Here is a 448,391-nt window from a genome sequence, read left to right on the forward strand (position 1 = left end):
GCTCCCCGGCTACGGCTTCTCCGGCCCGACCACCGAGCTGGGCTGGGACAACCAGCGCATCGCCCGAGCCTGGGCCGAGCTGATGTCCCGCCTGGGCTACGACCGCTATGGCGCGGTGGGCAACGACGCGGGCTCGATGATCTCCCCCGAACTCGGCCGGCTCGCCCCCAACAGCGTCGTCGGCGTCCATGTGACGCAGCTGTTCTCCTTCCCCTCCGGCGACCCGGCCGAGTTCGCGAACCTGAGTCAGGAGGACCAGGCCGGTCTGGCCGTACTCGACTGGTTCTGGAAGGAGAAGGGCGCCTTCAACGTCCTGCAGTCGCAGCAGCCGCAGACGCTCGCCCACGCCATCACCGACTCACCCGCCGGGCTGCTCGGCTGGCTCGCCCAGCTCTTCGACGAGGACCTGGACGACGACTTCGTGCTGGCCAACGCGGCGATCCACTGGTTCACCGGCACCGCCGGCTCGGCCCTGCGCCTGTACTGGGAGAACGCCCGCGCCGAGACGCCGAAGGAGCCCACGACGGTGCCGACGGCGCTGGCCATGGCGGAGGGCGACTTCAAGTCCATCCGCGCGTTCGCCGAGCGCGACCACACCGGCATCGTCTCCTGGAAGACCCTGGAAGCCCCGGCCCACGGCCACTACACGGCCCACACCGCCACAGAGGCCGTCACCGCCGACATCCGTGCCTTCTTCGAGAGCCTCGGCTGAGGTCAGCCGGTGTTCTGCAGGCCCGCCGCCACCCCGTTGACCGACAGCAGGAGCAGGGTCGACAGGCGTTCGCGTTCGTGGTCCGACAGGGTGCCGGTGCGCATGGCCGTCAGCGCGCGTAGCTGCAGGTGGGACAGCGCGTCCACGTACGGGTCGCGGAGCTGGACGGCGCGGGAGAGGACCTTGCGGTTCTCCAGGAGGCGGGTGTGGCCGGTGACGCGCAGCACCAGGCCGCGGGTCCGGTCATACTCCTCCATGACCTGGCGGGCGAAGTCGTCGCGGCCGCCGAGTGCCAGGTAGCGTTCGGCGATCGATCTGTCGGTCTTGGCCAGCGACATCTCCGCGTTGTCGAGCAGCGCGTTGAACAGCGGCCATTCGGCGTAGGCCGCCTTCAGCTCGTCGAGTGAGGCGACCGCGGCCAGGCCGGTGCCCAGGCCGTACCAGCCGGGCAGGTTGACCCGGGTCTGGGCCCAGGCGAAGACCCAGGGGATGGCGCGCAGGTCGTCGAGCGAGCGGGGGGCGCCGAGGCCGCGGCGGGCGGGGCGGGAGCCGAGGCGCAGGGAGCCGATCTCCTCCAGCGGGCTGACCAGGGCGAACCACTCCGGGAAGCCGGGGGCCTCGGTGAGCGAGCGGTAGGCCTGCTCCGAGGCCGTGGCCACCTGCTCGGCGAGCGAGCGGAAGCGGTCTGCCGCGGCGGCGGTCCGGGAGCCGACCGAGGGTGAGGAGGCCATCAGCACCGCGTTGGTGACCTGCTCCAGGTGGCGGCGGGCGATGGCGATGTGGCCGTAGCGGGCGAAGATGACCTCGCCCTGCTCGGTGACCTTGAAGCGGCCGGCGACCGATCCGGGCGCCTGGGCGAGCACCGCGCGGTTGGCGGGGCCGCCGCCACGGCCGAGCGCGCCGCCGCGGCCGTGGAACATGCGCAGCTTGACGTCGTGCTTCAGCGCCCAGGCGGTCAGCTGCTCCTGTGCCTCGTACAGGCGCAGTGTCGCGGCGGCCGGGCCGAGCTCCTTGGCCGAGTCGGAGTAGCCGAGCATGATCTCCATGCGTCTGCCGTTGGCGGCCAGCCGCTCGCGCATCGGCGGCAGCTCCAGCATGCCGGACAGCACGTCCGGGGAGTTGGCCAGGTCCTGGCCCGACTCGAACAGCGGCACCACGTCGAGCACGGGCGCGCGCGAACCGAGCGCGTGCTCGGCCAGCTCGTAGACGGCGGCGATGTCGTCGGCGGAGCGGGTGAAGGAGACGACGTAGCGGGAGCAGGCCGTGACGCCGAACCGCTCCTGGATCCAGGCGATCACCCGGATCGTGGCCAGCACCTCTTCGGTGCGCTCCGACAGCTCGCCGCCCGCCCTGATCTCCTCCAGCGCGGCCGCGTGCACCTGGGAGTGCTGGCGTACCTCCAGCTCGGCCAGGTGGAAGCCGAACGTCTCGACCTGCCAGATGAGCTGCTGCAGCTCCCCGTACGCCTGACGCGCGGCGTGGCCGGAGAGCGAGTCCTGGGCCAGGCGCAGGTCGGCGAGCAGCTCGGCCGGGGCGCGGTAGGCGAGGTCGAGGTCACGGCGGAGGGTGGCGGCGATGCGGGCGGCCACGAACATCAGCCACTGCCGGTGCGGCTCGCGCGGCGAGCGGGTGGCCATCTCCGAGACCACCTCGGGATGGGCGTCGACGGCCGCGGCCAGCGCCGACCTGAGCTCTGGCGACGGCGGCGCGAACTGCTCGGCCGAGGTGAGCGTGCGGGCGATGCGCGTGCAGGCCGTCTCGAGGGCGGTCAGCACGTGGTCGGACTGAATCTGTACGGTCTCGCGGGTGACCTTGGCGGTCACGTTGGGGTTGCCGTCGCGGTCGCCGCCGATCCAGCTGCCGTAGCGGATGAAGGGCCTGGCCAGCGGCGGGCGGGTGCCGGTGCCCTCGCCGAGCGCCGCGTCGAGCGAGCGGTAGACCTGCGGCACCATGCGGAACAGCGTCTCGTCGAAGGCGGCCATGGCGGTGCGTACCTCGTCGAGCGGGTCGAGCTTGGTGGAGCGCAGCTGGGCCGTACGCCACAGCAGGTCGATCTCCTCCAGCAGCCGCCGGCGGCTCTCGGCGCGCTCGGAGGCGCCGCGCCCGGCGGCGTTGTACTCGCTGAGCTGGCCGCTGACCCGCTGGATCGCGGTGACGACCGCGCGCCGGCGCGCCTCCGTCGGGTGCGCGGTCAGGACCGGGTGCAGCTCGAGCCCTTCGACCAGCTCGGCGACGCGCTCGTGGCCCAGCTCGTGTACGGCCTGAGCCAGCGACTCCCGCTCCACTCGGCCCTCGGTGTCACGTTCGCGCAGGATGCGGATGCGGTAGTGCTCCTCGGCCAGGTTGGCCAGATGGAAGTAACAGGTGAACGCGCGGGCGATCTGCACGGCCCGGTCGATCTCCCACTGCGCGACCATGTCCGTGATCTCGTCACCGGTGACCTCGCCCCTGCGGGCGGCGATCACCGCCTTGCGCAGGCGTTCGACGTCAGCCAGCAGATCCTCGCCGCCCTGCTCGGCGATCACCTGCCCGAGCAGCTTGCCGAGCAATCGCACATCATTGCGCAGCTCATCGGGCATCTCGGTGACCGCGGCGCTGCGACGCTCAATCCCCTGGTCAATCATGCTTCAAAGGTATCCACAAGCGTGGAATGTCCGTAAGGCGGTCTCACGTATTGGACTAGACCAATGGTCAAGTGGGTCGAGATACCGCGGCTAGCAGCTCGGGGAGGCGGGGGAAGCCGATCTTCGCGCCGAGCCGCCGGCCCAGCACCTCGGCCAGCAGCCCGTAGAACGGCGCGAGCACGGACACCCAGAGCAGCCCGAAGAGCAGTGGCACCACGAACGGCACCGCCAGGAGGGAGATGCCCAGCAGCGCGCCCAGGCCGGAGACGAACGCCTGGCCGCCCTGACCGGGCGCGGCCCCGCTGAAGGCGTTCATCCGTTCGGGCATGGTGTACGGGATGACGACGCTGGTCACGGAGCCGACGCCGAACCCGGTCCCGAGCGCGCCCAGGCCGATGAGCACCGCCGGGACGATCCCCTCCGGGTGTCCGGCGAACAGCCCGGCGGCGACGGCGATCAGCGTGAGCAGTGGCGTCGCGACCAGCGCGCCGGCCAGGTGGCGGCCGGCCAGATCGGTGCTGAGGCCGCGCTCGGAGCCGATGGTCATGGCGTTCATCCAGAGTGAGCGGCCGTCGATGCCGAAGGAGTTGGCCGCCTGCAGGGCGATCATCATCCCGGCCGTCGCGGTGAGCAGGATCGGCGTGGCCGCCCCTGCGTCTCCGGTACGGGTGACCGAGAAGCCCAGCACGATGGCCACCAGGACGGCGGAGAACCAGCCGACCCGGTAGCGGGGCTCACGGGTGATGTATTTGAGCTCCTTGGTGACCACGGCGGCCAGCGGCCCACTCGGCACGAACCGGTCGACCAGGCCGCTCCCCCTGCGTACGGAGGCCGCGCGGGTGGAGGAGTCGGGTGTGACCAGGGCCCGGCTCAGCGCCTTGATCCACAGCCAGCCGGCCACCACGACCACGAGGGCCACCACGACGAGCTCGGCCAGGCCGGTCAGGCCGCCGTCGGCCATCGCGTGCGCGGCCATGCCCGAGGGCGTCCACCTGAGCAGGGCCGCGACCTGGCGCAGCATCCCCGCCGGGTCGCCGATGTTGCTGTTGAGCAGCAGGTTCGGCAGTTGCGCGAGCAGCACGACGAAGATCGCGGCCACGGCCAGCACGTCCCGGCCGCGCCTGGTGCGCAGGGCGCTGGACAGCGCCGTGGTGACCAGCCGGGAGGCGACCAGGCAGAGCGCGAACTGCAGGAGCACGGCGACGATCCCGAGCAGCACGCCGCCGACGCCGGTGGCGAGCCCCGCCAGGGCGCCCGCCGTGATGATCAGGGTGGCCAGCGGCCAGACACCGGTGGCGGAGGCGGTGAACATGCCGACCGCGAGCCGGTGGGTGGGCAGCGGGAACAGCGACAGCCGCGCCGGGTCGAGCGTGTCGTCCAGGCCGAACGCCAGCAGCGGCACGACCATCCAGCCGATGAGCATGGCCGAGAACACCACGACGACGATCGACGCCGCGATCTCGTGCGGCGCCAGCCGGAGCAGGCTCATGAGCAGGAAGCCGATGACGCTCACGAACACGGACATGACGAGGGTGAAGATGAAGCCGAGCTTGCGCTGTATGTCACCGCGCAGGTTGCCGGCCAGCAGGCGGAGCTTGAGCTGGGCGAAGAGCGCGACGGTGTTCACGCCGGCTCCTCTCCCCGCCCAAGCTTGCCGCGCCCGAGCCAGGTCAAACCCGAGTCGCCGTTGTCGCGCGGACCGCCGACCAGCTCCAGGAACGCCTGGTTGAGGCTGCGTCCGGCGCGTACCTTCTCCAGCGGGCCCTGCGCCACGATGTGCCCGGCGCTCATCACCGACACCCAGTCGCAGAGCCGCTCGACGAGGTCCATCACGTGGCTGGAGAAGATGACGGTCGAGCCCGAGGCGGTGAAGCGCCGCAGCACCTCGGTGAGCGTGTTGGCGCTGACCGGATCGACACCCTCGAACGGCTCGTCCAGGAAGAGCACGGACGGATTGTGCAGCAGCGCCGCCGCCAGGCCGATCTTCTTGCGCATGCCGGTGGAGTAGTCGACGACGAGCTTGTCGGCGGCGTCGGCCAGGTCCATCACCCGCAGCAGTTCCTCGGCGCGCTGCTCGACGTCGGCCTTGGCGATGCCGCGCAGCCTGCCGTTGTAGAGGAGTAACTCGCGGCCCGACAGGCGTTCGAACAGCCGCAGCCCCTCGGGCAGCACCCCGATGCGGGACTTGACCTCGACGGGATCGCGCCACACGTTGAAGCCGTCGATCTCGGCCTGGCCGCCGTCGGGGCGGAGCAGCCCGGTGATCATGCTCAGGGAAGTCGTCTTGCCGGCGCCGTTGGGGCCGACGAGCCCGGCGAAGCTGCCCGCCGGGACCACGAGGTCGATGCCGGCCACCGCGATCTGCGGGCCGTATCGCTTGAACAGGCCGTGCGTGTGAACCGCCTCCGTCATGGATCCACTGTAGGAGCCGGGTTACTGTTGCGCGCATGACTGCTGCCGAGGCCGTACCGGACCCGCCGGACATACACACCACCGCCGGGAAAATCGCCGACCTCGAGCGCCGGCTCGACGAGGCGGTCCACGCCGGGTCGGCGGCGGCCGTGGCCAAGCAGCGCGACAAGGGCAAGATGACCGCGCGGGAGCGGGTGCTGGCCCTGCTCGATGAGGACTCGTTCGTGGAGTTCGACGAGTTCGCCAGGCACCGGTCCACGATGTTCGGGCTGGAGAGCAGGCGACCGTACGGCGACGGCGTGATCACCGGTCACGGCACGATCGACGGGCGCCAGGTGTGCGTGTTCTCGCAGGACGTGACCGTGTTCGGCGGCTCGCTCGGCGAGGTCTACGGCGAGAAGATCGTCAAGGTGCTCGACCTGGCGCTGAAGACCGGCTGCCCGATCATCGGCATCAACGAGGGCGGCGGCGCCCGCATCCAGGAGGGCGTGGTCGCGCTCGGCCTCTACGCCGAGATCTTCAAGCGCAACGTGCACGCCTCGGGGGTGATCCCGCAGATCTCGCTCATCATGGGCGCCGCGGCAGGCGGGCACGTCTACTCCCCCGCGCTGACCGACTTCGTGGTGATGGTCGACCAGACGTCGCAGATGTTCATCACCGGGCCCGACGTGATCAAGACCGTGACCGGCGAGGAGGTCACGTTCGAGGAGCTCGGCGGCGCGCACACGCACAACACCAAGTCGGGCGTGGCCCACTACCAGGCCACCGACGAGAGCGACGCGCTCGACTACGTCAAGGCGCTGCTGTCCTACCTGCCCTCCAACAACCTGGACGAGGCGCCGGTGTTCGAGGGCGCCGGTGATCTGGAGCCGGATCCCGAGCTCGACCTGCTGATCCCCGACTCGGCGAACCAGCCCTACGACATGCACCGGGTGATCGAGCACGTGCTCGACGACGGTGAGTTCCTGGAGGTCCACGCGCTGTTCGCGCCCAACCTGGTGGTCGGGTACGGCCGGGTCGACGGGCGGGCGGTGGGCGTGGTGGCCAACCAGCCCATGCATTTCGCCGGGTGCCTGGATATCAACGCCTCCGAGAAGGCGGCCCGCTTTATTCGAACATGTGATGCTTTTAATATCCCGATCCTGACTTTTGTAGATGTCCCGGGATTCCTCCCAGGGACCGATCAGGAATGGAACGGAATCATCCGCCGCGGGGCCAAGCTCCTCTACGCCTACGCCGAGGCGACCGTGCCACTGGTGACGGTCATCACCCGCAAGGCGTACGGTGGGGCGTACGACGTCATGGGGTCCAAGCACCTGGGCGCCGACGTCAACCTGGCGTGGCCCACAGCGCAGATCGCGGTCATGGGCGCGCAGGGTGCCGTCAACATCCTCTACCGGCGCGAGCTCAGCGCGGCGGGCGACGATGCCGACGCCGAGCGGGCCAGGCTGGTGACCGAATATGAGGACACGCTGGCCAACCCGTACATCGCGGCCGAGCGCGGCTACGTCGACGCGGTGATCCGACCCGCCGAGACCCGGGCTCAGGTCGTCAGGGCGCTGCGGGCGCTACGGAACAAGCGAGCCTCGCTGCCGCCGAAGAAGCATGGGAACATCCCGCTATGAACGCCTATCTGCGGATCGTTCGCGGTGACGCCACGCCGGAGGAACTCGCCGCCCTCGTGGCCGTCCTCGCGACGCGGCGGGCCGCGCCGGAGCCGGCGGTCGTACCGCGGCGTCAAACATGGCGAAACCCGGCGAGAGCGATGCGTAAGGCAGCCGTACAGGGGAAGTCGAGTTGGCGGATGAGCGCCCTTCCCTAGATAGATCCCGGGAATCGGGTGTCAAGTTCTCGAGGAGTTGGGACTATCTAGAGAAAGTAGGCGTATATAGTCAGCCGATCAACTAACCGCGGCCTGGAGGACACATGGCCATCCCAGACCTCATGCCGCATGCTGTGGCAGCGAAGTACGCCGTCCTGGTGGACGTCGGTTATCTCTATGCTGCCGCAGGCGAAGTGCTGCTGGGCGCCAAGGAGCGCAAAGAATATCGAGTGGCCGCCGATGAACTGATCCAGAGTCTACAGAAACATGCGCTGGAACGTATATCTGGCGAACTGCTGCGGATCTATTGGTATGACGCCGCTCGCGACCGGGTGCCGACCGTCGATCAGCGGGTCATCGCCCAGTTGCCCTGGGTCAAGGTACGTCTTGGCAACCTGAACGCCCGTGGCCAGCAGAAGGGCGTGGACGCGCAGATCAGGAGTGATCTGGAGGCCCTGGCCCGGCATCATGCGGTGACTGACACGATCTTGCTCGCCGGAGACGAGGACATGGTCCCCGCGGTGGAGGCGGCGCAGGCGTACGGGGTGCGCATCCACTTGTGGGGCGTCGAGCCGCCGTACGGCACCAACCAGGCCGAACGGCTGGTTTGGGAGTCGGACACCGTGGAAGTGATCACTGCTGAATTCCTGAGGCCCTTTTTCAGTCGCGCTCCGCAACCCGTTCCGGTCGCACCGCCGGTCACCGCTCCGTCGCCCGCGCAGGTGTTCGCCGGGCGCGCGCCCGTCAAACCGCACGTCAAGCCCGGCCAGGTGGCCAAGCTCGGGCCCAGCCGGCCACGGGTCGAGGACGTGGGCGAGCACGTGGCACAGAAGTGGATCCTCACGCGTGGCCGCGACAACATCCGCGACCTGCTGCCGGGGCCGATCCTGCCGACGGTCATCGACACCGAGCTGCTCATCGAGGCGGAGAAGGAGCTCGGCCACTCGTTGCGGCCGTTCCCCGAGGCGCGGGTGTGGCTGCGCGACGGGTTCTGGGCGCGGGTCTACCGGGAGTTCGACCTGGGTGTGGGCGTCTCGTCCAAGTGACGTCTGATTTCCGCTGGTCGGCCGGTTTGACCTGCTGACCAGCGGTTTAACGATCAGGTCCGATTCCCGCCAGTCGAGCGGCCGGGCGAACGCATACGCTCGGTGTCATGTCACCACTTGAGCTCGACTTCGACTCCTGCTACCGGGCGGTAGCCGCCCGGGACGCCCGATTCGACGGACGCTTCTACACGGCGGTGACCTCGACGCGGATCTACTGCCGTCCGATCTGCCCGGCTCGCACGCCGGCCTCGCGCAACGTGCGGTTCTACCGGCACGCGGCGTCTGCGGAGGCGGCGGGCTTCCGCCCGTGCAAGCGCTGCCGCCCGGAGCTCTCCCCCGGCGATCCGGGGTGGGACCTGCGCGGTGACCTCATCGGGCGGGCGCTGCGGCTGATCGACGACGGGGCCGCCGACGAGCGCGGAGTGGCTGGGCTGGCCACGCGGCTGCACATCACCGAGCGCCACCTGCACCGGCTGTTCGTGGCCGAGCTGGGCGTGGGGCCGCTGGCGGTGGCCAGGACCAAGCGGCTGCTGCTGGCCAAGCAACTGCTGACCGAGACGCGGCTGCCGGTCACCGAGGTGGCGTTCGCGGCCGGGTTCGGGAGCGTGCGGCAGTTCAACGCCACGATGCGGGAGACGTACGGGTTCACGCCCAGCGAGCTGCGCGCGACCGCGGGCGGCCCTTCAGGCCCCTCAAGCCCCACAGGCCCCTCCGTTTCCGCGCCGCCGGCGGTCGAGGTCGTGGCCGGGCCCGCGACACTCCGGTTGCGCCTGCACCGGCGGGAGCCGTACGACATCGCGGGCGTGCTCTCCTTCCTGACCTCGCGCGCGATCCCCGGCTTGGAGGTGGCGAGCCCGACGTCCTACAGCCGGGCCGTCCCCGGCGGGACGATCACGCTCACCCCCGAGCCCGGCCACATCGCGCTCGACGTCGCCGTGGACGACACCCGGCAGCTGGCCCGCATCGTGGCCCGCTGCCGCCGCCTGCTCGACCTCGACGCCGACCCCGACGCCATCGCGGCCGCGCTGGGCGAGACCTCGCTGCGCCCGCTCATCGAGTCCCGGCCCGGGCTGCGGGTGCCGGGCACGTTCGACGGCTTCGAGCTGGCCGTACGCGCGGTCGTGGGCCAGCAGATCTCCGTCGCGGGCGCCCGCACCCTGCTCGGCCGGATCGTCGAGCGAGCCGGGCGGCTCACCGAGCGCCCCGGCTTGACCCACCTGTTCCCCACTGCCGCGGAGCTGCTGGAGGCGGACCTCACGGGACTGGGGCTCACCAACCGCCGCGTCGCGACGCTCAAGGAGCTGGCCATCGCCGTCTCCGAGGGCCGGATCGACCTCGACGGCGGCCAGGATCCGGGCGAGGCCGTGGCCGAGTTGCTCGACGTTCCCGGCATCGGCCCCTGGACCGCCAGCTACGTCGCGCTGCGCGCCCTGCGCGACCCCGACGCCTGGCCCATCGGCGACCTGGTGCTCAAGAAGCGCATGGCCTGCCTGGGCATTCCCGACGACCACATCGAACGGTGGCGGCCCTGGCGGGCCTACGCCGCCCTGCATCTCTGGAGCTCCTCATGATCGACGCCCAAGTCCTGCCGACCCCGATCGGCCCGCTGTCCCTGCTGTGCCGCGACGGCGTACTGGTCGCGGCCGGCTTCACCGCCGACCCCTCGGACATGTTCGCCCGGCTGTCGCCCGCGCTGCAGGCCGAAGGGCTGGACGTGGTCGACGATCTCGGCGCCGCCGCGCAGGCCGTACGCGACTACCTGGACGGCGACCTCCTGGCCCTGGACGCCATCCCGGTCGAGCAGCCGGGCACGGCCACCCGCAAGCGCCTGCACCAGGCGCTCCGCGAGGTCAAGCCGGGCACCACGGTGACGTACGCCGAGCTGGCCGAACGCGCCGGCATGCCCAGGACGGCGGCCCGCGCGGCCGGGTCGGCCTGCTCCCAGAACCTCATCGCCCCCTTCGTCCCCTGCCACCGGGTGCTGCCCGGCTCGGGCGGCTATGGCGGCTACTACTACGGCGTACCGGTCAAGGAGTGGCTGCTCGCCCACGAGTCCGGCCGGCTCTAGCAACTCCCCGTCATGGCGCGGCAGCGCTCTGTACGATTGGGTGGATGGCCGGAGCACACGAATACAGGGGCGAGCCGGAGCGGACGCCGGCTCAGTTGATCCTGGGATTTCTGGACGCACGCGACATCTCGGTGCCCGAGGAGGCTCGGGCCCGCATCCGCACATGCACGGATCAGAGCCTCCTCGACCGCTGGACCGTCAGGGCCGTGACCGCGCTGAGCGTGGACGAGCTGTTCAGCTGAGCCTGGGCCGCTCTCAGCGGCCCAGTGGCGTTGCCGCCAGGCGGCTTGGGGCGTCGTCGGCTGGGACGAGTTGGCGGCGGGCCTGCACGCCCGCGAGTCCCGCCACCGCGAGCCCGGTCAGCCCGAGCAGCGCGGCGGTCCAGGCCGGAGCCGTGTAGCCGAAGCCCGCGTCGATGGTCAGCCCCGCCACGAACGACCCGATCGCGTTACCCAGGTTGAAGGCCCCGATGTTGGCCGCGGAGGCCAGCGTCGGGGCGCCCGCGGCGGCATCCAGGACCCTGGTCTGCAGCGGCGGCACGGTCGCGAAGGCGGCCACCCCGAACAGGGTGATCGTCACGATGAACGCGACCTGGTTCCCCGCCACCAGCGCGAGGACCACGCCCAGCAGGGTCAGCAGGGCCACCGAGCCGTAGATGCTCGGCATGACCGCGCGGTCGGCGAGCCGGCCGCCGATCAGGTTGCCGACGACGAGCCCCACCCCGAACAGGGCCATGACGACCGGCACGGCGCCGGGAGAGAACCCGCCGACACTCGTCATGATCGGCGAGATGAAGGTGATCACCGCGAACACGGGCGCGAACCCGAACACGGTCATGGCCAGCGCCAGCCATACGCCGCCCTTGCGGAAGGTCGCCAGCTCGCGGAGCATCCCACCGCCCTCGGGCCGCGGTTGGGCGGGCACCAGGGCGAGCACGCCGATCAGCCCGGCGACGCCGATGGCCACCACGACCCAGAACGTCGCCCGCCAGCCGAACGCCTGCCCGATCCAGGTGCCGAGCGGCACTCCGAGCACATTCGCCAGGGTCAAACCGGTGAACATGAGCGCGATGGCACTGGCCCGCTTCTGGGGAGCGACCAGGTCGGCGGCCACCACGGATCCGACGCCGAAGTAGGCGCCGTGCGCGAACGCCGACAGGAATCGGCCGACCATGAGCACGCCGTACGAGGGAGCGAGCGCGGAGAGCAGGTTGCCCACGATGAACAGCACCATCAGCGACAACAGCATGGTCTTGCGGGACAACCGGCCGCCGAGCATGGTCAGTGGCGGCCCGCCGATGGCCACGCCCAGGGCGTACCCGGACACGAGCAGGCCGGCGGCGGGGATCGTGACGGCGAAGTCGGCGGCCAGGTCCGGCAGCAGCCCGTTGATGATGAACTCGGTGGTGCCGATGCCGAAGGCGCTGATCGCGAGGGCGAACAGGGCGAGTGGCATAGAATACTCCTCAGACGACGTTAGTCAGCGTAGACATTATTTGCACACGCCGACTAACCGACCATACAACCTTGTCCGGGAAGGTGTCACATGCCGCTAGCCGATGACGCCGTCGAGGCGCGCGCCCAGGGCTGGCGCACGCTCGCCGCGCTGCACGCCAGGATCGAGGACCGGCTGGAGCGGGCCCTGCAGAAGGAACACGAGCTGAGCGTGAGCGAGTACACCGTGCTCGACGTGCTGGGCCGCCAGGACGGCTGGCACATGCGCATGCAGCAGCTCGCCCGCGCGGTCGTGCTGAGCCAGAGCGCCACGACACGGCTGGTGACGCGGCTGGAGAACCGTGGGCTGCTGTCCCGCTACCTGTGCGAGGACGACCGCAGGGGCATCTACACCGAGGTCACCCCGGCCGGCCGCGAGCTTCTCGCCCAGGCGAGCCCCACGCACGACACCGTGCTCAAAGAGGTGCTGGCGGAGGCGGCGGAGCTGCCGGAGCTCGCCCCGCTCGCCGCCGTCATCGCCTGAGGCGCTGTTTACGGTCGGACGTTGCTCTGTACCTCACCCACCGGCACGTCGCGGGTCGCCCCCACCTCGATCGGCGCGAACTGCACCGGCACCGCGTTGCCCGCCACCGCCACCGTCCACACGGTCGTCACGGTCAGCTGGTAGACCTGGCGCGGCTGGTCGATCGACGAGCGCAGATACTGCACGCCGCAGGTGAACGGGGCCCCCTTGGCGTACGGCTTGCCGGTGGCCCCGCACTGCTCTCGCACCTCGGCCCGGTCCTTGCCGGTGCCCGCGTCGATCTTGATGTTCTGGAGCGTGGCGACCACGGTCGCGCTCATGACGCCGGGCAGCGTCGCGGTCGCCGTACGCCGAGGCTGACCGATGCCTTCGAGCCACACGAACGTCGGCAGATTGACGAAGCTCTTGGCGTCCGGGCTCAGCTTGACCGTCGGCTCGGGCACGGTGATCGCCGCCCGCGCGAGCTCGGCCAATTGCTCGAAGGTGATCCCGGAGGGCGGCGTGTCGTTCGGCGGCACGAAGACGAACAGTTCGAGCCCGGCCCAGCAGGTGGCGCCGTTGGGGTCGGAGGCGTCGTAGGCGGGCGTCCACCAGCGCCCCGGCTTCCCCTTCTTGTCCTTGAACTGCTGGACGAACTTATTGAAACTCTCCTCGTCGGCCTTCACCCTGGCGAACTGGGTCTTCGAGTCCGTCTGGAACTTGAGCATCTCGTCGGCGTCGAGCCCCGGCTCGTACCAGCAGGGCCGTTTGATTCGGTAGCCGTCGCGCTTGCCGCCCTTGCCCACGTCGCCGCTGAACACGACACCGGAGTGCTTGAGCTTGACGAACGCCGTTGTGTCGTGCTGGCCCGTCGTGACCTCCGTGGTGGATCGGGGGGCGGGCGTAGGCGTGGCCAGCAGGAGCGACCCTGCCATGAGCGCCGGGATCAGGGGATTCATCACGTACACCCTTCTTTGTCCTGGCGGAATTCCCTGATCCGCCACACACCGTCGTCGCCGCGATGCGCGAGCACGGTCTGGAGGTAAGGAGCGCGCACCCAGTCGGGCTGGGGCGCGACCGCCTTGCCGGTGGGCGTGGAGACGAGGCGTACGCCCCGCTCGTCCACGCAGGTGTCGACCTGGGCGCCCTTGCCCATGACCGACGTGATCCGCAGTCTGGAGAGACGCGCGACGCCGCGCGCCGACTCCTGCCGGTCGGCGAACCCGCGTACCCATTCGCCGGCCTGCGGAATCACGGACGGCTCGACATGACGCAGGTAGCCGGTGCCGCCGGTGACGACCGCCTTCCACCGCTCCACGTAGTAGTCGGCGAAGAGCCGCTGCAGCACGCTGGCCGACGACCCCTTCTCCACCTTGACCTTCAGCTCGTCGCCGACATCTACCGTCTTGCCCTGGGTGGACGTGGGAGCGGGCGCCGCGGTGGTCTCGCCGGTGACGGGGGTCGCCACGTCGCCAGGGGCGTACGGCCGGTCGGGCGGGCCGCAGCCCGCCGAGAGCAGGAGCGCCAGCATTACCGCCATCCGCCTCATGCCGTCGACTCCCTCACGATGTGGATGCGCCACGACGGCAGCAGCTCGTCGATCAGCGCCTCGGTCTCGGGCGCCATCCCGCCGCCATAGGGGTGGGAGGACGAGCGCCTGGTCAGCCCCTCGACGACCGTCCGAAGCCGCAGCACGTCCCCGGTGGCGTGCGTGGCCCGCAGCAGGTCGCGCCAGAGCCCCTCGTCGTCGGTGGCCAGCAGCAGGGCCGCGCGTACGGCCGCGACCGCGGCGTCCGGCTCGCCGTGCGCCAGCCGCAGCTCGCACAGCCGGTGGGCGGCGTCGGCGACCCCGGCCGCGACGTCGTACTCGAGATCGTCGCCCGCCAGCCACGCGTATCTCCCGAGCGGCCGCCCGCTCAGCAGCGGGCCTCTGACCAGGCCGAGCGCCTTCTCCAGGAGTACGGTCCGGGCCATGGGATCGCCGTGCGAGCGGCGGACCAGCTCGCGGAAGAGCGCCCAGTCGGTGCGTACCGCGGGCCCCAGCCGCAGCCTGCCCGCCTCGTCGACGTGCAGGTGCTCGCGGCCCAGCCAGTCGACGACCCTGGCGATCGTGGCGTCCCTGACCATGGGTTGCACGCCACGCGGCCACAGAACGCCGCCCAGCACGACGGGGTGCACACCGCCGGGATGCGTGGCCAGGTAGACCAGCAGCTCGGTGGCCAGCGCCATCCGCCCCTCTTCGAGCGGGTCGCGGCCGACGATCTCGATGGGGCCGAGCATCCTGATCTCCACCGCGGGCGGCGCCAGCTCCTCCAGCGGCTCCGCCTCGGGCACCGCCTCGCCGTCGAGCTGCTCCGCCGTACGGAAGAGGTCGATCAGCGCCTGGTAGTGGCGGCGCGGCAGCAGTTGCGCGGTCACCTCGAAGCCCAGCTCCGCGATCTTCGCCTTGCCGTCCTCGGTGATCTCCAGCGTCCAGGTGGCGTGCGGCACGTCGCCCGTCACCACGTATCCGGCGGTGTCCTTGCGGGCGAGCAGCGCCAGACGGCGCGCCTCCTCATGGGTGGGGGCCACGGCGGACAGCAGGTAGTGGGCGTCGCGCGGACTGCCGGTGACGCGCCCGGTGAGCACCTCCTGGCGCGGGGCGGCGGTGGCCTCCAGCTCGGGCAGCACCTCGGCCAGGCTGCCCACGGCCCTGATCCGGTCGGGCGCGATCGCCGTCAGCTCGTCACCGAAGCCGACGAGCGTGATGCGCATCCGGTCGGACCAGCGGTTGGTCGCCAGCTCCACCGCCAGCGCCGCGAGCGCGGCCGTGGTCTGCGGGCCGCGGATGTTGATCAGGCCCTGCGCCGCCTCCAGGTCGATCAGCACCCGGCCGCTCTCGTCGGCGCCGAGCGAGACCAGGCCGGGGTACGGGGCGCCGCCGGGCTGCTCCTCCAGCAGGCGGCCCTCGTGCGCGGCCAGCCGCCACACCTGGCCGCCGTCCTGGGCGATCCACGGCGCGGGCGCGTCGCCGTCGGGCGGGTGGATCCACAGGTCGAGGTTGCGTGGCGACAGGTGGGCGGCGTAGACGGTCGGCGGCGTGCGGCCCTGCGTGGCCAGCTCGGCGCCGAGCAGCCTGAGCCCGATGTCGAGGATGCGCGTGCCCGGCGCGTCGGCGCCCAGCCTCAGCGCGACCTCGGCCTTGGCCGCGTCGTCGCGCGGCCGGACGATGCGGCGGCCGAACGCGCGCCGCCACAGCTGCTCGCGCCGCCGCCTGGCCAGCACGACCAGCAGACCGGCCGCGGCCAGCGACGCGGCGGCCAGGTAGTCGGTCAGGTCGACGCCGGGGCTCTGCACGACGGGCTGCTCGGCCCCGGTGGTCTCGTGTCGCGCGTGCGCCGGACCCTGCTTGACGCTGGAGGACTTGCGCGCCTCGTCGGCGACCCGCTGGTGTCCCTCCTTGTGCGACCCCGCCGGGTGCTGCTTCAGCGTCTGGGCCCGCGCCTGGTTCACGGGTACGACGTGCGCGTGGCGCGCGTCGTCGGGCATGTCGAGCACCCAGCCCGGCCTGATCAGGTCGGCCATCCGCAGGCGGGTGCCGTCGGGCTGCTCCTTGTGCTGGTTGAGCCGGTAGATCTCCGGATACCGGCGCCCGTCGCCCAGGCACTTCTCGGCGATCTCCCACAGGCTCTCGTGATGCCGGCCGTGGGGCGGCTGGACCACGTACACCTTCTTGGTGGCCTGCGCCTGCACCGGCTGCTGCTCCACGATCGGCGCGGAGTAGGCGACCGTCGTCATGGGCGGCGCGGTGGGCGGCGGCGCCGCCAGCTTGATGATGGGCACGACCATGGCCCCGGCGGTGAACAGCACCAGCACGGCCGAGACGAGCTTGTTGGCCAGCGCCTGGGACCCGCCCGAAAGCGGCACCCTGGCGGGCATGCCCACCCTGCGTACGCCCGCGTAGACCTCGACGATCACGCACGAGAAGAACTGCAGCCAGGCCAGCCACACGAACAGCACCAGGACGGCCATGATCGTGCTCGGCCCCACGCGGCTGTTGAGCAGGTCGAGATCGAGCAGTTCGGGAGAGATCGGCGGCCCGACGAACGTGAGCAGCGCGTACGGCACACCGCCGACGATCGCCACGAGCACCGCGAGCGCGCCGAGGCCGGCCAGCACGTCGCCCACGCTCCGCCTGGCCGGGATGCGCACGGGCGCCTGCCCGGGCCCGTGCGGCCGGCCCGCTGGACGCGCTGGGTCTCGCGTCGGCATCGCCTCTCCCTTCTCCGTGTTCAGGGTCCTGCGTGGTGGTGTTCTGATCCATCGAGTGAGCGGAATCGGTCTGGCTCACCTGGCCTGCGGCCCGGCCGTGGCCTCGCCCTCCATCTCGGTGCCGGGGAAGCCGATGGCCTGCAGGAAGAAGGCCGTCCACCGCACCTTCACGGAGACGGTCACGCCGTCCTGTCCCTGCGCGACGGTGCATGTGCCCCTGGTCACGTCGGCGCTGCCCGCCGCCGCGATCACCTCGTCGGCCCGGTCGCACACCTGGCCGTCGCCGAGCAGCCGGATCTCGCCCGTCTCGTGGAGGTGGTCGGCGTCGATCTGGTCGGCGCCCGCCCGCGCGGCCTGCTCGGCGACGTCGGCGGCCCGCAGCCGCGCGTTGATCGCCCCGCCGCCGTCGACGAGCAGCCCTGCCAGCAGGAACACCGCCACGGAGAACAGCACGGTGAAGACCGACATCGTCCCGCGGTCGCGGCGGCTCATCCGCCGCTTCTGAAGCGTTCCAGAAGCACCACGGCTCATTCGGTCCTCCTGAACCGTTCCAGAGACAGCGCGGCTCATTCGGTCCTCCTGAATTGCTCCAGGGGCACCACCGAGGTGCCGGTCATCCGCTTGGTGCCGGAGAACCCCAGGAAGCCCAGGTCCAGCTCGCAGGTGACCTCGGCCTGCACCTGGCCGCCCTCCTCCCACTTGGAGCCGGCCAGAGACACCGCCGGACCCTGGCACCGCCCGTCGAGCGCGGCCTTGACGCTCCGGTCGGCCGCGTCGCCCGCGTCGCCGAACGACCGCCGCACCGAGGCGGCCCGCGCCGCGTCCCGTGCCGCGCCGTTGACCTCGCCCTGCGCCTCGACCAGCCGGCCCGCCCCCGCCAGGAACATCAGGAACAGCAGGAAGACGGGCGCCAGCATGACCGTCTCCACGGCCATCGAGCCGCGCTCACGCCACCGGTTCTGGCTCGTCCGCTGCCGGTTCTGGTTCGTCCGCAGCCGGTTCTGGTTCATCCGCAGTCGTCACCCCCGTCGTCCGGGCGGAAGCACTCGACGGGACCGCCCGAAGTGGCCGTGATCGTGAACGTGAGCTCCGGCAGGAGCGGGATGACCTGTACGGCGCTGCCGGTCACGGTGACGAAGCGCTCGTCGGGCTCCTTCTCCGCGGTCGTGACGGCGGCGTTCGAGAGCAGCCGGGGCCCGATGGCCCGGACGATGTCGGTGGCCTTGGTCGAGGCCGCGCCCTCCCAGTCGCCCGAGTCGAAGGGGGCCGACCTGGCCACCCTGGCGCCTTCCTTGGCGGCCGCCTCGGCCACCTGACGGCCGTGGAACCAGAGCGCCACCTGCACGATGAGCAGCACGACCGCCAGGATGACCGGCATCAGCAGGGCGAGCTCGATCACGGAGGCGCCGCGGTCGCGTCGTCCCCTCCATCGCGCTGGGCGGCGCCGCCCCGGAGGCCGGCTTGGTCGCCGAGGTTGCCCGCGCGGGCGCCGGGCACCTGTCACGTGCGCCCGCCGGTCTGGCCGAAGCTGGTTTGGAGGTCGTTCTGCTTCCCCTCGACCAGCTGCTTGATCAGCGTGGCCAGGCCGAGGGCGACGCCGGCGATGATCGCGGAGATGATCACCCACTCGACCGCCGAGGCGCCCCGGCTGGGGGCGTTGCGGGCGCGCTGGATACGCACGCTGAGGCATGCCTGCAGGTAGATGACCCAGGGATGATTCATTAGGACCCCAACATCTTCATAGCGGCGGGATAACTGAGAAAGATCACGAAGCCCGCGCAGAGCAGCAACTGGGCGACGAGCATCGACTGGGAGCGCTCACCGGCGCGGCCCTCGATCTCGGCCAGCTCGCGGCGGCGCAGCGTGGCGGCCCTCGCGGTCAGGGAGGCACGGACCTTGGCGCCGTCGTCGGCGACCAGGCCGAGCGCGGCGGACAGGTCGCGCAGCTCGTCGACGTTGATCTCCTCGCCGAGCTGGCCGAGCGCCTGCCAGGGGGTGATGCCGACGATCCTGGCGCCGGCCAGCGCCTCGCGGATGCGCGACATCGCCCAGTTGGGCTGGTCACCGCTGACCGAGACCGCCATCATCAGCGCCTCGGGCACGCCACGGCCGCCCGCGAGGTTCATCGAGACCAGGTCGAGGAAGGCGCCGACGACGTGCCGGAAGTCGCGCCGCTTGGCCGCCGCGTCACGCCGTACCTGAACGTCGGGCAGGAAGAAGAAGACCAGCGACACGAGTACGGCCGACCAGAACGGGATGGTCAGGGATGTGCCCCACTCCATCAGCACCAGCCAGCCGAGCAGCACCGGGAACGCCAGCAGCCCGGCCGACGCGAGCAGCGCCTTCGTGGCCAGGTAGCCCTCGAACGACCGCCCGACCAGCGCCAGGTCGGCCTTGACCGACCGGACCTCCCACCCCCGCGCGTGGTAGAGGCGGGCCAGCCGGACGCCCAGGCCGCGGCGGAAGGCGGAGACCTCCTCGTCGGGCAGGGCGAGCTGGATGCGCGGCGCGTCGGCGTCCTCGCGGACGGCCTCGATCGCCAGCAGCCGCGACACGAGACCGGGGCGGGCCGGGAACAGCGCCCGGAGCAGCAGGAACAGGCCGAGGCCCAGCACACAGCCGGCCAGCACACCCTCAACCATGACCGCCCCCTTTATCCATTGCCGCCCGATCCGTGACCGCCCTATCCATGACCGCCCTATCCATGACCGTCTCCTACGAGCAGGCGGGTGGGCTTGTCGAACCGGGCCAGCCGCCGCATCCAGGCGAATCCGGCGCCGAACAGCCCCGCCACGACCGCCAGCACGGCCTGACCGAGGAGGCCGTGGTATTCGCTGACGTAGGAGGGGTTGAAGACGACGAGCAGCCCGGCGAAGACCAGCGCGGTGATCACCACGATCTGGACGCTGCGCCTGGTGGCCCGGCGTTCGGCCTCGACGCGGCGACGCATGTCGAGCTCCTCGCGGGCGGACACCGCCAGCGCCCCGAGCACGTCGCGCAGGCCGGGGCCGCGCAGCTTGGAGTTGAGTATCAGCGCGGCCACCACCAGGTCGGCCGAGGGGTCGTCGAGCTCGTCGGCGAAGAGCGCGAGCGCCTCCGGCAGCGCCATGCGGGTGTGCAGGCGGTCGACCAGGGCGCGCAGGTGCGGTTTGAGCGTGGGCGCGGCGGCCCTGATCGACGACGGGATGGCCTGTTCGAGCCCGGCCGCGCCGGCGATCGTGTCACGCAGCGACTCCGTCCAGGCGGCCAGCCCTTCGAGGCGGCGCATCGCGGCTCGTTCCTCGGCGGCGCCGCCCGACAGGCCGCGCCAGGCGAACACCAGCAGCACCGTGCCCACCGCCGCGACCACCCAGCCGGTCACGACCAGCACCAGGGTGGCGGCCACCGCGGCGATCGCGGTGCGGGTGGTGAGCGTCTTGAGCAGTTCGCGCTTGGGGCGGGCGGGGCGGGCGCGCATGCCGTACAGGGAGAGGATGAACAGGAACAGTCCGCCGCCGACGAGCGCGCCGGCCAGCAGGGCGAGGGGATCGAGGTCGATCACAGCCAGCCTCCGGGGTTGTATCCGTGGGCGGCGAGCTCCTCCAGGCAGGAGACGGGGGCGTGGGGCATGGCCGTGCCGTCGGGGCCCGGGATGAACACCTCGCTCGACAGGACGCGGCCGTCGCAGCCGTTGACCTCGCGGATGCTGGAGACGTAGCGCCGCAACGTGCCGCCGCGGCTGTAGTCGTTGCGCTTCTCGACGAAGACCACGAAGTCGATCGCGCCCGCGATGAGCATGTGGGTGGCGTCGATCGGCAGCCGCTCGCGGGCCTGAAGGGCGTAGGTGGAGATGCGGTTGAACACCTCCATGCTGGAGTTGGCGTGGATGGTGGACAGGGAGCCGTCGTTGCCCTGGGTCATGGCGTTGAGCATCGTGACGATCTCGTCGCCGAGCACCTCGCCGACGATCACCCGGCTGGGGTTCATCCGGAGCGATCTCCTGACCAGCTCGGCCATGCTGATCTCGCCTTGGCCCTCGGAGTTGGGCAGGCGCTGCTCGAAGGCGACGACGTTGGGATGGAGCTCGGGGAACTGGTCGAGGCCGAGCTCCAGGGCGCGTTCGACGGTGATCAGGCGCTCGTGCGGCTGGATCTCGTTGGCCAGGGCCCTGAGCAGGGTCGTCTTACCGGCGTTCGTGGAGCCGGCGATCATGATGTTCTTGCGGGCGCCGACCACCGCGCTGAGGAACCTGCCCACCTCCGGGCTCAGCGTGCCGTTGCCCACGAGGTCCGACATGAACACCTTGCCCAGACGGGCGCGGCGGATCGAGACGGCCGGCCTGAGCGTGACATCCATGACGGCGCTCAGCCGCGAGCCGTCGGGCAGGCGCAGGTCGAGCTGCGGATTGGCGGTGTCGAACGGCCTGCTCGACAGCCCCGAGTAGGCCGCCAGGATCTGGATCAGCTCGACGAGCTCGTCGTCGGTCTCGGCGACCGGCTCCCGCATGAGCTCCTGGCCGTCGGCGTAGCTGACGAAGACGCGGTCGCAGCCGTTGATGTCGATGTTCTCGACCTCGGTGTCGTCGAGCAGCGGCTGGAGGCGGCCCACCCCGAACAGCGCGGCGTGGATCCCGGCCGCCAGCGCCTCCTCCTCCTCGACCGTGGGAGGAGTGCGGCCCAGGCCGATCTCGCTGCGCGCGTGCTCCTCCAGGACCTGGGAGATCAGCGCCCTGGCGAACTGGCGCTCGTCTTCGCCGGTCATCGAGACCAGGCCGTTGACCTGGTCGAGGCGGCGCTGGTGGGCCAGGCGGTCGCCGACTTCTTGGCGGAAGCGCTTGACCAGGGAGTGATCGATCACGGGCTGCTCACTTTCGCGAGGAGGCGTGTCGTACTCCCGGTTGTACGTAGCGGACCGCTCGCGAGGTTGAATGCCATGCCGAAATTCATAGGTTGCTCACCAGCCGTCCCGCGAGATCGCGCGCCGTACGGATGAGCAGACAGCGGTCGAGGCGCCCGCCCCACTGGCCGCGCAGCAGCTCAGCGCCCTTGGGATCGTGGGCGAGGCCGTGGACGAACTTGACGCTCGGACCGACGATCCTGCGTACGTCGTCGATCGAGGAACGGTAGTTGCGCGGGTCGGCGATCACGGCGACGCCGTGGGCCTTGGTGATGGACAGGCGTTCGCGCAGGTGGGCTACGTGGTCGAGAGTGGCCCTGGTGAGCAGCACGACCTGCTCGGCCTGCGCCATCAGGTCGCCGAGCTGCGGGTGGCCGCCGAGCCGGCCGCAGTCGGCGATCACGTCGGCGTTGGGGATGGCGGCCAGCGCCCTGCCCAGCGGACCCCACAGCCAGGTGAGCCCGGCCGCCTGCTCGCCGTGGGTGAGCCCGGCCAGCACGTCGAGGCCGCCGACGATCTTCTGGGTGTGCTGGTGGATCTGCGCGGGCTCCAGGCCGCGCCGGGCGGTCGCGGCCAGCGTGAGCAGGCCCTTGCCGGGGTTGAGCACGCCGCCGTCGGCCGCGGGCAGCCGGTAGGCGAGATCGCCGCCCGCGGGGTCGCATTCGGCGAGGAGCACGGGACGCGGCCACACCGCCGCGAGGGCCGTCGCGGCAGTGGTCACACCAGGCGCGCCCTTGTCGGCGGCCAGTACGATCAGCGCCACGTCAACTTACTCCGGGCAGGTCGGCCACGGCGATCTCACCGCTGGAGGCGTATTGGACGATGGTCTTCGCCGCCGGTGCGTCGACGATCACGGTGATCAGGATGGATCCGCCGGCTCTGCCGCCGTCGCTGACGCTCTCGACGAGGGCGCTCTGTGCGAGTACGCGGCTTTCCGCCTGGTCGGTGCGGCCGGGAACGTACACGACCTGGACCCGATGGCTTCTTTCCAGGCCCGCCGGGAACTGTCCAGGTTTCAGGGAGAGGCCCACTTTGGCCTTGCCGGGCACCAGCTCGCTGCTGGCTCTGACGCCCATGTTGTGGGTCAGCAGGGTGCCGGGCACGATCGTGACGGCCGCGAAGCTCTTGATCACCTCGAACCTCTGTGACCAGGAGACGTAGTCGAGACCGGTGTTGGCGATCTGCACCTCTTCGAGCGCGGCCGGGGTGAACTGCTGGCCGGCGCCGATCTGCTGGGTGACCCTGATCGCGGAGACGCGGTCGCCGCTGCGCAGCACGAGCAGCGTCGTGGCGAGCGCGCCGCCGAGGATCAGGAGCACGGCGAGAGCGGCCAGGGCGGGTTTGCGTTCGCGGGGTGGCACGGGGAGCTTGCGCGAGGCAGGGCCGGACAACCCCGCCGTGTTGACGGCAGGCTTTTCACTGGTCCTCATGGGTGGGGGGCTCCCATTGTGAATTGTCGAATTCACGCCATTATGTGCACCCGCCGGTGGGGGCGGGGCTGGAATGCGAGGAACCATGCTCGTTTCGCAGGTGGCATGGTGTCAACAAGAAATAATCAATGCCTATTGTTTACAGTGAGTTGACCTGGGTGGTTTTTCGGGATAAGCGCGGCAATGGTGGGACAGAGCGGAGTTATTGGCTCACCTTGAGCTCGCTGACGTGCGCCGATCCCCTGTGTCCCTTTTTTCACACCATCCCCTCCCTTAACAACGCCATGGCGACTGGGCCCCTAAATGGGCGGCCAAATCTGTCACTTTCCACAGGCCGTAATTACCGTCCGCGGTTATCCACAGGTCGGCCCATCCATGCCATTGCCGACAACCACGGGACCTACCCTTTGTTCTGGCGTTACCTTTGCGCCCAGGCCCGATCGAGGAGACGGCACATGCGGATCATGCTCACCGTGCTCGGCGAGCAAGGCGATCGTGACGTTGTGATCGAGGGTGACAACGGCGCCACGGTGGCGAGGGTGAGTGAGGCCCTCAGCGGTCAGGCGCCGCTGGCCGAGGTCGTCCGCCTGCCCAGGGCGCGAGCTCCCTACGGCATGTCGGCGACCGAGCCCGGCGCCCGTCCTTCGGCGCGGCACACCCGGCCCGGCGGATCGCCCGACTCCGGCCGGTTCGACGTTCCCCATCCACCTGACGTCCCGGGCGCCCGCAGCCCTGATGGGCGTGGCGTCGGCGGACACTCTGGCCCGCGTGACATCGGCGGCGTGTCCAATCTTGGTCCGGGTGACGTCGGCGGCTCGTCCATCCCGGATCGGGGCGAGGGGATCGGCCGGTCTCGTGACGGGTTCGGCCGGGCGGGCGAGGGGATCGGCCGGGCGGGTGCCGTGCTCTGGCGCAACGGGCGGCCGCTCGACCCGCGCGCCATGGCCGGGGCGGTGCTGCGCGACGGCGACAAAGTAACCCTCGACGCCCATCTCGCCCGAGCCACGATCATCGAGGAGCCCGGCGGCGTGGCCGAGGTGCGGGTGGTGGGCGGCCCGGCCGCGGGCGCCGTTCACCGCCTGGGCCTGGGCGTGCACGTCATCGGATCCGACCCGATGTGCGCGATGACCGTCGCCGACCCGTCCCTCGCCCCCGAGGCCGCCATCCTGCGCGTGACCCCCGACGCGATCACGGTCGAGCCGGCCCGGAGCCGGGCGCCCCAGCAGGCGCAGCGACTCAAGCTCAAGGGCCGGTGGGCCGACGAGGTCGCCGAGCTCACCGCCCGGGTCGCCGAGCGCGAGGCGGCGGAGGCGGAGCCCGTCCACTACGAGCCGCCCGAGCTGGCCGCCCGGCCACTCACCGAAGCCGTCGACTGGGCCGAGCACACGCTGCTGACCTGCGGCTCCTCGGTGTTCACGCTGACCGCGATCGAGCCGCAGGACGCGCACCTGGCGCCTCTCCCGGAGGGCGGCGTCGCCTACAACCGGCCGCCGCGGCTGCGCAGGCCGGAGCCCGAGCGCACCTTCGAACGCCCCCTGGAGCCCACCCGCGCCGAGGGGATGCGCCTGCAGTTGCTGGCCGCGCTCCTGCCCGCGGTGATGGGTGTCACGCTGGCCTACGTCATGCGCCAGCCCTATTACCTGCTCATCGCCCTGATGACCCCCCTCATCATGATCGGGCAGTGGTGGAGCGACCGCCGCCACGGCAAGAAGCAGCACCGGAAGGCCGCCAAGAAATACAAGGAGCGCCTGGAGGCGTACGAGCTGGCGGTCGAGCAGGCCAGGGCCGAGGACGAGCTGATCCGCCGATCCGACGCGCCCGACCCGGCGCAGGTGCTGCTCACCGCCACCGGCCCGCGCCGACGGCTGTGGGAGCGCCGCATCCACGATCCCGACGCGCTGCGGCTCAGGGTCGGGCTGGCCGACCTGCCGGCCAACCTGGAATTGTCCGAGGAGAAGGGCGGCGCGATCTCCCCGCCGATCTGCCGGTCCGTACCGGTGGCCCTGGCCATGCGCAGGCTCGGCGTGGCCGGCGTCACCGGCCCGCGCGACACCGCGACCGGTCTGGCCGGCTGGCTGATCGGTCAGGCGGCGACCCTGCACAGCCCTCGCGACCTGGCCATCGTGGTCCTGTCCGCGCACGCCGACGGCGAGCACCGCTGGGGCTGGGTCCGCTGGCTGCCGCACTGCGCCCCGCGCGGCGGCGAGGACTGCGTGGCCCTGGTCGGCACCGACCCGGAGTCCGCCGCTCACCGCGTCGCCGAACTGGCCGCCCTCATCGACGAACGCCAGAACACCGCCATCCCCGAGCTCGGCAAGATCCCCACCGGCTGGGACGACCTGGGCGGCCCTGAGACACCGGCTCTGACCTCCTATGACGTACGCCCCTACGACGTCCTGGTCGTGCTCGACGGCGCCCAGGTCCTGCGTGGCCTGCCCGGCATGCCGCAGATCCTGCGCCAGGGCCCCCGCTCGGGCGTCTTCACCCTCGCCATCGACGACGACCAGCGCCTGCTCCCCGAGGAGTGCGCCACCGTCGCCGCATGCGCCGCCGACGGTCAGGTGCGCCTCCTCGGCGGCGGCCTGGAGGTCATCGGCCCGGTTCTGGCCGACCTGGTCTCGCCGTCGTGGTGCGACCGCGTGGCCAGGGCGCTCGGCCCGATCCGCGACGTGAGCAGGGACGATCCGGCCGGCCACCTCCCCGAGGCGGTCCGCCTCCTCGACCTCCTGCGCCTGCCCGCCCCCTCCGGCCACGACCTCGCCACCCGCTGGCACGGTCACGGCTCCACGAAGGCGGTCATCGGCATCGGCCCCGACGGCCCGTTCTCCGTCGACCTGCGGGTGGACGGTCCGCACGGCCTGATCGCCGGCACCACGGGCGCGGGCAAGTCGGAGCTGCTGCAGACGCTCATCTGCTCGCTGGCGGTGGCCAACCGGCCGGACCAGCTGACGTTCGTGCTGGTCGACTACAAGGGCGGGGCCGCGTTCAAGGAGTGTGTACGACTGCCGCACACGGTCGGCATGGTCAGCGACCTCGACGGCCACCTGACACAGCGGGCCCTCGACTCCCTGGCCGCCGAGATCCGGCGCCGCGAACGCCTGCTGCTGGCCGCGGGCGCCAAGGACATCGACGACTACACCGGAGAGCCGCTGCCCCGGCTGGTGCTGATCATCGACGAGTTCGCCGCCCTGGTGGCCGAGCTGCCCGACTTCGTCAACGGCCTGGTCGACATCGCCCGCAGGGGCCGTTCGCTCGGCATCCACCTGATCCTGGCCACCCAGCGGCCGGCGGGCGTGGTCACGGCCGACATCCAGGCCAACACCTCGCTGCGGATCGCGCTACGGGTCACCGAACCCGCCGAATCCTCCGACGTCATCGACCTGCCGGACGCGGCGCACATCTCCAAGTCGACGCCCGGCCGGTGTTACGTGAAGTCAGGGGTGGGGGCGGCGGCGGCCGTACAGACGGCCAGGGTGGGCGGGCGCAGCCCGGTGGCAAGCGCCTCGCTCAGAGCCGACCCGACGGGCGCGGGCGCGACACTCGGTCCGAGTGCGATGCTCGGCCCGGGCACGACGCTCGGCCCAGGTTCGACCGTCGGCCCGGGTTCGACCCTCGGCCCGGGCCGCTTGACGGCCGGAGGCGGCTTGGCGGGCGCGGGCGGCCTGACGGGTGGCGGTCTGACGGGCGGAGGTGGCTTGCCGGGCGCGGGCAGCCTGGCAGGCTCCGGTGCGGGCGGCCTGGCCGGTGCGAGCAGCCTGGCAGGCTACGGTGCGGGCGGCTTGGCCGGCGCGGGCGGCTTGGCCGGCGCGGGCGGTCAGCTGCGGGTGGTCGACGTGGACTGGCGCTCCTTGGGCAGGGCGCTGCCGCCGCTCCCGGAGCCGCCCGAAGGGTCGACGATCACCGACCTGACCGTCCTCGCCGACGCGCTCATCGAGGCCGCGCGCCTGACCGGCGTACCGGAGCAACCAAGCCCTTGGCTGGAGCCGCTGCCCTCGGCCGTGACCCTCGACGAGGTCACCGCTGCCTTGGCGACCGGGCCGCTTGCCGGGTCCCCGGCCTTCTCCAGATCGGCGACCTCCGCCACGTCGCGGACATCCACCGGCCCAGGGCCGTTCACCGAATCGGAGACGTACACCGGAGCTGAGGCGTACATCGGATCGGGGACATTCGCCGAAGTCGGTCCGCTGGCCTTCGGGATGATCGATCGGCCCTGGGCACAGGATCGGCGCCCGCTCGCGCTGGACCTGGCCCAAGGCGGCCATCTGCTCATCGCGGGCGCGGCCCGCAGCGGCAGGTCCACGGCGCTACGGACGATCGCGGGCGCCATCGCCGCACAAGCCTCCCCTGCCGATGTCCACCTGCACGCCATCGACTGCGGATCGGGCGCGCTGCTCCCGCTGATGGCCATGCCGCACTGTGGCGCGGTCGTCACCCGCGACCAACTCGACCGCGTCGAACGCCTGCTGTCCCGCCTCCGCGCCGAGGTGGGCCGCCGCCAGCAACTGCTCGCCGAGGCCGGACACGCCTCACTGGCGGAATACCGCCAGGCGGGCCACCGTCTCCCCTGGCTGGTGCTCATGGTCGACCGCTGGGAGGGCTACGTGGCGGCCTTCGAGGGCTACGACTACGGCCGCCTCACGGAGTCGCTCCTGCAACTCCTCAGAGAGGGTCCGGCGGTGGGGCTGCGGGCGGTGGTGACGGGTGACCGTTCGTGCCTGCTCGGCCAGGTCTCCACGGTCTTCGACGACCGCCTTCTCCTCCGCCTGGCGGACCCGGCCGACTACGGGCTGGCCGGGCTGCCGATGAAGGGCCTGCCCGCGTCGATGCCCGCCGGCCGCGCCCTCTCGATCGGCGAACACGGCATCATCGAGAGCCAGATCGCCCTCCTGACCCACGACCCGTCGGGCCCAGCCCAGGTAGCCGCCCTCCAGTCCCTCGCCCGCGCCGCGGCCCCGCTCCGCAGCGTCCCGACGTACGCGTCCACGGCGGCACCCGGGAGAGCCACCCCCCAGCCCACTGCGACCCCCTCTGCGACATCTGCGACAAACCACCGCGAAGCCCTGGTGGGTGCCCCAGACGACCCATCAGGCGGCACGCCGAGGGAGATGTCGAGCAGCGCGGCCTCTGCACACGGCGACCTACCGGAAGGGGTCCCGGGCATGGGCGAAAGGGGTCGGTCGACTCGGCTGGGACGCGGCGCGTGGCTCTGGGAGGGCGAGCCCCCGCTTCGGGTCGACGCGCTTCCCATGCGCATCACCGCCGGCCAGGCCATGGACCTGGAACCGAACTTCACCCATCCCTCGCCGCTGTGGGCCCTGATCGGCGCAGGCGGCGACGCCCTGGCTCCGATGGGCCTGGACCTCCTCGCCCACGGCCCCGGCGCCGTCGTCGCCGGGCCGGCCCGCTCCGGTCGCTCCTCGGTGCTGGTCACGGCCGCCAGATCGCTCATCTCGTACGACACGCCGGTCATCGCCATCGCTCCCCGGCGTAGCCCGCTACGTACGCTGGAAGGCGCCCTCGCCATCCTCGGCGGCGACGGAGCGGGCCTGCAGGAGCTGCTCGCCGACCGCGATCGTTATGTGGTGATCGTGGACGACGCCGAGCTGATCAACCCGGACTCCCCCCTCGGGACGGTCCTGGAAGAGGTCCTCCGATCAGGCCGAGACGGAGACCATGGCCTCATCATCGCGGGCGCGACAGGCGACCTGGCGACGGCCTACCGCGGTTTCGTCGCCGAAACCCGCAAGTCGCGCACCGGCGTACTCCTGTCGGTGCAGAGCCCGGCCGACGGCGACCTGTTCACGGTCCGCCTGCCGCGCGGCGCCGTCGGAGGCCCACCGGGACGCGGCCTGCTGATCACCATGGGCAACACGACTCCCATCCAAGCTGCCATCTCGGACACCGGCCCGCCGTAGAACCAGCCGGACCGGACACCAGCCCACCGCAGAACCAAACTGACCAGACCTCGGCGATCCGGCAGGGCACCGCCTCCACCGAGGTCCTGCCGCGTCGCTTCACCGGTAAGACCACCTGGCCCGGCCCGCTTGGCGATGTATGAGGTCGGCTACGCCCAGCGCACCAGTTTTTGGCTCAGCGACTGCGGGCTCGAGATCTTCAGCACGGGCCGAATCGGGCTGAACGTGGTGGAGAACTATGACGGCGTCAACGACGTTGCGCGAGGCCTCAGCGCGGGCTGCTGCGCGGTCGGGGAATCACCAGCTTGTCCCCCTCAGTTCGCGGGCGCGGTCGTCAACCCCGAGCGTCCGCCGCGGGCAGAAGCAGGAGCTTGCCGTGGGCGTGACCGGTCACACTGATGTCGAGGGCCGTACGCCACTGGTCGAGAGGGAAGGTCCGCGAGACCGGCACAGTGAACCTGCCTTCGGCAGCCAGCCGTGCGAACTCCGCGAAGGAGCCGAAGCGCTCTTCGTCGGTAAAGGTCGTTGGGTCCTCATGAAAGGTGTCGCGCACACCCAGCCCAGGTGCGGCGGTCAGGTCGGAGCAGGTGAGGACGCGCTGCGGGTCACCCCCGGCGATCCGCACGAGGTCGGGCAGCACACCGTTCGCGGGGGCGGTGTCGAAGACAAGATCAACCGGGCCCTCGCTGACAGCCTTGACCCGCTCCGTAAGGCCGTCGCCGTAAGTGGTCACGGCGGCTCCGAGGTCTCTCAGCCGCCCGGCATATGTCTCTCCGGCGGTGGCGATCACCCGCATGCCGCGGATCAGGGCGATCTGCACAGCCGCGTAGCCGACGGTGGTTCCGGCCCCGTTGATCAGTATGGTGCTGCCCGCGGCCAGGCCAAGCCGTGCGAGGTGCCAGTGGGCGGTGCTCAGTGCCATGGGAAGCGTGGCGGCCTGGGTGAGATCCAGTCCTTCGGGGACGGCGAACCAGTGGTCCATGATGGCCTGGTCTGCCGCGCCGGCGCTGGGCTGGCCAGCGTAGTCGGCGGTACCGAATACCAGATCGCCGACCGTGACGTCCGTGACCTCCTCGCCGACAGCCTCGACCGTACCTGAGACGTCGCATCCGATGCCCCGGGGGAGATGTCCGGGGAACAGCCCCCGGCACAGGGCCCAGTCGGCGGGCGCGAGCCCGCACGCGTGCACGGCGACGCGGATGCGGCCGGGGCCCGGCTCGGGTATAGGCGCGGTCTCCAGACGCAGGACATCGGCGGGTTCGCCGTACTCGTGGAAGCGCACCGTGCGCATGGAGTCGGTCGCTGCGGTGTGGTCAACCATGGTTGTTCTCCAGAAGTGGCTTGGTTCCAGGTGGGAGCGCAGTGGCTGCTTGCGCAGTCGCGGTGAATCGCGTGGTGTTCCTCGGGGCGGAGCGTTCGCCGACCGCCATGTCTAGGGGCAGCCGACGTAGTCGGACACTTCGACTTCGCATAACCGGAACGCGTTCCGCTTCCCTCAGCGCCTATACTAGCCCGATGACCGACAAAGTGGAACGCGCTCCGATTAGCCATGACCTCTGACTCGTCTCCACCTGTCCACCAGCAACTCCGCGCCGACGCGGCGCGCAACCGCGAGAGCGTGCTCGCCGCGGCCACCCGCGTGTTCGCCGCCGCGGACGCTGAGCCGTCCATGCGGGAAATAGCCCGCCGGGCCGGCGTTGGGGTAGCTACGCTCTACCGCCACTTCCCCACTAGGGAGGCGCTTGTCGACGCGGTCTACCAGGACCAGGTGGTACGACTGAGCACCGGCGCGCGCACCCTGCTCGAAGCACACCCGCCCGCCCGGGCACTGCGCTTGTGGATGGACCTGTTCGCCGACTGGTTGGCCACCAAGCACGGGATGACCGACACGCTGCTCGCCATGGTCGACACCGGGGAGATCTCCCTCGCCCATAGCCGCCGCGAGCTCTTGTCCGCCATCACCACCATCCTCGACGCCGGGGCCGCTGCCGACGAGATCCGCACCGACACCAGCGCCGAGGACATCGCCACCGCTCTCCTCGGCATCCTCGCCGCCTGCGACAAACGCGGACACCGCGCCCAGGCGCAGCGGCTCCTCGATCTCCTGATGGACGGGCTCAAGCCCCAACCCGCCTCCTGAACGGAAACCCGCTCGCGCCAATCCTCTTCAGGTCCGGTCCGCGAAGAACGAGCTCTCGGGCGCCGCCGCTCCCGCCGCCCCCAAGCGGAACACCACCCCCGCTCACGTGAAGTCCAGAAGGGTACGCAGAGCTACGTCGCGTCCGGCCGCGACGGCCCGAACGGCGAGCCCACCTTGGCCATCACGGGCGCCCCTCCCCACACAACCCGTTACTCGCACCCATCGCCACCCCCTGCTCGCGCGTACATAGCGACGCCCCCCTTGCCGACAAGCCGGTTCGGGATCGATGAGGTCCCGCAGAGCAGGGTGGTTGCTCACCGGCTCAGCCCTGTTCGCCCACGTAGGAAACACACAACGAGATCGTCGATCCACCACTGGGCGGGACGCCATCTCAGGATCTGCGAGGGGCGATGCGGAGGCCGAAGCGAGGGTTATATTGCACTGATCTGTCCAAAACGTGCTACCTTCGCAGTATGGCGCGACCGAGGGAGTTTGAGGAGGAGCGGGCGATCGAGGCGGCCATGCGAGCGTTCTGGAGCGCGGGCTACGAAGGGACCTCGACCCAGGACCTGTGTGAGGCCACCGGACTGGGGCGGAGCAGCATCTACAACACGTTCAAGAGCAAGCATGATCTGTTCGACAAGGCCCTGCGGCGCTACATGGACAGCAAGACCGCCTGGCTGATGGAGTTGCTCGAAGGCGATCTTCCGGTTCGGGAGAAGGTGCGGACTCTGTTGTGGCAGGCCGTCGATGTTGAGGCCGTCGATCCGGTCGGGTGCCTGGTGGTCAACTCGCTGGTGGAGTTGGCGCCGCGAGATCCGGAGGTGGCCGAGCAGCTTCGGCGAGACGGTGAGCGGCGGCTGGCGGCGCTCCGGGCGGCGTTTGAGCTCGGACAGAGCCGGGGCGAGTTGCCAGCCGGCAAGGATCCGATCGCGTTGGCGCATTTCGTGGTCGCGGCGATCAGTGGCATGCGGGTGATGGCGCGCGGGGGTTCGGATCGGGCGGCACTGGAGTCGGTCGCGAAGACCACGCTCGACGCACTCCTCTGACGCCCGGATCGCTCCACCTGAGCAGCTGGCACCCCGGACACGCCCCACGCGAGCAGCTTGACGCGGCTGCGCGCGAGCAGCCTGGTGTGACCCCACGCGAAAAAGTCCCACGCGAAAAAGTCCCACGCGGGAAGCCCCACGCGGGAAGCTCACGCGGGAAGCCCGGTGCGGCCCACACGGTCAGTCCGGTGCGATCCCGCGCGGGCAGTCCCACGCGGGAAGTCCCACGCGGGCGGCTCTACGCGGGCGGCTCTGCGCGGCGCCCATGCGAGCAGGCCGGCGCGGCTGCGCGCGAGCACGCTGGACAGGGTCCACCGCTCCAGACGAGCACGCGTCGTTTCGCGTCTTTTGATTTTGCACTGTTCTATCCAAAACTAGGAGGAGTTCCCATGCCATTGGCTGTGTACATCCTTGGGTTGTCGATCTTCGCCCAGGGCACTTCCGAGCTCTTGCTCGCCGGGCTGTTGCCCGAAATGGCAGCCGACCTGGGAGTATCCGTCCCCCAGGCGGGGTTGCTGATCTCCGGGTTCGCGCTCGGGATGCTGGTGGGGTCGCCGGTGCTGGCCGTGGTGACCTTGCGGTGGCCGCGTCGTACGGCGTTGCTGACGTTTCTGGCGATCTTTGCCCTTACGCATGTCGTAGGGGCGGTGACGCCGAGCTATGGGGTGCTGTTCGGGACGCGGGTGGTGGGAGCGTTCGTGTACGCGGGCTTCTGGGCGGTGGCGGCGGTGACAGCCGTGGGGCTCGTTCCGGAGGGGGCGCGAGGCAAGGCCATGAGCATCGTGGCGGGCGGACTGACCGTGGCCACCATCGTGGGACTGCCCGCGGGGACGGTCATCGGGCAGCAGTTCGGGTGGCGGGCGGCGTTCTGGGCGGTCACGGTGCTGTCGGGCCTGGCGGCGGTAGGAGTGGTGGCCACCATTCCCGGCGGGCGGCCCGAGTCGGGGAGCGTGCCGCAACTGGGGCAGGAGCTACGGAACATGGTCAACTCGCGACTCTGGCTCTCGTACGGGACGACGGCGCTGGCGACCGGCGCGGTGCTGGTCACGTTCAGCTATCTCGGCGCGATGCTCATCGACACCACCGGACTGGCGGCGGGGTGGGTTCCTGCGGTGCTGGCGTTGTACGGGGTGGGGTCGCTGATCGGCATCGGCCTGGGTGGGCGTCATGCTGACGCGCGGCCTTTTGCGACGCTGTACGTGGGTGTAGCAGGAGTTGTTGTTATCTCGGCAGGTTTGGCAGCGTTCGCCGGGATACCGGGGGTGGCCATCGGGCTGATCTTCCTGCTGGGGGCGTTCGGGTTTTCCACGAATCCGGCCTTGAACACGCGGGTGTTCACGGTGGGCAAGGATGCTCCGACGCTGGCCGCGGCCACCAACTTCTCGGCGTTCAACGTCGGGATCACCGTGGGGCCGTGGGCGGGCGGGCTGGCGATCGGGGCGGGGTTCGGGTATCCGGTGGTGGCCTGGATCGGGGCCGGGCTTGGGGTCGCCGCGCTCGGGACCGTGGGGTTGTCCGCTGTACTGGACAAGAGGCTGATGCGTATGCGTGACCTGGCCGTCCCCGAAGCTGTCAGCAGATGCGGTCGGTGACTACGCCGTCGGTCTCGCCGCCCCAAACGTCGTCGTCCTCGGTCAACCAGGTGCTGCACCCATCCGACTGGTCGGCTCCCGGACTGGGGCTGGACATGGGCATGAACGGCATACCCATCCCGTTCCCACCGGTGCCTGCCTTGGGCATGCCCGTGGTGTTCGACAGGCCCGAGACCATGCTGCCGCCACCCCCGGCACTCGTGAGTGGGCCGGATGAAGGAGAGGAGGAGTTCGGGGAGCTCGGGACGTTGGTGTTGGGGCTGGTGCTTGTGGGGCTGGAGTTGGGAGTGGGGGTGTTGGTCGGATTCCAGTCCGAAGGGCGCTGGAAGTCCTCCAGTTTGGTGGGGGTGGAGGTGGCCACGCCCTTGGTGGGGTCGGTCAGGCCGGACGTGGAGTCCGTCATGCCCTTCGTCGGGTCTGTCATGCCCTTGGCGGGGTCCGTGACGCTGCCCGTCGGGACATTCGCACCCTTTGTCGGATCCGTCGCCCCCGGGTTCGTGGTGCCCTTGGTCGGGTCTGTGGTGCCGTTGGGGTCGGGGGTCTGCGTGTCGGTCGGGTACTTGGGCGTGGTGGGGGTATCGATGCCGTTCCGGTTCGAGCCGTCGATGCCGCCCGTGCCATTGTTGTCACCGGTGCCGGTGTAGCCGCCCGGGCTGTTGTAGCCGTCTCCCAATCCGCGCCTGCCGCCGGGGTTGGAGAAGTCAGTGTTCAGGGGCGTGACAGGAGGGGCTACGCCGGCGGGGTCCTTGATGTCCGGGATCTCTTTGTGGAAGGAGTCCGGCAGTTGCTGGTAGGTCAGCGTAAGGTCGTCGTTCAGCAGGCGCAGGTGCTGGCCGGCGAGTTCGTCCTGGGAGCCCCATTCGACGCCTTTGTTCATGGTGCGATACCAGCCGGGGCTGGAGTCGTCGAAGGTGAAGGTGTTGTCGCTCCAGGCCAAGCCCGACTTGTCCATGAACTCCTGATGCTCGACGAGCCTGTCACCGAGTGACTGCAGCGGGCGGCCCATCCAGTTGAGCTTGTCCGACAGCTCGCGGATCGTCGCGTGCAGCACCCGGAGGGCCTCCTGCGCCTCGACCGACGTCTTGCCCTCCCAGCACTTGGCCATCTCGACGTTGATCTGCTCGATGACCTTCTGGGCGCCGGCCAGGGTCGAGCAGGCGTCGAGGTAGGCGTTGCCCGCCTGCTTGACGGCCGTCGGATCCAGGGACTTGACGAAGTTCTTGACCTCGGCGACGCTCCTGCCGTCGTCGTCTACCTCAAGAGGCGGACACGACGTCTTGATCATGTGCGTCTTCTTCTGGATCTTGAGCTTCTTGTCCTCGGCCATGAAAGCCCCTATATGTCCTTCGTGCCGCCGTGGGCGGCATCCACGCGCTTGTAGATGCCCGCGCCCGCGTTGATCAGTTCGATGGCGATCCGCGTCTTCTCGGCGATCTCGCGGTAAGCCTCGGTGAACTCTTTGTGGCCGTTCTGGACCGTGGCGACGAAGGTCTGCCCGCCTTCCCATCGCTTGATCTGGTCGACGGCCACCTTCATGCTGAGGAGGTTGGCCTTCATGTCCAGGTCGTTGACGGACCCGGGTTTGTCCCCGACGAACTTGGTGAACTCACCCTCGAGCTCCTTGGCGAGCTTCTCGAGCTTGCTGGCGCTGTACGTGACGCCCTCGCGCTCGGGATCGAGCCCGGCCCAATCCGACTCCAGACGCCAGCCCTGGGCCGGCGGCGGACTCAACTTATCGGGATCTGACACAGCACCCTCCCCGCGCACCACTGGCCACTGACTTTACTCGTATATCACGATCTCATGGCCTATTTAGGACATAACCCCCCGCTGCTTCCATACTCCTATGCTGTCCTCAGGCCGGACCGAAACGGAGTGGCATGCAGACCCGCAAGGATCTCTACCAGGCACATCGGCTCATGACCCAGCGCCTGGGTATGGCCCTGTTGCAGGGCGAGCCTGACCTGCCCGAGTCGCCGATGCGGCGGCACAACGTGGCGACGTTCGCCGGGATCATGATCGGCGTTCTCATCATCGCGGGTTTCGGCATCTGGGGCATGCTCAAGCCGGGCGGGGCGACCAACCTGAGGGACGCCGGTCAGCTCATCGTCGAGGAGGAGACCGGCGCCGCCTACGTCTACAGCCAGCAGACCGGCCGGCTGCTGCCCGTGGCCAACTACGTCTCCGCCCGGCTCCTGCTGGACAGCGACGCCATCAAGGTCAAGACGGTGTCCGCGGAGTCGCTGGCCGGGTTCGCGCGCGGCGGGCAGGTGGGCATCGCGGGTGCTCCTGATTCACTGCCCAAGCCCGAGCGGCTCGTCAAGTCGCCCTGGTCCGCCTGCGTGGTGGAGGCGACCGACCCCTCCGGGGGGCGCAAGTCGTACGTGACGCTGGTGGGCGGGACCGACGTCGGCGGCACGCCCGCCGGGAACGACGCGCTGGTCGTCAACGATGGGCGGCAGAACTGGGCGCTGTGGGGCAACCAGCGCATGGCACTGAAGAACGCCAACCGGCTCACCGACCAGACGCCCCGGCGGGTGCCGCTCTCCTGGATCAACGCAATCGCCGAGGGGTCGGACTTCGCCGCGCCGGCGATCCCCCAGCGCGGCCGCAACATCCCCGGCCCCGGTGGCACGACGTTCAAGGTCGGGCAGGTCTTCAAGGTCGCGGCGGTCGCGGGGGCGCCCGCGCGCTGGTACGTCATGCTCGCGGACGGCCTCGCGCCGATCACCCAGACGCAGGCCACGCTGCTGATCCAGGATCCGGCCAGCCAGACGGCGTACGGCAAGCAGCACGTACGGGAGATCCCGATCGACGCGGCGAACGCCAACGCGGCGAAGGCCTCGGCCCAGCGGATCACCGGCGGCGGCATGCCGGCGACGATGCCGCGCTTCCAAGTGCCCGCCGGCTCGGCACCGCTGTGCATGGTCTACGCCAACACCGTGAAGGGATCCGTGAAGGGCACGCTCACGGTCGGGAGCCGGATCGGCATCCCGACGCCGGGATCGAGCGGCAACCCGGAGCGGTTCGACCAGGTGCTGCTGCCCCCGGGCACGGCGGCCCTGGCGGGGCTGCTGCCCGGCGAGAACCAGCTCTCCAACGTGCAGCAGTTCTACCTGGTCACCGACCAGGGGAAGAAGTACCGGCTGGCCACGCCCGACGTGCTGACCAAGCTGGGCTACGACGCCTCGAACGTGGCCCCGCTGCCCGCCCACCTCCTGCGCCTGATCCCCGAGGGGCCGACGCTCGACCCGGCGGCTGCCAGGACGCCGGTCTCGGACACCCCGGCCATCCGCCCGACGGGCTCCTAAACAGCAGGTTTCCTGGACGCAAATACTTGTAAACATTAGTATCAAAGGGGTAGATGGGGCTTTGTGATACGTGGGGGGCACATGGGGGACAAGACCGAGGGATATGAGGTCATACCGCCAGACCTGAAGAAGGCCATGGAGACCTGCGCCCACCAGGCCCCGATCGTCCGCAACGCCATGATCGCCTTCGCTCCCGCGAAGCTGCACAAGAGCGACTTCGGCCTCGCGCCCGGCGCCGACGAGCTGGGTGCCGCGTACGTCGACGGCACCGCGGAGAACGACCACCGAGACCAGCGGTACGAGTCCGTCTACGGCTACCTCGGCGACCTGGCCGACGCCCTGGAGTTCATCACCACGGCCCTTGAGGTATCGGCGTACAACTACAAGGCCGCCCACCAGGCCAGCGACGTCGGAGGGCCCAGATGAGCCAACACGGCAGCATCAACCCGCTCGAATGGGACTGGACGGCCTGGCACTTCGAGATCAACTGGGGCTCGCTGCTCAACCCCGCCCCACTGCTCGACACGATCAAGTCCATGTGGCGCGCGCTCCCCACGCTCATCGGCGGCGACGAGACCGAAGGACGGCTCAAGGCCGCCGCCGCGGCGCACGACAACCTCGCCACCACCCTGAACAAGGTCTTCGAGGTCCTCGACGCGCGCGCCCATGGCCAGCACGACGGCTACGTTGACAAGATCGTGAAGGAGTGGAAGGGCAAGGCCGCCGACGACTTCAGGAAGGTCTGGGGCCTCGTACTGAGGCACGACAACCGCGTCGCGCTCATGAAGAGCTGCACGGAGATCGCCAACATCCTGAGGATGGTCGCCGAGTCGGCCGCCCACACCAGGAAGGCCATCATCGAGCTGCTCGAGACGGCGATCATCTGGTACGTCGCCTTCTATGCCCTTCGGTGGGCGGCTGGCATGTGGGGCGGCTGGCTGGCCGCAGGAGCCGCCTACATGCGGACGACGAAGATCGTGCTGCTGGCGGCCCAGGTCCTCACCAGGTTCGCGTCCGTCCTCAGGATCTGTGCCGGCGCCCTCAAGGTCCTGCCCGTGGTCGGCCGGCTGAAGTGGGTGGCCAAGCTCGGCAGCGCGACGCGCACCGCCACGGCCATGACGAAGACGGAGCTGGCGGTCGCGAAGTTCAAGAAGTACTCGGCCTACGCCGAGAAGTTCGGCGCGGCGAACTTCAAGGCGTACGCCAAGACCTCCGGCAGCGTGTACGGCGGAGTCATCGGCACGCAGATGGTGGCCCAGGGCATCAGCGGCCACAGCATCTTCAACCTCGCCCCCCTGACCTTCACCCAGGCGGCCCGCATCACCACGGGCGCCATGCTAGTGGCCACCTTCACCCCCATGTCCGGCTTCTTCGGCAAGGGGGTCCTTCAGGGCGGCACCGCGGCGAGCTGGGCGGCGACCCTGACAAAAACGGGCGCCGCCGTCGGCGAGTCCGGCATGGCCTTCGGCAGCTTTGTCGGGCTGCGCAACTGGGCATACGAGCAGGTCAAGCTCAAGCTGCCTGGAGCCAGGATCGCCGGGAAGCCGGGCAACATTCACAAGCAGTTCTGGGGTGGCATCCCGACGTCTCTCTTCCGGGTGTGGCGACCCCTGCAGACCAACCACGACTTCGGCGACCTGCCCAAGTCGGACGTGCCCGTCGCCAACGGCCAGGCGACCCCGCCCGCACGGGTCGGCACGGCGAAGGTCGGCTATTGGCCGGTCGACAACGGCTCGCTGTCCGACATCGCCAAGAAGGTGTACGGGGACCCGAACCGGTGGCCGGAGATCTACGACGCCAACCGGGACATCATCGGTGACGACCCGCGCAAGCTGAAGCCCGGCCAGGTGCTGCGGATCCCGCTGGACGAGTGAAGCTTCCTCCTGGGTGAGGGTCAGGCCTCGGCCGTCCTTTCGGGGGTCTCCCTTTCGGGAGTCGTGCTGCCGCCGGGCAGCTTCCCGGCCAGGGAGTCGTCCATCTTCACGGAGAGGCCGCCCATCTTCTCGTCGTACGTCATGCCGGCGTCGGAGAACGGCGGCATGCCACCTGACTTCATGGCGGTCATCTCGGTGGGGATGGAAGCCTCCAGCCCGGGGAAGAGCTTTCCGGTCGTCTCGGTCTGCTGGATCGCCAGGTAGAGGACTAGGGAGAGACCTCCGACGACCTTGCCATGCTTCCAGAGCAGCGACCTGACCGTTTGCAGGGTGATGCGGCCCCTCACAGCCGACACTCCCTCGGCGAGGATCGCGGTCCATGGGGTGGCTTTCGAGAGCAGCTTATACATCCCCAGGGCGTACATACCGCCGCCTACCAGCACGGCCACGCGGGCGCCTTCGTGGTAGGCCTTGGCCGTCGCGTTGACAGCCCGCCCCGTGTCGTTGCGGGTGTCCTTGAGAGACTTGACCCCGTTCTTGAAGGACTTGTGGATGCCCTCGAAGGTGTCGAAGGCGGCACCCTCCCATTTGCCTGAGGACTTCAGCTGCTTCTTGAGGCGATCCAGGCCCTCATCCAGCTCGTCCAGCTCGGTCATCAGGCCGTCGTGGTCGATGCTCTGCCAGGCTTTGGCGCTGTTCGACATCGCCCCGGGGTCCGAGACCATCACGCCGATGGCGGCGGCGACGTAGAAGGCCCAGGGCTGCAGGATCGCGACGGCCCCGGCGGCTGCCATGCTCGCCGCCATCTTGTAGAGCGACACGTCGGACTCGTAACTCACCTGGAATCCCGTCCGATCACTTCAGGCGCGATCTCATCGTCGCCGCCCCAGACGCCCTCGTCCTCGCCGAGCAGCGCGTTCTGGCGCTCGTTCTCCTTGTCGCCACCGGTCCCGGCGCCGCCCATCGGCATCATCGGCATCATTGGCATCCCGGACATGCCGCTCGTACCGTTCAAGCCTCGCAGGCCGGCCGGTACGGCACCCGCACCCGCGCCTCCCCCGATGCCAGTGCCGAAACCGGTACCAGTGCCGCCGCCGGTGCCGACGCCCGTGCCGGGGCCGGTCCTGGTCGTGGCACCGTTCAGGTCCGGAGACAGGCTGCTGAGGTCCGGGTTCTTGACCTGCGGGGTGTTCAGCGAGTTGGGGTCGAACTGGGACAGCTGCGTCCCGTCGGGAAGCTTGCTATCGATGTCGGGCATCTTCTGATCGGGCAGTTTCGGCTGACCGTTGAGCGCCGAGTCGATACTCGGCACCTTCATGTCGGCCTGGTTCCCCACGGAAGCCGACGGCAGGTCCGTCTTGGGCAAGTCCGTCGAAGGGAGGTTGCTCGACGGCAGATCGGTCTTCGGAAGGTCCGTCGAGGGAAGGTCCGGCTTGGGCAGATCGGTGTCGGACCCCGGCGGCTTGCCTATGCCGGACAGATCAGGCACTCCGGCGCCGTTGTTCGGCAGGCCGGGGTTGCCGAGGTTTCCGAGATTGCCGAGGCCGTTGGGCCCGCCGCCGAGGCTGTTCGGGTCGAAGCCGATGTTCTTGACCCCGTCGCCGTTGGCATCCTCGGCCGCCTGGTAGTTCTTGGAGGCCTGCTTGAGTGCGGTCTTCCAGCTCTCCAGCGCCTTGCGCCCCTTGGCCAGCGCGTCCGCCTGCCGTTCGATCGCCTTGTCGTGGACGCTGCTGACGCCCATGCCGATCACGCCGAAGTGCGGCCACTGGACGCGCAGATTCTCCGTCTTGCCCTCTAGCTGGGAGATGACCCCAGCGTGTGCGTCTATCGACTGGCTGTTGGTGTCGAGCGCGCTGGTCTTGAACGAGACGCCGGACGACATCGACGGCAGCTGGCCGCCGTTCTGCAACTGCGCCAGCTGAGCCGCCTGGCTGGAATTCGAGTCGCCCATCCCACTCCCTGTAGCGCGGTCAGCAGATGACCGGGTTGGTCACGTCGTGCGCTGAGTTCCAGTCGTCCTTGTCCGCGGGGAGCCAGGTCATCCGCTCGCAGTCCCCCGGATCCGTGCCCGCGCCGGCGTTGGACATCGGCATGAACGGCATGCCGGACATGCCGTTCGCCGAGCCGCGCATCGCCGCCGTGAGCCCCTGGCCCGGGGCGCCCATGGCGCCGTTCGGCGAGCCGAGCACCGAGGGGACGCTGGGCGTGGCGGTGGGCGACAGGACGCCTACCGGGTTGGGGGCGATGGTGCTCACCGGGTTGCCGGTCGGGGTGATGCTGGTCGGGGTGATGACCGGCGTGGTCGGCGAGTAGGACGACACTTCCGTGCCGTTCGGGTCCAGGCCGCCCTTGGGGTTGTCGCTGCTGGTCTTGTCGTCCTGGCCGAGCACCGGCGGGACCGTCTGGTCCTGCTTGCCGGAGTCGCCGGTCTGCGAGGGGTCCTGGCTGCCGGTGCCGTCGCCCGGCGTGGTGCCGCTCTGGTCGCCGGTGCCGTTGCCGTTCTGGTCGTTGCCGTTCTGACCGTTGCCATTCTGACCGTTGCCGGTGTCCGAGCCAGGCTTGCCGCCCGAGTCGGAGCCGTTCTGGTCGGCGGAGCCCGAGCCGCCCGTGCTACCGCCGCGCGAGCCGTCGGAGCCCGTACCACCGCTGGTGGAGCCCGTGCCTCCGGAAGAACCGCCGTAGCCGTCCGACGATCCGTTCCCGTTCCCGCTCCCGCCGGCGTTGATGCCCTTGCCGGTCGGGTATCCGGGGTCGCGGTACGAGCCCGTACCGCCCGGAATCGAGACGGCGGGCAGCTCGTACGACACGTCGTGCGGGACCTGCACGTTGTAGAGATCAACGATCTTCTTGTTGAGCTCCTGCATCGCCTTCTGGGCTTCGCGGTCCGCAGCGGCCTTCGCGGCCTTCGCGTTGGCGGCCTCGTCCACCATGATCTCGGAGCTGGGGACGTCGTTCTCCGACTTGGTGTTGGTCGAGATGCCCTCGACCTTCGAGATCGTCTCGGGGAGATAGCCCGCGTACTGGCGCAGGGCGGAGCCCATCATCTCCAGCTTGGTGGACAGCTCGCCGCCGGAGGCGTGCAGCATCTGCAGCGCGTGGCGCGCCTTGCTGGCGTCGGGGCCCTTCCACACAGTGAGGATCTTGCCCGCGTGCTCTTCCAGCGCGTTGACGGCCGACTCGATCGCGCTCGACGCCTTGTCGTAGGCGAACCCGGCGTCCTCGATCTGGGTGGGCTCGGTGCTTTTCAGCATCGCCAGGATCTCGTCCCTGGACGCGTTTACCGTCCCGCCCTCTGGCATCTTGTCGAACGACAGGATGACGACGACATGCCTGCCGCCCTTGCCCTCGGCCATCAGCCCTTGCCCTCGTTGGCCTTGTCACCGGCGCTGTGGTTGGCGGCGCTCGCCTCGACGGCGGCGATCACGTCCTTGTAGGCGTCGACGAATTCCTTATAAACCTGTGCGAACTTCTTGCCACCGCTGTTGGCGCCGACGGTCTGGCTGAAGGCACTGGCGTCGTGCCACGTACCGATCTGCGCCTCGGACAGCTGGCAGTGGTCCAGGATGCCGTTCACGGAGCCGTTGGTGTAGCCCTCCGCCGAGCCGGGTCCCGTCATACCGCCGAGGTACGACTTGAGCTCTTCGGCGATCGCCCGCATCTGGGTGGGGGAATGCTCCCGCCCCGCTCCCGAGTCGAACAGATCAGGATCGATGTACAGAGGGTCCTGGCCCTCCATTGCGTCCTTCTGGGTCATCCCCATCCCCCATAGAAAAAGGAACCCGGCCGGCGCGTCATGGCACCGGCCGAGGGAGGCACGATCGCCGCGACGGACTGCTAGTCGGTCCAGATGTTGATGTTGCGCCGCTCAGCGGTCTCGTAGTTACCCTTGGCGATGCTGACGGCCTTGGCGGCTTCGAACAGCTGCTTGCCCATCTCCACCTCAAGGGCGTCCCACTGGGCCTTCTTGCCGTCGAAGAACGTCTTCGCCTCACCCTCCCAGTCGGTGCCGAGGGTGGTCCTGACGTCGTTGTAGAGGTCGTCCGTCGCCTTGTCCAGCTCGGTGACGATCGACTTCAGCTGCTCGTACGCCGCTTCCATGTTGGGGAAGTGGGCGTAGGTGTAGTCCTCTGGGGTGAACGTGTCGGCCATGAGTGTCTCCGTCCTACCTACGTACTGGGGGCTTAGCGCGACGCGTTGATCAGCGAGTCGATACGACCGCCGACGCCGGCGGAGTTGAGCCCGCTGGAGATGTCCATGTTCTGCTGCGCGGCGTTGGAGTACACGCCCGCGTTGATGTTCAGCTTGTCGTAGATGTCCTCGAGAATCTTGATCACCTGGCGGAAGTCGACGTCCCAGGCGTCAAGGGCCTTGCCGAACTGTCCGGCGGCCCCACCCTTCCAGCCCGCGGCCATCAGGTCGCCCTTGATGGTCTGCACCCGCTGGCGCATGCCCTCGATGTACTGGGCGGTGACCTCACACTGGCCGGCGGCTTTGGTGAGCTTCGACGGGGCGGTACCCATAAGTGTTGCCATTGGACCTCCAGGTCAACAAGGTCTGGTTCTGTACGGCGGCGCCGTAGGTCCGGTCAACCCGGGTACCCCCGCAAACAACATCAAATGGCATGCTAGCCCCCATCTGCCCCAGAAATAACAGATACTTAACATAACGGCTAGATCACCGTTAGGCGTCTTTTAGGTAAACGCGCAGGTAGACGGCTCGGCGATTTCTGACTTCGGCTACTGGCCTGCGGTCGCGGCTCGTCGTAAAGCTCACAACCTGTACGGCCCAGCAGCCTCACGGCTACGCTTTTGTCGCTTCTGTGTTGATTGCGGGGAGGGCGACAGGGTGGCCGAATTCGGGAGCATGGGGCGGCCGAGCATCGACAGCCTGCTCAACTGGAGCTCTCCCCCGCCACAGGACGGGCCGGGTGAGGTTCAGATCGGCGGCGCGCCCCCGGGCTCGGTCGACGGCAATACGACCGTCCTTGTCGCAGGCGGCGGCGACTCTCCACGGCCCGATCAGGCGGGTCCCGTCGACGATCCGTCGATCCCGCCCGACCAGGTAGGACCCGCCAACGACCAGATCCCCCCGGATCAGGTGGGGCCCGCCAACGACCAGATCCCGCCTGACCAGGTAGGACCGGCCAACGACCAGATCCCGCCGGATCAGGTGGGGCCCGCCGACGGTCAGGGCGATCCGACGGTGGCCGAGGTCCAGTCCGACCAGCTGAGCTTCGGGCCCGAGACGGTGGACGACGTGACCGACGGCGAGCCCGGCTCGGTCGATCCGCAGGCCGCCGAAGGTGACCCGGCGTGGGAGCCCTCGGACGCCGACGAGAGTGGCGGCCCGGACAACCCCGACGGCTCGGACGACGCGACCGAGGACCCGGACGCCCCGCAGAACCAGGACGACACCGGGAATTCGGACAATCCGAACGACCAGGACGGCACGGACACAGGCGACCAGGGCGACACCTCGGACCCGCAGCAGACCGACCCCGGCACCTCCGACGGCCAGCAGGACCCCTCCGGCTCCGAGACCGACCCCCAAGGCCAGACGGACCCGAACGGCCAGCAAGACCCCGCGGACCCGCAGACCGACCCGAGCCAGACCGATCCCAGCGGCCAGACCGACCCGAACCAGCCCGGTGGCCAGGACGACACGACCGTCCCCGAGACTCCCTCGACGGACCCGCCGACCGACGGCGGCACCGAAGACCCCGGCTCCAGCCTCCCGGAAACGCCGGAAACCCCCACCCCCGAAACGCCGGCTACGGACACCCCGACTCCGGAAACGCCCAGCGCTGAGACCCCCGGCGCGGACACTCCCGGCTCAGGAGGCGCTGACACGCCGTCCGTCCCCTCCCCCGACTCCTCCGGAGGCGGCGGTGGCGGAGGCGGCCAGGGCGACGGCAAGTCAGATGGCAAGGGTGGCAAGGACGGCAAGGACACCGGCGACACCACACCGGACGAAAAGCTCATCGGAAGCGGGCTCGGCGGTGGCTGGCGCAAGGCCCACCCTGAGGTCATGGAGAAGCTCGGCAAGAAGATCGGCCCCAGCGAAGGCGGCGACGGCGACACCCCAGGCGACCACATGGGAGCCGCGGAGAACACCGCCCGGAACATCGACATCGGCTTCCCGGGGTTCGGCCTGGTGGGCGCGATGTCGTTCGGCTCCGCATACAGCTCGGCCCGCTCGTCGGCCGCCGACTACCTCAAGAGTGCCAAGAACCAGCTGGGCGTCTGGGACAAGCAGCTCCGAAATGGAGCCGACGTTGTCCGTGAGGCCAACGACAAGAGCACCGTGAAGAATTGACCTCGGGGACGACATGGACTTTTACGACCAAGGCACGACCCTCTACACCACAGCGATAGCCGAATGCGTCATCGCCGCGGGCCTGCCATCCAACCCCGCGATCCAAACGATCAGCAGGTTCGCCGGGGCGCTCATCGGCACGATCCTCTCCAGCCCCAGTGACATCCGTGGCGCGGCCAGACACACCCGCGACATGACCACGACGGTCAACGACGCGGCCGCGTCCATCGACACCGCCCTCGACACCATCGACTCCGACGACTGGGAGAAGATGGCGCGTCCGGACGTCGACTCCGCGGTGAAGAAGTTCACCAAGGAGGCGAAGAACAGCACGCAGGCCTACGAGGGGCTCGCGCAGGCACTCGACCAACTCGCCGGGCATTCCTTCCAAGGGGCCGTGACCAGTGCCTCGGTGGCTTCGATCCTGGTCGCCCTCTCCGGCCTCAGCGCCGCGGGCAAGCTCTTCCCACCCACGGCGGTGGCGACGGACCTCAGCGCCACCGCTTCGAGCGTCGCGGCGCTCGCCGTGCTGAAGTCGATCGTGGGCAAGAGCAAAGGCGTCTACATGGCGGCCGCGGGCATCGCCTCGGCGGCGGGCATGTACATGGGCCAGAGCGCCGCGGAGAACATGAGCAAGGCCGTCACGCCCACGGACCCCAAGAACGCGCCGGCGTTCGAGCAGGTCTACATCCCCAACCTGCCGACGTTCGACAAGGACGGCCAGCCCCTGGGCATGAAGGGGGCCTAGAGGTCCAGGCGGCGGCGGATGCGGTCGAGCTCGCCCATGACGTCCTCGAACGTCCGGTTGTAGGCGGACTCGGCCTCCTTGATCTTGTGCAGGGCGGCGTCGGGGTCCTCGACGTACTTCATCGGGTTGTCCTCGTCGCCGAACGCCTGGCCCATGGCCTCGGTGACCTGGTGCTGCAAGTCCGCGGTCGCGGCTTGGAGCTGCTCCTTGATGAGCTCGGCGAGCTCGCCCGAGCTCAGTCGCATCGCCTTGGGATGCAGCTGGAGCTCGCGCAGCCCCTCGCTGCCGTACTCGATCGTGACCAGGCCGTCGTCGTCCTGGGCCCGCCCGACGAGGTCGGTCATGTTCTTCTGGAGCTCTTCGATGCGCGCGAACTGTTCGTCCGCGCCCTTGAGAAGCTTCTCGATGTCGATGTTCGCGAAGTCCCCAAACTCCTGCATCTTCACTCCACTCTCACAACACTGTTAAATCGCGCAGCAACCTATCACCCGGACAAACCGCGCACCCAGGAATAGACCTCGAGAACGCCCAGCGCAAGCGGGAAGAGCTCGACGATCAGGATGACGTCCACGATGTCCGCCGCGCGGCCCCAGAACGGCGACGGCTTGCCCGTCGGCAGCCAGAGGCCGATGCCGACGGCGGTCAGTGCCAGCCACAGCATGCCGATCGCCACGGCCACGGCGCCGATGACGCCGGACTTCGGGCCGAGGGTCAGCGCGAGCAGGCCGAACGCGGTCAGACCGACTGTCATCAGCCAGAGCCGCTGGCGTACCCCGCGAAAGACCCGGGCCCGCATCATCAGCGTCAATCCGAGCGTCCCGGTCATGAGGGAGGCGATCCAGCCGCCGTACGTGGCCAGCAGCACCTCGGAGACCAGCGCCACCAGACCGATCGCGATGATCATGCCGGTGGCGTAGCGCTGGGCGATGACGGTCCGCTCCTGGATGGCCGCGCTGTTCAGGCGCTGGTTGTCGGCCCGCAACTCCTCCGCGGTGGTGGGCATGGCCGGGAGCGGCACCTTGGCCAGACGGAACGACAGCGTGGGGACCAGCGGGCTCAACGCCAGCAGGATCGACACCGTCACCGCGGCCACTCCGGCGGGTGCCGGTCCCCACACCATGACCACGGCCGCGCCTATCGCCCCGAACGTCGTGGCGATGGCCGTACCGAGGAAGCCCGGCACGCCGTCGGAGATCAGCGCGCCCGCGATGGTGGCCACCAGCGCGGTGCAGGCGAGCGCGGCCAGCAGGTGGGGAGCGCCGACACCGGCCAGGGTGCCGCCGCTGGCCGGCGCGAACAGGCCCGCGATGAAGCCGTACGGCAGCGCCCCATGCCCGATCAGGGCACCCGCGAGAGAGTCGCCCACCGCTCTCGACAGGGCCGCGCCGGTGGCCACGACCACGAGCGCCATCAGCCCGGCCACCACCGTGACGACCAGCGCGGGCGCTCCGGACAGCGCCAGGGCGATCGCGCCGAGGACCAGCACCCCGAGCGCGCCGCTCGCGCCCATCAGCCGGGTGTGCTTGGTCTCCCAGACGCCCGTGGAATTCTTGACTCCGGTCGCGACCACGTCGGCCACGTCGTCGTACAGCGCGGGCGGCAGGATCGCCTCGCGCGGCCTCAGATAGAGCACCTCGCCGTCGAGTATGCCCAGGGCGCCGAGGCTCTGGCCCAGGTCGAGCGGGGAGCCGCCGAGCCGCTGCAGCGTCCAGCCGGGCGCGGCGGCGGACTCGCCGCCCAGCTCGTCCAGGGCGCGCAGCAGGCCGGGCAGTACGTGCGGCAGCGGGATGTCGGCGGGCAGCGCCAGATCGGCCTTGCGCCGTGGTCCCACGATCGTCACGTGGCAGAGCGCGGGCAGCGGCACGTGCACCTGGGCGAGCGAGCTCACCTGCATGGGCCCCTGCGGATGCGGGGGTCCCTGAAGGTGCGGCGGGCCTGGCAGGCGCGGGGGACCCTGCGGATACGGCCCCTGAACGGCCGGTCCGTGGACCATCGATCCCATGGCTGGACTCCGTCCCACGAGCATCATGGACAAGAGAGAACATATCGGGTCGCTTCTGGTAAGAAGGTCAGCAACCGATACGGAGGACCATCCCACGGTGAGCATTGTCGTTGTCCGGCGGCCCGAACGCCGTCCCAGCCCCAAGCCGCCACGCGGGGAGATCCTGCTCGAATCGCCCCCTGAGATCCCCGAGGTCCAGGGGCAGGGCTTCATGCTGGTGCTCACGTACCTGCCCATGGTGGCGGGCGCCGCGGCGATGGCCCTGATGTTCACCGCGGGCGGCAACTCCAACCCGATCATGTACGTGGCGAGCGGCATGTTCGCGGTGTCCATGCTCGGCATGACGCTGGGGCAGATGGGCCGCCAGTCGGGCGAGCGCAAGCACAAGCTCAACGGGGCCCGCCGCGACTACTTCCGCTACCTGTCGCAGGTGCGCAAGAAGGTCAGGCGGGCGGCCAAGCAGCAGCGCGAGGCACTGGAGTGGAGCGGCCCCGAGCCGGACGCGCTCTGGTGGATCGCGATGGGCCCCCGCCTGTGGGAACGCCGGCCGCGCGACGACGACTTCAGCACGGTACGGCTCGGCACCGGCGTACAGAAGCTGGCCATCCAGCTCATCCCACCGGACTCCAAGCCGGTGGAGGACCTCGACGCGCTGTCCGCCGGCGCGCTGCGCAGGTTCGTCAGGGCGCACGCGACGGTGTCGGAGCTCCCGGTGGCCGTGGCGCTGGGCTCGTTCGCGCGCATCAAGCTCAGCGGCGACCCAGCGGCCATGCGGGAGCTGGTGCGGGCCATGATCGGCCAGATGGCGGTGTTCCACTCGCCGGACGACCTGCGGATCATGGTGTGCGCCGGCCAGGAGTGGATGGGCCACTGGGACTGGGTCAAGTGGCTGCCCCACGCGCTGCACCCCGACGAGGTCGACGCCGCCGGACCGGTGCGGCTGATGGCCGAGAACATGAGCGAGCTGGACCGCCTGGTGGGAGCCGAGCTCAAGGAGCGGGCCAGGTTCCGGCCCGGCTCGCCCGCGGACGCCCTGCCGTACCACGTGCTCATTGTCGACGGCGGGCACGTGCCCCACGACTCTCAGCTCGGCACGGACGCCATCCAGGGTGTCACGGTGATCGACCTGTCCGGGGCCACGGGGGCGGTGGAGGAGAAGGCCACGCTGCGGCTGGAGATCCAGCCCGACGGCTTCCACATGATCAAGCTGGACCACGCCGGCAAGGAGAACAAGACCCGGCTCGGCAACCCCGACAAGCTCGACTACCTGCGGGTGGAGGGGCTGGCCAGGCAGCTCGCGCCGCTGCGCGCCTCGGCCGTCAGCGGCGGCGAGGTCGAGGACGTGCTGGCGGTCAACACCACGCTGACCGACCTGCTCGGCATCGGCGACCCGATGCGGCTGGACCCGGCGCTGACCTGGCGGCCACGGGCGGGCCGCAACCGGCTGCGGGTGCCGATCGGCCTGGGCGCCGACGGCCGGATGGTCGAGCTGGACATCAAGGAGTCGGCGCAGGGCGGCATGGGGCCGCACGGCCTGGTCATCGGCGCGACCGGCTCCGGCAAGAGTGAGCTGCTGCGTACGCTGGTGCTCGGCCTGGCCGTCACCCATTCGTCGGAGATACTGAACTTCGTCCTGGTCGACTTCAAGGGCGGCGCCACCTTCCTCGGGCTCGACACGCTCACCCACGTCTCGGCGGTCATCACCAACCTGGAGGACGAGCTCCCGCTGGTCGACCGCATGTACGACGCGCTGCACGGCGAGATGGTGCGCCGCCAGGAGCTGCTGCGCTCGGCCGGCAACTACGCCTCGCTGCGGGACTACGAGCGGGCCCGCGAGCAGGGCGCCCAGCTGGCGCCGATGCCGACGCTCTTCGTGGTGCTGGACGAGTTCAGCGAGTTGCTGTCGGCCAAGCCGGAGTTCATCGAGCTGTTCGTGATGATCGGCCGGCTCGGCCGCTCGCTGGGCGTGCACCTGCTGCTGGCCTCCCAGCGGCTGGAGGAGGGCCGGCTGCGCGGCCTGGACACGCACCTGTCCTACCGGATCGGCCTGCGTACGTTCTCGGCCATGGAGAGCCGCGTCGTTCTCGGTGTGGCCGACGCCTACGAGCTGCCGTCCGCGCCGGGCAACGGCTTCCTCAAGTTCGACACCACCGGCATGACCCGGTTCAAGGCCGCGTACGTCTCCGGCCCCCACCAGAGCGACCCCCGCAGCGCGGCAGCCGATGGCGATGACAAGACGATCCGCCAGGTCGTCGAGTACGGCCCCGCCTACGCGCCGCTCCCGATCGTGGAGGAGCCGGCCAAGGAGGTCGCCAAGCCGGACGACGAGCGCGGGCCGCGCAGCAGCCTGCTGGACATCGTCGTACAGCGGCTGGCCGGTCAGGGCCCCGCCGCGCACCGGATCTGGCTGCCGCCGCTCGGCGAGCCGCCGACCCTCGCGCACCTGCTGCCTCCGCTGTCGGTGACCCCGGAGCTCGGCCTGTCCACGCCCGGCTGGGACGGCAGGGGCCGCCTCGCGGGGGTCGTGGGCATCATCGACAAGCCGTTCGAGCAGCGTCGCGACCCGTACTGGCTGGACCTGTCGGGCGCGGCCGGCCACGTCGGCGTCTCGGGCGGCACGCAGAGCGGCAAGAGCAACGTACTGCGCACGCTGGTGACCAGCATGGCGCTCACGCACACGCCCAAAGAGGTGCAGTTCTACTGCCTGGACTTCGGCGGTGGCGCGCTGGCCGCCCTGGACGGCCTGCCGCACGTCGGCGGCGTGGCCACCCGTATGGACGCGGACCGGGTACGCCGGACCGTCGCCGAGATCGCCGCCGTCCTCCAGCAGCGCGAGCGCGACTTCGCCGCGAGCGGCATCGACTCGATCGCCACCTACCGCCGTCTCGTCGCCGCCGGAGAGTACGAGGGCGACGGCTGGGGGGACATCTTCCTGCTGATCGACGGCTGGCTGACCATCCGCCAGGAGTTCGAGGCGCTGGAAGGGGTCATCACCGACCTCGCCGCCCGAGGGCTCGGCTACGGCATCCACATCGTCGCCTCCACCAACAAGTGGTCGGAGTTCCGCGCGGGGATCAGGGACCTGTTCGGTACCCGGCTGGAGTTCAAGCTCGGTGACGCCTACGAGTCGGAGGTCAGCCGCAAGGCGGCGCTGGCCGTACCGGAAGGGGTGCCAGGACGCGGGTTGACCAAGGAGGGCATGCACTTCCTGTCCGCGCTGCCGCGCATCGACGGGGTGCGCGGCGCCGACGACCTGTCCGCCGGCGTGCGGTCGCTGGTGGAGGTCGTACGGGCCTCCTGGCAGGGTCCCGCCGCCCGCCCCGTGCGGCTGCTGCCGTCGCTGCTGCCCGCCGCGTCGCTGCCCGACGCCGCCCTCACCGGGCCGAACCGGATCGCCATCGGCATCGACGAGGCCGCCCTGGCGCCGGTCGCGCTCGACTTCGACGTGGACCCGCACTTCATCGTGTTCGGCGACACCGAGTGCGGCAAGTCGAACGTGCTCAAGCTCATCATGGAGGGCCTGGTCGCCAGGAAGACGCCCAAGGAATGCATGATGATCGTGCTCGACTACCGGCGCGCCCTGCTCGACACCGCGGTCACCGACCACCGCATCGGGTACGCCGCCTCCAGCACCGCGGCGGCCGAACTGATCCAGGACGCCCGCACCGCGCTGCTCAAGCGGCTGCCCCCGGCGGACCTCACACCGGAGCAGCTCAGGGAGCGCAGCTGGTGGCAGGGCTCCGACCTGTACATCATCGTGGACGACTACGACCTCGTCGCCACCTCGAACAACCCGCTGGCACCCCTGGCCGAGCTGCTGCCGCAGGCCCGCGACATCGGCCTGCACCTGATCATCTCCCGTCAGATGGGCGGCGCGAGCCGGTCCATGTTCGACCCGGCCGTCCAGCGGCTCAAGGAGATGGCCAGCCCGGCGCTGATCATGTCGGGCAACAAGGACGAGGGCGCGCTGTTCGGCAATGTGCGTCCGCAGCCGCTTCCGCAGGGGCGCGGCTTCTACGTGGACCGGAGGTCGGGCGCGCGCCTGATCCAGACAGCCTTCCTGGACACGCCGTAGGTTGTCACCCGTGTCACACGTGCGCTACCGGCTGACCGGCCCGTCCTTTCCCGGCACCATGGAGCTGACGGTCTGGGCTGACGGGCGGGCCCGGCTGGAGCACGCGCGCGCGGGCGGGGTCCGGGCCTGGACCGCCGAACTGGACCGGGCCGTGTGGCCGTGGCTCGTGGACGGCCTGCGCTCGGCGCGCTTCCCGCACGTGGCGGCGCCCACGCCGCTACCGGGCTCCACGCTGCGCGAACTGACCGTGGTCACTATTGGGGTCGCCGCTGAGGTCGCGGAGTCCGCCGAAGGCGTCGGGGGCGGCCCGGACGGTGCCGAGGACGGCACGGGCGGTCCTGACGGTGGGCTGGGCGGGTCGTTGCTGTTCGGGTGGCGTGATGGTGGCGAGCTGGGGCTGGAGCCGGTCCTGCGGATCCTCGACGCGCTGGTGTACCAGGTCGGCGACGGTGCCGTCCGGGAGACGGCGAACGAGTCGCCGAGGCTGGCCCACCGCTCCGCTCCGGACCGCGCGCTGCCGCCGCCGGATCCCGGCTCGCCGGCCGCCGCCGCCTTCGGGACCGTGGGCGGGCGGCCGGCGTACGCGCTGTCCCGTCCCGGGCGCACTTTCAGCCTGTACGGCCTGCCGTACGGCGAGGACCTGGGCAGCGCCACCGTCACCGACGCGCCCACCCGGGCGGTCGCGCTCGGCACGGCCGGTGGCCGGGAGATCGTCGCCACCGGCGGCGACGACCTGGTCATCCGGGTCTGGGACACCGGCACCGGGCAGCAGCTCCACGCCACGACCGGCCACGACGGCCCGGTCCTGGCGCTGGCCGCGTCCGGTGGGCTGATCTACACCGGCGGCGCCGACGGCGTGCTGCGCGTCTGGGACGCCGCGGGGTCGCTGGGTGAGCTGGCGGACCGGCACGAGGGCTCGATCAACGCGGTGTGCGTCGACGGCACGCTGCTGGTCACCGGCTCCGACGACGGGGCCGTGCGGCTCACCGACCTCTCGGACGGCCGCACCCTGCACTCGCTGCCCGGCCACCCGGGCTGGGTGAACGCGGTCGCCGCCGCTGACGGACTCGTCGCGTCGGCGGGCTCCGACCGGTTGATCCGGCTTTGGGACGCGAGCACCGGGCAGGAGCTTCGCGTACTGGACGGACACGAGGCGAGCGTGACCGGGCTGGCCTTCCTCAGGGTGGCGGAGCGCCAGGCGCTGGCGTCCTGCGCGCTGGACGGCCGGGTCGCCGTCCACGACCCGCACACCGGAACGCTCCTGACCACCTGGCACTCAGGCCAATGGGCCACCGCTATCACCGTCGTATCGAAACCACCAGCGCCCGCCACGCCCGAAGGACCGGCCACCACCGTCGGAGCCGGCGCCGCGTCGGAGTGGCTGGTGACCGCCGGTGACGGGGTCCGTGTCTGGGCGTCCAATGGGACTCTGGCGCGGGAGCTCACCGGCGCCGTCGCAACCGCGGTCGCCACCGACGGGGCGCTCGTGGCCGCCGGGTCCCCTGGCGGCACGCCGTGGTTCTGGCGGCCGGCCGATGGCGGTTTCCTGCCCGAGACGCCCACAGCCTCCGGGGACGGCGGTGTCACAAGCCTGGCCTTCGACGGCGGCAACCTGGTCTGCGGCACCGACAGCGGCACCGTCCGCGTACATCATCCGGTGGACGGCGTGGTCGCGGTGCCGACCCCGCACACCGGTCAGGTGCTCGCGCTCGCCCTCGACGGCGATCTGCTGGTCTCGGGTGGCATGGACGGCACCGTGAGGACCTGGGACGCGGTCTCGGGCCGGCCGCTGCGCCGCCTGATCGGCCATACGGCGGGCGTCACGTGCCTGGCCACGGGCCGGGTCGGCGGCCGGGTCGTGATCGCGTCGAGCGGGTACGACCGGGCGGTCAGAACCTGGGACGCGGCGACGGGCCGGCCGCTGTCGGTGGTGCACGGGCATCCGCTGCCGGTGTACGCGCTGGCGTTGGGCACGGTCGGTGGCCGGGCCGTACTCGCCGCCGGCAGCTATGACGGGCTGGTGCCGGTCCGCGACGCCGAGACAGGCGAGGACGTCGTCGTGCTCGGCGGCAATCCGGGCACGGTCCGGTGCCTGAGCTTCCACGATCCCGATGTGCTGGCCGTGGGCTGCGACGACGGCACCGTACGGCTGTGGCGCCTGCCGGACGGCGAGCGGGCCGGCGAGACCCGGCTGGGGGACGTCCCGCTCGCCCTGTCCAGCGATCTGTACGCGGTCACCCATAACGGGCTGAGCCGCCTGACGCCCCCAGAATCGCAGTAACCCAGAACAGGCCGAACCCCCCCCCCACGCCCGGTTCGGCCGTCTACGGTGGGCCGAGCACGTCGTCCATGCCCAGCTGATCGAGGACCTTGAGCGCCAGCTCGACGTATGACGCCTCATAGTGGAAGTCGAACGGCCTGCTGCCAGGTGCCCCGTCGAGGTGTCCGATCGTCACACCGCGGTGTGCTGAAGGCACGAACTCCACCCGGACCAGCAGCGCCGAGCCGTCCGGCAGCACGTACCTGCCGTCGACGAACCGGCCGAGAGCCGCCCGCACGCGCCTGCCGAAGTAGCCCATGTCCGCCCGCGACATATCGGAACGGTAGGCGAACTTGACGGTGTACTCGGTAACGCGCCGTACCACTCCGCCGCTTGGTGGGAGGGTCAGGTCGCGACGCTCGATGGCCGCGACCCTCGGGTCACGTGCCCCCATGTTCACCGGCTGGACCTGCCTGCGCGCGGTCACCAGATCGGCCGGACGGAAGGTGTGCGGTTTCTCCCCGTGCGGCGTGGCCCCCCAGTCGGTGACCGCCTCGCCCACCCTTCGCGCGTCCCATGCCGCCCGCTCGCGCGCGGCCACGGCGTCCGGCTGGGGAACCTGTTCGGCCTCGGCCGTCCGCGGTGGGCCGAGCGTGTCGTCCATGCCCAGCTGATCGAGGACCTTGAGCGCCAGCTCGACGTGTGCCGCCTCGTAGGGGAAGTCGAACGGCCTGCTGCCAGGTGCCTCGTCGCGGTGTCCGATCGTCACACCGCGGTGTTCCGCAGGCGCGAACTCCGCCCGGACGAGCAGCGCCGAGCCGTCCGGCAGCACGTATCTGCCGTTGACGAACCGGTCGAGACCTGCCCGCACGCGCGTGCCGAGGTGGCCCAGCGGCGACGTATCGGAACGGTAGGCGAACCTGACGGTGTACTCCGTGACGGGCCGCATCACTCCATCACGTGCCTTGACGGTCATGTCGCGACGCTCGATGGCCGCGGCCCCCGGGTCACGTGCCCCCATGTTCACCGGCTGGGCCCGCCTGCGCGCGGCCACCAGATCGGCCGGGCTGAAGGTGTGCGGTTTCCCCCCGTGCGGCCTGGCCCCCCAGTCAGTGACCGCCTCGCCCACCCTTCGCGCGTCCCATGCCGGCCCATTGTTGTGCGGGGGCTCCCCAAGAGCCTTGGGCGGCCCGGCGGCGGGCTGCCCGGATCCCGGGTCGTCGTGCAGCCGTTCCACAAACTGGGCGAAGTCCGCGCCGTCGAACGCCCGGCCGTGCCATTCCCCCGCCTGCTTGGCCCGCAGTTCGGTGGTGACGCGGCCGAAGTCCACGGATCCACTGGCCAGTACAGGCGAATGCTCGGCCGCGTAGCTGAACACGGCCGAGGCGCGGCGGACGGCGGCCTCGCTCGGCGGCTCGCCGAGGAACTCTCCGGCGGCCCTGCGCAGGGCCGGCGCTCCGGCCTCGCCGGGACGCGGCTGTCCGCCGGTGTAGGCGGACCATTCCGCGAGCCTCGCCAGGCCCTCGACGGTCCTCGGGTCGGAATGGCCGTGGCCCAGGACCGCCTCGGTCTCCGCCTTGAGCCACGCCGCGTCGGGCAACCCCGAGTCCGGTCCCCTGCCGAGGAACTTGACCAGGCCGTGCAGGCGGCGCAGGTCTCGTACGGTCGGGGTGTCCACGACGGCACCGTAGAGCGAGTGGGCGGCGTCGAAGAGCGCGCGGGTGTAGTCGACGTGGCGCTGGGTGACCCGATCGCCGAACAGGGAGTGGGCGCGATCCAGCACCTGCACGTGGTCGACCAGGTCACCGCCTCTATGGGGGAACTCGACGAGCAGTTCGCGCAGGTGGCGGGGCAGCCGCAGCGTCTCGGCGGTGTGGACCGGCGGGGTCCACTCGTCGGCCGGCTGCCGGAACCCCGCGTCGCCCTCGGCGAAGCGGTCGGAGCGGGGTAGCAGGTCGGAGAAGTGCACCAGGTGGTGGTCAAGCAACGTCGCCCGTGGCGGGACCTCGTGGCCCGCGTGATCTATCAGGATGCCTCCGGCCGTGCGCACGCGGGACGCGTCACCCATCAGGTTGGCGCCTGGTTCGAGGCCCCGGTCGGTGAGCGTCCTGCGGCCCTGAGTCTGGAAGTCGCGATACTCGTCCGGAAGCCCGAGATGGTGTCCGATCTCGTGGGCGTGGACGTGCGCGTCGGTGTTGGCGCACCAGTTCACCATGTCGGGATGGCCGCTGGGGCGGAAGCCCACCACGTTGGTGTCGGTGGGCCGTGCGTTGCGCACCTCGTCGAAGTCGAGCCGGACGTGCAACTGGCTGCCGTCGGAAAGCCGGTGCTGGTGGTTGTAGTACAGGTCCATGCCGTCGAGGGCGTTGGACTTGAGCCGCGTCACCTCCTCGGCCGTCATGCCTTCCTTGGCGACGTACCGAATCTTGATCGTGAACTCGGTGACCCGCCGGACCTCGCCACCGTCACCCCGGATCGCGAAGCGGCGCGCTTCCACGCGGGCGCTGGCGTCGAGATCCGCGTACCCCACGCGGTTCTTGATCAGGTGGACAGTCGCTCTGCTCCTGAGGTGGGCCCACTCGCTCGCCCTGACCGCCTGCCTCGGGTCGATGACGTTGGCCATCACACCGCTGTTGACGCCGTCGCCGTGGACGGGCAGGAGCGGCGTCCGATAGTCCGGGTTGAGCTCCTGACTGCGTGCCGGGTGCGCCCTCAGCTCGCCGGGATCGTAATTCGGCAAGGGCTCCGCGGCCCGCGGCGGGGCGGCTCCCTCGAACGTCCGCGGCCGCTCCCCGAACGTCGGGCCCGCCGCCCGCGGCTCCACGATCACGGAGCCGGGGGGCGCGTCCAGCACCGAGACCGTGCCGCTGGCGTTCTTCGCGATGTGCTCGAAGGCGAACCCGACGTCGTTGTACCAGTCGTTGTGCCCGAGCGCCCGGAACTCCTGCCGCAGCGCCTCGACGCGTGGCCGGAGCGCCTCGATGTCGGCCTTGCTGAGCGGGTTGGGCGCCCAGTCGGCCAGCTCGCCCTTGTCGCGGAAGAAGTGGCGGCTGAAGGGGCTGTTCGTGTCGGGTAACCGCCCGGTGAAGGCCTTGTCCCCGTCGTAGCCCTTGACCCTGCCGTCGGTGCCCTCCAGGAAGTCGTGCCGCAGGGAGAAGCGGTCATGGTTGCCGGTCAGCGCGTCGAGCAGGCCAAGGAGGACCCCCTCGCGGGTGTTGTGCAGCCGCGACAGATGCCACTTGCCGTCGGGTCCGCGCTGGACCGGCACCTGCTTGCCGTCGACCCAGTCGATCAGCAGCCGTCGCTCGCCGACGATGTGGGTCGCGGCGACGTCGGCGCCGACTGCCTGGCCGAGCCGCGAGCTGAGATGGTCGCGGTCCCGCCGGTCCGTGCCGGAGTACTCCTTGTCGACGGCGTGGCTGCCGTCGGCCAGCCTGACCTTCTCCACCTTCACCGTCTCGCCGCCGGCGCCGGCCAGCGGTTCGCGCGCGACCACGCCGCGCCGGGCGCTTTCGGCGAACGTCACGTGGTCCCTGAGCCGGACGGGTCCGGTCTCGGCCGGGCGCGCCCAGTTGATCAGCTGGTCGATGCTGCGGCGGAAGATGTTCCGCTCCTCGTACGGGTGCGGCCGGGCTTGCTCACCGTCGGCCAGGGGACGGGTATCGCCGGCGTCGGCCAGCCTCGTCCGCCCGTTCCCGTTCGCGTCGTCCGGCCTCGTGCCGTTCCGTGGGCCGTGGTCGCCCGGATCGTCGAAGCGCGCGTGCTCGTCCAGCCCTCTGGGCCCGGGGTGGCCGCCGCCCGGGCTCCAGCTCGCCCAGTGCGCGTCGGCGCCGCCCGCCACGCCCGACGTCAGGCCCTTCAGCACCAGCGTCCAATCGACCGACCCGTCACCGCTCCACAGCTCCGTGCCCAGCACGGCGCCCGCGTTCGCCACCCCTGACTGGCCCATCAGCATCCACAGCGAGCGCGTCGGGAACGCCCACGCCAGACCGGTCAGCAACCCGCCGGTCAGCGCTCCGGTGGCCGCCGACGAGCCCACCTGCCGCCAGTCCACCCCCTCGCGGCGCGACTGCGTCAGCTGGACCATGAGATCCATCCCGCCGAGCAACCCGCCGAACAGCGCGATGTTGATCATCAACCGGCGGGCGAACTGGCGTACCGTCCACCGGGCCGCCTGCGCGCGTACGCCGATCAGCCGCAGCGCCAGGCCGCCCGCGGGCGACACCAGCGCCCACGTCAGCCACGCCAGCTGCACCACCAGCAGGAGCACGGCCAACCGCATCATCCGCTTGGTGAACTGGACCTGCACGCCCAGCTCGTTGCACGCGAACGCCAGATCCACCAGCGACTGCACCAGAGCCGCCTGGCGACCGCCCACCTCCCGGGACACCCTGCGGGTGAACGCCCGCAGCGCGGGCCCGTCCCACCCGTCGGCATAGGGCCGGATGCCGTCTCCGTCGGCCCCGGCGGCCACCCCCCGGGCCGCCTTCACCAGCGCGTCGGCGAGCCGGAACAGACCGCCCTCATCGCCTTTGGGCCAGTCCGTCCCCAGCACCCAACCCGCCCACGGACGGGCCCAAGCGGGCACGGGGATCCCATCGAGCAGCACGAACGTCAGCCCCGAGTGTCCGTTTCAGCTGCCTCGTACGTGTTGGCGGTGACGTGCATCCCGTCCCGGGTACCTTCCAGCTCGTCGATGTAGTTGTCGAAGCCCTTGAAGACGGCCTTCATCCGGTTGGGGAAGCTCTTCTCGAACTCCGCGCCGTACTGGTCATCACCCATGGGCCGGCCCTCGGCGGCGAACGCCTGGCGCAGCTCCTCACGCACCGCTCGCACATGATCGGCCTCCTCCCGCGCCTTTTCGCCCTCGCGCCGGATGCTCGGCCAGTGCGCGGAGTAGCCGTCTTGCTGCCCCAATAGTTTCTCCTTCCTCAGGGACATCCCCGATAACTGTCCACTATGCTCATGTTTCGTGCACTTCGCAGCAATACGTCTGGGGGTCCCATGAGCGGCTGGGTCGATGTGCACTACCAGGCGCTCGAAGAATGTGGGAGACGCGCCCGCAAGGTGGCGAACATGTTCGACCTGGACGACGCGTTCGAGGGCACCAAGTCCACCGCGCCGACCGGGGGGACCTCGTCGAAGACCTTCGGCGACCTCAAGGACTCCGGTGGCCTGGCCACGGACGTCGACAAGGTCTGGCGGGCGCTCAAGGACGAACTGCAGGCGGGCAAGAGCCGCCTGAACAACGTCGAGAAGGCCATCGACCAGGTGGAGACCAATCTGCGTAAGGCATCGAAGGCCTCCGGCGGATGAGCGGCGTCGGCGACCTGCCCGGCGGTGGCCGGCTGGCCACGCTCCTCGCCAAGGTGACCGGCGAGCCACAGGCGATCAGGAGCACCGCGAACGCGTGGCGGACGGCCGCCGGTCACGTCGCCAGGTCGACCAACTCCCTGACCAAGTCCGTCGGCGAGGTGGACAAGGCCTGGCAGGGTGGCTCGGCCGACGCCTTCACCAAGCACATGGCCGCCTACCCGCGGGCGAGCACCGGTCTCAATGACGCGCTGTCGGCCTGCGCCGACGCTCTCGACAAGGCGGCCACCTCGCTGGAGGACGCCCACGGCAAGGTGAAGGCCCTCTGCCAGGACGCGGTCGAACGCGCGGCGGAGTACAAGACCCAGTACGCGAAGCTGAACCCGAAGGCCACCGCCCAGGACGCCGAGGACGCCCTGGCCAAGACGACGATCGTCAGCGGCAACGTCACGAAGGCCGAGAAGCTGGTCGAGAAGGCCGAAGGCGACCTGGAGGACGCCAAGAAGGCGCTGGCCAAGGAGCTCGGCGCGGACGGCGAGTTCGGCTTCTTCACCAAGGTCCCCCAGCCGGACGGGGCCGACTTCGAGCCGGGCGACCACAAGGTCGAGTGGGTCAGGACGCCGTTCGAGGACAAGCGCACCTCGCTGGAGTCGGCGGCCGCCGCCGGTGGCAGCGACGGCGGCGGCGCGAGCGGTGGCGCCGGCTACGCCTACAGCGGCGGCGTCTCCTCGGCCGGCAACGCGCCGGCGCCCAAGGCCGAGGTCGTGAACTGGATCAAGGAGGCCCTCAGGGTCATCAAGTCACCGGAGATGGCCGACGAGCTGCGGAAAAGGGGGCTGCTGGGCAAGATCCAGGGCCTCGACCCGAATGACCCCAAGGTCATCCAGCAGATCTGGACCATCATCTACAACGAGTCCGGGGGCAACCCGAGCGCCATCAACAACTGGGACATCAACGCCAAGAACGGCATCCCATCGCAGGGGCTGATGCAGACCATCCCGCCCACGTTCAACTCCAACAGCCTGCCGGGATACAAGCAGATCCTGGAGCCGGTGGACAACATCATCGCCGGGGTCCTGTACACGTACAAGCGCTACGGATCGCTCGACGAGCACCCGGGCCTCGCCTCGATGGCGGCGGGCGGCGGGTACCGCCCCTACTAAGTGGTCTCCTGTTTGGGCTCCACCCAGTCGAACTTGTCGGAGCCCGGAGGCAGCTGACCGGGCTTCGCCGGAGCCTGGAACGACGGGAACTTCGCGGCGTTGATGGTCGCCTGCTTGAAGTCGATCTCGGCGCCGTTGCCCGGCGTGATGTAGCCGAACTGGTGCCCCTTCTTGATCACCGTGGACATGATGTCCCCCGCTCCGCGCAGGCCCGACACGAGCGTCAAGGTCAGCACGGCCACCGCGCCGTTGGCGCCCGAGGCGATGAACTTCTCCAGCAGCCCGCCGTACAGCTTGGTGTGGGGGAACGCCTGCAACTGCTTGGCGAACAGCAACAGCGTGGCCGTCGTCACGCCCAGCGTGGCCAGCTTGACCCAGTAGCTCCGGTACCCCGCGGCCACCTCGTCGACCATGCCGCCGACGTCGCCGAGCACACCGCGCAGCGCGCCGATCTCCCGGTGGAAGATCCACACGACCCGCTCGAACTCCTGCTGGTCGAGGGCGATCCAGCCGCTCCGCGACGTGGCGATGAGCTGGGGCAGCAGCTGCTTGACCCCGTCGTCGAGCCGGTTGGAGATGCCGTTCTTCCAGTTCGAGGCCGCCTGTGCCATGCCCGGCTCGTTGGCGATGGCCGTACCCGCGACGATCACGGCGGGGACCAGCCAGGCCGACATCCGGCCCAGCCGCTTGATCGACTCCAGCACCTTGGGCCCGATCGGCTCCGGCATCTGCGGAGGAGGGCCGAAGGTGGGCGGCTTGTAGGCGTTGTAGCCCGGCGTGTTGGGCGCGTTGTAGCCGGGGTACCTGTAGGGCGAGTAGCCGGTGTTCGCGGTGGCGGGCTGGTTGTAGGCAGGGTGCCGCAGGTTGTCGTAGTAACTCATTTGCGGTACCGCACAGCGCTGGCCTTCTCCGCGGCGCGCCAGTTGCGCTCGCCCTGCGCGAGTGCCCCCGACCAGCTGTCGATCGTCTTCTCCGCCTCGCCCAGCGTGCTGTCGGCCCACCGGCACATGCCGTCGTAGGTGCCGCCCAGCACCATCTCCCCGAGTACGCCGAAGCCTGGGGACTCGACCCCGACCGTACCGACCAGGCTCCTGACGAAGGACATGGCCACCTTCAGCTCGTCGTCCACCCGATCGCGCAGGTGACCGATGGCCGTGGAGGTGACGTAGATCTCCTGTCCCGGCGCAGCCGCTTTCATCGTCATATGTACGAATTCTTCCTGATGTCGGGTCTCGTCTCCCCGCACTCATGGCACTCTTAATGATCAGTTAGACGACTGGACGGCTCCCGATAGGCATTCGTTAACCTGCTGCCGGTGGCGTGGGGCGCATGGATTCCATTGACCCCCGCCTTGTGGAGCTCGACCGGCTCGTACAGGCCAGCGAACGGACGATGCGCGAGCTCGAACAGGCCACGCAGGCGCTACGTCAGCTGTCCGGCTCGGGCGAGAGCCGTGGCGGAACGGTCTCCGCGCGCGTGGACGCCGACAGCAGGCTGGTCGACGTACAGATCACCCACCGGGCCATGCGGCTGGATCCGGAGGAGCTGGGCCGTGACGTGGTCGAGGCCGTACGCACGGCTCAGGAGGACCACGAGCGGCAGGCCCGCGACCTGCTCGGGCTCGGGACGATGCCCGGCGAGCAGGATTTGCTGGGCACGTTCAAGCGCGACCTGGACGAGCTGCAGGACGCCTACGCCCGCGAGACCGGCGAACGGCTCGAAGGCATGCGCCGCACCCAGCGCGCCTGGGAGGACTGACCCCCGGACAGCAGCGGGGCCGGTGAGGATCACTCCTCACCGGCCCCGCTTTTCGCGCTGTCTCAGCCGCAGTTGCCGTACGGGGCGCTGGTGCTGCCCGAGGCGGTACTGCCCGAGAACTTCACGCACTTGCCCTTGGCGGGAAGCTTGACCGGGCCCGCGTAGTAGTCGTAGCTGCCGGAGTCGGTCCTGCTCCCCCCGCCCTGCACGTCGAGGGTGGCGCTGACCTGGCTCTTCACACCAACGTTCGTGGTCTTCATGGTGACCACGCAGTTCTCACCGCTGCCGTTGTTGTAGAGCTGGTAGGTCACCCCGCCCGCGAACGAATTGCTGCGCTGCACGCTGAACCCGGATCCGCACACCTGCGTCGGCGTGTAGGGGTTCGTCTTGGGCGGCGTCGGCGTCGGCTTGGCCGTGGTCTTCGTCGGCGTCGGCTTGGCGGTGGTCTTGGTGGGCGTCGGCTTGGGCGACTGGGTGGTCGGCTTCGGCGTCGGCTTCTGAGTGGTCTTCGTCGGGGTCGGCCTCGGCGCCTCAGTCGTCTTCGTCGGCTCCGGCTCCGGCTCCTTGGTCTTGCTCGGCTCCGGTGTCGGCTCCGGCTCCTTGGTCTTCGTCGGCGTCGGCGTCGGCTCCTGCTTCGACTCGGTCGGGGTCGGCGTCGGCGTGTGGCGCTTCCTGCTCTTGCGCTCGGTGGCGGTGGGTTGCGTCGCCGTCGGCTGGGTGGCGGGCTGTGTCACCGTCGGCTGGGTCACCGGCTGCGTGAGGAGCGGCTGCGGCGTCGGGACCGTGCTGAACTCCGGCGCCGTGGGCGCCTGCGAGGGATAGTCGGTTGGCAGCACAAGCGGCGCCACGTCGGTCGGGTCGGGGCTGCCCGACGCCCAGGGCACCGTCACGTCGGGCTGCGACTGCTGCGGATCGGGCTGGCCGGGCTGCTGCTGCTGTTGCTGCGTGGAGGAGTCACCGCTGCCACCACCGATCGCGAGGGTGCCACCGCTCTTCGTGGCCTCCGACGCGGAGTTGGAGACGGGCTCCAGCTTGGCGTAGTGACCGGCGCCCCACAGCCCCACACCGGACAGCAGCATGACGGCCGTGACGGCCGCGGCGAGCCCGATGGGGAACGACTTGCGCCGAGGGGCGGCGGCACCACCCTGGGCCGGCACCTGCCACACCTGGGCGGGCGGCTGCCCGCCGGGCGCCCCTTCCCACGTGGCTCCCTGCTGCTGCGGTACGGGCGGCGGGCCCCACGTCTGCTGCGGGACTGGCACCCCTTCGAGCGGCTGCTGGTGCTCGACCGGCACCTGCAACGGCGGGAGCTGGATGGTCTGCGGCGGGAAGAGCTCGTCCTGCGGCGCCGGCGGCGGCACGGTGGCGACGACGCCCACGCGCGGCGCGGCGGCCCCGCCACTCTTGTCCCCGAGGAGCTGCAGCAGCGCCGTGTAGGTGGTCGGCCGCTGCGCGACGTCCTTGGACAACGCGGAGAGGACGACCCGGCGCAGCGGCTCGGCAAGCGCGCCGACCTCGGGCTCCTCGTTGAGCACCGCCTGGGCGTCGTGCCCGAAGGGCGGCTGCCCGGTCGCGGCGAAGACGATCGTCGCGGCCCAGGCGAACACGTCGGCGTAAGGGCCGTAACCCAGTCCGCTGAGCTGCTCGGGCGAGCGGTAACCCAGCTCGCCGACGGCCTCGCCGAGGTCGATGTCCGTGACACGCGGGCCGTCCGCGGCGAGAAGGACGTTGTGCGGGGTGAGCCCGCGATGTGTGACCCCGGCGAGGTGAACGGCGGTCAGGGCGGTCAGCACGCCCACGGCCACCCGCTCCAGGGTGTCGCCGTCGAGCGGGCCTTCGGCCGCCACAGTTTCGGCCAGGCTGCGGCCCTCGATGTGCTCGCGCACGATGTACGGCTGCTCGCCGTGCAGGCCGGCGTCCAGGGTCCTGGCGACGTACACACTCGAAATGCGCTGAACGCCCTTGTACCGCTCGGCGTCCTGCGGCCCCGCGTCCGGAACGGCCGGGAGCAGCTTGATCACTCGGGTGGGTCCGTCCTCGGACTCCTTGCCGAGGTACGCGACTCCGCGCGGGCCCTCGTCCAGCCGTCCAAAGAGGGTGTGAGCTCCTAAACGCTCTGGATCACCCGGCTGCAGAGGGTGCATCTCTTTCCCTTCACCTCAAAACGCGATCTACAGTACATTCAACCAAACCTGTCACTTTTGCATCAGTAGTTTCGGACGCAACCTGACATTTAACCGTCAGGACATCAAGCCGCCGGACGACCGGGACGCCAACCGCGCCGGCGACCCAACGGGACGAGCAGCGCGCAGGCCGCCCCCACGGCGGCGATGGCCAGAGCGCCGACCGTCACCAGGAGAGAGATGTTCGTCGCGTGCTCGTCGGGCGCCGGGACCTTGGCCACCACGTCGGCGGGCAACGGCGAGGGCGGGGGCGCCGCGACCACCGGGGCGCCGGCCGGGTCGAAGGACAGCGTCGCGGTGACGGCGAGCAGCGGGTTGACCATCCCGGCTCCGGTGCCCGTGCCCACCGAACCGTCGGCCGTGGCGGTGATGCGCTGGCGTACCTGCTCCTGGTCGAGCTTGGGGAAGCGGGAGCGGACGAGCGCGGCGACCCCGGCCACGTACGGCGCGGCGAAGCTGGTCCCCTCCAGGCCGCGCATGTAGCTCTTGCCCGTCCACGGGGCGGTGATGTCCACGCCCGGCCCGAGCACGCCGACCGGCGTGGCCGTGTTGGAGGAGTCGGCGCGCTGACCGTTGCTGTTGGCGGAGCCGACGGCGAGCACGCCGTCGTAGGCCGCGGGGTAGGCGGGCTCGGGCGGCCCATCCTCCTTGGTGATGTTGCCGGCGGCGGCCACGACCACGATGTCCCTGGACAGCGCGTACTGGATGACCGCCCTCAGGTCGGGATGGTCGGCGGCCCGCACCGAGACGTTGATCACGTCCGCCTTGCGGTCCACCGCCTCCTTGATGCCCTTGACCAGGTCGGCGACCTCGCCCTCCTCGCTGTTGCTCTGCTTCACCGAGATGAGCTGGGCTTCGGGGGCGACGCCGTGGAAGGGAACGCCGGCGAGGTAGCGGCCGGCGATGATGCCCGCGACGGCGGTGCCGTGCCCCACGCAGTCGCGGTAGCCGGTGTGGGTGATGTCGATGAACTTGGAGATCTGGATCTGCGGGTGCTGGTAGTCGACGCCGCTGTCGACGACGGCGACCTTCACGCCCGCGCCCCGGGTGAGGCGCCACACGTTCTTGATGTCGAGCCTTCGCTGCGCCCACGGCTCGGTGCCGGGCAGCTGCGTCGTCCCCTTGCGCGGCTTGCACTCGACGGGCGCCGACCTCTCCGCCGGCACCGCGGCGAGGGCGGGGGCCGAGGTGAGCTGCAGGGCGAGCACGCCCGCCGCGAGAGTCCGTCCGATCATGGCGGAAGAGCGTAGCCTGCTCACCTGAACGAAAGCAGCTTTGGTGTCCTAATCGAAAGGAAGCCCCGGCGCTCAGGCCGGGGCCCCTCCGCGAGACTCAGCGGGTCGCGGACTCGATGTTGCCCCGGTAGGTGTTGATCACCCGGGAGGCCTCCTGGAGCTCTTCCGTCATGCGCTGGAAGGCCGTCCGGTAGTTCTGCCAGGCCCCTTGGAAGCGCTCGGCTCCCGGGCCCGTCCAAGCGGTGCCGACCTTGGCGGCCTCGCGGTCCAGCGCGGTCATCGTGGTGCGCACCGCCTCGGACTGCTGGGTGAATTGACTGGCCATCTGCTGCATTTCCCCGGGGTCGCCACCGAGCAGGCTCTGGCTCATGCATACCTCCTGGATCGACTGAAAGCGCCCTCAACATAAGCGCGTCACTCACGCCTCGCTCCTGTTATGCCGAGCGGCTATGGTCTTCCAGAGGAATATTCGGATCTAAGGAGCATCCGGCCATGCGCGAGGTTGTGGTCACCGGCGGTGGCACCGGGATCGGCTACGCGGTCGCGGCGGCGTTCGTCTCCGCGGGCGACCGGGTCACGATCACCGGGCGTCGCGAGCGTGTGCTGAAGGAGGCCGCGTCCCGGCTCGGCGCCGACTTCCTGCCCTTCGACGCCGCGAACCCCGCCGCCGTGAGAGAGGCGGCCAGTCGCCTGCCCGAGCGGGTCGACGTCCTGGTCAACAACGCGGGCGGCAACACCAACCTCGACCGGCGGCAGTCCGACGACCTGCTGGACGTGGCCGAGGGATGGCTGGCCAACCTCAACGCCAACCTGCTGTCCGCCGTGCTCGTCACGACCGCGCTGCTGCCACGCTTCGCCAAGGGCGGGCGGATCATCACGATCGGCTCGATCGCCGCCCGCGGTACGGGCTCCGGCTCGTACGGCGCGGCCAAGGCGGCCGTCGAGGCGTGGACCGCCGACCTGGCCGCCCAGCTCGGCCCCCGGGGCGTCACCGCCAACGTGGTCTCCCCCGGCCTGGTGGTCGACACCGAGTTCTTCCGCGGCCGCCTGACCGAGGAGGGCATCAGGGCCCGCGTCGAGAACACCCGCAACGGCCGCCCCGGCACCCCATCTGACGTGGCCGACACTGTTCTGTTCCTCGCCACTCCGGGTGCGCGGCACCTGACAGGGCAGGTGCTCCATGTGAACGGCGGGGCGTACTTGGGTCGCTGAGGGTCGGCCGACAACGAGCACTTACACTCCGTGTCGAGGAAGGGCGTCGGAAGGACATGGGCCCGTGCAGAAGGTTCTGATCGCCAACCGGGGTGAGATCGCCGTCCGGATCGCACGGGCATGTAAGGACGCCGGGATCGGCAGCGTGGCCGTCTACGCCGACCAGGACCTCGACTCCCTGCACGCGAAGATCGCCGACGAGGCGTACGCGCTGGGCGGCCGGTCCCCCGCCGAGACCTACCTCGACATCGGCAAGCTGCTGGAGATCGCCCGGCGCTCCGGCACCGACGCCGTGCATCCCGGCTACGGGTTCCTGGCCGAGAACGCCGGCTTCGCCCAGGCCGTCATCGACGCGGGCCTGATCTGGATCGGCCCGCCGCCCGCCGCCATCGCCGCGCTCGGCGACAAGGTCCAGGCCAGGCACATCGCGCAGAAGGTCGGCGCGCCGCTGGTCGCCGGCACCAAGGACCCGGTGTCGGGGGCGGCGGAGGTGGTCGCCTTCGCCGAGAAGCACGGGCTGCCCATCGCGATCAAGGCCGCCTATGGCGGCGGCGGCCGGGGCATCAAGGTCGCCCGCCGGCTGGAGGAGGTCGCCGAGCTCTACGACTCGGCCGTACGCGAGGCGACCGCCGCGTTCGGCCGCGGCGAGTGCTTCGTGGAGCGCTACCTCGACCGCCCGCGGCACGTCGAGACCCAGTGCCTGGCCGACCGCGACGGCAACGTGGTCGTGGTCGGCACCCGCGACTGCTCGCTCCAGCGCCGCCACCAGAAGCTGGTGGAGGAGGCGCCCGCGCCGTTCCTGTCCGAGTCGCAGGTCGAGATCCTCTACACCAGCTCCAAGGCGATCCTGCGCGAGGCCGGCTACGTCGGCGCGGGCACCTGCGAGTTCCTCGTCGGCCAGGACGGCACGATCTCCTTCCTGGAGGTCAACACCCGTCTGCAGGTCGAGCACCCGGTGAGCGAGGAGGTGTCGGGCCTCGACCTGGTCCGTGAGATGTTCCGCATCGCCGACGGCGGGACACTCGGCTACGCCGACCCGCGGCCACGCGGCCACTCGATCGAGTTCCGGGTCAACGCCGAGGACGCCGGCCGAAACTTCCTGCCCGCTCCGGGCACGCTCACCGTCATGCGAGCGCCGTCGGGTCCCGGGGTACGGCTCGACTCGGGGTTCGAGGCCGGGATGACCGTGCCGCAGACGTTCGACTCGCTGGTGGCCAAGCTGATCGTGACCGGCCGTACGCGTACGGAGGCGCTGGAGCGCTCGCGCCGCGCGCTGGCCGAGTTCGAGATCGACGGCATGCCGACCGTGCTGCCCTTCCACCGCGCGGTCGTGTCGGACCCGGCCTTCACCGCCGAGCCGTTCGCCGTCCACACCCGGTGGATCGAGACCGAGTTCGACAACACGATCCCGCCCTACTCGGGCGACGGCTCCGCCGACGAGCCCGCCGCCCGGGAGTCGGTGACGGTCGAGGTCGGCGGCAAGCGCCTCGAAGTGGTCCTCCCCTCCGGCCTCGCTACGACCGCCAGAGGCTCCGCGCCCCCCGCGGCCAGGAAGCCCAGACGCGGCGGCGCGAACAAGCCCGCGGCGGGCGGCGACGCGCTCGTCAGCCCGATGCAGGGCACCATCGTCAAGATCGTCGCGGTCGACGGCGACACGGTGGCCGAGGGCGACGCGATCGTGGTGCTGGAGGCCATGAAGATGGAGCAGCCACTCACGGCGCACAAAGCGGGCACCGTCACGGGCCTGACCGCCGCCGTCGGGCAGACCGTCACGTCGGGCGCCACGATCTGCGAGATCAAGGACGCTTGACGACGTTTGACGTCGCTTGACCTCTCGCTTGATCGTGCCGGGGCCACGAAGATCCTTGACCACGCCCCGCGCCCGACCGACTCCATACGGGTAACGTGCGCTGTAGAGGAACTTTGTCGAGTGCCCGTTCGTCATCCTGGGCGAAGGAGGCTTGCTGCCAATGACCCATTCGCTGCGCCGAGCAGGGGCCGCGATCGCGGCTCTGATCGCCGGTCTTTTCGTCGTCCTTGCGCTGTCCCCTGCCGCCAACGCGGCGGCCGCACCCCCTGACGCATCGAGCGTTGTGTCCTATTGGAAGGACAAGAAGGACCCGCTGTACGTGCAGTCGGGCTCGCCGCTGACCTCGGACCAGCAGTCCGAGATCCGCGACACGTTGAAGGGTTCCAAGAGTGACATCTACGTCGCGGCGCTGCCCGACGGCACGTTGACGGCGGCCAACGCCAAGCAGTACGTCACCTCCCTTGGCGAGGCCACCGCGGCCGCGAAGGGTGGGGGCCGGGTCACCGTGGCGGTGCTGGACGGCAACTCCCTGTTCGCGGAGTCCAACTTCGGCAAGCCCGGTCTCACCAACCGGCTGTCCCAGCTGGCGGTGCGTAACCACGACGACGTCGTGTCCGGCATGAATGACTTCGTCGAGCGCATCAACCTCGCCTCCGCGGGCAAGAAGGCCGCGCTCGACTCCGGCCCGGTGGGCGGCAGCGGCGGGGGCAGCGGCGCGCTGATCGCCCTGGGCGCGCTCGTCGTGGTCGGCGGTGGCGGCTACTTCGTCTACTCCAAGAACAAGAAGAAGAAGCAGGCCATCCAGGACGCCAAGGACCTGGCCGCGGTCAAGCAGACCGTGGAGGAGGACGTCACCAAGCTCGGCGAGGAGATCACCGCGCTGGACACCGACGTCGCGCTCTCCGGCCAGAGCGGGCAGCACATCACCGAGTGGCAGCAGGCTCTCGACTCCTACGAGAAGGCCAAGACGCAGCTCGCGGCGGTGCAGCGGGCCGACCAGGTCCGCGAGGTGACCCAGACGCTGGAGGACGGCCGCTACGCGCTGGCCGTGGTGAAGGCCAAGGTCAACAACCAGCCGGTCCCCGAGCGGCGGGCGCCCTGCTTCTTCAACCCGCAGCACGGCCCGTCCGTACGCGACGTGCGCTGGGCCCCGCCCGGTGGCGCGGTGCGCGACGTACCCGCCTGCGCGAGCGACGCCGAGGCCGTGGAGCGCGGCTTCGACCCGCAGATGCGCGAGGTCATGGTCGACGGCCAGCGGCGTCCCTACTACGACGCGGGCCCGGCCTACCAGCCCTACGCCTACGGCTACTACGGCGGCTTCGGCGACATCATGACCGGCATGTTCATCGGCACCATGATGGGCAGCCTGCTCGGCGGCGGCTTCGGTTACGGCGGCTACGGCGCCGGTTACGCCGAGGGCTTCTCCGACGGCGGTGGCGGTGGCGGCGACTTCGGCGGCGGAGGTGGCGGCGGCTGGGGCGACTTCGGCGGCGGCGGCGACTTCGGTGGTGGCGACTTCGGCGGCGGCGACTGGTAAAGCGACCAGCGAATGACCGGGCGCGTTCCCTTCGGGGGGCGCGCCCTTTTCCTTACCCGGCGTGTCCCCTCTCAGGGGGCGCGCCCGTTTTCTTACCGCGCGTGCCCTCTCTCACGGGGCGCGCCCGTTTCCCGTTCCGGAGGTGTGCCTGCCCGCCCGAGGCCGAGCACACCAGCGTTGTCGTTTCGCGAAGATCCGCCCATAATGCTGCGATGGCCGAACCGGACAGCGCCGACACGCTGATCAGCGTGCGCGACCGGGCGAGCGGCCACCGGCGTCCCCTGGTGCTCGGCGCGGCCGCCGTGGCGATCGCGCTGGCGTCCGCTGGCGGCGTCTCCCTGCTGTGGCCCGATCCCGCCCCCGGCTCGCCCTATTCGCCGCTGCCCTCGTACGTGGCCGCCTCCGCGCTCCCCGGCCCGCTGCCCTCGCCGAACACCACGGTCACGGTGCCGGGCACCTCGTTGAGGCTGCTGGAGCACCCGGCCGACCCCGTACGGCTGGTCGCCTACCGGATCGGCGACGAGACCCAGGTCAGAGGCCCCAGCGGCTTCACCGGGCTCGGCATCCCCGGCGCCGAGGTCGCCATGTCACCCGACGGGAACTGGTGGGCGGTCGTCGTGGGTACGGAGATCCGCTTCACCGACCCCGCCATGAGGGAGGCGTTCCGGGTCCGGCTCTCCGGGCACCTGGAGCGGCCGGTCTGGTCGCCGGACGGCAGGCGGCTGCTGGTCACCGTGCGGGGCACCGGCTTCTCCTCCGTAGACCTCGCCACCAGGTCCGCCTCCGCTGTCGTCCGGGTCAGCGGCGACACCGGCCAGTACTCGTGGCTGCCCGGCGGCTCCGGTGTGGCGGCGGGCGCGGCGGGCGGCGGCATCCGGTTCCGCGATCTGAGGGGGCGCGAGCTGCGGGTCATGAACTGGGTGGGACGGCCGTACGGCGGGGGCGCGTTCTCCCCCTCAGGAGACCGGTTCGTCACGTGGTGCCCGAGCGGCGGCGACGTCTGCGTCTGGGACGCCAGGGACGGGACGCGCCTGGCGTCGCTCGGCGATTCGACGATCTACGGCTGGTGGGACGACACCCACCTCGTCATGGCCGACCCGGAGGGCTGGGAGCCTGGACAGGTCAAGGTGACCGACCTCCAGCGGCTGCTCCCGGACCGGCTGCTGACGGAGTTCGGGGCGAGGGGCGCCGTTCCCGTGTTCACCTACGCGCGGCAGAGGTGAGCACCGGGATGGGCGCAGACGGCACCGTCGCCTCCGGCGGCGGGACAGGGATGAGCGCGGACGACACCATCGTCTCAGTGGGCGGAACCCGATCGCGGGCCCGCCCGAACGTCCTCGTCGCCGCCGCCCTTGCGCTCGCGCTGGTCTCCGGAGTCGCCACGTACCTGCTCGTCAAGCGGCCGGCCGGAGGCCGGGCGACCGGCTTCTCGGCGCTGTCGAGCAGCGAGATCAAGCTGCTGAACGGTTCCCTGACCCTCTACGAGCAGCCCTCGGATCCGGTGCGGCTCACCTCATTCGTCATCGGCCAGGACATCACGAACCTCGACAGAGGCAACAACTTCACCACCGCCTACGTGCGCGGCGAGACCGCGTTCACCGAGGTCGGCGGCGACGACTTCAATGCCTCCATCTCCCCTGACGGCCGGTGGCTGGCGGTCGTGGACGAGATGTACTTCTACCACGGCTCCGACCGCTTCCAGGTCCGGATCACGGACCGGGCCACGGATGAGACCTTCGCCGTGAGACCTGCCCTCGATCGCCGCGAGACCGCGATGGAACCCAGCTGGTCGCCGGACGGCGGGCGCCTGCTGTTCACTCTCGCCGACCACAGCGCGGGCCAGAACCTCCACACCGGTTTCCTGATCGTCGACCCGGCGGGCCGCACCTCATCAGTGGTCAAACTCCGTGACGCGAGCGACCGTGAATCCCCGGCGAGCGCGGACTTCTACCGCTGGGGCCCTGGTAGCCAGACAGTCCTCGGCCCATCCGGCTACTCAGGAGCGAGCCTCATGGATCTGTCGGGCAGAACGCTCCGCTCCCTGCACTGGGTGGGCCGACCCATCGGTGTGGCCCCCTTCGCCCCGTCTGGCGGCAGGTTCTTCACCCTCGACCGCAACGCACACATCTCGGTCTGGGACTACCCCGCCGCCAAACGCCTCGCCACCGTTCCCGGCATCTGGGGAGACGACCTCATCGCCTGGTACGACGAGGATCATCTGATCGTCGGCCGGAGCACGCCCGGCACTTACGAGGCCATAGTGGTAGACCTGGCCGGCAAACGCATCCGCGTGCTGGCCCGGCTCGAACGCGACGAGAACCGCAGCGAGCTCCCGGCGGTCGAACTCCGCTACAGCCGGACCCCCGTCAGATCCCGATCTGCGCCTCAGGCTGCATCAACCGCCGAGCCGCCTCGGTGATGGATCCCGACAAAGACGGATAAACCGCGAAAGTGTGGGCCAGCTGATCCACCGTGAGCCGCTGCTGCACCGCCACCGACAGCGCCAGGATCAGCTCCGACGCGCGCGGCGCCACCACGACCCCGCCCAGCACGATCCCGGTGTGCGGACGGCAGAACAGCTTGACGAAGCCGTCGTTGAACCCCTGCATCTTGGCGCGGGCGTTGGTGGCCAGCGGCAGCTTGACCACGTTGGCCTCGATCTCGCCGGCCTCGATCGAGCGCTGTGCCACACCGACCGCGGCGATCTCCGGATCGGTGAAGATGTTGGAGGCCACCGTGGCCAGCCGGAGCGGCTGGACGGCCTCGCCCAGCGCGTGCCAGACCCCGATGCGGCCCTGCATGGCGGCGACCGAGGCGAGCATGAGCACGCCGGTGCAGTCACCCGCCGCGTAGACGCCCGGCGCGGAGGTGCGCGAGACCTTGTCGACCTTGATGAAGCCGTTCCTGTCGAGCTGGACCCCGGCCTCCTCCAGGCCGATGCCGCTCGTGTTGGGCACCATGCCGACCGTCATCAGCGCGTGGGAGCCCTCGGCCGTGCGGCCGTCTTCGAGCGTGACCACGACGCCGTCGGCGGTCCGCTTGACGGAGGCGGCGCGGGAGCGGCCCATGACGTTCATGCCGCGGCGCCGGTAGACCTCTTCGAGCACCTCGGCGCCGTCGGCGTCCTCGTTGGGCATCATCCGGTCGCGGCTGGAGACCAGCGTGACCTCGGCGCCCAGCGAGCGGTAGGCGCCCGCGAACTCGGCGCCCGTCACCCCGGAGCCGACCACGATCAGGTGCTCGGGCAGCGCGTCGAGGTCATAGAGCTGACGCCAGGTCAGGACGCGCTCGCCGTCGGGCTCGGCGCCCGGCAGGATGCGCGGCGTCGCGCCGGTCGCCACGATGACCACGTCGGCCTTGATCGCGCGGTCGCCCGCCTTGACCAGCTGCGGGTCGACCAGCCGCCCGCGCGCCTTGATGATCTCGACGCCCTCGGCCGCGACCCGGGTCTCGATGTCGGCCGACTGGGCCTGCGCCAGCTCCTTGACCCGCTTGTTGACCAGCGGCAGATCGACGCTCGCCACGCCGACGTCGCCATCGAGCCCGCCGGTGAATCCGACGCCCAGCGAGGGCGCGTCGAGGAGGGCCTGTTTACGCACAGAGGTGGCGATGAGCGTCTTGGACGGCACGCAGTCGGTCAGCACACACGCGCCGCCAGGCCCGTCCTGTTCGACCATGGTGACCTGCGCGCCTAGCTGCGCCGCCACCAGAGCCGCCTCGTAGCCGCCTGGTCCGCCACCGATGATCACGATCCTCGTCACGCCCCTATTGTCCCGCATGGCGCGCGCTGACGACGAACGGGGCGGCCGGTCGCGCGCTACTCTTATCTGCTGTGCCTGTATACGCGGCCTACGGCAGCAACATGGACCCCGAGCAGATGGCCATGCGCGCCCCTCATTCCCCGATCCGGGGCGTGGGCTGGCTGCAGGGTTGGCGCCTGACGTTCGGCGGCGAATACTTCGGCTGGGAGGGCGCGCTCTCCACCATCGTCGAAGACCCCGACGAGCACGTCTTCGTCGTCCTCTACGACGTGCCCGAGTGGGACGCCAACTCGCTCGACCAGTGGGAGGGCGCGGTCCGCGGCCTCTACCACAAGGTGCGGCTGCGGGTGCAGACCCTCGACGGCGAGCAGGTGGCCTGGTTCTACGTGCTCGACGGCTACGAGGGCGGCCTGCCCTCCGCCCGCTACCTGGGCATCCTGGCCGACGCCGCCGAGCGGGCGGGCGCCCCCGACGACTACGTCAAGGAGTTGCGGGGACGCCCCTGCAAATCGATCGGCGACTAGCTGAGCGGCTGGTCCTTGGTCTCCTTCAGCGCGAAGACGTACACCAGCGTGGAGACCAGGGCGAGCGCCGACATGTACCACGGGAAGAGCCCCGCGTTGCCCGCGTCCTTGAGCGCCGTGCCGATGAGCGGCGCAGTGCCACCGAAGATCGCGACGGTCAGCGAGTACGGGAAGCCCGCCCCCGCCGCCCGCACCCGGGTCGGGAACAACTCGGAGTTGACCGCGGCCGAGACCGAGGTGAAGCAGCCGAGGAAGATCATGCCGAGGCACTGGATGAACAGCAGGCTGGAGAAGGAGTTCGTCAGCATGCCGAGCAGTGGCACCGGCAGGATCGTGAACGCCAGGCCGAAGGTGATCAGCATGGGCCGGCGCCCGACCCGGTCCGAGAGCATGCCGAGCAGCGGCTGCAGGATCATGAAGAAGACCAGCGCGATCGTGCTGACCGTGAGCGACTCGCCCTTGTCGAAGCCCACGTTCTGCTGGGCGTAGGTCGGCAGGAAGGTCGTCCAGGTGTAGTAGGCGACCGTGCCCGCCACGGTGATGCCAACGATCATGGCGGCCTTGGTCGGGTAGCGGACCAGGAACTCGAACAGGCCCGGACGCTCCGTCTTACCCTCCTGGATCTCGCTGACGACCGCGCTGGTCTCCTCGGCGCCCTTGCGGATCCACAGGCCCACGAGGCTGATCACCGCGCCCACCACGAACGGGATGCGCCAGCCGTACGAGCTCATGTCGGCTTCGGCGAGGTTGGCGGCCAGCAGCGCGGCCAGGCCGGAGGCGAAGAGCTGGCCGATGGTGGTGCTGACGTACTGGAAGCTCGAGAACAGCCCGCGACGCCCGGGAGGGGCCGACTCGACCAGGAACGTGGTCGCCGCGGCGAACTCACCGCCGACCGAGAGGCCCTGGATCAGCCGCGCCAGCGTCAGGATGATCGGCGCGAGCACACCCGCCGCCTCGTACGTCGGCGTGATCGCCAGCAGCAGCGAGCCGCCACCCATCAGGATGATCGTGAAGGTCATCGCAGACTTGCGGCCGAACCGGTCGGCGAACGCGCCCACCAGCAGGCCGCCCAGCGGGCGCATGAAGAAGCCGACCGCGAACACCGCGAAGGCGCTCAGCACCGGGACCAGACTGTTCGTGCCGGACTTGGGGAAGATCTGGTCGGCGAAGTAGACGGTCAGGAAGCTGTAGGTGTACCAGTCGAACCACTCGACGACGTTGCCGATGCTGGCCGCCATGAGCTGTCGGACACGGCTTTTGGGGATGCCGAGTGGCGATGGCGCCACGGGGGAGGTCGCCACGGGGGGCTCCTTTGCTGACAACTGCGATGATGGCCTACTGTGCATTCGGGCGACCGAAACAGTCAAATGCCTGGCAACATATTTACAAACCCGACATAGAGACGGCTCCCCGTGGATGTTCTCGACCGGCGCCTGGTCGCCGCCCTCCAGATCAGCCCCCGCGCGTCGTGGGGCGAGATCGGCAGGGCCGTCGGCGAGCACGAACGCACGGTCGCGCGCCGGTTACAGCGCCTGATCGCCGACGGCATGGTGCGCGTCACCGCGATCTATGACGACCTGCGTTCAGGCCACGGCCGGCCCGTGCACCTGCATGTCCAGGTCCGCCCCGGTACGGCGGCGCAGGTCGCCAAGGCACTGGCCGACCGGCCCGACACGCGCTCGGTCTACTCGCTGACCGGGGCCGCCGACCTCGCCTGCGAGCTGGTCGCCCGGTCACGGGAGGAGCTGCACGAAATCCTCACCGCGGAGATCAGCGAGATCGACGGGGTACTGCAGACGCAGACGCAGGTCGTCCTGCACACCTTCAGGACGGTCGCCGAGTGGCACGCGCCCTACCTCAGCGAGCAGGAGGCGGCCCTGCTGCGTCCGCCCCCGGTCCTCGAAGTCCTTCCCGACGAGGACGGTCTTTCGCCGCTGGAGCAGGAGATCGCCGAGTTACTGGCCGGTGACGGCAGGATCGCGTTCACGGCGATAGCCGAGCGGCTCGACATCTCGGTGCCGACCGCCCGCAGGCGGGTGTCCTCGCTGCTCGAACGGCGGCTCCTGCTGCTGCGGGCCGAGGTCGAGCCCGCGCTGCTCGGCCTGGAGGTGGAAGGCAAGCTCTGGCTCAAGGTACGGCCGCACGGGCTCGATCTGGTCGGCCAGCAGCTCGCCGCGCACCCCAGCGTGCGTTACTGCGCGGCCACCTCGGGCACCCATTCCCTGATCGTCCAGGTCGCGGTGGCCCATGAGGCCGATCTCTACCGTTTCCTGACGGGTGTCGTCGGCCCGCTCGACGAGGTCACCGACATGGACGTCACCCTCATCACCCGCGCCTACAAACGCGGTCACCTCCACAAGTCCGGCCTGCTCACCCTGGAGAGGACACCATGACGCCCGCCGAGAACGAAGTCGCCGAACTCTGCGCCGAACTCATCCGCGTCGACAGCAGCAACTACGGGGACGGCACCGGCCCCGGCGAGCGGGCCGCCGCCGAGGCCGTCATGGCCAGGCTGGACGAGGTCGGCATCGAGGCCACCTACATCGAGAGCGAGCCGGGCCGGGGCAACGTCATCACCCGCGTCGAGGGCACCGACCCGTCGCTGCCCGCGCTCCTGGTCCACGGCCACCTGGACGTGGTGCCCGCCAACGCGGCCGACTGGTCCGTCGACCCGTTCGGCGGCGAGGTACGCGACGGCTACATCTGGGGCCGGGGCGCGGTGGACATGAAGGACATGGACGCGATGATGCTGGCCGTACTCCGCCAGCTCACCCGCGAGGGCCGCAAGCCGCGCCGCGACCTGGTCTTCGCCTGGGTCGCCGACGAGGAGGCGGGCGGCACGTACGGCGCCAAGCACCTCACCAAGCACCACCCCGAGCTGTTCGAGGGTGTCACCGAGGCGATCAGCGAGGTCGGCGGCTACTCCCTGGAAGTGGACCCGTCCCTGCGGCTCTACCTGATCGAGACCGCGCAGAAGGGTCTCGGCTGGATGAAGCTCATCGCCGATGGCACCGCCGGGCACGGCTCGATGCTCAACACCGACAACGCGGTCACCGAGGTGGCCAAGGCCGTGGCCAGGGTCGGCGCCCACGAGTGGCCGATCACCCTCACCCCGACGGTCCGCCAGTTCCTCACCGAGGTCGCGGACGCCTTCGGCCTGCCCTTCGACGAGGACGACCCGGCGCCCATCCTGGACAAGATCGGGCCGCTGGTCCGCTTCGTCGGCGCGACGCTGAGCCACACCGCCAACCCGACCCAGCTCAACGCCGGCTACAAGTCGAACGTCATCCCCGGCCAGGCCACCGCCGTGATCGACGGCCGCTTCCTGCCCGGCCACGAGGACGAGTTCTTCAAGACGATCGACACGCTGATCGGGTCGAACGTCCGCCGCGAGTTCGTGCACCACGACATCGCGCTGGAGACCACGTTCGACGGCGCCCTGGTCGAGTCGATGATCGCGGCGCTGAAGGCCGAGGACCCCACGGCGCGGGCCGTGCCGTACTGCATGTCCGGCGGCACCGACAACAAGACCTTCTTCGCCGATCTGGGCGTACGCGGGTTCGGGTTCGTGCCGCTGCGGCTGCCCGGGGACATGGACTTCGCGTCGATGTTCCACGGCGTGGACGAGCGGGTGCCGGTGGACGCGCTGCAGTTCGGGGTGCGGGTGCTCGACAGGCTCCTCCTAAACTACTGACGTGAGCAACGACCCCTACTCCCTGGCCAGAGCCGCCGCCGAGGCGCTGAAGAGCGCTTGCGGCCTCGACACCTTCGACGTCGCCCTCGTCATGGGGTCCGGCTGGGTACCGGCCGCGGACGCGATCGGCGAGACGGTCACGGAGATCCCCTTCACCGACCTGCCCGGCTTCTCCGCTCCGGCCGTGGCCGGGCACGGCGGCAAGATCCGCGTCCTGCGCACTCCCGGTGGGCGGCACGCGCTCGTCTTCCTCGGTCGCAGCCATCTCTATGAGGGGCGTGGCGTCGACTCCGTCGTCCACGGCGTACGCACCGCAGCCGCCGCGGGGGTCGGCACGATCGTGCTGACCAACGCGGCCGGCGGCCTGCGCCCCGAGACGCAGCAGGTCGGCGACCCGGTGCTGATCAGCGACCACATCAACATGACCGGGGCCAACCCGATCACCGGCACCACGTTCATCGACCTCACCGAGGTCTACTCGCGGCGGCTGCGCGCGCTCGTACAGGAGGTGGACCCGACCATCGCCGAGGGCGTCTACGTGGCCTTCCGCGGCCCCACCTACGAGACGCCCGCCGAGATCCGCATGCTGCGCACGCTGGGCGGCGACATGATCGGTATGTCCACCGTCCTGGAGGCCATCGCGGCCCGCGAGGCCGGTCTCGAGGTGCTGGGCGTCTCCCTGGTCACCAACCCGGGGGCGGGGCTGGCGGACGAGCCGCTCAACCACGAAGAGGTCCTCCAGGTCGGCCGCGCGACGGCCGCCCGCATGGGCACCCTGCTGGCCAAGATCGTGGACCGCCTGTGACCGGCGACCCGGCATCTTCATCCCCCGCGGCCGGCGACCCGACCGGCGACGGCTCCGTGTCCGCCGAGCCGACCGCAGACGCCTCCGTGTCCGCCGACGCTCGCACAGCCGCCGACCTGGTCCAGGCGGCCCGTCTCTGGCTGGCGCAGGATCCTGATCCCGAGACGCGGGCCGAGCTGTCCGCTCTGCTCGACTCCGGCGACGTCGAGGCGTTGCGCGACCGCTTCGGCGCCGGGCTCGAGTTCGGTACGGCCGGGCTGCGCGGTGAGCTGGGCGCGGGCCCCAACCGGATGAACCGGGTGACCGTCATGCGGGCCGCGGCCGGTCTGGCCCAGGTGCTCGGCCGCGGCAGGCATGTCGTCATCGGCTACGACGCCCGCCACAAGTCCGACGTGTTCGCCCGCGACACCGCGGCCGTGCTGACCGGCGCCGGGCTGCACGCCTCACTGCTGCCTTGCCCGCTGCCGACGCCCATCCTCGCCTTCGCCGTCCGCCACCTCGGCGCCGACGCCGGTGTGATGGTCACCGCCAGCCACAACCCGCCCCGCGACAACGGCTACAAGGTCTACTGGGGCGACGGCTCCCAGATCGTGCCGCCGATCGACGCCGAGATCTCCGCCGCCATCGAGGCGGTGGGCCGCGTCGACCGGTTGCCGCTCGACGCGCCCGGCACGCTGACCGAGCTGGGCGAGAGCATCGTCGACGACTACATCGACGCGGTGACCGCGCTGCCGCTCGGCGACGCCCGCGAGCTGCGGATCGCCTACACGCCGCTGCACGGCGTCGGGTCGGGCACGCTGACCGGGGCGTTCCTGGCCGCCGGGTTCGAGACCCCGATGGCCGTCGAGGAGCAGCGCAACCCCGACCCCGCCTTCCCGACGGTGGCGTTCCCCAACCCGGAGGAACCCGGCGCGATCGACCTGGCCGTGGCGCTGGCCAAGAAGATCAACGCCGATCTCGTCCTGGCGAACGACCCCGACGCCGACCGATGCGCCGTGGCCGTGCCGCTGGGCGACGGCTCCTGGCGCATGCTGACCGGCGACGAGGTGGGCGGCCTGCTGGCCGAGCACGTCATCACGCACACGTCCGGCGATCGCCTGGTGGCCACCACGATCGTGTCCTCAACGCTGCTGAGCAAGATCGCCGCCGCCCACGGCGTCCGCTACGGCGAGACGCTGACCGGCTTCAAGTGGATCATCAAGGCAGGTCCTGGGCTGGTCTTCGGCTATGAGGAGGCGATCGGCTACAGCGTCGGCTCCGAGGCCGGGCTGCCCGTTCACGACAAGGACGGCATCGGCGCCGCCCTGACCGTGGCCGGCATCGCCGCGGCGGCCAAGCGCGCCGGGCGCACCCTGCTCGACCTGCTCGACGACCAGGCCCGGCGCTACGGGCTGCACGCCACCGCGCAGCTGTCCGTCCGGGTCGAGGACCTGTCGCTCATCGCCGGCGCGATGGCTCGGCTGCGCGCCGACCCCCCGGCCGCGCTGGGCGGCCGGGCGGTCGAACGGGCTGACGACCTGAGCCTGGGTGACGGCGGGCTGCCGCCCACCGACGGGCTGCGGTACGTGCTGTCCGGTGACGCCCGGGTGGTGGTCCGGCCTTCGGGGACCGAGCCCAAGCTCAAGTGCTACCTGGAGGTGGTCGTTCCGGTGACCGGCCCGGTGGAGGATGCCCGAGCGCTGGCCGTACGAGAGCTTGCCGCCCTGAAAGCGGACGTCGGCGCCGCACTCGGCCTCTAGGCACCGCCCAGCGCCCGGAAGCGGTCAGGCCAGGCGGAACTCCAGGTCGGTGTCCCAGTTGTTGAGGTCGGGCTCGACGCGGGGGTCCGTCTGGTAAAGCTCCAGGCGGCAGCCCCACAGCTCGGTGTCGCCGTCGCGCGTCATGTCCCACTTGAGGTCCTGCTCGGCGCCCCAGGTCAGGAGGTTCTCGATGACGCCTCTGAGCTGGTCGGGGTGGCCGTGGTGGCGTACCGTCGCGTAGCGCCCGGCCGGCAGGTGAGCGGCGAAGATATCCCTCTCGACGGTCACCGGGGCCGCGACCGGCACGCCCGCCTCGACCTCCAGCCGGTCGGCCGGCATGTCGATGGCGAGGTATCTCAGGAACGGCGCCCCGGCGGGTGCCACGCCCCGCTCGGCCAGCCAGCCGATCAGCTCTCCGATGCGGTCGGCCACCAGGCCGAAGGTGGTCATGCTGATGGTTCCGCGGACCCCAATGTAGGGGCGGTCGGGATGGTCAATGATGTTCGGCATTGTTCTGCCCTCCTCCACTCCTATAGACCAGACGTGGCCCGGGAACTCATCGGCGGCTCGTCCGCTAGACCGGTGTCACCTCGATCTGGAGCTCCGTCACCCATTCGGCCAGGTCGTCCGGGCAGTGCAGGGAGATCTCCCTGGCCAGGCCGCTCGACCGGTAGCCGTTCGCCTCGATCCAGTGCGCCAGCGCCTGGAACGTCGGGCCCACCTCCTCCATCGGGCCATGATGGATGATCGTCGCCGCCGTCTCGATGCGCGGCAAAGTGACGAACTGGACGTCGTACTCGTCCTTCTCTTCCGCCGTGAAGGGGAACGCGACGTGCACCATCACCGCGCCGTCGTCTTCGGGGATGTAGTACGCGATGCCGGGACCCGCTATGGTCACCCGCGCCGACTCCAGCCGCCCGCAGAGCTCGACGAACAACGGCTTGATGACCGGCCCGATGTCCTCGCCCTCGTAACTGGCGGCCCGCGCGCTGAGTTCGGCGACCCTGGTCGCGGCGATCTCCTTGAGCACGACCTCGTCCGTGTGCATGTGCCCCTCCGTCTCGATGGTCCGGAGCCTCGCCTCGACGCCGCGCAGCCTGGCCAGGTCGGCGCTGATCCGCGCCTCCAACTGGGCGCGGCGCAGGCGTACCATGCCGTGCAGCTCTTCCGTGCTGACCTTGTCGTCGAGGATCGCTCTGACCTGCTCCAGCGTGAAGCCGAGGTCCTTGATCGCGACGATGCGGTTGAGCCTGGACAGCTGCGCCGCCTGATATGAGCGGTAACCGGTGGCCGGGTCCACGTGCGCGGGGCGCAGCAGCCCGATCGCGTCGTAGTGGCGCAGCATGCGCACGGACACGAGCCCGAGCCTGGCGAAGTCTCCAATACTGAACATGACCCCTCCAGGTGTAGGGCCTGACACGGTGTCAGGGTCAACGACATCGGCCGGTCAGCCCAGCACGACCGTGGCTCGACGGCTCACCCCACCACGACCGTGGCTCGACCGGGTCAGCCGATCACCACCGTCAGCCGATCACCACCGCCATCACCACGAGCGCGATCGCCGCGGCCAGCACCGCGAACGAGTCGATCGCCCAGCTGGCGCGGGCGGGCGGGGCCTCCGCGTCGCGGCGCTTGGCCGACTCCGCCCGCTCGGTGATCTGCTGTCCCACCCAGTCGGCGTGCGTCTTCCCGGCGAACGCCTCCGCGGCCGCCTGCTCCGCCTTGCTCAGCGTGGGCTCGGTCTTGAAGCGACCGCGTTCCTGCCTGGGCGTGGCCCGGCGCTGCGCCCTGGCCCGCTCGCGCGCCGTGCTCATCGGCGTCCACAGCCGCAACACCTGCTCGGTGCCGTAGCGGACGTTGATGGTGTGGGAGACCACCACGTCGTTCACCGAGGCCCAGGGCACGAACGTCGAGCGGAGCGGGTTACGCCCCACCAGCCCCTCCTCGGTCACCACGGTCGCTGGGCGGAGCGCGACCAGGTAGACCACGGCGGTGAGCGCGCCCAGCACGGCGCCCGCCACCAGCGAGGGCTTGCCGTTGTAGCGGGCGGTCAGATCCCAGATGTTGAAGGCGACGAACGCCAGCCACACCCAGCCGAGTACGAAGGCGGTCTTGGATCGGTAGGTCTCTTTCACGGCTGCCACTTCATCCGCGCGAATCCGGGCTTGATCACACCGTTGATCAGCGCCAACCGCTCATCGAACGGGATGAACGCCGACTTCATCGCATTGACCGTGAACCACTGCAGATCATCCCAGCCATAGCCGAACGCCTCCACCAGCTTGTCGAACTCCAGCGACACGTTGGTGCGGCTCATCAACCGGTTGTCGGTGTTGACCGTCACCCTGAAGTTCAGGCGGCGCAGCAGCCCGATCGGGTGGTCGGCGATGGAATCGGCGGCTCCGGTCTGCAGGTTGGAGGTTGGGCACATCTCCAGGGGGATGCGCTTGTCGCGGACGTACGCGGCCAGGCGGCCCAGCTTGGCAGAGCCGTCGTCCGACACCGAGATGTCGTCGATGATCCGCACTCCGTGGCCGAGCCGATCGGCGCCGCACCACTGGATGGCCTGCCAGATCGACGGCAGCCCGAAGGCCTCGCCCGCGTGGATGGTGAAGTGCGCGTTCTCCCGCTGCAGGTATTCGAACGCGTCGAGGTGCCTGGTGGGCGGGTAGCCGGCCTCGGCCCCGGCGATGTCGAACCCCACCACCCCGCCGTCCCGATAACGTACGGCCAGCTCGGCGATCTCCATCGACCGCGCCTGATGCCGCATCGCGGTCAGCAGCGTGCCAACCTTGATCCCGCGCCCCTCCGAGCCCTGCCTGAACCCGTCCAGCACCGCCTCGACCACCTGATCGAGGCTGAGCCCCGTGGTGGTGTGCTGCTCGGGCGCGAAGCGCACCTCGGCGTAGACGACCCCGTCGGCCGCCAGATCCTCCGCGCACTCGGCGGCGACGCGGGTCAGTGCCTCGCGCGTCTGCATGACGCCGACGGTGTGCTGGAAGGTCTCCAGGTAGCGTTCGAGCGAGCCTGAATTGGCCGCCTCCTCGAACCACTCCCGGAGGTTGTCGGCGTCGGTCGTGGGCAGTTCGCCGTAGCCGGAGTCGCGAGCCAGCCCGACGATGGTCTCGGCCCGCAGGCCGCCGTCGAGGTGGTCATGCAGCAGCACCTTGGGCGCCCGTTGGATCTCGTCAAGCGTGGGCCTCATCCGCCCATGATATGCGCCTTCCGCCGGCGAACTCGCGGCCCCAACTGGGCCGACATCGGCCCGTGTCGCCGCTCACCCCACGGCTCTGAGTATCGCGTCGAACTTCTTGGTGAGCTTCATGGCGGTGGTCTTGTCGGCGTTCACGAAATAGACGCTCACCAGCCGGTCAACGCTCTCCACCAGCCCCTCCGCCACGGCGCCGTCACGGTCGCACACGATCGCGCCGTCAGCGGCCGGCGATTCGCGCACCTTGCCGTCGTACTCGGTGCACGACTCGGTGAATTCCTGGCGAACGGCGGAGACGTCCTTCCCGCCGACGGTGTCCGTCCTCAGCACCAGCGGATCCGACCCCGCCTGAGGAGCGTCCGCCGCCGTGTAGAGACACACGCTCGCCTTGACCGATTCGAGGGTCTCCAGCGGGTGGTCGTCCCTCTTCTCCTTCAGCTCCCAGCTCAGCGACGTGGCCTTGGAGAGCTCCGCCACGGTGAGCGAGCAGCCGCCCGCGCCGCCTTTGGCCGTTTCCGCGTGTGGTCTACATGCGGCGAGCAGCACGGCGGCGATGGCTAAGCCGAGCACGTACGCGTGAGCGGCGGTCGGGCGTGTCATGGCGGAGCCTCCAGATCCCTTGGGCGCCCCGGCGTCCGGTGTGCTCCCACGTTGAGGTCTTTTCACCCCATTAATAGAGGCATCGGCTTACATCCCTCTTGATCAACGCTTGCCGCTCGCCCAGCGTCAGACGGCTCTTGCTTCGGCGCAATTGCCTGTCCAGGTCTGCGCTCACTCATGTCACTCATCCTCACGCTCACCGCGAATGGTCCCCACCGCCCCGGACAAGAGAAGAGGGAGCAGTGTGTCGCGGAGTTCTGTGGTGGCTTGGGAAATCCGCTCATGAGCTGCGATCTTCTCGGTCAAGGCGGCCAGCGTCTGGCCTATGGATTTCTGGGTCTCGAGCGGAGCCAATGCCACAGGGAGGGTTGTCAGCATCGTGGTGCTGATGCTGGGAATCGCGGCACCAGCGGCGTTGCGGCGAAACCAGTCCTGCACCAACTGGTGGCCGAGATAGTGGTTGAGGTAGCGCGGGTCAATCCGCTTGTTCGGGCGGACTCTGATGATGCCGGTCCCGAAGAGCCATCCCTCATGTTCCGCGGAGACCAGGGCATGCCGACCGAGGTTGCCGGTTCGTACACAGACGATGTCGCCCACCGTGAGGCGGTAGCGGAACAATCTGGCGGCCTCTTCTTCGCTGATGTGGTCCGTGTCTCCTTGGAGACGGCCGTCGACGAGATTCCTTGGCTTTACCACCGCCACTGGGCCATCGGAATCCGCGGGAGTAGTCGCCCCCGCCCTGAGTTCGCCGAGTTCGCCGAGTTCGACCTGCGTCCAGCCTGCGGGGAGTTCACCGATCAGAGATCTGGCCATATGAGCCTCTCGAGTTCCTGGTCGGCGTTGGCGTCCGCCGCCGAAGCCTGCGCGTGTAGACGGTCCAGGCGCCGGCGTAGCGCTTGAATGGTTTGACCGCCCCATGGCGCATCGACCGGCGCCGGGCCCACGTACCTTCTGGGGTTGAGGTTGAATTTCTGCTCGCGCACCTCGCTAAAAGGCACCGCCGCGGCCAGCGGGGTCAGCGCGGTGGGCAAGCCGCCCGCGCGCCAGGCAGAGAGAACATCGTTGAGTGCTTTGTGATCAGCTTCGGAAAGTGTGCGGCGATTGCGGGCGACCGGGTGACCCATTTCCGAGGCGTCGACGAAGAGGATTTCCGGCCGCGGCCTGTCCGGGTGGGCCAGCAGCCACATGGTGACGCCGATGGTCGTGGTGTAGAAGAGCTTGGACGGCAGGGCCACCAGTGCTTCGACGCAACCGTCTTTTACCAGCGCTTCGCGTATCGCCCGCTCACGCGGGTTTTCCGAGAAGGCCGCGCTGTTCGGCATGAGAACCGCGGCCCTGCCCCCCGGAGCCAGATGGTCGAGCACGTGCTGGAGCCAGGCGAAGTTCGCGTTACTCGGGGGAGGCGGCCCATAGCTCCAGCCCTTGTGGTCCGCCGGATCGTTGTCGCACCAGTCACTCATGTTGAATGGAGGGTTAGCGATGACGTAGCTATATCGCTCACGAGGCGGAATCTCATCGCACAGCACCTGAATGGGCTGGGTCTCGACTTGTGCATCGATCCCGTGCAGAGTCATATTCATACGGGCGAGTGCCCGTGCCTCCGCGGTCAGCGTGTCACCACGCATTGAGAAGTTCTGCCGGCCGCTCGTTCTCCATAGGTGAGCCGCCGCCACGCGAAGTATGTCGCCGGTTCCACAGGAAGGATCGTAGATGTCCGCCGAGGCATCCGGGGCAAGGGCCTCGACCAGGGCGCGCGCCACGGAATCGGGCGTGTAGAACTCGCCACCTCGAATTCCTTCCAGCCCGGCGAACCAGGCCAGCAGGATGCGGAAGGCTTCAGCACCGCCAAAGGCTCGAACCGCCTGGTCGGCTGACTCGACGAGAGCTGTGAGTTCCCGGCTGCGGACATGGGAAAGGGCGGGGACGCTGCCAAGCTCCGGTAGGAATCGGTCCATGGCGGCGTGGGCCCAATCGATCTCGCCGACAAGGCCTTTCGTCACTGCTGACCAGCCTTCATCGTCCCGCGCCCTTAGATAGATCAGGCTGAGCACCAGGTTCCGGTAGCCGGCCACATCCTGCACGCCTCGCAACCGGTCGAATGTCTTCCACAACACTTCCCCGGCGTCCGGTACGGAATCCGGGCGAGGTGTCGTCGGCACGGCGGGCGACTCGTCACCGCTCGATGCGGAAAGGTTCCTGCGAAAACGCTCACCATAAGTGGTGCCCGCCCGTTCACCGCGCAGGAGCGCGTTGCGCGGGACCACGCGTTGGTCGAGCCACTCCATGATGGCGGAGCTCGCGAAGAAATCCTCTCCGCCGACTCGTACGGGCTGGGGATAGCTCTCGTGGCGGCGTTCCCAGTTACTCACAGCAGGACGGCGAACCCGTGCCAGCCGGGCGATTTCCGACCTGGAGAGATAACCGTCGGGAGCACTCACCGAGTTCCGCCCTCCGGCCGCCGTGCGAGCACGTCCGGAACACTGTCCACGCCTCGCAACCACGCACCTACTCTGGGCTCCAGATAGTCGAGCAAGCGATGGATCTTAGCGTGATCAGCAGCCAAATGGCGGTGATGAATGGGCTCGTGATGCATGATCCGGTTACGGAGCAACACCATGGCCTGCAGGTTGTCGCGCAGCGCCGCCCTGGTACCCGAATAGCGCGGGAAGGCGCGGTGCAGAGCCGGCACCCAGAAGGGCCGGTCATATGCACGGTTGAGCAGCGACACCCAGAAGCCGAAAGGCAATTCGGCCACGATGTCGTCAGCCGTCGGCCGCTGGACACCCTTGCGGCTCAGGTCGTCTTTTGCCTTTTCGATCCTGCGCGCGTCATGCTTGTCCAACGGAGCGACCTGCCACCAGTCGGGACGACCATAACGAGCGCCCAGGCGATCGTGCTCAGCGTTGCGCAAGCAGATCTCCAGGCAGTGGAGCGGACTGTAGAACGCCGCTGACACCTCGACGTTCCAGCGATACAGACTCCACGCGGACACGCCGTTCCCCTGGGAGGCGTTCAGATACGGGGCGATGCGTGGCGCGGAGAACATCCGCCCTGCCCACTCAGGCAGATCAGGGGACACGACCAGCACCTCCAGAGGCATCGACTGTCGACAAGCGGCACCTTGGGATACACTGAACGCGTAAGCCCCGGGTCCGCCTCTGCTCTGCATGCCGCCCGGGGCACGGCCTTTTCTAGGCCGATCCCGGGCCAGAGTGCCTCGAAGCGTCCTTCGCTGCATGACAAAGATAGCCTCTACGCCTGTTAACTTCAAGCGCATTGGAATACAAAAAGTGTTAAGCCTCGGCGCGGTTGGCCATGTCCGGGGAGAAGGCGGGAAGGCAGACGGCGATGTACTCGGCGCCGTCCGGGCCGGTGCTGTAGCGGATCTTCTCGCCCGGGTCCGTGACGATGGACTGGCCCGCCGTGACCTCGGTCGTGCCGCCCGCGTGTTCCACCAGGAGCGTGCCGCGCAGGACGACGGTGTATTCGGTGAACGAGGGCGTCTGTGCGGGCTCGTCCCAGCCGGGCGGGGCGACCATGTGGGCGATGGAGATCGCCTCGTCGCCGCTGTTGACGCGGCCTACGTGCTCGTCGATGAGCTTGCCGCCGGGCACCGGGATGCGGGTAGCCGCTTCGATCTTCCTGACCATCAGGTCAGTGTGCCACGTCGATGACGAGCCGATCGGGATCGGACTGCTCCTTCAGCTCGAACGCCGCCTGATGGTTGAGCACCAGGCCGACGCCGACGCGGCCCTCGAAGTCGCCGGTCTTGACCACATGCGTCACGTTGCCGAGGTTGGCCGGGAAGATGGGCCCGCCCTTCCAGGTGGGCCTGCCCTTGGCGTCGTGGGCGTCGGCGGGGGCGAGGATGAGCTGGAGGTACGCGCCGCCGTGGAGGTTGAAGTCGTCGCCTGAGCCGTCCTGCAGAAGTTTGTCCACCCATTTGACGTTGTAGCCGGGCATGGAGCCCTTGAGGTCGATCACCACGCGGTCGTAGGTGTCGTGGGTGGCGTAGCGGACGCCCTGCACGACCGCCGGGTCGCCGATGTTGTGCTGTACGTCCACCTCGACCATGCTCGTCGGCGCCGCCTTCCGCGTGCCCGTGTCGACGGAGATCGAGGAGGAGGACGAGGAGGTGGAGGTGGACGTGGACGTCCGACCACGTGACGTTGATGGGGTGGCGACCCTGGGTGGGGCGGTGGGCTCGGCTGACGCGCTCGTGGTCGCGGTGCTCCCAGCGCCTCCTGGCGGGGTCGTACCGCACGCGGTCAGTACGACGAGACAGGCGAGAGCGGCGTAGGCCGGGCGGCGTCGCGACGGATGCCCGAGCCCGGGTGACGGGCGCATAGCAGGTTGATTCCCCAGTTCAGAGGATCACAAGCGGCGCGGCGCGCGAGTGGCACGAACGTGGGCCACTCATAGACGACACGTGGGGCGCACGAAGAAGGCCCCGCGCGGTACGCGAACCGCGCGGGGCCCTGCCAACGAGATGTCTGGGTCAGACCGTCTCGTACACCTTCGCCTCTTCCTGCGGGGCCGCCACCGGCTTGCGTACCCGCAGCCCGGTGGCCGAGATCGCCACCCCGACCAGCGCCAGCACCAGCGACACCACGATGGCCGAGCGAAGCGACTCGATCGACAGGGTGGTGCCGTTCGAGGTCAGCACCGCCGAGACCACGGCGAGCACGATCGCGCCGCCCACCTGGCCGGAGGTGTTGAGCAGCCCGGAGGCCAGCCCCTGCTCGTCGTCGTCCACGCCGTTCGTGGCCTGGATGTTCAGCGGCGCGAAAGACAGCGCGAACGCGATCCCCAGCAGCAGCATGCCCGGAATGACCAGACCGCCCAGGCTGGGGTGCTCGTCGATGCCCAGGAACATCGCGTAGCCACCGGCCAGCGCGGCCGCGCCGATGATGGTCAGCTTGGTGGTGCCGAACCTGTCGGCGAAGTCGCCCATCTTGGTCGAGGTGATCGCGACGAGCACCCCGGCGGGCAGGAACGCCAGCGCGGTGCCCAGGGCCGACCAGCCGAGCAGGTTCTGGAAGTACTGCATGGCCACGAACTGGAAGGCCACGTAGGAGCCCATCAGGATGAGCAGCCCCAGGTTCGCCCGGACGAGCGAGCCGGAGCGCAGGATGCCCAGCCGGACCAGCGGGTGCCTCATCCGCAGTTCGGCGAAGACGAACAGGCCGAGCAGCGCGGCGACGGCGACCAGCGAGCCGATCGTGCGCAGTGAGGTCCAGCCGGCCTCGGGCGCCTGGACGACGGTGAAGACGAGCAGCAGCATCGAGGCGGTGATCAGCACGGCGCCGATCAGGTCGTGGCCGCCTTCGGCCCGCTCCTCCTCGCCGCGCGGCAGCACCCTGAGCGCGGCGACCAGCGCGATGATCGCGACCGGAACCGGCATCAGCAGCGTCCACCGCCAGCCGATCTCGGTCAGCAGACCGGAGAGCACCAGCCCGAGCGAGTAACCACTGGCGCCACACGCGGTGAAGATGCTGAGCGCCTTGTTGCGCTCAGGCCCCTCGGGAAACGTGGTGGTGATGATCGAAAGAGCGGCCGGCGCGGTGAAGGCCGCCCCCACCCCCTTGATGAACCTGGCCGCGATCAGCAGAGCGCCGTCGTCCACCAGACCACCGAGCAACGACGCCACGGCGAAGACACCCAGCGCGACCAGGAACACCCTGCGTCGCCCGAGCAAGTCGGCGGTCCTGCCGCCCAGCAACAGAAGACCGCCATAACCGAGCACGTAGCCGCTGACAACCCACTGCAGAGAAGAGGTAGAAAGGCCCAGGTCGTGCTGGATGGCGGGCAGCGCCACGCCGACCATCGACACGTCAAGGGCGTCAAGGAAGATCACTGCACAGAGCACGGCGAGCGCGCCCCAACGGGATGAGTGAGAGGACATGGGTCAGTACACTACATGCATCCGCATCTAATGCAAACGCATTTAATTCCGTTGCATCAGTTTTAGCGAAGTGGTAACCTCCGCGACATGGACGAGGAGTTCGTGGTCGGGACCTGGCACTACGTCCTGGCGAAGCACGCCAAGGCGATGTGCTCGCTGGAACGCGAGCTGGGTGACAAGCACGGCCTGGGGCCGAGCGAGTTCGAGGTGCTGGACCGGATCGTCCATCACGACAAGAAGCTCCGGATCCAGGAGCTCTGTGACGAGGTTCACCTGAGCCAGAGCGCGCTGTCCAGGGTCGTGGCGCGGCTGGAGAAGTCTCAGCTGGTCTCGCGCGGGGTGTGCGACCAGGACCGCCGTGGCGTCTTCGTCTGCATCACCGAGGCGGGGAGAGCGCGCCACAAGGAGGCCCTGCCGACGCAGCGCGCCGTCCTCGCCGACATCTTCGCCGACGCACCCGTGCTCGTACGCTAGAGCCCCTGTGCTCGTACGCTGAAAGCTCGCTGACGCCTGTGTGCTAGGCCGTGATCCGGTCCAGCACCAGAGGCAGCACCTCGGCGCTCCCCGCCCCGACCTCGTAGCCTCCTTGCAGCGCCGCCAGGGCCCGCTCGAAGCGACCCGTCTCGTCCGCGTGCAGTGTCATCAGCGGCTGCCCCTCACGTACGAGGTCACCCGGCTTGGCATGCAGCACGATGCCCGCCCCGAACGACACCGGATCCTCCTTACGAGCCCGCCCCGCCCCCAACCGCCAGGCCGCCAGCCCGACGGCATAGGCGTCCAGGCGTGACAGGACCCCCGAGGCAGGCGCCTCGACGACCATGGTCTCGGCCGCCCTGGGCAGGATCGCGTCCGGGTCGCCGCCCTGGGCGGTGATCATCCGGCGCCAGGCGTCCATGGCCGAGCCGTCCGCCAGCGCCCGCTCCGGGTCAGGGCCGGAGATCCCGGCCGCCTCCAGCATCTCCCGCGCCAGCCGTACGGTCAGCTCCACGACGTCCGGCGGCCCGCCGCCCGCCAGGACCTCGACCGACTCCTCGACCTCCAGGGCGTTGCCCACAGCGCGTCCCAGGGGGCGGTCCATGGCGGTGAGCAGGGCGACCGTGCGCACGCCCGCGTCGGTGCCCAGCGCGACCATCGTCTCGGCCAGCTCGCGGGCCCGCTCCGGCGTCTTCATGAACGCGCCCGAGCCCACCTTGACGTCGAGCACCAGCGACCCGGTGCCCTCGGCGATCTTCTTCGACATGATCGACGACGCGATGAGCGGGATCGACTCGACCGTGCCGGTGACGTCGCGCAGGGCGTACAGCTTCTTGTCGGCGGGGGCCAGGCCCGAGCCGGCGGCGCAGACGACCGCGCCCGCCGAGCGCAGCACCGAGAGCATCTCGTCGTTGGACAGCGAGGCCCGCCAGCCGGGGATCGACTCCAGTTTGTCCAGCGTGCCGCCCGTGTGGCCAAGGCCGCGGCCCGACAGCTGCGGGACATAGGCGCCGCACGCGGCCACCAGCGGGGCGAGCGGCAGCGTGATCTTGTCGCCGACGCCGCCGGTGGAGTGCTTGTCGGCGGTGGGCCGGTCCAGCGCGGACCAGTCCATCCGCTCGCCCGAGCGGATCATCGCCTGCGTCCAGCCGGCGATCTCGCGCCGGTTCATGCCGTTCAGCAGGATGGCCATGGCCAGCGCGGACATCTGCTCGTCGGCGACCTCGCCGCGGGTGTAGGCGTCGATCACCCAGTCGATCTGGGCGGCCGCCAGCTCGCCACCGTCCCGCTTGGCGACGATGACCTCGATGACGTCCATCGACATCAGGCGGACCTCGACAGGTCGTCGGGGCCGAAGGCGTAGGGCAGGATCTCGGCCATCCGCTTCGGCCCGTCCACGGTCTCGACCAGCAGTTCCTCGCCGCCGAACTCGAAGAGCAGCTGCCGGCAGCGCCCGCACGGCATCAGCAGCTCACCGTGACCGTCCACGCAGGTGAAGGCCACCAGCCGGCCGCCGCCCGAGGAGTGCAGCGCCGAGACCAGGCCGCACTCGGCGCACAGGCCCAGGCCGTAGGAGGCGTTCTCGACGTTGCAGCCGGTGATGACGCGGCCGTCGTCAACGAGCGCCGCCGCGCCGACGGGGAACTTGGAGTAGGGCGCGTACGCGTTGTGCATGGCCTCGACGGCCTCCGTGCGCAGGCCGTCCCAGTCGACGTTCAATGCTGTTCCCCCCGGCGATAGCGCACGCCGTCGGCCTTGGGCATCCGCAGTCGCTGCGAAGCCACCAGGAGCACGAGCAGCGTGAGCACGTGTGGTGTGATGAAGACGAATTCGTTCGGCAACTTGTCGACGGTCAGATACAGCCAGATCAGTACGATCGTGCCCGCGGCGGCCGCCGCGATCAGGTTGTACTCCCTGGCGCCCCTGGTGACCATCTCCGCCGGCTGGCCGGACGACAGCAGCGCGCGCACCTTGGTGCCGATGTAGATGAGCAGCAGGATGGCGCCGAACAGGAAGAACGCCGTCACGGCCCCGGAGCTGCGCAGCTGCAGGCCGCTGGCGTAGCCGAACAGCGAGGCGCCCGCGGCCAGCCCGCCGGGCCGCCAGTTGCCGAAGATCATGGCGGCCAGGCCGATGAACCCGCGGCCCGCCGTCTGGCCCTCGACGTACTTGGTGGAGATGAAGACCAGGAACACGCCGCCGAGCCCGGCGAACGCGCCGGAGATGACGACGGCCACGTACTTGATGAGGTAGACGTTCACGCCCAGCGACTCGGCCGCCCACGGGTTCTCGCCCGCCGAACGCAGCCGCACGCCGAACGCCGTGTGCCAGAGCACGAAGAACGTCAGCGGGAGCAGCAGCACGGCCAGGATGACCAGCACGTTCACCTCATGGGTGAGCCCGCGCAGGATGCCCGCGACGTCGGAGATCAGGAACCAGTGGGTGCGCTCCAGGCTGCCGAGCCAGTCGGGACCCGCCGAGAACAGCGGCAGGCTGGGCTCGGGCGCCTCCGACGACATGGCCGGCGAGGTGGTGATGCCCGCGCCCGCCGCGGCCGCGCGAGTGCCCTCCCCGTAGAGGACCTCGGACAGGAAGCGGGTGATGCCGGGACCGAGCAGGTTGATGGCGACGCCGCTGATGATGTGGTCGACGCCGAACGTGACGGTCGCGACCGCGTGGATCAGCCCGCCGAGCGCGCCGGCGATCAGCCCGGCGACCAGCGCGGCCATGAAGCCCCACTGGTATCCGGCCCAGCCGGCGAACCAGGTGCCGAGCACCATCATGCCTTCGAGGCCGATGTTGACCACGCCCGCCCGCTCGGCCCACAGGCCGCCGAGCCCGGCCAGGCCGATCGGCACCGACAGCATCAGGGCGGCGTTGAACGTGCCGGACGAGGTGATGTCGTCCTGCCCGGAGACGACGCGGACCAGCGACATGACCAGGATGAGCACGGCCACGCCGATGAGCGCCAAGTGGTATCGGCTGACCTTCGTCATGCTGTCACCTCAACGGGAGTGTTCCTGCCGAGCTGCTGAGCGGCCCGCCGTTCCTCGCGCCGCAGCGCGATCCTGCTGGTGATCTCGTTGGCGATGACCACCAGCAGCACGATCGTGCCCTGCATGATCATGATGACCGAGGGCGGCACGTTGGCGAACTGCAGCGGGCCCTGCGCATGGTCCAGGAAGCCGAACAGCAGCGCCGCGATGGCGATGCCACCGGGTTTGTTCCGGCCGAGCAGCGCCACGGCGATGCCCAGGAAGCCCAGGCCCGGAGTGAAGTTGGAGCCGAAGGAGTGCTTGTCGCCGAGGATCTCCGGCATGCCGATCAGCCCGGCGATCGCGCCGGAGAGCACCATCGCGGAGATGACCATCTTCTTCGGGCTGACGCCGGAGGCCAGCGCGGCCGAGGCGTTGAGGCCGCTGGCCTTGACCTCGAAGCCGAACCGGGTCCGCTCCAGCAACACCCAGAGCCCGATGCCCAGCAGGACGGCCACCAGGAGGAAGCCCCAGAGACCGCCGCCACGAGGCGCCGGCAGCCCGAACATCTCGAACAGGACGTTGAGGTTGGGGAACCAGGCCGACTCGGGCAGCGCGGGCGTCGTAGTAGTGAGCACGCCCTTGGCGCGCTCCCCCGTGAAGGGACCGCGGACGAGGAAGGCGGCCAGGTTGATCGCGATGTAGTTCAGCATGATCGTGGAGATGACCTCGTTCACCCCCCTCGTCACCTTCATCACGGCGGGGATCAGCGCGTAGAAGCCGCCCACGACCATCGCCACCACGATGATCACCGGGATCTGGATCCAGGCGGGCGCCACGAACGTGGAGCCGACGTACGCGGCGCAGATGGCCGCGATGCGATATTGGCCCTCGACGCCGATGTTGAAGAGGTTCATGCGGAAGCCGACGGCCACGGCCAGGCCCGCGATGTACAGCGGCACGGCCCGGTTGAGCATGGTCGTGATGCCGTTGACCACCGCCCGCTCGGTCTCGCCGAAGTCGAAGAAGGCGGCGAACGCGGCCTCGGGGCTGGCCCCCGCCGCGATGATCGCGACGCTGGAGATCAGGATCGCCAGGATGATGGCGGCGATGGCGCCGGCGACGGTCAGTAGCGCCCGGTAGAGCCCGGCGGGCATCACGTCTCCTCAGTACTGGTGATGGCGCCGGTCATGTAGCCGCCCAACCGCTCGGGGGTGACGTCGGACGGGTCGAGGCGGGCGACGAGCCGCCCGCCGTAGATCACCCGCAGCGTGTCGGACAGGCCGATGAGCTCGTCGAGGTCGGCCGAGATCAGGAGTACGGCCAGGCCCGCCGCCCTGGCGTTACGCAGGTGGTCCCAGATCGCGGCCTGCGCGCCCACGTCGACGCCGCGGGTGGGGTGGGCGGCGATGAGGAACTTCGGCTCGCCGCTCATCTCACGCCCGACGATCAGCTTCTGCTGGTTGCCGCCCGACAGGGCCAGCGCCAGCGTGTCGACGCTCGGGGTGCGGACGTCGTAGTCCTTGACGATGCGTTCGGTGTCGGCTCTGGACGAGCGCCGGTTGACCCAGATGCCCTTGCGCGCGGGCGGCCTGGTCTGGTGGCCGAGCACCCGGTTCTCCCAGAGCGAGGCCTCCAGCAGCAGACCCTGGCGGTGGCGATCTTCAGGGATGTAGCCGATGCCCGACTCGCGGCGTTTGAGGGTGGACCAGGTGCTGATGTCGGCGCCGTCGAGCGAGATGTCGCCGTGCACGGGCCGCATGCCCATGATGGCCTCGATCAGCTCGGACTGGCCGTTGCCCTCGACCCCGGCGATGCCCAGGATCTCGCCCTTGTGGATCTCGAACGACACGTCGTCGAGGAGCAGCCGGCGGCCCTCCTCTCTTAGTTTCTGCACGTACAGGGGGATCGAGGTGCCCTTGGGCACCGGGCGGAAGCCGTCGGCCTCCATGGTCAGGCCGGACACCTTCAGCGCCGTCTCGTCGGTCACCGTGGACTCGCGCGTCTCGGGCGTGGGCAGTTCGCTGCCGACCATGAGCTCGGCCAGCTGCCGCGCGGTGACCTCGCCGGGGTCGACGCTGGCGACCGTGGTGCCGCGCCGGATCACGGTGATCGCGTCGGCGATGCTGAGCACCTCGTCGAGCTTGTGGGAGATGAAGATGACCGTCAGACCCTCGGCCTTGAGCTCGCGCAGGTTGTCGAAGAGCTCGTCGACCTCCTGGGGTACGAGCACCGCGGTCGGCTCGTCGAGGATCAGGATGCGCGCGCCACGGTAGAGGACCTTGAGGATCTCCACTCGCTGCCGGTCACCGACGCCGAGGTCCTCCACCAGCCGGTCGGGGTCCACCCGCAGGCCATGGCTGGTCGCCAGTTCGGTGATGCGCGCGCGGGCCCCGGCGGAGTCGAGCCGGCCGCCCTTCTTCGGCTCGGCGCCGAGGACGATGTTCTCCAGCACGGTGAAGTTGTCGGCCAGCATGAAGTGCTGGTGGACCATGCCGATGCCCGCGTTGATGGCGTCGCTCGGTGTGCGGAAGGCCACTTCCACACCGTTCACCTTGATCGTGCCCTCGTCCGGCTTCTGCATGCCGTACAGGATCTTCATCAGGGTGGACTTGCCCGCGCCGTTCTCCCCCACGATCGCGTGCACCGTGCCGGGTTCGACGGTGATGCGGATGTCATGGTTGGCGACGACGCCGGGGAAGCGTTTGGTGATGCCCTCCAGCTCGACGGCGGGTTGCACCGCGGCGAGGGTGTCGGCGTTCACAGATCGCTCACCGCTCCTCAATCGCTCCGCTCACTGGTGTCTCCAAGAGCGGATAGGCCGAAGGCCCGGGGTCGGTCTGGACTCCGGGCCCTCGGTCAACGTTCCTACCTCAATTACGGCTTGGACGGAACCGTGATTTTGCCGTCGATGATGTCCTGCTTGGCAGCATCGAGCTTGTCCTGGATGTCGTCGATCTCGCCACCGGTGGTGGCCAGGCCCACGCCGTCGACCTTGAGGTCGTAGATGGTGTTGCTGCCACCCTTGGCGCCACCCTGGAACGCCTTGACGAACTCGAACACGCCGACGTCCACGCGCTTGAGCATCGAGGTCATGATGACCGACTGCAGATCGGTCTCCTTGACCGTCTGGCGCTGGTCGGAGTCGACGCCGATGGCCTTCTTCTTGGCCGCGGCCGCCGCCTGGAACACGCCCAGGCCCGAGTCGCCGGCGGCGTGGTAGACGATCTCCGCGCCGTCCTGGTACATCTTCTCGGCCGCGACCTTGCCCTTGTCGGGAGCCTTGAAGCCGCTGAAGTCACCGTCGGGGCTGAGGTACTTGATGTCGATCTTGGCGTCCTTCTTGACCGACTTCACACCGGCCTCGAAGCCCGCCTGGAACTTCTTGATCAGGTCGTTCTCGACACCGCCGACGAAGCCGACGTGGCCGCTCTTGGCCTTGGTCGCCGCGGCGACGCCCGCCAGGTAAGAGCCCTGCTCCTCGGCGAACAGCAGGCCGGTGACGTTGGCCGCGTTCGAGGCGGAGTCGACGACCGCGAACTGGATCTCCGGGTATTCCTCGGCCGTCTTCTTGATGTCGTCGCCGTAGGCGAAGCCGACACCGATGATCGGGTTGTAGCCCGCGTCGGCCAGCTGGCGGAGCAGCTCGCCGCGGTTGGAGCCGTCGGCCGCCGGGCTCAGCTCCTTGATGTCGGCCTTGAGCTCTGTCTTGGCCTTCTCCAGGCCCGCGTAGGCGGCGTCATTGAAGGACTTGTCGCCACGGCCGCCGACGTCGAAAGCGAGGCCGACCTTGAGCGCGCCGGACTTCGGCGCCTCACTGCTGGATCCGGAGGTCGGCGCCGCGCTGGACGTGGCGTCGCCTCCCGTGCCGCCGCTGCCGCCACAGGCCGCGGCCGCCATGAGCATGGCGCCCGCTATCGAGCCGGCCGCCATCCTGCCGAATCGCTTGCTGAGCAAGGCGACTCCTTTCCATTTCCCCGCCGTCAAACTTCGTCGCAGGCGCGAAGAAATGTACGGCAACCCTGCACGGAAGATAGTTGGTTGACCAGGGCGGACAAAACCGGCACACAGGGTCGCAACCGCTCCGTTATCGACATCACTCGTGTCCGTGACCTGAATCTGCGGATGCGGTCCGAAGACCGGCTCGGGAAGCTTTACCCAACTTTGGACACCGGGGGGCCCTTGCCGTCAGGTCGATCATGGCAGAGATTCCTGATCAACGGTGGATTTTCATCCTGGAGCCCTACATGCATCCTTGGAAGGCCATGATCATGCCCATGGCCGCGATCCTCATCGCGGCCATGGGCGCGGCGCCCGCCTCAGCGGATACACCGGCTGTCCCAGCCATCAAGATCGAGAACAACGCCACCCAGCCCGTCTTCTCCCGCGCCGACGCCGTCAAGCAGACGGTGTACGTCGAGGTCGCGGGGACCGACAGCGACAGCGACGGCCTGCCGGACCGCGTCGCCGTGGACATCCTGCGCCCGAAGGAGACCGACGAGGGCCTGAAGGTCCCGGTCATCATGGAGGCCAGCCCCTACTACGCGGGCGGCAACGACGTGCCGAACCACGTGGTGGACGTCGACGAGAACGGCAACCCGCTGCCGACCCTGCGCTCCTTCGCGAACAAGCTGGCGGCCGAGCCGTTCGACGGCTACTACGACAACTACTTCCTGCCCCGCGGCTACGCGATCGCACTGGTGGAGAACCTGGGCAGCGGCCGCGCCACCGGCTGTCCCTCCACTGGAGACCGCAACGAGACGGCCGGCCCGAAGGCCGCGATCGATTGGCTGAACGGCCGCGCGAAGGGGTTCACCCCGGAGGGCGCGCCCGTCTCGGCCACCTGGTCGACCGGGAACGTGGGCATGATCGGCGTCTCCTACAACGGCACCCTGCCCAACGCGGTCGCCTCGACGGGCGTCAAGGGACTGAAGACGATCGTGCCCATCGCCGCGATCTCCTCCTGGTACGACTACTACCGGGCCAACGGCGGCGTGCTGGCGGCGGGCGGCTTCCAGGGCGAGGACGCGGACGTGCTGGCCAAGTACGTGCTCACCCGCGCCGACGGGCAGAAGGTGTGCGGCCCCGTCATGGACTACCTGACGGCGACGCAGGACCGGGTGAGCGGCGACTACAGCCGCTTCTGGAACGCCCGCAACTACCTCAACGACGTCGACAAGGTGAAGGCCAGCGTCTTCGTCGTGCACGGCCTCAACGACTGGAACGTCAAGACCAAGCAGTTCGCCCAGTGGTGGTACGCCCTGTCCAAGCGCCACGTGCCGCGCAAGATCTGGCTGCACCAGGGCACCCACATGAACCCCTTCAACCTGCGCACCGTCGAATGGCTGCGGCAACTGCACGGCTGGTTCGACTACTGGCTGTACGGCATCGACAGCGGCATCATGCGTGAGCCGCAGGCGGACGTCGAAATCGCCCCCGGCGAGTGGGGCACTCACGCATCGTGGCCACTTCCGGCCACCAAGCCAGTGGCCCTGCACCTCGGCTCCGGCTCGAAGCTGAACGTCTTCCCGCAGTACGCGGCCCGCGAGTCCTTCGTCGACCAGAAGACCCGCACCGCCGAACAACTGGTGGAGGCGGCCCCGGCCGCGGATCCCAACCGCCTGGCCTACCTGACGCCGGAGCTGCCGGCCGCCGTCCGGATCTCCGGAACCCCGACGATCTCACTCCGCGCGGCCCGCGATGGCGGCTCCTCGCCGTATTTGACGGCCCTGCTGGTCGACTACGGCACGGGCACCAGAGCGGACGGCACCCTGGTCCCAACAGGCGAAACCCTCTGCTACGGCGAAGGCGTCCCAGGCGACACGGGCTGCACGGCATTGCGCAGGCTGGGCACGGCGACGACGCCCTACAAGATCGTCTCAAGAGGCTGGCTGGACATCAGGAACCGCCACGACCCGGCACGGACAGAGACCGTCAAACCGTCCCAGGAATACACGTTCACCTGGGACTTCCAGCCAAAGGACTACCGGTTCGACCAGGGCCACAAGATCGGCCTGATCATCACGTCAACGGACCGGGACTACACGCTCCGCTATCCGGAAGGCTCGAAATTCACTGTCAACCCGGCCAAGTCCTCCTTGATCCTGCCGGTGGTCAGGCCATAGGGCGGCCGGGGTCAAGAATGCGCACGTCACGGTGCTCAACCCCGTAAACCGGAGGAGCGTTTCCCTGGACAGACGCCAGCCCCGCCCAGAAGGGTGGGGCTGGCCCATGCTTGCCGTAAAAGAAAAAAATCAGGCGAGAACAGAGTCGACAACCGGCTCCCAAAGAGCAGTGAGGGCGGTGGCGGCCATGAGTCGGACGCCCATGCCGATCGCCGCCTCGTCGATGTCGAAGGTCCCCTGGTGGATGTCGTACGTCACGCCACCCGGCGAGCGCGTGCCGAGCCGGGCCAGCGCCCCCGGGATCGACTCGAGGTACCAGGCGAAGTCCTCGCCGCCGAGCGACTGCTGCGTGGGCACCACCGCGCCCGGCCCCAGCGCCCGCTCGACCGCCTCCGCCAGCATGTCGACGCTCATCTCGTCGTTGACCACGGGCGGCACCCCGCGCGTGTATTCCATCGTCGCGTCGATCCCGTAAGCGCCGGCGACCGACTCCAGCAGCGACTTGATCAGGTCGGGGGCCGCGTGCCAGGCGTTCTCGTCGAGGCAGCGCACGGTCCCCTCGGCCACGCCGTCGTCAGGGATCGCGTTGGCCGCGGAACCCGCCTGGACCTTGCCCCAGACCAGGCTGAGCGAGGAGCGCGGGTCCACCCGGCGCGAGAGCGCGGCGGGCAGCTCGGTGAGGATCTTGGCGAGGGCGAAGACCAGGTCGGCGGTGAGGTGCGGGCGGGCCGTGTGGCCGCCGGGACCCGACACCCTGATGGCCAGCTTGTCGCAGGCGGAGGTGATCGGGCCGGGCTTGAGCCCGACGTGGCCGAGGTCGACGCGCGGGTCGCAGTGGAGGCCGAAGATGCGCTCCACGCCGCTGATGCCGCCGTGCGCCATGACCTCGAGCGCGCCGCCGGGCAGCTCCTCGGCGGGCTGGAAGATCAGGCGGACCCGGCCGGGCAGCAGGCCCGCGGCGGCCTGCTGGGCGAGGAAGATCGAGGTGCCGAGCAGAATCGTGGTGTGCACGTCGTGGCCGCACGCGTGGCAGGCGCCCGGGACGGTCGAGCGGTAGGGCACGTCCTTCTCGTCGTGCAGCGGCAGCGCGTCGATGTCGGCGCGCAGCGCGACCGTGGGGCCGTCTCCGCTGCCCACGTCGCAGATCAGGCCGGTGCCGCGTGGCAGCACCGACGGCACCAGACCGGCGGCGGTGAGCCGCTCGGCGATGCGCTGAGTCGTGCGATATTCAGCGAAGGCCAGCTCAGGATGCATGTGCAAGTCGCGGCGGAATGCCACCAACTCCTGATCGGTCTCCGTCAGGAACGCGTCGAGTTCCCCCCGAAGCTCACGTCCCCGCATGAGTTCACCGTCCTGTCCAATTGCCATGTGATCGTCAACCACCCGAAGTCACACGGCTTATAGCGCCGTAAATAGTCCTTTGGCCTCGCTGCGGCCGACTGTCCGGTCAGAGCAGCCGGCGGGCGAAAATGCCGCACCCACAGGTTTCGGTGCCAGAGATCGTCAGCACGGGGTTGTGATCCCCTCCTGAGGACAACCCACTGCGGAAACACGGCGGTCGGCCATGAACCCGAAGGCGATGTTCCAACTTTATCTCTTGCGTGTGGCTTCGCGCCGACAGAAACCCCGAAAGCCGGGCGGCTGCATGCCCGTAACCGCAGGTCGTCACCCTGAGTGAGCGCGCGGATGACCCGGAAAATAGTCACAAGGGATCATTAGATGGTGACCCGTGGACACGACTTCCAAACGTGGTCTGCGCTTTCCAATCCTGTCACCTCCCGTCATGGTCATGACACTCCGACGATGGATGCTTTCGCGTAGAATGCGTGTTTCACTCGCAATATGATCACTAAAATCCCGTTCGGGGAGAAGTATGCCGGGTTGAGCATCTTCGAGCCGAGCGAGGGGACCCTGGTGGTCGTACCCTCGCTCTCTCTTCCGCAGGACGAGCTGCGCCGCATCACCGGTGCGAGGTGTTACGAGGAGCGCCTGCTCTTCCTCCTCCTCACCCTCCGCGAGCCCGGCGTCAAAGTGATCTACCTCTCCTCCGCGCCCATCGATCCGGACATCATCGCCTACTATTTCAGCTTCCTGCCAGACCCGGATGACGCCGCCAAACGGCTGCGGCTGATCACTCTCGACGACCCGCACTCGCAGCCGCTGACCAGGACCCTGCTCTCGCGGCCCGAGATGGTCGAGCAGGTGCGTGCGGCGATCGACGGCGACGCGTGGATGGTGCCGTTCGTGCTGAGCGAGCTGGAGGAGGAGTTCGCCGCGCTGCTGGGCATTCCCGTGTACGGCCCGGCCACGTCGCTCGCCTATTACGGCTCCAAGAGCGGCTCCCGCGAGATCGGCCAGGAGGCCGGCGTGCCGATGGCCCGCGGGTTCGGAGATCTGCACTCCCTGGCCGAGATCGAGGACGCGATCGAGGCCCTGCCCGGCCAGCGGGTGATGGTCAAGCTGAACGACGGCTACTCGGGGCTCGGCAACGCCATCGTGCCCAAGGGCGATCTGCCTGGGACGAGCTTCTCCGCGTACGGCGAGACCTGGAAGAGCTTCACCGCGAAGATCCGCGAACGCGGCGCGGTCGTGGAGGAGTTCATCGAGCACCGCCCGCTGCACTATCCCAGCGCGCTGGCCCGCATCACGCCCGGCGGCCGGTACAGCGTCGTGGCCACCCACGACCAGGTGCTCGGCGGCGCCAACCAGGACGTCTACCAGGGCTGTACGTTCCCCGCGGCGCCGGAGTACCGGGCCGAGGTGGGCGCGTCGGCCGAGCGGATCGCCCGGGTGATGGCGGAGCGGGGCGTGGTGGGACTGTTCGGCATGGACTTCTTCGCGCTGGAGACCGACGCCGGATACGCGGCGCTGCTGTGCGAGGTCAACCTGCGGATCGGCGGCACCACACACCCCTTCGGCGCCGCCGTGCTGACCACCGGCGCCTCCTACGATCCGGGGACCGGGCTGCTCATGGCCGGTGACCAGCCCAAGTACTACACCGCGACCGACAACTGCGCGGCCGGCTGCCTGCGCGGCCGCTCCCCCGGCCAGGTCGTGCGGATGGTCGAGGCGCTCGGCCTCGGCTTCGACCACACCCGTCGTACGGGAAACGTCTTCCACCTGCTCGGGGCGCTCCCCGAACACGGCAAGCTCGGCTTCACCACGATCGGCGACTCCCGCGAGGAGGCCGACGAACTCCACCGGCTCACTCGCCGCGCGCTCTGCGGAGCCCCTTCCAGCCGATGACGGCCAATACGATCGCGAGTATGAGATTGACCGCGATCAGGATGCCGTGCACCACGTAGAAGCTCGTGGGATGGCCGTCTGCCAGGTTAAACCCGAGGTTGATCCACTCGAACACCATGAACACGCCGAGCACGATGAGGAATCCGGCGATCTTTCGCGACATGACCACTTCTCTAGTATCAGGTGCCGATCATCAGGGGATGTGTCGGCACATGTGCAATGACACGAAGCTACGCTGAGACCGCCATGCTGATGAAACCGGTGCCCGTCTCGGCACTCCTCACGGCACTCCTCGCGACGGTCGCGCTCACGGGGACCGCCCATGCCACGCCGACTCCTACCCCGACGCCGAAGCCCGTCGGCGGGGACCTGCTGAGCAGTCGCGGCTTGGTGAGACCCGCCGGCATCAAGGCACCGCCGAAGTCCAAGGCCACCTCGTACGTCATCGCCGACCTGGAGACCGGCGACGTGCTCGCGGCCAAGGACCCGCACGGGCACTACCTGCCGGCCAGCACGCTCAAGACGCTCACCGCGCTCACGCTCATCCCCAAGCTGGACAAGAACCTCAAGGTCAAGCCCAGCCGGAACGCGGTCGACCAGGAGGGCACGGCCGTCGGCCTGACGACCAAGCCGCTCTACAAGGTCGACGACCTGTTCAAGGCGTTGCTGATGTCCTCGGGGAACGACGCGGCGATGGCCCTGGCCGAGACGAACGGCAGCCTGTCCAAGACCATGCGTGACATGAACGCCGAGGCCAAGCGCCTGCAGGCGAACGACACGGTGGCCAAGACGCCCAGCGGGCTGGACAAGCCGGGGCAGAGCAGCTCGGCGTACGACCTGGCGCTCATCGCACGAGCCGGACTCGGCAACCCCGACTTCCGGCGATATATCAGTACGAAGGTTGCCAAGTTTCCGGCGCCCAAGAACTACTACGAGATCAGCAACCACAACAAGCTGCTGTGGCGCTACCAGGGCATGATCGGCGTCAAGAACGGCTGGACGTCCAAGGCCCAGGCCAGCTTCGTCGGCGCCGCGACACGTGGCGGCCACACGATCATCGTGACCATCATGCGGCACGAGGGGTACTTCTGGGAGGAGGTGGCGAGCCTGCTCGACTGGGGCTTCGCCGCCCGGGGCAAGGTCACGCCGGTCGGCAGGCTCGTCGATCCACTGCCGGTCGAGCTGCCCGCCCAGCAGGCGAGCGCCGCACCGGTCGTCACCGCGCCACCGGTGACGGCACCGCTGCTCGACTCGGCCGCGTCGAAGCAGACGGACACCAGCCGTACGGTGGGCTCGATCGTGATCGGGGGCGGGCTGCTGTTCGGCCTGACCTGGCTGGGCTACGGCATCCGCCGCCGGCGCAACTCGCGACGCTGAGGGGTCAGGTGACCTCGTTCGAGGGGATGGGCGAGGCCGACGGCATGGGCGTGTTCGACGGGATGGGCGTGTTCGACGGGATGGGCGAGGGTGCGGGCGGCGGGCAGAGCCCGGCCGTGGCGGTCCAGGCGGCGACGTACAGGATGACCCTGGCGGAGAAGTTGATCCAGACCAGCAGCCCCACCATGACGGCGAACGCGCCGTAGATCGGATTGCCCAGCGTCAGCGCCAGCAGCAGCGACGCGACCTGCTTGAGCAGCCCGAACCCGATGGCGCCGAGCAGCGCCCCCCTGGCCAGCACCCGGAAGGGCTGGGTGGCGCGACCCACCCAGCCCAGCAGGATCAGGAACAGCACCCAGTCGGCGGCCACGCTGGCCAGCAGTCCCACCAGCCAGAGCGTGCCGGTCGTCACCGGCGCGCTGCCCAGCCCGAGAGCCACCGCGACCTTGGTCGTCGCCTGCGTGGCGGCCCCGCCGACCAGCACCGACACGATCATGGTCACGCCGAGCAGGAGCAGGGAGATCAGGTCGCGCAGCTTGGCGACGAAGAAGTTCGGCGGCGGGGCCGTGGTCATCGACATCTCCCACAGCGCGCCGCGCAGCGCGTCCACGGCACCCAGCCCCGCGTAGAGCAGACCGGCCAGGCCGATGATCCCGGCCGTCGCCCTGGCCTGGGCGATGGCCTGGAGGTCGATCTGGTCGGCGAGTCCGGGCAACTGGTCCTTGATCGCCGATTCGAGCGTGGTGATGGCGTTCTGGTCGTACGACAGGACGTAGCCGAACAGCGCGTACGCGAGCGCGACCAGCGGGAAGAACGACAGGAACGCGAAATAGGTCACCGAACCGGCCAGCCGATCGCCGAACCGCAGCTGGTAGCGCTGCACGGTCCTCATCAGGTGGTCGATCCAGAGCCGGCGCACCCGCCAGGACTCGACGACGCGGCCACTCCGGGCCTTGGCCGACTCGACGCGTGCCATCACTTTCGCCAACACCGCCGCGCGCCGCCTTCCGAGGTGCCCCGTCGTCGCCGGACACCTGCCCTGGCTGGCGCTCTTCTACCACGGAGCCCGGCACTCAGGAGCTTCGCACGGGTGGTGAGCGCGACGCGGGTGGTGAGGCTATGAGCGTGACGCGCTTGTGACGACGGCGTGGGCGGACTCCGCGAGCCTGGCGAGCACCTCCGTCACGTCGTGGTGCAGCAGCCTGCCGCCCCGCTTGACCACCCGTCCACCGACCAGGACGGTGTCGACGGCGCTGGTGTCGGCGTTGAGCACCACCGCCCCGATCGGGTCGTGCGCGGCCGCCATGCCCAGCGTGCCGGTACGCAGCAGCACGAGGTCGGCCTGCTTGCCGACCCGCAGCGAGCCGACGGTGTCACCGAGCCCGACCACCTCGGCGCCTTCGATGGTGGCCATCCGCAGCGCGTCACGGGTGCGGAACCCCATCCCCTGCCCGTCCGGACGGCCCCGCTCCAGCGTGAACGCGGTCCGCATCAGGCTGAACATGTCACCGGGCGCGCATGTCACGGAGTCGACGCTGAGCGAGGCGGGGATCCCGGCGGCCCGCGCCCGCCCGGTGATCGGATAGCCGATGCCGAGGGTCATCTCGTCGACCGGCGACACGGACACGCCGCCGCCGCTGTCGGCGATGAGCTTCAGCTGGTCGTCGCTGTAGTGGTTGGCGTGCACGTACGTCGTGCGCGGCGCCAGCAGCCCGTTGGCCTCCAGGAACGCCAGCCCCTTGGTGGAGCTCTCCCTGCCGTGGCCGCCGAGATGCGCGGTGACGGGCAGGTCGAGTTCGCGGGCCAGCCGCCACTCGGCCAGCGCGTCGTCCTCACTGACGATCTCCGGCCCGAGCGCGGCGATCGCCATGGTCACCAGACCGGCCGTGCCGAAGTGCTCGTCATGGACCCGGTGCCCCTCCTTGCGCAGGTTCTCCCGGGGCCCGCCGTGGCAGTAGCCGAAGATCGCCCTGATGCCCGACTCGCGCAGCGCCCGTACTGCCGAGTCGGTGTGCTCGGGCGTGAACTGCACGTGCGACCAGTCGAGCAGCGTGGTGATCCCGGCGTCCAGGCATTCCAGCGCGCCGGCCAGGTTGCCCGCGTAGACGTCCTCGGGCCGGTAACCGGGAGCCAGCTCGCCCAGGACGCGCTGCAGATATCCGCCGAACGTGATGTCCGGCCCGATCGCCCTGATCCCGGCCTGCCAGGTGTGCCGGTGGCTGTCGACGAACCCCGGCAGCACGATCATCCCGGTCGCGTCGACGACCTCCGCTCCCGGCACCTCGGGCAGGTCCGGCCCCACCTCGGCGATCCGGCCGCCCTCGACCCGCACGTCCACCCGCCCGAGCACGACAGGCTCCGGCTCGGTGTCAACGACGATCCCATTCTTGATCAAAGTGATTGCCATGCCAAAAGCTTAGTAAGAAGCTTTTCAGAAAGCAATATACTGCCAAGTATCCTCAATCACATGAAGCACGATGACGTCGACGCGATGGTCCCCCGCTGGCAGAACTCCGGCCTGTCGTCATCGCTCATCGCCGACCTCGAACTGAGCAAGCGCATGTCCCGCCTCAACATGCTCTTCGAGACGGCGATCAAGGCCGAACTGGCGGACCTGGGCCTGACGTATGCCGAGTTCGACGTCCTCGCCGCCCTGGCCCGCACCGGCCCCCCGCACCGGCTCAAGCCCAGCGAGCTGTCCAAGGGCCTATACCTCACCTCGGGCGGCACGAGCAACGTCCTGCAGCGCCTCACGGCATCGGGCTACGTGGAGCGGGCGGCGAACGAGGGCGACGCGCGCAGCCGCTGGGTCCAGCTCACCCCCGAGGGCCTGCGCCTGGCCAACACCGCCCTGGAGGTCTCGGGGAAGGCCCACGAAGAGGTGATGGCGGGCGTCCCTGAGGAAACGGTACGGAAGGCGGCGGACGCCCTCCGGGAGGTCCTCCTGGCCGTGGGCCGCCGCCGCTTCCGCTAGCAGTAGCAGCCGCACCGAAGCGTGGTATCTCCGATCCCAGGCTCAGCGATGCTCTACCGACCCCGCGCGGCCTCCGTGACCCTGAGGTCATGACGTACTCGACGGAGCAGAAGATCGTCCTCATCACCGGAGCCAACAAGGGGATCGGCTACGCGACCGCGCGGCAGCTCGGCCGGGAGGGACACGTGGTGCTCCTCGGCGCCCGCGACGAGGAGAGAGGGCAGAAGGCCGAGGCTGATCTGGTGGGCGAAGGGCTGGACGCCCGGTTCGTCCGGCTCGACGTCACCAACCTCGCCACGGTCGAGGCCGCCGCGGCGTACATCGACGCGGAGTTCGGCCGCCTGGACATCCTCATCAACAACGCCGCCGTCACCCGCGACCGCCCATACCGCCCGAGCGAGCTGCCGGTGGCGGAACTACGGGCGGTCTACGAGACAAACGTGTTCGGGGTCGTCGCGGTGACCAACGCGATGCTCCCGCTGCTCCGCAGGTCGGCGGCCGGGCACATCGCCAACGTGTCGAGCGGGCTGGGCACGATCGCGTTCCTGACCGACCCGGACTCGCCCTTCAAGGACTACAGCCGGCTCCTCGGCTACAACTCTTCCAAGGCCGCCCTGAACGCGATCACCCTGATCTACGCGGACGAACTACGCGACACCCCGATCAAGGTCAACGCGGTCTCCCCCGGCTTCTGCGCCACCGACCTCAACAACCACAGCGGCACCCTGACGGCCGACGAAGGCGGCACCCACATCGCCCGCCAGGCCACCACCATGTCGACGACCGGCACCTTCCTCAGCGAGGAAGGCGGCGTCGTCCCCTGGTGATCCCCGCCTTGACTACTGATCGCCGGAAAGCCGCGCCTGGGCCGGAGACCGGGTGGTCCAAAGAGCGGAAACCGGAAGGCAGGACAGCCCGTCGCCGAAGCTCAACGACTCAGGCCCGCAGTAGAGAACGAATCCGGCAAGCATACGGTCGCCCAAGCGACGCTTGAGGTGCCGCAGTCCGCGAAAGTCGTCGCCGCGAACGGTCTCCGCCGCCTTGACCTCGATGGCGACGATCTCGCCCGCGTTGTTCTCGAGGACCCCGTCCACCTCGTACTGGTCCCGGTCTCGATAGTGGTAAAGGCGAGCCGAGATGTCGGCCCAGGTCAGCTGCTTGGTCATCTCACTGAGCACGAAGTTCTCGAGGAGCCCGCCATGGGTGGCGTCGGCGACGCTTCCACTGGTGAGGTATCCAGCCATGCCGGAGTCGACGAAGATCACCTTGGGCGTGGCAACGGCTCTCGTGGTCGCGTTCGACGACCAGCCCGGCACGAGGCGGACCACGAAGATAGTCTCCAGAATCTCCACATAGCTGCGAACAGTCGGGCTCGATAGACCCAGCTCGCTCGCGAGGCGGCTCATGTTGAGCAGCCCTCCGGTCTGAGCCGCCAGCAGGGCGACCAACCGCCGCATGTCGGACGCACGCTCGATCTCGGCGACCTGTTTCACGTCCCGGGCGATCAAGTCCGCGAGATAGCCGTCGAAAAACCGTTCACGACGCCGAGGGGTCGCCCGCTTGATCGCCTCTGGGTATCCGCCGCGAGCGGCCAGCGCGAGATAGTCCTTCCGGCGTAGACCGATCGATTCGGCGCGCAGATCTTCGCCCATCGCGAATGCCGCGTCGATGAAGCCGTCCTCGTGGCCGTCGATCTCCCCCTGCGAGAGCGGCCAGAGCTCGATGGTCTCCGACCTGCCGGGCAGCGAGTCAGGGAGGCTGCGCAGCGCGAGGAGGCGCGCGGATCCGGTGAGCAGGAATCGTCCAGGGCGCGGGTCCCGATCCACCACGTGCTTGATGGCGAGCCAAAGATCAGGAACCCGCTGCACCTCATCAATGAGCATCAAGCCGTCATGCTGGACGAAACGGACTGGATCCTCATTCGCCGCCAGGCGGGTGACGGGATCGTCCAGGAAGCGGGCGACGCTGCCGGGGACATTGCGCAGCACCCGCTCGGCAAGGGTGCTCTTGCCGACCTGGCGAGCACCGTTGACGACGACGACACGGGTGTCCTCAAGTGCGTCATACACCAGAGAAGCCGCACGTCGGGGCAGGTAGTCGACCGCTTCCCTCATGCGCCTACCCTAGCCCGGCCTTTAGATCTGCCGAAGCTCTCCCTTTAAATCTGCCGAACCTCTGCCTTTAAATCTGCCGAAGCACTGCCTTTAGATCTGCCGAAGGTCCAGCCCGGCGTTCGCGCATATCAGAGGCGGTCAGAGGCGCGGCAGGAAGCCGACCCGGTCGCGTACCTCGGCCATGGTCTGGCGGGCCACCGCGCCGGCCCGCTCGGCGCCGATGGCCAGCAGCCGGTCCAGCTCCGCCTCGTCGGCCAGCAGCTTCTCCGTGCGCTCCCGGATGGGCGTGAACGTCTCCACGACGGCCTCCGCCACGTCCTTCTTGAACGTCCCGTAGCCCTGCCCCTCGTAACGCGCGACCAGGTCGGGGATGGGCGTGGCCGTGAGCGCGGACAGGATGCGGAGCAGGTTGGAGATGCCGGGCTTGCCGTCCTCGTCGAACAGGACCTCCGACCCGGTGTCCGTGACCGCGCGCATGACCTTCTTGCGCAGCGGCCCCGGCTGCTCCAGGACGTCGAGGATGCCGGCCGGACTGGAGGAGGACTTGGACATCTTGGCCGTCGGGTCCTGGAGGTCGGTGATCTTCTCGACCTCCTTGAGGATGTACGGCTCGGGGAGGGTGAAGGTGTCGCCGAAGCGGTGGTTGAAGCGCCCGCCGAGGTCGCGGGTGAGCTCCAGGTGCTGCTTCTGGTCAGCGCCGACCGGCACGCTGTTGGCCTGATAAAGCAGGATGTCGGCGGCTTGGAGCACCGGGTAGGTGAAGAGTCCGACGCTGGCCGCGTTCTCCCCGAACTTGGCGGACTTGTCCTTGAACTGCGTCATCCTGGCCGCCTCGCCCATGCCCGTCAGGCAGATGAGGATCCAGGCCAGCTCGCTGTGCTCGCGCACGTGCGACTGGACGAACACGGTCGAGCGCTCGGGATCGAGCCCGGCGGCGAACAGCTGCGCGGCGGCCACGCGGGTGCGGCGGCGCAGCGCGGCGGGCTCGGTCGGCACCGTGATCGCGTGAAGGTCGACGACGCAGTAGAAGGCGTCATGAGTCTCCTGCAGCGTCACCCATTGGCGGACCGCACCCAGGTAGTTGCCCAGGTGGAAGGAGTCTGCGGTGGGCTGGATGCCGGAGAGGACACGAGGTCTGGCCATAGCAGCCAATTGTGTCAGGAATCCAGCTCGGGCGGCGACTCGACGGCCGGACGCCGCTGCACCCTCACTCTGGCGATACGGCGTCCGTCGAGCTCGATGACGGTCAGCTCGAACCCGGGCACCTCCACCATCTCCCCGACGGCGGCCACGTGGCCGAGCATGGACATCACGAACCCGCCCAGCGTCTCGTACGGCCCGTCGGCCAGCCGGATGCCGGTCAGGGCGGCGAAGTCGTTGAGGTTCGTCAGGCCGTCGATCTCCATCTCGCCCGCCGGGAGGACCACGGTGTCGCCCTCGACGTCGTACTCGTCCCTGATGTCGCCGATGAGCTCTTCGACCAGGTCCTCCAAGGTGACGATGCCGGCCGTCCCGCCGTACTCGTCGACGACGATGGCCAGGTGGTGACCCTCGTCGCGCATCTCCGAGAGCGTGGTGAGCAGGCGCTTGGAGGCCGGTACGAACTTGACCGGCCGGATCGGCACCAGTTCGCTGATCGGCTCGATCCGCCCGGTGAGCACCGGGTCGAGCAGGTCCCTGACGTGCACGAACCCGATGACCTCGTCGTACGACTCGCGGTAGACGGGGAAGCGCGAGTGCGGCAGCCCCGAGGCCAGCACCGCCGCCTCCGCCAGTGTGGTGTCGGCCTCCATGAACTCCACCTCGGTACGGGGCAGCATGACCTCGCGGAGCTGGCGCTTGCCGGCGGCGAACACCTCCGCGATCAGCTTCCGCTCGTCGGCGGTCAGGTCGGTGTGCCCGACGACCATGTCGCGCAGTTCCTCGGTGGTGACCTCCTCCCTGTCGGCCTGCGGGTTGCCGCCGAGCAGCTTGACCACGCCGTCGGTCGACTTCGACAGCGCCCAGATGACCGGGCGTGACAGCATGGCCACGCGATCGAGGAAGGGCGCCACGACCAGCGAGAGCCCCTCGGCCCGCTGCAGGGCCAGGCGTTTGGGCGCCAGCTCGCCGAGCACGAGAGAGACGTACGAGATGGCCAGCGTCACCAGCACCAGCGCGAGTACGGGAGCGACGGCGTGGGGCACGTGCCACCGTTCGAGCACGGGCACGAACTGCATGCCGAGCCGGTCGGCGCCGAACGCGGCCGACAGCATGGTGGCGACGGTCACCCCGATCTGCACGGCGGACAGGAAGCGGTTGGGGTCCTGGGCGAGCTTGGCGACCCGCTCGCCGCGGCGCCCCTTCTGAGCGAGCTTGCGCACCTGGCTCTCCCGCAGGGAGACCATCGCCATCTCGGCGGCGGCGAAGAAGCCGCCGACGAGGATGAACAGAAGGACCAGCGCGATATTGGCCGCGAGGGTGTCAAACATGGTGGTTGGCAGCGTACTCGGCACGTTTCCCGCGTATGCTGAACACCCAGCCCGACAAAATTAAACATATAACCACAGGAGTACACATGAGATTGCTGGTCACCGGAGGCGCCGGATACGTGGGCAGCGTCGTCGCGGCGCAGCTCGTCGAGGCGGGGCACGAGGTGACCGTGCTCGACGACCTGTCGACCGGCCATGAGGACGCCGTGCCCGAGGGGGCGCGGTTCGTTCACGGGTCCATCACCGAGGCCCACGACGCGCTGGCGGGCGTGGAGGCGGTGCTGCACTTCGCGGCCAAGTCACTGGTCGGCGAGTCGGTGGAGAAGCCCGGCCTCTACTGGTCGCACAACCTCGGCGGCACGCTGGCGCTGCTCGACGCGATGCGGGTGCAAGGCGTGCGCGGGATCGTGTTCTCCTCGACCGCGGCCACGTACGGCGAGCCCGAGCGCTCCCCCATCCTGGAGAGCGACCCGACGCGGCCCACCAATCCGTACGGCGCCTCGAAGCTGGCCGTCGACACCGCCCTGACCGCCTACGCGGGCCTGCACGGGCTCGGGGCGGTGAGCCTGCGTTACTTCAACGTGGCCGGCGCGTACGGCCGCTTCCGCGAGCGGCACACCATCGAGACCCATCTCATCCCGAACGTCCTCAAGGTGGCCACCGGCGAGCGTGAGTCGGTCAGCGTGTTCGGCACCGACTACCCGACCGCCGACGGCACGTGCGTGCGCGACTACGTCCACGTGGCCGATCTGGCGGTCGCCCACCTGCTGGCGCTGGAGGCGCTCACCCCCGGGGAGCACAAGATCTTCAACCTGGGCAGCGGCGCCGGCTTCTCCGTCCAGGAGGTGATCTCGGTCTGCCGCGAGGTCACCGGCCACGACATCCCCGCCGTTCTCGGGCCGCGCCGGGCGGGCGACCCGGCCGTGCTGGTCGCCTCGTCCGAGAAGATCCGGCGCGAGCTGGGCTGGAAGGCCGAGCGCCCCTCCCTGCGGGACATCGTCTCTGACGCTTGGGGAGCGCTTTCCGGGAAATAGGTATAGGAAGTCCCGATATGTGCTGTGATATCGAAATGTGAGGAGCTTTTCACCAAGGGTCACGAAGATAGTCTTCGGCGTCCTCGTTGTGCTGGGTAGCCTCGCGGCGGCGGCGGGGGTGCTGTTCGCCACCTCCCCGCCGAATCCCCCCGCGGAAATCACTATGTGCCCGTAGGCGAACAAAAGGGAAATAGGCCGCAAATCGTACATATAACCAAAAAGACGCGCGCCCGGAAACGGACGCGCGCCTTGTCGGGGACGAATCAGATCAGGCCGAGCGAGGCCACCGCGTCGCGCTCCTCGGTGAGCTCGCGGACGCTGGCGTCGATTCGCTCGCGAGAGAAGGCGTCGATCTCCAGGCCCTGGATGATCTCGAACCGGCCCCCCGCCGCCCGCACCGGGAACGACGAGATGAGGCCCTCGGGCACGCCGTAGGACCCGTCAGAGACGACGGCGGCCGAGGTCCAGTCGGTGCCGTTGACCCAGTCGTAGACGTGGTCGATCGCGGCGTTGGCCGCGGAGGCGGCGGACGAGGCGCCGCGGGCCTCGATGATGGCGGCGCCGCGCTTGGCCACCGTCGGGATGAAGGTGTCGCGCAGCCACTCCGACTCCACCTGCTCGGCCGCGATCTTGCCGCCGACCTCGGCGTGGTAGAGGTCCGGGTATTGGGTGGCGGAGTGGTTGCCCCAGATGGTCATGTTCTTGATCTCGGTGACCGGGACCTGGAGCTTCGCGGCGAGCTGGGACAGCGCGCGGTTGTGGTCGAGGCGGGTCATCGCGGTGAAGCGGTCGGCCGGTACGTCGGGCGCGTTCTGCTGGGCGATGAGCGCGTTGGTGTTGGCCGGGTTGCCGACGACCAGGACCTTGATGTCGTCGGCCGCGTGGTCGTTGATGGCCTTGCCCTGCGGGCCGAAGATGCCGCCGTTGGCGCCGAGCAGGTCACCGCGCTCCATCCCGGCCTTGCGCGGCATGGCGCCGACGAGCAGCGCGACGTTGGCGCCCGCGAACGCGACGTTCGGGTCGTCGGTGATCTCGATGCCGGACAGCAGCGGGAAGGCGCAGTCATCGAGCTCCATGGCGGTGCCCTCGGCTGCCTTCACCGCCTGCGGGATCTCCAGCAGACTGAGCTTGACCGGGACGTTCGGGCCGAGCAGCTGCCCCGACGCGATGCGGAACAGCAGTGCGTAGCCGATCTGACCGGCGGCTCCGGTGACGGTCACCTTGACGGGCGTGGCCATGGCCTTCCCCTAACTCGCAGGATGAATCATTGACTTTCGGATGCTACCCGTTCGTCATCCGCAGGAGACCATCGAGGGTGTTTCCTGCTCGGGAGTGAAGTCCACGTTGGCGAAATACTTGGCCAGCAGCTTCTTGACGACGTCCTTGCTGTAGAGCTCGGCGATGATCCCGTTGGCCGCCTTGCAGGTCTTCGCGTCTCCGTGCTTGATCCCGATGGCGTAGCGCTCGTCGTTGAGCTTGGCGCCGAGGATCTTGAAGCGCTGGTTCTCGCGGCTGGCGAAGCCGGCCAGGATGAGGTCCTCGCCCGGCACCGCGGCGACCTCGCCGCTCCTGAGCAGGTCCATGCACTGCGCGTAGTTGCTCACCGTGACGAGCTCCACCTTCACGCGGGCCTGGACATTACGGACGGACGGACTGTCGGGGGCGCAGATCTTCTTGCCCACGAGGTCGTCGATCGACTCGATCGGGTCGCCGTCGCGGACCAGGAGGTCGTGGTGGGCCACATAGTAGGGGCCGGCGAACTCGACACCGCTCTTGTCGATGGAGTAGGTGGCGATCACCAGATCCACGGTGCCGTCGTCCAGCGCCTTCGGCCTCTCGGACTTGGGAATCCTGACGAACTGGGTCTGCTTGGCGCCGAGCTGCTCCGCGACGAGCTTGGCCAGCTCGATGTCGAAGCCCTCGAAGCCCCCGTCGCCTTCCAGGGAGACGCCGGGGAGGTCGCCCTTCACACCGATCACGATCTTCTTCGTCTGCGCCACCTTGTCGACGACTGAGGCGAAGGAGCCCGGCGGAGCGGGATGGGGCGAGGCCCGCTCCTCGCCGAGCGCGAGCTGAAGCCAGTTGTTCTGCACGGCCACGATCGAGGCGGCGGCGAGCAGCAGGATCGCCACGGCCAGCGCGACCCACCCCGCGCGGCGGCCGCGCGGCGCCGGTGGGCCGGGCGGGCCGGGGTCCGGGGAGGCCGCGGTCGGCCGCTCGTCCAGGATTCGGTGCGGTGGCGCCGTGGAGCCGGTCGCCCAGGGGATCGGCTCGCCGCCGGTCACGGAGGACTGCTCCGGCGGATGCATGAGCTGTGCCTTGGACGGCGCGCCCGTGCCGAGCGTCCCGGACGACACCCTGATGAACGGGGTGGTGTCGTCGCTGGCCACCTGTACGCCCCGGGTCAGCATGGCCGTGGAGGCGCCGACCGTCTCCGGCTGGCCGAGCAGCCGCAGCAGGATCTGATCGGCTGAGGGCCGCTCGTCGGGCGACTTCGACAGCGCCGACCGCACCACGCCGCGCAGCGGCTCGGGCAGCATGGACACGTCGACCTCGTGGTTGAGGATCCGGTTGAGCACCACCGCGATCGAGTTGCCCTCGAACACGGTCTCCCCGGTCGCCGCGAACGCGATCACCGCCCCCCAGGCGAACACGTCGGTATAAGGCCCGACATCGTCTCCGGCGATCTGCTCGGGAGCCATGTACGCGGGCGTCCCGATGGCCCGGCTGGTGATGGTGCCGCTCGAGTCGATGATCCTGGCGATGCCGAAGTCGACCACGCGCGGCCCGTCGGCGGCGATCAGCACGTTGTCGGGCTTGAAGTCGCGGTGCACGATCGAGGCGTGGTGGATCGCGGTCAGCGCGGTCGCCGTCCCGATCGCCAGCCGGTCGAGCGCCGTCCCCCGCAGCGGGCCGTCGGCTTCGACGATGTCCCTGAGAGCGCGCCCGTCGATGTACTCGCTGGCGATGTACGGCGTGTCGCCGTCGAGATCGGCCTCGATCACCCGGGCCGTGCAGAACGACGCCACCCGCTGCGCGGCCTTCAGCTCCCTGGCGAACCGCGACCTGGCGATCGTGTCCCCGCTGAACTTGACATGCAGCAGCTTGATCGCAGCCTGCTCACCCTCATCGGTGACGCCCAGGTAGACGATGCCCTGGCCGCCTTCCCCAACCCGGCCGACCAGCCGGAACGACCCCAGCTGGCCGGGGTCGCCGGCGACCAGCGGCGAGATCTGCGGCATTCATCTTCCCCACGTTCAAACAAAGCCCAACGACGCAAACTTTACGACGCTCAGTAAGCTCTCAGGGAACCGTTAACCGTTCGTGACGTCACGGTTTGTCGCCAGGAGCAGTATGGCCACCCGCCATCACCGGGGTGAGGAGAAACGCCGAATTACCCCAGAATAGGGCGAAACTACGAGAAGCACCGAGGAGGCCCGGGATTATGGCCCGTGCGTACGACATCGTGCTGTTCGGCGCGAGTGGCTTCACCGGCGCGCTCACCGCGGCCTACCTCGCCAAGACGGCCGGCCCCGAGGTGCGCTGGGCACTGGCCGGCCGCGACCGGGCCAAGCTGGAACGACTCGGCCTCGATGCCCCGATCCTGATCGCCGACGCCACCGACCCCGCCTCGCTGGCCACCATCGCCCGCTCGACCCGCGTCGTCGTCACGACCGTCGGCCCCTACCTCCGGTACGGCGAGCCGCTCGTGGCCGCCTGCGCCGAGGCGGGCACGCACTATCTGGACCTGACCGGCGAGGCCGAATTCGTGGACCGGATGTACGTCCGCCACCACCGGCGGGCCACCACGACGGGCGCCAAGCTGGTGCACGCCTGCGGCTTCGACTCCATCCCCTATGACCTGGGCGTGCTCTTCACGGTCGACCGGCTGCCGGAGCACGTACCGCTCAAGGTCAGCGGGTTCCTCAGAAGCGAGATGCGGGCCTCGGGCGGCACGCTGGCCTCCGGGATGACGATCGTCTCCCGCCCGTTGCAGCTCCTGGAGGCGGCAGCCCGGCGACGCGCCGCCGAGCCGCTGCCGCCCGGCCGCCGGGTCAGCTCACTGCCCGGCGGCCTGCGCTATGTCGGCGGTTGGGCGCTGCCGATGCCGAGCCTGGACCCGCTGATCGTCGGCCGCTCGGCCCGCCTGCTCGACCGCTACGGCCCCGACTTCACCTACCGCCAGTACTACGCCGTCAAGACCCTGCCCGCCGCCCTCGCGGTGGCGGCGGGAGCGGGCACGATGGCGGCGCTCGCGCAGATCCCCCCGGTACGCGACTGGATGGCGAGCCGCGTCAAGCCCGGCGACGGGCCCACCCCCGAGCAGCGGGCCCGCAACTGGTTCAAGGTCACCATCCTCGGCGAGGGCGGCGGCCGGCGGGTCGTCACCGAGGTCGCGGGCGGCGACCCCGGTTACGACGAGACGGCCAAGATGCTCAGCGAGGCGGCGCTCTGCCTGGCCTTCGACGACGTGCCCGAGATCGCCGGCCAGGTCACCACCGCCTCCGCGATGGGCCGCCCGCTGATCGAGCGCCTGCGCCGGGCCGGCATCACGTTCAGGACGCGAGAGCCACGTTCAGTACGCGAGAGCCCGTGAGGTGAAGGACGTCCGCAGGAACGGGTTCTTGAACTTGGGGAAGGCCACGGTCAACGGGTCGCCGTCTGAGGTGTAACGCATGTCCGGGTTGCTCTTCAGCCAGTCGAGCCAGGCCACGGAGCAGAACTGCTTGCAGTCACCCTTCTTGTCCATGGCCCTGATGCGCGGGATGCCCAGCGGGTCGAAGGACTTGCTGAACGGCGCGGGCGCGGGCGTGTAACCGGCCAGGAAGACACCCTTGTGGTCATAGGTGACGTCGCCGAGCTTGCCGTGCATGGCCCACTTCTTGTTGTGCGGCTGGTTGCCGTACGGCAGGGCGATGGTCACCGGCTTGACGAAGGCCAGGGAGCTGACCATCGTCTGGATGGTCGCGATCTGCTCCTCGACCTCCTTCTCCGACCGGCCCCGCAGGTTGATGTGGTCGCGGGTGTGGTTGCCGATGTCGAACCCGTTGTCCTTGAGCCAGAGCAGCATCTGGGCCTGCTCGTCGCGCACGGTCTTGCCGAACATGTCGCGCGTGACGTACATCGTCGCCACCGGCCGGAAGCCGGGATTCTTCGCCGCCACGTCACGCAGGATGCCGATGGCGGTGTCCGGCGCCAGGTTGCCCATCTCGTCCAGCGTGAGCTGTGAGGGCGAGGAGTCGTCGAAGGTCAGGACGACCGCGTGCTTGCCCGCCGGGATGTCGATCTTCCCGGTGACGTACTCGGCGGCGGTGATCGGCACGTACCCGTCCTTGACCAGCCGTTCGAGGTCTCCCCTGAACTGCTCGGGAGTCCGGTCGTCGGTGGTCGCCGGGTTCTTGATCACCCGGTGGAACATCAGCACCGGGATCTGTCCCAGCTCGTTGGCCTTCACCTTGGCGGCCAGCGCCAGCTGCGCCGCCTTGGCCTGCTTCAGCTTGGCCGCCGTGTTGGCCGCGTTGTTCACCGGCTTGGCGGCCGGTTCCGAGCCACAGCCGCACACGACCGCCGTGACCGCGATCAGCCCCACCCCACTCAAAAGACGCAATCGCATCCGAACTCCCTGGGACGCCTATGACTGTTACCAGCGACTCTTACCCATTGAATCGTCTTGACCACGCTCTGTGACAGCCAAGAGATGTTCTGGAGAACGCGAAAGGGCCGCCCGAGGGGCGGCCCTTTCGCGTAGCGGAAGATCAGGCCATCTTCTTCTTGAGGACTGTCAGGCCGCTTGTAGTGCTAGCCGTGTGCGGCCGGCCTCGCGGCATGGGCCTGCCGCCATTCCTCGGCCGCCTGGATCATGGCCTGGCCGACGTGGTCGAAGAAGTCACCGACGTCCCGCAGCCGCATCCCAGCAGGTGAGGCCGGGCCCAGGGTTTGGGCGCCGTGGCGGGCGAAGCCGGCCAGCAGGGTGTTCTGGCGGGCGCTGGCCATCCAACCTCGGAACAGGGCGTCGGCGTCGATGACGTAGCGGTCGCGGCGTCGGCGGGGGTCGCGCTCGCGCCTGATCATCTCCTGCTGCTCCAGCTCGCCGATGGCCTTGGAGATGGAGGCGGGGCTGACCTGGAGCCGTCGGGCGAGCTCGGCGGCGGTGAGGATGCCGGTGTCGGTGAGGTAAAGGCTGGCCAGCACACGGGCGGTCATGCGGGACAGCCCGGTCGCGACCATGATGCCGGTGAACTGCTCTTCCAGGTCGTTGACCACTCTGGGGTCGCGTTCGGCGGGGGCGGGGTGGCTCCTCTTGGCCCGTTCCTTGGTGGCCCGGTGCGCCTGGTCGGCCTGGTAGCCGGCGGGGCCTCCGTTGCGGGCCACCTCACGGGTGATGGTGGACAGCGGCCGGTTCAGGCCGGCGGCGATCTCGGTGTAAGTGAGCCCTTCGGTCAGCCCGTCGGCGATCTGCCTGCGGTCCTGTTGGGTCAGCCTGCCTCCGGGCATCAGCGAAAGCCTCCTCTTCTTGCCTGCGTGGCTGGCCCAGTCTTGCATTAACAGTCATCTCATTGCAAGTTTTGCCTTGCATTCACCGCCATATCCATTGCAATTTCCCTACTGAGATGGAGGTTCATTGTTGACGAAATCATGAATGCGAGTTAGCTTTTCGCCTATCGTGAACGTCGTGCGCGTCCGCCGAGCTCCACGAGCTGGCCACCCTCTGAAGATCCATTTGATGTGAAAGGAACAGATATCGATGTTCGCTAAGGCAGGCTTGCTCATCGCCGCAACCCTGTTGACAACGGCCCTGCCCGCCTCCGCATCGCCTGCCCCCGGCCACCCCGCGGTGCAGCGCGTGCTCGACCGGGCCGTGGCCACCAAGCTCACGCCCGGCATGATCGCCGAGATCCGCGACGGCCGACAGGTGTGGTCCGGCACGGCAGGCGTCGCCGACACCAAGACCGGCCGCAAGCGCCACCAGAACGAGCGGTTCCGCATCGGCAGCGCCACCAAGTCCTTCACCGCCACCGTGGTGCTCAAGCTGGTCGCCGAGGGCAAGCTGAGCCTGGACGACACCCTGGAGCAGCATCTGCCCGGCCTGTTCGACGGCACCGCCTACGAACCCGACAAGATCACCATCCGGCAGCTGCTCAACCAGACCAGCGGCCTGTACGCCTACAACCACGACCCGGACCTCATCAAGCTGGGCACCGGCCAGGAGTGGTTCAAGCACCGCTACGACACCTACACCCCAGAGCAACTGGTGAAGATCGCCCTCAAGCACCCGCCGGTCAACCAGCCCGGCGAACGCTTCTGGTACTCCAACACCAACTACATCCTCGCCGCCATGATCGTCGAGAAGGTGACCGCCCGCCCCTTCGCCCGGGAGCTCGACCGGATCGTCATCCGTCCGCTGCACCTGACCGGCACCTGGTTGCCCGGCACCGACCCAAAGATCCGGGGCCCGCACCCGGTGCACTACTCCACCCTGTTCTCCCAGGACCCGAACCCGACCGTCTATGACGCCACCGAGATGAACCAGTCCTTCGCCTGGACGGCCGGCGGCATGATCTCCACCACCAGCGACCTCAACCGCTTCTTCTCCGCCTTGTTCGGCGGCCGCCTGCTTCCGGCCAAGCAGCTGCGCGAGATGCTCACCACCGTCTCCACCGACAACTCGGGCTGGGTCCCCGGCACCAGGTACGGCCTGGGCATCTTCGAACAGAAATTGCCGTGCGGGATGAGCGTCTGGGGCAACGCCGGCGCCACCTACGGCTCCTGGAGCTACGCCATGGGCACCCTGGACGGCAAGCACCGCCTGGCCACCCACGTCAACGGCGACTGGGCGCCGCTGAGCCTCTTCGCCGACGTGCTGACCGCCGAGTTCTGCTCCGCCAAGTCCTGACCCCGAGACGGCACCGAAGGGTGCCGCCCCGGCTCACCTCTCAGCTTGTTCTTAACCTCACGGCGTAGCCGCAGGTAGAGGCCGCATTCGACAGTCAGGCCATCTTCTTCTTGAGGTTCTCGTCGAGCGCCGCAAGGAAGTCCTGGGTGGTGAGCCACTTGGCGTCGCCGCGGACCAGCAGCGCCAGGTCCTCGGTCATCAGAGCGATGCCCGGCCCTCGTGGACACAGGGCTTTCACTCTTCCCGAGGAATGGTTCCCCTTCAACGAATCAATGCATTGAGGCTGTCGGACGGCCCGGTCACCGGGCCAGAAGGGACATGATCATTCCCTTGAGCTCGTCGTTCGCCAAGATCAGCGAGGTAAGGACGAGCACGAATCCGAACGCCCCGAGCGTGATGACGTCCGTCCTCTTGCTGCGTACGGCGAGCCCGCCGTACCCGGCGAAACGGAGCGCGGCGGCCACCATGACGGCGGCGCCCAACGCGAACCCGCCCCACCGCGGGTCCACGAGGAAAATCAGCGCAACGCCGACAACCGCACCCGCCAGAACCAGCGGGTACGGCCCCCAATTTTCTCCAGAACGGCTCAACGTGCCTGCTTACGGCCGCATTCGCTGCGGACCTCCGTTGGCATCGTGCCTCGCTCTCTCCGGTCCAGGCTCATCGCTCCTCTATCGGCTTCCATTTCTGGTCACGCTCACCGATGTACTCACTGTCGGGGCGGATCAGTCTGTTGTCGGCATGCTGCTCGATCACGTGCGCCGTCCATCCGGCCATGCGGCTGATCGAGAAGACCGGGGTGAACAGGTCCGTCGGAATACCGAGATAGTGATAGACCGATGCCGCGTAGAAGTCGACATTGGGATAGAGGCCCTTCATCTCGAAGACGACCTCCTCCATCTCCTTGGACATCCGATAATAGGTGTCGTCGCCGGTGGATTCGGCAAGTTCCTGTGACATCCTGCGCAGGTGCGTGGCCCGCGGGTCCTCGGTCTTGTAGACGCGGTGGCCGAAGCCCATGATCTTCTCGCCGGCGGCCAGCTTCTCCCGCACGGCCTGCGCCACCCCGGTGGGCGAGATCGATTCGAGGGTCTTCATGACCTGCTCGTTCGCGCCGCCGTGCAGGGGGCCCTTGAGCGTCCCGATGGCGGCGACGATGGCCGAGTGCATGTCCGACAGGGTCGCGGCGCAGACACGGGCGGCGAACGTCGAGGCGTTCATGGTGTGGTCGGCGTGCAGCACCAGACAGGTGTCGAAGAGCTCGACCTCGCGCTGGGCCGGAACGCGTCCGGTCACCTGGAGGAGGAAGTTCGCCGCGATGCTCATCGCCGGGTCGGGCTCCGGGACCTCGGCGCCGTTGCGGGCGGCGTGGTAGCGGGCGACCAGCAGGGGCTGCTGCGCGGTCAGGCGAGCGGCCTTGCGCAGGTTCGCTTCGGGGGCGATGGAGTCCTTGTCCGGATCGTCGGCCCCGGCGAGGGAGACCAGGGAGCGCAGGGCCTCCATCGGTTTCTGCTTCTCGGCGATCTCCGGGATGTTCGCGGAGACGAGCGCGCCGAGCTCGTGGCCCCGCACCAGCTCCTCGGCGTACCTGTCCAACTCGTCCCGGTTGGGAAGCTTGCCGCACTGCAGCAGGTGAGCGGTCTCTTCGAACGTCGCGCGGCCGGCCAGATCGTGGATGTCGTATCCGCGATAGAAGAGACGACCGGCCTTCCCGTCAATGTCGCTGAGCGCTGTGGACGCGGCTACGACATCGGCCAGGCCTTTCGTGGGCTTGTCCGCCATGAGTGTTTCCTCCGCATATCTCCGCCCGAAGTCTACCCGTGAGCAGGCAAAACCGGCCGCGAAGGTCCAGACCAATTTCACGCTGGATTCTCCTTATGGCAAAGGCGATTCCGCATCCCCTCGTTTGGGTAAGCCGGAGCTGTAGTAATAGTTACGGCGGGCTACCTGGGGAGGAACTGCCGTGGAGGGGCCGTTCATACGCATCGAGGACACCGGCGAGGTGGTCCCGTTGAGCCCCGAGATCACGACGGTGGGGAGGGGCCGGGGCGCGGACATCCGGCTGACCGACCCGAGTGTGTCTCGACTCCATGCCGAGTTCGTCAGGCGAGGACCCTACCTGTACGTCGTTGATCTGGGCCTGTCCCGCAACGGCACACGGGTGAACGGCAGGCCGATCGCCCGGAGGGTGCTTGACGACGGCGACGTCGTCTCCTTCGGCGCGGCGCGCGGTCGCATCGGCGGAGTCCCCCGTGAGGACTTCACCCCCGAGGTCGAACTGCGCAGGGCCGCTGCGCCCGAGCTGACCAGGCGCGAGGTCGATGTGCTGACCTCGCTCTGCAGGCCGGCGCTGTCGGATGAGGCGTTCGTCGCCCCGGCGACCGCACGTGAGATCGCCGACGACCTGGTCGTGACCGAAGCCGCGGTCAAGCAACACCTGCTGCGGCTGTACCAGAAGTTCCGGATTCCCGAGGGCACCAACCGGCGCACGCGGCTGGCCAACGAGGTCGTCGCGCTGGGCCTGGTGCGCCCGACTCCTGTGGTGCCACCACAGCGGTCGGGGACGTCGGCCGAGCAACAACAACCGACGGCGGCCGGACGCAGGGCTTCATAGGTGCAGACCCCGCAACCTGTGGTGGGCCGCTGAACGCGGCCCACTAGAGGAAACGGATCGCGACCGGCGCCACGGCGAGGGGTTCCGGCAGCGCGAGCGGACCGGAGCCCGGCGTCACCGTGCCCAGAACGCGCGCCCCTGAGGCGCCCGTGCAACTGGGCACGGTCGACGGCAGACCGTGCGCGGTGAGCCAGCCGAACAACGAGAAGGCGATCGCCTCCTTCGCGTCGGCGGGCACGCCGAGCTCGTCGCTGGTCACGAGCCGCGTGTCCGGCACGCGTGCGCGCAGCATGCCCATGAGCGTGGGATTGCGCACACCGCCACCGGAGACGATCACGGTGTCGAGCCCATGCCGCCGGATCTCGGCCGCCACGGTCTCCGCGGTCAGTGCGGTGAGTGTTGCGACGAGGTCGGCCTGCGGGAGGTCCGCTTTGACGTACCCGGGCGTGAAAAGCTCTTTACCGGTGGATTTCGGCGGTTCCTTCGCGTAGTACGGCTCGGCGAGCAGCTCCGCCAGCAGCGCCTCGTCGACCGTCCCGGCCTCGCCGAGCACCCCGTCCTTGTCGTACGGGGGCGCGGCGGCGTCGATGAGCGCGCACGCGGGCCCGGTGTCGTAGGCGATGGCCGGCTCCCGCACGGTCAGATTGGCGATCCCGCCCAGATTCAACGCCCCCGTACGCCCCGGTAGGCCGGCCATGAGCAGCAGGTCGAGGTAGGAGACGAGCGGCGCCCCCTGCCCGCCCGCGGCCACGTCGCGCACCCGCACGTCCGACACCACCGGCAGCCCGGTACGCTCGGCGATCCAGGCCGGCTGGCCCAGCTGCAGGGTGCCGAGCACCCGGCCACCCTCCACCCAGTGGAAGAGCGTCTGCCCGTGGGAGCAGATCAGGTCGGCCGCCGGCCCCTCGGCCGCCGCCTCGGCGAACGCCTGGCCGATGAGCGTGTCCAGGGCGCACACCTCGCCCAGGTCGATCTTGCTGGGCGGCAGCGCGGCCACGATACGGGCTCTCAGCCCGGGCTCGTACGGCCGCTCGCCGGTGTGGACCAGCGTGCCGGTCAGCACACCGCCATCCAGCGACCAGTCCACGACCGCACTGTCTATCCCGTCATGGGACGTGCCCGAGATAAGACCGAGAACCCGCATCGCACTCCGTTCGTCTGCTACCCCGAAGGGACTCCAACCACGACGGACCGTCGTCCTCCGCTTCCCCGAAGGGGGTGTCCCACCTAGGGACGACGGACCGTCTCCCGCTCCCCCGAAGGGGATCTCCCCCGAAGGACGCCAGCCACAACGAACCGCCTTCCTCCGCTCCCCCGAAGGGGGTCTCCCTCCAAAAGGACACCAGCCACCACGGACCGCCTGCTTCTCCTCCCCCGAAGGGGGCATCCCACCCAAAGGACACCAGCCACCACGGACCGTCACAAAGATCGAGTCGGTCGTGTTGACAACCCCCCGAGGAACCACCGCACTCAGAGCACCCGGAACCCGTTACTCGGCTTGCTGGTCCGGTTGGCCCGGTCGACGGCGACCACGTAGTAGTGATCCCCGCGCTTGCCCTCCGGGTCCACCCATTGCACCTGCCGGTCCCCCGGTAGCACCGCGACCAGGTTCCGGGCATCGGCGAACGCACCAGACGCGGCCTTACCGGGGAACCGGAAGATGGCGAACTGGAAGGGCTCGTGCCGATCCGTCGCGACCGCGCGTACCTCCACCCCGCCGTGCTTCCGCAGCGCGTACGCCAGCACCGGCCGGTGCGGCGCCTCGCCGCCCGCCAGCCTGGTCAGCACCGGGGCCAGCGCGGGCCGGGTGTAGTGGTCGTTCACGGCCGTGCTGATCGAGCCGATCCGATCGGCGCGCAGGTCGTTGGCGTTGTACCAGATGTCACCGCTGACCGGCGGGTTGTCCCGGTTGAGCATGAGGTGCTTGGACAGCTCGGCCGGGTTCTGCCATTCGGGCGCGGTCTGGGCGGGGTCGCCCGCCTTGTAGGCGGCCTGGCCGATCCAGAGCAGCGTGCCGGTTCCGTTCGCCACGTCGGACCACCACGGGACGAGCTTGGCGTAGTCGGCCGGCGGCTGGCCGATGTACCAGTAGAGCTGGGGTGCGATGTAGTCGAGCCAGCCCTTCTTCACCCAGCCCCTGGTGTCGGCGTGCAGGCTGTCGTACGACTGGCCGCCGCTGGTGTCGGAGCCGAGCGGGTCGCTGGCCTTGTTGCGCCAGATGCCCGACGGGCTGATGCCCCAGGCGATCTCCGGCTTGACCGCGCGCACGCGCTGCTGCATCTCCGAGACCATGAGGTCGACGTTGTTGCGCCGCCAGGTGGCCAGGTCCGGGAAGCCGGATCCGTACTGGGCGAAGGCGGCGCTGTCGTCGAAGGCCGTGGTGTTCGTCGGGTAGAAGTAGTCGTCGAAGTGCAGGCCGTCGATGTCGTACCGGGTGACCGCGTCCATGATCGCGTCCTGGCAGAACTTCCGCACCTCGGGCATGCCGGGGTTGTAGTAGAGCTTGCCGCCGAACGGCAGGATCCAGTCGGGGTGCTTGCGTCCCGGGTGGTCGGGGTGCAGCTTGGCCGGGTCGGCCTGCATCGAGACCCGGTACGGGTTGAACCAGGCGTGGAAGGCCAGCCCGCGCTTGTGCGTCTCCTCCACGATGAAGCCCAGCGGGTCGTAGCCGGGGTCCTGCCCCTGGGTGCCGGTCAGCCATTGCGACCACGGTTCGAACGGCGACGGCCAGAACGCGTCGGCGGTCGGCCTGATCTGCACGAAGACGGAGTTCAGCTTGCGCTGCACGGCCAGGTCCAGCCAGGCGAGGTATTCGGCCTTCTGCTGTTCGACGGTCAGCCCGGTCTTGGAGGGCCAGTTGATGTTGACCACGGAGGCGATCCACATGCCGCGCATCTGACGCAGCGGCGGGACGTAGTCTGCGGCGAAGGCGGGAAGCGGTACGACGGAGGCGGCAGCGGCGAGGGCGAGGCCCTTCAGTAACGTCCTTCGGCTGGGCATGGGGGGTTTGGCCTCTCGGAAGTGGTTGTGTCGAGGGCGACGATGACAGAAAATTACCTTCAATTCAACAATCGTGAAGGAAAATGCCGCATGTCCCCTGACCTGTACCGACTGGCGATGACAGTGCTCCAGCCAGGCTATGAAGGCACGTCCGCTCCCGACTGGTTGCTCAGGGCGCTCGGCGAAGGACTCGGCGGCCTGGTGCTGTTCGCCCGCAACAACCCCGGGCAGCAGCTCGTCCAGCGCTTTCGCGCCGAGAACCCGGGCGCCGTCGTCGCGATCGACGAGGAGGGCGGGGCGGTCACCCGCCTGGAGGTCGCCTCCGGCAGTTCCTTCCCGGGCAACCGGGCGCTCGGCGTGGTGGACGACGTGGCCCTGACGGAGCGCGTGGGCCGCCAGATCGGCCGGATGCTCGCCGAAGCCGACATCACGCTCAACTACGCGCCTTCCGCCGACGTCAACGCCAACCCCGCCAACCCGGTGATCGGCGTCCGCTCGTTCGGCCCGACCGCCGACCTGGTCTCCCGCCACACCGTGGCCTACGTCAACGGGGTACAGGGCGCCGGGGTCGCCGCCTGCGCCAAGCACTTCCCCGGCCACGGTGACACGGTCACGGACTCGCACCTGGCGCTGCCGACCGTACACGCCTCGCGCGAACTGATCGACGAGCGGGACCTGCCGCCGTTCAGGGCGGCCATCGCGGCCGGGGTGCGCTCGGTCATGTCGGGTCACCTGCTCGTCCCCGCCCTCGACCCGTCGATGCCCGCGACGCTCAGCCGTACCGTCATGACCGAGCTCCTCAGGGGCGAGCTCGGCTTCGACGGAATGCTGGTCACCGACGCGATCGAGATGCGGGCGGTGGCCGCGATGTTCGAGCCCGGGGAGATCGCGGTCCGGGCGCTCGGCGCGGGCGTCGACGCCATCTGCGTGGGCCTGTCGACCGAGCGGAGCCTGCACGACATCCGCGACGCCATCGTGGCCGCCGTCCAGTCTGGCGTGCTCCCCGAGGAGCGCCTGGCCGAGGCCGCCGCCCGGGTCCTCGCGCTGTCCGGCTGGTACGCCCAGCAGTCGGCGCTGCGCGACAAGGCCCGCGCCGACGTCGACGAGAGCGTGGGCCTGGAGGCCGCCAGGGCCGCGCTGACCGTGACGGGGACGGCCACCTTGACCCGGCCGCCGCTGGTCGTGGAGGTCAACACGCGCTTCAACAAGGCGGTGGACCCCTCGACGCCGACCGGCATCACGGCGGCGCTCAGCACGCTGCTGCCGGGGACCACGCGGATCCAGATGGAGCCGGAGGGTGAGCTGCCGCCGTTCGACGACCGGCCGGTCGTCCTCGTGGTGCACGACGCTGCCCGTTATCCGTGGGTACGGGAGACGGTGGCGCGGGCCGTACAGATGCGGCCGGAGGTGATCGTCGTGGACACCGGCATTCCTGGTACGCCCGACGGGGCCGCGCACCTGGTCACGCATGGCATCTCGCGCGTCTCGGCGCAGGCGGCGGCCGAATGGCTGACCCGGTGACCGGGCGTCTCCGTCTATCGACGGGCTGGTTGTTGGTGTCCTGGCTGTTGACGGGCCCGCTGTTGACGGCCTGGCTGTTGACGGGCTTGTTGTTGACGGCCTGGCTGTTGACGGCGTGGGCGGGCTGGCCATCGACGGGCTGGGCGGGCGGATGAACGAGCCGGCCAACCCCGTGGCCGCCGTCCGTGCGGTGCTACCGTCCCTGACGCCGGCCGCGCAGGCCATCGCGCGCATCATCCTCGCCGACCCCGGCGTGGTCGTCCGGAGCACGATCACCGAGTTCAGCGGGGTGTCCGGGACGAGCGAGGCGACGATCGTACGCACTGCCAGGGCGCTCGGCTTCGCCGGCTACTCGCAGATGCGCTTCGCCCTGGCCGCCGCCGTGGCCAAGGAGCCCGAGCGGCTGGTGCCCGGCGACCTCGGCCCCGATGACCCGCTCACCGACGTCATCGCCAAGGTGGCGCGGGCCGAGTCGGAGGCGCTGGCCGACACGGCGGCGCAACTCGACCCCGAGCCGCTCGGGGAGGTCGTCACGGCCATCGCGAGGGCCCGGCGGGTGGACGTGTACGGCGTGGCGGCCTCCGGGCTCGTGGCGGCCGACATGTCCCAGAAGCTGCTGCGGATCGGCCTGTCCAGCCACCCGTTCAGCGACGCCCACCTGGCGCTGACCAGCGCGGCCCTGCTGCGGGCGGGCGACGTGGTGGTGGCGATCAGCTGCGGCGGCGAGACGCCGGACGTACTGGACCCGGCCCGCACGGCCGGGGAGGCGGGGGCGCTGGTGGTCGCGATCACCAACAATCCGCGGTCGTCGCTGGCCGGGCTGGCCGACTACACGCTGGTGTCGGCGGGCCGGGAGACCGCGTTCCGGCCTGGGGCGCTGGCCAGCCGGATCAGCCAGCTCCTGATCGTCGACTGCATCTTCGTCGGGTTGGCGCAGCGGACGTACGACAGGGCTGACGCCGCGATCCGCGCCACGAAGGAGGCTACGGACCGGTATCGGCGCCGGTAGTGCGGGTGATTGCTACGGATTTCCCGGGGTCCGTCACGCGACCGTCTCGATCTTTGTGACGGTCCGTAGTGGCTTAGGTCCTTCTGTAGGGATACCCCCTTCGGGGGAGTGGAAGTAGACGGTCTGTCGTGGCTGGGGTTCTTGGGGAGGGATACCTCCTCCGGGGGAGCGGAAGATGACGGTCCGTCGCGGCTGAGGTCCTTGGGGAGCGATACCCCCTCCGGTGGGAGCGGAAGTGGACGGTCCGTCGCGGCTGAGGTCCTTGGGGAGGGATACCCCCCACCCAGGGGGAGCGGAAGTGGACGGCCTGTCGCGGCTGAGGTCCCAGGGAGAGACACCCCTCCGGGGAGACGAGGACGACGGTCTACCTGGGAAAACGGGTGATCGTGCTATCGTCGTCACCCACGGTGATCATGGGCGGGGAGCAGGCTCGGCCGGGCGCTGTGAAGACACACGGTGGGCGGACTCAGGCGGGCACGGTGAGCGCGGTGAGCACGGTTCGAGAGGCCACGTTCGAGGTGCTGCGGTGGTTCGGGCTGACCACGATCTTCTGTAATCCGGGCTCGACCGAGGTCGCGCTGCTGACCGGGTTGCCCGACGACCTGCGGTTCGTGCTGGCTCTGCATGAGGGGTCGGTGGTCGGCATGGCCACCGGGTGGGCGATCGGGCACGGGGCCCCGGCGCTGGCCGTGCTGCACACCGCGGCGGGTCTGGGCAACGCGGTCGGCGCGATCGCCACCGCGCGGGCCAATCGGGTGCCGCTGGTGATCCTGGTCGGGCAGCAGGATCGTCGTCATCTGGCGTTGGAGCCGTTCCTGACCGGGCGGCTGGCGGGGCTGGCCGGGGACTATCCGGTGTGGGTCGACCAACCGGTGCGGGCGCAGGATGTGCCGGGTGCCGTGGCGCGGGCCTGCCACGAAGCGGTCACGTTCCGGGGGCCCGCGCTGGTGGTGGTGCCGTTGGACGACTGGGCGGCGCCGTTCCAGGACGAGACGATCGCGGCGCCGACGCGGCTGCTGCGGCCGGCCGCCGTGCCGGACGAATCGCTCGCGCCTCTGGCCGCGCTGCTGTCCGAGGCCCGCTCTCCGGCGATCGTCGCGGGCGCGGGTGTTCGCCAGGCGGGGTGGGCGGCGGTAGTAGCGCTTGCCGAGCGGTTGGGGTGTCCGGTCTGGCAGGAGTCGTTCGGCGCCATGGCGGGGTTCCCGCAGGACCATCCGCAGTACGCCGGGGTGCTGCCCGCCGATCGTGCTCGGCTGCGCGCGGCGCTGGCGGCGCACGACGTGGTGCTCGCCGTGGGTGCCCCGGTCTTCCGTCAGTACCCGTTCGACACCGGTCCGCTGGTCGAGCCCGGCACCACTGTCGCGCTCGTCACCGACGACCCGGCCGAGGCGCACCGCAGTCCGGCCGACCTGGCCTATCTCGCCGCCCCGGCCGCCGTTTGTGAGCGGTTGGCCGTACTCGTGCCTGCCAGGCCCGCTCCGCTGCGGCCCGCGCCTGATGGGCCCGGGTTGCCCCCGGAAGGGGAGGTTCTGCGAGCCGCGCACGTCCTGCACCAACTCGCCAGGCGGCTGCCCGCCGATGCGGTGCTCGTCGAGGAGACGCCGTCGTCGCGCCCTGACCTACACCGGCTGGTTCCGGCCCGTAACCCGCTCGGCTTCGTGTCGGCCGCCATGGGCGGGCTGGGGTTCGGCGTGCCCGCGGCGGTCGGCCTGCGCATGTCACTGCCCGACCGGCCGGTGGTCGCGGTGGTGGGTGACGGCTCGGCGCTGTACGGGGTGCACGCGCTGTGGAGCGCGGCGCACTACCGGGTGGGCGCGCTGTTCGTGGTGCTCGCCAACGGCCGGTACGCGATCATGGACCGGCTGGCCGACAAGGCGGGCGGCAAGGCGCCATGGCCCGCGTTCACCGAGGTCAGCATGGGCGGGATGGCCCGGTCGCTGGGCTGCGCGGCCAGGCGGGTGGACACGGCGGAGGAGCTCGCGGCGGTGCTCGACGAGGTGGTGCCCACGCTCGTGGACCGCGAGGAGCCCCTGCTGCTTGAGGTGACCGTCGCCGTGGACCCCGACTTCCAGCCGTAAGAAGCTTCCAGCCGTAAGAAGAACGCCGATCAGGCGCGTTCGGCGGCCTCGACCACGTTGGAGAGCAGGAGGGCGCGGGTCATCGGGCCGACGCCGCCAGGGTTGGGGGTCAGGAAGCCTGCCACCTCCTCCACCTCGGCCGCCACGTCACCGGCGATCTTGCCGTCCACTCGCGAGACGCCCACGTCGAGCACGGCCGCACCCGGCTTGACCATGGCCGGGGTGATGAGGCCGGGCACCCCTGCGGCGGCCACCACGATGTCGGCGTGGCGGACGTGCGCGGCCAGGTCGCGGGTGCCGGTGTGGCAGAGGGTGACCGTGGCGTTCTCGCTGCGCCGGGTCAGCAGCAGGCCGAGCGAGCGGCCCACCGTGATGCCGCGGCCGACCACGGCCACCTCGGCGCCCTTGATCGGCACGCCGTACTCCTGGAGGAGCAGCACGATGCCGTGCGGCGTGCAGGGCAGCGGCGCGTCGACCATGTGGACCAGGCGGCCCAGGTTGACCGGGTGCAGGCCGTCGGCGTCCTTGGCCGGGTCCATGCGCTCCAGCAGCGCCATCGTGTCGAGGTGGCGGGGCAGCGGGAGCTGGACGATGTAGCCGGTGCACTCCGGCGAGGCGTTGAGCTCGTCGATGGCCGCCTCGACCTCGGCCTGGGTGGCGTCGGCCGGGAGGTCCACGCGGATGGAGGCGATGCCGACCTCGGCACAGTCGCGGTGCTTGCCCGCCACATAGATCTGGCTGCCGGGGTCGTCGCCGACCAGCACGGTGCCGAGACCGGGGGTGATGCCACGCTCTCTGAGCGCGGTCACCCGCGTCGCGAGGTCGGCCTTGATCCTGGCTGCGGTCGCCTTGCCGTCGAGTTTCACTGCGCTCATGTCTCGCCATCCTTCCACGAGATCCATGAGTTCGCTGGGAGTGGTGATGACATCGTTGTCATCGATCTTGGAACGGCATATGGTGACGTCACCGCCTATGTGCCCACTAAGGAGTCGTCTTGCCTGCTCACTTGCTGTCCGCAGAGTCGACCGACCTGTTCGTCGGCACGGCGGAGCGTCCGTACCAGGTGCTCAAAGTCACGCTGGAGCCGGATGGGCAGGAGACGCCACTCGACGTCCGTGGTCCCGGGGTGTCCTGCGCGGCCCCCGTGAGCGTGCCACCGGGGGCGGGCCCGGTCACCGTCGAGGTGCCGCTGGACGTCAGCGTTCCGTACGGGAGCGTGGTGCCCTGCACCGTCACCTTCGGCGACGCGACGCTCGACGTCGAGGTCACGGCCGAGGAGCCCGGCTGGACGATGTACATGGTGTCGCACTTCCACTACGACCCGGTCTGGTGGAACACGCAGGCCGCCTACACCAGCCCCTGGGAGCTGCTCTCGGTCGACGCGACGACCCGGCCGCTGTGGGAGCACAACGCGTTCGCGCTGGTCGAGGCGCATATCGAGCTGGCGTTGCGCGATCCCGACTACCGCTTCGTGCTGGCCGAGGTCGACTATCTCAAGCCGTTCTTCGACACCCACCCCGAGCGCCGGGCCGACCTGCGCGCGCTGCTCGACGAGGGCCGGGTGGAGCTCCTCGGCGGGACGTACAACGAGCCGAACACGAACCTGACCGGCGCCGAGAGCACCATCCGCAACATCGTGTACGGCATCGGCTACCAGCGCGACATCCTCGGCGGCGACCCGCGTACGGCCTGGCAGCTCGACGTGTTCGGGCACGACCCGCAGTTCCCCGGCTACCTGGCGGCGGCCGGGCTGACCGGCAGCGCGTGGGCCCGGGGGCCGTTCCACCAGTGGGGGCCGATCAGCAAGAACTTCAGGGAGGCCAAGAACGACGCCTCCCTGATGCAGTTCCCGAGCGAGTTCGAGTGGATCTCGCCGTCGGGGCAGGGCGTGCTGACGCACTACATGCCCGCCCACTACTCGGCGGGCTGGTGGATGGACTCCTCGCCGTCGCTGGAGGAGGCGACGCGGGCGACGTACGAGCTCTACCGCTCGCTGAAGCCCGTGGCCGCGACCCGGAACATCCTGCTGCCCGTCGGCACCGACTACACCCCGCCGAACAAGTGGGTGACCGACATCCACCGGACCTGGGCGGCCCGGTACGTCTGGCCCCGGTTCGTCTGCGGCACGCCACGGGACTTCCTCGACGCGGTGCGTGGGGAAATATCAGCATTTAGCCCGCAAACCCGGGATATGAACCCCATCTATACCGGCAAAGACGTCTCGTACATCGACACCAAGCAGGCCCAGCGCGCGGCCGAGGTGGCGGCGCTCGACGCCGAGCGGCTGTCGGCGTTCGCGTCGCTGCTGGGGCTGGGTGGTTATCCACACACCGCGCTGGACAAGGTGTGGCGGCAGCTGGCGTACGGCGCGCACCACGACGGGATCACCGGCTCCGAGTCGGACCAGGTCTACATCGACCTGCTGACGGGCTGGCGCGAGGCGCACGACCTGGCCGCCGACGCCCGTGACCGCGCACTGGACGCGCTGCTCGGCCAGATCTCGCTCGACGGCCGCAGTGTCGTGGTCACCAACACGCTGCCGTTCGCGCGTGACGGCCTGGTGCGGGTACGTCTCGCGCCGGGTGAGCGGGTGGCGGGCGACGTCCCGGCCATCGAAGAGGACGGCACGCTGGTCTTTCTGGCCAAGGATGTGCCCTCGATGGGCTGGCGGACGTACCGGATCGTCGAAGGGGCGGCCGACACCTGGCAGCCGCTGCCCGGGACCGCCATCTCGAACGACCGGTGGCGCGTCGTCGCCGATCCGGCGCGCGGCGGCGGTCTGGAGTCCGTGTTCGACCGCGCCTCGGGCCGCGAGCTGCTGTCGGGGCTCGGGAACGAGCTGCGGCTGTACGACGAATACCCGACGCACCCCGACATGGGCGAGGGCCCGTGGCACCTGCTGCCGACCGGTCACGCCACCGGCTCCGGCGACGCCGCCGCGCTGGCCGTACACGCCTCGCAGAGTCCCCTCGGGCAGCGCCTGACCATCACCGGCCAGGTGGGCGAGGTGTCCTATGAGCAGGTCATCACGCTCTGGACCGGTTCGGAGCGGGTCGAGTTCACCACCCGCGTGCTCGACTACACCGGCGCCGACCGGCTGCTCCGGGTCCGTTTCCCGGCACAGGTGACGGGCGCGCTGCCGGTCTCCGACGTGGCGGGCGCCGTGGTGGGGCGCGGGTTCGCGCAGCCCGAGGTCGACACCGCCGAGCACCCGTGGACGCTCGACAACCCGGCCAACACGTGGTTCGGGCTGTCCGCCACGGCCAGGGTGGACCTGGGCGAGGCGGGCGCGCGGGCGCTAGGGGTCGCCGAGGTGGTGGTGCCCACTCTGGAGGACGCGCCCGGGGCCCGTTCGCTGGTGGTGGCGCTGGCCCGCGCGGGCGTGACCGCCACGACCTCGTCCGCCTCCGGCTCCCGGTACGGCTGGCTGGACGTCGACTCGAACCTGCCGGACGTACGCATCATCCTGGGCGGCCCGGACGTCAACCCGCTGGCCGCCGAGCTCCTCGACCGCAGCGACCCGGCCTTCCTCGACGCGCTCAAGTCGGGGGCGCCGCTGGTCTGGGTACCCGCCGAACGGCCGCTGGCCGAGGTGTGGCAGCCCAGCGCCGACCTGCGTGACGTACGCGCGCTGCCCGCGCTCATCGTCGCCGGTCCGGTGGAGGAGCTGATCGCGGATCTGGCGGATGCCGTGATCTCCGCCGTTTGCCCGGTGGGCGAGGAGGTGCTGGAGTCTCGAACGGTCGCGCTGCTCACGTACGGATTGCCGGGGTTCGCGGTGGATTCCGCGGGGGCGTTGCACCTGTCGCTCATGCGGTCCTGTACCGGGTGGCCGTCGGGGGTTTGGCTGGATCCGCCTCGGCGTACCGGGCCTGATGGGGCGGGGTTCCAGGTGCAGCACTGGACGCACGAGTTCTCGTACGCGCTGGCCGGCGGCGACGGCGACTGGCGGGCGTTGCGGCTGCCGGCGGCGGGACAGGAGTTCATCACGCCGATGCTGGCGCGAGAGGTCGCACCGGCCGCCGACGGCACGTTGCCCCAGGTGCACTCGCTCCTGCGGGTGGAGCCCGCCCGGGACGTCCTGCTCGGCACCATCAAGGCCACCGGCAACCCGCACGCCCACGGCCTGTCCCCCGCAGGCGGCCTGTCCTCCACCGGCGCCCCGGCGCCCACCGACGGCGTCACCATTCGGCTCGTGGAGTCGACGGGGCTCGGTTCGCGGGCCGCGATCGAATCGCCGGTCCTGGACCTCGACGGCCTCATCCACGCCGACCTGCTGGAACGGCCCGGTGATCCGGTGACCACGCTCGACCTGGCCGGGGCCGAGGTCGCCACCTACCTCGCCCCCGCCCCGCCGCGGCCCGCGCGCCCCGACCTGGGCGCCACCGCCGAGCAGGCCCAGCCCGTCTACAGCCGCTACTGGCTGCACAACAAGGGGCCCGCGCCGCTCGGCTACCTCCCGGTATCGATCGCCGTCACGCCCGGTCTCGTCACACCCGTCGCGACCTCACAGGGAGCGGCCTCACAGGGGGCGGTCTCACAGGGGGCGGTCTCACAGGGGGCGGTCTCACAGGAGGCGGCCTCACAGGAGGCGGCCTCGCAAGAGGCAGTCGAGGTGACGGTCGTGGTGTCGTCCCATCTCGTCGACGCGCCGCACGAGGGCGTGGTGGACATCCGCGTCCCAGACGGCTGGAGCGCCACGCCCGCCCAGCGCGCCTTCCGCCTCGAACCCGGCGGCCACCTCCGCTTCCCCGTCACCGTCACACCCGCCCCCGGCCAGGGCCTGTACTTCGTCTCCGCCCGCACCTCTGTGGGCGGCCAGCTGGTGGAGGACGTCGCCACCGTCGCGCTGAGCGAGGTGCCCGAGCTGCCCGTCGAGGGCGCCGTCCCGAACATGCGCGACGCGTTCAACGGGACCCAGGCCACCGAGGGCCGCGCGACCGGCCTGACCGTCACCGCCCTCACGGAATCGCTCTCCCTCCGCCCCGGCGACCGCACGTCTCTGGTCGTACGGCTGGCGAACACCACCTCCGACGAGATCCGCGGCGAGTCCCAGCTCGCGGCCCCCTGGGGCTCGTGGGAGCTCCTGCCCACGGTCATCCAGGGCTTCACCGCGGCGCCGGGCGAGACTGTCGACGTGTCGTTCCCTGTGGAGGTGCCGTACGACATGGCGGCCGGGCACTTCTGGGCGCTGGCCAAGGTCATGTGGTACGGCCGCTGCCAGTACGCCCCCGCCGTCCGCTTGGAGGTAACTCGATGAACCACGCTCTCACCGATACGGCGGGCGGTCCCGTACGGGAGCGGCCCGCCGCGACCGGGGCGGCCACCGCGCCTGGTATAGGCGCGGTGATCGGCTGGGTCGGCGGGCGGCCGATCTCCCGTGAGCCGCTGGACCGGCGGGTCCGTGAGCTGCGCGACAGCCCGCTCAGCGCGGCCCTGCCGCTGCCGGGCAGCTCCGAGGACCGGCAGCTGGCCAGGTGGCTGACGCAGGTGATCCTCACCGAGGCATTGTGCGAGGACGAGGCCACGGCCCGTGGGCTGTCGCCGGTGGAGGTCGGGCGGCTAGACCCGCTGGCCGCCGTGGAGCTGGGGTCGATCAACGCCTCCGCGTACAACGGGAGCCCGTGGGTCCGCGCGCTGTTCGAGCACCTGACGGCCACTGTCGAGGTGCCGCCGGAGTGGCGGTCGCCGACGACGGCACAGGAGGCGACAGCACAGGAGGCGACAGCGCAGGGCGCGGCGCCGACTACGGCCCAGGGCACAGCACACGGGACGGCGCAGGGAGCGGCGCAGGGGGCGGCCCAAGGGAGGGCCCAGGGCACGGCCCGCGAGGCGGCCTGGCATGTCGTGCGCCATCGGGTGTTCGCCGACCGCGCCGACGCGGCCGTCGCCACAGCCGACGATCTGGAACCGCTGGGGCCGGTGACGCTGGCCTCCCTGCCGTCGGCGATCGCCGACGCCATCCCGCGCCGGCCGTACGGGATGCTCGTCGGTCCGGTCGAGGACACGCTGGGCTGGCACGTAGCGGTGGCCCAACCGGCGCCCACCCCAGCCCCCTCCCCCGGTGCGGTATCGCAGCGGGAGGCCGCGCGGCGGCGGATGTTCGCGCGGTGGCTCGACGAGTCGCGGGCCGCCAAGGTCGAACTCGTGCCCGGACTGGAACATCCTGGCGATCCCCGCCAGCCCGACAACCACCACAAACACTGATGGCCCGCGTACTCGCCATCGACATCGGGGGAACCAAGCTCGCCGCCGCACTGGTGGACGAGACGGGTTCCATGCTGCGTTCCGCGACCCGGCCCACGCCGCGTACGGACGTCATGGTCGCTCTGGCGGCGCTGATCGAGGAGGTGACCGGGGACGGTCCGGCGCCGGAGGCGGTCGGGATCGGCTGCGCCGGGCCGCTGGACCTGGCCGCCGGGACCGTCAGCCCCGTCAACATGCCCAGCTGGCGCGGCTTCCCGCTGCGTGAGGAGGTTCGCGCGCTGACCGGCCTGCCGACCATGCTGGCCGGTGACGCGCAGTGCATGGCGCTCGGGGAGCACTGGCTGGGCGCGGGGCGCGGGAGTTCGGCGCTGCTCGGCATCGTGGTGTCGACCGGGATCGGCGGCGGACTGGTGATCGACGGCGTCCCGCTCCTGGGCCCCAACGGAAATGCCGGGCATGTCGGTCACATGACCATCGACCCGTACGGCGAGCGCTGCGAGTGCGGCGGGCGTGGCTGCGTCGAGCACTACTCCAGCGGCCCGAACCTGGCCCGCTGGGCGCTGGCCAACGGCTGGACCCCGGGCCGCCCTGACGGGCTGGACGGCCCAGCCGACGCTCGGAGCAACGCGGCCGACGCGCCGGGCGGCACGGCCAGTGCGCAGAACGGCGCGGCCGACGCGCGGGCGCTGGCGCGGGACGCGGCAGGTGGGGATCCCGTGGCGGTGGCGGCGTTCGAACGGGGCGCCAGGGCACTGGCCGGCATGATCGCCTCGACCGCGGCGGCGGTCGAGCTCACCAAGGTGGTCATCGGCGGCGGCGTCTCAGCGGCGGGACCGGTCCTGTTCGACCCGTTGGCGCGGGCGCTGGACGACGTGGCCGGGCTGGCGTTCGTCAGGGCGGTGAAGGTGGAGCCGACCACCCTGGGGGTACGGGCCGGACTCGCCGGAGCCGCGAAGCTCGCCTGGAGCCAGTCCCGTACAGCCGTCTGAGACGTTCGGGTACGGCCGCCTGAGGCGCTCAGGCGGCCGGGCGGGCTACTCGCGCTCGGCGGCCTGGGCCGCGCGCCGCTCGATGATGCGGCGGGTGAACGGGATGACCTCTACGACGCGCGCCCCGAAGTAGGCACCGAGGAAGGCGAGCACCACCAACATGACCGGGCTGGTGGCGATCCCGTTCATGGTCACGAAGGCATACAGAACCGAGTCGAGCGGCGCCATAAGGAGTACTCCCGGAGAACGGACGAGCGGCAAGGCCCACAGCGTAACCGGACATTACTTATGCTTGTGCGCAAAAGGGCGGGTTCATACCGCCCTTTTGCTCAGGACCATCAGTGGAATGTCGCGCCGGATCGTCAGTGGAAGAAGTGGCGCGTACCCGTGAAGTAGAGCGCCACGCCCGCCTTCTCCGCCGCCTCGATGGCCAGCTGGTCGCGGACGGATCCGCCGGGCTCCACGACGGCCTTGACGCCCGCCTCGATCAGCACCTCAAGCCCGTCGGGGAACGGGAAGAACGCATCCGAGGCGGCCACCGACCCCTTGGCCCGCGCGTCGGCGCGGCTCACCGCCAGGCGGCACGAGTCGACCCGGTTGACCTGCCCCATCCCGACGCCCACGGTCGCCCCGCCGGAGGCCAGCAGGATGGCGTTGGACTTGACCGAGCGGCAGGCCCGCCACGCGAACGCCAGGTCGGCCAGCATCTCCTCGGAGACCGGCTCGCCCGCCTTGAGCTGCCAGTGGTCCGGCGCGTCGCCGGACGCGTCGACCCGGTCGCTCTGCTGGACGAGCAGGCCGCCGTCGATCCGGCGGAACTCGGCGGGGTTGGCCGGGCCCGAGGGACAGATCAGCAGGCGGACGTTCTTCTTCTGCGTGAGTACGGCCAGCGCCTCGGGCTCGTAGGACGGCGCCACGACGACCTCGGTGAACACCTCGGCGATCTGCCGGGCCAGCTCGGCCGTGACGGCCCCGTTGACCGCGATGACGCCCCCGTACGCCGAGACCGGGTCACAGGCGTGCGCCTTGCGGTGCGCGTCGGCGACATCGGAACCGATGGCGATGCCACAGGGGTTCTGGTGCTTGATGATCGCGACGCAGGGCTCGGCGAAGTCCCAGGCCGCCCGCCAGGCCGCGTCGGCGTCGAGGTAGTTGTTGTAGGACATCTCCTTGCCGTGCACCTGCTCGGCATTGGCCAGGCCGTCGAGGCCACCACTGTAGAGGGCGGCGGACTGGTGCGGGTTCTCGCCGTAGCGCAGGGTCGACTTGCGCTTCCAGGTGGCGCCCATGAACGAGGGCCAGCCTTCGTCGACCCGGTAGGCGTTGGCGAACCAGGAGGCCACGGCCACGTCATAGGAGGCCGTGTGGGCGTAGGCGATGCCCGCCAGCCGCCGGCGTTCGGTCAGCGTGAAGCCGCCCTCGCCGAGCGCGCCCACCACGTCGCCGTAGAAGCGCGGGTCGACCACGACGGCGCAGGTGCTGTGGTTCTTGGCGGCGCCGCGGATCATCGCGGGCCCGCCGATGTCGATCTGCTCGACGCACTCCTCGTCGGACGCGCCGGAGGCCACCGTCTGCTCGAACGGGTAGAGGTTGACCACCACCAGCTGGAACGGGTCGATCTCCAGCTCGTCGAGCTGGGCCACGTGGTGCGGCTTGGTGAGGTCGGCCAGCAGCCCGGCGTGTACGCGCGGGTGGAGCGTCTTGACCCGGCCGTCGAGGCACTCGGGGAACCCGGTCAGCTGCTCGACCTTGGTGACGGGGATGCCGTAGGAGGCGATGGCGGCGGCGGTGCCGCCCGTTGACACGATCTCCACCCCCGCGCCGTCCAGAGCCCTGGCCAGCTCCTCCAGCCCGGACTTGTCGTACACCGCGATCAGCGCGCGCCGGATGGCGATGCGAGTCACTTCGATTCCCCTTCTGCTTGGCTACCTGATTGGTTACCGATTTGGACGGTCCGTCCGCTGACCGTCCAGCCCTCGCGGACCATCCGGCCGACGATCTCGACGAGCAGGCGGCGCTCGACGGTCTTGATGCGCTCGTGCAGCACCGCCTCGTCGTCACCCGGTAGTACGCTCACGGCCTCCTGGGCGACGATCGGCCCGCTGTCGACGCCGGCGTCGGCCAGCATGACCGTGCAGCCCGTCACCTTGACCCCGTGGGCGAGCGCGTCACGCACCCCGTGCGCACCCGGGAAGGAGGGCAGCAGCGCGGGATGGGTGTTGAGCACCGGGAACGCGTCGAGCGTCGGGGCGCCGATGATCTTCATGAAGCCCGCCGACACCACCAGGTCGGGCTCGTAGGAAGCGATCCGGTCGGCGAGCGCGATATTCCACTCCGACCGCTTCTCGTAATCACCCAGTTTTTCGACGAAAGTAGGGACGTCAGCCCGCGACGCCCGAGCCAGTCCCTCGATGCCGTCTCTGTCCGCACCGACAGCCACCACGCGGGCGCCGTAGGACGGGTCGGCCGAAGCGTCCAGCAAGGCCTGTAGGTTTGTTCCAGAGCCGGAGACGAGGACGACGAGCCGCCCAGCCTTTGACACGCGCACTCCAATGAGAAAACCGGGGTGGGGTTGCAAGCGTATCCGCTCTTCGTCCGGCGACGCAGAGGAGGTCAGGTGTCGACACCGGTGCAGGCACCGGCGGGTCAGCATCCCGCGGAATCCGCGGGCCGCCGAGCCATCTGGTTGGCCATCGCGGCGCTGGCCATGACGTTCATGCTGCCGCTGGCGGGGCTGGTCATGGCGGTGTTCGCGCTGATGGCGGGCATTCGCGCGCTGCCCCAGCTGAAGCGCGCGGAAAAGCCGCAGGGCATCGCCGTGGGCGGCATCGCCATCTCCTCGGTCGCCCTCACGCTGTCGGCCCTGGCCACCGCGATGCAGCTCTATCTGATGGACGAATACTCCGCCTACCAGAACTGCATGAAGGGCGCGGGCACCGTCTCGTCGCAGGGCGAGTGCTTCACCCAGTTCAGGGACGCGGCGCAGAAGAAGCTCCCGCCGGACGTACTCGAACTCCTGGGCGCGGTGCAGCCTTAGCCGAAGCGGCTATCCCTCCACCCATCACAGCGAGTCCAGGCCGCGCATCGCGATGTCCACGGCCTGTCCGGTTGACGCCAAATACTCCTGCTCCGCCTCGCCGTACATCTCCATGCTGGCCATCCCGGCCGCCTGCACCGCACCCATGAACGCGCCGGTCGCCGCCGCGGCGCTGATGGGGTCCAGCCTGTCGGGGAAGGCCGTCAGCAACGCGGCGGCGATCCGGCGTTGCGCGTCGAACATCATGTGAAGGGCCTTCGCCTGTACGGCGGGCACCGTCGCGAGCAGCCTCTGGTAGAGATCCTTCAGCTCCGGATCCCCGGCCCACGGCCCCTGAGTGAGGTAATGGGCAATGGCTTGGTCGTAGGTCCTGCGCAGCACCTGCTGCAGCGTGTCGTCCGGGGCGCGGTCGGCGATCACCTCCAGCGCCAGCCCGTAGAACCGCTCGACGTCGGCGAACAGCACGTGCTCCTTGCTCGGGAAGTAGTTGAAGAACGTCTTGGTGGCCACGTCCGCCGCGGCGGCGATCTGTGCGCCGGTGGTCTGCTCATAACCCTGCTCGGTGAAGAGCCGGATTGCCGCACGGATGAGCAGGTGCCTGGTCTGTCGCTTCTTGCGTTCACGCAGCGTCTCCTCCATAGCTGCAATCTTACACTAGAATAAATTTACACGATTGTATTTTTGCGCTAAGTGGTGGTATCCAGGAGTCATGAGCCAAAGAGTGTTACTCCCTCGCCTGGCGCCCGCCATCGGGCTGTTCTTCCTGGCGCCACTGACCGCCGAGTACCTGATGGGCAACGCACCGATCACCCACATCCAGAACCTGCTCGGCCTGGCCCCCCTGTACGGCGGCGGCGCCCTCCTCATCCGTGAGTTCGCCCGCCGTACCGGACGCGGCTGGCCTGCCATGATGACCCTCGCGCTGGCCTACGGCATGATCGAGGAGTCCTTCGTCACCCAGACGCTGTGGGACTCGAACTGGGTGGTCGGCGCACACACCCTCGAGTACGGCTTCATCCCCGCGCTCGGCCTGGCCGGACCATGGACGCTGTTCATGGTCGGCGTGCACACGGTGTTCAGCATCAGCGCCCCGATCGCGGTCGCGGAGACCCTCGCCGGCTCGCGGCGCGCCACGCCTTGGCTGGGCAAGATCGGCCTCACCGTCGCGGGCGTGCTGTATGCGGTCGTCGCCCTGGGCGCCGGCATCATGCAGGCGGTCTTCGGCCACCATGCCTCCGCGCTCCAGCTCATCGGCGCCGGAGTCGTCATCGCCGCGATCATCGTCGTCGGCGTCCGCCTCCCCAGGCGCACCACCGACGTCCCCCTGCTGCCCGGTCGCGCCCCCAGCCCGTGGGTCGCCGGTGCTCTCGCCATGGTCGCCGGAGCGGTCTTCGTGCTGCTGTACGCGGTCGACCCCACCGGCTTCACGCCCTGGCTGGCGGAGGCGATCCCCCTCCCGGCGTGGCTCAGCGTGGTCATCTATCTGACCCTGTTCGTCACCGTCGCCACCGTGGTGGTCCGCTGGTCACACCGCGCCGGCTGGTCGCAGGCCCACCGGCTGGCGCTCGCCGGCGGCGCCATGCTGACCTACGCCTGGCACTCCTTCCCCCAGAGGAACGTCACCCCGACGGTGCCGCCCACCCCGCCGACCAGCCTGGCGGAAGACCTGGCCAGTAACGCCATCCTCACCGCAGGCGCGGTGGCCCTGCTGACAGTCGCGGCTCTGCGCCTCCGCCGGCAATCGGTCACCGGTACGGAGGCTGTTCAACAGAGCCGACCATGAGAGTCGGCCGACCGCGGTGCATCGCGACGGCTGGAATCAGTCGCGATCCCAGGCATAGGGATCGACGTAGATGACATGGCCGCCACGATCGTCCGACTCGTCGACGATGTCCGTACGCGGCGGCCGATCCCGCTCCGGCAGGACCGGCAGGGCCTGGGCCAGCGTCTCCGCCGCGGCCGAGGCGTGCTCGTCCTGCCAGTCGTCCCGGATCACCGGAATGGCCTGGGTGTCGGCCTCGGTGGCGTCCATCCAGTGGCCGGGCAGGGGCCGGGCGTCGGCCTCGGCCAGGCCGACCTTGCTCGCCGCCCTGGCGATCGCGGCGCCCGCCTTTCGTACCGGCACGGCGGCCTTGTCGAGCGGGGCGCGGGCCCGCCGGTTGAGCAGGAGTACGTTGGCCACGCCCGCGGAGATGCCGGCGGCGACGCCCACTTCCAGGCCCACCGACAGCATCACCTCCCACGGCGACGGCCCGACCGTGGCCAGCCGCCCGCCGCCGATGGGGCCGCCGGACAGCGCGGCGAGCAGCGCGGCGACCAGGCCGGTGGTGATCCCGGTGAAGAACCCCCACAGCGGGGCGGCCTCGTACGACGGCGACGGCGCCATCCGGGCCACCACTATGCCGGCCACAGTCCCGGCGGCGAACGGCAGCGCGATCACCGCCATCGTCCAGCCGGGCACGGGACCGCTCTCGGGCAGCGCACCGAGCAGCGGCAGGCTCGGCACCGTGCCCAGCTGCACGCCCGTAGGCGCGACCAGGGTGTCGGCGCCGACGGCGAAGCCCGGCCCGGCGATGTAGGAGGCGGCCCAGATGACGGTGTTGAGCAGGTAGAGGACCTGGACCAGCAGGAGCAGCACGCCGCCCACGAACCCGGGCGCGAGCACGTTGGACAGCTCGCGTACCTGGCCGAAGTTCACGATCAGGGCCGTCAGCACGAGGGCCAGCCCGGCGACGAGCAGCACCGCCGTGGCCACGGCCGTGCCGACGGTCAGGGCGCGCACCCGCTCGGGCAGCAGACGCAGCATCGCCCGCCACGGGCCGATCGTCCGCGCCGTGGCCAGCGCCCCCGCGAAGAACGCCAGCACGAAGTGGCTGACCAGCGCCTCGCCGATGAACGGCTGGGTGATGTCGTTACGGGCGACGAGCGCGATGAGCCCGGCGAGCAGGGCGTAGGGGGCGGCCAGGGAGACTCCGGCCTGCGCGACCAGGACGAGCTGGGCCCGGCGGCGCGCGCTGGCCTGCTCGCGCGGGCTGTTCTTGGGCAGCCGGGCGGGCAGCCGCAGCCGCAGGTCGGCGTCGCGCGCCATCCACCGCCCGGCGCGGTAGAGCAGCACGGCGGGCAGGATCGTCAGGCCGAGCGGGAGCAGCCCCACCTTGCCACCGGGGATCGCGAACCCGGCGTGGTGGGCGGCCAGCCACACCTGCGCCGCCGTACGGAACACGCCCGGCAGCCCCGCGCCCAGCGCGCCGCGCGGCGCGGCGATCCACCCGACCAGGGTCAGCGTGGTGAGTACGGCCAGGCCGACGCCCAGCGTGATGGCGGCGGCGAGCATCCCGGACACGGGCAGCGGCCGGCGCGTCTCGTCGTCATCACTCGAGACGCCGGGCAGCCGACCTAGTACCGATTCGAGAAGCGCCGTCACAAGTAGTTATTTTCTCAAGCTTTACCAACCAACGCTTGGTTGACGCGCCGCGCGCAGGGCTTTCCCTCTCCCATTTTTCGCCCTCTTTGGGGGATCTCCGCAGTTTCACAAGGGACGCCATCCACCGGCTCGGCACAAAAAAGACGCCCCGCCACGAAACGGGCGGGGCGGTCTTCAGCCGGAAATCAGCGCGACTGCATGATCTCACGCATGAGGCGCGCGGTCTCGGACGGAGTCTTGCCGACGCGGACGCCCACCTTTTCGAGGGCCTCCTTCTTCGCCTGCGCGGTGCCGGCGGAGCCGGAGACGATGGCGCCGGCGTGGCCCATCGTCTTGCCCTCCGGGGCGGTGAAGCCCGCGACGTAGGCCACCACGGGCTTGGTGACGTGCTGCTCGATGTAGGCCGCGGCCCGCTCCTCGGCGTCGCCGCCGATCTCACCGATCATCACGATCGCGTCGGTGCCCGGGTCGTCCTGGAACGCCTGGAGCGCATCGATGTGCGTCGTGCCGATGACCGGGTCACCGCCGATGCCCACCGCGGTCGAGAAGCCGAAGTCGCGCAGCTCGTACATGAGCTGGTACGTCAGCGTGCCCGACTTGGACACCAGGCCGATGCGACCGGCCGTGGTGATGTCGGCGGGGATGATGCCGGCGTTGGAGGCGCCGGGCGAGGCGATGCCGGGGCAGTTGGGGCCGATGATGCGGGTCTTGTTGCCCTTGGCGATCGCGTACGCCCAGAACTCGGTCGAGTCGTGGACCGGCACGCCCTCGGTGATCACCACGCAGAGCGGGATCTCCGCGTCGATGGCCTCCTTGACGGCGTCCTTGGTGAAGGCCGGGGGCACGAAGGCGACCGACACGTCGGCGCCCGTCTGCTCCATGGCCTCCTTCACCGTGCCGAACACCGGCAGGCCCTCGTGCGTCGTGCCCGCCTTGCGGGCGTTGACGCCACCGACCACGCGGGCGCCGGAGGCGAGCATGCGGCGGGTGTGCTTGGTGCCCTCACCGCCGGTCATGCCCTGAACGATGATCTTGCTGTTCTCGGTCAGCCAGATAGCCATGTGTCACGCACCTACCGCAGCGAGCTCGGCGGCCCGCTTGGCCGCGTCGTCCATCGTGTCGACCAGCTCGACCCGCGGGAGCGCGGCGTCGGCCAGGATCTGCCGCCCGAGCAGGGCGTTGTTGCCGTCAAGCCGGACCACCAGCGGGTGGGTCACCGCTTCGCCGCGGCTCTCCAGCAGCTTGAAGGCCGAGATGATGCCGTTGGCCACCGCGTCGCAGGAGGTGATGCCGCCGAAGACGTTCACGAAGATCGACTTCACGCTCGGGTCGGAGAGGATGATCTCCAGGCCCGCGGCCATGACCTCGGCCGAGGCGCCGCCGCCGATGTCGAGGAAGTTGGCGGGCGACGGCTTGCCGGGGAACGCCTCGCCGGCGTAGGCGACCACGTCGAGGGTCGACATGACCAGGCCCGCGCCGTTGCCGATGATGCCCACGTCACCGTCGAGCTTGACGTAGTTGAGGTCCTTCTCCTTGGCCTTGGCCTCAAGGGGGTCCTCGGCGTTCTTGTCGGCGTACGCCTCGTGCTCCGGCTGGCGGAACGCGGCGTTGTCGTCGAGCGTGACCTTGCCGTCGAGCGCCTTCACCTGGCCGTCAGCCGACAGGATCATCGGGTTGACCTCGACCAGCGTGGCGTCCTCGTCGACGAACGCGCACCAGAGCTTCTCGATGAGCTCGGCGGCGCCGTCGAGCGCCTTCTCGGGCAGCCCGCCCGCGGCCGCGATCTCCCGCGCCCTGGCGCGGTCGATGCCGTCCAGCGCGGAGACCGGGATCTTGGCCACCTTGTCGGGCGAGGTGTGCGCGACCTCTTCGATCTCCATGCCGCCCGCGGCGGAGCAGATCGCGAGGAAGGTACGGTTCGCGCGGTCGAGCAGGAAGGAGAAGTAGTACTCCTCCGCGATCGCGCTGGCCTCCTCCACGAGCACCTTGTGGACCGTGTGGCCCTTGATGTCCATGCCCAGAATGGCGTTGGCCTTGTCGACGGCGTCGGCGGCGTCATCGGCCACCTTCACGCCACCGGCCTTGCCACGGCCTCCGGTCTTCACCTGGGCCTTGACGACGACGCGGCCGGTCAGCTGCTCAGCCGCCGCCCGTACCTCCTCCACGGTGTGAGCGACAATGCCGCGTGGCACCGGGATGCCGTAGTCAGCGAAGAGCTCCTTCGCCTGATGTTCGAACAGGTCCACGAGGGTCCGTCCTTGCTTATCCGACTGATGTTCGACGCTTGTCCGACTGAATGTTCGACGGCCCGGGCCACCCCGTGCGTGCGTGCCGGGCGTTTCCGCCAGTGAAGCCTAGCCCCAAGCTTGACCTGACCAGGTCATCGGGTCTCAGTTATCCCGTTATGTGACAGTGATCTCACTTCAGCACGATATTTCGGGACATCTGAAGAAGGGCACCCACATCTATGAGGCGATGGATCGCCGGCGCGGTGGCAGTTTCCGCGCTGGCCGTGGCCGCTCCCGCGTACGCGCAGGCCAAACCGGCGGACCCGGTGGCGGCGCTGAAGAAGCAGTTCGTCGCGGGGCAGGGAGTCAAGTTCGCCGAGCGGACCAGCATCAAGATCGGCGGTGAGTCGTACACCCAGGCCGACAGGCAGGGTGTGATCGGGTTCGACGCCAAGGGCATCGCGGGCGCGGAGAACACCCGTACGCCGATCCTCACGCCGCAGGAACGGGCGCGGCTGAAGAAGATGGCGGCGAAGGACGCCTCCGTCGCCGACGCCGTCGACCTGCTCACCGAGCGGATCTACCTCGTCAGCGTGGGCCGGCGCATGTACGTCAACGGCGGCCTGTACAGCACCCTCGTACCCGAGAACAAGAGCTGGGTCGGGATGAACGGCAGCCCGTCCTCGGCCGCTTATGGCGACCAGCTCATCAACGTCTTCGAACCGGCGACGCTCAAATACCTGCTGGCCAAGACGAAGACGGTAAGGGGCGCCCAGTATCGCGGCTCGATCACTTTCGCCGAGCTGTACAAGCTGTCGCCGACCTTCCGCGAGCAGATCGCGATGAAGCCCACCGGCAAACCCGCCAAAACCGTGATCTCCTGGCGCCTGACGCTCGACGCGCAGAAACTGGTGAAGCGGCTGGCCATCTCGTGGTCCATGAAGGCCACCAAGAAGGCCACCCTTCACGCTACGACAGAAAGCCGATACACCGAGTGGGGCACCGCGGTGAACGTGACCGCGCCTCCGTCCGACCAGGTCGCGGACATCAAGGACCTGACGAAGAAGGCCCCAGAGCCACCGGCCGCCATCGACAGGAACTACGTCAGCGTTCCGCCTGACGACGATGGAAACACCCCGTAGTCAGAAATTTCCACAAAGGGGCCCCGACGGCGTCGGGGCCCCTTCTGCACGAAAAATCCACATATTTTCCTCGCTGCGGACAATCGGTTGAGATATCGTCGTGATCTTCGTTTGGCAGGATCCTCCCGCTTCCGTAAATCAAGAGACGAGGGCATTGATATGAAGCGCATCATCACAGGGCTGGCTTTAGCGTCGGCCGCCACACTCCTGGCAGCCGGGCCGGCACAGGCGGCACCGGCCGCCAAGGACCCGGTCGCCGCGGTGAAGAAGCAGTTCGTCGCCGGCAAGGGTGTGAAGTTCAGCGAGCGCACCACCGCCATCCAGGGCCGGATGCGGGGCATCATCACCCGCCGGACGGGAACGTACCAGTTCAGCAAGACGGGCGTCGCCGCGTCGGACATCACCGGCGCGTTCAATGTCAAGGCTCTGGGTCCGGACGCCGGCGAGGACAAGACCCTCAAGGCCATGGGCAGGCCGGAGCGGACGATCACGATCGGCAAGACGTCGTACCTGTCCGGCGGGCTCTGGGCGGACATGCTGCCCGAGGGCAAGACCTGGACCAGGATGCGCAACATCCCGTTCTCCGGCCTGAGCGGCGTCTACGGCCAGCCGCTCAACCTCACCGAGTCGGCCACGCTCAAGACCCTGTTCAAGAGCGCTCAGCCGGCCAAGGGCGGCTGGGCGGGCAAGATCACCGTGGGTGACCTGCGCAGGATCTCCCCGTCCTTCCGTGGCAACCTCCTGCTCGGCGCGCCCAGCAAGAAGACGTCGAAGGTCGCCCTCTCCTGGAAGCTCACCGTCGACGCCAAGGGCCTGCCTGCCCGGCTGGTCACGCTGATGCCGCTGGCCGCGCTCTCCTCGAACGCGGACGACAAGTCGAGCCTCAGCATCGAGACCCTGTACAGCGGCTGGGGCAGCTCGGTGAAGATCACCGCGCCGCCGGCCGACCAGGTGACGGACGAGTTCAAGGACGGCACGGACAGCGAGGACGAGATTCCTTCGATGACGCTTCCGCTCAGCAGCATCGCGCACTAATCGCCGAACCGCTGTACAGCTTCACCAAGGGGGAGCCGGGCTCGCGCTCGGCTCCACCGTAGGACAGACCGGCTCGCCCTCAGCTCCACCGTGAGACAGCCGGGCTCACGCCTCTCCTGTCTCTCCCGTCACCAGGCGGGAGAGACGGGGTTGCTTGACGTAGTCCGTCAGGCCGATGACGTTCCCCCAAGGGTCGGCGATCTCCACCGTCCATCCGGTGAACACCTCGAACGCCTCCCCGCCGACCTCCTTCGCCGCCGCGCGGGCGTCGGGCACCTCGAGCCACACCCGCATCGAGCCCGGCCGGCCCTCCTGGACCCGTACGAGCAGCCCGGGAGTCTCGCCGCCGATCGCGAAGAGGGCCAGCTCCTCCGTCGCGAACTTCTCCCGCAGCCCCAGCACGCCACCGTAGAACTCCCTGGCCCGGGCCAGATCGCCCACACCGACCAGGATGTTGTCGACGCCAAGGATGTTCATGGGACGAGGCGCGAGTCCCGTACGGCGGCCCATTTGAGCGAGTGCCTGATCCCTTCCTCGATCGAGTAGCGCGGCCGCCACCCCAGCAGCCGGTGCGCGAGGTCGCTGCGCGTGTAGGCGCCCGCCACGTCGCCGGGCCGCCGCTCGGTCTCGACCACCTCGACCGGCCGCGCCACCACCCGGTTGAACGCGTCGACCAGCTCACGCACGGTCGTCCCCGAGCCGGTGCCCAGGTTGATGACCGATTCCGCCTCGGACAGCTCGTCGAAGCGCTGCAACGCGGCCACGTGCGCCGCCGCCAGATCCCAGACATGGACGTAGTCGCGGATTCCGGAGCCGTCGCGGGTGGAGTAGTCGGTGCCGGTGATCTGGAAGGGCACGCCTTCCTCGTACGCACCGATCATCTTGCCCAGCGCGTGGCTCGGCCGCCGCAGCTGCAACCCGGTGCGCATCGCGGGATCCGCCCCGATCGGATTGAAATAGCGCAGGGACAGCACGTTGATCGGCCGGGTCGCCGCGATGTCGGCGAACATCGCCTCGCAGACCGCCTTCGTGCGCGCGTAGGGGCTCTGCGGGTCGAGCGGCGACCGCTCGTCGACCGTATGATCGTCCCCCGTGCGGTAGATCGACGCCGAGGAGCTGAAAATCATCCGCTCGCACCCGTTGCGCAGCAGGTGATCCACGAACTCCAGGCTCTTGGTGACATTCGCCCGGTAGTAGCCGACCGGGTCGGCCACCGAATCCGGCACCACGATCAGCGCGGCGCAATGAACGACCGCCTCGATGTCGGGCTGCTCGGCGAATATCTTGTCGACCAGCGCCCCGTCGGCGATATCGCCCTCGTAGAAAGTCCGGCCCTCGGCGAACTCCCGCCGTCCCGTGACCAGGCTGTCGAGAATCACCGGCGTGATCCCCGCGTCCAGGCACGCCGACGCGATCGTGCTCCCGATGAACCCCGCCCCACCCGAAATCAGTACCCGCATCCCGGCACCCTATTGGGTCCCCCGCCGAGCCCGGCGTCATTCGCGCCGACTGGGGTGATCGTGGCTTCCCGCGCGGGTAATGAGGTGCGGTCGTGATCATTTGTCGGCAAGATGGCGCCTCGTGAAACTCATGATCACCGCACTCACGGCCGGTATCGCCGTACTCGTCTCACCGGCCCCCGCCCAAGCGGCACCGAAGAACCCCGTCGCGGCGTTAAAGGCGCAGCTCGTGGCCGGGCACGGGGTCCGCTTCACCGACGCCAGCGCGTTCGTCGGCGCCGTCAACAAGGATCCGCTGGTCCGGCGCACCGGCAGCGTCCAGTTCGGCAAGAAGGGGATCACCGGCTGGGACATCACCGGCAAGTTCTCCAGTCCGTTGTACGACGGGCACAACACCACGCCCGAGCGGACCATCGCGATCGGTGACGTCGCGTGGGTGTCGGGCGGCACCCTGAGCGAGGACATGCCGAAGGGCAAGACCTGGTTCAAGACTTTCAGCAAGATGAACCTCACCACCATGAGCAGCTGGTTCGGCCAGGTGGTGAGTCCGGCCGAGCCCGCCACCCTCGCCGCCCTGGTGAAGAACGGCAAGCTCAGCGGGTCCACCTACCGCGGCCAGATCACCTTCAGCAAGCTGTTCAAGATCTCCCCCTGGTTCAGCAGCTCGATCCCGATGCGCTCCAACACCGAGGCCACCGTCACGTACACCCTCAAGGTCGACGCCAAAGGGCTCCCCAGCCAGTTGACCACCACGTGGCAGGCCACGGACTTCCTGGACATCTCCTGGTGGGAGGACAAGGCGGTCACGACCGAGACCCGCTACACCGGCTGGGGCGCCCAGGTCTCGATCAAGTCGCCGCCCGCGAGCAAGGTCACCACCAAGCTCAACGACTGAGTCGGGCGCGCCGGGCCCGTAAACCAGGACCCCGAGAGGCGTTACGTGATCGTTATCACCAAGCGCCCACCTATGACGTCTTTTGGTTGTCTCACTTATGAGACGCCTGATGCGTAGACATAGTCCTGGAGTAAACCCTTGAATCCCCTCCCCCGGATGCTGGCTCTGGCCGCCCTGATCACCACGGTGGCGGCCTGTAGCACCGAAGGAACGCCTGCCCCGGTGGCTCAGGTCGCCGCCGCCACCCCGGTGCACGCGGCCGGCGCCGCCGTGCCGCGGAAGGCCGTACCGAAGAGCCCGGTACAGAAGGTCGCGGCGAAGAAGGCCAAGCTGGAGATCGCCGACATCACCCCCGAAGGTGAAGCCAAGGAGAAGGTGGGCGTCGGCTTCCCCATCATCGTGACGTTCGACCGCAAGGTGACCGACAGGGCGGCGGCCGAGACCGTCCTGCAGGTGCAGGCGGACCGGCCGGTCGACGGCGCCTGGCGCTGGGTGTCCGACCGCAAGGTCGTCTACCGCACCAAGACGTACTGGCGTCCGCACCAGAAGGTTCAGCTCAACGCCCGCCTGAGCCAGATTCCCGGCAACGAGGCCGCCAAGGATGTCAGCCGCCGCTTCGCCGTCGGCTACTCCAACATCTCGGTGGTCAACACCCGTAGCCACGTGATGAAGGTCAGGCGCGACGGCAAGCTGGTCAAGTCGATCCCGATCAGCGCGGGCCGCGGCGGCCTGCTCAAGAACGGTGTGGACGTCTACTTGACCACCAGCGGCACCCACCTCACGATGAACAAAAAGCCCATGGAGACCATGACCTCGGAGTGGATGGGCGTCACCGACCCGAAGGACCCTCGCTACTACAAGGAGGAGATCCCGTGGGCGGTGCGCATCTCCGACAGCGGCGAGTACGTGCACCAGAGCGCGGGCTACTACCAGTTCTTGGGCCGGTCCAACCAGAGCCACGGCTGCGTCCGTGCCACTCCGGCGGGCGCCAAGTGGTTCTACGGCATCGCCCAGCGCGGTGACGTCGTCAAGATCACCGGCACCAAGCGCAAGCTCGACTGGCAGAACGGGTGGAGCTACTGGCAGCTCAACTGGACCGAGTGGAAGAAGGGCAGCGCCCTCCCGAAGGGCGCCCAGCAGCAGAAGAGCTGAGCACCCGACGGGTCAGAGCCTTCCAGCAAGCCTTCCGGTAGGTCAGAGCCTTCCGGTAGGTCAGAGCCTTCCAGCGGTCAGAAGCTTTTCAGCGGTCAGAGCTTTTCCAGCGGAGCGTAGGCGAGGAGCAGCGTCTTCTCGCCTCCGCTCCCGAAGTCGATCTTGACCTTGGTCTTCTCCGCCACCCCGTCCACGGACACGACGGTGCCCAGCCCGAACGCGTCGTGCGTCACCCGATCGCCCGGCGCCAGCGTGGGCACCGTGCGGGCGCCCTTCTTCGGCGCCGCCGCCTGCGCGGGCTCGCGCCGGGTCGCCGCGCTCCAGGCCGACTTCTCCGGCGGGCTGCGCCAGTCGAGCAGCTGCACCGGCACCTCGTTGACGAACCGCGAGGCCGGGTTGAACGACGGTGAGCCCCATGAGCTGCGTACGGCGGCCCGCGTGATGTAAAGGCGCTTCTGGGCCCTGGTGATCCCCACGTAGGCCAGCCGGCGCTCCTCCTCCAGCTCCTTCGGCTCGCCCAGTGAGCGGATGTGCGGGAAGACGCCGTCTTCCATCGCCGTCAGGAAGACGACCGGGAACTCCAGCCCCTTGGCGGTGTGCAGGGTCATCAGGGTGACCACGCCCTGCCCGCCGTCGGCTTCAGGGATCTGGTCGGCGTCGGCCACCAGCGACACCTGCTCCAGGAACTCCACCAGCGTGCCCTCGGGATTGGCCTCCTCGAACTCCGAGGCGACCGAGATGAGCTCGTTGAGGTTTTCCAGCCGGGACTCGTCCTGCGGATCCTCCGAAGCCTCCAGCTCGGCGCGGTAGCCGGTGGCGACCAGGACCTCCTCCGCGAGCGCCGACGGCGGCATGCCCTCGGCCTTGCCGATCATCCCCTCGATCATCGCGACGAACTCGCGCACCGCGTTGAGCGAGCGCGTCGCCATGCCGTACGCCTCGTCGGCCCTGCGCAGCGCGTCCCAGAAGGAGATGCGCTCGCGCGAGGAGAGCGCTTCGAGCATCGCCTCGGCCCGGTCGCCGATGCCGCGCTTGGGCACGTTGAGGATGCGCCGCATGGACACCACGTCGGCGGGGTTGGCCAGCACGCGCAGGTAGGCGAGCAGGTCCTTGACCTCTTTGCGCTCGTAGAAGCGCACGCCCCCGACCACCTTGTAGGGCAGGCCGGTGCGGATGAAGATCTCCTCGAACACCCGGGAGGCCGCGTTGGTGCGGTAGAAGACCGCGACGTCGCCGGCCTTGACGCCCTCCTCGTCGCTGAGCCGATCGACCTCCTGGGCCACGAACATGGCCTCGTCGTGCTCGTTGTCGGCCACGTAACCGACGATCTTGGGACCGTCGCCCTGGTCGGACCAGAGGTTCTTGGGCTTGCGCGACTCGTTGCGGGCGATGACGGCGTTGGCGGCGGCCAGGATGTTCTGGGTGGAGCGGTAGTTCTGCTCCAGCAGGATCGTGCGCGCGTCGGGGTAGTCGCGCTCGAACTCCAGGATGTTGCGGATCGTCGCGCCGCGGAAGGCGTAGATCGACTGGTCGGCGTCGCCGACCACGCACAGCTCCGACTGGTCGGCGCCAGAACGGACCAGCTCGCCGTCGGCCGTGCGTAGGTCGGGGCGGCCCACCAGCTCCCTGATCAGGATGTATTGGGCGTGGTTGGTGTCCTGGTATTCGTCGACGAGCACGTGCCTGAACCGCATCCGGTAGTGCTCGGCCACCTCCGGGAAGAGCTGGAACAGCGTCACCGTGTTCATGATGATGTCGTCGAAGTCCATCGCGCCGGCCTCGGTGAGCTTGCGCTGGTAGCTCTTGTAGGCCTCGGCGAGCACCTTCTCCAGGTGGGAGCCCGCCTTGTCGAGCGCGGTCTCGTAGTCGACCAGTTCGTTCTTGAAGTTGCTCACCTGGGCCGAGAACGACCGCGGCGGGTAGCGCTTGGGGTCGAGGTCCATCTCCCTGCACACCATCGCCATCAGCCGTTGCGAGTCGGCCTGGTCGTAGATGGAGAAACTGGAGGGGAACCCGAGCCGCTTGGCCTCGCGGCGCAGGATGCGCATGCAGGCGCTGTGGAACGTCATCACCCACATCGCCTTCGACCTGGGCCCGACGAGCCGGTCGATGCGCTCCTTCATCTCGCGCGCGGCCTTGTTGGTGAAGGTGATGGCCAGGATCTCGCCCGGATGCACCTGCCGCTCACCGAGCAGGTAGGCGATGCGATGGGTGAGCACCCGCGTCTTTCCCGACCCCGCCCCCGCCACGATCAGCAGCGGACCGCCGTGATGGATCACGGCCTCCCGCTGTTGCGGGTTGAGGCCATCGAGCAAGGGGTGGTCAACAGAGACTTGGGTCGGCACGCACCCAGGTTAAGACTCTCCACCGACAAACGGCGCCTCGACGCCTGGAATCCCACCCCCCAAAACCGACAATCCCCTCCGAACCCCTGGAATCACGAACCCACCCATCAGCCCCCGGCCCCCGAACCAGCCGCCTGGAATCCCAGCCCCAAACCCATGGCGACGGATCCAGCAGCCTGGAATGTCGGCCGTGAGCCGCTGGTTGTCGTCAAAGAACGATCCGAAAGGGAGAAGATGCTCGCCGACAACGAGATCAACCGGGTACTCGTCGTGACCGCGCACCCCGACGACGCCGACTTCGGCGCCGCGGGCACGGTCGCCCTCTTCGGTGATCGGGGGGTCGAGGTCACCTACCTGCTGGTCACGGACGGCGACGCGGGCGGCAACGAACGTACGCTCGACAACTCCGGCATGGCCGAACTGCGCCGAGCCGAGCAGACGGCCGCCGCCAAGGCGGTGGGCGTCACGGACGTCCGCTTCCTCGGCCACGCGGACGGCACGGTGGTGCCGTCGCTGGCGCTGCGCAAGGACATCGCCAGGGTCATCCGCCAGGTACGTCCCGAGCTGGTGATCACCCACCACCCCGACCGCAACTACCAGTTCATCGCCCCGAGCCACCCCGACCACCGCGCGGTGGGCGGCTCCACTCTCGACGCCGTCTACCCCGACGCCCGCAACCCGTACGCCTTCCCCGAACTGGTCAAGGACGAGGGTCTGGAGGCCTGGACGGTCCGCGAGGTCTGGCTCAACGGCGGCTCCACACCCAACCACTGGGTGGACATCACGGAGGCCATCGACCGCAAGCTCGCGGCACTGCAGTCGCACGTCAGCCAGGTTGGGCATGTCGAGGGCTTCGCCGACTTCGTGAAGAGCCGCTTCGCCGCGTGGGCCGAACAGGCCGGCTTCGGCGAAGGCCACTACGCGGAGGGCTTCCAAACCGTCACCACGGGCTGACCCGCCCCCTTGGGCCGTCCCCCTGAGGCGGGTCCCGCGACGGCTTGGCGACCCAGGCGGCCGTGCGGGTGTCGACCCCGGCCGCCTACCGGTCCTGCCGTCGTGGTCCTGCCGTCGTGGTCCTGCCGTCGTGGTCCTGCCGTCGTGGTCCTGCCGTCGTGGTCCTGCCGTCGTGGTCCTGCCGTCGTGGTCCTGCCGTCGTGGTCCTGCCGTCGTGGTCCTGCCGTCGTGGTCCTGCCGTCCCGGCGACCCACCCCTTGGGCTCTGCGGAACTCCTGAGGCGCGCGGAACCCCTGCGGCCTGCCGACCTTGCCGGTCCTGCCGGTTTTGGTGGCCATGGCGGTGGAGTGGCGCAGGCGCTCTGGGTGGCACAAGCGCTCGGGGTGGCTGTCGTTCTGACGACTCAGAGCGATCTCATTTGGTGGGCGCGGGCTGCTTTCCGGCGATCCGCGCGAAAAGGTAGCCGAGGGAGTTGGTCGCCAGGTGCAGCATGGTCGGGGCCGTCAAGCCGCCCTGGCGGCGTAGTTCGCAGAACAGGACGCCCGCGGCGGCCGTCGACACCACGCTGCCCGCCACCACGCGGGCCGTGTCCAGGCGGCCGGGGGTCTCACCGGCCGCCAGGGCGCCGAGTGCCGGGTTGGCGCGGGACATGTCGATGGCCGGGAGGATGTGCCACAGCCCGAACAGGGCCGATGACACCGCCGTCGCGGCGACGGTCCCGTGGGTACGGCGAAGCGTGCCGTACAGGGCGCCGCGGAAACCCATCTCCTCCAGCAGGACCGTGCCCAGAGGGACCTGCACCAGCGCCTCCTCCAGGACGCGGGCGCGCGACAGCGACAGGGCGCGGTCGTCCTGGAACAGCGGCCGGGTGCGTGGCATCGCGACCCCGGCCGTGTAGACGGCGGCGACACCCGCCGCCAGGGCGCCACCGATCGCCGCGCCCCTTGGCCCCTGCTCCCACCCGAGCTCCTGCCATGACAGCCCGGACCGTCGCGCCATCGCCACCAGGGCGGCGGTCGCGGCGGCGGAGGTCAGGGGGGCGAGGCGGGGCGCCACCCGGTTGTTGAGGACGTTGGCGACGGCCAGCACGGCGATCGAGCGAAGCAGCACTCCTGCAGGCTACGTCGCCCTCCTCCGTCACGGGCTCCCCGCCTGCACGCCGCACACCGCTCGGCGCTAACTGGCGGCCGGGCTGCGCCAGCCGGAGGGGAAGCGGGAGCGTCGGCGCTCCTCCGGGGTCAGGCCGCCCCAGATGCCGTCCGTCTCCCCTGCCGTCACCGCGTAGGAGCGGCACTCGGTCAGGACCTGGCAGGTGGCGCAGACCGCCTTGGCGCGCGCCTCCTGGGTGGCGGAGGGCGCGAGCGGGAAGAACAGCTCAGGATCACTGGATCTGCAGGCACCCCCGCGCAGCCAACCGATCTCTCCCAATGGCATGGGGCAACGGTATGCCGACGTCATGATCGGCCGCATCATCCTTTGGGTTGACACGCGAGTACATCCCCAGCAGGTCCTCGCCCATCCGCCCACGAACCCCGACAAAAGATCAGCAGGCGCCCACTCCGCCGTTGAGGCCGTTGGCGAAGGACTGCTGGCGTTGCTGGGCCGTGCCGTGGGCGCTGGGGTTGAGCCAGTCGTCCGTGGGGTCGCCCGCCGCCTCCAGGTTCAGGAACAGCTCGTTCTCGTCCCCCGGCTCCGCCCGCAGCGCGCCCGAGCTGACGAGCGACGACAGCGTGCCGCCCGCGTAGCAGTCGGCCTGCAGCTCCGCCTGTACGTTCAGGTCGAAGCCGGACCGCAGCTGGGCCTGCACCGAATGTCCGAACTCGTGGGGGATGATCAGGTAGACCGAGCCGTCCCCCATCTCGCTCCAGAGCGACTCCATCCAGTCCTGGTCATAGGCGATGAAATGGCCGTCAGGGCAGTAGAAGGCATTGTTCGGGACGGCGGGCTGGCCGCCGCAGTTGGGCCCCGATTTCCCGGAATAGGGTACGAAGTCGGTAATAGGGCGGTAAGTACGACCGAGGGCACTGAACTGCTGCTTCCAGAACGCCTCCGTCAGCTCCCGCGCCGTCCGTACGTCACCCTCGAACGTGTCGGCCCCTGACGTGTCCATGGAAGCGGGCCGGGACAGCCCGCACGCGGCCAGGAGTAACACCAGGACGAGGGCCAGGGCTCTTTTCAAAGGCGTCACACGTCCCAAGTGTGCACCGGCTCGTTGCCGTGCATGCGCTCTATGTACTCAAGCGTCATCGCCCGCAACGCCTCATGCCGGTCGCCACCGTACCCCTGTACCCGTTCGACCTGCCAGGTCGCTCCGGTACGGCCCGACAGACACCGGCCCTCGATGACGCCGAGCAGCCGGTCGGCCACGCGCCGGTCCACGCCCCACTTGTCGAGTCCCTCGTGGGCCAGCGGGAGCAGGCGGCGCAGGATCAGCTCGCCGGCGGGCACCTCTCCCAGCCCCGGCCAGTAGAGACGCGCGTCCAGGCCGTGCCTGGCCGCGCTGTTCAGGTTGTCCTCGGCGGCGGCGAACGACATCTGGCTCCAGATCGGCCGCTCGGCATGCGGGAGTACGGCCATCAACCCGTAGTAGAAGGCCGCGTTGGCCACGATGTCGACCACGGACGGCCCGGCGGGCAGCACCCGGTTCTCCACCCGCAGGTGCGGGGTGCCACCGGCCACCGCGTACACCGGCCGGTTCCACCGGTAGATCGTGCCGTTGTGCAGGGTCATCTCGTGCAGTTCCGGGATGCGGCCCCCCTCCAGCACGGCTCGCGGGTCCTCCTCCTCGCAGAGCGGCAGCAGGGCCGGGTAGTACAGGACGTTCTCCTCGAACAGGTCGAACACGCTGGTGATCCACCGCTCGCCGAACCAGACGCGCGGCCGTACGCCCTGAGCCTTCAGCTCGGCGGGACGGGTGTCCGTGGCCTGCTCGAACAGCGTGATCCTGGTCTCGCGGTGCAACTCCTTGCCGAACAGGTACGGCGAGTTGGCGGCGACGGCCACCTGCGCCCCGGCGATGGCCTGCGCGGCGTTCCAGTGCGCGGCGAACTGCTCCGGGCTGACCTGTAGATGGAGCTGCACGCTGGTGCACGCGGCCTCGGGCGCGACGCTGTCGGCATGGGTGTCGAGGCGTTCTATGGCCTCGATCGACAGGTGCAGGTCCTCACCGCGGGCGGCGAAGATCTGCTCGTTGAGCAGCCGGTAGCGTGGGTTGGCCGACAGCGTGCCCTCGCCGATGTCCTGCTCGCGCAGCGTGGGCAGGATGCCGATCAGGACCAGGTGGCCGCCCTCGGACTGGGCGCGCTCCTCGGCGTGGTTGAGCCGGGCCCTGACATCGTTCTCCAGCCGGAGCAACCCGTCGCCGCCCAGCTCCTGGGGCTCGATGTTGATCTCGATGTTGAACTGGCCCAGTTCGGTGGCCCAGTCGGGCTGGGCGATCGCGGCGAGCACCTCGGCGTTGCGCATGGCCGCCTCGCCCGCGGCGTCCACGATGTTGAGCTCGATCTCCAGCCCGGCGAGGGGCCGGTCGACCTCGAAGCGGGCCTCGCGGAGCATCTGGGCGAAGACGTCCAGGCATCGTCGCACTTTTTCCCGATATTTCCGACGATCGTCCCGGCTGAACACGACGACTGGTACGTCCCTGCCCATTCTGGAAATGTCGCATGTCAGAGCCAACTAAGCCAGCGTCTCAGCCCGCCATACGACAAAAACCACCTATCGAACAGCCAAAACGGCCCGTAAACATACGAAAACCGTCAGACGAGCCGTCGGGCCGTGGCCCAGCGGGACAGTTCGTGCCGGTTCGACAGCTGGAGCTTGCGCAGCACCGACGACACGTGCGTCTCGACCGTCTTGACCGAGATGAACAGCTCCTTGGCGATCTCCTTGTAGGCATAGCCGCGGGCGATCAGCCGCAGCACCTCGCGCTCGCGCTGCGTCAGCGAGTCGAGCTCGGGGTCGATCGACGGCGCCTCCGACGAGGCGAACGCGTCGAGCACGAACCCGGCCAGCCGCGGCGAGAAGACCGCGTCGCCCTCGGCCACCCGGCGGATGGCGTCGGTCAGCTCGGTGCCGCTGATGTTCTTGGTCACGTAGCCGCGGGCGCCGCCGCGGATCACGCCGATCACGTCCTCGGCCGCGTCGGACACCGACAGGGCCAGGAAGCGTACCTGCGACCCGGCGCCGAGCACCCTGCGCAGGACCTCCTGCCCGCCGCCGCCGGGCATGTGCACGTCGAGCAGGACCACGTCGGGAGCCAGCTCGGCGATCGCCTTGACCGCCGTCTCGACGTCCTCGGCCTCCCCGACGACCTGGATCGAGTCGCCCAGCTCGGCCCGTACGCCGGAACGGAACAGCCGGTGATCGTCGACGATCAGCACCCTCGTCATTGCCTCTCCACCTTCATCGTCAACATCACTTCCGTGCCCTCACCGGGCTCGGTGCGCACCCTGGCGGTGCCGCCGTGACGCTCCATTCTCCCGATGATGGACTCCCTGATCCCCATTCTGTCGAGAGGCACCGCGTTGAGGTCGAATCCCTTGCCACGATCCTTCACGAAAATCGTGACTTCTTCGCCCTCAACCTCGGCATAGACGGAAATGGACGGACTTCCGGAGTACTTGGCGGCGTTGACCATCGACTGCCTCGACGCCTTCAGCATGGCGCCGAGCTTGCCGGCCGAGTCGAGCTCGATGTCGCCCACGCAGACCACCTCGATCGGCACGCCGTGCGCGTCCTCCTCTTCCGCGGCGATCCTGCGTACGGCCGCGGCGACCGTCGCGTCGGCGTCCTGGGCGGGCTGGTAGAGCCAGTTGCGCAGGTCGCGCTCCTGCGCGCGGGCCAGCCTGGCGACCTCGCGCGGGTCGTGCGCGACGCGCTGGATCAGCGTGAGCGTGTGCAGGACCGAGTCGTGCACCATCGCCGCGACCTCGGCCCGCTCCTCCGACCGGATGCGCTCGCGCCGCTCCAGCTGGAGCTCCTTCCACAGGCCCGCGAGCCAGGGCGCGGCGATGACCGCCAGCCCGCCGACCACCACGATGGTGAACAGCAGGCCGGGCCTGGCCTTGGACAGCTCCCCCTGAGCGGCCAGGAAGCCCGCCGCGCCGATGACGACGAGGGCGATGCCGAGCAGCGTGCGCACCCGGTTCTTCCTGATGCTGTTCGTCGCCCCGCTCACCCAGCTGCGGCGGCGTTCGGGATCGGCCTGCTGCCACAGGATGAGCGCGCCGATGCCGACCACGGCGAACGGCAGGATGGCGATGCCTCCCTTGGAGGCGCCGGTCAGCCAGCCGAACGCGAACAGCGCCACGCCGATCGCGCTGAACGCCGCGAGCTGGCTCCAGTCGCGCTGCGGCGGCTGCTGCCCCTCGTACGGCTCGCGCGGCGTGATCATCCAGAGCACCGCGTACGCCACCCCGCCGACCCCGCCGACCACGCTGAGCAGCACGAACATCAGCCTGATCACCACGGGATCGAGCTTCAGCTGAGCCGCAAGCCCTTGTGCCACGCCACCGAGCAGCCGGCCCTCCATGGGGCGCATCATCCGGCGGTAGGGCGCGTCGCCACCGGCTTGGGCAAGAGTCTTCTGGTCAGCCATAACATCGCCATCGTCACATGAAGGCCGCGTTGGGGACATCAGGGAACGACCCCCGGGTCGGCTCAGGGGTCTCCCGGATGCGGACGGCGGGCCGGTGGGGCCACGATAGTGGCATGACAGAAGCACCACCGAAGGAACCGGCCGCTCCGCCGACCGCGCTGCGACGTAGCAGCGAGGGGCGCTTCGTCATGGGAGTCTGCGCCGGGCTCGGGCGCTACACGGGGATCGACCCGGTGGTGTTCCGCGTGGCCTTCGCGGTGCTGCTCTTCGGCTCCGGGATGGGGCTGTTCATGTACATCGCGGCGTTCCTGCTGATGAAGGAGCCGAACGGGCGGCCCGGATACATCGAGCAGTGGACCGGGCGCGACTTCGCCGCCGACACCGTGATGGCGCTGCTGACGGCGGTGCTCGCCGCCGGGCTCGGCCTCAACCTGGCCACGGTCTGGCTCGACTCGGGCACGCTGGTGGTCGGCATGATGCTGGCCATCGGGCTGCTCGCGGCGCACACCAACGGCGTGGACCTGCGCGGCCTGGTCCGGACGATGCCTGAGCGGCTCACCCGCCGCGCCCGGCCGGCCGACTCCGAGCCGTACCTGAACGACTTCACGTATTCCCCCATTCCCGGCCAAACCGCGCCTACGACGGGCTACGCGCGGCCCCGCCCGGCCGCCGCGCCGTACACACGCGAGCCGGAGATGGAGACGCCGACGGAGAGGGTGGCCGCGCCTCCCGCCGGATCGGCGCCGCCGACCGCCCCGACGCGCGTCAACCCCGTCCCCGCCGACGTGCCGATCGACGACCGGGCCGCGGACGAGCCGACGCGAGCGCCGATCGACAAGCCGATCGACAAACCGGCCGACAAACCGGCCGATGAGCCGGCCGCCGTTCGCGCGGAGCCGGCGGAGCCGTACGAGAGGGCACGGCCGGACCAGCGGCCGGAGTCCTACCAGCGGGCGGAGCCGCACCGGAGGCCCGCCCCCGAGAGGCCGCCCACACCGCCGCGCTTCCGTGCCGACCCGATGACCGCCCTCAGCTACGGCGAGCCGTTCGCGCCGAACGGCCCCTTCCAACCGCTCGACCCGCGCAGGCGAGCCGGCGGCTACTCGCCGTACGACCCCGCCCTGTACGGCAGGCCGACGCCCCCGCCCCGCCAGAAGCAGAAGCGGCCCAGATCGTTCATCGGCGCCATGACCATGTTGCTGGCAATCATCATTGGAGGGATCGTCGTGGCGGTCCAAGCCAGGTCCGCCTCGGGGGTCAGTCCCACCCTGGTCGGCGGCGCCGTACTCGTCACCATCGGCGCCGGGCTGCTGATCGCCGCCTGGTGGGGCCGCGGCGCGGGCCTGGTCGCGGCCGGCACCATGGTCGCCCTGCTGATCGGTCTCGGCCTGATGGTCGGCGACCTGCCGCGGAATGTCGGCGACTTCGTCTGGCGGCCGACCACCGTGGCGGAGGCGAGCCGGATCTACGACGTGGGCGTCGGGGACGGCCGGCTCGACCTGTCCGAGCTCAAGCTCACGCCGGGCGCGAATCTGACGGTCAACGCCAAGGTCTCGATCGGCGAGCTGATGGTGATCGTGCCACCGACAACACGGGTCGAGGTGCACGCCACCAACAAGGTCGGCGACATCAAGGTGGACCAGTCGCTCAGAGGCGGCGTGGACGTCAAGTTCGACAAGGTGCTGGAGCCCGACACGCGCCCGAAGGGCGCCGTCCCGACGATCGTGCTGAACCTGCGGGGCGGCATCGGCGACATGGAGGTGCGGCGTGGCGCGTGAGGTCGACAAGCCGCGCCGCGTGCACCGGACGGACTGGATGGCACTTCTGAGCGGCATGCTTTTCGTGGTGCTGGGCATCTTGATCCTGACCCGTGAGATCACGGACCCGCTGGTCCTGGTGTCTTTGGTCATCATCGGGCTGGGCTTCGCGGGGTTCGTCGCCGTCATCGCGCGGGTGATCCGCGGCAAGTAACCCTTGACCGGGAAAAACACCGGCGTACGTTGGGCCTTGTCCGCCTTTCCCGCGCTCCTCTGGGAGGACGTATGCCTCGGACAGCCATCACCGTCGACGGAGTCAAGTACGAGGAGGAAGTCGAGCCGCGGCTCCTTCTCGTCCACCTGCTACGAGATCGTCTGGGCAAGACCGGCACCCCGGTCGGCTGCGACACCAGCAACTGCGGCGCCTGCACCGTCATGCTCGACGGCAAGAGTGTGAAGAGCTGCTCGGTGCTCGCCGTGCAGGCAGACGGCTGCGACGTCGTCACCATCGAGGGCCTGGGCGCCAACGGGTCGATGCACCCGATGCAGCAGGCCTTCCACGAGGAACACGCCCTGCAGTGCGGCTACTGCACCCCCGGCATGGTCATGGCCGCGATCGACCTGCTCAGGGACAATCCGGATCCGTCGGAGGACGCCATCAGGGAGGGCCTGGAAGGCAACCTCTGCCGGTGCACCGGCTACTGCAACATCGTCCGCGCGGTACGCCGGGGCGCCCAGGAGATGGTCCAGGCGGTGAAGACGCGATGACCGAGGTCGGCAAGGCGAGGAAGCGCAAGGAGGACGCGCGGCTGCTGACCGGGCGCACCCAGTGGACCGACAACCTGCGGCAGCCGGGGATGCTGCACGTCACGTTCCTGCGCAGCCCGATGGCGCACGCGCGGATCACCGGGGTCGACGTCTCGGCGGCACGCGAACTGCCGGGTGTCGTGGCGGCGTTCAGCGGCCAGGACTTCGCCGCCGAGCAGGGCAGCCTGCCGTGCGCGTGGCCGGTGAGCGAGGACATCGTGATCCCCGATCACCCGCCGATGGCCGTGTCGGAGGTGCGTTACGTGGGCGAGGCCGTCGCCTGCGTGGTCGCCACCGACCGCTACCGGGCCGCGGACGCGCTGGAGGCGATCGAGGTCGACTACGAGCCGCTGCCGCCCGTACTCGACATGAACGAGGCGCTCACCCCCGACAGCCCCAAGGTGCACGAGGCGGGCAACCAGGCGTTCACCGCGAAGATCACCTCGGGTGACATCGAGGCGGCCTTCAGGGACGCGCCGGTCGTCATTGACCGGACCTACATTCAGCAGCGGCTGATCCCGAGCGCGATGGAGCCGCGGGCGGTGCTCGCGACCACCGACGGCGACTCCTTCACGCTCTGGTCGGCCACGCAGATCCCGCACGTCCTGCGCGTCATGCTGGCCGTGGTGACCGGCATCCCGGAGCACAAGATCCGGGTGATCGCGCCCGACGTGGGCGGCGGGTTCGGCTCCAAGCTGCAGGTCACCGCCGAAGAGGTGCTGTGCCTGCTGCTCACCAAGCGGCTGGGCAAACCGGTCAAGTGGACGGAGTCCCGCTCCGAGGGCAACCTGACCGTGCACCACGGCCGCGACCAGATCCAGCACCTCAGGCTGGCGGCCGAGGCCGACGGGCGGATCCGCGGGCTGCAGGTGGAGCTGCTGGCCGACATGGGCGCCTACCTGATGCTGGTCACGCCGGGCGTGCCGCTGCTCGGCGCGTCGATGTTCAACGCCATCTACAAGATGGACGCCTACGAGTTCGGCTGTACGGGCGTCTTCACCACGAAGATGCCGACCGACGCCTACCGCGGCGCGGGCCGGCCCGAGGCGACGTACGGCATCGAGCGGATCATGGACGAGCTGGCCGCCGAGCTGCGCCTGGACCCGCTGGAGGTACGGCGGCGCAACTGGATCAAGCACGAGGAGTTCCCGTACACAACCATCTCCGGGCTGACCTACGACTCGGGCAACTACGAGGCGGCGACGGACAAGGCGATGGCGCTGTTCGGCTACGACAAGCTGCGCGCCGAACAGGCCGACCGGCGCGACCGGGGCGACCCGGTCCAGCTCGGGATAGGGGTGAGCACGTTCACCGAGATGTGCGGGCTGGCCCCGTCCCGGATGCTCGGCGCGGCCAACTACGGCGCGGGCGGCTGGGAGCACGGGTCGGTACGCATGCTGCCCACCGGCAAGGTCGAGGTCATCACCGGCACCTCCCCGCACGGCCAGGGGCACGTGACGTCGTGGAGCCAGATCGCGGCCGACGCGCTCGGCGTGCCGTTCGAGGACATCACCGTGCTGCACGGCGACACGGCGATCGCGCACAAGGGCATGGACACCTACGGCTCGCGCTCGCTGACCGTCGGCGGCATCGCCGTGCTCAAGGCGTGTGACAAGGTCAAGGACAAGGCCAGGAAGCTCGCCTCGCACCTGCTCGAATGCTCGCCCGACGACCTGGAGTTCGCCGAGGGCGTGTTCAAGGTGAAGGGCACCGACTCCCAGAAGACCATCCAGGAGCTGGCCTACGCCGCGTTCACCGCCCACGACCTGCCCGAGGGCGTCGAGGCCCGGCTCGACTCCGACGCCACCTTCGACCCGGAGAACTACTCCTTCCCGCACGGCACCCACCTGTGCGCGGTCGATGTGGACACCGAGACCGGCATGGCGAAGATCCGCTCGTACGTGGCGGTCGACGACGTGGGCACAGTGGTCAATCCGCTGATCGTCGAGGGCCAGATCCATGGCGGCATCGCGCAGGGCGTCGCGCAGGCGCTGTACGAGGAGGCCGTCTACGACTCCGAGGGCAACCTGCTCACCACCACGATGGCCGACTACCTGCTGCCGACGGCGATGGATTTGCCGGACTTCGTCACCGACCGGACCGAGACCCCGGCCACCAGCAATCCGCTGGGCGCCAAGGGCGTCGGCGAGGCCGGCACGATCGCCTCGACCCCGGCGGTCGTCAACGCCATCGTCGACGCGCTGCGACCACGCGGCATCCACGACATCCAGATGCCATGTACACCCGAGCGGATCTGGAGGGCGCTGCGATGATCCCGGCCCAGTTCGACTACGTCCGCGCCGGCTCGCTCGGCGAGGCTGTCCAGGAGCTCTCCGCCGACGAGGACGCCAAGGTCCTGGCCGGTGGCCAGTCGCTCCTGCCGCTGCTCCGGCTCCGGCTGGCCTACCCGTCGAAGCTGGTCGACGTGGGCCGCCTGCCCGAGCTGACGGGCGTGCACGACCGTGGCGACCACGTCTTCATCGGCGCGATGGCCACGCACGACGAGGTGATGCGCTCCGGCGTGGTCAACGCCGACTGCCCGCTCGTGGCGCAGGCCACCGCGACGGTCGCCGATCCCGCCGTACGCCACCGCGGCACGTTCGGCGGCTCCCTGGCGCACTGCGACCCGGCGGGCGACCTGCCCGCGGTGGTCCTGGCGCTGGAGGGCGTCTTCGTGGCCAGGTCGCCCGAGAGCGAGCGGGAGATCCCCGCCGCCGAGTTCTTCGTCGACTACCTGGAGTCGGCGCTGCGGCCGGGAGAGATCCTGGTCGGGGTGCGGCTGCCGAAGCTCGGCGCCGGCTGGGGCTATCACTACGAGAAGTTCCACCGGACCGCGCAGTCGTGGGCCATCGTCGGGGTGGCCGCGGCGGTCAAGCGTTCCAACGGAGCGATCGAGGAGGCGCGGATCGGCCTGACCAACATGGGCCCGACGCCCGTACGGGCCCACGCGGTGGAGACCGCCCTGCGGGACAGGCAGCTGAGCGATGACCTACGGCAGGCGTGCGAGGAGGCGGCGGCCGACACCTCTCCGCCCTCCGACCTGCACGCCCAGCCCGACTATCGCCGGCACCTGGCCAGGGTGCTGACCCATCGCGCGATTCTCCACGCCGCCGGGTCTCCCTGACCCGTTCGAGGGGGCGCCCTTTCGGGGCGCCCCTTCTCAGTCGTAATGTCGCAATCAGCGGAGAGGAGCGGATCCATGGCGATGCGGTTCGAGCATGAGTTCAGCGTTCCGGTGCCGGTCGAGCAGGCGTGGGCCGTACTGCTCGACGTCGAACGGGTCGCGCCGTGCCTGCCGGGGGCCTCGCTCGACCTCTTCGAGGGCGACGAGTTCACCGGCCGGATGAAGGTCAAGGTCGGCCCGATCACTGTCACCTACCGTGGCGTGGCCCGGTTCGAGAACGTGGACAAGGACGCCCATACGCTCACCATCGAGGCGTCGGGCAAGGAGGCGCGCGGCGCGGGGACGGCCTCGGCGACCGTCAAGGCCACGCTGACGCCGGACGACGGGTCCACCACGGTCCGGGTGGAGACGTCGTTCAACGTGACCGGCCGGCCCGCCCAGTTCGGGCGCGGGGTCATGGCCGAGGTCGGGGCGAAGCTCATCGACAAGTTCGCCGCCAACCTCGCGCAGCTGCTGACCGAGCCTTCTCACGAGGCGCCGCCGGTGGCTGAGCCCGCCCACGAACGGTTGAGCGTGGTGCCCGGTCCCGAGGAGGACGTCCGGCCCGCCGGGACGCTGCGTACGTCGCGCACGCCCGACGAGGAGGCGCTCGACCTGCTGGAGATCGCCGGGACGCCGCTATTGAAGCGCCTGGCGCCCGTCGCCGGGGCCGTCGCGGGGCTGCTGCTCATCGGCTGGCTGATCAGACGCTTCATGCGCTGACATCGGACGTCTCATGCGCTGATATCGGCCGGCTGATCAGTCGCGCTGATATCAGCAAAGACACCATCAAGTCCGGACACTTCGCCCGATGCTGGGGAAGTTCATCCCTACATGTCTTATTTCGGGGGACATTCGGGGGAGATGGGCATGCCGGACTGCACTGTTGTCGTGATCACCTACAACGACGCGGCCCGCCTGCCCAGGGCCGTGCGATCCGTACTCGGCCAGTCGCTGCGCGACCTCGAAGTGATCATCGCCGACGACGCGAGCACCGACGACACCCCCCGGGTGGCGAGCGAGCTGGCGCGGTCCGACCCCCGCGTCCGCTACCTGCGCCGGCAGGTCAACAGCGGCGGCTGCGGCGCGCCGCGCAACGACGGTCTCGACGCGACGACCGCACCGTACGTGATGTTCCTCGACAGCGACGACGAGCTGCCCAGGCACGCCTGCAAGAGCCTGCTCGGCGAGATCGAGCGGACCGGCGCCGACTTCGTGGCCGGGCAGATCTCCCGGCTGCACGAGCGGAGCGGCCGGCTGGCGCCGTACTACCCGTCGCTGTTCGCCCGGCGGCGGGTCGTGGCGGGCATCGGCGCGGAGCCCGAACTGTTCCTCGACTGCTTCAGCACCAACAAGCTCTACGACGTGCGCTTCCTGCGCGAGAACGGGCTGCGCTTCCCGGAGGACATCCACTACGAGGACCACGTCTTCGCGGCCGGTCTGTACGCCGTGTCGCGCCGGTTCGCGGTCGTGCCCTGGGTGGTCTACCACTGGCACCGCGCGCCCGACGACCGCTCCATCTCGCTCAACATCAAGGAGATGGACAACGTACGGCATCGCGTGGCGGCGGCCCGGATGAGCGACGACGTGCTGCGCGGCCACGACGCCGGGGACCTGGTGCCCGACCGGCAGTACCGCTTCCTCCGGCAGGACCTGCGCGTCTACCTCAACCCGCTGCCCAGGCGCGGCCGGGTGTGGGCCAAGGAGTTCGCCTCCGTCGTGCGGCCGTACCTGGAGGAGATCCCGCTTGAGGTGTTCGAGCGGATCGAACCGATGGCCCGGGTCTGCTGCCATCTCATCCTCGGCGACCGGGTCGACGACCTGCTGGTGGCCGCCCGGTCGCTGCCCGACCCGTGTGCCGCCCCACGGGCCGCCGTACGCCATGAGGGGCGGACGTACTGGGGCACGACGGTCACGCCCGGCATGGACATCACCCGGCTGCGGATGGCCGAGCTGCCCTACACCGCGGCCCGGCTGCGGCACGAGGTGACCGAGATCGCCGGGGACGGCGAGCGGATCCGGATGAGCGTGCACACCTACGACCCTTTCGGCGTGCTGCCGGTCGGCTGGACGGCCTTCCTCCAGCTCGGCGGCCAACGCGTCCCCATCGAGCCGGTCCCGTCCGGTGACGGCGGCTACGTGAGTGAGATCACCTTCACGCCCACGGCCTCGTGCGAGCCACGCATCGGGTTCACCAGGAACCACGACGGCCGCACCACGACCGACCGGCTGATGGCCCCGCCCGACATGGAGCCGATCGCGGTGCAGCTGACGCGCACGGTCACGGCCGAGGGCAACGCCGCGTACCTGCGCGTACGCGTCCCATCGGTCAGGTCACGGCTCCACCGGATCAAGCGCCGGTTGCTGCGGCGGTTCAGCACACCGGCGATGAAGCTGCGCTTCTACAAGGCGGTGATCCGGCTGCTCCCGCCCCGCCCCGACCTGGCCCTGTTCGAGGCCGACGTCGGCAAGGGCTACACCGGCAGCCCGCGCGCCGTCTACGAGGAGCTGCGGCGGCGCGGCCTGCCGATCCGCGTCTTCTGGTCGGTGGCCAGATGCCGGGCGAACTTCCCCGCCGACGCCCGGCTCGTCCGCCGCGGCGGCTGGCGGTACGTCTGGCTGCTGGCCCGCGCGGGCATCTGGGTCGACAGCCACGGCTTCCCGCTCAACTACCCGAAACCACCCGGCACCCGCTATCTCCAGACCTGGCATGGCCAGGGCATCAAGTCGGTCGGCTTCGACGCGCCCGACCTGCGCGCCGACTTCGACCGCCCGCGCGCCGAGTGGCGCGCCGCCGTCGCCCGCTGGGACGCGCTCGTCTCGCCGAGCGCCGAGTTCTCGCGGGTCTTCCTGCCCTCCAACGGCTACACGGGCCAGGTCCTCAGGTACGGCACGCCGCGCTGCGACGCGCTGGTCCGCCAGGAGAGCAGGCACGACGTCCTGCAACGGCTGGAGATACCACCCGGCAGGAAGATCCTGCTGTACGCGCCCACCTATCGCGACGGGGCCAAGAACAGCGGCCGGTCGGTCCGGGCGGACCTGGAGCTGATGGCCGAGGAACTGGCCGGCGAGTGGGTGCTGATCCTGCGGACGCACCCGGTGGAACGCTTCAGGACCCCGCAGCACATCAGGCACTTCGTCCGGCCCGCCGGGTCGTACCCGGAGATCAACGACCTGATGCTGGCCTCGCACGCGCTGCTCACGGACTACTCGTCGGTGATGTGCGACTACGCGCTGACCGGCAAGCCCATGGTGTTCCTGATCGACGACTGGGACGAGTACCGGCTGACCGAGCGGGGCGTCTACCACGACCTGCCCGCGATAGCCCCCGGGCCGTGCGTCACGACGACCGAGGAGGTGGTCGAGGCGCTGCGGGAGCTGCCGGCCGTACACGCGGCCCATGCCGAGCGGTACGCGGCCTTCCGCGAGCTGTGGTGCGCGGACGAGCGCGGGGACGCCGCCGCGCGCGTCGTGGACGCCTTCTTCGGGCATCGGGCGGCGTCGTGACCGTGGTGTTCGCTTGCATGGACGCCGACACGCTGGGGGGCGTCCAGCAGGTGACGCACACCCTGGCGCAGGGGCTGGCCGAACGCGGCTACGACGTGCACGTGGTCGGGCTGCACCGGGCGGCCGCGCCGTTCCGCTACGTCGAGGAGCCCGGCTACCGGCACCACGTGATCAGCCCGGAACCCCTGGGACCGCAGAGCCCGCGAGCACGCAGGCGGGCCGACGAGCGGCTGGCCGCCCTGTTCGGCCCGATGCGGACGGGTTTCGCGGTGCTGACCTCGCCGGGGGTGGTGACGCGGCTGACGTCCGTCCTGCCCGGCTCGCTCCATCGGGTCGGGCAATATCACGGCTCGTACGAGCACGCCCGCGGCTGCTGGCACCTCGGCTCGATCAGACAGCACTACCCCAAGCTCGACCAGGCGGTCTTCCTCAGTGAGGACGACGCCTGGCGCTTCTCCGAGGACGCGCTGCTGCCCAACACCTGGGCCCTGCCCAACCCGCTGGCGCGCTGGCCGGAGGAGGTGTCCGGGCTGGAGACGCCCCGGGTGCTGGGGGTGGGGCGGATGGAGGGGGTCAAGCGGTTCGACCGGCTCATCAGCGCGTTCGCCAGGGCGGGCGCGCCGGCGCCGTGGGAGCTGCATCTGATCGGCGACGGCAGCGAGCTGGAGCGGCTGCGCGCGCACGCCGTGCGCGAGGGGGTCGGGGAGCGGGTGGTGTTCAGGGGCCGCGTCCCCGCCGCCCGGATGACGGGCGAATACCTGGAGGCGGCGATCGTGGGGCTGACCAGCGAGCACGAGGGGCTGCCCATCGTGCTGCTGGAGGCGGCGGCGCACGGAGTGCCCGCGGTGGCGTTCGACGTGTCGGGCGGGGTGCGATCGGCGGCGCCGGTGCTCGTCCCGGCCGGGGACGTCGGCGCGTTCGGCGCGGCGCTGGCCCGGCTGATGGGCTCGGCGTGGGAGCGGCGGCGCCTGGGCGCCGCCGCTCGGGCACGGGCCGCCGCCTTCCGGCTCGACCACGTGCTGGACCGCTGGGAATCCCTGTTCGTCCACCTGACCAGGTGACGAGCAGATCTGTTCGTTACCGCTTGTTACCTCGCGCGCTGGGCCAGCTCGGGCGACTCGTTACGCGGCTGCGGAATCCCGGCGAGCAGCTGCTGCTTCGAGGTGAGCAGCGCGGCGACCGGGCTCGGCTCGCGCAGCCGGTTGATGCGGTCGCGCACCGCCTTGCGCATCCGGTTGGCGCGGCGCTTCTGCATCGTCTTGTGGCAGGTGACCAGGTGCTCCTTGGACGCCGCCGGCGCGCCGGTCAGCTCGTAGCCGTTGGCCTCCAGCCGCTCACCGAGCACCTGCTCGCACAGCGAGATCTCCCAGTCCTCCAGCCGCTTGGCCCAGCTGCCCACCCTGGAGCGGGTGACCTCACCGTGCGTGTTGCTGTGCCAGACCTTGTGCGCGGGGACCGCCACGCTGGCCGCCTCGCGCGGAGAGACCGTGCTCGGGTCGAAGTCCTCGTCGAGGAAGTGGCAGAGCTTCTTCATCTCGGTCGCCGGGTCGTCGGTCAGGTCCTCGTACCGCAGCTCGTAGTAGGTGTCCTCGGGCAGCATCCGCCGCAGCCTGTTGCCCGCGTCGATGGCCTCGGCCCAGGTGGAGACCGCGTGGAAGGAGTCCAGCGTGTACCAGGGCATCTCCTTCAGCGACGAGACGCAGTCGCGGCCGTCCCTGATCAGGTGGATGAACTGGGCGTCCGGGAAGAGCCTGAGCAGGATGTCGACCTGCTTGACGTAGCTCGGCCGCTTGTCTCCCCAGCGGGCCTTGTCGAAGCGGTCGGCGTACATGCGGAAGGTGGTGCCGAGCACCGAGCCGAGCGTCCCGGGCCCGTCCACGACCTGCTGGACGAAGTCCTCCCTATCGATCTTGAGCTCGCGGAACTTGGTGCTGCGGTCGCCCGCGATCCACTCCGCGAGCGCGCGGCGGCGCTCCTCGACGCGCAGGTCGCCGAACGAGCGGCGCCGGTGGTAGACGGGCACCAGGAACCTGGTCTCCGGCGGCACCGCGATCCGCGGGTGCGAGTGGAGCATGAGCTGCAGCATCGTGGTGCCGGAGCGCGGACAGCCGACGACGAAGATGGGCCGGTCTGACATGAAAACCCCCGAAAACTTAGACGAGAACGTGCTCTCGGCTCCTCGTGGAGGGCACGCTGTGCTTGCGCGTGAAGCGCCACATCCGGTGGACGAGGTAGACCTCGTTGACCAGCAACGAGACGCTGGCGACCGCGGAGACCGGGATCAGCGCCACGGTGCCCACGAGCGGCGCGACCACGAACACCGCGGCGTGGAACTCGATGCCGCTGATCAGGTGGGCGCGGATACGGCGGCGGACCATCGCCTTGTTGATCCGCCGCGCGAGACGACGTGACCGGCTCATCGGCGGCCTCTGGCGCGGTATCCGCACCTCGGGCTCGTCCTCTTCCTCCGCCCGGGCCTCCCCGTCGGCCTCCCGTTCGGCCTTGATCGTCTCGCGGACCCGCTTCATCTGCGGCGCGTTGACGTACCTGAACAGGTCGACCACCGCCACCGCCGCGCCCATGACGATGTAGCGGACGTCGCCGGTGATCGCGTACTGGCCGTAAGCGAGGCCGGTGGCGCAGCACACCACCCTGATCCGGTCGCCGACGTAGTCGAGCCACAGGCCGAAGGGCGTCCCCGAGTCCTTGAGCCGCGCTATCTTGCCGTCAAGGCAGTCCACCATGAAGCTCAGATAGAACATGGCCGCCCCCGCGGCCAGCAGGTCCATCGCGAGACATACGGCGGACACCATGCCGAGGACCAGCGAGACCACCGTGAGCTGGTTGGGCGTCAACCGCGTGTGGTTGGCCACCAGCAGAGCTGCCCGGCAGGCGACCGGGTCCACGAAGTACACGGTCCACCAGGAGTCTCTCCGCTTGCGTGTCGCGTAGACGTCATCGAGCGAATAGGTCCTCATGGCTTCCAAGCATGGCCACGCACCGCCGTGATCCAATTACTCTCTGGAACTACTGGGCGATGTCCATGCTGGTTCTTGACCATCCTGGCACCGACAGCCGCCAGACCTTCTGCGCCTCGGCATCGCGAAAGCACGTCTTGAGCACCAGGCCGCACAGTTCCACGCGGGCGTGCAGCCGCCAGCTCGGACCGCCCTCTTCGAGCCGTGCCGGGTCGATCTCCACCGAGACGCCCTGCCCGCCCGTGCGCTGGACCTCCAGCGGGACCCGGCGCTCGCCGTCGGTCAGCCACATGCCGAGCCGGTTCGGCTCCCGCGCCACCCGGTGGAGGGCCACCTCGCCGCGTACCTCGAAGCGGCTCCCCGTCCAGCCGCACTCATGGACCGTGGCCAGCAGCTTGACCTCGTCGCTCGCCTCGAAGACCGCGTCGGGGATCTGGAGGGTCCGGTCGCGGAAGTAGGGGTAGTCGCCGTACCAGCCGATCTCGTGCGGCACGATGGGGGTGCCGTCGACCGAGTCGCGCCTGAACCTGCGCACCACCCGAAGCTCCTCGACCAGGCCGCGGCTCAGCAGGTGGAGTTCGAGCCGGCGCAGCGACGCCACCTCGCCCAGAGCGACGGGGCTCAGCCCGGCCAGCCACTCCTGCGAGAGTTCGAGCAGCGGCCCGACCTCGTCGTCCTCGGCGTACTCCAGCGCCTGGAACAGAAACAGGAGATCCTTCTCCAGCACCACGCCGTCGAAGGCGTCGGCCAGCTCGGGCTCCTGCTCGCTGAGGAAAGCCCGGACCGCGCGGATGGCGGCCAGCCGTTCGGCCAGGTTCGGCAGCTCCATCCGCCGCTGCGTGATCGAGCTCTCCCCCTCTTCGCGCTTGCGCCAGTGGTAGACGATGTCGGGGAGCACGTCGACGCCCTTCGCCAATACGTGCGCCCGCATGCTGAGCGGCACATCCTCATAGATCCCCGCCGGGAACTCCAGCTCGTGCGCGCGCCAGAAGTCCTGCCGGTAGACCTTGTTCCAGACCGTGCGGTCCCTGATCAGGGACCGGCGCTCCCGGATGTGCGCGCCCCGCGCGGGGCGCCTGAACGCCTTCTCGTGCATGGACGACACGGCCAGCTCGCCCTCCCTCAGGCGCAGCACCCCGCCGCACGCGAAGTCCGAGCCGCTCTCCCGCAACGACTCGACCAGCAGCTCGTACGCCTTGGGCGGCACGACGTCGTCGCTGTCCGCGAAGGCCAGATAGGTGCCGCGGGCCCGCCGGATCCCCGCGTTGCGCGCCGGACCGGGGCCCTGGTTCGGCTGGTCGAGCAGGACGAAGCGGGGATCACGGGCCACGAACTCGCGGGCCACCCGCGCGCTTCCGTCCAGTGAGCCGTCGTCCACGAGGATGACCTCGATGTCCTCCAGCGTCTGAGCCGCCAGAGATTCCAGACATTCGCCGATATACGGCTCTACGTTGTAGATCGGGACGACGACGCTGAGCATGGGCGTCATACCGAAAAGCTCCCTTGGGGTCGGGGTAGTAGGGGTCGAGGGCAGCATGCCCTGGCCATCACTCCGGCACGACGTTCGATGCCGCACTCTGATCAGCTCTTTGCCGGATGGATCCGCTACGTTGTGCAATGGATCGAGCGCGCTGAGTAGGGGGAAGCCGTGCTGAGACCCGTACACGACCATGAGCTGCCCGTCATCCGCCGATGGCGCAACCACCCGAGGGTGCGGGCGGCGAGCTTCACCACCCACGTCATCGCCGAGGACGAGCACGCCCGATGGTGGGCCGGGGTAAAGGACGATCCGGCCAGGCGGGTGCTGATCTACGTTCACGACGGGACCGCCGCGGGGGTGGTGACGTTCTCCGAGCTCGACCCCGCCACGCGGAGCGGCGAATGGGGGTTCTACCTCGATCTGGCCGGGCTGGAGCCGTCGGGCGCGCTACTGCCGGCCTGGATCGGGCTGGAGCGGGCCGCCATCGACCACGCGTTCGGGCCGCTGGGGCTGACCACGCTGCGTGGCGAGGTGCTCGCCGGCAACGAGGCGGCCAGGGGGCTGCACCGGCGCTTCGGGTTCGCCGAGGTCGACGTCCACCGGCGCGACATCGACGGCGTCCGCCGCGACGTCGTCACCGTGCAACTCATGAGGAAGGACGACCACACATGATCTCCATCGCCGGGCGGGCGATCGGGGCGGGGCAGCCCCCCTTCGTCATCGCCGAGATGTCGGGCAACCACAACGGCCGCCTGGAGCAGGCTCTGGCCATCGTCGACGCGGTGGCCGACAGCGGCGCGCACGCCCTGAAGCTGCAGACCTACCGCCCCGACACGATCACCGTCGACGCCGACGGCCCCGCCTTCCGCCTGGGTGACGACCACGAGCTGTGGGGCGGCGAGCGGCTCTACCGGCTCTTCGAGCGGGCGCACACGCCGTGGGAGTGGCACGAGCCGATCTTCGCCAGGGCTCGCAGGCGGGGGCTCATCCCGTTCTCCTCGCCCTTCGACCCCACGGCCATCGACCTGCTGGAGAAGCTCGGCGCCCCGGCCTACAAGATCGCCTCTTCGGAGATCGTGGACCTTCCCCTGATCAGGCTCGCCGCCGCCACGGGGAAGCCGCTGATCATCTCCACCGGCATGGCGTCGATCGGCGAGATCCACGCCGCCGCCGAGGCCGCCCGCGAGGCGGGCTGCACCCAGCTCGCCATGCTGGCCTGCACCGCCTCCTACCCCGCCGCGCCCGCCGAGAGCAACCTGCGCTCGCTGCCGCTGCTCGCCGGTCTCACCGGCGCGGTCGTCGGCATCTCCGACCACACGCCCGGCATCGGCGCCGCGCTCGCGGCGGTCGCGCTCGGGGCGTGCCTGATCGAGAAGCACGTCACGGTGGACCGGGGCGACGGGGGTGTGGACTCGGCGTTCTCGCTGGAGCCGGCCGAGCTCGCGGCGCTCGTGGTGGAGAGCGAGCGGGCCTGGCAGTCGCTGGGCAGCGCGGTCATCGGGCCGCGGGCCTCCGAGCGCGAGGGGCTGCGGTTCCGGCGGTCGCTGTATGTCGTACGGGATGTGCGGGCGGGCGAGCCGGTGACGGAGCAGAACGTCCGCTCCATCCGGCCGGCCGGAGGGCTGCCGCCGGCGGCGGCGGCGCAGGTGATGGGCCGCCGCTTCGCCAGGGACGCCACGCTCGGCACACCGCTGACCTGGGACCTGGTCTGACGCGCCCTGGTTTCACTGGTTTTGACGGGCGCTCGGTTCACCGGTTTTGACGGGCGCCCGGTTCACTGGTCCGAGGGGCGCCCGGTTGACTGACGGGCGCACGATTCAGAGGAGGGCTCGTTCAGAGGAGGGCCAGCAGCGCGTCGGCGACGCGTTCCCTGCCGCGGCCGTCGATCAGTCCGGCGCCGCGCCTGCCGTACTCCTCGCGGGCCGCCGGGTCGGCGAGGAGGCGGGTCAGGACACCGACGGCCGCCGCGTCCGGGGCCGGTCCCAGCCCCGCCGCGAGCCCGCCGCCGACCAGCGCCTCGTAGCCGATCAGCTGGTTGTCGGCCACCCAGCTCAGCGCGGTGGGCACGCCCAGGTGCAGCAGCTCCCAGACGGTCGAGCCCGCCGCGGTGATCACCAGGTTGGCCTCGGCCATCAGGCCGGGCAGCCGATCCGTCGGCGGGATGACCGTGACGGGCCCGTCCGCCTCGAACGGCACCGGGCTGACCACGGTCGCCCGGAACGGCAGCCCGGTGGCCCGCAGCGCCCCGGCCCAGGCAGGCGCCACACCGGCGCTGTCGGTGCCGCCGAAGAAGCACAGCACCAGCGGCCCCTCCGGCCGGGCCGGGCGGCGGCGGGCGGTCCCCCGCATCAGGAGCACGCTGTCACGCAGCAGCACATAACGAGCCCCCGCCAGCCGCCCACCCCAGGGTCCATCCGCAGCCCGCCCAGAGTGTGGGAAGGGGCGCAGCTCGGCGCCGAGGTTCTGGTCGAGGTAGAGGTCCGCCTCCTGGCCCAGTGGGTCGCCGTCGACGATCGCCAGCACGGCCGTGCCCGCCGCCCGCAGCGCCGCGCCCGTACCGGGAGCCAGCACGTACGAGTCCAGCACCACCGCGTCCAGCCCGAGCACCCGCACCAGCTCGGCCAGCGCCCGCGGCTCCGAAGGCGCCGGGCACAGCGGGAACGCGCGCTGCCGCAACTGCGACTCCGCCCACGCCGACCCCGCCACGTCCCCGAGGAACAGCACCTCGGCCCCTCGCCCGCACAATTCCTCGGCCAGCGCCACGCAGCGCATCAGGTGACCGACCCCGCTCGCCACGCCCGCGTCGCAGCGGAACCCCACCCGGTGCGTCACGCCTCCTGCAACGCCTTCTGCGCCACGTGCGCGTTGAGCTCGCACACCTCGGGCCGCGCCCGCAGCCAGCCGACCAGCGACCGTACCGGCACGCACCGATCGCCCAGCTCCGCGACGACCCGCGAGATGAGCCGCCAGTCGTCCTCGGTGTCGAGCGTGACCCGCAGGTCGGCCGCCGCCGGCGCGTAGGCGAGGCCGAGCAGCCGCGACTCCCCCGGATGCGTGTAGAGGTAGGACGTGACGTGCGTGCGGTGATGCGCGGTGGCCTCCAGGTCGGCCCGTTTCAGCGCGGCCAGCCCCGCGATCTCCACGTCGAGCCCGCGCGGCAGTGTGCGCGCCAGGCTCGTGCTCAGATAGTCGAGGCCCGGCACGGCGCGGAAGACCAGCGCGGCCTCGCGGATCACCACCGGATCGAGCAGCGGGCAGTCCGCGGTGAACCGCATGACGGCGTCGCCCGGGCGACCCCGCAGCACCTGCGTGAACCGGGTGAGCACGTCGTCGACCGGCCCTCGGTGCCAGAACACGCCGAGCCGGCGGCACTCCGCCACCACCACGTCGTCGGCCGCCTCCGTGGTGGTCGCCACCACCAGGTCGTCGACCGCGGCCGCCTCGCGTACCGCGCGGACCACCCAGCCCAGCACGGAGCGGCCCCCGAGATCGCGCAAGACCTTGCCCGGCAGGCGCGTCGAGCCCATGCGCGCCTGGATGATTCCGACAATCCGCACCGAAGCCCCATTCTCTCCTGTGACCGTGTGTCATCGAACGATCGCGCTATGCTACCGGGCAGCTCGGATGACTACGGCGGGGGGCCGCGTGAGCATTCTCAGTGGATCGTCAATTCTGATCACCGGAGGCACGGGGTCCTTCGGCAAGGCGTTCGTCCGGCACGCGCTGGACCACCTCGACGTGCGCCGCATGGTGGTCTTCTCGCGCGACGAGCTCAAGCAGTACGAGGCACGTCACCTGTTCGACGACGACCAGCGGCTGCGCTGGTTCATCGGCGACGTGCGCGACCGGGAGCGCCTGACCAGAGCCATGCACGGCATCGACTACGTCGTGCACGCGGCGGCGCTGAAGCAGGTCGACACGGCCGAGTACAACCCGTTCGAATACGTCAGGACCAACGTCTCCGGCTCCCAGAACGTGGTGGAGGCCGCCATCGACTGCGGCGTGCGCAAGGTCGTCGCGCTCTCCACCGACAAGGCGTCCAGCCCGATCAACCTGTACGGCGCGTCGAAGCTGGTCGCCGACAAGCTGTTCGTCTCGGCCAACCACTACGCCGCCAGCCACGTCACCCGCTTCGCCGTGGTCCGCTACGGCAACGTGGTGGGCAGCAGGGGCTCGGTGGTGCCGTTCTTCCTGCGGCTGGCCCAGGAGGGTGGCAGCGTGCCGATCACCGACAAGCGGATGACCCGGTTCTGGATCACGCTCGACCAGGCCGTCCGGTTCGTGGTCGACTCCTTCGACCTGATGCAGGGCGGCGAGCTGTACGTGCCGCGCATCCCCAGCATGCGCCTGCCCGACCTGGCCCAGGCACTGGCGCCCCGCAGTCCGGTCTACGAGATCGGCATCCGGCCCGGCGAGAAGCTGCACGAGGAGATGATCGGCCCCGACGACGGCCGCAGGACCCTGCGCCTGAGCGACCGCTACGTCGTGCAGCCGACGATCGCCAGCTGGGGCTATGTGCCCCCGCAGGGCGGCGAGCTGCTGCCGGACGGCTTCGCCTACCGCTCCGACACCAACGACCGCTGGCTGTCGGTCGAGGACCTGCGCGCCATGGTGACGGTGGGCGTCTGATGCTCCCCTACGGACGGCAGTCGATCGCCGACACCGATGTCCAGGCCGTGACCGAGGTGCTGCTCGGCGAGTGGCTGACGACCGGGCCCATGGTCGGCTCGTTCGAGGCCGAGCTGGCCCGCTGGACGGGCGGCGTGCCGTGCCTGGCGGTCACGTCGGGCACGGCGGCCCTGCACGTCGCGTACGCGGCGGCCGGGGTCGGGCCGGGAGACGAGGTGATCACCTCGCCGCTGACGTTCGTGGCGACGGCCGCCACCGCCGCCATGCGCGGCGCCCGGGTGGTCTTCGCCGACGTGCAGCCCGACACGGGCAACCTCGATCCCGCGTCGGCCTCGGCTCTGGTGACCTGCGCCACCAGGGCGATCACCGCGGTCGACTACGCGGGCCACCCCGCCGACTACGACGAGCTCCGCGCGATAGCCGACCGGACCGGGGCCGTCCTGATCGGCGACGCCGCCCACTCCCTCGGCTCGCGCTACAAGGACCGGCCGGTCGGGGAGCAGGCCGACCTCACCACGTTCTCGTTCTTCCCGACCAAGACCGTGACCACCGCCGAGGGCGGCGCCGTCGCCGTACGCGACCACGACCGCTATGTCCGCGCCGCCCGCTTCCGCAACCACGGCCTGGTCCGGGACCCGGCCGAGCAGCGCGATCCCGGCCACGGCGGCTGGCACCAGGAGGTGCACGACTTCGGCCTCAACTACCGGCTGCCGGACGTGCTCTGCGCGCTCGGCCTCAGCCAGCTACGGCGGCTCGAAGGCTTCCGCGCGCGGCGGATCGAGCTGGTCGCCCGCTACGACGCGCTGCTCGGCGACCTGCCGGGCCTGACGCTGCCCGCGCGGCGCCCGTACACCACGCCGTGCTGGCACCTCTACCCGGTCAGGGTCCGCGACGGCCGCAGGCGGGAGGTCTACGAGCGCATGCGGGCGGAGGGCATCGGGGTGCAGGTCAACTACATCCCGGCCTACTGGCACCCGGTCTTCGAGGACCTCGGCTACCGGCGCGGGATCTGCCCGGAAGCCGAGTCCTACTACGCCGAGCAGCTCTCGCTCCCGCTCTTCCCCGACCTCACCGACCAGCAGCAGGACGAGGTCGTCGACCGGCTGCGGGCCATCCTGGACTGACGGCTGTCTCATCGCTCGGCGAGCATGAGGCAGCCGTCGTCGCCCCGGTCCACCAGGAAGCGCCGCTCGGCGACCGTCACGATCGGCCGCGCCCGCGTACGCACCAGCGGCCGGATCTCCCTGCCCTGGTCGATGACGAAGTCCCAGCGCGACTCACGACCGACGACCTCGTCGATGTCCACCAGCGACACCCGGGCCCGGAAGTTCTGCCCGGCCAGCGTGACGGGGAAGTACATCTCCTCGCCGTCACTTCTGCGTACCAGCCGCAGCACCGGGTCTCCGTCGCCCGGGTCGCTGAGCTCGCCGGAGAAGACCAGGTCGTCGCCGTCCACCCGGCACTCGCCGATCAGCGCCTCGGCCCGGCGCAGCCGCAGTCCCCAGGCCCCGCCGCCGCCGCGTACCGGCACCAGCCACACGCCCGCCCTGCGCTTCGGCGCGGGCACCAGCGGTAGCAACCAGCGCGACCCGACGACCTTCGCCTCCAGCTTCAGCCGGGGACCGCGCAACCGTACCCGCAGATCCCAGTGCCCAAGCCGGGCGAGCTGCGCGCGGCTCAACGTCGCCGGGTCGAACGCGAACGCGAAGGAGAACCCGTGCTCGGCCACCGCGCCGCCGTCCTCCTGCTCGACGCTCTCCCAGGTCGGTGAGACGCGCTGGTCGGACAGCGTGACGATCTCGCCGGTCCTGCGCTCCTGCAGCCACGCCTGCACACTCGTACGGCGCAGCTCCGACACGTCGAACCGGCCGATGCTCACCCGGCCCATGCCGCCGAGCTCGCCGTCGCGCCAATCCAGCTCGACCAGCCGGGCCGACAGCTTGAGCTCGGCCGACACCTCCGACAGGCGCTTGGGCATGGCCGGGTGCCGGCCGTACCAGCGCTTGCGCAGCAGGCCCGGCGGGCTGACGCGCGGAAGCAGGCGGCCCGCGCGGTCCTGCTCGAAGACGCGCGCCAGCTCCTCCAGGCGACGCTCGTGGAGCAGGTGCACCTGGAGCCGCTGCGTGAACGGGATGCTCTGCCAAGCCTCCGGCGCGACGCCGTCGAGATAGCGGACGACCAGGTCGACGAGCTCAGGATCGGCCGCGGCACCCATCATGGCCATCGCCTCCACCGCGACGCTCATGTCGATCTCGAGCGTGTCGCGGTCGAAGTCCGGCTTGAGCGCGGGCGCGCCGGTGGTGAGCAGCGCGGCCGTCTCCAGCACCGACAGCAGGCGGTCCCGCAGGTTGGCCGACTCCAGTCGGCGCTGGGTGATCGAGGAGCACTCCTCGTCACGCTGCCGCCAGTGGTAGACGATGCCCTTGATCACGTCGACCGACGAGGCGCCCACGTGCGCGGCCATGGCGACCGGCTGGTCCTCGTACATGCGCTCGGGGAAGGCCAGGCCGAGTGCGTTCCAGAAGTCGAGCCGGTAGACCTTGTTCCACAGCATGCGGTCGCGGATCAGCAGCGGGTGGCGAGTGATGTGCGTGCGCTTGCGCGACTCGGCGAACGCCTGCTTGTGCGCCCACGAGGGTACGAGCAGGTTGCGGTGCAGCCGCATGACGTTGCCGCAGGCCAGATCGGAACCGGTGGCCTCCAGGGAGGCGACCAGCCGCTGGAACGCGCGGGGCGGCACCTTGTCGTCACCGTCGACGAAGGCCAGGTAGCGGCCCGTGGCCCGGCGGACACCGATGTTGCGGGCCCGCCCGACCCCCTGGTTGGCCTGGCGGATGAGGCTGATCCTCGGGTCTGCCGCCATCCGGGCCTCGACCACGGCGGCGCCACCGTCGGTGCTGCCGTCGTCCACGCAGATCATCTCAAGATCCTGGAGCTTCTGCGCGGCCAGCGAATCCAGGCAGGGACCGATGTACTTCTCAACGTTGTAGAACGGGACGATCACCGAAAGAACCGGCACGGAAACTCCTCTTCGTCAGCCGGACAGCAGGCGCGTTCGTCAGCCGGACAGCAGGCGCAGGACCCGGCGGGCGACCCTGCGCGGGCGGGCCAGGCGGCGCGAGAGCCGATAGCCGAGCGTCCTGCGGTAGGCGGCCGACTTCCGCTGGCTCTTTCTCAGCCGGCCCCTGGCCCGCAGCAGCTCGCGTTCGCGGTAGGTGAGCTTGGTCTCCAGGCGGGACACCCTGGCCAGCGCGGCGGTCAACTGGTCCGCCAGCCGGTCCCGCGCGCCCAGCAGGTCCCGGTACGTCGGGGCGGCGTCGCTCAGCTCGGCCGGCTGCCCCAGCTCGGCGTCGAGCTTGCGGGCCAGGTCGAGATCCGCCTGGTCGCACGGCCGGTTCGCCATGCCGCAGAGCGTCAGTGTCAGCTGCTCGGCCTGCCGCGGCCACGGCCACGGATGGTGGTGACCGGCGGCCAGCAGGCGTACCGCGAACCGCCACAACACCCGGCACAACACCACGCGGTCGGCGGGGCGGTCGGGCGGCGCGGGCAGGGCATGGATGGCGGCGAACCGCTCGCCGTCCCAGACCAGGTTGTCGGCCGCGGCGTCGCCGCCCATCTCGACCCAGTCGCCCAGCACGGTGAGCAGGTCGCGGACGGCCCGTACGTCCTCGCGAGCGCACGCCTCGATCAGGACCTCCTCCACGACGCGGCCTGCGGGGATGGGCCGCTCCACGCCGTCGGGCAGCCGGCGGGTGGCGCCCCAGGTGACCTCGTGTACGGCGTGACCCTCCTCGAACAGGCCGAGCGGCAGGTCCCCCCGCACCGTGGGCGAGCCCTCGACCTGGCCGAGTGACGGGTGGGGCGCGTCCGAGGGCCTGGTTGCCATGGCCACCCATACCGGGGCGAGCTGCTCGCCGAGACCGTGACTGAATACCAGCCGGGTCAGCCGCAGCGGATCGGCCACCAGCATCCTGTCGCCGCCACGGGCGCTCAACGGCACCGTGAGCGCGTCGGGCAGGTCGCACCCGAGCAGTTCGCGGGCGAGCAGCGCGCGGGGCGCCGCGCGGCCCGGATAGGCCGCGTAACACCTCTCGGGGGTCAGCCCGGCCGCCACCAGTTCCTCGTCGAGGGCGCCAGGCCCGTCGGGGTAGCCCTGGTCGAACCCGTGCGGCTCCCAGTGCTCGTCGCCGCCGTCCCGGTCGGCGGGCCTGGCCTCGACGAACCGGTCGATGCCCAGGTCGTTGCTCACACTCAGGACGAACCGCCCGCCCGGCGCGACGAGGGCGGCGAGCGCGCCCACCGACTCGCGCCAGGGTGGCGCGACCTCCTCGGCCGAGTGCGTACGCCGCAACCCGTCGAGCGCCAGGACCAGGTCATACGGCTCGCCCTCGGGCAGCGCCGACAGACGGCCGCAGTGCACGGCCAAATCGGGGTGGCGCTCGGCGAGGGCACAGGCGTCGGGGTAAGAGCGCAGCAGCACGGCCACCGACGCGGCCCGCGCCACCACCTCGTCCACCAGGCCGCGCGGATGCGGCCCGACCAGCAGCACTCGGGCCCTCGCGCCCTCGGCGGCTTCGTTGACCTCGCGGCCCTCCCGGCCCAGGCCGCCCTGGCGGCCCTCACCGCCCTCACCGCCCTGGCGGCCCTCACGGCCCTCACCGCCCTGGCGGCCCTCACGGCCCTCACCGCCCTGGCGGCCCTCACGGCCCTCACCGCCCTGGCGGCCCTCGCCGGTCTCGATGGGGAGCAGGCGTCTGACCAGCTCCAGGGCCACGCCCCGCCAGTCCGTGACGCCGGACGTATGGGATGTGTCCGACCACAGCAGCATCTCGCCGCCGATCAGCCGGACATTCTCGGGTGCCTCGTTCATGCGCATCGCGCCCGCTTCCAGCCGAACATTCGCCGTAGCTCCTCGGGTGTCGCCTGATACTCGAATCCCAGCTCCTGCCGGGCCGCCTCCCTGGCCGCCTCGGGGTCGACGTACACGCCGTGCAGCTCGGGCCACAGCCGCATGCGGCGGGCGGTGCCGCCGTACTCGGGCCGCTCGTCCTCCAGCTGCATCGGATCCCCGTAGACGGCGACCTCACAGCCCACGGAGGCGCCGTAGAACAGCGCGCTGCCGAGCCGGTTGGACGCCACCCGGCGATGCCGCCGCAGCTCGGCCAGCTGGCCGGACAGGAAGTCGCGTCCCCTGCCGTCCCACCGCGAACCACGCTCACCGTGGCAGATGACCCGGAAACCCGCCGACCGATAAGCCCGCCGAATGTCCGGATTAGCGAATTCCAACCAGTAAAGACAGATTGTCACCGGCTCCGTCTCCACCTCGGTGATTTCGGCGGCCAGCCGGGCATGATCGCCGCTGACCGAATGCTTTTCCCAGCCGTGGAAGGGATACCAGATCGTACCCTTCCTTTCGGGGGCCGCGGCCTTTCCCGGCTCCATATCAAGAAGGTAGATCCACGGCGCGCCGATGACATAGTGACCACGGCGGCCCATCGACCAGCCACGCCGCCTGAGCACGTCGGACCAGACGAAACGGGGGTAGCCGGGGCTGCACCAGTGGTCGTTGGGCGGGAAACCGTGGAGATAGTTCCAGCCGTGCTGCAGGAAACCCTGTATTCGCCGGGGAGTGTCATCCGCCATTTCACAGTATCGGCCGAGTATGCGGGAGTGCCCGTACCAGTGATTGGATTCGTCCATCATTCCCCCTGTAGCGGTCGACGCGCCGCATGCGACATTCTCAGCCCGGCACAGCGGGCACGCGCCGTTATACGGTTCTATTACTCACGACGGGTGCTTGGTTTCTGTTGACGGACGATCACGGCTACACTACGTGGTTGTCCGAAGACAGAAAGTGAGCAGAGATGAGCCAGCTCGACCGCCTGCGCGGCGTCTTCCGCGCCTCGCTGAGCCTGCCGGCCGACCAGGACGTCGACGGGCTCGAATACCGGGCGATCCCGCAGTGGGACTCACTGGCCCACATGGCCCTCGTCGCCGCGATGGAGGACGAGTTCGGCATCATGATCGACACGGACGAGATGCTCGACATGAGCTCGTTCGCCAAGGCCGCCGAGCTGCTGGACAAGCACGGTGCCGACGCCGTCACCTGACCTCCGGGTCGCGCTCGTCACCGGCTCCACGCTGGGCATCGGCCGGGCCGTCGCCGCGCGGCTGGCCAGGACCGGTCACGAGGTCGTCCTCCACGGGCGCGACCAGGAGCGCTCCGCCAAGGCGGCGGCCGAGGTGGCCGCCGAGACCGGGGGCCGCACCGACACGGTCCACGGCGACGTGGCCGACCCCGCCGCAGTGTCCGCCATGATGCGGGAGATCCACCGGCGGCACGGGCGGCTCGACGCCCTGGTGATCAACGCGGGCGGGCACGCGGCGAGCCTGCTCGGCATGATGCACAGCGACGTGGTGAGCCGGCTCTTCCAGGTCAACGCGCTGGGCGCCACCCACACCCTGCAGGCCGCGGTCAGGCTGCTGCGCAGGGGCACCGACCCGGCCGTGGTCCTGGTCTCCTCGGTCATGGGCCGCAAAGGGGCGCCGGGCCAGGCCGTCTACTCCGCCACCAAGGCCGCCGTGCTCGGCCTCACCCTGGCCGCCGCCAAAGAGCTGGGGCCTCAGGGCATCCGGGTCAACGCGGTGGCACCCGGCTACATCCAGACCGACATGCTCTCCACGCTCGACGACCGGGCCCGCGCCGACACCGTCGCCGCGACCCCGCTCGGCCGCCTGGGCACCGCCGGCGACGTGGCCGCCGCGGCCGCCTTCCTGCTCTCCGCCGACGCCTGCTTCATCACCGGCCAGGTCATCGGGGTGGACGGCGGGCTGGTGCTGTAAGTCTCCGACACGATGGACGGGCGGTCTTCCATGAACGCTTCTCTACACTCCGGACACTCCGGCGCACCCCACCCGGCCGACGGTTCCTCACCGCACATCGGCGAGGACCCGACTCCTGGGGAGGGCCTTCCGCATCCGGGTACGCGGACACCGGAGCACCTTCCACACCCGCACACCCAGACACCGGAACATCTTCCGCACCCGGACGCGCGGACAGCGCAGTGTCTTCCTCATCCGGACGCGCGGATAGTCGTCGCGGGAGAGCCGGGGGTGCTGACCGGTGACGACCTGGCGGCTCGGATCGCGAGCACCACGCAGGCGCTGGCCGCGCTGCCACCCGGCCCGGTGTTCTGCGGCATGCGCAACGACCTGCCGTCCGTGCTGCGCTACCTCGCGGCGTTCCAGGCAGGCAGGCCCATCGCGCTGCTGGACCCCGACCTGCCGCCCGGCGCGCTGGCCGAGCTGGCCGCCAGGTTCAAGCCCGCCGCCCTGCTCGGCTTCACGCGGGCCGCCGACGGCCTGCGGCGCGCCCGTGGCGGCACCCCCGAGCCCCATCCGGACCTGGCCGTCCTGCTCGCCACCTCGGGTTCGACTGGCAACCCCAAGCTCGTGCGGCTGTCGCGGTCGGCCGTGTCGGCCAACGCCCACGCCATCGCCACCGCCCTGGCCATCGGGCCCGGCGAGATCGCGCCGACCAGCCTCCCGCTCTACTACAGCTACGGCCTGTCGGTGCTCAACAGCCATCTCGTCGCGGGCGCCACCGTGGTGCTGACGGACGCGGGCCTGCTCGAACGGTCCTTCTGGACCATGCTCGACGAACACCGCTGCACCTCACTGGCCGCGGTCCCCTACCAGTACGAGATGCTGCGCAAGCTCCGCTTCGACCCGGTCGAGCACCCGGCGCTCACCACCATGACCCAGGCGGGCGGGCGGCTGCGGCCTGACCTGGTCACCGAGTTCGCCGCCAAGGCCCAGCGCTTCCTCGTCATGTACGGCCAGACGGAGGCGACCGCCCGCATCGCCGTACTCCCCCACGACCGCCTGGCCGCCAAGCCCGGCTCCGTGGGCCTGGCCATCCCCGGCGGTCGCCTGACCATCGACGACGGCCAGGTCGTCTACCACGGCCCCAACGTGATGATGGGCTACGCCGACACGGCCGACGACCTGGCCAGAGGCGACGACCTGGGCGGCGTGCTGCGCACCGGCGACCTCGGCCACCTCGACGACGAGGGTTTCCTCTACATCACCGGCCGGATGAAACGCATCGCCAAGGTCTTCGGCGTACGCGTCAACCTCGACGACATCGAACGCCTGCTCCGCGACCGCGGTCCCGTCGCGGCCACCAGCGGCGACGACCGCGTCACGGTCTGGGCCGAGGGCCTCGACGCCGACGGCTGCACCACACTCGCCCGGCGGCTGGGGTCCGAGCTGCGGCTCCACTGGAGCGGGTTCGACGTACGCGGCGTGGACCGGCTGCCGCTGCTCGGCACCGGGAAGATCGACTATCCCGCTCTGGAGGCCCGCACATGAGCGTCTTCACCTTGTCCCAGGACGCGAAGGAGGCCGCGCTGCTGCCCGAACTGGTCGCGCTGACCGAGCGGCATCGGCGGGCCTGCCTGCCGTACCGCCGGATTCTCGACGCGATCGGGGCGGTGGGGCCCTACGAGCGGGTGGCGGATCTGCCGTGGCTGCCGGTGCGGCTGTTCAAGACGCACGAGTTGCGCAGTGTGCCGGAGAGCGCGGTGTTCAGGGTGCTCACCTCCAGCGGTACGACCGGGCAGCGGCCCAGCCGCGTCTACCTCGACCGCGAGGCGGCGGCCGCGCAGCCGCGCATGCTGGCGGCGACGCTCCGGGCGGTGCTGGGTGAGCGGCGGCTGCCGATGCTGATCGTCGACAGCCGGTCGACGATACGCGCTGCCACGCTGAGCGCTCGCGGGGCGGGCGTGCTCGGCATGATGCACTTCGGCAGGGACCATACCTTCGTGCTCGACGAGGGTGGCGAGCTCGATGCCGAGGCGGTCAAGGGCTTTCTCGCGCGGCATGGTGGTGCGCCCTACCTGATCTTCGGGTTCACCTTCATGGTGTGGTCGCACCTGCGTGAGCTTGACCTCTCGCAAGGGGTGCTGATCCACTCCGGGGGCTGGAAACGGCTGGCGGAGCAGGCCGTCGACAACGCCACGTTCCGCCGGCGGCTGGGCGAGGAGTGCGGGCTGCGGCGCATCCACGACTTCTACGGGATGGTCGAGCAGATCGGCACCGTGTTCCTGGAGGGGCCGGACGGAGGCGGGCTCTACTGCCCCGATTTCGCCGATGTCGTGATCCGCGATCCGGAGACGTGGCAGGAGGCGCCGCCCGGTGTGCCGGGACTGATCGAGGTGGTCAGCACGCTGCCCACGTCCTATCCGGGGCACGTCCTGCTGACGGAGGACCTCGGCGTGGTGCACGGGGTGGACGACGGGGTGTGGCCGGGCAAACGGTTCTCGGTGCTCGGGCGGCTGCCCAGGGCGGAGGCGCGCGGCTGCAGCGACACTTCGGCACGGTCGGCGGCGTGATGAGCGAGCTGGGGGTCGGGGTCAGGTTTCCGGAATGCCGGGATATGTCGGTCGAAACGCTGATCGGGCAGATGTCCGGGGGCGAACCGCTCGCGGTGGGTGATGAGCGGATTCGCAGGTTCCTCACCGGGTTCGGCAGGCGCCTGCTGAGTCCGGAGCTGGCGCGACGTCATCCCGAGCTGGCATCGCTGGGCTTCTTCCTGCGGCCCAGCGAGCTGACGCGAATTCTCGACGGGCCCCGGGGCGATCACCTGCGGGCGCCGCGCGGCCTGGTGTTCCACGTCCCGCCCGCGAACGTCGACACCGTCTTCGTCTACTCCTGGGCGCTGTCGGCGCTGATGGGCAACCACAACGTGGTACGCCTGTCGCCGCGCGCGGGCGCCGTGGCCGAGACGATCACGCGGACGCTGCGGGAGTCGCTGGCCGACGCCGATCCGGTGGTGGCCGCCACGCAGCGCGTCGTCACGTACGACCGGTCCGACGCCGTCACCGCGGCCCTGTCAGCGGCGTGCGACCTGCGGGTCATCTGGGGCGGCGACGCCGCGGTCGACGAGATCCGCCGCCATCCACTCGCCCCGCACGCGCGCGACCTGACCTTTCCCGATCGGACGTCGTTCGCGGTGCTCCGGGCGGCGGCCTGGCTGTCGGCCTCGGCCGCCACGCGGGGGGCGGTCGCCGAGGGGTTCGCCAACGACGCCTACTGGTTCGACCAGGCGGCCTGCTCGTCCCCGCGCACCGTCTACTGGGTCGGCTCGGCCGCCGACTGCGATGTGGCGCGCGAGGAGTTCACCGCCTGGCTCGCGCGGGCCGTGGCCAAGCGAGGGTGGTCCGTGGACGCCGCGATGGCGGTCGAGAAGCGGGTCGCCACGTACGGGCTGGCCGCCGACGGCGACGCCCGTGCCATCGACTTCCACGGCAACGCGCTGGCCAGCGTCACCCTGGCCGGTCCTGAGGCGGCGCCACGGCGGTGGCTGGGCACCGGGACGTTCGCGCACGCCCGGCTCGATGGGCTTGGCGAGCTGGCTCGGCTGGTGGAGCGCCGGGATCAGACCATGACCCACTTCGGGTTCGTCCCGGCCGAGCTGGAGTTGCTGGCGGGGGCGCTGGGCGGGCGGGGGGTCGATCGGATGGTGCCGGTGGGGAGCGCGCTGAGCTTTCACCGGGTTTGGGATGGAGTGGACCTGACCGCCGAGTTCACCCGTCTGGTGACCGTGATCACATGACGATCAGGGCGGACAAGAGCGTGGTGACCGCATGACGCTCACGGCGGCAAAGAGCACGGTGGCCTCGCCGGTGGCCGGGCGGCGGGGGTGGTCCGGTTGGGTGCCGGTGGGGCTAGTGGGCCTGGTGACCGTGGCGGCGCTCGTCTGGCGCGGGGTTTCCGTCCGCGACCTTGCGGCCTTCGGGGGCTATATCGGTATCGGCGTGCTGGTTCCCGGGACGCTGTTGTGGCGGGCGTTGGCACGGGGTCGCGGGTCGCTGGCCGAGGAGTTGGCGGCGGGCCTGGCTCTGGGCTACGCGGTCGAGGTGCTGGCCTACATCCCGGCGCGCGCGGTCGGGCTGCCGCTGCTGATGCTCGTCTGGCCCGTTACGGTGATCGCCGCCTTCGTCGCCGTACCCCGGCTACGACGGTACTGGCGGTCGGGGCCGGAACCGGACCCAAGGACGGGGACGGGACCAGAGACGGGGACGGGAGCAGAGACGGGGACGGGAGCAGAGACGGGGACGGGAGCAGGGACCGGAGCGGGGACGAGACCGGGGGCGAGACCAGGGACCGGAGCGGGGGCGGCGGGTCGCGAGTGGATTCCCCTGTGGTGCGCGTGGGCCCTGGCCGCGGTCGTCTGCTATCTCGTTGTCTGGAGCACCCTGTCGTTCTACGGGGGCCACGGCCTGACCTGGCCCGGCAACGCGACTCCCTACGTCGACATGCCCTACCATCTCGCCCTGCTCGGCGAGCTCAAGCACCACATGCCCCCGACGGTCCCGACGGTCCTGGGTGAGCCGCTGTCCTACCACTGGTACGTCTACGCCGAGATGGCCGCCACCAGCTGGGTCACCGGCATCGAACCGCAGACCCTCCTCTACCGGCTGTCGATGCTGCCGATGATGGTGGCCATGGTCGTGCTGGTGGCGGTGCTCGCCAAGCGGGTGACCGGGCGGTGGTGGGCGGGCGTGGCGGCGGTCTTCGTGACGTACTTCGCCTTCAGCCCAGAGCTGTATCGGGGAGCGAGCAATCTGTTCACGTCGCGGTCGATGTTCACGGTGTGGACGAGTCCGACGCAGACGTTCGGGGCGTTGCTCTGCGTCCCTGTGGTGCTGGTGCTGGTCGGGTACCTGCGCCGGGAGCGGACCGGAGCGGGCGGGTGGGTGCTGGTCGGGGTGCTGTCGGCGGCGCTGACCGGGGCGAAGGCGACGTTCCTCCCGCTGTTGCTGGGTGGGCTGGTGCTCGTCCTGGTCGTCAGACGCTGGACACGACCCGCACTCGCGGACGTCAGGAACACACCGGCCGAGCCGTGGTCACGACCCGCACTCGTCGGCATCGGGATCATGCTGGGCGGTCTGGCGTTCGCGCAGTTCGTGGTCTTCGGGGGTCAGCGGCAGGGGCTGGTGCTCGCGCCGTTCGCGAGCATGCGGCCGGTCTGGGGACTGGTGATGGACCTCGGACCCAAGCAGGTCGCCAGGGCCTCGATGTGGCCGATGGCCGGGCTGACCGGCATTCACCTCATCTGCCTGGCGTGCGTGTGGGCGGGAGTGCTGGGCGTGCTGGCCAGGCCGGCGGTCCTGCGGGATCCGGGCATGCTGCTGTTGCTCGGGATCGGGGCGGGGGGCATCGGCGCCGTCGTGCTGCTGGGCCATCCCTCGGCCAGCCAGTACTACTTCCTGGAGGGCGCTCGACCGTACCTCTCGATCGCGTCCGTGGCCGGGATGGCTGTGTTCGGCCGGGAGCGTGGATTCGGTGCCGCCAAGTGGTGGGTGGCGCTGGGAGCCGGGCTGGCTGTGGGTGTCCGGGCGCTGCTCGGACCGGAGGTGCCGGTCCACGGACTGCTCCCGCTCGCGCTGCCGTACCTCGTGCTCATGGCGGTGGTTGTCGCGGCCGTCGCACTGTGGCGCGGGCCCGTGGCGCTCGCGGTCATCGCGCTGCTCACCGGCTACGCGGTGCCGACCACCTTGACCCAAGGGGTCGGGCCGTCGAGCCACCACGAGGCGCCGCCGCCCGTGCGCATGGTGCCGCAGGGTGCGCTGGAGGCCGGGCGGTGGCTGCGGGATCACTCCTCGCCCGACGACGTGGTGGCGACCAACGCGCACTGCCGACCCGTCGGCTGGAAGGTGTGCGACAGCCGCCACTTCTGGGTGTCCGCCTACAGCGAGCGCCGGGTGCTGGTGGAGGGGTGGGCATACGCCCAGAGCACGATGTCGCGGAGTGAACCGTTCGGCCTCTCCTACCTGGCCCTGCCGTTCGCGGACCAGGCGCGGCTGGCGGCGAACGACGCGATGTTCCGGCAGCCGTCGGCGGAGAATGTCGCGCGGCTCGTCCGCGAATATGGCGTCAAATGGGCGTTCACGGATAATGACACGGCCCTTGATGGCTTCGCGACGCTGCGTTTCCGCAGCGGCCAGTGCTCCGTCTACGAACTCGGCGCCGGGTAAAAGTCTCCCCTGCTCCAAGAATGGTGCGGAGAAACAGCCCGCGCATCAATGGACGGCCGCAGCAGCATTCCCGCATGAACACGCGTTCCGCCATGGACAGGAGCCCGGCCGTTCTCGGCGAACCGGTCACCTTGGCGACCGTGGACATCGTCATTCCAGTGCTCAACGAGCAAAAGGCACTGCCCGGTTGCATCAGGACGCTCAACGCGTTCCTCGGCGATTCCTTCCCGCTGCCGTGGCGCATCACGATCGTCGACAACGGAAGCATCGACGGCACCTGGCGGGTCGCCCGGGGGTTGACGCGCGAGTTCCCGCAGGTGCATGCCCGCAGGCTGGAGACCAGGGGCCGTGGTGCGGCGTTGAAGGCCGCTTGGCGCGACAGTCCGGCCGACATCGTCGCGTACATGGACGTCGATCTGTCGACCGGGCTCGGCGCGCTGTTCCCGATGGTGGCCGCGCTCGCCAGCGGCCATTCCGAGGTCGCGATCGGCACCCGGCTCGCGCGCGGCGCCCGTACCCGCAGGTCGCTGCGGCGGGAGCTGGTCTCGCGCGGGTACAACGCCCTGCTCCGGTACGGTTTCGGCGTCGGCTTCAGCGACGCCCAGTGCGGCTTCAAGGCCGCCAGAACGGACGTGATCAGGCCGCTCCTGGACCGCGTCGAGGACGACGGCTGGTTCTTCGACACCGAGTTGCTCCTGCTGGCCGAGCACAACGGCCTGCGCGTCCACGAGGTGCCGGTGGACTGGGTCGAGGACCTCGACTCGCGTGTCCGCATCATCAGGACGGCGGTCGAGGACCTCAGAGGGCTGGCCAGGGTGGCGCGGTCGATGTCCAACGGCAAGGCCGCGCTGAAGATGACGAACGAGACGGAGCCCACGCCCACGCACCCGGACGCGGTCGTCGCCCGGCCGCGCGCGGTGATGCTGGCCAGGTTGGGGTCGTTCGCCCTGATCGGCGGGTTCTCGACAGTCCTCTACGCGCTGCTCTATCTCCCGTTGCGTGAGCTTTGGCCGGCCGCGGCGGCCAACCTCGTCGCGCTGCTGCTCACCGGCTTCGCCGGCGCCGAGGCCCGCCGCTGGACGGTCAACGTGCTCGGCGGTCACCGTACGGCCCCACGCGTCCGGACCGTGCCGGCCTTCCTGGCCGACTACGCCATCACCACCATGGCGGTGCTCGGTCTGCCGCCACCGGGCGGTCGCGTGTTCGAGGCGACCACCGCCGTCGGCACGTACTGCCTGCTCACCCTCCTGCGCTTCGCCGCACTCGACCGGTGGGCCTTTACACGGCGGGTCGGAACAAAGAGATGAACGAGATGCGAGCACAAGAGATCCGCCGCATGGCCGCGCTCGAAGACAGCCACTGGTGGTACCGGGAGCGCCGGGCCATCCTCCGTGCCGAGGTACGCCGCCTGCGACCCGGCCGGGCGCTCGACGTCGGCGCGGCCGGTGGCGGCAACACCCTGGTCCTCGTCGAGGAGGGCTGGGAAGCGACCGCCACCGACTGCTCCGAACTCGCGGTGGAGGTGGCCAGGGGACGCGGGCTGCGGGCCGTACAGGCGGACGCGCGTGACCTGCCGGTCGAGTCCGGGAGCGTGGACCTCGTGACCGCCCTGGACGTGCTGGAGCACATCGAGGAGGACTACCTGGCCACCGAGCAGATCGCCAGGGTGCTGCGGCCGGGCGGGCGGGCGCTGATCGCGGTCCCCTGCGACATGTCGCTGTGGTCGGCCCATGACCACGCCGTCGGCCACGTACGGCGCTACTGCCGTGATTCGCTGACCGGCGTGGTCGAGAAGGCGGGCCTGCGCGTCGAGCGGCTGTGGAGCTGGAACGTACTCCTGCGCCCGCTGATCGCCCGGCACCGGCACTCGTCCACCGGCAGTTCCCTGGCGCCGGTGCCCCCGCTGGTCAACGCCGGCCTGTCCGCGGTCGTCAGGCTGGAGAGGTGTCTGCCGGTCGGTTCGCTCAAGGGCGTGACGCTGTTCCTGCGTGCCCGCCTTGAGAGTTAGGAGACCGGTTTGTCGCTCGATCGGAGCCTCCTGCTTGAGGACGCGGGGCGGCTGTACGCGGACGCGCCCCGGGCCCTGCGGCTCAAGCAGCGGCTGCGGGTGCTGGTCTGCCCGTTCGAGGAGACGATCGGGTACGTTCCGGACGGCGCGAGCGTGCTCGACATCGGATGCGGCTCCGGGCTGATGCTCGGCCTCATGGCGGCGCGTGGGAAACGCGTCCAGGGGCACGGCTTCGATCCGTGCCCGGTCGCGATCGGGCTGGCCGGGCGGATGGCCGTCCGCCTGCGCGACAGCGGCTCGACGCTGCGCTTCGAGCACCGCGACGCCCGCTCGCCGTGGCCGGCCCGCTCCTATGACGTGGTCCACATGCAGGACGTCATCCACCATGTGCCGATTCCGGCGCAGCGGGCGGTGTTCGACCGGGCCTGCGCCGCGGTACGGCCCGGCGGCCTGCTCGTCTTCACGGACATGAGCGCGCGGCCCCTGTGGCGCAACGCCGCCTGCCGGATCCACGATCTGATCGTCGCCCGCGCGTGGATCCACCCGGTGCCGATCAGCACGATCGAGGACTGGGCGGCGGGGAACCGGCTCGCTCTGGAGGTGTCCCGCACCGCGCACCGCGTCATATATGGGAACGATCTAAGAGTCTTCCGGCGGCGACTTTGGCCATAAGCTAGCGCATGTGGTGATTCACGGCATACTTGCGGCGTCTTTAGCGCTGACGTCACTCCCCGCGACGAGCGCTCACGCGGAGATCGATTGCGGCAGGGTCAAATGTCTGGCCCTGACCTTCGACGACGGCCCGAGCGTCCATACGCCGAAGCTGCTCGACCTGCTCAAAAAGGAACGTGTCAAAGCCACCTTCTTCCTGGTCGGCAAGCAGGTGGAGAAATATCCGAGCATCGTCAGACGGGAAGCCGCCGAAGGCCATGCCATCGGCAACCACACCTATTCGCATCCGTCGCTGCCCACCCTGCTCGACAACGAGATCCTGGCCGAGATCCAGAACACCCAGGAACTCATCAAGGAGCAGACGGGGACGCTGCCGAAGATGTTCCGCCCGCCGTACGGGGCCACCGACGACCGGGTGCTGGGCCTGGCGGGGTCGCAGAACCTCTCGCAGGTGCTGTGGACCGGTACGACGCTCGACTGGAAGCTGCGTAACGTGGCGAAAATCAAGGCGGCCGTGTTCAGGTTGGCCAAGCGCGACGGCGTGATACTCATGCATGACGTGGTGCCGCAGACCGTACAAGCCATGCCGGCGATCATCAAGGAGCTCAAGAAGCGCGGCTACCACCTCGTCACCGTGCCGACGCTGGAGCGCGGCAAGGGGATGGAAGCCGGGGTGAGTTACCCCTGAACCGCCTGGATCGGGAGCCATGCAGATCGAAATCGCCAAGCGCCGGCGATGGGTGCCACTCGGGACGTTCGTCGCTATTCAGGCCGTTCTCGCCTGCTGGTGGGCGGCGTTCTATCCCGGGCTGTTCAGCCGCGATTCGGTCCTCTACCTAAGCCATACGCTCGTCGGTCCCTGGGTGGGCGACCACTCGGTCCTCTACGACTCGCTGCTGTGGCTCAGCTTCAGGACCACCGGTGACCTCGGCGCGGTCACGTTCGTGCAGACCACGGCCATGGCGGCGGCGCTCACCTACCTGACGGAAGCGCTCAAGAACCTTGGCGCGCCGCGCAGGTCGACGACAGTGGTGGCCGTGCTCCTGCCGCTGGTGCCCACGGCCGGCGCGTTCACGGTCACGCTCTGGAAGGACGTGCCGTTCACGATCTGCGCGGTCGCGATCGCGGCCGCCTGCGCCGCGATGGCCGCCGACCGTACCGTCACCTACCGCAGACTGCTCGGGCTGGGCCTGCTGATGACCGCCCTGGGGCTGTTCCGGGCGAACGGCTTCCTCATCGTGGGCGTCGCCATCGTCGTGCTGCTCGTGGTCGTCTCGGCCATGCGCGTACGGCTGGCGCTGGTCGGCACCGTGGCGGCGGCCATCCCGCTGCTGCTCAACAACCTGCTCTTCCCCCAGTTCGGCATCGCGGCCCCGTCGAAGACCTACGTCTACCACACGGCCTTCGGCGACATCGCCGTCGCGTACCGGGACCATCCGGAGCTGTTCACCGAGCAGGACAAGGCCCTCATGACGGCCGTCGCGCCCCTGACCAGGTGGACCGAGGGCGGCAACTGCTACACGATCAACCCGCTGATCTGGCGGCGTAATTTCAGCTGGCCGCAGGCCGACGCGCACGCCACTGAGCTGCTGGACCTCTGGAAACGCCTGCTCCTCGAACAGCCCGCGATGGTGGTCGACGCCAGGCTGTGCCGGGGCGCGATCGCCTGGAAGCTGTTCGGGGACGACACGGTCCCTGGCGGGAGCACCTACCGGTTCTCGCTCCGCCCCAACGCCGACACCTACGTGGGACCCAACAAGGTGCCCGACTTCCAGGGCCGGTGGGTCTACTCGCTCAGGCCGATGTCGCAGGACCTCTACCAGAGGGCGAGCTCGTGGCTGGCCACCGCCATGCAGCCGCAGTATGACTGGCTGCTGTGGCGAGGCGCGTTCTGGTGCTATCTGTCCTATCTGGCCGTGGCCCTGGGCGCGCTGGCGCAACGCAACCGCTATGTGATCGCCGTGGCGGCGCCGGTGGTGGGGCAGCAACTCGCCATCCTGGCCAACATCTCCGCCCAGGACTTCCGGTACATGGCCTCACCGATCCTCATCGGCGTCCTGCTGGTCCCGCTGCTCATCGCCTCCATCGGCCGGCTGATCCGGCGCCTGCCCCCTCGGGAACCGGCATCGGCCTCGGCCTCGACCTCGGCCGAGCAGGCGGAGACGCCCGCTTAGCTCGTCAGCCGGCGGCCGCGTGGCGGGCGTCGTAGCGCTCGCGGGACTCCGCCACGCTCGCGCTGTGCCTGATCGACCAGTTGGTGAAGGTCAACATCGCCTCGTGGAGCTCCAACGCCATGGGGGTGGCCGCGTACTCGACCATGGGCGGGACGGTGGCGTAGACCGTACGTTCGAGCAGGCCGTCACGTTCGAGAGCGCGCAGGGTCAGGGTGAGCATCCGGCGGCTGATGCCCTCGATGCGTCGTTCCAAGTCGGTGAACCTGACCGGCCCGTCTGACGCCGCCACGAGGATCTGGATCGCGTACTTCCCGGCGATCCGGTCGAGGACCTCGCGCGGCGTTACAGCGGTGTTCTTGTGAAGCATGTCGCTGATGGTCACACATCATGACCCACTGTTACAAGCCTTCGTCAAAGCCGCTCTGCGCCGGTCGTGAACACTTCCCGCTCGATCGGTGAAGGAAAGGTGTGAACCCAAGGACCGAGAGGTGACCGCGATGTCACGGGCGCTGCCCGCGCAGGTAGGCGACGCCGTGATCATCGAACAGTCGTGGGGAGAGCCCGAACGCTTCTCCGCCATCTTCGACCGCTACTACCCCGAGATCCACGACTACGCCGCACGCAGGCTGGACAGCGCCTTAGCCGACGACATCGCCGCGGAGACGTTTCTCATCGCCTTCGACAAACGCACCGGCTACGACCTCGCACGTCCTGACGCGCGGCCCTGGCTGTACGGCATAACCTCCAACCTCATCGCCCGGCACCGCCGCGCCGAAGTACGTCGATATCGGGCGCTGGCCAAGGCGGGCACGGAAAGCCCCATGGAAGACCACGCCGACCGAGTCGCCGGAGTGGTGGACGCGGGCGCGCGCAAATCCCGGCTCGCCCAGGCCCTGGCCGAGATCGCCGACGGCGACAGAGATGTGCTGCTCCTGATCGCCTGGGCCGAGCTGACCTCTGAGGAGGCGGGCAGCGCGCTCGGCATTCCGGCGGGAACGGCACGCTCACGGCTGCACAGGGCCCGCAGGAAGATCCAGGCCGTACTGGGAGAGGACGAATCATGAACGACTTGGAGACGCTGCGCGAGGTCTGGGACCGCCCGAAGCCTCCCTCGCCCGCCACGCAGTCAGCGGCCAGGGCCGCCCTCATGGCGCGAGCCGCCAGGCCCCGCCCCAAGCGCAGGTGGGCGATGCGGGCGCTGGCGGTGGCCGCCTCGGCGGTGGTGATCGCGACGGGGGCGACCGTGTTCCAGTCCGTGGGAGGAGGCGGAGGAGGAGAGCCGGCGCTCCCGGCCGCCAACGCGCAGGTGGTGCTCACCAGGATCGCGGCGACCGTACAGAAGAAGGACTTCACACCGCCACGCGACGATCAATGGATCTACACCGAGATGCGCCTGCGGAGCCATGACAAGGACATCCGGGGCAAGCGGCTCACGCCGCGGACGCCGTTGACGAGCAAGATCCGCGAGTTCTGGACGCGAGCCGACGGCAAGCGGGTCGGCTACATGGTGCGTGGCAAGCTGATGACCACCAACCCCGGGGAGCGGACGCCGGAGAACACCTACTCGATGGTGGCCGCGCTGCCCACCGACCCTGACAGACTGCTGGCCAAGTTCCGCAAGATCCACGCTGTGCGGGGCGGAGATCAGGACGACTGGATCTTCCTGCGGCTCGGCGTGACCCTGAGCCAGAACATCCCCCCGCCGGCCCAGGAGGCCGCCATCTTCAAGGCGATGGCCAAGATCCCCGGTGTGACGGTGAACGAATCGGCGGTGGATGACGAGGGCCGTCCGGCGCTGTCGGTCTCTCGCGTCTCCGAGAAGTGGCTCAACCGCGAGATCCTGCTGGACCCGTCGACGTACGCCTTCCGAGGCAGGCGCGAGACCGCGGTGGCGGATCACGAGGAGCGATATCCGCAGCCGGGAGTCAAGAGGTTCACCATCAAGGACGGCAAGTCCGTTCCGGCTCCCTCGCGCGTGGAGTGGAGCATCGAGAAGGGAACCGTCTGGCAGGTGTACACGCGCACCGTCGTGGGCGTCGTCGACCGGGCCGGGCAGAAGCCGTAACCGTTCGACGAGCTTTACCAGTCTGCGGCTTGGAGCAGCCGAAGGGCGGCCTCGGACGGTGAGCCCGGTTCGGCATTGAACACGGCCACGCGCTGGCCTTCGTCATTCGGCAGGGTCATGAACTCGGCCATGAGCGCCATGGTGCCCACCATGGGGTGGTGGTAGGTGCGTGTGTCGGTGCCGCAGTCGCCGACGGAATGCGCGGCCCACAGTTTCGCGAACTCCGGGCTCCCGACCGTCAGCTCGCCTACGAGGCCGGTCAGGCCCGGGGCACCGGGATAGCGGCCCGCGATCAGCCGCAGGTCGGCGACGGTGGAGCGCGCCTTGCGCGGCCAATCGCCGTACAGCTCGCGCATGTGGGGGTCGAGGAACAGCATACGGGCGATGTTGGGGCGTTCGGCGGGCCGGCTCGGCGCGTCGAAGTCGAGGTGCCCGGCCAGCAGCGCGTGCGCCATCGGGTTCCACGCGAGGACGTCGAGGAAGCGCCCCATGACCAGCGCGGGTACGTCCTTTAGCGAGTCGATCATGATTTGTACGCCTGGCCGTACCCGCTCAGGCTTGACCGCCCGGCGCCGGGTCCTCGCCTTCGGCCGGGCCAGTGAGTAGAGGTGGGCGCGTTCGGCCTCGTCCAGGCGCAGGACCCGGGAGACGGCGTCGAGCACGGCGTCGGAGGCGTTGGGGCTCTGGCCCTGTTCGAGGCGGGTGTAGTAGCCGGCACTCACCCCGGCGAGCTGAGCCAGCTCCTCACGCCGCAGGCCGGGCACCCGGCGGCGTCCCCCGAACGTGGGAAGCCCGGCGTCCTCGGGCCGCAGCCGCGCCCGCCTCGACCGCAGGAATTCGCCCAGTTCACCATGTACGTCCATATCCCCCAGTGTCACGGACCAGCGGCCGTGGAGCCTGCACCTGCCAGGTGTACCCCCGGCGGAGGGCTGGATGGGGCTCACCGTCGGCCGCAGTCTGGTTACCGGTTCGCTCCAGACGGAACGGGAGAAACAGTGAAGATCATTGTGATCGGTGCGACAGGGATCATCGGAAGTGCGGTCGCCGAGGCGTTGGATGCGCGCCACCACGAGGTGGTGCGCGCGTCGCGCCGAGGCCCAGTCCGCGTGGACATGACCGATACTCCGTCGATCGACGCCCTGTTCTCGCAGGTCGGTCCGGTGGACGCAGTGGTGTGCTGCGCGGCGAGCGGCGGCCTGGCACCGCTGGACACGCGCTCGGACGCGGACTTCTGGGGCAGCGGGCTCGAAGGGAAGCTGATCGGACAGGTGAACCTGGTCCGGCGAGCGCTCACTCACGTAGGGGACGGCGGATCCGTCACGCTCACCAGCGGACGGTTCGTGGAACCTGTCCCGGGGAGTTCGCTCGGGTATCTGGTCAACTCGGGCTTGGAGGCGTTCGTCCACGCTGCCGCGATCGAGATGCCGCGAGGGGTCCGCCTGAACACCGTCAGTCCCGGCTGGGTGCGCGAGACCCTCCTCGGTCTGGGCATGGATCCGGCCGCTGGTGTGCCGGCGGCGGACGTCGCGCGCGCCTATGTGGACGCCGTGGAAGGCCCCGCCCACGGCCGCACCCTTTCGGTGAACACGTCCTGAGCACCCCCTCACTGCCCACCGGGCACCCAACCGATCTGATCGTCAAGGGCCGACGTTGGTCGACGAACCTCGCTTGCTCCTCTCGCCAGGGTCTTCACCCATACCCAAAAGCTCCGACGCACCGTCAGCCTCCAGCGTGGCCACCTCCGCCCACACCAAATTCCATCGCAGGGCCACAGTGCGCGTCCCCCACCGGACCGAGGTCTGCTGGACCAGCCACAGCCCTCGCCCGTGGCAGTCACCGTCGTCGGGTTCTCGCGGCTTTGGCACGGTCAACGCCCCTTCGTCGAGCACCTCGACTCTGGCCAGCGCGTCACCGACCTCGAAGACCGTCACCATGACCACTCCGCCAGGCCGTCCCGTCCTGGTGTGCAGCACCGCATTCCCCACCAACTCGCTCGTGATGAGCCGCACACCGTCCGTCTCACGATGCCCGGCCGCCGTCAGCGCGTCCGCGACCCAGCGACGAGCCAGGGGCACCGAACGTACGACGCCTGGAAGCGTCACCTTCACCAGGGCGTGATCGCTCACCGCGCAACCTCCCACACTCGTTCGGGCGCGCTTTCGTCAAGCACGTCCACCCACCGATCACGCCCACGCCCCCATGTGAAGACCCACTGCTCGCCTTGTAGCGCGGCCCGTACGAGCAACAGCCCCGACGCTCGCCGGACAGAGATACACGGTTCGGCATGTCGTGGTAGCTGAACCGAAACGGCCAGCCCTCGCACTCTCGGAGCCCATGCCAGCCGAGCCAGGTAGAGGAACTGTTGCTGCTCCTGACTCGGCGTTGGGCTCGATCGCGTCCCGTCGTCTTGCTTCCGCGTACGTCGCATCGCTCGACCTGCCCTTCGAGTATCGGACTCAATCAGAACGAATCTGTACTTAGTTCACCCTGATAGAACTGACCCTTGGGATCGACAAAGCACCCCACTCGGCAACGAAAAGGCCAGGCCACACCCGAGGTAATGCCAATGCTTTCCACGCAGAGTGTGCATGGTCCATAACTCTCAGTGCAAGAGATATCGCAGAATGCACTTAGTACAAGTTGTGGAACCAAGATCGACCTAGGAGACTTGGCGTACTCACGGAGGTGGAATGGCCGCTCAGCGCAGCCCGTCAGCTCGCCAGCGTCGCCTGGCAGCCATCTTGCGTAGTTTGCGCAAGGAAAGAGGCATGTCCCGCGAGGTAGTCGCAGAACGGCTCGGATGTTCGCCGCCGACAATCACTCGCATAGAAGGAGCCCAGACCAGTGCGCGCATAACTGACGTGACCATGATGCTGGAGATCTACGGAGTGCCGGATCACACGAAGGAGATACTCCTTCAACTGGCCCGTGATGCGCGGAAACGCGGCTGGTGGGACAAGATGTCCGACACGATCCCCGAGTACTTCCAAAGTTACGTGGGTCTTGAAGAGGACGCGTCCTCGATCGCCGGCTATGAGAGCGAGTACGTACCCGGCCTGTTCCAGACGGAGGAGTACGCGCGTGCTGTCATCAACGCAGAGCCGACCCTGCCTCCCGAGGAGGAGCTGACCAACAATCTCTCAATCCGGATGAAACGGCAAGAACGTCTAGGCTCTGCGAAGCCACCCGAGATGTGGATGGTGCTGAATGAGGCCGTCATCCGGCGAGACGTGGGCGACGAAGGCGTCATGCGTCGTCAACTTCAGCGACTTCTTGAGCTGTCGTCACAGAACTTCATCAACATCCAGATACTTGCCTTCGACAGCGGGGCCCATCCGGCTATGAACGGAGGTTTCAGCATCCTGAAGTTCCCAAGGCTGTCGGATCCAGATGTCGTGTACCTTGAGTACTGGAGGGGTGGTATCTACCTCGAAGAGCCAGATGACGTAGATGCCTACAATCGGCTATTCGATCACCTTCGTGCACGAGCGCTGGGACCCGATCAAACCCGACGCCTGATCGAGCGGGTAACAGGAGGAACGTAGTGAAGCACGGGACAGACAAGGATCCGGCGGACCGTTCCCGTATGACGTGGCGCAAGTCAAGCTTTTCCAATGGCACGGGCGGCAATTGCATCGAAGTGGCGACATTGGACGAAGACCATGATGAGGCAGAATATGAGGCGATGGGAGCCGGACACAAGGCCGGCTTGGGACCCCTGATCGCAGTACGCGACTCCAAGGACCCCGACGGCCCCAAGCTGTACTTCACTCGTAGCGAGTTCGCAGCATTCCGCCGTGGAATTATGGCGGGCGAGTTCGACGACCTGATGTAGACCCCGACTAGTTATCATACTCTTCAAGCCACCCTTGCGCGTTCTCGCGGCATCTGACGCCATATCGAGAAAGGGAAGCTTTGAGATGATGAATGAATCGATCTTTATCGTCGTCCACGAAGGCGATGAAGTCCATCGCCGCAAAGATCATGGCTTCATCCGTACTTGCAATATCCTCCCAGGCCTGCGGCATTGCCGCCTTTAGCCGACCATGGCAGCCAGAAGTCAGCCGAATCTCTGCACCGCTTTTGTCATCGATGACTCGCGGTTCCGGCTCAGCGGGTTCTGACAGCGCGATCTCCGTCAGAACGTCGTATATTCTTATCCTTGCTTTCGGCGGGCAAGTTGCCAGCAATTCAAGTAGTGCTGGAATAGCATGATATGCACCTACATAGAGCCGATGCCCTAGAGCGACAGCATGATCGATACCGAAGCGCGCATTGTCGAGATCTTCAGCCTTGTCGGAGATCTGCAAGGTTCGCAAATAGAACGGCATTCTTTCCGCGTACAATGGATGCGATACCCAGCCATCTTGCCACGAGACAGGTTTCAGAACTCCGGACATCCTTCGCTCCTCTTTAACGCGCGGTGCGTCCATAGCCTGAAATCAGAACAACGGCCGCTCCGAGGCGGGCCAAGCGCGTCTCCACCATCAAACTACCGGTGATCCAGCATGGCACACCAGAAGGGCACCGCCTGGGGACTGACGAGCGCGTCGATCGCGACCTGGACGGTCTGAACAACGGCCAAGCCAGCAGGTACGTTGAGTTCGCGCGCCGCCGTCGCCGAGATCCGGCAGCCGGGCGTGTATGAAGGATTTCGAGATCTCTCGCGAGATCAGAGCCAGACGTCAGATCGCAGTACGACTCCAAGAATTCCGATGACCCAAGCCCCGCGGACGACGAGTCGATCCGCAACAACGGAGACGACCTCGAGGCGGGCGCCTCCATCCGCCGACATTGTCGTCAACTGCCGCCGTCAAGCGCCGCGTGCCGTGGCACAGGAGCACCGACTGCCGTGCGTACTTCGCAGCCGCTTGAAGCCTCTCCAGTAATTCCGTAAACCACTTGCTCCTGTGGGTCATACGTGGTCAGCCGATACCTTGATGCCAAATCAAGCAGAACCGAGGAGACTTCACCGGCACGCGACCAGGAGATAGTCGCTATCACACACTCGCTGGTGACATAGAGAGGAGAGGTCCACGGCGACTCGTCCATATTCTCCTCAGCTAGATCTGGAAACACAGAGATCACGGCCTTGTGAAAATCCTCAACAGCCGAACTCGCTTCGACGACACCCGAGAGTCCGTCCGCCAATTGGTCGTAAATCTGAGCGGCCTCCTCTGCGGTAGGAACTGACTTCTGACACCAAAAGGCTAGATCGAAGCTCACCGTCACTCCCTTCGCGAAACCGCCATCCCAGCCATCATGCAGTACTGACCTGCGGATACGATGCCCGATCGCACCCCAGGCACCCACAGCATTCAGGCTCGTTGCCACAGGCGGGACAAACGGTGCCGCCTGATGATGCCTTCGACCACGATCAGATTAATGACCCAGCCCAGGGTCTGACCGACCGGAATCATCGAGGTCGCGACTTCTCCTATCGATCCCGCCTCAGCTCCCCCGAAGGGGATCTGGATCAGCAGTAACAGGGGGACAAGGACGCGCGACGTGACCGCGAGGAACGTCAGCGCGTAGTTGCGCATCATCCAGTTCCGGTGGCTGATGAAGTCGCGCCGACGGGCCGCCCGGTATGCGAGGCCACCGGTGATCAACCACAGCACGGCCGCGGTGGTGAGGCCGATCTGCGTCATGAGGCGGCCGGACCACAACGCGACCGGGATCGTGGCCACCGCGGACGGCAGCACCCCGGCCAGAAGATAGACCCGGCCGAGCGTTCGATGGATCCGCCTGCGCGCCCGTACCTGAGGGATGAACTGCAGAGGGCCGAGCACCAGTGCGACCGCGGCGGTGAAGATATGGCCCACCAGAACGTAATAGTGCAGGCTGTCGCCGACGTCGAGGCGGCTGTTGTCGATATCGAGACCCAGGTACGGATAGGTGAGAACCAGGCTGACGATGATCGCCACGATGAACATCAGCCATGCCGTTCGTCTCTGCATATCCGGAGTCTTGTAGGCACGGTCCGCTCCGGCATCCGCCTCTCGATGGCCGCAGCGGTACACCGATTGGCGTACGGATCCGCTGTCAAACGATCTGCGTGGTCAGCCGCTACCGCCGGGAGAGACCAGACCGGTCTCGTAGGCGACCACCACGGCCTGGACTCGGTCGCGCAGATCAAGCTTGGACAGGACGCTCGCGACGTGCGTCTTCACCGTGGCCACGCTGAGGGTCAGCCGGTCGGCGAGTTCGGCGTTGCTCAGGCCGGTGGCGAGCAGGCGCAGCACCTCCAGTTCCCGAGGTGTCAGCTCGGCCAGATCGCGGTGGAGGGCAGGTTTCGCCTCGTCTCGGCGGGCGAAACGCTCGACCAGGCGGCGGGTGATGGTGGGCGCGAGCAGGGCGTCGCCGGAGCGCACCAGACGTACCGCGGCCACCAGGTGTTCGGGTGAGACGTCCTTGAGCAGGAACCCGCTGGCCCCGGCGGCGAGCGCGGCGTACACGTAGTGGTCGAGGTCGTAGGTGGTAAGGATCAGCACGCGGGTGCCCTCGGCACCGCCCGCGAGGATCCGCCGAGTTGCCTCGAGGCCGTCCATCTGCGGCATCCGGATGTCCATGAGCACGACGTCGGGCCTGGTACGGCGGACCGCGGCGACGGCTTCGTCCCCGTTGGCGGCCTCGGCCGCCACTTCGATGCCGTTGGCGGTGAGGATCATGCGGAATCCCGTGCGTACCAGCGCCTGGTCGTCGGCGATGACGGCGCGCAACCGCTCGGTCATGCGGTCCTCCACGGGACGCGGGCCTTGATCCGGAATCCGCCCCCGGTCGTCCGTCCGGCGTCCAGGGTTCCGCCGTAGACGGCGAGCCGCTCGCGCAACCCGATCAGCCCTCTGCCGTCGCCGGTCCGCGGCCCGGCGACGGGTGTCCCACCGGTGTCGCTCACCTCGATCTCCAGCCAGTCGCCGTCATGACCGATCGTCACGGACGCGGCGGCCCCGGGCGCGTGCTTGATCGTGTTGGTGAGGGCTTCCTGTACGACGCGGTAGGCGGCGAGGTCGATCCCCGGAGGCAATGGCCCAGGTGGCGACACCTCGATGCGCACCGGCACCCCTGCCGCTCGGACTCGTTCCACCAGGCCGTCGAGCTGTTCGAGCCCGGGTTGGGGTTCGAGCCCGTCGGACGGCCCGTCGAGGCGTTCGCCGCCCGGGCCGGCGAGCAGGCCCATGACATGGCGCAGTTCGGCCATGGCGGCCCGGCCGCCGGACTCGATCGCGAGCAGCGCCTGCTTCGACTGCTCCGGCTCCACGTCCATCACGCTGCGGGCCGCGCCGGCCTGGATCACCATCACGTTGACATTGTGGGTCACGACATCGTGGAGCTCGGCGGCGATCCGGGAGCGCTCCTCGGTGACAGCTCTGCGCATGGCGTCCGCCTGTTCCTGCCGCAGCTCAGTGAGCCGGTGCCGGCTGGCTCCCAGCTGTCGCTGCCAGAAACGGATGAAGCACCCGAGGGCGCCGACGCCCAGCAGGACGAGGAACGGCCCCATCCAGCCCGGTAGCGCGGGCGCGAGGTCCCCGAACCCGGCACCGGCGAGCCCGGCCGCGCACACGAGGCCGCCCACCGCCAGGATTCGGTGACGGCTGTGGGCGGCGGCACCGTACGCGGCGATAGCGCAGGTCAGCACGGTGATCCAGGTCGCGTCCTCGTGTGTGGCCCGCGCCGCCGCCAGGACCACCCAGAAGGTGATGAGCGGGTACCGGCGCCGCGCCGCCAGCGGCAACGCCGTCAGCGCCACAAGGAAAGCGGGCGCCTCGTGGGACGACAACCGACCGGTGAACAGGGCACCGGGAGGTAGCGGGGGGACAGGTCGGAGCCGCAAGTGCTCGATCACTTCGGGCTGATTCGCGACAGGGCCGATCGCCGGAAGTTTCGCCGATACGGCCACCGCGATGACCGTGAGGACGACAGCGACCGCCACGTCGGCGGCGAGGGCTCGACGAGACAGCACCGGCGTGTCCCGGGCACCGCGCCGGCTGTACAGGGCGAGCACATGCCGCCACCACGGCCGTCGTTCACCGATTTCCACCGGCACATTGTCACGCGCGCCCTGTTCGTCGTGCATCGGCCGTCGTGATGGGTTTCACGGTCTTCGGGACTAGATCGCAGGGATGACCTGGCGACGTCTCGTTCTCAGGCGGGAGGTGATCCCGATATCGCGGCCGAAGCGCACCGGCATGAGCAGTGCCTAGTTTCGTTCCCGGCACAGCCGCGCCCCGACGATCGAGGCGCTGCCTCTATACAGGAGGACATAGCGTGACGACTGTCCTGCGGGCCCAGGCGTTGGGCAAGAAATACGGCAAACGCTGGGCGCTGCGCGAGTGCACCATCGACATCCCGGCGGGCCACATCGTGGGGCTGGTCGGTCCCAACGGAGCCGGCAAGTCCACACTGCTGAAGCTGGCCTGCGGCCAGCTCGAACCGACCGCGGGCGGCATCACCGTGCTCGGCGGCCGGCCGGGCGACACGCCGGCGCAGCTGGCCAAGGTCGGGTTCGTCGCCCAGGAGACCCCCGTGTACGCGGGCCTGACCGTCGCCGAACACCTGCGGTTAGGAGCGCGGCTCAACCCCCGCTGGGACGACGGCCTGGCACAGGAACGCCTCGCGCGGCTCGGGCTCGATCCCGCCCAGAAGGCGGGCAAGCTGTCGGGCGGCCAGCGCGCTCAGCTCGCCCTCACCCTGGGCCTGGCCAAACGGCCCGAGCTGCTGATCCTGGACGAGCCCGCGGCCGCGCTCGACCCACTGGCCCGGCACGAGTTCATGCGGGGGCTGATGGAGGCCGCCGTCGAGCACAAGCTGAGCGTGGTGCTCTCCTCTCATCTGGTCTCCGACCTGGAACGGGTCTGCGACTACCTGATCGTGCTCGTCGACTCCCACGTCCAGATCGCCGGGAAGACCGATCACCTGCTGGCCACCCATCACCGGCTCACCGGCCCTCACCGGCTGCCCGTCGGCGAGCACGTGGTCTCCGCCCGGCACACCGATGAGCAGAGCACATTCGTGATCCGTGCCGAAGCGCCGATCCACGATCCCGCTTACACGATCAGCCGGCTCGGCCTGGAGGACGTCGTCCTGGCCTACCTGGACAAGCGCACCGCCGGTGTCGCCCTGGAGGTATCGCGATGATCTGGCTGACCTGGCGGCAACTGCGCGGCTCGGCCGCGATGACGGCCGCCGTACTCGCCTTACTCACCGCCGTACTGGCCCTGACCGGCCCGGATCTGGCCTCCCGCTACGCCGCCGGGATCGTGGGCTGCACCCCGGACGACACCTGCGACGACTTCTTCAACCGCTTCTTCGACGAGTACCAGATCCCCTTCCTGGCCCTCACCCTCTTCGTGCTGATCCTGCCGGCCCTGGTCGGGCTCTTCTGGGGAGCGCCGCTGATCACCCGCGAACTGGAGGCGGGCACGCACCTGCTGGTGTGGAACCAGAGCGTCACCCGCGGCCGCTGGCTGGCGGTCAAGCTCGGGCTCATCGGCCTGGCGGCCATGGCCGCCGCCGGCGTGTGCGGCCTCGTCGTGACCTGGTGGTCCGACCCGCTGGACAAGTCCGCCGTTCCGGAGATGGCCCAGATGTCGCCCCTGGTGTTCAGCGCGCGCGGCATCGCCCCGATCGGGTACGCGGCCTTCGCCTTCGTCCTCGGCGTGACCGTGGGCGTGCTGGTACGCCGCACGCTGCCCGCGATGGCCCTCACCCTGGTCGCTTTCGCGGCGATCCAGCTGGCCATGCCGCTGCTGGTCCGGCCCCACCTGATGACCCCGGTCACCTCGACCTTCGAGCTCGGCCGGACGAACGTCAACGGCCTCGTACCGCAAGGGCAGGAAGGCGGCATACAGATCTTCCTGAGTACGTCGGCCGTTCCCGGCCACGCGGGCGCCTGGGTCCTGTCCAGCGAACTCCTCGATCCCTCCGGACGTACCGTCGTCGGCGCCGATGGAGCCTCCGGGCCCTCCTCGACGATCGCGCGGTCCATTCCGGTCTCCACGACGTCGGGGCCCTGCGCACCAGCAGGAGCACAGGGCAGGGACGCGTGCGTAGCGGAGCTCAACCGGCTCGGCTACCGGCAACAGGCGACCTACCAGCCCTTGGAGCGCTTCTGGCCCTTCCAGTGGATCGAGACCGGGATCTACGCCCTGCTCACCCTCGGCCTCACCTGGCTCTCCTTCCGGCGGGTGTCATGACCGCCAGGATCGCGGCCGCCGGACTCGCCCTCCTCCTGGCGACGGCCTGTACGGCGCCGGCGCCGCCGCGCGGCGCGTCGGGCACGACGGCGGGTACGGTCTGCGCGCCGCCCCAGGGACCCCCCGAGGTGGAGACGCCCACCACGATCGACGTCATCGAGCAGGCCTACTTCTGCGTCCTCGGCAACTACTACAGCGGCGCCACGCTGGACGCCCGCGCGCTGCTGACCGCCGGATTCACCGCCTTGACCCAGGAGCTCGATCGCGATGGGCGCGACCTGCCCGGGGCTGCCATGCCGGTGCTGACCGGCGACAGGAAAACCGACTGGGCCGCTTTCAAGACCGCCTACCAGAAGATCACCGATCAGGTTCCTGACCTGCGAGATCGGCTGGCCGTCGTCACCCTCGAAGCCATCGTGGCCGCCCTCGGCGACGACCAGGCCGGCTGGACGCACGACGTCAAACAGTCGCCGGACTACTACGACGGCGACGGCTACGGCTTGGGTCTCGCGGCGAACGTCGACGCTTCGCAGACCGACGGCAACCTCGGCGTCGCCGTACCGCCGCTGTTCATCACCACCGTGCTCGGTGGCGCGGCGCGGGCCGCCGGGCTGCGCCCCGGCGACATCATCGAATCGATCAACGGATCGGCGCCCTTCATCGACGGCAGGGCCACCCCCGCGATAGCCGCCCTCTACCCCCGGTATCCGGAGGCGCGCCCGGTCCGGCTGCGGCTCCTGCGCCAGAGCACCGGCCGCCGCTGGAGCATGACGCTCAAGCCCGGCCTCTACCAGCGGGACCCGACCGACCTGCGAGTGGTGCGGTCGAAACTGCTGAACGACGACATCGCCTACGTACGCGTGACCGAATTCGTACCCGACTCCGCGGACCGGGTCCTGCGGGCGATCTCCAGTCTGCGAAAGGGCCGTACGCTGTCCGGCGTCGTGCTGGACCTGCGCGGCAACAGTGACGGCAGCCCCGTGGAGGCGACCCGGCTGCTGAGCGCGTTCGTCCACGGCAAGGTCACCGCCTACCACTGCACTGTGGCCGGCACGTGCGCGGCCTCGCGTACCGACGACACCGTCCAGCTGCTCAACCTGCCGCTGATGGTGCTCACCGACCGCGGCTGCGCCTCGGCCTGCGAGCACTTCAGCTCCGCCGTCAAGGACCTGCGTCTCGGCCGGTTGGTCGGGACGCGGACCGCCGGTGTGATCTCCGGCCCGGCGCAGGCGTACCGCCTCCGCGACAACACCCTGCTGAGCCTTCCCGCCACACACCACCTGGGGCCGAACCGCGAGGTCATCGACCGGATCGGAGTGCCGCCCGACCACTACGTGCCCCTGAGGCCCGAGGACGCGGCCGCCGGGCGCGACCCCGCCATGGCCAAGGCCCTGACTCTCCTGAAGGGACCTCTATGAGACAGATCCTGGCCGTCGCCGCAGGATTGGCCATCCTCGCCACGTCCGCCTGCTCCGCGCCCGCGCCGCCCCGATCCGCCGCCCCCTCGGCCACGCCGACCGGCCCCGCCACCCTGCCCGCCCCCACCGGCTCCCACTCGATCGGCACCACCGCCTTGTACCTGAAGGACGGCTCCCGCCCCGACCCCTGGAACCTCGACGCCAAAGCCAGAGAGCTCAAGGTCACCCTGTGGTATCCGACCGCGCGACACGACGGGCAGCGCGCGTCGTACATGACACCCAAGGAATCGGAACTTCTCCTGAAAGGCTCCAAGATCGCGAGCGCGCCGTACGACACGCTGAGCAAGACCCGGACGAACGCCATCGAGGACGCCGAACCCACAGGAAAGAGGCTGCCACTGGTGGTGCTCTCACCCGGCTTCACCAAGCCGATGAGCACCCTCACCTCCCTGGCCGAGGACCTGGCCAGCCGCGGGTACGTCGTGGCCGGGATCGACCACACCTACGAAAGCTACGCCACCACCTTCCCCGACGGGCGGGTCGCCGAGTGCCTCGCCTGCGACAGCAACTCCGACCCCGGCTTCGGTGCCGGGCTGGTCCAGGGCCGGGCCACCGACGTCTCCTTCGTGCTCGACCAACTGCCCGCGAAGTGGGACGGTTCCGACCGGACCGACCGCTCTCGCATCGCGATGGTCGGTCAGTCGATCGGCGGATCCAGCGCCATGGCGACCATGCTCGAAGACCCCCGCGTGCGGGCCGGGGTCGACATGGACGGCACCGCGTACGCGCGGATCCCCAAGAGCGGGTTCTCCCGGCCGTTCATGTTCCTGGGTTCGGCGCAGCACGTCTCCGGAGGCCCCGCCCCCACGTGGGACCGCGACTGGAAGCTGCTCACCGGATGGAAGCGCTGGATCGTGCTGACGGGCGCCGAACACCAGTCCTTCACCGACACACCGCTGCTGTCGGACGCCCTCGGCATCAAGCCCCTCCCCGGCATCCTGCCCGCGACCCGTGCCGCCGAACTCACCCGTACGTACGTGGCGGCCTTCCTCGACCAGCACTTGAAGGGGCGGCGACAGCCCCTCCTGGACGGGCCGTCCTCGCGCTACCCCGAGGCCAAGTTCTGTCCCGCGACCTGCGCTCAATCCTGAGAACTACCGGATCTCCCAACAAAACGGGAATTGTGCGCGTCATAGCGATCAACACCTCTCAGGAAGGTCGTCGACATGGATGCCACCCCCAAGAAGCTTTTCGCCATCGCCACGACAGCCGCCATGGCGCTGTCCCTGACCGCCGCCCCCGCCTCGGCGGCGAGCAGTGCGAGCAGGTCGCGCCTGATGAACGCCGCCACCGAACTCTGCCTGGCCGTAGGCAAGAGCGAAGTACGGGCCGGCAAGAAGGTCATCCAGTGGACCTGCTCCACCAACAAGGACCAGCAGTGGATCTACCGCAAGGGCAAGGTCATCAACGCCAAGACCGGCATGTGCCTGGCGATCGCACGCGGCGTCCAGGTCAAGGGCAAGTACGCGATCCAGTGGCCCTGCACCGACGGCGGAACCGAGCAAGAGTGGATCTACGACGAGCACCAGCGACTGCGCAACCGAGCCACCGACATGTGCCTGGCGGTCGGCAAGGCCGAACGCAAGCCGGGCAAATGGATCATCCAGTGGCCCTGCCGGAACTCCGCCGACCAGGCCTGGCTGATGCGCTAGTACCGTGGCCGACATCGGCGGCCGACTTCCCGGAAAATTCTGCGAAGAAGTCCGGGAGGAGGTGTCGGATCGGGCCGGTGGTATTCGTAGCAGGGGTGAGGCCGCCCGCAAGGGGCGGCGCCAACGGCCTCGAACCACGCTGTCCTGACACCACAGGAGATGATCTTCAGATGCGTTACCTGGTTTCCGTGATCGATGACAAGAGCAATCCCGGCAGCACGGACAGGCAGCCGGCCATCAGCGCGTTCAACGAACGACTGATCGCCGAGGGCTACTGGGTTTTCGCGGGCGGACTCGCGGACACCGACGCCGCCACGGTCATCGACAACCGGGGCGAGCAGCCGGTGTTCAGCGACGGTCCTTTCGTGGAGTCGAAGGAGTACCTCGCCGGCGTCTGGGTGTGGGAGGCCCCCGATCTGGATGTGGCGCTCAAGCTCGCCGCCGAGGCGTCGAAGGTCTGCGATCGGAAGATCGAGGTGCGTCCGTTCCAGTGAGCGACATCGAGGAGGCGATCACCCGGGCCCACCACGACGAGTGGGCGCGGGTGGTGGCCACGCTGACCAGGCGCTTCGGCGACCTCGACATCGCCGAGGAGGCGGCGGCCGAGGCGTTCACGACCGCCGTCGAGCGGTGGCGGGCCGACGGCCTGCCCCCCAACCCCGGCGCCTGGCTGACCACCACCGCCAACCGCAAGGCCATCGACCGGATCCGGCGCGAGAACAAACGCGACGACAAGCACAAGGAGGCCCAGATGGTGTACGACGCCGACCCGCCCCAGCCGCTGGGCGCCATCGACGACGACCGGCTCCGGCTGATCTTCACCTGCTGTCACCCGGCGCTGGCGGTGGAAGCGCGCGTGGCGTTGACGCTGCGGATGGTCGGCGGTCTCACCGTGCCCGAGATCGCCCGTGCCTTCCTGGCGCAGCGGACCACCTTGGAGCAGCGGATCACCCGCGCGAAGGCCAAGATCAAGGCGGCTCGCATCCCCTATCGGATGCCGTCCGCCGACGATCTGCCAGCTCGTGTCTCCGGTGTCCTGGCCGTCCTGTTCCTCGTCTTCAACGAGGGCTACCTGGCCAGCGGCCCCGACACCGATCCCGTACGACACGACCTGACCACCGAGGCGATCCGGCTCACCCGCCTGATCCGCGTGCTCCTGCCGCAGGACGGAGAAGTGGCCGGGCTGCTGGCGCTGATGCTGCTCATCGAGGCCCGCCGCCCCGCCCGGGTCTCGGCCGGCGGCGAACTGGTCCCCCTGGCCGAGCAGGACCGCGGCGCCTGGGACACGAAACTGATCGCCGAAGGTCATCGGCTGGTGCGCGAGCGCCTGGCCGCTGCCGCCGCCGGAGTGGCCCCGGGCCGCTATCAGATCCTCGCGGCGATCAACGCGGTGCACACCTCCGCCCGCGACATCCGCGACACCGACTGGTCGCAAATCCTCGCCCTCTACGACCAGCTCGTCCGTCTCGACCCCTCGCCGATCATCGCCCTCAACCGGGCCATCGCCGTGGCCGAGCTCGACGGGCCGGAGGTGGCGCTGGCCATCGTGGACCGCCTCGCCGAGGCGTTGGCCGGCTATCACGCCTACCACGCCGCCCGCGCCGACCTGCTGCGCCGGCTGGGCCGAAGCCAGCAGTCACGCGCGGCCTACGACCGGGCCATCGAGCTGGCCGGCAACACCGGCGAGACCGCCTACCTCACCCGCCGCCGCGACCAACTGCGATAGCACTCGCGTTTGAAGAGCGCACTTGATAGAGCGATGGAAGGCGACGCGGAACGCGCGTCAAGCGGGTGGCCCGCTACATGACGAATGGCCCGCGCATCGCGTCGGGCCATTCGTCTGGAGATACTGCGCGCTGCCGATCCTGTACGGCGACCGCCTGGTGGGCGAACTCGACGCCACCACCGACAGCGGCGGGCGACCGAACGCCTAGTTCTTGCTCCAGATCCCCGCGTAGACGTTGTCCTCGACGTTCGTGATGATGGGGTGGTAGCCCAGTCCCTTCAGCTCAAGGGACTTGAGCTTGTACGTCACGCTGGACAGCTGCAGGTACTCCTTCAGACCGGTCGGGTTGGCCACCTTGCCCCACACGGTGGTGTAAAGCTTGCCGGGCTCGACCGCCATGGCGACCGGACCCAGACCCTGCTTCGCCCGTGCCAGGAGCTCCCTGCCGCGCTGCTCCACAGTCTGGCCGGCGGTCACCTGAAGAGTTCCCGTGACGGCCCCGGCAGCCCAAACGGCCGTGTAGAGCGGCTTCTCGGCGGTGCCGTACACGTCCAGCGAGGAAATCTGGTAACCGGCGGCGCCGAGCTGGGCGTTGACGGTCACCAAGGCTTCCTTGGTCAGGTTGGTCTTGGACTGGAGCTTGCGCGTGGTCTTCTCGAAGACCGCCGCGAAGATGGCGCCCGTGCCCGTACCCGTACCAGTGATCATGGTGGGCTGGAAACCCAGCGCCTGCTGTTCGGTGATGCGCTTCGGCAGGTCGGTGACCGACAGGTCCTGCAAGACGTTCACCTTGCGGGTGGCGTCCTTGACCCATACGGAGGTGTACTCCGGGTTGGCCGCGTTGGTCACGCTCAACGCCGAGGGAACGTAACCCGTTCCCAGCAACTGCTTGATGCGCTGCAAGTGAGCGTTTTCGGTGAGCCCCTGGAGGGAGAGCCAGCTCAGCGGCAGGTTCTGGGCAGACTGGACGGTCTTGGCGGGCTGCTCGGCCATCGCCGGAGACGAGAGCGCCAGCAAGGGAGCCGTGACCGCCGCGAGAGCCGTGGTGACAGCGACGATTCTCGGAGTGTTCCTCATGGTCCTCCTTAGGTAAAGGTTGTCCCAAAATCGGGGCAAGAAGTGACCATAACAGAGAATGAGCGAAACTTGACCATCCGTCACAATGATCGTGACAGCGATGTGTCAAGAAGACGGGCGCCGAACGGCCACAACCAGAGGAGCCTTCATGTTTTGGCCGGTCACCATCGTGCGCAACCTACGCTCTCAGGTCTGCGAGGTTTGTGCGCAATTGGGGTGCCAGCTTGTGGCCTGGGGCTTGTCTCGCGCGGAGGCGGGCAGGTTGATCATCCAGTCAGGGCTCTTCGCTGAGGGCTTGCGTCCGAGTCCAGTGGGCGCGAAGCAGGTCAAGCGCGTTGGCGAGATCCGGGCTTGCGCGCGTGAGGTCCTCAGCGAGCTTGGGGTAGTCGCTCTTCCAGACGGGAGGTGGATCGGGGATGAGCACAGGAACCGCATGGGTGGCTCGCACAGCGAACACGTGGTTCACCACGTCGAGCAGCCCGCGGTCGGCGGGGAGGCCGTCCTCGATCAACAAGATCAGATCGACGAGATCCTTCACCCTGGTATTGGGCCGAGAGTCGTAGTTCCGGGTGAGCGCGTGCAACTTCTCGGCGAAATGCTGGCGACGATCAACTGAGTCGATCATGCGTGGCGGAATGTCGGCGAACGCAAGCACGCCGGGCAGCGGAATCAGCTCGGTCGCCGCAAGCTCCTCGCCACGCAGCACGATGTCCAGCCGGATCTGGGAGAAGCTCTTACCTGCGAGAGCACTGTCAACGGAGAACCGCCAGCCAGGTCGTCCAGCCGCATCCGCGTCCAACATGTTGGGCCGCCCAACGGAAAATACGAAACCATCCCGATCGACGTCGATCGACAGGGTCTCGATCAGTTCCTCGCGCAGGACCTCACCATCATGTGGACCGTTCCAAAGCGCAAGATCGAGGTCCTTCGTGGCCCGCGCTCGGCCGCCCAGACGAAATTCCAGGGAAGTGCCGCCCTTGAGCACCCAGCGGCGTTCGACGATCGATAGCCTGGCGCAGATCCGGTCGAATACCGCGACCCTTCGCAGACGACTGAGGTCAGTTCCGCTTTCGTCGGCCTGGCACTTGAGCCGGGCCTCCAGGGCGCGTCGGAGATCCACCGAGGTCGCATAGCGGCTCATGTGAGCCCCGCGCGAATGGCTCGCTCCACCGCGAGTTCGGCCCTCGAGCCGACTTGCTGTGCGGCCCTCAGAAGTTGTCCCTTGGTCGCGGCACCACGATCGAGCAGCTCAGCGACCGCAGAGTCGATCACATCCTGATCCACGCCATCCGTCGCGGTTTCCACGATCGCGCGTACGGGTCTGGTCACCCGAACTCCCTCATGCTCCTCCACCTCGTCACGCGTCAGCTCCGCTCGGTGGAGGATCACCGAGGAATGTCGCCGACGGAAATCGGGCGGAACCGTCAGATGGATCCGGGCAGGATTGGCGATGCCCAGATCGTGAACAGCCAGTGCGGTGGCATGGGAGACGACCGCGCGTCCCTGGCTCCACAGCGCCCAGCGTACGAGATGATCATGTTCGCTTGGAGGGAGATCGACGAACTCCCGAAAGCGATAGACAGCGCGATCGATGCGCGTCCAGTGACCGTGGCGGACCTGGAAGTACTGCGACTGGTAGGAGTAGCCGTCCTCAAGGGCCTGGCTTGCGGTGAAGTAGCCGCGTTGGTGCGCTGCCCGTCGCCAGAGCCGCACACGAGGCGTGTCTTCCCGTGACCTCATAGCGCCAGTCTAGGCGGTCCTAACAGAAATTTTTAGTTTGACGTAGATCCAGTACGTCAAACTAAAAATGGCTTGTAGTTAGGAGAGTGGCCGCGCGCTGGGCTTCACCCGCGAACTCGTCGACGCAAGCCTCAGAAGCCGCAGCCGCTGGACACACTCCATTGAGGACAGTCACCGACCGTTGCCAGCCGATCCGTTCCGCGATCATCGTCGTCGGCATACCCGGAAAATCGGCCGCTAGCGCCCGGAGCTACGGTTCTACGGGGCTTCCCCCGAGTGTGGATACCGGCGATTCGGTAGCACCGCGGAACGGGCTCGACGAGCAGTTCGAGGGGACGGCTACCGTTGCGCTACAGCTCGACCGCAGGATGTCGCCAATGGCAACCGCTGCCCGTGATGGGGCAAATGTCCAACGAGTACTCCCGATCAGTGAGAATCCGCTGAAGGGACGCTTCCAGCAGCGACGACCGGAAATCGGGTCGAATGCGGCGTGCGACCACCACGACGGTCACCTCCGAAGCTCCCGCGAGTAGGAGCGCGGCGGCTGCGGACTGCGAATGACCGCCTTGAACCCAGGTGTCCTCCAGCACGACGATGCGTTGGCCGGCCACAACCGCTGGATCGGGCACGATGAAATGATCAGAGCGCGCCTCACGCCGCTGCGTCTCAGGAATTTCCCGAGCGGCGTTGAGCTCTACCCTTGCCCAATGACCTGGATGGTTTTGTTCGCGGGAATTGACCGCACTTGCTTGTGAGTTTTGACCGCACTTGGTGGCCGGAAGCATGATCAATGTTCGCGAGAAGTGACCGCACTTTGGCGGCTTGCGGGTCTGCGGGCGGGGGTGTCCTTATGGGATTCGTCAAGCGATGATCTGGAAGCGCTGGTGCCGGTAATCGTCAGGCGGCGCTCTCGGTCTGGTCGTCGCTGAGGACGGGTTCGGGCAGGGTGCCGGCGTTGTGTTCGACGAGCCGCCAGCCTTTGCGGCCTTCTTCGAGGATGGACCAGCAGCCATTGGACAGCCCGACGCGGCGGCTAATTACCGCTCGCCCGAGACGAAGCCAGCCTGGTCTCCTCGATGATCTCCAAACGATACGAGAAAGGCTCCATCCTGCTGACCAGCCGCGAAGCCGGATGGGGCCAGGTCTTCGGCTCCAGAGTTCCTCTGGGAAGCCGAGCCAGTGCAGCATGCCGATGCGTATGGCGGCGCCGTGGGATACGACGACGAGGAGGCCTCCATCGGGGATGTGTTCCAGGGCGCGTTCGAGGGCGGCGTTGAAGCGTTTCGCGACCTGTTCGCCGGTTTCGCCGCCGGGGGGTTGCCAGCTGGCGCGTTCGTCGGGGTAGCGGGTGCGGATCTCGTGGTTGGTGAGTCCTTCCCAGACGCCGCCGTTGCGTTCGATGAGATCGGGATCGTGGGTGACGGTGAGTCCGGTGACCTCGGCGAGGGCTCGGGCGGTGGCCGCGGCGCGTTGCAGCGGGGAGGAGACGATCGCGGTGGGGCGTAGGGCGGCGAGAAGCCGGGCGGCGCGGGCGGCCTGTTCGGTGCCGACGGCGTCCAGCGGAATGTCGGTCGTGCCTTGGAAGCGGCGTTGGACATTCCATGTCGTCTGGCCATGCCGCCACAGGACGATCTTGCGCGATCCGCCTCCCGCCGTCACTGGCCCTCCCCGGCGCGTACGCGCTGCGCTGCGTGGGTGATGATGTTCTCGGCCGCGGCCTCGGCGGCGATCTGGACCAGCCGGGTGGCCTTGTCGGATGCGGTCACGGTGGTGTTGTGTTCCTCCCAGCGGGGACTGCGTCGTCAGCCACGATAGAGCCCTCGCCTATTGACAGCAGTTCCACTGCAGGAGCTCGGCGAGCTCGATGGCGGCGGCGGTGTCGAGGCAGGTCTGGGGCATGACCTGGGCCGGTGGTCAGTTCTGCTGGGCTGCGCGGGTTTGGGCGAGGCGGTAGGAGTCGGTGCCGGTCTCGATGATGTTGCCGCCGAAGGTGAGGCGGTCGACGATGGCGGCGCAGAGGCGGGGGTCGGTGAAGGTCTTGGTCCAGCCGCTGAAGCCCTCGTTGGAGGCGATGGCGACGCTGGCTTTTTCCTCTCGTTCGGTGAGGACCTGGAAGAGCAGCTCGGCGCCACGGCGGTCGAGTTCCATGTAGCCGAGTTCGTCGACGCAGAGCAGGTCGACGCGGCCGTATCGCGCGATGGTCTTGGAGAGTTGCTTGTCGTCGGCGGCCTCGACGAGCTCGTTGACGAGTTTGGTGGCCAGGGTGTAGCGGACGCGGTAGCCGGCCATGGCGGCCTCGGTGCCCAGCGCGATGAGCAGGTGGGACTTGCCGGTGCCCGAATCGCCGATCAGGCAGAGCGGGAGCCCCTTCTTGACCCAGTCGCAGGTGGCGAAGGTGTTGATGACGGCGGGGTCGATGCCCGGGTTGGCGTCGAAGTCGAAGGAGCGCAGCGATTTCTCCCGGGGGAACCCGGCGGCCTTGATACGGCGTTCGGAGCGGCGGCGGGCGCGGTCGTCGCACTCGGCCATGAGCAGTTCGGCGAGGAAGCCACGGTAGGACATCTGCTCGCGGGCGGCGGCCTCGGCCAGCTCGGGGAACTGGGCGCGGATCGTGGGCAGGCGCAGCATCCGGCAGGCCTGGTCGACGGCGGCGTCGGCGGCCTGCTCGGTCAGTCCGCGGCGGGGCTTGGCGGTCATGGGCTGGCGGTTCCTTCCCGTGGGGTGCGGTTGCGGCGGAGCAGCTGGTCGTAGGCAGCGACCGACGGCAGCGGGCGGGTGTCGGTCGGCAGCTTCTCCAGGCGGCGGGCAGTCAGGGACGCGACCACAGACGGGACGGACGGCGTGTCGTCTGCGGCTGGCTGGCCGTCGGCCTCGTCGGCAGCCTTGCGGGCCTCCAGCGCGACCGCGTCCGCGGTCAGCGCCCCTGCTCGCAGCGCGGCGGCGAGACCGGCAACGATGTGCTCGCCGTCCATATGGCGGTGCAGCAGCAGGACCTCGACCAGTGCCCGAGTGCCGACAGCGTCACCGTGGGTCTTACGGGCGGCGGCCCACCAGGCGTCGTGGACCGGGGTGAACTTCCCGGCGGCGCGGGCCTGCTCCAGCGCGGTCGACCCGGGCAGCGCGCCCGGCTTGCGGACCAGCGCCTCCAGATAGTGGTCCAGGTCGAGGCGGGCGCCGGACTTGCCGGGCAGCCGCTCATGGCGGGCGGCCTCCGCGCGCCCGTCGTAAATAACCAGGTCCGAGGCGTGCAGCAGCACCCGGACCCGGCGTCCGATCAGCCGGACCGGCACCGAGTACTTATTGGTCCGGACCGTGACCTGCGCGAACCTGTCCACCCAAGGCGTGAGCCAGCGGCCGGTCTCAAACGGTTCCTCCGGCAGTGGCCGCAACAGCGGCCTCTCAAGCTCCAGGAACTCTCCGACGGTCCGCGCCCGGCCGCCGATCCGCCGGGCCTCATCGGCGGCATCCCACTCATCGATCATCGCGTTGAGAGCCTGAAGGGACGGCACGTCCGGGACGGGGACCAGGTGATTGCGGCGGAACCAGCCGATCTGCCCTTCCACCCCGCCTTTCTCATGGGCGCCTTCGATGCCGGGCTGGCAGTAGAAGGCGTCAAGGCCCCAGTGTGAGCGAAACGCGGTCCACCGGTCGGTCTCCACCCGGGAACGGCTGAACCCGATCACCTGCGCGACCGCGGACTTGAGGTTGTCATAGCGGATCTTCCCGGTCGGCACCCCGCCCAGGACGCGCAACGCGTGCTCGTGGCCCTCGAAGAACGCCTCCTGGCCACCCGACAGCGAGACCCGGTGCACCGCCTTGCCGGAAAACGACAGCCGCAGGCAGAACAGGAAGCACTTCACGTCTTCCCCGGCCAGCCGGACCACGACCTCCCCGAAGTCGACTTCCGCCTCATCCCCCGGCCGGTGCGACTGCCGCACGAACACCTCGGCCGGCCCGCGGCCGGCCTCCGCCCTGACCTGCGGCTTCCGCTCGGCGACGTAGGCCCGGACCACGGGATAGGACACATCCGCCATCCCGTGCTCGTCCATCAGCCGGTGCCAGATCCGCGTGACGGTGTGCCGCTGCTTGCGCGGCGCGTCCAGATCCGCCTTCAGCATCTCATCGATCGCCGGCTTGAACGGGTCCAGCTTCGAGGCCCGCGGCGGCAACTGTTTCCGCGGCTCAGGCCACGCAGACGCCAGGGCCTTGACGATCGTCCGCCGGCCAACCCGGTACTTCTTCTCGATCGCACGGCCCGACATCCCCGCGCGGGCGTCCCGGCGGATCGCGGCGTACAGATCGACCTTCGACGGAGGCATGGGGGACGCTCCTCGGCTACGAAGCACATCCAGTGTGTCACTGTGAGCAACAGCGTGCGGTCGAAACTCACGAACAACGACTTCACCGTGACAGGGCCGCGGTCACGCCCGGCGAACAACTGCGGTCAATCCTCGCCAGCAAAATCACCTGGAAGAGCAGCCGCTAGAGCAGCGAGGGGATGGATACCGGGGCGTCCTCGAAGCGAGGGAACCACCGCCATGCCGCTGACGGACTTGGGCGAAACGATATCGAGGCACGATGCATGGGCATCGGCGAACCCTATGAGGAGAAGAAGCAGGCGTTGAAAGGACGGATTGCGCAGCCGCTGCGCTTCGGGCATTGGATCTTTGTAGCGGTACATATCCCGATCCGCCTGCGTGCCCACGACGGCATATGTCAGAGGAACGACTCGCCGTGCGACGAGCACATCGCCTCGGCGGCCATCGACGCTGCAGCGATAGCACCTCGTGTACTGCGACGAGACGGGCCCTGTGCAGACATCGCACGTGACGTTTGGTACCCGGAGAGGGTTTGTCATGATCGCGCCAAGTCGCTCGCGAATCATCTCCCGGAGCCCCGAAAAAGTCTCCGCCAATGAGTCAGCCAATCCTAGAAAGGAAATCCTCAAGCTGCTTGGGCCGGTCCAGCAAGTCATCGACGATGGTCATCGCCCCAGCGGCATCCTGAGCCACGTGGACATCGGGTTTGCCTGCCGCATCCCGCCCCCACTGAGTGTGATCGACCACCGACCGCATCAAGATCACAGGCCGACCGTGCTCCACGGCCTTGCGCGCCTGGATACGGGTGCCGCTTCTCTCGCTGGCCTCGACGATGATCGTGGCCAGGCTGTAGCCCGACATCGTGCCGTTGCGCAGGGGGAACGTCGTCTTGTCCGGCGCTCTGTCCGGCCAGAACTGGGAGAACACGGCGCCTTGCGCGGCGACCTCTCGATGGAGGTCACGATTCTCTGGCGGAAAATGTTTGCAGATCCCGGTGCCGATGACGGCCACGGTTCGGCCGCCTGCTTTGAGCGCGGCCTGGTGTGCGGCAGTGTCGACGCCGGCGGCCAGGCCCGAGACCCACTGTGAGGTCGCGCTCCACGAGCCTCGTGGCCACCTCGGCCGCTATCAACCGGCCTCCCGATGAGACGGTTCGAGAACCGACCACGGCAACCCCGTTGTCCTCCTCGAGGACCGTCCCACGGGCGAACAGCAGCAAGGGCCGATCGAACACATCCCGCAGTCGGTGCGGGTAATGGTCATCCCCCAAGGCGATGACTTGGATGCCACCTTGCTCCCAGGAATCGATCTCGTCTTTCGCCTGGGCTATCGCTTCCTCAACCGGATCGGAGAACAGGTCGACGGGGGCCAGGCGTTCGCGCAGCAATGCCGCTGCGGAAGCTCCCTCTGTGAGTTTCTGAACGAGCTCGCGCTCGCCCTTCTCCGTGGAGGTACGGCGAAGGAGCGCCACCGTCGCGGCGCGCTCCGTCTCGTGCCACTCGCCCATGACCACAGAGTGGTGTCCCAACCACTTCCCCGTCACTCCGACATCGAACACGTGTCCAAGTAGGCACGCTGCCCAATCAATCCCACTCGATGGTGCCTAGGGGGCCTGGAGCGTGGGAGCGCGAGGGCTTGCCCTCGCATGGGAGGGGCCGAAGGCCCCGGGAAGCACGCCGAGCCCCCAAGGCGCGAAGCGCCTGATCGGGCAAGCCCATGCAGTGCGCGCCAGCGCCAAATAAAGAACGCCGAGCTTCCAAGGCGCAAAGCGCCAATGGCGAGCCCTTTGTTCGGCAAGTGAGACGTCACTCCCACTCGATGGTGCCCGGCGGCTTGCTCGTCACATCGAGCACCACCCGGTTCACGTCGCGGACCTCGTTCGTGATCCGGGTGGAGATCCGGGACAGCACGTCATAAGGCACCCGCGACCAGTCGGCCGTCATCGCGTCCTCCGACGTCACCGGCCGCAGCACCACCGGATGCCCGTACGTACGCCCATCCCCCTGCACGCCCACCGACCGCACGTCGGCCAGCAGCACCACCGGGCACTGCCAGATCTCCCGGTCGAGGCCGGCGCGCGACAGCTCCTCGCGGGCGATGGCGTCGGCCTCGCGCAGCAGGTCGAGGCGCTCCCGGGTGACCTCGCCGACGATGCGGATGCCGAGGCCGGGGCCGGGGAACGGCTGGCGCCAGACCATCGCCGCCGGCAGGCCGAGCTCCTCGCCCGCCCGGCGCACCTCGTCCTTGAACAGGGTCCGCAGCGGCTCCACGAGCTTGAACTGCAGGTCCTCCGGCAGGCCGCCGACGTTGTGGTGGGACTTGATGTTGGCGGTGCCCGTGCCGCCGCCGGATTCGACCACGTCGGGGTAGAGCGTGCCCTGCACCAGGAAGTCGACGGGGCCGTCAGCCATGATGGCGCGCTGTTCGTCCTCGAAGACCCGGATGAACTCGCGGCCGATGATCTTGCGCTTCTCCTCGGGGTCGCTGACGCCTTCGAGGGCCTTGAGGAAGCGGTCCGCGGCGTCGACGACGCGGAGCTTGACGCCCGTGGCACGGACGAAGTCGCGCTCGACCTGCTCGGCCTCGCCCTTGCGCAGCAGGCCGTGGTCGACGAACACGCAGGTCAGCCGGTCGCCGATGGCTCGCTGGACCATCGCGCCGGCCACCGCCGAGTCGACGCCGCCGGACAGCGCGCAGATCGCCCGGCCGTCGCCCACCTGCCGGCGGACCGCCTCGACGGCGTCTTCGACGATGTTGAGCATGGTCCAGGTGGGACGGCAGCCCGCCGCGTCGAGGAAGTGCTTGAGCACCGCCTGGCCGTGCTCGGAGTGGAGCACCTCGGGGTGGAACTGCACGCCGTAGAGACCGCGCCCGGTGTCCTCGAAGGCGGCGACCGGCGTCTGCTGGGTCGAGGCGGTGACCGTGAAGCCCTCGGGGGCGGTGGCCACGCTGTCGCCGTGGGACATCCAGACCTTCTGCGCGGCGGGCAGCCCGGCGAAGATCACACCCTCGCTGAGCACGTCGAGGTCGGTGCCGCCGTATTCGGCGACGCCCGTCTGGGCGACCTCGCCGCCCAGCGCCTGGGCCATGGCCTGGAAGCCGTAGCAGATGCCGAACGTCGGCACCCCCGTCGAGAACAGCCCCTGGGGCACGGCGGGCGCGCCCTCGGCGTAGACCGAGGAGGGCCCGCCGGACAGGATGATCGCCTTCGGCTTCTTGGCCAGCATCTCCTCGACCGGCATCGTCGAGGGGACGATCTCGGAGAAGACGTGGCACTCACGGACCCGCCTGGCTATCAGCTGCGCGTATTGCGCGCCGAAGTCGACGACGAGCACTGTGTCGAACTCAGACACCGAGAGGACCCCCCAAAGCGAATGCGGTGCTCCAAGTGTATCGGGGGGTGGCCCCGGACAATGCTCCCGACCAGCCCGGGGCCGAACCTAGAGGATGCCGCCGATCAGCCCCAGCGGCGGTGAGCCCAGGTCGAACAGGGCCTTGTGGAAGCGTCGCAGCGTGAAGCCCGCGCCCCATTCCTTGCGCGCCTGCTCGCGCAGGTCGAGAATGAGCAGCTTGCCCCAGGTGTAGCGGCCGTAGGTGGGGTCGAACGTGGCCCGCCTCGCCTCCGACAGCGCGGCCGGTCCGGTCAGGTGACTGTCGGACTCGAAGCGCCGGGCGCCGTCCTCGACCGTCATCTGCCCGGTGTGTACGCCGATGGCGCAGGCCAGCCGGGTGACCCGGATCAACGCCTCCATCCAGACCCCGATCTCGACGCGCGGGTCCTGGGCCTCGAACCCCTCCTCGACGCAGAGCTCCTCGGCATAGTGCGCCCAGCCCTCGGCGAACGCCATCGAGTGCAGCAGCCGCCGCACGTCCGAGCCGGCCCGGCGCAGAGCGCGGCCGTGCGAGAAGTGCCCGGGAGCGACCTCGTGCACGTTGATCGCGGGCAACGTGGTGTCGCTGAAGACCTCCAGCCACTCCTCGGCGTCCTGCGCGGGCCAAGCGGGGTCGGGCGGTGTGATGTGGTACCAGGAGGGGCCCTCCGGTTCGCCGGGAGAGTTCCACGACATCATCGCCATCCCCCAGCGGCGCGACGGAGGCGCCAGGCCGACCAGGCACTCGCCGTCGTGGTAGGGCACCAGGTCCTTCTCGCGGGTGAACGCGATGGCCTTCTCGGTGCCGATCCTGGCCGCCTCGACGACGCCGTCGGCGTCGGGGTGCTGCTTGACCAGCTCTCGTACGACGTCCAGCGGCGCCTCGCCCCGCCGCCCCAGCTTGGCGCAGGACTCGGTGAGCAGGGCCATGAGCCGGTCGCGCTCGGCGTCGGCGCGCTCGGCCAGCCTGCCGAGGTCGACGGAGAGCCCTTCGGTGTCGCCCATCAGCCGGGCCAGCGCGTCGCCGCCGAGCGACGCGTCGGGGTCGCCGACCGCCGCCGCCCGCTCGATGTGCGCGACCAGCAGGCCGTGCGCGTCGAGCGCGGCCGCGTCCGTGACACCGGCGGACAGTCCCTGTACGGGTGCGACCAGCGACCTCGCGACGGGCGCGCTGACCCGGTCGAGCGCGGCTATCGCATACGTCACCGCCTCCGGCCAGCGCGCCAGGTGCGCGGCCTTGGCGGCCTCGCGCTCGGCCTCCGGCGCGTAGTCGCGGTCGTAGCAGGCCAGGTCGAGGTTCGCCAGGTGCGGCAGCGGATTGCTCCGGTACAGCTCCAGCTCTCCGTACTGGGTGCGCAGGCCGTCCTCGAAGACCCGCAGATGCGCCGAGTCGTACGGGTCGGCGGGGGCGGCGCCCTCTCCAAGCCGCGCCAGCCCGGCCCGTACGCCTTCCGGCGACAGGTCCTGGATCTTGCCGTCGTATTCGTGCCTGCCGCCCATCTCGCGTGCGTCGGCCACGTTCAGATCCGTTATGGCGCGGAGCCTGGGGTCGAGTTCCGTCATGCCGCCGACGCTAGCGCACAGAAGTCCGGCGGGACCGGGCCGATCAGCCGCCGTGCAGGGCCTCGATGGTGTCCAGCAGGGCTTCGAGAGTGGCGTCGTCCGTGGCCGGGGCCATGACCGTGACGCGTAGGTGGCGGACGCCGTCGAGCTCGGCCGAGGTGAGGTAGAAGGCGCCTTCCGCCATGAGGCGTTCGCGCAGGTCCGCGTGGTCGGCGTCGCCGTACCGGAAGCAGACGATGTTGCTCTCCGGTTCGTACGGCAGCGCGAACCCCGGCCGCCGGCGGGCCAGCTCCCAGAAGCGGTGGGCCGTGGCGTACTGGCGTGCGACGTACTCGCCCAGGCCGCGCTCGCCGCGCCAGGCCAGGTTCAGGAAGATCTTGAGCCCGAGCTCGGCCTTGGTGCACTCGACCGTGCGGCCGATGAGGTCGAAGCCGCGCTCGCCGTAGAACAGGTAGCTGGCCTCCTGCTTGAAGGCCGCGTCGAGGTCGTTCTCCCTGCGTACGAGGACGGCGGCGGCCAGGGAAGAGGTACGGAGCATCTTGTGCGCGTCCCAGATGACCGAGTCGGCCAGCTCGATGCCGTCGAGCAGGTGCGCGTGCTCCTCGGCGAGCAGGGCGGAGGCGCCGTGCGCGCCGTCCACGTGGAACCAGACGTCCCGCTCGCGGCACCACTCGCCGATGGCGCGCAGGTCGTCGTACAGGCCGGTGCCCGTGGCGCAGGCGGCCGCTACCAGCGCCATCACCCTACGTCCCGAAATGTCCGGTAATTTCGTGATGTCTATGCGGCCGAGGTGGTCTGTCGCCAGCGGCACCATGGCCCGCTGCCCCAGTCCGAGGATCGAGGCCGCCCGCGACACCGAGTAGTGCGCCGACGCGGGCGCGAGGATCACCAGGTCGCCGGGCATACCGTCCTCCCATGCCTCGGGTACGGCCCGCGCCCGCGCCGCCAGCAGCGCCGTGAGGTTGGCCAGCGAGCCACCATGGGTGAGCACCCCACCACCCGCCGGGAACCCCACCTTGGCCAGCATCCACCGCAGCACCTCGAACTCCACCGTGGCCGCCGCCGCGCCCATCTCATAGATGGCCATCGGGTTGTTCGTGGCGCCATGGATGAAGTCGGCCAGCGCGGCGGGGAAGTCGGGCGAGGCGCTCTGGTGGCCCAGGTAGGCGGGATGGTGCAGCCGGGTCCCCTCGCCGAGGAAGGTCCGCAGGAAGTCCCGGAAGGTCTCGGGCGTCATGCCACCCTTGGCGATCAGCTCGCCGAGTCTCAGCCGTTCGGCCAGCTCACGGGGTGGGCGGCGGCTGATCGCGGGCTCGTCACCGCGCTGGCTGCGGTCCACGTAGGCCGCCAGCTCGCCGACCGTGATCCCGGCGGCTTCGGTGAACTCCTCGATGTTCCACATACCTCGAAATACTCGTCAATTCGGTGGCGTACGACTAGCCTTGCCGAATTGAGGGGCGGTAATCGTGCATAACGCCGAACTGGATTCGATCGACCTCGCGATCCTGGCCGAGTTACAGAAGGACGCCCGGCTGCCCAACAAGGATCTCGCCGAGCGACTCGGCGTCGCGCCCTCCACCGCGCTGGAACGCGTACGTTCGCTACGTCGTCGCGGAATCATCACCGGCTTCCGCGCCGCCGTCGACACGGCCCGGCTCGGCCGCCCGCTCCAGGCGCTGCTCGCCCTGCGCGTACGGCCGCACACCAGCCGGATCGTGGACCCGCTGCGTGCGTTCGTGCTGGGGCTGCCGGAGACGATCACGCTGTTCCACGTCGCGGGCACCGAGGACTTCCTGGTGCACGTGGCTGTGGCCGACGCCGACCACCTGCACCGGCTGGCCCTGGAGCGGTTCCTCGTCCGTACGGAGATCGTGCACCTGCACACCACCCTGATCTTCAAGACCGAGCACCAGCCCGTCCAGCGGCCGGCCGAAATGGGCTGAAGGAAGATCGCGACAGGTGTGACAATGATCCGCATGTCGCTCCGGATCACCACGCTCGCCGAGCGTCCCGAGTTCGCCTCCGCGCTATGGGAGATGGACCACTCGTGGCGGGTCTTCATGTTCAACGACCCGATCGCCGACCTGTTCTATCCCGTCGCCGCGACGGACTACGCCGATTACGTGCTGGTGGCCGATGACGACACCGAGCCCGGCCGGATGGTGGCCAGGGGCTGCATGATCCCCTTCCCGGCCGGCGACTTGCCCGACGACGGCTGGGACGGGGTGATCCGCCAAGGGTGGCTGGCCCGCAAGCTGGACCGCCCCCTTGACGCCGTCTCCGCGCTGGAGGCCACCGTCAGGACCGACCTGCTGGGCACGGGGGTTTCGCCGATGATGGTGGCCGCGATGCGGGACCACGCGGCGCGGCTGGGGTTCCGGGAGCTGGTGGCGCCGGTCCGGCCGAACCAGAAGCACCTCGAACCGCACACGCCTATGACGGAGTACGCCTTCAGGTCCCGGGAGGACGGCCTGCCGCACGACGCCTGGCTGCGTGTGCACGTACGGGCCGGCGGGGAGATCGTCAAGGTCGCGCCGCGCTCGATGGTGATACCGGGCACGCTCGCCGAGTGGCGCGAGTGGACCGGCCTGCCGTTCGACCGGACCGGGCCGGTCGAGGTGCCTGGGGCGCTCAGCCCTGTGTACTGCGATGTCGCCCAGGATCACGCCGTCTACATCGAGCCGAACGTCTGGGTCAGCCATCGGCTGGGCTGACACGCCCCTGTCACGCGACCGTCTCGATCTCTGTGACGGTCCGTGGTGGCTGGGGTCCTTCGGAGGAATACCCCCTGCGGGGGGAGAAAGAAGACGGTCCGTTGTGGCAGAGGTCTCTAGAACGGGACCCCCTGCGGGGGAACGGAAGCAGACGGTCCGTCGTGGCAGAGGTCTCCAGAAAGGGCCCCTGGCGGGGGAACGGAAGCAGACGGTTAGGAGAGGGTCACCCGTTCGCCCGGCTCCAGCAGGTGCACGCGGTCGCCGAGCCCCGCGAGAGACTTGACCAGCGTGTCGCGGCCCTGCGTGAAGTGTCCCCAGTGCTCGAAGTGCAGCGGCACCACGTGACGGGCGCCCAGGATCTCGGCCGCCTCGGCCACGTCGTCGCTGGTCAGCGTCAGGTACGCGTCACCCACCAGCGGCGTCCGCGCCCCACCGGCGAACAGCACCGCCACGTCCACCGGCCCGACCTGTGCCGCGATGTCCCTGACCACGTCCAGGGAGGCGTTGTCGCCGCTCACGTACACGGTCGGCAGTGCCTCGCCGCTCAGTACGAACCCGGTCACCTCGCCCACCAGGTGCTCGCTCCCGTCGGGCCCGTGCTGCGCGGGCACGCCGGTGATCCGCAGCGCGCCGCCGCCGGGGCGTACCAGCTCGGTGTGCGTCCAGTTCGGCAGCGCCCGCACCGGTTCGCCGATCCGCTCGGCCGCCGAGCCCGTCGACAGCACCACCGCCGCCGAGGACAGGAGGGCGCGCCCGGCCTTGTCGAGGTTGTCGGGATGCTGGTCGTGGGAGAGCAGGACGGCGTCCACGGTCCCGGTGTCGTCCGGCCCGAACGCCGGTCCGGCCGTCTTGACCAGTGCCCGGTTCCCGATCGGGTAGTCGCCGGGCGGGTCGAACGTGGGGTCTGTCAGCAACCGGACCCCGCCGATCTCCAGGACCGCGGTCGGGCCGCCGACGTAACGAATCTCCATGGAGATCATGACACCCGCGCCGGACGCGGTATTCCGCTCCCACTGCTCGGCCGGCTCACGACCGCTGGCGGTGACGACGGCGCGCAGCAGCGCGTATACCTATTTGAGGCGCAGCCTCTTCATCGTCTTGAGCGTGGTGACCAGGGCGCCCGCCCATTTGTCGTACGTCATGCCGAAAGGCGGCTCGAAGCCCAGCCACGTGGCCTGCGAGGCGACGGTCTGTGCCTCGGTGTAGCGAAGCAGTCCCTCGGCTCCGTGCCGGCGGCCCAGCCCCGACGCCTTCATGCCGCCCATCGGCGCGTCGTAGGAGGCGTACGCCGAGCCGTACCCCTCGTTGATGTTGACCGTGCCCGCCTTGATCCGGGCGGCGAGCGCGCGGCCCCGTGCCAGGTCGGAGGTCCAGACGGAGGCGTTGAGCCCGTAGATGGTGTCGTTGGCCAGCGCCACCGCCTCCTCATCCGAGGAGAACCGGTAGAGGCCGACCACCGGGCCGAACGTCTCGTTGCGGCACAGCCGCATCTCCTCGGTGATCCCGGAGAGCACGGTGGGCTCGTAGAACAGCGGGCCAAGGTCGGGCCTGGCCTTGCCGCCGGTCAGCACGGTGGCGCCGTGGGCCACGGCGTCGTCCACGTGCGCGCTGACCGCGTCCAGCTGGCGCCGCGAGGTGAGCGAGCCCATCTGGACCGACCAGTCGTGGCCCGCGCCCATCTTGAGGTCGGCCGCCTGGGCGGCGAAGCGCTCCGCGAAGGCGTCGTAGACGGCGGTGTGCACGTACAGGCGCTCGATCGACAGGCAGAGCTGGCCCGCGTTGGTGAAGCAGGCGCGGATCGCGCCCTGGACGGCGAGATCCAGGTCGGCGTCGTCGAGCACCACCATCGGGTTCTTGCCGCCGAGCTCCAGCGAGCAGCCGATGAGCCGCTTGGCGGCCTCCTCGGCGATCTTTCTGCCGCCCCTGGTGGAGCCGGTGAAGGCCACATAGTCGGCGCCGTCGAGCAGCGCGTCGCCGACCTCTGCGGGCTCGCCGAGCACGACCTGCCAGACCTCGCGCGGCAGGCCCAGCTCGGCCAGCAGGTCGATGGTCCACAGCGTCGACAGGGCGGTCTGCGTGTCGGGCTTGTGCACGATGGCGTTGCCGGCGAGCAGCGCGGGCACGGCGTCGGTGACGCCCAGGGAGAGCGGGTAGTTCCACGGCGTGATCAGCGCCACCACGCCCTTGGGCCGGCGCAGCTCCGTCACCCGGGTGGCCACGGGGAAGATGCCGGCGCGGCGGCGCGGGGCGAGCAGGCCGGGAGCGCGCCGGGCGAAGTAGAGAGCGCAGCCCGCCACGTCCAGCACCTCCTCGAAGGCGTGCTTGCGGGCCTTGCCGGTCTCGTTCTGGACGATGTCGAGGATCTCGTCCCTGCGGTCGAGGATCGCGTCGTGCAGCAGCAGGAACGGCCGCGCCCGCTCCGCGACCGGCCGCGCGGCCCACTCGGCCTGCGCCGCCCGCGCCTTCTCATATGCCGTATGTACGTCATCCACCCCGGAAACGGGCAGGTCGGCGAGGGGTTCGCCGGTGAACGGTGCGGCGATCTCGGTCGTCTTGCCGCTGGACGTCACGTGCATGAAGGCAGGTTATTCCGGATCGCTACCGGCGGGTAGTTTTTGCCAATCCATGGCATGGGGACAGAATCACTTCATGCCTTCCTTCGCGCCACTCAGACCGGGAGACCCCGAGAGGCTCGGCGGTCTGCCTCTCCTAGGCCGGCTGGGCGAAGGCGGCCAAGGCGTCGTCTATCTGGCCAGAGACCCGGCGGGCACACACGTGGCGGTCAAGTGGCTGCGCCCCGACCAGGCCGGTGACGAGGTGAGCGTGGGCCGGTTCCTGCGCGAGGTCCAGGTCGCCCAGCAGGTTGCGCCGTTCTGTACCGCCGCGGTGCTCGGCACGGGCATCGAGCACGACCGTCCATACATCGTCAGCGAGTTCATCGAGGGCCCCTCCCTCCAGCGGGTCGTCCAGGAGGAGGGCCCGCGCACCGGCACGGCCCTGCACCGCCTGGCCATCGGCACGGCGACCGCGCTGGCCGCGATCCACCAGGCCGGGATCGTGCACCGTGACTTCAAACCGGCCAACGTGATCATCGGCGCCGACGGGCCGCGGGTGATCGACTTCGGCATCGCCAGGGCGCTCAACGCCACCTCGACGATCAGCAGCATGCCGGTGGGCACGCCCTCGTACATGCCGCCCGAGCAGGTGATGGGCCACACCGTCGGGCCGGCGGCCGACCTGTTCTCGTGGGGGAGCACGATGGTGTTCGCCGCCTCGGGACGCTCGCCGTTCGGCAGCGACACGATGCCCGCGGTGATCAACCGGGTGCTGAACCACCAGCCGGACATGAGCGGGCTGCACGGTCCGCTGCTCGACGTGGTGGCCGCGTGCCTGGCCAAGGATCCGGCGCAGCGGCCGACGGCGGAGCAGGTGATCATGCGCCTGCTGCAGCACCCGGTGCCCAACTCCGGCATGCTCGCCCAGGCCGCGGCGGCAGCCGCCCCGGCGGAGCCCTGGCAGGCGGCCCCCTACGGCCAACCGCCCGTGACCGGTCAACCTCTTCACATGGGACCGCCCTCCATGCCCGGAGGGCCGCCTTCGGTGCCCGGCCACCACCATGGACCGCCTTCGGCGCCCGGCCACCACGGACCGCCGTCCATGGGCGGCGGCGGATACCCGCCCCCGGGCGACCACCGGCCGACGCACCTGAGCCCCTACTCCCCCGGCCACTCCCAGCGGCAGAAGAGCAGGGCACCCATCGTCATCGGCGTGACCGTGGCCGTCGCGCTGCTCGTGCTGGCCGGCGTCGGCGTGGTCATCAGCCAGACCAAGCCCCCGGCCGCCACACTGACCGCCAACAGCCGCGCCTCCGTCGCGGCGTCCGGTAAGAGGCCCAGCACCACGCCCACGGGCGTGCCGCGGAAGGGCACGAAGCGGGCAATACCCGGCGGCGCCATTTCGGTGTACGAGAATTCGGCCGACCCGATCACGCTGACCTCGTACGAGGTCTACAACAAGAAGGCCGACGACTGGATCGACTACGCCCGCAACTCGCTGCGCGGCACGTTCACGAAATACTCCGGCAACTGGGAGACGCTGGTCTCGCCCGACGGCCGCTCCATGGTCGGCCGCGGCCGCAACTACACCTCCGACGACTACGACTCGGTGATCATCACCGACCGGCGGACGGGCGACAGGACCTCGATCAAGACCGTCCGCAAGCCGCTGATCAGCAGCATCCGCGCCTGGTCGAAGGACGGCTCGAAGATCCTTCTCAACATCGAGAAGGAATCGGGCAAGAACTGGCTCTACCTCGGCTTCGTCATCGTGGACGTGGCCGCGGAGGACGCCAAGGTGGTCACCGTGTCCGACACCTCGATCCGCAAGACCGCCTTCGGCTGGGACGGCGACGAGCAGGGCGTGGTCAACATGTCCCCCGGGCAGGGCCTGCGCTTCTTCGGCACGAACGGCAAGGCCACCCGCACCCTGGCGAACATCGGCTCACTGGCCTCCGGCACGCAGGACATCTTCTCCCCCTCCGGCAAGGTGTTCATCACCAACTGCCCCAAGGGCGGAGACGGCGACCACTGCGTGTGGAACGCGGAGAGCGGCAACCGGGTCCGCCGGTTCACCTCCGACTGCGACAAGGTCCTCGGCTGGTACGACGAGACCCACGTCTACTGCTGGGAGCAGGACAACTCCACCAGGGACGAGATCCAGGTGGTCGACTTCCAGGGCAAACTGGTGCGCAAGCTGCTCGACATCCCCGAGAACCTTGACTTCAGCCCGGTCTTCACGGTCGACCCTCCTGATTGATCGTGAACCGCCCGGCGCGGAGATCCGTGATTGAGGTCATGAAGACGCTGATCCGTACGGTCGTGGCCGGGGCGGCCCTCGCGACGGCCATCTCCGCCTGCACCTCCGCGCCGGAGGGCACCGCGCCTGTGAAGCAGCGCCTGCAGGTGCGCCTGGTCTCCTACAACGGGTGCGACGACATGCTCGCCGGGCTGCGCGAGCACGCGGCGAGCAACGTCGGCCAGTGGGGCTTCGGCGGCCCGATGCCCATGTACATGACCCGCCAGAAGTCCATGGAGGCGACCAACGACGCCGCCCCGGAGCACTCCACGACCAACACCCACGAAGCTGGAGTGGACGAGCCCGACCTGGTCAAGACCGACGGCAACCGGATCATCACGGTCGCGGGCGGCACGCTGCGGATCATCGACACGGCCACCAGGAAGATCACCGGGTCCGTCAAGCTCACCAAGGCCGACGAGCCCGCCTACGCCCCCGCCGACCTGCTCGTCTCGGGTGACCGCGCGCTGGTGATGTATCGAGGGGGCGACATCATGTACAAGACGTTCGCGCCCGTCGGCGAGACCAGATACCTGCTGGTGGACCTGTCCGGTGAGCCCAAGGTGCTCGGGACGATCAAGCCGCAGGGCACGTACGTGGACGCCAGGATGGTCGGCTCGACCGTCAGGCTCGTCACCCGGAGCCAGCCCGACATCACCTTCCCGGAGCCGAAGCAGAACGCCTCCGAGGCCGAGATGAAGAAGGCGAACGCGGACGCGGTACGCCGGGCGCCGCTCGACGCCTGGCTACCCAAGATCCAGATCACGGACGCGGCCGGCAGCGTCACCAAGAAGACCGTCGACTGCGCGCGGGTCAGCCATCCGGCCGACTACACCGGCACCTCGCTGCTGACCGTGCACACCATCGACCTGGCCCAGGGCCTCACGGCGGCGGGCACCGACCCGATCAGCCTGGCGGCCGACGGCGACACGGTCTACGGCACCGGCCAAAGTCTGTACGTGACCAGCAACCCGCGCTGGTGGTGGCCGGTGGCGATGGCGGCCGTGGACGACACGCCCCAGGCCCCCGCCACCGAACCCGACCCGACCGAACCCAGCCCCTCGGCCAAGGTCACGCTCAGCTCTCCGGCCCAAACCACCGTCAGCCCCGAGCCCACACCGACACCGACCGCCCCGCCCGAGGAGACCGAGGTCCACCGGTTCGACATCAGCAAGCCGGGTCCGCCCTCCTATGTGGCCTCGGGCAAGGTGCCCGGACGGCTGCTGAACCAGTACTCGCTGTCGGAGTACGAGGGCAACCTGCGCGTCGCCACCACGCTCACCTCCGAGACCGAGAAGACCAGCGACAGCAGTGTCAGTAGCGTCACCGTGCTCAAGGCCGACACCCTGGACAAGGTGGGCGAAGTGGGCGGCCTGGGCGAAGGTGAGCGTATCTACTCGGTCCGGTTCATCGGCCCGGTCGGCTACTGCGTCACGTTCAAGCAGGTAGACCCGCTCTACACGCTCGACCTACGCGACCCGGCCGCGCCCAAGGTGACCGGCGAGCTGAAGATCACCGGCTACTCCGCGTACCTCCACCCCGGCAACGACGGCCGGTTGATCGGGATCGGGCAGGAGGCCAGCGAGAAGGGCAGGACGCTCGGCACCCAGATCTCGCTCTTCGACGTCAGCGACCCGGCGAACCCGAAACGGCTGTCGCAGATGTTCCAGAAGAACTCGGGCTCCGAGGCGGAGTGGGACCCGCACGCGTTCCTGTACTGGCCCAAGACCGGCCTGTCGGTCATTCCGCTCAACACCTATGAGCAGAACAAGGAGGAGATCGGCGCCGTGGTCCTGAAGATCGACGACTCCGCGGTGACGAGGCTCGGCATGATCAAGCATCCGGTCCAGCGGCCGAAGGACGGGGCGTACCAGCCGAGCATCCAGCGCGCGATGGTCATCGGCGACTCGATCTGGACCGTCTCCACGGACGGCGTCCAGGTCAACGACGCGAACACGCTGGCCGAGCAGGCGTACATCCCGCTCCGCTAAAGGCATCCCACTCCGCTCAAAGGCATCCCGCTCCGCTAGACCTCCCGATCCGGGAGGGCGACCGGCACGATCTCGGGTGCGCCGAGTCGGATCGCGTCGGCCTCCTGGTCGGTGTCCTGCTCCTGGGACAGGCGTTCGGCCTCGACGCGCTTGGTGAAGTACTCGACCTCGCGCTTGACCTGCTCCCCGTCCCAGCCGAGCGGCTGGGCGAGGAGCTCGGCGGCCTCGTGGGCGCTGGCCAGACCGCGGTGGAAGGTCTCGATCGAGATGTGCGTCCGCCTGGTCAGTACGTCGTTGAGATGCCTGGCGCCCTCGTGGGTGGCCGCGTAGACGATCTCCGCGCGCAGGTAGTCGTCGGCCCCGCCGAGCGGCCGGGCCAGCGACCTGTCGTGCTCGATCAGCTCCAGGACCTCGTCGACGAGCGAGCCGTACCGCTGGAGCAGGTGCTCGATGCGGGCCACGTGCAGGCCCGAGGTGTGGGCGAGCCGGTGCCTCGCGTTCCATCGCGCCTGGTAGCCCTCGGCGCCCACGAGCGGGATGCGGTCCGTGCACGACCTCGGCACCCGCTGATCGAGCCCGTGGGCGACGGCGTCGACGGCGTCCTTCGCCATAACCCGATAAGTCGTATATTTCCCGCCGGCGATCATCACCAGGCCGGGCACCGGATGCGCCACCACGTGCTCGCGCGACAGCTTCGACGTCTCCTCCGACTCACCCGACAGCAACGGCCGCAGTCCCGCGTAGACGCCCTCGACGTCGTCCCGCGTCAGCGGCACGGACAGGACGGCGTTCACGTGGTCGAGGAGGTAGTCGATGTCGACCCGCGACGCCACGGGATGCGCCTTGTCCAGCTTCCACTCGGTGTCGGTGGTCCCGATGATCCAGTGCCGCCCCCACGGAATCACGAAAAGTACGGATTTTTCGGTGCGAAGGATGATTCCGGTGAGCGAGTGAATCCGGTCGCGCGGCACCAGCAGGTGGACGCCCTTCGACGCCCGTACATGGATCTGTCCCCGGCCGCCCACCAGCTCCTGGATGTCGTCGCTCCACACGCCGGTCGCGTTGACCACCTGCCGGGCGCGTACGTCCAGCTCGGCGCCGCTCTCCAGGTCGCGCACCCGCACCCCGGTGACTCGCTCCCCCTCGCGCAGGAACCCCACGACCTGGGCCCGTGGCGCCACGTGCGCGCCGTAGGTGGCCGCCGTACGCAGCATCGTCATCACATAGCGCGCGTCATCGACCTGCGCGTCCCAGTACTGCACCGCGCCCGTGAACGCCGTCCGCTTCAACGCGGGCGCCAGCCGCAACGCCCTGCTCCTGGACAGGTGCCGATGCCCGGGCACCCCGCGAGCCAGCCCCGTGGCGAACCCCAGCGTGTCGTAGAGGGCCACCCCCGCCCCCACGTACGGACGCTCCCACCCGAGGTGGGTCATCGGGAAAAGGAACGGCACCGGCCGGACCAGATGCGGCGCGATCCGCTGCAACAGCAGCGCCCGCTCCTGCAGCGCCTCTCTGACCAGCTCGAAATTGAGCTGCTCCAGGTAGCGCAGGCCGCCGTGGATCAGCTTGGAGGATCGCGACGACGTACCGGAAGCGAAATCGCGCGCCTCCACCAGGCCGACGTCGAGCCCTCGGGTGGCGGCGTCGAGCGCGATCCCCGCGCCGACGACTCCCCCGCCGACCACGACCACGTCGAGTTCCTGTGCCCCCATCCAATCCAGCGCCGAGGTCCGCTCTCCAGGCCCAAGCCGGGCGATTCCCCTTCCCGCCATGCCCCTCCTCTTACCCGCCGCAGGCGCTTCTGCGACAAACTTCACTCTTTTCTTGTTTCTTGTACGGCACACGTGAGTTTGCTCGCTACCCGCCGACCATGCCTGGGGTCCTCAGGAGAAGGCTCTTGTACGGCAAGCATGGGTTACCCGCCACCCGCCGACCATGCCTGGGGGCCTCCAGGAGACGGCCGCTGACCGGATGGTGGCTGAGCGCCGTTACGGCCCGCGGAAGAGTGGGGAACACGCTGAGGCGGAGGACCCAGGGAGTGTGTTGAGGCGGGGGCGTGGGGAACACGCTGAGGCGGAGGCAGGAACGCGGGGGCGTCAGGCGCGGATGACCTTTACCCCCGCGTCCGTCAGCTCGCCGGCGAGGAAGTCGGAGAGCTGGGCGTCGGTGACGAGCGTGTCGATCTGGTTGATGGGACAGATGCGGGAGAACGCCCTCTTACCGATCTTGGAGGAGTCCGCCACCACCACGACCTGCGAAGCGCGGCTGATGAGCAGGTGGTTGACGCTGGCCTCCCCCTCGTGGTGGGCCGAGGCGCCCAGCTCCACGTCGAGCGCGTCCACGCCGAGGAAGGCCACGTCGAGCGTCACCTGTTCGAGCACGCCCGAGGCCAGCGGGCCGATGAGCTCGTAGGACTGCGGCCTGGCCACGCCGCCCGTGACCACGATCTTGACGTGCTGGCGGACCGTGAGCTCCGAGGCGATGTTCAGGGCGTTGGTGACGATGGTGACGCCCGATTCGAGTGCTGGGCTGGTGGCCAGCGTGCGGGCCAGCTCGGAGGTCGTGGTGCCGCCGTTGAGCCCGATCACGGCGCCCGGCGAGACCAGCTCGGCGGCCGCCGCGGCGATGCGGTGCTTCTCGTCGGCGTGCCGGGCGGTCTTGTAGCGCAGCGGAAGGTCGTAGCTGACGCTCTGCGCGACGGCTCCGCCCCGCGTGCGCATGAGCATCTGCTGCTGCGCGAGCTGGTCGAAGTCGCGGCGGATCGTGGCGGTGGAGACGTCGAGCTCCTGGGCGGCCTCCTCGACGGAGAGCCGTCCTTCCTGCGCGAGCAGCTCGAGAATCGCGTTCCAACGATCGTAGCGGGACACGATGCCTCCCCTTTGAGATCCGTCGGGGCCAAGCGTGGCACAACCTGGGAGGTCAAGCCACCGGTGCAAATTTCTGCTCCTTTATGCTATAAAAACAGCAGAAACAATCAATCACGGGGAGGCAAGTGGTGACCACCCACACCGAGGCCGAGATCGACTCCCAGCCCGAGTGCTGGCGCCGCGCCGTCGCGGACGTACCCGTCGACGCGCTGCCCCGCCCCGGTGAGCGGGTCGCCGTCGTCGGCTGCGGGACGTCGTGGTTCATCGCGATGGCCTACGCCACCCTGCGCGAGCGCGCGGGACTGGGCGAGACCGACGCGTTCGCCGCCTCGGAGGCCCCCACCGGCCGCTCGTACGACCGCGTGCTGGCTCTGACGCGCTCCGGCACCACGACCGAGGTGCTCGAACTCCTGCGCAGGACCGACGCCAGGACCACGGCCATCACCGCCGACCCGAACACGCCGGTCATGACGGCGGCGGACGACGTCATCGTGCTCGATTACGCCGACGAGCAGTCGGTCGTGCAGACCCGGTTCGCCACCACGCAGCTGGCCATGCTCCGCGCCAGCCTGGGCGAGGACCTCACCCAGGCGATCGCCGACGCCGAGCAGGTCGTGGCGGCCCCGCTCCCCGCCGAGCTCACCGACGCGGAGCAGTTCAGCTTCCTCGGCATCGGCTGGTCGGTCGGCCTGGCCCAGGAGGCCGCGCTGAAGATGCGCGAGGCGTCACGGTCGTGGACCGAGGCGTACCCGGCGATGGAATACCGTCACGGCCCCATCAGCATCGCCGGCCCCGGCCGCGTCACCTGGATGCTCGGCACCGCCCCCGAGGGCCTGCGCGAGCAGGTCGAGGAGACCGGCGGCACGTTCTTCCAGACCGGCCTCGACCCGATGGCCGAGCTGATCAGGGCGCAGCGGGTCGCGGTCGCCAGGGCGTTCGCCAGGGGTCTCGACCCGGATGAGCCCCTGCACCTCACCCGATCTGTGATCCTTTCTTCATGAGCCTTACTCTTGCCGACGCCCGCATCGTGACTCCCGAGGGAGTCCACGACGGATGGTTGACCATCGAAGACGGCCGCATCACGCACGTCGGGCACGGAGCCGCCCCTCGCGCGGGCCACAGCCTGGGCGGGCGGCACGTGGTGCCCGGCTTCGTCGACCTGCACAACCACGGCGGAGCGGGCGGCTCCTTCCCGACCGGCGAGCAGGACCGAGCGCGTGACGCCGTGGCGCTGCACGAGCGCCACGGCACCACGACGATGGTGGCCAGCCTGGTGACCGGCGCGCTCGACGACCTGGCCCGCGCCACGTCGTCATTGGCCGAGCTGTGCGACGAGGGTCTGCTGGCCGGCATCCATTTCGAAGGCCCGTACATCTCACGGGCCCGCTGCGGCGCCCACAACCCCGGGCTGCTGCGTGAGCCGTCGCCGCGGGAGTTCGGCGAGCTGCTGAAGGCCGGACGCGGGCATGTACGCATGCTGACCATCGCCCCCGAGCTGCCCGGCGCCCTTGAGACGATCCGCATGGCCGCCGCCGAGGGCGTGCTCGCCGCGCTCGGCCACAGCGACGCCACCTATGAGCAGACGCTGGCCGGTATCGAGGCGGGCGCGACCGTGGCCACGCACCTCTACAACGCGCTGCCGCCGCTCGGCCACCGCACCCCCGGCCCCATCGCCGCGCTGCTGGAGGACGAGCGGGTCACGATCGAGCTGATCAACGACGGCGTGCACGTGCACCCGGCCATGCTGCGGCTGGCCTATGAGGTGGCCGGGCCCGCCAGGACCGCGCTGATCACCGACGCGATGGCCGCCGCCGGCATGGGCGACGGTACGTACGTGCTGGGCTCCATGGACGTGATCGTCACCGACGGCGTCGCCAGGCTGGCCGAAGGCGACTCGATCGCGGGCAGCACGCTCACCATGGACGTGGCCTTCCGCCGCGCCGTCCAGGAGGTGGGGCTGACGCTGTCCGAGGCGGTCCAGCTCACCTCACTGACGCCGGCCCGCGTGCTGGGCGTCGCCGACCGAACCGGCTCGATCGCCGTGGGTAAGGCGGCCGACCTGGTGGTCCTGTCCGACGAGCTGGAGGTAGCGGGTGTGATGAAGCGCGGAGCCTGGGTCGTGGAGCCCTGATGATCCTCACCGTGACGCTCAACGCCGCCCTCGACGTCACCTACCAGGTGCCCCGCGTCGACTGGGACGGGGTCAACCGCGTCGCCGCCGTACACCGGCGGGCCGGCGGCAAGGGCGTCAACGTGGCCCGCGTCCTGGCCGTGCTCGGCCAGGACGTGCTGGTCACCGGCCTCGCTGGCGGCCCGACCGGCCAGGCCATCGAGGCCGACCTCCAGGAGGCCGGACTGCCGCACGCCTTCGTGGGGATCGCGGCCGACTCGCGCACGACGCTGGTGGTCGCGGACTCCGGCCAGGCTGTGACGGGTGATTCCGGAGCTGACGCCGTGGCGGGCGTCGCGCAGGGTTCCGGAGCCGGCGCCCTGGCGGGCGACGAGCGGGGTTCCGGAGGCCAGACCGCGCTGTTCAACGAGCCGGGGCCAAAGGTCACGGCGGTCGAGTTCGGGCGGATGGTCGGCCGTTTCACCGATCTGCTGGCCACGGCGGAGGCGGTCGTCATCTCGGGCAGCCTGCCCAGGGGCGTGCCGCTCGACGCGTACGCGACGCTGGCCGCCGTCGCCGCCGAGCACGGCGTGCCCGCCATCGTGGACGCCGACGGAGAGCCGCTGCGGCACGCGCCCGGTGGCCGCCCCTCGATCGTCAAGCCGAACGCCGAGGAGCTCGCGCGGGCCGTGCCGGAAGGCGGTCCCGAGGAGGGCGCGCAGGTGCTGCGCGGTCGCGGGGCCGAGTCGGTGGTCGTGTCGATGGGTGCCGACGGTCTGCTGGCCGTCACGCCCGACGGGATCTTCCGGGCGCGCATGCCGTACAAGGTGGAAGGCAACCCGACCGGCGCCGGTGACTCGCTGGTCGCCGGGCTGGCGCTGGGGCTCGTGGAGCGGTCCCCGTGGCCCGAGCGGCTCGCCCGGGCGGCGGCGCTGGGCGCGGCGGCGGTCGCGGCGCCCGTGGCGGGCGACTTCGACCGCGACGTCTACGCCGACATCCACCCCCGCATCGTCATCGCCTGAGAAACCGCCTTCACCGCCTGAGCCTTCACCGTACGAGCCGTCCGAGCCCTCACTGTCACAAGAATCGCCTGAGGAACCGTCAAAGGAGCCGTCATGCCCCTCGCCCGAATCGGCGACATCGTCCGCGAATCACCCGCGGGAGTGGGCGCGTTCAACGTGATCCAGTTGGAGCACGCCACCGCGATCGTCGCGGGCGCCGAGGCCCTGGGTCTGCCGGTCGTCCTGCAGATCAGCGAGAACTGCGTCCGCTACCACGGCGCCCTGGAACCCATCGCGCTCGCCTGCCTCGCGGTCGCCAGGGGGGCCGCGGTGCCGGTGGCGGTGCATCTCGACCACGCCACCGACCGCGTCCTGGTCGAAGAGGCGGTGGAGCTGGGTGTCGGCTCGGTGATGTTCGACGCGTCGGCGCTGCCCGACGAGGAGAACGTGGCCGCCACCGCCGACGTGGCCGCCTGGTGCCACGAGCGCGGTGTGTGGGTGGAGGCCGAGCTGGGCGAGGTGGGCGGGAAGGACGGCGTGCACGCGCCCGGCGCGCGGACCAAGCCGCACGAGGCGGTGGACTACGTGGCGCGCACCGGCGTCGACGCGCTGGCCGTCGCCGTGGGCACCTCGCACGCGATGACCACCAAGGACGCCGTGCTCGACCTGGACCTCATCGCCGAGCTCCGCGCCGCCGTGGCGGTCCCGCTGGTGCTGCACGGCTCGTCGGGAGTGCCCGACGACACCCTGCGCGCGGCCGTACGGCACGGCATGAAGAAGATCAACATCGCTACGCACCTGAACAAGGCGTTCACCGGTGCCGTGCGCGACTACCTGGCCGGCGACGAGAAGGTGGTCGACTCGCGCAAGTACCTGCGAGCGGGCCGCGACGCGGTGGCCCGCGAGGTGACCCACCTCCTCGGCGTCCTCACGAGCTGAGCCGCCGTCACGGAAGCTGTTTGCGCATGGCCACGACCGTGCGGCCCTCGCGATCCTTGTGGCCGGTCACGACGTAGCCGAGCGACTCGTACAGGGCGATGTTCCTGGCCATTTTGACGTTGGTGTAGAGGCGCAGGGCGGGCAGGCCGAGCCGCCGCGCCTCCTGCTCGGCGAAGGCCAGCAGGCTCCGGCCGATGCCCTTGCCGTGGAGCCCGGGGCGTACCGCGACGTTGTCGACGTAGAGCACCCCGCTCTCGGGGATCAGCACGATGAGCCCGTCGAGGTCGTCGCCCGTCACGTGCACCCGGCCCTCGGAGATGAGCGCGGCGTAGTCGGCCTCCATAGGGCGGGGCCGCGCGCCGATGACGGCCACCCACGGCTGGTAGGCCGCCTGTACGAGCTCCTCGACCGCACCCCTGTCCGTCTCTTTCGCGAGCCTCATGCCTCCCATGGTCGCAGGCATATCCGGTGGTCGCGGGGTCGGGCGTCCCCGCCTTCGACGGCGCGTTCCGCCCGACCCTGTTCAACCTGACCGCGACGCGCACGTTCGGCAACGGCACGGTCCTCATGAGGTACGCGCGCTAGGAGTTCAGCGCGCTCATCAGCTCCTCGCGGAACTCCTCCATGCCCATGGGGTTCCCGTAGTCCCGGGAATGGACGATCAAGCCGTCCCGCACCCGGATGACCATGATGTACGACAGGACGACGGACCGCCCCGAGGCGACGAGAGAGCCGTGGATGTCGTACTCCACGATGACCACCTCGGGGTCAGCGGTCTCGTGGACCAGCACGTTTTCCGTCCGCTCCCAGCGCAGCACGCCTTCGGCGGCCTTGAACCTGGCCCGCAGTTCCTCACGCCCCTGCGAGCGCCGAGGAATACCCGGCGGAGCGAACGGTATTTCGATCACGACGTCGGGGGCGTACATGTCGGCGAGCCCGCCGTCGACGGACGCCCGCAGGAAGCGATCGACGACCTCTCGGGGGGTCGGGTAGGTCGGTACGGACATGCGAACTCCTCGTTGCGCATAGAATCGGAACGGTCAACCCGCTTAGACGCTACGGAACGCGCGTTCCGGTTGTCAATTCGGGCACCAGCCCGGCACATGGGAGGCCACATGACGATCGCCGCTCGCGCGGACGCCCGGCACAACCGCGCCCGCGTGCTGGCGGCCGCCCAGGAGGCGTTCGCGGCGGAGGGTTTGTCAGTGCCGCTCGACGTGATCGCCAGACGCGCGGGCGTCGGCGCGGGCACGGTCTACCGGCACTTCCCCAGCAAGGAAGCCCTGTTCGAGGCGGTGGTCCACGACCGGATCGAACGCCTGGCCGACGAGCTCACCGCCCTGCTGACCACCGGTGAAGCGGAGACCGGGGAGGCGTTCTTCACCGCCTTCGCCTCGACCGTCGAGCAGGCCGGACTCAACAAGGCGCTCTGCGAGTCCTTCGCCTCCGGCCTCAAGGCGGAGATGGCCATGGAGGCCCGGCGACGCTACGGCACCGCCCTCACCGCCCTGCTCGACCGGGCCCGCCAGGCCGGAGCCGTACGCCCGGACGCGCAGCTGACGGACGTCATGGCACTCATGGCGGGATGCATCACGATGGAGGCGCACAGCACCACCCCGGGCAGGCCCACCGCTCTCGTCCTGGACGGCCTCCGCACCGGACGCTCGCCGCTGCCCGCCGTAACGAAACCCGTGACGAAACAGGAGGTCCGTAACGAAACCCCTACCGAGACCGCCCGCTGTGAGGAGTGCGGCACCGCCATCCACACGTCCCGCACCGGCCGCCCGCCCCGCTTCTGCGGCGGCGCCTGCAGGCAGAAGGCCCACCGCCGCCGGACCACCGGCTGACGGGTGGATGACCAGGCCAGAGCCTCGCCATCAACCGGCTGACGGGTTGATCACCAGGCCAGAGCCTTGCCATCCTGGAAGAACCCTCCGGTGGGCCCGCCATCCGGCAGATCCACCGCCCACAGCACGCTCCGAGCGCCCTCGGCGACCGGCCGCCCGCCGGGCCCGCCCATGTCGGTGGCCACCCACCCGGGGCAGACGGAGTTGACCAGGATCCGATCCTCGCGCAGTTCGGCGGCCAGCATCCTGGTCAGCGCGTTGAGCGCGGTCTTCGACACGGCGTACGCCGGAGTGCCGCCTCCCATGTCGGTCAGCGACCCGATCTCGCTGGAGACGTTCACCACCCGCCCATGATCACTGGCCCGCAACGCCGGCAGCAGCGCCAGCGTCACCCGCCAGGTCCCCAGCAGGTTCGTCTCCAGCGCCTCCCGCACGACGTCGAGGTCGGCGTTCTCGGCTCGCTGCCAGGTGTCGTAGTGGATGGCGGCGTTGTTGACCAGGACATCTACCTTCTCGTACGGCAGCTCCGCGGCGAACCGGCGCACCGACTCCGGATCACCGACATCCAGTTGCCGCGGCACCACGCTCCCGCGCAGTCCACTCGCCGCCTCCTGCGCCTTTCCCAAATCCCTGGCGGTCAGGATGACGGTGTCCCCCGCCTCTGCGAGCTGGCGAGAGACCTCCAAACCGAGGCCCCGATTGGCCCCGGTGACCAGACAGACTCGATTCATTCATAGAAGCCTACCCACGCATGTACCAAAGGCAGCTCAGTGCGGGCACAAGGGCGGAGGGCGCGGACCAGGCCGGTAATTGGGCGCGGAAGGCGGCGTTATCCCCATGCTGTGATGACTCGCGTTTGTCACAGACACGGGGGTTTCACTCATGCAGCAGAAAGTCCGCTTACGCCTGACCATCCTCAGCACCGCCTGTGCGCTGCTGCCCTTTCTGGGCGCGGGGGCAGCCACGGCACAGACCGCCACCGACGACCCGGCCGTGACCACGCGAGCCATCGACGACCCGGGTGGCAAGACGCCGGACAGGGACGCGACGGGGCCGCGGGGGGCGGTGCCGGGCGGGTTCGCCGACTGGAAGGCGCTGTTCTCGGAGCAGACTCGGCTGAACGGGGTGGCCGACCGCATCATCGAGTCGGCCGAGAACGCCGAGGGCTACGCGGGGATCGTCGTCGCACCGGAGAACCACGAGGTACGCCTGTACTGGCGGGGCGCGGTGCCGCCGGCCGTACAGACCACGATCGACCAGGGGCGGCAGACGGCTCCGGTGGCCGTACTGCCGGCCGCCTACACCAACGCGCAACTCCTGGCGGAGGCCGAGAAGTGGGCCGAGGCCGGCCAGGCGAGCGGCGCGGCGCCGCAGGTGGACGGCAGCGGCATCCGGCTCTCGGTCACCGGGCAGGACGCCGACCCGCAGCAGTTGCAGCGGCCCAGCGGCACAAGCGCGCCGATCACGCTGGAAACAGGAGAGGAGTTCAGCCCGGCCTACAGCAGGCAGGACGACGTGCCGAGCTACTACGCGGGCGGCCGGACCTGGAACAAGCAGTCGGGGGCGGGCTGCAGCTCCGGCTTCGCGGTCGTCGACAAGTACGGCACTCCGGGGTTCCTCACCGCCGCTCACTGCGGCAATCTCGGGGACCAGTTCTACGACGGCGGAGGGACCGGCAACCCGGCGAACTACATGGGTCAGCTGTCCTGGCGTGTCGGCAAGCGAGACGCCGGGATCGTGCTCGCCGACGCGACCGCCAACGTCTTCGACGGCAATAGCACCGCCTCCACCAGTAACAAGGTGGTGGCGCTGTGGAAGGCGTACGTCGGCAACTTCGTCTGCAACTCCGGGGCCACCCTGGGCGAGTACTGCCTCATCAAGGTGACCGAGACCGGCTGGAGCGGCACCTACACCAACGGTCAGTACGTCAAGCACATGGTCCGCGCCAAAAGCGTCGTCGGCGGCTGCGCCGTCGCGCACGGTGACAGCGGGGGCCCGATCTACTCCTACACCAACTGGTTCGACGAGGTCGCCGCACAGGGCATCACCTCGGCCGTCAGCAAGAAGGTGTACTGCGGCGCCGCGGACGGCGGATCCGTGATCATATTCTCCCGCGTCTGGGACGTGGACCTGGAATTCGGCGCCCTGCTACAGGTCTGGTAGTCCGTCAATCAGGCTGAGCTTCGCCGCCACAGCGCTCAGGACCGCCCCAGCGGGAAGCCCTGGGCGCTCCCGGCTGCCAGGAGATCGTGCACGAGAGCACCGGCCCGCGGTTCATGCGAGTGATCTAGCCCCTGCTCAGCACCCTGAAGGCCGAATATCTGGGCCTAGGCGGCCGGGGCGGCCCGGCATACCATGAGGCGGCTTCAGCGACGCAGCGATTCCAGCCCCCTGGCGACCCCACGTGTCCCCCGGGCGCGCGCGCCTGATGGCCCGTATGAAGGGGGTTAGGAAATTGAGCGTCTACGGCGGACTCGAGTACACCGAGGACCCCAACCTCACGAACCTGGTGTCCTTCCCGGGGAACGTGAACCCTGGCAAGGCAACCGCCCCGACCAGGACGCTGACCATCGGCGGCGAGAACATCGGTGTCTACAGCATCGACCCCGCGGACGTGGCCTGGCTGGGCGTTCAGCGCAACGAGGACCACCAGGTCTGCAAGAGCGGGCGGGTCCGGCTCACCAACGACACGATCTCGGCGGAATGGGTCATCGAGGGTCACGGGCAGGACGGCCTGAACGTCGACACGATGATGGCGAACATGAAGGCCGACATCGGCACGCTCATCACCCTGCGCCAGCAGATCAAGCAGGAGGTCGACCAGGCGAAGGCCGCGACGAGCGCGGGCAACATGATCATCCTCGCCCCTGGCGCGGCGGTCGATATGTTCCCGGCCGGAGCGCAAGGGCTCTTCTGGTACCGCAAGGCGCCCCCGACCGCCACTGGGACGGCGCAGATCACCGTGCAGTACACCAAACCCACGACCATCACCCAGATCTGCCTGATCAACGCCGCCCGATGGCTGCCGGGCAAGAAGATCGAGCCCGGCGACGACGTGGACGTGGTGACCGGCACGACGGGAGTGACGTACAAGGCGAAATACGACCTCACCGGCACCTCGAGCCACACCGCCGCCCAGGCCCTGCTGGCGGAGCTGACCAAGAACGCCAAGGCCATCTCCAGCGAGAGCGGCAAGCTGCTGACCAGCGATCAGGTCGGCCTCGTCACCCTGATGATCGTCAACGACGCGATGGCGTCGGTGCAGAGCCGCTACGCGGACAGCTTCGGACAGGCCGACGACAAGAACATGCAGCGCTTCTTCCCCAAGTCGCGCCGCGACGCATACGTGCTGGCCCTCGCCGCGCGGCCGCTCGCGGACCGGTACCTGAACCAGTTACGCACGAACATCAACGCCATCGCCGACGCCTTGGGCGAACTGATCTGGAACCGCTGTGACGCGTTAGCCCTCGCGACCGGCAAGACCAAGGACGAGCTGTCCAGAGGGCCCGATGACGCCCCGGCCAAGGCCCAGGCCATCGCCGAGACGGAACGGCGGGCCGTCCAGGACAAGAAGATCCTGCCCATGGAGCTCGACGGGATCAAGAACGCCGTCCTGGGAGCGAACGGCTCGCTCCTGGCCGCGTGGATCAAGAGGGCCGTACTCGCCTACACCGACTGCACCGCGCAGGCCACCGACCACTTCCATGCCACCTCCGGGCATGGCCATGTGATCAAATCCCTGGCGTTCTCCGCACCGGTCGGGACCACGTACGCCGCCATCTACGAGCTGCGCCGCAACGAGATTCCCATGACCGCCGACCACCGGGACGACGTTCTGGAGATCATGCGCAAGCTGTTCACCGCATCCATCTGACGACTCACCGGCGCCGGGTACGCCGGGGTACGAGGACTGCGGCCTCGGCGTACCCGCCGGTCTGCTGGATCAGGAGCAGCGAGCGTGCGCGTGCGCGTGCGCGCCGGGCGGGGTCAGCGTGTATGTCTGATAGCCATGGGACAAAGAACGTTTTATCCGCCTATTGAGCCGTATGAGACCGGGATGCTCGATGTGGGCGACGGGAACGAGATCTATTGGGAGGTCAGCGGCAACCCCGACGGCAAGCCTGTCGTCTTTCTCCATGGCGGTCCCGGCGGCGGGTCGTTACCACCGCAGCGGCGGTTCTTCGATCCCGAGGCGTACCGCATCGTCCTGTTCGACCAGCGCAACTGCGGGCGCAGCCGACCGCACGCGGGCGACCCCGGGGTGTCGCTGAAGACCAACACGACCTGGCACCTCGTGGAAGACATAGAGCGGCTCAGGCAGCACCTCGGCATCGAGCGCTGGCAGGTGTTCGGCGGGTCGTGGGGGTCGACGCTCGCGCTGGCCTACGCGCGGCGGCACCCGGAGCGGGTGAGCGAGCTGGTGCTGCGCGGCGTCTACCTGGCGAGCAAGGCCGACAACGCGTGGGCGTTCACCGGCACCGGGTCGGCCCGGCTGTTCCCGAGGGAGTGGGCGGCCTTCCGCGGCTTCATCCCGGAGGCGGAGCGGGACGACCTGGTCGCCGCCTACCATCGCCGGTTGTCCGATCCGGACCCGGAGGTGCACGTACCGGCCGCACGGGCCTGGGCGGCCTGGGAGCTGTCGGCGAACACCCTGCTCCCCGCCCCACCGCCACCACTGGACGACCAGGTGCTGGTGGGCTTCTCCCGCATCGAGACGCACTACTTCAGCCAGGCGTGTTTCCTGCGGGAGGGCGAGCTGCTGGACGTGGCCGCGATCCGGCACATCCCGTGCGTGATCGTGAACGGCCGCTATGACATGAAGACGCCGCCGGACGCGGCGGTGGACCTGCATCTGGCCTGGCCGGAGGCGGAGCTGCGGATCGTCGAGGACGCCGGGCACGCGGGCGCCGAGCCCGGCACGCTGCACGAGCTCATCGCGGCCACGGACGGCTACCGCCCCGCCTCCCTGGTTTAGCCGCCCGCCGTGGGGCGGATCGCATGACGGCCGCCAGTTCGCACGACGGCTGGCGGGCGGGAGTACGGGCAGGTGGCGCCACCTGCCCGTACTCCCACCTGGCGAGGGTCAGCTACCGGCCGGCGGGTATGCCTCGGGGTGCTTCTTGGGGTCGGGCATCTTGTCCCAGGACGGGTCGTCGATGACCTTGCACGGCGTGACCGGACCGGTGACGAGATAGCCGCTGAACCCCCACAGGGCTCTGGGCTTCTCCGGGCCCGAGGTCTGGTCCGCGTTCTCGGTGAACTCCATGACGGCTGTCTGCCCCGTCTTGATGTACTGCTTACTGATCCGGACCTCGCCACGGCCCAACTTGAACGTCTTGCCGTTCACCGAGTTCTCGATCGCTTCGTTGACCCTCTTCTGGACCGCGGGATCCTTACTGGTGATGTCCTCCTTGGAGAACGAGGGGCCGAAGTCGGCATCGCCACGGCCGGGGGCGCATCGGGTGCCGGGCTTGACGTAGGAGACGTCGGCGGTCACGCCGGCTGCCGCCAGGTCCTTCTCCACCTGGTCGGGGTCTCTGAACTCGGTGATCTTCAGGGTGACCGAGCCGTCGCCGTTCTTCGTGACCGCGTAGGCCGGGGTCTCCGACCCGGTCAGGAACGGCACCGCGATGGCGGCCCCCGCCGCCATCGCGGCCACCGCCGCGCCGGCGAGCAGACGCCGCCTGACAGCCACACGTCTAGCCGTGTTCCGGGTGACGATTTCGGTTTTGAGCTCCATCAGCAGCTGCTCCTTGAAGTTCATCAGATTCCTTCCAAGACGAAGGGCGCCATCTCCGGTACGTTCCTGAGCGCGCGACGGGCGCGGTGCAGCCTGGCCCTGGCGGCCCCCTGCCGGATGCCCAGAGCGGTGGCCGCCTCGCCGATCGTGAGCTGGTCGATGACGACCAGTTCGAGCATCGCGCGATCACCGTCCGGTAATTCGGCCATGGCCTCGAAGGCCCGCCTGGCCACGCTTTCCGCGTCGATCCGCTCTTCCAACTCGGCGAGGTCGTCGGAGTCGAGCAGCCTTCGCCCGCCTAGGCGACCGGCCAGCCTCGTCTCCTTGAACGCCCGCCGCCGCTCGGCCGAGAGAGTGTTGCGAGCCACGCCGTACAACCACGCGATCTCGCTGCCGAGCCCGGGCCGGTAGGTGTGGGCGGAGTCGAGCACCGCGACGAAAACCTCGGCCACCAGATCGGCGACCGTGTGCGGATCATCGACCCGGCGAGCCAGGAACCGCGCGATCGCGTCGACGTGGCGCCGGTAAAAGGCTTCGAAAGCCTCCGGGTCTGTGGCGATGTCCGACTGTCTGCGACGCACCGGCCATGCTCCCTTCGTCGATTACACCCCTTCTTGGTCAGCTGCCGAAAAAGCGTTATGAGAGTGAACAGATGATGCCGATGTTCCCAGGCCCGCATCGGTCTCGCGGGCCGGGAACATCGGCATCATGGGCCCGCCGTCAACGCGGCGGACTATTGCGGATGATCAGCTCTTGGTGCTGATCAGCTCTTGGTGCGCCGGGCGAGCCAGGCCGCCTCGTACCGGTCGATCGCCGCGCCCAGTCGGGCCAGCTTCTCGGTGAAGGCGACCGGGTAGATGCCGGGCTCGGTCGCCGGCCGGTCGGCGTCCACGTACTGGGTGCCGAGGTTGGTGATGGCCACGACGACGTAGTTGCGGCCCGCCTTGCCCGGCAGGGACCGCACGATGCCCGCGTCGGCTCCCGAGTTGCCGACCCAGCCGGTCTTGTGCGCGAACGTCACCTGCGCCTGCTTGTTGCAGGGCCGGACGTCCTTGCCGAACTTGTTGCCCTCGACCGTCACCGTGCCATCGGCGGCCACCCACCGCGAGGCCACCCGCTGCGGGATGCCCGCGGCCGGGTAGGCGCTGCCGCACCGGTTGGTGGTGGAGAGCATGTCGTTGAAGCCCTGCTCGCCGAGCAGCTTCTTGAAGACCTGGCGGGAGGTCGGGCTCAGCACCGCGCCGGTGACCGGTGAACCGTTGGGGGCGGTCCACGCCGTGCCCTGTACGCCATTGACCAGCGCGAGCAGCTTGGCCGTGTCCAACGAGCTCATCGTGACCGGGTTGGACCAGCGGCCGCCGTTGGCCGGGTTGGTGTTCTTCAGCTGCATGGTCTCCAGGCCCAGGTCCTGGAAGGTCTGGTTGAGCTCGTCCACCGCGCCCTTGTCGTGCAGCAGCTTCACCAGCGCACAGGACGCGGCGTTGGAGGAGGAGGTGATCGAGGCGTCCATGTAGGCGCTGATGGTGTTGCTCGACGGTCCGCCGCACAGCGAGCTGACCGTGGTCGGCTGGTAGTCGTAGGTGTCGTCAAGCTTGATCACGCCCTTGTCCACCAGGCGCAGCACCCCAAAGTTGATCATCAGTTTCAGGGTGGAGGCCGGGTAGGGGAGCATGAAGTCGATGGGTGCGTTCTCCCGGCCCGGCACGATGTCGATGGTGCCCTTGCCCTGGTTGGCGTACCATCCCGCGTCGTCCCACTGCCGGTATCTCACCTGGTTGGTGTGGAAGTTCTGGTCCACCGGCACGGCGATTCCGTTCGGATACTGCGGGCTCATCAGGACCGTGCCGGACTTCACCGGCCGGCCCTTCCCGTCGAGCTCCAGTACGGTCACGTCGAGTTGCGGCTGCTGGACGATGGGTTTGGGGTCGGCCGCATTGGCGAACAGCCGGGCATAGTCGGCGGCCGTCTTCGCGTCCTTGTCGACCCCGCCGGCAAGTGTCCGAGCCTGCGGGGATGACGGCGGCGCCAGGTCGAGGACCTGCTCGAAGCGCAGACCGTCCATGGTCTCCTGCAGGAAGGCGGCGACGTCGTCGGCATCGGTGGCCTGGGCCTGGGCCGGCGGTGTCGCGGCGGCTAACAGCACCGAGGCAGTGGACAGCGCGGCCACGGCACGACTCGTTCTGGTTCGAAAAATGGACACGATCTGTAATCCTCCGTGATAGACGTTCCCGGCTCAGGGAGCTCAGGTTTGTCGGATGGTGACGCGGCCTTCGAACGCGACGAGGAAACGGCCCGCTCGTTCATGGAAAGGACACACAAAGGGGCAGCCGTCACCCTGCAGCCCCCGTTGCAGGTTCGTGACCTTAACACAGTCTGGATCTTGGCTCCGGACTTCTGGCTTCTTCTCTCAGATCTCCTGCGGGATCTCGATACGAATCAGATCGGTGATCGCAGGCGGCTTTCCGGGAAGGGCGCCGGTAAGCAGGGCCGCGACCGTGTAAAGGTTCCAGGCCAGCGCGGGCTGCTTCACGACAGGCTCGGAGAAGAAGGACTTCAACGCGTCGCCGCGGACGAGGGCGGTGAGGGCGTCGGCACGATCGAGCACGAACTCTCCGAGAAGAGCCGACAGATGGGGTCCTGGGCTGGTCCGCCAATTCCAGCTGTTGCCCCGCTTCGGAGCAGGTGGCACGGAACTCCCCATTTCCCGCTGCCACCAGCGGCGCTGTACTTTCGCTTCTCCGCCGGCCTGGAAACGCCAGGGCTTGCCTTCCAGCTCGATCTCCCGCAGACCGGGAGCCAGTCGCCTGATCAGCTCATAGACGACCTCTTCCGAATGCCGCCATCGCTGATCGAGCGACAACGCCTCGACCACCACGCGATTGTCGAGGAACGGCTGAATCGGATCCCCACGCCGCAGGGACCCTACGCGTGCCGCGGCATGCCAGCGTCCCACACGGTAGGTGACGTACAGGTGGTCGAGCACTTCCCACGGATTCTCACCGGCTCGCCGCAGCCATGGCTCCGCGAGCCCGCGAGCATGCTCGTTCGCCTCGTCGGTGAACAAAGATTCGTTCTTGAGAAAGAAGTCGCCGACCCTGCGGCTCATCGCCTTGTCGGTGGTCTGCCCCTGGCTGTAGAGAAAACCACCCCTGAGGATCTCGCCGCTCTGCCCGGACATGGTGGGCGTGGTGGAGTACGGCCGGTAGTCCACGATGCTCTCGTACGCCGACGTCATGCCTTCGCCGGCCCGGATGACCTCATAGGTGCGCACGCTCGGGTGCGGGATGAGCACGGCGTCCTTCGCCTCGGTCCGCACGGGTGGGATGACCGTGTGGTCGATACGCAACCGAGCGGCGATCTCCCTGGCGATGACCACGTCCGGGTGGCTGTCGAGCCCGTTGGTCGTCGCGCGGAAAGGCACCCGGCCCGCGTGCAGAAGCGCCGCCATCAAACGACTGTCGCGCCCACCCGTCAGCGCCAGATTGACCGGCTCGGATATGCCCCGCAATGGCGCGACGGCGACGACGAGGGCGTCACTCAACTGCCTGATCGACTTCCGTTTGGCTCTCCCGGATGTCGGGGCTGGTAGCGCGGGCGGCAGCGGACGCGTACTGATCCTCCTACGACCGCCCTTGACCGTGATCACGGAGGAGACCCCAAGCGCCGTCACACCTCGGTAAGGGGTCTCATCGGAGAGGAAGTACCCCTGCCGGATCATGGATTGCAGAGCCACCTCATTCCAGGCGACCCTCCCTCCGTTCGCCACGAGGTGCACATGCAGAGCGCGAGTCCCCACCAGATGAAGGTCCTCGTTCTCGGCGTAGAAGACGGAAAGCGCCCTGGTGCTCGCGGTAGCGGCCTGCAACTCCCCCTCCGCCACACGAACGGCGGAGAAGCAACCAGAGAGATCCTCCGCTACGTCACTCAGATCGGAAGCTTGGCTGAGATGCCGTAGGTCCCGCTGAGAGCCAAGCGTGCCGCTCATGCCCAAGCCACCATGGCCCCCACGCACGATCAGCGGTGGACGTGCCTCGGCCGCCTGCTCATTGGACCAGCCGAGTAACGCGGTGCCCTGGCCGACCCACTCGGCGGCATCGATGGTTTCCGATGGCACCGGGAAAACGTCACCGAGCAGCGACCGAGCCAAGGAGATGGGCCGACTGATATCCACCCCCGGACGCTTCGCGGCCATTCCCAAGAACACACGCATGAGAGCCCCCAACAGGATGATCATTGCTGCGCTTTGATCTCTGGCGAGAGGACCCTGGTGGCGAGAGCGGCGTCTGCCCGGCCGTGACCCGGATCGACTTCACCAGGACGCGACTACCAGACCGCTGGCTGAGCTCATGCGTATCCCTCCATCGCCTGGATCCTCGTCAGTAATTGCCACGAAGCAGCTTTCGAGTTCACGCGCCGTGGCAGAGGATGCGGTGGAGAGTGCGGGCGCTGTCGCCTCGTTGGGGGCGCCCGTCGGTCAGCCGTTCATACTTCCCTCATCGCGCCCTCACCCGCACAGGCAGAAGCGCTGGCTTTGGTCGACATCTCCGCCCACACCACGCGCTGCCCCGGGCCACCGTCGCGCACGCCCCATCCGACCGCGAACATCTCGACTATCCGCAGGCCCCTCCCCCCGCAGTCATCGGCACCTGCCGTACGCGCCCGGGGGATGGTGGCCGCACCCTCATCAATAACCTCGATATAGGCCATCTCGGCACCGACAGCGGCGACCTTCACGGCAACCCGGCCTCCCGGTCGGCCGGAAGCGGTGTGCGCCACGGCATTCGTGACCAGCTCACTGGCCACCAGCCGTACGTCGGCCACGTCCGCATGGCCTGCGGTCGTCAGGATGTCCGCCACGCACCGACGAGCCAGCGGGACCGAAGATTTCACCCCCGGTAGCACGATCTCGCCCAGAAACAAGCCACTCATTGCCCCGCCTCCCCAGATCGGTTCGACCGCAACAATCACCCGCCCGCCGACGCCCAGCGCCGCGCCACCTTTGCCTGGCCGACAAGGGGCATCGTTGTCGAAAGCGCTGGACGGCTTTCCACCGACTCCGGTGGTCGCGACACGGAGCTTTCGACGAGTTCTACCGCTGCGGTCGTCACAGACCGTACGGGTGCGGAATCCTTGAGCCGATGGTGCTCGTACAACAAGGCGCATGTAAAGCGTTCTCTCGGAACAGTTCCAAAAATTGCTGTTCCAAGCGGCCGACAATTGTCGACATACGAGGTGAGATCGTGGCAAGCAGATTGTCCTCCCCGACGGTCCGCCGGAGGCGACTCGGTGCCGAGCTCAAGGCACTGCGAATCGCCGCCGGCCTGAATCGCGACCAGGCCGCGGAGCATCTCGGGGTAGCGCCAAGCACTATCACAAAGGTAGAAAACGCGACTTCAGCCGCGCGCCCCGCCGATGTCGCCATGCTCATCGACTTCTACGGAGTCGATGAGGAACGCAAGGAATTCCTTATTACCCTGGCCCGCGAAGCACGCCAACGCGGCTGGTGGCAGGACCACAAGAAGGCGATCCGGCCGTGGTTCGAGACCTTCGTCGGGCTGGAGTCCGCAGCGATCGAACTGAGACCGTACGACTCCGAACTGATCCCCGGCCTCCTGCAGACGGCCGACTACTACAGGGCCCACCTCAGTACGACACCCATCACCTTCAGCGCCGAAGAGGTCGAGCAGAAGGTGGCTTTTCGTCTCGCCCGCCAAGAGCAGTTGGCCGATCCGGACGGACTCCGGCTGTGGTCGATCATCAACGAAGCATGTATCCGACGCATGGTGGGCGGCAGTCCCACCATGAAAGCCCAGTTGAGGCACCTCGTCGCAGCCACCGCACGTCCCAACATCACGCTGCAGATCCTGCCGTTCTCCGCCGGTTCCCACCCTGCCATGGACGGGAGTTTCGTGATCATCGAGTTCCCTGAGCGGACGTCTCCTGATGTGGTTTATCTAGAGAGCCAGACAGATGCCCGTTATCTGGAGGAAGCCGAGGTCGTTGACCGATATAACGTGGCTTTTAACCACCTTCGAGCTAAGGCACTGGACCCCGGCGAGAGTCTGCGACTGCTCGTCCAGGCGGAAAAGGATCTCTGATGCACACATCAAGCGAAGGAGCAGGCATGGAGATCGACCTGTCCCAGGTGCGTTGGCGCAAGCCGAAGCGAAGCAACGCCGATGGAAACTGCTTCGAGGCAGGACTCGTCCATGTGCCTGCCAGCGCGGGCCTGCACAAACACGGCCATCTAGTCGTCATTCGCGACAGCAAGGACCCCGACGGCCCGAAGCTGTACTTCGACAAGGCCGAGTTCGCTGCCCTTGTGCTCGGCATGCAGGACGGCGAGTACAGCGATCTGATCTCTGTCTGACCGGATGAGGTCCGCTGTTTAGAGGGCCATTCGCATCGCCCCCCCGGCCCTCCCTCTCTACATTCCGAGGGAGGGATTTTGCCTTCTACCCCAAAAGTCAGAATCGTGGAACCGTTCCCAACGAACTTTTTTCAGCGAACGGATGGCGAGTGGCGCAGCGCTCTCTCTACGGTGAAGGCGTCCCTCTTCCAGACGCGAGGTTTTCTCCCCTGGAACCCCCGATGCTGGGACTCCCAATGCGGATTTCATCGCTATACGCGCACCCGCTCTACTTCGGAGGCTTTATGCGCCTGTCCCCTAACGCTCCCGCGAACCAGAGCTTCGTTCCCTGGGGTCTGAGCCAGATGGCCCCCTTCCCACCCCGAGCCGAAGGGCCTATCACCCGCTACCGCATCAGCATCGACCCTGTCACTCAGAAGGGCGTCTACCTCGACCCGGTGACCAACCAGCCGATCGAGGCCGCCGGCAAACATGGCTCCAACGTGCAGCAGGCCACCCCTACCGCGCCACCCACTCCAGATGGCGACGGCACTAGGGATGGCGGTGGCAAGCCGGACTCCACGACGGACTGGGTGTCAGACTGATGCCAGTCCCCGCGCCGGTCTTGGTGGTCGCCTGCTTGGAAGACCCCACCGCTGACCTGGTGCTGGGCGAGCTCTACGACCGGGATGTCCCGGTCGTGCGGTTCGATCCCGGCGCCGACTTCCCCCGCCATGCTGCGCTGGAGACCTTCATTGACGGCACGGGCATGAAAGGTTCCCTCGGAACCCAGACGCGCGACCTCGATCTGGCCGGTATCCGCGCCGTCTACTGGCGTCAGCCAACGCCTTATCGGCGACCGGGAGACCTCGACAAGTACACGGGAGCCTGGGTAACTGACCAGTCCCGTTTCGGCCTGGGCGGTGTCATGGCCGCGCTGCCCGGAGCCTTCTACCTCAACCACCCCTGGCGCAATCGCGATGCCGAGCACAAGCCCGTCCAACTCGCCACCGCCGACGTACGCGTGACCATGGTGGGCGACCAGGTGTTCCCTGTACGCATCGACGGAGCTCCTGGCCTGGACTGGCGCCACGACTACCCCTCTCTGACCTACCAGGGCGTCGAGGCGCCGACCGCCGTGATCAAGAGCATGCGCGCTTACCTCGACACCTTCGGACTCGTTTTCGGGGCCTTCGACTTCTCTCTGACCCACGATGGCCAGTGGGTGTTCCTGGAGTGCAACCCCAACGGCCAGTGGGCGTGGTTCGATGAGCCCATCCCGCAGCAGATCTCCAGCGCGATAGCCGACCATCTGACCCGTGCGAGGAAACTCACGTGACCATCGCAGCCGCCCAACTCCGGCAGGAACTGGCCGAACTCCTGGTCGCCAAGGGATCTCTCACCGACGCCCGTTGGGCAGAGGCGGTCAAAGCTGTACCGCGCGAGCTGTTCCTGGGAGAGGCGCTCTTCCGGCCCACCGACGGCACGAGCGGGACGCTGTGGGAGCCGGTCCAGCGAGTGAGGACGTCCCACGAACAGTGGCTGCGCATGGCCTACGAGAACCGGACATGGGTCACGCAGGTCGATGGGGTCATGGCTGAGGCGGCCAAAAGCTCGCCGCCAGGACCGCCCACATCTTCCTCAACCCTGCCCAGCCTGGTCGTACGCATGCTGGAGGCAGCCGAAATCGGCGACGGGGACAAGGTGCTGGAGATCGGCACCGGCACGGGCTACTCCACGGCCCTCCTGTGCCAGCGCCTCGGGGATGGCAAGGTCACGTCAATCGAGTACGACCCTGAGGTGGCGGCCCGCGCTGGAACGGCCCTCGCCGCCGCTGGCTACACACCAACGCTGATCGTGGGTGATGGTCTGGCCGGATACGACAAGAACGCCGAATACGACCGACTGATCGCGACCTGCTCCGTCCGATACATCCCGGCTGCGTGGCTGTGGCAGGTGCGCGACGGCGGGACCATCACCGCGCCCTTGTCCGGCTGGATGGGCGGTACGGCTCTCGCGCACCTCACGCTGGCCGACGACGGCACCGCGACCGGACGCTTCCTGAGCGACGAGTTGTCCTTCATGTTTGCCAGGCCGCACGACCGACCGCCGCGCTCGCACTACCTGATCGGTCTTGGCGAGCAGCGCGAGAGCGTGAGCGATCCGCACGTTCTGAACGACCCGACCGGCCTGTTCGTGGCCCAGCTCGGGGCCCCGTCGGCGGAGAAACTGGGGGCGGCTGACCGGATCATCCTTCTGGACGTGGCGACCGGGTCGCAGGCCACCACCGAGCCGTCGCCGGACGGAGGCTGGCTGGTACGCCAGCACGGGCCGTTGAAACTGTGGGATGGCGTCGAAGTGGCGGTCTCGACCTGGGAGGCGGCGGGGAAGCCGCACCGGTCGGGGTACGGCCTCACGGTCACCAGGCAGGGGCAGAAGGTGTGGCTCGGCGATCCCGACGGCCCCTCGTGGAACCTGCCCGCTTGAACGGGGCCCCGCTCTTCCATGAATCCATCTGACTCCATGCCATCACCCGCCCCAGCTCGGCATCCATGCCCACCAGACGGGATTGCCCCCGATCACTTCACGAAAGACAGTCGGGCTTCCCGGGTGGCTCGATCCGGTCGGGCCCCATGCCCCTCCCGCCATGTCATGGTTGTGCCACGGCCGCAAACCGACGATCGCGCCGCCGATCAACGGTGACATGCGGCAGACAAGGCACACACCTTCAGCCGGCTTCGGCGATCCGACTTGCTCAGTGAGACTTACTAAGTTTTACTGAATACATGGCAAGGAAGAAGCAGGAGCTCGGCCGCTTCACAGACGTGGCGTTGCTGGTGCTCATCAGCTTGGCCGAAGGGCAGAAGCACGGATATCGGATGATCAACGACATCGAGGAGTTCTCAGGGACCGCGCTGGAGCCGGGCACGCTCTACGGGGCGCTGATGCGCCTGGAGGAGCGTGGTTGGATCGAGCCGGTTGAGTCGGCCGAGCGGCGCAAGCCGTACCGAATCACCGACGGCGGGCGAGCGGCACTGAGCGAGCAGCTCGCCACGCTGCGGCGCATCGAGCAGGCGGGCGCCAGGCGTACGGAAATCGCTTGGGGGCTGGCATGATGCGGGCCGTGGCCATCGCGATGATCAGCCTTTACCCGAAGGCATGGCGGCAGCGTTACGGCGAGGAGGTCGCCGATCTGATCGAAGCGCGGCCGGCACATGTACGCACGGTGGGCAACCTGGTCATGGGTGCGGCCGACGCATGGCTCCACCATCGACGCGTTCCGGGGGCCGGCTCCTTGACGGTTCCTCTTGCTGCGATCTTGGCCTGCGCGGGAGCCGGCCTCCTGCTCCTGTGGAATCCGGGTCTGCGCGACGCGGCTGACCTGGCCAGCCTGCACGGCGTGTGGGCCGAGGCTGCCAGTAAAGGCACGCTCGCCGAGAGGATGCATGGCCTGGCTCGACTCCTGTACGCCACAGCGGCTACCGCGGCCGTGCTCTCGGTAGTACCACTGATCTTTACCTGCCTCACCGCAAGGCGCCGCTCGGAGGACAGGGTCACGCGGATCATGGCGGGGCGGGTCTTCGTGACGGCCCTGCTGCTCGCCGTTCCTGTCGCGGCAACCGGCCTGGGCTTCGTTGGCATGGCCTTCCTGGAGGTGGGTTATCCCGTCGGGCCGCTCGGCGAGGCGATGGTGGGCGGCTTCCTCGTGCCGATCATCATGGCGACAGTGCTGGCGCTGCCCATGATGGCGGCGGACGTGCCCTCACTCGGGTCATACGTGCGCGGCACCGGCCGGATCCTCATGGGGGCGGCCGTCACCAACGTGGCCGCCTGGTCGTGTGTCGCGGTCTTGCTGGTGATGGGACTGGAGAAGGCGTCGTGGTCGTTCGTGGCGATCATGGCGGGGAGCGCCTTGGTGAGCATGAATATGGCCGCACTGGTGGTCAGGGGTGCGCTAGGGCGCGGCAAGACCGTACTCAACCGTCTCAATCCCACTTGATTGGGGTCTGCGCACCTCGGCTACGTGATGTGCGTCACCATGTCGCCCGTGGTCACGCCCATATTCACCGCTAGACCGTTACGAAAGATCACGCGGATGAGGCGTGTCGGTGATCGTTGAACGAAGAGGTCTCCGGTAGTTGGTTCGAGGAGCACGAAATACCGGAGACCTCGTGGCGAGCGCAGTGATGACGAGGCGGCACGACTTCACTGACGCGCGGTGGGCTGACCACCAAGACGTAGTCGCGCGGACCCGTGTGGGGAGCGTCAGGAGTTCTCAGCACACATGCCCCGTCATGGTCGTCGCCCAGCGCATACCTGCGACCATGTGCTCCAGGTAGCCCGCGTCGCTGACCGTCATCGCGATCTCTGCATAAGGGAGCTTGGCGAAGGAGCGGTCCCTCAGCAGATTCCATACGCCATAGTCGTCCAGATCGGCGGGGCCGTCTGGCCCCTCCAGCTCCCAGGGCTCGTTCGGGTGCTCCAGCGCTGCGACCTCACTCAGTAGCGGGACGTTCCGGTAAGGGCTGATGTCGTAGGAGGTGATGATTTCAGCGGCGCGTTGTGAGAACTCCTCGGCATCGCCGGACGTCGTGACGTAGTTCGAGATTCCGTCATAACCGCTACCGCCGTCCAGCTGGTACACGTCTTTCGCTTTGCGCCTGGGCTCGAGCACGGTGTTGCCGTCCTCCGCGAGCAGGTATCCGTCTTCGGTGACCCTTATGTGCGTGCCGAGGATGAGTTCGTAGAGTTTTGCGAACTCGCCCCTCAGGCGCATGCCCGCCGCGATGTCCTTGCCCTCCTCTCCCGAGAGGGGGTATCGGTCTCCGCCGCGCTCCTCATCGTCTTCGTTGTGCAGAAACCCGTGGTCCAGGTGCCACCAGGCGTCCACCAGGAGAGACAGAGGGAAGACGGTCTCCTCCGGCACGGACGGAACATCGGGGTTGATGATGTGCACCCTCCCACGGAGGGTCGAGCCCTCGACCGATTCGACGGATACGGTGAAGATACTTGTCATGCCGGGCGCCCCTTCAGCCGGAAACGGTGGTCACACTTGATCACCAGTCAGTCTGGATAGTAGGCGTCCTTACCGACACTCGTTTCCGCGTCATACACGCGAGCCAGAAGACCGGCTGACTTCTCACGGTGTGGCGGGACCGCCGGGCCAATCGGCGCGGGCGAAACCCCCGGTGTCGGGTCATCGAGCGGTGAGTACGTGTGCCCACGGCTCATCGATGTCGGCCAGACCCAGCACGGCGACCACGTTGTCGAGCATTCCGGCGCCGAACCAGCGCCGGACGGCGTCGTCGTCGCCCAGCAGGCGCCGAACGGTGTCAACCTGCTTGGCGTAGCACCGACGCACGGCCTCCCCTACTAGGGGCTCGCCGGCGGCACAGTTCGCGTGCATGAGGAAACGCAGGATGGTCCGGTCCGCGACGAGCGCGGCGTAGGCGCCGCGCGCCGCGTCCAACGCCGCCTCGGGCGTTAGCCCGGCCCCACCCGACACCGCCTCGGACGTCGGCCCGGTCCCACCCGACGCCGCTTCGGACGTCGGCCCGGCCCCACCCGGCACCGGCGAGTGCGCGACCAAGGTTTCGGTCATCAGGACGGACACGTGGTCGACCACCGCCGCGAACAGCGCTTCCTTGTTCGGATACAGGCGATAGAGATACGGCTGAGAGATGCCGACCCGCTTGGCCACCTCGTGCGTCGTCGTACCGTAGAAACCCCTCTGCGCGAAACTCTCCATCGCGGCGGCCACGATGGCCCGACGTCGTTCGTCGCTCTTCGTGCTGGTGCCGGCGGCGGGCATGGACCCTCAACCTCCAAACGTCACGCTGAGCTCAGGGTCGGACGGCACGTCGTGCGGTGTGAGCGCCTCGATCGCCACCAGCGGGTTCCAGTAGTCCAGGTAGTGGGTGATGCGCGCGTCGCCATCGGTCCGGACGACGGAAACGCACCTCTGCTCGTACGGCTTGCCGGTCGGCAGGGCGGTGCCCGTCGAGCGGAATTCGGCGATCACGAGACTCGGATCGACCGTCGGGTGGAACACCAGGTCGACGAACTCCACGTCGAAGGTCTCGGGAAAGTTGCTCATGTGCGCCAGCAGTGCGTCTCGCCCCGTCACCCGTTGAGGCACGCCGGCCGGCGCGAACGGGAACTCGAGCACCGCGTCCGGGGCGAACAGCGTCACCCATTCGTCGGTGCGTCCTGCGGCGGTAAGGCGCAGGTGCTCGGCCACGGTGTGCTGGGCAGCGGCGCGGCGGCTGGCGTCGTCTTGCTCGGCTGTCATATCCACTCCTAAGTTAGTTATCAACCAATAACATACCAGCCGCTGCTGCCAGGTCGAGTGCTGACATGCCTAGTCGCCCCCGCTCGGGTCGGCTCAACCAACCCCAAAATAGCCCTCTGCAATGCCTCGGTGGCGTTACGTAGCGGCCAAAGACGAGCGGTATCGGACCGTAGCGCTCAGGGCCGCCCGGCACGTCGACCACCACGCCGCCCAAGCTTGACTTGCTCGGGCGGCGTGAAACTTTCCACAAACCTACAGAAACCCGCGACCAGAGATTGCTAGGCGTCGCGGCGCAGCGTGAACCAGAAGGTCGGCACCGAGTTGGTGCCCGGTGTGACGTCGAGTAGTTCCCAGCCGGGGAACCTGGCGCGGAGCTCGTCGGCCGTGACGCCCGCCGCCCACGACCTGACCTCGGGGATCGGACTGCCGAGCGGCTCAGGGCCGTACCCGAACATCAGCAACCGTGCTCCAGGAGCGGCGCGGTGAGTGAGCCCGGCGGCGTAGGCGTCGCGGCGGTGCAGCGGGACCCCGCAGTAGCAGCTCAGGTCGAAGAACAGGTCGAACGGCCCCGGCACGTCCAGCTCGTCGAGGCGGGTGGCGTCTCCGTGCAGCAGCCGTACCGCGACTCCCGCCTTCGCGGCCTTCTCTCTGGCCTGGTCGACGGCGCGGTCGATCAGGTCGACAGCCGCCACCTCCCAGCCGTGCCGTGCGAGGTAGGTGGCGTTGGTCCCCGTGCCGCAGCCGAGTTCGAGGGCGCGGCCGGGCGGCAGCGCGCCGTGCCCCTCTACCAGGGCGACCAGCTCGGGCGGCGTCACGCCGGTATCCCACGGCGGCTTGCCGGTGCGGTAGTAGCCCTCCAGTGCGCGGTGGACGGACTCTTCCTCCGGGTCTCGCCGCGCTGAGGCCAGGTCCGGTTCTGGCTGATCCATCGTCTCCTCCAGAAATATAGAGTTGAACTCTAGTGACATACTCTAGAGATATACTCGCAATATGGACCAAGTCAAGCGGCCGGACAAGCGAGCCGAGCGCTCACGCCGCACCCGTGAAAAGGTCGTCGAGGCGGCTCGCGAGCTGTTCGTCGCGCAGGGTTATGGGGCGACGAGCCTGCAGGAGGTCGCGGACCGGGCGGGCGTGGCCGTCCAGACGGTCTATTTCGTCTTCCGCAACAAGCGCACGCTGTTCAAGGACGTCGTCGACACATCCATCGCCGGGGATACCGAGCCGGTCGCCACCATGGATCGTGAATGGTTTCGCGCCGCCTGCGCCGAGCCCACCGCAGCCGGGCAATTGCGCGCACACGTCCACGGCACCCGCGAGATCCTGGGCCGGGTCGCCCCGATCATGCCGCTGATCGCGGCTGCCGCGGCCACGGACCCTGAGATCGCCGCACAGTGGCCGGACGGCCCCGACCCGCGTTACACCGTGCAGTACGCGGCGGCCGAAGCCCTGACCCGCAAGCCCGACACCCGTCCCGGCCTCTCCGTCGAGATGGCGGCGGACCTGCTGTTCGGCCTGCTCAGCCCGCAGCTCTACTTGATCTTCGTCCGCGACCGCGGCTGGTCACCGGACACGTGGGAAGAGTGGGCCCGCACCGCCTTGATCTCCCAGCTCTGCGCCGACCTCGGCTAAGCGGATGGACCACTGGCCTTGTCCAGATGGATGTTGTCGCGATCGAAGCCCGCGCACCGTTGCTCGACACTGAGCTACCACCTTGTGACCGCAAAGAGTGGCGACGGTTACTCAGCGCGCCCGCCGGCCCGGTCCGGCAATCGGCGTGAGCGACCCGTCTCATCAGCGGATACGACAATGCTTGATCAGGTTTGGCGGCGGCTGCGGTAGGCGGCGGTCTTGGCGCGAGCCGTACATGCAGCGCCGCAGTAACGGCGCGAGGCGTTGCGGGTCAGGTCGATGTAGACCGCATCGCACTGACGTGCCGCGCACTGTCCGAAGCGGTCTGGGCCGTAACCATCCACGATGAGGGCCAGCGCCGTGGCGAACTCGCCGCCCAGGGCCTCCACCTCAGTGCCGTCCGAACCGTGGAAGTGCAGATGGAACGGCTGACCGACATCCTCGACCAGGTACGGCTGCGCGCCGTACCTGCGGATCATGGCGTTGATGCGGGCGGCCTGGTCCGCTGAACGCTCGGCCAGCAGCACCTGCCGCAACCCGATGGCCAGCTCGGCCAGGTGCCGCCCCGAGTCTGGCACCGCGCGCAGGGCCTCGCCCGTACGGTCACCGAGCTGAGCGGCGAACGTCGTCGCGAGGCGCTCACCTGTCAGCGGCTGCACCGAGGCGCCACCTCGCCAGCGCGCCGTGGCCAGATTGACCAGCTCGGCGATCAGCGGAGCCTGCCGGGTCACGTTACAGGCTATTTCCACTTGACCAGTAACTCGCTTTCGTGTGTCATAGGCAAAATTCAGTTAGATGGTAACGGAGTTTGCCATGCTCGCGCCCTATCGCCGCCTGCTCGCCCATCCAGGCGTCCCCCACCTGCTCGTCGCCGGGCTCATCGTCAAACTGGGCACGCCCGTGCTGAGCCTCGCCCTGCTGCTGACCGCCGTCGACCGGCTCGGCTCCTACGCCACCGCCGGGCTCGTGCTCACCGGCCACGCGCTGGCCCTGGCCATGTGCGCGCCGCTCGGCGGACGCATCGCCGACCGGTATGGCCCGCGCCCGGCCCTGACCGGCTACCTGGCCGCCCACGCCCTGGCCTACACCCTCCTCCTGCTCGCCCCGCCTGCCCTGATGATCGGCGCCGCCGTACTGCTCGGCGCCACCACCCCGCCCGCCGGATCAGTCATCAGAGGCGCCTGGCCACGCCTCGTCCCCGCCGCCTCGCTGCCCGCCGCCTACGCGGTCGACAACGCCGTCAACGAGCTGACGTTCATCGTCGGCCCCTTGCTCGTGCCGGTCCTGACCCTGGCCGTTCCGGCCCACGGCGTGGTAGCGGCCGCCGGCGCCGCCATCCTTCTCGGCACCGCGCTGCTCCTGGCCTCCCCTGCGATACGGCAGGCGGTCCCCACCCCGCCGGTCAGATTCAGCCTGGCCGGGCCGATCACCCACCGGCCCACCCTCCTGCTACTGACCATCGCCGCCTTCGGCACCTTCACCTTCGGGTGCCTGCGCATCGCCACGGTCGCCTCGGCCACCACCTTCGCCTCGGCCGCCTCCGCCGGCGTCCTGATGGGCCTGCTGTCGGCCGGCGCCTTCCTCGGCACCCTCGGGTACGGCGCGCGGGCCTGGCCCATCACCGGCGGGCGCCTGCTCGTCCCACTCTCGCTCGCAGAGGCCGCCATCCTGCTCGGCGGGGGCTGGGCACCCGGCTTCGTGACGCTCGCCATACTGATCACTTTGGTCGGGCTGGTGACCGGGCCGCGCGACGCCGTCGTGCCAGCCCTGCTCGCCGACCACGCCCCCACCCACTACCGCACCGAGGTCTTCGCCTGGCTCAACACCTTCACCTGGACCGGCTACGGCCTGGGCACCGCCGTCGCCGGCCAGCTCACCGGCCCCCACGACACCGGCGCCACCGCCTTCGGCATGGCTGCCGCAGCAGCCGTGGCATGCGCGATCCTGTCAGCCGCCGCCAACCGGATCGCCTCGCCCTTGCCGACGCCCGCCACGGCGCCAACCGGAGGTCCTTCCTCTGAATCTGATCACATAGCTGACAGCTGAGACCCAGATGGGGCTGCGGTGTGTAAAACCCGGGACCGTAGCCCTCCTCCGAAGCCAGGCCCGGACACCGACCGTAAGCAGCTGCCTGACCCTCAGTACACGGAGTTACTTCGGGGCTGGTGGCGCGGACGCGAGCAGAGAGCCCTCAGGGAACCCACGGCTTATCTCTTAGTCCGCGTCCCCGCGGTCTGCGGGATTCCCGTGCCCCGCTCTCAAGAGGCGCTGTCCACAAACCAGGGCCACCCCCAAGGGTGCACGCATCCACGAGTCAGCCAAGAAAGCGGGCGAGAAGTTCATCGCGAGCGGTCACGCCGATTTTGCGGTAGATCGCCGTGAGGTGGTCGTTGACGGTATAGGGCGACACCTCAAGACGGCGGGCGATCTGCTTGGTCGGCAGGCCGTTCAAGGCGCATCGGACGACGTCCTGCTCCCTGGGAGTCAGGCCGTGCCAGGCGGCCACCGCGGGCAGCAGGACGGTCGCGGTGGCGGGTTCGATGGTGAGCGCCACGTCGCACCCCAGCAGGGAATCGACGGGTTGCGCGTGCAGCGCGACCCAGCCTCGGGAGGTGGGGATTCGGCTCAGCGCGGGTCGGGCACTCTGCCGGGAGACAGAGATGGCGTGCCAAGCGACGCCGCAGGTCAGTTCGTAGTCGGTGACCGGCGATGAGTGGCAGGCCAGTTCGCGCAGCCAGCTGTGGCCGGACGGCGTGGTGGCGGTGATCGTGTCGTCGTGACCGACGAGGACGACGCCGGGAGGCCATGGCGGCCCTGCCCACCGGACGGCGTTGGCCGCAACGAATCCCTGCAACGCCTGTGCCAGTGATGGCGCCAGACTGGCTGCGTGGACACCGTCGATGGCGGAGAACGGCCTACTGGTCAGCTCGCGCAGCAGCGACAGCGAACCCCAGACTGTTCCGCCGGTCGCCAGCGCGATGCGGAGTTCGCCGCCGAAACCGTCTGCGGCCATGAGCTCGTGCACCCGCGCGCTACGCCGATAGGCGGGCAAGTCCGCGCTGAGCACCACCACCGGGTTCGGACGCTTGGCCAGGCCGTCAAAAGGATCGGGGTCGAGGGTGTCGTCGGCGGATAACCGCCGCGCGGCCGCCACGCTGTAGCCGTGTTCCGCGGCCCGGAAGCAGACCACGCCGGTCACCGGGTCGAATCCCACGAGCATGTAGCCGTCGTGCGGCACTAGAGTCGCGATCAGGCTTGAGATCACCGCGCCGAGCTCGGCCGCGTTCCCGGCCTGCGCCGCCGCCGGGGGCAGGGTGCGACCGATCGACTCCGCTCGGTGGCTCATGGCTCAGAGTGTGCATCCTCGCCATCCCTGACCCGAGGATTTCTGCGCACTCGGAGTTTCTCGACATTTAGCGCCAAGGCACTTGTTCGAGCCAACGACGGGACACCGAGTTCCGCGCACCACACGCGGCTACCGGCTCGCCACCTGATCAACACATGACCTCCCGGGCCGCACCATAGATGAGGATGGGGCGGCCAGCTGCCGGAGCGTGAGGTACCGCGTCACTAGAACGATCAACGAGGCGGTATCGGCCGAGCATGGGTAGCTGGGGCATCGGCATGCCGTGGGCGAAGCGCGCGGCGGAGCCGCGCCCAGAAGGGCGTCCGAGCGGAGCGAGGCCCTTCAGTCCAGGGGTGTGGACCGACGCCAGGATCGCGCTTGTGCGCCTGCCTGTGGTTTGGCGCGACATCTAGAGGGTGTCTCATTGTTCGCGAAGCGGTGCCGGCTGGCTCCCAGCCGGACGAGAAGTCAGGCGACCCGAGGGGCTGCACGGATAACTCCGCTGCGGGGGTGAAGGCGTGTCCTGGCCGTCTGTGATCATTCTCGCCCCTGCGGAGCGACGCCCGTCGCTTGAAGGGCGAATCCGTTCCTTTGAGCTCGTGCCGGATCCTGCGACGGGCGACGAAAGGCTCCACTGGCACGGGTACTCGTATTGCATAGACCTCTCAGGCAGGATCCTGGCGGACTACGAGCCGAACGAGCTTGAGCAGGTGACGACCCGGATGGGGTCTACGTCTCGTGCGAGTCCATGTACGCGGCCCGAGTCTTCCTTCGTCATGTTCTCGATGGCTTCAAAAGTCTCAGCGGCACCAACCATTACGAGTTCCTGCCGACGGATGAGCTCCTCACACTGGTGGACCGTCACCCAGGATGGGGCTGGCGTCGTCAACCACGCACAGACCTGCGGTTGAGCGTCCTTCACCTGCGTGCCACGGACCGGATCGGTCGATATCAACGGCTCGATTCGCTTCACATCGCATCAGTGATCATTAACCGGACAGGTGCGTCGTCCTGCAAAGAGCGCGGGGCAAGCCCCTGGCAACGCAGAGGGAGCCCATGCGAGGCCACGCCGTGGCGCAAGCCGATCACGGCGAGCGATGGCTACCTTCGCCGACGCCTCTGACCTGCTCGAATGAAGCTGCTCATGCTTTCCTCTCGCTCTGCTTCACACTTTGCCCCCGCTTGGCGTCGAACGACATGAGCGGGCGGGTGAGGGAGCGTCCACGGTCAGCGTAGACCCGGACACACGCCAGCTTCTGGAGAGCGAACGGAGAACGAGCAGGTGGCCGAATCGGCGGAGACCCCCATGGGGTTCGAAATGGCGAAACGGGGCTTCCTAAGACGGGTGGGAGGCGCCAAGAGCGGCAAGGTTAAGGGCGTTGAGGAGATCTTGGAGGACTTGGAACGGCAGTCGTCCACGTACAAGAACATCATCCTCACTCGAATCGATAAGCGATACGTCGATGACGTGTGGGGCGAGGCGCGCGTAAAGATGGCCGCCCATCTCAGGGCTGGCAACGTCGTGGACAACCCTGCCGCCTACATGACGAGGGTGTGCATCAACTGCGCCAACGACGAGCTCAACAAGATCAAGAAGCGCGCTGAGAAGCTTCTCGGCGATGACTTCTCCGTCCTGCAGTTGGACCCTCTCCAGGACGATGAGTCCAGCCTGGGTTACCGCGCCGTCAAGGACATCCTGGATGACGTCCTGGCTGAGCGCGATCACACCGCCTACGTCCTCAGGCACGTCTTCCACCTGAACGGTAAGGAGATCGCCCGGGCCATGGGCTGGTCGCACGTCTCCGTGCGCCAAGCCCTGTGCCGCGCGCAGAAGATCTTGGACGATCCGGAGGTTCAGCGGCGCTTCGACTACCGGCCGCGCAGCTCGGAGAAGTGAGGTAGTTCCCCTCCCGGATCTGTGCACGTGCCCGACCCCTCACCGGGCGAGCGGCGCAGGTCCGAGTGGGGCCCTAGCAAACGGCTCCAGGAAAAGAAGATGGGCTGATGAAGCCCGAGAAACGAGGGAGAGGAAGAGGAGACACTGTGAATGTTCGCATGGTGATGTGGGTCGTCGCGTTCATCGGGGCGATGTGGACCCGGGTGATCCGGTACATGGAGGACCTGCGCACCCCGCGGCCGGTATGGAAAGGCCTTCAGGGAGAAGCTGCGATTCAGGAGGGGAAGGAATCGCAGACCGCTCGGAGGCACGCTCCTCGTACGGCCGATGGGCTTCCGACAGGGAGCGCTCTGTGACTGACTGCTAGGCACAGACGCGCGCCTGAAGGGCGCTGATCACGGCCGGTACCTCCGCTTTTCACAGCTGAGGTACCGGCCGCTGTCGTGTCAGATGACGGTGCACGACACATACCTCTGGGAGACCACATGACCGCCACCCCCAAGCCCCAGACACCACTATTCGTCGACGGCGTCCTCGACGACACCACCAAGGCTGCCGAGATCGACCTCGCCGAGCGACTTGCCGCTGCCAAGACAGCCAAGGACCGGGTACGACAACTCCGTCGTCGGCAGCGCCGGATCCGCCGCCGTGCACACCTGCGCGCACTGCGCAAAGGCGCCCGCATCACGGCCATGTACGGGCTCATCGGCAACGGACTGATCTTCTTCGTTATCGCGGGAAGTCTGCTCATCAACGGCCAGGTCGGCGGCCTCGCATGGTTCGCCGGGGGCGCGGCCGCCTGGCGGACCGCAGCATCCCTCCGCCGTTGACGGTCCTCCGCATGATCCGTCGTCGGCGGCGGCCTTGCCGCGATCGTGTCTCCGCAGGAACGATCGTCCCGAAACCCATTGTCTGCAAACCCTTCGCGGTAGGACAAACGCGCCTACATCTTCCTTAGCACCGTCACCGTCACCCTGATCATCTGGCTCCGCACCTGGGCCAAGAAACGGTCGCAAACCGTCTGACTCAATACATCACTTCCGGAGCCGCGCCATAGATGAGGATGGGGGCGGCCGACTGCCGGGGTGTGAAATCGGCTCCATATCGCGTCAGTACAACGACCACCGAGACGATTCCGGCCGTCCGATCATGAGTAGCTTGGGGGCTACCGGTATGCCGTGGGCGAAGCGCGCGGCGGAGCCGCGCCCCAGAAGGGCGTCCGAGCGGAGCGAGGCCCTTCTGGGGGTCGGGCCATTGGCCCGACTGGGAGCAACGTCTGCCCCCGAAGCGCGAAGCGCCCACCCGCGAAGCCCTTTGTGTCCGAAGCGGGTGGGCGCCCAAATGGTCAGCGCTGGGTAGGCGCGACGACCACCTCGACGCGCTGGAACTCCTTGATGTCCGAGTAGCCCGTCGAAGCCATCGTCCGCTTCAACGCCCCCATCAGGTTCATGGACCCGTCGGCCACGCTCGACGGCCCGTGCAGGATCTGCTCCAGGCTGCCCACCGTGTCGAACGCCACCCGCCGACCCCGAGGTAGGTCCGGGTGGTGTGCCTCCGAGCCCCAGTGGAAGCCATGGCCGGGGGCCTCCGTCGCGCGGGCGAGCGGGGAGCCGACCATGACCGCGTCGGCGCCGCAGGCGATGGCCTTGGCGATGTCGCCCGAGGTGCCCATGCCGCCGTCGGCGATCACGTGGACGTAGCGGCCGCCTGATTCGTCCATGTAGTCGCGGCGGGCGGCTGCGACGTCGGAGATCGCGGTCGCCATAGGTACGGCCACGCCCAGCACGTTGCGGGTGGTGTGGGAGGCGCCGCCGCCGAAGCCGACCAGGACGCCCGCCGCGCCGGTGCGCATGAGGTGCAGGGCGGCCGTGTGGGTGGCGCAGCCGCCCACGATGACCGGCACGTCGAGCTCGTAGATGAACTGCTTGAGGTTCAGCGGCTCGGCCCGGCCCGAGACGTGCTCGGCCGAGACCGTGGTGCCGCGGATGACGAAGATGTCCACGCCCGCGTCGATGACGGCCTTGTGATACTGCACCGTACGCTGCGGAGACAGGCGGACCGCCGTGGTCACGCCGGACTCCCGGATCTCCGCGATCCGGCGGCCGATCAGCTCTTCCTTGATCGGCGCCGTGTAGATCTCCTGCAGCCGCTTGGTCGCGGCCTCGGCGTCGAGCGAGGCGCACTCCTCCAGCAGCGGCGACGGGTCGTCGTAGCGGGTCCAGAGCCCTTCGAGGTCGAGGGGTGCCAGGCCGCCGAGGCGGCCGATCTCGATCGCGGTGGCGGGCGAGACCACGCTGTCCATGGGGGCGACGACCACGGGTAGTTCGAACCGGTAAGCGTCAATCTGCCAGGCGATCGAGACCTCCTCCGGGTCACGAGTGCGCCGGGAGGGTACGAGGCCGATCTCGTCGAGCGCGTAGGCCCGGCGACCGGTCTTGCCCCGGCCGATCTCCACCTGCTGAGTCATGTCTTACCTTCTGTGATAGTTCGGGGCTTCCACGGTCATCTGAATGTCGTGGGGATGGCTCTCCGTGAGTCCCGCCGCCGTGATCGGCATGAGCTCACAGTCGGTGTGCATCTGCGTGATCGTGCGGCAACCGGCGTACCACATGCCCTGGCGCAGGCCGCCGACGAGCTGGTGGGCGACCGCCGCGACCGGGCCCCGGAAGGGGACCTGGCCTTCGATGCCCTCGGGGATGTATTTGTCCTCGCCGCCGATGTCGGCCTGCGCATAGCGGTCCTTGCTGAAGGACATGCCGCCGCGCTCGCGGTTGCGGACCGCGCCGAGCGAGCCCATCCCCCGGTACGACTTGAACTGCTTGCCGTTGATGAAGATCAGCTCACCGGGCGACTCCTCGCAGCCGGCGAGCAGCGAGCCGAGCATGACCGTGTCGGCGCCGGCGGCGATGGCCTTGACGATGTCGCCGGAGTATTGCAGACCGCCGTCGCCGATGACCGGCACGCCGGCCGGGCCGCACGCCAGCGACGCCTGGTAGATGGCGGTGACCTGCGGCGCGCCCACGCCGGCCACGACACGGGTGGTGCAGATGGAGCCGGGGCCCACGCCGACCTTGACCGCGTCGGCGCCCGCGTCGACGAGCATCTGGGCGCCCGCCCTGGTCGCGATGTTGCCGCCGATGACGTCGACCTTGCTGTTGGCCTTGAGCTTGGCGACCATGTCGGCCAGGCCCTTGGAGTGGCCGTGCGCGACGTCGACCACGACCACGTCGACGCCCGCCTCGATCAGCGCCTTGGCCCGCAGCTCCGCGTCACCGCCGACGCCCACGGCGGCGCCGACGACCAGGCGGCCGTCCGCGTCCTTGGTGGCCAGCGGATATTGCTCGCTCTTGGTGAAGTCTTTGACCGTGATCAGACCGCGCAGCCGGCCGTCGGCATCGACCAGAGGCAGCTTCTCGATCTTGTTGTGCCGCAGCAGCTCGAACGCGCCGTCACGCGACACCCCGACCGGGGCGGTGACCAGCGGCATCGGGGTCATGACCTCGCGCACGGGCCGCGACTGGTCGGTCTCGAAGCGCATGTCGCGGTTGGTCACGATGCCGACGAGCACGCCGGACAGGTCGGTGACGGGCACCCCGGAGATCCGGTATGTCGCGCACAGCCGCTCCACGTCGGCCAGGGTGTCGTCGGGAGTGCAGGTGACCGGGTTGGTGACCATCCCGGCCTCGGACCGTTTGACCAGGTCGACCTGCTGGGCCTGCTCCTCCACCGACAGGTTGCGGTGCAGGATGCCGATGCCGCCCTGGCGGGCCATGGCGACGGCCATGCGGGCCTCGGTGACGGTGTCCATCGCGGCGGAGACCAGCGGGATCGACAGGTTGATGCCGCGCGACAGGCGCGAACCGGTGTCCGCGTCACCAGGTTGCAGGTCTGAATAGCTTGGGACGAGCAACACGTCGTCGAAGGTCAGACCCGTTTCGGTGAACTTGGACATGCTGCGGCCCCTCCTGCCGATGCTGATGAGGCAAGTCTAGGGCCTACATGCAAAACGTCCCGAGGCCGGGAGCACGATGACCCCCACGGCCCGTCGTACCCCCGGCATCCCAAAGAGCCGGAGGATGGGGCGGTCGGTGATCCGCCCCATCCTCCGGCCACCGACATCCGGGCGGAAGCGCATAAAGCGCCACCGAACCCCCCTCCGCGTCCTGATGGCAAGCGCTGCCAGCTCAAGTGGATGCCGACGCTGGGTTAAGCCTGCGTTACTCATCGGCACACCGCAATGTGAAAACGTGCAATTGCACGAAGCTGCACATGTGGCCAAGGAGTCCACGCAAGGAGCGGACAAGGACGTATCGCCGAGTTATTCTCACGACACGCCCGTGTCCCCCCTACGGAGCCCCTTATATGCGTAGCGAGTCCGCCATCGTGTCCGATCCTCTCGCGACGCTGGGCCTCGACCCGGCCCAGACCGCGCTTTACACGGCGGTGCTGCGTCTGCACAGGGCCACGCGTACCGAACTGGCCGAGGCCATGGACGGTCCCGTCGACAAGGTGAGCAGACAGCTCGACGATCTCGTCAGGCTCGGGGTGATCGACGAACAATCGGGCGAATACCTCGCCCGGCACCCCGCCGCCGCGCTCGGCCGGCTGATCGCCGAGCGCCTTGACCGGCTGGCCGAGGAGAGCAGGCGCATCGACTCCGCGCTCGGCTCGATCCGCGGGCTGATCCGCGACTATGACGTGGGGCACGACTACCAGAACGGCGCGTTCCGGGTTGAGATGGTGAGCGGGGCCGACGTGCTCTACGAGAGCGTGGTGGGCATGGCGGTGCAGTCCCAGTCCCCGCCGATGCACTTACTCACCGCCATTCCCGACGAGCGGACGATGGCGGACTTCGTACGAAAATTTGCCGATCCTTGGATCGATGCACAGCAGCGGAAACTCCTGAACGTGCGGGCCGTCATCCCGGTCTCCACGCTGACCCTGCCCGGCGTACGCGACCAGCTGACCAGACTGCTGGCGACCGGCGGGACCGTACGCACGCTGGACCGGGTGCCGAGCTGGTTCATGACCGCCGGGCCCGACGCCGCGGGCCTGCCCGCGCTGTGGGGCGGCAACCTGCCCGACCACGCCTACAACTTCTACCTGGTACGGACCCCGATCGTCGTGGGCATGCTCCGGTCGCTCTTCGAGGAGCTGTGGGGCCGGGCCGTACCCCTGCCCTGGGGCCGCCGGGGCGAGGGCGTGGTGCAGGTGCTGCGGCTCGCGGCACAGGGCATGTGCGACGACTCGATAGCCCGCCAGCTCGGTGTCTCCGTACGGACGGTACGGGCCAGATTTGCCGACGCCATGGTTCAGCTTGGCGCGCAATCACGCTTTCACGCAGGTGTGGAGGCCGCCCGGCGTGGATGGCTGAGCTAATCACCACCGCGGTGGCCGCATCGGTCATATGGTGGGAAGGTGCTGGAAGACGTCCCCCGCGACCCGTTCGCGGACGACCCGAACGACCCTTCCTCAGCGATGGGCGAGCTCGACGACGCCGAACCGCTGACCGCCTCCGAGCGCGACGAGGCCATTACCGACCTGGCCGACGTCGAGGTCTTCCGCTCCTTGTTAGAGCAGCAGGGAGTGCTGGGCCTGGTGCTCGACTGCCCGGAATGCGGCGAGCAGCACTTCTTCGACTGGGAGCTGCTGCGCGGCAATCTGCGCCAGATGATCGACAAAGGCCAGCCCCAGATGCACGAGCCGGCCTTTCATCCTGACCCGGCCGACTACGTGACCTGGGAATACGCCCGAGGCTACGTCGACGGTGTCATCGACACCGAGGAGCGCCGCTGATCCACGTCGTCCAGCAGCGCGGCGAGCAGCCGCGCGGCCGGATCGCGTGAATCGGGCAACTCGCCGCGGGCCAGCACGTCGAGGAGCGCGTCAGTCTGCTCCTCCGGCGTCAAGCCGACTCCAGTTCGGCCATCTGCCGCAGCCTCGCCAGCGCTCGATGCTGAGCGACACGGACCGCACCTGGTGACATACCGAGTACATTACCGGTCTCCTCCGCCGACAGCCCCGACACCACCCGCAACAACAGCAACTCGCGCTGGTTGTCGGGGAGTCTGGCGAGCAGCCTGCGGGCGTACTCCACCTCGATGTAGCGGACCACCGTCTCCTCGGGCCCCGGTCCGTCGTCGGGCCCGTCCGGTAGATCCTGAGTCGGTACGGCCGAGCGGACCGAACTCCGCAACGCGTCGGCCACCTTGTGCGAGGCGATACCGAAGACGAAGGAGGCGAAAGGCCGTCCCATGTCGCGGTATCGCGGCAGCGCGGACAGGACCGCGATGCACACCTCCTGGGCTACGTCATCGGCAATGTGATATTGCCCTGAAACCCTGCCCAGCCTGGCGCGGCAATAGCGCACCACCATCGGACGCAACTCGCCGAGCAGGGATTCGATCGCACTGCGATCTCCCTGTACGGCGAGGCTCGTCAGTTCCCTTAGGTCGGAGTCATCCGTCCGTGCCGGAAGTCTCGACGCGAGCCTTACCCCAATTTTGGCGTCGGCGACGCTTCCCTCGCTCACGATAGGCATGATGCCCGCACTGATCGGGCCTGTCGTCATCGCGAACGGCTACGGATTGGTCACATTGACGCGGCGATAACGGGCGGTAATCGACCGGCCACACTAAGCCTTTATCGCGGAAGAATATTTCATCCCATAACCCCAAATGTGCAGAAATTGTCAGACGCCTAGACGCTTAAGCCACACATCCGGTTTACCCGAATAAACCACTTTCCCGGTTCATCACCCTTCGCTCACCCTCTCAGCAGCTTCGAGTGGATTGCCCGTATGTCATATGCCATACATGGCTTTGCGAGGCTACATGGCCAGGAGCACACCGGAGAAAGCACACGACCCGCACCTGGAATCAGGCGCGGGTCGGGTGAGGAAGGAACGACTCAGTGGCCGTGGCCGTGACCGTGGCCCTGGCCGGCAGCGGCCGGCTCCTCCTCCGGCTTGTCGACGACGAGCGCCTCGGTGGTGAGGAGCATGCCGGCGATCGACGCGGCGTTCTGGACGGCCGAACGGGTGACCTTGACCGGGTCGATGACGCCCTGGTCGAGCAGGTTGCCGTACTCGCCCGTGGCGGCGTTGAGGCCGTTGCCCGCCGACAGCTCCGAGACCTTGTGGGTCACGACGTAGCCCTCGAGACCGGCGTTCTCGGCGATCCAGCGCGTCGGCTCGACCAGCGAGCGGCGGACGATGGCGACACCGGTCGCCTCGTCGCCCGTCAGGCCCAGGTCGTCGAGGTCCTTGGCGACGTGGATCAGCGCGGAGCCACCGCCGGAGACGATGCCCTCCTCGATCGCGGCGCGCGTAGCGGAGATCGCGTCCTCGAGGCGATGCTTCTTCTCCTTGAGCTCCACCTCGGTGGCGGCGCCGACGCGCAGCACGCACACACCGCCGGCCAGCTTCGCGAGGCGCTCCTGCAGCTTCTCGCGGTCCCAGTCGGAGTCGGACTGCTCGATGGCAATCTTGATCTCCTTGACCCGGTCCTCGATCGCCTGCTGGTCGCCGCCGCCGTCGACGATGGTCGTGTTGTCCTTCGTCACGACGATGCGGCGGGCGTTGCCGAGCACCTCAAGGCCGACGTTCTCGAGCTTGAGGCCGACCTCCTCGCTCACGACCTGGCCACCGGTAAGGATGGCGATGTCCTGCAGCATGGCCTTGCGGCGGTCGCCGAAGCCCGGCGCCTTGACGGCGACCGAGGTGAACGTGCCACGGATCTTGTTGGTGACCAGGACGGCCAGGGCCTCGCCCTCGACGTCCTCGGCGACCACGAGCAGCGGCTTCTTGGTCTGCGCGATCTGCTCGAGCAGCGGCAGGAAGTCGGAGATCGAGGAGATCTTGCCCTGGGTGAGCAGGATGTAGGCGTCTTCGAGGACGGCCTCCATGCGCTCGGGGTCGGTCACCATGTAGGCCGACAGGTAGCCCTTGTCGAACTGCATTCCCTCGGTGAACTCGAGCTCCATGCCCATGGCGTTGGACTCTTCGACGGTGAGAACACCGTCCTTGCCCACCTTGTCGAACGCCTCGGCGATCAGGTCGCCGATCTTGGCGTCCTGAGCGGAGATGGTCGCGACGTTCGCGATCTCCTTCTTGTCCTCGACCGGGCGCGCGCTGGCCAGCAGCTTGTCGCTGATCGCCTTCGCGGCCTTGTCGATGCCGCGCTTCAGCGACAGCGGCGAGGCGCCGGCGGCCACGTTGCGCAGGCCCTCGCGGACCATCGCCTGAGCCAGGACGGTCGCGGTGGTGGTGCCGTCACCAGCGACGTCGTTGGTCTTGGTGGCGACTTCCTTGGCGAGCTGGGCGCCGAGGTTCTCGTAGCGCTCCTCCAGCTCGATCTCACGAGCGATGGTCACACCGTCGTTCGTGATCGTCGGAGCACCGAACTTCTTGTCGATGACGACGTTGCGGCCACGGGGGCCGAGGGTTACCTTCACGGCGTCCGCGAGGGCGTTGACGCCACGCTCAAGCGCGCGGCGTGCGTCCTCGTCGAACGCTAGGATCTTCGCCATGCTGAAAGTCCTCTCCTAGCGTCGAAAGCCCCGGCCGCACGCGCTCAGACGAGACGCGCGCCCGGGGCCTGACGCATCCGGCTTACTTCTCGATGATCGCGAGAACGTCGCGGGCGGAGAGCACGAGGTACTCCTCGCCGCCGTACTTGACCTCAGTGCCGCCGTACTTGCTGTAGAGGACGATGTCGCCCTCAGCGACGTCGAGCGGAATACGCTTGTCGCCGTCCTCATCCCAGTTGCCCGGGCCCACCGCGAGGACCTTGCCCTCTTGCGGCTTCTCCTTGGCGGTGTCAGGAATGACCAGGCCGGAAGCGGTCGTCTGCTCGGCCTCAAGCGGCTGAACCACGATGCGGTCGCCGAGCGGCTTAACGGGAACCTTGGTGGCGGTCGTCACGATCGGACCTCCCCTTCAGATTTGAATGATCTAGAAGAGGCGACCAGCGGGGCCTGCCGTCGCGGGTGTCAGACCTGCCTCGTCGCACGTTGGCACTCTCAAGGGGAGAGTGCCAACAGGAAACATATGCAAGAGGGGCTTGACAGTCAACACGAACGCGTCTGCTCAGAGCGATAAGGCCCAAGAGCTTGCCCAAGGTTGAGGGTAATTGGGGTGACAAGGGGTGTTGCGCACGGGGGCAGGCTGGAGTGCGGCGGGGAGACGCTAACGTCGGGTGACGTGGATCTCGACGCCTTCACCGAGTTGCTCACCCCGCGCGGGCAGCGCGCACTCGCCGAGGCGATCGAGGTGGTGGGCGCCGATCCGGTGGCCGCGGCGACGAGGCTGCGCAGGTCGTACGACGCCGGCCTCACTTCGGCCGCGCTCACCCAGGCGGCGCTGCGCGAGCGCGCCAAGGCCAAGTTCGGCGCCGACGCGGCACTCATGTACTTCACTCCGCACGGTCTGGAGCAGGCCACCCGAGCCGAGGTCGGCGCCCACCGGGCCCGCCGCCTGGCCGGACCCGCCGGTGGGACGCGGGTCGTGGACGTCTGCTGCGGCATCGGCGGCGACTTTCTCGCGCTGGCCCGCGCCGGTTGCGTCGTGGACGCCGTGGACCTCGACCCGCTGACCGTCGCCGTCGCCCGGGCCAACGCGGAGGCGCTCGGGCTCGCGGATCGGGTCACCGTACGCGAGGCGGACGCCGCGACGGTCTCGCCGGAGGACTACGACTGGCTGTTCGCCGACCCCGCCCGCCGGACGAGCCGGGGCAGGACGTTCGACCCCATGGCCTACTCGCCGCCGTGGCCGGTCGTGCTCGACCTGGTCGCCAGGGCTCGGCGGGCCTGCTTGAAGGTGGCTCCTGGCATCCCGTACGAGTTCATCCCTGGCGAGGCCGAAGCCGAGTGGGTTTCGTACAAGGGCGAGGTGAAGGAGGCGGCCATCTGGACCGGCCCCGCCGAGGGGGCGGTGCGAGCCGAAGGGCCGACACAAGGCGAGGAGCCGACGCGAGGCGAGGAGCCGGTGCGCGGCGAGGGGCCGGTGCGGCGGGCGACGTTGCTGCCCGGCGGCGAGACGCTCGTCGCCCGCGGGGCCGAGGCACCGACCGGCCCCGTCGGTCGCTTCGTGTACGAACCCGACGGGGCCGCGATCCGCGCGCACCTCGTCGGGGAGATCGCCGAGATGGTCGGCGGCCGCCTCCCCGACCCGATGATCGCCTACATCACCGGCGACGAGCCGCTCGACACCCCATGGGCCGCGCGTTACACGGTGGAAGAAGTGCTGCCGTTCTCGCTGAAGCGCCTCCGCGCCACCCTCCGCGAGCGGCAAGTCGGAAATGTCGTCATCAAGAAGCGAGCCTCAGCGGTCGACATCGAGCGGCTCAGAAATGAGCTGCGACTTTCGGGTGACAAATCTTCGGTAATCATACTTACCCGCATCATGGATAAGCCTTCCGTCCTGATTTGTCACCCAGCCCCACCTGCGCAAATGACAAACTAGGGCGTTCTCGGGTCAACCCCGATCTTTTACTTCGCTCCTGACGGACCTTGATCGAGCGGCTAAGGTGAGCACGCGGGAGTCCTCCCCCTTTGGCGGTTAGCCGCGTTCTCGTTTCATCTGCAAACCGGACCTGTCCCACCGCTGCGCGGCAGACCGTCGGCGAGCGAAGGAGCCTTTCGGTGGATCACGCCAACCACACCACCCTTCTACAGGCAGGCGGCGATTCCGCCATCTCCGAAAGGATGCGGGACCTGCTCGCGCGTGCGTCTCAGGACCACGTCTACGAGCAGCGGACCCAGGGGGCCGTCCTCGACGAGATCCGCCAGCGCCTTGAGGGTATGGAGTGGCTGCTCAGGGAGGTTCGCGAGCGGGAGCTGGGGGGTCTGAGCGGCACGCTCGAGACGGTGAGCGGTCGACTTGACGACATCGCGGCCAAGCCGCCGATGTGGGCGGAGGGCCTGGCCCAGCATGTCGAGGCGGTACGCGACCACGTCGACGCCGTCGGCGAGCAGGTGGGCACCGTTGACGCGCATGTGGAGTCGGTTCACCAGCGGGTCGCGCCGGTGGCGGAGTTGCCGGGGCTCTGGGCCGAGGTCGGCACCGTCGGCGACAACGTGGACGAGGTGCTCAAGAAGCTGCAGGCGGTCCTCGACTTCACGGAGGGCATCACCAAGCGGATGAGCGACCTGGGCGTCAGGCTGGGTCACCTCAACACGGGCATGGAGGCCGCCGCCGGCCGCTTCAGCCGCATCGACAAGTCGCTCGCCGAGCTGACCGCCCGTACGGACCGCATCGAAGGCGCACTGACGGAGCTGCCCGACAGCTTCGACGGCAAGCTCGCCGCCAACGCCGAGCAGCTCGACAGCAAGCTCATCACCACCACCGAGCAACTGGCCGAGCAGCTGGACGGCAAGCTCGACGCGGCCACCGACCAGCTCGACAGCAGGCTCACCGCCGCCGCCCACCAACTCGGCGGCAAGCTCACCGCGGCCACGGACCGGCTCGTCGCCCAGGTGGACGGCACCGAGCAGCGCCTCTCCGTACGCCTGGGCGAGACCGAGGACCTACTGACCGACCTGGACCAGCGGCTCACCGGCCGCCTGGACAGGACCGAGCAGAGCCTGACCACGCACCTCGACCGAGCAGAAAAGGGGCTCACCGCCCGTCTGGGCGAGTCCGAGCAGAGCCTGGCCGACCGCCTGGACGAGGCCGAGCAGGCGCTGACCGCCCGGCTCCACGAAACCGGGCAGACCCTGACCGAACACCTGGACGACACCCGCCAGAGCGCGGCAAGCCGTCTCGACCAGACCGAGCAGCGTCTGGTGGGCCGCCTCGACGAGAGCGAGCAGCGTGTGGCCGGGCGCCTCGACGGCGTCGATGGCAAGCTCCTCGACGTCCACGGCGCCCTCGACAGCCGGCTCGGCGACGTCGACGAGCACCTGACCACGGTCAACGGCAACCTGACCACGGTCAGCGGACATCTGACCACCGTGAACGGCCACCTGTCCCGCCACGACAACCGCTTCGACACGCTCGACGGTCGTGTCGACGGCCACTTCATCCGGCTCGACGAACGCCTGGCCTCGGCCGACCGCCACCTCATCGACTCCGCCACCCGCAACGAGGGCCGCTTCAACCAGCTCGACAACGGCATGGACACGCTCGACGAACGCCTGGGCGAGGTGGAGGAGCGGGTGACCACCCGCTTCGACGGTCTCGGCACCCAGCTCAACGGCGTGGAGACCCACCTGACCGGCCTCGCCCAACGCGCCGACCAGGCCGGCGAGCACCTCGAAGCCGTCGACGACCGGATCGAGGCCGTCAACCAGCGCATAGGCCAGTTGCCCGCGACGCTCAGCATCGGCGAGCGGGTGGGCGAGCTCCTCGACTCCCAGACCACCCACCAGGGCGAGCGCCTGGCCGCCGCCGCGGCGGTGCTCACGGAGCTGGTCGCGGCGCGCCCCGACCGCACCGAGCTCACCCAGACGGTGACCGACATCGTCGAGCCCGCCACCACCGACCTCACCAGGCGTCTGGGCGCCCTGGAGGAGACCATGCTCGCCCTCGCCGAAGCCCTCCTCCGCCCCACGAGAAAAGACTGAGCCACCCGTCCGGCGCAGCCATGGCGCGCGACCTCATGGCCGGTCGTGAACGCGAGCAGGTCGACGCACATGTGCAAGCTTGTCCGGGTTGACCAGCGCGTAGAGCCCGCCCACCCGTGTGCCCGTCTCGTCCGGTTCCACGGTGAGCGCGACCCGCACCTGGCCCCCGGCCAGCAGCAGGAACGTCGGCCCAGCCGTCCAGAGGAGGTCCAGGTCCACGTACCTGGGCCCGATTCCCATGAGTACGCGGGACACCCGGTCCGAGCCGTGAATCGGGCGTAGTGAGGCGTGCACGCGGCCACCGCCGTCGTTCCACATGGTGACGTCCGGCGACAGCACGGCCAGCAGGTCGGCGAGGCTGCCGCCCGCCATCGCCGCGACGAAGCGCTCCGCCACCTCGCGCGCCACCCGGGGGTCGGCCGGGTAGCGCGGGCGGCGGGAGCGGACGTGTTCGCGGGCCCGGCGGGCGAGCTGGCGCGCCGCCGCCGGTGTGCGGTCGAGGATGCGGCCGATCTCGGCGTGCTCGAACCCGAACGCCTCCCGCAGCACGAACGCCGCCCGTTCCAGAGGCGACAGCGTCTCCAGTACGACCAGCAGGCCCGTGGTGACGTTCTCAGCGGCCGTCACCGGGTAGTCGGCGGTCACCAGTGGCTCGGGCAGCCACGGGCCGGTGTAGTCCTCTCTGGCGCCGCGCAGGCCGCGCAGCCGCTCCAGGGACCGCCGGACGGCGATGCGGATCAGGTAGGCCCGCGGATTGCCCACCTGGGCCAGGTCGACACCGGCCCAGCGCAGCCAGGTGTCCTGCACGACGTCCTCGGCGTCGGCCACGCTGCCGAGCATGTCGTAGGCCAGGGTGAACAGCAGACTCCGGTGCTCCCCGAACACCGCCTCAGCATCGGCCACGGCCTCCTCCAGACCTCCCGGCGATCTCCGGGAGACGGTTTCGGCCCACCGTAACGGGCACGTGGACCAGACGCGCGACGGGCACCTGGCCCACATGCGTAAGGGGCCAGCGGGCCAGATGGCAGCTCGGCATGTCACATCCGGCACCCCGCCACGCATCCGTTGCACGAGGACACCACCACCCGACAAGGAGGCAGATCAGGCATGAAGGTACTTCTGGCAGGAGCCACCGGCACCGTCGGCACCGAGCTGATCCCCCAACTGCTCGCCGCGGGCCATGAGGTGCTCGGCCTCACCCGTTCCGAGCGCGGTGCCGTCAAACTGGCGGAGGCGGGCGCGACGGGCCTGGTCGCGGACATGATGGACCGCGACGCCCTGCTCGCCGCGGTGAAGGGTCACCAGGCCGACGCGGTGATGCACCAGGCCACGGCGATCACCGGCCTGCCGCTGTTCCACCGCCAGCTGTATCCGACGGGCGCGCTGCGCGAGCGGGGCACGGCCAACCTGATCGCGGCCGCCAAGGAGGTCGGCGCGCACCGCTTCGTCACGCAGTCGTTCTTCCTCGGGTACGGCTACCGCGACCACGGCCCGGCGCCGGTGACCGAGGACCGGCCGTTCGCCGAGCCCGCCAGGGGCCCCTTCGGCGTGCACATGAGGACGATTCGGGCCAACGAGGAGCAGGTGTTCAACACGCCGGGCATCGACGGCGTCTCCCTGCGCTACGGCCTGTTCTACGGCCCCGAGGTGACGACGCGGAAGATGATGGCCATGGCGCGGCGGCGGATGCTGCCGGAGGTCCACCCGGCCAGCGTCCTCTCGCTCGTGCACGTCCACGACGCCGCCTCGGCCGCCGTCGCCGCGCTGGACCGGGGCGGGGCCGGGCGGGCGTACAACGTCGCGGACGACGAGCCGGTGAGCTTCGACGCGTATGTCCGGGCGCTGGCCGAGGCGGCGAGCGCGCCCGCGCCGCTTCGGGTGCCCGGCTGGCTGCTGCGGCCGACGCCGTACATCCACGCCTTCATGACCGGCGTGCGCATCCGGCTGTCCAGTGACCGCGCGAAGCAGGAACTCGGCTGGACCCCCGCCTACCCCACCTATCGCGCGGGACTCAAACGTGAACAGTCGTGATCGGCATCGACGAGTCGGCGGGGATGTCCAGCGTCGACGGGGTGATGCCCGCCGCGACCAGGTCGGAGCCCAGGGCGGCGACCATGGCGCCGTTGTCGGTGCACAGCCCGGGCCGGGGCACGCGCAGGCGTACGCCCGCCGCGTCGCACCGCTCCTGGGCCAGGGCGCGCAGCCGGGAGTTGGCCGCGACGCCCCCGCCGATCAGCAGGTCACGCACCTCGTACTTGCGGCACGCCTGGAGCGCCTTGCGGGTCAGCACGTCGACCACGGCCTCCTGGAAGGAGGCCGCCACGTCGGGTACGTGAATGGACTCGCCGGCCGACTCGCGGGCCTCCACCCAGCGCGCCACGGCGGTCTTCAGCCCGGAGAAGGAGAAGTCGAGCGTGCCGTCGTCGATCTTGCCCCGGGGGAAGGCGACGGCGGTGCCAGAGCCGGAGGTGGCGGCCCTGTCGATGTGCGGGCCGCCGGGGAACGGCAGGCCCAGCACCCGCGCCACCTTGTCGAACGCCTCCCCGGCCGCGTCGTCGACGGTGGAGCCGAGCGAGATCACGTCTTCGGCCACGTCGGGCACGAGCAGCAGCGACGAGTGGCCGCCCGAGACCAGCAGGGCGATGCACGGCTTGGGCAGCGGGCCGTGTTCGAGCTGGTCGACGGCGACGTGGGCGGCCAGGTGGTTGACGCCGTAGAGGGGCACACCGAGGCCGAGCGAGTAGGACTTGGCCGCGGCGACGCCGACGAGCAGCGCCCCGGCCAGCCCGGGACCGGCCGTGACGGCTATCGCGTCGATGTCGGAGAACTTCAGCCCGGCCTGCGCCAGCGCGGCCTCCACCGTCGGCGTCATCGCCTCCAGGTGGGCGCGCGAGGCGACCTCCGGCACGACGCCGCCGAACCTGGCGTGCTCCTCCATGCTGGAGGCGATGGTGTTGGCCAGCAGCGTGTGGCCCCTGACGATGCCGATGCCGGTCTCGTCGCAGGACGTCTCGATGCCGAGAACCAGGGGTGCGTCAGCCATCCAGCTTCCTTCTCATCATGATCGCGTCGGTGCCGTCGTCGTAGTAGCGGCGGCGCCGGCCGATCACCTCGAACTCGAAGTGCTCGTAGACCCCCCGCGCCTGCGGGTTGTCGGCCCGTACTTCCAGGAAGATCTCCCGCACCGCGCGCCGACCGGCCTCGGCCAGCAGCTCCGCCAGCATCGCGCCGCCGACGCCGGTGCCCTGGTGCGGTTGGACGACCGCGATGGTCTGGACGTCGGCCTGGTCGGCCGCGGCGGCCAGGCCCGCGTAGCCGACGATCTCCTGGTCGACGAGGGCCACCACGTAGTGCCTGGTCCGCGGCTGGTCGGCCAGCTCGCCGCGGAGCATGGCCTCGCTCCAAGCATCGAGCGGGAAGGTGTCACGCTCGATCGCCATGACCGCGGGCAGGTCGGCCTCGGTCATCTGCCGGAGCCGTACGTCCACCTGACGGGGTTTCACGCCGTCACCCTCTTGGGGGCGCCGGGCACCACCGCGTCGGGCCGCCGCAGGTAGATCGGGCGTGGCGGGCCGAGCGGCTCTCCCGCCGCGATGCGCTCGGCCGCCAGGGCGGCCAGGAATCCGGCATAGGGGTACGGCGGAGCGTCGGATCGCCCCAGGACGTCGGGGTAGAGCCCGGCACCGGCACCCACCACGGGCAGGCCCTCCACCGGCACCTCGGCGGGCCGGTCGACGAACGGCCCGTCCAGCCGGGTGCGCGCGTCGGAGTAGCGGGCCCAGAACACCTCCTTGCGCCGCGCGTCGGTGGCGACCAGGAACGGCTCGGCGAGCCCGCTGCCGTAGGCGACGGCGTCGAGGGTGCAGATGCCGTACGCGGGGACGGCCAGCGTGGTGGCGAGCCCCTGCGCGGTCATCAGCCCGACGCGCAACCCGGTGTAGGGGCCCGGTCCGCTGCCCGCCACGACGGCGGTGACCTCGGACAGGGCCGCACCCGCCTCGCGCAGCACGGTCTCGATGGTGGGGATGAGCAGCTCACCGTGTCGCCGGGCGTCGATCGTCGTCGACTCGGCGAGCACGCTCCGCCCGTCGTGGAGCGCGGCCGTCACAGCGGGCGTCGCGGTATCAAAGGCCAGGACCAGCACGACTGTTTAGCCTACCCGCCCGCCGGGTCACGCCCAGCCGATGCGCTGTTTCAGCCAGTCGAGCGGGTCACTCCCAGCCGGTGCGCTCTTTCAGCCAGTCGAGCGCCACGACGCCCTGCGCCCGCTGGAAGGCCCTGACGGTGGGCAGGCCGGGTGGCGGCGGCTGCCGGCCCTGCCGTACCAGGTAGCCGGTGAACGCGGCGATCACCACCGTGGCGGCGGGATCGGGGTTGGGGAAGAGTTCCTGCGGTGGCGGGCCACCTTGCATGGCGACCGAGGGCAGCATGCCCAGGGTGTCGTACCAGGCCGCGCCGACGCAGGCCCACGGCCAGTCGACCACGTAGACGCGCTCCTCGGTGAGCAGCACGTTGTCGGCCCGCAGGTCGGCGTGGAGCAGCGTGTCGCCGGCGGCGGCCGCGACCCAGCCGGACTCCAGCTCGGCCAGGGCGCCGAGGTGGCGCAGCGCCCACGGATCGAGGCCGGTGGTGTCCTCCTCGAGCAGCCTGCGCCAGCCTCGGAACGCCTCGCCGAGCACCTCCCCGACCGGCGGCGCCTCGATCGGGGCAGGCGTGAGCGCGGCCGACATACGCCGTACGGCCTCCATCACCCGGTCGAGCTCGGCGCGGCGCCAGGGCAGCTCAGGGTGGCGGCCCTCGATGTCCTCGAAGACCAGCACCACCCAGCCCTCGACCTCGAAAGAGATCAGTAACCGTGGCGCGGGCACGGACTCGGGAAGGGCAGCGGCGATCTTGGCTTCGGCCTGGTAGAGGCGGACACTGTCGGGGTTCGGCTCCGGGCCGACGGCCTTGACGAAGACGCGGCGGCCGTTCGCGGCGCGCAGTCGTACGGCCGCCGCGGGCGAGAACCCGCCCGTCTGCGTCACGGCCTCGGCAACGGGGGCGCCGAGGAACTCCTCGACGGCGGCGCGGGCCGCCGGATGCACCTCCGGCCAGGGAACGCGCGTGCCCGACGCGGGCGGATCGGTCTGCTCGCTCACGCTCTGGAAGCGTAGACGATGATGTTGTCGACGTATTCGCCCTTGGCGTAGTCGAACTTGCCGCCGCAGGTCACCAGCTTGAGGCCGTCCTCGATGTACACCCGCTTGGCCGGGAAGTGCTCCTTCGACACCTGCTCGACCGAGTCGACCTTGTACTTGACGACCTTGCCGTCACTCCGCTCGACCTTGACGATCTCGCCCTTGCGTACCTGCCTGAGCTTGAAGAACACCGCTGGGGCCGTCTTGGTGTCGACGTGGCCGATGATCACCGAGGCGCCCTTGTCGCCGGGCACCGCGCTGCCGGTGTACCAGCCGGCCATCTTGGGCTTCTCGTACGGCGGCAGCTCGACCTCGCCGTCCTTGCTCAGACCGAGTTTCATCAGCGGCGCCTCGACCTCGATCGACGGGATGTCGATGCTCTCGGGCACGACGGAGCCGGCCGACTTGGTGGTCGCCTGATAGGACCTGCCGAACGCGACCAGCACCAGACCGGTGACGGCGCCCGCGATGACCACCCGTCCAGGGCGGGCCATCGGCTAGCCCCGGACGCGGCGCTTGATCAGCAGCCCGGCCGCCGCCAGCACGGCCGCGCCGACCAGTACGCCGCCGACCGGCATCCCCGAACCCTCGTCCACGTCCTTGCCGAAAGTGCCGCCGCCGCCCGCTCTGGGCGCCTTCGTGGGCGCCTTGGTGGAGCTGTCGTCGGAGGTGTCAGCGGTCGCGCTGACGACGCGCAGGGTGGCCTTGCCGGTGTCGTTGGTGCCGTCGCACTTGACCTCGACCGGGTAGTTGCCGCGCTTGACCGTGCCCGACACCTGCGCCTCGCCGCGTACCCACGGGTTGCCGGCCGCGGTGCCGGTCGGGGCGGGCGTGGCCGTCGAGGACGTCGGCGCGGTGGTCAGCGACACGCCGTTGATGAACGCCTTGGACGTGGCGGTGCCGGTGTGCGCGGGGCCGCCGCTGGGGACGGGGCAATTGGCTAAGATCCACACCTTCGAGGTCTCACCCGCGGTGACCTTGGCGGGGCTGAGCTCGACCAGGATGGGTTTCCTGCTCACGGTGGCGGTCGGTGTGGCGCTGACGGACCCGGTGGCCGAGGCCGAGGGTGTGGGTGTCGATGAGGTCTGCGCGGAGGCCGAGCAGCCGACCGCACCGATCATGACGATGGCTCCCGCGTACGCGACTCGCCTGACCCTGAGCACCGCCGCACCCCACTCCGCGCCGTCCTGCACCAAGCATCCACCAAAAAAGTGGACGCCGCCCCTCCTGATACCCAGAATTTCTGGGCGAATCCCTTACCAATGATCATGTTTTCTATCGATGGTGAGGTACGTCAAGGGTGGCAGCTTTGCCGGAAGACAGGGCGGATTTTACTTTTCCGCAGGTTCGGACGGCGTGTCGGCCCATCGCGCACCGACGCCGCGCAGCGTCACCAGGCGGGCGTCGTCTCCGCCCTCGCGGTCGATGTGGATCTCCAGGCGGTCGTCGGACAGCCCCTCGACCAGTCCCTCGCCCCACTCCACGACAGTCACCGACTCCTCCAGCGAGGCGTCGAGGTCGAGGTCGTCGACCTCCAGGTCACCGCCCAGCCGGTAGGCGTCGGCGTGGACGAGCGGCGGCCCCTGGCGCAGCGACGGGTGCACCCTGGCGATCACGAACGTGGGCGAGGTGATCGGGCCGCGTACCTTGAGCCCTTCGGCGATGCCCTGTACGAGGGTGGTCTTGCCCGCGCCGAGCGGGCCGGACAGGATCAGCAGGTCGCCCGCCCGGAGCCCGGCGGCCAGCCGGGCGCCGTAGGCGCGCATGTCCTCGGCGGTCGGAAGCCTTTCGGCCACTACAACTCCACTCGCTTGATCAGGTCGCGCAGCGCGTCGTTGACCACACCCGGGCGCTCCAGCTGGATCAGGTGCGAGGTGTCGGGCACCTCGGTGAGCTGGGCGTTGGGCAGCGCGGCGGCGATCGCCTTGCTGTGCTCGGGCGGGGTGAGCCAGTCCTTGTCGCCGACCAGGATCGCGGTCGGGACCGGGTCGAGCACGTCGAGGGCGGCCAGTTTGTCGTGGTTCATCAGCGCGGGGTAGAAGTTGGCGAACACCTCGGTCGGCGTCGCCCTGATCATCGTCTCGGCGAAGTCGACCAGGGTGGGGCTGACGTTCTTGGAGTCGCCGAAGCCCATGTAGCGGGTCATCAGGAACGCGATGTCGCTGCCCGCGCTGCGGGTCTTGTCGACGAACGAGCCCCGCCGGCCCAGCAGCGAGATCGTCGACGGGGCGACCTTGTGCACGGCCTTGGACAGCAGCGCCGGCAGGCCCAGCGTGAGCTCGGCCAGCTTGCCCGCCGAGGTGGCGATGAGGGACACCGCGCGGATCTTGTCACCGAACAGCTCGGGATGGCGGTCGGCCAGCGCCATGATCGTCATGCCGCCCATGGAGTGGCCGACCAGCACGCACGGGCCGGGCACGAAGCGTTCGATCACCTCGGCCAGGTCGTCGCCCAGCCGGTCGATCGTGCAGTCCTCGGCGGTGGCGCGCTGCGAGCGGCCGTGCGAGCGCTGGTCCCACAGCACCATGCGGTGGTTGTCGCGCAGGTCGCGGCGCTGGTAGTGCCACGACTCCAGGCTGAGGCAGTAGCCGTGGCAGAACACGATGGTCAGCGGCGCGTCCTCGGGCCCGTCGATCTCGACGTGCAAGGCCGTGTTGTCGGAGGTGACCAGCGTGAGGTCCCTGCCGCGCAGCTCGCCGAACGGCTCGCTCGCCTCGGCGTCGGGGCGCAGCCTCATGCGGCCCACCGCGTAGCGCTTGGCCAGCGCCGCCGCCGCCACACCGGCCGAAGCGGCACCGACGATGGCGCCGGCGATCCCGACCTTCCGCCGTGTTGTCGTCGTCATGTCCCTGATCCCCTATACACCCGCGGCACCCGCGAACCGATCCTGGTCACGATCTCATGCGTTATCGTGCCGAGGTTATCCGCCCACTCCTGAGCGGTCGGCTCACCCCTCCCACCAGGCCCGAACAGGATGACCTCGTCGCCTGCGGCGAGCGGCTCGTCGCCCATGTCGATCATGAACTGGTCCATGCACACCCGGCCGGCTATCGCCCTTCGGCGACCACCCGCCAGAACCTCTGCCCGCCCCGTCGCGTGCCGGAGGATCCCGTCGGCGTACCCGAGCGGCACCAGGCCAAGCGTGGTCTCGGAACTCGTGACATAAAGGTGCCCATAGGACACTCCCGAGCCCTCCGGCACCCGCTTGGCCAGAGCGATCCGCGCCACGAGCGTCATCGCCGGTCGCAGCCCGAAGTCGCCCAGCTCGGGGACCGGGCTGAGCCCGTACATGGCGATGCCGGGCCGGACCATGTCGTAGTGGGTGCGCGGCAGCGTCAGGATCGCGGCGGAGTTGGCCAGATGCCTGATGACGTGGGACCCGGCCGCGCCGGCCTGCTCGGCCTGCTTGAGCGCCGCCTCGAAGGCCTCGATCTGCCGGTCGATCGAGCCATGCCCCGGCACGTCCGCGCAGGCGAAGTGGGACCACAAACCGACGATCTCGATCGCGCCCTCGGCCTGGAGGGCGAGCGCCCTGGCCAGCAACTCCGGCCAGGCGGCGAGCGGGGCGCCGCCCCTGCTCATGCCGGTGTCGGCCTCCAGGTGCGTCCTGGCGGTGCGCCCGGTGCGCCGCGCCGCGGCGGCGATCTCGTCGAGCACCGGCACGTCGGCCGCCGACAGCTCGATCTCGGCTTCGAGCGCCTCGTCCAGCGGCTCTCCGGGGGTGATGATCCACGCCAGCAGCGGCGCGGTGATGCCACCGGCGCGCAGCGCGAGCGCCTCACGGATGAAGGCGGTGCCGAGCCTGCTCGCGCCACCCCCCAGCACGGCCTCGGAGGTCGGTACGAGCCCGTGCCCGTAGGCGTCGGCCTTGACGGCTCCCAGCACTTCGGCGCCGCCCGCGCGCTCCTTGAGCAGCGCCACGTTGTGCCTGATCGCGGCCAGATCGACCCGCGCCTCCGCGGGCGTCGCCATCGGGGATGTCATCCCTCCAGTCTGGCAGCTCGCTCACGTGGTCGAGCGCGAATCACCCCTGTCGAGGTCGGTCCTCACCTCGGAGAGCCGCGCAACGCACGGATCGCCGCCGGAACCGCCGAGGCCACGTCCGCGGCCGTCAGGGGGGCGTCCTCGGCCGCGATCCGGCCGGCCAGCCCGTGCAGGTACGCCCCGCACGAGCCCGCGTCGAAGCAGTCGAGCCCCTGGGCGAGCAGCGCGCCGGACACCCCGGACAGCACATCCCCCGTGCCGCCCGTGGCCAGCCAGGCCGTGCCGGTCGGATTGACCCGTACCGGCCGGCCCTGCTCGGCCACGACCGTGGTCGAGCCCTTGAGCAGGACGGTCACGCCCAGCTCCGCCGCCGCCTGGCGGGCGTACCGGAGCCGGCCCGCCTCGATCGCCGCGCGGTCCACCTCCAGCAGCCGCGACAGCTCGCCCGCGTGCGGCGTGATCAGCACCGGGGCGGTACGCCGGAGCAGCGCCCGGTCACGGGCGACCAGCGTCAGGGCGTCGGCGTCGACCAGGACGGGCACGTCACTGGCGAGCACCCTGGCGGCCAGCTCGTGCGCCCAGTCGCCGGTGCCGAGACCGGGCCCCAGAACCCATGCCTGCACCCGCCCGACCTCGTCGATCGACGGCTCGCCCAGCTCGGTGATGACCGCTTCGGGCCAGTGGGTGCGTACCTGGGTCACCGGCTCACTCGGCCCCACGTAACGCACCATCCCCGCGCCCGCGCGCAGCGCGCCGCCCACGGCGAGCACGGCGGCGCCCGTGTAGCGGTCGCTGCCCGCCGCTACGCCCAGAACGCCCCTGCGGTATTTGTCGGACTCGCCCATCGGCTGCTTCAACCGGCCGTCGACGTCGCAGTGGGTGAACGCCACAACGTCGGGGTCGGGCAGGTAGGGGCCGAGCCCGATGTCGATCAGCTCGATCTCGCCCACGTTGCCCGCGCCCGGATCGACGAGCAGCCCGGTCTTGGGCGCGCCCATGGTCACGGTCACCTGCGCCGCGATGGCCGTCCCGTCCACCTGACCGGTGCTCGCGTCGACGCCGCTGGGCACGTCCACCGCGACGGCCAGGCCGGGCGCGGCGTTGGCCGCCTCGGCCAACCCCGCGTACGGCTCCCGCAACGCCCCGGTCGCGCCGATCCCCACCAGCCCGTCGACGATCAGCTCGGCCCGGTCGACGGCGTCGGGCCCGGCGATCGTGCCGCCCGCCCGGCGGAACGCCTCCAGTCCCGCCTCATGGGTCTTGGAGCCCGCCAGGACGGCCTCGACCCGGGCACCACGAGCGGCCAGGCGGGCCCCGGCGTACAGGGCGTCGCCGCCGTTGTCGCCGCTGCCGATGAGCAGCAGCACGCGCGTGCCGTACACCTTGCCGAGAAGGCCGGCGCAGACGGCGGCGAGCCCGGTGGCGGCGCGGTCCATGAGCGTGCCGTCGGGCAGCCGCGCCATCAGCGCGCGCTCGGCGGTCCTGATCTGGTCGGCGGTGTAGGCGGTACGCATGATCTGAAGCTATCCCTCCGCGATCACGTAGGCCATCGCCACACCGGCGTCATGGCTGAGCGAGATGTGCCAGCGCTTGACGCCCAGGCCGTAGGCGACCTCGGCGGCCTTGCCGGTGACGCGCAGCTCGGGCTTGCCGCTCTCGTCGCAGCGCACCTCGGCCTCCAGGTGCCCGAGCCCCTTCGGCGCGCCGAGCGCCTTGGCGACGGCCTCCTTGGCGGCGAACCTGGCCGCCAGCGAGTGCACGGCGAGCGGCCGTTCGACCTCGGTGAACAGCCGCTCGCGCAGCCCCGGCGTGCGTTCCAGCGCCGACTCGAACCGCGCGATGTCGACCACGTCCACGCCGATGCCCAGGATCATCCCCTCAGGTTAACCGGGCGCGCTCCTACAGCCAGCTGGCCCGCACGCTGTCGGTCGGCCCGTCACCGGGCGCCCTGCCGAGCTCACCCTTCGCCACCCTGGTGAGCAGGCGGCTGACGGTCTCGACGATCTCGGGGACGCACAGGCGCAGCTCGGCCACGTCCGCGGCGATCGACTCGTCGCGCTCCACCCCCGCCCTTTCCAGCACGGCGTCCAGGTCCGCCAGCTTGCCCGCCAGCCACTGCAGGGGATCGCTCGACAGCTCCCTGTCGAAGACGCGCGGGCCCGGGTTCCACTCGGTGAAGGCCGGATGGTGGTGGGTGCGATCGAAGCTGCCGGGGCTGCCGTCGACCGATTCCAGCAGGTCGACGCGCCAGATGGGCCGGTCGAGGTTGATGGGCCGCGCCGAATAGATGGAACCCTTCAGCTGCCCTGGTTCGAGCATCCGCACTTCGAGGCGGACGCCGTGCTCGGCGCCCTCCTGGCCCTTCATCGGATTGGGGTCGACGAAGTAGAGATCGCTCACGGCTACGCCGATCCGCTCGAAGCCGAAGATGTACAGCACGAGGAGCCCTCCTGTCGCGAGTGTCCTCTTCGAGTATCAACAACGTCCTGGGCGGCTTCAATCAGGGGGTCTCAGCCAACGGATCTCCGCCGTAGCGGGGTCGGTCCCAGCCGCGCCGGCCACCGTACGCGGGATCGGTCTCAGACGCGGGCCAGCCGCCGTACCCCCTCGACCAGCTCGGCGGCGTCCGCCGTGGCGGCGAACCCGAGGCGCAGCCACGCGGCGGGCACCTCGGTGGCGAAGTAGCGGCTGCCCGCGCTGACCGCGACCCCGAGCTGCCGGGCGGCGGCGGCCACCGCTGTGTCGCTCAGCCCGTCGGGGAGCCGCGCCCACAGGTGCAGCCCGCCGGCGGGCTGCCGCGCGACGCTCCAGCCGGGCAGCTCGCGCGCGATGGCGGCGGCCAGTTCCGCGCGCCGGTCGCGCAGGGCCGTGGCCAGCGTACGCAGGTGCCGTTCCCAGGACGGCGAGCTGACCAGCTCCAGCGCGGCCTCCTGGAGCGGGCGGGTGACGAAGAAGTCGTCGACCAGGCGGACCGCCCGCAGCCGCGCCATCACCGGACCGCGCGCCACCAGCGCCCCGATGCGCAGGCTCGGCGCGGCCGGCTTGGTGAGCGAGGTCAGGTAGACGACGGTGCCGTCGCGGTCGCCGGCCACCAGCGGCGGCGGCATGGGCCCGCCGTGGCCCAGGTGCCGGGCGAAGTCGTCCTCGATCACGAACGCGCCCGCCGCCCTGGCCACCTCGACGACCTGGCGGCGGCGTTCGGGCGCCAGCACCGCGCCGGTCGGATTGTGATGGACCGGCTGGCAGTACAGCAGCCGCGCGCGGGTCAGCTCGAACGCCTCGGCCAGCAGGTCCGGCCGCAGCCCGTCGGCGTCCATGGGCACCGGCACCGGGCTGAGCCCGGCCGCGCGGGCGGCGGCCATGGCGCCGGGATAGGTGGGCGACTCCACCAGGACCGGGTTGCCGGGTCCCGCGATGGCCCGGAACGCCATCGACAGCGCGCTCTGCCCGCCCGCGGTGATCAGCACGTCCTCCGGTGTGACACCGCCGCCGGCCATGGTGGCGAACACGGCGCGCAGCGGTGACAGGCCGATCGCGGGTGCCCGGTCCCAGGCGTCGGGACGGCGGGCCGCGCGGCCCAGCGCCGCGGTCAGGGCCCGCGTCGGCTGCAGCGATCGATGCAGGTAGCCGCCGTCCAGCATGATCGTCCCGGCGAGCGGCGGGCCGAGGGCGTCGGTCAGCGAGCGGGTGTCCACGGCCCGGTCGGTGAGCGCGACCGTCTGCCAGGCGGTGTCGGCGATCTCGGCGCCCGCTCTGGCGCGCGGCGCCACGAACGTGCCGCTCCCCGGACGAGTGATCACCGCGCCCTCGGCGGCCAGCGCGGCGATGGCCTGCGACACGGTGACGGGACCCACCCGGTAGCGCTGGACCAGGTCACGGCTGCTGGGCAGGCGGTCGCCCGGCGCCATGCCGGACAGCAAGGCACGCAGCCGCACTGCCAGTTCCGCCGAACTGCTACTATCCGACATGAGACTGGATAATAGCGCTTTCGCCTCCGACTCGGGATCGCTACTCGACGTCAAGAGCCTGCGGGCCGACACCCCCGGGTGCGAGCGGGTCGTGCACCTCAACAACGCCGGATGCGGGCTGCTGGCCGCTCCGGTGCTGGCCACGATGCTCGAACACCTGCGACTGGAAGCCCAGATCGGCGGCTACGAGGCGTCCGCGGCCCGCGCCGTCCAGGTCCGCGAGTTCTACGCGGAGCTCGCCGCCCTGATCAACTGCGCTCCGCGAAACATCGCGTTCGCCGGTAGCGCCACCCACGCCTTCGCCACCGCCCTGTCGTCGATCCCGTTCGAGGCCGACGACGTCATCCTGACCACGCGCAACGACTTCATCTCCAACCAGATCGCGTTCCTGTCCCTGCGCAAGCGCTTCGGCGTGCGCGTCGTGCACGCGCCGGACGCGCCGGAGGGCGGCGTGGACGTGGCGGCGATGGCCGCGCTCATGCGGGAGCACCGGCCCCGGCTGGTGAGCGCCACTCACATCCCCACGAACTCCGGGCTGGTCCAGCCGGTCGCCGAGATCGGCCGCCACTGCCGCGAGCTGGACCTGCTGTACATGGTCGACGCGTGCCAGTCGGTCGGCCAGTACCCCATCGACGTGGCCGCGATCGGCTGCGACCTGCTCACCGCCACCTGCCGGAAGTTCCTGCGCGGGCCGCGTGGCTCCGGCTTCCTCTACGTGTCGGACCGGGTGCTGAAGGCGGGGTACGAGCCGCTGTTCATCGACATGCACGGCGCCCGCTGGACCGGGCCGGACCACTACCAGCCCGCCGAGTCCGCCGCGCGGTTCGAGGAGTGGGAGTTCCCGTACGCGACCGTGCTGGGCTGCGCGGCCGCCGCCCGCTACGCCCGCGAGGTCGGCGTCGAGGCCATCGCGCGCCGCTCGCCCGCGCTGGCCGCCCGGCTGCGTGTCCTACTGGATGCCGTTCCAGGGGTACGCGTCCTCGAAAAGGGCCCCGAGCTGGGCGCCATCGTCACCTTCACCATCGAGGGGTGGCGACCGGAGCCGTTCAAGGCGGCCATGGACGCGAAGGGGATCAACTCGGCGCTCAGCTTCCGGGAGTTCGCCCAGTTCGACTTCGGCGACAAGGACGTCGACTGGTGCCTGCGCCTGTCACCGCACTACTACAACACCGAAGAGGAGGTGGACCAAGTGGCCGAGGCGGTCGCGGAGCTGGCGAGCTAGAACGAGCCCCGCTGCCAGGGTCCCCAGATGGCGAACGAGGTGCCCTCTTTGGACTGGACGTTGACGTACAGGGTGTGACCGCCGGGGCCGAAGGTGGAGCCCGCGAACTCCGCGCCGGGGTCGCCCGCCACCGGCTCCAGGCGGCAGAAGTCGAAGATCTGGCCCTGCTTGGTGAGGCCGCGCAGGAAGTTGTCGCCGTCGCCGTCCTCGCAGAGCACCAGCGTGCCACGGGGGCTGGCCGTCACGTTGTCGGGCAGGTCCAGCACCGACGAGCGCGGCGACTCGTACACCAGCCGGAGCCGCCCGGTCCACGTCTCGTACGCCCACACCTGCCCGCGCCCCTTGCCGAACCCGGACGGCGGCGTGTCACCCTCGGCGGTGGCGCCGCCCTGGGTGGAGCAGAAGTACACGGTGCCCTGGTGGTAGATGGCCCCTTCGAGCCGGGCGAAGATCGCCGCGCCCTCGGCCCGCCCCTGCTTGCCGACGGCCTGGACGGCCTCGTCGTTCGACGGCTTGCCGGTGAAGGTGGGGTCGGGGTCGTCGATGGTCACCCATACCGTGTTGTACGTCGCGCCGGGCCGCTGCCCCTTGGACAGGTCCTTGCGCGGCGAGCCCTTGATCGCGAGCATCTGCAGCCGGCCGCCGTCCAGCAGCCGCCCGGCCTTGAGCGGGTGCTTCGGCGGCGTGTAGCGATAGAAGCCGGAGGCGAAGGAGAAGCAGTCCTCGGTCAGGTAGAGCGCCCCCGCCTGCGGGTCGAACGCGGCCGACTCGTGCGCGAACCGCCCGGCGGCCTTGATCGGCTTGGCGTTGGAGGTGCCCGACACCGGCACCTCGAAGATGTAGCCGTGCTTGCGGGTCAGCTTGCTGTTGTCGCCGCCGGAGAAGTCGTTGGCCACGTCGGGGCCGTTGACGGTCTCCTCGCAGCTCACCCAGGCGTTCCAGGGCATCGGACCGCCCGAGCAGTTCATCATGGTGCCGTTGAGTGACGGGGCGCTCTTGAGCACCTCGCCGTAGCGGGTGACGTGGAGGGTCGAGGTGCCGCCGCCGGCCGCGGGATCGTAGGCCTTGTCCTTGTCGCCGAAGGCGCCGACCGCTCCGCTGACCTCGTGGTTGCGTACCAGGATCGCGGTGTCGCGCGGCCCGCGGAACGCGGCCATCCCGTCGTGCCTGCCCGGCACGATGGAGCCGTCGGAGTATTTGCTGCCCGCCGGGCTGAAGGAGCGGTATTTGAACCCGTCGGGCAGGTGCAGCCTGACCTTTCCGTCACGCGCGTCGCGTACCGCCTTCAGCGGCCCGTAGCCGGTCGCCCGTGTGACCCCGCCCCTGGCGCCCGCGCAGGCCACTCCGGCGAACGGCCCGGTGATGCCGGCCGCGGCGGCCAGCCCTGCTCTGGTCAGAAAGCGACGACGGTCCACAAGCCCTCCCGAAGGTCAGGTCTCCGAACAGTAGCCGCTGACAAATAGCCGCATGCCCGGTTTGGTGAGATCCCCGGGCGCGGGCCACCGCCTTACCCCAAACTGGTCATAAGTAATCCCATGTCTTTATCCACAGGCTGTGGATAGAGAGTGCCACCCGGTCGAGAGCGCGTTTGTCGGCCGTCGATACGCTGCCAAGGTGAACAACGGCTACGTTGAACTGAGCAGGGAGCAGTGGAGCGAACTCCGCAAGAACACGCCCTTGACTCTCACCGAGGAAGAGCTGGAAGAGCTGCGTGGCGTCGACGACCCCATCGACCTCGCCGAGGTCACCGACATCTACCTCCCCCTGACCCGGCTGCTGAACCTCCACTTCACCGGGTCCCAACAACGCAGTAGCGTGCTGAGCGCGTTTCTCGGGCATCCCGGGCAGCGCGTGCCGTACATCCTGGGCATCGCGGGCAGTGTCGCGGTCGGGAAGTCGACGACGGCGCGGCTGCTGCACACGCTGCTGGCCCGCTGGCCCGAGCATCCGCACGTGGAGCTGCTCACCACTGACAGCTTCCTCTATCCCAACGCGGTGCTGGAGTCCAAGGGGATCATGCATCGCAAGGGCTTCCCCGAGAGCTACGACCGCAGGGCGCTGGTCAGGTTCGTCGCCGAGGTCAAGGCCGGGCTGCCCGAGGTGCAGGCCCCGGTCTACAGCCACCTCGAATACGACATCGTCCCCGGCGCCAAACAGATAGTGAAAAATCCGGATATCTTGATCATTGAGGGGTTGAACGTGCTGCAGCCCGCTCCGCCCACCTCCCTGGCGGTCAACGACTACTTCGACTTCTCGATCTACGTCGACGCCAAGGTGGAAGACATCCGGGCCTGGTACGTCGACCGCTTCCACAAGCTCCGCCGCACCGCCTTCGAGGACCCCAAGTCATACTTCAAGTACATCGCCGAGCTCTCCTACGAGGAGGCGACGGAGTTCGCGGTCAATGTCTGGCGCGACATCAACGAGCGCAACCTGATCGAGAACATCGCCCCCACCCGTGGCCGCGCCGGCCTGGTCATGCAGAAGGGCGCCGACCACTCCGTCAGGCGGGTACGGCTTCGCCGTACCTGAACACCTCCTCGAACAGGTAGGTCGCGAACCTCCCCGCGCACCCCTGATCGTCTATGTCGGCGAACCAGCAGTCCTCGCCGTCCTCGTGACACCTGAACGTCTGCCTCATGTGAGAGACCCTCGCGTACGGGGGTCAACGGCCCATCAACATCGAATCGACAAGAATGACCAAGTGCTACATCTGCGATTGATCACCCCGTCCACCCGTACGGAGGAGGTGACGTCCGTGCTCGACGAGTGCACGGGCGTCACCAACGTCGCCGTACTGCCCGGCGCGGCCCGCGAGCCGAAGGGCGATCTGATCCTCTGCGACGTCGCGCGCGAAGCGGCCAACGAGGTGATCGACCGCCTCAAATGGGTGCAGGACGAGGGGTCGATCGCCGTCGAGCAGGTGCACCTGGCCCTGTCCAAGGTCGCCGCGGACGCCGTCGAGGAGGCTCCCGGCGACCCCGACGACGCGGTCATCTGGGCGGAGCTCGCCCACAGGGTGCAGGCCGAGTCGCGCATCACGTGGGCGTACCTGGCCTTCCTCGCGATCGCCACGCAGCTCGCGGGCATCGGCGTCCTGCAGAACTCACCCATCCTGATCGTCGGCGCGATGGTGCTCGGCCCCGAGTTCGGCGCCATCGCGGCCATCTGCTTCGGCCTGCTCCGCGGCCGGGGCCGGCTGATCATCACCTCGCTCAAGACCCTGGTCGTCGGGTTCGCGGTGGCGATCGCGATCACGTTCGCCTGCGCGCTGGTCTCGCGCTGGATGGGCTGGATCGACCTGAGCAACCTGCGCGTGAACGAGGAGGTCCAGTTCATCGTCAAGCCCGACCGCTGGTCGTTCATCGTGGCGCTACTGGCGGGCGCCGCCGGGGTGCTGTCGATCACGGCGGGCAAGTCGTCGGCCCTGATCGGCGTCTTCATCTCGGTCACCACGGTCCCCGCCGCCGGCTACGTGGCCGTGGCGCTGGCGCTCAGTGATTGGGAGGAGGTCGGCGGGTCGGTCGCGCAACTCGCGCTGAACATCGCCGGCATGATCATCTCGGGCACTGTCACCCTGGCCATCCAGCGGAAATTCTGGCCTCAAGTAGGACATCGTTCATCCGTGTGAACGAGGCCACTCCCCATGCCCGGCCGGTAGGGTCCGGACCATGCACATCCTCGCTACCGAGGGGCTGACCAAACGCTTCCCGACCGTCACGGCACTCGACCAGCTGACGGTCACCGTCGGGTCCGGTGTCACCGGGCTGGTCGGGGCGAACGGCGCGGGCAAGTCGACGCTGATCAAGATCCTGCTGGGCCTGCTGCCCCCGACCGTGGGCGGCGCGCGGGTTCTCGACCTCGACGTGACCACGCAGGGCGCCGAGATCCGCAGGTTCGTGGGCTACATGCCCGAGCACGACTGTCTCCCCCCTGACGTGTCCGCCACCGAGCTGGTCGTCCACCTTGCCCAGATGTCCGGGTTGCCGCGTACGGCCGCCCGCGAGCGCGCCGCCGACGTGCTGCGCCACGTCGGCCTGGCCGAGGAGCGCTACCGCGCCATCGGCGGCTACTCCACCGGCATGAAGCAGCGGGTCAAACTGGCCCAGGCGCTCGTGCACGACCCCAAACTGGTCTTCCTCGACGAGCCGACCAACGGGCTCGACCCGCGCGGCCGGGACGAGATGCTGGCGCTGATCAGGCGCATCGGCACCGACTTCGGCATCAGCGTGCTCGTCACCTCGCACCTGCTCGGCGAGCTGGAGCGGATCTGCGACCACGTGATCGTCATCGACGCGGGCCGGCTGCTGCGCTCCTCCGCGATCGCCGAGTTCACCCAGGCCACGCAGACCGTCACGGTCGAGGTCGAGGAGGGCACGCAGCCGCTCGCCGACCGGCTGTCCGAGCTCGGCCACAGCGCCGTCCAGCACGGCCGCCTGCTGCTGGTCAAGGTGACCGGACCGGAGACGTTCGACGCGATCCGTGACGCGACCGTCGATCTCGACCTCTGCCTGATCCGGCTCGAACAGGGCCGCCACCGCATCGAGGACGTCTTCAGGGAGGAGGTCGACGCGGGTGTCTGAGATCTATGACATCGGTTACCGCCATTACGACGGACCGCGACTCGGCCGCGGCTACTCGACGCGCGCGCTCACCGTCCACAGCCTGCGCGGCGTCTTCGGACTCGGGCGTACGGCGCGCAGCAAGATCATTCCGTTCGCCCTGGGCGTCATCATGCTGCTGCCCGCGGTCGTGTCGATCGCGATGATGGCCCTGTTGAAGCAGCGCGGCATGGCCTACAGCGGCTTCGCGGTCTACATGCAGACGGTCGTGGCGATCTTCCTGGCCGCGCAGGCGCCGACGGTCGTCGCGCCCGACCTGCGCTTCCGGGTGCTGCCGCTGTACCTGTCACGTCCGGTCACGATCATCGAGTACGTGGCCGCCAAGGTCATCGCCATGACCGCGGCGCTGTTCCTGCTGCTCGCCGTGCCGCTCACGCTGATCTACGTGGGCGAGCTGCTCATCGACATGGACGGGCCGCCGCAGACCAAAGAGTACTTCGGCGCCCTGGCCATGGCGCTGGTGCTCGCGCTCCTGCTGTCCTCGTTCGGCCTGGCCATCGCCGCGCTGACGCCCAGGCGCGGGCTCGGCGTCGCCTCCGTCATCGCCCTCTACCTGCTCACCTCGGCCTCCGCCACGGTCATCTTCGCCACGCTGTACTCGTCGGGCAACGAGACGACGGCCGGCTGGGCCTGGATGATCAACCCGTTCTGGCTGGTCGACGCCGTACAGGTGTGGCTGTTCAGCACCACGGCCAGCGTTCCGGACGGCAGCTACCCGCCGGGGCCCGTCCCGGCGATCCTCGTGGTCGTGCTCATCGGGATCGGCCTGGCGGCGCTCGCGGCGCGTTATCGGAAGGCGGCCGCCCAATGAACATCGAGCTCGCACAGGTCTCTCGCTGGTACGGCAACGTGGTGGCGGTCAACGACGTCACGATGACGATCGGTCCCGGCGTCACCGGCCTGCTCGGCCCCAACGGCGCGGGCAAGTCGACGCTGCTGCACCTGATGGCCGGGTTCCTGGCCCCCTCGGGCGGCACGGTGACGATGGACGGCACCCAGATCTGGAAAAACCACCACATCTATAAGAACATCGGCCTGGTTCCTGAACGGGAGGGTGTCTACGGGTTCCTCACCGGCTGGCAGTTCGTCCTGTCCGCCGCCCGGCTCCACGGTCTGCCCGACCCGATCGAGGCCGCCCGCAAGGCACTGGCCACGGTCGAGATGGAGGAGCCCAAGGACCGCCGCGTCGAGACCTACTCCAAGGGCATGCGCCAGCGGGTGAAGGTCGCCGCCGCGCTCGTCCACGACCCGCCGGTGCTGCTGCTCGACGAGCCGTTCAACGGCATGGACCCGCGCCAGCGGCTGCACCTGATGGACCTGATCCGCTCGATGGGCACGGCGGGCAAGACCATCCTGTTCAGCTCGCACATCCTGGAGGAGGTCGAGCGGGTCGCCCAGCAGATCGAGGTACTGGTCGCGGGCCGGCACGCCGCCTCGGGCAACTTCCGCGAGATCCGCCGGCTGATGACCGACCGGCCGCACCTGTTCAGGATCCGGTCGAGCGACGACAGGAAGCTCGCCGCCGCCCTGATGCTCGACAACTCGGCGGGCGGCGTCTCGCTCGGCGCGGGCGGGCTGGAGGTCCAGGCGGTCGAGTTCCGGCGCTTCGCGTGGCTGCTACCGCGCGTCGCCCGCACCGAAGGGATCCGCCTGCACGAGGTCTCCCCCGCCGACGAGGACCTGGAGAGCGTCTTCGCCTACCTGATCAACCGGAGCACGTGATGAACCCGCGAGGAAGACACCGGATCCCGGCGACCGATGGGGTGAGGCAATGAATCCGGTCGTTGCCGGTATCACTTACCGGGCGTTGCTCGGCAGGCGGAGGATCTTCCTTCTGCTTATGCTGCCGCTGGCGCTGATCGGGCTGGCCGTCATGCTGCGGGTGTTCGCCGGCTACGACCCGCGCTCGGCCGCGCTGCTGATGGACAAGTTCGCCATCGGCACGATGCTCCCGCTGCTCGGCCTCATCGCGGGGACCGGGGTGATCGCCCCGGAGATCGACGATGGCACGATCATCCACCTGATGTCCAAGCCGATCTCCCGGCCGGTCATCGCCCAGACGAAGTTCCTGGTAGCCGCCTCGCTGCTGGCGGTGTTCTCAGCGGTCCCGACGTACTTCGCGGCCTGGCTGCTGGTGGGCAACGAGGACGGTCTCGCGGCGGGCTTCGCGCTCGGCGCGCTGGTCGCGGGCATCGCCTACGCGGCGGTGTTCCTGCTGCTCGGCATCTTGACCCGCCACGCGGTCACGGTCGGGATCATCTACGCGCTGCTGTGGGAGACGCTGGTCGGCACGTTCGTACCGGGGGCGCAGAAGTTCTCTATCCAGCAGTGGGCCAAGTCGATCGCCGACCAGATCTCCGACACCCCGTTCCTGACGGCCAACGTGACGCTCGGCTTCGCCGTACCGGCGCTGATCATCGTGACGCTGGGCGCGGTGCTCTTGGCGGGACAACGACTGCGGGTCTTCACGCTGACGGGCGACGAATAACTCCTCGCTCACGGGCGTCACTCACGGGCGGCGCTCACGAGCGCGTCACTCACGGGCGGCGCCCGCAGGTGACGAACAGCTCACGGGCGGCCGATGGCCGCGCGTAACGTCGCCCGGTCGAGCTTGCGCCTGCTGGATCGCGGGAAGTCCGGGAGCACCGCGATCCGGTCGGGCAGCGCGCCCGCGTCGACCAGCGCGGGCAGCCGGGCGCGTACCACCGCCTCCTGGAAGCCGTCGCCGGGCACCAGCGCCAGTACGACCTCCTCGTCCCCGGTGACCGGATCGGCCAGGCCGACGATGGCCGCGTCGGCCACGCCGGGCAGCGCGGCGATGGCCGGTTCGTACAGACTCGGGTAGATGTTGAACCCATCGCGAAGGATCATGTCCTTCTTCCGGCCGAGCAGGACGAGGCGGCCCTGTCCGTCCAGGCGGACCAGGTCGCCGGTGGCCACCTCGTCGTGCGGCGGCTCGCCCAGGTAGCCGCGCGCCACGTGCGGGCCGCTGACGACCAGTTCCTGGTCCTCGGTGAACCGCACGCCGACTCCCGGCAGCGGCGCGCCGAGCAGGTCTCCCTCGGCGCAGGCCAGCTTCTCGGCCGCGCTCGCCAGTGCGATCGGCAGCGCCTCCGTCATCGCGTACACGCTCAGCACCTCCGCGCCGGGCGCGGCGGCGATCGCCTTCCGCAGTACGGCCGGCGGCGCGGGAGCCGAGCCGAGCAGCAGGTGGCGCAGGCTCTCCGGGAGCCGTTCCACCTGGGCTACGAGCCCGGCCAGCTCCACGGGCACACAGTACAGGTGGGTCACCCGGCGCTCGAAGATCAGCTTGGCCGGGCCGGGCATCGACCAGGTGGCGCCGCCGATGAGCGCGGGCAGGCCGAGCATGAGGCCGTCGGTGTGGACGACGTCGCCGGGCTCGACGGGGAAGCGGTCCCTGAAGATCTCCAGCCCGGCGGCGAGGGACGCGCGGGTGTGGACGACGGCCCTGGGGTGCGCGGTCGTGCCGGAGGTGAAGATCACCGCCGCCGGATCATCCACCTCACCCCGACTCGCGTCGGTCGTCGGCATCGGACCGTCCAGGCCGCGTAACCGTAACGCCGCTCTGGGCACGCCGGGCAGCCATCGGCCGGTGTAGGCGTGGCGCAGTTCCAGCTCCGGCAGCGGATCGCGCAGGCCGGGCAGGAGCACGCCCCGGCGCCTGGCCAGCGCGCGCAGCGGCGCGAACGACGTGATCGCGTACAGCAGCGACCCCGCCACCACCCAGCGCGGCCGGGCCAGCCGGAGCCGGGCCCGCAGGATCTCCGGCGCGAGACCGGGATCGGCCAGCACCAGCACCCCGCCCGCGGCGACCACGCCCAGCGCCACGGCTATGGCGTCCGGCGAGGGCTCGACGGCGTACAGCACGCCGTCGTCGCGCCCGAGCCCCTCCGCCACCAGCCGGTCACGGATGCGCAGCGCCCGCTCGCGCAGCCCGCCGAACGTCAGCTCGCGCCCGCGCGCGCCCACGATCGCCGTCGCCCGGGGCGTACGCTCGCAGGCGTCGAACACCTGAGCCAGCAGATCACTCCGCATCCCACTCCCTCAAAAGCCATCAAAGCCCTCAAAGCTCGTAACGCCGCATGACCGGCACCGCGACCCGGTCGAGCAGCCAGGCCAGCACCACCCACCCCGTACGCCGCCGCCACGGCAGATGCCCGACATATACGGCCCGATACTCGATCTCCGGCACCGCCCCACGCAGCCGCTTGAACTCCCCCGCACCCGCACTGTCGTTGACCGACAGCCCTTCGTCCACAGCGATCTGGTAGACCAGCGCGCTCAGCATCCGGTACAGCCCGATCCCCTGCGGCAGCGCGGTGTCATAGCCGAAGATCGGCGTGGTCAGCGTCCCGTCGCGGTGGAAGTAGCCGAGCACCCCGTCGATCCGCCCGTCCTTGGCCAGCGCCCAGTAGGTGATCGTCCCCGCCCGCATGGTCTCGCGCACGAACCGCTCGGTGAACTGCGGATTGTTCCGTGAGTATTTATCCAGATAAAGCAGGTCATAAAGCTCGACCACCCGAGCCGCGTCACCCTCGCCCGGCCGCACCACCTCATACCCTCTGCGCCCGACCAGCCGCAGGTCGCGCCGCCATCGCTTGCGATGCCGGGCCTCCTGCTCCCCCGGCCGCACCAGGTAGATCCGTCGCCCCGGCACCATCACACAGCCGTCGATCCGCCGGTTCACCGAGCAGAACCCGACGGCGTGCCCTGGGAACCGCTCCCGCAGGAAACGGATGGCGGCCCGCTCATGGGCGGGCTCGATGGCCGGATAGAGGTTCGTGGACAGCAGCCAGTTGTTGACCAGCACCACCCGGTCCAGCTCCGCCCACCGGCACAGCGCGCCCAGCGCGGCCAGCGCCGCCGCCAGCACCGCGCGCAGCACTCCGCTGTCGAGCACGCGCAGCTCTTCACCGGCATAGGTCACATAGTGCGTGTACGGCGAGCACACCCACGCGTTGCCCTGCTCACCGTCATTGACCGACACCGGCAGGACAATGCGCCCGTCCACGAGCAGCACCCCGTAGGTCGTGGCCACATTGGTGACGAACGCCTCGGTCCCGTGCTCGACCAGCGGCACCAGGTAGTCACGCGCGTAGGCGCCGTCCTCGGTGTCGGGCCAGGGCAGCTCGCCGAGGGTGTCCTTCGTGAACAGCTCGGCCTTCACCGGCCGTCCCACTCGATGTCGTACGTCGAGCACTCGATCAGTGACCGCCGTGTCCACAACGAGCGGATCCAGTTCTCCCAGAGCACCTCGAACTGCGCCAGGAACGGCCCCCGGTCCCCTTCCACCGCGATCACGTCGTCGGCGGTGGCCACCACGCTCACCCACCGGCGCAGTTCCGGCCAGGAGCGTACTCCCGCCAGCCCGAAGCCCAGCATCGCCAGCCCGATCATCGCCCGCGTGCCCGGCGCGGGCCGCAGCGGCCGGTCGGGTACGTCACCGAGCAGCACCCCGGCCAGCTCATCGCCCAGCAGATGGACCCCGCTGGTGGCCCGTGGATTGCACTCCATCGGCAGCACCCGGTCGCCGACCATGAAGTCGAAGGCGATCTGCCCGCTGAATCCGACCCGCGCGACGAACTCCGTCACCCAGGCGTCCACCTCGGCATGCTCCACCGGCTCGAAACTCACACAAGCCCCAGAAGCCGTGAACTCCACCGCGTAGGCGGCATGAGCCACCAATCGCCCCTTCATCGCCACGGAGTAGGTGCAGATCTGCTGCCCGCCGAGCGGCTCTTGGGCCACCCAGGGCCCTTCGCCCACCCTTAACGCGATATTTCCCCGCACAACCCGCACTTTCGTACCAAAGCGCGAAAAAACAGGCTTCAGGATGAACGGGCGCCGAATCCCGGCCAGGTCGGCCTGCGACGTCACCAGCGCCGTCTCGGGCACCGGCAGCCCGAACCCCTTCGCCAGCTGAACGAACTCCCACTTGCTGTGCAATGCCCGCAGCGTCCCGAGCGGCTCGGCCAGCACGTCGCAGTGCAGCCGCTTGCGCCCCCGGGCCACCCAGAAGATCTCCTCGCAGGTGGGTACGACCAGCCGCACGCCCTCCAGCTTGACGATGTCGGCCAGCGCGTCGGCGAACGCCTCGGGCGCCCGGTTGGGCGGCGGCACCCGATGGCTCACCGCCACGGCCGAGGACCGCGCGCAGAGCTGCGCCCGCGAGCTCTCGGCCACCACGACCCGCGCACCCGACCTGGCGAACTTCCTGGCCAGGTCCAGCGCCACGGGCGCCCGCCCACCGGTGATCAGCACAGTCACGCTCACCAGCCGCAGGATACGCGTGAGGGGCACGGCGCCGCCGTGCCCCTCACCGGAAAAGCCTCAGACGCAGGCGGCCCGGACCACGTCGGCCAGCCGGCCGGCGACCTCGGAGGCGTGCTCCTCGGACGAGGCCTCGACCATCACGCGGATCATCGGCTCGGTGCCGCTGGGCCTGATGAGCACCCGGCCCGTCTCACCCAGCTCCTTCTCCGCCAGCGCCACGGCCTCGGTGAGCTCGGGCACCGACGCCTTGCCCCGGTCCACGTCCTTGACGTTGATCAGGATCTGCGGCAGCGGCGTCATCACCGCGGCCAGCTCGCGCAGCGACTTGCCCGACCTGGCCACGACCGAGAGCAGGTGCAGCGAGGTGAGCAGGCCGTCTCCGGTGGTGGCGTGGTCGAGCATGATGACGTGCCCCGACTGCTCGCCGCCCAGGTTGTAGCCGTCGGACTTCATGCGCTCCAGCACATAGCGGTCGCCCACCGCCGTCTCCACGACGTTGATGCCCGCCTCGCGCATGGCCAGCTTGAAGCCCAGGTTGGACATCACGGTCGCGACCACGGTGTCCTTGGCCAGCGTGCCCTCGGCGTGCATGTCGGCGGCGAGGATCGCCATGATCTGGTCGCCGTCGATGATCGCGCCGGTGTGGTCGACCGCCAGGCAGCGGTCGGCGTCGCCGTCGTAGGCGATGCCGAGGTCGGCGCCGCGCGAGACGACGACCTGCTGCAGCTTGGGCAGGTGGGTCGAGCCGTAGCCGGCGTTGATGTTGAGGCCGTCGGGCCGCGCGCCGATGGCCTCCACCCTGGCTCCGGATCGCACCAGCGCCTCGGGCGCGACCATGTGGGCGGCGCCGTGGGCGCAGTCCACGACGATGTCGAGGCCGTCGAGCCGGCCACTGACCGTGGCCAGCACATGGGAGATGTAGCGGTCGGCCTCACCGTAGGCGTCACGCACCCGGCCCACGGCGGAGCCGACGGGGAAGGTCCAGTCCTCGCCGAGCCGCCGCTCGATCTCGTCCTCGACCGCGTCGGACAGCTTGAAGCCGCCCCGGGCCAGGAACTTGATGCCGTTGTCCGGTGCCGCGTTGTGCGACGCCGACAGCATGACGCCGAGGTCGGCGCCGAGCGCGGCGGTGAGGTAGGCGACGGCCGGGGTGGGCAGCACGCCGAGGCGCAGCACATCCACTCCGGACGACGCAAGGCCGGCGACCACTGCGGCCTCGAGGAACTCCCCCGAGGCACGCGGGTCCCGGCCTACGACGGCCACAGGACGACGTCCTGTGGCCGTGAACGCGCCCGCATCGCCGAGGACGTGAGCCGCCGCGACCGAGAGGTCCATGGCGAGCTCCGCCGTGAGGTCGCGACCAGCGACCCCACGAACCCCGTCGGTGCCGAAAAGACGCGCCAATTTAGCGCTTGCTGTACTGCGGAGCCTTACGGGCCTTCTTGAGGCCGTACTTCTTCCGCTCCGTGGCGCGGGCGTCACGGGTGAGGAAGCCGGCCTTCTTCAGAGGCGCTCGGTTGGTCTCGACATCAAGGATCGCCAGCGCACGGGACAGGCCCATGCGCAGCGCGCCGGCCTGGCCGGTCACGCCGCCACCGTCGATGCGCGCGATGACGTCGAACGCCTCCTCGGCGCCGAGCACCACGAAGGGCTCGTTGACGATCTGCTGGTGGACCTTGTTGGGGAAGTAGACGTCCAGCGAACGACCGTTGATCGTCCACTTGCCGGTGCCGGGGACGATGCGCACGCGGGCGATCGCCTCCTTACGGCGACCGGTGCCGTACGAGTTGCCCGTGGTGACGGGCTTGCGCACGGGAGCGTCAGCGCTGGCGGTGGACTCGGTGGTGTACTCGGAAGGGAACTCCTCGCCGGAGAAGTCTTCCACCTCGGCCTCGACGGCCGTCTCGACACCGGTGGGCTCAGCCACGGTTCTCCTCTAAATCTTTCGGTCTGCTACTGGGCGATCTGGGTGATCTCGAACGGCACCGGCTGCTGGGCCTGGTGCGGGTGCTCGGACCCCGCGTAGACCTTCAGCTTCTTGGCCATCTTCCGGCCGAGGGAGTTCTTCGGCAGCATGCCCTTGACGGCCTTCTCGACGGCCTTGTCCGGGCGCTTGTCCATGAGCTCGCCATAACTGACGGAACGCAGACCGCCCGGGTAACCCGAGTGGCGGTAGGCCTTCTTCTGCTCACGCTTGTTGCCGGTGAGCGCGATCTTGTCCGCGTTGATGATGACGACGAAGTCGCCGGTGTCGACGTGGTTGGCGAAGATCGGCTTGTGCTTGCCGCGGAGCAGGTTCGCGACGTGGCTGGCCAGCCGGCCCAGCACGACATCGGTCGCGTCGATGACGTACCACTGACGCTGAACGTCGGCGGGCTTCGGTGAGTACGTGCGCACGGTCGTAGCCTTCTTTATGCTCGCGTCTTCGGCGCTGTCGGGAAGCGACAGCTCTAGGGTCGGTCGGTGCGGGCACACGACGGCCCGGACCTTCCGTCTCCCGGGCCCGATGGGCTCGATGATGGGAGATGACGCCGGACGCGCCGCGCATCGGTCGCGCTGGACCTATGCACACAACGATTGATTAGGCTACCCGCATTTAAGGGTGCTGGTCAAAAGACCGGTAACCTGCGATCAGTCTACCTGACACAGAACGGTTCGATTTCGGTTCCCTGGGATCCCTTCTTTCCCAGGACCAGACATCTCTATCGTTGGGTGTGGCATGTGGCACACCTCTCTCACCCGGCACACCCAGCGGAGCGCACGGCGCCGGAACCATCTGGGGGTGCTCGCCTGTCTTATGGCGGTTCTGTTCACGGGTGTGCTGATCGGGCGGTTGACGGACAACGTCGAAGAAACCGGCCACATCTACCTCAACGAGACGGCCCCACCCGCCGCCGCAGCCAAGGCCAAGCCCACGGTCACGCCCACCGCCAAGAAGGCGCTGCCGTACGCGGGCCGCATCCCCAGGGAGAGCACCGCCGGGGTCCCGCGCGGCAGCGTCAGGACCAAGCCCACCAAGAGCCCGGACGGCAACATGGTGCCCGGCTACACCGCCGAAGACCCCACGCGGGTGCTCGGCGAGCAGACCACCGAGATGTCGCCGGCGATGGCGGCCAAGGTCGTCAGCCTCACCAACGCCGCCAGGCTCAAGCGCGGCTGCGGCCGCCTCCGGACCGACGCGAGGCTGACCCTCTCCGCCCGCGCGCACTCCCTTGAGATGGCGAGCAGCGGCCGCTTCACCCACGACTCCCCCGACGGCTCCTCGCCGTGGGACCGGATGGAGCGCGCCGGATACCGCGCGGGCGCCGCCGAGAACATCGGGCGCGGCTACACCTCTCCCGAAGAGGCGGTCCGCGGCTGGCTCAACAGCAAGGACCACCGCCAGAACATCCTCAACTGCCGCATCGAGTCCATCGGCGTCGGCGTGGTGGCCGGGGCCGGCGGTCCGTGGTGGACGCAGGACTTCGGTTACTCATGACCACTTCACGGTAATGTCGCCGCATGGGTTTTCCCGACGAACGTGACACCAGCACGGAGAGCACTCCCCGCCGTTCTCGCAGGGCCCGTGACACGGCCGAAGCCGGCGGCTCCCGCAACCCCTTCGAACCGATCGGGGCCGCCACCGGTCGCAGGGCCAAGGAACCGGCCGCGGCCGAGCCGGTCGCCGAACCGGCGCGCCGCAGCACGACGTGGAGCCCTTACGACGAGGGCAAACGCTCGCGTGGGCCGCTCTGGTTCACGCTCGGCGGCGTCGCGGTGCTCGGCCTGTTCGTCGCGGGCCTCGTGGTGATGTTCAAGTCAGGCGGCTCCGACCAGGCCGAGACCCAGGCGGCCCGCCGCACCTCCGCGCCGCTGCCGTCCTCGCCTCCCGGCAAGTACAGCTACGCGGCCGAGCGCAAGACCGACCCCGAGCCGCTCACGGTCAAGGAGCTGTTCGCGACCAAGAAGATCGCCGTCGGCGGCCGCTCGTACACGATGACCGTAACCAGCAAGGTCAAGAAGTGCTCCGACGGAGCCGTCGGCGACAAGCTGCAGAAGGCCCTGAAGGCCGGCAAGTGTACGCAGATCATCCGCGCGAGCTTCCGCGACAAGGCCGGCAAGCTGATGGGCACGGTCGGCGTGGCCAACCTCAAGTCCAGCAAGACCGCGACCAAGGTGCAGTCGGTCGGCAGCAAGACCGACTACGTCAAGCCGCTGGCCGGCAAGGACTCACTCACCAAGAGCCTCGGCACCGGCAGCGGCGGCACCCAGATGTGGATGCACGGCCACTACGCCGTCATGATCTGGTTCCAGAACAAGGACGGCAGCAAGCCCGACAAGAAGGGGCAGAAGAAGCTCTTCCAGGCGGTCGACGACATCACCAAGGCCACCGTCTTCAAGGCCCTTGACTCCCGCACGCTGACCGGCCACCCGGGCACCTGAAAGCCTCAAACCTTTTCATAGGTACCCAAACGGCATCGATGATCCAGTCGGGAACGCCCATACCGGCATAACGATCTCGCGACTCTCGCTAGGCTCCCCCTTATGCGTGGCCAGGAACCTGGGTCTGACAACGATCGTAGGGAATCTGACGGCTCGGCCGCACCGGCGACGCCACCGCCGAGCTTCGGCCAGCCCCTTCAATATCCCGAGTCACGGGCGTCTCACGAGGCGCCCGGAGCTACTCCAGCATCGCCACCGGAGCCCGGCGCGGGCGCTGACTCCGGCTCTGACAGCGCCGCTTACGGGAGTGCCGATTATGACGATGCCGGTCATGACATGCTGCCCGCTTTCCCGGGGGCGCCATCGGATGCCGAGCAGACGGTGACCGGGGCATCGGCCTTCGACTCGCCGTCCGAGTGGCAGCCGTTCGAACCACAGCCGTCGGACCCGGCCTCGGCCGAGGACCAGTCCGACCTTCCCGGCCTGCCGGCCTTCCCCGGCGCGCAGCCGTGGGAGGTGGCGGGCGACGACGCCACGCCGTACGACTGGTTCGCCGACCCTCAGGGCCCGCCCCGCCCCATGCGCGGCCGCCTGCCCCGCAACCTCGGCGCCCAGCCCGGCACCCCGTCCCCGTCTCCGCGACCTCCCGCCGCGGGCACTCCGCCCGCCGGCTCCGCATCCGCACGGCCGCCCACCGCTCCGGGACAGAGCGCCCAGCCTCCGTCGCAGACCCCGCGACCAGGCGCCCAGCTTCCGTCGCAAAGCCCAGGCGCTCCGTCACATCCCGCCGGACCAGGCGCTCAGCCTCCGTCACACCCCGGCGGGCCGGGCGCTCAGCCTCCATGGCAGTCCGCCGAGTCCGAATCGGGCAGTCCGACCTCCGGCCCCCAGCCCTCGTGGCCGCGCGCCGAACCGGGACAGGACGCCCCGGCTCCCGGCCAGCCCGGCGCCGGATGGTCTCCGGCGTCCGGTGCCTGGCCCGCACCCATCCCTGAGGAGCCCGCGACCTGGGCCCCCGAGGAGCCCGCCACCTGGGCGGTCGACCCCGTGGTGCCCGGTGCGCCGTCGTGGGAGCCGCCACCGGCCTTCACCGCGGCGGCCGCGGGCATGCAGGTATGGCCCGCCCCCGTCTCCGACCCGCCCGCCATGCCGCCCTGGCCCGCCGCCACGGGCGAGCTCGCCGTGGAGCCGGATTCCGACGACGTGTCATCGCCCTGGAACGTCCCATCGGACAGCTCGCCACCGGACGACGCCGACACCCGTCCGGGAGGCATCATCCCGCCCGGACTCCCCACGTCCGGCGACAGCGACCCCGCGCCCAAGAGCTCCGTGTACGGCGGGCCGACGACCAAGGGCCCCACGTTCGGGCAGCCCGCGGCCGACTACGAAGAGGCCGACCCTTCAGAGGACGCCGAGGACTACCAGACCGACCCGAACCTGACCGCCCCCTACGACGCTAGGGGCGCGTCCGCCCGCCCCTTCGCCGCCAATGAGGCGGCCCCACCGGCCTTCGACCCGAACACCACCGATCCCACCTTCGACGCGAACCCCACTACGCCCGCGTCCGGCGCGACGGCCCCCCACGCCTTCAATCCCAACACCGGGCCCGCCTTCGACCCGAATGCGACTGCGCCGGGGTTCAACGCGACGATCCCCCACGCCTTCGGTCCCAACGCGCACGCGTTCGACGCCAGCACCCCACCAACCGCCTTCGACCCGGGCACCCCGCCGCCCGCCTTCGACCCGAACGCCGCCGGACACCCGGCCGAGCCGAGCGACGTCCCGGTCTGGCCGCCGATCCCCCCTGGCGGGACCGAACAGAAGGGCAACGTCCCCGACCTCCCGTTCGAGGTATGGGGCCAGAAACCCACCGCCGCCCTGCCCGTCCCGGCCTCGCAGGACCGCTCCACACCGCCCGCCGCCTACGGGCAGGGGCCGTTCAAACAGTCGCCTTTCCAGGCGACACCGCCCGCCACCGGCCAGCCCGGCAAGCCGGCGGGCCGGAAAACACTCTTCATCACCCTGGGCGTGCTCGCCCTGGCCGGCGTCGCCACAGGCGGCTTCTTCGCCTACAAGTCGGTGAGCGCCCCGGCACCACCCGCCGCCACGACGGCCGCCAAGGAACCGCCGACGACGGCACCCCCGGCCATCGTCAGCCCCGATGCCTCCACGACCCCGGTCGTGCCAGCCACCTCGATCCTCAACTCCGAGCAGACCGACCCGCGCAAGATGTCGCTCTCCGAGGCGTTCCCGAAGAAGAAGATCGAGGCGGAGGGGGCCGTGTTCTCCAAGGTCAAGACCGACATGACGGGGAGCTGCGAGAAGGCCGCCTCCGGTCCCTTCGCCGACGCGCTGCGCGAGCAGAAGTGCAGCCGGATCGTACGAGCGACGTACGTCGACACCAAGCGCCGCTACGCCGTGACGACCGGCATCGCCGTACTGCCGACCAAAGAGGCCGCCATGAGCGCCGACAAGGCCAAGAACCTCGGCCGCAACGTCTGGTTCCGCGGCCTCCCCGCGGCGGCGGGCACGGGCGGCGAACGCGTGGAGATCGCGGGCGGCTACGCCGCGGGGCTGGTCTGGGGCCGCTACATCGTCTTCAGCTACGCCACGTACGCCGATGGCCACACGCCCGGCACCAAGGAGAAGACACTCGGCAAGGTCAGCGGCGCCTTCCGCGACCAGACCTCCCAGGCCCTGGAACGCCGCCTCACCAACGACTGACGACCCGCTCGACTACGAAGCTCGCCGACAGTGGGCGGATCGACGCGCCGGCACCCGGCTCGTCGACCGCAGCGGGTCACCGACCAACGCACGAACGCGCCGGGCTACGGCGCGTCGACGGCGGGCGGATCATCACCCAGCGTGCGGACGCGCCGGGTCGCGAGGGCGCGCGCGGCGAGTTCCGCGTCCGGAGGGTAGGTCACCTCTTCCAGGCACAGGCCGTGCGCGGGCGCCACGTGCACCCCGGAGTCCCGTACGGCCCGCCCCAGCACCTGCCCAGGCCACTCGACAGGCCGGCGCCCATCGGCGGCCGACAGGAGGGAGCCGACCAGCGACCGCACCATCGAGTGGCAGAACGCGTCGGCGACCACGGTGGCGACCAGCACCCCGTCGCCCTCCCGGACCCAGTCGAGCCGTTGGAGCCGCCGGATCGTAGTGGCCCCTTCGCGCTTCTTGCAGAAGGCGGCGAAGTCGTGCTCGCCGAGCAGGTGCGTGGCCGCCGCGTTCAGCGCGTCCAGGCCCAGCGGCCGGTTGTGCCAGACCACCTCCCGGCGCCGCAACGGATCCACCCCACCGGCCGCGTCACTGACCCGGTAGGCGTACCGCCGTGACAGGGCGGAGAACCGTGCGTCAAAGCCCTCAGAAGCCACGGAGACCCGATGAACGCGTACATCCGGCTGCAGCACCCCGGCCAGCCGCCGCAGGAGTGTAGCGAGCCGCTCATCCACGTCCAGCGGCAACCCCGCACCGACCCCCACGGTGCCGACAGCCGGGATGCCCGCCGCGGGCTCGGGCCCGGCGGATCTCCGGTGGTTGCGGTCGAGGGCGGAGAACGCCTCCACGGGCAGATCCACGTGCGCCACCTGCCCGCGCGCATGCACCCCGGCATCCGTACGCCCGGCGACGGTCAGCGCCGGTGGCTCGGCCAGCCGCAGGATCCTGCCGAGCGCCTGCTCGATCTCCCCCTGGACCGTACGCAGCCCCGGCTGCCTGGCCCACCCGGAGAAGTCGGTCCCGTCATAGCCGAGATCAAGCCGGAGCCGTACCACCATCGCCCTCCCCAGAACGCGAACAGGCCCGAACCCCCGCGAGAGGGGCCCGAGCCCGATTCAACTGGGCCCGGAATCCCCGCGTAGAGGGGATCTGGGCCCGACTTCAGCCGACCTGACGGATCAGGCCTCGTCCTTCTTCGCCTCGCCGGCCTCAGCCTCGGCCGAAGCCGAGTCAGCGGCCTCAACCGTGGCGGCCTCGTCCGACGCGGCGGTCTCCGCGGCAGCCGGCGCCTCGGTCTCAGCCTCGGCGGCGGGAGCGGCAGCGGCGGCCGGAGCCTCCGTGCGCGACACGCGAACCGGGTTCAGCGGCTCGGTCACCAGCTCGATCACCGCCATGGGGGCGTTGTCACCCTTACGGGCGCCCACCTTGGTGATGCGGGTGTAACCGCCGGGACGCTCGGCGAACGTCGTCGCGAGCTCCGTGAACAGGTGGTGGACGACGCCCTTGTCCTTGACGACCGTGAGCACCTGGCGTCGGTTGTGGATGTCGCCCTTCTTCGCCTTGGTGATCAGGCGCTCCGCCAGCGGACGGACGCGCTTGGCCTTGGCAACCGTGGTGCGGATCTTGCCGTGGCGGAACAGGTCCGTGGCGAGGTTCGCCAGGATCAGCCGCTCGTGCGCCGGGCTGCCGCCAAGACGTGCACCCTTGGTGGGCTTGGGCATTGCGTTCTCCTTGTGAGTCAACCCGCCCCGGCCGTACCAGGTACCGGAGTCGGGCCGGTCGCAGTCGCTCTAGGGGCGATGCGAGCCGTTACCGTCGCCCGCGCCGAGCGGGAACCGCTCGGCGCGGGGAGTCGCGAGGCAGAGCCCTCGCGATGGCTTAGTACTGCTCGGTCTCGACGTACGCGCTGTCGTCGTCGTCGTAACCGGCGCCGGCCACCGCGCTCGGGTCGAACCCGGGCGGGGAGTCCTTGAGCGCCAGCGTCATCTCGTGCAGCTTCTGCTTGACCTCTTCGATCGACTTGGCGCCGAAATTCCTTATGTCGAGCAGGTCCTGCTCGCTGCGGGCGACGAGCTCACCCACGGTGTGGATGCCCTCGCGCTTGAGGCAGTTGTAGGAGCGAACGGTCAGGTTCAGCTCCTCGATCGGCAGCGCCAGGTCGGCGGCCAGGGCGGCGTCGGTCGGCGACGGGCCGATGTCGATGCCCTCGGCCTCGACGTTGAGCTCACGGGCCAGGCCGAAGAGCTCGACGAGGGTCTTACCGGCGGAGGCCACCGCGTCGCGGGGCTTCATGGCCGGCTTGGTCTCGACGTCGAGGATCAGGCGGTCGAAGTCGGTACGCTGCTCGACTCGGGTCGCCTCGACCTTGTAGGTGACCTTGAGCACCGGGGAGTAGATCGAGTCGATCGGAATGCGGCCGATCTCCTGACCCGGCTGCTTGTTCTGCGCGGCGGAGACGTAGCCGCGACCGCGCTCGACGGTCAGCTCCATCTCCAGCTTCGCCTTGCCGTTGAGCGTGGCGATGCGCAGCTCGGGGTTGTGCACCTCGACACCGGCCGGCGGCGCGATGTCGGCGGCGGTGACCTCACCCGGGCCCTGCTTGCGCAGGTACATCACGACCGGCTCGTCGTGCTCGGAGGAGACGACGAGCTCCTTGAGGTTGAGGATGATGTCGGTGACATCTTCCTTGACCCCGGGAACCGTCGAGAACTCGTGCAGCACGCCCTCGATCCGGATGCTCGTCACGGCCGCGCCCGGAATGGACGACAGCAGCGTGCGGCGGACCGAGTTGCCGATGGTGTAGCCGAAACCCGGCTCCAGCGGCTCGATGACGAATCGGGATCGGGTGTCGTCGATCGACTCTTCGAGAAGAGTCGGGCGCTGAGCGATCAGCATGTGGGGTCTCCCCTTTTCGTGTGGCGCCCGCTATATGACGCCACTCCGATACAAGCCTAGTCGAGGTGCGGCGAACCGCACCTCAACCACTACTTACTTCGAGTAGTACTCGACGATCAGCTGTTCCTGAACCTGGGTGTCGATCTGCTGACGGACCGGCAGCTGGTGGATCAGGACGCGGATCTTGTCCGGCACGACGCCGAGCCACGCCGGGACCGAGCGGTCACCGGCGGTGGCGCGAGCCACCTCGTACGGGAGCAGGTTGCGCTTGGTCTCACGGACCTCGATGATGTCGTGCTCACGCACGCGGTACGAGGGGATGTCGACCTTCTTGCCGTTGACCAGGAAGTGTCCGTGACGGACCTGCTGGCGAGCGGCGTCACGCGACTGGGCGAACCCGGCGCGGTAGACCACGTTGTCGAGACGGCTCTCCAGAATCTGGAGCAGCGCCTCACCGGTCTTGCCGCTCTTGCGGGTGGCTTCCTCGTAGTAGTTGTGGAACTGCTTCTCGAGGACGCCGTAAATGCGGCGGGTCTTCTGCTTCTCACGAAGCTGAAGCTGGTACTCGGACTCCTTGGGACGTCCGCGGCCGTGCTCACCCGGCGGGTAAGGACGGATCTCGATGGGGCACTTCGCGGACTCGCACTTGCTGCCCTTGAGGAAGAGCTTGGTCTTCTCGCGGCGGCAGAGCTTGCAGTCCGCACCCGTGTAACGAGCCATTTCTCAGATTCTCCTGGGTGTCAGACGCGGCGGCGCTTCGGCGGACGGCAGCCGTTGTGCGGAACCGGGGTGACGTCCTGGATCGAACCCACTTCGAGGCCGGTGGCCTGAAGGGAACGGATCGCGGTCTCGCGGCCGGAGCCGGGACCCTTGACGAAGACGTCAACCTTGCGCATGCCGTGCTCCATGGCGCGGCGGGCGGCGTTCTCGGCGGCCATCTGAGCGGCGAACGGGGTGGACTTACGGGAGCCCTTGAAACCCACGTGGCCGGCGCTGGCCCAGGAGATCACGTTCCCGTTGGGGTCGGTGATCGAAACGATCGTGTTGTTGAACGTGCTCTTGATGTGGGCGTGCCCATGAGCGACGTTCTTCTTTTCCTTGCGGCGCACCTTCTTGGGCGCACCCTGACGGCTCTTAGGAGGCATCCTTTGCCTTCACTCCTGAGGTGTTCGGTCCCGCGGCTGCGTGGACTACTTCTTACCGGGCTTCTTCTTGCCGGCCACGGTCTTCTTCTTGCCCTTGCGGGTGCGCGCGTTGGTCTGCGTGCGCTGACCGTGGACAGGCAGGCCCTTGCGGTGCCGGATGCCCTGGTAGCACCCAATCTCGATCTTGCGGCGAATGTCGGCCTGAACCTCACGACGCAGGTCACCCTCGATCTTGAAGTTCGCCTCGATGTAGTCACGCATCGGGACGAGCTCAGCGTCGGTGAGCTGGTGCACGCGGGTGTCGCCGCTGACACCGGTGGCCTCGAGGACCTCCAGCGCACGGGTGCGGCCGATTCCGTAAATGTAGGTGAGAGCGATCTCCAGCCGCTTTTCGCGGGGGAGGTCGACGCCAACCAGGCGAGCCATGGTCGGGCATTCTCCTTCGTTGTGGCGGAGGTCTTGCGCCTCACGTCCCCTCCCCATGCCCGGGGTGAGGGCCTCGGCCTCCGACCGAGGGTCTCCTGGGTGGTACGGCCCGGAAAACAGGCCGCCTGCTCAGGTGTGACGCGCGATTACTGTCTCAGGCTTCTCATGCGTCGAGCCCGCTCCCTGAAACCGGGGCGGACTCGGAGAAGCCTTACGGCGACTAACCCTGACGCTGCTTGTGGCGCAGGTTGTCGCAGATCACCATGACGCGACCGTGCCGGCGGATCACCTTGCACTTGTCGCAGATCTTCTTGACGCTCGGCTTTACCTTCATTGTCCTTCGTGTTCCTCAGACGTCTTACTTGTATCGGTAGACGATCCGCCCACGACTCAGGTCGTAGGGGCTCAGTTCCACGACTACCCGGTCGTCGGGCAGGATCCGGATGTAGTGCATCCGCATCCGTCCGCTGATGTGGGCCAGGACCTTATGGCCGTTGTCGAGCTGCACCCGGAACATAGCGTTCGGGAGCGACTCGACCACAGTGCCCTCGATCTCGATGGCGCCGTCTTTTTTGGCCAAAATTCCTCGCGTTTCACTGATCGATCGTCTGAGGCTCCGGTTCACTAAGCAGCCGCGACCTCACGCTTCGAAGAGAGCGGCGACCGGCAACGGACGCCGACGCGTGATAGTCATAGTGAGCCGACTAAGGAGTGTACGACACCTGAGCCAAAAACGCGAAACGCGTGTCAGGTGTCCTGACACAACCACGCGTTAGCTTACCCCACCCGCGAACCCGTATGGGCCGAGCGGCAAAGCGATTCGGGCGGCATGGCGATTCGGGCGGCGCGGCGATTCGGGCGGCGCGGCGATTCGGGCGGCGCGGCGATTCGGGCGGCGCGGCGATTCGGGCGGCGCGGCGATTCGGGCGGCGCGGCGATTCGGGCGGCGCGGCGATTCGGGCGGCGCGGCGATTCGGGCGGCGCGGCGATTCGGGCGGCGCGGCGATTCGGGCGGCGCGGCGATTCGGGCGGCGCGGCGATTCGGGCGGCACAGCAAAAGGCCCACCGGCGAACCGGCGGGCCCTCGCAAGTCAGCACACCCCCTGGGACGACTCCCCCCTGATGTGCCCTGAAGACGTTGATGTGCTTAGAAGACGTCGTGCCAGCCGCCGCAGCCGCTGTTGCGTGAGCCGCCCTCGCACACCTGGATCTTGAAGTCCCTCTTGAAGCGGATGCTGTCGAAGTGACGGCGGTCGTCGGACCGGTACCAGCTGCGGTGGAAGTTGCCGTGCCGGTCGTAGTACTGGAACCACACGTAGCTGTAGTCGCCGTCGTTGTGGTGCCGGTCGTACAGGTCGCCGTAGAAGTAGTAGTTGCCCCCGCGCTTCTGCCAGTAGCCCTTGAAGTACGACTCGTGGCCGCCGTTCTCGGAGCCGTTGGAGAAGTACGGGCCGAAGAAGTGCTTCGGGCCGGCCTGGGCGCTCTGCGCCTGGGTGGCGGTCGCGGCGTCTGCCTGGGCCGTGGGAGCGATGGCCAGCGCCCCGGCGACCATCGAGCCGGCGAGAGCGGTGCCCGCGAGAAGGTGACGAATACCCACTGTGTCCTCCTGTAAGACGGTTCCCCGTACCGGACCGGGGCTGCTCGGGTGAGCCCCTCTGTTGTCCGGCACCGCTTACGTTAGGAAGGACGTTTGCCGCCTTCTGCGGACGAATACACAGAGTGCAGTACTACACACTCACTGACGCTTCTGACCGCCTCCGAAGATGGTGCTGACCAGCAGGATCGCACCCCAGGGGCCCATCACCCACAGCGGCCAGGGGTAGATCATGTGCCCGGAGGTGACGCTCACGATCAGCCAGATCACCCAGTTGATCGAGCTGGCCGCGGCCCACGCGCTCCAGGCCGCGCGCATCCCCGAGTGCATGCCGCTCTTGGGCGCCGGGGTGGGGTCGGTCAGCTTGGCGGGCCGGTTGCGCAGGTCCACGTCCGGCAGGTCCGCGGTCAACCGGGCCAGCTCGCCGTAGGTCTTGCTCTGGTAGAGCTGTTCGAGCCGCTCGTTGAACTCGTCCATCGTGATGCGGCCCTGCGCGGTGTGCTCGCGGAGCACGGCGGCCACCCGATCTCTGTCGACGTCCGAGGCACGCATCTCGGGGCTCTGCGCCATACCCACCACTCCCGGCTCGTCTACGGCTGCGCCAAGCGCTCTACGCCCCCATCGAGGGCGGTTAGCACCCAAGGACCATTATGTGTCACCGCGACGCTGTGTTCGAAGTGTGCGGACTGCTTCCCGTCGATCGTCACGACGGTCCAATCGTCGGCCAGTACGCGTGTGCGCTCCGTGCCCAGGTTGACCATGGGCTCGATCGCCAGGCACATCCCGGCCTCCAGCACGGGCCCCCTGCCGGGGCGGCCGTGGTTGGCGATCCAGGGGTCCATGTGCATCTCGGTGCCGATGCCGTGGCCGCCGTACTCGGGAGGGATGCCGAAGCGGCCCTGCGACTTGATGTAGCGCTCCACCTCGTACCCGATGTCCGACAGGTGGCGGCCGACGGTCAGCGCGGCGATGCCACGCCACATCGACTCCTCGGTGATCCGCATGAGCTCGGTGAGCTTCGGATCCACCTCCCCCACCGGGACCGTGACCGCCGAGTCGCCGTGCCAGCCGTCGAGGATGGCGCCGCAGTCGATGGAGATGACGTCGCCTTCGCGCAGCGCGCGGGCGCTCGTCGGGATGCCGTGGACCACTTCCTCGTTGACCGAGGCGCAGATAGTGGCGGGAAACCCCTGATAGCCCTTGAACGACGGGATGGCGCCCTCATCCCTGATCGCCTTCTCGGCGATGGCGTCGAGGTCCAGGGGTGTCATCCCCGGCTCGACGGAGCGCTTCAACAGATCGAGCGTTCGCCCGACCACCAGACCGGCCGCCCGCATCTTGTCGAGCTGCTCGGGCGTCTTGATCTGGATTCCATGCCGGTTCTTCTTGAACACGTGTGGCACCCCCCGGGGTCTCAACGGGCAGATGTGGGAGCCCAATTCCCTCACAATAGCCGCGAGGTGGCACGGAAATCCGTGCCACCTCCGCAGTCGGCCATCGGGCTTACCCCATGAAAGGGCGGATGGCCTCCATGGCCCGCTGGGTGACCTCCTCGACCGGACCGGTCGCGTCGACACCCACGAGGATGCCCTCGTCCGCGTAGTAGGACACCAGCGGCGCCGTCTGCTCCTGGTAGACCTCCAGGCGATGCCTGACCGTCTCCTCTTTGTCGTCGTCACGCTGGAACAGCGTGCCGCCGCAGGCGTCGCACCGGTCGTCCTTCTTGTCATCGAACTCGACGTGCCAGATGCGACCGCACTGGCTGCAGGTGCGGCGGCCGGCCAGCCGCCTGACCACCTCGTCGTCGTCAACTACCAGCTCCAGGACCAGGTCGAGCGCCTGGCCCCACTCCTTCAGCATGTCGCGCAGGATCTCGGCCTGAGCAACGTTCCTGGGGAAGCCGTCGAGCAGGAAGCCGTCCTGCGCGTCGTCCTCGGCGAGACGGTCGCGGACCATGGCGATGGTGACCTTGTCGGGCACCAGGTCGCCGCGGTCCATGAACGTCTTGGCGAGCTTGCCGAGCTCCGTGCCCCCGGAGACGTTGGCACGGAAGATGTCACCTGTCGAGATCTTCGGGATGGACAGGTTCGACGCGATGTACTGGGCCTGTGTCCCCTTACCCGCTCCGGGGGGCCCGACCAGAACGAGACGCACTACCGCAGGAAGCCTTCGTAATTACGCTGCTGCAACTGGCTCTCGATCTGCTTGACCGTGTCCAGGCCGACGCCAACCATGATCAGAATGCTCGTCCCTCCGAACGGGAAGTTCTGGCTCGCTCCGGCCACCGCGAGCGCGACGATCGGGATCATGGCGATCAGACCCAGATAGAGCGCGCCGGGGGCGGTCAGACGGGTGAGCACAAAACTCAGGTAACCAGCCGTCGGCCGTCCCGGGCGGATGCCCGGAATGAACCCACCGTACTTCTTCATGTTGTCAGCCACTTCAGTGGGGTTGAAGGTGATGGACACGTAGAAGTAGGTGAAGAACACGATCAGGACGAAGAACGTGATCATGTAGATGGGCGTGTCGCCCTTGGTGAGGTTCGCGGAAATCCACTGCACGACCGCGTTGGGGTTCTCGGCGTTCGCGAACAGCGAGGTCAGCAGCTGCGGCAGATAGAGCAGCGAGGACGCGAAGATGACCGGGATGATGCCGGCCTGGTTGACCTTCAGCGGGATGTAGGTGGACGTGCCGCCGTACATCCGGCGTCCGACCATCCGCTTGGCGTACTGCACCGGAATGCGGCGCTGCGCCTGCTCGACGAAGACCACGGCGGCGATCATGAAGACGCCTACCACCATGACGACGGCGAAGGTGAACTTGTTGGCCTGGAAGATGCTGGCCAGCTCGGACGGGAAGACCGCGACGACCTGCGTGAAGATGAGGATCGACATGCCGTTGCCCACACCACGGTCGGTGATGAGCTCGCCCAGCCACATGATGACCGAGGTGCCGGCCGTCATGATGACGACCATCGTGACGATCATGAAGATGTTGTCGGGGTCGAGCAGGACGTCCTTGTCACAGCCCTGGAAGAGCTGCCCGGAGCGCGCCAGCGCGATGAACGCCGTCGACTGCAGGATGCCCAGACCGATCGTCAGATAACGCGTATATTGTGTGATCTTCGTCTGACCGGCCTGTCCCTCCTTCTTGAGGGCTTCGAGGCGTGGGATCACGACGACGAGAAGTTGGAGAATGATGCTGGCGGTGATGTACGGCATGATGCCCAGTGCGAACACCGACAGCTTCAGGAGCGCGCCGCCGCTGAACAGCTGCACCATCCCGTAGATATTGCCGTTTTCACCGTTGCGGACCTGATCAAAACAGGACGCAAGGTTCTGGACGTGAACTCCCGGAGTCGGAAGAACCGAGCCGAGTCGGAACAGCGCGATGATGCCCAGGGTAAAGAGCAACTTCTTGCGCAGGTCCGGCGTCCGGAACGCCCGGGTAAACGCGGTCAGCACGGTCCCTCCTGCGCGCCTATAAGGCGGTGTGAGTATGCGATGGTGCGGGGATCTGCCATCAGAAGTCTCATGTCAAAACGAGCCGGACAGAATCCTGCCGTCTCGCGAACTCTAACGCACTACGGGCGTGGGGGCCCATGGTCAGAGCCCCCACGCCTCGTAATAGCTCTTACAGCTCGGTAACGGAACCCCCAGCAGCGGCGATTTTCTCCTTCGCGGAGGACGAGAAGGCATGCGCCCGCACGTTCACCGCGACCGAGATCTCGCCGGTGCCGAGCACCTTCACCAGCTGGTTCTTGCGGACAGCACCCTTGGCGACCAGCGTCTCGACGGTGACCTCGCCACCCTCGGGGAACAGCTCGCCGAGCTTGTCCAGGTTGACGACCTGGTAGGTCGTCTTGAACAGCGCGTTGGAGAAGCCCTTGAGCTTCGGCAGACGCCTCTGCAGCGGCACCTGGCCACCCTCGAAACCGAGGGGGACCGTCGTACGGGCGTGGCTGCCCTTGGTGCCGCGACCGGCCGTCTTACCCTTGGACGCCTCGCCACGACCCTTGCGGATCTTGGCCTTGTTGGCGCCAGGGGCCGGACGCAGGTCGTGAATCTTGAGCGGAGCCTTGTCAGTCATGACTAGTCGACCTCTTCCACCTCGACGAGGTGCGTCACCACGGAGACCATGCCGCGAATCTCGGGCCGGTCCTCCTTGACGACGACATCGCCGATTCGCTTCAGGCCAAGCGAACGCAGCGAGTCACGCTGGTTCTGCTTGCCACCGATCTTCGAGCGAACCTGAGTGATCTTCAGGCGTGCCATGACTAGCTCACCGCCTTGGCGGCCGCCGCTTCGGCGATGCCTTCGCGCTGAGCCTTCAGCATCCGGGCCGGAGCGACGTCCTCGATCGGCAGACCACGGCGGGCGGCGATCTCCTCGGGCCGGGAAAGACCCTTCAGAGCCGCCACCGTGGCGTGCACGATGTTGATGGGGTTGTCCGAGCCGAGCGACTTGGACAGGACGTCGTGGATGCCGGCGCACTCCAGAACGGCGCGCACCGGGCCACCGGCGATGACGCCGGTACCGGCGGAAGCCGGACGCAGGAAGACGACACCGGCCGCCTCCTCACCCTGCACGGTGTGCGGGATGGTGCCCTGGATCCTCGGGACCTTGAAGAAGTGCTTCTTGGCCTCTTCGACGCCCTTGGCGATGGCCGCGGGGACTTCCTTGGCCTTGCCATAGCCGACGCCGACCAGGCCGTTGCCGTCACCGACGACGACGAGGGCGGTGAAGCTGAAGCGACGACCACCCTTCACGACCTTGGCCACTCGGTTGATCTTCACTACGCGCTCGATGTACGAGACGCCCTTGTCGGCGGCGCCACCGCGGCGATCGTCACGACGGTCCCGCCGCTCGCCACCGGTGCCGCCACCGCGACGCGGAGCTGCAGCCATCAGTGGTTCCTCATCTCAGTTGCCATATCAGAACTCGAGCCCACCTTCGCGGGCGCTGTCCGCCAGAGCGGCGATGCGCCCGGCGTAGCGGTTGCCACCGCGGTCGAACACGACCGCCGTGATCCCGGCTTCCTTGGCCCGCTGAGCGAGGAGCTCGCCGACCTTCTTGGCCTTCTCGGTCTTGTCAGCCTCGAGCGTGCGCAGCGCGGAGTCCATGGTGGACGCGCTCACCAGCGTGTGGCCGACGGAGTCGTCCACGATCTGCACGAACAGGTGACGAGTCGAACGGTTGACGACCAAGCGCGGACGCGCGGCCGTACCGACGACGTTCTTGCGGACGCGGCGGTGACGGCGGGCCCGCGAGACGGTGCGGGCAGCCGTGTGCTTGCCGAACGCAGTCTTCGGAGCCATGCCTACTTACCAGCCTTTCCGACCTTGCGGCGGATCTGTTCGCCCTGGTAGCGCACGCCCTTGCCCTTGTACGGGTCAGGCTTGCGCAACTTGCGGATGTTGGCCGCGACCTCGCCGACCTTCTGCTTGTCGATGCCGTCCACGTGGAACAGGGTCGGCTTCTCGACGCGGAAGGTGACGCCCTCAGGGGCGTCGACGATGACCGGGTGGCTGAAGCCCAGTGCGAACTCCAGCTGCGTCGGGCCCTTGGCCTGAACGCGGTAACCGACGCCGACGATCTCCAAGGTCTTGGAGTAGCCCTGCGTGACGCCCTGCACCATGTTGGCGATCAGCGTCCGGGACAGGCCGTGCAGCGCACGGACCTTGTTCTCGTCGTTGGGCCGGGTGACGGCGATGGCGCCGTCGTCATCGCGACCCACCGTGATGGGATCCGCGACTGTATGAGAAAGCGTGCCCTTCGGGCCCTTGACCTGGACATCCTGGCCGCTGATCGCGATGTCAACGCCGCTCGGCACAGGGATGGGCAGCCGTCCGATTCTCGACATGCTGTGTTCCTCCCCTCTACCAGACGTAGGCGAGGACTTCCCCGCCCACGCCACGCTTGCCGGCCTGCTTGTCGGTCATGAGACCGGCGGACGTCGAGATGATCGCGACACCCAGCCCTCCCAGAACGCGAGGCAGGTTGTCCTTCTTCGCATACACCCGCAGACCGGGCTTCGACACCCGGCGCAGCCCCGCGAGCGACCGCTCACGGGTAGGCCCGAACTTGAGCTCCACCACGAGGTTCTTGCCAACCTTGGCGTCTTCGACGGTCCAAGCCTGGATGTAACCCTCCTGCTGGAGGATCTCGGCGATGTGCGCCTTGATCTTCGAATACGGCATGGTCACGCTGTCGTGATACGCCGAGTTCGCATTACGCAGACGCGTCAGCATGTCTGCGATCGGGTCGGTCATCGTCATGGCCAGTGGCCTTCCTCGCCGCGGTTTCCAGTCGGTGAAGCGGAGCTCTACCGGTGGACCTTCGGCGCGGTCATGGGCGCTCTCCAGGAGAGCACCCGGTTTGACAGGTTCTACATATGTACGGCGAGCAGCCCCCACGGGGGCGACACGTGGCCGCCCCCAAGGGTAACTACCAGCTGGACTTGGTGATGCCGGGCAGCTCGCCCCGGTGCGCCATCTCACGGAAGCACACACGGCACAGCCCGAACTTGCGGTAGACGGCGCGGGGCCGGCCACAACGCGTGCAACGGGTGTACGCCCGGACTTCGAACTTCTGCTTACGCCCTGCCTTGGCGATCAGCGACTTCTTCGCCATGATCAGGCCTCCTTGAAGGGGAACCCGAGGAGCTTCAGCAGCGCCCGGCCCTGGTCGTCGGTCTTCGCGGTGGTCACGACCGTGATGTCCATGCCCCGCGGCCGGTCGACCTTGTCCTGGTCGACCTCGTGGAACATGACCTGCTCGGTCAGACCGAACGTGTAGTTGCCGTTGCCGTCGAACTGCTTGGGCGACAGGCCACGGAAGTCCCTGATGCGGGGCAGAGCCAGCGACAGCAGCCTGTCGAGGAACTCCCACATCCGGTCGCCGCGGAGCGTGACGTGCGCGCCGATCGGCATGCCCTCGCGCAGCTTGAACTGGGCGATGGACTTGCGCGCCCGGACGACGGCCGGCTTCTGGCCGGTGATCACGGTGAGGTCGCGCACAGCGCCCTCGATGAGCTTCGAGTCGCGAGCCGCCTCGCCGACACCCATGTTGACCTTGATCTTCACCAGGCCGGGGATCTGCATGACGTTCTCGATGCCGAAGTCCTCGCGAAGCTTGGCCGCGATCTCCTCGCGGTACTTCGTCTTGAGGCGCGGCGTCGGACGCTCGGTCTCAGTGGTCGTGGCAGTCATCAGCTGTCCTCACCCGTCTCGTCGGCCTTGTCCTCGGCCTTCTTGTCGGCGGGCTTGTCCTCGCGCTTGTCGTCCTTGAGCTTCTTCACGTTGCTCACGTGGATGGGAGCCTCCATGGTCTGCACGCCGCCGGTCTTGGCGCCACGCGGGCCCTGGTGGGTCTCCTTGGTGTGCTTCTTGATCATGTTGACGCCCTCGACCACCACGCGGTCTTCCCGCGGGAGGGTGGCGATGACATGACCCTTGGCACCCTTGTCCTTGCCGGTGATGACCTGAACGAGGTCACCCTTCTTCACATGCAGCTTCGGCATTACAGCACCTCCGGCGCGAGCGAGATGATGCGCATGAACTTCTTGTCGCGCAGCTCACGGCCCACCGGGCCGAAGATACGGGTGCCACGAGGGTCACCGCTGTCCTTGATGATGACGGCGGCGTTCTCGTCGAAGCGGATGTAGGAGCCGTCCGGCCGGCGGCGCTCCTTGGCCGTGCGGACGATGACGGCCTTGACCACGTCGCCCTTCTTGACGCCGGTGCTACCGGGCAGGGCATCCTTGACGGTGGCGACGATCACGTCGCCGATACCGGCGTAGCGTCGGCCCGAGCCACCGAGAACGCGGATGCAAAGAATCTCCTTGGCACCCGTGTTGTCGGCGACCTTGAGCCGCGACTCCTGCTGGATCACTGTTTTCTCCTGATTAGTCGCGCCGGTTCTCGTCGTTGCCGAGCCTGGCGGAACTCGTATGGTCTTGTTCCTCCGGCTACAGCCCTGGAGCCGCACCGCAGGCGACGCGAGGCCGGAGCCTCGCGTCCTTGGACACCGTCATGGGGGCTTGGAGGCCCCCACGAGGCGCGTATATATCCGAGAAGCCGTTAGATTACTTGGCCTTCTCGAGGATCTCCACGACCCTCCACCGCTTGGTGGCGGAGAGGGGGCGGGTCTCCATCAGCAGCACGCGGTCGCCGACGCCACAGGCGTTGGCCTCGTCGTGCGCCTTGTACTTGGTCGTACGGCGGATGACCTTGCCGTACAGACGGTGCTTGACACGGTCCTCGACGGCGACGACGACGGTCTTGTCCATCTTGTCGCTGACGACCAGGCCCTCACGGACCTTGCGGAAGTTCCGCGCGTCGTCGTTCGTCTCGGTGGTCTCTGTGGTCTCGGTCTCAGCCATCGCTCGTCTCCTTCTCGACCGTGATGATGCCAAGCTCGCGCTCGCGCATCACGGTGTAGATACGGGCGATCTCGCGGCGGACGGCGCGCAGCCGCCCGTGGCTCTCCAACTGTCCGGTCGCTGCCTGGAAGCGGAGGTTGAACAGCTCCTCCTTGGCTTCCTTGAGCTTCTGGACCAGGGTGTCCTCGTCCTCGACTCGCAGCTCGCCGGCGGTCAGGCCCTTAGCCATCACGCCTCACCAACTTCACGCTTAACGATCTTGCACTTCATGGGCAGCTTGTGGATCGCGCGAGTGAGTGCCTCGCGGGCAACCGACTCGGCGACACCGGAAAGCTCGAACATGACGCGACCCGGCTTGACGTTGGCGATCCACCACTCGGGCGAACCCTTACCGGAACCCATGCGGGTCTCAGCCGGCTTCTTGGTCAGCGGGCGGTCGGGGTAGATGTTGATCCACACCTTTCCACCACGCTTGATGTGACGGGTCATCGCAATACGAGCCGACTCGATCTGGCGGTTGGTCACGTAGGAGTGCTCAACAGCCTGGATGCCGAACTCGCCGAACACGACCCTGGTGCCACCCTTGGCGGCGCCACTGCGGTCGGGCCGGTGCTGCTTGCGGTGCTTGACCCTGCGCGGGATCAGCATGGTCAGCTCCCTTCAGCACCCGGCTGCGCAGCCGGGCCGGTCTCGGGGGCAGCCTGAGAGGCCGCCTCAGTCCTGGGGGCACGGTCGCCACGACCGCCACCGCGACGGGCGCCACCGGCGCCACCACGGCGCGGACGGTCGCCGCCGCCACCGCCGCCACCGCGACGGTCGTCACGCTCGCGACGCTGACCGGCACGGGCGCCGGCAGCCGCCGCCTCGCGCTCGGCGCGGCTGGTGGGCGCCTCGCCCTTGTAGATCCACACCTTCACGCCGATGCGGCCGAAGGTGGTGCGGGCCTCGTAGAAGCCGTAGTCGATGTCCGCGCGGAGCGTGTGCAGCGGCACACGACCCTCGCGGTAGAACTCCGACCTCGACATCTCAGCGCCGCCAAGACGACCGGAGCACTGCACCCGGATGCCCTTGGCGCCGCTCTTCATGGCCGACTGCATCGCCTTGCGCATGGCGCGGCGGAACGAGACACGGCTGGAGAGCTGCTCGGCGACACCCTGCGCGACGAGCTGGGCGTCGATCTCGGGGTTCTTCACCTCGAGGATGTTGAGCTGAACCTGCTTCTTGGTCAGCTTCTCCAGGTCGCCACGGATCCGGTCGGCCTCCGCACCGCGACGGCCGATGACGATGCCCGGCCGGGCGGTGTGGATGTCGACCTGGACGCGGTCGGTCGTGCGCTCGATCTCCACCTTGGAGATACCGGCCCGCTCCATGCCCTTCTGCAGCATGCGACGGATCGACACGTCCTCGGCGACGTACGACTTGTACAGCTTGTCGGCGTACCACCGGCTCTTGAAGTCGGTCGTGATGCCGAGGCGGAACCCGTGCGGGTTAACCTTCTGGCCCACTATCGGGTCCTTCCCTTCGGCTCGCGGGACTCCACGATCACGGTGATGTGGCTCGTCCGCTTGTTGATCCGATAGGCACGACCCTGGGCACGCGGACGGAACCGCTTCAGCGTCGGGCCCTCGTCGACCCACGCCCGGCTCACGAAGAGCGTCTGGGGGTCGAGATCGAAGTTGTGCTCTGCATTTGCCATGGCGCTCGAGAGCACCTTGTAGATCGGCTCGCTCGCCGACTGGGGAGCGAACTGCAGCACGGCCTGCGCCTCCGAAGCGGGCAGCCCGCGAATAAGGTCCACCACACGGCGGGCCTTGAGGGGCGTGACGCGGACGAACCGCGCCTGAGCCCTGGCTTCCATCGCTTACTCCTCTTAACTGCTTCTGAAGGCGTTTATCGCCGGCTGCGGCGGTCTTCCTTGACGTGGCTGCGGAAGGTGCGCGTCGGGGCGAACTCTCCCAGCTTGTGGCCGATCATCGACTCGGTGACGAACACCGGGACGTGCTTGCGGCCATCGTGTACGGCGATCGTGTGCCCGAGCATGTCAGGCACGATCATGGAGCGCCGCGACCACGTCTTGATAACGGTCTTGGTGCCCTTCTCGTTCTGGGCGTCCACCTTCTTGGCGAGGTGGCCGTCCACGAAGGGACCCTTCTTAAGGCTACGTGGCATATCGGCTGCTCCTACCGCTTCTTCCTCTTGCTCCGGCGGCGGATGATCAGCCGGTCGCTGGACTTATTGGCCTGGCGGGTGCGGCCCTCGGGCTTGCCCTTCGGGTTCACCGGGTGGCGACCACCGGAGGTCTTACCCTCACCACCACCGTGCGGGTGGTCAACGGGGTTCATGGCGACACCACGGACGGTCGGGCGCTTGCCCTTCCACCGCATACGGCCGGCCTTGCCCCAGTTGATGTTGGCCTGCTCGGCGTTACCGACCTGACCCACCGACGCCCGGCAGCGCACGTCGACCATGCGCATTTCGCCGGACGGCATACGCAGCGTGGCGTACTGGCCTTCCTTGGCGAGCAGCTGGATCTGAGCGCCCGCGGAGCGGCCGAGCTTGGCACCGCCGCCCGGACGGAGCTCCACCGCGTGGATGAAGGTACCCGTCGGGATGTTGCGCAGCGGCAGGCAGTTGCCCGGCTTGATGTCGGCCCCGGCGCCGTTCTCGATGCGGTCGCCCTGCTTGAGGCCGGTCGGCGCGATGATGTAGCGCTTCTCGCCGTCGGCGTAGTGCAGCAGAGCGATGTTGGCGGTGCGGTTGGGGTCGTACTCGATGTGAGCGACCTTCGCCGGGATGCCGTCCTTGTCATGCCTACGGAAGTCAATGATCCGGTAGGCGCGCTTGTGACCGCCGCCTTGGTGGCGCGCGGTGACCCGGCCGTGTACGTTGCGGCCGCCCTTGCCATGAAGGGGCGCAAGCAACGACTTCTCGGGCGTGCTGCGGGTGATCTCGGAGAAGTCCGAGACACTCGAGCCGCGGCGACCCGGAGTCGTCGGCTTGTACTTACGGATGCCCATCTTTTTCGTTCATCCTTCGTCGGTTACATGGGTGAGCCCGCCGCACGGGCGTGCGACGGTCTCGACCCCTGGCAGGCCGTACGGCCCGCCTACTTCTATGGCTGCTAGCCGATCTGACCGAAGATGTCGATCCGATCGCCCTCGACCAGGCTCACAATCGCGCGCTTGGTGTCGGGACGCTTGCCGAAACCGGTGCGGGTGCGCTTGCGCTTGCCCTGCCGGTTGATCGTGTTCACGCTGGTGACCTTGACCCCGAAGATCTGCTCGACGGCGATCTTGACCTGGGTCTTGTTCGCGGTCTTCTTCACCAGGAACGTGTACTTGTTGTTCTCATCGATCAGGCCGTAGCTCTTCTCAGAGACGACCGGCTTGATGATGACGTCGCGCGGGTCGGCGATCTTCTCCATCAGGCGTCTGCCCCTTCACTCGAATTGGCCGACCCTGCCGACAAACGCGCCACGACCTGGTCGTACGCCTCCTGGGTGAAGACCACGTCGTCGTGGCAGAGCACGTCGTAGGTGTTGAGCTGCCCGGAGTCCAGCAGGTGGACCTCGGGAGCGTTGCGCAGGCTCAGCCAGGTCAGCTCGTCGGCCTCGTCGACGACGAGGAGGACGGTCCTGGACTGGGTGATCTTACGCAGGGCCTCGAGAGCCGCCTTGGTCTTCGGCGTCTCGCCGGTGACCAGGCCGCTCACCACGTGCACGCGACCGCCGCTGGCCCGGTCCGACAGGGCGCCACGCAGGGCGGCGACCTTCATCTTCTTGGGCGTCCGCTGCGAGTAGTCGCGCGGCACCGGGCCGTGGACGACGCCACCACCGGTGAACTGCGGCGCGCGGGTCGAGCCCTGACGGGCGCGACCGGTGCCCTTCTGGCGGTACGGCTTCTTGCCGCCGCCCCTGACCTCACCACGGGTCTTGGCCTTGTGCGTGCCCTGCCGGCGAGCGGCGAGCTGGGCCACGACCACCTGGTGGATCAGCGGAATGTTGACCTTGGCGCCGAAGATGTCTTCGGGCAGGTCGACGGTGCCGGCCTTGCTACCGCTGGCGTCGAGGACGTCAATGCTGGTCACTTGGCAGCCCCCTTCTTGGCAGCGGTACGGACGAGGACCAGGCTGCCGTTGGCGCCGGGGATCGCACCCTTGATCAGGATGAGACCCTTCTCGACGTCGATGGCGTGAACCTTGAGGCTCTGCACGGTGGTGCGGACGTTACCCATCCGGCCAGCCATGCGCAGACCCTTGAATACGCGGCCCGGGGTGGCGCAGCCACCGATGGAACCCGGCGAGCGGTGCTTGCGCTGCGTACCGTGCGACGCGCCCAGACCCTTGAAGCCGTGCCGCTTCATGACACCGGCGAAGCCCTTGCCCTTGCTCTTGCCCGTCACGTCGACGAACTGGCCGGCCTCGAAGGTGTCGGCCAGCAGCTCCTGGCCCAGGGTGTAGTCGCTCGCGTCGTCGGTGCGGATCTCCGCGAAGTAACGGCGCGGGGTGATGTCGTGCTTACGCAGGTAGTCGCCGAGCGGCTTGTTGACCTTCCGCGGGTCGACCTGTCCGAAGCCGAGCTGAACGGCGGAATAGCCATCCTTGTCGGCGGTGCGGACCCTGGTCACCACGCACGGACCGGCCTCCACCACGGTCACCGGAACCATCCGGTTGTCCGCGTCGAAGACCTGGGTCATGCCGAGCTTCTTGCCCAGGACGCCCTTGATCGTCTTAGCCATGTCAGTGCGTTCCCTCAGAGCTTGATCGAAATGTCGACGCCCGCGGGGAGGTCGAGCCGCATGAGCGAGTCGACGGTCTTGGGCGTCGGGTCGATGATGTCAATCAGCCGCTTGTGCGTGCGCATCTCAAAGTGCTCGCGGCTGTCCTTGTACTTGTGCGGCGAGCGGATGACGCAGTACACGTTCTTCTCGGTCGGCAGCGGCACCGGGCCCGCGACCTTCGCGCCAGTCCGCGTCACCGTCTCGACGATCTTCTTGGCCGAGCTGTCGATGACCTCGTGGTCATAGGCCTTAAGCCGGATGCGGATCTTTTGTCCCGCCATAGTGGCCTCGGTGTCCTTCGCTGTCGTCTGAAAAAGTATCGTGCGGCCTGTTGCCGCTGTTTGGTGCAGGTCGAACCCGCACGACCCCACGTGACAGACGTTGTCGATCTGCCGTTTTCTTCCGTGATCCGGCAGTTACTTCGGTCACTTCCGAAGCCACTGCGAGATCACGGCTTTCCCGTGGAGCCTGAGGGCGGAAGCCGTAGGGACTTCTGCCCTCGTGGCGCGGCGGTCGGCCTTCTTCCGAGGGCCGACCGCCGCCCCGCGATCGTACTACTTGATGATCTTGACGACCCGGCCGGCGCCGACGGTGCGGCCACCCTCACGGATCGCGAACTTCAGACCGTCCTCCATGGCGATGGGCTGGATCAGCTCAACGCGCATTTCGGTGTTGTCGCCCGGCATGACCATCTCGGTGCCCTCAGGGAGGTGCACGACACCGGTCACGTCAGTCGTACGGAAGTAGAACTGCGGGCGGTAGTTGTTGAAGAACGGCGTGTGGCGGCCGCCCTCGTCCTTCGACAGGATGTAGACCTGGCCGTCGAACTCGGTGTGCGGGGTGGTCGTGCCCGGCTTGATGATGCACTGGCCGCGCTCGACGTCGTCGCGCTTGATGCCACGGAGCAGCAGCGCGGCGTTGTCGCCCGCGTGACCCTCGTCGAGCATCTTGTTGAACATCTCGATGCTGGTGACGGTGGTGGTCGTCTTCTCGGTCTTGATGCCGATGATGTCGACCTGCTCGTTGATCTTGACGACACCGCGCTCGATACGGCCGGTGACGACCGTGCCACGACCGGTGATCGAGAAGACGTCCTCGACCGGCATGAGGAACGGCTTGTCCGTCTCACGGGGCGGCTCGGGCACGTTCTCGTCGACCGCGTCCATCAGCTCGATGATGCTGTCGGCCCACTTCTGGTCGCCCTCAAGAGCCTTGAGCGCGGAGACGCGGATGACCGGCAGGTCGTCGCCGGGGAACTCCTGAGCGGACAGGAGCTCACGGACCTCGAGCTCGACGAGCTCCAGGATCTCCTCGTCGTCGACCATGTCGGACTTGTTGAGCGCCACGACGATGTAGGGGACGCCGACCTGGCGGGCCAGGAGGACGTGCTCCTTCGTCTGCGGCATCGGGCCGTCAGTGGCGGCGACCACGAGGATCGCACCGTCCATCTGCGCGGCACCGGTGATCATGTTCTTCACGTAGTCGGCGTGACCGGGGCAGTCCACGTGGGCGTAGTGGCGCTTCTCGGTCTGGTACTCGACGTGCGCGATGGAGATCGTAATTCCGCGGGCCTTCTCCTCGGGCGCCTTGTCGATCTTGTCGAACGGCGTCGCCTTGTTCAGCTCGGGGAAACGGTCGTGAAGCACCTTGGTGATCGCCGCGGTGAGCGTGGTCTTACCGTGGTCGATGTGCCCAATGGTGCCGATGTTCATGTGCGGCTTGTTCCGCTCGAACTTGGCCTTGCCCACTGGTTCTCTCCTTGAGAATCTGTCTGACTTTCGTCTACACACTCGGGCCCGGGTGATCCCGAACCCCTAGACGGTGGGGCGGCTCGCACCGCCCCACCAGAGGCCGAAGCCCCTTTCGGCTTGGCGAGGCCCAGCCGGGGGTCCCGGGACTATTCGCCCCGGGCCTTCGCGACGATCTCCTTGGCGATGCCCGGGGGCACCTCCGAGTAGGAGTCGAACTGCATGCTGTAGCTCGCGCGCCCCTGCGTCTTGCTACGCAGGTCGCCCACGTAGCCGAACATCTCAGAAAGCGGTACGAGCGCCGAGACGACACGGGCGCCCGCCCGCTCGTCCATCGCCTGGATCTGTCCGCGGCGACCGTTGAGGTCACCGATGACGTCACCCATGTAGTCCTCGGGCGTGGTGACCTCGACGGCCATCATCGGCTCGAGGAGTACAGCATCGGCCTTGCGAGCGGCCTCCTTGAAGGCCATCGAGCCGGCGATCTTGAAGGCCATTTCCGAGGAGTCGACGTCGTGCGCGGCACCGTCGGTCAGCGTCACCTTCACGCCCACCATCGGGTAGCCGGCCAGCACGCCGAACTCGGCGGCCTCCTGAGCACCCGCGTCGACCGAGGGGATGTACTCCCTCGGGACACGGCCACCGGTGACCTTGTTCTCGAACTCGTAGCCGTCGTTGCCTTCGCCGAGCGGCTCGAGCTTGATGATGACCCGCGCGAACTGGCCGGACCCACCCGTCTGCTTCTTGTGGGTGTAGTCGACCTTGTCCACCGTGCGGCGGATGGTCTCGCGGTAGGCCACCTGCGGGCGGCCGACGTTGGCCTCGACCTTGAACTCGCGACGCATACGGTCGACGAGGATCTCCAGGTGAAGCTCGCCCATGCCCCAGATGACCGTCTGGCCGGTCTCCTCGTCACGACGGACCTGGAAGGACGGGTCCTCCTCGGCCAGCCGCTGGATCGCGGTCGACAGCTTCTCCTGGTCGCCCTTGGTCTTGGGCTCGATCGCGACGTTGATGACCGGAGCCGGGAACGTCATCGACTCGAGCACGACCTGGTTGGCCGGGTCGGACAGGGTGTCGCCGGTCGTGGTGTCCTTGAGACCCATGACGGCGACGATCTGACCGGCGGAGGCCACCGGGCGCTCCTCACGCTTGTTCGCGTGCATCTGGTAGATCTTGCCGATCCGCTCCTTCTTGCCCTTCACCGAGTTCACGACCTGTGAACCCGCCTCGAGCGTGCCGGAGTAGATGCGGATGTAGGTGATCTTGCCCAGGTGTGGGTCGCTCGCGATCTTGAAGGCCAGCGCGGAGAACGGCTCGGCCGGGTCCGCGTGACGCACGACGACCTTGTCCTCGTTGCCGACCGCGTGGCCCTCGAAGGCCGGGATGTCGGTCGGCGCGGGGAGGTAGGCGACCACCGCGTCGAGCAGGGGCTGCACGCCCTTGTTCTTGAACGCGGTGCCGGTGAGAACCGGGTTGATGGCGCTGGACAGCGTCGCGCGGCGGATGGCCGCGACCAGCTGCTCCTCGGTGGGCTCGATGGCCTCGAGGAAGAGCTCCATCATCTCGTCGTCGTTCTCGGCGACGGTCTCGACGAGCTTGTCACGCCACTCGCGAGCTGCTTCGGCGTGGTCGGCCGGGATGTCGACGACGTCGTACATCTCGCCCTTGGCCGCGTCCTCGCTCCAGAGCAGGCCCTTCATCTTCACCAGGTCGATGACGCCGCGGAAGCCGGCCTCGACGCCCCAGGGAAGCTGGATGACCGCGGGAGTCGCGGCAAGACGGGTGACCATCATGTCGACGCAGCGGTGGAACTCCGCGCCGACCCGGTCCATCTTGTTCACGAAGCAGATGCGGGGGACGTTGTAGCGGTCGGCCTGACGCCACACCGTCTCTGACTGCGGCTCGACGCCCGCGACACCGTCGAACACGGTGACCGCACCGTCGAGGACACGAAGGTTGCGCTCGACCTCGATGGTGAAGTCGACGTGGCCCGGGGTGTCGATCAGGTTGATCGTGTGACCGGCCCACTCGCAGGTCGTCGCGGCAGACGTGATCGTGATGCCACGCTCCTGCTCCTGCTCCATCCAGTCCATGGTGGCTGCGCCGTCGTGGACTTCACCGATCTTGTAGTTGATGCCGGTGTAGAACAGGATGCGCTCAGTCGTGGTGGTCTTACCCGCGTCAATATGGGCGATGATCCCGATGTTTCGGACCTTCGCCAGGTCAAGGGCGGTCGTTGCGGCCACTTCTCTCGCGTCCTCGTCGTCTCGTCGAACCCGCCGGGGTTACCAGCGGTAGTGGGCGAAGGCCTTGTTGGACTCGGCCATCTTGTGGGTGTCCTCGCGCTTCTTGACGCTCGCCCCGAGGCCGTTGCTGGCGTCGAGGAGCTCGTTCATGAGGCGCTCGGTCATGGTCTTCTCGCGGCGGGCGCGGGAGTACTGCACCAGCCAGCGCAGGGCCAGGGTCGTGCTGCGCGCGGCGCGCACCTCGACCGGCACCTGGTAGGTCGCGCCACCAACGCGACGGCTGCGGACCTCGAGGGTCGGCTTGACGTTGTCAAGCGCGCGCTTCAGGGTGACGACCGGGTCGTTGCCCGTCTTGTCCCTGCAGCCCTCAAGGGCGCCGTACACGATCGACTGCGCGATGGAACGCTTGCCGTCCAGGAGCACCTTGTTGATCAGAGCGGTGACCAGGGGCGAGCTGTAAACCGGGTCAGACATGAGCTGACGACGGCCGGGAGAACCCTTGCGAGGCATAGTTAGCTCTTCTCCCTCTTCGCGCCGTACTTGCTGCGAGCCTGCTTGCGGTTGCGGACACCCTGGGTGTCCAGCGAACCGCGAATGATCTTGTAGCGGACACCCGGCAGGTCCTTCACACGACCGCCGCGCACGAGCACGATGGAGTGCTCCTGCAGGTTGTGGCCCACACCCGGGATGTACGCCGTGACCTCGATGCCGTTGGTGAGCCGCACACGGGCCACCTTGCGCAGTGCCGAGTTGGGCTTCTTCGGGGTCGTGGTGTAAACGCGCTGGCATACACCTCGCCGCTGCGGATTCGCCCTAAGGGCAGGAGTCTTGGTCTTGGCGACCTTGTCCTGCCGGCCCTTGCGGACCAACTGCTGAATAGTGGGCACTGCCACTCCGTTTCGTGCCTTGGCCGGTAATACGTCTGTTGTTCATTCGCAGGTTCTGCCGGTGTCATGACCTGCTGGTTTTCCCCGTCTCGGCGCCCCCGCGCTCGGGCGTGTCGCGCACTTCGCACAGACACATCCGAGGGGACTTCGAGCCAGGAAACCGTCCGGCGCTCCGATATATGAGCGCACAGCCGAGAGCCCGCTAACGACGGGCACGATGCTCTAGACTACCCAGGCCCACGCGACACGTCAAAGCAGCGCGACAAAGCGGACTCGCTTCTGTCACTACTGCTGGTCGCTGGGCCTCTTCGATGCATGCCCGGCTACTGCTCCGCGCCTATTGTAACCGGCCCGCGGAGTATTTGGTCGCGCTTCACCAGGATGACTCGCGCGGCAGACCACACGGCCTTGCGGGCGCTGGATGGACATACCGGGCATCAACCCCAGCGAGGTAGCCCCGGCTACCCTCCGACCACCCAGGCGGCCCAGAGCGCGCACGTAGCGGCGCCCAGCCCCGTAAACCGGAGGAGCGTGCCCCTGGAGGGAGCCCAGCCCTGTATGGCGGGTGGGGCCCACCGGGCTTGCCGTAACAACAAAACAAAAGCACCGCGTCCGGATCAGCAAGACCCGGGCGCGGTGCTTCAAAGAGCGACTAGCGGTTGTACTGGCCGAAGTCGTACTCCTCCAGCGGAACGGCCTCGCCGCTACCGGTGCCGAAGGTGTAGTCGGCCGCGGAACCGTCGTATCCACCAACGGTGTACATGGCCGCCTTGGCCTCTTCGGTCGGCTCGACCCGGATGTTGCGGTACTGGGGCATGCCCGTACCGGCCGGGATGAGCTTACCGATGATGACGTTCTCCTTCAGGCCCAGGAGCGAGTCGGACTTGGCGTGGATCGCCGCGTCCGTCAAGACCCTGGTCGTCTCCTGGAAGGAGGCCGCCGACAGCCACGACTCGGTGGCGAGCGACGCCTTCGTGATGCCCATGAGCACCGGACGGCCGGCGGCCGGAGCGCCACCCTCCGCCACCGTCTCGCGGTTCATCTGCTCGAAGCGCGGACGCTCGACGAGCTCACCGGGCAGCAGGTCGGTCTCGCCGGACTCCAGCACGTTCACGCGCTTGAGCATCTGCCGCACGATGATCTCGATGTGCTTGTCGTGGATCGACACACCCTGCGAGCGGTAGACCTGCTGGACCTCCGCCACCAGGTGCAGCTGCACGGCCCGCGGGCCGAGGATGCGCAGCACCTCGTTGGGGTTGACCGCACCGGCGACCAGCTGCTGGCCGACCGTCACACGCTGGCCGTCGGAGACCTGCAGGCGCGAACGCATCGAGACCGGGTAGGCGATCTCCTCCGAGCCGTCGTCCGGAGTGATGACGAGCTTGCGGGACTTGTCGGTCTCGTCGATGCGGACCCTGCCCTCGGCCTCGGAGATCGGGGCGACACCCTTGGGGATGCGCGCCTCGAAGAGCTCCTGGACACGTGGCAGACCGTGGGTGATGTCCGCGCCCGCCACACCACCGGTGTGGAAGGTACGCATCGTCAGCTGCGTGCCCGGCTCACCGATCGACTGGGCGGCGATGATGCCGACCGCCTCGCCGACGTCGACGAGCTTGCCGGTCGCCAGCGAGCGGCCGTAGCAGGTCGCGCAGACGCCGATCTTGGCCTCGCAGACGAGCGCGCTGCGCGTGCGGACGGTCTCGATGCCGGCCTCGACCAGCGCGGTGACATGGATGTCGTTGATGTCGACACCCGCCGCCACGACGACCTTGCCGTCGACCTCGACGTCCTCGGCCAGGATGCGGCCGTGCACGTTGGACTCGGCGTTCTCCGCCTTGACCAGGTTGCCCGAGGAGTCCCGCTCGCCGACGTGCAGCGGGACCGCGCGGTCGGTGCCGCAGTCGATCTCACGCACGATGACGTCCTGCGCGACGTCCACCAGACGACGGGTCAGGTAACCCGAGTCGGCGGTACGCAGGGCGGTGTCGGCCAGACCCTTCCGCTGTCCGTGGGTGGAGATGAAGTACTCCAGCACCGACAGACCCTCGCGGAACGAGGCCTTGATCGGACGCGGGATCGTCTCACCCTTGGTGTTGGACACCAGGCCACGGATGCCGGCGATCTGACGCACCTGCATCTTGTTGCCTCGGGCACCGGAGTTGACCATCATCCAGACCGGGTTGGTCGCCGGGAAGGCGTTGACCATGTCGGTCTCGACGTCGGCCGTGGCGTGCGTCCAGATCTCGATGAGCTCCTGACGGCGCTCCTCGTCGGTGATCAGGCCGCGCTCGTACTCGCGCTGGACCTTGTCGGCCCGGCGCTCGTAGTTCTCCATGATGTCGGCCTTGTTCGGCGGCGCGACGACGTCGTCGATCGAGATCGTGACGCCGGAACGGGTCGCCCAGCGGAAGCCGGCGTCCTTGAGCGCGTCGAGCGAGTTGGCCACGTCGACCTTGGGGTAGGTCTCGGCCAGCTCGTTCACGATCGTGGACAGCTGCTTCTTGCCGACCTGGAAGTTGACGAACGGGTAGCTCGCCGGGAGCGTCTGGTTGAACAGGCACCGGCCGAACGTCGTCTCCAGGCGGATCGGGTCGCCCTGCTCCCAGCCCTCCGGCGCGACCCACTCACGGGGCGGCAGGACGTCCTTGAGCCTGATCTGGATCTTCGCCTGAATTTCCAGCTCGTGGCGGTCGAAGGCCATCTGGGCCTCGGCGATCGAGCCGAAGACCCGGCCCTCACCGTTGGCGCCGTCCTTGTGAGTGGTCAGCCAGTAGAGGCCGATGACCATGTCCTGGGTGGGCATCGTCACGGGCTTGCCGTCGGCCGGCTTGAGGATGTTGTTGGTCGAGAGCATCAGGATGCGTGCCTCGGCCTGGGCCTCAGCCGACAGCGGCAGGTGCACGGCCATCTGGTCGCCGTCGAAGTCCGCGTTGAACGCGGTGCAGACGAGTGGGTGGATCTGGATGGCCTTGCCCTCGACCAGCTGCGGCTCGAACGCCTGGATGCCCAGGCGGTGGAGCGTCGGAGCGCGGTTGAGCAGCACGGGGTGCTCGGTGATGACCTCTTCGAGCACGTCCCACACGACCGGACGCGCCCGCTCGACCATCCGCTTGGCCGACTTGATGTTCTGGGCGTGGTTGAGATCGACCAGCCTCTTCATCACGAACGGCTTGAACAGCTCCAGCGCCATCTGCTTGGGCAGACCGCACTGGTGCAGCTTGAGCTGCGGGCCGACGACGATGACCGAACGGCCGGAGTAGTCGACTCGCTTGCCCAGCAGGTTCTGGCGGAAGCGGCCCTGCTTGCCCTTCAGCATGTCGCTGAGGGACTTGAGCGGACGGTTGCCGGGACCGGTGACCGGGCGACCGCGACGGCCGTTGTCGAACAGCGCGTCGACGGCCTCCTGGAGCATCCGCTTCTCGTTGTTCACGATGATCTCGGGGGCGCCGAGGTCGAGCAGACGCTTGAGGCGGTTGTTCCGGTTGATGACCCGGCGGTAGAGGTCGTTCAGGTCGGAGGTCGCGAACCGGCCACCGTCGAGCTGCACCATCGGGCGCAGGTCCGGCGGGATGACCGGGATGCAGTCGAGCACCATGCCGCGCGGCGAGTTGGTGGTGTTGAGGAACGCCGACACGACCTTGAGCCGCTTGAGCGCACGGGCCTTCTTCTGGCCCTTGCCACTGCGGATCGTCTCGCGCAGGTTCTCAGACTCGACGTCGAGGTCGAAGCTGATCAGGCGGTCCTGGATCGCCTGCGCGCCCATGCCGCCCTTGAAGTAACGGCCGAAGCGGTCGCGCATCTCGCGGTAGAGCAGCTCGTCGCCCTCAAGGTCCTGGACCTTGAGGTTCTTGAAGCGGCTCCAGACCTCGTCGAGCCGGTCCAGCTCGCGCTGGGCCCGGTCGCGAAGCTGACGCATCTCGCGCTCGGCGCCCTCACGAACCTTGCGGCGCTGGTCGCCCTTGGCGCCCGCGGCCTCAAGCTCGCCCAGGTCGCCTTCGAGCTTCTTCTGCCTGGCCTCGACGTCGGCGTCACGGCGCTGCTCGATGTGCTGCCGCTCGACGGAGATCTTCGCCTCCAGCGAGGGCAGGTCACGCTCACGCATCTCGGTGTCGACATGCGTGATCATGTACGCCGCGAAGTAGATGACCTTCTCCAGGTCCTTCGGGGCGAGGTCGAGCAGGTAGCCAAGGCGCGACGGGACGCCCTTGAAGTACCAGATGTGCGTGACGGGCGCGGCCAGCTCGATGTGGCCCATCCGCTCACGACGCACCTTGGCGCGAGTCACCTCGACGCCACAGCGCTCACAGATGATGCCCTTGAACCGGACGCGCTTGTACTTGCCGCAGTAGCACTCCCAGTCGCGGGTCGGACCGAAGATCTTCTCGCAGAAGAGCCCGTCCTTTTCCGGCTTGAGGGTGCGGTAGTTGATGGTCTCTGGCTTCTTCACCTCGCCGTGCGACCACTGACGGATGTCGTCGGCCGTCGCGAGGCCGATCCTGAGCTCGTCGAAGAAGTTGACGTCTAGCATTTTGTGCGATCTCCCCCTCAGACTTCTTCCACGCTGCTCGGCTCACGCCGGGACAGATCGATGCCGAGCTCTTCCGCGGCGCGGAAGACGTCCTCGTCGGTGTCGCGCATCTCGATGGACATGCCGTCGCTGGAGAGCACCTCGACGTTCAGGCACAGCGACTGCATTTCCTTGATGAGGACCTTGAAGGACTCGGGGATTCCCGGCTCGGGGATGTTCTCGCCCTTGACGATCGCCTCGTAGACCTTCACGCGGCCCAGGACGTCGTCGGACTTGATCGTCAGCAGCTCCTGGAGGGCATAGGCGGCACCGTAGGCCTCCAGAGCCCACACCTCCATCTCACCGAAGCGCTGGCCACCGAACTGGGCCTTACCGCCGAGCGGCTGCTGGGTGATCATGGAGTAGGGGCCGGTCGAACGTGCGTGGATCTTGTCGTCGACCAGGTGGAGCAGCTTGAGGATGTAGATGTAGCCGACCGAGATCGGGTACGGGAACGGCTCGCCGGAGCGGCCGTCGAACAGCTTGGCCTTACCGCTCTGCTGGACCATGCGGTCCCCGTCGCGGTTGGCGATGGTGTTGTCGAGCAGCCCGACGATTTCTTCTTCGTGGGCGCCGTCGAAGACCGGGGTGGCCATGTTGGTGCGCGGGGCGACCTTGTCGAAGCCCTTGTCACGCAGTCGTTCGGCCCAGGCCTCCTGGACGCCGGAGATGTCCCAGCCGCGGGCGGCGATCCAGCCCAGGTGGGTCTCCAGCACCTGGCCGACGTTCATCCGGCCGGGCACGCCCAGCGGGTTGAGGATGATGTCGACCGGGGTGCCGTCCTCCAGGAACGGCATGTCCTCGACCGGCAGGATCTTGGAGATGACGCCCTTGTTGCCGTGCCGGCCGGCCAGCTTGTCGCCATCGGTGATCTTCCGCTTCTGGGCCACGTAGACGCGGACCAGCTCGTTGACACCGGGCGGCAGCTCGTCGCCCTCCTCGCGGGAGAAGACACGAACGCCGATGACCTTGCCCTGCTCGCCGTGCGGCACCTTCAGCGAGGTGTCGCGGACTTCGCGGGCCTTCTCACCGAAGATCGCGCGCAGCAGCCGCTCTTCCGGGGTCAGCTCGGTCTCGCCCTTCGGGGTGACCTTGCCGACCAGGATGTCGCCGGGTACGACCTCGGCGCCGATGCGGATGATGCCGCGCTCGTCGAGGTCGGCCAGGACCTCTTCGGAGACGTTCGGGATGTCCCGGGTGATCTCTTCCGGGCCCAGCTTGGTGTCGCGGGCGTCGACCTCGTGCTCCTCGATGTGAATCGAGGACAGGACGTCGTCCTGGACCAGCCGCTGGGACAGGATGATCGCGTCTTCGTAGTTATGACCCTCCCACGGCATGAACGCCACCAGCAGGTTCTTGCCCAGAGCCATCTCACCGCTGTCGGTGCAGGGCCCGTCGGCGATGACCTGGTTGACCTCGACCCGGTCGCCCTCGGCGACGATGGGCTTCTGGTTGAACGAAGTGCCCTGGTTGGAACGCTTGAACTTGGCGACACGGTAAGTCGTACGGGTGCCGTCGTCGTTCATCACGGTGACGTAGTCGGCCGAGACCTCCTCGACCACACCCGCCTTCTCGGCGCTGATGACGTCGCCCGCGTCGGTCGCGGCACGGTATTCCATGCCGGTGCCGACCAGCGGCGCTTCACTCTTGAGCAGCGGCACGGACTGCCTCTGCATGTTGGAGCCCATGAGCGCGCGGTTGGCGTCGTCGTGCTCCAGGAACGGGATCATCGCGGTGGCGACCGACACCATCTGGCGCGGCGACACGTCGATGTAGTCGACCTCGTCGGCCCGCGCCAGCTCGGTCTCGCCACCCTTGGTGCGGACCAGGACCCGCGCCTCGGCGAAGGAGCCGTCGGCGTTGAGGACCGTGTTGGCCTGCGCCTTGACGAAACGGTCTTCTTCATCGGCGGTCAGGTAGTCGATCTGCTCGGTCACCTTGCCGTCGACGACCTTGCGATAAGGCGTCTCGACGAAACCGAAGGCGTTGATCCGGCCGTAGGAGGCCAGCGAACCGATCAGGCCGATGTTGGGGCCTTCCGGCGTCTCGATCGGGCACATCCGGCCGTAGTGCGACGGGTGCACGTCACGCACCTCGAAGCCGGCCCGCTCACGCGACAGACCACCAGGACCCAGCGCGGACAGACGCCTCTTGTGCGTCAAGCCGGCCAGCGGGTTGGTCTGGTCCATGAACTGCGACAGCTGCGAGGTGCCGAAGAACTCCTTGATCGACGCCACGACCGGGCGGATGTTGATCAGGGTCTGCGGCGTGATCGCCTCGACGTCCTGCGTGGTCATCCGCTCGCGCACGACGCGCTCCATACGGGCCAGGCCCAGGCGGACCTGGTTCTGGATGAGCTCGCCGACGCTGCGCAGACGGCGGTTGCCGAAGTGGTCGATGTCGTCGACCTCGACGATCACGGTGTCGATCGGCGCCTCCTCGGCGGCCGGCATCGACTCCTCGCCGGCGTGCAGCCGGACGATGTACTCGATCGTGGCGACGACGTCCTCTTCGGTCAGCGTCCCCTGGCTGATCTCACTGCCGACCCCGAGCTTCTTGTTGATCTTGTAACGACCGACCTTGGCCAGGTCGTAACGCTTGGGGTTGAAGTACAGGTTCTCCAGCAGGGTCTGCGCCGACTCCTTGGTCGGCGGCTCACCCGGACGCAGCTTGCGGTAGATGTCCAGCAGCGCGTCGTCCTGGCCGGCCGTGTGGTCCTTCTCCAGCGTGGCGCGCATCGACTCGTACTGGCCGAACCGCTCCAGAATCGCCTCGCTGGTCCAGCCCAGTGCCTTGAGAAGCACGGTGACGGCCTGCTTGCGCTTACGGTCGATACGGACACCGACGCTGTCGCGCTTGTCGATCTCGAACTCCAGCCAGGCACCCCGCGACGGGATGACCTTGCAGCCGTACAAGTCCTTGTCCGAGGTCTTGTCGACATTGCGTTCGAAGTACACGCCCGGCGAACGGACGAGCTGCGAGACCACGACACGCTCGGTGCCGTTGATGATGAACGTGCCCTTCGGCGTCATGAGCGGGAAATCACCCATGAACACCGTCTGGGACTTGATCTCACCAGTGGTGTTATTGATGAACTCCGCCGTGACGAACATCGGGGCGGAGAAGGTCATGTCCTTGTCTTTGCACTCATCTACGGAGTACTTGGGCGGCTCGAACCGGTGATCGCGGAACGACAAGGACATGGTCCCCGAGAAGTCCTCGATGGGACTGATCTCTTCGAAGATCTCTTCGAGGCCCGACTGGGTCGGGACGTCCTTGCGCCCGGCCTGACGAGCCGCCTCAACCCGGGCCTTCCATTTCTCGTTGCCCAGCAGCCAGTCGAACGACTCGGTCTGCAGAGCGAGAAGGTCAGGAACTTCGAGGGGCTCCTGGATGCGCGAAAAAGAGACGCGACGGGGACCAGCGGGTACGGCGGAGGCGTTGCGCGAGGCTGCCAACAGATGTCCTTCCGAGGGCTCGCGGCGGACTGACTACACGCACGCCAGACAACCTCGCAACGTGAGCAAGCGGAGCGGGTCGTCAAAGGGCAGCGCAAAGGGGCAGTGTAGCCGAACGGCACACGCCTGTCCACTTCACTCTCGCTGCATGCTCCACGTTGGTCGCAGCATCGCCCGTTCGAGCGGAAACGTCAAGCCCGCAAGCCCGACTTTCCGCCGACCTAGGGGCCGGACGCTGGGTTTTCTCCCCTGCGTGATCGGACGCCTACCGTCAGGCCCAAGACGATACCCGCGAACGGGGACGGTTAACGCTCCGTCACACCGAGGGTCGAACCCATGCCGACAACCGGTGTAGCTGTGACTGAGGTACCCACTGCTTGGGCTTCGCTAAACCTTATTTTTGGTAACAATTGACCTCGGGGACGCGCCCGATGACTCAAGCAGTGCCGATCAAGGTCGACAGCTCGGCCACCAACCAGCGGGAATCCTGCCGGATCATGACGAGCCTGGCCCGGTCCTGGCTTACCTGTTGCTGTGGTTCGGCCTTGCCGGGGATCTCCCTGACCGTACCCGTGTTCACGAACAACAGAACCTCTACTCGATCACCTTCCGCGCGCTCCACACCCGCGTCGGCGACGGTCGCCGTCCGTACCGTCTTCTCCGCCTTGGCCTTGGCGGCCAGGGAGGCCGACAGCTTCTTGTAGTGCTCGGTGAGCTCGCCCGTCGTGTGCTCGGCCGCCCGGGCCAGGTCCTGCTCGACCGTCCGGTAGTCGTACGACAGCAGGTCCGGCGCCACCGTACGGGCCGCGGCCATGGCCTGGCGGCCCGCCTCCTCGTCCGCGCGGATGGCGTGGGCGTCGTACCAGAACACCCCTGAGGCGGCGCCGAGCCCGAGCACCAGGACCAGCAGCGCGATCGTGACCGCCCTCACACCACCTGCACCGCCCTCGACACCAGCCAGACCCCCTTGGCCTTGGTCACGTCCATCGACCAGCGGTAGAACCGTTCCTGCTTGGGGGCCTTGGAGCCCTCCCAGCGGATCTCGACGTCGGCCACGACCAGCACCCTGGCGGTCAGCTCCGTCATCGACACCAGCCCTGTGGCCCGGACCACGCCGTGCTGCACGACCTTGTTCTCCACTGTGGTGGACTTGAGCTTCGCCGCGCTCGCCTTGTACTCCTCCTGGGCCACTCCGGTTGAGGTGGCGAGGATGCGCCCCATGTCGGCGTCGACGGTCTTGTAGTCGAGCGAGACCAGGTTGATCGCGTGCGCGCCCGCCGCCTCCAGCGCGGCCCGCCGATCGTCCGACCTGGCCTGTTCGGCCAGATCCTGCCCGCGAAGGAACACCACGGCGGCGCCGAGCAGCACCACCAGGAGTACGAGTACGCCGGTCAGGACGCGGGGTGGCCGGACCGGCTCGTCCACGTCTGCTCACCTCCCGGCTCGGTTGCTGGATGGTAACCCGCCGGCCGCTCCTGGAGCCCGGGAAACAACAGAGGCGACATAGGACCCACTCTGGCTGGGGCGGGCATTTGTCTCTTGCCGGGCGGGCGCCGATGCCGTCTCCGCCCTCCCCAGCGAGCGAGCGTCTGACGGACGCCCTTCAGATGGCCCTCTGAGGCCCGCTGGGGGCGTGGCGCGGTGTGGCGGCCTTCTGTCACCGATCTGTCACCGAGGTCCGGGAAAGCCCCTTCTCGGCCCGCCTGGCGGCTCGCCCCGGTCTGGCGCGCTTGGCTGGTTGGCGGCTCTTGGGCCGTCTGACGGCTCTCACCCGGTCTGACGGCGAACCGGTCCAGACCGCCTGCGGCCCACCGGGACCTACCGGACGCCGTTGAGATGGGCGTTGATCAGGCGTGGGTACTCTTCCAGCCAGTTGCGCCCGCGATCGTCCACAAAGGAGCCCTGAGGCGGGATGACCCCGTTGGCCGCCAGCCAGGTGCCGGGCGGCCGCTGCGTACGGCGGAGCCCGTTGCCGCTCGGCATCAGCTGCGGAGGGATCGGCGGCAGCGAGCCGGGGTCGTGGCCCAGCTGCGCCTCGGCCTCCAGCTCGGAGACGTCCTTCTCCTCCGACATGCCGATCGGGCCATGCTTCCTGGCGTTGAGGAACTGCCGGACCACCGGCTCGTCGCTCGACAGCAGCATCTCGCGTGGCCCGAACATGATCAGCTCGCGCCGGAACAGCAGCCCGATGTCGTCGGGCACCGTACGGGCGGTGTTGATGTCGTGTGTGACGATCAGGAAGGTCGCCTCGATCTCGGCGTTCAGGTCGACGATGAGCTGGTTGAGATAGGCGGTCCGTACCGGGTCGAGACCCGAGTCGGGCTCGTCGAACAGGATGATCTCGGGATCGAGCACCAGCGCTCTGGCCAGCCCGGCCCGCTTGCGCATGCCGCCGGAGATCTCGCCCGGCAGCTTGGTCTCGGCGCCGAGCAGGCCGACGAGCTCCATCTTCTCCAGCACGATCTGACGGATCTGCGACTCGCTCTTCTTGGTGTGCTCGCGCAGCGGGAAGGCGATGTTGTCGTACAGGCTGAGCGAGCCGAACAGGGCGCCGTCCTGGAACAGCACGCCGAACAGCCGGCGCAGCTCGTAGAGCTTGCTCTCGTTGCAGTTGGCCAGGTCGTAGCCGTCGATCCAGATGTGGCCGCGGTCCGGCCTGAGCAGCCCGACCAGGGTCTTGAGGAAGACCGACTTGCCGGTGCCGGAGGGCCCGAGCAGGACCGAGATCTCGCCCGCGGGCAGGGTGAGCGAGACGTCCTCCCAGATGACCTGCCGCCCGAACGACTTGGTCAGCCCGTCGACCACGACTTCGACGCCCACGGGTCACCCTCCATGCGCAAAGAGTAATGTGACTTCAACCACAAGACTGCCATCACGGTAGCGGCGCACGAGGGAATTGGAACCAGTTCCAATAACTTGTTACTGCCCGGTTATGAGACGCGCAGTCCAGCAACGGGCGTTGCCGGTCGTCCTGGAGGCGGGCCAGGACGTCGGCGTGACTGCGGCTATTCGGCCTGGGGGTGGGCGATCGCCCTCAGGGCCGGGCGGAGGATCCGCGCGATGTCTGCTTGAGATGCTTCGCGCAGCTCGTCGAGTTCGAGCAGTTGGTGGCCGACGGTCACGCCCAGCATGATCGTCGTCATCAGCGCCGCCCGCAGTCGCGCATCGCCGCCGGGGATCGACTCGCCGACCTGATGGATCTGCCGACTCAGTACGGCCCGCGCCGACGCGGCCGCCTCCGGGTGAGTGAGCATCGATCGCATCATGGCCAGGGAGCTCTGCGGCAACTCCCCCATCTTGAGGCCGAGACTCCCGAGAAGCCGCTCGACCAAGTCGTCGGCGTCGCCCTGGGCCATCGGCGCCGGGGCCACGGTCACCGCCGCGCTGAACAGGTCCTGCTTGCTGCCGAAGTACTGCATGACGAGTGCGGGATCGACCTCGGCCGCCTTGGCCACCGCGCGGATCGTGGTGCGCTCGAACCCCAGGTCGGCGAAGAGTTGCCTGGCCGCGTCCAGGATCCGCCGCTCGGTCCTGCGACGCCGCTCCGCCCGTTCGGTCACGCCGCCCCCCTTTGACAATCGTGGCTCACTCTACAGGCGTTGACCGTTCGTCACATTTCGCTCTACGCTCGTTGAGTCAACCTCTGTTGAGCGAAATGAGGCCACATGTCCACCACCGATGTCGTCGCCGCCTACCACGCCGCGATGCTCCACAAGTCGGCCGACGAACTGGCCGATCTCTATGCCGAGGACGGCCTGCACGAGTTCCCGTTCGGCGGACTGCCCCCGTTCAAGGGCCGGGAGGAGATCCGGGCGGGGTACACGTTGATGTGGGGCGCCATGAAAGCTCTGGTCAAGGAGATCCGCGACGTGACCATCCGCCAGACCACCGACCCGGAGGTGATCGTGGCGGAACAACAGACGGTGGTCACGGTGGCCGACCAGGAGCTGACGGTGCCGGGTCTGCTGATCCTGCGGGTCAGGGACGGCCTGATCGTCCACGCGCGCGACTACATGGACACCAGCGCCGTCGCCCGCGTCCGCGCCGCCTAGCACGGACCGCCTTCCTCCGCCCCGAAGGGGCATTCCCACGGTTTCCCAGCCACCACGGACCGTTCACTTCCGCTCCCCGGAAGGGGTACTCCTCATGGGGCCCCGCCACCACGAACCGTCCCCTTCCGCTCCTCCGAGGAGGTCCCTCGGCCAAGGACCCCTGCCACCACGAACCGGCTTCCTGTGCTCCCCCGGAGGGGCATTCCCATGGGGGATCCCAGCCGCCACGGACCGTCCCCTCCCCCTCCCCTCGGGGGGCATCCCCACGGGGATCCCAGGCACCACGGACCGTGCCCTCCCCCTCCCCCCGGGGGCATCCCCACGGGGATCCCAACCGCCACGGACCGTGCCCTCCCCCTTCCCCCGGGGACATCCCCACGGGGATCCCAACCACCACGGACCGTGCCCTCCCCCTCCCCCGGAGGGGTATCTCTCCTAAGGACCCCAGCCACCACGGACCGTCACAGAGATCGAGACGGCCGTGGGACGAACCACCTAGGGACCCGCCAGGGCTGAGGCCGTATGGTCACTTGGTGGCAGTGAGGTCGTAGACCGTGGCGTTGCCGACGGTAGCGGCCGTGTACGTCTCCTGGACCCACGCGGCGATCTCGGCCGCATCACTGCTGCCACCGGTACTGGCCCCGCCACGCATTCCACCGCCCATCCCGCCACCGATGAAGTAGTGGATCTTCCCCTCGGCCACGTACTGCTTGAACTGGGTGAGTGTCGGCGCGGGGTCGGTCCCGTTGAAGCCGCCCACCGCCATCACCGGCCGGCCCGTGGCGAGCTGGTATCCGGCGGCGTTGTTCGAGCCGACAGTCGCGGCGACCCAGCTGTAGGCGGTGGCGTTGCTCTTCAGAAGGGCGGTGAGCTCGGCGCTGGGGGTAGCGGACTGCAGCAACCCGCCCATCCCACCGCCTCCCCGCCCACCACGAGCGAACCCATCGGCCCCCGTGCCACCAGTGCCTCCCGGTTGACCGCCAGTACCGCCAGGCCACCCAGTGCCACCGGTACCGCCCGGTCGGTTGCCAGTACCGCCCGGCTGGCCGCCGAAGCCACCGAACCCGCCCGGCCCCATGGCCGCAGGACCGCCGCCGCCGCGCCGGAACCCCCCAGGTCCGCCGAACCCTCCCGTAGAGGGACCCGCCGTAGGAATCGCACCGGTGTGCGCGGATGTTGCGGTGTCCAGTGCGTACGCGGCCGGCCCCGCCAGGCACACCACGACCGCCACGACGGCGACAATCCCCGGCACCCGCCGGGACCACCAACCACGCGCCGCAAACGGCACGCCCGTAGGTTCCGCGACCGGCACGCTCCCAGGCTCCCCGGCTGGCACACCCGCCCGCTCCTCCTCCTGACGGCCGACGACCAGCAGCCCCACGGCCGCCGCCAGCCCAGCGACGAGCACAACCGGCCCCAACCAGGAATTCCACTCCGAACTACGCGACAGCAGGACGTACCCCCACCCAGCCGTCGCAGCCGCAGCCAGCGCGAGCGCCCGGTGAGCCCGGCGCTCCCAGAGCAGCGCCACCCCCGAACCCACCAGCACCGCGATCGCCGGAGCCAGCGCCACCGTGTAGTACGCGTGGAAGATCCCCTGCATCAGGCTGAAGATCAGCCCGGTGACCACCAGCCAGCTCCCCCACACAGCCACCTGGGCCCGTACAGGATCGGTCCGTGGCGCCGAGCGCGTCAGCCAGGCCACGGCCGCCAGAAGCACCAGCGCCGCCGGAAGCAGCCACGAGATCTGCCCGCCCGCCTCGGTGTCGAACATCCGCCACCAGCCGGCCTGCTGATTGAGGTTGCCGAGCCCTCCGTAGTCACCGCCGTTCAGCCGCCCGATGCCGTTGTAGCCGAGCGCGAGCTCCAGGACGCTGTTCGTCTGGGAGCCGCCTATGTACGGCCGGTCGGCGGCGGGCACCAGCGCCACGGCCACCAGCCACCATCCGGCCGACACCACCACGGCCACGCCCGCCAGCACGAGTTGCCAGAGCCGCCGCCCCACCGTGGTCGGAGCCGTGATCAGGTAGACGAGCGCGAACCCCGGCAACACCACGAACGCCTGCAGCATCTTGGCCAGGAACGCGAACCCGATGCACGCCCCCGCCAGCACCAGCCACCGCGTCCCCGCCCTCTCCTGGGCCCGCACCACGCAGTAACCCGCGACGGTCAGCAGCAGCACCAGCAGCGCGTCCGGATTGTTGAAGCGGAACATCAGCACCGCCACCGGCGTAACCGCCATCACCGCCCCGCCGATCAACGCGGCCCACGCGGGGAACCGGCGGTGTACCGCGGCATAGACCACCCCCACGGTCGCCACGCCCATGAGCGCCTGGGGCACGAGAATGCTCCATGAGTTCAGCCCGAAGATCCTGGCGCTGAGCTCCATCGGCCACAACGAGGCCGGCGTCTTGTCCACGGTGATGGCATTGGCCGCGTCGGACGATCCGAAGAAGAACGCCTTCCAGCTTTGGGTGCCCGCTTGTACGGCAGCCGAGTAGAACGCGTTCGCCCATCCGGAGGCGTTCAGCCCCCATATGTAGAGCACCGCGGTGGCGGCGAGCAGCCCGGCCAACGCCCATCGATCTCTGACACGCGCATCCTTGAACACACTCGAACGCTAAACACGGCCTCTCGCCACGCGATGAGACGACCATGAGAATCTCGTGAGCTCTGTACGGCGGTAACTGCCAAGCCCGCAAAAACACAAAAGGGGCGACACACCCGGCACCTGGGTGCAGCCGCCCCTTCTGGGGTGAAACGCCGGAACCGGCGATTCGGTAATGCTCTTCGAGCGTTATGCCTCGAAAGTGTTACTTCACGGTGACGGAAGCGCCGGCGCCCTCGAGGGCAGCCTTGGCCTTCTCCGCCTGCTCCTTGTTGACCTTGCCGTCGAAGACGTTCTTGGGAGCGCCGTCGACCAGGTCCTTGGCCTCCTTGAGGCCCAGGGACGTCAGGGCGCGGATCTCCTTGATGACCTGGATCTTCTTGTCGCCGGCAGCCTCGAGGATGACGTCGAACTCGTCCTGCTCCTCAACGGCGGCGGCCTCGCCACCACCGGCGGTGGGGGCAGCGGCAACCGCGACGGGGGCGGCGGCCTTGACGTCGAACACTTCCTCGAACTGCTTCACGAACTCGGAAAGCTCGAGGAGGGTCATCTCCTTGAACGCGTCGAGCAGCTCGTCGGTGCTGAGCTTCGCCATGATGGTTTCCTCCGTATGGATCTTGCGATAACTAGGAACGGGACCGCGGGGTTTGCGGCAATCCCCGTATTACTCGCCCGCTTCTTCGCGCTTGGCGCGAAGGGCGTCGGCCAGCTGGGCCATGTTGGTGGGCAGCGCGGCGAACATGGCGGCAGCAGCACTCTGCTTCGCCTTCATCGCGCCGGCCAGCTTCGCGAGGAGAACCTCGCGGGACTCGAGGTCAGCGAGCCTGGTGATCTCGGTAGCGTCCAGCATCTTGCCATCAAGGACGCCACCCTTGATCACCAGAAGGGGATTGGCCTTGGCGAAGTCACGCAGACCCTTGGCCGCCTCGACAACGTCGCCGTTGACGAAGGCGATCGCGGTCGGACCGGCGAGCAGGTCACCAAGACCCGCGAAACCGGCCTCATTGGCCGCAATCTTAGTCAGGGTGTTCTTCGCCACGGCGAACTTCGCATTCTCACCGAGAGAGACGCGCAGCTGCTTGAGCTGTGCGACGGTGAGACCGCGGTACTCGGTCAGAACGGCGGCAGCGCTGCCTTCGAACTCGCTCCTGAGCTCGGCAACTGCTGTCGCCTTATCCGCCCTCGCCATGGGCCTCCTTCCAGATGTGCCACCGGTGAAGGCCCAGAAATGAGAACGGCCCCGGGCGCAGGGCGCACACGGGGCTCACACACGGATCACTCCGTGTAGGAAACTCGTATCACACCTGCGCGGGCCGTCCACAGACTGTGGATCCTTCGGTCGTCAGGTCTTGAGGAACCTGACGACGACCGGCGGTCTTCGGCAACGACCAGAGTACGTCCTGGCCGCCGAGTTTCCAAATCGCTCTCATCGGCGACGCCGTTCAGCGCCGCATCCGGTTAGTTGGTCGTGCCCTTCGGCAGCTCACCGATCTGGTCGGCGGGCGGCGTCTGGATGTTGACGGCCTCGTTGAACCCCTTGAACAGCAGGGTCGCGTCCAGCGTGGCGCCTTCCTTCTCACCGTTCAGGGCGAGCTTGCGAGGCAGGCCGTCACTGCCGACCCAGATGTCGAACTTGATGTCCTTGAGCTCGGCCAGACCCGAACGGGCGGCTTCCTGCTTGTCGGCCGGCAGCTGCTGCACCGCCGCGTCGACCGGGAAGGTCCCGCTGTAGTGGGTGGTGTCCACACCGCCGACAGTCTCGGTGCCGGCCGCCTTGATGTCCTGCGACGCGGTCACCATCTTGGTGACGGCCGCCAGGTCGAACTGCTGGATCTGGTCGAGGTACGTCTTGACCTGATCCTGACCGCCGACATCGGTCAGCGGCACCTTGATCCACGGCTTCGTCGCCCCGACGAGCTCCTTGAGCGCCTCGACCTTGACGTAGACGGCGTCGCCCTGGAGCACGGCTCGCGCTCCACCGGGCAGACCCTTACCGCCCATGTCGAGGGTGTCGAGGGTGAGGTCGACGGCCAGCTGCGGCTTGCTCTGGTAGAGCATCCGCCCCTGCACCTTGCCGTTCCCCTCCTGAGGGGTCTTGACGTTGACGACGGCGTCAACGGTGTAGCTGGTGACCTCCGCGGTCTTCTGCGCGGCCTGCGTCAGCACTTCGGACGCCGCCAGCTTGACCTGGATTGGCTGCGCGGTCGTTCCACAACCGGCAACCGCGACCGCGACCAGGGCGGCACCGGCCGCGGCGGTAGCGAGGGAAATTCTGCGCTTCAGCATGATTTAAACCCTACGTGTCGGTGTCCCGGTGATGGCGTATTCCCCTGACTTTTCAGGGAAAACCCAGGGTCTTCCCCGACCCGCGTCCCTTGATCGCGCGCCACGCTCACTGCCTCGGCTTCTGCCGTGTGGACTGCTCTGATCTTTCTTTTCGCGTACGGCCGCAGACGGGTCGCACGCCACCTGGGATCCCACGCTCGCCGTACGAGATCGAACTCGCGGACGCGCCCGCAAGGACCGTCCCCAGGGGTGCACACACCGCACCAGAGGTGCCCACAAAGCCCCCGCCGCGGCAGAAACCGCCCATGGGAACCGCGCCCGCAGTGACGGGCTCCCGTGACACGGGGGGTGTGTGGCGGAGGTCCGTGACTGCGGGGGGCTGTGGCCGGGGGTTTGGCGGGCGGCCCGTGGCCGGGAGTCTGGCGGGCGGGGGCTGCGACGCGGGCGCCTATAGGCCGCTATCCGCGCAAAGCGACTCCCGAATACACAAGCGGCCCCGAACACACAACAGCCCCCGCCGAAGTCGGCGAGGGCTGTGTGGTGCGAAGAAGTGCCAGAAGTGTGGCTTTTTCGCTACGCGTCCAGCTCGGCGGTGAGGCCGCGGGTGGCGTTGGGGTCGACCGGGACGCCGGGGCCCATGGTCGTGGAGAAGGTGACCTTCTTCAGGTAACGACCCTTGGCGGCCGACGGCTTGAGACGGAGCACCTCGTCAAGGGCGGCGGCGTAGTTCTCGATGAGCTGGCGCTCGTCGAACGACGTCTTGCCGATGATGAAGTGCAGGTTGGCCTGCCGGTCCGTACGGAACTCGATCTTGCCGCCCTTGATCTCCGTCACGGCCTTGGCGACGTCGGGCGTCACGGTGCCGGTCTTGGGGTTGGGCATGAGGCCACGCGGGCCGAGGACGCGGCCCAGACGGCCGACCTTGCCCATGAGGTCAGGGGTGGCGACAACGGCGTCGAACTCGCTGAGCCGGTTGCCCTTGGCGATCTCGTCGATGAGCTCGTCGGCGCCGATGATGTCGGCGCCCGCCTCGCGGGCCGCCTCGGCACGGTCACCGGTCGCGAAGACCAGGACCCGGGCGGTCTTGCCGGTGCCGTGCGGGAGGTTGACCGTGCCGCGCACGATCTGGTCGGCCTTGCGAGGGTCGACGCCCAGTCGCAGCGCCACCTCGACAGTGGCGTCGAACTTGGTGGTGGACGTCTGCTTGGCCAGCTTCACGCCCTCGACGGGTGCGTAGAGCTTGTCGCGGTCGACCTTGGCCGACGCGTCCTTGTGCGCCTTGCTGCGCTTCATGTCTGTCTCCTTGTGGTGTGCGGGCCGGGTGCCGGCCCTCCCACTGATCGGTGTGGGTAGGAGCCGGGAAACCGGCTCTCCCACGGATCGCGGTGGGGGCCGGGGAACGGCCCTCCCGCGGATCGGGAAGTGTTAGTCGGCGACGGTGATGCCCATGGACCGGGCGGTGCCGGCGATGATCTTCTCGGCCGCCGCGATGTCGTTGGCGTTGAGGTCGGGCATCTTGGTCTCAGCGATGCTGCGGAGCTGCTCGCGGCTGAGCTTGCCGACCTTCTCCTTGTGCGGGACCGCGCTGCCCTTGTCGAGGCCCAGAGCCTTCTTGATCAGCTCGGGCGCCGGGGGCGTCTTCGTGATGAAGGTGAAGCTGCGGTCTTCGAAAATGGTGATCTCAACGGGGATGATGTTGCCCCGCTGGGCCTCCGTGGCAGCGTTGTACTGCTTGACGAAGTCCATGATGTTGACGCCGTGGGGACCGAGCGCGGTACCGACGGGCGGAGCGGGCGTGGCCTGGCCAGCGGGCAGCTGCACCTTCACCAAGGCCGCGATCTTCTTCTTTGGAGGCATGATCCTTCTCCGGGTCCTGAGAATGGTGTTGCAAACCCCCACGGGCATGGGGACCCCAGAACACAGGGGCCCCCAGTTCACGCGCGTGGGGACGACATATCAGCTTACGTGATCGTCTTAGATCTTCGAGACCTGGTTGAACGACAGCTCGACCGGGGTCTCGCGGCCGAAGATCGAGACGAGCACCTTGAGCTTCTGCGACTCGGGGCTGATCTCGCTGACCGAGGCGGGCAGGGTGGCGAACGGGCCGTCCATGACCGTGACGGACTCGCCGATCTCGAACTCGACGGTCGGGCCGGTGCTGGTCTTGGCCGAGGACTTCTTGGCTTCCTCGGTCGGCTCCGGCGCCAGCAACTTGGCGACCTCGTCGAGGTTGAGCGGGCTCGGCTTGTTGGACAGGCCCACGAAGCCGGTCACACCGGGCGTGTTACGCACGGCGGCCCAGGACTCGTCGGTCAGCTCCATGCGCACCAGCACGTAGCCGGGCAGCACGCGCTCCTTGACCGGCACCTTCTTACCGCTCTTGAACTCCTGGACGGTGTGCGTCGGCACCTCGACCTGGTAGATGTAGTCCTCCATGTTGAGAGACACGTTGCGGCTCTCGATGTTGGACTTCACGCGGTTTTCGTAGCCGGCGTAGGAGTGGATCACGTACCACTCGCCGAGCTGGCCCCGGAGCGAGCGCTTGAACTCCTCGACCGGGTCGACGTCAGGCAGGATGTCACCGTCTTCGTCGACTGCGGGAGCCTCGTCGGCGACCTCGTCCTCGCCGCCCTCGTCGCTGTCCGCGACGTCGGCGTCGAGCTCGTCGACGGTCTCCTCAGTGGCCTCGGCGGCCTCTTCCGGCTCGGTGTCCCACTCCTCGTGGGACTCGTTCGCCGGCACTGAAGATTCGGACACGGTGACTTTTCCTCTTTCGTCGAATCGAATGGCGACTCCGTCGGGTGACGCCGTCGGTGTCTGGATCAGGATCCGCCGAAGACGCGGAGAACGGCCCAGCCGAGCGCACTGTCGAGCCCGTACACAATCGCAACCATGATCAGAACGAATACCAGAACGACCGTGGTGTAAGTGATGAGATCCTTGCGTGTCGGCCAGATGACCTTACGCAGCTCGGTGACTACCTGCCGGTAGAAAAGGGCCGGCGAGGTGCGGGTCTTCTTCTCGCCACTAGGCTTGCCTGCGGTCTCGCCGCGCGTGTCGATCGCCACAGTCCTCACCTGAATCTGTCGTATCCAACGCAGTATGCGGCGCGCTTACACGCCATTGCGCGGACCGCACTCGCAGGGCACGAGGGACTCGAACCCCCAACCGCCGGTTTTGGAGACCGGTGCGCTACCAATTGCGCCAGTGCCCTATGTCGCCAACCACACTACCCTGATCAGCTCACTGCCTGGACCGAACCGCACGTCGACATGCGGCGGTACGACCAGGCGAAAGTGTATCGGGGGAATGCCTCCTACGTCGAACCAAACCCGATCGCCCAGGTCACGGCCCGCGTGGCAGCATGGACCCATGTCCACCCGACCTCGCATATCCAGCCGAATTTCCGCGATTTCCGAGTCCGCCACGCTGGCCGTGGACGCTAAGGCGAAGGCGATGAAGGCGGCCGGCCGCCCCGTCATCGGCTTCGGCGCCGGAGAGCCCGACTTCCCAACGCCGGATTACATCGTCGAGGCGGCGGTCGCGGCGGCGCGCGATCCCCGCTTCCACAAGTACACCCCGGCCGGCGGCCTGCCGGAGCTCAAGCAGGCGATCGCCGCCAAGACGCGGCGCGACTCGGGCTACCAGGTCGAGGCGTCGCAGGTCCTGGTCACCAACGGGGGCAAGCAGGCCGTCTATGAGGCGTTCGCCACGCTGCTCGACCCGGGTGACGAGGTCCTGGTCGTGGCCCCGTACTGGACGACCTACCCCGAGGCGATCAAGCTGGCCGGCGGCGTCCAGGTCGACGTCGTCACCGACGAGACGACCGGCTACCTCGCGAGCGTCGAACAGCTTGAGGCGGCCCGCACGGAGCGCACCAAGGTCCTGCTGTTCGTCTCGCCGTCCAACCCGACGGGCGCCGTCTACTCGCGCGAGCAGACGGAGGCGATCGGCCGCTGGGCCGCCGCCAACGGCCTCTGGGTCGTCACCGACGAGATCTACGAGCATCTCGTGTACGGCGGAGCGGAGTTCACCAGCATCGCCACGGCCGTTCCCGAGCTGGCCGACCGGGTCGTCATCGTCAACGGCGTGGCCAAGACGTACGCCATGACGGGCTGGCGGGTGGGCTGGCTGATCGGCCCGTCCGACGTGGTCAAGGCCGCGACGAACCTCCAGTCGCACGCCACGTCCAACGTCTCGAACGTGGCCCAGATGGCCGCTCTGGCCGCCGTCTCCGGCGACCTGTCGGCCGTGGCGGAGATGCGCGAGGCGTTCGACCGGCGCCGTCAGGCGATGGTCCGGCTGCTCAATGAGATCCCCGGCGTGGTCTGCCCGGAGCCGAAGGGGGCGTTCTACGTCTACCCCTCGGTCAAGGAGCTGATCGGCAAGGAGCTGCGCGGCCGGCGGCCGCAGTCGTCGGCCGAGCTGGCTGAGCTGATCCTGGAGGAGGCGGAGGTGGCGGTGGTTCCGGGCGAGGCGTTCGGGACGCCCGGATATTTCCGCCTTTCGTACGCCCTGGGGGACGACGACCTGGCCGAGGGCGTCAGCCGCCTCGCCAAGCTCCTCGCGGAAGCCCACTGACCACGCCACGCCAGCCGACCGCAGAGGCCGGGTGACCGAGCCGCTCAGCTGACCTCAGAGGCCGGGTGAGCGATCCGTGTCAGCCGACCGCGGAGGCCAACCGGCCGATCCGCGTCAGCCGACCGCCTCGGCCACCTGCCCGATCTCGCGGGCCAGTCCGGGCGTGGCACCGATGTAGACCGCGGTGCCCGGCCGTTCCAGCCACATGAAGTTGCTCAGCCCGCCCCGCGTACGCCAGCGCAGGGCGGGCTTGCCGTTGTACGCGCGCAGGCTCGACCTGCTGACCAATGACGCGAACCGCTCGGCGCCCCGCACCCCGCACACCAGACCGACGAGCAGTTCCTCGTCGTTCTTGCGCCACCGCACGCCCTTCACCTTGAGCCGCTCGCGCAGTGACTTGACCCGCGCGAACGAGCCCGCGCGCTCCACCCCCGCGGGCAGGTGGCCGATGCCGAGATCCCCGGACCCGCAGGTCAGAGAGATGATCGTCGACCTCGCCCGGCTCGGTTCCGGCGTGGCTGTGTTCGCCTCCGGCGTGGCGGCGCTGCCGCACCCGGTGAGCGCGAACACGAGGGACACCGCTGCCAGGCGTCGCATCAACCCCCCATGACTTGGAGTGGAAACCGCAGAAAAGGCCCCTAGTCTCCTACAGGAGCCCTGACTGAGGCGGCAACACGGAGCAGTTCCTCGCGCAGAGATTCGCTGACCCTGATCCAGGCTCCGGTGCCCGTACGCTCCAGCCAGACGATCATCAGGCCGCCACCGGGATGCCTGCCGACCAGGGCGGGCCTGCCGCGGATGGTGGTCTCCCTCGGCGTACGTAGCGGCGTCCGCTGCTGGTAGGTGGCCCAGTCGGCAGCCGCGGCGCCGTGCTCGACCCGCACCTCGACGAACCTGTCCCGAGCGCCTGCCCCCCTCTCAGGGGTGAATCTGGCCCAGGCGCCCTGGTCGGGTTCGATCACTCCCCCGTCGGCGCGATCGAACCCTGAAGGCAGGTAGGTGAGCCAGAAGTCATGCGCGACCACCGCGATCCGGGGCGCCGCCAGGGCGGCGGTGACGGTCCGGCCCCGAACGGGCCCCGCGCGACCTGGCGCGGCCGGAGGTGGCTGGGCCTGAACCGGCGGAGGCGCCTCCACCGGTGTGCGATGGAGACGCCCGAATCCCGAGGAGAACAGCCCATAGATGATCGAAACGGTGATCCCGAGTGCGAGGAACGCCAGCATCGCGCGCAGCGCCTGTCCCCCGGTCCCGCCCTCAGACCTCATGCACGGTAGATCCCCGGTCTGATCTCACCCGTACCACCTGATCAGTCGACGGGTTCGATCCCTTCGGCGATCTTCTTCAACTCGTCCGCCGCGTCGACCTTTTTCGCATAGTCCGGGCTGATATACACCTCGACCGCCAGCCCTTCGCGCAGCGTCCAGCCAATGGTGCTCGTGTCGCCCTCAAAGGTGTCGGTGGCGACCTCACCGCCTTCTGTGATCTTCGCCAGGTATGCCCGCTTGCCGGCGATGTCGATGACCTCAGCGCCATCTTTGGAGTACGTCGCCAACTGCTGCGCGATCTGCTTGCTCGCCTCATCCGCGAACACGACCACCTGAACGGCGTAGAGGCCCTCTTCCTGTCCGGGCTCCTTGAAGGTGGTCGTATAGCTCGTCTTGCCGAAGCCGTTCTTGCCCGACCACTTGCCCCATTCGAGCCCGTCGGGCAGGTAGCCGACATGGATGCCGCCGAACTTCCTGCCGTCGCCCAGGTCGCCGAGGTCTTGCGGCAGCGAGACCTCCGAGCCGACGGTGAGCTGGACATTCGTCCCCTTCGGCACCTCCTGGCCCGCAGCGGGGGCTTGCGTGCGCACCTGCCCCTTTTTGGTGGCCGTCTCCGGGTCCTCCACGACCAGTCCGGCCTGCTTCAGCGTCGCGACCGCCTTGGCGGCGGGCATGTCGACGACACTGGGGACGGTCACCAGGTCCATCACGGCCCGGTCCGGACCGGTAGCCGTGTGCTGGGTCTTGGGGGGTTCCCCAGAGTTGATCAGCGCCGGCACGGTCACGGCGACCAGGACCGTGACGAGGGCGGCGCCGGCCGTACGGAATCGCATCACGTGCGCGCGGTGGCGGCGCCGCACGTCCCTGCCGAGCGCCGGCCCGGCGTGCACGTCGGCGACGTGCGCGGCCATGGCCTCGGCGATGGCTTCTTCTTCGGTCTTCATCGGATCGCTCCTTCTGCGAAGGTCATGCGTTCGCGGATCTTGGCGAGGCCCCGGGCCGCCTGGCTCTTCACCGTGCCGATCGAGCAGCCGAGCAGCGACGCGGTGGCCGACTCCGACTGGTCCTCCCAGTAGCGCAGGACGATCACGGCCCGCATCTTCGGCGGCAGCCTGCGCAGTTCCTCGATGAGCGTGTCGCGCAGGTCCAGGTCGGGCGATTTCGCGGCGGTGTCGGGCGGCCGGGCGAACGTGATCTCCTGCACGACGCGCCGCCGCCGGGCCCGGCTGATCGCCGCGTTGACGAGGACCTTGCGCGCGTACGCCTCGGGGTTGTCGTGCCGGATCCGGGGCCAGTGCCGGTAGACCCTCTCCAGAGCGTGCTGGACCAGGTCCTCGGCGTCGTGGTGGGTGGCTCCGCAGACCAGGATCGCGGTGCGTAGCAACGAGGTGCTGCGTGCGGCAAGGAACTCGTCGAATGCCGCTTCATCTTCATCCGTCATGGGCGGGGTCCCCTTTCGCCCCTCCCAACGCACGAACGGGCATACAGGTTGAGTGGCAAGATATGGAAATGCCACGCCCGCTTGACCTGCTGCCCAAGGCTCACCTGCACCTGCACTTCACCGGCTCGATGCGGCATACGACGCTGATCGAGCTGGCTCGCGAGCAGGGCCTGCACCTGCCCGACGCGCTGGAGCAGGACTGGCCGCCCCAGCTGCGCGCGACCGATGAGCGTGGGTGGTTCAGGTTCCAGCGACTGTACGACATCGCCAGATCGGTGCTGTGGCAGCCGGAGCACGTCTACCGGCTGGTCCGGGAGACGGCCGAGGACGAGGCGGCGGCCGGGTCGCGGTGGCTGGAGATCCAGGTGGACCCGTCGGGGTTCGCGCCGCGGTTCGGCGGGTTGACGGCGACGCTGGAGCTCATGCTGGACGCCGCCGCCCAGGCCGCCGTACTGGCGGACATCGGGATCGCGGTGGTCGTGGCGGCCAACCGCACCAAGCACCCGCTCGACGCGAACACGCTGGCCAGGCTCGCGGTCCAATACCAGGGCAAGGGGGTCGTCGGGTTCGGGTTGTCGAACGACGAGCGGCGCGGCGCGGCCAGGGAGTTCGAGCGGGCCTTCCGGATCGCCAAACGCGCGGGGCTGCTGGCCGTACCTCATGGGGGTGAGCTGCTCGGGCCCCGCAGCGTCGCGCAATGTGTGGACGACCTGCACGCCGATCGCGTCGGGCACGGGGTACGGGCGGCGGAGGACCCGTGGCTGATGGAGCGGCTGGCCGAGCGGCAGATCTGCTGTGAAGTGTGCCCGACCTCGAACGTGGGCCTGGGCGTCGCCGAGCGGGCGGCGGACGTGCCGTTGCGCAGGCTGTTCGACGCGGGGGTGCCGATCGCGCTGGGGGCCGACGACCCGTTGCTGTTCGGGGCGCGGTTGTTGCGGCAGTACGAGCTGGCGCGAGAGGTCTACGGCTTCAGTGATGAGGAGATCGCCGAGCTGGCGCGGCAGTCGATCAGGGCGTCCACGGCGCCCGAGGGGGTGCGCAAGGAACTCCTGAAGGAGATCGACGACTGGCTGACCCTGCCGGAGTGACCGGCTCTGCCGGGGTGAGGCGCTACCGGCGTAAGACGGTCTGAGACGGCTACCGGAGTGAGGCGGCTATCTCGGCGGCGCGATCCTTGGTGCCGGCTCCTTCCAGGCGGTAGCCGACCGTGCCGGACTGCCAGATGAGGGTGGGCTGGGCCTGGCGCAGGGGGACCGACGTGCCGTCCTCGCGCTTGATGTAGCCGAGCGGATGCTCGCCGCCGAGCCACCAGGCGGTGACGCCCGCGACCGGGACGTCCTCGGGCCAGGGTGGGCCGACGCTCTTGAAGAAGTACGGGCTGAGCGTGCCGTCGAACTGGTCCAGGCGGATGCCGCCCGGCCAGAACAGCGACGCCACCCGGCCGTTGTCGCTCACTGTGGCGCGCTCGGGGGTGCCCAGCGCGGTGGGGGTCTTGACGGGGAACCGCACTTGGGTGGCCAGGTCCGCCGGGGCCACCGTGTGCTCGCCTGGCAGGGGTGTGGGAGTGCTGACCGGCTCGGGGGTGGACTCGCCCAGGCGTAGCTCGATGCCGGCGTAGTGGAGGATCGCGCGTACGGCGGCGCGGCCCTGGGGGGTGGCGGCGGTGATGGCTATGACGGCCAGGACAATGGCTGTCACGATCTGCCATCTTGCCCGCCGCCCGCGTTGCGCCGGAGGCCGCCGCTCATCGTCCCGCCGACCCGGCGCCGGGGGGTGCCGCCTGGCGTCGGGCACACCGGACACACTGGGCGCCTCGGGAGGCGCCTCAGGGGCCGCCGCCTCGGGCCCCTCGCGGGTCGCAGGGGTTTCGGCCGCCTCGGGGGTCGCGAGCGTTTCGGGGGTCGCGGGCACCGCGAGCGTTTCGGGGGTCGCGGGCACCGCGGGTGTTTCAGGGGTCGCGGGCGTTTCGCGTATCGCGGGCGTTTCGGGGGTGGGCTCCAGGCGGGCGCGGACGGCTGATGCCACATCGCTCGGCGGTGGGTTGGGGACGTCGAGGAAGTCGGCGAGGGCCGTGAGTTCGGCGGCCAGGTCGTCGAACGGGTCATGCGAGCTCATTGCCCACCTCCTCCCTGAGCCGCGCGAGGCCGCGATGGGTGCTGGACTTGACGGTGCCGAGCGGCCAGTCGAGCACCTGGGCGGTTTCCGCCTCCGTCAGTTGTAAGAAGTACCGGCAGACGACGGCCTGGCGTTCCCGCTCCGGCAGGTGGCGTACCGCCTCCAGCAGCCGGGCGCGCCGGTCCGTGGCGACGGCCGAACCCTCGGGGTCGTCGGGGGCCTTGAGGTCGGCCGTGGCGCTGAGCCGTACGGCGAGCTCGGATCTGCGCCCGCGCGACCGGGTCAGGTTGTGCGTCTCATTGGCCACGATCCGCAGCAGCCACGGCCGGAAAGGGGCGTCCCTGCGGAAGGTCGACAGATGCCTGAACGCCTTGACGAACGCCTCCTGCACCACGTCCTCTGCCTCGTCCCCCGCGCCGAGCATGGCGGCGGTGCGGTGGGCGAGCGCGCTGTAGCGGGCGACCAGCGCCTCGTAGGCGGTCAGGTCGCCATCAAGCGAGCGGCCGATGGCCTCGTCGTCGTCCATGAACGAGTCAGATTTCACCGCATCGGAGGGGGTTCAGGGAAGGGCGTTTGACCCATGAGGTGACCATCGGCGCTGCTGGGGCATTAGACTCGCACAAATCCATGAGCCCTTCGAAGGAACGGCACTATGTCTTCTGGGTATGACCGTGTAGTACAACCGGCGGCCGGTGACGAGGCCCTGGAGAACCACCTAGGTGGGGACGAGGCCAAGAACTATCGGCAGTACGAGTTCGACATGGTCGCCCCGCATGTCGGCCGTTCGATGCTGGAGATCGGGTCCGGGCTGGGCCATTTCGCCGAGCAGTTCCTGCCGCGCCTCGACCGGCTCGTGGTGAGCGACTTCGACCCCTACTGCGTCGAGCAGCTCCGCAAGCGCTTCGAGGGGCGCGACGACATCGGTGTGCTGCAGTTCGGCCTGCCGACCGAGATCCCGCTTGAGGACAAGGTCGACACGGTCATCCTGATGAACGTCCTGGAGCACATCGAAGAGGACGCCGAGGCGCTGCGTTCGCTGGCCCGGGTCACGCAGCCCGGCGGCCGGATCGTCATCTGGGTGCCCGGCTACATGCAGCTTTATGGAGACTTCGACCGTAAGGTCGGGCACGTCCAGCGCTACACCCCCAAGACCCTGGGTGCGACGGTCGCCAAGGCGGGGCTGGAGGCCGAGGTGCTGAAGCCGATCAACTTCCTGGGCGGCATCGCCTGGTGGGCCGCCGTCCGCCGGGGTGGGGTGGGCTATCCGGATCCGCGACTCGTGAAGATCTACGACCGGACGGTGGTTCCGGCCACGCGGCTCATCGAGCGGTTCATTCGGCCGCCCTTCGGTCAGACCGTCTTCTGCGTCGCTCGGGTGCCTGCCTAGCGTCGGTGGCACGGACCGTCTCAATCCCTGTGACGGCCCGTCGTGGCTGAGGTCCCTTGAGAGGGATACCCCCTCCGGGGGAGCGGACGAAAGCGGTCCGTCGTGGCTGGGGTCCCTAATCCGAGATGCCCCTTCGGGGGAAGTAGGCGGCTCGCAAGGGGTGCCCTTCCGGGGGCCAAAGTGGTCTGAGAACCACCTCAGCCGCCACCGGCGTGCGGGGCGGCTGAGGGGCCCGGGCCGGTGGAGGAGGGGCCCGGGCGGGGATGGCTGTCGTGGCCGGCTATTTGATGGAGCCCGCCGTCAGACCTCCCACCACCTTTCGCTCGATCAGAGCGAAGAGGATGATCACTGGGATCGTGGCGATCACCGAGCCGGCGAAGAGGTTCTGCCAGTCCACCTGGTATTGGCCGATGAACGAGTTGAGCGCCACTGTCAGCGGCTGGTTCGCCGGTGTCGTGGTCAGCGTCAACGCCACCACGAACTCGTTCCACGCGGCGATGAAGGTGAAGATCAGCGCGGTGATGACCCCGGGCATGGCCAGCGGCAGCGTGATCCGGAACAGTGCCCCGAACCGCCCGTTGCCGTCGATGAACGCCGCCTCCTCCAGCTCGCGCGGGATCGAGGAGAAGTACGCGTTCAGAATCCACACCGCGAACGCCAGGTTGAACCCGCCGTTGACCAGGATCAGCGACCAGATCGAGTCCACCAGCCCGAACTGGAAGAACTCCCGGTAGATGCCGACCAGCATGGCCGTCGGCTGGAACATCTGGGTGATCAGCACCAGGATCAGGAACGCCGTGCGGCCCCTGAAGTTGTGCCTGGCCGAGTAGTACGCGGCCGGCAGGGCCACCAGCAGCACCAGGATGGTCGAACCCGCCGCCACCTTGAGCGTGACCATGAGGTTGCCGGCCAGGCCGCTGGTCCAGAAGTTGGTCAGGTTCGACCATTCCCACTGCGACGGGAAGAACGTCACGTCGCGCAGCGTCTCCTGGGGACGCAGCGAGGTCAGCAGCATCACCAGGTACGGGAACAGGAAGATGAACGCGATCACGTACGCGCTGCCCGCGACGATCACCGTCTTGAGCCTGGGCAGGCGGCGCGCGGCGGGGCGGGGCGGCTTGGCGTGGTGGTGGGTGGACAGCGTCGGCGCCGTTTTGACGGCCATCACGCCACCTCCTTGTTCCAGCGGGACACCCTGAGGAAGATCGCGGTCAGGATGATCACCATGCCGAAGTTGACGACCGACATGGCGGCGGACTCGCCAATGTTGGAGCCCTTGAGGATGAACATCAGGATCGTCGAGGTCGCCGTCGAGTATCCGGGCTGGCCGTGCGTCATTGCCCAGATGATCGGGAAGCTGTTGAAGACGTTCATGACGTTGATCAGCGCGGCGACAGTAAGGGCGGGCCGCAGCAGCGGCAGCGTGATCGACCAGTACGTCCGCAGCCGGGTGGCGCCGTCCATCTTGGCCGCCTCGTAGACATCGGTGGGGATGGTCGCCAGACCGGCCAGCAGCGCGTACGTGGTGAACGGCACCGACACGAACACCGCCACGAACACCAGCCACGGCATCGCCGTCGAGGCGTCGCCGAGCTGGTCGGCCGAGGCGCCGCCCATCGCGTCGATCAGGCCGAGCTTGAGCCTGATCTGGTTGATGACGCCGACCTCGGGGTCGAGCATCCACTTGAAGATGATCGCCGTCATCAGCACCGAGGCCGCCCACGGCGCGATCAGCGCCCAGCGGGCGATCTTGCGGCCGGGGAAGCGCTGGTTGAACAGCTGGGCCAGGGCCAGTGAGATCAGCACGGTGAGAGCGACGACCGCGACCACCCAGATCACGCTGCGGACCATGATGTCCGCGAAGTCCTTCTCACCGAACAGCTTCTCGTAGTTCGCCACGCCGTTGCCGCCCTGGACCACGCCGAACCGGCTGATCTTCAGGAACGACGAGCGGATCATCTCGTAGACCGGCCAGAGCACGACCACCGCGATCAGCACGACAGCGGGCCCGACCCAGGCCAGGGGCTCCAGGATGCGGAACCTTTTCATGCGGAACCTTCCGTAACGGTACGGCCGGCGCTCTGGACGCGAAGCGCCGGCCGTACGGGCCCCCGACTGCTCAGCCGGCGTCGGCCGTCTTCTGGAGCTCGCCGAGCACCTTGGCCGGGTCGTCCTTGACGGCCCCGCCGATGGTCTGCTTGATCTGCGGGTTCACCTCGGCCCACTTGGGGTCCTGGAACGGGTAGAAGCTGGCGTTGGGCAGCGCGTCGAGGAACGGCTTGAGCTTCTCGTCGCCCGACAGCTTCTGGATGCCGCCGTTGGTCACGGGCAGCAGCTTGTAGGTGTCGCTGATCTTCTGCGCGGCGCTGCCGGTGTAGAAGAAGTCGAAGAACTTCTTGATCTCGGCGGCGTGGCCGTTCTTGTTGAACGCCATGATCCAGTCCATGACGCCGAGCGTGGTGTCGAGCGGGCCGGACTTGCCGGGGATCGGCGCGACGCCGTAGTTCTTCAGCCCGGCCGCGTCGAAGATCGGGATGGACATCGGGCCGCCGTTGACCATGCCGACCTTGCCGGCGCCGAAGTCCTCCCAGACCGTCTTGCGGTCCTTGGTGCCCGGGTTCGGGGTGGTCAGACCGGCGTTGACCAGGCCCTTCACGTAGTTGAACGTCTCGATGTTCTGCGGGGAGTTGATCGCCCACTTGCCGGAGGCGTCCTTGTAGCCGCCGCCGTTGCCGAGCATCCACAGGAAGGACTCGGCCTGCGCCTCCTCCTGTCCGAGCGGCAGGCCGAAGGGCTGGCTGACGCCGGCCTTCTTCAGCTTCTCGGCGTCGGCCTTGAGCTCGTCCCAGGTCTTGGGCGGCTCGGCGATGCCGGCCTTCTGGAACAGGTCCTTGTTGTAGAACAGGGCGCGGGCGGAGGAGACGAACGGGATGCCGTACGCGGCGCCGTCGACCTTGCCGAAGTCGGCGAACTTCTGCAGCATGTCGCTGGAGACGTTCGGCGACAGGACCTCGTCGACCTTGTAGAGGAGCTGGTCCTTGACGAAGCCGGAGTAGTCGCCGGTCTGCAGGATGTCGGGCACCTGGCCGTTCTGGACCATGGTGGCGACCTGCTTGTCGATGTCGTTCCAGTTGATGACCTGGACCTCGACCTTGATGTTCGGGTTGGCGGCCTGGAACTCGTCCACGACGCCCTTCCAGAACGTCTCACCGGAGTTCGGCTTGCCGGGGCCGTCACCGTAGTCGGCGGCGACCATCTTGAGCGTCACCGGGCCGCCGGCCGAGGACTTCTGGTCGCCCGCACCGCTGGTGCCGGTGCCTCCTCCTGAGCCACAGCTGGACAGGACCAGCACGGTCGCCAGGCCGAGAGCCGCACCGCCCACAAGTTTCATGTTCACCGAAGTACCGCCTTCTCATCGGACGGGTCTCGCTGGTCCGTACCAGCGGCCGGTGCGTGAGTCACAGCTCAACGCGTTTGCGTCAGAGTAAGCCTCTGTTCTCGGTCTGGTCTATACCGGTTGGTCTCGGTTTGAAAACACTAGGACGCCAGAAACCTCACAACCGGTCTAGACCGCGCGTCAGAGGATCTTTCTCCGCACGCTCTCCCCGCCCTGCGGCGATCCGATCCACGGCCCTTCGATGGACGGGTCGAGAATGCCCTCCTCGACGAAGGTGTAACGGCCGTCGAGCACGTAGCGGGCCAGCCGGGTGTCCTGGGTGTCGGTGTTGTCCCAGAGCTTGGCGAACAACGCCTCCGCCCGCCGCCGCGCCTGATGGCAGAACGTGTCCGCCAGCTCGTACGGCCGGCGCCCCAGGTCACGGGCGTCCTCCTCGGCCTTGACGCAGACCGCGGTGATGGCGAACAGCTCGGCCCCGATGTCGATGATCCGGCCGAGGAAGGACTGCTTGTGTTCGAGCCTCCCCTGCCAGCGAGACATCCCGTAGAAGGTGGACCGGGCCAGCTTCCTGCTGGTCCGCTCGACGAAACGCAGGTGGGCCGCCAACGGCCCGAAATCGGCGTAGGCGGCGGGCAGGTTGCCGCTGCCCGCGACCAGCGTCGGCAGCCAGCGGGCGTAGAAGCGGCCGGCCTGCCGCAGCGCCTGCGCGCGGTCCTTCCTGGAGGCGTCGGGGTTGATGAGCTCCCCGGCCGCCGACAGGTGGGCGTCGACCGCCTCGCGGGTGATCAGCAGCCGCATGATCTCGGAGGAGCCCTCGAAGATCCGGTTGATCCGCGAGTCGCGCAGCATCTGCTCGACCGGGACCCCGCGCTCGCCCCGCGCGGCCAGCGACTCGGCGGTCTCGTAGCCGCGACCACCCCTGATCTGGAGCAGCTCGTCGAGCACCTGGTAGGACAGCTCGGAGGCGTAGAGCTTGGCCAGCGCCGCCTCGATCCTGATGTCGTTGCGCTGGTCGTCGGCCATGCGGCTGGTCAGCTCGCAGACGGCCTCCAGGGCGTACGCGGTGGCCGCGATGAAGGCGATCTTCGTGGCGACGGCCTCGTGCTCACCGACCTTGCGCCCCCACTGCACGCGGGCGTTGCCCCACTCACGGGCGATCTTCACCGCCCACTTGGCGTTGCCCGCGCAGGTGGCGGGCAGCGACAGACGGCCGGTGTTGAGCGTGGTGAGGGCGATCTTCAGCCCTTCGCCCTCACGCCCGATGAGGTTCTTGGCGGGCACCCTGACCCGCGCGAACTCGGTGACGCCGTTCTCGATGCCCCGAAGCCCCATGAAGGCGTTGCGCCTCTTCACCGTGATGCCGGGCGAGTCGGCCTCGACCACGAACGCGCTGATCTTCTTGCCGGTACGGGCCATGACCACGAGCAGGTCGGCGACCACGCCGTTCGTCGTCCACAGCTTGACGCCGTCGAGCACGTAGTCGTCGCCGTCCTTGACGGCGGTCGTGGACAGCCGCGCCGGGTCGGAGCCCACGTCCGGCTCCGTCAGCAGGAACGCCGACACCTCGCCGCGCGCGCACCTCGGCAAGTACTCCCGCTTCTGCTCCTCGGTGCCGAACAGCTTGAGCGGCTGCGGCACCCCGATCGACTGATGCGCCGACAGCAGCGTCGCCAGCGCCGGGCAGTACGACCCGACGAGCATGAGCGCGCGGCAGTAGTACAGGTAGGGCAGGCCCAGCCCGCCGTACTCCTCGCTGATCGTGATCCCGAACGCCCCGAGCTCGCCGAGCCCCTTGACCACCTCGTCGGGCACCTGCGCGGTCCGCTCGATCTCGGCGGGGTCGACGTGCGCGTCGAGGTAGCGCCGGACGGCCCTGACGAAGTCCTCCCCGCGCTTGGCCGCCTCCTCGGCCAGCGTGGGGGCCGGGTGGACCAGGTCGAGACGGAGGTCGCCCAGGAACAGCTGCTTGGCGAAGCTCGGGCGGGTCCACTCCTTCTCCCGGGCCTGCTCGCCGAGCTCTCTCGCCTTTGCGTAGTCGGTCATCGCGTCCCTCTTCCGTTCGGTGAGGGGTCTATTTCTCTTCCTTGTACGGCACGCATGGGCTACCCGCTACCCGCCGCACACGGTTTCGGGCGTCGAGGGGACGGCTTTGCCACCAGAAGGCCAATCAGGGATAGTGCCGCCGGAACCGCTAGATACGCACCGCAGCAGGCCAGGGCGGTGCAGGACAGGACAGTCGCCACGATGGCCGTGTTGCGCGGTTTTCCCGGCGGCAGAATGCGGACGGCCGCCGCCACGCCCGCTGTGGTCACCGCCGCCAGGCAGGCCGAGGTGGCTCTCATGAGGGTGTCCAGGTCCGCCGGCAACAGCATGATCAGGGCGGTCAGAACCGCCAGGAGGGCCAGGCTGCGGTGGGGGGTTCCGCCGTTTTGGAACCAGCGCGGCAGGGATCCGCTCCCTGCCATGGACGCGCCCAGGCGGGCGGCGCCGGCTATGTAGGTGTTGATGGCGCCGAAGGTGAGGGCTATGGCCGCCGCGGTGATGATCGGGCCGGCCGCGGCGCCGATGCCGGTCTCCAGCAGGGCGGACAGCGGTGCCGCTCGGCCCAGGACGGCGATCGAGGTGATGGAGACGCTCAGATAGAGGACGGAGATCACGATCAGGGTCACCGTGGTGGCCCTCCTGATGTCGGTGATCTCCGCCGACAGGTGGGTGGCGGCCTCCCAGCCGACGAAGGCGAAGAAGAGCACTCCGGCCGCGGAGATCACGCCCGCCATGCCGTACGGGGCGAACGGGGTGAAGTTGGCGGCGCTGGCATGCGGCGCGGCGGTGCCGACAGCCGTCGCGAGGAGCGCGATCAGCAGGAGCACCATGGCCACCTGCAGCCGTCCCGAGGTGCGCAGGCCCGCGGCGTTGGCGAGGAAGGCGGCGGCGAGCAGGGTGGCGGCGGCGACGGTCTTGTCCACGCCCAGGGTGCTGGCCACATAGACCGCGCCCACCTGCGCGCCAGCCACGATGCCGATGGGGACGGCGCCGTAGAACCACCAGCCGACCACCGCGGCAGCCCGCCCGCCGAACGCGAGCCCGGTGAAGGCGGCCACGCCGCCGCCGTTCGGGTAGTGGGTGCCGAGTGTGGCGAAGGTGATCGCCACCGGTGCGCTCAGCGCCAGCAGGCCCACCCAGGCCAGGATCGACGCCGGGCCCGCGGCCTCGGCGGCCAGTTGGGGCAGCACCAGCATGCCCGGTCCGAGTACGCCGCCCAGCAGCATCGCCGTGCCCTGACCGGCGCTGAGGCGGCCTTTCGTTTGTTCCGACATATCCGCCGAAAGTAGCCGGACGCGTGGTGCTCACAGCCTTCTGGCGAACGTTTGATCGGTTCTCTGGAGATAATGCCGCCGTGGATGAACTTGATTCGGGAATCATTCGGCTTCTTCAAACGGATGCGCGGCAATCGAACCGGGAACTGGCCAGACAGCTGGGCGTCGCCCCCTCCACCTGTCTGGAACGCGTCCGCGCCCTCACCCGGCGCGGCGTCATCCGCGGCTACCACGCCGACATCGCCCCGGCGGCACTGAACCGCAGCGTCCAGGCGCTCGTCTCGGTCCAGGTCCGCCCGCTGAGCAGAACCGTCATCGAGACGTTCAAACAGTCGGCGGCCGAGCAGCCGGAGGTGCTGAGCGTGTTCGTCCTGGCGGGCGGGGACGACTTCCTGCTGCACGTGGCGGTCCAGGACCTGGACCACCTGCACGCCTTCCTGCTGGATCGGCTCAGCAAGCGGCGGGAGATCGCCGGGTTCCGTACGTCGGTCATCTTCCAGCAGGTGCACAACACCGCGCCGAGCCTGCTGCCGTACGACGAGTCAGCTCATTAGCCCCGCCTCATAGGCGATGATCGCGGCCTGGACCCGGTTGTTCACCTCCAGGCGCAGGAGGATGGCGCTGACGTGGGCCTTGACCGTGCCTTCCGAGACGAACAGCTCACGGCCGATGTCCTGGTTGGACAGGCCGCGGCCGACGAGCGCCAGCACCTCGCGTTCGCGAGGCGTGAGAGATTCGGTCCGCTTGCGGGCGGTGGTGTTCCGGGTGAGCCGGCCGTCGTTCAGCTCGGCGATCACCTGGTGGGCGATGCGCGGTGACAGATACGCCGCGCCGCCCGCGACCGCCCGGACGCCGATGATCAGCTCGCGCGGGTCGGCGGCCTTGAGCAGGAAGCCACCCGCGCCTTCCGCGAGCGCCCTGGCCACGTACTCGCGCTCGTCGAACGTGGTCAGCATGACCACCGCCACCTCCGGAAGCGCGGCGCGCAGCTCGGCGGCGGCGGACAGGCCGTCGAGGCGGGGCATGCGGATGTCGAGCAGCGCCACGTCCGGGCGGTGCGCCAGGGCCAGCTCGACGGCCTCCCTGCCGTCGGCGGCCTCGGCGACGATCTCGATGCCCGCGTCGGTGGCCAGGATCGACTTCACCCCGGCCCGGACCATGGGCTCGTCGTCGGCCAGCAGCACCCGGATCATCCGCTCTCCCCTGTGTCTTTCGGCCATGGCAACCAGGCCGTGACGGTGAATCCCGCTCTATGAGGGCCGGCCTCCAGCGTGCCGCCCAGCAGCCGTACGCGTTCGCGCAGGCTCGCCAGCCCGGTCCCACCGCCACCCGTGGACTGCGCTTCGGTGGTCGAGGGTGCGTTGGCGACCGTGACGGCGACCATGTCGGCGCGGCGTTCGATGGTGACACGGACCTCGGCGCCTGGTGCGTACCGGGCGGCGTTGGTCAGGGACTCCTGCGTCACCCGGTGCGCGGCCCGGTCCAGCAGCGGCGGCAGGACCGCCGAGCGCTCGTCGCGGCGCAAGGTCACCGCCATGCCGGCCCGCCCAGCCCGCTCCACCAGCGTCTCTATCGACTCGTCCGGTGGGTCCATGGAGGCGCCGCCCGAGTCCCGCAGCACCCCGATGGTACGGCGCAGCCGGTCGGTCGCCGTGACCGCCGAGGCCCGCAGCTGGGCGGCCGCCTCCCGGTTCGCCTCGTTCATGTCGGCCGCCAGCTCCAGGGCTCCGGCGCGCAGCGCGATCAGCGCCAGCTCGTGCCCGAGCGAATCGTGCATGTCGGCGGCGATGCGAGCGCGTTCATGGAGTTTGACGCGTTCGGCGGTGTACTGCTGCTCCCGCTCCAACTGACCGACCCGCTGCCGACCCGCCTCGACCAGCTCGGCCTGCTGCCGCCGGAACCGCCCCGCCAGCCAGGGCAGCACCGCGAACAGCGCCATGGCCATCAGCGCGCCCACCCCGTCCCAGAGGCTCACGCCCAGCTCCACGACACCGGGTATCGCGACCGCGCCGAGGACCAGCCAGTCCCGGCGTACCGGAAGATGCCTGCCGTGCAGGTAGGCGAGCACGGCGACGACCGCGAACAGCAGCTGCCGCCAGACCGGGATGAAGTCGAGGTGCAGCCCGTTGACCAGGCTGATCCCCGCGATCATCGCCAGAATCGCCCCGTTTCTCACGTGCTAGACCTTATCGAGCGCAAGAAGCCGACCCGGCCTCACTGCCCGCAGCCGGACGAGCCGCAGCACCGCCGTGGCCACCCCCGCCAGCGCCGCGACCACCAGGGTGATCGTCAACGGGATGGGGAAGTAGGTGAGCTGGGCCCAGGTGATCGTCCGCCCGTTCGAGATGAACGAGATCAGGTCCGGGTACGCCGCCAGCACCACGACCGGCAGCAGCACCGGCACCATCCGCAGCGCGACCCGCCACCCGGGACGCCCGGCCCGTCCGGCCGCCCAGCGTCGTGACCGCCACACGCCCAGGATGCCCAGCCCGATGGCGGCCAGCCCGATAAGGCCCAGCACCAGCTCGAACGTCTGCCGCCCACCACCCGGCAGCTCCGGCGTCCGCCCCTGGGTCATGGCGAACAGACCCGTGGCGACGTTGTACGTGTCGTCGGTGAGGGCCGCGCTGTTGGTCATGACCGCGAAGCCGTATCCGGTCTCAGGGGAGATCGCCTCGACGGCGGTGTAGGTGAACAGGTTGCCGGAGTGCACGAGCAGCTTGGTGTCACTGTCAAGGCTCCAGCCCATGCCGTAGTCACTGACCTTCGACGGGGTGTGCATGGTCCGCAGGCTTTGGGAGGTGACGAGCGGTTTGCCCTTGCCGTTCTGGTTGATCAGCCAGGCGCCCATGTCGGCGGCCGTGGTGATGACCCCGCCGGAGCCGCTGCCGTCGAGGAACTGGGGCAGTTCGGGGCGCGCCAGCCAGGCGCCGAACACCGAGTTGTAGCCGTCCGACGGCCGGACCACCTCACTCCGCACGGCGCTGTGGGTCATGCCGAGCGGGGCGAAGACGTACTGCTTCAGGTAGTCGTCGAAGCTCTGGCCGCTCGCGACCTCGACCAGGCGGGCGGCCAGGTCGTAGTTGGCGTTGCAGTACGCCCAGTGGGTGCCGGGGTCGGTGGCGAGCGCGCCGGTCTTGAGCCGGTCCACGTACTGGGCGAGGGAGGTGGTCTCCTCTAGGGCGTTGATGTCGAGGGTGGTGTCGGACAGGCCGGAGGTCTGGTCGAGCAGTTGACGTACGGTGATCGCCGCGGCGCGCGGGTCCGCCAGCTGGAAGCCGGGCAGCTGCTCGGCGACCGATCCGTCCAGCTTGATCTTGCCCGCGTCGACCAGCGTCATCACGGCCATGGCGGTGAACGACTTGCTGACGGAGGCGACGCGCATGGGGGTGTCGGCGGTGACGGGCTTGCCGTCGGAGCCTTGGCCGTAGCCGGCGGCGTGGATCACTTGGTCGTTGTGGGTGACCACGACGGACATGCCCGGCAGTCCGGTGGACTCCACGACCTTGGTGAGGTAGGCGTCGATGGCGGCCGGGGTCGGCTGTTTGGTCGAGCCGGTGGCGGGCGCGGCCAGGACGAGGGTCAGCGCCGTTGCCGCCACCAGGGTGCCGATGAGCTTGCGTTTCATGGTGACGACGGTAGAAATCGGCGGCCCGGAAAAGATCCGCCGACCGTCCAGGACCACCCCTGACGAAAGTCTGACGTCAATCCGAGAACCGTCGCCCGGGAACCGTCAGCCGGGGAACCGGAGATACGTCGGTGGCACCTCGTCCACCAGCCACACCCCGTTGGCGCTGACCCGGAACTCATGTCCGGCTTCGTGCATCGCCCCGGCGTCCACCGGCAGAACCACCGGCTTGCCCCGCCGCGCCCCCACCCGCATCGCCGTCCCGCGGTCGGGCGACAGGTGGACGTGGTGGCGGTTCATCGGCCGCAGCCCCTCGGCCCGGATCGCGGGCAGGCTCTTCGCCACCGTGCCGTGGTAGAGGTACGCAGGCGGCGTCGCCACCGGCAGGTCCAGGTCGACCTCGATGGAATGCCCCTGGTTGGCCCGGATCCTGCCGTTCTCCAGGGCGAACCGCTGCTTGTCGTTGCCCGCCACGACCCGCTGCAGATCGGCCGGGTCGATCGGGAACCCGTGGGAGGCGGCGGCCCGGAGGAGGACGTCGACGTCCACCCAGCCGCGTTCGTCCAGCTCGATCCCGATCCGCTCGGGCTCGTGACGCAGGTGCTTGGACAGGTATTTGGAGATCCGCACCATACGCCGATCGTCAATCATCCCTTGAGCATGTCGCAGCGGCCCGATCTCCGGCAACCCTATTGCAGTTGATTTTGTGTACGACGTAAGCTTACAACGTACTCAAAATCAACCAGGAGGCCGACACCATGACCACCACCATCGCGATCATCGTCCCGTTCGTCTGGCTCGGCTGGCTCGTCGTGACCGAGTGGGTGCCGATGTTCCCGCTGAACGACCTCCAGCCCGGCAACATCGGACAGCGCGTGCTCGCGGCGTGCGTCAACTACCCGTTCCCGTTACTGATCGCGGCCGGGGTCGCACTGCACCAGACCTGGTCACTGCTCGCCGCCACCGCACTCTGCGTCGTCATAGTCGGCGGACACCTGTGGAACTGGTGGCTGCCCTACTTCGGCACCGGCACCGCCGCGCAGCGGGAGACGTACCAGCGCGAGTACAGCCGCACACTCAAGATCCTTCCGACCGAGGGGCATGACGTGGTGGTCGACGTTCAGCACCTGGTGGTGGGCGCTCTGTCCCTGCTCATGCTGGCCACCACGCTGATCGCTACGCTGACCGGATGAACGAGCCCGCACCCCGGCGCGGCAGGGGACGTCCAGCCGTCCTGACCCGCGAACGGATCGTGGCCGCGGCCATCGAGATACTGGACACCGAGGGACTCGACGCGCTCACCATGCGCCGCCTCGGCACCCAGCTCGGGGTCGCGGCCATGTCCCTGTATCGCCACCTGCCGAACCGGGACGCGGTGCTCGCCGCAGTGGTCGACCACCTGTTCGCCGAGGCGGTGATCGACCTGGACGCCGACACGCCGTGGCCCGACGCGCTGGCCCGGTTCGCGGGCTCCTACCGGCGGATGCTGCTCGGCCATCCGCACGCCGTACCCCTGCTGGCCACCCACCCGGTGGACATCGACCTGGGCCTGGAACTGCTGGCCGGGCTACTGGACCGCTTCGAGACCGCGGGAATCCCACGCCAGGACGCACTCACCGCGATCCAGTCGGTAGCGGTCTATGTCCTCGGCCATGCTTTGGCCCAGGTCGGCACCCCACCGGGCACCACGAGGGCGGGGGACGGCGATGTGGCGGCGGCGGCGTTTTACGACCAGTGGTTCAAAACGGGGCTGCGGGCCATGGTCTCGGGCTTCGAGCGGCAAATCGACCTTCAGTGATTTTCCAGGCCGACCCGGCGTACTGATGACACCGGGTAGTCGTCGACGATCATGGAGTTGTAGAGGCGGGCACTCTTGGTGGTGAGGCGGACGAGGGCGCGGCTTGGCCCCGTGGGCAGGGCGGAGATCAGGCGAAGGCCCTGGACCAGTCCCCGCACGCCGAGACGGGACGTGGGGACCAGGGTCTTCGCCGCGCTCAGCGCGACGGCGCGGCTGCCGCGTACGTGCTCCGCCATCGCGCGCTCGTAAGCGGGGAAGGCGCGCTCGTGGTCACCGCCCGCCCGCGCCAGCTCCCCGGCGAGGACGTACGCGCCGACGATGGCCAGGCTGGTGCTGCCGCCGACGGCAGGGCCGGGGCAGTAGCCCGCGTCACCGACGAGCGTCACCCTCCCCCGCGACCAGGTGTCCATGTGGAGCTGGGTGATCGAGTCGAAGTAGAACGCCGGGGTGCGGTCGAGCTCGTCCAGCCAGCGGTCCACGTCGGCGTGCAGGCCCCTGAACGCACCACGCAGCAGCTCCTTCTGCCGGGGCACGTCGCGGCGGGAGTAGTCGAGCTCGCGCTCACTCCGGAACAGGAACATCGCCCGCGCCTCGCCGAGGTGCCGCGCGCCGTACATGCCGGCGGTGCGGCCGACGCCGACGTGCATGAGGAGCTCGCCGTCGAGATCTGCGGCATTCGGCAGGGTCAGCACCCCGAGATAGGCCCCGATGAAGGCGCTGAAGCGGGACTCGTCGCCGAAGACGAGGCGGCGCACGTTGGAGTGCAGCCCGTCCGCGCCGACGACGAGGTCGAAACGGCGCGGCGCGGCGTTCTCGAACCGCACCTCGCCGTCGGGCGAGATCGCGGTGATCGAGTCACCGAAGATGTACTCGACGTCGTCGCGCGTGGCGTCGTAGTAGATCTCGCTCAGGTCGTCGCGCATGATCTCGACGTGCCGGCCGGAGGTGGCGCCGAAGATCTTGGAGAGCTCCACCCGTACGGGACGCCGCGCGCCCTCCCCGTACGCGGTCATCCGGTTCGCGCCGGTCGCCCGCTCCTCGACACGCGGGAGCACGCCCATCTTCTCCGAGATGTTCATGGCGGGCCGGAACAGGTCGACCGCGTGGCCGCCGGTCTTGCGCAGAGTCGGCGCGCGCTCGACGACGGTGACGGAGAAGCCGTGCCTGGTGAGCCAGTACGCCAGCACCGGACCGGAAACGCTGGCACCGGAGATGAGAATCCGCATGAGCACGCTTCCTTTCTTAACGATAAGTAAGCGTAACATGGCTACTTACCTATCATTAAGTCAGATAGACTTACGGCATGCCTCGTCCCTCTGATACCAAGCAGCGGATCCAGGACGTCGCCCGCGAGCTCTTCGCCCAGAAAGGTGTGCAACGGACCAGCCTTCAGGAGATCGCCGACCAGCTGGGCATCACCAAGCCGGCGCTCTACTACCACTTCTCCTCACGCGAGGACCTGGTCCGCAGCATCGTGCAGCCGATCATCGACGAGGAAGAGGCGTTCCTGGCGGGCCAGGAGGCGCTGGACGAGGTCGAGCCCCGCGCCCTGCTGGAGGGCTACTTCGACTTCCACCACCGCCACCGCGAAGCGATGGTGCTCATGCTCAGCGAGCTGACCACGCTCGCCGACCTGGGCCTGATCGACCTCGTGCTGGACTGGCGCAGGCGGCTGACGAACCTGCTGTACGGCCCCGAACCCACGATCGAGCAGGCCACGCGGGCCGTGATCGCCTTCGGCGGGCTCCAGGACTGCACGATCCAGTTCCCCGACGTGCCGAAGGACGAGCTCCGCCGGGCGGCCGTGGACGGCGCCTGCGCGGCCCTGGGCATCTCGCCGCAGCGCGAAGCCTGACGAAGGGCGCGATCAATCATGCCCCGCCGGGGCGTCGTCATGCGATCCATCTTTACCCCTGAACGATTGTGACGATCGCTCGGCTTATAGGTAGATGATCGGCATATATTGATCACATGAGACAGATGCAGGAACCGACCTTCCTGATCCTGACCGCGCTGGCCGCCGGTCCACAACACGGATACGGCGTCATCACCGACGTGGAGCGCATCTCGGACGGCCAGGTTCGCCTGCGCGCCGGCACTCTGTACGCCGCTTTCGACCGCCTCCAAGAAGAGGGCCTGATCGCCGAGGACCGAGAGGAGATCGTCGACGGCCGCGTGCGCCGCTACTACCGGCTGACCGGCGACGGTGCGGCGAGACTGGCGGCGGAGGCCGAGCGGATGCGCAGGCACGCCAAGGCGGCCACCGTACGCCTGCGCGTCGCCGGCTCGGGAGGCGCGGCGTGAGCCCGCTCGAAGCCCGCTACCGCCGTCTCCTGGCCACCTACCCGCGCGACCACCGGGCACGGCATGAGGAAGAGATGATCGGCGTGCTCCTTGCCGGGGCGCGGTCCGGCCAGACCCATCCCCATCCGACCGACGCGGCTGACTTACTGTGGGGCGCGATGCGCGTCCACGGGCGGCGAACCTTCGGCCCGGTCTCCGCGCCGGGCTGGCGCGCCGGGCTGGCGCTCGCCGTGGCGCTGTGGCCGTTCCTGATGCTGACAGGTGCGCTGGCGGCCGGGCTGCTCCAGGGCGCCGAATCCGTGGGGAACGTGGGGCTCGCCGCTGTGGCGCGGCCGATCTGGATCCTGTACATGGCCGAGCCGATCGTCATCGCGGCCCTGCCGGTGCTGGCCGTACTGCTCGGCCGACGATGGATCGCCGTACTCGGCGTGGTCGCGTTCGTGCTGTATCAGGCCGACAACCCCCGCCTCCTGGATCTGGACACGCTCCTGTTCCCCAACCACGGCCCGGTCCTGCTGGCTCAGCTCGCGCCCGTCGCCATCGCCTTCGCGCCTGGGGCGCATCGCGCGATCACGGTCATTCCCCGGCGCACATTCCTGCTGTGGGGGCCACTCGCCGTGGTAGGGCTGACCGCCAGCAAGGCCATCGTGCGCTGGGTGGACGTGATCACCCACCAAGACATCGTGACCTGGAAACCCGTGCCCTGGCTCGTCGTGGTCGGGCTGGCGGCCGGGTACGCGTGCCGGTCGGCCGTGGGGCGGCGCGCGGCGTTGCTACTGTTCCTGCCTGCGGCTGCCCTGGGCGACCTAGGGGACCTGCCGTCGATACCCACCTCCACGGCCCTTGCCCAGCTCGGGTGCGCGGCCCTGGCCTTCACCACCGCGGCTGCCTTGACCCGGCGGCGGAGCGGCCAGAGACGAGCTTGAACATGGTCGACCACCTGGCGGCTACGAGGAGTTGATCGCAGCGAGGTAGGCCGCGTTCAGGCGCTCGCGAACGCTCGGTGATCGCGCTGGGGTTTCGGAGCCAAGGTGCGAGTGGCGAAGCTCGTCCATGAACTCTTCCCAAAGCGCGGGGCCGCCTTGTTCGAGCAGCTCGGCGCGAACGCGCAGCGCGCGGCTCGTGGGCCGGTGGCGAAGCCCCCAGCTGCCGAGCTGCGCGAACACTGGTACGAGTTGGATCGCGGGTTCGGTCAGGCTGTAGCGCGCCCGCTGGCCAGCTCGCGCGTTCTCACGGGTGAGCAATCCCAACTCGACGAATCGCTTGAGTCGGTCGGCGAGGATATTTGACGCGATCCCCTCTTGTGAGCCGGCCTGCAGCTCTCGGAAATAGCGGCGGTCTCCGAAGACGATGTCGCGGAGGACGAGCAGGCTCCAGCGATCGCCGAACACCTCGACGGTGGCGTTGATCGGGCACCCCGACCGCGGCTCATGCACTTCACCCATAGTGCTTGCAATCTACCACCGCCAGGTACTACGGTCTCGAAAGCGGTTGCAAACCACAAGCGGAAGGGGCCACCCGTGCTGAAGCAGGTCGCGGAGGGTGTGCTGATCCACGAGAGCGAGTTCTGCCAGAGCAACGCCGTTGTCGTGCACGGCCGGGCCGGCGCGTTGCTCATCGACCCCGGGGTGCAGGTGCACGAATTGGCCTGCCTCGCGAACGACCTGTCCGATTCGGGCCAGACCGTTGTGGCAGGCTTCTCGACGCATCCGGATTGGGATCACCTGCTCTGGCACGCCCAGCTCGGCACGGCCCCTCGTTACGGCACGGCCCGCTGCGCGGCCAGTGTCCGGGATCAGCTTTCCGACCCGGGTGCGAAGGACCGCATAGCCGACCACCTACTCGAGACGGAAATCGCCGGGAAGGTCCCGCTGGACCTGCTCGGCCTCATCACCGCCCTGCCCGCCGAGACGGCGCAGGTTCCATGGGATGGCCCTCAAGTCCGGATCATCGAGCATCAAGCGCACGCACCGGGCCATGCGGCGCTGTTCATCGAAGAACACGGGGTGCTCGTCGCCGGCGACATGCTCTCTGATGTCCTGGTTCCGATGCTCGACCTGAACGGCACCGCTGACCCGATCGAGGACTACCTCACGGCGCTGCGGCTGCTGGAGGGCGTGGCCGGCGACGTCGATGTCGTCGTCCCTGGCCACGGGTCAGTCGGCGGAGCTGATCAGGCACACGCGCGGATCGAGCTGGATCGGGCGTACGTGCTCGCCTTGCGTGAGGGCCATGTTCCCGATGACCCGCGGATCGGCCCATCGGCCAAGCCCGGCTGGGAGTGGGTAAGCGATGTGCACGCCGGGCAGGCCCAGCGCCTCGCCCGAAGAAGCGAGCGCGACGGGATGCCCGGCTAGGGATCCACTCGCGGACCGGCTCACTGACCGCCGGGCGCGTCTCCGAACACCATGCGATGCCCCTTGGCGGTGTCCATGTACTCACGCACCCGGTGGATCAACCCGTCCCGCAGTTGGAAGATGAAGCAGTAGTCGTTGCGGTAGGCGTTGCCGCCTGCCAGCGTGGCCTGCATGGTCTCCTCCACCACGACCACATCGCCGTCGGCGTAGAACCCGCGGAAATCTACCGCCACATCGGCGACGAACATGCGCGGGAAGTCGACGGTGAGGAAGTGAACGATGGCGTCCCTGCCCACCATGTGGTGCGTGGCACCGAGCGCTACGGCGGTCGCGTTGCCGGGCGGGGCCAGCCATTCCGCGTCCTGTGTGAAGAAGCTGGCGATCAAGTCCTTGTCCCGACTCGAGAATGAGCGCCATGCCTGCTTTACCAGCTCGCGGTTCTGTTCAGAGGCCATGCCGGGCAGTGTAGACCGCCTCCCGGCAAGGGGACCGGCCATATTCGAACATGGTCACCGGACGGTGGAGCCAGCCCAGGCAATGACCATTAGGGCTGACATGTCGCCGCGTCATCCCCGGCCACGCCAGGCTGCGGTGATCGCCACCCTCCTCCTCGGTTGCGGTCAGTAGAACTCCCGAGATGACGGCCCGTGCGTAATCCTCCGCACGCGGCCCCGTACACCGACACCACCGCGGAGGTACGCCCCTGGGCGGGCGCAGGGTTACGACGAGAACGTCCGGGCGCCACGACAAAGAAACCGGGCAGCACGACCAAAGAGCCCCGACCTATGCGGGACAGGGCCGCTAGCGTGCAGATGGATGATCGGGTGTTGGGTGCGAGACTGAGTCAGAGGTCGAATTCACCTAGTCGTACACCACCGATGAAGGCTTTCCACTCGTCTGGGCGGAAAATGAGCATGCCGCCTGCACGGTTCTTGGTGTCTCGGACCGCGATTACCTCCTCGGTGATCGCCACCTCGACGCAACTTGCACCGTTCCCGCTGAGACTGCTCTTGTGCCATGTGACGCCTGAAAGATCGGGCTGCATCCCAACTCCTTTCACTCCTGATCTTCGCAAAGGGATGCAAGTAGCGCTGCTGAGATCCGGGCGTCAGCGCCGTCACACTCCTATTATCCGGCGAGTAGATGGTCGAAGTTGCCGTCCTTCATCCCGTCTATCAAGGCGCGAAGTTCCTCCTTGTCGAGGAACACCTTCGGCCCGTCGGGGTCCTTCGAGTCACGCACGGCCACTAGATCGCCGTGCTTGTGCAGCCCCGCATCAACGGGCACGAAGACTTTTCCGAACTCGGCGCAGGCCCCACCGTTGTTGCTGAATCTGGACTTACACCACTCGACCTGAGACAGGTCAACGTCGATTCCAGTCGCGTCGCTTGTGCCACTCATCAAAGATCCTTTCCCACCTGGGCAATGAGTGCCAGGCTGTCCTCGGCCGACAAAGATTTCGCTCGTAGGTGGTTGAAGACCACGTTATACCCTTGGACTACGGCAGGATCCTCCAAATATCGGGCGTCCGACTGACTCTCCAGATAGACCACCGGCGGCCATGGATCAGGGAACTCGATCGCGATGAACGAGCCGTCCATCGCGGCATGTGACCCGGCCTCAAAGGGCAGGACCTGCAAGGTCACATTGGGTCGCGTACTGATCTCCATGAGGTGCCGCAACTGGGCCTTCATCGTGGCCCGGCCACCGACCATCCGCCGTATGCATGCCTCATTCATGATCGACCACAGCTCCAGCTCGTCCGACGTAGTCAGACGATCCTGGCGCGCCAGGCGAAATTCAATCTTGCGTTCGATGTCCTCGGCGCCGACGGCGGCAGGCGCCGTCCCTAGGTACGCGCCGTAGTAATCGGCGGTCTGAAGCAGTCCGGGAATGAGTTCAGAATCGTAATGATTCAGCCTGGACGCCGCCGACTCCATGCCGACGTAAACCTCAAACCATTCGGGGATCGCCCCCTTGCCCTTGTAGCTCTGCCACCAGCCGCGCTTGCGGGCCTCCCGTGCCAGCGTGAGCAGGAATTGCCGCCGTTCGCCTTCGACCTCGTACAGATCGAGCATCACAGAGACGACACTGAAAGCGGGCGCCGTGGAGTTGTTCTCGATCTTGGTTACGGTGCTTTCGGCTATGCCTACCGCATCGGCGACTTGCTTGCGATTCAGGTTGGACCGTCTGCGCAGCTCCCTGAGCTCGGCCGCCAGCCTGCGCCGCACCACCGTGGGGCTAGTCCTGCTTGACACCGTTTGGCCTCCTAGATCACTCATGTCGCTTAGTTAGAACAAGGTCAATCTGAACTAGTTCCCAAGAACCTCTTTACAGCTGCACATGTGCCAGAGCACCATCGGCATCGAGGATGCCATCACGGAGAGCAATATCTCGCACACGGAACGTCTCTGACGACCTCCGTGGTGGAACTCGCATGAAAGATCCGTTTCGCCCACATCTCAGGTAACGGAGAGGCCAAACGTGTTCAGCACGCTCATCAAGGCTGCCCTCTTTTCTGTCGGACACGGCGGACAGTTCGCCATTGGAGGAGGTCAATCATCTGGAGCTTCCTCAATAAACGGGCTGTTCCTGGCCGAGATCGTATTGCCAGGGGTGGAGCGTTCGGTGGCGGTAGCTCGTCGGTGTGTGGGTGAGGTGCTGATGGTGGCAGGGCACGCGGACGTGAACGACGTCCGGTTGGTGGTCAGTGAGCTGGTGACAAATGCCGTGTCGCACACCGCATCCGGCGAGGCAGGTGGGTTCGTCACAGTGGAGGTCACCTCCCTGGATGCCGCGACGGCCTACATCGAAGTGATCGACGATGGGACGGCCATGACCTTTCCCAAGGTGCGTAACGCCGACTCCGGCGACTGTGGCGGCCGAGGGCTATGGCTGGTGGAAACGTACGCGGCCAGATGGGGCGTACGCGATGAGGGCTGTAGACAGCGAGTGGTGTGGGCGGAGATGTCCACGAGGAACGGCGCGTCTGCCTGTGCGGCAAGGGCGTGAGGGCGAAAGTGAGGTGCTTCGGAGTGTCTTGGACGGTTGATCAAGCGTGGTTTCCTCCTCACTGCAAGAGTCCGCACGCGTCGCCCGCGCAGTCACATGCCGAGCGACTGGCGTGGAACGCGCCCCGTGACAACGGCCGCCACGTGCGCGTCATCGCGTGGACCTGCGAGTGCGCCAACCCCTTCTACGAGCTGTGCCAGGCGGGCGGTCAGCGATTCATCCGACGCACTCGAAACGGGCCGAACGAGTGGGTCGTTGATGAAAGCGACCGATGGCCTGCCGGGCAGGCGGAGGCACAGTGGCACGCCTTGCTGGTTGGGCTTGTCCGCTTAGGAGAGGCGGCAGCCAGGATGGCCGTACGAGATGGGCTTGGGAGTTTGGGTGACGGCGCAAACAGGTGACGGGGCCCCCATGGGTGTCGGCGGGCGCCTACAGTAGAGCGCCGAGTCGGCACGGAACACGCGGGCGCCGATAAATCGGTTGCGACGATCGCCAGACGAGGCATAGTGTCAGCGACATGCGCTTTTACCTGTAATTCGTTGGGGATCCAATACCCCGGCCACTCGGCCCCGCCCGGCGGTGTGTATGCCCGCCGACCTCGTCCAGACGCGGCAGCTGAGCTTGTCGACCGGCCATGGCCGCGTCGTGAATTACGTAAAGGAGCTTCCTCATGCGAGTTCGTTCAGGCAAGAAGAAACACAGTAAGAACCTCCCCGGGCAGGAGATGCCACCGGTGCCCCGGCAGATGCCGAGGATGCCGCAGCGGCCCATCGCGCCGCCCAGGCGGATCCCGCCCAAGGGACGCTAGTCCACTACCAGGATGGTAGTAAGTGCGGCGCGCGACCCAACGCCATGGGCGCGCCGCACACAACCCGCGGTGCCCCGGTCCCTCGTTCAGAGGGCCGGGGCACCGTCGTGTCACCGTCAGCGGTGTTAGAGGCGTTCGATGATGGTGACGTTGGCCTGGCCGCCGCCCTCGCACATCGTCTGGAGGCCGTACCTGCCGCCCGTACGCTCCAGCTCGTGCAGCAGTTTGGTCATCAGGATCGCGCCCGTACCGCCCAGCGGGTGGCCCAGGGCGATGGCGCCGCCGTTGGGGTTGACGGTGGCCGGGTCGGCGCCGAGCTCCTTCATCCAGGCCAGCGGCACCGGCGCGAACGCCTCGTTGATCTCGGTGACGGCGATGTCGTCGATCGACATGCCGGCCTTGTCCAGTGCCCGCCGCGTCGCCGGGATCGGCGCCGTCAGCATGTACACCGGGTCGTCACCCATGAGCGCGAGCTGGTGGATGCGGGCGCGCGGGGTCAGCCCGTGGTCCTTCACGGCCTGCGCCGAAGCGATCAGCACCGCGCCCGAACCGTCGGAGATCTGCGACGCGGTGGCGGCGGTGATCTGGCCGTCCTCCTTGAGCGTCTTCAGCCCGGCCATCTTCTCCAGCGTCGTGTCCGCCCGCGGCCCCTCGTCGTCGGAGACGTCGTTGATGGGCGCGATCTGGTCCTTGAAGTAGCCGTTCGCGATGGCCTTGGCGGCCCGCTGGTGGGATTCGAAGGCGTACCGCTCCAGCTCCTCGCGCTTGAAGCCCCACTTCTCACACATCAGCTCCGCGCCGCGGAACTGCGAAATCTCCTGCTTTCCGTACCGTTCGACCCACATGTCGCCGAACGGGAACGGCATGCCCTTCTCCAGCGCGGCCGTGATCGACGAGCCCATGGGCACGATGCTCATCGACTCGACGCCGGCCGCCACGACCAGGTCCTGGGTGCCGGACATGACGCCCTGCGCGGCGAAGTGGATCGACTGCTGCGAGGAGCCGCACTGCCGGTCGATGGTGACACCGGCCGTGGTCTCCGGCAGTCCCGCCGAGAGCCAGGCATTTCGCGCGATGTCCATGCTCTGGGGGCCGAACTGCATGACGCACCCCATGATGACGTCCTCCACCGCGGTGGGGTCGACGCCGGTGCGGTCGATCAGCGCCTTCAGCGTGTGAGCGGCCAGGTCAGTGGGGTGGACGGTGGAAAGGCCGCCCTTCTTCTTGCCGACCGGGGTGCGGACCGCCCCGACGATGTACGCCTCTGCCACAGTGCCTCCTGAAACCGAGCATTGTTCGGTTATTAGGGAGAGACTACAACAGAACGATGCTCTACGCCCCGTCACCCTGGGGGCAGAAGGTCCTCCGCCGCGTCGATCCGGAACCGCCACCGGTCCACGATCAGCCCGTTCAGGGCGTCGGCCAGACGCAGCGCGAGCGCGCCGACCTTCTCAGGGTCGTCGCCGCGCAGCTCGATCGCGGTCAGCTCGGTGGCGAAGGGCAGGAGCTCCTGTACGGCGGGCGGACGGCCCTTTTCCGGGACCACGAGGACCCGTATGTCGCCGACCGTGTAGAGGAAGTCATCCGGGTTGGCGTCGTCCGGCTTGATGTCGTCGCCCGGAGCAGCGGTAACTTCGGTGGCTTCAGCGACTTCGGTGGCTTCGGTGGCTTCGGTGGCTGCTTCAGTCTCGGCGTCGGCGCTCGCTTCAGCTTCAGCGTCGGTTTCGGCGTCCGTGTCGGTTTCGGCTTTCGCGTCCGCGTCGGTTTCCGCATCGACGGTCGCACTCGTACCGGCCTCTGTGGGCGTGGCGTCGGCAGTGGTGGTGTCCTCGGGCGCGGTGTCGTCCGTGGCGCTGTTGGTCTCGTCGCTTATGTCAGCCTTCGGGGCATCGTCGAGACCGCTCAGCACGGCCCGCAGTTCGTCCGCCGTCGGCCGTTCCGGAAGGATCACCGCTGGACCGCCACGATCACTGTCGGCGGGATCGGTCACCTCGCCTCTGCACACGGCCAGCCCGCCGAGGCGGAAGGCGATCCCCTCGGCCAGGTAGCGGTCGAAGTAGTCGAACGGCAGCGGGCCCTCCGCCACCACCCGGCAGGCCCACACCTGCTCCAGCTCGCCGCCCACCAACTCGGGATCGGCCTCTACTGGGGCGTGCACCCGGACGTCCACCGCCACGATGTCGGCGCCGTCCTCGCGGGCCTCCGGGTCTGCCAGCCGTACCAGTCGCAGGAGGTCTGACTGGCTCGGTTTGGCGGGCAATGCCGCCGTCGGGCCAGTACGCAGTCTCCGCTTAGCCATCCAGCCCATGACGCGCCTCCGCGTTCAGCCTCGATAGGAGCTTGTCATCGTCGCATAGACGATGATGTTGTCGGTGTAGTGACCGATACTGCGGTTGTACGTGCCGCCGCAGGTGATGAGGTGGAGCTGGGCGTTGGCGTTGGGCTGGTTGCCGTAGACGCGCTGGGTGGGGAACGTCTTCTTGCTCGCCTGCTCGACGCCACCGACGGTGAACACCGCGGTCGTACGGTCCTGCCGCTTGACCTCGATGGTGTCGCCGTTGCGGATCTCGTACAGGCGGCTGAAGACGGCGCTGCGCGTCCGGGTGTCCTTGTGCCCGAGCATCACGGCCGGACCGGCTTCGCCGGGGGTGGACATGTTGCGGTACCACCCGACCAGGTTGGGATTGTTGGCCGCCGGCACCTGGATCGTCCCGTCCTTGGCGAGCCCGAGGGACTCGACCGGCGCGTTGATCCCCAGCCGCTTGATCACGATCCGCTGCGGAGTGGACGGCAGCATCGCAGGCGCCGGGTCCGGCAGCGGCAGCGGCGGCGGCACCGTAGGGGCCGCCTTGAACAGGGCCTGCGCCGGCTGTCCCGTCGTCTTGCCGTCGGGCTGCACGGTGACGGGCAGCGTGTCCCGCTGGCTGGCCAGGCCGTACTCCTCGGGCGAACGGAGCACGATCAGCAGCCCGGCCACCACGGTCACCACGCCGGCCACGGCGGCGAGGATCAGCACCGACCTGAGTACGGTGCTGCCCCTGTCCTGCGGCGGCTCGCCCCCGTAGGGGTACTGTCCGGCCACCTTGATCAGCCTCTGGTGGCGGAACGGCGACGCATGAAGAGTCCTCCAACGCCGGCGGCGAGTATCAGCGCGGATCCGGTCAGCACGACCATCCTGCCGTCGGGACCCATGTCACCGCCACCACCTGTGTCGGCTCCGGCCTTGGGAGTCTTGGAGCTCTTGGTGGTGGTCTTCGTCGCCGTGGGGGTCTTGGTGACGTAGGCGGTGTGCGTCTTGGTGGGCTTGGGGGTGGGAGTGGGTGTCGGGGTGGGAGTGGGGGTGGTGCTGGGGGTGGAGCTGCCGGTCGGGGTACCGGTGGGGGTTGGGGTTCCGGTCGCGACGGTGATCAGGGCCGCAGCGGCGGTCGCCTCGGCCTCGGAACCGGCCTTGACCGTGCAGGTGTACCAGGGAGTCGGTGCCGTGCCGCTGGTGGGACCCACCTGCAGAACGAAATCGTCGGGCATCACGGCGATCACACCGGTTGCCTTGGGCGTGAGCGAGATCAGCACCGGCGGGATGGGCATGGTGGCGCTAGGGCTGACCGACGAGAAAGGCGTCATTGACGCACCGACCGACCGCGTCTCGGTCGGACTCGGGTTCGGCGTCCCGGTGACTACCACTGTCGCCTGGATGACCACGCGGTCTGTGGTAGCGATCGCAGACGGCGCCGTGAACGACGTCGGAGAGGCGGCGGGCTGGCCGATCTTCCACGTCACCACCGCTGTGGAGCTCGGCGATGGGGCGGTCAGCGGCCCTTGCAGGTCCATCTCGAACTTGTAGTCGGTGCCCGTGCCCGTGCCCGTCTTGCAGTTATAGGTGACCGGTTTCGGCGCCATCGCGGCCATCGCCGGAACCACCCAGAAGATACCCGCACCCGCTAAGGCCAGGCCAGATGCCTTGAGGGCGAGGCGGTGCCTCGCCTTGGACGTCAGCACTGTCCTTCTCCGTTTCAGCGCGCAGTATCAACAGGCGTATCAGAATCCCAGCCGTTGGTCACGGTCAGGTAGCGATGATACGAACTCTCCCTGTGAAGTTCCCGTAAACCCTACAAGCAAGCACTTGCCACCCTTCACCCCTTCTTCTTGGACAGGGTGGCGTACACGATGATGTTGTCCGTGTAACTGTGGGCCGCCTTGTTGTAGACGCCCCCGCAAGTGATCAGCCTGAGCTGCGCGTTCTTCGTGTTCCCGTACACCCGAGCCGTCGGGAACGAGGACTTGCTGACCTGCTCGACCCCACTCACCGTGAACCGCGTCACCTTTTTGTCCGACCGGTACACGTAGATCTGGTCCCCCTTGGCCACCTCGGAGAGCCGGTAGAACACCGCCGCGCCCTTCTTGGTGCTCACGTGCCCGTTGATCACCGCAGGGCCGAGCTCGCCCGGGACCGGCGAGAACTTGTACCAGCCCGTGAGGCCGGGCTTCGTCAGCGGCGGGGTCGTGAGGTTGCCTTTGAGGTCGACGGTGACCGAGCCGATCGTGGCGTTGACCTTGATCTTGGGGATCTTGATGCGGTACGGCTTCGCCTTCGCCTTCGCGGCCTTGGTCTTGGCCGGCGGGATGGCCGCGACGACCGGGGCGGCGGCCAGCGGCGGCGGCGCGTCGAGACGGGCGGGGGTGAGCGGCACGTTCTTGCCGCCGGGGCCCACGGTCGGGGGCAGGACGAAGGCGCCCGCCGCGTTCTGGATCTGGACCGTGTCGCCCGGCTGCTGGGCTTGCGGCCCGGGACCCGAGCCGTCGTCCACGGGCGGCGCCAGCGAAAGCAGGCCGACCATGATGGCGCCCACCCCGCCCAGCGACCCGGCGATCAGCAGCCCGGGAAGTGCCCTGTTCAGCAGCGGCTTCTGCTCGGTCATGACTCGACTCCTCCGGCATGCTCGGCCTTGCGCCGCCGTAGCAGCAGCCCTCCTGTGGCGCTGCCCATCAGCAGCATCGAGCCGCCCGCGATCAGCCCGTACGACCCGCCGCCCGGCGGCTCGGGCGCCTCACCGGAGTCGACCCCGCCCTTGGGTGTCTTGGCGACCTGCGCCTTGACGTACGTGGTCTTGGTCGTGGTCGGTTTGGGGGTCGCCGTGCTCGTAGTGGTGCGTACAGTCCCCGGTATCACGCTCACCAGGCCGTCGTTCGTCCCCGGCGGGTTGTTGTGCGGGAGCGTGGGGGTGGGTGTGGTCGGGCCCGGGGTCGGCGTGCCGGTGGGACCGGTCGGGGTGGGCGTGGTCACCGTGGGGCTCGAAGTGGGGGTCGGCGAGGTGGGGGTGGCGCCGGGCACCGGCACGTCGATGGCGCCGGGGTCGTTCTGCAGCGCGCACGTGGCCTCGTCGTGGGTCGGCGGCTCGTCCAGGTTGGCGGTGCTCACCTTGAAGGCGTCCACATAGGCCACCTTGGACTCGGTGTTGATGACCTCGATCGTGTGGGGTCCGTAGGGGAGCACCGGTGACTCCCATAGGTCCTCCTGGGACCTGGAGCCGGTCATCTCGCTGCCGTCGCGGTCCTTGCTCGGCTTGACCAGCCCATCGGTCACGGTGGCGCCGTCGAGGAGCACGCGCACGTCGCCGAGGTCCCGATCCCGACGGGCGACGTAGGTGACCTGCGTGCCGGTGAAGGACAGCTTCGCGCTCTCGTCCTGCTGGTCGGTCGTATGCAGGTCGTAGAGGTAGTCGCCGAACTCCTTCTCCGTGTTGATCCGATGCCAGCCACTGGAGTAGGTGATGCTCTTGTGGTTGTTGACCATCACCTCGCCCTCGGCGGGCTGGAACCTGACGACCAACCCGCCCGGCCTGACCCGGATGGTGCCGGTCCGCTTCACCAGGCCCGCGTCCGAGAGTCCGTCGGGGAGCACTAACTGGTCACCGGGCACGAGTTCGTCCTGGTCCTTGCTGCCCTTCGGGCGGAGTTGGCCGTTCCAGGCGCCAGTGATGTCGACCACGCCCTCCAGGTTCAGCGTGGACCCGGCCTCGAAGAAGCCCGGTGAACCGAACCGGCGAGTGCCCTGATACTTCAGCGCCCACTCGACGTCCAGCATGCCGCCCGCGGCGATCTTGGGCGTGATCGTGGCTTCCAGTTGCACGCCGTTCGTACCGGCGACACCACCCGTGCAGAGATACTTCGCGACGAGCGAGGACTCCGCCGACCCTGAGGGGGATGACACCACGAACGCGGCTGACGCCGCCATGCCGACCGAGGCGGCGATGATCGCCTTACCCAACCGATTCACGGCACACTCCGATCAACACAGTAGGCCGAAGGTCGATCTTAGGGTCGATATCCGCCGAAGACCGCAACTACCGGCACTTGTGATGAACCCGTGTCCGCCCCCGCAAACGGGCAACAGAATCGTATTCTGTCCAGCACGACCACCCCCACTTGGAGGCGACCGATGCGGCGAGACCTCTTCGACGAGGAGCACCTGCTCTTCCAGGAGACCGTGCGCGAGTTCATGACCCGTGAAGTCGTGCCACACCACGGCCAGTGGGAGAAGGACGGCATCGTCCCGCGTGATGTGTGGAAGAAGGCCGGGGAGATCGGCCTGTTCGGGTTCTCCGTCCCCGAGGAGTACGGCGGAGCCGGTGTCACCGACTTCCGGTTCAACGCGGTCATCGTCGAGGAGATCATCCGGCACGGCGCGTCAGGGCTCGGGTTCGGGCTGCACAACGACATCATGGCGCCGTACCTCGTCGATCTGACGGACGAGGAGCAGAAGCGGCGCTGGCTGCCCGGGTTCGTCAGCGGCGAGCTCATCACGGCGATCGGGATGACCGAGCCGGGCGCCGGGAGCGACCTGCAGGGGGTCAGGACGACCGCGGTCCTTGACGGCGATCACTACCTGGTCAACGGGCAGAAGACGTTCATCACGAACGGGATCAACGCCGACCTCGTCGTGGTGGTCGCCAAGACCGACCCCGCGGGCGGGGCGCGCGGCACCACGCTGCTGGTCGTCGAGCGGGGCATGGAGGGGTTCGGGCGAGGTCGCAATCTCGACAAGATCGGGATGAAGGCGCAGGACACGGCCGAGCTGTTCTTCGAGAACGTCCGCGTCCCCGTGGCCAACCGGCTCGGCGCCGAGGAGGGCCAGGGCTTCTTCCAGCTCATGAACAATCTGCCGCAGGAGCGGCTGTCCATCGCGGTGGCGGCGGTCGCAGCGGCGGAGACGGTGCTGGAGCAGACCATCGAGTACTGCAAGTCCCGTCAGGCTTTCGGACGAAATATCGGGTCCTTCCAGAACACCCGGTTCGTCCTGGCAGAGCTGGCCACCGAGACGGAGATCGCCCGCCACTACGTGGACAAGTGCGTCCGGGCGCTCAACGCCAAGGAGCTGACCGTGGTCGACGCCGCCAAAGCCAAGTGGTGGACCACCGAGCTCCAGAACAAGGTCATCGACCGCTGCCTCCAGTTGCACGGCGGCTACGGCTACATGATGGAGTACCCGGTCGCCAAGGCGTGGATCGACAGCCGCGTCCAGAGCATCTACGGCGGAACCACCGAGATCATGAAGGAGATCATCGGAAGGTCCTTCGGGTTCTAGAACCCGGACGCATGACGCCCTCCGGCCGAGGAGGGCGTCTTCGTCCGTGGTCAGCGCTGCCAGACGTCGTAGTTTCTGTTCTGGTACAGGTACGCCGGCGTGAACGAGCACCGGAAGGTGTCACCGGACTTGCGGATCAGGCCCTGGTGGATGCCCATGGCCATGCCGCCGTGATACCAGGGGCCGCCGCTGTCGCCGCTGGCGCAGTCGGTCGAGTTCGAGATGACCATGTGCCGCAGCGAGTTGACCGAGACATTGCGGTAGCGCACGCTGGTGCAGACGCGCCCGCTGATCTTGCCGAACTTGCAGGCCGTGTCGCCGACCGCCGGCATGCCTGAACGAGAGTCGGCGTAACGCTTCTTGCTGAAGTCGTAGTAGAAGGTGCGCGTGGGCGTAAAGCCGCCGGTGTCGTAATACCCGATGTCGCCCCACTTCCCCTGATGAGACCAGATCTCCATGACGCCCGTCGATCCACCGTCAGCACTGTGATTGGTGTACGTGCTGAACTCGGTGGAACCGCAGTGCCCGGCCGTGCCGATCCGCTTGGTGCTGGTGGTGGCGTACTTGAGGTTGAACCCCGCGGTGCATCCGGTCAGGTAGCCGCCACCGCGCAGGTAATCGTCCTGCGGGACCGAGGCCGGCAGGGAAGAGACCTCGACCTCGACCTTCATGCCCGCGCTGAGAGTCCGTGCGGACGCGAGCCGGTCGCGTACGGCATCCCGCTCGGCCTGCGGCATCCCCGCCTCCCGCAGTTCCGCGGAGACATGGATCACGCCGGTCTGGATCTCGTAGTACGTGCTCGCCCCCGCGACCGCCGGGTCCGCCATCGCGGCGACGTGCGCGTTCTCCGAAGCCTCCGCCAGCTCCGCCTCCGAGAAGCCGCGCCCGCCGACCAGCCGCACCTCTGCGGGAAGCGTCTTGGCGAGCGCGACCGCCTGCTCGGGGATCGCGTTCTTGAAGCCGAACCACGCGCTGGAGCCGTCCTCGGCCCGGACCGCGCCGGAGAACTCCTGCGGGAACGCCTCCTCCAGCTCGGCCGCGACCTTCCGGTAGGCCGACGTCCAACCATGCCGATCGATCGTCTCGGCGAAGTCGGTCCCGGTGTCCTTGGCGAGGGCCGCGAGGTCGTCCAGCTCTACCGCCGACAGGTCGTCGACCATGACGTCGGGGATGCTCGCCCTGCCGTCGGGCTGGTTCGCCCAAGCCGTGGGTGAGGTGGCGGCGGTCTCGGCCACGTACGCCTCGACGGCCGCCTCAAGAGTGCCGCGCTGGTTGGCGGCCGCGCGCTTGATGCCGTCCAGGGTGGGACGCTTGATCTGGGGCTGGGTCTCCAGGGGCAGGACGATCGTGTCGTCGGCCGCCGCGGCTGGGGCATTCGCTCCGGTAAGGGGGGTAACCACCAGAGCGGCCACTGCCATGACGCGGATCCACTGTTGACCACGTAATAAGTGCACGGTTGTCTTCCTCGGTAAGGACGGTCAAAGATCGCCCAGGCTGTCGGTTCGTCAGGCGCATGTCAAGATCAGAAGCCAGCTACCCACGCGGGAAGCGCTCCGACACCGCATACTGGTCAGCATGGATGGCGGCCTGATCCTGCTGGTTTTCCTGGCGTTGCTGTTCGCCTGGGGGCTCAACCGCGTGCGGCGTGCGATGCGCCTGGGGCCGGTGGGCTACGTCGGGGTGATGATCGTCTTCGTCATCGTCATGCTGCTCATCTATGGGCAGACGGTCCGCTAGCCGGGCAGCCCTTCGACGAAGCGGGTGAGGAGCCGCGCGAACTCCGCGCGCTCCGCCTCCGACCATCCCGTCATCGCCTCGGCGAAAGCCGCCTGCCTGCCGCGATGCGCCTGCTCCAGTGCCGTCCGGCCGGCGTCGGTCAGCACGAGCAGCGCCCGGCGCCCGTCGGCCTGATCCGCCCGCCGCTCGACCAGGCCGGCCGCGACGGCCGCCGCCACCAGCCTGCTCGCCCTCGGCTGGTCGATCGAGAGCGCCTCGGCCACCGTGGAGACGGTGGCAGCCGTTCCAGCGCTCGCGGACTCGATCACGTCGAGCACCTCGAACTCCGGACCCGGCGCGCCCTGCAGCCGCGCCAGCGCGCGCCTGCTCTGCCTGCGTCTGATGGCGACCATCGCGCGCTCGACCGCGGCAATTTCATTGTCAGAGTACATATAGTTGCTATTATACATCCATGAACCGAAGAATCGGCTTCCTCCTCAAGCATGTCCACGCCCTCCTTGAGGACACGATGGCCCGCGCGCTCCACGACCATGACCTCTCGCGCCGCCAATGGCAGGCGCTCAACGCCGTGGCCGAGGGCGACGACCCGTACGAGGCGCTGAAGGCGTTCGACGGCGTCGGCGACGCGGTGCGCGAGCTGACCGCCAGGGGATGGATCACCGGCACCACTCTCACCGATGAGGGCAAGACGGTCCACGCGGCGGTCCTCGATCGCGTGACGGAGTTCAGGCGGCTCGCCACCGAGGGCGTGAGCACGCAGGACTACCAGACCACCCTCGCGGTGCTGAACCAGATGGCCGCCAACCTGGAGGCCGCCTAACCTCCGCTGCCCTCCAGCAGCACCCGGGCCACCAGCCCCGGGTCGTCGCTCATCGGCACGTGACCGCAGCCCTTGAGCAGCTTGACCCGCTGCCCCGACCACCTGGCGGCGCGTACGGCCTGACGGCGCGGCAGCAGCCGGTCGTGCTCGCCCCAGGCGATCGTGATGGGCGACTTGGGCGGCGCGGGCGGCATCACTCCGGCGAACGCCTCCAGCGTCTCGTCGAAGCCGGGCGCACCACCCAACGCCTGGGTGGCGGCGATCAGGGCCGTCGGCGACAGCCGGGACGGATGGGCCACCAGGAGCCCGGCCGACAGGGCCCGGCCGAGGGGGTTCTCGGCGAGCCCGATGGACTGCTCCGGCGGCAGCGCCCTGGCCGTGGCGCGCAGCGCGCGCAGCACCGACCGGCAGTACAGCAGCTCGGAGCGCGACCAGAAACCCGCGGGCGACAGTGCGGTGGCGGTGCGGACCACGCCGCGCGAGGCCAGCTCCAGCGCGATGTAGCCGCCGAGGGAGTTGCCCGCGACGTGCGGCTCGCGCACACCGAGCAGGGCGCAGAACGACTCGACCGCGTCGGCGAGCGACTCCGCGGTGTAGGGAGTGCCGTCGGGCAGGCCGGGCGAGACGCCGAAGCCGGGCAGGTCGAGGGCGATGACGGTGCGTGAGGCGGCGAGGCGGTCCATGACCGGCAGCCATGCCTGCCAGTGGTGCCCGATGCCGTGCAGGAGGATCAGTGGCTCGCCGGTGCCGCGTCGTTCGAAGGCCAGGTCCATGGCCCCGAGCCAATCACTCAACGGCTACGGGTGGGAATCTCGAACCAGACGGCTTTGCCTTCCCTGGTGGGTCTCGACCCCCAGCGCCTGGCGAGTTGGTCCACCAGGTAAAGGCCCCGTCCGCCCTCGTCGTTCTCCCCCGCGCTGCGGATCCGCGGCAGGCGAAGGTCCTGATCGAACACCTCGACCCAGACCGACTCCTCGCCTCTGCGCAGCCGCAGCGTGAACTCCTTGTCGCTCACCACTTCGTCCTCGAAGCCGGGTACGTCCCACGACTCCTCGAACGGCAGCGGCGGCCCCTCGACCACCAGCTCCCTGCGGGGCACGCTTCCGTGGGCCGCGTGGAGCACCACGTTGGTGACGACCTCGGAGACGAGCAGGCAGGCCAGCTCGGCGCGCTCCTCGGGGACGTTCCAGCCGCCGAACGCCTCGGAGGCCATCCGGCGCGCCTCGCCGACCATGATCGGCTGGGCCGGGAACGTGCGCTCCTCGACGTCGAGGTCCGACTCGCTCGACCGGACCACCAGGATCGCCATGTCGTCGTCGATCTCGCCGGGTACCGCGACGGTCGCCGCGTCGGCCACCCGCTCCACCTCGGCGTCGGCCATCTTCGCCAGCTTCTCGCAGAGGACGCCCAGCGTCTCCTCGTCGGTCGGCATCCGGCCGTCACGGCCGGGACGGCGGTCGACCAGGCCGTCGGTGTAGAGGAGCAGCGCCGCGCCGGGCGGCAGCGTGCGCGTCTCCTCCTTGTAGACCAGGTCGGCGTGCAGGCCCTTGGCGCGTACGCCCAACGGCTGGCCGACCTCCTCGATGTCGAGTTCGACGCACTGGCCGTCGACGAGCAGCAACGGCGGCGCGTGCCCGGCGTTGGCGAACGACAACTGCCGCGACCAGGCGTCATAGACGAGGTATTGGCAGGTCACGATCGGCGGGACGCTGATGTCGGCGCCGCTGTCGTCCTTCTCGGGAGTGGCGATGATGCGGGTCCACTCGTCGAGCCTGGCCAGGATGTCGGCCGGTGACTTGTCGTCCTGCGCGAAGGCCCGCAGCGCCGCCCTGAGCTGGCCCATGATGGCCGCGGCCTTGGCGCCCCGGCCCTCCACGTCGCCGATGACGATGCCGACGCGACCGGCCGACAGCGGGATCACGTCGTACCAGTCGCCGCCGACCTGGGTCTGGATGCCCTGGCCGTGGGAGGCGAGGGGGGCCGCCGGGTAGTAGCGCACCGCGATCTGCAGGCCGTCGAGCTGGGGCAGCGCGCGCGGCAGCAGGTGCTTCTGGAAGGACTCGGCGGTGTGCCGCTCCTCCTCGAACAGCAGCGCGTTGTCGATCGCGAGCGCGACCCGGGTGGCGATGGCGCCGACGAAGTCGCGGTCGAAGGCGTCGTAGTGGGGGCTGCGGCGGTCGGTCAGGTTGGACAGCCCGAGGTACATCAGGCCGAGCGTCTCGCCGCGTACGCACAGGGGGGCCACGATGGCGGAGGTCATGCCGACCTCGCCGCACAGCTTGGCGCTGCCCTCGCTCGGCGACGGAAAGCTGCTGACGGCGAAGTCCTCGACGAGGATGGTCTCCTGGCGGCGAAGCGCGGTGTCGGCGTAGTGGGAGGCGGGGTAGCGGATCTCCGCGCCCACGGGCTTCCAGGTGCCGGCCGGTGGGCTCCAGCCCTGGACGTGCTGCGAGACCCGCCGGACCAGCCGGTCGCCCTCCATCAACTCGATGAAGCAGTGGTCGGCGAACTGCGGGACGAGCATCTCGGCCACCCGCTTGAGCGTCTCCTCGACGTAGAGGGAGCCGGCCAGCCGCTCGCCGATGCGCTCCAGCAGGCCGAAGCGGTCCTTCTCCCGCTCGTTGCTGCGCAGCGCCTCGCGGGCGGTCACCACGATGCCGGTCACCGACCCCGAGGGGTGGCGCAGCGGCACGGCCTGGGCGCGGACGTAGACGATCGTGCCGTCACCCCGCCGCACGTCGAAGGTGCCCTCCCACACGCCGCCCTTGAGCACATGCTTGGTGAGCTCGATGGCGAGCGGGTGGTCCTTCTCCATGATGCCCAGCGACAGCATCGAGGTGTCACGTGACGACTTCGACGGGCGGCCGAAGAGCTTCTCGGCGAACGGGTTCCAATAGAGGAGATTGCTGAAACGGTCGGTCACCACGACCGCCATCTCGGCATGATCAAGCACGGATTCGGCCGCCAGATGATCAGCCTCTTCCTGGGACACATCCCCCCAACGCTTCATCCGGAGACCACTCCTAGGGAGGGCATGTGCGCAATGCGAACCACGGGCACTCCTGCAACAGCGTCGACCGGCCGGGAGTGGAGGGCCTCCCAGTAGGGATTCAACCAAGGAGTAGCGGGCGAGTCAGCGCCTGGAGACGAAAACATGCGCGGCAACGTCACGCGGAAGCTCCGCGAGAGTGTCGTTCGCGTCACCGTCACCTGTCACCCGCACACCGTCGTCGCTCGCCGCGAGCGTCACCTCGCGTCCGGGTTGTATCCCAACTTGCTTGAGTTTAAGCATCACAGCAGGATCGCTTTGCACTTGTTCGCTAATTCGCCGCACGACCACGGGTATATCTCTTGGTCCGGCGAGGTCGGACATGGATGTCAAGAGGCTGGGGCCACCCTCGACGGGCTCTCTGGCGCCCAGCTCGCCCAGCCCGGGGATCGGGTTGCCGTGCGGGCACACCGTCGGGTTGTCGAGCAGCGTCACCAGCCGGGTCTCCACGGACTCGGACATCACGTGCTCCCAGCGGCACGCCTCGATGTGCACGTCTTCCCAGGGCAGGCCGATCACCTCGGTCAGCAGGCACTCCGCGAGCCGGTGCTTGCGCATCACGCGCGTGGCCAGGGTGCGCCCGAGGTCGGTCATCGACAGGTGGCGGTCACCTTCGACGCGGACCAGGCCGTCGCGCTCCATCCGGGCCACGGTCTGGCTCACGGTGGGACCGCTCTGCTGGAGCCGCTCCGCGATGCGCGCGCGCAACGGGACGATGCCCTCCTCCTCGAGCTCGAAAATCGTGCGGAGGTACATCTCCGTGGTGTCGATCAGGCCGTGTGCGGTCAAGGCTCCTCCCAACTGAATGCTACGCCGGTCAGGGCATGGGCTGGACCCGTCGGCGACGGGCACAGAAGTCACACGGGAACCCTATGGGGAGAACGAGCGACGATGGTGATGGACGACAACACCGGGGCAGCCCGGTTCCTTCCCGACCGCCTCGATCTCGCCGCGCCGCGGCGGGACGCGGCCGGGTGTCAGGGCTGCGATCGGCTGACCGTCGGCGAACCGGCCCGGTAGTTCCGGAAGCTCGGCACCGACAGTCCGACGATCAGGACCGCGACGGCGCACGCCAGCCCGCCGCCCACCCACGCCCACGTCAGCCCGAACCACACGGCCGTCAGCCCGGCCCGCAGGTCGCCCAGGCGCGGTCCGCCCGCCACGACCACCATGAACGCCCCCTGCATCCGCCCGCGCATCTCGTCGGGAGCGTGCAGTTGCAGGATGGACTGCCGCCAGACCGACGAGACCATGTCGGCCACGCCCCCAACGGCCATCAGCACGACCATGAGCCACAGCTGCTGGGCCAACCCGGCCGCGGCCACGCTGAGCCCCCAGAGCGCGATCGTGACCGTCAGCGCCACCCCCTGGCGGCGTACCCGGCCCACCCAGCCGGAGCCGAGCGCGCCGAGCACCGCGCCGATGGCCATGCCGGCCGACAGCCAGCCGAGCGCGATCGGCGAGCCGTCGAAGCGCTCGGACACGGCCTGCGGGATCAGCGCCCTGGGCAGCGCGAACACCATCGCGATGATGTCCACGACGAACGACATCAGGAGCACAGGCCCGGTCGCGATGTAGCGCAGGCCGTCGATCACCGAGCGCCAGCCGGGCCGCTGGATCTCGCCCATGGGGAGCAGCCGGGGCAGCCGGATCGCCGCGTACAGGCTGGCCGTGAAGAGCACCGCGTCGATCCCGTACGCCAGCGCGTAGCCCTGCCAGGCCAGCAGCACGCCGGCGATCATCGGCCCGATGATCGCGCCGAACCCGAAGACCAGCGAGTTGAGCGCGTTGGCGGCGGGCACCAGCTCGGCGGGCAGGATCCTCGGGATGATCGCGCCGCGGGCGGGCGAGGTCATCGCGAACCCGGTGGCGCTCACGGCCGCGGCGAGCAGCAGCAGGTAGACGTTGCCCAGGCCGAGGAGGGCCTGGGCCAGGATGAAGAGCGTCGCGCCCCAGGAGATGAGCGAGCTGGTGATCAGCAGCCGGCGCCGGTCGACCGCGTCGGCGAACGCCCCGCCCCACAGCCCGAACACCATGAGCGGGAGCAGGTTGGCCAGACCCAGCAGGCCGACCCAGAACGAGGACTGGGTGAGGTCCCAAACCTGCTTGCTGACCGCGACGACGGTCACGCCGATACCGATGTTGGCGATGGCCTGACCGGACCAGAGGCGCCGATAGGTGGGAACGGCCAGCGGCCGTATGTCTATGAGATGACGCTTGACCAGCTCCCCGATTGCCACTTAAGGCACATTAAGGGGCAAGCCTCTCCAGAACCCATCCGGGGCGGGTTCGCCGGTATCGCAGCCTGTCATGCATCCTGTCAAGCTGCCCCTGCCAGAACTCCACCTCCAGCGGGCTGACCCGGAACCCACCCCAGAAGTCGGGAACGGGCGGATGCTCCGGCCACCGGGCGGCGAGCTCGTCGTAGCGGGCGTCCAGCTCCTCCCTGGACCGCACGACCGCGGACTGGCGCGAGGCCCAGGCCCCGATCCGCGAGCCGTACGGCCTGGAGTTGAAGTAGTCGGCCGACTCCTCGTGCGAGAGCCGTACCACCGTGCCCTCGATCCGCACCTGGCGGCGGATCGGGTGCCAGGGGAACAGCAGCGACGCGCGGGCGTTCTCGGCCAGGTCGCGGCCCTTGCGCGACTCGTAGTTGGTGTAGAAGACGAACCCCTGCTCGTCATAGCCCTTCAGCAGGACGGTCCTGGCGCTCGGCCGGCCGCCGGCCGAGGCCGTGGCCAGCACCATGGCGTTCGGTTCCGGCAGGCCGGCGGTGAGCGCCTCCTGGAACCAGGTGGCGAATTGGGTGATCGGATCGGCGGAGAGATCTGCTTCGAGCAGCGGCTCGCCCTCATACGTACGGCGAAGCCCCGCCAGCGCGGGCGGGCGCGAGGTGGCATCCACGAGACGGTATTCTTGCGCGCTTGGTGGCAGATCCCACACAACACTCCCTACCAGCGGCTTTCGCGTTCCGGCGGGTCCGGAGACCGACCACGGGCGGGTAGGGGGTTAAATTGACCCGCCGGTATCTCGACATCAAGGCATTGCCGCTACATGGCAAGAAAGGGAGGCGGCCGAGAATGTCCGACTTCAAACCCGGCCTCGAGGGCGTTGTAGCTTTCGAGACCGAGATCGCGGAACCGGACAAAGAAGGGGGCGCCCTTCGCTACCGGGGTGTCGACATCGAGGAGTTGGTCGGCCGTGTCCCCTTCGGGCACGTCTGGGGCCTGCTGGTCGACAACAAGTTCCAGCCGGGCCTGCCCCCGGCGGAGCCGTACCCCATTCCTGTCCACTCAGGTGACATCCGCGTAGACGTACAGAGCGCGCTGGCCATGCTGGCCCCGGCCTACGGCTTCAAGGCGCTCCTCGACATCAGTGACGAGGAGGCCCGCGACCAGCTCGCGCGCGCCTCCGTGATGGCGCTGTCCTTCGTGGCGCAGTCGGCGCGCGGCCTCGGCCTGCCGATGGTGCCGCAGAGCCGCGTCGACGAGGCCAAGACCATCGTCGAGCGGTTCATGGTCCGCTGGCGTGGCGAGCCCGACCCCAACCACGTCAAGGCGATCGACGCCTACTGGACCTCGGCCGCCGAGCACGGCATGAACGCCTCCACGTTCACCGCTAGGGTCATCGCCTCCACCGGCGCCGACGTGGCCGCCGCGCTCTCCGGTGCCGTCGGCGCCATGTCCGGCCCGCTGCACGGCGGTGCTCCGGCCCGGGTGCTGCACATGATCGAAGGCGTCGAGCACCTGGGCGACGCCAAGAAGTACGTGCAGAGCGAGCTCGACAAGGGCAGCCGGCTGATGGGCTTCGGCCATCGCGTCTACCGTGCCGAGGACCCCCGCGCGCGGGTGCTGCGCCGTACCGCGAAGGAGCTCAACGCGCCTCGTTACGAGGTCGCCGCCGCTCTGGAGCAGGCCGCGCTGGAGGAACTCCACGCGCGCAAGCCCGACCGGGTGCTCGCCACGAACGTCGAGTACTGGGCGGCCGTGGTGCTGGACTTCGCCGAGGTGCCCTCGCACATGTTCACCTCGATGTTCACCTGCGCCCGCACGGCCGGCTGGGCCGCGCACATCCTGGAGCAGAAGCTCACGGGTCGCCTGGTCCGCCCGAGCGCCAAGTACATCGGCCCGGCGTCGCGTCCCCTCAGCGACGTTCCCGGCGCCTCCGAGGTCGTCGGCACCATCTGACGTCTCGATCCCGCTGTTCGTACGGCTGCCGCGTTCCGACGCGGCAGCCGTACGTCATTTCAGCAGGGCGTCATTGAGGCGCGGTGTCGGGCAGGCCGGCGCACACGGCGTCCTTCGGGGGCGGCTCAGTGGCGTCCAGCGAGCCGCAGCGGACGACCGGCTTCGGGTTGCCCGCCCGCGCCACGTCCACCTTCATGATCGCGAAGGCCTTGTCGACCGGGGCGTGCAGATCGGCGGAGCCGAAGTCGATCTTCCCGCTGGAGCCGTTCCAGACCCGCCGGGTCAGCCGGTAAAGGATGTCGCCCCGGCTGGGCAGGCCGCCACCCTCCTGCGCTCCGGCCCGGTAGGCGGTACTGGCCGCCTGGTAGAGCACGTTGGCCGCGTCGAAGGTGAGGATGAGGTTGTCGTCGGAGGACTTCGGGTGCGCGCCCGCGAGCAGGCCGCTGATGAACGCGGTCTGCTTGGTGGCGCTCTGGTTCCACACCGCCCGGTGCGCCAGCGCCACGTAGTAGACCTCCATCTGCTTCATGTGAGCGATCTCACCGGCGTGGTCGGCCATCGCCCTGACGACGTCGTCGCCCGCGAGCACCTTCGCGTCCTTGCAGCCGCTGCCCTCTATCGAGGTCAGGAAGCCGAGGAACTCCGAAGCCCGCCCGGCATAGAGGAAGACGTTCGGTTTGAGGGCACAGGCCGCCACAGCGGCCTCCTGGATGCCGCCCGACTCGACGTTGTAGTCCTTCGGCTCCTTGACCGTGATTCCCTGCGCCTTCAGCGCCGTCTCGAAGTCGTCGGCCAGGTTCTTCGTGTACTGGTCGGTGATCGATTCGTCCTGGACGATGACCGCGGACGGCTTGGCCACGTCCGCGAGCAGCATGCGCCGGGCGAACCGCGCGCCCAGCGTCGCCTCACGGAAGTTGGTCGGCCCCACCTGGAAGTAGTAGGGGGACGGCTGGCCGGGCCGCTTGCCGTCGGCGGAGTCGCCGACGTAGCCGATCCGGTCCGCCGTCGCCGTGGTCGCCACCATCGGGATCTTCGCCAGATGCAACACCTCGATCGCCTGGCTGACGCCCTCCACGCTGCGCGGCAGGCCGATCACGCCCATCACGTGCGGGTCCCGCGCGGCGAGCTCGGTGATGAGCTGCGCCGTCCGGCGGCCGTGGCGGAAGTTGTCGCCGGCGTTGGCGATCAGCACCTGCAGCCGGGGCGTGGTGCTGGCGGTCCGCTGCTGCTCCTCCACCGCTTCCAGCTCGGACAGGGCGGTCGCCAGCCGGGTGTCGTTCGCCTCCGTCTTCGTGATCGAGAACTCGCCGAACAGGACCACGCTGACGTACCGTCCCGAGCCGAGGGCGTAGCCGTTGTTCGCGTCGATCTTCTTGACCAGCTCCTTCATGGCACCGTCGAAGAGGTCGCTCGGCGTGGCGCCGGTGGCGTTCACGATGCCGACGCATTCGGTGCCGCTCCGCTCCGCCCATTGCAGGCCGCCGCAGTGCGCGGCCCTGTCCCGCTGCACCCAGAAGACCAGGGCGAACGGCAGGACCAGCAGCAGCCCGATGGCCGTCCAGTAGGCCAGGGCCCGCTTCCTGCGCGGCAGCACCGGCGGATACTCCCCGACGGCGGGCACGTCCGTTACCCGGATGCCGATCCGCAGGTCAGGGACACGGAACCGGGCCGCGGCCCGCCACCGCCCGACGACCTCGGGCAGCCGGCCCAGCTCCGCGGACCCGATCGGCGGTCCGGGCGGGACGGAGGACACGGCCGCCAGCACCACCATCGGCGGCAGCAACCCGGTCGTCCTAGTGGTCTCCTCCACCAGCCGCAGGAACCGCGCGTTGACCCCGTCGGGCTCGACGACCTCGATCAGCAGCAGGGCGTACAGCCCCCTGCCCCAGCTCGGCCACGGGATGATCCACTTCTTGTACGCCTCGCGCAGATCGCGCATCAGCGCGTGGACCAATAACCGCTCGACGTCCGTGTCGTCACGCTTGATGTCCGCGTCGTCATCCGCGCCCTTGGCATTGGCCAGGCGAAGCGCGTACTTGGCAGGGCCCTCGAACGGATCGCGCCGGATGTACGGCTGATTGCGGAGCCAGCCGGTGAACAGCGTCCCCCTGATCGAGAAGAAGGCCTGGCCGGTGGTGCCGAGCGCGGCCACCAACAGGCCGAGCACCCACGGAGCGAGGCCGACGAGGTCGGCGGGGCCGTTGAACCACCAGACGGCCAGCGTGCCGACCGGCACCCAGGTCGTCGCGGCGCGCGCCAGGAAGTCGGCCGAGGTCCTGCGCCCCCGGTCGCTGTCGCGGCTGCTCCGCTGCCAGTCCTTGAGCCGTTCCTTGAACATCCGGTAGCCCGTGTGCGTGCCCGGAGCCGGCAGCCAGTCATCGGACTTGTTGCCCGGCGGCGGCAGGTGCCGCTGCTTCCTCGCCCACAGCACGAACTGCGCCAGCGGGAAGCGCGGCGGCGGCAGCAGCGACCCGCCCACCGGCTTGCCCAGCTCGCCCTGCTCCCCCGCCAGAGCCTCCACGAGCGCCTGGATCGACTTGTGCTCGCCCTCCTTGACGTGGGCGTAGGGCACAGCGTCCTCGAACGGCTTGGCGAGCAGCTCGGCCGCGGCGAGCGCCTCGGGGCCCGTCACGAGCACCGTGGGCAACGGCGGATCGGCCCGCCAGAACACCGGCCGGCGAATCAACGCTTCGACGACATTCCGCAGATCGGCCACCCGGACTCCTCCAGCCGGACCTCACCCGTGTTGCTGGTCCAACGAATGATCGAGGGAAATGGTTCATCCTTTCTCACGATCCGGACCCGGGTCCAGGCAACCTCCTCGGGTAAGTACCCTTGGTCAGGTGGCTGACATCGTGATTCCCGCTGACATCAAGCCCGTCGACGGCCGCTTCGGCTGCGGGCCCTCGAAGGTTCGCACCGAGCAACTGGCCGCGCTCGCCGCCTCCGGCGCGAGCGTCATGGGCACCTCGCACCGCCAGAAGCCGGTCAAGAACCTGGTCGGCCGCGTACGCGCCGGCCTCATCGACCTGTTCGCGCTCCCCGAGGGCTACCAGGTCGTGCTGGGCAACGGCGGCACCACCGCGTTCTGGGACATCGCCTCCTTCGGGCTCATCCGGGAGCGGTCGCAGCACCTGTCGTTCGGCGAGTTCTCCTCGAAGTTCGCCACTGTCGCCAAGAAGGCTCCCTGGCTGGGCGAGCCCACGGTGATCAAGTCGGAGGTGGGCACCTACCCGGCCGCGGTGGCCGAGGACGGCGTCGACGTCTACGCGCTCACCCACAACGAGACCTCGACCGGCGTGGCCATGCCGATCGAGCGTGTCGGCGACGATGACTCACTCGTGCTCGTGGACGCCACCTCCGGCGCGGGCGGTCTGCCCGTGTCCATCGACGAGACCGACGTCTACTACTTCGCCCCGCAGAAGAGCTTCGCCTCCGACGGCGGCCTGTGGATCGCGCTCATGTCGCCGCGCGCCCTGGAAAGGGTCGAGGAGATCGCCGCCACCGACCGCTACGTGCCGGAGTTCTTCAGCCTGCCGGTGGCGATCGACAACTCCGGCAAGGACCAGACCTACAACACCCCGTCGGTGGCGACGCTGTTCCTGCTGGCCGACCAGCTCGACTGGATGAACAGCAACGGCGGCCTGGCCTGGACCACCGCCCGCACCGCCGACTCCGCCCAGCGCCTCTACACCTGGGCCGACAAGACCTCCTACACCACGCCGTTCGCGGCTCCCGAGTTCCGCTCGCAGGTGGTCGGCACGATCGACTTCTCCGACGACGTGGACGCGGCGGCCGTGGCCAAGGCGCTGCGCGCCAACGGCATCGTCGACACCGAGCCCTACCGCAAGCTCGGCCGCAACCAGCTGCGCGTGGCGATGTTCCCGGCCATCGACCCGGCCGACGTCGAGGCGCTGACGGTCTGCATCGACTACGTGGTCGAGCGTCTTTGACCCATTCCGCCCGTTACGTGGTCGAGCGTTTCTGACCCGTACGGCGCGACAGCTCGTCCAGCAGGGCCAGGGCGTCCTCCTCCTCGACGCTCTGCGCGAACCTCGCCAGCACCGGCAGCCGGTCGGTGCTGGCCGCCAGCGCCTCCAGCATGAGCCGCGTGACGTGCTCGTCCCTGGAGTAGGCGGCCGCGTACTTGAAGGCGTTACGGTACGGCGTGCGGACGAGCAGCCCCTTCTTCACCAGCCGTTCGGCGACGGTCTGCACCGTGGTGTAGGCGAGCTCACGCACCTCGTTGAGCGTGGCGAGCAGCTCGCGCACCCGCATCGGCTTACCGGCATCCCACAGCACGTCCATGATCGCGCTCTCCAGGGATCCCAGGTTCGCCAACTGACCAACCCTCCGGCTCGGTGAGTTAGGAAACATTCTTCCCTAAAACGCCCGCGCACGACCAGGGTCGATCTTCCTTACCACCCAGTTGTGCGGACATATCCTCATGTGACAGGGGTTATACCGGATGAGTATGAGCAGGCGGCCCAACGGCCTGGGCTACCTGATGTTCGCCAGCCGCTGGCTGCAGGTCCCCCTCTACCTGGGGCTCATCGTGGCCCAGGGGGTGTACGTCTGGCAGTTCATGGTCGAGCTCTGGCACCTGATCGAAGGCGTGTTCCATGGCGCCGGCAAAGACCTGGAAGTCACGGTCATGCTGTCGGTGCTGGGCCTCATCGACGTGGTGATGATCTCCAACCTGCTCATCATGGTCATCGTCGGGGGCTATGAGACGTTCGTCTCGCGCATCAACCTCAACGAGCACCCCGACGAGCCGGAGTGGCTGTCCCACGTCAACGCGAACGTCCTGAAGGTCAAGCTGGCGACGGCCATCGTGGGCATCTCGTCGGTGCACCTGCTGCAGACGTTCATCAAGGCTCAGACGATCCCGGACAGCAAGATGATGTGGCAGACGATCATCCACCTGGCCTTCGTCCTGTCGGCCATCGGGCTGGCGCTGATTGATCGGCTGCTGTCCTCGTCTCCGGCCGAGCGGGTGCACAGCTCCTAGTGCGGTCTCGGTCCTTGTGACGGTCCGTGGTGGCTGGGGTCCTTTCGGGGTGATCCCCCTTCGGGGGGAGGGAGAAAAGAGCCGGTCCGTCGTGGTCGGGGGTCCACCGGGGATGCCCCTGCGGGGGGAGCGGAAGAAGCCCGTCCGTCGTGGCTGGGGACCCACCGGGGATGCCCCCCGAGGAGCCGGTGCCCATTGCCACGACGGCGCCGACCACCACGAGGGTCAGGGTTTTGGCCGGGCTCACCGGTGTCGATCACGCCGGTCAGGTCAGGATGAGCGCCCGGCAGCAGCCCCACAGGATCGAGTAGCGGGCGGTCTACTCACCGGTTACCGGGTTCTTCCGGAGGCGTTTCTCCGTGACCAGCAGTCTCACCGTGCCGACCTGCTCAGGCTCGGCGGCCCAGACGTACCAGTGGTCGCCGATCTTGGCCGACTGGTCCCGGCTCATGCCGAAGCCGTTGCCGTCCGGGTTCGGCTCAATGATCCGGAAGACCACCCGCAGCCCCCGCCTGCGCGCCTCGGCCGCGACTTTGCCCACGGTCCGCCCGTCGGCGTCGTAGCCTTCGAGCATCTCGCCCTTGCCGCCGGCCTCCGCGAAAGCCTGGTACTTCTCTCCGGGCTTGGCCGGCCGACCCAGGTAGAAGACACCCCGGCCCTTGAATCCCTTGCTCACCGTGGCAGTGAGGAAGCAGCCTTCCTGGTCGAGCGTGCATCCCTCCGGCTTCAGACCACCGCCGAGCCTGTCGGCCCGGGTGGTGCCGGCGAATCCGTAGCGCACGATATCGCCTACCCGAGTCGGTGAGGCGGGTATCAGGTCCACGCCGATATTGAGGCCCAGCGCCTGGAAGCCCTCGGCGTACAGGGCGTGGTCGGCGAACGGGTCCTTGATCGTAGCGACGTAGTCGTCACCCCGCAGCTCGATGTCGATGGCGGCGTTGGCGTACGAGGTGGCCTCCCTGTCCAGCAGGGTGGGGCCCATGACGGCCACGGTGGCGAGTGCGACGGTGACGGCCAGCCCCACGAGCAGGCGGCGGGCACGGCGCGACCTCGGCGCCCGACGCCCAGCGGCTGCGGATCTGGCTGTCGTTGCCGTTGCGGCCGCGGCTGCGGCTGTCGTTGCGGCCGCCGCACCTGGCTTCTCTTCGACGATGGCCGCCAGCAGCGCACGGGCCCCCGCACCGGACGCCTGGCCGGCCAGCTGCTCATCCTTGACCCTGGCGAGTTCGCTGACCTTGGCGAGTTCACTGGCTCCGGCCAGTCCGCTCAACTCGTTCATCTGGACTCCACCTGCAGACGGTTGACGGAGATGCCCGCGCCGGCCAGCGCCTTGGAGAAGCGCTTGCGCGCGCGATGGAGCCGGATGCGTACGGCGTTGCGCGAGCAGTCGAGGACCTTGGCGAGCTGGGCGTGGTCCAGCCCTTCCCAGGCGACCAGCGACAACAGCTCGCGATCGTCCTCGTGCAGCTCCTTGAACGCCTGCGCGATCGCGCCCAGCTCGACGCTGCCCTCGGGCGAGTGGGCATAGAGGTCGGCGATGTCGGCGTCTAGCTCCACGCTCCTGGACCACCGCCTGACCTGGCCGCGCCGGTGATTGGCCAGGACGTTCCTGGCGATGCCGTACAGCCAGAGCCTGGCCTCCGCGTCGGGCGGCAGGGCGTCGGCGCGGCGCCAGGCGATGGCGAACGTCTCGGCGACCGCGTCCGCCGCGTCCTCGGGAGAGTCGCAGCGGCGCAGGGCGTATCCGAGAATCGGCTCGTAAGTCTGGGCATATACGGCCTCGAACCGGCGTCTTCGGTCGTCATCCACCGGCGGTTCCCATGGTGGCCTCCTCATGCGGGGGTTGCGGACACCCCTTACATGTCTGAGGCTGTATCGGCATTTCACCCCGATTTTGCGAGCATCAGGGTGAGCGCCGTTCTACACCACTTCGCGCTTGCGGCGCACTCGACGTCGCGCCTGTCCGGGCGTGTGACACGTCGGTTGACGCCGGCTCGTGACGGACCTGGCGACCCGGCCGGGCGGGCTCACCGGTCGTTGGCGCCCAGCACCCAGGCGCTCGCGTCATCGGCCGATCCGGGCGCGTACATGCCCTGCAAGGCGACCGTGTACTCCTCGCGGGAGATGCACCCGTCGCCGTCGGTGTCGACGCGGTCGAAGAAGCCGTTGGACGTCTCGGCGGACTCGCCGGCCGCCACATACAGGCGGGCGAGCTCCTCCCGCGAGATCGAGCCGTTCCCGTCGGCGTCGATGGCGTCGAACGCCGCGTCGGCGAGGGGCTTCAGGCCGTTGTCATAGTAGTGGGGGTCCTCCGCCACGCCCGCCTGTACGAGGGCGACGTACTCCTCGCAGCTCACCCGGCCGTCCCCGTCGGTGTCGGCGTTGCGGATCTGGTCCCACCATGCCCGGTAGGCCGCCCGCAGCCTCGTGTGCGAGGGCGAACTCGGGTCGGGCGCGATCACGGCGCACATCCGATCGGCGAGGCTCTCGAAGTCGGCGGCCTCGAGATATCCGCTGCCGTTGGCGTCGACGACGGCGAACGCGGCCCTGAGGTTGGCTTCGGCCAGAGGGTTCGACACGGGGAGACTCCCTTCGTGGACACTTTGCGTAATCATTCCACTACGAAGAGTCTCGCCTGTCGAGATCCGGCCGAGCGTCGATCCAACTAATCACGTAGGGGGTGTGCGGCGTCCTACACCACTTCGCGCTTGCGGCGCAGCAGCCAGGCGGCGACGACGCCGCCCACCAGGCCGAACAGGTGGCCTTGCCAGGAGATGCCCTGCTGGTTGGGCAGCAGGCCCCACAGGATCGAGTAGTAGGCGATCCCCACGCCGATCCCGATGACGATGTCGAAGACACGCCGGTCGAATATCCCGCGCGCCAGGACGTACCCGAAATATCCAAACACGAGGCCGCTCGCACCCACCGTGATCGTGCCGGGACTGGTGAACCAGGTGCCGATACCGCCGATCACGATGATCAGCAGGCTGGCCGCGAAGAACCGGCCGAGCCCGCGCAACGCCGCCAGGAATCCCAGGATCAGCAGCGGCAGCGAGTTGGCCATCAGGTGCCCGAAGCCCACATGCAGGAACGGGGCGAAGAAGATGCCCGCGAGCCCCGAGGGATCCCAGCCGACGATGCCGAACTCGCGGTCCAGGCTGCCGTTCGTCGTGTAGTCGACGACCTCGACGGCCCACATCACGGCGAGCATCACGACCATGACGAAGGTCGCGCTCAGGGCGCCGGCGAGGAGGGTGCCCGCGCCGCGCTTGGCCGACTCGTACGCGGACCTCGAATAGTCGCTCATGAGCCCCTCCCGCTAGACCTTTCCTTCTTTACCGTACGCAGAAGAAGTTATGCACGCGCAGCGAAACCCCCTCCCAAAAAGGGGAGGGGGTCCGGAAAAGGACTACTCGCCCTTCCACTGGGGGGCGCGCTTCTCGGCGAAGGCCGCCGCGCCCTCCATGGCGTCCTTCGAGCTGAACACCGGGCTGATGATGCCGCCCTGCTTGGCGAACATCTCCTCCAGCGACCAGTCCTGCGACTCGATGATCACTTTCTTGGTCGCCGCGAGGGCCAGCGGGGCGTTGGCGGCGATCTTGCGGGCCAGCTCCAGCGCCCCGTCCAGCGCCTCGCCCGCCGGGGTGATCCGGTTGACCAGCCCCAGCTCGTACAGGCGTGAGGCCGGATAGTGATCGCCGGTCAGGGCGATCTCCATGGCGATGTGGTACGGGATCCGGCGCGGCAGCCGCATGATGCCGCCCGCGCCCGCCACAAGGCCCCGTCTGGGCTCCGGCAGGCCGAAGGTGGACTCCGACGACGCCACGATCACATCGCACGACAGCGCGAGCTCGAAGCCGCCCGCGAGCGCGTAGCCCTCGACCGCCGCCACGATCGGCTTCTTGGGCGGCGACTCGGTCAGGCCGCCGAAGCCGCGGCCCTCGACCACCGGGAAGTCGCCGGACAGGAAGCCCTTGAGGTCCATGCCCGCCGAGAAGTAGCCACCCGCCCCGGTCAGGACGTAGGCGGAGATGTCGGGGCGAGCTTCCAGCGAGTCGACGGCTGCCGCGATGCCGCGGGCCACCGCGCCGTTGATGGCGTTGCGCGCGGCGGGCCGGTTGATCGTGATCACGGCGACGCCGTCGGACTCTTCGACGAGCACTTCGTCAGACACGTGACCTCACTTGGGCTGGAAGCGGATGCCGCCGTCGAAGCGGACGACCTCGGCGTTCATGTAGTCGTTCTCGATCAGGGATCTGATCAGGTGCGCGAACTCGTCGGCCCGTCCCATGCGCTTCGGGAACACCACCGGCGCCACCAGCTTGGCCTTGAACTCGTCGGAGTTGGGCGAGAAGCCGTAGATCGGGGTGTCGATGATCCCCGGGCAGATGGTGTTCACCCGTACGCCGATGGCCGCCAGGTCACGCGCGGCGGGCACGGTCATGCCCACGATGCCGCCCTTGGAGGCCGAGTAGGCCAGCTGCCCCGTCTGGCCTTCCAGAGCCGCGACGGAGGCGGTGTTGACGACCACGCCCCGCTGCCCGTCGGCGTCGACCGGCTCGGTCTTGGCGATGGCCGCCGCGCCGATGCGCATGAGGTTGAACGTGCCGATCAGGTTGACCTCGATGACCTTGCGGAAGGAGGCGGGGTTGTGCGGGGCGCCCTCACGGTTGACGGTGCGCTCGGCCCAGCCGATGCCCGCGCTGTTGACCACGACGCGCAGCGGCTTGCCGGTGGCGACGGCCGCGTCGACCGCCGTTTGTACCTGCTCGTCGTCCGTCACGTCGGTCCGGGCGAAGACCCCACCGAGCTCGTCGGCGATGCTCTTGCCGCGTTCCTCGTTGAGGTCGGCGATGACCACCGTGGCGCCGTGGGCCGCGAGCTCGCGGGCCGTCGCCTCGCCGAGGCCGCTGGCCCCGCCGGAGATGATTGCTGCAGATCCGTTCACGTCCATAACCCGGACCCTAACCCGCCAACCGAATGAAGTTCTACTCGGGGTGGGTTAAATCTCGCCTACGGCCGTGTCGACATCGGAATATACCTTGATCCGCCGGTCGAGCCCGGTCGTGCGCAGGATGCGGGCCACCGGGGCCTGCGGCCCCGCCAGCGACACACCGCCGCCCTCTCCCGTGGCCAGCCGCCATGCCTCGATGAGCACCGACAGCCCGCTGGAGTCCATGAACGACAGTTGCTGGAGGTCGAGCACCAGCCAGGCGCCATCCTGTTTGATGGCGTCGCGCACCTCGTCGCGGAGGAACGGCGCCGTGAACAGGTCCAGCTCACCCTCAACGGCCACCACCACGGCATCGCCAAGGGCATGTCGCGCAAGCCGCAGCTTCATTTGGCCCCTCCTCGATGAGCCACTGTACTTCGACATCCCCGGGTACCGGGCATGCACAAACTCGGATCATCCGTATGTGAGGGCCGAAACAGGAAAATGACCTTCCTGGATCAGCCGTGCTCGGCCGGCGCGGGGATGGCGAAGCCGTACGGGAGCTCCAGGCGGTGGCGGGCGAGCAGTTCGGCGTCGGAGAGCAGCTCACGGGTGGGTCCGTCCGCGACGATCACGCCGTCGGAGAGGATCAGCGAGCGTTCGCAGAGCTCCAGCGCGTACGGCAGGTCGTGGGTGACCATGAGCACGGTCACGTCGAGCGAGCGCAGGACCTCGGCCAGTTCCCGGCGGGCGGCCGGGTCGAGGTTGGAGGACGGCTCGTCGAGCACGAGGATCTCGGGCTCCATCGCCAGCACGGTCGCCACGGCCACCCGCCGGCGCTGGCCGAACGACAGGTGGTGTGGCGGCCGGTCGATGACCTCCAGCATGCCGACCCGTTCCAGCGCGCCCTTGACCGCACGCTCCAGCTCCGCGCCCGACACGCCCGAGTTGGCCGGGCCGAAGGCCACGTCGTCCCTGACCGTGGGCATGAAGAGCTGGTCGTCCGGGTCCTGGAAGACCAGGCCGACGCGCTGCCTGATCTCCTTGAGCGTGTCCTTGCGCACCTGGGTGCCCGCCACGCTCACCGAGCCGTGCCCGGCCGTGAGGATGCCGTTCAGGTGCATGACGAGGGTGGTCTTGCCGGCGCCGTTGGGGCCGAGCAGCGCGACGCGCTCGCCGCGCCGGATCGTGAAGTCCACGCCGAACAGGGCCTGCGTCCCGTCGGGGTAGGCGTAGGCGAGCCGGCTGACTTCGAGGGAGTTGACGACCGGAGAGTTCACAGTGACAGTCCTTGTACGGCGGACAGGCCTAGTACGGCCAGGGCGATGCCTGGCAGAGCGAGGGCCGTGGCCCATTGCCCAACGGATCCCGAAATTTCGTCCATCATTGGCATCCGTCCGGAATAGCCGCGGCTGAGCATCGCGAGGTGCACCCGCTCACCCCGTTCGTACGAGCGGATGAACAGGGCTCCCGCCGAGCGCGCGATCACCGGGATATGCCGGAAATTCCGGGCCTCGAAGCCACGGGACTCCCGCGCGACCCGCATCCGCCGCATCTCATCCATGATCACGTCCATGTAGCGGAGCATGAACATGGCGATCTGCACCAGCAGGCTGGGCAGCCGGAGCCGCTGGGCGCCGATGAGGATGACCCGCGGCTCGGTGGTGGCCGCGAGCAGGATCGAGGCGATCACCCCCAGCGTCGCCTTGGCCAGGATGTTCCACCCGGCCCAGAGCCCGGCCACGCTCAGCGAGACGCCCAGCACGGTCGTCCGCTCCCCCAGCCCGATCACCGGGATGAGGAAGGCGAACAGCACGAAGGGCAGCTCGACCACCATCCGCCGCAGCACGTACGTCAGCGGCACCCTGGCGGCCACGGCGACGCCCGCGAGCAGGACCGCGTAGAGCCCGAAGGCCCAGAACCGCTCCCTCGGCGTCGCCACCACCACGATCGCGAAGGCGGCGACGGCCAGCAGCTTGCACTGCGGCGGCAGCCGGTGCACGACCGAGTCGCCTGCCAGGTAGAGCTGATGATGGTGTCCCGCGCCCACCTGGCACTCACCGTCTCTCGTTCACTGGCCTCAGACCCGGGCCTTCTCCCGGCCACGGGCGGCATAGGCGACGCCCCCGGCGATGAGCAGCACGAGCCCGACCCCGATGATCCCGGCGACACCCACGGGGATGCCGCCCACATCACCGTAGTCGGCCAGCGCCCATGAGCCGAACATGTGGCCGGTGGCCTGGCCGAGGAACCCATGGTTCTCGGCGACCGCTTCCAGCCCGTCGGGACTGGAGGAGGCGAAGAAGGACACGATCCCGGCCAGCACCAGCGTCAGGCCGAGGCCGCCGAGCAGGAAAGCCCGCAGCGGGCTCCGGGCGGCCACCGGCTCCTCCTCAGCGCCCACCGTGACCGTCGTCCCCACAGTCGCCGGCTCAGCGCCCCTCAGCACGAGAGGTGTGGTCAGCCCGCGCGCGCCGTACACGAGGTCAGGCCGGACGGCCAGCACCGCGCCGACGGTCAGGGCCGTGATGACGCCTTCGCCGATGCCGATCAGCACGTGCACGCTGCCCATCGCGGCCGCCACCGCGGAGACCTCGATCGGCGCGGTGCCGCCGACCCAGAACAGCGCCGAGAACACCAGGGCGGCGGACGGCACGGACACCAGCGCGGCCAGGAACGCGGCCACCGTCACGCCGCCCTTGCCCTTGGCGAGCCGCGCGACCAGCCGGAAGACGCCCCAGCCGACCAGTACGGTGACGATGCCCATGATCGTGATGTTGATCCCCAGCGCCGTGAGACCGCCGTCGGCGAAGAACACGCACTGCACCAGCAGGACCACGGCCATACAGAGCACGCCCGTATAGGGCCCCACGAGGATCGCGGCCAGCGCCCCGCCCAGCAGATGCCCGCTGGTGCCCGCGGCGACGGGGAAGTTGAGCATCTGGACGGCGAAGATGAACGCGGCCACCAGCCCGGCCATGGGCGCGGTCCGGTCGTCGAGCTCGCGCCGCGCGCCGCGCAGGCAGACCGCCAGCCCGGCGGCGGCGACCGCGCCGGCGGAAACGGATACGGCCGCGTTGAAGAAGCCATCGGGTACGTGCACGGCAAAGCCCTTCGTCAAGCGGTGTTGCAGCTCCCTACTTTAGGACATCGTCTTGCACCTGCACATAGATGGCAATTAGCGGAGAATTCTGCGGAAGGCCGTACGGGTGGTCATCTTGAGCACGACCGTGCTCAGCCTCCCCTTGCCCGACGTCGCGTACGGGCGCACGCTCCGCAGCACAGCGCCGCCGCGCAGACGCCCCCACAACCGGCGCGGCGCGGCGACGGTCTGGGCGTCGGTCTCGATCCGGAACCTCGCGGGCGGCCCGCCCAGCTCGACCTCCAGATAGGCGTCCCAGATGCCCGGCGCGAACTTGCCCATCGCGGGCCGGGCCGCGAACCCGCCGCCCGGCAGCGCGACCACCCGCTCGGCCCGTTCGTTGCCCGTACGCCGCTCGCGCCAGACCAGCCGGGTGATCGCCGAGGCCGCCGGGATCACGCCTACGACCGTGACCTCGCCGTCGATGAGCAGCCGCCGCCCGAGCGTCCAGCGCGTCCGGTGGATCCTGGCCCGGCCCGGCACCGTCATCAGGTGCCCGCCGACGTCGATGCTGAGGTTGCCGTTGTCCTTGGTGAAGTACGGCAGCGCCACCACGGCGCCGATGAGCCGGGGCGCCGGCCGGGTGACGCAGCCATCGCGGTCGGCGCCGAGGCGTCCGTACCGGACCACGCCCTCCATCTCGACGGCCACCCGCAGGTCCCAGATGCCCGAGTCGAGCGCGGCCACGTCGACGCTGGCGATGAACGCGGCTCCGTCGCGCTCGGCGGGCACGATCAGCTCCTGCCCGCGCACGTTGCGGGCGCGCAGCACGAGCGCGACCCCGTCGTGCTCCGGCATGCCGTCGAGCCCGGCCACCCCGGTCACGACCAGCCGGTTCGCCTCCCAGCGCAGGCCGGTCAGCCGGCGGCGGACGGCGGCGCCCTCGATCTGGGCCAGTCGCACCAGACGGTGGATGTCGCCGAGCGCGACGATCCGCTGCTGGTCGGTCCGGCTGAGCTTGGCGTAGACACCGGGTGTCAGCCACCGGTCGCAGAGCGCGGCCACTTCCTGGGCGATCTCCTTGCGCTGCACCTCGTCCGACTTCAGGAACGGCACGCCGAGCTGCTCGAACACGTCGAGCCTGAAGTGCCGGCGGAGCAGGTGGTCGCGCAGCGGCCCCGGCGGGACGTGCTCGGTCATGAGCTGGATCGGCCCGCGGATCATGCCGAGCCAGCCGCGTGGGTCCCGGCTGCCCGGCTGCTGCATGATGCTGCTGCCGTCGGACCTGGAGACCAGGTGGTAGCAGTCGTAGTCGGCCACCACGGAGATCACCTTGGCGTGGCAATAGGCGTGCACGGTGAAGTGGATGTCCTCGCCGACCAGCATGCCCTCGCCGAACCTGATGCCGTGGCTGATCAGCATCTCCCTGCGGAACAGCTTGAAGCAGCTCAGGCTGTTGTAGACGGCGCTGTCACCGAGCTCGGCCCGCTCGGCGCCGCGGTGGAACATCGACATCGGAGCGCGCCTGCCGTGCCCGACGACCTTGCCGAGCACGATGTCGGAGCCGTTGCGGTCGGCCATGGCGACCATGCGTTCGAGCGCCTCGGGGCCCAGGTAGTCGTCGGCGTCACAGAAGAAGACGTAACGGCCGGTGGCGTGTTCGATGCCGATGTTGCGCGGCCGCCCGGCACCGCCCGAGGCGGCGATGCTGACGACCTTGACGTTGCCCTTGTGGTAGGTGGCGTAGAGGTCGAGCAGCTCGTCGCTGCCGTCGGTCGATCCGTCGTCGACGACGATGATCTCTTTCCTGATCCGCTGCACCAGCGCGGCGGTGAGGCACCGGTCCAGATATTCACGGCAGTTGTGGGCCGGGATGATGACGCTGACGTCCACCGCGTCCTCGTCGCCGTTAGATGTCGCCATAGCCACAACCGCGCCCCTCAGCCGCCATCACTTACCGCAGTCACGTCGTTTCAGTATGTGATGGCGACCGGGCGTCGCGTGGCCGATCTCGCCTCTTCCTTCACTCCTTTTCCCCAGACAGAAGATTCGCCGCACTCATCGCATAAGCGCAGGTGAAACCGCCAATCCGCACAATCCGGCGGGACCGAACGGGGTTCAGGGACGCTGTTTTCCCACTCGGGTGGAGAGAACCTCCTCCGGGGGAAGGATGCCCTACCCCCACGCGAGATCAGGTGATCCACGGGAGGGGATGACGCGTCTACAGTGAGGCAACCTTGACCGGGGAGGTGGCGAGAGTGGGATCCGATCTTCGCGGGCCCAGGGTGACCGGCTCGGCCGTACACGATGCGGAGTTCATCGTCTCCTCAGCGCGGCTGGGAGAGCTCCATGAATGCTTCGCCTTGCTCCGCCGTACGCGGATCAGGGCGGAAGAGATCGTGGACGAGGCGCGAGCGCTGCTCGCCGAGGCCGAGGCACAGGGCGACCATGAGCGGATCGTCATCCGTGGCGCCCAGCTCGACGAGGCACGCCAGGCGTACTGCAAGGTGCTGAACGCGTACGTGACGATCTGCCGCCGGATCAACGAGGAGCGACAGGAGATCATGCAGACGCTCACCGGATTGTCAGGCACCACCTGACGCGCTACTGTCAGGCCATGCCTGACCCGATGGACAAACTGCGCTGCTCGTTCTGCCACAAGAGCAGCGCCGACGTGGCCAAGCTCATCGCCGGACCCGGCGTGTACATCTGCAACGCATGTGTGGGTCTGTGCGCCGACGTGCTCAAGGAGGTGGGGCTTGCCCCCTCCCTCGAGCCCCGCCTGCCCGCGTGGGAGACCATGAGCGAGGACCAGATCCTCGACCACCTCCCCAAGATCGTCGCCGTTCAGGTCCAGGTCGACGACACTCTGCACGACTGGGTACGACACCTCCGCACCAAGAACGTCAGCTGGGAGCGCATCGGCGCCTCGCTCGGCATGACGCGGCAGTCCGCCTGGGAACGGTTCAGGGAATGACGGTTCAGGGAATGATCGGTAAACCCCTGTGGCTTGTGAGGCGTCCTTGATGCAGGGAGGCCCACCATGCAAGTCCTCGATGGCCTCGCGGCGCCCGATCTGGCCGAGCTCCACCTGGAGCTGATCCTCATCGCGGCGTTGCACGAGGAGGCAGAAAGCCTGTCCACCCGCTGAACGGGCTCCAGCTCCCCGATCGCACCGGGGAGCTGGAGCAGGGGTCAGTGAGTCGCGGACCCGCCGCCCTTGCCGGGGAGCTGGCCGCGGATGGCGCCGTCGGGATACTTCGCGTTGTGCACGTTGACGTAGTACCGATCCGGCGACTTGACGATGCCGTGCAGTTCCTTCTTGGTCAGGACGAGCGCGGCGTTCGAGGTGCTCTGCTGCTCGGCCGCCTTGATGCAGCCTCGCGCGGGACCCTTGGTCGGGGCTCTCAGAGTGACGGTGATCGGGCCCGCCACGCCTCTCTTGCCCCGGTGGATGTGGGCGGCCGTGGCGGGCAGGATGCGGTCGGCGGTGATGGTGTAGCAGAGCGTCTCGCCCTTCACCGTGTAGGTGAAGGCGCCGTGCCCGTCCGGGTCACCTGGACCCGGCACCTCCTGCCGGCCGGTCATGATGACGCGTTGCGCGCGGTCGGCGGTGGCGGCCTGGCCCGCGATGGCGGCCTGGCTCACGGGGCCGGTCGGGCTCGCGCCGGCGGGGCCCGGGAGGGCTGCGAGGCCGGTGACGAGCGCCGCCGTGGTGAGGGTGGCGACTGCCAAGGGTCTGCTCATGGGATGTGGTCCTCTCCCATCACACTTCAGGACACCCTGCCGCACTCATATGTCGATGTTTCGAGGCGGCGAATCATGGGCGAAGCGGCTTGACGGTAAGCACCTGTACCTGCCGGAGACAGCGCCGGTAATATCCGCATTTATGCTGCGCTGTGCCGTACTGGATGATTACCAGGATATCGCACTCGGCCTCGCCGACTGGTCCCTGGTGCGGGCGACGAGCTTTCGCGAGCACTTCGCGACGCAGGACGACCTGGTGCGGGCCGTACACGACCACGAGATCCTGGTGATCATGCGGGAGCGCACGCCGTTCCCCGCCGAGCTCTTCGCCCGGCTCCCGAACCTGCGCCTGCTCATCACGACGGGCATGCGCAACGCCTCGATCGACCTCGACGCCGCCCGCGCGCACGGCGTCACGGTCTGCGGCACCGCCGGCAGCTCGGCGCCGCCCACCGAGCTGACCTGGGCCCTCATCCTGGGCCTGGCCCGCCACCTGATCCCCGAGGCCGGCGCACTGCGGGCGAGCGGCCCCTGGCAGCACACGATCGGCCTGGACCTGCGCGGCAGCACCCTCGGCCTGCTCGGCCTCGGCAAGATCGGCTCCCAGATGGCCGCCATCGGCCGCGCCTTCGGCATGGACGTGGCCGCCTGGAGCCGCAACCTCACCGCCGACCGGGCGGGCGAGCTGGGCGTACGGTACGCGGCCACGAAGGAAGCGCTCCTGGCCGAATCGGACATCGTGTCGATCCACCTCGTCCTCGGCGACCGGACCCGTGGGCTGATCGGCGCTCCGGAGCTGGCGCTGATGCGTCGCACGGCGTATCTGGTCAACACCTCGCGGGCGGCCATCGTGGACCAGGCCGCCCTGATCGAGGCGCTGACCGAGGGCCGCATCGCCGGCGCCGGGCTGGACGTCTTCGACCAGGAGCCGCTTCCGGACGACCACCCGCTGCGCACGCTGCCGAACGTCCTGGCCACGCCGCACCTGGGCTACGTCACCCAGGGCAACTACCGCACGTACTTCCAGGAGGCCGTGGCCGACATCGAGGCGTTCCTGGCAGGCACGCCGGTACGGCTGCTCACGTAGCCCCGGTCCTCGCGGGCACCTCGGTCCAGTTGCTCGCGGGCGGCCCGGTCCAGTTGCTCACGTGGCCTTTCCCCGCGCCCGGAAGGCCGCGGTCTTGACCCGGTTCTGGCAGGCGGTGGAGCAGAAGCGGCGCGTGCCGTTGCGCGACACGTCCACATAGACCCGGTCGCAGTGCGGCGCCGTGCACACGCCGAGCCGGTCGAAGAACTCGCCGCCGAGCACGATCGCGAGGCCGGTGGCGCAACTGGCCGCCCAGTCGCCGGCCAGGGTGCCACCCGTGCCGTGGAAGTGGAGATGCCACGGCTCGCCGTCGTGCCGTTGGAGTGTCGGCCGGGCGTGCGACTCCTCTAGCAGGCTGTTGACCTGCGTCGCCGCCGTGTCGATGTCGTCCGCCGCGACGGCCTCGAAGACCATGCGCAGACGCGCGGCGATCTCGGCGTAAGCGCCGCCCTCCGCCTCGGTGACCTCGGGATGCGTGGGGTAGACGGTTCGGAGCACGTCCGTGGCGGCGGCGCCGAGATCGTGCGGCACCGGCCAGGGCCGCCCTCGGCTCTCGCCCGGGGTCAGCACATTGACCACCGCCACGGCGACTCGGACGACCGCGTCCGTGTGACTGTTGAAATCCACTTGACCAGTTACATCCTATGCTTTAGCTTGTGACTGTCTAAAGCTTAAACGAGGGTCACAAGGAGACGACGTGCTCACTCACGAGATCGCACTCGACTGGATCGCGCGCTGGGACCGGCAGCAGGAGGGCTACCTGCCCGACCGCGAGGAGCGCTTCACCGCGTTGATCGACGCCGTCGAGGCACTGGGCCGCCCGGACCCGCTGGTCATCGACCTGGGCTGCGGGCCAGGCTCGCTGTCCGCCCGCCTTCTGGAGCGGCTGCCCAAGGCCACGGTGATCCCGGTCGACGCCGACCCGCTGCTGCTCGGCCTCGGCCGGGCCGCCTACCCGCGGCTCGGCTTCGTCGACCTCGACCTGCGTACACCCGGCTGGACCGACTCGCTGCACCTGGACCGCCCGGCCGACGTCGCGGTGAGCACCACCGCGCTGCACTGGCTCGCCGTGCCGGAGCTACGGAAGTTGTACGCCGACCTGGTCTCCGTGCTGCGGCCGGGCGGGCTGCTCCTCAACGGCGATCACTTCGACTCCGACGACGCCGCCACTCCGGCCATCGCCCGGCTCGAACGCGCCGTCCACGACCGCCACACCGACCGGGTGTTCGCCGAGGGCCGGCCCGAGGACTGGCGGCAGTGGTGGGACTCGATCGCCGCCGAGCCGGCCTTCGCCGAGCTCAACGACGCCCGTACCGCTCGCACGACCGCGGGCGCGAACCACAGCGGCACCGAGTCCGGCCTGCTGTCCCAGCACGTCGAGGCCCTGCGGGCGGCGGGCTTCGCCGAGGTCGGCACGCTCTGGCAGCGCGGCAACAACCGCCTCCTGTGCGCCGTCCGCGCCTGACCGGGGTTTCCTAGCCCCACACCTCCCGCGCGGTCTCGGCGATCAGGGCCAGCTTGGCGAACTGCTGGTCGGCGTCGAGCACGTTGCCCTCGACGGTGGAGGAGAAGCCGCACTGCGGGGACAGGCAGAGCTGGTCCAGGTCGATGAACTTGGCGGCCTCGTCGATGCGCCGCTTGAGCGCGTCCTTGGACTCCAGCTCGCCGTGTTTGGTGGTGACCAGGCCGAGCACCACCATCTTGCCCGGCGGTACGTAGCGCAGGGGCTCGAAGCCGCCCGAGCGCTCGTCGTCGAACTCCAGGAAGAACCCGTCCACCGCCAGCTCGCCGAACAGCGCCTCGGCCACGAAGTCGTAGGCTCCGGAGGCCGCCCAGGAGGAGCGGAAGTTGCCGCGGCACATGTGCGTGGTGATCGCCATGCCCTCGGGCTTGGCCGCGAGCGCGATGTTGATCTGCTTGATGTAGCGCAGGTGCATGTGCTCGGCGTCGTCGCCGCGTTCGGCGAGCTCGGCCCGCTGCGCCGGGTCGTTGAGGTAGGCCAGGCTGGTGTCGTCGAACTGCAGGTAGGTGCAGCCCAGCTCGCCGATCTTGCGCACCTGCTCGGCGTAGGCGGCGCTGAGGTCGCTCCAGAACTCCTCGACGTCGGGATAGACGTCCGGGTCGATGGAGGCGGGACCACCCCGGTAGTGGACCATGCTGGGCGAAGGGATGGTCAGCTTGGGCACCGCCGTGGTCACGGTGTCACGCAGGAACGTGAAATGGTCGGCGAAGATCGGCTCGGTCAGCCTGATCTTGTCGTGCACCCGCATCGCCGCGGGGGTGTACTCGAGGTCGCCCTGCTCGTTGTGGAAGCGGACCGTGATGTGCTCGCCGGTGGCCTGGCCGATGCCGCCGAGCTGGTAGATGAAGTCCATGTGCCAGGAGGCCCGGCGGAACTCCCCGTCGGTCGCCGCCTGCAGGCCCAGCTCCTCCTGCCTCCGCACGACCTCGCGGATCGCCTCGTCCTCCACCTCGCGCAGCGCCTCGCCGGTGAGACTCTCACGGGCGCTGAGCAGGGCGGGTGGCCGCAGCAGGCTGCCGACATGGTCCGCGCGGAAGGGTGGGGAGGTGCGCATGTGGATCACCTTCTCTGAGCGTACGTAGTACGCCCAAAGTTAGGCCACCGTGCAACGACTGTCACTATTCTGCCCAACGTCCTCCTGATCACAATGTTGGGCACTCTATTGACAGGCGTAAAGGCCCTGCCTACATTCAGGGCCACATTCGCGGTCCTGGAGGTCCTGATGCACAGGTTTCTCCCGTCCCTGGCCTGTCTCGTTCTCGCCACGGCCGCGTGCGGCAGCGGTGGCGGCGGCGGATCCGACACTCAAGGCCCCATCAAGGTGGGCCTCATCGTCTCCCTGACCGGCAACTACACCCCACTCGGCAGCGAGGACAAGAAGGCCGTCGAGCTGGCCGTCGAGCAGATCAACAACGGCGGCGGCCTGCTGGGCCGCAAGGTGGAGCTCGTCGCCCGCGACGACAAGACCGCGCCGGACCAGGGCATCGTGGCCTACAACCAGATCAAGGGCGAGATCGACGCGCTGATCGGCCCGGTCTTCTCCAACTCGGCACTGGCGATCGAGCCCCTGGCCCAGCGCGACAAGATGCCCTACCTGTCGCTGGCACCCGCCCAGGAGCAGGTCGAGCCGATCAAGTCGTACGTCTTCGTCACCCCCGCGCTGTCCAGCATGTACGCCGAGCGCTACCTGCAATACCTCCAGGCCACCGGCCTCAAGACGGTCGCGGTCGCCTACGACTCCAAGAGTGCCTACTCCGTGTCCGGGCACAAGGCCATGGTCGCGCTCGCCCCCAAGTACGGCGTCAAGATCGCCGTGGACGAGCCGTACGAGACCACGACCTCCGACTTCAGCCCGCTCTTCACCCATGTACGCGGCTCCGCCGCCGAGGCGCTGGTCTTCTGGGGCTCCGGCGCGCCCGGCGTCACCGCCGCCAAGCAGTACGCCGCCGCGGGGCTGAAGGTGCCGCTGTTCCTGACCGCCTCCCAGGCCAGCAAGCTCTGGCTGGAGCCGATGGGCGCCGCGGCCGAGGGGATGACCGTGCAGAGCGCCATCGGCGTGGTGGGCGAGCAGTTACCCGACGGCAAGCAGAAGCAGGTCATCGAGCAGATGGCCAAGCCGTACCAGCAGAAGTACGGCTATCCGCCGCCGCAGTTCGCGCAGGACGGCTACAGCGCGAGCCTGCTGCTGTTCGAGGCGATCAAGAAGGCGGGCGGCACCGACAAGGCCAAGATCCAGCAGGCGCTGGAGACCATGGACCTGGTCACCCCGAACGGCCGCTTCCGTTACTCCCCCACCGACCATTCCGGGCTCTCCCCCGAGTACATCTCGGTCAACACCGTGAAGAACGGCCAGTTCATCACCACCCCGTGGGCCAAGGCGCAGCTCGCCAAGACCGTGGCCGCGGAGTAGCGGTGCTGGCGGTCACCGGGATATCGCGCTCCTTCGGAGGCGTCTACGCCGTCGACGACGTCACACTGAGCGTCGCGGACGGCGAGGTGTGCGGGATCATCGGGCCCAACGGCGCGGGCAAGTCCACGCTGTTCAACCTCATCACCGGCCACCTGCTCGCCGACCGCGGCGAGATCGCCTTCCTCGGGCGCCGGGTCGAGCGGCTGGCGCCCCACAGCCGGGCCCGGCTGGGCATGTCCATCGTCTTCCAGGGCGCCCGGGTGTTCCGCGGCATGACGGTCAGGGAGAACGTCATGGTCGGGACGCACAGCCGTACCCGGGCCGGGTTCGTCTCGGCGGCACTGCGGCTGCCACGGCATCGCGCCGACGAGCGGGAGATCGCCCGCGAGGCGGACCTCGCTCTCGACCGGGTGGGGCTGGCCGAGTGGGCGGACCGGCCCGCCGACCAGCTCCCGATCGGCCAGCAGCGCGCGCTGCAGCTGGCCCGCGCCCTGTGCGCGCGGCCCCGGCTGCTGCTGCTCGACGAGCCCGCGTCCGGGCTGCGCGGCGGCGAGCGCGAACGGCTCGCCGCCCTGGTCGAGGAGTTGCGCGCGAGCGGGCTGACCATCCTGCTCATCGAGCACGACGTCGCCTTCGTGACCCGGCTCGCCGACCGCGTCGTCGTCCTCGACCTCGGGCGGGTCATCGCGGACGGCTCCCCCGCCGAGGTGCGCGCGGACCCGCTCGTACTCGCCGCCTATCTCGGACAGGCTTCATGATCGACGTCCGCGACCTGGTCGTCTCGTACGGCGCGGCCACCGCGCTCGATCACGTCACGCTCTCGGTACGGCGCGGCGAGATGGTCGCGCTGCTCGGCCCGAACGGCGCGGGCAAGTCGACGCTGGCCAACACCCTGGCGGGCCTGCTCACTCCGGCCTCCGGGACCGTGCGGATCGACGGCCGACTGGCGCTCATCCCCGAGGGCCGCCAGGTGTTTCCGGATTTGTCGGTCGCCGACAATCTCGCTCTCGGCGGCTGGCGCTCCCGGCAGCGCGACCCGTCGTTCGTCTACCAGCTGCTGCCTCAGCTGGCCGAGCTGGCCGGCAGGCGGGCGGGCGTGCTGTCGGGCGGCGAACAGCAGATGGTGGCCTTCGGCCAGGCCCTGATGGCGCGGCCCGACGTGCTCGTGGTCGACGAGCTGTCGCTGGGGCTCGCTCCCCTGCCCACCGCCAAGCTGGCCGAACACCTGGTCGAGCTCAACCGTACGCATGGGCTGACGGTGCTGCTCATCGAGCAGAACGCGCGGCTGGCCTTCGAGCTGTGCCAGCGGGCCTACGTCCTGGAATCCGCGCGCGTGGTGGCCGAGGGCGAGTGCGCCGAGCTGGCCGACGACCCGCGCGTGGCCGGCGCGTACCTGGGCGGGGCGATCACATGAGCGCGTTCATCGGTTACCTGCTCAACGGCCTGGCCGTCGGGTGCGCGATCGCGCTCATCGCCAGCGGGCTGGTCACCATCTACCGGGTCACCGGGGTGGTCAACTTCGCCCAGGGCACCTTCGCTGTCGTCGCCGGGCTCTGCACCTCCTCGCTGCTGGGGCTCGGGGTTCCCCACGGCGTCAGTGAGGTGGCCGCCGTCCTGGTCGCCGCGCTCGCGGGCCTGCTGACCGGCCTGGCCGCCACCGGCAAACGGGACACCACCCCGCTGTCGTCGCTCATCGTCACGCTCGGCGTGGGGGTCCTCGCGTACGCCGTCGAGATCGTCCTGTGGGGTGACCAGCCGCGCTCGGCCCCCGGCCTGGCCGGCTCGGTGACCATCGCCGGGGCCCATGTTCAGACGCAGCACCTGCTCGTCATCGCCGTCACCGCGGCGACGTTCGTCCTGCTCGTCCTGTTCTTCGGCCGTACCTACCTGGGCAAGGCGCTGACCGCGTGCGCCTCCAACCCCTTCGCCGCCCGCGTCATCGGCATCGACACCCGGCTGATGGGCCTGCTGGCCTTCGCCCTGGGCGGGCTGCTCGGCGGCATCGCCGGAGTGCTGGTCACGCCGCTGCGGCCCATCTCGTTCGACACCGACGTCACGCTCATCGTCAACGGCTTCGCCGCCGCCGTGTTCGGCGCGCTCACCCGCCCCGGCGTCGCGCTCGGCGGCGCGCTGCTGCTCGGGGTCGCCGAGACGATGGCGGCGGGGTACGGCTACGGGTCTCACCAGCTGGAGGTCGCTCTGGGTCTCATGCTCGTCGTCATGGTCGTACAGGCGAGCCGCCGATCGACGATCCACCAGGAGACGGCGTGAAGCGGGCGGCCGCCGGGCTGCTGATCGCCGCCGTCACGCTCGTCCTGCCCGCCGTCCTCGACGACAGCTCGCTGGCCGTGTACATCCTGCTCGGCCTGGCGGCCATGGTCACGGTCGGCGTCTCCCTGCTCATGGGGTACGCCGGGCAGGTCTCCCTGGGCCAGGGCGCCTTCTACGCCATCGGCGCCTACACCGCCGCCCTGCTCGCGCTGAACGGCGTACCGCCCCTGATCGGGCTGATCGCCGCACCCGTCGCGGCGGCGGCGTTCGCCCTCGTGATCGGTACGCCGCTGCTGCGGCTGCGCGGCCACCACCTGGCCTTCGCCACCCTGGCCATGCAGCTGATCCTCCTCTCCCTGGCCGGGCAGCTGGACTTCACCGGCGGCGACATCGGGCTGCAGGCCATCCCCCGGTTCGGCATCGGCTCGGTCGAGGCGGAGAGCGCGTCCGCCTACGCTTACCTGACGTGGGCGGGTCTGGCCCTGGTGATGCTCGTGACGCACAACGTGATCGCCTCCCGGCCCGGCCGGGCCCTGCGTGCCCTGGCCACCAGCGAGACCGCCGCCGCCTCCGCCGGGATCCCGGTCGGCCGCTACAAGCTCGTCGTGTTCGCGCTGTCGGCCGCCTTCGCCGGCCTGGCGGGTGGGATCTACTGCTTCTACACCGGGTACGTCGCGCCGGGGTCGTTCCCGGTGCTCATCTCGATCCAGTACATCGTCATGGCCGTCGTCGGCGGACTGGGCACGATCTGGGGAGCCGTCGTCGGGGCCACCGCGATCACGCTGCTCGTGCAGGGGCTGGACCGGGTCGCGAACCTGCCGGGGATGCCGACGTACGCGCCGAGCGTGCTGTCATACGCGGTCTACGCGCTCGTCCTCATCCTCGTCGTACTCTTCCTGCCCCGGGGACTGCTGCCCACGTTTCTTTCTCCGGATCGGAAGAGAACGCGCGGCGATTCCGCCTGAACTTGCCGATTGGGTATACCGGTGAACCTGGATCAGGGCGCACTGCGTACTTCGTGGCAATCGACTTTCCGGAGACTTGCCATGAGGATCCGCTATTCGGCCATTGTCCTCGCGCTTTCCGGCGTCGCCGCGTGCAATGGCGGCGGCGAACCGGCGGCACCGGCATTCGCGGGCGGCGCGACCGCGAATCCGCTGCCTGCCGGTGCATCGGTCTCCCCTTCCGAGGCCAAGAACATTCTCGATCGGTACGAGCGCCTGGCCAAGCAGGCGAGTTCGAAAGGCAAGGGCTGGGAGGCCGCAGAAGCCGGACTCTCGCTGCAGCTGACCAACGCCGACGCCCGGATGGACGCGCTGACCGGCGAGCGTAGGAAAGGCCGCGCCGGAGTCGACAAGTCCCGGTTCGCGATCCCGGCGAGTGGCGACTGGTTCCTGGCCGAGTACAAAACCGGGTCGAACTGGACGCAACTCATCTTCCAGCAGACCACCGAAGGGTGGCGCGTGGTCTCCGCCTCCGCGACACAACCACCCGCCATCGCCAAGGACGGCAACGGCTACGCCACCGCGCTGAACGTGGACGAGCGCGGCGGCCTCGCCGTCTCACCCCGGCAGGCGGCCACGGCGCACGCGCGCCTGATGGGCACACTCGGCGCGGACGCGGGCGCCAAGCAGGTGTTCGCGGCCGGCGATTACACCACCAAACTCGTGGCGAGCCTGCGGAGCGACCGGCAAAAGGCGCAGGGTCAGTGGAATCTCCAATACCAGCCGCAACTCGCACCGGAGATCTTCGCCCTCAAGACATCGGCCGGCGGTGCCGTGGTCTGGTACGGCATGCGCGAACAGGACACCTTCACCGCCCGCCCCGGCGCCGCGCAATTGGGGCTGTCACAGCCCGGCTGGAAGGCACTGAGCCGCGGCGCGTTCTACAAATCCAAGCTCACCATGAAGAGCGGGGCCATTTATGTCGCCGTCATCCCTCCGTCGTCCGGAAAGGTGCGGGTGATCAGTCAGTGGTTCGCGCCGTTCAGCATTAGCGGATCATAAGCGAATATGGCGGCAAATGTCCCGAGGGAAAGATTCTTTTTCCAGTCCTTTACTATGCGTAGTTGATCGATTACCTTGAGTGCATATGGCCTGGTCAAAGGCCAGACACCCGCCGCACGATGAAAGGTGCACAGCATGCGCGCTCTCCCTCTCGTCGCTCGAACCGCCGCGCTCGTCGCCGCGATCTTCCTGGCGGCACCGGCCCTGTCCGCGGCCGCCAATCCCCTCCCGCGACCCGTCGTCCCCGGCGGTCCGCCCGTGGACAAGCTCAGCGCCCTCTCACCGCCCGCGCCCTGATCGCCCTCTGTGAGCGACTGGTCAGGTGGCGGTGGCCACCTGGCCGACGGGGGTGAGCCGGTCGCGCCGGTCCAGTCGTCTGACGGCGGCCGCGGAGGCGAGCCCGGCGACGGCCAGCAGCAGCCAGGGCAGAGCGGCCAGCCGCGTCGTACGAGCCGCGTCGAGCAGGGCGCCCGCGACCAGGTTGCCGGCCAGGATGCCCACGCCGGACGCCAGGTTGTAGATCCCGTAGTACGTACCGATCAGCCGATCTCCCGCCATGTCGGCGATGGTGGCCATCTCGAAGGGAAAGGCCATCAGCGTGCCGACCGTGAGCAGAAGAGTGCAGGCGAGCACGGGCAGCATCGCCCACACCGGCGCCAGAGGCAGGTGCGCCGCCACGGCCGGCGGCAGGAAGGCGAGCCCCATGAGCGCCAGACCGCGGCTGATCGCCTGACCGCGACTCCAGCGCGCCGCGCACCAGGTGGTCAGGTGCACCTGCCCGGCGATGCCGAGCAGCGCGGAGACGGCGTACAGCGCCATCACCCCCGACTCGCCGCCGCCGAAGCGCTGCACCTGCAGCGGCAGGGCCAGGTACATCTGGTACGACAGCGCGTACGAGGCGATCATCGCCGCGGCGAAGGAGACGAACGCCCGGTTCCCGAACGCCGCGCGCCACTCACGCAGCACCGGCTGGTGCTCCGCCGCCGAAGGGCGCCGGGCCGGAAGGCGCGCGCCTTGCAGGACGGTCAGCACCGCGAAGATCGCCGCCGCGGACAGGCACACGGCCGGGAAGCCGACGCTCATCAGGGCGATGCCGGCCAGCGGGCCGAGCAGGATGCCCGCCTGGTAGAACACGTTGAACACGGCGAAGGCCGCCACCTTGCGCTCGCCGGCCTCGACGGCCAGGTAGGCGCGGGCCGCCGGGTTGAACAGCGCCCCGGCGAAGCCGGTCACGGCCGCTGCCGCGAGCAGCCAGGGCAGTGAGGTGGTCAGCCCGAACAGGGCGAACCCGATCGTACGCAGCGCGCACCCGGCCATGATCATCGGCTTGTAGCCGAGCCGGTCGGCCAGGGTGCCGCCGATCAGGAACATGCCTTGCTGGCTGAAGTTCCGCAGGCCCAGGACCAGCCCGATGGTCCAGGCCGCCAGCCCGGCGGCGGCCGACAGGTGCTGGGCGAGATAGGGCATGAGCATGTAGAAGCCGAGGTTGATGCCCAGCTGGTTGATCTGCAGCAGCTGGATCGGCCGGTCGAAGGAGCGGAACTGCCGCAGTGTGCCGTTCATCGCGTTCCTGCCAGCGGGTCCATCACGTGGGTGCAACGCGTCCAGTGGTGCACCTCCCGCTCGCTCGGCGCCGGCAGGAGGTCCGGTTCCTCCGCCGGGGTCGTGTCGAGCAGGCCGTGCCGCCGGCAGTACTCGTCGTCGAAGATGGTGTTCCAGTATCGCCAGGGCCCGTCGGGGAAGATCGCGACGATGGTCTGGCCGGGGGTGGTACGCGCCAGCCAGCGGGCCACCAGGGTGACCGCGCCGGTGCTCCAGCCGCCTGAGATGTAGTGCCGGGCGGCCAGGGCGCGGCACGCCCAGACCGCTTCGGCGGCGCTGACCCAGTGCACCTCGCTGAAGGCGTCGTAGGCGACGTTGCGCGGGTGGATGCTGGAGCCCAGGCCGCGCATCAGCCGGGGCCGGGCGGGCTGGCCGAAGATGGTGGAGCCGACGGTGTCGACGCCGATCAGTCTCAGGTGCGGGAAGTGGCGGCGCAGCACCTCGGAGATGCCCGCGCTGTGCCCGCCGGTGCCGACCGAGCACACCAGCACGTCGATGTGCGGCAGCTGGGCCAGCAGTTCGTGGGCGAGCCCGGCGTAGGCGCCGACGTTGTCGGGGTTGTTGTACTGGTCGGGGCAGTAGGAGCCGGGGAGGTCGGCGAGCAGGCGATGTACCCGCTCCCGGCGGGCCTGCTGCCAGCCGCCGACCGGGTGCGGCTCGGTGACGATCTCCAGGCGGACGCCGTAGGAGGTCAGGAGCCGGCACATCAGCGGCTCCATGCCGAGGTCGCCCACCAGCACGACCGGGTGGCCGAACACGATGCCGGCCAGGGCCAGGCCGAGCCCCAGGGTGCCGCTGGTCGATTCGATGATCGTCGCGCCCGGCGCGAGCTCTCCCCGGGCTCGGGCCTGGCGCACCATGTGCAGCGCGGGCCGGTCCTTGATGCCGCCCGGGTTGAAGCCTTCGAGCTTGGCCCAGAATCCCCCTCCCCCCGGTACGAACGGCTCCGAAATAAACGCCAGCGGCGTATTGCCGACAGTGAGGGCCAGGGTGGAGTCTTGCGGACGCGCGAATATTGCTGGTGATGACATGGATAAAATCCCCGAAGAATACGCGAAATTCACGGCACGACGATATGGCCGCGAACTTGGGCGGGCAGTGGACGACGAAAGCAGACGCAGTCCTGGCCTATACGCGCATCACGCTTTCCTGATCGGGCCTGGCCCCCTGGCCGATGTCGGCGGACGACGAAGCGGCCCTGGCGGTTCGCGGTGCGGCCGGGCAGGGCAGTATGACCACCAGCCCGGCCGGCAAGATCGGCACGCCGGTGGGATGGGTGGCCGAGCGGTCCTGCTCGGTTCCGTGTACATGGCCCATGGGCAGGTCACGATGCAGGCAGCGGACGCCGTGCGTGACCGGAGAGACCCCTCCGGCCGCCAAATGAGCGCCGTGAGCGAACGCGGAGCCCCCTCCACCGGCCGGCTGAGCGCTGTGGGCGACCGGTTCCGACAGCTCCACGGCCGCGCACGCGCCGCCATGGGCGAACACCACGCTGATGACCAAGGCGATCGCGAACACCGCGTGCGTCAGCAGCCGGCCGGTGCCACGGGCGGCCGGTCGGCGCGAACGGAGCGTTCGTGTCGCAAGCATCACCGGTGATAGTGCCCGAAAGGCAGCCGGACGCGCCCCGCAATAGCAATGCTTCCGGTAAAGCTCGTGCCGTCATCCGGTTTCGCGGGCGCGTCGATGGCCCGTTCACCGACATGGGGGAAAGAGCGTCCTACCGTACGGCCATTTCTCCCGTACCGCGATTTACGGTGGACATTCGCGCCTCGCGTGAATCGCGCTGATATCAGGTGGAGTCCCGCATGACCCTGTCCCGACGCCGGATCCTCGCCGGGCTCGGCGCGCTGGCCGCCGGCGCCGCGACCCGCCCAGCCGTGACGCCCTCAGTCCCGGCCGAGACCCGCCCCGCCCCAGCCGTGACGCCCTCAGGCCCAGCCGTGGCCTGCCCAGCCCCGGCTGAGGCGCTGACCGTGCCCGGCGGCGGTCTGACCCCTGAACAGCTGGCCCGGGACGAGAGTTTCTGGGCCGCCGTCGCCCGCCAGTTCCAGGTAAGCGCCGACTTCGTCAACCTGGAGAACGGCTACTACGGCATCATGCCCGAGCCGGTCCGGCTGGCGTACCAGCGCAACATCGACCAGCTCAACGAGCGCGGCTCCCACCTGCTGCGCACCGCGTACAAGCCGCGAGCCGACCAGGTCCGCGACCGCATCGCCACGCTGCTCGGCGTCACCAGGGACGAGATCGCACTGACCCGGGGCGGCACCGAGGCGCTGCAGAGCCTGATCTCCGGCTACCGCCGACTGAGCCCGGGCGACTGCATCATGTACGCCGACCTGGACTACCACAGCGCCCAGTACGCGATGAACTGGCTCCAAGCCCGGCGCGGCGTCCACCTCACCCGGATCGTCATCCCCGAGCCTCCCACCCGCCAGGCGGTGCTGGAGGTCTACGAGCGCGCGCTACGTGAGCACCCGAAAGTGAAACTGCTGCTGCTCAGCCACATGAACAACCGCACCGGCCTGGTCACGCCGGTGCGCCAGATCGTCGCCATGGCCCGCCAGTACGGCGTCGACGTCATCGTCGACGCCGCCCACTCCTGGGGACAGCTCGACTTCACCCTGCCCGACTTCGACGCCGACTTCGCCGCCTTCTCCCTGCATAAGTGGATGAACGTACCGCTGGGGGCCGGGTTCCTCTACATCCGCGCCCAGCGCCTGGCCGACATCGACCCCCTCTACGCCGACGAGACCTACCCGGCAAGCGACATCCGCTCCCGCGTGCACTCCGGCACCATGAACGTCGCCCCCTTCCTCACCGCCGACACCGCCCTGGACTTCCACGACACCCTCGGCGCCGAGGTCAAGCAGGCTCGGCTGCGCTTCCTGCGTGATCGCTGGGTCCACCAGCTGCGCGACCTCCCCACCGTGCAGATCCTCACGCCGGACGAGCCCGACATGTACGGCGCCATCACCGCCATGCGGCTGCGCCGCCGTACCTCCGAGGCCGACAACCAGGCCATCGCCGACGAGCTCATGACCCGGCACCGGATCTTCACCGTCGCCCGCACCGGGATCACCGGCGGCGCCGCCGTACGCGTCACCCCGGCCCTGTTCACCTCCGCCGACGATGTGGACCGGCTCGCGGCCGCACTGTGCGGCATCGCCCGCAGAGAGGCGTGATCAGCGGAAGCGCAGCTCGTACTCGACCTGCTCGATCGGGTTGCCATCACCGAAATCATGCTTGCGGGCCGCACCCGACTCGGTGAAGCCGCTCTTGGCGTAGAAGCGGCGTGACTGGGGTGTGTCGCGCAGGGTCCACAGATGCACCCCGCTGAAGCCCTCCTCGCGCAGCCTGGTCAAGGAGGCGGCGATCAGGGCGCCCGCGCTGCCGGTGCCCCACCCGTCGGGATGGCTGTAGAAACCGAAGATCTCCGCGTCTCCTGGCCGCGTCGGCGAGGGACCGAAGTAGGAGAAGGTCAGCGGCCGTCCATCCAGGGCGGCGATCAGGATGGTGCCTTGCCCGTCAGCGAGCGTGGCGTGCCACTTCTCGCGCCGGCTCCGTACGGCTTCGGCGAAGTACTCCGGGTCGAAGAAGCCTTCGTAGGCCACCTTCCAGGACTCCGCGTGGATCTCCCCCACCACGTCTCCGTCATCCGTGGTGGCCTGAAATGTCGAGATACCTTCTGCCATGAGGTGATTCTTTCTTTTTGGGCCTGCGGTAACCGCCTGGGACCACGGCGGTCCCGGCGCAGGCGGCGCCCGCCCGACTAGCTGGACCAAGCCGGCGGGCGGGCGCCGCGGTCATGGGTCAGGCGCCGCGGACGGCTTGGAAGCGGGAGATGACGTCGGTCCAGTTGATCAGGTCCCAGAGCTTCTCGACGTAGTCCGGGCGCACGTTGCGGTACTGCAGGTAGTACGCGTGCTCCCAGGCGTCGAAGACCAGCAGCGGAGTGGTGTTCATGCCGACGTTACCGTGGTGGTCGTAGACCTGCTCGACCACCAGCCGACGCCCCAGCGGCTCCCAGGCCAGCACGCCCCAGCCCGAGCCCTGCACGGTCGCGGTGGCCGTGGTGAGCTGCTTGGCGAAGGCGTCGAAGGAACCGAAGTGCTCGTCGATGGCCGCGCCCAGCTCGCCGTCGGGGCGGTCGCCGCCGTCCGGGGACAGGTTCTGCCAGAAGATCGTGTGCAGCACGTGGCCGGACAGATTGAAGGCGAAGGTCTTCTCCAAGCCGACCAGGCCGCCGAACTCGCCCTTGTCCCGGGCCTCGGCCAGCTTCTCCAGGGTGTCGTTGGCGCCCTTGACGTAGGCGGCGTGGTGCTTGGCGTGGTGCAACTCCAGGATCTCCCCGGTGATCGCGGGCTCCAGCGCCGCGTAGTCGTAGGGCATGTCCGGAAGGGTGTAGTCACCCATGTCTGGCTCCTCTACGGTCGCTAATGCATATAGCTCGCAATAACGATATATGTGCAAGTAGTCGAGAGAGGAGTCGCCCCACCCATGGCACGACAGCGACCGGCGGCGAGCCCGTGCGGCTACAGGTCGCCGCGCCGCCACCGCTCTATCTCGGCTTCCAACGCCCGCTCGTCCAAACGGGACACCGACACGTTCTGGGCCCACGCCGCCAGCAGCCGCGCGAGCTCCACATCCCCTTGGTCGGCCTTGCCGTGGACGTGGAACCACGTGATCAGCGGCGCCGCGTGCGGCGCGTCCTCATCGCAGGCGGGGCAGAGCACGACCCCGGTACGGCCGTGCACCCACCCTCCGCCGGCGTTGGCCCAGCCGTACGGTACCCGCGCCGACAGCAGCGCTTCGCCTTCGCAGCGCGGGCACGTGGGCGGCTCCGCGGTCGAGACGACCTCGATCCGCCGTTGGGTCACAGCATGATGGCTTCCGGCCCGAACAACTGCTTCACGTCCGCGGCGAAGCTGGGCTCGGCGTTGACCGAGAACTCCGGCAGAGCGCACACCAGGGTCTTGCCGCTCAGCCGCTGCACGTTGATCCGCAACGGCACGCTGCCCTGGTGCAGCTTCAGCACGTTACGGAGCTCTTCCACGGTTTGCTGCGTGAGACGTTCCTCGCGGACCTGGATGGTGACGGGATGCCCGGAATCGCTGGTGATGCCGGACACGTCGAGCGGGGTGAGATCCTGCGCGAAGACGCTGATGGCGCCGTCCCGGTTGTTGATCTGGCCGCCGACCGACACCACGACGTCGCCGCGTAGCTCCGGGGCGTACAGCTCGTAGCTCTTGGGGAAGAACAGGCACTCGACGGCCGCGTCCATGTCCTCGACCGTGACGATCGCCCACACGTTGCCGGCCTTGTTGACCCGCTTGTCGACCTTGGTGATGAGGCCGCACACGCGTACGTCGCCGCGGTCGTCACGACCGCTTTCGAGGAGTTCGGCGATGGTGGTGTCACGGTTGCGGGCCAGCAGCCGCTCCGTGCCCGCCAGCGGGTGGTCCGACACGTACAGGCCGAGCATCTCCCGCTCGAAGTCCAGCAGCGTCTTCTTGTCCCACTCCATGTCGGGGATCTGGACGGAGAACGCCGCCTCACCCTCGTCGTCGCTCGGGCCGCCGAACAGGGAGTCCTGGCCGTGGGCCTCGTTCTTCTTGATGTCGATGACCGAATCGACCGCCTGCTCGTGCACCATGAGCAGGGCCTTGCGCTGGTGGTCGAGCGAGTCGAACGCGCCCGACTTGATCAGTGATTCGATGACTCTCTTGTTGCAGGCCGTCAACGGCACCTTGCTGAGGAAGTCGTTGAAGTGCTCGTAGCGGCCCTTCTCGGCGCGGGCCTTGACGATGCCCTCCACCACGTTCTCCCCGACGTTACGGACGGCGCCCATGCCGAAGCGCACCTGGGTGTCACCGACGGCGACGAAGTCGAGCTGGCTGTCGTTCACGTCCGGCGGCAGGACCTGGATGCCCATCTTTCGGCATTCGGCGAGGTAGACGCCGGCCTTGTCCTTGTCGTCACCTACGGAGGTGAGCAGGGCGGCCATGTACTCGGCGGGGTAGTTGGCCTTCAGGTAGGCGGTCCAGTAAGCGACCAGACCGTATCCGGCGGTGTGGGACTTGTTGAAGGCGTATCCGGAGAACGGCAGCATGACGTCCCAGAGCGCCTGGATCGCCTCGTCGCTGTAGTTGTTGGCGCGCATGCCAGCCTGGAAGTTGGCGTACTCGGCGTCCAGGATCTCCTTCTTCTTCTTACCCATGGCGCGGCGCAGCAGGTCGGCGCCGCCCAGGGTGTAGCCGGCCAGCTCCCGGGCCACGGCCATGATCTGCTCCTGGTAGACGAGCAGGTGGAAGGTGGGGCCGAGGATGGGTTCGAGCGCTTCCTTGAGCTCGGGGTGGATGGGCTCGATGTCCTGGCGGGCGTTCTTGCGGTGCGCGTAGTTGGTGTGCGCGTTGGCGGCCATCGGGCCGGGCCGGTAGAGGGCGAGCACTGCCGCGATGTCCTCGAACCGGGTGGGCTCCATCAGTCGCAGCAGCTGCCGCATCGGGCCGCCGTCGAGCTGGAAGACGCCCAGGGTGTCGCCGCGGGCCAGCAGTTGGTACGTGGTCTTGTCGTCGAGGGGAAGCGTCAGCGTGTCGAGCTCCACGCCCCGGTTCTGCTTGATGATCTTGATGGCGTGGTCGATGATGCCCAGGTTGCGCAGGCCCAAGAAGTCCATCTTGATCAGGCCCATGTCTTCACAGCTCGGGTAGTCGAACCCGGTGATGATCACCTTGTCCTTGTCCCGCATGTGCATGGGGATCAGTTCCAGCAGGGGCGCCGAGGAAAGGATCACCGCCGCCGCGTGCACGCCCGTGCCGCGGATCAGGCCCTCGATGCCGCGGCCGGTGTCGATGACCTTGCGCACGTCCTGGTCGTTGTCGTACAGGGCGCGGATCTCGGCGCCTTCGATGTAACGGGGGTGACTCTCGTTGAACATGTCCGCCAGCGGGACGCCCTTGCCCATGACGTCCGGCGGCATCGCCTTGGTGATCTTGTCACCCATCACGAACGGGTAGCCGAGGATGCGGGAGGCGTCCTTGACGGCGGCCTTCGCCTTGATCGTGCCGAACGTGTTGACCTGCGCGGTGGCCTCGCTGCCGTACTTCTGGGTCACGTACTGGACCATGCGGTCGCGCTGGCGGTCGTCGAAGTCGAGGTCGATGTCGGGCGGGCTGATGCGCTCAGGGTTCAGGAACCGCTCGAACAGCAGGCCGTGCTCCAACGGGTCGAGCTCGGTGATGCGCGTCGCGTACGCGACGATCGAGCCGGTGGCGCTACCACGGCCGGGGCCCACCGCGATGCCGTTGTCGCGGGCGTGCTTGCAGATGTCGGCGACGACCAGGAAGTAGGAGGAGAAGCCGAGCGGGCCGATGACCTTCATCTCGGTCTCGTAGCGCTCCATGACCTCGGCGGGGACCGGGGTGCCGTAACGCATCTCCAGGCCGCGTTCGACCTCCTTGCGCAGCCAGGACTCCTGCGTCTCGCCCTCGGGGACGTCCGGGTATTGGGGCATCCGGTCCACGTAGGAGAACACGTCGCTGTAGTCGCCGACCATCTCGGCCACGAGCAGCGTGTTGTCGCACCCTTCGGGCAGGTCGGCGAAGAGCCTGCGCATCTCGTCGGCGCTCTTGAGGTAGTAGCCCGACCCGTTGAACCGGAACCGGTTGGGGTCGTCCTTGTTCTTGCCCACGCCGACGCACAGGAGGCTGTCGTGCGCGTCGGCCTGGTCCTCGGTCACATAGTGGCTGTCGTTGGTGACCAGCAGCGGGATGTTGAGCTGCTTGGCCAGCCGCAGCAGGTCGGCCCGGACCTCCCGCTCGATGTCGATGCCGTGGTCCATCAGCTCCAGGAAGTAGTTCTCCTTGCCGAAGATCTCCTGGTATTCGCCGGCGACCCTGACCGCCTCGTCGTACTGGCCGAGCCGGATCCGGGTCTGCACCGCACCGGACGGGCAGCCGGTGGTGGCGATGATGCCGTTGGCGTATTGGGAGACCAGGTCCTGGTCCATCCGGGGCTTGGAGTAGTAGCCCTCGAACGAGGCCAAGGACGACAGCTTGAACAGATTGCGCAGTCCGCCCGCGTCCTTGGCCCACATGGTCATGTGGGTGAACCGGCCACCTCCGGAGACGTCCTTGCCGCCTTCGCCGTCGGCCACACCGGTCTCGGCTCGCGATCCCCAGAAGACCGGCTTCTTCACGAAGCGGTTCTCCGGCGCCACGTATGCCTCGATGCCCACGATGGGCTTGACGGGGCTGTCCTTGGCCACCTTCTGGAACTCGTACGCGCCGAACATGTTGCCGTGATCGGACATCGCGATCGCCGGCATCTCGAGGCGGGCGGCCTCCTTGAACAGCGGCTTCATCTTCGCCGCCCCGTCAAGCATGCTGTACTCGGTGTGGACGTGCAGATGTACGAAGGACTTGCTCACCCGTTCCCCTAACCTTGCCCCGGCCCGACTGCACGCATGAGCCTATTCCGTCCCGCGAGGCTGTTGGAGCATCGAACCGAAGGGGGAGCCACCCTGTTCCAGGGTGTTGCCAGAGTGCAATGCGGCTCCCGGAAGGTCAGCCCTTTCCGTTGGCGGCGCACCAGCCGGACCACGTGGTGGCGCCCTTGCCCAGCTGCTTGTTGTAGAAGGAGCTCCAGGAGTTCTCGCTCGGGCCGGGCGCGGTGGGAGCGGCTTTGAAGAGCGGGTAGGCGGCGTCGACCTCCGCCCGCAGCCACGGCTCGACGTCCAAGTAGGAATCCAGCGACCAGCTGCGGGCGTGGTAGGTGAGCTGGCCGCGGACGCCGGTCTCCGGCAGGCACATGAACGGCGCCCACGGGCTCGTCCTGGTCCAGCTGATCTTGGTGTGCATCGCGCCCTTGGGGATGCTGCCCGCGACCGTACGAGCCGCGACCTCGCGATCGTCGACGTAGAAGTCGAACATCTCCTGGGCCGCGTAGACGCCGTTCACCAGGCCGAACTGCTCGCCCAGCGTGGTCCCGAAGTCGGTGCGTACCGGGATGTCGCTGGTCCACTCGGTCTCGTCGTGCATCTGCCGCAGGGGCGGGCCGACGTAGGAGGAGGTGACGTTGAACGGGCCGAAGTTCACCGTGTCGTTGTTGATCGGGACGACCGGGTAGGTGCGCTGGTCGATCGGGTTCTTCCACTCCCGCAGGATCTTCGTGGGGTCGGTGGGGTCGGTGTAGAAGACGATCTCGCGGGAGAGCTGGTAGAGCTGCGTGGTGCCGGGCACCCGGTAGAGCCGCCGGATGTTGTAGCCCTCGATGTTGAACAGCTTCTGGCCATGGCGCAGCTGCGGGTCGTACGCGTTGCCCTCGATGTTGGCGTAGACCGCCCCTGAGATCCGGAAGACCATGTCCTTTCCGTCCGGCCGCCCGTTGGTCTGCAGGGACAGCATCCCGCTCTTGTCCGTGACCGTCTTGTAGACCGGTCCCGGATATGTCGGATCCTCTGTCTGCTGTTCCGCCGCTGCTCCAGGGATGGCGACGCACACGAACAGCGCGGCGAGGGCCGCGGACAGGGTTAAGCCACGACGCTTGGACAAGGGTGCTCCTGGGATGCCGAGTGTGACAGTGATCAGGCTGATCATCCCAGGCCGCTGTTCGTGATCATTCCGCGCTTCCCGGCGGTAAGAAATCTGACCACAATCTTCGACATAACTCGCAGGTACGGGAGGAGGCCAGGTGTCGAGCAGCGTGCTGACCCACGAATTCCACATGGACGCCGCACCGGAGAAGGTGTTCGAGCACCTGACGACGCCGGAGAGCTACATCGGTCTGTCACCCCTCGTGGTGGCCGTCAGCGATGTGGATCGCTCGGAGCCTGGTGTGATCCGGTACACGGCCGTCGAGCGTTTCCGATTTTTACGGATTTTCAGGTACGACAACGCGATCGACGTGGCCCTGCACACCGACGGCCTGTCCGTCCACGGCGAGGTGCGGAGCCCGGGACGCATACGCATGGCCTACCGCTTCGACCTTGAGCCGGATGGCACCGGCACGCGGATGAGCGACCGGCTCGACCTGACGGCGCCGTGGCTCCTGGCCGGGTTCGCGGCCGGCCAGGCGCGCAATGTCCAGCTCGCCCGCGCTCGGATCCTGGCAGCGCGGCTGTCTCGCACGTAGCACCTCAGTTGTCAGGCGCAGGTGTATCCGGACGGTAGTGCGGTGTTGCCGTTCGGGCGGGTCGCCTGGAAGCCGACGCTGGTGGTGCCGGCTCCTGGGGCGAGGGTGCCGTTGTGGGCGACGTTTCTGATGGTCACGGTCTGCCCGCTGACGGTGAGGGTGCCGTTCCACGAGCCGGTCACCGTGTGCCCGGCCGGCAGGGTGAAGGTGGCCGTCCATCCGGTGATCGTCGCGGTGCCGGTGTTGGTGATGGTCAGCGGCTGGACGACGTACCCGGTGGCCCACTGGGTCTGTACGGTCGGAACGGCCGTACACGCTCCGGTGGACGTGCCGGGCTGGGTGGTGACTGTCGCGGTGTTCGAGACCGGTGAGACGTTGCCCGCGGCGTCCCGTGCCCTGACCTGGTAGCGGTAGGTGGTGCTCGGTGTCAGGCCCGTGTCGCTGTACGAGGTCGTGGTCGAGGTGCCGACCTGGACGAACGTAGCGCCGCTCGCGCGCAGGACGTCGTAGCCGGCAACGCCGTTGTCATCTGTGGCGGCCGTCCAGCTCAGGCTCGCGCCCGTGGAGGTGGCTCCCGAGGCCGCCAGGCCGGCCGGGGCCGTCGGCGGCGTGGTGTCGCCGGAATCGCCGAGGGTCGGCGTCTGCCAGTCCCGCCAGTCGGACAGATTGCCGAGCGCCTTGGGCGAGATCCTGATCGCGCCGGGAGCGTTGCCCGTCTTCAGCAGGAACTTCTGGATGTTCTGCTGCAACGGGGACCGCCATTCAGGCCGGTTGGCGCAATGGTTGCCATCCTGAATGTCGGACCAGTAGGTGATGTTGCTTCCCGCGCCGAGCGCTTTGTAGACCTCCGCCCCACCCAAGGCCGCCACGCTCGCGGATCGGGGACCCAGATTGACGATGTGTGGGTTGTCCATGATGAACAATCCGCGCGGCGCGACCATGGCCACCATTTCATGTGTGTCCACCGGCAGCCGGTCCGGACCGCTGGTGAAGGAGCCGAACGCGTCGCCCAGCCACGGCTGCTCTCCATAGGCACTGCTCAGACTCTGGGCGCCTTCCCCGGGAATCCCGCGGAAGATGGGAACACCGGCGCTGCCCGACTCGATCGGCATGGTCAGAGCGATGCGCTGATCGAAGGCACCGATCACGAAGGCGCCCTTTCCGAACCGCGAGCAGCCCGTGACGCCGGTCGCGTCCGCTTTGAGAATGCTGCCGTCCGACTGCTCGATGACGTCGATGATTCGGCTCACTCCCCAGGCCCAGGCGAGTAACAGCCCTGTGCTGCTGGAGGAGCCGTAGATGCTGTAGAAGGCGCCCTGTTTGTTGTTTCGTGGCGTGCCCTCTCGCCCGACCGCGTAGGGGTCGTAGTTGATGACGGCGGCGCCGGCCGCGGTGATGGCGGCCGTGTCCGCGCCGAATCCGCCCAGGACGACCACGGCCGGGAAGGGTCCGGAACCACTCGGCAATGAGACGCTCGCCGAGAAAGCAGCGCTCTTACCGTTGTGGTTCACGTTCACGGTGATACTGGTTCTGGAGACCGTGCCTGTGACGCTTGCCGGCTTTCCGGGCTTCTCGCCGTAAACGAATTTCTCCGCCAGCTTTTTGATCTCTTCCCGTCGGCACCGCCAGTCGGACTTGGCGGAGATGCGCGTACCGTCCAGCTTCTTGAAAGGGTCGGGGAGCCGGGAGTTGCTCGGCAGGGATCCCTGGTCGGGCAGGCCGGTCACGACACAGTCGGCGCCCTCGTCCTCGACTCCGGTTGCCGCCGTCGCCCCGGTGGGGGCTACGGTCAGCGCTCCGGTGAGCGAGAGTGTCACCGCTACCGCCAGCGCGACGGCCCTCGTACGGAGGGTCATGAGGCTCTCCCTTCCAGGTGGGGCGTTGGCGATCAGTCTGAGAAGCCTCCCGAAATATGTCAATGTCGGCCCGAAACTTTCAGTCCGACGGTCGTGGAGCCGCCCCCGAGGGCCGGAGACGGCTTCACGCACTATGCCCAGGATTGTTCGACGATCCAGCTCACGTCGCTGGCCCATGAGGTGGCGCTGTCGAAGGCGTTCGAGCCACCGTTGCTGGCGATGTAGACGATGTTGTTGTAGTGGCGGATATACCGGGTCGGGAAGTTGTAGGAGGCGAGCGAGGAGCCCTGGCCGCTCTTGCCGGCCTGCGGGCAGAAGGTGGCGTCGGCGGCGAACAGTGAGCTGCCGTCGTTGTGCTGCCGGTACAGCTGGTAGTTCTGGTGCCGCAGGAAGTCGCCGGGGTAGTTCCTCGACTCGAACGACACGCACGAACCGCTGGCCAGGCCGCTGCGTACGATCCACGAAGCGTCGCTCTTGTCGAGAGACGAGCTGCCCGAGGTGATCACCGACGTGATGGCCTGGTCGTTCTGGTGCCGGATGTAGCGGTCGGTGCAGCAGGCCGTCGTCGCGCGCAGCGAGATCGACGAGCCGGGGGTGAGCGTGCCGCCGGGGTTGCCGCCGCCGCTCGACGGCGCGTATCCGGCGGCGACGATGCCGGCCTGCACCGAGTTCTCGGTGGCGTCCGACGGGTAGCCGGAGGTCATCACGCCCTCGTAGAAGGTGCCGGCGGAGCCGTTGCTGTTGTCGCCGCCGATCCCGAGGATGATCGCCCCTTCCTTCTTCATCGGGTTGTAGCCCGCGACGTTGGGGCGCGCTCCGTTGTAGTACGTCGACAGGTTGCCCGACTGCGCGTTGCCGGCCCGGATCGACCAGTGGTTCGGCTCGCCCTTGATGATGGCGGTCAGGAACCGGTGGTTCACGGTCGGGTCGTTCGCGTTGTAACCCGGGTTCACTCCGGAGAACAGGCCGTTCTCGAGGTCGGCCATGACCCAGGGGCCGTTGCCCGTGCCGTAGCCCCAGACCTTGATGTTCCCGAAGTAGATGGCCTCCATGGTGCCGTTGCCGTTGTCGCGGCTGTTGGTCTCGGCGTTGCCATAGTCGAAGCAGCAGCCGCCGTTGTAGTGCGTGCCATCGAAGACCGCGTACATCCCCTCAGGCTGATCGCCCTTGGCGACGCCGTTGGTGGTGTTGTTGCGGTAGCCGGTGCCAGGAGCCACGTAGACGCCGTACGCCTTGTGGCCGTTGATCATCGTCGGCGCGGCGGTCGCGTTCGCGAGGTTGTCGTACCCGCCCGGAGCCGGGCCGGGGAACCCGCCGGGGGGCGCCTGGGTGAGGTTGTTACCGCGACCGGACTGGTCGTAAATGATGGTGATGAGGCAGGTCGTATTCGCGCAGAACGAATCTTGGGTGGCGGCGTTGGCGTATCCGCCCGCGCTCAGGAGGCCGATGTTCCTGGTGGTGTTGTCCGAGGTGCGGCGCACCTGGTAGAGCGAGCCGTTGTAGGTGCCGTACAGGGCGCGGGTCGTACTGTGCGCCGCGACGCATGGGGTGCCGCCGGCGGCGTAGATGTCACACGACAGGGCTGCGGCGGCCTGGGACGGCGTGGAGATCCCGGCCAGAAGGCCGGCGGCGAGCGCGACGGCCGCACCGGCGGACAACAGTACCTTTTTAAGCTGCCGTAATTGGGACCGAACAATCATGATGAACCTCTGCCTTTCAGGGGGGCGTCGCTATATTCCAGGCACAGGTCATTAACGAAAGACGCGAAGGACGCCGCCGTGCGGCCGTGCGCACAGCGACATGCCTGCCGACCTGCGACATCGCGACAGGGGCGGAAAGGAGGTTACATTGTTAGCGCTAACATTCTTGCCTGCTATAAGACCTCCAGAGACACGCTTATGGGGTGACTGGCTCACTATGGATCGGAAGCCTATGTTGCGTCAAGGTTTCGGCAGAGTCATGAAAACGCGGCACGGCCAGAACGATCACAGCTCGTCGCCCTAACAGCCGGGCACCCCTACCGCTTTGTCTGGTGGTGCCGTGCACACGGCCGGCTCCTCCACGTGGACCGGGCCGCCTCGATCTCTGGTGACGAACGCGACCGCGACGAATGCCGCCACGATCACGCCGTAGGTCCATGCGCCCGCCTTGTTGTTCAGCGCCAGACTGGCGATGAAACCAACCGGTGGGGCGCCCAGCCCGAGGACCAACATGGCTATCCCGCACACCAGGAAGAGGGTTTCGTTCGCCGATGCGCCCTCGGTCAGGGTGAAGCCGAACGAGAACGCCAGAACACCCAAGGTGGGTGTGCCGATGAGCCATAGGAGACCGAGAAGCAGGAGCGCTGTCCCGCCCTTCGGCTGCCCCTGATCCGGCTCCGTCATGCCTATTGGTCGCCGCCGGCAGCTGACGAGTTCGTGATCTGTCGCAAGGGTTGCCGAGCCGTTACCGATCAATGGAGCGGTCGTCGTAGGCTTCGCGAGACCCTGCCGGTGACAGGGGCGGCTTCGTCAGCGTGGGTCTGGTATGAGTGGCGCGTCCTCTGGGTGCGGTCGGTCGGCCTGGGTCGGGTACGAGGTGGTGGTCCAGTCCTGGCCCAGGCTCAGGTGCGCCAACCA

Annotated in this window: 435 protein-coding genes and 1 tRNA gene (2 of these 436 only partly in view); 161 read left to right on the plus strand and 275 right to left on the minus strand. The window is 68.9% G+C overall.

Annotated features, from left to right (window positions below):
* Positions 1-712, plus strand: partial view of an epoxide hydrolase family protein gene (locus ACQP2T_RS53680; RefSeq protein WP_433512499.1) — the 3' portion only. It extends 368 nt beyond the left edge of the window; 712 of the gene's 1,080 nt are visible here — the last part of the coding sequence; the start codon falls outside the window, past its left edge; it ends in the stop codon at positions 710-712.
* A 2-nt stretch (positions 713-714) separates the two neighbouring features.
* On the opposite strand, the gene ACQP2T_RS53685 is transcribed toward ACQP2T_RS53680, so the two are convergent.
* The 3 genes from ACQP2T_RS53685 to ACQP2T_RS53695 all read right to left on the minus strand — a co-directional run bounded on the left by ACQP2T_RS53685 (position 715) and on the right by ACQP2T_RS53695 (position 5,748).
* Positions 715-3,336, minus strand: a complete 2,622-nt coding sequence (locus tag ACQP2T_RS53685) for a phosphoenolpyruvate carboxylase (protein WP_433512500.1) — start codon at positions 3,334-3,336, stop codon at positions 715-717.
* Between the two features lie 67 nt (positions 3,337-3,403).
* Entirely contained in the window at positions 3,404-4,963 is a 1,560-nt protein-coding gene (locus tag ACQP2T_RS53690) for a hypothetical protein (protein WP_433512501.1), read from the minus strand.
* Positions 4,960-5,748: an ABC transporter ATP-binding protein gene (locus ACQP2T_RS53695; RefSeq protein ID WP_433512502.1), complete on the minus strand. Its 789-nt coding sequence runs from the start codon at positions 5,746-5,748 to the stop codon at positions 4,960-4,962. Before ACQP2T_RS53695 ends, ACQP2T_RS53690 begins: the two co-directional genes overlap by 4 nt.
* Before the next feature lie 35 nt (positions 5,749-5,783).
* Here ACQP2T_RS53695 and ACQP2T_RS53700 point away from each other — a divergent pair, with 35 nt between their 5' ends.
* The 6 genes from ACQP2T_RS53700 to ACQP2T_RS53725 all read left to right on the plus strand — a co-directional run bounded on the left by ACQP2T_RS53700 (position 5,784) and on the right by ACQP2T_RS53725 (position 10,926).
* Positions 5,784-7,373 carry an acyl-CoA carboxylase subunit beta gene (locus ACQP2T_RS53700; RefSeq protein WP_433512503.1) on the plus strand — a complete coding sequence of 530 codons (1,590 nt, stop codon included), beginning with the start codon at positions 5,784-5,786 and terminating at the stop codon, positions 7,371-7,373.
* Complete coding sequence (locus tag ACQP2T_RS53705) at positions 7,370-7,570, plus strand: acyl-CoA carboxylase subunit epsilon (RefSeq protein ID WP_433512504.1); 201 nt, start codon at positions 7,370-7,372, stop codon at positions 7,568-7,570. Before ACQP2T_RS53700 ends, ACQP2T_RS53705 begins: the two co-directional genes overlap by 4 nt.
* Positions 7,571-7,674: 104 nt before the next feature.
* Complete coding sequence (locus ACQP2T_RS53710) at positions 7,675-8,616, plus strand: NYN domain-containing protein (protein WP_225293467.1); 942 nt, start codon at positions 7,675-7,677, stop codon at positions 8,614-8,616.
* 107 nt (positions 8,617-8,723) lie between these two features.
* Positions 8,724-10,187: an AlkA N-terminal domain-containing protein gene (locus tag ACQP2T_RS53715; protein WP_433512505.1), complete on the plus strand. Its 1,464-nt coding sequence runs from the start codon at positions 8,724-8,726 to the stop codon at positions 10,185-10,187.
* Positions 10,184-10,684: a methylated-DNA--[protein]-cysteine S-methyltransferase gene (locus tag ACQP2T_RS53720; RefSeq protein WP_433512506.1), complete on the plus strand. Its 501-nt coding sequence runs from the start codon at positions 10,184-10,186 to the stop codon at positions 10,682-10,684. The genes ACQP2T_RS53715 and ACQP2T_RS53720 overlap by 4 nt, the downstream gene beginning before the upstream one ends.
* A 44-nt stretch (positions 10,685-10,728) precedes the next feature.
* Complete coding sequence (locus ACQP2T_RS53725; protein ID WP_357948808.1) at positions 10,729-10,926, plus strand: hypothetical protein; 198 nt, start codon at positions 10,729-10,731, stop codon at positions 10,924-10,926.
* 13 nt (positions 10,927-10,939) lie between these two features.
* On the opposite strand, the gene ACQP2T_RS53730 is transcribed toward ACQP2T_RS53725, so the two are convergent.
* Positions 10,940-12,139 (minus strand): MFS transporter, encoded by a 1,200-nt coding sequence (locus ACQP2T_RS53730; protein ID WP_433512507.1) that lies wholly within the window; start codon positions 12,137-12,139, stop codon positions 10,940-10,942.
* 90 nt (positions 12,140-12,229) lie between these two features.
* Between ACQP2T_RS53730 and ACQP2T_RS53735 the strand changes: the two genes are divergently transcribed.
* On the plus strand, positions 12,230-12,661 hold the full coding sequence (locus ACQP2T_RS53735) for a MarR family winged helix-turn-helix transcriptional regulator (RefSeq protein ID WP_433512508.1): 432 nt from the start codon (positions 12,230-12,232) through the stop codon (positions 12,659-12,661).
* An 8-nt stretch (positions 12,662-12,669) separates the two neighbouring features.
* Here ACQP2T_RS53735 and ACQP2T_RS53740 read toward each other — a convergent pair whose 3' ends face one another.
* From ACQP2T_RS53740 to ACQP2T_RS53795, 12 genes are all read right to left on the minus strand, one after another.
* Positions 12,670-13,599: a hypothetical protein gene (locus ACQP2T_RS53740; protein ID WP_433512509.1), complete on the minus strand. Its 930-nt coding sequence runs from the start codon at positions 13,597-13,599 to the stop codon at positions 12,670-12,672.
* Positions 13,599-14,189, minus strand: a complete 591-nt coding sequence (locus ACQP2T_RS53745) for a hypothetical protein (RefSeq protein WP_433512510.1) — start codon at positions 14,187-14,189, stop codon at positions 13,599-13,601. Before ACQP2T_RS53745 ends, ACQP2T_RS53740 begins: the two co-directional genes overlap by 1 nt.
* On the minus strand, positions 14,186-16,891 hold the full coding sequence (locus tag ACQP2T_RS53750) for a BTAD domain-containing putative transcriptional regulator (protein ID WP_433512511.1): 2,706 nt from the start codon (positions 16,889-16,891) through the stop codon (positions 14,186-14,188). Before ACQP2T_RS53750 ends, ACQP2T_RS53745 begins: the two co-directional genes overlap by 4 nt.
* A gap of 75 nt (positions 16,892-16,966) precedes the next feature.
* A complete protein-coding gene (locus tag ACQP2T_RS53755) occupies positions 16,967-17,383 on the minus strand; it encodes a flp pilus-assembly TadE/G-like family protein (protein WP_363992974.1) in 417 nt (138 codons plus the stop codon).
* A 74-nt stretch (positions 17,384-17,457) separates the two neighbouring features.
* Positions 17,458-17,901: a TadE family protein gene (locus tag ACQP2T_RS53760; RefSeq protein WP_433512512.1), complete on the minus strand. Its 444-nt coding sequence runs from the start codon at positions 17,899-17,901 to the stop codon at positions 17,458-17,460.
* The gene (locus ACQP2T_RS53765; protein ID WP_358548533.1) at positions 17,898-18,290 is read right to left on the minus strand and encodes a TadE/TadG family type IV pilus assembly protein; all 393 of its coding nucleotides are present in this window, start codon (positions 18,288-18,290) and stop codon (positions 17,898-17,900) included. The genes ACQP2T_RS53760 and ACQP2T_RS53765 overlap by 4 nt, the downstream gene beginning before the upstream one ends.
* A gap of 101 nt (positions 18,291-18,391) precedes the next feature.
* The gene (locus ACQP2T_RS53770) at positions 18,392-18,613 is read right to left on the minus strand and encodes a Flp family type IVb pilin (protein WP_358548536.1); all 222 of its coding nucleotides are present in this window, start codon (positions 18,611-18,613) and stop codon (positions 18,392-18,394) included.
* The gene (locus ACQP2T_RS53775; protein ID WP_358548539.1) at positions 18,613-19,533 is read right to left on the minus strand and encodes a type II secretion system F family protein; all 921 of its coding nucleotides are present in this window, start codon (positions 19,531-19,533) and stop codon (positions 18,613-18,615) included. The genes ACQP2T_RS53770 and ACQP2T_RS53775 overlap by 1 nt, the downstream gene beginning before the upstream one ends.
* A 56-nt stretch (positions 19,534-19,589) precedes the next feature.
* Positions 19,590-20,432: a type II secretion system F family protein gene (locus ACQP2T_RS53780; RefSeq protein WP_433512513.1), complete on the minus strand. Its 843-nt coding sequence runs from the start codon at positions 20,430-20,432 to the stop codon at positions 19,590-19,592.
* The gene (locus tag ACQP2T_RS53785; RefSeq protein WP_433512514.1) at positions 20,429-21,727 is read right to left on the minus strand and encodes a CpaF family protein; all 1,299 of its coding nucleotides are present in this window, start codon (positions 21,725-21,727) and stop codon (positions 20,429-20,431) included. The genes ACQP2T_RS53780 and ACQP2T_RS53785 overlap by 4 nt, the downstream gene beginning before the upstream one ends.
* 85 nt (positions 21,728-21,812) lie before the next feature.
* Positions 21,813-22,529, minus strand: coding sequence for a hypothetical protein (locus ACQP2T_RS53790; protein ID WP_357948777.1), 717 nt, complete (start codon positions 22,527-22,529; stop codon positions 21,813-21,815).
* A 1-nt stretch (position 22,530) separates the two neighbouring features.
* Positions 22,531-23,196 (minus strand): hypothetical protein, encoded by a 666-nt coding sequence (locus ACQP2T_RS53795; protein ID WP_433512515.1) that lies wholly within the window; start codon positions 23,194-23,196, stop codon positions 22,531-22,533.
* 455 nt (positions 23,197-23,651) lie between these two features.
* Between ACQP2T_RS53795 and ACQP2T_RS53800 the strand changes: the two genes are divergently transcribed.
* Complete coding sequence (locus tag ACQP2T_RS53800; protein WP_433512516.1) at positions 23,652-29,111, plus strand: FtsK/SpoIIIE domain-containing protein; 5,460 nt, start codon at positions 23,652-23,654, stop codon at positions 29,109-29,111.
* A gap of 334 nt (positions 29,112-29,445) precedes the next feature.
* Here the strand turns inward: ACQP2T_RS53800 and ACQP2T_RS53805 are convergent, their stop codons facing one another.
* Positions 29,446-30,432: an NADP-dependent oxidoreductase gene (locus ACQP2T_RS53805; protein ID WP_433512517.1), complete on the minus strand. Its 987-nt coding sequence runs from the start codon at positions 30,430-30,432 to the stop codon at positions 29,446-29,448.
* Positions 30,433-30,660: 228 nt separating this feature from the next.
* On the opposite strand from ACQP2T_RS53805, the gene ACQP2T_RS53810 reads away from it, so the two are divergent.
* The 3 genes from ACQP2T_RS53810 to ACQP2T_RS53820 all read left to right on the plus strand — a co-directional run bounded on the left by ACQP2T_RS53810 (position 30,661) and on the right by ACQP2T_RS53820 (position 33,892).
* Complete coding sequence (locus ACQP2T_RS53810) at positions 30,661-31,251, plus strand: TetR/AcrR family transcriptional regulator (protein WP_433512518.1); 591 nt, start codon at positions 30,661-30,663, stop codon at positions 31,249-31,251.
* Positions 31,252-31,724: 473 nt separating this feature from the next.
* Complete coding sequence (locus ACQP2T_RS53815) at positions 31,725-32,300, plus strand: TetR/AcrR family transcriptional regulator (protein WP_433512519.1); 576 nt, start codon at positions 31,725-31,727, stop codon at positions 32,298-32,300.
* Positions 32,301-32,689: 389 nt separating this feature from the next.
* The gene (locus tag ACQP2T_RS53820; protein WP_433512520.1) at positions 32,690-33,892 is read left to right on the plus strand and encodes a Cmx/CmrA family chloramphenicol efflux MFS transporter; all 1,203 of its coding nucleotides are present in this window, start codon (positions 32,690-32,692) and stop codon (positions 33,890-33,892) included.
* Here ACQP2T_RS53820 and ACQP2T_RS53825 read toward each other — a convergent pair.
* Positions 33,873-35,219, minus strand: coding sequence for a hypothetical protein (locus ACQP2T_RS53825; RefSeq protein WP_433512521.1), 1,347 nt, complete (start codon positions 35,217-35,219; stop codon positions 33,873-33,875). The two genes, ACQP2T_RS53820 and ACQP2T_RS53825, sit on opposite strands and share 20 nt — an antisense overlap.
* 8 nt (positions 35,220-35,227) lie before the next feature.
* Positions 35,228-35,641, minus strand: coding sequence for a hypothetical protein (locus tag ACQP2T_RS53830; protein ID WP_433512522.1), 414 nt, complete (start codon positions 35,639-35,641; stop codon positions 35,228-35,230).
* Positions 35,642-35,772: 131 nt separating this feature from the next.
* On the opposite strand from ACQP2T_RS53830, the gene eccB reads away from it, so the two are divergent.
* From eccB to ACQP2T_RS53845, 3 genes are all read left to right on the plus strand, one after another.
* Positions 35,773-37,203: a type VII secretion protein EccB gene (gene eccB, locus ACQP2T_RS53835; RefSeq protein WP_433512523.1), complete on the plus strand. Its 1,431-nt coding sequence runs from the start codon at positions 35,773-35,775 to the stop codon at positions 37,201-37,203.
* An 81-nt stretch (positions 37,204-37,284) separates the two neighbouring features.
* Complete coding sequence (locus tag ACQP2T_RS53840) at positions 37,285-37,629, plus strand: hypothetical protein (RefSeq protein WP_433512524.1); 345 nt, start codon at positions 37,285-37,287, stop codon at positions 37,627-37,629.
* Positions 37,626-39,077, plus strand: a complete 1,452-nt coding sequence (locus ACQP2T_RS53845; protein WP_433512525.1) for a hypothetical protein — start codon at positions 37,626-37,628, stop codon at positions 39,075-39,077. Before ACQP2T_RS53840 ends, ACQP2T_RS53845 begins: the two co-directional genes overlap by 4 nt.
* 20 nt (positions 39,078-39,097) lie before the next feature.
* Here ACQP2T_RS53845 and ACQP2T_RS53850 read toward each other — a convergent pair whose 3' ends face one another.
* The 6 genes from ACQP2T_RS53850 to ACQP2T_RS53875 all read right to left on the minus strand — a co-directional run bounded on the left by ACQP2T_RS53850 (position 39,098) and on the right by ACQP2T_RS53875 (position 43,609).
* Positions 39,098-39,916 carry a WXG100 family type VII secretion target gene (locus tag ACQP2T_RS53850; RefSeq protein WP_433512526.1) on the minus strand — a complete coding sequence of 273 codons (819 nt, stop codon included), beginning with the start codon at positions 39,914-39,916 and terminating at the stop codon, positions 39,098-39,100.
* The gene (locus ACQP2T_RS53855; RefSeq protein WP_433512527.1) at positions 39,913-41,028 is read right to left on the minus strand and encodes a hypothetical protein; all 1,116 of its coding nucleotides are present in this window, start codon (positions 41,026-41,028) and stop codon (positions 39,913-39,915) included. The genes ACQP2T_RS53850 and ACQP2T_RS53855 overlap by 4 nt, the downstream gene beginning before the upstream one ends.
* Positions 41,029-41,047: 19 nt before the next feature.
* Positions 41,048-42,430, minus strand: coding sequence for a WXG100 family type VII secretion target (locus tag ACQP2T_RS53860; protein ID WP_433512528.1), 1,383 nt, complete (start codon positions 42,428-42,430; stop codon positions 41,048-41,050).
* Entirely contained in the window at positions 42,430-42,831 is a 402-nt protein-coding gene (locus tag ACQP2T_RS53865) for a hypothetical protein (RefSeq protein ID WP_433512529.1), read from the minus strand. Before ACQP2T_RS53865 ends, ACQP2T_RS53860 begins: the two co-directional genes overlap by 1 nt.
* Before the next feature lie 80 nt (positions 42,832-42,911).
* A complete protein-coding gene (locus tag ACQP2T_RS53870) occupies positions 42,912-43,226 on the minus strand; it encodes a WXG100 family type VII secretion target (protein ID WP_357948739.1) in 315 nt (104 codons plus the stop codon).
* Between the two features lie 32 nt (positions 43,227-43,258).
* On the minus strand, positions 43,259-43,609 hold the full coding sequence (locus ACQP2T_RS53875; RefSeq protein ID WP_357948736.1) for a WXG100 family type VII secretion target: 351 nt from the start codon (positions 43,607-43,609) through the stop codon (positions 43,259-43,261).
* A 313-nt stretch (positions 43,610-43,922) separates the two neighbouring features.
* Here ACQP2T_RS53875 and ACQP2T_RS53880 point away from each other — a divergent pair, with 313 nt between their 5' ends.
* Entirely contained in the window at positions 43,923-45,392 is a 1,470-nt protein-coding gene (locus ACQP2T_RS53880) for a hypothetical protein (protein WP_433512530.1), read from the plus strand.
* A gap of 13 nt (positions 45,393-45,405) precedes the next feature.
* Entirely contained in the window at positions 45,406-46,140 is a 735-nt protein-coding gene (locus ACQP2T_RS53885; protein WP_433512531.1) for a WXG100 family type VII secretion target, read from the plus strand.
* On the opposite strand, the gene ACQP2T_RS53890 is transcribed toward ACQP2T_RS53885, so the two are convergent.
* Positions 46,137-46,580 carry a YbaB/EbfC family nucleoid-associated protein gene (locus tag ACQP2T_RS53890; RefSeq protein WP_433512532.1) on the minus strand — a complete coding sequence of 148 codons (444 nt, stop codon included), beginning with the start codon at positions 46,578-46,580 and terminating at the stop codon, positions 46,137-46,139. The genes ACQP2T_RS53885 and ACQP2T_RS53890 overlap by 4 nt on opposite strands.
* 44 nt (positions 46,581-46,624) lie before the next feature.
* Positions 46,625-48,142 (minus strand): type VII secretion integral membrane protein EccD, encoded by a 1,518-nt coding sequence (gene eccD, locus ACQP2T_RS53895; RefSeq protein ID WP_433512533.1) that lies wholly within the window; start codon positions 48,140-48,142, stop codon positions 46,625-46,627.
* A 97-nt stretch (positions 48,143-48,239) separates the two neighbouring features.
* Here eccD and eccCa point away from each other — a divergent pair, with 97 nt between their 5' ends.
* Positions 48,240-52,217 (plus strand): type VII secretion protein EccCa, encoded by a 3,978-nt coding sequence (gene eccCa / locus ACQP2T_RS53900; protein WP_433512534.1) that lies wholly within the window; start codon positions 48,240-48,242, stop codon positions 52,215-52,217.
* A 10-nt stretch (positions 52,218-52,227) separates the two neighbouring features.
* Positions 52,228-54,498, plus strand: coding sequence for a WD40 repeat domain-containing protein (locus ACQP2T_RS53905; RefSeq protein ID WP_433512535.1), 2,271 nt, complete (start codon positions 52,228-52,230; stop codon positions 54,496-54,498).
* 43 nt (positions 54,499-54,541) lie between these two features.
* Here the strand turns inward: ACQP2T_RS53905 and ACQP2T_RS53910 are convergent, their stop codons facing one another.
* Both ACQP2T_RS53910 and ACQP2T_RS53915 read right to left on the minus strand, forming a co-directional pair.
* Positions 54,542-59,086, minus strand: a complete 4,545-nt coding sequence (locus tag ACQP2T_RS53910; protein ID WP_433512536.1) for a hypothetical protein — start codon at positions 59,084-59,086, stop codon at positions 54,542-54,544.
* 5 nt (positions 59,087-59,091) lie between these two features.
* A complete protein-coding gene (locus ACQP2T_RS53915) occupies positions 59,092-59,394 on the minus strand; it encodes a hypothetical protein (RefSeq protein WP_433512537.1) in 303 nt (100 codons plus the stop codon).
* Positions 59,395-59,481: 87 nt separating this feature from the next.
* Between ACQP2T_RS53915 and ACQP2T_RS53920 the strand changes: the two genes are divergently transcribed.
* Together ACQP2T_RS53920 and ACQP2T_RS53925 are read left to right on the plus strand one after the other, a co-directional pair.
* Positions 59,482-59,793 (plus strand): hypothetical protein, encoded by a 312-nt coding sequence (locus ACQP2T_RS53920; RefSeq protein ID WP_433512538.1) that lies wholly within the window; start codon positions 59,482-59,484, stop codon positions 59,791-59,793.
* The gene (locus ACQP2T_RS53925; RefSeq protein ID WP_433512539.1) at positions 59,790-60,953 is read left to right on the plus strand and encodes a WXG100 family type VII secretion target; all 1,164 of its coding nucleotides are present in this window, start codon (positions 59,790-59,792) and stop codon (positions 60,951-60,953) included. The genes ACQP2T_RS53920 and ACQP2T_RS53925 overlap by 4 nt, the downstream gene beginning before the upstream one ends.
* Here the strand turns inward: ACQP2T_RS53925 and ACQP2T_RS53930 are convergent.
* A complete protein-coding gene (locus ACQP2T_RS53930; RefSeq protein ID WP_433512540.1) occupies positions 60,950-61,834 on the minus strand; it encodes a hypothetical protein in 885 nt (294 codons plus the stop codon). The two genes, ACQP2T_RS53925 and ACQP2T_RS53930, sit on opposite strands and share 4 nt — an antisense overlap.
* The gene (locus tag ACQP2T_RS53935; protein WP_358179666.1) at positions 61,831-62,157 is read right to left on the minus strand and encodes a hypothetical protein; all 327 of its coding nucleotides are present in this window, start codon (positions 62,155-62,157) and stop codon (positions 61,831-61,833) included. The genes ACQP2T_RS53930 and ACQP2T_RS53935 overlap by 4 nt, the downstream gene beginning before the upstream one ends.
* A gap of 125 nt (positions 62,158-62,282) precedes the next feature.
* On the opposite strand from ACQP2T_RS53935, the gene ACQP2T_RS53940 reads away from it, so the two are divergent.
* Positions 62,283-62,711 (plus strand): YbaB/EbfC family nucleoid-associated protein, encoded by a 429-nt coding sequence (locus ACQP2T_RS53940; protein WP_433512541.1) that lies wholly within the window; start codon positions 62,283-62,285, stop codon positions 62,709-62,711.
* A gap of 62 nt (positions 62,712-62,773) precedes the next feature.
* Here the strand turns inward: ACQP2T_RS53940 and ACQP2T_RS53945 are convergent, their stop codons facing one another.
* The 3 genes from ACQP2T_RS53945 to ACQP2T_RS53955 form a co-directional block, all read right to left on the minus strand.
* A complete protein-coding gene (locus tag ACQP2T_RS53945; RefSeq protein WP_433512542.1) occupies positions 62,774-64,855 on the minus strand; it encodes a protein kinase domain-containing protein in 2,082 nt (693 codons plus the stop codon).
* A gap of 104 nt (positions 64,856-64,959) precedes the next feature.
* A complete protein-coding gene (locus ACQP2T_RS53950) occupies positions 64,960-66,129 on the minus strand; it encodes a S8 family serine peptidase (RefSeq protein WP_433512543.1) in 1,170 nt (389 codons plus the stop codon).
* Between the two features lie 97 nt (positions 66,130-66,226).
* Positions 66,227-66,499: a WXG100 family type VII secretion target gene (locus ACQP2T_RS53955; RefSeq protein WP_433512544.1), complete on the minus strand. Its 273-nt coding sequence runs from the start codon at positions 66,497-66,499 to the stop codon at positions 66,227-66,229.
* A gap of 122 nt (positions 66,500-66,621) precedes the next feature.
* On the opposite strand from ACQP2T_RS53955, the gene ACQP2T_RS53960 reads away from it, so the two are divergent.
* From ACQP2T_RS53960 to ACQP2T_RS53980, 5 genes are all read left to right on the plus strand, one after another.
* Positions 66,622-67,341, plus strand: coding sequence for an SDR family NAD(P)-dependent oxidoreductase (locus ACQP2T_RS53960; RefSeq protein ID WP_433512545.1), 720 nt, complete (start codon positions 66,622-66,624; stop codon positions 67,339-67,341).
* A gap of 64 nt (positions 67,342-67,405) precedes the next feature.
* Positions 67,406-69,151: an acetyl/propionyl/methylcrotonyl-CoA carboxylase subunit alpha gene (locus ACQP2T_RS53965; RefSeq protein WP_433512546.1), complete on the plus strand. Its 1,746-nt coding sequence runs from the start codon at positions 67,406-67,408 to the stop codon at positions 69,149-69,151.
* A gap of 160 nt (positions 69,152-69,311) precedes the next feature.
* Complete coding sequence (locus ACQP2T_RS53970; protein ID WP_433512547.1) at positions 69,312-70,688, plus strand: hypothetical protein; 1,377 nt, start codon at positions 69,312-69,314, stop codon at positions 70,686-70,688.
* Positions 70,689-70,900: 212 nt separating this feature from the next.
* Positions 70,901-71,911: a hypothetical protein gene (locus tag ACQP2T_RS53975; RefSeq protein ID WP_433512548.1), complete on the plus strand. Its 1,011-nt coding sequence runs from the start codon at positions 70,901-70,903 to the stop codon at positions 71,909-71,911.
* Between the two features lie 8 nt (positions 71,912-71,919).
* Positions 71,920-73,107: a hypothetical protein gene (locus ACQP2T_RS53980; RefSeq protein ID WP_433512549.1), complete on the plus strand. Its 1,188-nt coding sequence runs from the start codon at positions 71,920-71,922 to the stop codon at positions 73,105-73,107.
* On the opposite strand, the gene ACQP2T_RS53985 is transcribed toward ACQP2T_RS53980, so the two are convergent.
* Complete coding sequence (locus ACQP2T_RS53985) at positions 73,055-74,449, minus strand: NAD(P)H-quinone dehydrogenase (protein ID WP_358179661.1); 1,395 nt, start codon at positions 74,447-74,449, stop codon at positions 73,055-73,057. The two genes, ACQP2T_RS53980 and ACQP2T_RS53985, sit on opposite strands and share 53 nt — an antisense overlap.
* Before the next feature lie 71 nt (positions 74,450-74,520).
* On the opposite strand from ACQP2T_RS53985, the gene ACQP2T_RS53990 reads away from it, so the two are divergent.
* Complete coding sequence (locus ACQP2T_RS53990; protein ID WP_433512550.1) at positions 74,521-74,973, plus strand: gamma-glutamylcyclotransferase; 453 nt, start codon at positions 74,521-74,523, stop codon at positions 74,971-74,973.
* Here ACQP2T_RS53990 and ACQP2T_RS53995 read toward each other — a convergent pair.
* Entirely contained in the window at positions 74,970-76,274 is a 1,305-nt protein-coding gene (locus ACQP2T_RS53995; RefSeq protein WP_433512551.1) for an MFS transporter, read from the minus strand. The two genes, ACQP2T_RS53990 and ACQP2T_RS53995, sit on opposite strands and share 4 nt — an antisense overlap.
* A gap of 111 nt (positions 76,275-76,385) precedes the next feature.
* Here ACQP2T_RS53995 and ACQP2T_RS54000 point away from each other — a divergent pair, with 111 nt between their 5' ends.
* The 4 genes from ACQP2T_RS54000 to ACQP2T_RS54015 all read left to right on the plus strand — a co-directional run bounded on the left by ACQP2T_RS54000 (position 76,386) and on the right by ACQP2T_RS54015 (position 81,211).
* Complete coding sequence (locus ACQP2T_RS54000) at positions 76,386-77,366, plus strand: Lrp/AsnC family transcriptional regulator (RefSeq protein WP_433512552.1); 981 nt, start codon at positions 76,386-76,388, stop codon at positions 77,364-77,366.
* Complete coding sequence (locus ACQP2T_RS54005; RefSeq protein ID WP_433512553.1) at positions 77,363-78,667, plus strand: M20/M25/M40 family metallo-hydrolase; 1,305 nt, start codon at positions 77,363-77,365, stop codon at positions 78,665-78,667. Before ACQP2T_RS54000 ends, ACQP2T_RS54005 begins: the two co-directional genes overlap by 4 nt.
* Position 78,668: 1 nt before the next feature.
* Complete coding sequence (locus ACQP2T_RS54010) at positions 78,669-79,472, plus strand: purine-nucleoside phosphorylase (RefSeq protein WP_357948672.1); 804 nt, start codon at positions 78,669-78,671, stop codon at positions 79,470-79,472.
* Positions 79,473-79,558: 86 nt separating this feature from the next.
* The gene (locus ACQP2T_RS54015) at positions 79,559-81,211 is read left to right on the plus strand and encodes a phospho-sugar mutase (RefSeq protein WP_433519952.1); all 1,653 of its coding nucleotides are present in this window, start codon (positions 79,559-79,561) and stop codon (positions 81,209-81,211) included.
* A 24-nt stretch (positions 81,212-81,235) separates the two neighbouring features.
* Here ACQP2T_RS54015 and ACQP2T_RS54020 read toward each other — a convergent pair whose 3' ends face one another.
* The 10 genes from ACQP2T_RS54020 to ACQP2T_RS54065 all read right to left on the minus strand — a co-directional run bounded on the left by ACQP2T_RS54020 (position 81,236) and on the right by ACQP2T_RS54065 (position 89,087).
* Entirely contained in the window at positions 81,236-81,721 is a 486-nt protein-coding gene (locus tag ACQP2T_RS54020) for a GyrI-like domain-containing protein (protein WP_433512554.1), read from the minus strand.
* Between the two features lie 64 nt (positions 81,722-81,785).
* Complete coding sequence (locus ACQP2T_RS54025) at positions 81,786-82,604, minus strand: MerR family transcriptional regulator (RefSeq protein WP_433512555.1); 819 nt, start codon at positions 82,602-82,604, stop codon at positions 81,786-81,788.
* A 130-nt stretch (positions 82,605-82,734) separates the two neighbouring features.
* Positions 82,735-83,346 (minus strand): PH domain-containing protein, encoded by a 612-nt coding sequence (locus ACQP2T_RS54030; protein WP_433512556.1) that lies wholly within the window; start codon positions 83,344-83,346, stop codon positions 82,735-82,737.
* On the minus strand, positions 83,343-84,416 hold the full coding sequence (locus tag ACQP2T_RS54035; RefSeq protein ID WP_433512557.1) for an adenosine deaminase: 1,074 nt from the start codon (positions 84,414-84,416) through the stop codon (positions 83,343-83,345). Before ACQP2T_RS54035 ends, ACQP2T_RS54030 begins: the two co-directional genes overlap by 4 nt.
* A 72-nt stretch (positions 84,417-84,488) precedes the next feature.
* Entirely contained in the window at positions 84,489-85,022 is a 534-nt protein-coding gene (locus ACQP2T_RS54040; protein WP_433512558.1) for a hypothetical protein, read from the minus strand.
* Between the two features lie 180 nt (positions 85,023-85,202).
* On the minus strand, positions 85,203-85,835 hold the full coding sequence (locus tag ACQP2T_RS54045; protein WP_433512559.1) for a restriction endonuclease subunit S: 633 nt from the start codon (positions 85,833-85,835) through the stop codon (positions 85,203-85,205).
* Positions 85,820-87,460 carry an N-6 DNA methylase gene (locus tag ACQP2T_RS54050; RefSeq protein WP_433512560.1) on the minus strand — a complete coding sequence of 547 codons (1,641 nt, stop codon included), beginning with the start codon at positions 87,458-87,460 and terminating at the stop codon, positions 85,820-85,822. The genes ACQP2T_RS54045 and ACQP2T_RS54050 overlap by 16 nt, the downstream gene beginning before the upstream one ends.
* Entirely contained in the window at positions 87,457-88,101 is a 645-nt protein-coding gene (locus ACQP2T_RS54055; RefSeq protein ID WP_433512561.1) for a hypothetical protein, read from the minus strand. The genes ACQP2T_RS54050 and ACQP2T_RS54055 overlap by 4 nt, the downstream gene beginning before the upstream one ends.
* Positions 88,102-88,315: 214 nt before the next feature.
* A complete protein-coding gene (locus ACQP2T_RS54060) occupies positions 88,316-88,672 on the minus strand; it encodes a cupin domain-containing protein (protein ID WP_433512562.1) in 357 nt (118 codons plus the stop codon).
* A gap of 4 nt (positions 88,673-88,676) precedes the next feature.
* A complete protein-coding gene (locus ACQP2T_RS54065; protein WP_433512563.1) occupies positions 88,677-89,087 on the minus strand; it encodes an AMIN-like domain-containing (lipo)protein in 411 nt (136 codons plus the stop codon).
* Positions 89,088-89,094: 7 nt separating this feature from the next.
* Here ACQP2T_RS54065 and ACQP2T_RS54070 point away from each other — a divergent pair, with 7 nt between their 5' ends.
* Positions 89,095-89,322 (plus strand): hypothetical protein, encoded by a 228-nt coding sequence (locus tag ACQP2T_RS54070; protein ID WP_433512564.1) that lies wholly within the window; start codon positions 89,095-89,097, stop codon positions 89,320-89,322.
* Between the two features lie 198 nt (positions 89,323-89,520).
* On the opposite strand, the gene ACQP2T_RS54075 is transcribed toward ACQP2T_RS54070, so the two are convergent.
* The gene (locus ACQP2T_RS54075) at positions 89,521-90,927 is read right to left on the minus strand and encodes an MFS transporter (protein WP_433512565.1); all 1,407 of its coding nucleotides are present in this window, start codon (positions 90,925-90,927) and stop codon (positions 89,521-89,523) included.
* An 87-nt stretch (positions 90,928-91,014) separates the two neighbouring features.
* Between ACQP2T_RS54075 and ACQP2T_RS54080 the strand changes: the two genes are divergently transcribed.
* Positions 91,015-91,401, plus strand: coding sequence for a MarR family winged helix-turn-helix transcriptional regulator (locus ACQP2T_RS54080; protein ID WP_433512566.1), 387 nt, complete (start codon positions 91,015-91,017; stop codon positions 91,399-91,401).
* Positions 91,402-91,444: 43 nt separating this feature from the next.
* Here the strand turns inward: ACQP2T_RS54080 and ACQP2T_RS54085 are convergent, their stop codons facing one another.
* The 6 genes from ACQP2T_RS54085 to ACQP2T_RS54110 all read right to left on the minus strand — a co-directional run bounded on the left by ACQP2T_RS54085 (position 91,445) and on the right by ACQP2T_RS54110 (position 98,333).
* Positions 91,445-92,719, minus strand: a complete 1,275-nt coding sequence (locus ACQP2T_RS54085; RefSeq protein ID WP_433519953.1) for a thymidine phosphorylase — start codon at positions 92,717-92,719, stop codon at positions 91,445-91,447.
* 5 nt (positions 92,720-92,724) lie between these two features.
* The gene (locus ACQP2T_RS54090; protein ID WP_433519954.1) at positions 92,725-93,075 is read right to left on the minus strand and encodes a cytidine deaminase; all 351 of its coding nucleotides are present in this window, start codon (positions 93,073-93,075) and stop codon (positions 92,725-92,727) included.
* Positions 93,076-93,116: 41 nt separating this feature from the next.
* Positions 93,117-94,397, minus strand: coding sequence for an ABC transporter permease (locus tag ACQP2T_RS54095; protein ID WP_433512567.1), 1,281 nt, complete (start codon positions 94,395-94,397; stop codon positions 93,117-93,119).
* Positions 94,394-95,533, minus strand: coding sequence for an ABC transporter permease (locus tag ACQP2T_RS54100; protein ID WP_397294601.1), 1,140 nt, complete (start codon positions 95,531-95,533; stop codon positions 94,394-94,396). Before ACQP2T_RS54100 ends, ACQP2T_RS54095 begins: the two co-directional genes overlap by 4 nt.
* Entirely contained in the window at positions 95,533-97,140 is a 1,608-nt protein-coding gene (locus tag ACQP2T_RS54105; protein WP_433512568.1) for an ABC transporter ATP-binding protein, read from the minus strand. Before ACQP2T_RS54105 ends, ACQP2T_RS54100 begins: the two co-directional genes overlap by 1 nt.
* A 113-nt stretch (positions 97,141-97,253) precedes the next feature.
* A complete protein-coding gene (locus ACQP2T_RS54110; protein ID WP_433512569.1) occupies positions 97,254-98,333 on the minus strand; it encodes a BMP family lipoprotein in 1,080 nt (359 codons plus the stop codon).
* 290 nt (positions 98,334-98,623) lie between these two features.
* On the opposite strand from ACQP2T_RS54110, the gene ACQP2T_RS54115 reads away from it, so the two are divergent.
* Positions 98,624-100,501 (plus strand): Xaa-Pro dipeptidyl-peptidase, encoded by a 1,878-nt coding sequence (locus ACQP2T_RS54115; RefSeq protein ID WP_433512570.1) that lies wholly within the window; start codon positions 98,624-98,626, stop codon positions 100,499-100,501.
* A 129-nt stretch (positions 100,502-100,630) separates the two neighbouring features.
* On the opposite strand, the gene ACQP2T_RS54120 is transcribed toward ACQP2T_RS54115, so the two are convergent.
* The gene (locus ACQP2T_RS54120; protein WP_358548674.1) at positions 100,631-101,842 is read right to left on the minus strand and encodes a M20 family metallopeptidase; all 1,212 of its coding nucleotides are present in this window, start codon (positions 101,840-101,842) and stop codon (positions 100,631-100,633) included.
* Positions 101,843-102,343: 501 nt separating this feature from the next.
* Here ACQP2T_RS54120 and ACQP2T_RS54125 point away from each other — a divergent pair.
* Positions 102,344-103,747 (plus strand): peptide ligase PGM1-related protein, encoded by a 1,404-nt coding sequence (locus ACQP2T_RS54125; protein ID WP_433512571.1) that lies wholly within the window; start codon positions 102,344-102,346, stop codon positions 103,745-103,747.
* On the opposite strand, the gene ACQP2T_RS54130 is transcribed toward ACQP2T_RS54125, so the two are convergent.
* Positions 103,707-103,910, minus strand: coding sequence for an SCO4848 family membrane protein (locus ACQP2T_RS54130; RefSeq protein WP_358431626.1), 204 nt, complete (start codon positions 103,908-103,910; stop codon positions 103,707-103,709). The genes ACQP2T_RS54125 and ACQP2T_RS54130 overlap by 41 nt on opposite strands.
* Before the next feature lie 83 nt (positions 103,911-103,993).
* On the opposite strand from ACQP2T_RS54130, the gene ACQP2T_RS54135 reads away from it, so the two are divergent.
* Positions 103,994-105,124 carry a D-alanyl-D-alanine carboxypeptidase family protein gene (locus tag ACQP2T_RS54135; RefSeq protein WP_433512572.1) on the plus strand — a complete coding sequence of 377 codons (1,131 nt, stop codon included), beginning with the start codon at positions 103,994-103,996 and terminating at the stop codon, positions 105,122-105,124.
* Positions 105,125-105,128: 4 nt separating this feature from the next.
* Here ACQP2T_RS54135 and ACQP2T_RS54140 read toward each other — a convergent pair whose 3' ends face one another.
* Both ACQP2T_RS54140 and ACQP2T_RS54145 read right to left on the minus strand, forming a co-directional pair.
* Complete coding sequence (locus ACQP2T_RS54140; RefSeq protein WP_433512573.1) at positions 105,129-106,100, minus strand: YihY/virulence factor BrkB family protein; 972 nt, start codon at positions 106,098-106,100, stop codon at positions 105,129-105,131.
* Between the two features lie 141 nt (positions 106,101-106,241).
* Complete coding sequence (locus ACQP2T_RS54145) at positions 106,242-107,531, minus strand: amidohydrolase family protein (protein ID WP_433512574.1); 1,290 nt, start codon at positions 107,529-107,531, stop codon at positions 106,242-106,244.
* Between the two features lie 60 nt (positions 107,532-107,591).
* Here ACQP2T_RS54145 and ACQP2T_RS54150 point away from each other — a divergent pair, with 60 nt between their 5' ends.
* Together ACQP2T_RS54150 and ACQP2T_RS54155 are read left to right on the plus strand one after the other, a co-directional pair.
* Positions 107,592-108,098, plus strand: a complete 507-nt coding sequence (locus ACQP2T_RS54150) for a MarR family winged helix-turn-helix transcriptional regulator (protein WP_358548688.1) — start codon at positions 107,592-107,594, stop codon at positions 108,096-108,098.
* Positions 108,099-108,187: 89 nt separating this feature from the next.
* Positions 108,188-108,925, plus strand: coding sequence for an SDR family oxidoreductase (locus ACQP2T_RS54155; RefSeq protein WP_433512575.1), 738 nt, complete (start codon positions 108,188-108,190; stop codon positions 108,923-108,925).
* Between the two features lie 12 nt (positions 108,926-108,937).
* Here the strand turns inward: ACQP2T_RS54155 and ACQP2T_RS54160 are convergent, their stop codons facing one another.
* The 3 genes from ACQP2T_RS54160 to ACQP2T_RS54170 all read right to left on the minus strand — a co-directional run bounded on the left by ACQP2T_RS54160 (position 108,938) and on the right by ACQP2T_RS54170 (position 112,683).
* Positions 108,938-110,212: an ATP-binding protein gene (locus tag ACQP2T_RS54160; protein ID WP_433512576.1), complete on the minus strand. Its 1,275-nt coding sequence runs from the start codon at positions 110,210-110,212 to the stop codon at positions 108,938-108,940.
* A gap of 138 nt (positions 110,213-110,350) precedes the next feature.
* Positions 110,351-111,355: a tryptophan--tRNA ligase gene (gene trpS, locus ACQP2T_RS54165; protein ID WP_433512577.1), complete on the minus strand. Its 1,005-nt coding sequence runs from the start codon at positions 111,353-111,355 to the stop codon at positions 110,351-110,353.
* A gap of 14 nt (positions 111,356-111,369) precedes the next feature.
* Positions 111,370-112,683, minus strand: a complete 1,314-nt coding sequence (locus ACQP2T_RS54170; RefSeq protein ID WP_433512578.1) for a hemolysin family protein — start codon at positions 112,681-112,683, stop codon at positions 111,370-111,372.
* A gap of 86 nt (positions 112,684-112,769) precedes the next feature.
* Here ACQP2T_RS54170 and galE (ACQP2T_RS54175) point away from each other — a divergent pair, with 86 nt between their 5' ends.
* Complete coding sequence (gene galE, locus ACQP2T_RS54175) at positions 112,770-113,717, plus strand: UDP-glucose 4-epimerase GalE (protein ID WP_433512579.1); 948 nt, start codon at positions 112,770-112,772, stop codon at positions 113,715-113,717.
* Between the two features lie 263 nt (positions 113,718-113,980).
* Here galE (ACQP2T_RS54175) and ACQP2T_RS54180 read toward each other — a convergent pair whose 3' ends face one another.
* On the minus strand, positions 113,981-114,955 hold the full coding sequence (locus tag ACQP2T_RS54180) for a malate dehydrogenase (RefSeq protein ID WP_433512580.1): 975 nt from the start codon (positions 114,953-114,955) through the stop codon (positions 113,981-113,983).
* A 54-nt stretch (positions 114,956-115,009) separates the two neighbouring features.
* On the minus strand, positions 115,010-116,959 hold the full coding sequence (locus tag ACQP2T_RS54185; RefSeq protein WP_433512581.1) for a serine/threonine-protein kinase: 1,950 nt from the start codon (positions 116,957-116,959) through the stop codon (positions 115,010-115,012).
* Between the two features lie 203 nt (positions 116,960-117,162).
* Here ACQP2T_RS54185 and ACQP2T_RS54190 point away from each other — a divergent pair, with 203 nt between their 5' ends.
* Positions 117,163-118,314 (plus strand): saccharopine dehydrogenase family protein, encoded by a 1,152-nt coding sequence (locus ACQP2T_RS54190; protein WP_433512582.1) that lies wholly within the window; start codon positions 117,163-117,165, stop codon positions 118,312-118,314.
* On the opposite strand, the gene ACQP2T_RS54195 is transcribed toward ACQP2T_RS54190, so the two are convergent.
* Positions 118,294-119,331: a polysaccharide deacetylase family protein gene (locus ACQP2T_RS54195; RefSeq protein ID WP_433512583.1), complete on the minus strand. Its 1,038-nt coding sequence runs from the start codon at positions 119,329-119,331 to the stop codon at positions 118,294-118,296. The genes ACQP2T_RS54190 and ACQP2T_RS54195 overlap by 21 nt on opposite strands.
* A gap of 185 nt (positions 119,332-119,516) precedes the next feature.
* Entirely contained in the window at positions 119,517-120,212 is a 696-nt protein-coding gene (locus ACQP2T_RS54200) for a MarR family transcriptional regulator (RefSeq protein ID WP_433512584.1), read from the minus strand.
* Between the two features lie 250 nt (positions 120,213-120,462).
* Here ACQP2T_RS54200 and ACQP2T_RS54205 point away from each other — a divergent pair, with 250 nt between their 5' ends.
* On the plus strand, positions 120,463-121,611 hold the full coding sequence (locus ACQP2T_RS54205; protein WP_433512585.1) for a serine hydrolase domain-containing protein: 1,149 nt from the start codon (positions 120,463-120,465) through the stop codon (positions 121,609-121,611).
* Positions 121,612-121,910: 299 nt separating this feature from the next.
* On the opposite strand, the gene ACQP2T_RS54210 is transcribed toward ACQP2T_RS54205, so the two are convergent.
* A complete protein-coding gene (locus ACQP2T_RS54210; protein ID WP_433512586.1) occupies positions 121,911-122,120 on the minus strand; it encodes a DUF3017 domain-containing protein in 210 nt (69 codons plus the stop codon).
* 151 nt (positions 122,121-122,271) lie between these two features.
* Positions 122,272-123,393, minus strand: coding sequence for a citrate/2-methylcitrate synthase (locus tag ACQP2T_RS54215; protein WP_433512587.1), 1,122 nt, complete (start codon positions 123,391-123,393; stop codon positions 122,272-122,274).
* A gap of 181 nt (positions 123,394-123,574) precedes the next feature.
* On the opposite strand from ACQP2T_RS54215, the gene ACQP2T_RS54220 reads away from it, so the two are divergent.
* Entirely contained in the window at positions 123,575-124,225 is a 651-nt protein-coding gene (locus ACQP2T_RS54220) for an FHA domain-containing protein (RefSeq protein ID WP_433512588.1), read from the plus strand.
* Positions 124,226-124,268: 43 nt separating this feature from the next.
* Here ACQP2T_RS54220 and ACQP2T_RS54225 read toward each other — a convergent pair whose 3' ends face one another.
* On the minus strand, positions 124,269-125,369 hold the full coding sequence (locus ACQP2T_RS54225; RefSeq protein ID WP_433512589.1) for an anhydro-N-acetylmuramic acid kinase: 1,101 nt from the start codon (positions 125,367-125,369) through the stop codon (positions 124,269-124,271).
* Between the two features lie 326 nt (positions 125,370-125,695).
* Positions 125,696-127,225 (minus strand): glycoside hydrolase family 10 protein, encoded by a 1,530-nt coding sequence (locus ACQP2T_RS54230; RefSeq protein WP_433512590.1) that lies wholly within the window; start codon positions 127,223-127,225, stop codon positions 125,696-125,698.
* 90 nt (positions 127,226-127,315) lie between these two features.
* Here ACQP2T_RS54230 and ACQP2T_RS54235 point away from each other — a divergent pair, with 90 nt between their 5' ends.
* The 3 genes from ACQP2T_RS54235 (at position 127,316) to ACQP2T_RS54245 (ending at position 131,833) form a co-directional block, all read left to right on the plus strand.
* A complete protein-coding gene (locus tag ACQP2T_RS54235) occupies positions 127,316-128,746 on the plus strand; it encodes a glycoside hydrolase family 3 protein (protein ID WP_433512591.1) in 1,431 nt (476 codons plus the stop codon).
* Positions 128,747-128,861: 115 nt separating this feature from the next.
* Positions 128,862-129,755, plus strand: a complete 894-nt coding sequence (locus tag ACQP2T_RS54240; protein ID WP_433512592.1) for a MurR/RpiR family transcriptional regulator — start codon at positions 128,862-128,864, stop codon at positions 129,753-129,755.
* A gap of 488 nt (positions 129,756-130,243) precedes the next feature.
* Positions 130,244-131,833 carry a thiamine pyrophosphate-dependent enzyme gene (locus ACQP2T_RS54245; protein WP_433512593.1) on the plus strand — a complete coding sequence of 530 codons (1,590 nt, stop codon included), beginning with the start codon at positions 130,244-130,246 and terminating at the stop codon, positions 131,831-131,833.
* Positions 131,834-131,862: 29 nt separating this feature from the next.
* On the opposite strand, the gene ACQP2T_RS54250 is transcribed toward ACQP2T_RS54245, so the two are convergent.
* Positions 131,863-132,708, minus strand: a complete 846-nt coding sequence (locus ACQP2T_RS54250; protein WP_433512594.1) for a bifunctional methylenetetrahydrofolate dehydrogenase/methenyltetrahydrofolate cyclohydrolase — start codon at positions 132,706-132,708, stop codon at positions 131,863-131,865.
* A gap of 119 nt (positions 132,709-132,827) precedes the next feature.
* Between ACQP2T_RS54250 and ACQP2T_RS54255 the strand changes: the two genes are divergently transcribed.
* The 3 genes from ACQP2T_RS54255 to ACQP2T_RS54265 are packed head-to-tail and all read left to right on the plus strand — an operon-like array spanning position 132,828 to position 139,029.
* Positions 132,828-137,093 (plus strand): glycoside hydrolase family 38 C-terminal domain-containing protein, encoded by a 4,266-nt coding sequence (locus tag ACQP2T_RS54255; protein WP_433512595.1) that lies wholly within the window; start codon positions 132,828-132,830, stop codon positions 137,091-137,093.
* Positions 137,090-138,040, plus strand: a complete 951-nt coding sequence (locus ACQP2T_RS54260; protein ID WP_433512596.1) for a DUF7158 domain-containing protein — start codon at positions 137,090-137,092, stop codon at positions 138,038-138,040. The genes ACQP2T_RS54255 and ACQP2T_RS54260 overlap by 4 nt, the downstream gene beginning before the upstream one ends.
* Complete coding sequence (locus ACQP2T_RS54265) at positions 138,040-139,029, plus strand: ROK family protein (protein WP_433512597.1); 990 nt, start codon at positions 138,040-138,042, stop codon at positions 139,027-139,029. Before ACQP2T_RS54260 ends, ACQP2T_RS54265 begins: the two co-directional genes overlap by 1 nt.
* Positions 139,030-139,074: 45 nt before the next feature.
* Here ACQP2T_RS54265 and ACQP2T_RS54270 read toward each other — a convergent pair whose 3' ends face one another.
* From ACQP2T_RS54270 to purN, 3 genes are all read right to left on the minus strand, one after another.
* Positions 139,075-139,257 carry a hypothetical protein gene (locus ACQP2T_RS54270; RefSeq protein ID WP_433512598.1) on the minus strand — a complete coding sequence of 61 codons (183 nt, stop codon included), beginning with the start codon at positions 139,255-139,257 and terminating at the stop codon, positions 139,075-139,077.
* Positions 139,258-139,391: 134 nt separating this feature from the next.
* A complete protein-coding gene (gene purH, locus ACQP2T_RS54275) occupies positions 139,392-140,933 on the minus strand; it encodes a bifunctional phosphoribosylaminoimidazolecarboxamide formyltransferase/IMP cyclohydrolase (protein ID WP_433512599.1) in 1,542 nt (513 codons plus the stop codon).
* Complete coding sequence (gene purN / locus ACQP2T_RS54280; protein WP_433512600.1) at positions 140,930-141,511, minus strand: phosphoribosylglycinamide formyltransferase; 582 nt, start codon at positions 141,509-141,511, stop codon at positions 140,930-140,932. The genes purH and purN overlap by 4 nt, the downstream gene beginning before the upstream one ends.
* A gap of 135 nt (positions 141,512-141,646) precedes the next feature.
* Here purN and ACQP2T_RS54285 point away from each other — a divergent pair, with 135 nt between their 5' ends.
* Positions 141,647-142,066 (plus strand): hypothetical protein, encoded by a 420-nt coding sequence (locus ACQP2T_RS54285; protein WP_433512601.1) that lies wholly within the window; start codon positions 141,647-141,649, stop codon positions 142,064-142,066.
* Between the two features lie 24 nt (positions 142,067-142,090).
* Here ACQP2T_RS54285 and ACQP2T_RS54290 read toward each other — a convergent pair whose 3' ends face one another.
* A complete protein-coding gene (locus ACQP2T_RS54290; protein WP_433512602.1) occupies positions 142,091-142,705 on the minus strand; it encodes a TetR/AcrR family transcriptional regulator in 615 nt (204 codons plus the stop codon).
* A gap of 70 nt (positions 142,706-142,775) precedes the next feature.
* Here ACQP2T_RS54290 and ACQP2T_RS54295 point away from each other — a divergent pair, with 70 nt between their 5' ends.
* On the plus strand, positions 142,776-143,849 hold the full coding sequence (locus tag ACQP2T_RS54295; protein ID WP_433512603.1) for a hypothetical protein: 1,074 nt from the start codon (positions 142,776-142,778) through the stop codon (positions 143,847-143,849).
* Positions 143,850-143,885: 36 nt separating this feature from the next.
* On the opposite strand, the gene ACQP2T_RS54300 is transcribed toward ACQP2T_RS54295, so the two are convergent.
* The 3 genes from ACQP2T_RS54300 to sucC form a co-directional block, all read right to left on the minus strand.
* Complete coding sequence (locus ACQP2T_RS54300) at positions 143,886-145,490, minus strand: cell division protein PerM (protein ID WP_433512604.1); 1,605 nt, start codon at positions 145,488-145,490, stop codon at positions 143,886-143,888.
* A 185-nt stretch (positions 145,491-145,675) separates the two neighbouring features.
* Complete coding sequence (sucD, locus tag ACQP2T_RS54305; protein ID WP_219531323.1) at positions 145,676-146,551, minus strand: succinate--CoA ligase subunit alpha; 876 nt, start codon at positions 146,549-146,551, stop codon at positions 145,676-145,678.
* 3 nt (positions 146,552-146,554) lie between these two features.
* Positions 146,555-147,736: an ADP-forming succinate--CoA ligase subunit beta gene (gene sucC, locus ACQP2T_RS54310; RefSeq protein WP_433512605.1), complete on the minus strand. Its 1,182-nt coding sequence runs from the start codon at positions 147,734-147,736 to the stop codon at positions 146,555-146,557.
* Between the two features lie 221 nt (positions 147,737-147,957).
* Between sucC and ACQP2T_RS54315 the strand changes: the two genes are divergently transcribed.
* Both ACQP2T_RS54315 and ACQP2T_RS54320 read left to right on the plus strand, forming a co-directional pair.
* Positions 147,958-148,860, plus strand: coding sequence for a hypothetical protein (locus ACQP2T_RS54315; RefSeq protein ID WP_433512606.1), 903 nt, complete (start codon positions 147,958-147,960; stop codon positions 148,858-148,860).
* Between the two features lie 159 nt (positions 148,861-149,019).
* On the plus strand, positions 149,020-149,895 hold the full coding sequence (locus ACQP2T_RS54320; protein WP_433512607.1) for a hypothetical protein: 876 nt from the start codon (positions 149,020-149,022) through the stop codon (positions 149,893-149,895).
* Positions 149,896-150,000: 105 nt separating this feature from the next.
* On the opposite strand, the gene ACQP2T_RS54325 is transcribed toward ACQP2T_RS54320, so the two are convergent.
* Both ACQP2T_RS54325 and galE (ACQP2T_RS54330) read right to left on the minus strand, forming a co-directional pair.
* The gene (locus ACQP2T_RS54325; RefSeq protein WP_433512608.1) at positions 150,001-150,372 is read right to left on the minus strand and encodes a VOC family protein; all 372 of its coding nucleotides are present in this window, start codon (positions 150,370-150,372) and stop codon (positions 150,001-150,003) included.
* Complete coding sequence (gene galE / locus ACQP2T_RS54330; protein ID WP_433512609.1) at positions 150,369-151,355, minus strand: UDP-glucose 4-epimerase GalE; 987 nt, start codon at positions 151,353-151,355, stop codon at positions 150,369-150,371. Before galE (ACQP2T_RS54330) ends, ACQP2T_RS54325 begins: the two co-directional genes overlap by 4 nt.
* A 121-nt stretch (positions 151,356-151,476) precedes the next feature.
* Here galE (ACQP2T_RS54330) and ACQP2T_RS54335 point away from each other — a divergent pair, with 121 nt between their 5' ends.
* Together ACQP2T_RS54335 and ACQP2T_RS54340 are read left to right on the plus strand one after the other, a co-directional pair.
* Positions 151,477-152,250, plus strand: coding sequence for a hypothetical protein (locus ACQP2T_RS54335; RefSeq protein ID WP_433512610.1), 774 nt, complete (start codon positions 151,477-151,479; stop codon positions 152,248-152,250).
* Positions 152,251-152,388: 138 nt separating this feature from the next.
* Complete coding sequence (locus ACQP2T_RS54340) at positions 152,389-153,402, plus strand: L,D-transpeptidase (RefSeq protein ID WP_433512611.1); 1,014 nt, start codon at positions 152,389-152,391, stop codon at positions 153,400-153,402.
* Between the two features lie 95 nt (positions 153,403-153,497).
* Here ACQP2T_RS54340 and pcrA read toward each other — a convergent pair whose 3' ends face one another.
* Entirely contained in the window at positions 153,498-155,717 is a 2,220-nt protein-coding gene (gene pcrA, locus ACQP2T_RS54345; RefSeq protein WP_433519955.1) for a DNA helicase PcrA, read from the minus strand.
* 264 nt (positions 155,718-155,981) lie between these two features.
* Here pcrA and ACQP2T_RS54350 point away from each other — a divergent pair, with 264 nt between their 5' ends.
* On the plus strand, positions 155,982-156,701 hold the full coding sequence (locus tag ACQP2T_RS54350; protein WP_433512612.1) for a PIG-L deacetylase family protein: 720 nt from the start codon (positions 155,982-155,984) through the stop codon (positions 156,699-156,701).
* Between the two features lie 414 nt (positions 156,702-157,115).
* Here ACQP2T_RS54350 and ACQP2T_RS54355 read toward each other — a convergent pair whose 3' ends face one another.
* From ACQP2T_RS54355 to ACQP2T_RS54380, 6 genes are all read right to left on the minus strand, one after another.
* Positions 157,116-157,811: a lysostaphin resistance A-like protein gene (locus tag ACQP2T_RS54355; RefSeq protein WP_433512613.1), complete on the minus strand. Its 696-nt coding sequence runs from the start codon at positions 157,809-157,811 to the stop codon at positions 157,116-157,118.
* Positions 157,812-157,877: 66 nt separating this feature from the next.
* Complete coding sequence (locus tag ACQP2T_RS54360) at positions 157,878-158,135, minus strand: WhiB family transcriptional regulator (RefSeq protein ID WP_433512614.1); 258 nt, start codon at positions 158,133-158,135, stop codon at positions 157,878-157,880.
* Between the two features lie 109 nt (positions 158,136-158,244).
* Positions 158,245-158,889, minus strand: a complete 645-nt coding sequence (locus ACQP2T_RS54365; RefSeq protein ID WP_433512615.1) for a neutral zinc metallopeptidase — start codon at positions 158,887-158,889, stop codon at positions 158,245-158,247.
* Positions 158,886-160,286, minus strand: a complete 1,401-nt coding sequence (locus tag ACQP2T_RS54370) for a glutamate--cysteine ligase (RefSeq protein ID WP_433512616.1) — start codon at positions 160,284-160,286, stop codon at positions 158,886-158,888. The genes ACQP2T_RS54365 and ACQP2T_RS54370 overlap by 4 nt, the downstream gene beginning before the upstream one ends.
* Positions 160,287-160,456: 170 nt before the next feature.
* Positions 160,457-161,089: a response regulator gene (locus tag ACQP2T_RS54375; protein ID WP_433512617.1), complete on the minus strand. Its 633-nt coding sequence runs from the start codon at positions 161,087-161,089 to the stop codon at positions 160,457-160,459.
* Positions 161,086-162,297, minus strand: a complete 1,212-nt coding sequence (locus ACQP2T_RS54380) for an ATP-binding protein (protein WP_433512618.1) — start codon at positions 162,295-162,297, stop codon at positions 161,086-161,088. The genes ACQP2T_RS54375 and ACQP2T_RS54380 overlap by 4 nt, the downstream gene beginning before the upstream one ends.
* 113 nt (positions 162,298-162,410) lie before the next feature.
* Here ACQP2T_RS54380 and ACQP2T_RS54385 point away from each other — a divergent pair, with 113 nt between their 5' ends.
* The 8 genes from ACQP2T_RS54385 (at position 162,411) to ACQP2T_RS54420 (ending at position 172,592) form a co-directional block, all read left to right on the plus strand.
* Positions 162,411-164,075 carry a PspC domain-containing protein gene (locus tag ACQP2T_RS54385; RefSeq protein ID WP_433512619.1) on the plus strand — a complete coding sequence of 555 codons (1,665 nt, stop codon included), beginning with the start codon at positions 162,411-162,413 and terminating at the stop codon, positions 164,073-164,075.
* On the plus strand, positions 164,065-164,268 hold the full coding sequence (locus tag ACQP2T_RS54390) for a hypothetical protein (RefSeq protein WP_363993063.1): 204 nt from the start codon (positions 164,065-164,067) through the stop codon (positions 164,266-164,268). Before ACQP2T_RS54385 ends, ACQP2T_RS54390 begins: the two co-directional genes overlap by 11 nt.
* Before the next feature lie 71 nt (positions 164,269-164,339).
* Complete coding sequence (locus ACQP2T_RS54395) at positions 164,340-164,822, plus strand: (2Fe-2S)-binding protein (protein WP_433512620.1); 483 nt, start codon at positions 164,340-164,342, stop codon at positions 164,820-164,822.
* Positions 164,819-167,134 carry a xanthine dehydrogenase family protein molybdopterin-binding subunit gene (locus ACQP2T_RS54400; RefSeq protein WP_433512621.1) on the plus strand — a complete coding sequence of 772 codons (2,316 nt, stop codon included), beginning with the start codon at positions 164,819-164,821 and terminating at the stop codon, positions 167,132-167,134. Before ACQP2T_RS54395 ends, ACQP2T_RS54400 begins: the two co-directional genes overlap by 4 nt.
* Positions 167,131-167,985, plus strand: a complete 855-nt coding sequence (locus ACQP2T_RS54405; protein ID WP_433519956.1) for an FAD binding domain-containing protein — start codon at positions 167,131-167,133, stop codon at positions 167,983-167,985. The genes ACQP2T_RS54400 and ACQP2T_RS54405 overlap by 4 nt, the downstream gene beginning before the upstream one ends.
* 75 nt (positions 167,986-168,060) lie before the next feature.
* A complete protein-coding gene (locus tag ACQP2T_RS54410) occupies positions 168,061-168,747 on the plus strand; it encodes an SRPBCC family protein (RefSeq protein ID WP_433512622.1) in 687 nt (228 codons plus the stop codon).
* 147 nt (positions 168,748-168,894) lie between these two features.
* Positions 168,895-171,531 (plus strand): bifunctional glycosyltransferase/CDP-glycerol:glycerophosphate glycerophosphotransferase, encoded by a 2,637-nt coding sequence (locus ACQP2T_RS54415; protein WP_433512623.1) that lies wholly within the window; start codon positions 168,895-168,897, stop codon positions 171,529-171,531.
* Between the two features lie 17 nt (positions 171,532-171,548).
* Positions 171,549-172,592, plus strand: a complete 1,044-nt coding sequence (locus ACQP2T_RS54420; protein WP_433512624.1) for a glycosyltransferase — start codon at positions 171,549-171,551, stop codon at positions 172,590-172,592.
* 26 nt (positions 172,593-172,618) lie between these two features.
* On the opposite strand, the gene ACQP2T_RS54425 is transcribed toward ACQP2T_RS54420, so the two are convergent.
* The 3 genes from ACQP2T_RS54425 to ACQP2T_RS54435 are packed head-to-tail and all read right to left on the minus strand — an operon-like array spanning position 172,619 to position 175,998.
* Positions 172,619-173,668 (minus strand): sulfotransferase family protein, encoded by a 1,050-nt coding sequence (locus ACQP2T_RS54425; protein ID WP_433512625.1) that lies wholly within the window; start codon positions 173,666-173,668, stop codon positions 172,619-172,621.
* Between the two features lie 16 nt (positions 173,669-173,684).
* The gene (locus ACQP2T_RS54430) at positions 173,685-174,509 is read right to left on the minus strand and encodes a CDP-alcohol phosphatidyltransferase family protein (protein ID WP_433512626.1); all 825 of its coding nucleotides are present in this window, start codon (positions 174,507-174,509) and stop codon (positions 173,685-173,687) included.
* 49 nt (positions 174,510-174,558) lie between these two features.
* Positions 174,559-175,998 carry a glycosyltransferase family 2 protein gene (locus tag ACQP2T_RS54435; RefSeq protein WP_433512627.1) on the minus strand — a complete coding sequence of 480 codons (1,440 nt, stop codon included), beginning with the start codon at positions 175,996-175,998 and terminating at the stop codon, positions 174,559-174,561.
* A gap of 159 nt (positions 175,999-176,157) precedes the next feature.
* On the opposite strand from ACQP2T_RS54435, the gene pseH reads away from it, so the two are divergent.
* Both pseH and pseI read left to right on the plus strand, forming a co-directional pair.
* Positions 176,158-176,661 (plus strand): UDP-4-amino-4,6-dideoxy-N-acetyl-beta-L-altrosamine N-acetyltransferase, encoded by a 504-nt coding sequence (pseH, locus tag ACQP2T_RS54440; RefSeq protein ID WP_433512628.1) that lies wholly within the window; start codon positions 176,158-176,160, stop codon positions 176,659-176,661.
* The gene (gene pseI, locus ACQP2T_RS54445) at positions 176,658-177,701 is read left to right on the plus strand and encodes a pseudaminic acid synthase (RefSeq protein WP_433512629.1); all 1,044 of its coding nucleotides are present in this window, start codon (positions 176,658-176,660) and stop codon (positions 177,699-177,701) included. The genes pseH and pseI overlap by 4 nt, the downstream gene beginning before the upstream one ends.
* A gap of 121 nt (positions 177,702-177,822) precedes the next feature.
* Here pseI and ACQP2T_RS54450 read toward each other — a convergent pair whose 3' ends face one another.
* Positions 177,823-178,821 (minus strand): PseG/SpsG family protein, encoded by a 999-nt coding sequence (locus ACQP2T_RS54450; protein ID WP_433512630.1) that lies wholly within the window; start codon positions 178,819-178,821, stop codon positions 177,823-177,825.
* On the minus strand, positions 178,818-179,546 hold the full coding sequence (locus tag ACQP2T_RS54455) for a cytidylyltransferase domain-containing protein (protein ID WP_433512631.1): 729 nt from the start codon (positions 179,544-179,546) through the stop codon (positions 178,818-178,820). The genes ACQP2T_RS54450 and ACQP2T_RS54455 overlap by 4 nt, the downstream gene beginning before the upstream one ends.
* Before the next feature lie 88 nt (positions 179,547-179,634).
* On the opposite strand from ACQP2T_RS54455, the gene pseB reads away from it, so the two are divergent.
* Both pseB and ACQP2T_RS54465 read left to right on the plus strand, forming a co-directional pair.
* A complete protein-coding gene (pseB, locus tag ACQP2T_RS54460; protein ID WP_433512632.1) occupies positions 179,635-180,618 on the plus strand; it encodes a UDP-N-acetylglucosamine 4,6-dehydratase (inverting) in 984 nt (327 codons plus the stop codon).
* Positions 180,618-181,742 carry a DegT/DnrJ/EryC1/StrS family aminotransferase gene (locus ACQP2T_RS54465; RefSeq protein WP_433512633.1) on the plus strand — a complete coding sequence of 375 codons (1,125 nt, stop codon included), beginning with the start codon at positions 180,618-180,620 and terminating at the stop codon, positions 181,740-181,742. Before pseB ends, ACQP2T_RS54465 begins: the two co-directional genes overlap by 1 nt.
* 8 nt (positions 181,743-181,750) lie before the next feature.
* On the opposite strand, the gene ACQP2T_RS54470 is transcribed toward ACQP2T_RS54465, so the two are convergent.
* Genes ACQP2T_RS54470 through ACQP2T_RS54480 form a run of 3 tightly spaced genes read right to left on the minus strand, consistent with a single transcriptional unit; the run spans position 181,751 to position 186,261 of the window.
* Positions 181,751-183,637: a glycosyltransferase family 2 protein gene (locus ACQP2T_RS54470; protein WP_433512634.1), complete on the minus strand. Its 1,887-nt coding sequence runs from the start codon at positions 183,635-183,637 to the stop codon at positions 181,751-181,753.
* A gap of 39 nt (positions 183,638-183,676) precedes the next feature.
* Positions 183,677-185,488, minus strand: coding sequence for a hypothetical protein (locus tag ACQP2T_RS54475; RefSeq protein WP_433512635.1), 1,812 nt, complete (start codon positions 185,486-185,488; stop codon positions 183,677-183,679).
* Positions 185,485-186,261, minus strand: a complete 777-nt coding sequence (locus tag ACQP2T_RS54480) for a hypothetical protein (RefSeq protein ID WP_433512636.1) — start codon at positions 186,259-186,261, stop codon at positions 185,485-185,487. Before ACQP2T_RS54480 ends, ACQP2T_RS54475 begins: the two co-directional genes overlap by 4 nt.
* Before the next feature lie 221 nt (positions 186,262-186,482).
* On the opposite strand from ACQP2T_RS54480, the gene ACQP2T_RS54485 reads away from it, so the two are divergent.
* The 11 genes from ACQP2T_RS54485 to ACQP2T_RS54535 all read left to right on the plus strand — a co-directional run bounded on the left by ACQP2T_RS54485 (position 186,483) and on the right by ACQP2T_RS54535 (position 198,515).
* Complete coding sequence (locus tag ACQP2T_RS54485; RefSeq protein WP_433512637.1) at positions 186,483-186,728, plus strand: acyl carrier protein; 246 nt, start codon at positions 186,483-186,485, stop codon at positions 186,726-186,728.
* Positions 186,709-187,461 (plus strand): SDR family NAD(P)-dependent oxidoreductase, encoded by a 753-nt coding sequence (locus ACQP2T_RS54490; protein WP_433512638.1) that lies wholly within the window; start codon positions 186,709-186,711, stop codon positions 187,459-187,461. Before ACQP2T_RS54485 ends, ACQP2T_RS54490 begins: the two co-directional genes overlap by 20 nt.
* A 270-nt stretch (positions 187,462-187,731) precedes the next feature.
* Positions 187,732-188,991 carry an AMP-binding protein gene (locus tag ACQP2T_RS54495; protein ID WP_433512639.1) on the plus strand — a complete coding sequence of 420 codons (1,260 nt, stop codon included), beginning with the start codon at positions 187,732-187,734 and terminating at the stop codon, positions 188,989-188,991.
* Positions 188,988-190,013, plus strand: coding sequence for an acyl-protein synthetase (locus tag ACQP2T_RS54500; protein WP_433512640.1), 1,026 nt, complete (start codon positions 188,988-188,990; stop codon positions 190,011-190,013). Before ACQP2T_RS54495 ends, ACQP2T_RS54500 begins: the two co-directional genes overlap by 4 nt.
* Positions 190,013-191,236 (plus strand): acyl-CoA reductase, encoded by a 1,224-nt coding sequence (locus ACQP2T_RS54505; RefSeq protein ID WP_433519957.1) that lies wholly within the window; start codon positions 190,013-190,015, stop codon positions 191,234-191,236. Before ACQP2T_RS54500 ends, ACQP2T_RS54505 begins: the two co-directional genes overlap by 1 nt.
* 31 nt (positions 191,237-191,267) lie before the next feature.
* Positions 191,268-193,661: a hypothetical protein gene (locus ACQP2T_RS54510; protein ID WP_433512641.1), complete on the plus strand. Its 2,394-nt coding sequence runs from the start codon at positions 191,268-191,270 to the stop codon at positions 193,659-193,661.
* Between the two features lie 74 nt (positions 193,662-193,735).
* Positions 193,736-194,968, plus strand: coding sequence for a glycosyltransferase (locus tag ACQP2T_RS54515; RefSeq protein WP_433512642.1), 1,233 nt, complete (start codon positions 193,736-193,738; stop codon positions 194,966-194,968).
* A gap of 5 nt (positions 194,969-194,973) precedes the next feature.
* Complete coding sequence (locus tag ACQP2T_RS54520; RefSeq protein WP_433512643.1) at positions 194,974-195,669, plus strand: class I SAM-dependent methyltransferase; 696 nt, start codon at positions 194,974-194,976, stop codon at positions 195,667-195,669.
* 9 nt (positions 195,670-195,678) lie between these two features.
* A complete protein-coding gene (locus ACQP2T_RS54525) occupies positions 195,679-196,341 on the plus strand; it encodes a class I SAM-dependent methyltransferase (RefSeq protein WP_433512644.1) in 663 nt (220 codons plus the stop codon).
* 10 nt (positions 196,342-196,351) lie between these two features.
* Positions 196,352-197,029 (plus strand): polysaccharide deacetylase family protein, encoded by a 678-nt coding sequence (locus ACQP2T_RS54530; RefSeq protein WP_433512645.1) that lies wholly within the window; start codon positions 196,352-196,354, stop codon positions 197,027-197,029.
* 19 nt (positions 197,030-197,048) lie between these two features.
* The gene (locus ACQP2T_RS54535) at positions 197,049-198,515 is read left to right on the plus strand and encodes a hypothetical protein (protein WP_433512646.1); all 1,467 of its coding nucleotides are present in this window, start codon (positions 197,049-197,051) and stop codon (positions 198,513-198,515) included.
* A gap of 4 nt (positions 198,516-198,519) precedes the next feature.
* On the opposite strand, the gene ACQP2T_RS54540 is transcribed toward ACQP2T_RS54535, so the two are convergent.
* The gene (locus tag ACQP2T_RS54540; RefSeq protein ID WP_433512647.1) at positions 198,520-198,882 is read right to left on the minus strand and encodes a winged helix-turn-helix transcriptional regulator; all 363 of its coding nucleotides are present in this window, start codon (positions 198,880-198,882) and stop codon (positions 198,520-198,522) included.
* A 130-nt stretch (positions 198,883-199,012) separates the two neighbouring features.
* Here ACQP2T_RS54540 and ACQP2T_RS54545 point away from each other — a divergent pair, with 130 nt between their 5' ends.
* Both ACQP2T_RS54545 and ACQP2T_RS54550 read left to right on the plus strand, forming a co-directional pair.
* Positions 199,013-199,579 (plus strand): RNA polymerase sigma factor, encoded by a 567-nt coding sequence (locus tag ACQP2T_RS54545; protein ID WP_433519958.1) that lies wholly within the window; start codon positions 199,013-199,015, stop codon positions 199,577-199,579.
* Positions 199,576-200,580 (plus strand): CU044_5270 family protein, encoded by a 1,005-nt coding sequence (locus ACQP2T_RS54550; protein WP_433512648.1) that lies wholly within the window; start codon positions 199,576-199,578, stop codon positions 200,578-200,580. Before ACQP2T_RS54545 ends, ACQP2T_RS54550 begins: the two co-directional genes overlap by 4 nt.
* Before the next feature lie 14 nt (positions 200,581-200,594).
* On the opposite strand, the gene ACQP2T_RS54555 is transcribed toward ACQP2T_RS54550, so the two are convergent.
* Complete coding sequence (locus ACQP2T_RS54555) at positions 200,595-201,443, minus strand: helix-turn-helix transcriptional regulator (RefSeq protein WP_433512649.1); 849 nt, start codon at positions 201,441-201,443, stop codon at positions 200,595-200,597.
* Between the two features lie 132 nt (positions 201,444-201,575).
* Between ACQP2T_RS54555 and ACQP2T_RS54560 the strand changes: the two genes are divergently transcribed.
* Entirely contained in the window at positions 201,576-202,175 is a 600-nt protein-coding gene (locus tag ACQP2T_RS54560) for a short chain dehydrogenase (RefSeq protein WP_433512650.1), read from the plus strand.
* Positions 202,176-202,217: 42 nt separating this feature from the next.
* Here the strand turns inward: ACQP2T_RS54560 and ACQP2T_RS54565 are convergent, their stop codons facing one another.
* Positions 202,218-202,706, minus strand: a complete 489-nt coding sequence (locus tag ACQP2T_RS54565) for an ATP-binding protein (protein ID WP_433512651.1) — start codon at positions 202,704-202,706, stop codon at positions 202,218-202,220.
* 564 nt (positions 202,707-203,270) lie between these two features.
* Between ACQP2T_RS54565 and ACQP2T_RS54570 the strand changes: the two genes are divergently transcribed.
* Positions 203,271-204,125 carry a helix-turn-helix domain-containing protein gene (locus ACQP2T_RS54570; protein WP_433512652.1) on the plus strand — a complete coding sequence of 285 codons (855 nt, stop codon included), beginning with the start codon at positions 203,271-203,273 and terminating at the stop codon, positions 204,123-204,125.
* Between the two features lie 41 nt (positions 204,126-204,166).
* Positions 204,167-204,415 carry a DUF397 domain-containing protein gene (locus tag ACQP2T_RS54575; RefSeq protein ID WP_433512653.1) on the plus strand — a complete coding sequence of 83 codons (249 nt, stop codon included), beginning with the start codon at positions 204,167-204,169 and terminating at the stop codon, positions 204,413-204,415.
* 7 nt (positions 204,416-204,422) lie between these two features.
* On the opposite strand, the gene ACQP2T_RS54580 is transcribed toward ACQP2T_RS54575, so the two are convergent.
* The 5 genes from ACQP2T_RS54580 to ACQP2T_RS54600 form a co-directional block, all read right to left on the minus strand.
* Positions 204,423-204,980, minus strand: a complete 558-nt coding sequence (locus ACQP2T_RS54580; protein ID WP_433512654.1) for a hypothetical protein — start codon at positions 204,978-204,980, stop codon at positions 204,423-204,425.
* A 400-nt stretch (positions 204,981-205,380) separates the two neighbouring features.
* Positions 205,381-205,806, minus strand: coding sequence for a hypothetical protein (locus tag ACQP2T_RS54585; RefSeq protein ID WP_433512655.1), 426 nt, complete (start codon positions 205,804-205,806; stop codon positions 205,381-205,383).
* A 92-nt stretch (positions 205,807-205,898) separates the two neighbouring features.
* Entirely contained in the window at positions 205,899-206,516 is a 618-nt protein-coding gene (locus tag ACQP2T_RS54590; protein ID WP_433512656.1) for a DUF2306 domain-containing protein, read from the minus strand.
* Between the two features lie 126 nt (positions 206,517-206,642).
* A complete protein-coding gene (locus ACQP2T_RS54595) occupies positions 206,643-207,314 on the minus strand; it encodes a response regulator (protein WP_433512657.1) in 672 nt (223 codons plus the stop codon).
* A complete protein-coding gene (locus tag ACQP2T_RS54600; protein ID WP_433512658.1) occupies positions 207,311-208,621 on the minus strand; it encodes a sensor histidine kinase in 1,311 nt (436 codons plus the stop codon). Before ACQP2T_RS54600 ends, ACQP2T_RS54595 begins: the two co-directional genes overlap by 4 nt.
* A gap of 227 nt (positions 208,622-208,848) precedes the next feature.
* On the opposite strand from ACQP2T_RS54600, the gene ACQP2T_RS54605 reads away from it, so the two are divergent.
* The 7 genes from ACQP2T_RS54605 to ACQP2T_RS54635 all read left to right on the plus strand — a co-directional run bounded on the left by ACQP2T_RS54605 (position 208,849) and on the right by ACQP2T_RS54635 (position 215,632).
* On the plus strand, positions 208,849-209,718 hold the full coding sequence (locus tag ACQP2T_RS54605; RefSeq protein ID WP_433512659.1) for an ABC transporter ATP-binding protein: 870 nt from the start codon (positions 208,849-208,851) through the stop codon (positions 209,716-209,718).
* Entirely contained in the window at positions 209,715-210,776 is a 1,062-nt protein-coding gene (locus ACQP2T_RS54610) for an ABC transporter permease (protein WP_433512660.1), read from the plus strand. The genes ACQP2T_RS54605 and ACQP2T_RS54610 overlap by 4 nt, the downstream gene beginning before the upstream one ends.
* Positions 210,773-212,194 carry a S41 family peptidase gene (locus ACQP2T_RS54615; RefSeq protein ID WP_433512661.1) on the plus strand — a complete coding sequence of 474 codons (1,422 nt, stop codon included), beginning with the start codon at positions 210,773-210,775 and terminating at the stop codon, positions 212,192-212,194. Before ACQP2T_RS54610 ends, ACQP2T_RS54615 begins: the two co-directional genes overlap by 4 nt.
* Positions 212,191-213,345, plus strand: coding sequence for an alpha/beta hydrolase family protein (locus tag ACQP2T_RS54620; protein WP_433512662.1), 1,155 nt, complete (start codon positions 212,191-212,193; stop codon positions 213,343-213,345). Before ACQP2T_RS54615 ends, ACQP2T_RS54620 begins: the two co-directional genes overlap by 4 nt.
* 75 nt (positions 213,346-213,420) lie before the next feature.
* Positions 213,421-213,906: an RICIN domain-containing protein gene (locus tag ACQP2T_RS54625; RefSeq protein ID WP_433512663.1), complete on the plus strand. Its 486-nt coding sequence runs from the start codon at positions 213,421-213,423 to the stop codon at positions 213,904-213,906.
* 170 nt (positions 213,907-214,076) lie between these two features.
* On the plus strand, positions 214,077-214,400 hold the full coding sequence (locus ACQP2T_RS54630; protein WP_433512664.1) for a YciI family protein: 324 nt from the start codon (positions 214,077-214,079) through the stop codon (positions 214,398-214,400).
* The gene (locus ACQP2T_RS54635) at positions 214,397-215,632 is read left to right on the plus strand and encodes an RNA polymerase sigma factor (protein ID WP_433512665.1); all 1,236 of its coding nucleotides are present in this window, start codon (positions 214,397-214,399) and stop codon (positions 215,630-215,632) included. Before ACQP2T_RS54630 ends, ACQP2T_RS54635 begins: the two co-directional genes overlap by 4 nt.
* 204 nt (positions 215,633-215,836) lie before the next feature.
* On the opposite strand, the gene ACQP2T_RS54640 is transcribed toward ACQP2T_RS54635, so the two are convergent.
* From ACQP2T_RS54640 to ACQP2T_RS54700, 13 genes are all read right to left on the minus strand, one after another.
* Positions 215,837-216,709, minus strand: a complete 873-nt coding sequence (locus ACQP2T_RS54640; protein ID WP_433512666.1) for a hypothetical protein — start codon at positions 216,707-216,709, stop codon at positions 215,837-215,839.
* Positions 216,710-216,983: 274 nt separating this feature from the next.
* Positions 216,984-217,850 carry a nucleotidyl transferase AbiEii/AbiGii toxin family protein gene (locus ACQP2T_RS54645; RefSeq protein ID WP_433512667.1) on the minus strand — a complete coding sequence of 289 codons (867 nt, stop codon included), beginning with the start codon at positions 217,848-217,850 and terminating at the stop codon, positions 216,984-216,986.
* Positions 217,847-218,449, minus strand: coding sequence for a type IV toxin-antitoxin system AbiEi family antitoxin domain-containing protein (locus ACQP2T_RS54650; RefSeq protein ID WP_433512668.1), 603 nt, complete (start codon positions 218,447-218,449; stop codon positions 217,847-217,849). Before ACQP2T_RS54650 ends, ACQP2T_RS54645 begins: the two co-directional genes overlap by 4 nt.
* Before the next feature lie 350 nt (positions 218,450-218,799).
* Positions 218,800-219,234 carry a hypothetical protein gene (locus tag ACQP2T_RS54655; protein WP_433512669.1) on the minus strand — a complete coding sequence of 145 codons (435 nt, stop codon included), beginning with the start codon at positions 219,232-219,234 and terminating at the stop codon, positions 218,800-218,802.
* A 112-nt stretch (positions 219,235-219,346) separates the two neighbouring features.
* Positions 219,347-220,108 (minus strand): histidine phosphatase family protein, encoded by a 762-nt coding sequence (locus ACQP2T_RS54660; RefSeq protein ID WP_433512670.1) that lies wholly within the window; start codon positions 220,106-220,108, stop codon positions 219,347-219,349.
* 255 nt (positions 220,109-220,363) lie between these two features.
* Positions 220,364-221,146 carry an IS21-like element helper ATPase IstB gene (gene istB, locus ACQP2T_RS54665; protein WP_433512671.1) on the minus strand — a complete coding sequence of 261 codons (783 nt, stop codon included), beginning with the start codon at positions 221,144-221,146 and terminating at the stop codon, positions 220,364-220,366.
* The gene (gene istA, locus ACQP2T_RS54670) at positions 221,143-222,768 is read right to left on the minus strand and encodes an IS21 family transposase (protein ID WP_433512672.1); all 1,626 of its coding nucleotides are present in this window, start codon (positions 222,766-222,768) and stop codon (positions 221,143-221,145) included. The genes istB and istA overlap by 4 nt, the downstream gene beginning before the upstream one ends.
* A gap of 125 nt (positions 222,769-222,893) precedes the next feature.
* Complete coding sequence (locus ACQP2T_RS54675; RefSeq protein ID WP_433512673.1) at positions 222,894-223,154, minus strand: hypothetical protein; 261 nt, start codon at positions 223,152-223,154, stop codon at positions 222,894-222,896.
* 214 nt (positions 223,155-223,368) lie between these two features.
* Positions 223,369-223,839 (minus strand): DNA-processing protein DprA, encoded by a 471-nt coding sequence (locus ACQP2T_RS54680; protein WP_433519959.1) that lies wholly within the window; start codon positions 223,837-223,839, stop codon positions 223,369-223,371.
* On the minus strand, positions 223,727-224,275 hold the full coding sequence (locus ACQP2T_RS54685) for a DNA-processing protein DprA (RefSeq protein WP_433512674.1): 549 nt from the start codon (positions 224,273-224,275) through the stop codon (positions 223,727-223,729). The genes ACQP2T_RS54680 and ACQP2T_RS54685 overlap by 113 nt, the downstream gene beginning before the upstream one ends.
* 298 nt (positions 224,276-224,573) lie before the next feature.
* A complete protein-coding gene (gene guaA, locus ACQP2T_RS54690; protein ID WP_363993125.1) occupies positions 224,574-226,121 on the minus strand; it encodes a glutamine-hydrolyzing GMP synthase in 1,548 nt (515 codons plus the stop codon).
* An 87-nt stretch (positions 226,122-226,208) separates the two neighbouring features.
* On the minus strand, positions 226,209-227,702 hold the full coding sequence (locus ACQP2T_RS54695) for a DUF885 family protein (RefSeq protein ID WP_433512675.1): 1,494 nt from the start codon (positions 227,700-227,702) through the stop codon (positions 226,209-226,211).
* Positions 227,703-227,745: 43 nt separating this feature from the next.
* Positions 227,746-229,104, minus strand: coding sequence for a pyridoxal phosphate-dependent decarboxylase family protein (locus ACQP2T_RS54700; RefSeq protein WP_433512676.1), 1,359 nt, complete (start codon positions 229,102-229,104; stop codon positions 227,746-227,748).
* Positions 229,105-229,168: 64 nt separating this feature from the next.
* Between ACQP2T_RS54700 and ACQP2T_RS54705 the strand changes: the two genes are divergently transcribed.
* Entirely contained in the window at positions 229,169-229,645 is a 477-nt protein-coding gene (locus tag ACQP2T_RS54705; protein WP_433512677.1) for an Lrp/AsnC family transcriptional regulator, read from the plus strand.
* A gap of 33 nt (positions 229,646-229,678) precedes the next feature.
* On the plus strand, positions 229,679-230,416 hold the full coding sequence (locus ACQP2T_RS54710) for an N-acetyltransferase (protein ID WP_433512678.1): 738 nt from the start codon (positions 229,679-229,681) through the stop codon (positions 230,414-230,416).
* A gap of 212 nt (positions 230,417-230,628) precedes the next feature.
* On the opposite strand, the gene ACQP2T_RS54715 is transcribed toward ACQP2T_RS54710, so the two are convergent.
* Both ACQP2T_RS54715 and ACQP2T_RS54720 read right to left on the minus strand, forming a co-directional pair.
* The gene (locus tag ACQP2T_RS54715; protein WP_433512679.1) at positions 230,629-231,387 is read right to left on the minus strand and encodes an MBL fold metallo-hydrolase; all 759 of its coding nucleotides are present in this window, start codon (positions 231,385-231,387) and stop codon (positions 230,629-230,631) included.
* Between the two features lie 99 nt (positions 231,388-231,486).
* On the minus strand, positions 231,487-232,992 hold the full coding sequence (locus tag ACQP2T_RS54720) for a succinic semialdehyde dehydrogenase (RefSeq protein WP_433512680.1): 1,506 nt from the start codon (positions 232,990-232,992) through the stop codon (positions 231,487-231,489).
* Positions 232,993-233,065: 73 nt separating this feature from the next.
* On the opposite strand from ACQP2T_RS54720, the gene ACQP2T_RS54725 reads away from it, so the two are divergent.
* Positions 233,066-235,231 (plus strand): serine/threonine protein kinase, encoded by a 2,166-nt coding sequence (locus ACQP2T_RS54725; protein WP_433512681.1) that lies wholly within the window; start codon positions 233,066-233,068, stop codon positions 235,229-235,231.
* A 26-nt stretch (positions 235,232-235,257) separates the two neighbouring features.
* Positions 235,258-237,261, plus strand: a complete 2,004-nt coding sequence (locus tag ACQP2T_RS54730; RefSeq protein ID WP_433512682.1) for a beta-propeller domain-containing protein — start codon at positions 235,258-235,260, stop codon at positions 237,259-237,261.
* 35 nt (positions 237,262-237,296) lie between these two features.
* On the opposite strand, the gene ACQP2T_RS54735 is transcribed toward ACQP2T_RS54730, so the two are convergent.
* Positions 237,297-239,033: a glycerol-3-phosphate dehydrogenase/oxidase gene (locus tag ACQP2T_RS54735; RefSeq protein WP_433512683.1), complete on the minus strand. Its 1,737-nt coding sequence runs from the start codon at positions 239,031-239,033 to the stop codon at positions 237,297-237,299.
* A gap of 324 nt (positions 239,034-239,357) precedes the next feature.
* Positions 239,358-240,128 carry a DeoR/GlpR family DNA-binding transcription regulator gene (locus ACQP2T_RS54740; protein WP_433512684.1) on the minus strand — a complete coding sequence of 257 codons (771 nt, stop codon included), beginning with the start codon at positions 240,126-240,128 and terminating at the stop codon, positions 239,358-239,360.
* A 128-nt stretch (positions 240,129-240,256) separates the two neighbouring features.
* Between ACQP2T_RS54740 and ACQP2T_RS54745 the strand changes: the two genes are divergently transcribed.
* From ACQP2T_RS54745 to ACQP2T_RS54760, 4 genes are all read left to right on the plus strand, one after another.
* Positions 240,257-241,129 carry an SIS domain-containing protein gene (locus ACQP2T_RS54745; RefSeq protein ID WP_433512685.1) on the plus strand — a complete coding sequence of 291 codons (873 nt, stop codon included), beginning with the start codon at positions 240,257-240,259 and terminating at the stop codon, positions 241,127-241,129.
* The gene (nagA, locus tag ACQP2T_RS54750; protein WP_433512686.1) at positions 241,126-242,259 is read left to right on the plus strand and encodes an N-acetylglucosamine-6-phosphate deacetylase; all 1,134 of its coding nucleotides are present in this window, start codon (positions 241,126-241,128) and stop codon (positions 242,257-242,259) included. The genes ACQP2T_RS54745 and nagA overlap by 4 nt, the downstream gene beginning before the upstream one ends.
* Entirely contained in the window at positions 242,259-243,260 is a 1,002-nt protein-coding gene (locus tag ACQP2T_RS54755) for a 1-phosphofructokinase family hexose kinase (RefSeq protein WP_433512687.1), read from the plus strand. Before nagA ends, ACQP2T_RS54755 begins: the two co-directional genes overlap by 1 nt.
* Before the next feature lie 93 nt (positions 243,261-243,353).
* A complete protein-coding gene (locus tag ACQP2T_RS54760) occupies positions 243,354-244,178 on the plus strand; it encodes a class II fructose-bisphosphate aldolase (RefSeq protein ID WP_433512688.1) in 825 nt (274 codons plus the stop codon).
* 7 nt (positions 244,179-244,185) lie between these two features.
* Here ACQP2T_RS54760 and ACQP2T_RS54765 read toward each other — a convergent pair whose 3' ends face one another.
* Entirely contained in the window at positions 244,186-244,620 is a 435-nt protein-coding gene (locus ACQP2T_RS54765; protein ID WP_433512689.1) for a GNAT family N-acetyltransferase, read from the minus strand.
* Positions 244,621-244,759: 139 nt separating this feature from the next.
* Positions 244,760-245,185: a nuclear transport factor 2 family protein gene (locus tag ACQP2T_RS54770; RefSeq protein WP_433512690.1), complete on the minus strand. Its 426-nt coding sequence runs from the start codon at positions 245,183-245,185 to the stop codon at positions 244,760-244,762.
* Positions 245,186-245,293: 108 nt separating this feature from the next.
* Between ACQP2T_RS54770 and ACQP2T_RS54775 the strand changes: the two genes are divergently transcribed.
* Positions 245,294-246,025, plus strand: a complete 732-nt coding sequence (locus ACQP2T_RS54775) for a TetR/AcrR family transcriptional regulator (RefSeq protein ID WP_433512691.1) — start codon at positions 245,294-245,296, stop codon at positions 246,023-246,025.
* A gap of 50 nt (positions 246,026-246,075) precedes the next feature.
* On the opposite strand, the gene ACQP2T_RS54780 is transcribed toward ACQP2T_RS54775, so the two are convergent.
* On the minus strand, positions 246,076-246,756 hold the full coding sequence (locus ACQP2T_RS54780) for an SDR family oxidoreductase (RefSeq protein WP_433512692.1): 681 nt from the start codon (positions 246,754-246,756) through the stop codon (positions 246,076-246,078).
* Between the two features lie 151 nt (positions 246,757-246,907).
* Here ACQP2T_RS54780 and ACQP2T_RS54785 point away from each other — a divergent pair, with 151 nt between their 5' ends.
* The 3 genes from ACQP2T_RS54785 to pip all read left to right on the plus strand — a co-directional run bounded on the left by ACQP2T_RS54785 (position 246,908) and on the right by pip (position 251,000).
* On the plus strand, positions 246,908-248,188 hold the full coding sequence (locus tag ACQP2T_RS54785) for a S1 family peptidase (protein WP_433512693.1): 1,281 nt from the start codon (positions 246,908-246,910) through the stop codon (positions 248,186-248,188).
* 292 nt (positions 248,189-248,480) lie between these two features.
* Positions 248,481-249,899 (plus strand): hypothetical protein, encoded by a 1,419-nt coding sequence (locus ACQP2T_RS54790; RefSeq protein ID WP_433512694.1) that lies wholly within the window; start codon positions 248,481-248,483, stop codon positions 249,897-249,899.
* 135 nt (positions 249,900-250,034) lie between these two features.
* On the plus strand, positions 250,035-251,000 hold the full coding sequence (gene pip / locus ACQP2T_RS54795) for a prolyl aminopeptidase (protein ID WP_433512695.1): 966 nt from the start codon (positions 250,035-250,037) through the stop codon (positions 250,998-251,000).
* 108 nt (positions 251,001-251,108) lie between these two features.
* Here pip and ACQP2T_RS54800 read toward each other — a convergent pair whose 3' ends face one another.
* From ACQP2T_RS54800 to ACQP2T_RS54820, 5 genes are all read right to left on the minus strand, one after another.
* On the minus strand, positions 251,109-251,789 hold the full coding sequence (locus tag ACQP2T_RS54800; protein WP_433512696.1) for a hypothetical protein: 681 nt from the start codon (positions 251,787-251,789) through the stop codon (positions 251,109-251,111).
* Complete coding sequence (locus ACQP2T_RS54805) at positions 251,789-252,346, minus strand: RNA polymerase sigma factor (RefSeq protein ID WP_433512697.1); 558 nt, start codon at positions 252,344-252,346, stop codon at positions 251,789-251,791. Before ACQP2T_RS54805 ends, ACQP2T_RS54800 begins: the two co-directional genes overlap by 1 nt.
* A gap of 182 nt (positions 252,347-252,528) precedes the next feature.
* On the minus strand, positions 252,529-253,965 hold the full coding sequence (locus ACQP2T_RS54810) for a serine hydrolase (protein WP_433512698.1): 1,437 nt from the start codon (positions 253,963-253,965) through the stop codon (positions 252,529-252,531).
* A 207-nt stretch (positions 253,966-254,172) separates the two neighbouring features.
* The gene (locus ACQP2T_RS54815) at positions 254,173-255,999 is read right to left on the minus strand and encodes an asparagine synthase-related protein (protein ID WP_433512699.1); all 1,827 of its coding nucleotides are present in this window, start codon (positions 255,997-255,999) and stop codon (positions 254,173-254,175) included.
* Between the two features lie 248 nt (positions 256,000-256,247).
* The gene (locus ACQP2T_RS54820) at positions 256,248-256,622 is read right to left on the minus strand and encodes an ATP-binding protein (protein WP_433512700.1); all 375 of its coding nucleotides are present in this window, start codon (positions 256,620-256,622) and stop codon (positions 256,248-256,250) included.
* 383 nt (positions 256,623-257,005) lie between these two features.
* On the opposite strand from ACQP2T_RS54820, the gene ACQP2T_RS54825 reads away from it, so the two are divergent.
* The 7 genes from ACQP2T_RS54825 (at position 257,006) to ACQP2T_RS54855 (ending at position 262,114) form a co-directional block, all read left to right on the plus strand.
* Complete coding sequence (locus tag ACQP2T_RS54825) at positions 257,006-257,863, plus strand: helix-turn-helix domain-containing protein (RefSeq protein ID WP_433512701.1); 858 nt, start codon at positions 257,006-257,008, stop codon at positions 257,861-257,863.
* 26 nt (positions 257,864-257,889) lie between these two features.
* Entirely contained in the window at positions 257,890-258,135 is a 246-nt protein-coding gene (locus ACQP2T_RS54830; RefSeq protein ID WP_433512702.1) for a DUF397 domain-containing protein, read from the plus strand.
* A 344-nt stretch (positions 258,136-258,479) separates the two neighbouring features.
* Complete coding sequence (locus ACQP2T_RS54835; RefSeq protein ID WP_433512703.1) at positions 258,480-258,719, plus strand: putative ATP-grasp-modified RiPP; 240 nt, start codon at positions 258,480-258,482, stop codon at positions 258,717-258,719.
* Positions 258,719-259,453 (plus strand): ATP-grasp ribosomal peptide maturase, encoded by a 735-nt coding sequence (locus tag ACQP2T_RS54840; RefSeq protein WP_433512704.1) that lies wholly within the window; start codon positions 258,719-258,721, stop codon positions 259,451-259,453. Before ACQP2T_RS54835 ends, ACQP2T_RS54840 begins: the two co-directional genes overlap by 1 nt.
* Entirely contained in the window at positions 259,450-260,601 is a 1,152-nt protein-coding gene (gene tgmC / locus ACQP2T_RS54845; protein ID WP_433512705.1) for an ATP-grasp peptide maturase system methyltransferase, read from the plus strand. The genes ACQP2T_RS54840 and tgmC overlap by 4 nt, the downstream gene beginning before the upstream one ends.
* A gap of 299 nt (positions 260,602-260,900) precedes the next feature.
* Positions 260,901-261,230 (plus strand): PadR family transcriptional regulator, encoded by a 330-nt coding sequence (locus ACQP2T_RS54850; protein WP_433512706.1) that lies wholly within the window; start codon positions 260,901-260,903, stop codon positions 261,228-261,230.
* 8 nt (positions 261,231-261,238) lie between these two features.
* Positions 261,239-262,114 (plus strand): hypothetical protein, encoded by an 876-nt coding sequence (locus tag ACQP2T_RS54855; protein WP_433512707.1) that lies wholly within the window; start codon positions 261,239-261,241, stop codon positions 262,112-262,114.
* Between the two features lie 276 nt (positions 262,115-262,390).
* Here ACQP2T_RS54855 and ACQP2T_RS54860 read toward each other — a convergent pair whose 3' ends face one another.
* The 4 genes from ACQP2T_RS54860 to ACQP2T_RS54875 all read right to left on the minus strand — a co-directional run bounded on the left by ACQP2T_RS54860 (position 262,391) and on the right by ACQP2T_RS54875 (position 265,335).
* The gene (locus ACQP2T_RS54860; RefSeq protein ID WP_433512708.1) at positions 262,391-263,131 is read right to left on the minus strand and encodes a hypothetical protein; all 741 of its coding nucleotides are present in this window, start codon (positions 263,129-263,131) and stop codon (positions 262,391-262,393) included.
* 180 nt (positions 263,132-263,311) lie between these two features.
* Positions 263,312-263,926: a TetR/AcrR family transcriptional regulator gene (locus ACQP2T_RS54865; RefSeq protein ID WP_433512709.1), complete on the minus strand. Its 615-nt coding sequence runs from the start codon at positions 263,924-263,926 to the stop codon at positions 263,312-263,314.
* Between the two features lie 6 nt (positions 263,927-263,932).
* A complete protein-coding gene (locus tag ACQP2T_RS54870) occupies positions 263,933-264,406 on the minus strand; it encodes a nuclear transport factor 2 family protein (RefSeq protein WP_433512710.1) in 474 nt (157 codons plus the stop codon).
* Between the two features lie 278 nt (positions 264,407-264,684).
* Positions 264,685-265,335: a class I SAM-dependent methyltransferase gene (locus ACQP2T_RS54875; RefSeq protein WP_433512711.1), complete on the minus strand. Its 651-nt coding sequence runs from the start codon at positions 265,333-265,335 to the stop codon at positions 264,685-264,687.
* Positions 265,336-265,396: 61 nt separating this feature from the next.
* On the opposite strand from ACQP2T_RS54875, the gene ACQP2T_RS54880 reads away from it, so the two are divergent.
* Positions 265,397-266,035: a TetR/AcrR family transcriptional regulator gene (locus ACQP2T_RS54880; protein WP_433512712.1), complete on the plus strand. Its 639-nt coding sequence runs from the start codon at positions 265,397-265,399 to the stop codon at positions 266,033-266,035.
* A 185-nt stretch (positions 266,036-266,220) separates the two neighbouring features.
* Here the strand turns inward: ACQP2T_RS54880 and ACQP2T_RS54885 are convergent, their stop codons facing one another.
* Positions 266,221-266,766, minus strand: a complete 546-nt coding sequence (locus tag ACQP2T_RS54885) for a CGNR zinc finger domain-containing protein (RefSeq protein WP_433512713.1) — start codon at positions 266,764-266,766, stop codon at positions 266,221-266,223.
* 82 nt (positions 266,767-266,848) lie between these two features.
* Here ACQP2T_RS54885 and ACQP2T_RS54890 point away from each other — a divergent pair, with 82 nt between their 5' ends.
* Entirely contained in the window at positions 266,849-268,081 is a 1,233-nt protein-coding gene (locus tag ACQP2T_RS54890; protein ID WP_433512714.1) for an MFS transporter, read from the plus strand.
* 268 nt (positions 268,082-268,349) lie between these two features.
* Here the strand turns inward: ACQP2T_RS54890 and ACQP2T_RS54895 are convergent, their stop codons facing one another.
* Entirely contained in the window at positions 268,350-269,381 is a 1,032-nt protein-coding gene (locus ACQP2T_RS54895) for a helix-turn-helix transcriptional regulator (RefSeq protein WP_433512715.1), read from the minus strand.
* 1,282 nt (positions 269,382-270,663) lie between these two features.
* Between ACQP2T_RS54895 and ACQP2T_RS54900 the strand changes: the two genes are divergently transcribed.
* Together ACQP2T_RS54900 and ACQP2T_RS54905 are read left to right on the plus strand one after the other, a co-directional pair.
* Entirely contained in the window at positions 270,664-271,278 is a 615-nt protein-coding gene (locus ACQP2T_RS54900) for an RNA polymerase sigma factor (RefSeq protein WP_433512716.1), read from the plus strand.
* 485 nt (positions 271,279-271,763) lie between these two features.
* Positions 271,764-272,108, plus strand: coding sequence for a hypothetical protein (locus ACQP2T_RS54905; protein ID WP_433512717.1), 345 nt, complete (start codon positions 271,764-271,766; stop codon positions 272,106-272,108).
* 515 nt (positions 272,109-272,623) lie between these two features.
* Here the strand turns inward: ACQP2T_RS54905 and ACQP2T_RS54910 are convergent.
* Both ACQP2T_RS54910 and guaB read right to left on the minus strand, forming a co-directional pair.
* Positions 272,624-273,745, minus strand: coding sequence for a GuaB3 family IMP dehydrogenase-related protein (locus ACQP2T_RS54910; RefSeq protein ID WP_433512718.1), 1,122 nt, complete (start codon positions 273,743-273,745; stop codon positions 272,624-272,626).
* A gap of 3 nt (positions 273,746-273,748) precedes the next feature.
* Positions 273,749-275,230, minus strand: coding sequence for an IMP dehydrogenase (guaB, locus tag ACQP2T_RS54915; protein WP_433512719.1), 1,482 nt, complete (start codon positions 275,228-275,230; stop codon positions 273,749-273,751).
* 410 nt (positions 275,231-275,640) lie between these two features.
* Here guaB and ACQP2T_RS54920 point away from each other — a divergent pair, with 410 nt between their 5' ends.
* Positions 275,641-276,657 carry a helix-turn-helix domain-containing protein gene (locus ACQP2T_RS54920; RefSeq protein ID WP_433512720.1) on the plus strand — a complete coding sequence of 339 codons (1,017 nt, stop codon included), beginning with the start codon at positions 275,641-275,643 and terminating at the stop codon, positions 276,655-276,657.
* 39 nt (positions 276,658-276,696) lie between these two features.
* The gene (locus ACQP2T_RS54925; protein WP_225293853.1) at positions 276,697-277,074 is read left to right on the plus strand and encodes a DUF5319 domain-containing protein; all 378 of its coding nucleotides are present in this window, start codon (positions 276,697-276,699) and stop codon (positions 277,072-277,074) included.
* Here the strand turns inward: ACQP2T_RS54925 and ACQP2T_RS54930 are convergent.
* From ACQP2T_RS54930 to groES, 4 genes are all read right to left on the minus strand, one after another.
* Positions 277,035-277,187, minus strand: a complete 153-nt coding sequence (locus ACQP2T_RS54930; protein WP_357650738.1) for a hypothetical protein — start codon at positions 277,185-277,187, stop codon at positions 277,035-277,037. The two genes, ACQP2T_RS54925 and ACQP2T_RS54930, sit on opposite strands and share 40 nt — an antisense overlap.
* Positions 277,184-277,819, minus strand: coding sequence for a sigma-70 family RNA polymerase sigma factor (locus ACQP2T_RS54935; RefSeq protein WP_225293976.1), 636 nt, complete (start codon positions 277,817-277,819; stop codon positions 277,184-277,186). Before ACQP2T_RS54935 ends, ACQP2T_RS54930 begins: the two co-directional genes overlap by 4 nt.
* A gap of 368 nt (positions 277,820-278,187) precedes the next feature.
* Positions 278,188-279,807 (minus strand): chaperonin GroEL, encoded by a 1,620-nt coding sequence (gene groL / locus ACQP2T_RS54940; RefSeq protein ID WP_433512721.1) that lies wholly within the window; start codon positions 279,805-279,807, stop codon positions 278,188-278,190.
* A gap of 82 nt (positions 279,808-279,889) precedes the next feature.
* Entirely contained in the window at positions 279,890-280,201 is a 312-nt protein-coding gene (gene groES / locus ACQP2T_RS54945) for a co-chaperone GroES (protein ID WP_184958020.1), read from the minus strand.
* 279 nt (positions 280,202-280,480) lie between these two features.
* On the opposite strand from groES, the gene ACQP2T_RS54950 reads away from it, so the two are divergent.
* The gene (locus tag ACQP2T_RS54950; protein ID WP_433512722.1) at positions 280,481-281,740 is read left to right on the plus strand and encodes a class I SAM-dependent methyltransferase; all 1,260 of its coding nucleotides are present in this window, start codon (positions 280,481-280,483) and stop codon (positions 281,738-281,740) included.
* 179 nt (positions 281,741-281,919) lie between these two features.
* The gene (locus tag ACQP2T_RS54955; protein ID WP_433512723.1) at positions 281,920-283,842 is read left to right on the plus strand and encodes a hypothetical protein; all 1,923 of its coding nucleotides are present in this window, start codon (positions 281,920-281,922) and stop codon (positions 283,840-283,842) included.
* Positions 283,843-283,875: 33 nt separating this feature from the next.
* Here the strand turns inward: ACQP2T_RS54955 and sigJ are convergent, their stop codons facing one another.
* Positions 283,876-284,745 (minus strand): RNA polymerase sigma factor SigJ, encoded by an 870-nt coding sequence (gene sigJ, locus ACQP2T_RS54960; RefSeq protein ID WP_433512724.1) that lies wholly within the window; start codon positions 284,743-284,745, stop codon positions 283,876-283,878.
* Between the two features lie 204 nt (positions 284,746-284,949).
* Here sigJ and ACQP2T_RS54965 point away from each other — a divergent pair, with 204 nt between their 5' ends.
* The gene (locus ACQP2T_RS54965) at positions 284,950-285,873 is read left to right on the plus strand and encodes an NAD-dependent epimerase/dehydratase family protein (RefSeq protein ID WP_433512725.1); all 924 of its coding nucleotides are present in this window, start codon (positions 284,950-284,952) and stop codon (positions 285,871-285,873) included.
* Here ACQP2T_RS54965 and tsaD read toward each other — a convergent pair.
* The 13 genes from tsaD to ACQP2T_RS55030 form a co-directional block, all read right to left on the minus strand.
* Positions 285,854-286,885 (minus strand): tRNA (adenosine(37)-N6)-threonylcarbamoyltransferase complex transferase subunit TsaD, encoded by a 1,032-nt coding sequence (tsaD, locus tag ACQP2T_RS54970; RefSeq protein WP_357948262.1) that lies wholly within the window; start codon positions 286,883-286,885, stop codon positions 285,854-285,856. The genes ACQP2T_RS54965 and tsaD overlap by 20 nt on opposite strands.
* Positions 286,878-287,345 carry a ribosomal protein S18-alanine N-acetyltransferase gene (gene rimI, locus ACQP2T_RS54975; protein WP_397305108.1) on the minus strand — a complete coding sequence of 156 codons (468 nt, stop codon included), beginning with the start codon at positions 287,343-287,345 and terminating at the stop codon, positions 286,878-286,880. Before rimI ends, tsaD begins: the two co-directional genes overlap by 8 nt.
* A complete protein-coding gene (tsaB, locus tag ACQP2T_RS54980; RefSeq protein ID WP_433512726.1) occupies positions 287,342-287,986 on the minus strand; it encodes a tRNA (adenosine(37)-N6)-threonylcarbamoyltransferase complex dimerization subunit type 1 TsaB in 645 nt (214 codons plus the stop codon). The genes rimI and tsaB overlap by 4 nt, the downstream gene beginning before the upstream one ends.
* A 67-nt stretch (positions 287,987-288,053) precedes the next feature.
* Complete coding sequence (locus ACQP2T_RS54985) at positions 288,054-288,983, minus strand: phosphotransferase family protein (protein WP_433512727.1); 930 nt, start codon at positions 288,981-288,983, stop codon at positions 288,054-288,056.
* On the minus strand, positions 288,980-289,516 hold the full coding sequence (locus ACQP2T_RS54990; RefSeq protein WP_433512728.1) for a class F sortase: 537 nt from the start codon (positions 289,514-289,516) through the stop codon (positions 288,980-288,982). The genes ACQP2T_RS54985 and ACQP2T_RS54990 overlap by 4 nt, the downstream gene beginning before the upstream one ends.
* 3 nt (positions 289,517-289,519) lie before the next feature.
* Entirely contained in the window at positions 289,520-290,215 is a 696-nt protein-coding gene (locus ACQP2T_RS54995) for a hypothetical protein (RefSeq protein WP_433512729.1), read from the minus strand.
* 138 nt (positions 290,216-290,353) lie between these two features.
* Positions 290,354-290,788, minus strand: coding sequence for a tRNA (adenosine(37)-N6)-threonylcarbamoyltransferase complex ATPase subunit type 1 TsaE (tsaE, locus tag ACQP2T_RS55000; protein ID WP_433519960.1), 435 nt, complete (start codon positions 290,786-290,788; stop codon positions 290,354-290,356).
* A gap of 29 nt (positions 290,789-290,817) precedes the next feature.
* The gene (locus ACQP2T_RS55005; RefSeq protein ID WP_357948245.1) at positions 290,818-291,867 is read right to left on the minus strand and encodes an alpha/beta fold hydrolase; all 1,050 of its coding nucleotides are present in this window, start codon (positions 291,865-291,867) and stop codon (positions 290,818-290,820) included.
* Positions 291,864-292,994, minus strand: coding sequence for an alanine racemase (alr, locus tag ACQP2T_RS55010; protein ID WP_433519961.1), 1,131 nt, complete (start codon positions 292,992-292,994; stop codon positions 291,864-291,866). The genes ACQP2T_RS55005 and alr overlap by 4 nt, the downstream gene beginning before the upstream one ends.
* Positions 292,995-293,068: 74 nt before the next feature.
* Positions 293,069-294,520 carry an NAD(P)H-hydrate dehydratase gene (locus tag ACQP2T_RS55015; protein WP_433512730.1) on the minus strand — a complete coding sequence of 484 codons (1,452 nt, stop codon included), beginning with the start codon at positions 294,518-294,520 and terminating at the stop codon, positions 293,069-293,071.
* Positions 294,521-294,529: 9 nt separating this feature from the next.
* Entirely contained in the window at positions 294,530-294,880 is a 351-nt protein-coding gene (locus ACQP2T_RS55020) for a holo-ACP synthase (RefSeq protein ID WP_225293879.1), read from the minus strand.
* 25 nt (positions 294,881-294,905) lie between these two features.
* The gene (locus ACQP2T_RS55025; RefSeq protein ID WP_433512731.1) at positions 294,906-295,445 is read right to left on the minus strand and encodes a hypothetical protein; all 540 of its coding nucleotides are present in this window, start codon (positions 295,443-295,445) and stop codon (positions 294,906-294,908) included.
* A gap of 140 nt (positions 295,446-295,585) precedes the next feature.
* Entirely contained in the window at positions 295,586-296,974 is a 1,389-nt protein-coding gene (locus ACQP2T_RS55030) for a PLP-dependent aminotransferase family protein (RefSeq protein ID WP_433512732.1), read from the minus strand.
* Between ACQP2T_RS55030 and ACQP2T_RS55035 the strand changes: the two genes are divergently transcribed.
* The gene (locus ACQP2T_RS55035) at positions 296,973-298,196 is read left to right on the plus strand and encodes an aminotransferase class V-fold PLP-dependent enzyme (RefSeq protein WP_433512733.1); all 1,224 of its coding nucleotides are present in this window, start codon (positions 296,973-296,975) and stop codon (positions 298,194-298,196) included. The two genes, ACQP2T_RS55030 and ACQP2T_RS55035, sit on opposite strands and share 2 nt — an antisense overlap.
* Here ACQP2T_RS55035 and ACQP2T_RS55040 read toward each other — a convergent pair.
* A complete protein-coding gene (locus ACQP2T_RS55040) occupies positions 298,193-299,611 on the minus strand; it encodes an alkaline phosphatase PhoX (protein ID WP_433512734.1) in 1,419 nt (472 codons plus the stop codon). The two genes, ACQP2T_RS55035 and ACQP2T_RS55040, sit on opposite strands and share 4 nt — an antisense overlap.
* 199 nt (positions 299,612-299,810) lie before the next feature.
* Here ACQP2T_RS55040 and coaA point away from each other — a divergent pair, with 199 nt between their 5' ends.
* Entirely contained in the window at positions 299,811-300,728 is a 918-nt protein-coding gene (coaA, locus tag ACQP2T_RS55045; protein WP_433512735.1) for a type I pantothenate kinase, read from the plus strand.
* Here the strand turns inward: coaA and ACQP2T_RS55050 are convergent.
* The gene (locus tag ACQP2T_RS55050; RefSeq protein ID WP_225293890.1) at positions 300,700-300,837 is read right to left on the minus strand and encodes a hypothetical protein; all 138 of its coding nucleotides are present in this window, start codon (positions 300,835-300,837) and stop codon (positions 300,700-300,702) included. The two genes, coaA and ACQP2T_RS55050, sit on opposite strands and share 29 nt — an antisense overlap.
* Before the next feature lie 63 nt (positions 300,838-300,900).
* Between ACQP2T_RS55050 and ACQP2T_RS55055 the strand changes: the two genes are divergently transcribed.
* Genes ACQP2T_RS55055 through ACQP2T_RS55075 form a run of 5 tightly spaced genes read left to right on the plus strand, consistent with a single transcriptional unit; the run spans position 300,901 to position 305,306 of the window.
* Positions 300,901-301,827 carry a DUF389 domain-containing protein gene (locus tag ACQP2T_RS55055; protein WP_433512736.1) on the plus strand — a complete coding sequence of 309 codons (927 nt, stop codon included), beginning with the start codon at positions 300,901-300,903 and terminating at the stop codon, positions 301,825-301,827.
* A 40-nt stretch (positions 301,828-301,867) separates the two neighbouring features.
* Entirely contained in the window at positions 301,868-302,779 is a 912-nt protein-coding gene (locus tag ACQP2T_RS55060) for an ABC transporter ATP-binding protein (RefSeq protein ID WP_433512737.1), read from the plus strand.
* Positions 302,772-303,629, plus strand: coding sequence for an ABC transporter permease (locus ACQP2T_RS55065; protein ID WP_433512738.1), 858 nt, complete (start codon positions 302,772-302,774; stop codon positions 303,627-303,629). Before ACQP2T_RS55060 ends, ACQP2T_RS55065 begins: the two co-directional genes overlap by 8 nt.
* Positions 303,626-304,540 carry an ABC transporter ATP-binding protein gene (locus tag ACQP2T_RS55070; protein WP_363993183.1) on the plus strand — a complete coding sequence of 305 codons (915 nt, stop codon included), beginning with the start codon at positions 303,626-303,628 and terminating at the stop codon, positions 304,538-304,540. The genes ACQP2T_RS55065 and ACQP2T_RS55070 overlap by 4 nt, the downstream gene beginning before the upstream one ends.
* Positions 304,541-304,589: 49 nt before the next feature.
* Positions 304,590-305,306 carry an ABC transporter permease subunit gene (locus ACQP2T_RS55075; protein ID WP_433512739.1) on the plus strand — a complete coding sequence of 239 codons (717 nt, stop codon included), beginning with the start codon at positions 304,590-304,592 and terminating at the stop codon, positions 305,304-305,306.
* 80 nt (positions 305,307-305,386) lie between these two features.
* Here the strand turns inward: ACQP2T_RS55075 and ACQP2T_RS55080 are convergent, their stop codons facing one another.
* The 6 genes from ACQP2T_RS55080 to rplM are packed head-to-tail and all read right to left on the minus strand — an operon-like array spanning position 305,387 to position 311,509.
* Positions 305,387-306,874: a class I adenylate-forming enzyme family protein gene (locus ACQP2T_RS55080; RefSeq protein ID WP_433512740.1), complete on the minus strand. Its 1,488-nt coding sequence runs from the start codon at positions 306,872-306,874 to the stop codon at positions 305,387-305,389.
* A gap of 28 nt (positions 306,875-306,902) precedes the next feature.
* Positions 306,903-308,006 (minus strand): GNAT family N-acetyltransferase, encoded by a 1,104-nt coding sequence (locus ACQP2T_RS55085; RefSeq protein ID WP_433512741.1) that lies wholly within the window; start codon positions 308,004-308,006, stop codon positions 306,903-306,905.
* Positions 308,003-309,112, minus strand: a complete 1,110-nt coding sequence (locus ACQP2T_RS55090) for an ATP-grasp domain-containing protein (RefSeq protein WP_433512742.1) — start codon at positions 309,110-309,112, stop codon at positions 308,003-308,005. The genes ACQP2T_RS55085 and ACQP2T_RS55090 overlap by 4 nt, the downstream gene beginning before the upstream one ends.
* 57 nt (positions 309,113-309,169) lie before the next feature.
* Positions 309,170-310,516, minus strand: coding sequence for a phosphoglucosamine mutase (gene glmM / locus ACQP2T_RS55095; RefSeq protein WP_433512743.1), 1,347 nt, complete (start codon positions 310,514-310,516; stop codon positions 309,170-309,172).
* Between the two features lies 1 nt (position 310,517).
* On the minus strand, positions 310,518-311,039 hold the full coding sequence (rpsI, locus tag ACQP2T_RS55100) for a 30S ribosomal protein S9 (protein WP_433512744.1): 522 nt from the start codon (positions 311,037-311,039) through the stop codon (positions 310,518-310,520).
* A gap of 26 nt (positions 311,040-311,065) precedes the next feature.
* Positions 311,066-311,509 (minus strand): 50S ribosomal protein L13, encoded by a 444-nt coding sequence (rplM, locus tag ACQP2T_RS55105; protein WP_433512745.1) that lies wholly within the window; start codon positions 311,507-311,509, stop codon positions 311,066-311,068.
* 322 nt (positions 311,510-311,831) lie between these two features.
* Here rplM and ACQP2T_RS55110 point away from each other — a divergent pair, with 322 nt between their 5' ends.
* From ACQP2T_RS55110 to ACQP2T_RS55120, 3 genes are all read left to right on the plus strand, one after another.
* On the plus strand, positions 311,832-312,590 hold the full coding sequence (locus tag ACQP2T_RS55110) for a CAP domain-containing protein (protein ID WP_433512746.1): 759 nt from the start codon (positions 311,832-311,834) through the stop codon (positions 312,588-312,590).
* Between the two features lie 23 nt (positions 312,591-312,613).
* Positions 312,614-313,534, plus strand: coding sequence for a hypothetical protein (locus tag ACQP2T_RS55115; protein ID WP_433512747.1), 921 nt, complete (start codon positions 312,614-312,616; stop codon positions 313,532-313,534).
* Between the two features lie 336 nt (positions 313,535-313,870).
* Positions 313,871-316,258, plus strand: coding sequence for a hypothetical protein (locus ACQP2T_RS55120; RefSeq protein WP_433512748.1), 2,388 nt, complete (start codon positions 313,871-313,873; stop codon positions 316,256-316,258).
* Positions 316,259-316,362: 104 nt separating this feature from the next.
* On the opposite strand, the gene truA is transcribed toward ACQP2T_RS55120, so the two are convergent.
* The 44 genes from truA to ACQP2T_RS55340 all read right to left on the minus strand — a co-directional run bounded on the left by truA (position 316,363) and on the right by ACQP2T_RS55340 (position 351,941).
* Positions 316,363-317,310 carry a tRNA pseudouridine(38-40) synthase TruA gene (gene truA / locus ACQP2T_RS55125; RefSeq protein ID WP_433512749.1) on the minus strand — a complete coding sequence of 316 codons (948 nt, stop codon included), beginning with the start codon at positions 317,308-317,310 and terminating at the stop codon, positions 316,363-316,365.
* Positions 317,311-317,430: 120 nt separating this feature from the next.
* Positions 317,431-317,973: a 50S ribosomal protein L17 gene (gene rplQ / locus ACQP2T_RS55130; RefSeq protein WP_433512750.1), complete on the minus strand. Its 543-nt coding sequence runs from the start codon at positions 317,971-317,973 to the stop codon at positions 317,431-317,433.
* Positions 317,974-318,130: 157 nt separating this feature from the next.
* The gene (locus ACQP2T_RS55135; protein WP_214633194.1) at positions 318,131-319,147 is read right to left on the minus strand and encodes a DNA-directed RNA polymerase subunit alpha; all 1,017 of its coding nucleotides are present in this window, start codon (positions 319,145-319,147) and stop codon (positions 318,131-318,133) included.
* A 93-nt stretch (positions 319,148-319,240) separates the two neighbouring features.
* Positions 319,241-319,867: a 30S ribosomal protein S4 gene (gene rpsD / locus ACQP2T_RS55140; RefSeq protein WP_225293921.1), complete on the minus strand. Its 627-nt coding sequence runs from the start codon at positions 319,865-319,867 to the stop codon at positions 319,241-319,243.
* A gap of 20 nt (positions 319,868-319,887) precedes the next feature.
* Complete coding sequence (gene rpsK / locus ACQP2T_RS55145) at positions 319,888-320,292, minus strand: 30S ribosomal protein S11 (RefSeq protein ID WP_020542285.1); 405 nt, start codon at positions 320,290-320,292, stop codon at positions 319,888-319,890.
* Between the two features lie 45 nt (positions 320,293-320,337).
* Positions 320,338-320,718 carry a 30S ribosomal protein S13 gene (gene rpsM / locus ACQP2T_RS55150; protein WP_214633192.1) on the minus strand — a complete coding sequence of 127 codons (381 nt, stop codon included), beginning with the start codon at positions 320,716-320,718 and terminating at the stop codon, positions 320,338-320,340.
* Between the two features lie 220 nt (positions 320,719-320,938).
* Positions 320,939-321,052 (minus strand): 50S ribosomal protein L36, encoded by a 114-nt coding sequence (gene rpmJ, locus ACQP2T_RS55155; protein WP_003956441.1) that lies wholly within the window; start codon positions 321,050-321,052, stop codon positions 320,939-320,941.
* 24 nt (positions 321,053-321,076) lie between these two features.
* On the minus strand, positions 321,077-321,298 hold the full coding sequence (infA, locus tag ACQP2T_RS55160) for a translation initiation factor IF-1 (protein ID WP_012887858.1): 222 nt from the start codon (positions 321,296-321,298) through the stop codon (positions 321,077-321,079).
* Between the two features lie 567 nt (positions 321,299-321,865).
* Positions 321,866-322,315 carry a hypothetical protein gene (locus ACQP2T_RS55165; RefSeq protein WP_433512751.1) on the minus strand — a complete coding sequence of 150 codons (450 nt, stop codon included), beginning with the start codon at positions 322,313-322,315 and terminating at the stop codon, positions 321,866-321,868.
* Positions 322,316-322,453: 138 nt separating this feature from the next.
* Positions 322,454-322,882: a DUF1707 SHOCT-like domain-containing protein gene (locus ACQP2T_RS55170; protein WP_433512752.1), complete on the minus strand. Its 429-nt coding sequence runs from the start codon at positions 322,880-322,882 to the stop codon at positions 322,454-322,456.
* A gap of 20 nt (positions 322,883-322,902) precedes the next feature.
* Positions 322,903-323,706 (minus strand): type I methionyl aminopeptidase, encoded by an 804-nt coding sequence (map, locus tag ACQP2T_RS55175; RefSeq protein WP_433512753.1) that lies wholly within the window; start codon positions 323,704-323,706, stop codon positions 322,903-322,905.
* 109 nt (positions 323,707-323,815) lie between these two features.
* Positions 323,816-324,466, minus strand: a complete 651-nt coding sequence (locus ACQP2T_RS55180) for an adenylate kinase (RefSeq protein WP_225293929.1) — start codon at positions 324,464-324,466, stop codon at positions 323,816-323,818.
* On the minus strand, positions 324,466-325,776 hold the full coding sequence (gene secY, locus ACQP2T_RS55185) for a preprotein translocase subunit SecY (RefSeq protein ID WP_225293931.1): 1,311 nt from the start codon (positions 325,774-325,776) through the stop codon (positions 324,466-324,468). Before secY ends, ACQP2T_RS55180 begins: the two co-directional genes overlap by 1 nt.
* A 169-nt stretch (positions 325,777-325,945) precedes the next feature.
* Positions 325,946-326,401 carry a 50S ribosomal protein L15 gene (gene rplO / locus ACQP2T_RS55190; RefSeq protein ID WP_357948174.1) on the minus strand — a complete coding sequence of 152 codons (456 nt, stop codon included), beginning with the start codon at positions 326,399-326,401 and terminating at the stop codon, positions 325,946-325,948.
* 2 nt (positions 326,402-326,403) lie between these two features.
* Positions 326,404-326,586 carry a 50S ribosomal protein L30 gene (gene rpmD, locus ACQP2T_RS55195; protein WP_080043226.1) on the minus strand — a complete coding sequence of 61 codons (183 nt, stop codon included), beginning with the start codon at positions 326,584-326,586 and terminating at the stop codon, positions 326,404-326,406.
* 2 nt (positions 326,587-326,588) lie between these two features.
* Complete coding sequence (rpsE, locus tag ACQP2T_RS55200) at positions 326,589-327,218, minus strand: 30S ribosomal protein S5 (protein WP_049572667.1); 630 nt, start codon at positions 327,216-327,218, stop codon at positions 326,589-326,591.
* A 27-nt stretch (positions 327,219-327,245) separates the two neighbouring features.
* Entirely contained in the window at positions 327,246-327,629 is a 384-nt protein-coding gene (gene rplR / locus ACQP2T_RS55205) for a 50S ribosomal protein L18 (protein WP_225293936.1), read from the minus strand.
* A gap of 2 nt (positions 327,630-327,631) precedes the next feature.
* Positions 327,632-328,174, minus strand: a complete 543-nt coding sequence (rplF, locus tag ACQP2T_RS55210) for a 50S ribosomal protein L6 (protein WP_225293938.1) — start codon at positions 328,172-328,174, stop codon at positions 327,632-327,634.
* A gap of 16 nt (positions 328,175-328,190) precedes the next feature.
* The gene (gene rpsH / locus ACQP2T_RS55215) at positions 328,191-328,589 is read right to left on the minus strand and encodes a 30S ribosomal protein S8 (RefSeq protein WP_192789898.1); all 399 of its coding nucleotides are present in this window, start codon (positions 328,587-328,589) and stop codon (positions 328,191-328,193) included.
* Between the two features lie 169 nt (positions 328,590-328,758).
* Positions 328,759-328,944 (minus strand): type Z 30S ribosomal protein S14, encoded by a 186-nt coding sequence (locus ACQP2T_RS55220; RefSeq protein WP_090769707.1) that lies wholly within the window; start codon positions 328,942-328,944, stop codon positions 328,759-328,761.
* Positions 328,945-328,946: 2 nt separating this feature from the next.
* On the minus strand, positions 328,947-329,522 hold the full coding sequence (gene rplE / locus ACQP2T_RS55225) for a 50S ribosomal protein L5 (RefSeq protein ID WP_225293940.1): 576 nt from the start codon (positions 329,520-329,522) through the stop codon (positions 328,947-328,949).
* The gene (gene rplX, locus ACQP2T_RS55230) at positions 329,522-329,824 is read right to left on the minus strand and encodes a 50S ribosomal protein L24 (protein WP_433519962.1); all 303 of its coding nucleotides are present in this window, start codon (positions 329,822-329,824) and stop codon (positions 329,522-329,524) included. Before rplX ends, rplE begins: the two co-directional genes overlap by 1 nt.
* Positions 329,825-329,832: 8 nt before the next feature.
* The gene (gene rplN, locus ACQP2T_RS55235) at positions 329,833-330,204 is read right to left on the minus strand and encodes a 50S ribosomal protein L14 (RefSeq protein WP_225293942.1); all 372 of its coding nucleotides are present in this window, start codon (positions 330,202-330,204) and stop codon (positions 329,833-329,835) included.
* Between the two features lie 193 nt (positions 330,205-330,397).
* Positions 330,398-330,694: a 30S ribosomal protein S17 gene (gene rpsQ, locus ACQP2T_RS55240; protein ID WP_219539595.1), complete on the minus strand. Its 297-nt coding sequence runs from the start codon at positions 330,692-330,694 to the stop codon at positions 330,398-330,400.
* Positions 330,687-330,923, minus strand: coding sequence for a 50S ribosomal protein L29 (gene rpmC, locus ACQP2T_RS55245; protein ID WP_214633180.1), 237 nt, complete (start codon positions 330,921-330,923; stop codon positions 330,687-330,689). The genes rpsQ and rpmC overlap by 8 nt, the downstream gene beginning before the upstream one ends.
* Positions 330,923-331,342, minus strand: coding sequence for a 50S ribosomal protein L16 (gene rplP, locus ACQP2T_RS55250; RefSeq protein WP_219539596.1), 420 nt, complete (start codon positions 331,340-331,342; stop codon positions 330,923-330,925). Before rplP ends, rpmC begins: the two co-directional genes overlap by 1 nt.
* Positions 331,343-331,344: 2 nt before the next feature.
* Complete coding sequence (gene rpsC / locus ACQP2T_RS55255; protein ID WP_357948170.1) at positions 331,345-332,199, minus strand: 30S ribosomal protein S3; 855 nt, start codon at positions 332,197-332,199, stop codon at positions 331,345-331,347.
* Complete coding sequence (rplV, locus tag ACQP2T_RS55260; RefSeq protein WP_219539598.1) at positions 332,199-332,552, minus strand: 50S ribosomal protein L22; 354 nt, start codon at positions 332,550-332,552, stop codon at positions 332,199-332,201. The genes rpsC and rplV overlap by 1 nt, the downstream gene beginning before the upstream one ends.
* A gap of 32 nt (positions 332,553-332,584) precedes the next feature.
* Positions 332,585-332,863, minus strand: a complete 279-nt coding sequence (rpsS, locus tag ACQP2T_RS55265; protein ID WP_225293946.1) for a 30S ribosomal protein S19 — start codon at positions 332,861-332,863, stop codon at positions 332,585-332,587.
* 11 nt (positions 332,864-332,874) lie between these two features.
* Positions 332,875-333,711 (minus strand): 50S ribosomal protein L2, encoded by an 837-nt coding sequence (rplB, locus tag ACQP2T_RS55270; RefSeq protein ID WP_225293948.1) that lies wholly within the window; start codon positions 333,709-333,711, stop codon positions 332,875-332,877.
* A gap of 104 nt (positions 333,712-333,815) precedes the next feature.
* A complete protein-coding gene (gene rplW, locus ACQP2T_RS55275; RefSeq protein ID WP_221519391.1) occupies positions 333,816-334,118 on the minus strand; it encodes a 50S ribosomal protein L23 in 303 nt (100 codons plus the stop codon).
* Positions 334,118-334,780, minus strand: a complete 663-nt coding sequence (gene rplD / locus ACQP2T_RS55280) for a 50S ribosomal protein L4 (protein WP_433512754.1) — start codon at positions 334,778-334,780, stop codon at positions 334,118-334,120. Before rplD ends, rplW begins: the two co-directional genes overlap by 1 nt.
* Positions 334,777-335,430, minus strand: coding sequence for a 50S ribosomal protein L3 (gene rplC / locus ACQP2T_RS55285; RefSeq protein WP_433512755.1), 654 nt, complete (start codon positions 335,428-335,430; stop codon positions 334,777-334,779). The genes rplD and rplC overlap by 4 nt, the downstream gene beginning before the upstream one ends.
* A gap of 14 nt (positions 335,431-335,444) precedes the next feature.
* Complete coding sequence (gene rpsJ, locus ACQP2T_RS55290) at positions 335,445-335,753, minus strand: 30S ribosomal protein S10 (RefSeq protein WP_012887830.1); 309 nt, start codon at positions 335,751-335,753, stop codon at positions 335,445-335,447.
* A gap of 273 nt (positions 335,754-336,026) precedes the next feature.
* Positions 336,027-337,220, minus strand: coding sequence for an elongation factor Tu (gene tuf, locus ACQP2T_RS55295; protein ID WP_358553086.1), 1,194 nt, complete (start codon positions 337,218-337,220; stop codon positions 336,027-336,029).
* 149 nt (positions 337,221-337,369) lie between these two features.
* Entirely contained in the window at positions 337,370-339,469 is a 2,100-nt protein-coding gene (gene fusA / locus ACQP2T_RS55300; RefSeq protein ID WP_433512756.1) for an elongation factor G, read from the minus strand.
* Positions 339,470-339,508: 39 nt separating this feature from the next.
* A complete protein-coding gene (gene rpsG / locus ACQP2T_RS55305; RefSeq protein WP_138670613.1) occupies positions 339,509-339,979 on the minus strand; it encodes a 30S ribosomal protein S7 in 471 nt (156 codons plus the stop codon).
* A gap of 2 nt (positions 339,980-339,981) precedes the next feature.
* Entirely contained in the window at positions 339,982-340,356 is a 375-nt protein-coding gene (gene rpsL, locus ACQP2T_RS55310) for a 30S ribosomal protein S12 (protein ID WP_214633169.1), read from the minus strand.
* A gap of 652 nt (positions 340,357-341,008) precedes the next feature.
* Positions 341,009-344,884 carry a DNA-directed RNA polymerase subunit beta' gene (locus ACQP2T_RS55315; protein WP_433512757.1) on the minus strand — a complete coding sequence of 1,292 codons (3,876 nt, stop codon included), beginning with the start codon at positions 344,882-344,884 and terminating at the stop codon, positions 341,009-341,011.
* 17 nt (positions 344,885-344,901) lie between these two features.
* Positions 344,902-348,381 (minus strand): DNA-directed RNA polymerase subunit beta, encoded by a 3,480-nt coding sequence (gene rpoB / locus ACQP2T_RS55320; RefSeq protein WP_433512758.1) that lies wholly within the window; start codon positions 348,379-348,381, stop codon positions 344,902-344,904.
* Positions 348,382-348,817: 436 nt separating this feature from the next.
* Positions 348,818-349,312, minus strand: a complete 495-nt coding sequence (locus ACQP2T_RS55325; protein ID WP_433512759.1) for a hypothetical protein — start codon at positions 349,310-349,312, stop codon at positions 348,818-348,820.
* Entirely contained in the window at positions 349,309-349,806 is a 498-nt protein-coding gene (locus tag ACQP2T_RS55330) for a hypothetical protein (RefSeq protein ID WP_433512760.1), read from the minus strand. The genes ACQP2T_RS55325 and ACQP2T_RS55330 overlap by 4 nt, the downstream gene beginning before the upstream one ends.
* 393 nt (positions 349,807-350,199) lie before the next feature.
* Positions 350,200-351,201: an ABC transporter ATP-binding protein gene (locus ACQP2T_RS55335; RefSeq protein WP_225293987.1), complete on the minus strand. Its 1,002-nt coding sequence runs from the start codon at positions 351,199-351,201 to the stop codon at positions 350,200-350,202.
* A gap of 185 nt (positions 351,202-351,386) precedes the next feature.
* Positions 351,387-351,941, minus strand: a complete 555-nt coding sequence (locus ACQP2T_RS55340) for a TetR family transcriptional regulator (protein WP_433512761.1) — start codon at positions 351,939-351,941, stop codon at positions 351,387-351,389.
* Between the two features lie 105 nt (positions 351,942-352,046).
* Here ACQP2T_RS55340 and ACQP2T_RS55345 point away from each other — a divergent pair, with 105 nt between their 5' ends.
* Positions 352,047-352,433, plus strand: a complete 387-nt coding sequence (locus ACQP2T_RS55345; RefSeq protein ID WP_433512762.1) for a nuclear transport factor 2 family protein — start codon at positions 352,047-352,049, stop codon at positions 352,431-352,433.
* A gap of 526 nt (positions 352,434-352,959) precedes the next feature.
* On the opposite strand, the gene ACQP2T_RS55350 is transcribed toward ACQP2T_RS55345, so the two are convergent.
* From ACQP2T_RS55350 to ACQP2T_RS55390, 9 genes are all read right to left on the minus strand, one after another.
* Positions 352,960-355,044 (minus strand): ArnT family glycosyltransferase, encoded by a 2,085-nt coding sequence (locus tag ACQP2T_RS55350; protein ID WP_433512763.1) that lies wholly within the window; start codon positions 355,042-355,044, stop codon positions 352,960-352,962.
* 202 nt (positions 355,045-355,246) lie between these two features.
* Positions 355,247-355,636, minus strand: a complete 390-nt coding sequence (gene rplL, locus ACQP2T_RS55355) for a 50S ribosomal protein L7/L12 (protein ID WP_433512764.1) — start codon at positions 355,634-355,636, stop codon at positions 355,247-355,249.
* 69 nt (positions 355,637-355,705) lie between these two features.
* Positions 355,706-356,230, minus strand: a complete 525-nt coding sequence (gene rplJ / locus ACQP2T_RS55360; RefSeq protein WP_433512765.1) for a 50S ribosomal protein L10 — start codon at positions 356,228-356,230, stop codon at positions 355,706-355,708.
* Positions 356,231-356,499: 269 nt separating this feature from the next.
* On the minus strand, positions 356,500-357,327 hold the full coding sequence (locus tag ACQP2T_RS55365; RefSeq protein ID WP_433512766.1) for an LppX_LprAFG lipoprotein: 828 nt from the start codon (positions 357,325-357,327) through the stop codon (positions 356,500-356,502).
* Between the two features lie 573 nt (positions 357,328-357,900).
* Positions 357,901-358,620: a 50S ribosomal protein L1 gene (rplA, locus tag ACQP2T_RS55370; RefSeq protein WP_433512767.1), complete on the minus strand. Its 720-nt coding sequence runs from the start codon at positions 358,618-358,620 to the stop codon at positions 357,901-357,903.
* A 132-nt stretch (positions 358,621-358,752) separates the two neighbouring features.
* Positions 358,753-359,184: a 50S ribosomal protein L11 gene (gene rplK / locus ACQP2T_RS55375; RefSeq protein WP_225293997.1), complete on the minus strand. Its 432-nt coding sequence runs from the start codon at positions 359,182-359,184 to the stop codon at positions 358,753-358,755.
* Between the two features lie 117 nt (positions 359,185-359,301).
* The gene (gene nusG / locus ACQP2T_RS55380) at positions 359,302-360,084 is read right to left on the minus strand and encodes a transcription termination/antitermination protein NusG (protein ID WP_433512768.1); all 783 of its coding nucleotides are present in this window, start codon (positions 360,082-360,084) and stop codon (positions 359,302-359,304) included.
* Positions 360,085-360,149: 65 nt separating this feature from the next.
* Positions 360,150-360,395 (minus strand): preprotein translocase subunit SecE, encoded by a 246-nt coding sequence (gene secE, locus ACQP2T_RS55385; RefSeq protein ID WP_357962191.1) that lies wholly within the window; start codon positions 360,393-360,395, stop codon positions 360,150-360,152.
* 73 nt (positions 360,396-360,468) lie between these two features.
* A tRNA-Trp gene (locus ACQP2T_RS55390) sits at positions 360,469-360,541 on the minus strand.
* A 158-nt stretch (positions 360,542-360,699) separates the two neighbouring features.
* Here ACQP2T_RS55390 and ACQP2T_RS55395 point away from each other — a divergent pair.
* Positions 360,700-361,908, plus strand: a complete 1,209-nt coding sequence (locus ACQP2T_RS55395; protein ID WP_433512769.1) for a pyridoxal phosphate-dependent aminotransferase — start codon at positions 360,700-360,702, stop codon at positions 361,906-361,908.
* 114 nt (positions 361,909-362,022) lie between these two features.
* On the opposite strand, the gene ACQP2T_RS55400 is transcribed toward ACQP2T_RS55395, so the two are convergent.
* From ACQP2T_RS55400 to ACQP2T_RS55415, 4 genes are read right to left on the minus strand one after another with little or no spacing between them, the layout of a single operon-like run.
* Entirely contained in the window at positions 362,023-362,505 is a 483-nt protein-coding gene (locus ACQP2T_RS55400) for a hypothetical protein (RefSeq protein ID WP_433512770.1), read from the minus strand.
* Between the two features lie 41 nt (positions 362,506-362,546).
* Complete coding sequence (locus ACQP2T_RS55405; protein WP_433512771.1) at positions 362,547-363,173, minus strand: hypothetical protein; 627 nt, start codon at positions 363,171-363,173, stop codon at positions 362,547-362,549.
* Positions 363,174-363,214: 41 nt separating this feature from the next.
* Positions 363,215-364,117, minus strand: coding sequence for a PASTA domain-containing protein (locus ACQP2T_RS55410; RefSeq protein ID WP_433512772.1), 903 nt, complete (start codon positions 364,115-364,117; stop codon positions 363,215-363,217).
* Positions 364,114-364,614 carry a SigE family RNA polymerase sigma factor gene (locus ACQP2T_RS55415; RefSeq protein WP_433512773.1) on the minus strand — a complete coding sequence of 167 codons (501 nt, stop codon included), beginning with the start codon at positions 364,612-364,614 and terminating at the stop codon, positions 364,114-364,116. The genes ACQP2T_RS55410 and ACQP2T_RS55415 overlap by 4 nt, the downstream gene beginning before the upstream one ends.
* A gap of 68 nt (positions 364,615-364,682) precedes the next feature.
* Here ACQP2T_RS55415 and ACQP2T_RS55420 point away from each other — a divergent pair, with 68 nt between their 5' ends.
* Positions 364,683-365,702: an adenosine deaminase gene (locus ACQP2T_RS55420; protein ID WP_433512774.1), complete on the plus strand. Its 1,020-nt coding sequence runs from the start codon at positions 364,683-364,685 to the stop codon at positions 365,700-365,702.
* Between the two features lie 49 nt (positions 365,703-365,751).
* Here the strand turns inward: ACQP2T_RS55420 and ACQP2T_RS55425 are convergent, their stop codons facing one another.
* Positions 365,752-366,729: a hypothetical protein gene (locus ACQP2T_RS55425; RefSeq protein ID WP_433512775.1), complete on the minus strand. Its 978-nt coding sequence runs from the start codon at positions 366,727-366,729 to the stop codon at positions 365,752-365,754.
* Positions 366,716-367,273 carry an RNA polymerase sigma factor gene (locus ACQP2T_RS55430; protein ID WP_433512776.1) on the minus strand — a complete coding sequence of 186 codons (558 nt, stop codon included), beginning with the start codon at positions 367,271-367,273 and terminating at the stop codon, positions 366,716-366,718. The genes ACQP2T_RS55425 and ACQP2T_RS55430 overlap by 14 nt, the downstream gene beginning before the upstream one ends.
* A 108-nt stretch (positions 367,274-367,381) precedes the next feature.
* Here ACQP2T_RS55430 and ACQP2T_RS55435 point away from each other — a divergent pair, with 108 nt between their 5' ends.
* Positions 367,382-368,116 (plus strand): class I SAM-dependent methyltransferase, encoded by a 735-nt coding sequence (locus tag ACQP2T_RS55435; protein ID WP_433512777.1) that lies wholly within the window; start codon positions 367,382-367,384, stop codon positions 368,114-368,116.
* Between the two features lie 280 nt (positions 368,117-368,396).
* On the opposite strand, the gene ACQP2T_RS55440 is transcribed toward ACQP2T_RS55435, so the two are convergent.
* The 5 genes from ACQP2T_RS55440 to ACQP2T_RS55460 all read right to left on the minus strand — a co-directional run bounded on the left by ACQP2T_RS55440 (position 368,397) and on the right by ACQP2T_RS55460 (position 374,830).
* On the minus strand, positions 368,397-369,281 hold the full coding sequence (locus tag ACQP2T_RS55440) for a carbohydrate ABC transporter permease (RefSeq protein ID WP_433512778.1): 885 nt from the start codon (positions 369,279-369,281) through the stop codon (positions 368,397-368,399).
* Positions 369,281-370,165, minus strand: a complete 885-nt coding sequence (locus ACQP2T_RS55445; RefSeq protein ID WP_358554743.1) for a carbohydrate ABC transporter permease — start codon at positions 370,163-370,165, stop codon at positions 369,281-369,283. Before ACQP2T_RS55445 ends, ACQP2T_RS55440 begins: the two co-directional genes overlap by 1 nt.
* Positions 370,166-370,235: 70 nt before the next feature.
* Positions 370,236-371,507 carry an extracellular solute-binding protein gene (locus tag ACQP2T_RS55450; protein ID WP_433519963.1) on the minus strand — a complete coding sequence of 424 codons (1,272 nt, stop codon included), beginning with the start codon at positions 371,505-371,507 and terminating at the stop codon, positions 370,236-370,238.
* Positions 371,508-371,693: 186 nt separating this feature from the next.
* On the minus strand, positions 371,694-373,556 hold the full coding sequence (locus tag ACQP2T_RS55455) for an acyl-CoA dehydrogenase family protein (protein ID WP_433512779.1): 1,863 nt from the start codon (positions 373,554-373,556) through the stop codon (positions 371,694-371,696).
* 59 nt (positions 373,557-373,615) lie between these two features.
* Positions 373,616-374,830: an APC family permease gene (locus ACQP2T_RS55460; protein WP_433512780.1), complete on the minus strand. Its 1,215-nt coding sequence runs from the start codon at positions 374,828-374,830 to the stop codon at positions 373,616-373,618.
* An 80-nt stretch (positions 374,831-374,910) separates the two neighbouring features.
* On the opposite strand from ACQP2T_RS55460, the gene ACQP2T_RS55465 reads away from it, so the two are divergent.
* Entirely contained in the window at positions 374,911-375,384 is a 474-nt protein-coding gene (locus ACQP2T_RS55465; RefSeq protein WP_357962227.1) for an Lrp/AsnC family transcriptional regulator, read from the plus strand.
* On the opposite strand, the gene ACQP2T_RS55470 is transcribed toward ACQP2T_RS55465, so the two are convergent.
* The 4 genes from ACQP2T_RS55470 to ACQP2T_RS55485 form a co-directional block, all read right to left on the minus strand.
* Positions 375,373-376,023, minus strand: coding sequence for a response regulator (locus ACQP2T_RS55470; protein WP_433512781.1), 651 nt, complete (start codon positions 376,021-376,023; stop codon positions 375,373-375,375). The genes ACQP2T_RS55465 and ACQP2T_RS55470 overlap by 12 nt on opposite strands.
* The gene (locus ACQP2T_RS55475) at positions 376,020-377,006 is read right to left on the minus strand and encodes a sensor histidine kinase (RefSeq protein WP_433512782.1); all 987 of its coding nucleotides are present in this window, start codon (positions 377,004-377,006) and stop codon (positions 376,020-376,022) included. The genes ACQP2T_RS55470 and ACQP2T_RS55475 overlap by 4 nt, the downstream gene beginning before the upstream one ends.
* Positions 377,007-377,009: 3 nt before the next feature.
* A complete protein-coding gene (locus ACQP2T_RS55480) occupies positions 377,010-378,458 on the minus strand; it encodes a serine hydrolase domain-containing protein (RefSeq protein ID WP_433512783.1) in 1,449 nt (482 codons plus the stop codon).
* 105 nt (positions 378,459-378,563) lie between these two features.
* Positions 378,564-379,109 carry an RNA 2'-phosphotransferase gene (locus ACQP2T_RS55485; protein WP_433512784.1) on the minus strand — a complete coding sequence of 182 codons (546 nt, stop codon included), beginning with the start codon at positions 379,107-379,109 and terminating at the stop codon, positions 378,564-378,566.
* A gap of 107 nt (positions 379,110-379,216) precedes the next feature.
* Between ACQP2T_RS55485 and ACQP2T_RS55490 the strand changes: the two genes are divergently transcribed.
* Positions 379,217-379,651, plus strand: a complete 435-nt coding sequence (locus tag ACQP2T_RS55490) for a hypothetical protein (protein WP_433512785.1) — start codon at positions 379,217-379,219, stop codon at positions 379,649-379,651.
* Positions 379,648-380,256 carry a TetR/AcrR family transcriptional regulator gene (locus tag ACQP2T_RS55495; protein WP_433512786.1) on the plus strand — a complete coding sequence of 203 codons (609 nt, stop codon included), beginning with the start codon at positions 379,648-379,650 and terminating at the stop codon, positions 380,254-380,256. The genes ACQP2T_RS55490 and ACQP2T_RS55495 overlap by 4 nt, the downstream gene beginning before the upstream one ends.
* Here ACQP2T_RS55495 and ACQP2T_RS55500 read toward each other — a convergent pair.
* A complete protein-coding gene (locus tag ACQP2T_RS55500; RefSeq protein ID WP_433512787.1) occupies positions 380,250-381,482 on the minus strand; it encodes an FAD-dependent monooxygenase in 1,233 nt (410 codons plus the stop codon). The two genes, ACQP2T_RS55495 and ACQP2T_RS55500, sit on opposite strands and share 7 nt — an antisense overlap.
* Before the next feature lie 77 nt (positions 381,483-381,559).
* Here ACQP2T_RS55500 and ACQP2T_RS55505 point away from each other — a divergent pair, with 77 nt between their 5' ends.
* From ACQP2T_RS55505 to ACQP2T_RS55515, 3 genes are all read left to right on the plus strand, one after another.
* On the plus strand, positions 381,560-382,111 hold the full coding sequence (locus ACQP2T_RS55505) for a TetR/AcrR family transcriptional regulator (RefSeq protein WP_433512788.1): 552 nt from the start codon (positions 381,560-381,562) through the stop codon (positions 382,109-382,111).
* 116 nt (positions 382,112-382,227) lie between these two features.
* On the plus strand, positions 382,228-382,560 hold the full coding sequence (locus tag ACQP2T_RS55510) for a PadR family transcriptional regulator (protein WP_433512789.1): 333 nt from the start codon (positions 382,228-382,230) through the stop codon (positions 382,558-382,560).
* Positions 382,557-383,486, plus strand: a complete 930-nt coding sequence (locus ACQP2T_RS55515; protein WP_433512790.1) for a hypothetical protein — start codon at positions 382,557-382,559, stop codon at positions 383,484-383,486. The genes ACQP2T_RS55510 and ACQP2T_RS55515 overlap by 4 nt, the downstream gene beginning before the upstream one ends.
* Before the next feature lie 21 nt (positions 383,487-383,507).
* Here the strand turns inward: ACQP2T_RS55515 and ACQP2T_RS55520 are convergent, their stop codons facing one another.
* On the minus strand, positions 383,508-384,005 hold the full coding sequence (locus ACQP2T_RS55520) for a winged helix-turn-helix transcriptional regulator (RefSeq protein ID WP_433512791.1): 498 nt from the start codon (positions 384,003-384,005) through the stop codon (positions 383,508-383,510).
* Between the two features lie 75 nt (positions 384,006-384,080).
* Here ACQP2T_RS55520 and ACQP2T_RS55525 point away from each other — a divergent pair, with 75 nt between their 5' ends.
* Positions 384,081-384,917 (plus strand): MBL fold metallo-hydrolase, encoded by an 837-nt coding sequence (locus ACQP2T_RS55525; protein WP_433512792.1) that lies wholly within the window; start codon positions 384,081-384,083, stop codon positions 384,915-384,917.
* A 20-nt stretch (positions 384,918-384,937) separates the two neighbouring features.
* On the opposite strand, the gene ACQP2T_RS55530 is transcribed toward ACQP2T_RS55525, so the two are convergent.
* From ACQP2T_RS55530 to ACQP2T_RS55545, 4 genes are all read right to left on the minus strand, one after another.
* Complete coding sequence (locus tag ACQP2T_RS55530) at positions 384,938-385,372, minus strand: nuclear transport factor 2 family protein (RefSeq protein WP_433512793.1); 435 nt, start codon at positions 385,370-385,372, stop codon at positions 384,938-384,940.
* A 389-nt stretch (positions 385,373-385,761) separates the two neighbouring features.
* Complete coding sequence (locus tag ACQP2T_RS55535; protein ID WP_433512794.1) at positions 385,762-385,962, minus strand: DUF397 domain-containing protein; 201 nt, start codon at positions 385,960-385,962, stop codon at positions 385,762-385,764.
* A gap of 83 nt (positions 385,963-386,045) precedes the next feature.
* Positions 386,046-386,318: a DUF397 domain-containing protein gene (locus ACQP2T_RS55540; protein WP_433512795.1), complete on the minus strand. Its 273-nt coding sequence runs from the start codon at positions 386,316-386,318 to the stop codon at positions 386,046-386,048.
* Complete coding sequence (locus tag ACQP2T_RS55545) at positions 386,318-387,148, minus strand: helix-turn-helix domain-containing protein (RefSeq protein WP_433512796.1); 831 nt, start codon at positions 387,146-387,148, stop codon at positions 386,318-386,320. Before ACQP2T_RS55545 ends, ACQP2T_RS55540 begins: the two co-directional genes overlap by 1 nt.
* A gap of 253 nt (positions 387,149-387,401) precedes the next feature.
* Between ACQP2T_RS55545 and ACQP2T_RS55550 the strand changes: the two genes are divergently transcribed.
* Entirely contained in the window at positions 387,402-387,929 is a 528-nt protein-coding gene (locus ACQP2T_RS55550; protein WP_433512797.1) for an ATP-binding protein, read from the plus strand.
* A gap of 670 nt (positions 387,930-388,599) precedes the next feature.
* A complete protein-coding gene (locus ACQP2T_RS55555; protein WP_433512798.1) occupies positions 388,600-388,737 on the plus strand; it encodes a hypothetical protein in 138 nt (45 codons plus the stop codon).
* Between the two features lie 125 nt (positions 388,738-388,862).
* Here ACQP2T_RS55555 and ACQP2T_RS55560 read toward each other — a convergent pair whose 3' ends face one another.
* The 6 genes from ACQP2T_RS55560 to ACQP2T_RS55585 all read right to left on the minus strand — a co-directional run bounded on the left by ACQP2T_RS55560 (position 388,863) and on the right by ACQP2T_RS55585 (position 395,011).
* Positions 388,863-390,008 carry an acetyl-CoA C-acetyltransferase gene (locus ACQP2T_RS55560; RefSeq protein ID WP_357959861.1) on the minus strand — a complete coding sequence of 382 codons (1,146 nt, stop codon included), beginning with the start codon at positions 390,006-390,008 and terminating at the stop codon, positions 388,863-388,865.
* Positions 390,009-390,079: 71 nt separating this feature from the next.
* Positions 390,080-391,036 carry a hypothetical protein gene (locus tag ACQP2T_RS55565; RefSeq protein ID WP_433512799.1) on the minus strand — a complete coding sequence of 319 codons (957 nt, stop codon included), beginning with the start codon at positions 391,034-391,036 and terminating at the stop codon, positions 390,080-390,082.
* 24 nt (positions 391,037-391,060) lie between these two features.
* On the minus strand, positions 391,061-391,819 hold the full coding sequence (locus ACQP2T_RS55570) for a class F sortase (protein WP_358431928.1): 759 nt from the start codon (positions 391,817-391,819) through the stop codon (positions 391,061-391,063).
* A 5-nt stretch (positions 391,820-391,824) separates the two neighbouring features.
* Entirely contained in the window at positions 391,825-392,733 is a 909-nt protein-coding gene (locus ACQP2T_RS55575) for a hypothetical protein (protein ID WP_433512800.1), read from the minus strand.
* A 134-nt stretch (positions 392,734-392,867) separates the two neighbouring features.
* Positions 392,868-393,653: a class F sortase gene (locus ACQP2T_RS55580; RefSeq protein ID WP_433512801.1), complete on the minus strand. Its 786-nt coding sequence runs from the start codon at positions 393,651-393,653 to the stop codon at positions 392,868-392,870.
* On the minus strand, positions 393,650-395,011 hold the full coding sequence (locus ACQP2T_RS55585) for a hypothetical protein (RefSeq protein ID WP_433512802.1): 1,362 nt from the start codon (positions 395,009-395,011) through the stop codon (positions 393,650-393,652). The genes ACQP2T_RS55580 and ACQP2T_RS55585 overlap by 4 nt, the downstream gene beginning before the upstream one ends.
* Before the next feature lie 162 nt (positions 395,012-395,173).
* Here ACQP2T_RS55585 and ACQP2T_RS55590 point away from each other — a divergent pair, with 162 nt between their 5' ends.
* The gene (locus ACQP2T_RS55590) at positions 395,174-396,319 is read left to right on the plus strand and encodes an acyl-CoA dehydrogenase family protein (protein ID WP_433512803.1); all 1,146 of its coding nucleotides are present in this window, start codon (positions 395,174-395,176) and stop codon (positions 396,317-396,319) included.
* 50 nt (positions 396,320-396,369) lie between these two features.
* Here the strand turns inward: ACQP2T_RS55590 and ACQP2T_RS55595 are convergent, their stop codons facing one another.
* Entirely contained in the window at positions 396,370-397,737 is a 1,368-nt protein-coding gene (locus tag ACQP2T_RS55595) for a S1 family peptidase (protein ID WP_433512804.1), read from the minus strand.
* A 157-nt stretch (positions 397,738-397,894) separates the two neighbouring features.
* Here ACQP2T_RS55595 and ACQP2T_RS55600 point away from each other — a divergent pair, with 157 nt between their 5' ends.
* Positions 397,895-398,056 (plus strand): hypothetical protein, encoded by a 162-nt coding sequence (locus ACQP2T_RS55600; protein ID WP_393474418.1) that lies wholly within the window; start codon positions 397,895-397,897, stop codon positions 398,054-398,056.
* On the opposite strand, the gene ACQP2T_RS55605 is transcribed toward ACQP2T_RS55600, so the two are convergent.
* The gene (locus tag ACQP2T_RS55605; RefSeq protein WP_433512805.1) at positions 398,053-398,487 is read right to left on the minus strand and encodes a MarR family winged helix-turn-helix transcriptional regulator; all 435 of its coding nucleotides are present in this window, start codon (positions 398,485-398,487) and stop codon (positions 398,053-398,055) included. The genes ACQP2T_RS55600 and ACQP2T_RS55605 overlap by 4 nt on opposite strands.
* 20 nt (positions 398,488-398,507) lie before the next feature.
* Here ACQP2T_RS55605 and ACQP2T_RS55610 point away from each other — a divergent pair, with 20 nt between their 5' ends.
* Complete coding sequence (locus ACQP2T_RS55610) at positions 398,508-398,876, plus strand: MarR family transcriptional regulator (RefSeq protein ID WP_433512806.1); 369 nt, start codon at positions 398,508-398,510, stop codon at positions 398,874-398,876.
* Here the strand turns inward: ACQP2T_RS55610 and ACQP2T_RS55615 are convergent.
* From ACQP2T_RS55615 to pdxH, 5 genes are all read right to left on the minus strand, one after another.
* A complete protein-coding gene (locus tag ACQP2T_RS55615; RefSeq protein WP_433512807.1) occupies positions 398,873-399,670 on the minus strand; it encodes an alpha/beta fold hydrolase in 798 nt (265 codons plus the stop codon). The genes ACQP2T_RS55610 and ACQP2T_RS55615 overlap by 4 nt on opposite strands.
* On the minus strand, positions 399,667-401,886 hold the full coding sequence (locus ACQP2T_RS55620; RefSeq protein ID WP_433512808.1) for a SpoIIE family protein phosphatase: 2,220 nt from the start codon (positions 401,884-401,886) through the stop codon (positions 399,667-399,669). Before ACQP2T_RS55620 ends, ACQP2T_RS55615 begins: the two co-directional genes overlap by 4 nt.
* Before the next feature lie 123 nt (positions 401,887-402,009).
* Complete coding sequence (locus ACQP2T_RS55625) at positions 402,010-402,714, minus strand: metal-dependent transcriptional regulator (RefSeq protein WP_358202105.1); 705 nt, start codon at positions 402,712-402,714, stop codon at positions 402,010-402,012.
* A gap of 188 nt (positions 402,715-402,902) precedes the next feature.
* Positions 402,903-404,165 carry an MFS transporter gene (locus tag ACQP2T_RS55630; protein ID WP_433512809.1) on the minus strand — a complete coding sequence of 421 codons (1,263 nt, stop codon included), beginning with the start codon at positions 404,163-404,165 and terminating at the stop codon, positions 402,903-402,905.
* Between the two features lie 10 nt (positions 404,166-404,175).
* The gene (gene pdxH / locus ACQP2T_RS55635) at positions 404,176-404,829 is read right to left on the minus strand and encodes a pyridoxamine 5'-phosphate oxidase (protein ID WP_225294082.1); all 654 of its coding nucleotides are present in this window, start codon (positions 404,827-404,829) and stop codon (positions 404,176-404,178) included.
* A 176-nt stretch (positions 404,830-405,005) separates the two neighbouring features.
* Between pdxH and ACQP2T_RS55640 the strand changes: the two genes are divergently transcribed.
* Positions 405,006-406,112, plus strand: coding sequence for a citrate synthase 2 (locus tag ACQP2T_RS55640; protein WP_214643257.1), 1,107 nt, complete (start codon positions 405,006-405,008; stop codon positions 406,110-406,112).
* A gap of 70 nt (positions 406,113-406,182) precedes the next feature.
* Here the strand turns inward: ACQP2T_RS55640 and ACQP2T_RS55645 are convergent, their stop codons facing one another.
* Entirely contained in the window at positions 406,183-408,828 is a 2,646-nt protein-coding gene (locus ACQP2T_RS55645) for an ABC transporter substrate-binding protein (protein WP_433512810.1), read from the minus strand.
* A 127-nt stretch (positions 408,829-408,955) separates the two neighbouring features.
* Between ACQP2T_RS55645 and serC the strand changes: the two genes are divergently transcribed.
* Positions 408,956-410,065 (plus strand): phosphoserine transaminase, encoded by a 1,110-nt coding sequence (gene serC, locus ACQP2T_RS55650; protein WP_433512811.1) that lies wholly within the window; start codon positions 408,956-408,958, stop codon positions 410,063-410,065.
* Positions 410,066-410,078: 13 nt separating this feature from the next.
* Here the strand turns inward: serC and ACQP2T_RS55655 are convergent, their stop codons facing one another.
* The gene (locus ACQP2T_RS55655) at positions 410,079-410,453 is read right to left on the minus strand and encodes a BlaI/MecI/CopY family transcriptional regulator (protein ID WP_433512812.1); all 375 of its coding nucleotides are present in this window, start codon (positions 410,451-410,453) and stop codon (positions 410,079-410,081) included.
* 133 nt (positions 410,454-410,586) lie between these two features.
* Here ACQP2T_RS55655 and ACQP2T_RS55660 point away from each other — a divergent pair, with 133 nt between their 5' ends.
* Positions 410,587-411,123 carry a TIGR00645 family protein gene (locus ACQP2T_RS55660; protein WP_433512813.1) on the plus strand — a complete coding sequence of 179 codons (537 nt, stop codon included), beginning with the start codon at positions 410,587-410,589 and terminating at the stop codon, positions 411,121-411,123.
* A 319-nt stretch (positions 411,124-411,442) separates the two neighbouring features.
* On the opposite strand, the gene ACQP2T_RS55665 is transcribed toward ACQP2T_RS55660, so the two are convergent.
* The 11 genes from ACQP2T_RS55665 to ACQP2T_RS55715 all read right to left on the minus strand — a co-directional run bounded on the left by ACQP2T_RS55665 (position 411,443) and on the right by ACQP2T_RS55715 (position 421,061).
* Entirely contained in the window at positions 411,443-412,402 is a 960-nt protein-coding gene (locus tag ACQP2T_RS55665) for a hypothetical protein (protein ID WP_433512814.1), read from the minus strand.
* Positions 412,399-412,932 carry an RNA polymerase sigma factor gene (locus ACQP2T_RS55670; RefSeq protein WP_433512815.1) on the minus strand — a complete coding sequence of 178 codons (534 nt, stop codon included), beginning with the start codon at positions 412,930-412,932 and terminating at the stop codon, positions 412,399-412,401. Before ACQP2T_RS55670 ends, ACQP2T_RS55665 begins: the two co-directional genes overlap by 4 nt.
* A 218-nt stretch (positions 412,933-413,150) precedes the next feature.
* Positions 413,151-413,702, minus strand: coding sequence for an EF-hand domain-containing protein (locus tag ACQP2T_RS55675; protein WP_433512816.1), 552 nt, complete (start codon positions 413,700-413,702; stop codon positions 413,151-413,153).
* A 113-nt stretch (positions 413,703-413,815) separates the two neighbouring features.
* Entirely contained in the window at positions 413,816-414,430 is a 615-nt protein-coding gene (locus tag ACQP2T_RS55680) for a rhomboid family intramembrane serine protease (protein ID WP_433512817.1), read from the minus strand.
* Positions 414,431-414,532: 102 nt separating this feature from the next.
* On the minus strand, positions 414,533-415,297 hold the full coding sequence (locus tag ACQP2T_RS55685) for a crotonase/enoyl-CoA hydratase family protein (protein WP_433512818.1): 765 nt from the start codon (positions 415,295-415,297) through the stop codon (positions 414,533-414,535).
* A 6-nt stretch (positions 415,298-415,303) separates the two neighbouring features.
* Positions 415,304-416,077 carry an SDR family NAD(P)-dependent oxidoreductase gene (locus ACQP2T_RS55690; protein WP_433512819.1) on the minus strand — a complete coding sequence of 258 codons (774 nt, stop codon included), beginning with the start codon at positions 416,075-416,077 and terminating at the stop codon, positions 415,304-415,306.
* 48 nt (positions 416,078-416,125) lie between these two features.
* Positions 416,126-416,464 (minus strand): STAS domain-containing protein, encoded by a 339-nt coding sequence (locus ACQP2T_RS55695; protein WP_225294105.1) that lies wholly within the window; start codon positions 416,462-416,464, stop codon positions 416,126-416,128.
* Positions 416,465-416,574: 110 nt separating this feature from the next.
* Entirely contained in the window at positions 416,575-417,336 is a 762-nt protein-coding gene (locus ACQP2T_RS55700) for an energy-coupling factor ABC transporter ATP-binding protein (protein ID WP_433512820.1), read from the minus strand.
* Positions 417,333-418,106, minus strand: coding sequence for a cobalt ECF transporter T component CbiQ (cbiQ, locus tag ACQP2T_RS55705; protein ID WP_433512821.1), 774 nt, complete (start codon positions 418,104-418,106; stop codon positions 417,333-417,335). The genes ACQP2T_RS55700 and cbiQ overlap by 4 nt, the downstream gene beginning before the upstream one ends.
* Positions 418,107-418,136: 30 nt before the next feature.
* The gene (locus ACQP2T_RS55710; protein WP_433512822.1) at positions 418,137-419,177 is read right to left on the minus strand and encodes an energy-coupling factor ABC transporter permease; all 1,041 of its coding nucleotides are present in this window, start codon (positions 419,175-419,177) and stop codon (positions 418,137-418,139) included.
* A 57-nt stretch (positions 419,178-419,234) separates the two neighbouring features.
* Positions 419,235-421,061 carry a glycosyltransferase family 2 protein gene (locus ACQP2T_RS55715; RefSeq protein WP_433512823.1) on the minus strand — a complete coding sequence of 609 codons (1,827 nt, stop codon included), beginning with the start codon at positions 421,059-421,061 and terminating at the stop codon, positions 419,235-419,237.
* A 335-nt stretch (positions 421,062-421,396) separates the two neighbouring features.
* Between ACQP2T_RS55715 and ACQP2T_RS55720 the strand changes: the two genes are divergently transcribed.
* Complete coding sequence (locus ACQP2T_RS55720) at positions 421,397-421,738, plus strand: hypothetical protein (RefSeq protein ID WP_433512824.1); 342 nt, start codon at positions 421,397-421,399, stop codon at positions 421,736-421,738.
* Positions 421,739-421,755: 17 nt separating this feature from the next.
* Entirely contained in the window at positions 421,756-422,115 is a 360-nt protein-coding gene (locus ACQP2T_RS55725; protein WP_433512825.1) for a ClpX C4-type zinc finger protein, read from the plus strand.
* Positions 422,116-422,333: 218 nt separating this feature from the next.
* Here ACQP2T_RS55725 and ACQP2T_RS55730 read toward each other — a convergent pair whose 3' ends face one another.
* The gene (locus tag ACQP2T_RS55730) at positions 422,334-422,885 is read right to left on the minus strand and encodes a CHRD domain-containing protein (RefSeq protein WP_433512826.1); all 552 of its coding nucleotides are present in this window, start codon (positions 422,883-422,885) and stop codon (positions 422,334-422,336) included.
* 142 nt (positions 422,886-423,027) lie between these two features.
* On the opposite strand from ACQP2T_RS55730, the gene ACQP2T_RS55735 reads away from it, so the two are divergent.
* The gene (locus tag ACQP2T_RS55735) at positions 423,028-423,972 is read left to right on the plus strand and encodes a D-2-hydroxyacid dehydrogenase family protein (protein WP_433512827.1); all 945 of its coding nucleotides are present in this window, start codon (positions 423,028-423,030) and stop codon (positions 423,970-423,972) included.
* A 57-nt stretch (positions 423,973-424,029) separates the two neighbouring features.
* Here the strand turns inward: ACQP2T_RS55735 and ACQP2T_RS55740 are convergent, their stop codons facing one another.
* Entirely contained in the window at positions 424,030-424,599 is a 570-nt protein-coding gene (locus ACQP2T_RS55740; RefSeq protein WP_433512828.1) for a CGNR zinc finger domain-containing protein, read from the minus strand.
* 70 nt (positions 424,600-424,669) lie between these two features.
* Between ACQP2T_RS55740 and ACQP2T_RS55745 the strand changes: the two genes are divergently transcribed.
* Entirely contained in the window at positions 424,670-425,437 is a 768-nt protein-coding gene (locus ACQP2T_RS55745) for a class I SAM-dependent methyltransferase (protein ID WP_433512829.1), read from the plus strand.
* 10 nt (positions 425,438-425,447) lie between these two features.
* Here ACQP2T_RS55745 and ACQP2T_RS55750 read toward each other — a convergent pair whose 3' ends face one another.
* Positions 425,448-426,548: a 5-methyltetrahydropteroyltriglutamate--homocysteine S-methyltransferase gene (locus tag ACQP2T_RS55750; RefSeq protein WP_358554598.1), complete on the minus strand. Its 1,101-nt coding sequence runs from the start codon at positions 426,546-426,548 to the stop codon at positions 425,448-425,450.
* A gap of 168 nt (positions 426,549-426,716) precedes the next feature.
* On the opposite strand from ACQP2T_RS55750, the gene ACQP2T_RS55755 reads away from it, so the two are divergent.
* The 7 genes from ACQP2T_RS55755 to ACQP2T_RS55785 all read left to right on the plus strand — a co-directional run bounded on the left by ACQP2T_RS55755 (position 426,717) and on the right by ACQP2T_RS55785 (position 432,478).
* Complete coding sequence (locus ACQP2T_RS55755; protein ID WP_433512830.1) at positions 426,717-427,904, plus strand: ABC transporter substrate-binding protein; 1,188 nt, start codon at positions 426,717-426,719, stop codon at positions 427,902-427,904.
* A gap of 2 nt (positions 427,905-427,906) precedes the next feature.
* A complete protein-coding gene (locus ACQP2T_RS55760; protein ID WP_433512831.1) occupies positions 427,907-428,662 on the plus strand; it encodes an ABC transporter ATP-binding protein in 756 nt (251 codons plus the stop codon).
* Complete coding sequence (locus tag ACQP2T_RS55765) at positions 428,659-429,318, plus strand: ABC transporter ATP-binding protein (RefSeq protein ID WP_357959745.1); 660 nt, start codon at positions 428,659-428,661, stop codon at positions 429,316-429,318. The genes ACQP2T_RS55760 and ACQP2T_RS55765 overlap by 4 nt, the downstream gene beginning before the upstream one ends.
* A complete protein-coding gene (locus ACQP2T_RS55770) occupies positions 429,315-430,175 on the plus strand; it encodes a branched-chain amino acid ABC transporter permease (protein WP_433512832.1) in 861 nt (286 codons plus the stop codon). Before ACQP2T_RS55765 ends, ACQP2T_RS55770 begins: the two co-directional genes overlap by 4 nt.
* On the plus strand, positions 430,172-431,140 hold the full coding sequence (locus ACQP2T_RS55775; RefSeq protein WP_433512833.1) for a branched-chain amino acid ABC transporter permease: 969 nt from the start codon (positions 430,172-430,174) through the stop codon (positions 431,138-431,140). Before ACQP2T_RS55770 ends, ACQP2T_RS55775 begins: the two co-directional genes overlap by 4 nt.
* Before the next feature lie 81 nt (positions 431,141-431,221).
* Positions 431,222-432,181 carry a hypothetical protein gene (locus ACQP2T_RS55780; RefSeq protein WP_433512834.1) on the plus strand — a complete coding sequence of 320 codons (960 nt, stop codon included), beginning with the start codon at positions 431,222-431,224 and terminating at the stop codon, positions 432,179-432,181.
* 135 nt (positions 432,182-432,316) lie between these two features.
* Positions 432,317-432,478 carry a hypothetical protein gene (locus ACQP2T_RS55785; RefSeq protein WP_433512835.1) on the plus strand — a complete coding sequence of 54 codons (162 nt, stop codon included), beginning with the start codon at positions 432,317-432,319 and terminating at the stop codon, positions 432,476-432,478.
* A 21-nt stretch (positions 432,479-432,499) separates the two neighbouring features.
* Here ACQP2T_RS55785 and ACQP2T_RS55790 read toward each other — a convergent pair whose 3' ends face one another.
* The 3 genes from ACQP2T_RS55790 to ACQP2T_RS55800 all read right to left on the minus strand — a co-directional run bounded on the left by ACQP2T_RS55790 (position 432,500) and on the right by ACQP2T_RS55800 (position 435,373).
* Positions 432,500-433,744 (minus strand): MFS transporter, encoded by a 1,245-nt coding sequence (locus ACQP2T_RS55790; protein WP_433512836.1) that lies wholly within the window; start codon positions 433,742-433,744, stop codon positions 432,500-432,502.
* Positions 433,741-434,814, minus strand: a complete 1,074-nt coding sequence (locus tag ACQP2T_RS55795) for a PLP-dependent cysteine synthase family protein (protein ID WP_433512837.1) — start codon at positions 434,812-434,814, stop codon at positions 433,741-433,743. The genes ACQP2T_RS55790 and ACQP2T_RS55795 overlap by 4 nt, the downstream gene beginning before the upstream one ends.
* Positions 434,815-434,911: 97 nt before the next feature.
* Positions 434,912-435,373 carry a hypothetical protein gene (locus ACQP2T_RS55800; RefSeq protein ID WP_433512838.1) on the minus strand — a complete coding sequence of 154 codons (462 nt, stop codon included), beginning with the start codon at positions 435,371-435,373 and terminating at the stop codon, positions 434,912-434,914.
* Between the two features lie 218 nt (positions 435,374-435,591).
* Here ACQP2T_RS55800 and ACQP2T_RS55805 point away from each other — a divergent pair, with 218 nt between their 5' ends.
* Complete coding sequence (locus tag ACQP2T_RS55805; protein ID WP_433512839.1) at positions 435,592-436,968, plus strand: aminotransferase class V-fold PLP-dependent enzyme; 1,377 nt, start codon at positions 435,592-435,594, stop codon at positions 436,966-436,968.
* Here the strand turns inward: ACQP2T_RS55805 and ACQP2T_RS55810 are convergent, their stop codons facing one another.
* The 5 genes from ACQP2T_RS55810 to ACQP2T_RS55830 form a co-directional block, all read right to left on the minus strand.
* Entirely contained in the window at positions 436,969-437,478 is a 510-nt protein-coding gene (locus ACQP2T_RS55810) for an N-acetyltransferase family protein (RefSeq protein WP_433512840.1), read from the minus strand.
* 118 nt (positions 437,479-437,596) lie between these two features.
* Entirely contained in the window at positions 437,597-438,199 is a 603-nt protein-coding gene (locus ACQP2T_RS55815) for a superoxide dismutase (protein ID WP_433512841.1), read from the minus strand.
* Between the two features lie 119 nt (positions 438,200-438,318).
* Positions 438,319-438,663: a DUF6300 family protein gene (locus ACQP2T_RS55820; RefSeq protein ID WP_433512842.1), complete on the minus strand. Its 345-nt coding sequence runs from the start codon at positions 438,661-438,663 to the stop codon at positions 438,319-438,321.
* Entirely contained in the window at positions 438,660-442,214 is a 3,555-nt protein-coding gene (gene dnaE / locus ACQP2T_RS55825) for a DNA polymerase III subunit alpha (RefSeq protein WP_433512843.1), read from the minus strand. Before dnaE ends, ACQP2T_RS55820 begins: the two co-directional genes overlap by 4 nt.
* 136 nt (positions 442,215-442,350) lie before the next feature.
* Positions 442,351-443,337, minus strand: a complete 987-nt coding sequence (locus ACQP2T_RS55830; protein WP_433512844.1) for a DUF1838 family protein — start codon at positions 443,335-443,337, stop codon at positions 442,351-442,353.
* A gap of 139 nt (positions 443,338-443,476) precedes the next feature.
* On the opposite strand from ACQP2T_RS55830, the gene ACQP2T_RS55835 reads away from it, so the two are divergent.
* Positions 443,477-443,917, plus strand: coding sequence for an SRPBCC family protein (locus ACQP2T_RS55835; protein WP_433512845.1), 441 nt, complete (start codon positions 443,477-443,479; stop codon positions 443,915-443,917).
* A gap of 11 nt (positions 443,918-443,928) precedes the next feature.
* Here ACQP2T_RS55835 and ACQP2T_RS55840 read toward each other — a convergent pair whose 3' ends face one another.
* The 4 genes from ACQP2T_RS55840 to ACQP2T_RS55855 all read right to left on the minus strand — a co-directional run.
* Positions 443,929-445,773, minus strand: a complete 1,845-nt coding sequence (locus ACQP2T_RS55840) for a glucuronyl esterase domain-containing protein (RefSeq protein WP_433512846.1) — start codon at positions 445,771-445,773, stop codon at positions 443,929-443,931.
* 131 nt (positions 445,774-445,904) lie between these two features.
* The gene (locus ACQP2T_RS55845) at positions 445,905-447,431 is read right to left on the minus strand and encodes an alpha-L-arabinofuranosidase B (protein WP_433512847.1); all 1,527 of its coding nucleotides are present in this window, start codon (positions 447,429-447,431) and stop codon (positions 445,905-445,907) included.
* A 342-nt stretch (positions 447,432-447,773) separates the two neighbouring features.
* Positions 447,774-448,157 (minus strand): hypothetical protein, encoded by a 384-nt coding sequence (locus ACQP2T_RS55850; RefSeq protein ID WP_433512848.1) that lies wholly within the window; start codon positions 448,155-448,157, stop codon positions 447,774-447,776.
* A 126-nt stretch (positions 448,158-448,283) separates the two neighbouring features.
* On the minus strand, positions 448,284-448,391 hold the 3' end of the coding sequence (locus tag ACQP2T_RS55855; protein ID WP_433512849.1) for a hypothetical protein. It continues 399 nt past the right edge of the window; the window shows 108 of its 507 coding nt (coding positions 400-507); the start codon falls outside the window, past its right edge — the gene reads right to left on this strand; the stop codon is at positions 448,284-448,286.

The organism is Nonomuraea sp. CA-143628, assembly GCF_050942315.1.
Classification (GTDB): domain Bacteria; phylum Actinomycetota; class Actinomycetes; order Streptosporangiales; family Streptosporangiaceae; genus Nonomuraea.

Excerpts from the sequence above, each read along its gene's own strand:
- ACQP2T_RS53685 (WP_433512500.1), bottom strand. The coding sequence starts at position 3,336 with ATGATTGACCAGGGGATTGAGCGTCGCAGCGCCGCGGTCACCGAGATG.
- ACQP2T_RS53695 (WP_433512502.1), bottom strand. The coding sequence starts at position 5,748 with ATGACGGAGGCGGTTCACACGCACGGCCTGTTCAAGCGATACGGCCCG.
- ACQP2T_RS53700 (WP_433512503.1), top strand. The coding sequence starts at position 5,784 with ATGACTGCTGCCGAGGCCGTACCGGACCCGCCGGACATACACACCACC.
- ACQP2T_RS53705 (WP_433512504.1), top strand. The coding sequence starts at position 7,370 with ATGAACGCCTATCTGCGGATCGTTCGCGGTGACGCCACGCCGGAGGAA.
- ACQP2T_RS53710 (WP_225293467.1), top strand. The coding sequence starts at position 7,675 with ATGGCCATCCCAGACCTCATGCCGCATGCTGTGGCAGCGAAGTACGCC.
- ACQP2T_RS53715 (WP_433512505.1), top strand. The coding sequence starts at position 8,724 with ATGTCACCACTTGAGCTCGACTTCGACTCCTGCTACCGGGCGGTAGCC.
- ACQP2T_RS53720 (WP_433512506.1), top strand. The coding sequence starts at position 10,184 with ATGATCGACGCCCAAGTCCTGCCGACCCCGATCGGCCCGCTGTCCCTG.
- ACQP2T_RS53725 (WP_357948808.1), top strand. The coding sequence starts at position 10,729 with ATGGCCGGAGCACACGAATACAGGGGCGAGCCGGAGCGGACGCCGGCT.
- ACQP2T_RS53730 (WP_433512507.1), bottom strand. The coding sequence starts at position 12,139 with ATGCCACTCGCCCTGTTCGCCCTCGCGATCAGCGCCTTCGGCATCGGC.
- ACQP2T_RS53735 (WP_433512508.1), top strand. The coding sequence starts at position 12,230 with ATGCCGCTAGCCGATGACGCCGTCGAGGCGCGCGCCCAGGGCTGGCGC.
- ACQP2T_RS53740 (WP_433512509.1), bottom strand. The coding sequence starts at position 13,599 with ATGAATCCCCTGATCCCGGCGCTCATGGCAGGGTCGCTCCTGCTGGCC.
- ACQP2T_RS53745 (WP_433512510.1), bottom strand. The coding sequence starts at position 14,189 with ATGAGGCGGATGGCGGTAATGCTGGCGCTCCTGCTCTCGGCGGGCTGC.
- ACQP2T_RS53750 (WP_433512511.1), bottom strand. The coding sequence starts at position 16,891 with ATGCCGACGCGAGACCCAGCGCGTCCAGCGGGCCGGCCGCACGGGCCC.
- ACQP2T_RS53755 (WP_363992974.1), bottom strand. The coding sequence starts at position 17,383 with ATGAGCCGCCGCGACCGCGGGACGATGTCGGTCTTCACCGTGCTGTTC.
- ACQP2T_RS53760 (WP_433512512.1), bottom strand. The coding sequence starts at position 17,901 with ATGAACCAGAACCGGCTGCGGACGAACCAGAACCGGCAGCGGACGAGC.
- ACQP2T_RS53770 (WP_358548536.1), bottom strand. The coding sequence starts at position 18,613 with ATGAATCATCCCTGGGTCATCTACCTGCAGGCATGCCTCAGCGTGCGT.
- ACQP2T_RS53775 (WP_358548539.1), bottom strand. The coding sequence starts at position 19,533 with ATGGTTGAGGGTGTGCTGGCCGGCTGTGTGCTGGGCCTCGGCCTGTTC.
- ACQP2T_RS53795 (WP_433512515.1), bottom strand. The coding sequence starts at position 23,196 with ATGAGGACCAGTGAAAAGCCTGCCGTCAACACGGCGGGGTTGTCCGGC.
- ACQP2T_RS53800 (WP_433512516.1), top strand. The coding sequence starts at position 23,652 with ATGCGGATCATGCTCACCGTGCTCGGCGAGCAAGGCGATCGTGACGTT.
- ACQP2T_RS53805 (WP_433512517.1), bottom strand. The coding sequence starts at position 30,432 with ATGGTTGACCACACCGCAGCGACCGACTCCATGCGCACGGTGCGCTTC.
- ACQP2T_RS53810 (WP_433512518.1), top strand. The coding sequence starts at position 30,661 with ATGACCTCTGACTCGTCTCCACCTGTCCACCAGCAACTCCGCGCCGAC.
- ACQP2T_RS53815 (WP_433512519.1), top strand. The coding sequence starts at position 31,725 with ATGGCGCGACCGAGGGAGTTTGAGGAGGAGCGGGCGATCGAGGCGGCC.
- ACQP2T_RS53820 (WP_433512520.1), top strand. The coding sequence starts at position 32,690 with ATGCCATTGGCTGTGTACATCCTTGGGTTGTCGATCTTCGCCCAGGGC.
- ACQP2T_RS53825 (WP_433512521.1), bottom strand. The coding sequence starts at position 35,219 with ATGGCCGAGGACAAGAAGCTCAAGATCCAGAAGAAGACGCACATGATC.
- eccB (WP_433512523.1), top strand. The coding sequence starts at position 35,773 with ATGCAGACCCGCAAGGATCTCTACCAGGCACATCGGCTCATGACCCAG.
- ACQP2T_RS53840 (WP_433512524.1), top strand. The coding sequence starts at position 37,285 with ATGGGGGACAAGACCGAGGGATATGAGGTCATACCGCCAGACCTGAAG.
- ACQP2T_RS53845 (WP_433512525.1), top strand. The coding sequence starts at position 37,626 with ATGAGCCAACACGGCAGCATCAACCCGCTCGAATGGGACTGGACGGCC.
- ACQP2T_RS53855 (WP_433512527.1), bottom strand. The coding sequence starts at position 41,028 with ATGGGCGACTCGAATTCCAGCCAGGCGGCTCAGCTGGCGCAGTTGCAG.
- ACQP2T_RS53860 (WP_433512528.1), bottom strand. The coding sequence starts at position 42,430 with ATGGCCGAGGGCAAGGGCGGCAGGCATGTCGTCGTCATCCTGTCGTTC.
- ACQP2T_RS53865 (WP_433512529.1), bottom strand. The coding sequence starts at position 42,831 with ATGACCCAGAAGGACGCAATGGAGGGCCAGGACCCTCTGTACATCGAT.
- ACQP2T_RS53870 (WP_357948739.1), bottom strand. The coding sequence starts at position 43,226 with ATGGCCGACACGTTCACCCCAGAGGACTACACCTACGCCCACTTCCCC.
- ACQP2T_RS53875 (WP_357948736.1), bottom strand. The coding sequence starts at position 43,609 with ATGGCAACACTTATGGGTACCGCCCCGTCGAAGCTCACCAAAGCCGCC.
- ACQP2T_RS53885 (WP_433512531.1), top strand. The coding sequence starts at position 45,406 with ATGGACTTTTACGACCAAGGCACGACCCTCTACACCACAGCGATAGCC.
- ACQP2T_RS53890 (WP_433512532.1), bottom strand. The coding sequence starts at position 46,580 with ATGCAGGAGTTTGGGGACTTCGCGAACATCGACATCGAGAAGCTTCTC.
- eccD (WP_433512533.1), bottom strand. The coding sequence starts at position 48,142 with ATGGGATCGATGGTCCACGGACCGGCCGTTCAGGGGCCGTATCCGCAG.
- ACQP2T_RS53920 (WP_433512538.1), top strand. The coding sequence starts at position 59,482 with ATGAGCGGCTGGGTCGATGTGCACTACCAGGCGCTCGAAGAATGTGGG.
- ACQP2T_RS53925 (WP_433512539.1), top strand. The coding sequence starts at position 59,790 with ATGAGCGGCGTCGGCGACCTGCCCGGCGGTGGCCGGCTGGCCACGCTC.
- ACQP2T_RS53930 (WP_433512540.1), bottom strand. The coding sequence starts at position 61,834 with ATGAGTTACTACGACAACCTGCGGCACCCTGCCTACAACCAGCCCGCC.
- ACQP2T_RS53935 (WP_358179666.1), bottom strand. The coding sequence starts at position 62,157 with ATGACGATGAAAGCGGCTGCGCCGGGACAGGAGATCTACGTCACCTCC.
- ACQP2T_RS53940 (WP_433512541.1), top strand. The coding sequence starts at position 62,283 with ATGGATTCCATTGACCCCCGCCTTGTGGAGCTCGACCGGCTCGTACAG.
- ACQP2T_RS53945 (WP_433512542.1), bottom strand. The coding sequence starts at position 64,855 with ATGCACCCTCTGCAGCCGGGTGATCCAGAGCGTTTAGGAGCTCACACC.
- ACQP2T_RS53950 (WP_433512543.1), bottom strand. The coding sequence starts at position 66,129 with ATGATCGGACGGACTCTCGCGGCGGGCGTGCTCGCCCTGCAGCTCACC.
- ACQP2T_RS53955 (WP_433512544.1), bottom strand. The coding sequence starts at position 66,499 with ATGAGCCAGAGCCTGCTCGGTGGCGACCCCGGGGAAATGCAGCAGATG.
- ACQP2T_RS53960 (WP_433512545.1), top strand. The coding sequence starts at position 66,622 with ATGCGCGAGGTTGTGGTCACCGGCGGTGGCACCGGGATCGGCTACGCG.
- ACQP2T_RS53970 (WP_433512547.1), top strand. The coding sequence starts at position 69,312 with ATGACCCATTCGCTGCGCCGAGCAGGGGCCGCGATCGCGGCTCTGATC.
- ACQP2T_RS53975 (WP_433512548.1), top strand. The coding sequence starts at position 70,901 with ATGGCCGAACCGGACAGCGCCGACACGCTGATCAGCGTGCGCGACCGG.
- ACQP2T_RS53980 (WP_433512549.1), top strand. The coding sequence starts at position 71,920 with ATGGGCGCAGACGGCACCGTCGCCTCCGGCGGCGGGACAGGGATGAGC.
- ACQP2T_RS54005 (WP_433512553.1), top strand. The coding sequence starts at position 77,363 with ATGACGCCCGCCGAGAACGAAGTCGCCGAACTCTGCGCCGAACTCATC.
- ACQP2T_RS54020 (WP_433512554.1), bottom strand. The coding sequence starts at position 81,721 with ATGCCGAACATCATTGACCATCCCGACCGCCCCTACATTGGGGTCCGC.
- ACQP2T_RS54025 (WP_433512555.1), bottom strand. The coding sequence starts at position 82,604 with ATGTTCAGTATTGGAGACTTCGCCAGGCTCGGGCTCGTGTCCGTGCGC.
- ACQP2T_RS54035 (WP_433512557.1), bottom strand. The coding sequence starts at position 84,416 with ATGAGGCCCACGCTTGACGAGATCCAACGGGCGCCCAAGGTGCTGCTG.
- ACQP2T_RS54040 (WP_433512558.1), bottom strand. The coding sequence starts at position 85,022 with ATGACACGCCCGACCGCCGCTCACGCGTACGTGCTCGGCTTAGCCATC.
- ACQP2T_RS54045 (WP_433512559.1), bottom strand. The coding sequence starts at position 85,835 with ATGGCCAGATCTCTGATCGGTGAACTCCCCGCAGGCTGGACGCAGGTC.
- ACQP2T_RS54060 (WP_433512562.1), bottom strand. The coding sequence starts at position 88,672 with ATGGTCAGGAAGATCGAAGCGGCTACCCGCATCCCGGTGCCCGGCGGC.
- ACQP2T_RS54070 (WP_433512564.1), top strand. The coding sequence starts at position 89,095 with ATGCTCGTCGGCGCCGCCTTCCGCGTGCCCGTGTCGACGGAGATCGAG.
- ACQP2T_RS54075 (WP_433512565.1), bottom strand. The coding sequence starts at position 90,927 with ATGTCCTCTCACTCATCCCGTTGGGGCGCGCTCGCCGTGCTCTGTGCA.
- ACQP2T_RS54080 (WP_433512566.1), top strand. The coding sequence starts at position 91,015 with ATGGACGAGGAGTTCGTGGTCGGGACCTGGCACTACGTCCTGGCGAAG.
- ACQP2T_RS54085 (WP_433519953.1), bottom strand. The coding sequence starts at position 92,719 with ATGGACGTCATCGAGGTCATCGTCGCCAAGCGGGACGGTGGCGAGCTG.
- ACQP2T_RS54090 (WP_433519954.1), bottom strand. The coding sequence starts at position 93,075 with ATGCACAACGCGTACGCGCCCTACTCCAAGTTCCCCGTCGGCGCGGCG.
- ACQP2T_RS54095 (WP_433512567.1), bottom strand. The coding sequence starts at position 94,397 with ATGACGAAGGTCAGCCGATACCACTTGGCGCTCATCGGCGTGGCCGTG.
- ACQP2T_RS54100 (WP_397294601.1), bottom strand. The coding sequence starts at position 95,533 with ATGCCCGCCGGGCTCTACCGGGCGCTACTGACCGTCGCCGGCGCCATC.
- ACQP2T_RS54115 (WP_433512570.1), top strand. The coding sequence starts at position 98,624 with ATGCATCCTTGGAAGGCCATGATCATGCCCATGGCCGCGATCCTCATC.
- ACQP2T_RS54120 (WP_358548674.1), bottom strand. The coding sequence starts at position 101,842 with ATGCGGGGACGTGAGCTTCGGGGGGAACTCGACGCGTTCCTGACGGAG.
- ACQP2T_RS54125 (WP_433512571.1), top strand. The coding sequence starts at position 102,344 with ATGATCACTAAAATCCCGTTCGGGGAGAAGTATGCCGGGTTGAGCATC.
- ACQP2T_RS54130 (WP_358431626.1), bottom strand. The coding sequence starts at position 103,910 with ATGTCGCGAAAGATCGCCGGATTCCTCATCGTGCTCGGCGTGTTCATG.
- ACQP2T_RS54135 (WP_433512572.1), top strand. The coding sequence starts at position 103,994 with ATGCTGATGAAACCGGTGCCCGTCTCGGCACTCCTCACGGCACTCCTC.
- ACQP2T_RS54140 (WP_433512573.1), bottom strand. The coding sequence starts at position 106,100 with ATGGCACGCGTCGAGTCGGCCAAGGCCCGGAGTGGCCGCGTCGTCGAG.
- ACQP2T_RS54145 (WP_433512574.1), bottom strand. The coding sequence starts at position 107,531 with ATGGCAATCACTTTGATCAAGAATGGGATCGTCGTTGACACCGAGCCG.
- ACQP2T_RS54150 (WP_358548688.1), top strand. The coding sequence starts at position 107,592 with ATGAAGCACGATGACGTCGACGCGATGGTCCCCCGCTGGCAGAACTCC.
- ACQP2T_RS54155 (WP_433512575.1), top strand. The coding sequence starts at position 108,188 with ATGACGTACTCGACGGAGCAGAAGATCGTCCTCATCACCGGAGCCAAC.
- ACQP2T_RS54160 (WP_433512576.1), bottom strand. The coding sequence starts at position 110,212 with ATGAGGGAAGCGGTCGACTACCTGCCCCGACGTGCGGCTTCTCTGGTG.
- trpS (WP_433512577.1), bottom strand. The coding sequence starts at position 111,355 with ATGGCCAGACCTCGTGTCCTCTCCGGCATCCAGCCCACCGCAGACTCC.
- ACQP2T_RS54170 (WP_433512578.1), bottom strand. The coding sequence starts at position 112,683 with ATGTTTGACACCCTCGCGGCCAATATCGCGCTGGTCCTTCTGTTCATC.
- galE (WP_433512579.1), top strand. The coding sequence starts at position 112,770 with ATGAGATTGCTGGTCACCGGAGGCGCCGGATACGTGGGCAGCGTCGTC.
- ACQP2T_RS54180 (WP_433512580.1), bottom strand. The coding sequence starts at position 114,955 with ATGGCCACGCCCGTCAAGGTGACCGTCACCGGAGCCGCCGGTCAGATC.
- ACQP2T_RS54185 (WP_433512581.1), bottom strand. The coding sequence starts at position 116,959 with ATGCCGCAGATCTCGCCGCTGGTCGCCGGCGACCCCGGCCAGCTGGGG.
- ACQP2T_RS54190 (WP_433512582.1), top strand. The coding sequence starts at position 117,163 with ATGGCCCGTGCGTACGACATCGTGCTGTTCGGCGCGAGTGGCTTCACC.
- ACQP2T_RS54195 (WP_433512583.1), bottom strand. The coding sequence starts at position 119,331 with ATGCGATTGCGTCTTTTGAGTGGGGTGGGGCTGATCGCGGTCACGGCG.
- ACQP2T_RS54200 (WP_433512584.1), bottom strand. The coding sequence starts at position 120,212 with ATGCCCGGAGGCAGGCTGACCCAACAGGACCGCAGGCAGATCGCCGAC.
- ACQP2T_RS54205 (WP_433512585.1), top strand. The coding sequence starts at position 120,463 with ATGTTCGCTAAGGCAGGCTTGCTCATCGCCGCAACCCTGTTGACAACG.
- ACQP2T_RS54215 (WP_433512587.1), bottom strand. The coding sequence starts at position 123,393 with ATGGCGGACAAGCCCACGAAAGGCCTGGCCGATGTCGTAGCCGCGTCC.
- ACQP2T_RS54225 (WP_433512589.1), bottom strand. The coding sequence starts at position 125,369 with ATGCGGGTTCTCGGTCTTATCTCGGGCACGTCCCATGACGGGATAGAC.
- ACQP2T_RS54230 (WP_433512590.1), bottom strand. The coding sequence starts at position 127,225 with ATGCCCAGCCGAAGGACGTTACTGAAGGGCCTCGCCCTCGCCGCTGCC.
- ACQP2T_RS54235 (WP_433512591.1), top strand. The coding sequence starts at position 127,316 with ATGTCCCCTGACCTGTACCGACTGGCGATGACAGTGCTCCAGCCAGGC.
- ACQP2T_RS54250 (WP_433512594.1), bottom strand. The coding sequence starts at position 132,708 with ATGAGCGCAGTGAAACTCGACGGCAAGGCGACCGCAGCCAGGATCAAG.
- ACQP2T_RS54260 (WP_433512596.1), top strand. The coding sequence starts at position 137,090 with ATGAACCACGCTCTCACCGATACGGCGGGCGGTCCCGTACGGGAGCGG.
- ACQP2T_RS54265 (WP_433512597.1), top strand. The coding sequence starts at position 138,040 with ATGGCCCGCGTACTCGCCATCGACATCGGGGGAACCAAGCTCGCCGCC.
- ACQP2T_RS54270 (WP_433512598.1), bottom strand. The coding sequence starts at position 139,257 with ATGGCGCCGCTCGACTCGGTTCTGTATGCCTTCGTGACCATGAACGGG.
- ACQP2T_RS54290 (WP_433512602.1), bottom strand. The coding sequence starts at position 142,705 with ATGGAGGAGACGCTGCGTGAACGCAAGAAGCGACAGACCAGGCACCTG.
- ACQP2T_RS54295 (WP_433512603.1), top strand. The coding sequence starts at position 142,776 with ATGAGCCAAAGAGTGTTACTCCCTCGCCTGGCGCCCGCCATCGGGCTG.
- sucD (WP_219531323.1), bottom strand. The coding sequence starts at position 146,551 with ATGGCTATCTGGCTGACCGAGAACAGCAAGATCATCGTTCAGGGCATG.
- ACQP2T_RS54315 (WP_433512606.1), top strand. The coding sequence starts at position 147,958 with ATGAGGCGATGGATCGCCGGCGCGGTGGCAGTTTCCGCGCTGGCCGTG.
- ACQP2T_RS54320 (WP_433512607.1), top strand. The coding sequence starts at position 149,020 with ATGAAGCGCATCATCACAGGGCTGGCTTTAGCGTCGGCCGCCACACTC.
- ACQP2T_RS54325 (WP_433512608.1), bottom strand. The coding sequence starts at position 150,372 with ATGAACATCCTTGGCGTCGACAACATCCTGGTCGGTGTGGGCGATCTG.
- galE (WP_433512609.1), bottom strand. The coding sequence starts at position 151,355 with ATGCGGGTACTGATTTCGGGTGGGGCGGGGTTCATCGGGAGCACGATC.
- ACQP2T_RS54350 (WP_433512612.1), top strand. The coding sequence starts at position 155,982 with ATGCTCGCCGACAACGAGATCAACCGGGTACTCGTCGTGACCGCGCAC.
- ACQP2T_RS54360 (WP_433512614.1), bottom strand. The coding sequence starts at position 158,135 with ATGCCATTGGGAGAGATCGGTTGGCTGCGCGGGGGTGCCTGCAGATCC.
- ACQP2T_RS54375 (WP_433512617.1), bottom strand. The coding sequence starts at position 161,089 with ATGACGAGGGTGCTGATCGTCGACGATCACCGGCTGTTCCGTTCCGGC.
- ACQP2T_RS54380 (WP_433512618.1), bottom strand. The coding sequence starts at position 162,297 with ATGGCTGACCAGAAGACTCTTGCCCAAGCCGGTGGCGACGCGCCCTAC.
- ACQP2T_RS54385 (WP_433512619.1), top strand. The coding sequence starts at position 162,411 with ATGACAGAAGCACCACCGAAGGAACCGGCCGCTCCGCCGACCGCGCTG.
- ACQP2T_RS54395 (WP_433512620.1), top strand. The coding sequence starts at position 164,340 with ATGCCTCGGACAGCCATCACCGTCGACGGAGTCAAGTACGAGGAGGAA.
- ACQP2T_RS54400 (WP_433512621.1), top strand. The coding sequence starts at position 164,819 with ATGACCGAGGTCGGCAAGGCGAGGAAGCGCAAGGAGGACGCGCGGCTG.
- ACQP2T_RS54405 (WP_433519956.1), top strand. The coding sequence starts at position 167,131 with ATGATCCCGGCCCAGTTCGACTACGTCCGCGCCGGCTCGCTCGGCGAG.
- ACQP2T_RS54410 (WP_433512622.1), top strand. The coding sequence starts at position 168,061 with ATGGCGATGCGGTTCGAGCATGAGTTCAGCGTTCCGGTGCCGGTCGAG.
- ACQP2T_RS54415 (WP_433512623.1), top strand. The coding sequence starts at position 168,895 with ATGCCGGACTGCACTGTTGTCGTGATCACCTACAACGACGCGGCCCGC.
- ACQP2T_RS54420 (WP_433512624.1), top strand. The coding sequence starts at position 171,549 with ATGGACGCCGACACGCTGGGGGGCGTCCAGCAGGTGACGCACACCCTG.
- ACQP2T_RS54425 (WP_433512625.1), bottom strand. The coding sequence starts at position 173,668 with ATGTCAGACCGGCCCATCTTCGTCGTCGGCTGTCCGCGCTCCGGCACC.
- ACQP2T_RS54430 (WP_433512626.1), bottom strand. The coding sequence starts at position 174,509 with ATGAGGACCTATTCGCTCGATGACGTCTACGCGACACGCAAGCGGAGA.
- ACQP2T_RS54435 (WP_433512627.1), bottom strand. The coding sequence starts at position 175,998 with ATGACGCCCATGCTCAGCGTCGTCGTCCCGATCTACAACGTAGAGCCG.
- pseI (WP_433512629.1), top strand. The coding sequence starts at position 176,658 with ATGATCTCCATCGCCGGGCGGGCGATCGGGGCGGGGCAGCCCCCCTTC.
- ACQP2T_RS54465 (WP_433512633.1), top strand. The coding sequence starts at position 180,618 with ATGCTCCCCTACGGACGGCAGTCGATCGCCGACACCGATGTCCAGGCC.
- ACQP2T_RS54475 (WP_433512635.1), bottom strand. The coding sequence starts at position 185,488 with ATGAACGAGGCACCCGAGAATGTCCGGCTGATCGGCGGCGAGATGCTG.
- ACQP2T_RS54480 (WP_433512636.1), bottom strand. The coding sequence starts at position 186,261 with ATGGCGGATGACACTCCCCGGCGAATACAGGGTTTCCTGCAGCACGGC.
- ACQP2T_RS54485 (WP_433512637.1), top strand. The coding sequence starts at position 186,483 with ATGAGCCAGCTCGACCGCCTGCGCGGCGTCTTCCGCGCCTCGCTGAGC.
- ACQP2T_RS54500 (WP_433512640.1), top strand. The coding sequence starts at position 188,988 with ATGAGCGTCTTCACCTTGTCCCAGGACGCGAAGGAGGCCGCGCTGCTG.
- ACQP2T_RS54505 (WP_433519957.1), top strand. The coding sequence starts at position 190,013 with ATGAGCGAGCTGGGGGTCGGGGTCAGGTTTCCGGAATGCCGGGATATG.
- ACQP2T_RS54510 (WP_433512641.1), top strand. The coding sequence starts at position 191,268 with ATGACGCTCACGGCGGCAAAGAGCACGGTGGCCTCGCCGGTGGCCGGG.
- ACQP2T_RS54515 (WP_433512642.1), top strand. The coding sequence starts at position 193,736 with ATGAACACGCGTTCCGCCATGGACAGGAGCCCGGCCGTTCTCGGCGAA.
- ACQP2T_RS54520 (WP_433512643.1), top strand. The coding sequence starts at position 194,974 with ATGCGAGCACAAGAGATCCGCCGCATGGCCGCGCTCGAAGACAGCCAC.
- ACQP2T_RS54535 (WP_433512646.1), top strand. The coding sequence starts at position 197,049 with ATGCAGATCGAAATCGCCAAGCGCCGGCGATGGGTGCCACTCGGGACG.
- ACQP2T_RS54540 (WP_433512647.1), bottom strand. The coding sequence starts at position 198,882 with ATGCTTCACAAGAACACCGCTGTAACGCCGCGCGAGGTCCTCGACCGG.
- ACQP2T_RS54545 (WP_433519958.1), top strand. The coding sequence starts at position 199,013 with ATGTCACGGGCGCTGCCCGCGCAGGTAGGCGACGCCGTGATCATCGAA.
- ACQP2T_RS54550 (WP_433512648.1), top strand. The coding sequence starts at position 199,576 with ATGAACGACTTGGAGACGCTGCGCGAGGTCTGGGACCGCCCGAAGCCT.
- ACQP2T_RS54555 (WP_433512649.1), bottom strand. The coding sequence starts at position 201,443 with ATGGACGTACATGGTGAACTGGGCGAATTCCTGCGGTCGAGGCGGGCG.
- ACQP2T_RS54570 (WP_433512652.1), top strand. The coding sequence starts at position 203,271 with ATGGCCGCTCAGCGCAGCCCGTCAGCTCGCCAGCGTCGCCTGGCAGCC.
- ACQP2T_RS54575 (WP_433512653.1), top strand. The coding sequence starts at position 204,167 with ATGACGTGGCGCAAGTCAAGCTTTTCCAATGGCACGGGCGGCAATTGC.
- ACQP2T_RS54580 (WP_433512654.1), bottom strand. The coding sequence starts at position 204,980 with ATGTCCGGAGTTCTGAAACCTGTCTCGTGGCAAGATGGCTGGGTATCG.
- ACQP2T_RS54590 (WP_433512656.1), bottom strand. The coding sequence starts at position 206,516 with ATGTTCATCGTGGCGATCATCGTCAGCCTGGTTCTCACCTATCCGTAC.
- ACQP2T_RS54595 (WP_433512657.1), bottom strand. The coding sequence starts at position 207,314 with ATGACCGAGCGGTTGCGCGCCGTCATCGCCGACGACCAGGCGCTGGTA.
- ACQP2T_RS54610 (WP_433512660.1), top strand. The coding sequence starts at position 209,715 with ATGATCTGGCTGACCTGGCGGCAACTGCGCGGCTCGGCCGCGATGACG.
- ACQP2T_RS54615 (WP_433512661.1), top strand. The coding sequence starts at position 210,773 with ATGACCGCCAGGATCGCGGCCGCCGGACTCGCCCTCCTCCTGGCGACG.
- ACQP2T_RS54620 (WP_433512662.1), top strand. The coding sequence starts at position 212,191 with ATGAGACAGATCCTGGCCGTCGCCGCAGGATTGGCCATCCTCGCCACG.
- ACQP2T_RS54625 (WP_433512663.1), top strand. The coding sequence starts at position 213,421 with ATGGATGCCACCCCCAAGAAGCTTTTCGCCATCGCCACGACAGCCGCC.
- ACQP2T_RS54630 (WP_433512664.1), top strand. The coding sequence starts at position 214,077 with ATGCGTTACCTGGTTTCCGTGATCGATGACAAGAGCAATCCCGGCAGC.
- ACQP2T_RS54640 (WP_433512666.1), bottom strand. The coding sequence starts at position 216,709 with ATGAGGAACACTCCGAGAATCGTCGCTGTCACCACGGCTCTCGCGGCG.
- ACQP2T_RS54645 (WP_433512667.1), bottom strand. The coding sequence starts at position 217,850 with ATGAGCCGCTATGCGACCTCGGTGGATCTCCGACGCGCCCTGGAGGCC.
- ACQP2T_RS54650 (WP_433512668.1), bottom strand. The coding sequence starts at position 218,449 with ATGAGGTCACGGGAAGACACGCCTCGTGTGCGGCTCTGGCGACGGGCA.
- ACQP2T_RS54655 (WP_433512669.1), bottom strand. The coding sequence starts at position 219,234 with ATGCTTCCGGCCACCAAGTGCGGTCAAAACTCACAAGCAAGTGCGGTC.
- istB (WP_433512671.1), bottom strand. The coding sequence starts at position 221,146 with ATGACCGCCAAGCCCCGCCGCGGACTGACCGAGCAGGCCGCCGACGCC.
- istA (WP_433512672.1), bottom strand. The coding sequence starts at position 222,768 with ATGCCTCCGTCGAAGGTCGATCTGTACGCCGCGATCCGCCGGGACGCC.
- ACQP2T_RS54685 (WP_433512674.1), bottom strand. The coding sequence starts at position 224,275 with ATGGGCGAGTGGCACGAGACGGAGCGCGCCGCGACGGTGGCGCTCCTT.
- ACQP2T_RS54695 (WP_433512675.1), bottom strand. The coding sequence starts at position 227,702 with ATGACGGAACTCGACCCCAGGCTCCGCGCCATAACGGATCTGAACGTG.
- ACQP2T_RS54700 (WP_433512676.1), bottom strand. The coding sequence starts at position 229,104 with ATGTGGAACATCGAGGAGTTCACCGAAGCCGCCGGGATCACGGTCGGC.
- ACQP2T_RS54710 (WP_433512678.1), top strand. The coding sequence starts at position 229,679 with ATGTCGCTCCGGATCACCACGCTCGCCGAGCGTCCCGAGTTCGCCTCC.
- ACQP2T_RS54715 (WP_433512679.1), bottom strand. The coding sequence starts at position 231,387 with ATGGAGATTCGTTACGTCGGCGGCCCGACCGCGGTCCTGGAGATCGGC.
- ACQP2T_RS54720 (WP_433512680.1), bottom strand. The coding sequence starts at position 232,992 with ATGCACGTGACGTCCAGCGGCAAGACGACCGAGATCGCCGCACCGTTC.
- ACQP2T_RS54725 (WP_433512681.1), top strand. The coding sequence starts at position 233,066 with ATGCCTTCCTTCGCGCCACTCAGACCGGGAGACCCCGAGAGGCTCGGC.
- ACQP2T_RS54735 (WP_433512683.1), bottom strand. The coding sequence starts at position 239,033 with ATGGCGGGAAGGGGAATCGCCCGGCTTGGGCCTGGAGAGCGGACCTCG.
- nagA (WP_433512686.1), top strand. The coding sequence starts at position 241,126 with ATGAGCCTTACTCTTGCCGACGCCCGCATCGTGACTCCCGAGGGAGTC.
- ACQP2T_RS54755 (WP_433512687.1), top strand. The coding sequence starts at position 242,259 with ATGATCCTCACCGTGACGCTCAACGCCGCCCTCGACGTCACCTACCAG.
- ACQP2T_RS54760 (WP_433512688.1), top strand. The coding sequence starts at position 243,354 with ATGCCCCTCGCCCGAATCGGCGACATCGTCCGCGAATCACCCGCGGGA.
- ACQP2T_RS54765 (WP_433512689.1), bottom strand. The coding sequence starts at position 244,620 with ATGAGGCTCGCGAAAGAGACGGACAGGGGTGCGGTCGAGGAGCTCGTA.
- ACQP2T_RS54770 (WP_433512690.1), bottom strand. The coding sequence starts at position 245,185 with ATGTCCGTACCGACCTACCCGACCCCCCGAGAGGTCGTCGATCGCTTC.
- ACQP2T_RS54775 (WP_433512691.1), top strand. The coding sequence starts at position 245,294 with ATGACGATCGCCGCTCGCGCGGACGCCCGGCACAACCGCGCCCGCGTG.
- ACQP2T_RS54780 (WP_433512692.1), bottom strand. The coding sequence starts at position 246,756 with ATGAATCGAGTCTGTCTGGTCACCGGGGCCAATCGGGGCCTCGGTTTG.
- ACQP2T_RS54785 (WP_433512693.1), top strand. The coding sequence starts at position 246,908 with ATGCAGCAGAAAGTCCGCTTACGCCTGACCATCCTCAGCACCGCCTGT.
- pip (WP_433512695.1), top strand. The coding sequence starts at position 250,035 with ATGGGACAAAGAACGTTTTATCCGCCTATTGAGCCGTATGAGACCGGG.
- ACQP2T_RS54800 (WP_433512696.1), bottom strand. The coding sequence starts at position 251,789 with ATGAACTTCAAGGAGCAGCTGCTGATGGAGCTCAAAACCGAAATCGTC.
- ACQP2T_RS54815 (WP_433512699.1), bottom strand. The coding sequence starts at position 255,999 with ATGATCATCCTGTTGGGGGCTCTCATGCGTGTGTTCTTGGGAATGGCC.
- ACQP2T_RS54830 (WP_433512702.1), top strand. The coding sequence starts at position 257,890 with ATGGAGATCGACCTGTCCCAGGTGCGTTGGCGCAAGCCGAAGCGAAGC.
- ACQP2T_RS54835 (WP_433512703.1), top strand. The coding sequence starts at position 258,480 with ATGGCCCCCTTCCCACCCCGAGCCGAAGGGCCTATCACCCGCTACCGC.
- ACQP2T_RS54840 (WP_433512704.1), top strand. The coding sequence starts at position 258,719 with ATGCCAGTCCCCGCGCCGGTCTTGGTGGTCGCCTGCTTGGAAGACCCC.
- ACQP2T_RS54850 (WP_433512706.1), top strand. The coding sequence starts at position 260,901 with ATGGCAAGGAAGAAGCAGGAGCTCGGCCGCTTCACAGACGTGGCGTTG.
- ACQP2T_RS54860 (WP_433512708.1), bottom strand. The coding sequence starts at position 263,131 with ATGACAAGTATCTTCACCGTATCCGTCGAATCGGTCGAGGGCTCGACC.
- ACQP2T_RS54865 (WP_433512709.1), bottom strand. The coding sequence starts at position 263,926 with ATGCCCGCCGCCGGCACCAGCACGAAGAGCGACGAACGACGTCGGGCC.
- ACQP2T_RS54870 (WP_433512710.1), bottom strand. The coding sequence starts at position 264,406 with ATGACAGCCGAGCAAGACGACGCCAGCCGCCGCGCCGCTGCCCAGCAC.
- ACQP2T_RS54875 (WP_433512711.1), bottom strand. The coding sequence starts at position 265,335 with ATGGATCAGCCAGAACCGGACCTGGCCTCAGCGCGGCGAGACCCGGAG.
- ACQP2T_RS54880 (WP_433512712.1), top strand. The coding sequence starts at position 265,397 with ATGGACCAAGTCAAGCGGCCGGACAAGCGAGCCGAGCGCTCACGCCGC.
- ACQP2T_RS54890 (WP_433512714.1), top strand. The coding sequence starts at position 266,849 with ATGCTCGCGCCCTATCGCCGCCTGCTCGCCCATCCAGGCGTCCCCCAC.
- ACQP2T_RS54895 (WP_433512715.1), bottom strand. The coding sequence starts at position 269,381 with ATGAGCCACCGAGCGGAGTCGATCGGTCGCACCCTGCCCCCGGCGGCG.
- ACQP2T_RS54905 (WP_433512717.1), top strand. The coding sequence starts at position 271,764 with ATGACCGCCACCCCCAAGCCCCAGACACCACTATTCGTCGACGGCGTC.
- ACQP2T_RS54910 (WP_433512718.1), bottom strand. The coding sequence starts at position 273,745 with ATGACTCAGCAGGTGGAGATCGGCCGGGGCAAGACCGGTCGCCGGGCC.
- guaB (WP_433512719.1), bottom strand. The coding sequence starts at position 275,230 with ATGTCCAAGTTCACCGAAACGGGTCTGACCTTCGACGACGTGTTGCTC.
- ACQP2T_RS54920 (WP_433512720.1), top strand. The coding sequence starts at position 275,641 with ATGCGTAGCGAGTCCGCCATCGTGTCCGATCCTCTCGCGACGCTGGGC.
- ACQP2T_RS54935 (WP_225293976.1), bottom strand. The coding sequence starts at position 277,819 with ATGCCTATCGTGAGCGAGGGAAGCGTCGCCGACGCCAAAATTGGGGTA.
- groL (WP_433512721.1), bottom strand. The coding sequence starts at position 279,807 with ATGGCGAAGATCCTAGCGTTCGACGAGGACGCACGCCGCGCGCTTGAG.
- ACQP2T_RS54965 (WP_433512725.1), top strand. The coding sequence starts at position 284,950 with ATGAAGGTACTTCTGGCAGGAGCCACCGGCACCGTCGGCACCGAGCTG.
- tsaD (WP_357948262.1), bottom strand. The coding sequence starts at position 286,885 with ATGGCTGACGCACCCCTGGTTCTCGGCATCGAGACGTCCTGCGACGAG.
- ACQP2T_RS54990 (WP_433512728.1), bottom strand. The coding sequence starts at position 289,516 with ATGGCCCGCCCTGGACGGGTGGTCATCGCGGGCGCCGTCACCGGTCTG.
- tsaE (WP_433519960.1), bottom strand. The coding sequence starts at position 290,788 with ATGCGCGCCTACGGCGCCCGGCTGGCCGCCGGGCTCCGGGCGGGCGAC.
- ACQP2T_RS55005 (WP_357948245.1), bottom strand. The coding sequence starts at position 291,867 with ATGACGACGACAACACGGCGGAAGGTCGGGATCGCCGGCGCCATCGTC.
- alr (WP_433519961.1), bottom strand. The coding sequence starts at position 292,994 with ATGGCGACGCCCGCGGAGGCGCGGGTCGATCTGGCCGCGATCAGGCAC.
- ACQP2T_RS55015 (WP_433512730.1), bottom strand. The coding sequence starts at position 294,520 with ATGCGTACCGCCTACACCGCCGACCAGATCAGGACCGCCGAGCGCGCG.
- ACQP2T_RS55020 (WP_225293879.1), bottom strand. The coding sequence starts at position 294,880 with ATGATCCTGGGCATCGGCGTGGACGTGGTCGACATCGCGCGGTTCGAG.
- ACQP2T_RS55035 (WP_433512733.1), top strand. The coding sequence starts at position 296,973 with ATGAGACTGGATAATAGCGCTTTCGCCTCCGACTCGGGATCGCTACTC.
- ACQP2T_RS55030 (WP_433512732.1), bottom strand. The coding sequence starts at position 296,974 with ATGTCGGATAGTAGCAGTTCGGCGGAACTGGCAGTGCGGCTGCGTGCC.
- ACQP2T_RS55050 (WP_225293890.1), bottom strand. The coding sequence starts at position 300,837 with ATGAGGCAGACGTTCAGGTGTCACGAGGACGGCGAGGACTGCTGGTTC.
- ACQP2T_RS55060 (WP_433512737.1), top strand. The coding sequence starts at position 301,868 with ATGCACATCCTCGCTACCGAGGGGCTGACCAAACGCTTCCCGACCGTC.
- ACQP2T_RS55070 (WP_363993183.1), top strand. The coding sequence starts at position 303,626 with ATGAACATCGAGCTCGCACAGGTCTCTCGCTGGTACGGCAACGTGGTG.
- ACQP2T_RS55075 (WP_433512739.1), top strand. The coding sequence starts at position 304,590 with ATGAATCCGGTCGTTGCCGGTATCACTTACCGGGCGTTGCTCGGCAGG.
- ACQP2T_RS55080 (WP_433512740.1), bottom strand. The coding sequence starts at position 306,874 with ATGCGGAGTGATCTGCTGGCTCAGGTGTTCGACGCCTGCGAGCGTACG.
- ACQP2T_RS55110 (WP_433512746.1), top strand. The coding sequence starts at position 311,832 with ATGTGGCACACCTCTCTCACCCGGCACACCCAGCGGAGCGCACGGCGC.
- ACQP2T_RS55115 (WP_433512747.1), top strand. The coding sequence starts at position 312,614 with ATGGGTTTTCCCGACGAACGTGACACCAGCACGGAGAGCACTCCCCGC.
- ACQP2T_RS55120 (WP_433512748.1), top strand. The coding sequence starts at position 313,871 with ATGCTGCCCGCTTTCCCGGGGGCGCCATCGGATGCCGAGCAGACGGTG.
- truA (WP_433512749.1), bottom strand. The coding sequence starts at position 317,310 with ATGGTGGTACGGCTCCGGCTTGATCTCGGCTATGACGGGACCGACTTC.
- rplQ (WP_433512750.1), bottom strand. The coding sequence starts at position 317,973 with ATGCCCAAGCCCACCAAGGGTGCACGTCTTGGCGGCAGCCCGGCGCAC.
- ACQP2T_RS55135 (WP_214633194.1), bottom strand. The coding sequence starts at position 319,147 with ATGCTGATCGCTCAGCGCCCGACTCTTCTCGAAGAGTCGATCGACGAC.
- rpsD (WP_225293921.1), bottom strand. The coding sequence starts at position 319,867 with ATGGCTCGTTACACGGGTGCGGACTGCAAGCTCTGCCGCCGCGAGAAG.
- rpsK (WP_020542285.1), bottom strand. The coding sequence starts at position 320,292 with ATGCCTCCTAAGAGCCGTCAGGGTGCGCCCAAGAAGGTGCGCCGCAAG.
- rpsM (WP_214633192.1), bottom strand. The coding sequence starts at position 320,718 with ATGGCTCGCCTGGTTGGCGTCGACCTCCCCCGCGAAAAGCGGCTGGAG.
- rpmJ (WP_003956441.1), bottom strand. The coding sequence starts at position 321,052 with ATGAAGGTAAAGCCGAGCGTCAAGAAGATCTGCGACAAGTGCAAGGTG.
- ACQP2T_RS55170 (WP_433512752.1), bottom strand. The coding sequence starts at position 322,882 with ATGGCGCAGAGCCCCGAGATGCGTGCCTCGGACGTCGACAGAGATCGG.
- rplO (WP_357948174.1), bottom strand. The coding sequence starts at position 326,401 with ATGACTGACAAGGCTCCGCTCAAGATTCACGACCTGCGTCCGGCCCCT.
- rpmD (WP_080043226.1), bottom strand. The coding sequence starts at position 326,586 with ATGGCACGCCTGAAGATCACTCAGGTTCGCTCGAAGATCGGTGGCAAG.
- rpsE (WP_049572667.1), bottom strand. The coding sequence starts at position 327,218 with ATGGCTGCAGCTCCGCGTCGCGGTGGCGGCACCGGTGGCGAGCGGCGG.
- rplR (WP_225293936.1), bottom strand. The coding sequence starts at position 327,629 with ATGGCTCCGAAGACTGCGTTCGGCAAGCACACGGCTGCCCGCACCGTC.
- rplF (WP_225293938.1), bottom strand. The coding sequence starts at position 328,174 with ATGTCGAGAATCGGACGGCTGCCCATCCCTGTGCCGAGCGGCGTTGAC.
- rpsH (WP_192789898.1), bottom strand. The coding sequence starts at position 328,589 with ATGACGATGACCGACCCGATCGCAGACATGCTGACGCGTCTGCGTAAT.
- ACQP2T_RS55220 (WP_090769707.1), bottom strand. The coding sequence starts at position 328,944 with ATGGCGAAGAAGTCGCTGATCGCCAAGGCAGGGCGTAAGCAGAAGTTC.
- rplE (WP_225293940.1), bottom strand. The coding sequence starts at position 329,522 with ATGACTGCCACGACCACTGAGACCGAGCGTCCGACGCCGCGCCTCAAG.
- rpsQ (WP_219539595.1), bottom strand. The coding sequence starts at position 330,694 with ATGGCTGAGACCGAGACCACAGAGACCACCGAGACGAACGACGACGCG.
- rpmC (WP_214633180.1), bottom strand. The coding sequence starts at position 330,923 with ATGGCTAAGGGCCTGACCGCCGGCGAGCTGCGAGTCGAGGACGAGGAC.
- rplP (WP_219539596.1), bottom strand. The coding sequence starts at position 331,342 with ATGCTGATCCCGCGCAGGGTCAAGCACCGCAAGCAGCACCGGCCCGAC.
- rplV (WP_219539598.1), bottom strand. The coding sequence starts at position 332,552 with ATGGAAGCCAGGGCTCAGGCGCGGTTCGTCCGCGTCACGCCCCTCAAG.
- rpsS (WP_225293946.1), bottom strand. The coding sequence starts at position 332,863 with ATGCCACGTAGCCTTAAGAAGGGTCCCTTCGTGGACGGCCACCTCGCC.
- rplB (WP_225293948.1), bottom strand. The coding sequence starts at position 333,711 with ATGGGCATCCGTAAGTACAAGCCGACGACTCCGGGTCGCCGCGGCTCG.
- rplW (WP_221519391.1), bottom strand. The coding sequence starts at position 334,118 with ATGGAGAAGATCGCCGACCCGCGCGACGTCATCATCAAGCCGGTCGTC.
- rplC (WP_433512755.1), bottom strand. The coding sequence starts at position 335,430 with ATGGCTAAGACGATCAAGGGCGTCCTGGGCAAGAAGCTCGGCATGACC.
- rpsJ (WP_012887830.1), bottom strand. The coding sequence starts at position 335,753 with ATGGCGGGACAAAAGATCCGCATCCGGCTTAAGGCCTATGACCACGAG.
- rpsG (WP_138670613.1), bottom strand. The coding sequence starts at position 339,979 with ATGCCTCGCAAGGGTTCTCCCGGCCGTCGTCAGCTCATGTCTGACCCG.
- ACQP2T_RS55315 (WP_433512757.1), bottom strand. The coding sequence starts at position 344,884 with ATGCTAGACGTCAACTTCTTCGACGAGCTCAGGATCGGCCTCGCGACG.
- ACQP2T_RS55345 (WP_433512762.1), top strand. The coding sequence starts at position 352,047 with ATGTCCACCACCGATGTCGTCGCCGCCTACCACGCCGCGATGCTCCAC.
- rplL (WP_433512764.1), bottom strand. The coding sequence starts at position 355,636 with ATGGCGAAGCTCAGCACCGACGAGCTGCTCGACGCGTTCAAGGAGATG.
- rplJ (WP_433512765.1), bottom strand. The coding sequence starts at position 356,230 with ATGGCGAGGGCGGATAAGGCGACAGCAGTTGCCGAGCTCAGGAGCGAG.
- ACQP2T_RS55365 (WP_433512766.1), bottom strand. The coding sequence starts at position 357,327 with ATGCTGAAGCGCAGAATTTCCCTCGCTACCGCCGCGGCCGGTGCCGCC.
- rplA (WP_433512767.1), bottom strand. The coding sequence starts at position 358,620 with ATGAAGCGCAGCAAGGCGCACAAGGACGCGTCGGCCAAGGTCGACCGC.
- rplK (WP_225293997.1), bottom strand. The coding sequence starts at position 359,184 with ATGCCTCCAAAGAAGAAGATCGCGGCCTTGGTGAAGGTGCAGCTGCCC.
- ACQP2T_RS55395 (WP_433512769.1), top strand. The coding sequence starts at position 360,700 with ATGTCCACCCGACCTCGCATATCCAGCCGAATTTCCGCGATTTCCGAG.
- ACQP2T_RS55400 (WP_433512770.1), bottom strand. The coding sequence starts at position 362,505 with ATGCGACGCCTGGCAGCGGTGTCCCTCGTGTTCGCGCTCACCGGGTGC.
- ACQP2T_RS55405 (WP_433512771.1), bottom strand. The coding sequence starts at position 363,173 with ATGAGGTCTGAGGGCGGGACCGGGGGACAGGCGCTGCGCGCGATGCTG.
- ACQP2T_RS55410 (WP_433512772.1), bottom strand. The coding sequence starts at position 364,117 with ATGAAGACCGAAGAAGAAGCCATCGCCGAGGCCATGGCCGCGCACGTC.
- ACQP2T_RS55415 (WP_433512773.1), bottom strand. The coding sequence starts at position 364,614 with ATGACGGATGAAGATGAAGCGGCATTCGACGAGTTCCTTGCCGCACGC.
- ACQP2T_RS55420 (WP_433512774.1), top strand. The coding sequence starts at position 364,683 with ATGCCACGCCCGCTTGACCTGCTGCCCAAGGCTCACCTGCACCTGCAC.
- ACQP2T_RS55425 (WP_433512775.1), bottom strand. The coding sequence starts at position 366,729 with ATGAGCTCGCATGACCCGTTCGACGACCTGGCCGCCGAACTCACGGCC.
- ACQP2T_RS55435 (WP_433512777.1), top strand. The coding sequence starts at position 367,382 with ATGTCTTCTGGGTATGACCGTGTAGTACAACCGGCGGCCGGTGACGAG.
- ACQP2T_RS55440 (WP_433512778.1), bottom strand. The coding sequence starts at position 369,281 with ATGGCCGTCAAAACGGCGCCGACGCTGTCCACCCACCACCACGCCAAG.
- ACQP2T_RS55445 (WP_358554743.1), bottom strand. The coding sequence starts at position 370,165 with ATGAAAAGGTTCCGCATCCTGGAGCCCCTGGCCTGGGTCGGGCCCGCT.
- ACQP2T_RS55450 (WP_433519963.1), bottom strand. The coding sequence starts at position 371,507 with ATGAAACTTGTGGGCGGTGCGGCTCTCGGCCTGGCGACCGTGCTGGTC.
- ACQP2T_RS55455 (WP_433512779.1), bottom strand. The coding sequence starts at position 373,556 with ATGACCGACTACGCAAAGGCGAGAGAGCTCGGCGAGCAGGCCCGGGAG.
- ACQP2T_RS55460 (WP_433512780.1), bottom strand. The coding sequence starts at position 374,830 with ATGTCGGAACAAACGAAAGGCCGCCTCAGCGCCGGTCAGGGCACGGCG.
- ACQP2T_RS55470 (WP_433512781.1), bottom strand. The coding sequence starts at position 376,023 with ATGATCCGGGTGCTGCTGGCCGACGACGAGCCCATGGTCCGGGCCGGG.
- ACQP2T_RS55480 (WP_433512783.1), bottom strand. The coding sequence starts at position 378,458 with ATGAAACGCAAGCTCATCGGCACCCTGGTGGCGGCAACGGCGCTGACC.
- ACQP2T_RS55485 (WP_433512784.1), bottom strand. The coding sequence starts at position 379,109 with ATGATTGACGATCGGCGTATGGTGCGGATCTCCAAATACCTGTCCAAG.
- ACQP2T_RS55490 (WP_433512785.1), top strand. The coding sequence starts at position 379,217 with ATGACCACCACCATCGCGATCATCGTCCCGTTCGTCTGGCTCGGCTGG.
- ACQP2T_RS55495 (WP_433512786.1), top strand. The coding sequence starts at position 379,648 with ATGAACGAGCCCGCACCCCGGCGCGGCAGGGGACGTCCAGCCGTCCTG.
- ACQP2T_RS55500 (WP_433512787.1), bottom strand. The coding sequence starts at position 381,482 with ATGCGGATTCTCATCTCCGGTGCCAGCGTTTCCGGTCCGGTGCTGGCG.
- ACQP2T_RS55505 (WP_433512788.1), top strand. The coding sequence starts at position 381,560 with ATGCCTCGTCCCTCTGATACCAAGCAGCGGATCCAGGACGTCGCCCGC.
- ACQP2T_RS55510 (WP_433512789.1), top strand. The coding sequence starts at position 382,228 with ATGAGACAGATGCAGGAACCGACCTTCCTGATCCTGACCGCGCTGGCC.
- ACQP2T_RS55520 (WP_433512791.1), bottom strand. The coding sequence starts at position 384,005 with ATGGGTGAAGTGCATGAGCCGCGGTCGGGGTGCCCGATCAACGCCACC.
- ACQP2T_RS55530 (WP_433512793.1), bottom strand. The coding sequence starts at position 385,372 with ATGGCCTCTGAACAGAACCGCGAGCTGGTAAAGCAGGCATGGCGCTCA.
- ACQP2T_RS55535 (WP_433512794.1), bottom strand. The coding sequence starts at position 385,962 with ATGCAGCCCGATCTTTCAGGCGTCACATGGCACAAGAGCAGTCTCAGC.
- ACQP2T_RS55540 (WP_433512795.1), bottom strand. The coding sequence starts at position 386,318 with ATGAGTGGCACAAGCGACGCGACTGGAATCGACGTTGACCTGTCTCAG.
- ACQP2T_RS55555 (WP_433512798.1), top strand. The coding sequence starts at position 388,600 with ATGCGAGTTCGTTCAGGCAAGAAGAAACACAGTAAGAACCTCCCCGGG.
- ACQP2T_RS55565 (WP_433512799.1), bottom strand. The coding sequence starts at position 391,036 with ATGGCTAAGCGGAGACTGCGTACTGGCCCGACGGCGGCATTGCCCGCC.
- ACQP2T_RS55580 (WP_433512801.1), bottom strand. The coding sequence starts at position 393,653 with ATGACCGAGCAGAAGCCGCTGCTGAACAGGGCACTTCCCGGGCTGCTG.
- ACQP2T_RS55590 (WP_433512803.1), top strand. The coding sequence starts at position 395,174 with ATGCGGCGAGACCTCTTCGACGAGGAGCACCTGCTCTTCCAGGAGACC.
- ACQP2T_RS55595 (WP_433512804.1), bottom strand. The coding sequence starts at position 397,737 with ATGGCAGTGGCCGCTCTGGTGGTTACCCCCCTTACCGGAGCGAATGCC.
- ACQP2T_RS55600 (WP_393474418.1), top strand. The coding sequence starts at position 397,895 with ATGGATGGCGGCCTGATCCTGCTGGTTTTCCTGGCGTTGCTGTTCGCC.
- ACQP2T_RS55605 (WP_433512805.1), bottom strand. The coding sequence starts at position 398,487 with ATGTACTCTGACAATGAAATTGCCGCGGTCGAGCGCGCGATGGTCGCC.
- ACQP2T_RS55610 (WP_433512806.1), top strand. The coding sequence starts at position 398,508 with ATGAACCGAAGAATCGGCTTCCTCCTCAAGCATGTCCACGCCCTCCTT.
- ACQP2T_RS55620 (WP_433512808.1), bottom strand. The coding sequence starts at position 401,886 with ATGAAGCGTTGGGGGGATGTGTCCCAGGAAGAGGCTGATCATCTGGCG.
- ACQP2T_RS55640 (WP_214643257.1), top strand. The coding sequence starts at position 405,006 with ATGTCCGACTTCAAACCCGGCCTCGAGGGCGTTGTAGCTTTCGAGACC.
- ACQP2T_RS55660 (WP_433512813.1), top strand. The coding sequence starts at position 410,587 with ATGAGCAGGCGGCCCAACGGCCTGGGCTACCTGATGTTCGCCAGCCGC.
- ACQP2T_RS55665 (WP_433512814.1), bottom strand. The coding sequence starts at position 412,402 with ATGAACGAGTTGAGCGGACTGGCCGGAGCCAGTGAACTCGCCAAGGTC.
- ACQP2T_RS55680 (WP_433512817.1), bottom strand. The coding sequence starts at position 414,430 with ATGAGCGACTATTCGAGGTCCGCGTACGAGTCGGCCAAGCGCGGCGCG.
- ACQP2T_RS55690 (WP_433512819.1), bottom strand. The coding sequence starts at position 416,077 with ATGGACGTGAACGGATCTGCAGCAATCATCTCCGGCGGGGCCAGCGGC.
- ACQP2T_RS55695 (WP_225294105.1), bottom strand. The coding sequence starts at position 416,464 with ATGAAGCTGCGGCTTGCGCGACATGCCCTTGGCGATGCCGTGGTGGTG.
- ACQP2T_RS55715 (WP_433512823.1), bottom strand. The coding sequence starts at position 421,061 with ATGGCGACATCTAACGGCGACGAGGACGCGGTGGACGTCAGCGTCATC.
- ACQP2T_RS55725 (WP_433512825.1), top strand. The coding sequence starts at position 421,756 with ATGCCTGACCCGATGGACAAACTGCGCTGCTCGTTCTGCCACAAGAGC.
- ACQP2T_RS55730 (WP_433512826.1), bottom strand. The coding sequence starts at position 422,885 with ATGAGCAGACCCTTGGCAGTCGCCACCCTCACCACGGCGGCGCTCGTC.
- ACQP2T_RS55735 (WP_433512827.1), top strand. The coding sequence starts at position 423,028 with ATGCTGCGCTGTGCCGTACTGGATGATTACCAGGATATCGCACTCGGC.
- ACQP2T_RS55750 (WP_358554598.1), bottom strand. The coding sequence starts at position 426,548 with ATGCGCACCTCCCCACCCTTCCGCGCGGACCATGTCGGCAGCCTGCTG.
- ACQP2T_RS55755 (WP_433512830.1), top strand. The coding sequence starts at position 426,717 with ATGCACAGGTTTCTCCCGTCCCTGGCCTGTCTCGTTCTCGCCACGGCC.
- ACQP2T_RS55765 (WP_357959745.1), top strand. The coding sequence starts at position 428,659 with ATGATCGACGTCCGCGACCTGGTCGTCTCGTACGGCGCGGCCACCGCG.
- ACQP2T_RS55770 (WP_433512832.1), top strand. The coding sequence starts at position 429,315 with ATGAGCGCGTTCATCGGTTACCTGCTCAACGGCCTGGCCGTCGGGTGC.
- ACQP2T_RS55780 (WP_433512834.1), top strand. The coding sequence starts at position 431,222 with ATGAGGATCCGCTATTCGGCCATTGTCCTCGCGCTTTCCGGCGTCGCC.
- ACQP2T_RS55785 (WP_433512835.1), top strand. The coding sequence starts at position 432,317 with ATGCGCGCTCTCCCTCTCGTCGCTCGAACCGCCGCGCTCGTCGCCGCG.
- ACQP2T_RS55790 (WP_433512836.1), bottom strand. The coding sequence starts at position 433,744 with ATGAACGGCACACTGCGGCAGTTCCGCTCCTTCGACCGGCCGATCCAG.
- ACQP2T_RS55795 (WP_433512837.1), bottom strand. The coding sequence starts at position 434,814 with ATGTCATCACCAGCAATATTCGCGCGTCCGCAAGACTCCACCCTGGCC.
- ACQP2T_RS55800 (WP_433512838.1), bottom strand. The coding sequence starts at position 435,373 with ATGCTTGCGACACGAACGCTCCGTTCGCGCCGACCGGCCGCCCGTGGC.
- ACQP2T_RS55805 (WP_433512839.1), top strand. The coding sequence starts at position 435,592 with ATGACCCTGTCCCGACGCCGGATCCTCGCCGGGCTCGGCGCGCTGGCC.
- ACQP2T_RS55810 (WP_433512840.1), bottom strand. The coding sequence starts at position 437,478 with ATGGCAGAAGGTATCTCGACATTTCAGGCCACCACGGATGACGGAGAC.
- ACQP2T_RS55815 (WP_433512841.1), bottom strand. The coding sequence starts at position 438,199 with ATGGGTGACTACACCCTTCCGGACATGCCCTACGACTACGCGGCGCTG.
- ACQP2T_RS55840 (WP_433512846.1), bottom strand. The coding sequence starts at position 445,773 with ATGACCCTCCGTACGAGGGCCGTCGCGCTGGCGGTAGCGGTGACACTC.
- ACQP2T_RS55850 (WP_433512848.1), bottom strand. The coding sequence starts at position 448,157 with ATGACGGAGCCGGATCAGGGGCAGCCGAAGGGCGGGACAGCGCTCCTG.